Source organism: Sulfitobacter sp. S190 (genome assembly GCF_025141935.1).
Lineage (GTDB): Bacteria > Pseudomonadota > Alphaproteobacteria > Rhodobacterales > Rhodobacteraceae > Sulfitobacter.
In genome coordinates, this window is sequence record NZ_CP081120.1 from 1,003,535 (window position 1) to 1,458,658 (window position 455,124).

A 455,124-nucleotide genomic window follows, 5' to 3' on the forward strand; every position below is an offset into this window, starting at 1 on the left:
CGAACTGTGCGCAGGTCAGCGCGCTGTAGGCACCGGCGGTACGGATTTCGTCAAAGAGCCGCTTTTCGTCAAAGGGGCCAGCGCAGGCCGTGATCAGAATATGCTGGCACAAGACATCCCGCGGGCCTGCGCCGCGCGGGTCACCGTCAAGCTCGCCCACAAGCACCGCCTCCAGCGCCGCCACGCATTCGACGACCTCGAACCGGTTGGCAGGGACAAGAAGCGCCTTTGACGGCGCGTTGTACCGGTGGTTGGCCCGGCCGATCCGCTGCACCAGACGCTTGACGTTCTTGGGTGCGCCGATCTGGATGACCAGATCGACATCCCCCCAGTCAATGCCCAGATCAAGGCTGCCGGTGCAGACGATGGCCCGCAGTTCGCCGCGCACCATCGCGCCCTCGACCCGCTCGCGCTGCACCTTGTCGAGCGATCCGTGATGGATGCCGATGGGCAAGCTGTCCTCATTGGCGAGCCACAGATTGTGAAAGAAGATTTCGGCCTGTGCGCGGGTGTTGTGAAAGATCAGCGTGGTGTTGTGCGCTTTGACCTGTTCCAGCACAGCCGGAATGGAATAGGCCGCCCCGCCACCGGCCCAGGGTGGTGCTTCCTGCGTGCGCAACATCTGGATATCGGGTGCGGGCCCCGGATCGGCCAAAAGGATTTCGCAAGGGTCGGGATGGCACGCCATGAGATGCGCGATGGCCTTCGGGTCCTCGACAGTCGCCGACAGACCCACCCGTTTGAGATCCGGGCAAATGGTCTGCAAACGTGCCAGCGCCAGCATCATCTGGTCGCCCCGTTTGCTTTCGGCGAGGGCATGGATTTCGTCGATGACCACCCGTTTGAGCCCCTTGAACATGCGCGGTGCGTCTTCGTAGGACACAAGCAAGGCGAGGCTCTCGGGGGTTGTGAGAAAGATATGTGGCGGATCGGCGCGCTGTCGTTTGCGCCGTGTCGTAGTGGTGTCGCCGGTGCGTTCCTCGATGCGGATTGGCAGCTTCATTTCCTCGACAGGGGTCGTCAGGTTGCGTTTGATATCCGCGGCAAGCGCCTTTAGAGGCGAGATGTAGAGCGTATGCATCCCGTCGTGATCGCCGGTCGCCAGATCAATCAGGGTGGGCAGGAAGCCCGACAGGGTTTTGCCGCCGCCGGTGGGCGCGATCAGCAGCAGCGACGGGGCGTCCGCGCGGTCCAGCATCTCTTGCTGATGCGGATGGATCGACCAACCCTTGGTCGCAAACCAGTTCTCGAATTTTGGTGGAAGTGCGCGCATGCCCGCAAGATAGTGTGAGCGCCGCGCGGTGCCAGTGCCCCTAGCGCGGGCGGGGTGTGAGTTTCGCGATTTGTGCGCGCAGCAGATCGGGCAGGGCGGTATCGGCCCCGTCAGGGGCCGCATCCAGCGCGCTTGCCAGATCTTTGACGAGGATCCCGATAGAATTGTCCGCTGCGTGTCCGTCGCGGGCAAATTCGATAGTGTCAAAGCCTGAAGCGAGCCAGTTCTGCCCCGAAGAGGTTTCAATCAGATCAAGCAGTTTGCGTTCATCGAGGCCCGCCGCATCCGCCCAGTCGAGCACCAGTCGCGTCATGGCTGTATGCGAGGCGGCAAGCATGTTGTTGAGCACCTTGGCCTGCATACCCGCGCCATAGGGGCCCATACGGTGGAAGTGCGCCCCCATTGCCGACAGGAACGGTTGCACCGCGTCCAGCTCGGCGCGGTCGCCGCCCAGCATGAAGCTGAGTGTTCCCCGTTCGGCGGCGACCTGTGCGCCGGACATGGGGGCGTCAATCAGGGTGATATGGGACGGCACCCGTGCCCGCAGGCCAAGCACGTACCGCGGCGACAGTGTTGACGAGATGATGATCCGCTTGAGCCCGGGGATCGCGGTGAAGTTCTGTTGGTCAAACAGGACAGCATCGGTTTCGTTCCCGTCGCGCACGACAGTAATCAGCGTATCGAGATCTTCGGCAAAGCTCGCGATGTCGTCGGTGATGTAGACGGGTTCGAGCGGGCGTATGTCATAGCCGCGGGCGGGCAGACCGGCGCGGCGCAGTGCAGCAAGCATGGGTGCGCCCATCCGGCCACAGCCCGCAACACCGATCCTGCACTTCATGCGGCTACTTCACGATGTGTTCGTCTTTGACGAACATGTTGGCCCAGGCGCGGTCGATCAGGTCCGGCGACATCTGGTAGGGGATGCCCTCGAAGTCGCAGATGGCGATCATCTGGTCGATCAGGAAAATCGGCTGGTAATTGGCGTATACATTGTCGATCGTCGGGTATTTGCTTTTCAGCAAATGCACCAGCGTCGCCTCGTCCAACGGCATTTTGCGTTTCTTTGCCACCATCGCGAAAATCTTGAGGAAGTTGGCCTGATCGGGGCCGTCGATCTTGATCTTGAAGAAGATACGGCGCAGGGCGGCGGTGTCGAAAATCTCGTTCGGGTGGAAGTTGGTCGAAAAGATCACGAGCGTATCGAATGGCACCTCGAATTTTTCGCCCGATTGCAGGGCAAGGATGTCTTTGCTTTCCTCAAGCGGAACGATCCAGCGGTTCACGATGCTTTGGGGCGGTTCTTTTTGGCGGCCAAGGTCATCCACGATGAAGATGCCGCCGGTGGATTTCAGCTGCAACGGAGCCTGGTACGTCCGCGCGGTCGGGTTGTAGACGAGATCAAGCATGTCCAGAGACAGCTCACCCCCGGTGATGACCGTGGGCCGTTCACAGCAGACATACCGCTGGTCGAAGCGGGTCACGCGGCGCAGCGAATGGGGGTCCTGCACGGCCTCTTCGGTGGCGTTATGCACAATCGGGTCATAGACGGTGATGACCTGAGACGCGTATTCGATTGCGTAGGGGACATAGACCTGATCGCCAAGCGCGTCGCGTATACCGTTGGAGATACTGGACTTCCCGTTTCCGGGCGGGCCGTACATGAGGATCGACCGGCCGGCGGAGACCGCAGGGCCGAGGTGATCGAGCAGGCTGTCCGGCAGGACCAGATGCCCCATCGCGCCGGTCAACTGGCCCCGTGTGACCTGCATGTTGCGCACCGACTGCCGCTTGACCTGTTCGCGGTACACATCAAGAGGCACAGGCATCGGTCCGAAGTATTCCGACTGGGCCAGTGCATCCATCGCGCGGGCCTTGCCCCCGTCGGTCAGCTGGTACCCCATTTCGTTGCCGTTCTGGGCATTCAACGTCCCCGTCGCCTCGAGCAGGCGCTGGGTGCGGCACATGTCGACCAATTCCTGCGTCACCGGGATCGGCAGGCAGATCGCCTTGCTGAGTTCGCTGACCATTTCCACGTTCTTGCGGAAGATCGTTTTCAACAGGATGTCGCGCATCATGACGATGGGCAGCTTCATGTCCTCGATCGTCTTGGGCGGCGGGGGGGCCATCACGGCATTGGTCGGGGCGTTCATGTTTTTTCCCTCTGCTCGGTTACGGGTTTGTCATGACCCATAGGGGATAAAAATGGCTTTAATCAGGCACCGTGCACCAGACCAAGGCCAAGATAGATCGCAAGCGTCAGTCCCAGCGCGAGACCCATCGGGAACTTGGTATCCTGATGCCAACTTTCCCAGCCGGGGGCGAGCGCGCGCAACGGTGAGTGTTTCACCATGCGGTGGGTCACGATGGACGCCACAAGCACCACCATGAACAGGAACATCATCAGACGAAGGTCTCCCAACGCGACAAAAGGCGCCGCCGCGGCGAGAAATTTGCTGTCTCCCGCGCCCATGGCCCCCAGCGCGTTGAGGGCAAAGCCGATGACGAGCACCACCACGAGCCCGACAAGCCGCCACAGGTACACATCGAACGGCAGGACAATCAAGCCGATCACGACGAACACAGCCAGCAGTGCCAGATTGGCGTTGTTGGTGATCTTCATGCGCGACAAATCGGTATAGGCCACGTACAGGCAGATCGGCGCCACGAAGGGGAAGAACCACCACGCCTCTTTCATCGTCAGGGAAAGCATGGCGCGTTACGCTTCGAGAGCCGACAGGGCGCGGGCCGCGGCTTCAAAGTGCTGCGGATGCGTATCGATGGCTTCGCGCAGCAGACCTTTGCCGGTTTCCACGTCTCCCTGCTTAATCGCGGACAGGGCAAGCGTGTGCAACAGCTGCGCACGCTCGGACTGGTCCATCGGCACGACCGGCAGAGTGTAGTTGCGCTGCGCACCGCGTGCGAGAACAAGGTTGTTCTTGGCGGTGAACAGATCAGGGTCCTGTGTCACGGCGCTGATGAACAGGCGCTCGGCATCCTGATAGTCGCCACGCGTCAGCTTGGAATAGCCCCAGTTGTTGAGAACGGGGGCGGGCTGTGTGGTCAGGCCAACCGCGATTTCATAAAAGCTGTCGGATTTCTTCCACTGTTTCTTGCTGTCCGCAACAATGGCCTCGAGCCTGTAGCGTTTGAATGTCTCGTGGGTCGGCGGGATCGCGTTGAGCGTCTGTTCTGCCTTGTCCCAATTGCCCGCGCGGATCAGCGCATCGGCCAGATTGACGCGGTCGGTGTTGGTGGCATCGGGCAGGGCAACGGTCTTGGTCCATGCAGCTGCCGCTTCGTCGAAACGGCGTGCACGGATCAGCGAAAGTCCAAGCCCGCGATGGTGTTCGATGTTCTTGGGCGATTCCGCGATGGTGCGCTGGAAATAGCTGACGGCCTCATTCGGGTCGGCCACTGTCAGCATCACGTCGGAAAGGTTGCTTTCGTCGATCACATTGACGTCCTGAAAGGCACGTTCAACGGTTTCTGACCCGTCTTGCTCGCCACAGGCGGACAGAACGGAAGCGCCCGCGATCAGGGCGCTCAGGATAAACGGGTGGCGCATTTTTGCGTCCTTTTACTGCTACTGCCTCGGTCCAGGTGTCTACAGCGGTTCGCTGATCACGTAGTCAGCATTGCCGCGTCGCACCAATTTATAACCATCGTTATTGGCGACCGTTGTATCAGAAATTTCCGATTTTTCGAGTGCCAATCGCAGATTGTCCCGGATTGAGACACTTTCGCCATTATCAAGTGCAAAAGCCTTGCGGAATATCTGTGTCGCATCGGCATTTTTGCCACGCTCCATCAGGACCACACCCAGATTATTCCAGATTTCGGGGCTCTGGTCGTCCTTCTCGAGTGCACGGCGCAGCAGCGCTTCTGCCTGCCCCAAACGGCCCAGTCCGAGGTTCGCCGTCCCAAGCCCGGACAGTATTTCCGCATCCACCGCCCCGCGGTCGATGGCGGCGCGGTTGAAGGATCGGATCGCGAGTTCGTATTGCCCAGCCGCAACAAGACGGTGACCCGTCTCGAGATTGTCGGCCCCTTCGGCGCGCAGATCGACACCCGGCGCATCGAGGCCCTGCGGCGTTTTTTCACCGAATAAAGACGCGCCAAGGCCGCCCGTATCGGAACAGGCGGCCAAAGAGACTGTCAGGGTCAGAACCAACGCAGCGTTTCCGCCGCGTCGGAAAGGATGTCGCATTATTGCCCCGGACCTCCCATTTCACCCAGTTTCGCGATGCCCATGGCCGAGGGTCCGACCAGAATGATCAGCAGCGGAGGCACCGTGAGCATCATTGTGGCAAGGGTCATCTTGGTTGGCAACTTGTTTGCGGCCTCTTCGGCGCGCATCACGCGTTTGTCCCGCATTTCGCCCGCGTAAACGCGCAGGGCGTCCGATATGGAGGTACCGAATGCCGCCGATTGCACCAGCACGGTGACGAAGGACGATACATCCTGCACGCCGCACCTCGTGCCCATGTCGTTGAGAACGGAAACCTTGTCCTTGCCGGCCTTCATCTCGTAGGCGACGACCTCGAATTCCTCTGACAGGGCCTGATAGGAAGCGCGCAATTCCGCGGCCACCCGGACGATACACTGGTCGAGCGACTGGCCCGCCTCGACACAGACAAGCATCATGTCGAGCGCGTCGGGAAAGCCTGCTTCGATCTCTTCCTTTCGGGCCCCGATGCGGCGGGTGATCCAGTACTTGGGCAGGAAGTATCCCGCGCCGCCCGGACCAATGGTCCACATCATCGTCTTGGTCGTGCTCAGCGTGTCTTCGGGTACCATGAAATTGGTGTAGAACAGACCGATGCCCAACCCGACGATGCCAAGCGCCATCTGCGCGAAGTAGAAAATGCGCACCGCATCGCGGGACTGATACCCCGCCTGACGCAGCTCGAGCTGTTTCTGGCTCAGTTCCGCAACATCCTTGGGTTCGAGGAAGGTCGCAAATTTTTCGAGCTGTTCGTTGTGGCTCTTCTGGCGCAGCTGTTTCGTGGTGGCCTCGCCGGCATTGGACGGGGCGCGGGCCGTGCGTTTAAGCTTGTCCAGCGGATCCTCGGGCTGGCGCATCATCATCACGACGGTCACGGCGACAAGCATCAGGCCAAGAACGCCAAGGATGATGATCAACCCGAGCGGGCCGAGCACGCTGGAGACGCTGGCGTTGAGGGTTTCAAAAAGGGTCATTGTTTCCGTCCCTCACACTTTGATGTTCGTCAGGATGCGCATGACGAAAAGGTTGGCCGCCAGAAAGATCCCCACCGCAAAACAGGCAGGAATGAAATAGGGGTGCGGTTTCACCTCGTCGTAGTAGTTCGGGTCATAGACGTTGATCACGATCAGCGCGACGATCGGAAAGGCCGACAGGAACTTGCCCGACCATTTCGCTTCGGCGGTGATCGCCTTCACACGGCGGAACAGACGGAAGCGCGCCCGGATCACCTTGGCCAGACCGGCGAGGATTTCGGCGAGGTTACCGCCGGATTGCTGCTGGATCGTAACGGCGACGGCCAGAAAGCGCATATCCTGCATGTCGAGCCGTTCTGCCATGTCTTTCAACGCCTCGCCGACATCACGACCATAGGCTGCCTCGTCCGCGATCACGCCGAACTCCGACGCCAGCGGATCCTGGATTTCCTTCGACACGATCGAAACGGCATTGGAAAACGGGTGCCCCACACGCAGCGAGCGCACCATCAGCTCAACCGCGTCGGGCAGTTGTTCTTCGATCAGGGCCATCCGTTTGTTGGCTTTCGAGGAGACCCAGAAGAACACTGCGCCGATGCCAATACCGATCGACATCACGATGCGCACAGGAGTTTCGGTCGCTGTGCCAACCGTCAACGCGACGAAGGCGACAACCGAAATGCCGCCCATCAGCATGATCAACTGATGCGGCGTGAATGCGATCGCGGCCTTCTGCGCTTTTTCGGACAGCAGCGAGTAGAGCGGGATCGACTTGGCGTTCATGTGCTGCTGCATTTCTTTGCGCAGCTTGTCGAGTACCTCTTCGCGGCGTTGCCCTTTTTCGAGCATTTCGAGGCGGCGGTTGACCCGGCTGTTGAGGCTTATCGATTTGCCGAACGCCACCAGATACAGGCCTTCGACCAGCACCAGGACGCCCACAAAGATCAGGCCATAGATGATTGGTTCTGCACTCATTTCTCTGATCCTTACTGGGCGGCGATAGGTTCGTAGATGGACGACGGCAGGTCATAGCCCCACATGCGAAAGCGTTCCGCGTAATGGCTGCGCACGCCCGTGGCGGTGAAATGGCCGATGATCTTGTTGTCGGGGGTCAGGCCCACACGCTGGTAGCGAAAGATTTCCTGCATCGAGATCACATCGCCTTCCATCCCGGTGATTTCGGTGATCGATGTCATCCGGCGCGAACCGTCCTGCAGGCGGCTGGCTTGCACAATCAGGTTCACAGCGGAGGAAATCTGGCTGCGTACGGCCTTAAGCGGCATTTCGATACCCGCCATCGCAATCATGTTTTCCAGACGGCTGACCCCGTCGCGGGCGGAGTTGGCGTGGATTGTCGTCATCGATCCGTCGTGGCCGGTGTTCATGGCCTGCAGCATGTCGATGACTTCCTCGCCGCGCGTCTCGCCCACGATGATGCGGTCGGGGCGCATCCGCAGGGCGTTCTTCAGACAGTCGCGGGGGCTGACTTCGCCCTTACCCTCGACGTTGGGCGGGCGGCTTTCCATCCGGCCCACGTGGGTCTGTTGCAGCTGGAGTTCCGCCGTGTCCTCGATCGTCAGGATACGTTCCGCGTTGTCGATAAAGGACGACAGCGCGTTCAGGGTCGTGGTTTTACCGGAGCCGGTACCGCCCGAGACGATGACGTTCAGGCGCGTTGCGACCGCGGCCTGAAGGTAGGCGGCCATTTCTTCGGTGAACGCGCCGAATTGCACCAGATCATCAATGCCCAGCTTGTCCTTCTTGAACTTACGAATGGACACGAGGCTGCCGTCCACCGCGACCGGCGGCACCATTGCGTTGAAGCGCGAACCGTCTTTCAGGCGCGCATCGACGTAAGGGTTGCTCTCGTCGACACGGCGACCCACCGCGCTTACGATTTTATCGATGATTCGCAGCAAATGGCGTTCGTCTTTGAACGTCACGTCCGTCAGTTCGAGCTTGCCCGCGCGTTCCACAAAGATCTGCTGCGGGCCGTTCACGAGAATATCGTTGACGCTTTCGTCTTTCAAAAGCGTCTCGAGAGGGCCAAGGCCGGTCACCTCGTCGTAGAGTTCGGAATTGAGCTGCAACCGGTCCTCGCGCCCAAGCACGATCGATTTCTCAGACAGGACCTCGGCGGCGATGGCATTGATTTCCTGCCGCAAATCCTGCTCGGTTGCATGTTCCAGCGCGGCGAGATTGAGGTTGTCGAGCAACGCGCGGTGCAATTCGAGCTTGATGTCGCTCATGCGCTGCTTGCGTTTGACTTCCTTGTCTACCGGAAGCGCCGCGGCGGGGGCGGACGCCCTGCGCATGGAGGCGGTCTTGGCCGTCTCTGCCTTGGGGGCTGCCTTGGGTTCGGGGGCCGCCGCAGCGGGTGCGTTGGCCGGAACCGCTTCTGGTTTTTTGTACTTGGAAAACATCGCGTTACCTTTTCTGTCGCGGCCCTAGGCTGCGGCTGCCTCATCGTCCTTGAGCGTGTGGATGGATGCCGCGAGCTTTGCCAGCTCCTTGCGCAGCGGGCTTTTGGCCGCAGACACCGCAAGCGGTTGGCCGTGGTCATTGGCCTGCGTGATCGGTTTGCCGCCATCGGGCAGCAGCAGGTCGATGGAAATATCGAGGCTCTCGGCCATGCGTTTGACGCGGCCCTTGCCGCTCAGGTCGGTGAACTTGGGTGCCCGGTTCATCGCATAGCGCAGCTTTTCGACAGGCAGCTCTTCGGATTGAAGGGCCCGCTTGAACCGCAACGCGTTTTGCGCAGACCGCATGTCCAGTTCCAACATCGCGAAATAGATATGCGCGTTGGTCAGGACAGTTTCGGACCACTGCACCAGCGTCGAGGGCATGTCGATGACCACATAATCGAACTGGTTGCGCGCCATTTCGAGCACGCGCTGCACGTCCTCGGCGGTCACCAAATCCAGCGGCAGCATTTCGGCGGGCGCGGTCAGAACCTGCAGCCTGTCTTCGTAGGTCAGCAGGGCCTGGCCGAAAATCTCCTCGTCCATGCCTTCGGTGTCCGACAGCATTTCGTACACGACCTCGCGGCGGGGCAGATCAAGGAAGGTCGAAACGGATCCGTATTGCAGATCAAGATCGATCAGGCAGACGGAGGGGTGGTTGTTCTTGCCCAGCGTGGCCAGTTCCCACGCCAGATTGACCGCGACCGTTGTTGCCCCTGTTCCTCCGGCAAGCCCGTGCACGACGATCACTGCACCGTCCTTCTGGGCGCCGGCCTTGAGCTGTGGACCACTGTCCGCGGCGGCCTGCGGCACGGGGTCGGGTTCGCGGATGCGCTCGATCGCTTGCGCCAGCTCGCCTTCGGGAAGGGGGTAGGGCACGAATTCATCGGCGCCCCCCCGCAGCAACGAATGCAGCGCGGTCGGCGTTACATCTTCTGCGATCAGGATTACGCTGATGTCGCGGCGCTTTGCGGCGGCGATAATCTCGGCCATGAGCGGCAGATCGTCTTCGTCATCCTCATCAATGGCGAGGGCGATGAATTCCATGTGCTTGGCTTCGGGTTGGTTGAAGAAAGCAAGTGCTTCACTGAAGCCCAGATCGCCCCAGCTTTCGCCCAACGCGGTTTCCATGTCCTCGATCAGCAGATCGAAGTTCTGCACATCCCGGCTTACGGTGCAGGCGAGAATCTCGGCCTGTGTCGGTTCTGGCATCGTGCTGCTCATACACTCGGTTCCCTTGTTTCAAAGGGCAAGCGGCGCGGCGGATCAGAATGGATCGCATCGGCCGGATCGCCCCCGTCCGACTCGTTTTGCCGGACAGAATTATCCCTTGGGAAAGAGGTATCGCCGACATTTGGGGCGAGATTGGGGCTGAATTGCTTCGATTGTTGGGTATCGTGAAACGATAGCGGGGCAAACAAGCGGATTGGTCAGGCGTGACCGCCGAAACCGCCGGGTAGGGGCCCTATTCGTGAACAAAGCCGCGCAAATGGCGGCTTTGATCAAAGGTCACTGGCGGGTGGTTAGCGTGTTTCGCCAACGGATCCGACGGTTGTTGTCGTCAATGTGGTCTGCGATACGGCGCTCGCAACATAGTCGCGATAAATGATCTGCGCGTACTTTCCGTCCAGCACCGTGGGGTGCCGTTTCACGAAGCCGCTGACCTCCGTTACCGTCCGGCGGTTGCGTCGCTCGCGCCCCTGGGTGACGACAAGGGGTTGGGTTTCGCCAAAGGAAACAACAGCTTCGAGCCGGTGGCGGCCAATGCCCTGAGTGCTCAGGAAGTGGACGACCGCGCGGGCGCGTTGCAAACCCAGACGCTTGTTATAGCGGTTCGAGCCGACCTTGTCGGTATGGCCGTATACCCGGAAGCGGACTTCGGGGAACTGACGGATCCAGCTCGCCTGCTTGCGCAAAATGGCCTGTGCGCGCGCATCAAGACGCGCTGAATTGAAGGCAAAATTGACAGTGCTGTCGATTTCGGAGGCAAAACGGTTGGCCAGATCGAAGGTGTACTGGCGCTCACCAGTCATGATCAGCTTGTTGTTCAGCGTTGCATCGCCAAACGCGCCGGTATCGACGATTGCGCCCGCTTCGGAATGGAACTGGGTAAAGACGGCATCCTCACTCGGCGCGCAGGCAGAGAGGCCAAAAGCGGTCAAGGCGCCGAGTGCGCTAAGCTTATATGCGATCGAGCTTTGCATTGTCTTAATCCAGTACGTAGCCATAAGAGCCGGTAAAGTCTTGTTTTGCAACCTCTCCAGCCGCGCCTTTGCTTGGCGTGCGGGTGCCGGCGGCAGTGCGTCCGAACAGGAACAAGTCCTTTTCGGTTGGCGGTTTGATCCGGTCCGTCGGCAGCGCAAGCGCGTCGCCACGGGTCGGGGTGACCAGATGAGCGGTCGTGATGATCACCAATTCCGTCTGGCTGCGCTGGTATTCAGCGCTGCGGAACAGTGCGCCCAGCACCGGCACGTCGCCAATCCAGGGAAGTTGCGATGAATTGTCTGTAAAATCATCTTCCAGCAAACCCGCGATGGCAAAGCTTTCACCGTCGCGCATTTCAACCGTTGTCGATGTTTCGCGCCGCGAGAAGGCCGCCACGTTGAACCCACCGTCAAGTGTGACACCGTTGGCCGCATCAATGGCCGATACGGCGGCCTTGAGCTCGAGGTTGATCAGATCCTTGTCCACGACGCGTGGGATGAAGGACAGCTCGACACCGAAAGGTTTGAATTGAATGGAAATTCGACCATCGCCCTGCGCCACGGGGATAGGATATTCCCCCCCGGCGAGGAATTTGGCCTCTTGGCCCGAAAGGGCGACAAGATTGGGTTCGGCAAGGAAGCGAACGACGCCTTTTTGCTCGAGCGCTTCAAGCAGGATGCCGACCTGTGTGGACCCTGCGTTGAAACCAAACAGAATTGCGCCTGTGTTTGTGTTGGATTCGGGCAGTCCGCCGCCAAGTGCCGCGCCGTTGATGCCCTCGGTGACGAGTGTACCGGTGCCGCTGCGCACGCCCAGATCGCTGCCGATCCCGCCCGACAACGAGAGAGACGAGCTGAGCGATTTCGATACGCTGCGCTGCATTTCCGCGAAACGGACCTTGAGCATGACCTGCTGAACGCCCCCGACGCTCATCAGGTTTGACACACGTTCGGGCGCGTAGCGCTGCGCCAGATCGAGCGCACGCTGCAATTTCTGGCTGGACGAGACGACACCGGACATGACGATCCCGTCATTCGCGGTGCGCACTTCGATCTTTTCGCCGGGGAGAATTTGCCGCAGGCGTTCCTTGAACTCCGAAATATCTGGCGCAACCTGCACATCGACATTCGTGATCAGGCGACCGGAAGGGTCAAGCAAGGTCAGTGTCGTACGTCCGGGGGATTTGCCCAGAACATACATGGTGCGGTCGGACAGGGCGGAGATGTCCGCAATGCCGGGGTTCGCGATGGTTAGTTCCGCAAAAGGCACATCGCTTTCGACAACCACGGCGCGGTTCATGGGAACGCTCAAATTTGAACTTGTTCCCTTTTTCACTACGCGCAGATTGTCAGCGGCAACTGCAGTGGGAACTGCGGCTGTCATTGCGGATACGCTCAAGCTCAGCCCCAATAGGGCTGCTGTCATAAATCTATCGATTTTCATGTGACCTGCCTTTTTGATCACGCCTCAGAGTAGGGTCTTATTGCCCGTCGTTCCGGTCACCCTGCGGCAGTTTGTGTTTTTTTGCAAGAATCAATGCGTTCCGCGATTGAATGCATGTGGATAAATGGCAACAGAGCGCAAACGCAAAACGCCGCCCGGAGAGGGGCGGCGCGCAATTTATTGTTGTTATGTATTAGTTTGTACAGGGTATCGGCAATTCCACAACCTCCGCGCCCTTGCGGGTTCGGATCGTGCAGACACGCTCTTTTTCGGCAACGGGGGCGGCCACTTCGGCCTCGATGCCCAAGAGCGAGCGTTGGTTTACCTGCACCGCGGAGGCGATCGTATCGTCACCGGCACCGACCAGCGACAGCGACAGACGACCGGTGGACTGGGCCTGCGCCAATGCGCCGACCTGGTTGGGATTGACGGCGACTGTCACCGTGCGGGCGATTGTCGCGCCGTCGACTTCACCGGCGCTCTGGTCCACCGCGATGAGCTTGACGCCCGCTTCGATCAGCTTGGTCACCTCGCCGGCCTCGTTGCCACGGCCTGTGCGGCCGGTCCAGTAAACGTCGACACGGTCACCGGGGCGCAAAAAGCCCGACACGCCGCTCGATACGTCGACCTTGATGGCAAAGGCCCGCATGCCGCGCTCCAGGCGCGATGTGATGCCGGCGTCCTCACCCGGTGCGGTCACTTTTACTGCAAGCAATGCTTCGTCTTTTTCGATGGGGCGCAAGATCACGCGCAATTCTTCGGTTGTCGGCGGAAAAATCTCTTCTTCGGTCTTGAACGCACCTTCGGGAATGGCCGTCACCGGGAAATCAACTGCGCGCACGTCCTCTGCCGCCAGCCGGTCACCGTATTTCAAAGCCCGTGTGGCCACATAGACGGTTTCGGTCGGCACGATCTTCTGTCTGGCCATCTCGGCGCGGTTGAGCGCGGCCTGATATTGCCCGATCTGGCCCTTGGCAAGATACACCGCACCACCCGCGAGGGCGATGCCAACCAATAGAACCAAGCCAAATACCATACGCATTCTTGTATTCCTTTTCTGCTCTGGGGTCCTTTTTCACGGCCCCGTTTTTCACCTTGCTCGGATGATACGGTCGAAATGCGGCATTGATGTGCGGGCAAGGCGGCATTCACATGACTTTCACCCGTCGGGACAGGCGGTCAGTCAAACTGACAAAAACCCACACGGGGATGGGGTTTCGTCTTCGTAATATGCAGGAAAATCAGTGCAGATCTTCGATGTCGGTTGTCGACAGGTATACGCCGACCCGGTCGCCCACGCTTTTGCTGCCTGATTGGATCGAGGCAAAAGAAACGATGGCGATGCCACAAATGGCGGCCGTCAGAACGACCCAATCGACCGTGACTGCGCCGGATTCTTCGCGGAAAAAATTACTCAGTTTCATATGCAGCTCAATTCTTAAGGAAATGTTCCGATGTGATCAGGTCACGCCCGGCCACAAAAAAGGGGTCGCGTGCTGCGATACAGAACGCGACCCCCAATTTCAGACGACGCCCGGATTAAGGAGTAGGCGCGCCGATGTCACCGATGGTCTGCTGACCCAGGAAGGTCGAAGTAGCAGCTGTCATGCCGGTCGCGCCGGATTCGATGGATGTGTAGGCTGCGATCGCCAGGCCAACAACGGCGGCTGTCAGAACAACCCAGTCAACTGTAACGGCGCCAGATTCGTCATCGCGGAAGTTTTTGATAAAGTTCATCATGTTTCGTCCCTCCAAAGGATCAGTAGATATTTCAGTTTCAACCTTGCTTCGCTTGTTGACCCGCTCTCATTCAGGCCAGCTCGACTTGGTATGACGCTATATAGACGGATGATTGGGGCATGAATTTGACCGCAAATATGGTAATTGACCTCTCATTAGGAAATTCGCCGGATTTTTTGGTAACCCCCTGTTTTTGTTGGCGTTAAAAGATAAACTTTATCTGAAAAGAGCGGCAACAGGCGTGCGCTTGTGGCAATTATGGCAAATTCGCCATGTTTATGTGCCGGGTTTGCTGGATCGGAGGGGGTATTTCGTGCGAAAAACCTCTCAACGAGCAGATAAAAACAAACAAACAGCAGGCATTCCATGCGTCCGAACCGATTTTTGGCGCTGACATGCGTCGTCAGTGCAGTTGTCGCGCTTTCCTCCGCGCGGGCCGAAACGCCCGCGCCCGCATTCCCGTCCTTCAGTTCCAAAAGCGTGAAGCCCCCCAAGCGTGGCAAAACGGCCAAGGCCATTCCGCAGATTGCCCCCGACCAGGGGTTCTGGAACGATGGCCAGACACAGGCGCCCACACCCGCGGTGGTGGCTCAGCCCTCGGGAACGATCAAGAGACCCGCGGCGGGCCAATATGACTGGTTCTGGGCCAGTGTATCGCCGGACGCCGCACAGGCTGGCCCCGGCAGATTGCAAAAAGCGATCACCACATTGCGCACCGCAACATCGAAAGTGCCCGCACCGCGGCTGCAGCACATGCAGAATATCGCGCAGGTGCATGGCATCGATATCCTGAAATCAACCATCGGCACCAAAGTATCGCCCGCGTTGGCGCTTGCCGTCATTTCGGTCGAATCCTCGGGCAAGGAAGACGCGGTCAGTTCGGCGGGTGCCCAAGGGTTGATGCAGCTCATGCCCGCCACGGCGGACCGCTTTGGCGTAACAGACAGTCTCCAGCCGCAACAGAACATCGCGGGTGGGGTGAAATACCTCGACTGGCTGATGGGCGAGTTTGGCGATGACCCTATTTTGGTGCTGGCGGGGTATAATGCGGGCGAAGGATCGGTGCGCAAACATGCAGGCGTGCCGCCATTTGCGGAAACGCGCGACTACGTGCCCAAGGTGCTCGCCGCGTTTCAGGTCGCCAAGGGGCTATGCAAAACGCCGCCCGAGCTGATCTCGGACGGCTGTGTTTTTGTGAAGATGCAGTAAGGTCAGACGTTGAAGGCGTCGGCCCACTCGGGATGCTTGCGGCGCATCGCGTTGACGAAGGGGCACAACGGCACGATGCGGAAGCCTTCGGCGCGCGCATCCGCGACGAGCCGTTCCACCAGCATCAGGCCCGCCCCCGTACCCTTCAGCGTCTCGGGCACGTCCGTGTGGTCCGCGATCACCTGCGTCTCACCAAGTTTGGAATACGTCAGTTCGGCTTCCTGCCCCTGCAGGTGCAGAACGTAGCGCCCTTTGGAGCCTTCGACCTCGCGGGTGATGTCGGGGTCAGACAATGGTCGCCTCCGTCGCGGCGCGCAGTTCGTCTTCGGTCACCCCGTCGGCGCATTGCACGATTCGCAAACCGCCATCGACCACATCCAGAACGCCCAGATTGGTAATGATCCGGTCCACCACCCCTTTACCGGTCAGGGGAAGGGTGCATTCCTTCAGCAATTTGCTGTCGCCGTGTTTGTTGGTGTGGTCCATCACCACGATGACACGGCCCACACCGGCAACCAGATCCATCGCGCCGCCCATGCCTTTGACCAGCTTGCCGGGGATCATCCAGTTGGCCAGATCGCCGTTTTCGGCCACTTCCATCGCGCCCAGAATCGCCGCCGCGATCTTGCCGCCGCGGATCATGCCAAAGCTGGTCGCGCTGTCGAAATAGGCGGTGCGGTTCAATTCGGTGATGGTTTGTTTGCCCGCGTTGATCAGATCAGCGTCCTCTTCCCCCTCGAAGGGGAAGGGGCCCATGCCCAGCATGCCATTTTCCGACTGAAGGGTGATGTCCTTGTCACCGACGTAGTTGGCAACGAGCGTGGGGATGCCGATGCCGAGGTTTACATACATGCCGTCTTCGAGTTCTTCGGCGGCCCGTGCCGCCATCTGGTTACGGTCCCAAGGCATTATGCGCCCTCCTTCTGACGGATTGTACGCTGTTCGATGCGTTTTTCGTGATCGCCCTGAATGATGCGGTGCACATAGATGCCGGGCAGATGGATGGTATCGGGATCAAGACTGCCCGTGGGCACGATTTCTTCTACCTCGACAACACAGACCTTGCCACACATGGCCGCGGGCGGGTTGAAGTTGCGCGCGGTCTTGCGGAATACCAGATTGCCTGTCTCGTCCGCTTTCCATGCCTTCACAATGGAGAGGTCTGCAAAGATACCTTCTTCGAGGATATAGGTCTCGCCGTTGAAGTCCTTGTGCTCCTTGCCATCGGCGATCACCGTGCCGACGCCGGTCTTGGTATAAAAACCCGGGATGCCGCAGCCCGCAGCCCGCATGCGTTCGGCCAACGTGCCTTGCGGGTTGAATTCGAGCTCAAGCTCACCCGACAGGTACTGGCGCATGAACTCGGCGTTTTCACCCACGTAAGAGCTGATCATCTTCTTGACCTGCTTTGTCTGCAGCAGGATACCGATGCCGAAATCGTCCACACCGGCGTTATTGGACGCAAACGTCAGATCCTTGGTGCCTGCATCCTTGATCGCCTGCAGCAACAATTCGGGAATGCCGCATAGGCCGAAACCGCCAGCCGCGATCAGCATGCCGTCTTCGAGTATCCCGTCGAGGGCCTCGGTGGCATTGGCATAGACTTTCTTCATCAGATGGCGCTCCCCTTGTCTGCGAATGGTTGGGGGAGTTGTGACGCGGCGTCAGAGCGGTGTCAATGAATTGCCGCGCCGCAGCATGGGCTGGCGGCGCGGCATAGGGTCAGATGATGCGCACCTGCGTGCCGACCGGCGCCATCGCAAACAGTTCCTCGACCATGTGGTTGTACAGACCGATACAGCCCGACGACGACTGGCGCCCGATCTTGCGGGTGTCGTGGGTGCCGTGGATCAGATACGCGGGCCAGCTGAGGTACATCGCGTGAGTGCCCAGCGGGTTGCCGGGGCCGGGGGGCATGTATTCCAGGGTCGGGTCTTCCTTGAGCATGTTGGGCGTCGGCGTCCAGTCCGGCCCGACACGTTTGCGCACGATTTCGGTGTACCCGCGTTTGGTCAGCTCATCCGTCCGCGGAACCGAAGTGGGATAGACCTTGTAGGTCTCGCCATCACCACTCCAGAAGTGCAGCGCGCGGCTGGTGGTGTCCGCCACGATCGCGGCGATGCCGAGCCCGTCAAAGTGGTCCTGCCAGTTCTGTGGCACAAAGCTCATCGTGTTGCGCCGGTGCAGCGGGGCGGCGGCAGGTACATCCTGCGCCCGCGCCACGGCAGGCACAGCCAAAGCGGCCCCCGACACGGCAATCAGCCTACGACGTGAAAACCTCTGCTCGGTCATATCTTTGCTCCTGTCTTTTTGCAGTCTGTCCGCCACATAACACCTGCCGCGCGGGGTTAAAGGGCGCGCGCAAAGGACTGACGCGAAAGTGAGGAGCGTCGATCGTCCGGTTCAGTCCTCTTTTTCTGCCGCTTTCTTGGCGGGGGCTTTTTTGGCCGCGGTCTTCTTTGTGGCTGTTTTCTTGGCTGCGGGCTTTTTCTTTGCCGCCGCTTTCTTTTTCGGGGCGGGCTTCTTCTTGCCGGATTTGGCCGCGCGCTCGTCAAGCAGCACAACCGCCTGCGCCATCGTGATCTCTTCGGGCTCGACCGTGTCGGGGATCGTCGCGTTCAGCTTTTCCCACTTCACGTAGGGCCCGTATTTGCCCTTCATCACGTTGACGGGGCCGCCGGCTTCGGGATGCTCGCCCAATTCGCGCAGGGGGGCTGCGGCCTTGCCGCGGTTGCCACGGCTGGCGATCTTTTCGGCCAGAAGCTGCACCGCGCGGTTCATGCCGACGGTCCAGACTTCGTCGATGCCCTCGAGGTTGGCATTGGTGCCGCCCCTGTCGGACGTGCTCGCCGCGTGTTTGAGATAGGGGCCGTAACGGCCGATATTGGCCCAGACCATCACCCCGTCCTCGGGGTGGGGGCCCACCTCACGCGGCAACGACAGCAGCATGACCGCGCGTTCCAGCTCCAGCTCCTCGGGCGCCCAATCCTTGGGGATCGACTGGCGCGGGGGCTTCTTGTTCTCTTCGGTGACGGCGCCGCGCTGGACATAGGGGCCGAAGCGGCCTTTGAACACGCGGATTTCGTCGCCCATGTCCTCGCCCAGCAGCTTGCCTTCGGGCGGAATGGCAGACGCTTCGGCTTCCGGGTCGGGCGGGCCGAAAGGGCGCGTATAGCGGCATTCGGGATAGTTGGAGCACCCGATGAACGCGCCGCCAGACCGCGCGGTGCGCATCGACAACCGGCCCGCGCCGCAGTTGGGACACAGGCGCGGATCGCTGCCGTCTTCCGTGGGCGGGAAGAGATGCGGCTCCAGCACATCGTTGATCTTTTCGAGCACCTCTGTGATGCGCAGTTCTGATGTCTCGGCGATGGCGGCAGAGAAATCGCGCCAGAACCGCTCAAGCACCGTCTTGTACTCCGCGTCACCTGCCGACACTTTGTCCAGCTGGTCTTCGAGATCGGCGGTAAAGTCATAGCCGATATACCGGCGGAAGTAGTTTTCGAGAAAGGCGGTGACCAGCCGGCCCTTGTCCTCGGGGATCAGCCGCTGGCCCTCGCGGCGCACATAGCCGCGGTCCTGGATGGTGGTCACGATACTGGCATAGGTTGACGGGCGCCCGATGCCCAGTTCTTCCATCCGTTTGACCAGTGTCGCTTCGGTATAACGCGGCGGGGGCTGCGTGAAATGCTGCTCCGGCGTGACGCTGCGCTTGTCGGCCTTGTCCCCTTGGGTGATCTGAGGCAGGCGCTTGTCATCGTCGTCGACCACGTCGTCGCGGCCTTCTTCATAGACCTTCAGAAAACCGTCAAACAGCACGACCTGACCGGTGGCGCGCAACGCGACCTGCCCGTCGGCAGAGCCGATTTCGGCAGTGGTACGTTCCAGACGGGCGTTTTCCATCTGGCAGGCCAGGGTGCGTTTCCAGATCAGATCGTAAAGTTTGCGCTGATCCCCATCCATCAGTTTGAGCGCATCGGCGTCCTTGGCCATGTCGGTGGGGCGGACGCATTCGTGGGCTTCCTGCGCGTTCTTGGCCTTGTTCTTGTAGACACGCGGTTTGTCGGGGACGTATTTCGCGCCGTAGCGGTCCTGGATCGCGTCACGCGCCATCTGCACGGCTTCCGGCGCCATATCGATGCCGTCTGTCCGCATATAGGTAATGTGGCCCGCTTCGTACAAACGCTGCGCCGTGGACATTGTCTGTCGCGCGCCCATGCCGAATTTGCGGCTGGCCTCTTGCTGCAGAGTCGATGTCATGAAGGGGGCGGAGGGGTTGCGCGCGCTTGGCTTGGCCTCGACGCTCGTGATGCTCAGATCGCGGCTGTCGATTGCCTGAACGGCCATTTCGGCCTGCGTGTCATTGGCCAGATCGAATTTATCGAGCTTCTTGCCCGCCAGCGTGGTCAGGCGCGCCTCGTATTCCTGACCCGACGGTGTGGCAAGCAGCGCCTTGACGGTCCAGTACTCGCGGTTGCGGAACGCTTCGATTTCCATCTCGCGCTCGGTGATCAGCCGCAGGGTCACCGATTGTACCCGTCCCGCCGATTTGGCCCCGGGCAATTTGCGCCACAGCACAGGCGACAGGTTGAACCCCACCAGATAATCCAATGCGCGGCGGGCGAGGTAGGCCTCGACCAGTGGCATGTCGACCTGACGGGGGTTCTTCATGGCCTCGGTGACGGCGGACTTGGTGATCGCGTTAAAGACCACCCGGCTGACGGGTGTGTCTTTCTTGATCGACTTGCGCTTGGTCAATGCCTCTTGCAGGTGCCAGCTGATCGCCTCACCTTCGCGGTCAGGGTCGGTCGCGAGGATCAGTTCGTTGTCGTCTTTCAGCGCGTCGGCGATGGCCTTGACGTGTTTCTTGCTGTCGCTGCCGATCTCCCACAGCATGTCGAAATCGTTTTCCGTATCGACCGATCCGTCCTTGGGCGGCAGATCACGCACGTGCCCGTAGGATGCCAGTACGGTGAAGTTGTCGCCGAGATATTTGTTGATCGTCTTGGCCTTGGCGGGGGATTCGACAACGACTACTGGCATACAAATTCAGTCCTTAAAGGAGTGCGGTTGGGTGCGTCTATGGCGTTTGTCATGTGGGATGCAAGGGGGCTTTGTCAACGCAAGGCCCTTCACAACAGCGACGAGCCCGGCGCGTGGCAGGGCCATCCATGCAGCGCCGGCGCGGCGCTACGGCGTCAGACAGAGCGCGACAGCAGACCACCCGCGCTGCGGGTAATTTGCCCGTCGAGTTCCAGATCGATCAGCACCGGCGTGACACTTGCCGGTGCCGCGCGCAGATCGCGGATCAGCTGATCCTCGGCGATGGGAGAGGGCCCCAGCCGCGACAGAATGGTTTTGTGCAGTTTTGCCGCCTCCCGCAGGGCGCTGCCGCGCTTCTTGGGGGCGGAGCGCGTCTGGGGTGTCGGCGGCAAGGGCAGCTTGGGGGCGTTGCCGTCCACAGGGGTCAGCATATCGATGACGTCTGATGCATTTCGGATAAGCGTGGCGCCATCGCGGATGAGCATGTTGCAGCCCGATGCGCGCGCGTCGAACGGATGGCCCGGCACCGCCAACACATCGCGGCCCTGATCGACAGCGTCACGGGCGGTGATAAGGCTGCCGGATTTGGCCGCCGCCTCGACGACAAGCGTCGCCTGCGACAGCCCTGCAATGATGCGGTTGCGGGCCGGAAAATGCCGCGCGATCGGATTGAGACCCATGGGCTGTTCGCTCACTCGCAGACCGTTCTGCCCGATGTCGCGGGCAAGGGCGGCGTTTTCTGCGGGATATAGGATATCGACACCGCCCGCCTGAACGGCCAGCGTGCCGTGGGGCAGGGCGGCCGCGTGCGCTGCGGCGTCAATGCCCCGCGCGAGGCCAGACACCACCACATAGCCTGCCTTTGACAGATCCTGCGCCAGCGTGCGGGCCATGCGCAGCCCCAAAGACGACGCATTGCGCGCGCCGACCAGAGAAATCATCGGACGTGTCAGGATGTCGGTATCGCCCACGACCCACATGAAGGGTGGTGCGTCCTCACGCTCGGCCAGCAGGGCGGGATATAGGGCATCCCCGCGTTCCACCAGTCGCGCACCGGCGGCGCGGGCCGCCTGCAATTCGGCGCGGATGACACCTTCGGGGCATGCTTCGTAGGATGAAACGCCCGCAGCGCGCGCCACCTGTGGCAGCGCGGCCAGCGCGTTCTGCGCAGTGCCGTGTTCGGCCATCAACCTGTTGTAGGTTGCAACGCCGACCCGGCGCGAGCGCAACAGACGAAGACGGGCAAACTGTTCGTCTTCCGAGGGGGGTGGGAGTGGGGGGTGAGTGGAAGAAGGAGTGTAGTCCCTGTCAGTCATCCCGATCCTCGTCCGTTGCTGGAATCAGGTATAGGTCGGAGTGGTTAACAGGGGATGAACGGTTTGCGTTGGACTTTCGTTAAACGTGTGCCGCTTTGTCGATAATCGCATGTGTCACGCGGCCGATCCCCCCACCGTCAGACCGCCGATCATGAGCGTCGGCTGTCCCACACCAACAGGAACCCACTGGCCCTGCTTGCCGCAATTGCCCATGCCGGGGTCAAGTGCGGGATCATTGCCGATCGCGCGTATCTGCCTGAGCGCGGTCGCACCGTCACCGATCAGGGTCGCCCCCTTCACCGGCGCGCCGACGACGCCATTTTGCACGCGGTAGGCTTCGGTGCAGCTGAAGACAAACTTGCCGTTGGTAATGTCCACCTGACCGCCGCCGAAGCCCACGGCATATATGCCGTCCTTGAGGTCTGCGACGATGTCGCCGGGCGCCGTGTCGCCGCCCAGCATGTAGGTGTTGGTCATCCGCGGCATCGGTATATGCGCAAAGCTCTGCCGGCGCCCGTTTCCGGTGGTTTCGACCCCCATCAGGCGCGCATTCTGGCGGTCCTGCATGTAGCCCACCAGCTTGCCGTCCTCGATCAGGACGTTTTTCGCCGATGGAGTGCCTTCGTCATCCACGGAAATGGACCCACGTCTGTCGGGGATGGTGCCATCGTCGAGCACGGTGACCCCGCGCGCGGCAATCTGTTGCCCCATCAGACCGGCAAAGGCGCTCGATCCCTTGCGGTTGAAATCGCCTTCCAATCCGTGACCGATCGCCTCGTGCAGCAGGATACCGGGCCAGCCGGGGCCGAGCACAACGTCCATCACACCGGCAGGCGCGGGTTCGGCCGACAGGTTCACGATCGCGATCCTCAGTGCCTCGCGGGCCTTGGCCTGCCAGTCGTCGCGGGCCAGCAGACCGTCAAGACCGATGCGTCCGCCGCCACCCGCGCTGCCGCTCTCGCGGCGCCCGTCCTGCTCGACGATCACGGAGACGTTGACCCGCGTCATGGGCCGGACGTCCCTGACCGACATGCCTTCGGGCCGCAGTATTTCGATCTCCTGCAAAGAGGCCGCGATAGAGGCGCTGACCTGTACGACACGCGGATCCAGACCGCGGCAGAAGTCGTCGATCTCGCGCAGGGTGTCGACCTTGACGGGGAACGCGGCACCGGCAATCGGGTCTGCATCCGTATAGAGCTTCTTGTTGGTGCCTTCGGGCGCATCGGCCCATGTGCCGCCCCCGTCGCCCACGGCCAGCCGCGCCGTTTCGCTGGCGCGGCGCAGGGCCGCCTCGGAAATCTCGGTGGAATGGGCATAGCCCGCGACTTCGCCGCGCACGGCGCGCAGCCCAAAGCCCTCGGCGGCATCGTAGCTTGCGGTCTTGAGCCGTCCGTCGTCAAACATCAGCCCTTCCGAGCGTCGGCGCTCGAAAAACAGCTCTCCGTCGTCGGCACCGGCGACCGCATCGCGCAAAGTGCGCAGGGCCGTATCGCGGTCGAGCAGCGTGTCGAAAGGCGAAAAAGGGGCCTCGGCCATGGGGAACTCCTGTTTTCCGGGGGATTGCGTCAATTCGCGTCTATCTGACGCAAGCATAAGTCTTTCTTTCGCTCACAGAATATGATTGTAAGGCGCCAGATTTCAACGCCGCAGCCGCCCTGCGCCGCGTTTTAGCCATCTAGGGTCAAGAAGATCAGGACAACGACATGAAAAAGCTTACCGCACTTTCCGGCCTCTTCGCCGGTTTCACCAGCCTGCCAGCCTTGGCACAAAACGTGGATCCTCAAGGTCTTGAGGTCATTGGCCGGCCGACGAACGGTGAGATGGGCTTTCAGCCCGGCGTGACCGAACTGGCGACCGATCTGCAATGGCTCGATGGCATGATTCTCGTGATCATCACGCTGATCACATTGTTCGTGACCGCGCTGCTGGTGTGGGTGACCATCCGCTACAACCGCAAGCGCAACCCCAACCCCGCGACTTTCACACACCACACACCTGTGGAAATCGCGTGGACCATCGTGCCGATCCTGATCCTTGTCGGCATTGGGGCATGGTCGCTGCCGATCCTGTTCCGCCAGCAGGAAATTCCGCAGGCGGACGTGACGGTCAAGACGATCGGCAACCAGTGGTACTGGTCCTACGAATACGTTGACGAAGGGTTCGGCTTTGACAGCTACATGATCGGCGCGCCAGCGACCGGCGGCAACAACATCAAAACGCCAGAAGTGATCGCGCAACTCGAAGAGGCCGGCTATTCCGAGGACGAATGGCTGCTCGCAACCGACACCGCGATGGTTGTTCCCGTCGATGCGACCGTTGTGGTGCAGGTGACCGGCTCCGACGTGATCCACTCCTGGACCATCCCCGCCTTTGGCGTGAAGCAGGACGCCGTCCCGGGTCGTCTGGCCGAGCTTTGGTTCAAGGCCGATAAGGAAGGCGTCTATTTCGGGCAGTGCTCGGAGCTCTGCGGTCAGGCCCACGCCTATATGCCGATCACGGTCAAGGTCGTCTCTCAGGAAGAATACGAGGCATGGCTGAGCCGCGCGAAAGAGGAATACGCCGGTATTCCGCAGCCTTTGCGCATCGCTTCGGCTGACTGAACGTACTGCGGTGGGGCACAGACCCCACCCGACCCCGACGCCGCTCTGACCTGTGCGGCGTCAAGCTTTTCATTGATCTGACACCGGATACTGCCATGACAGATATGACCGATACACACACTTACGAAGGCGAGGCACAGTTGGGCGACTATTATGCCCTGCTCAAGCCCCGTGTGATGCAGCTTGTGGTTTTCACAGCGCTTGTGGGGATGCTGGCCGCGCCTGTGTCGGTCAACCCTGTCGTGGGCTTTGCATCGATCCTGTTTCTGGCCATCGGGGCAGGGGCATCCGGTGCGCTGAACATGTGGTGGGATGCGGACATTGACGCGGTGATGAAGCGGACCGCGCAGCGCCCGATTCCCGCGGGCAAGGTCACGCCCGAAGCCGCACTGGCACTTGGCTGTGCCCTGTCTGGCATGGCGGTGATGATGCTGTCGCTGTCGGCAAACCTGCTGGCCGGTGCAATGCTGGCCTTCACGATCTTTTTCTACGTCGTGCCCTATTCGATGTGGCTCAAACGCTCCACGCCGCAGAACATCGTGATCGGTGGCGCGGCGGGTGCGTTCCCCCCGGTGATCGGCTGGCTGATCGCAACCGGCAGCTTCGCGCTGGAGCCATGGTTGATGTTTGCCCTGATCTTCATGTGGACACCGCCGCATTTCTGGGCGCTGGCCCTGTTCATGCGCAACGATTACGACGATGCAAACGTGCCGATGCTGACTGTCACCCACGGGCGCCGCAGCACGCGAAACCATATTCTGGGCTACACTGTGGCGTTGGTCGTTCTGGCGGTGGGCACGGCGTTCACTGCGATCGGGGGCTGGATCTATCTGGCGACGGCGCTCGTGCTGAACGCGCTGTTCCTCAAGGGTGCCTGGGACATCCAGCACCGCAACGAGGACGACAGCGAAGCGGACAATTTTGCGGTTGAGCGCAAGTTCTTCCGCCTGTCGCTTTGGTACCTGTTCCTGCACTTTGGTGCGATTCTTGCCGAAGCGACGCTGAAACCATTCGGATTGGGAGGCTGGTAAACCTATGGCGATCAAAGCTGAACATGAAATTCACAACCGTCGGCGCGGACTGAACGTTGGCGTGGGCCTGATGCTGGCCGGATTTGTCGGGCTCATCATGGTGCTCACCTTCGTCAAAATCACGTCGAGTGACTTTCAGATCCCCGCGAGCCAGGCCAACGGCGTCGGTCAACAGGTGCAATCGGAGGAGGGCAACTGATGGCACTCTCCGGTCCTCAGAAAACAGTGTTCCAGACCGTCGGTGTCGTTGTGCTGATGGGCGGGCTGGCGTGGGCATCGGTGCCGTTCTACGACTGGTTCTGCCGGGTCACCGGATTTGGCGGCGTGACGGGTGTTTCGGACGTGGCCCCCGACGACGTGCTGGACCAGACTGTCACCGTGCGCTTTGACGGCTCTCTTAACAACAATATGGCGTGGGAATTCAAACCCGTGGTGCGCGAGATGGAAGTGCGGATCGGTGAAACCGGTCTGGCCTTCTACGAAGCCTACAACCCCACCGACAAACCCATCGCGGGTCAGGCATCCTACAATGTGACGCCCTATCAGGCCGGTGCATTTTTCGAAAAGATCGCCTGCTTTTGCTTTGAAGAACAGGTGCTGGCACCCGGCGAGCGTGTCGAGATGCCCGTCAGCTTCTTTGTCGACCCCGAAATGGTCGACGATCGTGAGGGTCAGTATATACATACCATCACGCTATCCTATACATTCTACGAAATTGACCTGCCCGAGGGGTACGCCGCTCTTGACGCAGAACAATCAACTGACCTGAACTAAGAAAAAAGGTAAGGGACACCACAGCCATGGCCCATGCAAAGAACCACGACTATCATATTCTCAACCCCTCAATCTGGCCCCTGCTGAGCGCGCTCTTCGCCTTTGTCATGCTGGCCGGTGGCGTGCTTTGGATGCATGGCATCACGCCGTTCGTGTTCCTCGCGGGCCTCGTCGGCACGCTGTACACCATGTTTGCGTGGTGGTCCGAAGTCGTCGAGGAATCGAAGATCGGCGACCATACACCCGTGGTCCGCATCGGCCTGCGCTATGGCTTCATCCTGTTCATCATGTCCGAAGTGATGTTCTTTGCCGCCTGGTTCTGGAGCTTCTTCAAACACGCGCTCTACCCGATGGAAGACTACGTGGGCACCGAATACGTCGCGCCGTTTATCTACCCCGTCGATGCCTTCCACCTGCCGCTGATCAACACGCTGATCCTGCTGTTGTCGGGCTGTGCCGTGACATGGGCGCACCACGCGCTGGTGCATGGCAACAACCGCGCCGATCTTAAGAACGGTTTGTTGATCGCCGTCGTTCTGGGTGTGCTGTTCACCTGCCTGCAGGCCTATGAGTACGAGCATCTGCTGCACGAAGGCTGGGAATTCGGTGTCGATGAATTCTACTCCAACTTCTTCATGGCGACCGGCTTCCACGGCTTCCACGTCATCATCGGGACACTGTTCTTGCTGGTGTGCTGGTTCCGCGCGCGTGCGGGCCACTTCTCGCCCGAACGCCACGTGGGCTTTGAAGCGGCGGCATGGTACTGGCACTTCGTTGACGTTGTCTGGCTGTTCCTTTTCTTCGCCGTCTATGTCTGGGGTATCCCGGGCTGATAGGCCGATCGGGGTTGCATGATACGCCCTGATCTTTAGAACCCAAAAACGCGCGTGGCACTCCGCCGCGCGCGTTTTCCATTCCAAAGCCTGTGGAGCGTTTCATGCGCGGCACTCTTTATCTCTTGATCGTTGGGCTGGGTGGTTTGGCCATTCTGTTATGGCTGGGCTTCTGGCAGGTGCAGCGGCTGGACGAAAAGCTGGGCATCATCGCGGACATCGATGCCCGGATCGCCGCCGAACCGGGGCCATTGCCCGCCAACCCGGGCGCGGAGGCGGACAGCTATCTGCCGGTCAGCGTCACGGGAAGCTTTGGCGAAGGGTACCTGCGGGTGCTTGTCAGCCAGAAAGACATCGGCGCCGGATACCGGATCATATCACCCTTCACGACTGATGAGGGGCGCACGATCATGGTGGACCGCGGGTTCGTGCCCGTCGCCCGCGAGGATATTCCGGCCCCTGCCGAAGACGTCACGCTGAGCGGCAATCTGCAGTGGCCCCGCGAGATCGACAGCTTCACACCCGAACCCGACCTGACCGACAACACGTGGTTCGCGCGTGATGTACCTGCCATGGCCGCGGCGCTGACGACCGAACCGATCCTGCTGGTCGCGCGTGACACATCGTTTTCGGATTTACCGGTGGTGCCATTGCCCGTTGACACAAGCGCCATTCCGAACGACCACCTGCAATACGCAATCACGTGGTTTTCGCTGGCCGCCATCTGGGCCGCGATGACCGTTGCCTTCATCCTGCGCCTGCGGCGCACCCCCAAGACCTGAGAAAGCAAAGACATGCGCTATATCTCCACCCGTGGCTCCGCCCCGTCGCTCAGTTTTGAAGAGGCGATGCTCACGGGGTTGGCCCGTGACGGTGGGCTTTATGTGCCCGAAACGATCCCGACGCTCGATGCCGACCAGATCGCCGCGATGGCGGGCCAAAGCTACGAGGACGTCGCCTTTACGGTGATGCGGCCCTTTATCGGCGACACGTTCACCGACACGGAATTCCGCGACCTGATCGCCAAGGCCTACGCGGGCTTCGGCCATGACGCGCGCGCGCCACTGGTGCAACTGGCGCCCAACCACTTCCTGCTCGAGCTGTTTCACGGCCCCACGCTGGCGTTCAAGGATTTCGCCATGCAGCTCATCGGCCAGATGTTCCAGCTTGCACTTGGGCGCAAAGGCGAGCGGGTGACCATCGTGGGGGCGACGTCCGGCGATACCGGATCTGCCGCGATCGAGGCGTTTCGGGGGCTCGACAACGTCGATGTGGTGATCCTCTATCCGCACGGGCGGGTCAGTGATGTGCAGCGCCGGCAGATGACCACACCGACCGAATCCAACGTCCACGCGCTGGCACTCGACGGGGATTTCGACGACTGTCAGGCGCGCCTCAAAGACATGTTCAACGATTTCGAATTCCGCGATGGGGTACGCCTCGCCGGGGTCAATTCGATCAACTGGGGCCGGGTGCTGGCGCAGGTCGTGTATTATTTCTCTTCCGCAGTCAGCCTTGGTGCTCCGCAGCGACCGGTCAGCTTTACCGTGCCGACCGGCAACTTCGGCGACATCTTTGCCGGCTACATCGCCAAACGGATGGGCCTGCCTGTCGATCAGCTGGTGGTGGCGACCAACCAGAACGACATCCTGCACCGCTGCCTGTCGGGGCAGGGGTACCATAAGGATGGCGTGACACCCTCTATCAGCCCCTCGATGGATATTCAGGTCAGCTCCAACTTCGAGCGCGCCCTGTTTGATGCCTACGACCGCGAAGGCGGAGCCGTGGCGCAGCTGATGGACGAGCTTGCGGCGGGCGGATTTGACGTCAGTCAGGGCGCCATGCAGTCGCTCTCCGATATTTACGGGTCGGGCCGCGCGTCCGAACAGGAAACCAGCGACACCATCACCCGCACGCTGGCCCACACCGGCGAGCTTTTGTGCCCCCATTCGGCCGTGGGCGTCAAAGTCGCCAATGAGCACCGCAGCGATGCGACGCCGATGATCACACTGGCCACCGCCCATCCCGCAAAATTCCCTGACGCGGTCGAGGCAGCCACCGGCCAGCGCCCGCCGTTGCCCGACCGTATGGCCGATCTGTTCGACCGCGACGAACGGCTAACACAGGTGCCCAACGACCTTGAGGCGCTCAAAACCCATATCAAAGGACTGATCGCCAAGTGAGCTTGCAAACCCATCGCCTGAGCAACGGCTTTCGCATCGTCACCGAACACATGCCGGGGCTCGCTTCGGCGTCGATCGGGGTGTGGGTGTCGGCGGGTGGCCGCCATGAAACGCCCGACCAGAACGGCATCGCGCATTTTCTCGAGCATATGGCCTTCAAGGGCACGAAGAAACGCACCGCCTTGCAAATCGCCGAGGCGATCGAGGACGTGGGCGGCTATATCAATGCCTATACCTCCCGCGAGGTGACGGCCTATTATGTCCGCGTGCTCGAAAACGATGTGCCGCTGGGTCTGGACGTGATTGCGGATATTCTGCGCAATCCTGTGATGGACGATGCCGAGATCGAGGTCGAGCGCGGCGTAATCTTGCAGGAAATCGGTCAGGCGCTCGACACGCCCGATGATGTGATCTTTGACTGGCTTCAGGCGCAGGCCTATCCGGATCAGCCGATGGGCCGCACGATCCTTGGCCCCTCCGACGCGGTGTCCCGGTTCAGCCGTGCCGATCTGACGGGCTTTGTCGATCAACACTACGGCCCCGAACAGATGATCCTGTCAGCGGCAGGGGCGGTGGACCATGACGCGATCGTCAAGCTGGCCGAAGAGCTATTCGGCGACATGCCACCCAAGACAAGCAGCGTGATCCTGCCCGGCGTGTTTTCGGGGGGCGAGCACAGGCAGGCCAAAGATCTTGAGCAGGCGCATTTCGCCCTTGGCTTTGAATCGCCGGGTTACCGCGCCGACGATATCTATGTCGCGCAAATATACGCCTCGGCTCTCGGTGGCGGCATGTCGAGCCGCCTTTTTCAGGAAGTGCGCGAAAACCGCGGCCTGTGCTACACCATATTTGCGCAGGCAGGTGCCTATGCCGACACTGGCATGATGACCGTCTATGCCGGGACATCGGGTGAGCAATTGCCCGAACTTGCGCAGATCACGATTGACGAGATGAAACGCGCGGCCACGGATATGTCGCCCGCCGAAGTCGCCCGCGCGCGCGCCCAGATGAAGGCGGGCCTGCTGATGGGGCTGGAAAGCCCGTCGAACCGCGCAGAGCGTCTGGCGCGGTTGATCCAGATCTGGGACCGCATTCCGCCGCTCGAGGAAACGATTGCACAAATCGACGCCGTGACCACGGGCGATGTGCGTGATTTCGCCCAGCGTATGGCCGCCGATGCGCCGATGGCCATGGCGCTTTACGGACCGGTCGATGCGGCGCCCACACTCGACGCATTGCGCGACCGGCGCGCGGCCTGATGCTACTGGCGCGGCGCAAATTGCGGCTGGAGACGGAGCGCATGACCCTGCGCCCGCCGATCCATTCCGATTTCCGCGCCTGGTCCGCCCTGCGGGAGAATTCGGCCGCGTTCCTGACCCCGTGGGAGCCCGCATGGTCACGCGACCACCTGTCGCGCAAGGCGTTTTCGAACCGTGTCTATTGGGCCAACCGATCGATCAACGCGGGCACCGCGATGCCCCTGTTCCTGATCCGGCGCGACGACGAGGCGTTGATGGGCGCGATCACCCTCGACAATATCCGCCGCGGTCCCGCGCTTGCGGGGACATTGGGCTACTGGACGGGCGAACATTTCGCCCGCCGCGGCTACATGCGCGAGGCCATCCAGACGGTGGTGCATTACGCCTTCACCCATCTCGACCTCAGCCGCATCGAAGCGGCCTGTCTGCCGGAAAACAAACCGTCACGCGGGCTGCTCGAAAAGACGGGGTTCAAATACGAAGGTGTTGCGCAAAGCTACCTGCAGATTGACGGCCGTTGGCGGACCCACGTGCTCTACGCCTGTCTGAGGGGCGACAGGCGGGGCAAGACGGGCCCGCAATAGACGTCCTAGAATTTCAGGAAATGCTTTTTGATCAGCTTGCGCTTGAGCGATGAGCTTTTGTGGCTCCGGCGCTCTTTGTGCACTTTGCTGCGGTGGCGGTCGGCGCGGTGGCTGCGGTGGCCGTGGCCCTTGTGCGCACGGTGATTTCCGTGGTGCGCCTTGTGATCATCACGCTGGTGGAAGCTGAACTGGATATTGGCACCCTGATCGAAATAGGTGACGGTACCGGCCTGTACCGGAGTGGTGATGTAAAGGGCGGCCAGAAGGGCGGCTCCGGTGGTAGCGATAAGTGTGCGTTTCATTGTCGTCTCCTTGGGTTTCGTTGTTCTGCAACCGAACTGGGAAGACGGGGCGGTCCGTTCAAATGAACCGACAGTGAGCCGCGCGTGACGTTACAGTGCCAAAGCTGCGTGGCTTGCCGCAAAATAGGGCGATTGCGCTGACACATTGTTCACGAAAACGCCCTGACACACGTTCGCGTGCCGTATTGTTGCAAGGTATTTTGGAATTGAACGGCGTGGTGCTAGGCTGCGTTGCATGTTGATCCGCCTGTTTGCCGCCCTCGTCGTGCTTGCCACCCCTTTGTCTGCACAAACGCGGACGCCCAGCCATTGTATCGCGCTGGCCGATGCTATCCCCGGTGGCGCATACGTCCAGCCCGCCAGCCTGCCGCAGGTCGCGCAGGAAACAGTGATGCTGCACTATATCAGCCATGCAAGTTTCCTGATCCGCAGCCACGGCGGGTTGAACATGGTCACCGACTACACCGGCTTTACCGGCAGCCTGCCCCTGATCCCGGATGTGGTCACCATGAACCACGCCCATGACACCCACTGGACCGCCTTTCCCGATCCGGCGATCCCGCATGTGCTGCCGGGGTGGGGGGAGACGCATGGCGCAGGCATCGACCACCGGGTCGATCTGGGCGAAGTGCTGATCCGCAACGTCTCCACGGACATCCGGTCGCAATTCAGCGGTATCGAACCCGAAGGCAATTCGATCTTCATTTTCGAAATGGCAGGGCTGTGTATCGGGCATTTGGGGCATCTGCACCACGCGCCCGATCCGGCGCAATACGCAGCGATCGGCCGGCTTGACGTTGTGATGGCGCCTGTGGACGGTGGTTATACGCTCGATCAGGCAACGATGATTGCGGTGCTCAAGCGATTGCGGTCGCGTATCGTGATCCCGATGCACTGGTTTGCCCAATCGGCGCTGGATGATTTCCTGCTGGGCATGCGCGATGATTTCGACGTGGTTGAAACGGGCGGTCCCGCGCTGAACGTCAGCCTCGACCGTTTGCCCGCGCGCCCGACAATCATGGTGCTGCGTCCGGCGTGGCTTCGCGCGCCGTAACCCCTTGCAACTGATGCGCCCGCATTAGATCAAGGCGTATGAACATGCCTCTCACCGCCGCTGACACAGACTTTGCCAACCGGCTTGACGCCGCATTGCCCGCCGGGACCATCGGCCGGGCCGAGGCGCGTCACCTCGAAGAACCGCGGGGGCGCTATGCTGGGCAGGCGGGGCTGCTGGCGCGGCCGCGCACCGCCGAAGAGGTCGCAACGCTTGTCAAACATGCCGCAGAGGCCCGCGTGGCGGTTGTGCCCTACGGCGGGGGCACGGGGCTTGTGGGCGGTCAGGTGGCACCGGACGGGCCTGCGCCACTGATCCTGTCACTGGGGCGGATGAATGCGGTGCGCGAGGTTTACGCGGACGAAAACGTCATCGTGGCCGAAGCGGGTGTCATCCTGTCGGATGTGCAGCAGGCAGCCGCGGATGCGGGGCTGCTGTTTCCGCTCAGCCTTGCCGCGCAGGGGACGGCCCGCATCGGCGGCAATCTGGCCACAAACGCGGGCGGCACAGGGGTGCTACGCTACGGCAACGCCCGCGATCTGTGTCTGGGTCTGGAAGCGGTGTTGCCCGACGGGCAAATCTGGCACGGGCTGAGCCGACTGCGCAAGAACAACACCGGCTATGATCTGCGCCACCTGCTGATCGGCTCCGAAGGGACGCTGGGCATCATCACGGCGGCGGCCCTCAAGCTGTTCGCGCGGCCCGCCACGCGCGGCACGGCGCTGTTTCAGGTCAAAGACCCGCAGGCTGCGCTGTCACTGCTCGGCCTTGCGCGGGCGCATTTCGGGGAAATGGTCAGCGCATTCGAGCTGATGCACCGACAAGGCTTTGATTTTCTGCGTGAAACCCTGCCTAACGTGCGCTTGCCGTTCGAGGACCAACCAGAATGGTGCGTGTTGATTGAACTGGGACTGGCCGAGGGGATGAACCCCGCGTCATCGCTTGAGCGCCTGTTCGAGGCGGCCATGGAGGCCGGACTGTCGCGCGATGGCCTGATTGCCCAGTCCGAACGCGAGGCCGATGATTTCTGGGCCATTCGCGAAAACATTCCCGAAGGCAACCGGCGCATCGGGTCCGTGTCGAGCCACGATATTTCGGTGCCACTGGGCGCGATTCCCGAATTTATCACACGCGGCGCCGAAACGATCGCCGGGCTGGGCGATTTCCGCATCAACTGCTTCGGCCACGTGGGCGACGGGAACCTGCACTACAACGTCTTTCCGCAGCCCGGTCGCAGCCGTGCGGACCACGAAAACCAGCGCGACGCGATCAAGCGGGCAGTGCACGATCTGGTGCATGCGCTGGGTGGCTCTGTCAGTGCCGAACACGGGGTGGGGCGGCTCAAGGTCGATGACCTTGAACGCTACAGTGATCCCGCGAAGATGAGTGCCATGCGCGCGATCAAGGCGGCCCTTGATCCGCACGGCATCATGAACCCCGGCGCGGTGCTGCGCGCGCCGTAGTCAGGCGCCGTCGAAGGCGCAGAGCGCCTGCACGTCCATGCCCAGCCCCTCGAGGCGCTTGCGCCCTCCGAGTTCCGGCAAGTCGATGATAAAGCTGGTGGAAATGATCTCTGCACCGAGCTTTTCGAGCAGCTTGATCCCCGCCTCGGCGGTGCCGCCTGTGGCCAGCAGATCGTCGACAACCAGCACTTTTTCACCGGGCTGGATCGCGTCGTCGTGGATTTCCATGGTCGCTTCGCCATACTCCAGCTTGTAGTCCTGCTGCAGCGTCTTGCCGGGCAATTTGCCCTTTTTGCGGATCGGGACGAAGCCGATGCTGAGCTGGTGCGCGATGGCGCCCCCCATGATGAAGCCGCGCGCCTCGAGCCCGACAACCTTGTCGATGCGCAGTCCGGCATAGGGGTGTAGCATCTGGTCGATGGCCATGCGGAACCCCCGCGGATCGGCGAACAGCGTGGTCACATCGCGGAACATGATGCCCTCGTGCGGGAAGTCGGGGATCGTGCGGATGTAGTCCTTGACGGTGGTCATCTGGGGCGTCCTTTCGGGGATCAGCTGCGGGCCACGGGCTCGATAAGGGAGGGGGCGCAGGGGTGCAAGGCGATAGCGGGGTGCAGGCTTAGAGAACGCGCCCCGCAACCGCATCAAGACGGGCAAGAAGGTCGGGATCACGGGCATCGGGACCGGTCATGATCGCATGCTCTAGCGCGCGGTCGCAGCCATAAGAACAAGGGGTGCGGGCACCGCCAAGCAGGGCCGGAAGGGCGGCGACGAGCGCGCGGGCGTGGGTGGCGTTTTTCTGGAGGGTGGCGATGATCTGCGTCACGTCGACCTCGCCGTGATCGGGGTGCCAGCTGTCGTAGTCGGTGATCATCGCGACGGAGGCGTAGCACAGCTCGGCCTCGCGGGCGAGCTTGGCCTCGGGCATGTTGGTCATGCCGATCACGTCCGCGCCCCAGCTGTCGCGGTACATGCGCGATTCCGCCAGCGTGGAAAATTGCGGCCCCTCCATCGCCAGGTACGTGCCGCCGTCGTGGGTGGTCACGCCGGTGTCGCCGGCCGCTTGCAGACAGGCCGCGGAAAGCCGCGGGCAGGTGGGATGGGCCACCGACACATGCGCAACGCACCCCGTTCCGAAGAACGATTTTTCGCGCGCGAAGGTCCGGTCAATGAATTGATCTACAATGACAAAATCACCGGGCGCCATGGTTTCGCGCAGCGACCCGCAGGCCGATACGGCCACCACATCGGTGCAGCCCAACCGCTTGAGCGCGTCGATGTTGGCGCGGTAGGGCACGGTGGTCGGGCTGTGGACGTGGCCGCGTCCGTGACGGGGCAGAAACACCATGTCGACACCCCCCAGACGCCCGGTCAGAAGCGCATCGGACGGGGCGCCCCACGGCGTTTGCACGGTGGTCCACTGCGCGTCCTGCAACCCGTCGATGTCATAGATGCCGGAGCCGCCGATCACGGCGATTTTGGTGTCGGTCATGGCGGTCCTCGTGTGTGGCAACGCCGTGATGGTGGCGGCAAGTGGCCCCGATTGCAACCGTGCAGCCGCGATGCACCGCGCGTACACCAATGGTGCACAAACTGTATGCGCCGCAGTGCAGCGTCAGAGCATCAGCATCTCGTCGGTGATCGTCCCCTCCGCGCCGCCGGAGATGGTCAGCGTCAGGCCCTGATCCGCAAACTGCAGATCCGCCCCCTCTATCGAGAGATGGGCGCGGACGTCTTCGGCGCTGTCGTAGCCGAACCCGTGGAAGACGAGCGTGTCCCACGAGCGCAGATCGAGCAGGGTGTGATCGCCCCCGTCGCCGGCGTTAAAGATGAAGTGGTCGGCGAGGTAGCCGCCCGCGATTATGTCACTGCCACCGCCCGGCGCGATCTGGTCACCCTGCGCCTGCGCGCGCATCCAGCCGGCGAGATCGGTGTCGCGGGCGGCGTCGCGCAGGGCTGTTGCCTCTTGACTGGCGCTGAGTGCCGTCAGGAGTGCTACGTCGCGCGCGCCCAGCGGCATGTCTGCCGCGCGCATCAGGCTTTGCCCAAAGAAGTCCTGTGCTGCCGGTGCCGCCGGGCGGTCGAGGATCGCGCGGAAGAAAAGGTCAACGGTCGCGGATGCGTCCACCCCTTCGAAGCGCGCGCGCGCTTCGGGCGAGAGCAGTATCGCACGGTGCATGTCCGGCAGGTCGATCTCTTCCGCTGACAGCCGTCCGGCCCAATGCGACAGGCCCGCGAGATCGGGTTCGCGCCCCAATGCGGCGCGGTAGGTCCAATAGACCGCCTCTGCCGCGTCCTCGCTCACGGTCTGGGTGAGCAGCGCGCCGGGGTCTGCGTTGAGTGTCGCGCGGTATTCGGGGCTACCGGCGAGGGACTGGATGAAGGCGCCGAGCGCGTCGACCTCGCCCACGATTTGCGCGAAGGTCGATTGGAACACGTCCGGCGCGTCGCGGCCGAGCAGCGCGTTGAAGATCCGGTCAACCGTCTCTGCCCCGCCGAGCTGGCGCAGGCCCGCGTTCTCGATGAGCCGCGTCGCCATGTCGGTGACGATCGCGGTGACGGCGTCGGGGCCCTGACCCGCGCCGCTGGTATAGAGCGGGGTGTCGAAGAGCGTGGTGCCGAAGGCCGCGTCGATCTGGCCTGCGGCCTTGACCAAGGCCTCGGCACTCTCGGTGCGCTGGGCGCTGAGGGGCAGGCGGGTATCGCCGAGCAGGATGTCGTTGCCCGCCCCGCCGGTGAGCGCGTCGGCCCCGTCGGTGCCGCGCAACACGGCGGCGGCGTCTGTGGCTGTCTGGTTGCCGCCGCCCACGATGGGGAGCAGCCGGTCTGCGTCGAGCGAGAGCAGGAAGCTCTGTGCGCTTCCGTCCGGGCCCCTCGCGTCGTAGCTGAGCACGGTTTGCGGGCCGTTATGCGCCGCTTCGAGGGTGTGGATGGTCATGCCGGTTGGGGCGTCGATCAGCGCCGCGGGCGCGCCTGTGCTGTCTGCATCGACCGCGCGTGCGAATATGCTGCGTCCGTCGGTTTGATAGACCGTCAGCCCGTTCTGGGAGGTGGTGAACGCGACCGGCCCGGGCCGCGCGTCGAGCTGTTGCGTGTCCCCCAGCGGCGTGCCGTCGCCGTCGATGAAGCGGATGAGCGGGTCGTTGCCCTGCGCGGCAAAGCCGATGAGCGCATAGCCGTCCCCGGCCGGCAGGATGTCGGACAGCCAGTACGCCCCCTGCGCAAGATCGACGGTGGCCAAGGGTACCCGTGCGAGGGTGTCGGGATCGAAGCTGTCGAGCGTGACGCCCTGCGCGCCCTGCGTGGCAAGCACCAGCCCGTCGCCGCGCGCGGCGCTGACAAGCTCGGGCACCGACAGGCCCGCGCCCCCGAAAGCGTGGGTGGTGGCGGTGCCGTCCGTCCCGATCAGCGTGAAGCTGCGCGCCGAGACCTGCCCGGAGAAATCCTGCCCCTGTTCGGTAAAGACCGCTGTGCGCCCGTCCGCCAGACGTTCCGCATCGGCGATGCGCAGGGTGATGGCAGGGCTTTCGGGCGTGGACAGGGATGTGTCGCGCACCGTTTGTGCGCCATCGGCGTCATAGCGTGCGCTGCGCAGTGCCGGGCCACTGAGACCCCGGAACGCGCCCCAAAGCAACGTGACCCCGCCGTCGCCCTCCGGCAGGAGCGTGTGTGAAGTAAAGCTATCCCACGTATCCTCGCAGAAGATGCGGGAGCAGACCGGTTCGCCGTCGAGAGCCGCGGCGCGCGTGACGTCCGCGTCGAGCGTGCTCAGCCATCGGTTCTCGAAGAAGGTGAGGCCGAACCCTGTATCGACCCTGCGCCCCTCGTCCGATTGCACGAAGAGCGTGCCGTCGGGGGCGAGTGAGATCGCGTTCACGCTGACGGAGACGATGTCGTCCAGTGGATCGCGCCGCGCGTCGCCTTGCGCTTTGGCAAACAGGATCGCCTGCATCCGGGCCTCGAAATTTGGATAATTCAATGGATATGTTCTAGGGTCTGCGCCGCGCGCGCGTCAACGGCGGGGTTTTCAATGCCGGTCGCGGCTGCTACGGGAGCGGCGAGTACCCCCGCATCCGAGGCATCCCATGACCCGCACCACCTTTCGCAGTTTCACCCAGGGGCTGGCCCCGCGCAACATGGACGTGACCGATCTTCGCTGGATGGGCGACGACGGGTTCAGCGTCTCGCGGCTGCGCATCGAGTTGCTGTCGGGTCTGACGGTGGCGCTGGCGCTGGTCCCCGAAGCGGTGGCCTTTGCGTTTGTTGCGGGTGTGCATCCGCTTGTCGGGCTGTATGCGGCATTCATGGTCGGTCTGATCACGGCGCTGATCGGGGGCAGGCCGGGCATGATTTCGGGCGCCACGGGGGCGTTGGCCGTTGTGATGGTGGCGCTGGTCGCCCAACACGGGGTCGAGTACCTGTTTGCCACGGTGGTCCTGATGGGTCTGATCCAAGTTTTTGCCGGTGTCATGCAGTGGGGCAAGTTCATCCGGCTGGTGCCGCATCCGGTGATGCTGGGCTTTGTGAACGGGCTGGCGATCGTGATTTTTCTGGCACAGCTGGGGCAGTTCAAGGTGCCCGGCAGCATGGAGAGCAGCGGCCACGGCATGTCGGGCGGTGAGTGGCTGTCAGGCGGGCCGTTGTACCTGATGCTGTTGCTGGTGGCGGCGACGATGGCGATCATCTGGGTGACGCCGCGCATCACCAAGGCGATCCCCGCGCCGCTGGCGGGCATCGGGATTGTCGCGCTGGTGGTGATTTTCACCGGGATGGACGTGCCGCGGGTGGGCGATCTGGCCTCGATCCAGGGCGGTTTGCCGAGTTTCCACAACCCGTTCGGCACGGGCGAGGGGCTTTATGGCACCGCCCTTGCGCCGCTCAATCTGGAGACATTCTACATCATTCTGCCCTATGCGGTGATCCTTGCGGCGATCGGCCTGATCGAGAGCCTGCTGACGCTGAACCTCGTCGGGGACATGACCGGCAAGCGGGGCGGGGCGAGCCAGGAATGTATCGCGCAGGGCCTGTCCAACACCGTGACCGGTTTCTTTGGTGGCATGGGCGGGTGCGCGATGATCGGCCAGTCGATGATCAACGTGAAATCCGGCGGCCGCACGCGGGTTGCGGGCATCGCCGCGGCGCTGTTCCTGCTGATCTTTATCGTCTTGGCGGCACCGCTGATCGAGCTGATCCCGCTGGCCGCGTTGGTGGGGGTCATGTTCATGGTGGTGATCGGCACCTTCGCGTGGAATTCGCTGACGATCCTGCGCAAGGTGCCGCTGACGGATGCCTTTGTGATCCTGCTGGTCACGGTTGTGACGGTTTACAAGGATCTGGCCATTGCGGTGGTCGTTGGCGTGATCGTGTCGGCGTTGGCCTATGCGTGGACCAACGCGCGCCGTATCTACGCCAAGACCTACGAGACACCCGAGGGCACCAAGGTGTATCAGGTGCAGGGCCCGCTGTTCTTTGGCTCGTCCGACGGGTTTGCCGAGCTGTTCGATGTTGAAAACGACCCCTCGCGCGTTGTTGTGGATTTTGCGGACAGCCGCGTGGCGGACCAGTCGGCGTTGCAGGCGATCGAGGCCATGGCGGGCAAATACGAGGACGCCGGCAAGAAGCTGGAACTGCGCCACCTGAGCCGTGACTGTCACCGTTTGCTGACCCGTGCGGGGCACCTTGTCATCGAGGATGACGACGATCCCGAATATCAGGTTGCCGTGAATTACGGCGTGCGCACAGGGATCCTTGGCGGCCACTAGGCCGTTAAAAAGCGAAATAGTCTTTTGTTGTCGCATTCGGGAGCCTGCGCTAGGTCGGCGGTCTGATCCGCTGTCGGCCAACCGGTCGGCCCCAATGCCGAAAGACGTGCTTTATGCGCAGCCATCCTGTTCCGTTCAACGAAGAAGCCCGCGTGCGGGCGGTCCGCGCCGTGCCGGGGCTGACGCGCGAAAACCATCCGGTGTTCGATTCCATCTGCCATGCGGCGGCGGCGCTGCTTGGCTGTCCGATCGCGCACATCAGCGTCGTGGAGGAAGCGTCGCAGTGGTATAAATCGGTGGTGGGTATCGTGCTGGAAGAGATGCCCAAGAACAATTCGTTTTGCGCCCATACCATCATGTCGGACACGGCGATGGTCGTGCCGGACCTGAGCGCCGATCCGAAGTTTTCGGACCATCCGATGGTGGCCGAGGGCGGACCGGGGGCGCGGTTTTATGCGGGTGTGCCGCTGACGCTGTCGTCGGGGTTCCGCTTTGGCAGCCTGTGCGCGCTGGACCTGAGTGCGCATGCCGCCCCCGACGCCCGCCAGTTGGAGGTATTGCGCCATCTGGGCGATGCGGTGGTGGCCGCGCTGGAGAAGGAACCGGCCACACCCGCCGCGCCGCAAGCGACACCGTCGAACACGTTCCTGACGCTGGTGGGCCACGAGTTGCGCACGCCGCTGACCGTGATGCGCGGTGCGCTGAGCCTGATCGAAAAGCGCGCCGAAGACCCGATCAGCGCGCGATTGTCCGAAAGCGCGCTGCGCGCGAGCGAGCATCTGGCCGAGATGGTCGAGGCGATCCTGCGGTTCAGCGACGTGAGTACCGGCAATCTGGAACTACACGAGACGCAGATCGATCTGGGCGGGTTCCTGACCCATCTTTACGAGGCCCACGCCGACAGCATCGCGGAGGTCGGCAAATCGATCGAGCCGCCCCTGACCAACGTCACCGGCGTGCTGACGGTGGACGAGGGGCATCTGCGCATGAGCGTGACCGCGCTGGTTCTCAATGCCATCATGCACGGGGGCGACAGCATTCGTGTGACATCGGGCACCACGGTCGAGGGGCATGTGGAAATCGCGGTGCACGACAATGGCAAGCTGACCAACGTGATCGAGATCGAGCGGTTGTACGAACCCTTTGTCGTGGGCGGGGACATCGATCAGCGCGACACATCGGGGGGATTGGGGCTGGGCCTGCCGCTGACGCGCAAGCTGGTGGAGCTGCACGGCGGCGAATTGGGGATCGAGACGGGCAGCCGTGGCACGACCGCCCGCATCCGTTTGCCCAAGTGGCGTCTGACGGCCTAGTGCGCGCCGATCAGTCGTCGGGGCGGATGATCTCGAACACCTCGCGCACGGCGGTATAGTCGCGGTAGCCCAAGCGGCTGAGCGGTTGGAAGGTCGACACGTCGAAGCGCCCGTCGACCACGCAATCGTCGCGCAGGTGGACACCCACCACTTCGCCGAAACACACGAAATTGGCTTCGCCCTCGATCTGTACGATCTGGGTCATGCGGCATTCGAGGCTGGCGGGTGCGTTTGCCACACGGGCACAGGCGATTTCGTCGCATTCGGCCTTGTCGATGCCGGCATGGGCGAATTCGTCGGTGCCGTGGGGCAGGGTGGCGGAGCTGCGGTTCATGGCGTCGCGGGCGGCGTATTCCACGACGTTGACGCAGAACACGCCGGTTTCGCGGATGTTGGCCATGCTGTCCTTGGTCCCGTCCACGTCATCCTTGGTGCCGGTGGAGGCGAACATCACCTGCGCGGGGGTGTAGGCCACGCCGTTGAAAAAGGAATAGGGCGCCAGATTGTCCCTTCCGGCACGGTCGCGGGTCGAGATCCAGCCGATGGGCCGGGGCGTGACGATGGCGTTGAAGGGGTTGTGGGGCAGGCCGTGACCATCAGCGGGGCGGTAGAACATGGGGCACCTTTCAAATCGTTGCACCTCCAGCTAACGCCATGTTACGCCCCTTTCCACCGCAAATGCTGCAAAGGCCCGCTTTGGTGTACGATCTGAGCCCCGAGACCGCCGACGATTACTGGGAAGTCGAGGCGCTGTATGATCTGTGTTTCGCGCCCGGGCGCACGGCATTGTCGTCGTACCGGCTGCGCGAGGACGTGCCGCCGGTGGCGGGGCTGAGCCTTGTGGCGCGTGATGCGTCGGGTGTTCTGGGCGGCGCGATCCGGTACTGGCCGGTGCAGATCGGGCCGGTGCAGGCGCTGCTGCTGGGGCCGGTGGCGGTGCACCCCACGCGCCAGGGCGAGGGGCTGGGCCGTCAGCTGGTCGAAGGGTCGCTGCACCGTGCGGGGCCGCTGGGATGGGACCGTGTGATGCTGGTGGGCGATGCGCCCTATTACGGCAAGTTCGGTTTCGAACGTCTGGAGGGGGTCACCATGCCGCCGCCCACCAACCCCGACCGCGTGCTGGGCCGCGCCATCACCGCAGGCGCGTGGGACGGCGTGACCGGCGATGTCACCCGCGTGGCGCGTTGAATTATCGGCCCCTGTGGCCCACATTGAGGCCAGCACAGGGAGAAAACGCATGTCAGACATCACGCTACCGCAGGCGCGGGCGATCGACGTAGAGGCCGAACTGGACGCGATCGCAGCCCGCTACAAGGCCGCCGGCGGTGTGGGCATCAATGTGTTGAACCTGATTGGCGGGCAGGCCGAGAACCTGCTGGATAAATTGCCCCGCCCGATCCGCTCGGAGCTGGAAGGCGCCACGGTCAAGGCGCTGGATTACGCGATGACCGCCGCCCACCGCAGCCGCGCGCAGGTGCCCGATCAGGCATCCTGGCTCAATCAGGCGGTATCGGTGGCGATGGGGGCCGCGGGTGGCGCGGGGGGATTGCCCACGGCGATGGCCGAACTGCCGGTTACCACCACGTTGCTGTTGCGGGTGATCGAGGGGGTATCGACGCAATACGGCTTTGACCCCGATACGGAATCGGTGCGCTTTGATTGTGTGAAGGTGTTTTCCGCCGCGGGGCCGCTGAGCGACGATGACGGCACGGACTTGGGGTTTCTATCGGCGCGGCTGGCGCTGTCGGGCAAGGCGATGCAGACGATCATCGCACGTGTCGCCCCGCGGCTGGCCGTGGTGCTGGGTCAGAAGCTGGCCGCGCAGGCGGTGCCGGTGCTGGGTGCCGTGGCGGGGGCGGCGACGAATTACGCCTACACCAGCTATTACGAGGAAATGGCGCATGTGCATTTCGGGCTGCGCAAGCTGGCGATTGATGCAGATATCCCGGCCGATGAGCTGACGGAGCGGTTGCGCGCGCGCATGACGCGGCTGCCCGCCTGAGCCTAGCGGCCGATGGACCCCGGCGCGACCGTCGTAGCCTTGAGGATCGCGAAACACTGTTGACCCACCGCCAGATCGAGCGCCGCCGCCGCCCGCGCGGTGATCCGTGCCAGCAGCGTGTCCGCCCCCAGCCGCAGCACGACCATCGTGCCGGGACCGTCGCCCGCCCGGATGTCCGCGATGGTGGCAGGCAGGATATTCTGTGCGCTGAGCCCTTCGGGACGCGCGCGCGCCAGCATCACGTCATGCGCCATGATCCGCAGCCGCACCGCGCTACCCACGGCTGCGCGCACTCCCGGCAGATCGAGCGTGCCGCCGCTGAAGCGCAGCAGCGACAGGCCGTCGTCTGCGTGCGATACCACCGTGGCTTCGATGACAGCACCCGCTTCGCGCACGCCAAGCAGCGGGGCCGCCGCCGGATCGGCCATCAGTGTGGCAATAGGGCCCTGGGCGGCCACGCGCCCGTCGCGGATCAGCACCAGATGGTCGGCGAGGCGGGTGATTTCCTCCATCGCGTGGCTGACATAGAGGATCGGCAATTTGAGCGGGCCGTCGCGCAGCCCTTCGAGGTAGGGCAGGATTTCGGCCTTGCGCGGGGCGTCGAGGCTGGCCAGCGGTTCATCCATCAACAGCATCCGCGGCGCGCTGAGCAGGGCCCGCCCCAGCGCCACACGCTGGCGTTCGCCACCCGACAATGCGCCGGGTTTGCGCGCCAGCAGATCGCCCAGACCCAGCAGGGCGATCACATCGTCGCGGGCGACGCTGGTGCCCGCGGGGGCATAGCGGGTGCCGAAGTCCAGATTGGCCGCCACATCAAGATGCGGGAACAGGCGCGCGTCCTGAAACACCGTGCCGAACCGCCGTTTGTGGGCGGGCACGTGGATGCCGCGGGCCGTGTCGAGCAGGGTCTGATCGCCGAATTGCAGCAGACCGTGGTCGGGCCGCAGCAGACCGGCGATGGCCTTGATCACTGTCGATTTGCCCGCGCCCGAACGCCCGAAGAGCGCGGTGATCCCCGGCCCCGCGTCGAGTGCGATGTCGAGATCGAAGCCGTCGAACCGGTGGGTCAGGTGCAGTTTCACGCCCGCGCTCCGATGCGCTTTGCCACCCGTTGCGCCAGCAGTTCGGACGCCAGCACCGCCGCGATCGCCACGCCGCAGGCCAGCAGGGCGAGGCGGGCCGCCTGCGCTTCGCCGCCGGGCACCTGCAGTTCCGTCCAGATCGCGATGGGCAATGTCTGGGTCTGGCCGGGAATGTTGGCGACAAAGGTGATTGTGGCCCCGAATTCGCCCATCGCCTTGGCAAAGCCCAGCACGGCCCCTGCGAGGATGCCCGGTGCGATGAGCGGCAGGGTGACGCGGGCAAAGACCGCCCCGCGTGGGGCCCCGAGCGTGGAGGCCGCGTCTTCGAGACCGGGGTCGACCGCTTCGATCGCCAGACGCATGGCCCGCACCATCAGCGGAAAGCCCATGACCATCGCCGCCAGCACCGCGCCCGACCAGTGGAAGGCCAGCCCCAGACCGATGGCCTGCAACGCGCCGCCCAACGGGGCCGCAGGGCTGAAGAGGCTGAGCAGGACGTAGCCCGTGACCACCGGCGGCAGCACCAATGGCAGATGCACCAGCGCATTGATCAGCGATTTGCCCCAGAAGTCGCGCCGCGCCAGAACCCACGCCATCGCCAGCGCCAGCGGTACCGCCAGAAGCGTCGCACAGAAGGCGACCTGGAGCGACAGGCGCAGGGCGGTGAGGGCAGCCGGGTCCAGCATCAGCCGCTTTCGGGCCCGAAGCCGTACTGCCGCAGACGTGCCTGTGCTGCGGGCGAGCCGAGGTGGGCCACGAAGGCCGCCCCTGCCGGTGTCAGTGCGGCGGCGGGATAGGTGATGGGCGCGTGGCTGTCGGGGGGAATGGCGTAGCGCACGGATACCCGCGGATCGGCGGCCGCATCCGCGGCATAGACCACGCCGAGAGGGGCCGCGCCCTGGGCTACAAGGGCCAGCGCGGCGCGCACATTGTCGGTTTCGGCCAGATGTGGTTTCAGGGCGTCCCACGCGCCGATGTGGCGCAACCAGTCGCGGGCGTAGCTGCCTGCGGGCACGCTGTCGCGCTGGCCAATGGCGAGCCGACCGCCGTCGAGCGCGGCTTTGAGCGTGGCGCTGTCGGGGGTGGTGAGCGCGGCCCCGCCCGTCTGGCCGATGAGCACGAGTTGTCCGCTGGCCACGCTGCGCACCGCGTCTGTATCCACGTGGCCCCCGGCCACGAGCCACGCCATCCAGTCTTTGTGCGCCAGCACCACCACGTCCGCAGGAGCGCCGGCTGCGACCTGTCGGGCCATGCTGCCCGAGCCGCCAAAGCTGAACCGAACCGGGGTGCCGAAATCCTGTGCGATTGCGCCGAGCGCGTCGCGCAGGCTGGCCGCGGCGAAGACCGTCACGGCGCGGTCCTGCGCCGCGAGGGGCAGGGGCAACAGCAACAAAAGGGCCAGCAACATCCGCATCATGGCCGGACTATCCGTCAAGCGGCAGGCCCGTACAAGGGGCAACCGGAGGGCCTGTGCGCTGTCCAACCCGTCTGGTCAGCGCCGCGCGGGTGCGCTAGCTCTGGGCATGAGGCAAATGAAACGGGACACGGCATGGTCAAGCAACTTCCCATCAGTCTGCACGGGGCCACCAAGGGGCAGGCGCGCACGCAGTTCGCCGCGCTGTGCTACCGTGTGAAGGCCGGTAAGGTCGAGGTCCTGCTGGTGACATCGCGCCAGCGCAAGCGCTGGATCGTGCCCAAGGGCTGGCCGATGGAGGGGATGACCCCCGCCGCGGGCGCGCTGCGCGAAGCGTGGGAGGAAGCCGGTGTGGAGGGGATCGCCAGCGATGCTTGCATCGGGGTCTATTCGTACACCAAGGCGCGTGCCGATGGCACCGGCGTGCCGTGTCTGGCAATGCTGTATCCGGTGCGGGTGACCCGTTTGCGCAAGTCCTATCCCGAAGCGTTGCAACGGCGCCGCAAGTGGGTGTCGCGCAAGAGGGCGGCCAAGATGGTGGCGCAGAAGGATCTGGCAAAGTTGATCGTGGGGTTCAAACCGGGTTGAGCCGTGCTTGACCTCGGGCGGGGTGCGCCCCATTTTATGCCACTGTCGTTCAACGCCGTTCACGGGAAGGGGTGCAGATGATCAAATACGCGCTGACCTGTGCACAGGGCCATGCCTTTGAAAGCTGGTTCCAGAGTGCTGCGGCCTTTGATGCACTCGGCGCGGCGGGGCATCTGGCCTGTGCGGTGTGCGGTGACGCGACGGTCAAAAAGGCGCTGATGGCGCCGCGTGTCGCGCCCAAGACGGCGGCGGTGGCCGTGCCGGACGCGCCCGCCGAAGCCGAACAGTCCAGCGGACAAAGCAGCCCGCCCCCGGACGCGGAGACGCAGATCGCGCAGTTGCGCCAGCACGTGGAGCAGAACGCGACCTATGTGGGCGGCAGCTTTGCCCAACGCGCGCGCGACATGCACGACGGTACCGCGCCCGAGCAGGCCATTTACGGTGAAGCGAACGCGCAAGAGGCCCGCAAGCTGATCGAGGACGGTGTGCCGGTGCTGCCGCTGCCGTTCAAACCGAAACAGAAAATGCAATAAGGACACCCCCCACCCATGACCATCGTCATTACAGGTGCCAGCCGCGGCATTGGCGCGGGCCTTGCCCGGCATTACCGCGATCGGGGCGTTGAGGTGTTTGGCACCAGCCGGTCGCCCGCGGCGGACATCGAACTGGATGTCACGCGCCCGGCCAGCCACACGCAGATGGCAGAGCAGTTGCAGGGCAAGGTGGTGGACCTGCTGGTGTGCAACGCGGGCGTTTTCCTCGACAAGGGCAACGACATCGAGACCGGGTACGGGGCGGATTTGTGGGCCCAGAGCTTTGCCACCAATGTGACCGGCGTTTTTCTGTCCATACAGGCGCTGTTGCCGCATCTGCGCCGCGCGCCCGCGCCCAAGATCGCGATCATCTCGTCGCAGATGGCATCGTCCGAACAGGCGCCCGGCGGCAGCTATATCTACCGTGCCTCCAAGGCGGCGGTCCTGAATCTGGGGCGCAATCTGGCGGCGGATCTGAAGGACGAAGGCATCGCGGTGGGCATTTACCATCCCGGATGGGTGCAGACGGATATGGGCGGGCAGGCCGCCGACATCACCACCGACGAGGCGGTTGCGGGGCTGGTCGACCGGTTCGCGGGTCTGAGCCTTGCCACCACCGGCGTTTTCGAGACGTGGGACGGGCGCGCGCATCCCTATTGAGCGGCCCCCTGCGGTAAGTCTTGCGCTCGCAGCAGTCGTCGCGTAAACCGCGCGCGGTACGACCAGACGAGGAAAACCATGCCGGTATTGGTGATGAAATTCGGTGGCACTTCGGTGGCCACGCTCGACCGCATCCGCCGCGCCGCCAAACGGGTCGGCGTCGAAGTGGCGAAGGGCTATGACGTGATTGTCATCGTGTCGGCCATGTCGGGCAAGACGAACGAATTGGTCGGTTGGGTCAACGAGACTTCTGCGATGTACGACGCGCGCGAATACGACGCAGTGGTGTCGAGCGGCGAGAACGTCACCGCGGGATTGATGGCGCTGACGTTGCAGGAAATGGACGTGCCGGCGCGCAGCTGGCAAGGCTGGCAGGTGCCGGTGCAGACGACCGCGGCCCATTCCGCCGCGCGTATCGAGGATATTCCGCCCGCCAACATCATGGCGAAATTCGCCGATGGCATGAAGGTGGCCGTGGTCGCGGGGTTTCAGGGCGTGAGCCCCGAGGGCCGCATCACGACGCTGGGCCGGGGCGGATCGGATACCACGGCGGTGGCTTTTGCCGCGGCCTTCGGCGCTGAGCGCTGTGATATCTATACGGATGTGGACGGTGTTTATACCACCGATCCGCGGGTCGAGGCCAAGGCCCGCAAGCTCGACAAGATTTCGTTCGAGGAGATGCTGGAGCTGGCGTCACTGGGCGCGAAAGTGTTGCAGACGCGGTCGGTCGAACTGGCGATGCGCTACAAGGTCAAGCTGCGCGTGTTGTCGAGTTTTGAAGAACAATCGGACGAAGCCGGAACGCTGGTCTGTGACGAGGAGGAAATCATGGAAAGCAATGTGGTTGCAGGGGTCGCGTTCAGCCGTGACGAGGCGAAAATGACGCTGGTGTCGGTTGCCGACCGGCCGGGCATTGCCGCCAGCATCTTTACCGCGCTGAGCGACGGCGGCGTGAACGTCGATATGATCGTGCAGAACATCTCGGAAGAGGGGCGCACCGATATGACGTGGTCGTGCCCTGTGGATCAGGTCAAGCATGCGCAGGCCGCCATGCAGAAGGCCGCCGACGACGGGGTGATCAACTACCACGAGCTGATCGCGGACGAAGGTGTGGCCAAGGTGTCTGTGGTGGGCATCGGGATGCGCAGCCACACCGGCGTGGCCGCCAAGATGTTCAAGGTGCTGTCGGACGAGGGCATCAACATCAAGGTCATCACCACGTCGGAGATCAAGATTTCGGTGCTGATTGATCGCAAGTACATGGAACTGGCCGTGCAGGCGCTGCATGATGCGTTCGAGCTGGACAAGGCTGCCTGATTTTCGGGCGGTTTCGGGCGGTGCGCGAAATAATATAAAGTCGTTTTAATCCAAAGGAGTGTGGCTGTATCTTGATGTGATGCATCAGGATGCGGATCGGACCCCGCGCGTGCCGGGACCGCGCGTGCGCAATCGGATGGCGTGTCGTCGCGGATTTACATCCGCGGGTGTCATTCCCTCTCCCCTTGGGCGGAGCGAGGTTGTATAACGGCCCCAAGGGACGAGCGGAGACATCATGCCAGACCGGATTGAAAGCGACAGTCGCAAGCTGTTGGGCCGCTTGCGCGATACCATGGCAGGCGAAGACGCGGGCCAGGCGCGGCTGGACAAGATCACCCATCTGATCGCGACGTCGATGGGGTGCGAAGTGTGCTCTATCTATCTGTTTCGCGATGACGACACGCTGGAGCTGTGTGCCACCGAGGGTCTGAACAAGGACGCGGTGCACCAGACGCGCATGCGGTTGGGCGAGGGTCTGGTGGGCAAGGTGGCCAAGCGCCGCCGCATCATCAACACGCCGAACGCCCCGCAGGCCAAGGGTTTCCGCTATATGGAGGAAACCGGCGAGGAGATCTATTCGAGCTTTCTGGGGGTGCCGATCCAGCGGTTGGGCGACACGCTGGGCGTTCTGGTGGTCCAGTCGAAAGATGCACGCGAATTCATCGCCGACGAGGTCTATGCGCTGGAAGTCGTGGCGATGGTGCTGGCCGAAATGACCGAACTGGGCGCCTTTGTGGGCGAGGGCATGGCCATGTCGGCGCGCCATTCGCAGCCCGTTCTGGTGCGCGGTACCGTGGCACAGGAAGGCGTGGCGGAGGGCCATGTATGGCTGCACGAGCCGCGGGTCGTGGTCTCGAACCCCATCGCGGACGACCCGGAGGTGGAGGCGCAGCGGCTGCAGGACGCTGTCGATACCCTGCGGCTGAGCGTCGATCAGATGCTGACCATGTCGGTGGCCGACAAGGAGCAAAAGCAGGTCATCGAGACCTACCGCATGTTTGCCAACTCCAAAAGCTGGATGCGGCGGATGCAGGAGGACATCACCCGCGGCCTGTCGGCCGAAGCGGCGGTGGAAAAGGAGCAATCGCTGGCGCGCTCGCGCATGGGCCAGTCGGCGGACGCCTATCTGCGCGAACGGCTGAGCGATCTGGACGACCTGTCGAACCGTTTGCTGCGGATCCTGACCGGGCAGGGCAGCAACACGGGGGCCGAAATGCCGGGCGATCCGATCCTTGTGGCCCGCAACATCGGTCCGGCGGAGCTGCTTGAATACGGGCGCAGTTTGCGCGGTATCGTGCTGGAGGACGGATCGGTCGGCAGCCACGCGGCAATCGTGGCGCGGGCCCTTGCGATCCCGTTGCTGGTGCATGCCGGACGCATCAGCACGGAGGCGCTGAACGGCGATCACATCATGGTCGACGGCGAGCAGGGGATCGTGCATTTGCGCCCGGAGGACACGGTGGCGACCGCGTTTCGCGACAAGATCGCCATGCAGGCCGCGGCGCAGGAACGCTATGCCTCGATCCGCGAAAAGCCCGCAGAGACGCGGTGCGGGTCGATCGTGCAGCTGAACATGAACGCGGGTTTGATGGCCGATCTGCCGTCGCTGCAGAGCTCGGGCGCGGAGGGTGTGGGCCTGTTCCGGACCGAATTGCAGTTTCTGGTGCGCAACCAGATGCCGCGCCGGTCCGAGCTGAGCGCGCTTTATACCCGCGTGCTGGAGGCCGCACAGGGCAAACGGGTCGTTTTCCGCACGCTCGACATCGGGTCGGACAAGGTCCTGCCTTATATGAAACCCAACGATGAGCCGAACCCGGCGCTGGGCTGGCGGGCGATCCGTGTGGGGCTGGACAAACCCGGCATCATGCGGATGCAGTTGCAGGCGCTTTTCCGGGCGGCGAACGGCGGGCCGCTGACGGTGATGTTCCCGTTTGTGGCGCAGTTCGAGGAATACCGCGCGGCCCGCGAAGAGGTCGCCAAGACGCTGGCGCGCGAGGAACGGTTGGGCCATGTGCTGCCGTCAAAGATCGAAGTGGGCGCGATGCTCGAGACGCCGTCACTGGGGTTTGCGCCGCGCAAGTTCTTTGAGGAGGTCGATTTCCTGTCGATCGGGGGCAATGACCTCAAGCAGTTCTTCTTTGCGGCAGACCGTGAAAACGAGCGGGTGCGCAAACGCTACGACACGTTGAACGTGAGTTTCCTGACGTTTCTGGAGAGTATTGCGGAGCGTTGTGCCGACACGGGCACGCCGCTGTCGTTCTGCGGCGAAGATGCGGGCCGTCCGGTCGAGGCGCTGTGTTTTGCGGCCATCGGCTTTCGCCAGCTGTCGATGCGGCCCGCGTCGATCGGGCCGGTCAAGAGCCTGCTGCGCCGCTGTAATCTGGACGATGTGCATAGGGTCATCACGACCGCCCGCGACCGCGGCGATATGTCGGTTCGGCCCGCGATCATGGAATATCTGCGCGAACAGTACTGAGCCATCGGTTTCATTTTTGCGATGAAATGGGGCCTTCGGTAGGCTGGATGTTTCGGTTTTCTTTTTCTAATGCGACAATTTAGGCCGGTATGCGGGGGCGGAGCGCATTTTGGCATCTGGTGGGTCGGGGTGCGTGTGGCGGTCCCCGCTTGTCAACTCAATGAGAGCATGCATTACTTGGTCCCGAGAAGAACCGACAGTGTTTGACCAGAGGGTGTGACGTGCACAATTCGCTTCGGGATGAAGCCATGAGCGTTATTGCGTCCTCCGTCGACGAGACCCACGACGGGTTGGCGCTTTTTTCCGAGAAATGCAGGGAAATCGACGAGGTGCCCGCGTTCTGGTGGGGCGATTATCCGGTCTGGATCGCCGATATTCCGCGACAGCGCCCGAATGTCTGGCCGCTGCGGTTCGAGGGCGCTGACAGGGTTCTTGTCTGCAGTCCCGACGCAGAGCGGCAGTATTGCGTCCAAACCGCGGCGCTGAAGGCCTTCGTTACCGATACGCTGGACACCAAGCTGACGGCGGCGGAATTTGCCGTGTTTCTGGATCTGGCGACGGGGCTGTCGCTGGAGGAAAGTGCCAGCAGTGCCGAGGTGGCCGTGGCCACGCGGCGCAAGCAATTGCAAACGGCGTTCCGAAAGCTCGACGTTGTGGGGCAGTCCGAACTGGTCAGTCTGGCCAACCAGTTGATCAACCGCTTCTCGATCGTGCTCGCGCGGATGATCGGGCGGGATGAGACACATTGGGGCGGGTATGTCGGTCACCTGCCCAAGGGCGTGCGCTGTGGCGTTCTGGAGGGGCCGGACCATGATCCGGTGAGATATCTCGAGATCGGGCCGGTGACGGGGCGGCCCGTCATCGTGCTGCATCCGATGATTTTTCCGCACATCGACCCGCGCGATGTCGAGATGTTTCACACGCTCGGTTGGCGCACCTTCTGGCCCATCAGGGCCGGGTGTCTGAGCGTGGCGGGCACGACGTCAAAAGACTGGGCCGCGCATTGTGACAGGGCCGTGTCGGACATTCATACCGTTCGGGGCCTGTGTTCAGACGTGTCTGTGCCGGTTGTTGCGATGGTGTCATCCGGTGCCTATGCGACGGCGTTCGCAGAGAAATATCCCGACCACGTGCAGCGCATAGATTTTGTGTCGACCTGTTTCACCTCTGGCAAGGGGAAGTCGTCAGATGGGTATTTCGGGGAATTTTTGCTGCGCGGATTGCAGCAGAACGGACGTTTGGCGGCCATCGCGATCCAGCATCTTGCCACTGCCGTATTTGGCAAGGAACAGCTCGAGACGACGCTGAGACGCATTTTCAAGGGGAGCCGGACCGACATGGATCTGCTTGATGCGGAATTCGGCGATCCGGCGCGCCGCGAGCGGATCACGTTTGCCATTCGACATTCGATTGAATCCATGCGGCTGGATTACCTGTCGCAGCTCAATTTTTGCTGGAGCAGGACGCGCAAGCTGGGGGTGCCGATCCAATTCTGGCACGGGGCGCAGGATGCTGTGCACGATCTCGAGGAGGTCGTGCCCTTCTCGCACCGGATTGCGGGCAAGCCACCGGAAGTGGTGCGGGATATGGGCCACCTGACGCAGGGCGCGCCCATGCGGCAAGTCTATCGCCGGATCGCGGCCACATACTCCAAATGAGGTAGATTGCCCACAATCGGTCTTTTCACGCCCCGCGAGGGGGCGTCACATTCGGTTTTGTAGCAAGAAAGCAGCAGCCCGTGCGGCACGCGATGTGTGGCCGGGCCGGTTCATCAAATCGGAGTATAGAATGAAGAATATTATTGCCATGACAGTGATCGGCCTCGGGTTGGCGGCCTGTCAGACGACCGGTGCCCAGCAGAGCGTCGACAAAGATGCAGCCATGCGTTTGGCCACGCAGGCCGATATGGCATTGATCGATGGCAAGACCCTGACGCTTGAACCGGGCAAATCCTATGTGGTGTCGTCTGCAGGCACGATCCGCGGGTCGTGGGAGGGCAAGCCGCTCGTGGGTACTTACGAAATGCGGGACGGTTATTTTTGCCGGGTTCTCACGCAGGGGCCGAATGGCCCTGCGCCGGAGGATTGTCAGCTGCTGGTTCTGGAAGGGGACACGCTGCGTGGCACGAGAAACCGCGGCGAGGGTGCCAGCTTTCGGCTGACCGTGTCCTGAGCGGGCAGCCGGATCAACAAATCCATCGATGGCACGCTGGCCGGTGATCGGCGCGGCGTGCCAGTCTTGACGGCTGCGCTGCGTCTGGACGGGGCCGGGCCGGCGGGGCGAGCATTCGGGTGCCGGGGGGCTAATCGCCCGGATGCGGCTTTTGCGGCTGGTCTGTCTGCCCCAGCGTCTTGGCCAGATAGCCAATCAGCGTCCGCAGCCTGACCGGCATGTTATCGCGCGAAGGGTAGACGAGCACCGTTGGTTGCAGCGCGACTTCGTAATCCTGCAGGAGCGGCACGAGCGTGCCAGCGTCAAGGTCGGCGGTGACATAGGTGTCTGCAAGCCGTGTGATCCCGAGACCCGCGCGGGCCGCGGCGGCAAGAGCGACGCCGTTGTTGCATGCCCAGCGGCTCTGGACCCGCAGGGAGAGCGGCTGGCCGTTGTGCACGAAGGCCCAGTCCCGGGTGGCGGACAGACAGAAATGCGCGGATAAATCACCGGGGGTGTCGGGGGCGCCATGCGCGGTGACATAGCCGGGAGCGGCGCAGACGATCATGCGGCGGCTGGCGATGCGGCGCACGACGAGGTCGGGATCGTCGGGCATGCCGTGCCGCACGGCAAGATCGAACCCCTCGCGGATCAGATCGATGCGCCGGGCCGAGACGTCCAGTTCGATCTCGACCGCGGGGTGCTCTGCTGCGAAGGCGGCGAGCGCCTTGGCCACATGTGTTTCACCGAAAAGCCCGCCGGCGGAGATGCGGATGCGTCCCGCGATGCGGTTCTGCCGCTCGGCGAGGTCTGCCTCCATATCGCGGATGTCGTTGAGCACCGCGCTGGCGCGTTCGTGGTATTGCGCGCCCATGTCGGTCAGGTTCACCTGCCGGGTGGTGCGGTGCAGCAGGCGCACGCCCAGCCGTGCCTCCAGATCGGACACGCGGCGGCTGACGAAGGACGGTGAGACGCCAAGCGCCTCGGCCGCGCGCGTAAAGCCGCCGTGATCCACGACGGCACAGAATTCTGCCAGCCCGTTCAGCCCGTCCATTGTTGCACCTCAGCAAATATGTGTTCCGGTTGGAGGTATATATCCGCGGATTTGGAAAAGATAGATTGGTGTCATCAAACGATTTACCCATCCAGAGGAGACACCCATGACACGTATCATCCGCACACTGACCGCCGCCGCCATCGTCGCCACGGCACCGTTTGTTGCGATTGCAGGCCCCGCTGCCGACGCCGCAGAGGCGTTTTTTGATCGCTACCGCGCGCAGGACGTGCCGGCGATGATCGAGTTGTTCAGCCCCGAGGGCACGGTCGAATACATCCCCTTCGGCTTTTCGGGGCCCGTGGAAGAGGTGGGACCGGGCAGTTGGGGTGTTCTGATCGACGCGTTTCCGGACCTGTCCAACGAGGTGCACAGCATCACCGAGGATGCAGCGGGCACCCGCGCTTTTGTCGACGTCAACATCTCGGGCACGCAAGCGAAAGACACGTTCGGCATCGTGAACCGGGGCCGCGCCTATGATCTGCGCCACATGTTCGTCATCGAGGTGGACGCGGCGGGCGGGATTACCCATGTCACCGCCTTTTGGGACAACGCCGATTGGTACCGCCAGCTTGGCCGCACGCAGATCGACTGACCCCGCGGCGGGCGGCGCATCTGTGCCGTCTGGCTGCCCCCAACGACGTTGCACCCAACCCATCGGAGATTTGCCATGACCCCCCATCACATCCTTGTCGTCCTGACCTCGCACGACACGCTCGGACACACGGGCCGAAAGACCGGCTTCTGGCTGGAAGAATTTGCCACACCCTACTACGTCTTTCGTGACGCGGGGGCCGCGGTGACGCTCGCTTCGCCAGCCGGAGGACAGCCGCCCATCGACCCCAAAAGCGCCGCGCCCGAATGGCAAACGGATGCGACCCGCCGGTTTGATGCGGATGACGCGGGGCGCGACGCGCTGGCGCATACGCTCAGGCTTTCCGATGTCGATGCCGGGGATTATGACGCGATCTTCTTTCCCGGGGGGCATGGCCCGATGTGGGATTTTCCCGACAATGCGGCGTTGGCGGGATTGATCGAAGCCTTTGACGCAGAGGACAAGCCCATCGGGGCGGTCTGTCACGGGCCGGTGGCGCTGGTGGGCGCGCGCAAGGCGGATGGAACACCGCTTGTGGCGGGACGTCGCGTGACGGGTTTTACCAACGGCGAAGAGGATGCGGTCGGGCTGCGCGCGGTCGTGCCCTTCCTGCTCGAGGACCGGTTGCGCGCTTTGGGAGCGACCGTCGACAATGCGGCGGACTTCAGCGCCCACGCCATCACCGATGGCACCCTTGTCACGGGACAGAACCCGCAATCGTCCGAGGTTGGCGCGCGGGCCGTGCTTGCTCTTTTGGTCGCGGGCAGGCTGGCCAAAGGCGAGGGGATCGTCTGATGTCGCTGGTCCTGTCGCCCCCCGCTCTCGCCATTGCCCCTGAAACACGGGTCGGCTTTGCCGCCGGTCTTGCTGCCGCTGCCATCTGGGGCGCTTACCTCGCGCTGTCGAGCGCGGGTGTTGCGGCGGGGCTCAATGGCTACGACGTGGCCGCGCTGCGGTATATGGTGGCGGGGCCGATCATGCTCGGCGTTCTGGTGCTGCGGCGTGAGGGTCTGCGTCTGCGCATGAGCGTCTTGCAGGGCGTCACCGTTGCCGTCCTGCTGGGCCCGCCGTTTGTCCTGTTGAGCGTTGGCGGCTATGCGTTTGCCCCGCTTGCGCACGGGTCCGTGCTGGTCCCCGCGTCGCTCACGCTGGGGGGGCTTGCGCTGTCGCGGGTGGTGTTGGGCGAACGGCTCGGCCTGCAACGGCTGGTGGGCGTGGGCATCATGCTGCTGGGGCTGGGGCTTGTCGTTGGGCGCGGGGCGAGCGTTTCGGCCGCCGCGATCGGGGGGGATGCGATGTTCGTGCTGGCCGGGCTGTCGTGGGCGGCCTTCGCGGCGCTGCAACAACGCTGGCGGCTGCCCGCCGTAGACGTCACGGCGGTGGTGGGTGTTGCGGGTCTTGTGGCGCTGGTGCCCGGCTACCTCGTCCTGCGCGGGACAGATGCGCTCGCGGCCTTGCCCGCCGGAATGCTGGCGGCACAGATCGTGGTTCAGGGCATTCTGTCCGGTGTCGTGGCGATGATTGCGTTCGCGGCCTCCGTGCGCCTGCTGGGGGCGGCGCGCGCGGCGACCTTTCCGGCGCTCGTGCCCGGATTTGCGCTGGTGATCGGCCTGCCGCTGACCGGGCAGGCGCTGGTGGGCAGCCAGGCGATCGGGCTGGTCGCGCTCGGGCTGGGGCTGGTGAGCGTTCTGGGGGCCGCGCGAATGAGGTGACCATCAGGCGCGGTTGGCGGGTGTTCCTGCCGGCGTGCTATTGCGCATGGGGGGGCGAAGACGGATGCTGCGCGCATGGCCACGCAGACCGCATTCTCTTTCAACGCTTTGTCGGACACGGCACGCCGACACATTCGGGTGTTCCAGCTGCACCAGTTTCTCGACCGTTTCGCGACGGGGCTGACGGTGGCCGTCGTGGCCCTTGCACTGACGGATCGGGGCATGGACCTGTTCCAGATTTCACTGCTTTTCGGCATCTATTCGGTCACGACCATGACGATGGAGCTGCCCTTTGGCGGATTGGCCGACAGCATTGGCCGCAAGCCTGTGTTTCTCGCAGCGGTGGGCGCCAGTCTGGTGTCGCTGGCGCTGTTTCTGGTGTCGCGCGACTTTGCCGTGCTGGCGTTTTCGTTTGCCTTTATCGGCTTTGGGCGGGCCTTGCGCTCGGGGACGCTGGATGCGTGGTTCGTGGAGACATTCAGGGCCACCGCGCCGGATGTGGATGTTCAGCCCGCGCTTGCCCGGGCGCAATGGGCCAATGCCATGGGGTTGGCCACCGGCGCGATTGCGGGAGGGACCCTGCCGGATGTTTTTGGTGCCGTGGCCCTGACGTACGGTGCCAGCGTCTATGACGTGTCCTACGTCGCCAGCTTTGCCGTCATGGTTGGTGTGCTGGTTTTCACGGTGGTGTTCATCGCCGAAGCGCCGCGCCCGCGGCGTCGGGGGGCGCTGCGGCAGGGGTTTGCAGACGTCCCGACGGTGATCGCCGGGGCAGGGCGCCTTGCCCTGCGCCACCCTGCGGTTTCGGTGCTTTTGGCCGCGCTTGGCCTGTTCCTGATGGCGACGAATCCCGTCGAAGTGATCTGGCCGACAGTTGCCAAACCGATGCTGGACCGGGGCTTTGCCAACAGTTTTATCGGCGCGCTGACAGCCGTTTACTTTTTCTCGATCGCGGGTGGTGCGGCGCTGTCGCCGTTGATCAGCCGGATCTTCAACCGGCGCCATGCCGTCACGCTTGCGGCGCTTTTTGCCTGTCTTGCGGGTGTTCAGGTCGCATTGGCCATGCAGGTGGGCATCATCGGGTTCACGGGGGTTTTTGTGCTCTATGCCATCATCCTTGGCGCGAGCGAGACGCCTGCCAGCAGTATCCTGCACAATTGCGTAGGGGACGATCAGCGGTCCACCCTCCTGTCCTTGCGGTCATTGATACAGCAATCCGGTGCGGCCTTGGGGCTGGTGATGGTCGGTGCCGTCGCCGAGATATACGCCACCCCCGTCGCGTGGAGCCTTGGCGCGGTGTTTCTTTTGATGGCGGTGGTATTGGCGTTCGTGCTGGCCAAACGGTTGGCCGAGCGGGACGCATAGCGGCCATTTGCGCGGCGTGACCTGTGTGTGCCTGAGAACAATGGATGCACAGGTAGGTGGGTTCTGACAGTCAGGACGATTGATTATCGGGCTAAAGCGCAGGCACCGCGCACGATCAGATGGCAGCCATACTATAGGGAAGTGGTGAGGATGGAGGCGAGTACCGGAATCGAACCGGTGTACACGGATTTGCAATCCAGTGTATTTCGCCACAAAAACAAACGCCTAGGGTCGAAAAAGTATCAGGACATTTGTCGAACAATAAACGAACCTGATACCCGTGTTTATGCTGGATCAAAGCCATGAGTGGCATGGCGCTGATCTGGGCTGCGAACGTCAAAGGTCTCAAGCCCGCCGCCAAGATCGTGCTGATCCAACTGGCGGATTTTCACAACAAAGAAACGGGCCAGTGCAACCCAAGAGCGCAGCGTTTGGCGGACGAATGCGAGATGGGCCGCGCAACGCTGTTTCGGCATATGACGACGTTGGAGCAATGCGGCCTTGTCACGCGTCATGCCCGTGGTGATGGCGATGGTGGGCGCGGGTCCAATCAGTATGAGTTGCACCTTGATATCACCCTTGGTCCTAGCTCACGCCCAAAGGGTGGGACGGGCGGGCCCAACGGGGTTGAGTCTCAAAATGAGACGGGGGGAAACGTCTAAAAAAACCGAGGGAAAAGTCTCAAGGGTGAGACGGGGGTAGTCTCAAATCGGGACAGGAACCTTACCATTGAACCTAGGAAAGAACCACCCACGCGCAGGCGCGAGGCGGTGGAGGCTGAGAAGATTTTGGCAGCCTATCCACCCGACCGATTGCGAGGCAAAGCGGCGTGCTTGGCCCAGATCGAAGCGGCCATGAAGGAAGGGATCAGGCCGGCGGACTTGCTTCAGGCCGTCCAGGCATACGCGACCGACAGCGCGGGTTTCACCCGCTCCAAGGTCTGCTTTTCCGACAACTGGTTTCAGTTACGGCGCTGGCAGGCCTTTGTCGAGAAACAAGCCGAAGATCGAGAGAAGACGGCAGCATTGCAGGCGGACCACCATGCGCGGTTGGCCTGCTGGATCAGTGAACGCAGCCCGATGTGCAAACACATCACAGCCAAGCAGATCGACGGATTGCTTGCCTCAAAGCTGGTCACAAAGGCGCAAATCCAGGCGGCAGGCCTCAGATCATGACCGCAACCGATCCGACCGAAGCGCAAACAGCAAGGCGACCCATGTCATACGCTGGCGCTGCTGACACGGGACCTTGCGAGGGGCGGCAAGCCTCCCCTTCGAACCCCACCGGCGCAGGCAAAGCCCGCACCAAAGAGCCGCTGACCGAGACCTTCGTCTTTCGGTGCAGCGCCGCAGAGAAGGCCCAATTGCGCGCCAAGGCCGAGGCCGCGGGGCTGCCCGCCTCGACGCTTCTGCGCGAGGCGCTTGGCCTGACCGAGGCCCGCCGTCGCAAGCCGATCCCTCGCGTCGATCCGGCGCTGGTGCTCGCGGTCGGGCGCATCGGCGGCAATCTCAACCAGATCGTCCGGTGGCTGAACCACGCCATGAAGGTCGGGCGCACTGACCTCGACACGCTGACCGTCGCGCGCCGCCTTGTCGTGATCGAACGCCAGCTTGCCGCGCTCCTCGATGAGGCGCGGTGGTGCTGATCAAGTTCTTTCCCAACGGCAAAGGCGCGGGCGCGGGGCCGGTCGGGTACTTGGTGGCCGAGCGCGTGCTGGCCTATGACGATAACCGCGACCTGATCCGCGATGCCGACGGCCAGCCCATGCCCGTCACCCGCGACCCGCTGCCCGAGGTCCTGCGCGGCAATTCCGAACGCACTGAGGCCCTGATCGACGCCAGCCGTCACCAATGGACCTACCGCGCGGGCGTGATCAGCTTTGCCGACACCGACAACCCGACCGAAGACCAACAGGCCGAGGTCATGGACGGGTTTGAGCGTCTGGCCTTTGCGGGGCTGGACCCTGAGCAATATGAGGTGCTCTGGGTCCGCCATCGCCACGAAGGCCGGGTCAAGCTGCACTTCTGCACGCCGCGCCTGGAGCTGACGACAGGCAAGAGCCTCAACATTGCGCCACCTGGCTACAGGGAGGCCTATGACAGCCTGCGGGACGTGATGAACCAGCGCCACGGCTGGGCCGATCCGATGGATGTGGAGCGCGCGCAGGACGTCCGCGACACCATCGAGGCCCCGACCCGCGCTCAGGGCCGAGAAGAGCTGCACGCGTGGATACAGGACCAGATCGATATGGGCCTGATCACCGACCGCGCGACCATTATCGATGCGCTCACCAACGCAGGCTTCGACCTGCCGCGCACCGGCAAGGCCTACATCACCGCCCGCGATCCTGAGACCGGCGAGCGCTGGCGGCTGAAAGGAGAGATTTTCCATGAAGACTGGCAAGCCGACCCGGCTGAGCGAGAAGCTGAACGCGGAGCTCGACACGATCCGGGCCGAACACGTCGCCTCGATCTCGTCCCAGCTCAAGAGCTTCAGGATCGATTTGAAGAACATTGTGGGCGCCGCGCAGCATACCATCGCGAGCGATACGCGCCGGTTTCAAACCGAGACAGCGAGCCTGTTCGAGACGCGGTTGAGTTCGATCCGCCTCTGGCTGACGATCTCGCCCTGGCTGATCGCGGCGATGGTGCTCACGGGGACCGCCTCGATGATGGCCGCGAGCTTTTTCTGGACGGTGCACCTGACGCGCTCGGAGCTGACCGAGATGGGCCTGACGCGAATCGAGCGGCCCGAGGGGACATGGCTGATCCTGGACCCATCGAAGACGAGCCTGCGCACCTGCACGATGGGCGAGAGGCACGTGACCTGCATTCGGATCGAGGAGGATTAGATGACCCAACTGACAGCCTTGGAACGCGACTTGCTCGCCTGCGTAGAGCGGTTGGTGACGGCCTGCGAGGTCTCAGCAAAGGAATTGAGCGGGTTAGAGGAACGCTCGACGACGAGGATGCAGAGTCAGCTGGATGGATTGGCCGCCTGCGTGTCGGTGTTCATTCAATCGCAAACGGCGTCCGTGGCTGCGTTGCACGGCTTGTTGAGCGAGGGCTCGAACTACGCGAGGCTGCGCACGCAACTCGAGACCAGCTTGAAATTAGTGAAGGCCGCCGAAGAGAGGTTGAGACAGAGCTAGGGGAGCGGGAGGTCGAGATGGATCGGGGGCTGACGCATTGAGGGGCCGAAACCGATTGACAAATGGTAACGTATATGTCACCAATGACCGCAATGAATAAGCTTGTTGTCTATGTCACCGAGGCCGGGAAAACACCGTTCGACGATTGGTTCAATGGCCTGGATACGGCGGCGGCATTGAAGGTGCGAACGGCGCTTGCACGGATCGAGACCGGAAACCTTGGCGACGTGAAGCCGGTTGGGCAAGGCGTGTCAGAACGGCGCATCACCTTCGGCCCCGGCTACCGCGTCTATTTTGGCAAGGACGGCGATAAGCTTGTGATCCTGCTCTGCGGCGGGACCAAGAAACGCCAGTCGAAAGACATCGTGCAAGCCAAGGCATATTGGGAAGACTACAAGGCCCGCAAAGAGAAAGGCGACTGACATGCCCCTGACGAAAGACTTCAAAGACACGATCAAAGCCCGCGCTGAGCGCGATCCTGAGTTTCGTGCAGGGCTGTTCCGCGAAGCCATCGAAGCGATGCTCAGCGACGATCTGGAGACAGGCAAGGTGCTGCTGCGCGACTACGTGAATGCCACAGTGGGGTTTGAGGCCTTGGCGCAAGACATGGACAAGGACCCTAAGAGCCTGATGCGGATGCTCAGCGCTAAAGGAAACCCGCGTGCGGACAATTTGCTGGCGATGGTGTCGCGGTTGAAACAGCGTGAGGGCATGTATTTTTCAGTCACCCAGAACAACAGTGTTCATACCTAGAGTTGCGGTTTGAAAGCTGACATCTGTTAACAGATCGTAAGCCATTCAATTTGTTGATAAGAGGCGTGAACATCTACTTGAATTTGATGTCCACGCCAATAACCCGGCCTTAGGTGTGTGCAGCATGCTTCAACAAATTCCGCCTCTAGAAGACGTGCAGATCAGCAGACATGCCGCCCTTCCAAAGAAGTAATGTCCCGAAAGACACAACGCCAATCAACCCGCAAACACAGCACTGGTATCGACTGAACGTAGTCAGTACGGCCAAGCGTTCAGCAGCAAATCTCGCGAAATTACTGCAAAGCGATGACGCCGGAAGGCAGAGTCGACCTCGTTGTTAGACTAAGCATATGAACGCTTCAATTCTTTCTTCTCAATAAGGCGGAGGAGGTTGATGCTGTCCCACGTAGTGAACCAAGGGTTCTGTTCAAAATTCGTGATTGCAGCAACGATATGCTCATTTGTCGGTATCTGGATCGAACCACCGCCACCTCCCGACCGCTGCTGCTTATTGTAGCCCGTCAAAATTCTCCTGACCATTTTTCTTCGATAGTCAGCTCCGATGAACGGGCATCCCATCAGATCAAGAAAAAGATGGAGGCGTTCGGAGCAGGTCGCCAAATTAGGCTCTTTCAGGATGAAGGTTTCTGCACCCTGCAGTAGTTCCAATTGTTTCGTTTTGCACTTTGGATCATCTTCAAGCACAAACAATTTTGGGCGATTGTATATTTGACAAACCCGTGACGTAAGCGCAGGCTCGGATTCTACTTTGAGGGGATTCGGGATATGGCGAAGCAAGCGCAGATCAAATGCATCAACAAGCAGGACCGAGATAATGCGTGGGAGCGCATCACTCATGTTGGGGGCGTCAACTCTGACGGCGGGCGATGGAAGCTAACGCAACAGTCTGCGATTGAATATCTTGAAGGCGACTGGGATTTCTGGGTGTCGGTCGATGGCGATACGGTCTGGTGTGAAGTTGCCGTAAGTCGCTTCGGCAACAAGTACATCAAGACGAAGGCGGACGGTGATCTTCCGAATAACCTTCTGAGCCTCCCTGAATGCCCTTAATGTGTTTCATGGGTGATGCGAACCCGTCCGGGTCCGTCGCCCATGACAGTGCCTGCTGGGCGGCGTAGAGGCGGTCATAGTCATTGCTCTGCGGGTTTTCTCGCAGTGCGGTGGATATCCGATCAAGCTCGCGCTGAATAAACGACATAGGTATAATGATACCCCACACATATGGGGTAAATCAACACCTCAATCGTCCTCCTTGTCATCCGGCTTCTGTTTCACCAGCTTGCCCAGCTTTTCGTTGAACTTCGCTTCGTCGTCGTCCGTCCCGATCTCGCGGGCGGCTTCTTTGAAGCGGTCTAATTGAGACTTGTCAGGTTCAGCCATGATCAACAAACAACAAATAGACCCTACGTGAAGATTCATTCACCCGAAAAAATATGCGGAATGCGGGCAGCCCATCAAGAGTCCGCTCTTGCAAGTGGGCAACGCGAATATCTTCTTGATAGACAACATCAAAAGCCAAAGGATTTAAAGAAAGGGCATAGTGTATTGCCCCTAAAGCCTCATCGGCCTGCTGGACGCTGACGCTTAAGCGGTTCTCAAGAGCATCCGTATAGTGCCACTCTTCCGAGACTTCATAACCGTTACCATTTACCATCCTAACTCAACCGCCAATTCCGCTGCATCTGACTTGTCTTTTTCCGTGGCCTCGCCGCTTAGGAATGCAAATTCATAAGGAATCAAACTCTGGTGAGATACAGCATGCCAACGAATATCGTGACTGTCTTCACTGACCTTGGCGCTTGTATCCCCCATAAGACGCTCGATTTGAGCGTCTACGATCTTTATTTCGTTTTCAGAAAACAGGTCCATGTTAGGTTCACGCCTCGCAATACGCTTATGTGCGGCGACTGACTTGTCTATTTCCAAAGCCTCTTTCTCAACCAGATTCCTTTCGGCTACCGGAATATGCTTCGGGACAGGTCCGTTTTGGATGCGGTGGTACTGCGCACCCGTGATCGGCCTTCCGTTCTCACGAAACATTTCCATGTCGGCGTGATACAGGGTTTTGTTGATTTTGGTCGTGCCAAAATCATCCAAATCAGCGGTTTTGGTTGCGACGTACAAGAGTAGCTCTTGCAGTCTTTCTTGGATGGCTGGAGTGTTGCCCCCCCAAGTAAGATTTATGTTTGACATTGGTTCAGTCTCCCGGAACGGATTTACAACATATAGTACACTTAACGCGCCCAACACACAAGTGAAGCGCATTGTCCAGTGCATTTATTGCTTCAGCACTGATATGTAAGACGTTTTCCTACAACACTGCGCAGCGCGATATTACTGCGCTCCGTGTCCTCAATCCCGTTCGCAACTCGATTGTTGTAACGGAAATCAAACTCTGCCGCGTAGCGATGCAGGTGCTGTTTGCCGCAGTGCTGATAGACACCCTTCATGCCGCGCTTGAAAATGCTGTAGAAGCCTTCAACGGTGTTTGTGTGCATTTCGCGATCCTCGAGATTCACGTACTCGCCAGCACTGTGGTTGGTCCAACCGTGCGCCTCGAACGCCTTGCCAGCACCAATGCCCTGATACTGGCGGGCCTCGTCGGTCATCACGTACGCTTCACGGGCGATATTTTCTTGCAGGATCGGGATCAGCGTGGACTTCTTGAGGTCGTCCACAACGATGCTCTTGGCGCGTTTGGTGGTGCGGTCCACGAGGGTCAGCATCTTCATCTTGTGAGAAGCGCCACGGGCGTTTTTAGCCTTCGTCACGCCGGGTTCTTTGCCGATGAACGTCTCGTCAACCTCAACGATACCGCCGTTGCCACCAAAGCCAGCCAGCGCACCATCGCGCATACACTCGCGGATACGGTGTGTCAGGAACCACGCAGACTTGTATGTGATGCCCAGAACGCGGTGCAGTTGGTGGCTGCTGATACCTTTCTTGCTGGATACCATCAGGTGAATAGCTTGCAGCCACAGGTGAAGCGGCAGGTGGCTTTCCTCAAAGATCGTGCCTTTGCGGACGGTAAACTGCTTGCGGCACTCGCGGCACTTCCACAGGCCATGACGCTCTTTGCCCTCTGGGTTCTTCTTACTGGCCTTGGTGCGGACACCAACCAGCTTGTATGCGCTATCAACAACGCCGCAGTGGGGGCAGACCGGACCGTCAGCCCAAAGCATTGCTTCGACGTGCTCAAAAGCTGCTGCTTCATCGTGCATGTAGGGGGCGGAAAGAACGGACATTGCGAAAACCTCTATCGTGTTGAATTAGATATAGGTTATCTGCTTGGGTTTGTCAAATATACAATCGCCCAATTTTGCGACAACTTCAAAATAACCTACCTTTGAGGAAGCCCCTTTGAACTCCTCTAGAAGCTCAACATAGTAAGCACCGCCGAAGTCAAATGGTTTTGTCGCGCAAATTACGTTGAGTATCTCGATTGAGGTCGAATACTGCCGTTCGTCCAGATCGGTAAGCGAGCTGCTGCCAATAAGACGCGAAACCCAAAGCTGTACCCGTTCTTTGGTGGCCAAAAATTCTTCCGGGGCATGGTCCTTTAAGAATTCAGCAGTTTGAACAAGGACATATGAGATATCTAAGGAAGTGTTTACACTCGGCGCAAGAGAGAAAAGGTGAAACGCAACCTCAAGATAGAAATCATAAAGATCGGTGGCTTGCGACAGGCATTCCTCTCGGTTTATCACACTTCCATCCAGCAAAGAGATTTCTTCGGGCAAAGCAAGCAACTGTTCGCTATCTTTTGTAAGCTGATGAGTCCTCCACTTTATGGCTGCCAGAATATAAGCGGACACGCCTTCATAGCCCAATTCGGCATCTACACAAATTGCGCGCACGCGCTGAACAAGTGCGCGCATTAGCTTATGCCTTGATCGGATTCTCTTAGCTGTCATCAAAACAGCACTTGTTTGTTGTCTGCCCGGAACACCTGCAATCTTGTTCGGACGCGTTAGGTTGTCGATAAGATCAGCAACTAGAGTATTGGCTTGCTGTATTGCGGAAGATTTTTTACTTGCGAAGGGACGAGACGTGATCTCCGATTTTCCAGGATTTAGATGAAGTTTGTATTTGTCCAGGCAGTCAGAAAGTTCGGCGGTAATCTCATCACAGTTCTTGCGGCTTCCACAGAAAAAATAGTAATTATCGACGTATCGAAAGGCTGAATAGTCTACGCCATTTTCGAGCCCTTTCTTCGTAAGCCGCTGCTCGAGCTCATCATCCACCGCTGACAATATGGTTTCAGCAAATATTCGGCTGACCTCTGGTCCTACTATAATTCCGTTGGTTTCATTTCTATTCATTGACTGTATTAAGCGATCAAAAGAAGCTCCATACATCTCTGCACTAGTATTACTTTTTGCCTCTTTGAGTGATCTTGTGGCCCAAGAAATCGAATGTGTATAAATGCTATGGAAACACTTCGAAATATCTTGTGACGACATAAATTGGAACTTTCGTTCTAACGAATCGAATAGCCTTGATCCCAAAAAGTTATGAAGTCTCCCGAAACCGGCGTATGCAAAGAAACTGGCTGGATGCTTTGTAAACTTATCTTTCTCTACGGTTGAAATCGTAGAGAACTTTAGCTCGTTACTCGCTTCTAATGGACCTGCGATGTAGTATTTGCTCGCAGTGCAGACAGGCCTTCGGATAGAGAATGAGCTGGTGTTACAGTAGTAGGTGAGCAGCGCGTCATATCTAGAGTAAAAGTTGCAAACGTCGAGTTGCGCTCGAGGATGTGGCAAGCCGAGTTTGCGTAATGTGTCAGCATCTTTCACGATCTTGTAAGAGAGCGGCTCCGTAGCTTGTTTGCCAGATTTTGGAGGCAGAACAAAGGTTTCAATTATTGTTTTCGAGAAAGTATCAAACTTCTCCCAATCACGGATATTTAGGTAGAAGCCATCGTTTCCTATAGGAATAGGTAACTCCGCTGGAGTTGTGTCGCTGAGCAGAGCTCGGTTGAAGTCGCTTGGATCAAGTAAGATCTTCTGAACATTTTTCCTAGGCATGTTGCCAAGCTTTCATCAAATGGATGAGCTTTTGCTCATTAAACCCGACATACTTCTTCTTTTGAACATGGGTGCATAGGTCAAAGTACTGAATTCTCTTCCGATTCCGTCTTGAGAGCGGTGCAAGCGCAAGTCTTGCAGCCAGATTTGAGGACCGTGACGAAAAGACGCCGTGATAAAAGGATGAAAGTTCGCGCAGTGCTGGTGAGGGATGGTCGACTAGTGGATAACTGTTGCACATCCCGCTTGACAACCATCGCCCGGAGTTTTGGTCGTAAAACCTATAGCCGCTGTTTATTAGAAGAAACCTGTCTAGGAGATCGTCTTGGTTCCCATCTCGAAGGTACTGCTTGATGGACAAGATAAACCGTGTCTTACGCTTGTCGATTTTTGACTTGCTTATGTCGATAGTCAGCTTTCGGGCATTTAAAGTCTTGTCATGGTTCGCTTCAGAAAAGATTTGTGAAACGGTGAACTCGTATCCCAAATAATCCAAGGTATACGTTTTCGCGCTTCCTTTGTTCTCCTTCTTCGGCAGTAGCTGGAAGTCTCGTTTGTTAGGAGATAAATTAAGCATCAAGCCTGTCGGTAGATTATCCAAGATCCGCTGGGTCAAGTCGAAATCTGTAATATGTGGGGCGGCGACGATTACAATATCGTCAACATACCTTGCATAGAAGTGAACTCCCTCAGATCGAGAGATTTCCTTGTCCATGTCTAGTAAGAAGACCTCGCTCAAGGTGCCGTTCAAAGCCAAGCCTGCAGGAATTCCAGAAGCACCTACGGCCTCTAAGTCGGCTAAATACTTGTCGAGCATTCTTCTTGTAGTGCCTGAGCTGCTTAAGCGCTTGTGGCAAGCTTGGCGTAGCTCATCCCTATCAATCGAAGCGTAAAATTTCTTTATGTCATATTTTGCAACAACATACGGCAGGCCATTTCCCAAGAGTTGTCTGAGGCGAGATACGACATAGCTCCTGTCAGCCTGTCGAACTCTTACTATACGCCTAATATTCTCGTTCAAGCGCCTAAGAAGTATGGCGGTTTCGAAGTCGTGAGGCACACAGATTTCACGCCCTTTGCGCTTGGTCAGTTCTAGCTCAAAGCAAGTGCCATTCCCGTTCGCTCTTGTGAGTGCTCGCTCAACTCGGTTGTCTAAGTCTTGGGCAAGAAAGGAAAAATCTGTCGGGTCACTGCTCTCTCTAACTACTTGCATCAATGACTTTGTGCGGAAGCTGGCGTCTAACAAATTTATCTCCGAGATGTCTTGTCAAAAAACACAAACGACTCTGATACTTTGAGTCCGAACTTCTTCCAATCGCTCAGTTTTAGAGCAAACCACAAAGGGGCTCGAAGCCGTTGGTTTGGTCGGTGGTGAAATAGCATCTTCAGCGCACTACTCTTCGCCGTAGAAATAGAACTTACGGCATGAGACGTCGCTGTTTGTCAGCAGTATTTTCCATAGCGCTTCGCCAATAATTGCGAGGATGGCCCCAGCAACGCCAAGGTGCAGCAGGAACAGGGTGTAGACGTCCCAGAAGTTGCCTGTTTCAGAGCGGTAGGAGATGAAGCCAACGCTGGTAACCACCAGTAGGACAATTCCCATCACCCGCAAAGAATTGGCGAATTTGTTGACGGGCGTCTTTGGGTCTTTCAAGTGTTTCATCGGGTCGTCCGCCTTAGCCTATGGCCGAAAAGAACAGCTTTGCCTCGCTTTGCGGCGAGGTGCCCTTCGAAAGGGCTTGCTCAAAGATGTACTGAGTAAACTTTTGTATTTCGGCGCTGGAAAACATCCTCTTGTTCGTCTGCGCGTGATCAAACACAGCCTGCGCGGTTTCCCCGGCTAAACGAGCGGACTGCTCACTGTCAGGCACGGAGCTTCCATACACCAGCCACATGAGGCTCTTGTCGAACTCTTCGCAAAACTTGACCGCGACCGAGAGCGGTAGCTCCCGTTTTTCCAGCTCATAATTCTTATAAGATTTGTCAGCGATCCCTAGAATCGCCGCGACTTTGTTTTGAGGATACCCGAGCTGACTGCGTACGCTCAGCATCCTTTGGCCAATCCCAATCAATACAGTTGACATTCGGACAAATGTTCCCATATTCGGACTTACGTAACCTTTTGTTGCGTATTCTTTCTATTAATATCACTAAATGCCAAAAAGGAAAGAACTATGAACGATTGTTCCCTGCTAACCCCGAGAGAATTGGCAGCTCACAGCGGCTGGCCTGAGAAGCGGATCAGGAGGTTGATCGCGACCAGAAGCATTCGCTTTCTCAAGAACGGAACCAATTTCTTACTGCCCCACGACGCTGTTCAGGACTACATCGCACGGAACATGGTGGAGCCCGACGAGCGTTCGGGCGCGAGCAAGCCATGAGGCGGGCAGGGCAAACCCCCATCATGGCCAGCGAGACGACTGCAGCTCGCTTGCTCGACCTGCGTACGAATGAGTTCAAGGCTTTGGTCGAGGAGGGCCACCTACCGCCGGGGCATGAAATTGCTCCCGGCGTTGTTCGTTGGGATACTGAAACGCTCAAGCGAATTTCAGGTGGAGATGTGACAGGATTATGGGATCAAATTCAGTGGTAGGCCGACGCAAGAAATACCTTTGGCAGCATCCGTCTGGCCGTTGGTATGTGCGCAAGAGCGTCAATGGCAAGATGTTCTATCTAGGGCGGATCACGGCGGAGGAACGCACGGCAGAGTTCGACCAGCAATACTGGGAGATTGTCAGCGGGAAGAAAGCGGTCTCCAAGACATCATGGGGTGTTTTGATTGACGCCCTGCGTGAGACCGACAAATGGAAAGACTTTTCGCCGCGCTATCGACGCGACCTCGAAAAAGTCTTTGAATATTTGATCGAAAAGATTGGGCGCGCTGATGTGGCCCGACTGACGCAGGCCGACATTTATGACGCATGGAAAAGAACCGACATCGCGTGCGGTTTGCAAACTACATCCCGACCGCGATCAGCATGTTATCCAAAATGGCGATGCGCAAGCGCTGGCGCAAAGACAATCCCGCGATTGATATAGAGCCGTTGAGGGTTCCGAAGGACCGCAAGAAACCGCATTTGCCGTGGGCAGATTGGGCGGTCGAAAAGATGCGAGAAGAGGGTTCGCCATTGCCTCGCCTGATTTTTGAGATTGGCGTGGGGAGTGTGCAGCGTCCTGGTGACTGGGTGGACTTCCAATGGGGCGATTATGATGGCGATACCCTCAAGTTGCGGCAGAACAAGACAGATACTTTTCTTTCACTGCCCTGCACGATTGCGCTCAAGGCCGCGCTGGACAGCGCAAAGGCCGATCTGGGATTCGCGCCGCACCCATCGCGCCACATCCTGACGCGCGCTGATGGTTCGAAGATGGACTACCATGCAATGGCCCGCGTCATGGTGCGCGAGCGTAAGCGGTTAGGCCTGATGGCCCATGACCAACACGCCTTGCGGTATCGTGGCGTGATGGAATTGGCATGGGCAGGCTGCACGGACGACGAAATCGCCAGCTACAGCGGCCACACATCCAAAGAGATGATTATCAAATATGCGGGGGAGGCGCGGCAAATCATGCGGGCGAGACAGGCGGTAGCGAAGCGCAAATGAACCCGAACAGAACAGGCACAGAACGTGAAACTGATACCAGAGGTGATACCCTATGAGCAGAAAATTTCCTAACTCATTGATTTTATTGGAGGCGAGTACCGGAATCGAACCGGTGTACACGGATTTGCAATCCGCTGCGTAACCACTCCGCCAACTCGCCGAAGTCAGAGTGCTATAGAACGGCTTTGGAAAACCCGCAAGCGGTTATCTTGCGTGATAGCATGCGGGAGGGGCGCGGCTTAGGGTGGGGTGGCAGAATGTCTGCATGTTTGGCTGAAACGCGCGCGCACCGTTGCTGCGACGGGCGGGATGTGGCACATCGGAACGAAACGGATTCTGGATAAATCGAGACTGTCGATGACTGATTTTGCTTCCCGCCGCCTGATCATGGTGGATACCCAAGTACGCCCGTCGGATGTGACGAAATTTCCCATCATCGACGCCATGCTGACCGTCGCGCGCGAGGATTTCGTGCCCAGCGTCCAGCGCGAGGCGGCCTATGTCGGCGAGAACCTCGATCTGGGGCAGGGGCGGGTGCTGCTCGAGCCGCGCACGCTGGCCAAGATGCTGGACGCGCTGACGATCGAGCAGGACGAGCTGGTTCTGGATGTGGGTGCGGCTTTTGGCTACTCCTCGGCGGTGATTGCGCGGATGTGCGAGGCCGTCATCGCGCTGGAAGAGGACGAGGCCATGGCCCGCGAGGCGCAGGAGGCGCTGGCGATCGCCGGTGCGGACAATGCCATCGTGCAGATTGGCCCGCTCAACGAAGGCGCGCCACAACACGGACCCTACGACGTGATTATCGTGCAGGGAGGTGTTGCCGAAGTACCCCAGGCGCTGACGGATCAGCTCAAGGAAGATGGGCGCATTGCATGCCTCGTGATGAATGGTAACCTTGGGGAAGTCCGCGTCGGATTTAAGCGGGCAGGGCGTATCAGTTGGCGTTTGGCATTCAATGCAAGCGCGCCGGTCATTTCCGGGTTTGAAAAAGAGACTGCATTTGTTTTATAAGTGAACTGAACGGTTCAAATTAGCGGCGCCAAAACAGCCGCACGACAGGCAAGGATGAAGCGGATGGGACTATTTACGGCAAAAAAGGGCCTCATACGGTCCGTGCAGGCTGTGGTTTTCGGGGCGGCGGTTGTCGTGGCGCCCGCGGCGAAGTCCGAAACGCTCGCCGATGCGCTGGTCGGTGCGTATAACCATTCGGGGCTTTTGACGCAGAACCGCGCGCTTTTGCGGGCGGCCGATGAGGATGTGGCGATCGCGGCGGCGGGGTTGAAGCCCGTTGTCAGCTGGGTCGCGCAGATTGAACAGACGCTCGGACGGGCGCAGAACAGCCGCTTTACCGGTGCCACGGATGCCGACGGGCTGGACCTGACGGCGCAGTTGAACGTATCGCAGCTTTTGTATGATTTCGGCTCGACCCGGTTCAGCATCGAGGCGGCCAAGGAAACGGTTCTGGCGACGCGTCAGGCGCTGATTTCGATCGAACAGCAGATTTTCCAGCGCGCGGTCGCGGCTTTCTTTCTGGTGATCGAGGCCAATGAATTCGTGACGCTGCGCCAGAACAACGTCCGCCTGCTGCAGCAGGAATTGCGGGCGGCGGAAAACCGGTTCGAAGTGGGTGAAGTCACGCGGACCGATGTCGCATTGGCCGAAGCGCAGCTGGCCGAGGCCCGCAGCGGGCTGGCGACGGCACAGGGCAACCTGTTGATCGCGCAAGAAGAATATCGCAACGCGGTGGGCCGTGGCCCGGGCCGTTTGGTCCCGCCGCCCAGCTTGCCGCAGTTGAGTGGCAATGTCCCGGCCGCCAAGGCGGTGGCCGTGCGTCAGCACCCCGATCTGCGGTCCGCACAGCATCAGGTCGCAGCGACTGAGCTGCAGATCCTGCGGTTCGAAGCGGCGAAGAAACCGACACTCAACGCAACGGCGGGCGTGTCTGCGCTGGAGAGTTTCGACAGCAGCAACTTCGGCCTGACCGGCAGCGTCGGCCTGACGGCGTCGGGCACGATCTATCAGGGCGGATCGCGCTCTGCGACGGTGCGTGCGGCACAGGCGCAGCGCGATGCGGCACGGGGCAACCTGCATGTGGTGCGCCACAACATCGAACAGAATGTCGGCGATTCATACGCCCGTCTGGCATCGGCGCGGGCGTCGCTCGCCTCGACCGACCGGCAGATCCGCGCCGCGCGTATCGCCTTTCGCGGGGTCCGCGAGGAAGCGACGCTCGGGGCGCGCACCACGCTCGATGTGCTGGATGCGGAACAGGCGCTGCTGGATGCCGAAGCGGCGCGTATTTCGGCGCAGTCACAGCTTTATACTGCAGCCTACAACGTGCTGGCCTCGACCGGAGAGCTGACGGCGACGGCGTTGCAGCTGCCGGTGCAGCAATACGATCCGGCAGCCTATTACAACCTCGTCAAGGACAGCCCGACCAAGCAAAGCAAGCAGGGCGCGCAACTTGATCGTGTGCTGGAGCGTCTGCAACGCAAATAGAGCGCGATCCTGCGCGCTTTAATCCTTTGTCAGAACCTTGTGCCATATTGTAGGAAGCTGCGTCCCGGTCTAGTCTGAGGGCGAGCAGCAAATGGTGAAGTAATGTCCAAAGCCGTCACGAACGAAGAGGTCGAAGACGTTTTGTCCTCGATCCGCCGATTGGTATCGGAAGACAAGCGCCCCATCGCAGGCACCCGAACACCCGCGCCCCCGGCCGAGCCGCAGCGGGCCGACAAGCTGGTTCTTACCCCGTCGTTGCGCGTGGCCGATACGGATGAGGCCGAGGCCGACGCCGCGCCAGAGCCGCAGGCCGACGCCGAAGAGACGCTTGGCACAGAGATGGAAGACATCGTCGATACGCTGGTTTTGCGCACGGTTGCGAAAGAGCAGGACGCGCCGGAGCCTGTGGCGCAGGACGATGACGACACCGGACTGACCGAACCCGACGATGGCATGGCCGAAATGGCAGAGGCGCCGATGGCCGAAGATGTGGCCGAGGACGCCGATGCCAGTGACGGGTTCTGGGACACGCAGGAAGACGCGGTTGCCGACGCGGATGCGGAAGGTGACGCACCGGATGTGGCGGACCCCGATGGCGCGGTTTCTGACGAGACGCTCGAGAGCTATCTTGAGGATGCGCAGACGGATGACGCCGACCCCTGGGCGGAAAAGAGCCTCGACGCACCGGACGTGACAGAGGACGCCGACGACGAGGCGAGGCTGGCCGAGGAGGCCTGGACCTTCCGCCGGTCGCGGGAATCGCTCGAAACGCCAGCGATCGAAGACACGGACGGCACAATCCCGCTGATGGCGAAGATTGCCGCGCTGGAAACCGCCATTGGATCGAGCAAGCAGCAATTCGAGCCCGATGACACGGATGCAGATGATCTGTCCGGCTCCGAGCCGCCGGCGATGGCGTGGGAAGATCACGTGGAACTGGATGCGACCGGCGCGCCGCTTGATCCACAGCCTGCCGATTTGCACGGCACCGCGGCGCAGGACGCGCCGGAGGATGACGGGGGTCTGGGCGAGGATCAGCTGCTTGATGAAGAAGCGCTGCGCGACATGATCAGCGAAATCGTGCGCTCCGAACTGCAGGGCGCGCTTGGCGAACGGATCACCCGCAACGTGCGCAAGTTGGTGCGCCGTGAAATTCACCGCGCCCTGACGGCGCAAGATCTCGAATAATCACCCCAGCGGCAGGGCCACGTCCTGCGCCAGCGACAACAGCAGGTCCAGATCGAAATAGCGTTCGATGTGATCGGCAAGCGCGTCGAGCGTTGTATCGACCCCGTCCTCAAAGGCGATCGCGCTGGTGCCGCCGAACCTTTGCAGATAGCTGCCACGAAACGCGTCGGACGCGAAAATGCCGTGCAGGTAGCAGCCCAGAATGCGCCCGTCTGCGCTGGCCGCGCCTTCGGGCGTGCCGTCCAGCATGAGCCAGCTGCGGCTGCAGTCGGGACCGGTGGTTTCGCCCATGTGGATTTCGTAACCGGTCAGGGGCGTGCCGCTTTGGGTTGCGGTGCCCGCGCGCAGGTGCAGGTGCTTTTTCGGCGCGAGCGTGGTGTCGATATCGAGATGCCCGAGCCCGGCGACCGTCTGGGCGGGGCCTTCGATGCCGCGCGGGTCGGCAATGGACCGGCCCAGCATCTGATAACCGCCGCACAGGCCCATCACATGCCCCCCGCGGCGGATGTGGGCGGCGATGTCGATGTCCCATCCCGCGGCACGCAGGGCCTGCAGATCGGAGATCGTCGCCTTGGATCCGACCAGCAGCACCAGATCGGTCTCCGCGGGCAGGGGGGTGCCGGGGGCGATGATGCGCAGATCGACGCCCGGCTCGGCGGCCAGCGGATCGAGATCGTCAAAGTTGGAGATACGGGGCAATTGCGGCACGGCGATCACCACGCCATCCCCCCCCGAGCGTGCCCGTGCGGGCAGGTCCATCACGTCTTCGGCGGGCAGGCGACCGGCGGCATCGAACCACGGCAGGACACCCAGAGACGGCCAGCCGGTGCGGTCGGCGATGTCATCACGGCCCCTGTCGAACAGGCTGCGGTCGCCGCGGAACTTGTTGACGGCAAAGCCGCGGATGAGCGCGTTGTCATCCGCAGACAGAACCGCCTGCGTGCCCACGATCTGGGCGATGACACCGCCGCGGTCGATGTCACCCATCAGCACCACGGGCACGTTGGCCGCCCGAGCAAACCCCATGTTTGCGATGTCGCCCGCGCGAAGGTTGGTTTCCGCAGGGCTGCCGGCCCCCTCGATGACGATGAGGTCACACTGATCGGCCAGACGCCGAAAGGATTGCAGGACAGCCGGCAGCAACGTGGCCTTGTTCTTGCCGAACGCGAGGGCCTCCTGATGTCCGGCGACCTGACCTTGCACGATGACCTGCGCACCGGTCGTCGTTTGCGGTTTGAGCAAAATGGGGTTCATATCCGTGTGCGGCGCAACACCACAGGCGCGCGCCTGCAGGGCCTGCGCGCGGCCGATCTCACCGCCATCGCTGGTGACGGCGGCGTTGTTGGACATGTTTTGCGGTTTGAAGGGGCGCACGGTCAGCCCGCGGCGGGCACATGCCCGCAGAATGCCCGCAACGATCATTGATTTCCCGACATTGCTGCCGGTGCCTTGTATCATGATCGCTTTTGCCATCTGCTGCCCTTTACGCTTTGTCGGCAAACTGGCGCAAAGCGGGAATGTTTGGAAGGGGCGAAGATGAATACACCGGCACATTTACTGATCGGCGGTGCGTTGATGGGGCGGGGGCGGCGGCACCTGATCTGGGCGGGCATGGCGGGGGGGCTGGCGCCCGATGTATCGCTGTATGTCATGGCCGGCGCGGCGCTGTTTGTGCTGCAGATACCGCCGGAGCGGGTGTTCAACGAGCTGTATTTCTCAGACGCGTGGCAAACGGTCTTTGCGATCGATAATTCGTTCCTGCTTTGGGGGGGGCTTTTGGCGGTCGCGCTGTATTTGCGCAAAGACTGGGCCGTCGCGGTGACGGGGGCGGCGCTGGTGCATCTGTGTCTGGATTTCCCGCTGCACCACGATGACGGGCGGCCCCACTTCTGGCCGGTGAGCAACTGGATTTTCGAAAGCCCCGTCAGCTATTGGGACCGCGCGCACGGGGCCAATTGGGTCGGGCCGATCGAGGTCGCGATCGCGGCGGCGGCATTCGTGCGCATCGTGACGTGGCGTCCGGGCTGGGCGATTGGCGCGGGGGTGACGCTGCTGATGCTGGCAGAGCTGTCGGTCATCCGCGTCTGGTTGTTTGTTTTCGGGCTTTAGCCACAAAAAAACGCGGTCCCGAGGGACCGCGCTTTTGCCACAAACGGGCGTTTTGATCAGGCGGCTTCGGCCTGTTGAGCGGCGTTGCGACGCTCGGATTCTTCGCGGCTGAGGGCGACGGAGGTCCGCACGCCTTTGCCAACAAAGTCCATGAGGCCTGTTACAACACGTTCATTGGGGTCGATACCGGCACAGCTCAGCACTTCGCGACCGTCGCGGGAACGGGCCCAGCGTGCGATCTGCTCTGGTCCATTGCCGTATTTCTTGTCATCTGCAATCGCGTCGTCCAATGCAGCAAGCACGACTGCGGCGAACAGTTTGCGTGCGCGGTTGCCTTGTTCATTGTTAAATGCGGTGCCATCAACGAAATCTTTCAACTCGTCGTCCTTTCGTTATTCTTGCTCTTGTCATTTGGCGTGTGGCTCTTCTGACAGGTTTAGAGCGATTCGAATACCCTTCTCGCGCATAGCTCCGTTGCGTCACTTGCATATCGTTTGCGCGTGCAGCACGGTGGTTGCTCCGCTTGCGCGGGGCCTTAGCAGTCGATATAGGGCCACTTAATCTTTCATCAACCTTTTGCCAGAGTTTTGTCACATGCCAAAAATCAACGGAAATGAGATCCGTCCCGGAAACGTATTGGAACATAATGGCGGTCTTTGGGCAGCTGTGAAGGTAGATCACGTCAAACCGGGCAAAGGTGGGGCATTTGCCCAGGTCGAGATGCGCAACCTGCGCAACGGCTCGAAGCTGAACGAACGCTTCCGCAGCGCCGACAAGGTCGAGCGGGTGCGTCTTGAGCAGAAGGACCAGCAGTTCCTCTACGAGGATGACGGCATGCTGGTGGTGATGGACACCGATACCTACGAGCAGGTGCAGGTTTCTGCCGAACTGCTGGGCGAGCGTCGCCCGTTCTTGCAGGACGGCATGATGATCGTGGTGGAATATCACGACAGCGAGGCGCTGAACGCGTCTTTGCCACAAAAGGTTGTCTGCAAGGTCGTCGAGACCGAGCCGGTGGTCAAAGGTCAGACGGCGGCGAATTCGTTCAAGCCGGCCGTGCTGGACAATGGTGTCAAGGTATCCGTGCCGCCCTTCGTGGGGCAGGACGAGGATATCGTGGTGAACACCGAAACCATGGAATACGTCGAGCGGGCCTGAGCGCCGCCAGAAATCGGGTTTTCGAACGCGCCTCCGGTCACTGGTGGCGCGTTTTTGCGTTTAGACAGTGCGGGTGACGGCGGTGCCCTCGGCGTCCATGGTGCCGGTGGCCCGGTCGAACCGCAGATAGGCAAGTGCGTGATCGCCCGCGCGCGTCAGCAGCGTGCCGACAGGTTTGCCATCGGTGGTGATGGGCGTGCCGGTGTCCGCGTCGCCCTCAAGCGTCACCTGTGCCAGCCCTTTGCGCAACTCGGTCTTATGCTTCATCCGTGCCGTGACTTCCTGACCCACGTAGCAGCCTTTGCGGAAATCGACGCCGTGCAGCCGTTCGAACCCCATTTCGAGGATGAAGCTGTCGCCGGTGAGTTCGACCCCGCTTTGCGGGATCTGGTGTGCCACGTAGAGCGCGGCCCAATCGGTCGTATCATCCGTCTGTGGCGTGTCGCGGTAGGCCCGCCAGCCGAGTGCGGGGTGGCGCGGGTCGGGCAGGGCGTCCGCGGGCGGGGCATCGGTGCCGCGGTGCAGGTGCTGGTCGGTGTCGTCGATCGCCACGTCCGCGCGCAGTTTGTACATCATCAGCCGCTGCTTGAGTGCGGCGGCCTGATCCGCGTCGGCGTCGAGCAGGATGGCGTCTGCAACGGCACGCAGGAAGAAGTCGGCGATGTATTTGCCCTGTGGCGTCAGCATCGCGGCGTAGACCAGCCCGTGGTCCACCCCCGCGACATCGTTGGTGATGAGCCCCTGCAGGAAGTCGCGGCTGTCGGAGCCGGTCAGACGCAGGATGCGACGGTTTGCGTGAGGCATGAGACTGTCCTTTCGGGTATCTGTGTCATATAGCACCTTCAGCTCAGCGAAAAAGAGGGGCCATGCGCGCTCAGATTTCCATTCTCCTGCCAACGCTCGATGCGGAGCCCCATCTGGGGCGGTGTCTGCACGGGTTGATGGAAGGACTGGAGGCGGGGCTGATCCGGGAACTGATTGTCAGCGACGGTGGATCGCGCGATGCCACGGGGGCCACGGCGCAGGCGTGGGGCGCGCAGGTGTTGCACGGACCGGCGGGCCGGCTGGACCAACTCGGGGCCGCGCTCGACGTGGCGCGGGGGGCGTGGGTGCTGGCACTGGACGCGCGCTGCGTTCTGGATCAGGGCTGGACCACGGCGGTGCAGAGGCATTTGCCGCAGACCGCGGCAGGCATTCTCGAGATGCGGCCCGAAGGCGGCGGCATTGCGCAGGGGCTGCGTGCAAACATGCGCAACTGGCGGGCGGCGCGGGGCGCGATCGGGCCATACGTGCCTGTCCTGATGCGTCATGCGATGGCGCGGGATGCGTTGCGGGCGGGCGGCTGGCAGCTGAACCGCACGCAGGTCGCGCGGCTGGACGCGCGATGCCGCGTGATGCGCCATGCGGCGCAGATGGCAGGCAACGGCACGCGGACAGCTTCCCCGGCGCAGGGCGCGGCGGAGCGCCACCGCTAGCCGAATAATTTTTGGCCCAGACGTTGCAGCAGGTTGGGTGCGCGGTCGGGCCTCTCATACCGCCGCATGCCCGCGGTATGATAGCTTTGCCGGTCGGCGACGGTTTTGCCATCCTGGAATTGCAACCGGTAGAGATCGGCGTAGATGCCGCCGCGTTCGAGCAATTCGGCATGCGTGCCTTCGTCGACGTTCTGGCCGCGGTCCATCACGATGATCTTGTCCGCGCCGCGGATCGTCGACAGGCGGTGGGCGATGACAAGCGTCGTGCGGCCCTTGGCCAGACGGTCCAGCGCCTGTTGCACCACTTTTTCGGATTGCGCATCGAGCGCCGAGGTCGCCTCGTCCAGCAGCAGAATGGGCGTGTCGCGCAGCAACGCACGGGCGATCACGACGCGCTGGCGCTGGCCCCCCGACAGGGCAGAGCCGCGCGGTCCGACGTGTGTGTCGAGCCCGTGTTCCAGCTGATCCAGAAAATCGCTGACATGGGCGGCGTCCAGCACTTCGCGCAGCCGCTCGTCGCTGACATCCTCGCGGCCCAGCACGATGTTTTCGCGCAGGGTTTCGTCAAACAGCAGCGCCTCTTGCGTGACCACGGAAAACAGGCCGCGCAGATCGTCAAGCGCCATATCGGTGGTGGCAACCCCGCCGATGCGCACGTTGCCCGATTTGGGATCAATCAGGCGGGTCAACAGATTGAAGATGGTGGACTTGCCCGCCCCCGATGCGCCCACGAGCGCGGTGGTCTGGCCCGCCTCGGCCCGCAGGTTCAGCTGTCGCAGCACCTTGCTGTCGCCGTAGTTCAGATCGACGTTTTCGAGCGTGATATCGGGGCTGTCGGTGGGCGCGGTTTTCGGGGTGGCGGGGGATTGCAGCAATACCGGCGCGTCCATCAGCTCCTTGATGCGCTCAAGTGCTGCAGCGGCGGTTTGCCACTGGCCGCTGATCGCGCCAAGACGGCGCAGCGGGTTGAAGGTAAAGCCCATCGCGGTGAAAAAGGCCATGAACTGGCCGATCGTCTTGTCCCCCGAAATGATTTCGGAGCCGCCGTAGAGGATGACAGCCATGAACCCCACGCCCGACATGATGTCGATGAGCGCGGGGATGGCGGAGCTGCCGAAGGCGGTGCGCACTTCGGTGCGCACGAACTGGCGCGTGGTGTCACGGTAGAGCCGCGCCTGATACCGCTCGAGCGCGTTGAGCTTGATCTGCACGATGCCGTGAAACACTTCGTCCAGCCGGGTGGACAGCGTGGCGCCCAGATCGCGGGCTTCGCGGGCGCGCTGGCGCACGAAACGCTGGGCCACGGCGGCAGGCAGCACCATCAGCGGGATGCCGATGCACGCCAGCAGCGCCCAGACCCAGTCGATGCTGATCGCCACGCCCATCAGCACCAGAAGCCCGATGAAATCACGCCCCGCGCCAGTGATGATCGCCCGCCAGACGTTGCCGACGGCGTTCACGTCCGATTGCACCCGCTGCACCAGAAAACCGGGCGGGTGGCTTTGATGAAAGGCGCCGTCCTGCTTCATCATCTGGTCCAGCAGATCAATGCGCATGTCGGCCGCCGAACGCTGCGCGATGCGTGTCAGCAGCACCTTTTGCGCCACCGATGAAATCGCACGCATCACGAAGATGCCCAGCAGCACCAGCCCGACCACGTAAAGAAGGCTGTTTTCGCCCGCCACAAAGACACGGTCGAACATCGGCTCCATCAGCTTGGCCATCGCGCCGAGGGTCGAGCCCTCGATGATCATGAACAGCACGGCCACCGCCAGCAGCCCCATGTGTTTGCGCAGGTAGTTGCGCCACAGCCAGCGCAGAAGCTGGCCCGATGTATAGGTGGGGTCGGTCATGAGGGCGGGGGTATCCCTTTGCCAGGCGCGTCGCGGTCTTTGTACGGGGGGCAGCGCGGGGGGGCAAGCGCCGCGCGTGATTGACGAAGGCGGCGGGCGGGGTATGTTTGGGCGCAGGCGCCCCTGGCGGTGCAACTGCTTTGGCTTGAAGGAAAAAACAAATGGCATCCAGTCCGAACCTGTCGCACGGGCGCGGCTATCTCGCTATTCCCGGCCCTTCGGTCATGCCCGAAGCGGTGTTGCAGGCGATGCACCGGCCCGCGCCCAACATCTATGCCGGTGCGTTGGTTGACATGATGCCGGACCTGATGGCCGATCTGAAACGGGTGGCGCGCACGCAGGGTCATGCGGCCATCTACATCGGCAACGGCCATGCCGCATGGGAGGCGGCGCTGGCCAATGTGGTGGCCCCCGGCGAGACGGTTCTGGTTCCGGCGACGGGGCGTTTTGGCCACGGATGGGGCGAAATGGCCGAGGGGCTTGGCGCGTCGGTCAAGCTGCTGGATTTCGGCAAGTCGGCCACCTGGGACCTCGAGGCGATACGCGGCGTGCTGAAGGCGGATGGCGCCCACCGGATCAAGGCGGTGCTGGCGGTCCATGTCGATACATCAAGTTCGGTGCGCAATGATATTCCGGCACTGCGCGCGTTGCTCGATGATCTGGGCCACCCCGCGTTGCTGATGGCCGATTGCATTGCCTCGCTCGGCTGCGACCGTTTCGAGATGGATGATTGGGGCGTCGACGTGATGGTCACGGGGTGCCAGAAGGGTCTGATGGTGCCGCCGGGGTGCAGCTTTGTCTTTTTCAACGACCGCGCACAGGCCGTGCGCGACGCGATGCCGAGGGTCAGCCGGTACTGGGATTGGGTGCCGCGCAGCACCGCGACGGAATTCTGGCAGTATTTCAACGGCACCGCGCCGACACACCACCTTTACGGCCTGCGCGTGGCGCTCGACATGATCCACGACGAGGGTATGGAGAACGTCTGGGCCCGCCATGAGACGCTGGCCCGCGCCATCTGGGCCGCGTGCGATGCGTGGGGCGCGGGCGGGGAGCTGCGGCTCAACATCGCCGATCCGGCAGAGCGGTCGCATGCGGTCACCTCGTTGCGGCTGGGCGGGAACGACGGGGCGCGGTTGCGCCATTGGGTGGAAAAGAACATCGGTCTGACGCTGGGCATCGGTTTGGGCATGGCCGAACCCGGCGACAGAAACCCGGGCGCGTATTTCCGGCTGGGCCACATGGGTCATGTCAACGGCCAGATGATCATGGGATTGCTTGGCGGCATGCAGGCGGGGCTTGCCGCGCTGGACATTGACCACGGTGCCGGTGCCCTTGATGCGGCGGCGCGTGTGATTGCGAGCCGCTAGCCGCGGCGCGCCTCAACCCCCGACAGCACGCGGTTGATGACCCAACCCAGACAGGCCACCGCCAGCAGGCCCCAGATGGCCCAGATCGCCACGAAGATCCACGTGATGTTCACGCCGAACATCACGACGCATGCTTTGGTGAAGTCTGGCGCACGGCCCGGTGGTGTGCTCATCCGTAATCTCCTGCAGGGGCAGGTAGAGTGTAACGCGCGATGACGCTTCGTCAGCTTTTTTCTGCATCCCGCATGGCGTCGGGCAGGGCGGCGGCAAAGGCATCCAGCATGTCGGGGGTGCCGCAACTGATCCGCACACAGCGGTCTTGCGGGGCGACAAACGGCATGCGTGCGAAGATGCCCCGCGTCACCAGCCCGTCCAGCACCGCGCGCGCGAACGCGCCATCGCGGCCGCAGTCGATGGTCACGAAATTTGTCGCCGACGGCAGGGGAGCGAGCCCGTTCGCCCGCGCGATTTCGGCGATCCGGTCGCGGGACACGGCAATCTTGTCTGTCACCTGTGCCAGATAGCTTTGGTCCGCCAATGCGGCCAGCGCGCCGGCCTGTGCCGCGCGGTTCATGCCGAAATGATTGCGGACCTTGTGAAACGCGGCGATCAGATCGGGGGCGCCAAGCGCGTAGCCCACCCGCGCCCCGGCCATGCCGTAGGCCTTTGAAAAGGTGCGCATCCGGATGACGCGGGGGTCGTCAAACTCCAGCGGCAATGCCGTGCCTTCGGGGGCGCATTCCACATAGGCTTCGTCGAGCACCAAAAGCGTGCCCGCAGGCAGCGCGTCGAGCGCCCGGGCGAGCGCGGCACCGCTGTGGTGGCTGCCCATCGGATTGTCGGGGTTGGCGAGATAGACCAGCTTTGCGTCCACCTGTGCCGCCTTGGCAAACAGGGAGTGCGGATCTTCGGCGTCGTCGACATACGGCACGGTGTGCAGCACCCCGCCGAACCCCGCCACGTGATAGTTGAAGGTCGGATAGGCCCCCGCGGAGGTGACGACTGCATCACCCGGCCCCACCATCAGCCGCACGAGATAGCCGAGCAGACCGTCGATCCCTTCGCCCACCATGATGTGATCCCTGGACGTGCCGTGATGGGCGGCAAGCGCGGTGCGCAGATCGAAGCTTTCGGGGTCGCCGTACATCCATTGAGGTGTCTGTGCCATCGCACGCACGGCACCGGGGGCAGGACCGAAGACGTTTTCGTTCGCCCCCAGCCGCGCGTCAAAGACAGCGCCGCGGGCGCGTTCCTGCGTTTCGGGGCCGACGAACGGCACGGTGGCGGGCAGCGATTGGGCGAGCGGGGTGAGGCGGGCATGTGTCATGGGCTTTGGTAGGCCGCAGGCAGGGCCGATGGCAAGCGTTGTAAAGACGACAATCGTGCATATATGAGAACGGTTCGCAAAAATGAGGGCGCGAGAATGGCAAAACTGACAAGACGTGGCTTCATCGCCGCCAGCGTGGCGGCAGGCGGGTTGCGGAGCGCGGGGATCATCGTCGCCAAACCAGCGACACGGCGCATCCTGACGCTGGTCTATGACAAGAGCCTCGGCATGATGCGTGCCGTTGAACGGGTCGTACCGCGCTGAGTGCCGCCACGTTTTGCTGGCGCGGGGCGGGGCAGCTGTGGGACGCTGGCGCAAAGCAACCGCAGGAGAACGCCCATGTCCCGTGTCACGGTCACCTTTGACAACCATATCGCCCACGTCCGCCTGACCCGTGCCGAAAAGATGAATGCGGTCGACCAAGAGATGATCGATGCGATCATCGCCGCCGGTCAGGATGTGGCCGCATCGGACGCGCGTGTGTGCGTTCTGTCGGGCGAGGGCAAGGCGTTCTGTGCAGGCATCGATATTTCCGGCCTGTCGGCGATGATCGGCAAAGACCCCCATGAGCTGCTGATGCCGCGCACCCATGGGGATGGCACCACGAACCAGTGGCAGGAGGTCGCCATGGTCTGGGCGCGGATGGACATACCGGTCATCGCGGCGGTGCACGGGGTCTGTTTTGGCGCGGGGATGCAGCTGGCGCTGGGAGCCGACTTGCGCATCGCGGCGCCCGATGCGCAATTCGCGGTGATGGAGATGAAGTGGGGCATCGTGCCGGACATGGGCGGCATGGTGCTGCTGCCGCGTCTTGTGCGGTCGGACGTGCTGCGCCGTCTGACCTACACCGCAGATCCGGTCGACGCCGCGCAGGCCGAACGCTGGGGATTGGTGACGGAAATTGCCGACGATCCGCTGGCCGCCGCGATGGCGCTGGCCGAAAAGATCACGCAGAAAAGCCCAAGTGCGATCAAGGCGGCCAAGCAATTGATTTCGGTTGCCGAAACAACGCCCGATGCGGAAGTCCTGTTGGCCGAAAGCCGCGCGCAGGCGGCATTGATGGGCAAGCCGCACCAGATGGAAGTGGTCGCGGCCACCTTTGGCAAACGCGCCCCTGTTTTCAAATGATCACGCCCGCCGGTCGCGCGCTGCCGCGTGGTGGTATTCGAGGCTTCTGATCTCGGCCATCACGCGGGCGCGGGCCTCTTCCGACTTGAGGCTGGCGCAGATTTTCTGCGCAGCCTCAATGCGGCTGCGCAGCGTCGCCTCATCGGGTTGAAGTCCCAGACGCGCCACCATCCGCGCGCCGGGGGTGGGCGCGGGGCCGGGACGCGTCGGCGTGCCCAGCCCCTCTGCCGTGGCGATCTGGCGCTTGAAAAACCGCGCAGCACCGCGCATGTCAGCCCAGCTCCGCCAACCGGTCGAGCGCCGCTTGAAGCTGGTCCGCTTCTTCCTGCCGCGCGGAAAGGTTCGCGCGGGCCTCGGCCACAACGTCTTCGGGGGCGGAGGCGGCGAATTTGGGGTTATTCAACCGTCCGTTCAGCCCGCCGATTTCCTTGCCCAGCTTGTCGAGCGATTTTTGCAGACGCGCCTTTTCGGCGTCGATGTCGATGATCCCCTCGAGCGGCAGGCCGAACGTGGCGCCGGGCGCGGGGATGCTGACGGTGCCTTTGGGGAAGTCATCGGCGCGGTCCAGCGTTTCGATCCGGGCGAGCCGTTTGATCATCACCTCGTTGTTATCCCACGCCTTTTGCGCATCCGCGTCCATGTCGGTGACCACCATCGGCACCTTCATGCCCGCGGGCACGTGCATCTGCTGGCGCGCAGAGCGGACGTTTTCGATCACCCCGATGACCCAGTTGAGTTCGCGGTCGGCCTGCGCGTCGAGCAGATCGGCAGTGGTGTAGGTGGGCCAATCGGCGTGCACCAGAGGCTTGGCGCGGGTGGCCGTGGTGCCCCACAGCTCTTCGGTGATGAAGGGCATGATGGGGTGCAGCAGGATCAGGCACTGGTCAAGAACCCAGCCCAGCGTCTGGCGTGTTTCCTCGGCCTCCGGCGCATCGTCCTGCAACAGCGGCTTGGACAGCTCAACGTACCAGTCGCAGACCTTGCCCCAGACAAAGGCATAGAGCCCGTTGGCGGCATCGTTGAAGCGGTAGGCGGCCAGCGCGGCATCGGTTTGTTCGCGAATACGGGCCGTCTCGCCGACGATCCATTTGTTCAACGTCGCCTGAGGTTGAGGCATCGCGGCGGGGCTGCCGGTGAAGACGCCGTTCATTTCGGCGAACCGGTGGGCATTCCAGATCTTGGTACCGAAGTTGCGATAGCCCTGAATGCGCGCGGTCGACAGCTTCAGATCGCGGCCCATTGCGGCCATCGATGTCAGGGTAAACCGCACCGCATCGGCGCCGTATTCGTCGATCAGCTCGAGCGGGTCGAGCACGTTGCCGAGGGATTTCGACATCTTCTTGCCCCGCTCGTCGCGCACCAGCGCGTGCACATAGACGGTGCTGAACGGCTTTTGCCCGGTGATCGCGTATTGCATCATCATCATGCGCGCGACCCAGAAGAAGATGATGTCAAACCCGGTGATGAGCACGGAGGTGGGGAAATATTTCTCGAGCGCCTCGGTCTGGTCGGGCCAGCCCAGCGTGCCGATGGGCCAGAGGCCGGAGGAAAACCACGTGTCGAGGACGTCGGGATCGCGGTGTAGAAAGACAGATGCGAGCTGATCGTCTTCGCCAGCCATCGAAAATTCCGAGCCCAGCTCAAGCATTCCCTCTGGATCGTCAAGCCCCTCATGCAAACTGACGCGATCGCCATAGTAGTCACGCGCAATTTTCTTGGCCTCTGCAAAACTTGTTGCACAGAAAGGCTTTCGTGCTGCAGGTTGGACCTCTCCGTCAACTACTTCTGGCCCGTACCAAACCGGGATCTGGTGGCCCCACCACAGCTGGCGCGAGATGCACCATGGCTCGATGTTCTCGAGCCAGTGGAAATAGACCTTCTTGTCCTGCTCGGGCAGGATTTCGGTGTCGCCATTGCGCACCGCGTCCAGCGCGGGGCCGACGATCTGGGCGGTGTCCACGAACCACTGGTCCGTCAGCATCGGTTCGATCACCACTTTGGAGCGGTCGCCGAAGGGCTGCATGATTTTCTTGGCCTCGACCAGCGGAACGAGCGCCTCGTCGCGCGCCTCGCCGCCCTCTTCGGGGGCGAGCGGTTTTTGTGCGGCTTTGCCCAGACGCGGATCGTGGGCTTGCGTCATCACGGCCAGACCCTCGGCGGTGATGTCGGCGATCACGGCCTTGCGGGCCTCGAACCGGTCCATGCCGCGGTAGGCATCGGGCACGAGATTCATCGCGGCGATCTTGGCCATGTTGAAGTCTTCGTCGCCGTTGGCGATGGCCTGTGCGGTGGCGGCTTCTTCGGCGTAGGGGCGGCCGTCGGCACGCATCGCGCCCTTGGTGTCCATCAGGTTGTACATCGGGATGTTGGCCCGCTTGGCGACTTCGTAGTCGTTGAAGTCATGCGCACCGGTGATCTTCACCGCGCCCGAACCGAAGCTGGCATCGGGGTAGTCGTCGGTGATGATCGGGATCAGGCGGCGCTGCGCCTTTGGCCCGACGGGAATTTCGCATAGTTTTCCGACGATTGGGGCGTAACGCTCATCGTCGGGGTGAACGGCGACCGCGCCGTCGCCCAGCATGGTTTCGGGGCGCGTCGTGGCGATGGAGATATAGTCCCGCTCCTCGCTGAGGGTGACGTTCCCGTCCTCGTCGCGCTCGATATAGGTATAGGTGGCCCCGCCCGCGAGCGGGTATTTGAAGTGCCACATGTGCCCGTCGGTTTCGATATTCTCGACCTCGAGATCGGAAATCGCGGTTTCGAAATGCGGATCCCAGTTCACCAGACGCTTGCCGCGGTAGATATGGCCCTTGTTGTACATCTCCACGAAGACCTTGATGACGGCGTCGTGGAAATTGCCTTCCTCGCCCGCGGGGGCACCGGGGGCGCCGGACATGGTAAAGGCGTTGCGCGACCAGTCGCAGGAGGCGCCGAGGCGCTTGAGCTGTTCGATGATCGTGCCGCCGGACTTGGCTTTCCATTTCCAGATCTCGGCGGTGAACGCATCGCGGTCCCATTCGCGGCGGGGTGGTTTGCCTTCGGCAGCAAGCTGGCGTTCAACGACCATCTGCGTGGCGATGCCCGCGTGGTCCTGACCGGGTTGCCACAGCGTGTCGAAGCCGCGCATGCGGTGCCAGCGCGTCAGGATATCCTGCAAGGTGTTGTTGAACGCATGGCCCATGTGCAGCACGCCTGTCACGTTGGGCGGCGGGATCATGATGGAAAAGGTCTCATCGCGGCTCGCGTTTGCGCCGGCCCTGAAAGCGCCCGCGTCGTCCCAAGCCTTGTAAAGGCGTGTTTCGGCCTCTTTTGCGTCGAATGTCTTTTCCAGTGCCATGATCGTCTTCCTTCGCCTCTGCGTTGCGCTGATCTAGCGCAGCTTGGCGCAGAGGGGAAGGGCGGCAGGGCACGGCGCGTGCGGAAGGCGGGTGGGCCCTTTCGCAAAATGCCGCGCGTTAGGCCGCGATCTGTGTTTCGGCCGGCTCTTGCGGGAGGGTCACGATGAATTCCGCGCCTTCGCCCTCTTGCGAAATGACCTCGATGCCGCCGCCGTGGGTGACGGCAATGCGGCGGCACAGCGCAAGGCCCAGCCCCGTGCCTTCGTAGTCTTCGGCGCGGTGCAGACGCTGAAACAGGCTGAAGACGCGTTCGGCATAGCTGGGGTCGATGCCGATGCCGTTGTCCTTGACCCGCAGCACGAAAGCGGGTGCGGGGCGCTGGCGCATTTCACCGCGAATGGTGATGACCGGCGCGCGGTCTGGGCTGCGGAACTTGAGCGCGTTGGACAGCAGGTTGTGGATCAGGATCGACACCAGCGGCGTATAGCCGATGAACCGCGGCATCGGGCCGATGTCCATGCTGGCATGGGCGCGTTGAATTTCGGGTTTGAGATCCTCGATCGTGTCGTCGATGATGTCGCGCAGATTGATGCAGTCCCGCTCGGCCGGTTCGCCGTTGACCACGCGGGCGTATTTCAGCACGTCGTCGACCAGCGCGCGCATGCGCCCGATGATCCGGCCCGCTTCGCCCAGCGATGCGCGGCCTTCGTCGTCGAGACTGTCTGCATATTCTTCCTCGAAATATTGCAGCCAGAGGCTGAGCGTGTTGGCGGGGGATTTCAGGTCAGGCGACGCGGCATAGGAAAATTCGCGCAATTCGCGGTTGGCGGCGACGGCCTCTTCGATCTTCTGGTCAAGCTGGCGGTTGCGTTGGGTAAGCTTTGACTGCGCGGTGGCCCGTTCGCCGATTTCACGGTCGCGGTCACGGATCGCCTTGAGCAGGGTCGCAGGTGCGGGAATGCGCAACGCTTCGGGCAGCATTTTCCACAGGGCGATGGCGGTGATGGCCGAAATCACGCCCGTCAACAGCTTGAGCACGCCCTGAAGCCCGTAGAAGGGATAATACATGGTCACAATGCTCATCAGATGGCTGATGCCGCAGGCGGTGATGAACGCCACGAACAGAACCGCAGGCGCGCGCAGGGCGGGATCGCGCCGCTGGCGCAGAAAGATCAGCATGATCGCGGGAATCGCGAAATAGCTCACCGCGATCAGCAGATCGGCGGCGATATGTGTGTAGAGCACAGGCACATTCCACGCGATGCAGAAGCCATGTGGCGAATAGCCGCCGTCGGAGAACAGAAAATCGACAAGTTGCTGCACGGGGTCACCCTTTTCACGCTGTTTTGCGGATTGGACCGGTCATATCGCGCAGTTCTTGCGACAGCGTTAATTCGCGGGGGCAATAATTCGGGCAGGCGGGCCTAGACACCGCCGGTGCCAAGGCTAACCTGCACGCTCGGAGTATTCGTCACAGCAGGATTATCAGCATGGACAAGTTCGGCAAAAGCCAGCCCATCACCCGGGTCGAGGACCAGCGGTTTTTGACCGGAACGGGCCGTTATGTCGATGATATCGCGCCAGAGGATGCGCTGCACTGCTATGTGTTTCGGGCCCCCGTGGCGCACGGTGTCATCACCGAGCTTGACGTGAGCGAGGCCCGCGCGGCCGAAGGGGTCGCGTTGGTCGTGACCTGCGCCGATCTGGAAGAGGCAGGCGTCGACATTTCCATGTGGGCCGCCACGGTCAAGAACCGCGATGGCACAGCGGCGGCGGCACCTGTCCGCCCGATACTGGCGCGTGACAAGATGCGCTTTGTGGGCGAGCCCGTGGCCGTGGTGGTGGCCCAAACCTATGAGCAGGCGCGCGATGCGGCCGAACTGATCATGCTGGACTATGACGAGCTGCCGGCAAAGACGGACATGGCGCAGGGCGGCGCGCCGGTGCACGAAGAAGCGCCCGACAATCGCGCATTCGACTGGGGCATGGGGGACGAAGCCGCGACCGAGGCGGCGTTTGCCAGTGCTGCCCGTACGGTCAGGATGGATGTGGACGATAACCGGATCATCGTCAATTCGATCGAGCCGCGCGGATGTTTTGCCGAATGGGACGGCACGCGCCTGCACCTGTCCAACAACGGGCAGGGTGTCTGGGTGCACAAGAATGCGCTGGTCAAGGCGTCCAAGCTGGACGAGGACGCGGTGCGCGTCACCAACCCCGACACGGGCGGGGCCTTTGGCATGAAAGGCATGGGATACCCCGAATATCTGGTCTGCGCACACGCGGCGAAGGTGCTTGGCCGCCCGACACGCTGGATGTCGGAGCGTACCGAGGCGATGCTGAGCGACAACGCGGGCCGCGATCTGACCTCGACCGCAGAGCTGGCCTTTGACGCCGATAACCGTATCACCGCCTACAGAGTGCACACGAAATGCAATCTGGGCGCCTACAACAGCCAGTTCGGCCAGTTGATCCAGACCCAGCTTTTCAGCCGTGTTCTGATGGGCGTCTACGATGTGCAGACGACATGGCTGCAGGTGGACGGTTTCTATACCAATACCGTGCAGGTCGATGCCTACCGCGGTGCGGGCCGACCGGAGGCGATTTTCCTGCTTGAGCGGATCATGGACCAGGCCGCGCGCGAATTGGGTGTCGATGCATGGGACCTGCGCCGTCTCAATTTCATCAAACCCGATCAGTTCCCCTATGCCACCACAACGGGCGAAACCTATGACGTGGGCGATTTCGACAAGGTGCTGTCGCGCGTAGCGCTAGAGGCCGACCGTGCGGGCTTTGACGCCCGCCGCGATGCGGATGCCGCGCGCGGCCTGCTGCGCGGGCAGGGTCTGTGCTATTACATCGAAAGCATTCTGGGCGATCCGACCGAGGGCACAAAGGTGGTGTTCCGCGAGGACGGTGGTGTCGACATATTGGTGGGCACACAGTCGGGCGGGCAGGGCCACGAGACCGTCTATGCCAAGTTCCTGTCCGACCAGACGGGCATTCCGATGGACCAGATCACGGTGGTGCAGGGCGACAGCGATCTGATCAAGCAGGGCGGCGGCACCGGCGGATCGCGGTCGGTCACCGTGCAGAACAACGCCACTTTGGTCACGGTGGCCAAGATCGTCGAGACCTTTAGCGCGTTTCTTGCCGATGAGATGGGGGTCCCCGCGGCCGAGATCGGTTTCGATGACGAGCGGTTCCGCGCCGAGGGGTCGAACCTGACGCCGACGATGCTGGAGGTGGCGCAGATGGCGCGTGAAAAGGGCCGGGACGATCTGCTGGTGCATCACGAACGCGTGACGCTGGACGCCCGCAGTTTCCCCAACGGAGCGCATGTCTGCGAGGTCGTGATTGACCCCGACACTGGAATTGCGACCATCGACCGCTACACGGTTGTCGATGATTTCGGTAACCTTATCAATCCATTGCTGGCCGAAGGTCAGGTACATGGCGGCGTGGTGCAGGGGATCGGACAGGCGGTGCAGGAGCGTGTCGTCTATGACGAGGACGGCCAATTGCTCACGGCATCGTTCATGGACTATGCCATGCCGCGCGCAACCGATGTGCCCTATATATCATTCACCAGCGAGCCGGTGCCCTCGACCGCGAACGTGATGGGCATGAAAGGCTGTGGCGAGGCGGGAACCGTCGGCGCACTGGCGGCCGTGTCGAACGCGGTTCAGGATGCGCTTTGGGCGCGGGGGGTGCACCGTGTGGACATGCCGTTCACGCCGCACCGCGTATGGGAGATGTTGCAGGGTGAACCGATCGCAGCCGAATGATCCAGAGCCACGCGCGCCGTTGCTGGCGCGGCTGTTCGGCAAGCTGTGGCGCAGGCCGGACACCGACATCAGCCCGTCACGGGGGCCCCAGACCCATCTGGTGATCCTTGACGGGACCATGTCGACCCTGAGCCCCGGCGACGAAACCAACGCGGGGCTAGCCTATAAACTGGCGCAGGAAATGGGCGGCCAGCTGTCGATCTACTATGAGCCGGGGCTGCAATGGCGCGACTGGCGCAGCACCCATGACGTGGTGGCAGGGCGCGGCATCAACCGCCAGATCCGGCGGGCCTATGGCTATCTCGCGTCGCGCTACCGCCCCGGGGACCGGATTTTCCTGATGGGGTATTCGCGCGGTGCCTACGCCGTGCGTTCGCTGGCGGGGGTCATCGACCGCGTCGGCCTGCTGGAGGCGCATCACGCGACCGAACGCAACGTGCGGCTTGCGTACCGCCATTACGAATGCAACGGGGAAACGCCTGCGGTGCGCCAGTTTGCCGAAGGGTTTTGCCATGCCGATGTGCCCATCGAGATGGTCGGTGTCTGGGATACGGTCAAGTCGCTGGGCATCAACGCGCCGGTGCTCTGGCGGCTGAGCGTGGCGCGGCATGCGTTTCACAACCACGCGCTGGGCGATCATATCAAGCGCGGCTATCACGCGCTGGCGCTGCACGAGACCCGTGTCGTGTACCGGCCCGTGTTGTGGCAAACCACGGAACGCGACGTGGACCGCATCGAGCAGATGTGGTTTCGCGGCACGCATGGGGACATCGGAGGCCAGTTGGGTGGGCGGCACGAAGCGCGCCCGCTGGCCAATATCCCGCTGGTGTGGATGCTTGAACGCGCCGAGAACGCGGGCCTGCCGCTGCCGGAAGGCTGGCAAAAACGGTTCCACTGCGATGTGACCGCCCCGTCAATCGGCACGTTCGCGGGGTGGGGCAAGGTGTTTGTCACCCGCCGGAAACGCGTGGTGGGGGCGGATCCGTCAGAGGCTGTGCACGAAAGCTTCGGGGCCGCTGCGGCAGTGCCGGATGCGGTGGAGCAGACCGGCTAGGCGCCGGTCAGGCCAGTTGCATCACGATGCAGGTCGTCGATCCGGTCGCATAAAGCTTGCCATCCTCGACGCCGCGGATTTCGCCATGGGCGATCCCGGTGGACCGGCCGACGTGATCGGTGATGCCTTCGCAATCGATCGTCATGCCCAGCGGAATGGGGCGCAGGATGTTCACCTTGAATTCGAGCGTTGTGTAGACCGCGCCGCGCGGGATGCCTGTCATCACTGCGCAGGCCATCGCCGAATCGAGCAGGGTGCCGTACCAGCCGCCGTGTACCGTGCCCATCGGGTTTGTCACGTTGAATTCGGGCGCACCCCGGAACACGACGCGCCCCTGTTCGACCGCGTGCAGGCCGTAGCCCATCGTCTGGCCGATGGGCGGGCCGGGGTTGGTCCCATCGAGTATTTTCTGCATGAATTCAAGGCCCGACAGCGCCAGAGCGTCGGATGTGCTGAGCAGGTCGTCGGGGGATTTGGCGATGCGGGGCATGCGATGTCTGTCCGGTCGTTGTGTGTCGCTGCACCCTAGGGGGGATGCCGCGGCAGGTACAAGGGGTCAGGCGACCTCGCTCAGGGAGGTGTGGGGGGTGATGCCCAGCGCGCGGCAGACATCGCGGGTCAGATCGGGCCGGTTGAGCGTGTAGAAATGCAGGCTGTCGACGCCTTCGTCCACAAGCGTGCTGCACATTTCCGTGCACAGGCTGGTCGACAGCAGGTCACTGCGCCCGTCGCGGTCCGCGCAACGGTACGCATCGTCAAGCCACGCTGGCACGGCCGTGCCGCACCGTTCGGCAAAGGCACGGGCGGAGCGCCAGTTGGTCACCGGCAGGATGCCCGGTACGATCGGTTTGTCTATGCCTGCCGCCGCGCATTGATCGCGGAACCGCAGAAAACTGTCGGTGTCGAAAAAGAACTGGGTAATGGCCTCGTCCGCGCCCGCGTCGAATTTCCGTTTGAGATACTGGATGTTGGCGTGCTGGCTGGCCGCATCGGGGTGGCATTCGGGATAGGCGCCGACCCGAAGCGTGAACCGGTCCATCAGGGCCAGCGCCTCGATCAGTTCAAGCGAGGAGGCAAAACCGCCGGGGTGGGGATCGAACCGGGTCTCGCCCGCGGGCGGATCACCGCGCAGGGCCACGATGTCGGTGACACCTGCGGCGGCAAAGGCTTCGGCGGTGGCGATGGTCTGGGCGGCGGTGGCACCCACGCAGGTCAGATGCGCAGAGACCGGCAGCCCCGACGTGCGGTGCAACACCGCCGCGGCATCCTGTGTCAGATCGCGTGTCGTGCCGCCCGCGCCGTAGGTGACCGAGAAGAACCGCGGCGCCAGAGGGGCCAGCGCCTGCGCGGTGTCCCACAGTTTGAAGGCGGCATCGACGGTCTTGGGCGGAAAGACTTCGAAAGAAACGGTGGGGCTTGGCATGGGGCGCGGTCCTTTTGATTTTGTCCCTTGTCGCACAGGGGGCGTTATGAGACAAATTCATAACTTTCAACTTCTACATGAGGATTGCCTCATATGCATATCGAGTTCCGGCACCTGCGCACCATTCAGGCCATCCACGAAGCCGGTGGGTTGGCGCGGGCCGCCGAGATGATGAACATCACCCAATCCGCGCTGAGCCATCAGGTGAAAGGGTTGGAGGACCAGGCGGGAGTGGAGCTTTTCGTGCGCCGCTCCAAACCGCTGAAACTGTCGCCTGCGGGCCAGCGTTTGCTCAAGCTGGCACAGCAGGTGTTGCCGCAGGTCGCGGCGCTGCAGGATGAATTCAGCGGTCTGCGCGATGGCAGTACGGGGCGGATGCATATCGCCATCGAATGCCACGCCTGTTTTGAGTGGCTGTTCCCGGTGCTTGAACAGTTCCGGCGCAGTTTTGGCGAGGTCGATGTGGACATCCGTCCGGGGCTGGCCTTTGACGCGCTGCCCGCGCTCTTGCGCGAGGAGGTGGACCTTGTCATCTCGAGCGATCCCGAAGAGATTGCGGGCGTCGAATTCATCGAGCTGTTTGATTACAATGCGGTATTTGTCGCCGCGAGCCAGCATCCACTGGCCGCCAAGCCGTTCATCGAAGCGGAGGATTTCCGGGGCGAGACGCTGATTACCTATCCCGTTGAACGGTCGCGGCTCGATGTGTTCAGCCAGTTGCTGATCCCCGCAAAGGTAGAGCCGGCCGCCATCCGGCAGGTTGAGCTGACGGCGGTGATCCTGCTGCTGGTGGCGTCCAATCGCGGGGTGTCGGTGCTGCCCGATTGGGTGGTGCGCGAGGTGAAATATTCGTCCGATTACGTCACCCGGCCCCTGACCGAAAGCGGGATTACACGGGGGCTTTATGCGGCGATCCGTGCGGATGATCGCGACAAGCCGTTCATGCGCGAGTTGCTGCAGCTTGCGGGACAAGAGGCCCGCAAGCTGCAATCGGCCTGACGATCAGACCAGTTTTACCACGGCCTTGCCGTTGTTGCCGCCCTCGAGCAGGTTGATGAAGGCCTCGGGCGCGTTTTCGAGCCCCTCGGTCACGTCCTCGAGCGTTTTGATCCGCCCGTCGGCCAGCATCGGCCCGACGGTGGCGTGGAATTCGCCCATCCGGTCCCAGTGGTTGGAGATGATGAAGCCGTTGACGCTCAGGAAGTTGACAAGGATCGTGCGCCACAGGCGGGGGCCTGTCAGCGTCTGTTCCTGCGCGGAGGCACCCAGACCCCCTTCATTGTACCACGCGATCATGCCGCAGATTGGGATGCGCCCGAAGGCGTTCATCATCGGCAGGACCGCTTCGAGCACCTTGCCACCGACGTTTTCGAAATAGATGTCGATGCCGTCGGGGCATTCTTCCTTGAGCGCGCGGCGCAGGTCGGAGGCGCTGTCAAAGGCACGGTGATCGACGCAGGCGTCAAAACCGAAGTGATCGACCGCGAGGCTGCATTTGTCGGCCCCGCCCGCGATGCCCACCACGCGCAGGCCCATGGATTTGGCCAGCTGCCCCACCATCGAGCCCACGGGGCCGGTGGCTGCGGCAACGACAAGCGTTTCGCCTTCCTTGGGGCGGCCGTGTTCCATCAGCCCGAACCAGCCGGTGAAACCGGGCATGCCCATCACGCCCAGCGTATAGGACAGGGGCACCTGATCGGGATCGACGCGCGCCAGACCTTCACCGTCGGACGTGGCGTGGGTGGCCCAGCCGAACGCGCCCATCACGTGATCGCCCACGGCGTATTTGTCGTTCCGGCTTTCGATGACGCGGCCCACGGCGCCGCCTTCCATCTTGCCGTCCAGCGGAACGGGCGCGGCATAGGATTTCGCGTCGTCCATGCGCCCGCGCATATAGGGGTCGAGCGACATATAATGTACTTCGACCACGATTTCGCCCGGACCCGCGGTGGGGATCTGCGATTCCTCGAGCCGGAAATTATCGGCGGTGGGGGCGCCCGTGGGGCGGCTGGCCAGAACGATCTGCTGCATCTTGTCGGACATCTGTTGGTCTCCCGGTTGTGTTATGCCCGCCAAGGTAGCGGTTGGCGCGCCTTGCACAAGCTGCATGGCTGCCGACCTCACGTCAGCTGCCCCTTGGCAATCGGGGCGCATGGGGCTAACAGGGCGTCTGATCCAAGACAGAGGGCCCCGGATATGGTTGGCAGTGCAAATCTCAACATCATGATCAAGGCTGCCCGCAAGGCGGGCCGCGCGTTGGTCAAGGACTTCCGCGAAGTCGAGAACCTGCAGGTGTCGATGAAGGGCGCGGGCGATTTTGTCAGCCGTGCCGATCTGAATGCCGAAAAGATCCTCAAGGAAGAATTGCGCGGCGCACGCCCCACCTATGGCTGGCTGGCCGAAGAGGGCGGCGGCGAGGATGGCGAGGACCCCACCCGCCGCTGGATCGTCGATCCGCTGGACGGGACCACGAACTTCTTGCACGGGCTGCCCCATTGGGCCATTTCCATCGCACTGGAGCACAAGGGACAGGTCGTCGCGGGCGTGATCTTTGACGCGGCCAAGGACGAGATGTTCTTTGCCGAAAAGGGCGCGGGTTCGTGGATGAACGACAGCCGCCTGCGCGTGTCGGGCCGTCACCGGATGATCGAGGCGATCTTTGCCAGCGGCGTGCCGTTTGGCGGGCGGTCCGATCTGCCGGTCACCTTGCAGGAATTTGCGCGTCTGGCCCCGGCCTGTGCGGGCATCCGGCGCTGGGGATCTGCGGCGCTGGACATGGCCTATGTCGCGGCTGGTCGTTATGACGGGTACTGGGAACGCCGCCTGAACGCCTGGGATCTCGCGGCGGGCGTCATTATCGTCAAGGAAGCCGGCGGTCTGATCGAGCCGTTGAACCCGGCGGGCGATATCCTGGCCGACGGCGAAGTGATTTGCGCCAACGAGGCAATCTTCAACAGCTTCCAGAAGGTGATCCGGCCCTAATCCGGCCCTAATCCGGCTGGTCCGCCGGATGGTTGACCCCGTCGGTCCAGCCGATGGGTTCATGCGTCCAGCTTTCGACCCCTTCGATACAGCCCAGATTGATCCCGCATTCCGCGGGATCCGACCGGCGCTGATGGTAGAGGTAGATGCCACAGATCTTGCAAAAATAATGCTTTGCCGTGTGCGTTCCCCAGCTGTAGCGGGTGAGCGTATCTGTGCCTTTGGTCACGATCACGCTGTCTGTGCGCGCGGTCACGGCGGCCGCCTGCCTGCGGCGACAAAAGCTGCAGGTGCAGCGGGCGGGATCAAGCCCGCCGGGTAGGGTGGCGGTCAGGGCGCAGGCGCCGCAATGGCACTGGGCAGAAATCTTCATTTGCGTTTCACCTTGGGAATGCTGCTGGGCAGGGCTGGATAGCGGGCAGGCGCGTGCGGGGGATGACCGTCAGTGGCCTGCCAGAACCGCGGCCCGCCCAACCGCAGCCACAGCGGCACCGTCAGCACCAGCCCCGCGACAAAGCCGCCCGCATGCGCCCAGTAGGCCACGCCGCCGGCCGTAGGGTCGGCCCCCACGCCGCCGATGAATTGCATGCCGAACCATACCATCAGCATGATCCATGCGGGGATTGGAAACACCCGAAAGATGATGATCAGCACCAGCAGAATGTCGACCTTGGCCTTGGGGAACAGCAACAGATACCCTCCCATCACCCCCGCGATCGCCCCCGAGGCGCCCACCGTGGGGATGTAGGAGGCGGGATCGGCCACCACATGCGCCAGCCCCGACAAGGCCCCCGTGGCCAGGTAGAAGGCGAGGTATTTCAGATGTCCCATCTCGTCCTCGACGTTGTCGCCGAAGATCCACAGGAACAGCATGTTTCCCGCCAGATGCAGCCATCCCGCGTGCAGGAACATGGAGGTGACCAAGCCTGCGTAGCCATCGCCCTGCGTGACGCGGCGGGGCAGCAGGGCCCAATCGTAGTAGAGGCGGCTGAGGGCGCGCTCATCGCCCGACACCGGCAACATCCACAGGAAAATCACGATGTTCAACGCCATCAGCGCATAGGTGACGTAGGGCACGCGGCCCGATGGATTATGATCGCGGATGGGAAACATGGCGCCAAGCTGGGCCAAGCGGGCGTGAGGGTCAAGCCGCGGTGTTGCCCCGCGCGGCGATGGCACGCGGGGCGGTGACGTTTCGGCGCGCGGGACGCAGACCGGGGCCGGTGGCGCCTATCTAGGCCGACGCGCCCAGAAGGGCTGCGTTGCCGCCCGACGCAGTGGTATCGACACAGACGTGCCGTTCCGCGCGCACCCGCGCCGCATCGGGCAAACCGCGGATCAAGGGGATGATCGGGCCGCTGCGCCGTGCCAGAGCCTGCTCCAGCGTGCGCGCGGTGTCCTCGTCTCCCCACCACAGCACGCCGCCGTAATCGGGGCCCTGCGCCAGCAGCTCGGGATCGATCGCACCCGAAACGGTTACCGCGATCCCGCCAAGGGCCTCGACCGCGCGGCGCTGGGCCGTGGCAGTGTCTTCCTGCGGACCGAGGCACAGCAGCGCGGGCCGCGGCAGCGTCGACAGGCGATTGGATTCGCCCGTGGGGCCCGGCAAGGTCTGCGTATCGAGTGCGAGATGCGGCAGATCGGGCAGGGCGGGCAGGTGATCGACCGCGGTGTCCCATGGGGCCGCCGCCTCGGCCACATCGGGGGCCGAGAACCGCGGCAGGTAGTTGGGTCCGCCCGCCTTGGGCCCAGTGCCCGACAGACCTTCGCCGCCGAACGGCTGGCTGCCCACGATGGCGCCGATCTGGTTGCGGTTGATATAGATATTGCCCGCCTCGATGCGTTCGGACACGTGTTGCACGCGGTCGTCGATGCGGGTGTGCAGCCCGAAGGTCAGACCGTAGCCGGTGGCGTTGATGGCATCGATCACCCGGTCGAGATGCGGGGCCTTGAAGGTCGCGACATGCAACACGGGGCCAAAGATCTCGCGCTGCATGTCGCCGATGCCGTCCACGCGCAGGATCGTCGGCGCGATATAGGTGCCCTCGGCGGGGGTGGGCAGCTCCGCGATCAAACGCCCATCGGCACGGGCCGTTTCGATGTGATCGGCGATGGTCTTGCGGGCCGCGTCGTCGATGACGGGGCCGACATCGGTGCTCAGCTGCCACGGATCGCCGATGCGCAGCGCCTGCATGGCACCGGTCAGCATCTTGAGGAAATCGGGTGCGATATCTTCCTGCACATAGAGACAGCGCAGGGCGGAACAGCGTTGTCCCGCCGACTGGAAGGCGGATTCGACGATGGATTGCACCGCCTGTTCGGGCAAGGCGGTGCTGTCGACGATCATCGCGTTCAGCCCGCCCGTTTCGGCAATCAACGGCGTGCCGGGCACGCAATGATCGGCCATATTGGCGCGGATGCGCTGTGCGGTGGCGGTCGATCCGGTGAATGCCACCCCTCCGATACGCGCGTCACCCGTCAGCGCCGCACCCACATCCCCGCCCCCTGGCAGAAGCTGCAGGGCGGTGAGCGGCACGCCCGCCTCGTGCAGGATCTTGACCGCGAAATGCGCAATCAGCGGCGTTTGCTCGGCCGGTTTGGCCAGTACGGCGTTACCTGCAGCCAATGCCGCGCTGATCTGTCCAAGAAAGATGGCAAAGGGGAAGTTCCACGGAGAGATACAGGTGAAAATGCCCGCCGGCGGCGTGTTGGTGGCCTGCGCCGCGTAGTAGCGCAGGAAATCGACACCTTCGCGCAATTCGGCCACGCAATCGGGCAGGCCCTTGCCGGCCTCGCGGGTGAGCAGCGCAAAGATTTCGCCGAAACGGTCCTCGTAGATGTCCGCGGCCCGGTTCAGCGCGGCGCGGCGTTCGGGCAGCGGAGCGTCCCACGGTTTTGCCCCATCCAGCGCGGCGGCCGCGTCTTGGGCGCGGGCATTGCCCACGGTGCCGGGGGAGGCCAGCCCCGTGGGGTTGGTGACCGCGACAGGATCATCACCCTGCGCATCTCCCACAACCAGCGGCGCTGCCTGCCACGTGGCATCGGCAAAGGGCGCGCGGGCCGCCTCGATCGCTGCCAGTGTCGGGCTGTGCGCCAGATCGAAACCCAGCGAATTGGGCCGTTGGGGCCGGAAGATATCGGGGCCGCGCGGGATCACCGGCACGCTGTCGGCCAGTTGGTCGAACGGATCGGCAGCCACGACTTCGGGCGGCACGTCTTCGTCGACGATCTGGTTGACGAAGCTGGAATTCGCCCCGTTTTCCAGCAGACGCCGCACCAGATAGGCGAGCAGATCGCGGTGGGCGCCCACGGGTGCATAGATGCGGCAACGGGTGCCGTTCTTTTCCATGACGATGTCATGCAGCGTCTCACCCATGCCGTGCAGGCGCTGGAATTCAAAGCTGTCTTTGTCGGCGCCCATATGCAGCACGGCCGCAACGGTATGGGCGTTGTGGGTGGCGAATTGCGGATAGATCCGGTCGGTCATGCCCAGAAGCTTGCGCGCGTTGGCGATATAGCTGACGTCGGTGGCCGCCTTGCGGGTGAAAACGGGAAAGCCGTCGACCCCTTCGACCTGCGCCTGCTTGATTTCGGTGTCCCAATAGGCGCCTTTGACCAGCCGTACCATGATGCGGCGGTCGTGGCGTTCGGCCATGTCGTAAAGCGCATCGATCGCGGCGCTGGCTCGGGGCCCGTAGGCCTGTACCACCACGCCGAACCCGTCCCAACTGGCAAGCGCCGCTTCGCCCATCACGGTGTCGATCACATCGAGCGACAGGCCCAGACGGTCGGCCTCCTCGGCGTCGACATTCAGGCCCATGCCGGCCGATTTGGCCAAAAGACACAGCGCGCGCAGGCGCGGCACGAGATCGGTCATGACCTGATCTTCCTGCGCGACTTCGTAGCGCGGATGCAGGGCGCTGAGTTTCACCGAGATGCCGGGATTGCGGCGGATATCGTCGTGGGTGCAGGCGCGGGCAATGGCGCTGATGGCGTTGGAGTAGCTCAGGTGATAACGCCGCGCGTCGCTTTCGGTCCGGGCCGCTTCGCCCAGCATGTCATAGCTGTAGGTGAAGCCCTTTTGCTCCATCCCGCGGGCGCGTTTCATGGCGGCGTTGATGTCTTCGCCCAGCACGAATTGCCGACCCATTTCCTTCATCGCGCGCGACACGGCCGTCCGGATGACCGGCTCGCCCATGCGTTTGATCGCCGCACGCAGGTGGCGCACGGGGCCGGGTTGATCATCGTCCAGCACGCGGCCCGTCAACAGCAGCGCCCATGTCGAGGCATTCACGAGGCTTGATGTCGAGTGGCCCAAGTGGCGGCCCCAGTCCGACGGCGCGATCTTGTCCTCGATCAGCGCGTCCATCGTATCGGCATCGGGCACCCGCAACAGCGCTTCGGCCAGACACATCAGCGCCACGCCCTCGTCTGTCGACAGCCCGTATTCGGCCAGAAAAACCTCCATCATGCCCGGCGCGGTGGTGCTGCGGATGGCCCGCACCAGATCGGCGGCGCTGGCGGTAATCTCGCGCCGGTCCCGCGCGTCCAGCGCGGCGGTCTCGATCAGCTTGGCTAGGGCGGTGTCGGGGTCGATATAGGTGCCCGCATCAATCTGTGCGCGCAGGGAAAGGGAGGTATCGCGGGCCATGGTATGCTCCAGTCAAGGGACAAGTTTTTCCTAGCTTACAGGCAAAGCCCAAGGCATATTCACTTAAGGTGTCGGCTGCACGGTGTATTTGGTTTGAAAATCGGGGGTAATTGCGGTGAATAATCCTTCTGACCTTGATCGGTTCGATCAGGCGATTCTCACGACCCTCGCCGAGGACGGGCGCATCAGCATCACCGATCTGGCCAAGCGGATCGGCCTGTCGAAGTCCCCCACACAGGCCCGGTTGCGCAGGCTCGAGGAGAACGGTGTCATCCTGGGCTACCGCGCAATGCTGAACCCGATCCGGCTGGGGCTGGACCATGTGGCGTTCGTCGAGGTGCGCCTGAACGACACCCGCGAGGCTGCCTTGCACGCTTTCAACGAGGCGGTGCGCCGCGTGCCACAGATCGAACAGGCCCATATGATTGCGGGCAATTTCGACTATCTGCTGAAGGTGCGTACCCGCGACATGGCCAGCTACCGCCTGTTTCTGGGGGACACGATTTCGATGCTGCCGCATGTGGCATCCACCTCGACCTACACGGCGATGGAGGCCGTCAAGGAAGTGATGCTGGCCGAGCGGGTTCAACAGGGCGTGACTTGACCTGATACGGGGATGATCCATTCTTGGGGCATGCGTATCCTGTTTGCCTTAGCCGTGATGGTTGGCCCCGCCGCGACATCCGTATTTGCCAGCACCTGTGCCGAGGTGCCCGACTACAGTGACGAACTGAGCGCCCTGTTCGAAGAGGCCCGCGCGGCCGAAACCTATCAGGAAGGCCGCACGCTGAGCGGCCGGATGTGGGAGGTCTGGCTGCGGGCGCCCGACGAGGCGGCGCAAGCCGTGCTGGACCGCGGTCTGTCGCGGCGCGACAGCTATGACTATGTCAACGCCTACGCGGATTTCACGCGGTTGATCGAATACTGCCCCGACTATGCCGAAGGGTGGAACCAGCGCGCCTTCATCAGTTTTTTGCGCGACGATCTGGATCAAGCCTTGGTTGATTTGGACAAGGCTCTTGCACTGCAACCGCGCCATGTGGCGGCGCAGGCGGGCAGGGGGCTAACCCTTTTGAAACTTGGACGGATTGACGAGGCACGCACCCAGATGCTTGCGGCCGTGGCAAACAACCCGTGGCTGAATGAACGCGCGCTTCTGGAGAAAGGCGCGCCGCTGGGTCCAAAAGGTGAAGATATTTGAATGGTTTACACCGCCCCAGACATATCTATGTTGCGGCTACCGGATAGCATTGCTGATCCGCGTGCCTGCGTGGTGGAATGGTAGACACAGGAGACTTAAAATCTCTAGGCCCGAAGGGGCCGTGCCGGTTCGAGTCCGGCCGCAGGTACCACTGAATATCCCCGTCAGACGGGGCACACCGGCCCCGCGCATACGACCTGCCCGGCGCGTTTAGCCGCGGGTACCCGCAAACCGTTCCGCCCATTCGGCGCGCTGCTCGTCCGTGATCTTGGCAAACAGAACCTCGGGCACCTCGAAGGCGTGGCCGGGCGCAAGGCGCGTCAGCGCGGCGGGTACATCGTCGGGCCAGCCTGTATCCTCGATTTGCATCGCGGCCAGCATCTTGGCCGCGGCATCCGGTATGAACGGCGCGGCCAGCGTGGCGTAGAGCGGGATGAGATTGAGCGCCAGCCGCACCTGTGCGGCGGCGGTATCTGGATCGGTCTTGAAGGTGGACCACGGCGCCTGCGCCTGCAGGTATTCGTTGCCTGCAGCCCAGATGGCCCGCAGTTCGGCGGCGGATTTGCGCACTTCCATCGCCTCCATCGCCGCACCGTAGCGGGCAACCCGCTCGGTCAGATCGGCAATCAGCGCCTCTTCGGCGGGACCGAAGGTGCCTGCCTCCGGCACCGCTTCACCGAATTTGGAGCGGCAGAATTTCGTGATGCGACTGACAAAATTGCCCAGCACATCGGCGAGGTCCTTATTGACCGAGGCCTGAAAGTTTTCCCACGTGAATTCAGCGTCCTGGGTTTCGGGCGCGTGCGACAGGAGCCACCAGCGCCAGTAGTCGGCCGGCAGGATTTCGAGCGCCTGATCCATGAACACACCGCGCCCGCGCGAGGTGCTGAACTGGCCGCCGTCGTAGTTGAGGTAATTGAACGACTTGATGTAATCGACCAGCTTCCACGGCTCGTCGGAGCCCATGATCGTTGCGGGGAACGACAGGGTGTGGAAGGGCACGTTGTCCTTGCCCATGAACTGGGTATAGCGCACGTCATCGGCGCCCTGATCGGTGCGCCACCAGCGCTGCCAGTCGCTACCTTTGCCCGCATCCACCCATTCCTGCGCGCAGGCGATGTATTCGATGGGGGCGTCGAACCAGACGTAGAACACCTTGCCTTCCATCCCGGGCCAGGGCGCGTCGCCGCGTTTGACCGGCACGCCCCATTTGAGATCCCGCGTGATGCCGCGGTCTTGCAGCCCGTCGCCGTCGTGCAGCCATTTCTTGGCGATGGAGGTGGTCAGCACCGGCCAGTCTGTTTTCGAGCTGATCCAGTCGTCGAGCCGGTTTTTCATCTGGCTCTGGCGCAGGAACAGATGCTTGGTGGGCCGCATTTCCAGATCGGTGGCGCCCGATACGGTGGAGCGGGGATTGATAAGATCTTCGGGATCGAGCTGCTTGGTGCAATTGTCGCACTGGTCGCCGCGCGCGTCCTCGAAACCGCAGTTGGGGCAGGTGCCCTCAACATAGCGGTCGGGCAGGAAACGGCCATCGGTTTCGGAATAGATCTGGCGCTGCTCGACCTCCTCGACCAGGCCCTGATCGGCCAACGCGCCTGCGAAATGCTGGGTCAGCCGCTTGTTCTGCTCGGACGAGGAGCGCCCGAAATGGTCGAACGACAGCCCGAAGCGTTGGGCAATGTCGGCCTGAACCGCGTACATTTCGGCGCAGTAGTCTTCGACCGGTTTGCCCGCCTTGGCCGCAGCCAGTTCGGCGGGGGTGCCGTGTTCGTCCGTGGCACACAGGAACAACACGTCATTGCCGCGCATCCGCTGGTAGCGTGCAAAAAGATCCGCGGGCAGCTGGCTGCCCACAAGATTGCCCAAGTGCTTGATCCCGTTGATGTAGGGGATGGCGGACGTAATGAGGTGACGTGTCATGGAGCTTGCGCCTTTGATCTGGTGTTGGCCCCCTTTAGCAGCACAGCCGCGAGGGGGCCAGAGGGGGCTATTCGCGCGGATCGTCCTCGCGGCTGCGTCCCGTCAGGCGCCCCACGGTGAACGAGGTCCGCAGCGCGGCGACAAAACGGGTGCGCCGTGTGGCAGCGCGGCCCGCCCGCATCCGGGCAATCCCGAAAACGATCAGCACCGCATGACCCGCCGCCAGCATCGCGAAGAGGGCGGTCGGACCATAGATGTCGATCAGCACCGACGCCCCGTAAGGCGCGGCGATGGCGCCCATCGCAAACCAGAACATCAGTGCCGCGGACAGTTCGACCCGTTCGTCCGACGCGGCAAAATCATGGGCGTGGGCGGCGGCCACCGAATAGATCGGATAGGTCGTCAGCCCGAACACCCCCGCCGACAGCAGGATGCCCGTGACGCCGGTTCCGGCGGCGAACACCGTCACCGCGCAGCTGAAGATCGCCGCCACCGACAACCAGATCAGCACCTTGCGCCGGTCGTATTTGTCGGCGAGCCAGCCTACCGGAATTTGCGCCACCGCACCGCCCAGAATGAAGGCCGCCAGAAACCATGCGATCTGTCCCGCGCTCAGTCCGACTTCCTGCCCGTAGATTGGACCGACCATGCGGAAAGAGGCGCTCGACAAGGCGGCAACCACCACGCCCGCCGCCGCCAGGGGCGATCTTTTGTACGCCAGCGCGGGTCTGAGGCGCGGGGATTTGGGTGTTTCGGGCTGCTGGACCTTGGTCAGGGTGATCGGCAGCAGCGCGGCGCAGCAGACGATCGCAAGCATGTTGTAGGAGATGTAATCCGCAGGTGCCAGAAACCCGATCAGTGTTTGTGCGCCGAGGCTGCCGGCCATGTCCATCATGCGGTAGGTGCCCATCGCGCGGCCCCTTGTTTCGTTGGTGACCTTGGCCTGCAGCCATGCCTCGACGACCGTGAAACAGCCCGCCACGCACAGCCCCGCCCCGACACGCATCAGCGCCCAGGCATAGGGGTTGATGATCATCATATGCGCAATCAGCCCGATGCTGCCCGCAGCGGTGAAGGCCGCAAAAGCGCGGCTGTGGCCGACGCTGCCCATCAGGCGCGGCGCAAACCAGCAGCCGAGGAAAAAGCCGAAGAAATGGGCCGAGCCGAGAAAACCGATCTGCTGGCGCGAGAAGCCCAGTTCGGTGCCCGACAGCACGTCGAGCGGCCCCACACCGCCTGTCGACAGCTGCAACAACACCACCGACAGGAAAAGCGCCGCAAAGGAGATCATCATCCGCATGTCTCCTCTCATGCGCTTATCGGCCGATCAAACCAAGCCTGAATGCGACCTTGGCAGGACGATTTTGGATCAGCGGGCAGCGGGTCTGCGCAATTACGCTTGCCCGTGCCACGGGTGTCTTTAGGTTGAGCGCGCGCAGGCAGGGAGACACGCGATGAAGATGAACGAATTGGGCCGCACCGGAATCAAGGTGAGCGAGCTGTGTCTGGGGTCGATGACATGGGGCACCCAGACCTCCGAGGCGGGGGGCCACGCGCAGATCGACATGGCGCTTGAGGCAGGCATCAACTTTATCGACACCGCCGAAATGTATCCCGTCAACCCGATCAGCGCCGAAACCATCGGCCGGACCGAAGAGATTATCGGCAGCTGGTTCGCCAAGACGGGCCGCAGGAGCGACGTGGTGCTGGCCACGAAACATTCGGGCGAAGGGCTGGCCGCCGTGCGCGACGGCGCCCCCATTTCGGCCGATACGATCCCCGCGACCATCGAAGGATCGCTGAAGCGGCTGCAGACGGATGTCATTGATTTGTATCAGTTTCATTGGCCCAACAGGGGCAGCTACATGTTCCGCAAGAACTGGACCTATGACCCCACCCATCAGGACCGCGCCGAAACGATAGACAACATGCACGCCTGTCTAGAGGCGCTCAAGGCGCAGGTGGATCGCGGCACGATCCGCGCCTTTGGCATGAGCAACGAGAGCGCCTGGGGCTTGAGCCGCTGGGTCGATGCGGCGCAGGCCACCGGCGGTCCACGCTGCGCCACGGTGCAGAACGAGTATTCGCTGATGTGCCGTCTGGCCGATACCGATCTGGCCGAAACGCTGCACAATGAGGACATCGGGATGCTGTCGTTTTCGCCGCTGGCGGCGGGGATGTTGACCGGCAAATATCAGGGCGGGGCGGTGCCCGACGGATCGCGCCTGTCGCTGAACGACACGCTGGGCGGGCGCAAGACCGACCGCGCGTTCGAGGCGGTCGCGGCCTATCTGGCGCTGGCCGAACGACATAGCGTGGACCCTGTGCACATGGCGCTGGCGTGGACCTGTGCGCGGCCCTTCATGGCGTCGGTGATCTTTGGCGCGACCACCACCGCGCAGTTGCAGCATATTCTGGCGGGCGCCGATCTGCGTTTGTCGGATGAGTTAATGGCCGAGATCGACACTGTTCACCGGGATCATCCGTTGCCGTATTGATTCGATCGAGTATCTGAAAAGAAAGCAGAAAATATGCCACTGACCATGAATCGCGAGGTTTTCATCACCTGTGCCGTCACCGGATCAGGTGCCACGCAGGACCGCAGCCACCACGTGCCGCGCTCACCCAAGCAGATCGCCGAGAGTGCCATTGCGGCGGCCAAGGCGGGGGCGGCGGTGGTGCATTGCCATGTGCGTGATCCCGAGACGGGCCAACCTAGCCGTGATTTGCAACTGTACCGTGAAGTCACCGACCGCATCCGCGACGCGGACACCGATGTGGTGCTCAATCTGACGGCGGGCATGGGCGGCGACATCGTCTTTGGTGACGTGGAGGCCCCGTTCCCGACCCGCGAGGGCACCGACATGGTGGGCGCCACCGAGCGTATGGCGCATATCGCGGAATGCCTGCCCGAAATCTGCACGCTCGACTGTGGCACGATGAACTTTGCCGAGGCCGACTATGTCATGACGAACACCCCCGGCATGCTGACCGCGATGGGGCGGATGATGACCGATCTGGGCGTGAAGCCCGAGATCGAGGCATTTGACACGGGCCATTTGTGGTATGCAAAACAACTGGTTAAGGATGGCGTGCTGGACGCGCCTGCGCTGGTGCAGCTGTGCATGGGGGTGCCATGGGGCGCGCCGGATGACCTCAATACCTTTATGGCGATGGTCAACAATGTGCCCGATGACTGGACCTTTTCGGCCTTCGGTCTGGGCCGTAACCAGATGGCCTATGTCGCCGCATCGGTGCTGGCGGGGGGCCATGTGCGGGTGGGTCTGGAGGACAACCTGTGGCTGGAAAAAGGTGTGCTGGCGGAGAACCACCAGCTGGTCAGCAAGGCGCGCGGGATCATCGAGGGGATGGGCGCGCGGTTGATCGGGCCGCAGGACGTGCGCGACCGGCTTGGCCTGCAAAAGCGGATGCCCGCGTGAGAAAAGCGCCCGTGCACCGCACGTACACCGGGCGTGCACAAAGTGTATGCCGCCGCAGTGCAGCATGGGCCGCACTGGCCGTGGCGCTGGCGGGATGTGCCGCAGCACCGGTGCCCCAGGGCGATGTGCGCATCGGCCTGCGCAATCCGACCGCGCCGCTGGGCGGGGTCAGCCGGTTCGAGGTGGCGCGATTTGCGGGCGACTGGACGACGCTGCGCTGTCTGGGGGACTGCGCGGCGCGGGTGCGTTATGTCGTGGCGACGGATGGCGTGCTGCTGCGCGAGGCGGACGGTGTGCGCACGCCCTACCGGATCAGCGCGCCGGGTGTGCTGCGCGAGGTGGGGGGCGACGCGACGCTGGTGGTGATGTGGGTCGATGAAGGCTTTCGCACCGCGGCGGTGGGCGATGCGGAGGGAACATGGGCCGCCGTGATCGACCGCGGCACCGGATCGGCGGACCGCACGGCGGCGGCCACGGAGATTTTGGATTTCAACGGCTGGGACGTCAGCCGGATCAGGAGCGTAGAATGACACGGACGGCAGCGATCATCGGGGGCGGCGTTATCGGCGGCGGTTGGGCGGCGCGGTTTGCGCTGAACGGCTGGCGGGTGCAAGTCTTTGACCCCGACCCGCAGGCGCAGCGCAAGATCGGCGAGGTGATGGACAACGCGGCAAGATCCTTGCCCGGTCTGACGGATGTGGCGCTGCCGCCGCGCGGGCAGATCGTTTTCTGCGACACGATTGCCGACGCCGTAGCAGACGCGCGGTGGATACAGGAAAGCGTGCCGGAGCGGCTGGAGATCAAGCACGATACGTTTGCCCGGATACAAGCCGCCTGTGACAGCGATGCGGTGATCGGGTCGTCCACATCGGGGTTCAAGCCGTCGCAGTTGCAGGAGGGGGCGGCGCGCCCCGGTCAGATCATGGTCGCGCATCCGTTCAACCCAGTCTATCTGCTGCCGCTGGTGGAGCTGGTCGCGGTGGGGGCCGATCCCGCGCTGGTCGAGACCGCGAAGGGGATATTGACGTCTTTGGGGATGTATCCGCTGCATCTGAAAAAGGAAATCGACGCCCATGTGGCCGACCGCTTTCTGGAGGCGGTGTGGCGCGAGGCGCTGTGGCTGGTCAAGGACGGCATCGCCACCACCGAGGAGATCGACAACGCGATCCGCTATGGCTTTGGCATCCGCTGGGCGCAGATGGGTCTGTTCGAGACCTACCGCGTGGCGGGCGGCGAGGCGGGGATGAAGCATTTCATGGCGCAGTTCGGTCCGGCGCTGAAGTGGCCGTGGACCAAGCTGATGGATGTGCCCGAGTTTGACGATGATCTGGTCGATCTGATCGCGGGCCAGTCCGACGCGCAATCGGGGGCCCACAGCATCCGCGCGCTGGAGCGGATCCGCGACGACAATCTGGTCACGATGATGCGCGGGTTGAAGGCCCAGAACTGGGGGGCGGGGGCGCTGATCAACACCCATGAGGCGGCGTTGCGGGCGGGCACCGTGCATGGCGCGCGCGCCGCCGATCTGCCCGCCGACCGGCTGGTCGAGACGGCGCACCGGACCGTGCCGCTGGACTGGACCGACTACAACGGCCACATGACGGAATCGCGGTATCTGCAGGCCTTTGCCGATGCCACCGACCGGTTCATGGAGATCATCGGCTGTGATGCGGCCTATATCGCCACGGGCGGCAGTTATTTCACCGCCGAGACCCATATTCGCCATCTCGACGAGGTGCACGCAGGCGCGGTCATCACCATTCGCACCCGTGTCATTCTGGGGGCGGGCAAAAAGATGCATCTGTTCCACGAGATGTACGAGAGCGACCGGCTGCTGGCGACGGGCGAGCATTTCCTGCTGCACGTGAGCCTCGAGACGCGCAAGCCCAGCCCGCCCGCGCCGCAGATCGAGGCGGCGCTGGAGCGGTTTGCCGAGGGCCACGCCGCGCTGCCGCTGCCGCAGGGTGTGGGCCGCGCCATCGGCGCACCGAGGTGAGCTGTGTTCTGATCACGGCGGGCGCGTCGGGGATCGGTCGTGCGATGGGCGCGGCCTTTGCAGGCGCGGGCCATGACGTGTGGGTGACGGATGTGGACGCGCGGGCGCTGGCGGCGGTCCCGGACAGCTGGCACGCCCACCGCGTCGATGCCACGGACGAGCCCGCGATGCGCGATCTGATCGCCGCGATGCCGCAGATTGATGTGCTGTGTGCCAACGCGGGCGTTGCCGGGCCGACCGCGCCGATCGAGGCGGTGGAGCTGGCCGATTGGCGCGCCTGTGTCAGCGTCAATCTGGAGGGGGCGTTTCTGGCGGCCAAACACGCGGCCCCCAGAATGAAGGCCGCGGGGCGCGGGGCGATCGTGCTGACGTCCTCGACGGCGGGGATTTACGGGTATCCGAACCGCGCGCCCTATGCGGCGGCGAAATGGGCGGTGATCGGTCTGATGAAAACGCTGGCGATGGAGTTGGGACCGCACGGCATCCGCGCCAATGCGATCTGCCCCGGCGCGGTGGAAGGGGACCGGATGGAAGGGGTGCTGGCGCGCGAAGCGGCGGCCAAGGGCATGACCCGCGATCAGGTGTATCACGGGTACGCTGCTGGCACGTCGATGCGCCGCTTTGTGGAGGCCGGGGACATCGCGCAGATGGCGCTTTTTCTCGGCTCGGACGCGGCGCGGATGGTGTCGGGACAGGTGATCGCGGTGGACGGGCACACCGAAAACCCCGATCCGAGGCTGTAGCGGTGCTGGCACCCTGGGCCCTTGTCACGATTGCGGCGGCTGCGTTTCAGACGGTGCGGTTCATGCTGCAAAAGGTATTGGCGAGCACAACGCTGAGCCCGGCGGGGGCGACGTTTTCGCGTTTTGTGTACTCGTGGCCGTTCATCGCGGTGTTGCTCGCGCTCTATGTGGGCGCGGGCGATGTGGCGGTGCCGGCGCTGTCGGCGGGGTTCTGGGGCTTTGGCCTGCTGGGGGCCGTGGCGCAGATACTGGCGACGGTCTGTGTGGTCGCACTTTTCAAGGAGCGCAACTTTGCGGTCGGCATCACGTTCAAGAAAACCGAGGTGATACAGACCGTTCTGGTGGGCGCTCTGTTGCTGGGCGAAGGCGTGAGTTTGCCGGGGTTCGCGGCGATCGCGCTGGGGCTTGTGGGGTTGCTGTTGTTGTCGGGCGGCAAGGAGGCGCGGGGCTTTTCGCTGCGCGATCTGGGCAACCGGGCGGCGGGTCTGGGCATCGCGTCGGGAGTGTTGTTCGCGTTTTCCGCCGTGAGCTACCGCGGGGCGTCCCTGACGCTGGCGTCCGATGATCCGGTGCTGCGCGCCGGTGTGACGCTGATGGCGGTGGTCACGATGCAGACGCTGTTGATGGTGGTCTGGCTGGTGCTGCGCGAAAGGGGCGAGATCGCCCGCGTCTGGGCCGCGCGGCGGGTGGCGGTGTGGATCGGGGTGACGTCGATGGGCGGGTCGTTTTGCTGGTTCGTGGCCTTCACGCTGCAGAACGCGGCCTATGTGAAGGCGCTGGGGCAGGTTGAACTGATCCTCAGCGTCGCGGCGACCACGCTGTTTTTCCGCGAAAGGATCACGGCGCGCGAGGCACTGGGCATGACGGTACTGGCCGCATCGATCCTGTTGCTGATCGTGGTGATCTAGGCGGGATCCTCGTAGGGGGTCTTGTGCCCGTGCAGCCGCAGGAACAGGCTTTCTTCGTCGTTGTTGCGGAAATAGGGCACGGAGGCGGGGGCCGTCCGGTCGGCGGCGCGGGCCTCTATCTCGGCCAGCACGACTTCGGTGATGAAGGGCATATCGAAGCGCCGCGCCTCGGTCAGCGGCACCCATTGCAGATGCGACAGCTCGTCGCTGGCGGCGGCGAAATCATCGGGATCGGAGGCGATGTCATCCACATCGACCAGAAAGAACCGCGCATCGAAACGGCGGGGCCTGCCGGGGGGCGTGAGCGCGCGGAACACGAATTGCAGCGGCGCGGCGGTGGGCAGATGACCGGTGGCGGCAAAGCTGTGCCAATCGGGGGGCGGTGCCCCCGCCCACGCGCCGGGGGTGCCGAGGATCAGGCCGGTTTCTTCCCACAGCTCGCGGATGGCGGCGACCGATACGGCATGGGCCAGACCGGCGTCGGACCCTTCGAGCAGCCTTGCGTGACACGGCGCGGGCGTGTGTCCGGCCAGCGAGATATGGGCATCACCCGGATCGACCGCGCCGCCGGGAAAGACGAATTTGTTGGGCATGAAGGCCGCGCGCGCCCCGCGCTGGCCCATCAGGATGCGCGGCGCGGTGTCGCGGTCGCGGATCACGATCACCGTGGCGGCATTGCGGATGGCGGTTTTGTCGACACTCACGTGGCGGGCCCTTTGCGCAGCTGTGCGGGCCTAGGCCGAGCGCGCAAAGCCGCCCATTTCCTTGGCCCACTGGAAGCCGATCATCGCCCCCTTCAGTCGCGGCAAAAGGTAGAGGGACAGCGCACAGGTGCCAACCGCAAAGATCGTGAACAGCACGATGGGTTCGGGGCGCCATTGCACAAAGACGAAGTGCAGCAGCGGTGCCATCAGGTGCCCGACCAGCAGGATCGTGAGATAGGCGGGCCCGTCGTCGGCGCGGTGGTGGTGGAATTCCTGATCGCATACGGCACAGTGGTCGTGGACCTTGAGATAGCCGAAGAGCAGCGGACCGGCGCCACAGTTGGGGCACCGGCGCCGCCAGCCCCGCAGCATGGCGGGCATGCGCGGGCGTTCGCCGCCGGTTGTGTCGTCATGTGCCGCGATGCGCGGTTGGGCGTTGCTCTGACTCATGGTCTGAATCCCTCAGGGTGCTATGGCAGACAGATGCGCCTTTTGTGCGTGAAAAGGAAGGTGGCGATTTGTCCCAACCGCGTCGGGTCGCATTTTTTTGCACATTTGTGCGACGGAAAAGCTGCGGCGGCCCGTTCTATCCCCGATCACGGCCGCAAGAGAGGCCGCCGTGGTCCGAGCGAAACAGGAGAACACCATGATCAAGATCACCTTTACCGCCGCCGCCATCGTTGCAGGTCTGCTGGCGAGCCATGCCGATGCCCGCGAGGACAAACCCGCGCGTGCCGCGGCCATGTTCGAGCGTCTGGACGCCAACAGCGACGGCAAGCTGTCGCTGGCCGAGATCGAGGCGCGGTCGGCGGAGCGCTTTGCGCGGGCGGATGCCAACAACGACGGTGCATTGAGCATCGAAGAGTTGCGCGCGGCGGGCGATGCGCGGCGGGCAAAGCGGGCCGACCGCATGATGCAGCGGCTCGATGCCAATGACGACGGCAGCCTGACCCGTGCCGAGATGGAAGCGCGGCGCAATCCTGCCGAGATGCTGGCCCGGCTCGACACCGACAAGGACGGGGCGCTGAGTGCCGAGGAGTTCGCCGAGGCCCGCCAGCACCACCGCCACGGCAAAAAGGGCAAACCCGCGAGCGAATGAGCTTGGGCTTGCCCGCGCATCCTGCCACGGGCAGGGTGCGTTCATTGCCGGGAATTGCCAGTGACACCACCGTCTTCCTCCTCTCAGGCCCGCGATGCGGATGCAGACTTGCTGGCGCGTTACGCGGCGGGCGACGATGCGGCGGCACGTCAGCTGACACAGCGGCTTGCGCCGCGGGTCTTTGCCCATGCGGTGCGCGTATTGGGCGACCGGGCGGAGGCCGAGGACGTGACACAGGAAGCTTTGATGCGGTTGTGGAAGATCGCGCCGAAGTGGGATGCGGGCCGCGCGCAGGCGTCGACATGGCTTTACCGGGTGACGGCCAACCTGTGCACGGACCGGTTGCGCCGCCAGACCCACGCCGACATCGATGCGGTGGCCGCGCCGGCCGATCCTGCTGCACCGGCGCCCGCGCGGATGTTGGACAGCGCCCGTCACGATGCGCTACAGGCCGCCCTGTTGCGGTTGCCCGAACGGCAGCGGCAAGCGGTGGTCCTGCGCCACATCGAGGGGTTGGCGAACCCTGAAATCGCCGAGATACTGGACGTCGGCATTGCCGCCGTCGAAAGCCTGACCGCGCGGGGCAAACGCGCGCTGGCGGCCGATCTGGCCGGACAGAAAGATGCACTGGGGTACACAGATGACTGACCGTGATGACGACGACATGCTGGAGGATGTGTTCATGCAGGCCCGCGCGGCACCGCCCGTGATGCCGGATGCGCTGGTCCGGCGGGTGTTGGCGGATGCCGCCACGGTGCAGCCGCGTGCCCCGTGGTGGCAGCAGATGTTGCGCGCAGTTGGCGGGCCCGCGGGCGTGGGTGGTCTGGTCACCGCGACGGTGGCGGGCTTCTGGATCGGGCTGGCACCGCCTGCGCAGGCGCTTGATCCGCTGGCGCTGGTGGGCACCGACACGGCCGCGGAGGCGGAATTGCCCGGTCTGGTCGCCTTTGGCTGGGATCTGGACGAGGAGGACGGCGCATGAGCGTCCTGCGCAAACGGCGCGTGATGCCGGTGGTTCTGGCGCTGTCGCTGGCTGTCAATCTGGCGGTGATTGCCGCCGTCGCAGGTGTGGCGCTGCGCACGCGGGGCGAGCCGCCGGGCGCGCGGGCGGATGTGCGGTTCGGCGCGCCCTATATCAGGGCATTGCCGCCCGAGCAGCGCGACCGGCTGCGCGCCAGTTTGCGCGGCAGCAAGGACAGGGACCGGATTGGCCGGCCGATGGGGTTCGAGCAGATGTTGCAGGCGTTGCGCGCAGCACCTTTCGATCCCGCCGCCGTGCAGGCCGCGCTGGAGGCGCAGCGCACCCGCTCGCTCGACCGGGTGGGGCGGGTGACCGATGCGTGGCTGGCGCTGGTGATCGAGATGACGGATGCGCAGCGCGCCGCCTATGCCGAACGGCTGGAGGAAACGCTAGCCCGGCGGGGCCGGGACCGGGCGCGCAAATAGGCGTCAGCCGCGATCCTTTCAGGCGGCGGTGCTGCCCAGATTGACCCGGTTGCGCCCTTTGAGTTTGGCCGCATAGAGCGCCTGATCGGCGCTGTCGAGCAGATCGCGGGCCCCGTCGGCGGTGGGACGCGGATGCGTGGAGGACACCGCGGCCCCCGGACCCATCGCCAGACCGATGCTGATCGTGACCTGTTCGGGGTGCGGCGCGCCGGGGAGGGTGAAGGGCGTTTGTGCCATGTCCTGGCAGATCCGGCTGGCGATGGCCTGTGCCTGTGCGGGCGACACGGCGGGCATGACGATCAGGAATTCCTCGCCGCCCAGACGGGACACCATGTCACCGGGCCGCAGATGGGCGCGCAGGCGGCGGGCGGTTTCGATCAGCACGGCATCGCCCGCGGCGTGGCCGAAGTGGTCGTTGATCCGTTTGAAATGGTCCATGTCCGCCACCATCACGGCGAAGGACTGGCCCGAGCGGCGCGCCTGTTCCAGCGTGCGCGACAGATGCGGCATGGCGTAGCGGCGGTTGTACAATCCGGTGAGCGGATCGAAGATCGCGGCCCGCAGGCCGGTGCGCACGGTGCGCCGCATCGCTTCGACCTGGCGTTTGCGGTCCAGCAGCGCCCGCAGGCGTTGCGCCATTTCCGCCGCATCGAACCCGTGCAGCATCAAATCGTCCGCCCCCAGATCGAGCGCGTTGGTGGCGATGCGGGGGGCGGGGGTCTGCTGAACGATGAGCAGGCCGATCATCGAGGTCACCGCATGGGCCCGCAGCACCGAGATGATGTGCAGCGATGCGTCGGCCTGTGCCAGATCGTCGGGCAGGACCAGCACGATCGCGTCGGCGGGCGGCGCGTCGTAGATTTTGGCAAGTGCGGCCCGCGGTGTGCAATGCCGCACCGAGCAGGGCAATTCGGTCTTGAGCGCGGCGGTCCAGCCATGCGCGGTCGCGGGATCTGCGCTAATCAGGGTGATCCGGCTGGGGGCTGCGAATTCGGCGGCGGGTTCGGCCAGCCCGAGGGCCTGGCTGGTGTCTTCACGCAGGTGCCATTCGCAGGCGGTGTTATGCGCGCGGATCACCGACCGCACGCGTCCGAGCAGCAGGGTGTCGTCCACCGGGCGGACCAGCACGTCATTGGCCCCGGATTTCAGCGCCGCGACCCGGTCAGCGGCCGTATGCCGCCCGGTCAGCGCCACGATCGGCACCGGCACATCCACCGCGCCACGTTTCAGAAAGGCCCGCAGATCCGCGATGCCCCCGTCGGGAAAGCTCAGCGCGCTGAGGATCAGATCGGGTGCGAAACGGGCGGTCGCCACGGCGGCTTCGGCAACGGTCGAGGCCTGCTGCACGTCATAGCAGGCGGACGTCAGTACCGATTTGAGCATGATCCGGTTCGTGGCAATAGGATCTATGACGAGGATTTTCCCCTGCATCTGTTACCTTCCGCACCTGTGTATTAAGAATGGGTCAGTTTTCTGACCGATTGGTTAACAAAGCGTTGACGATAAAATTCAAAACGGCGGCTTTCCGATGACACTGACACAGAACGCAGCAGAAACCCTTGCTTTGCAGGCGCTTAGCTGGCTTGCGGCCGACGGCGAACTTTTGCCCATCTTCCTTGGGGCTTCAGGTTTGTCCGAATCCGACCTGCGCGCGGGCATCGAGCAGCCCGAAGTTCTGGGTGGGGTTCTGGATTTCATCCTGATGGACGATGCGTGGGTGGTGGCGTTCTGCGACCAGGCCGGCATCGCCTATGAAAGGGTGGCGCAGGCGCGGCAGGCCCTGCCCGGTGGCGCGCAGGTGAACTGGACATGAGCATCGCCCGCATCGACGCGCTGTGCTTTGACAAGGACGGCACCCTGTTCGATTTCGCCACCACATGGGAAAGCTGGGCGGAGGCGTTCCTGATGCGGGCCGCAGAGCAGGACCGCGGCCGCGCGCGCAGTGTCGGTCTGAGCATCGGTTTCGATCTGGACCAGCGCCGGTTTGCGCGTGACAGCGTGGTCATCGCGGGCACGCCGGGGGAAGTGGCGCGCGCCCTGTCGCCGCATTTTCCGCAGCTGACCCGTACTGGATTGCTCGACATGTTGAACGAAGAGGCCGCGCTGGCACCGCAGAGCGAAGCGGTGCCGCTGGGCCCTTTGTTGATCGGGTTCAAGGCCCGCGGGCTGCGCATCGGCGTGGCCACGAATGACGCAGAGGCGCCCGCGCGCGCGCATCTGGATCAGGCCGGGGTGACGGAGCTGTTCGATTTCATCGCGGGCTTCGACAGCGGATACGGCGGCAAGCCTGCGCCGGGCCAACTGCTGGCCTTTGCCGCGCAGGTGGGGGTGCCCCCGGACCGGGTGGCGATGGTCGGGGACAGCACCCATGACCTGCACGCGGGCCGTGCCGCGGGGATGCACACGGTTGCGGTGCTGACGGGGCTTGCCACCGCCGACGAGCTGGCCCCCCACGCGGATGTCGTGCTCGAGGATATTGGCGAGATCCCTGCATGGCTCGACAGGCTCGGGCGGGGCTGAGGGGTCAAACGCGACAAAATGTGTCGCAACAGGCGCGGCAAGCCGGCACGATGCGTCGCCTTCTGGGAGGCGACAGCAGGTTTGCGGAGGCGCCCAGATGACCGAACAGACGAAACGCAGAACCCGAGGCGGGGGCCGGGCAGGCGCCAAGAACCGCCGCGGCACCGCCGTGATCGAGCAGATGCCCTGGGCACCGCCCGTCAACATCGACCGCCCCGTGGAGCCGTTGACCCCCGAGGGGGTTGCCGCCGTGCACGACGGGGCCATGCGTATCCTCGAAGAGATCGGGATCGAAATTCTCAATGCCGAGGCGCTGGAGGTGTTGCGCAAGGCAGGTGCCACCGTGAGTGGCGAGAATGTCCGCATGGGCCGCGAGATGGTGATGGAATACGTGGCGCTCGCCCCGTCGGAGTTCACGCTGACGCCGCGCAACCCCGACCGCGCGATCACGATCGGGGGCCGCAATCTGGTCTTTGGCAACGTGTCGTCGCCGCCCAACTACTGGGACATGGCGCTGGGCCGCAAGGTGCCGGGCACCCGTGCGCAATGCCAGGACCTGCTCAAGCTCACCCAGTATTTCAACTGTATCCATTTCGCGGGCGGCTATCCGGTGGAGCCTGTCGACATCCATGCCTCGGTGCGCCATCTGGACGTGCTTTATGACAAGCTGACCCTGACCGACAAGGCGATGCACGCCTATTCACTGGGCCGCGAGCGGGTCGAAGACGTGATGGAGATGGTGCGCATTTCCGGCGGCTGGACCGATGAGGAGTTCGAAGCCAGCCCCAAGATGTACACCAACATCAACTCCACCTCGCCGCTCAAGCACGACATTCCCATGCTCGACGGCTGGATGCGGATCGCGCGGCGCAACCAGGCGATGGTGGTCACGCCCTTTACGCTGGCAGGTGCGATGGCGCCGGTGACGATGTCGGGCGCGGTGGCGCAGTCGCTGGCCGAGGCGCTGATCGCGGTGGTGCTGGCGCAGATCATCCGGCCGGGATCCTGCGTGGCGATCGGCACGTTTACCTCGAACGTGGACATGAAGACCGGTGCGCCCGCCTTTGGCACGCCCGAATATATGCGCGCCACCCAGATGACCGGCCAGCTGTGCCGGTTTTACGGGCTGCCGATGCGCTCGTCAGGGGTTTGTGCGGCCAATGTGCCCGACGGGCAGGCGATGTGGGAGACCTCCAACAGCCTGTGGGCGGCGGTGCAATCGGGGACCAACATGGTCTATCACGCTGCGGGCTGGCTGGAGGGCGGATTGATCGCGAGCCCCGAGAAATTCATCATGGACTGCGAGATCCTGCAGCAGATCCAGCGCTACATGCAGCCCGAGATTTGCGCCACGGGCCCCGACGAGATCGCGCTGGACGCCATCAAGTCGGTCGGAAACCAGGGCCATTTTTTCGGCATCCAGCACACGCAGGACCGCTATACCACCGCGTTTTACCAGCCGTTCCTGAGCGACTGGACGAATTACGAGGGCTGGGAGGTGGCGGGCGGCATCTGGACGCCGGAGCGGGCCCACCACATGTTCCGCGATATCGTGAACAGCTTCGAGCCACCCGCGATGGACGCGGCGATCCGCGAGGAGCTGGCCGAGTTCGTGGCCCGCCGCAAGGCCGAAGGGGGCGCGCCGACCGATTTCTGAGGCGCGTCTTTGCCTTCTGTTAACGCGCAGGCGTCATAACGGGGCAACACGGGGCCAAAGCAGGGGCGGTCATGCACGGGCTGATCAACCGCAGCATTCAGAACTACATTTGCGACGGCTACGGGGCCGATCGCTGGCTGGCGGTGGCGCGGCGCGTGCCGCTTGATCCGCCAGTATTCGAGGCGATGCTGTGGTACGAGGACGCGCTGACGCATGCAGCGCTCGACGCGGCGGCCGAGGTGCTGGAGCGCGACCGCAGCGAGGTGATGGAGGACATCGGCAGTTATCTGGTGTCGCATCCCAACGCCGAGCGGGTGCGCCGCCTGTTGCGCTTTGGTGGTGCGACCTTCGAGGATTTCCTGCATTCGCTGGACGATCTGCCCGACCGCGCGCGGCTTGCCGTGCCTGATCTGGTGCTGCCGGGGATCGAGTTGCTGACCGAAGGGGCGGGGCGCTATGTGCTGCGCTGCGGGGCGACGTTCGAGGGGTTCGGCCATTTCATGATGGGCCTGTTGCGCGCGATGTCCGATGATTACGGGACGCTGGCGCTGCTGGAGCATGTAACGCGCGCGGGCGGCGACGAGGTGGTCGAGATTGGCCTGATCGAGGCGGAGTTCAGCACCGGCCGGCTGTTCGAGCTGGGCCAGAGCGTATGATGCAGACGGCGGTGCACTCGGAGGTGATGGATGTGCTGTGCCCGATGCATCTGCGGCTGGATGGCGCGGGACGGATCACGCATCTGGGCCCGACGCTGCGCAAGATCGCGCAGGCATCCGAGGTGTTGGGCAAACCGCTGTGGCAGGCATTCGACGTGACGCGGCCGCGCGATGTCGGCAGTCTGGCGGCGCTTGCCTGCGCGCCGCAGGGCAAATTGCAACTGCGCCTGCGCGAGGGCGAGGCGATGCAGCTCAAGGGCGTTTTCGTACCGGTGCCGGGGGCGGCGGCGGGATCGATCATCAACCTGTCGTTCGGCATTTCGGTGATCGACGCGGTCAGCCGATACGCGCTGACCAATGCCGATTTCGCCGCGACCGATCTGGCCATCGAGACGCTGTATCTGGTGGAGGCGCAATCCGCCGCGATGCACGCGTCGCAACAGTTGAACCGGCGGTTGCAGGGCGCCAAGGTCGCGGCGGAAGAACAGGCGTTCACCGACACGTTGACCGGGCTGAAGAACCGCCGCGCGCTGGACCATGTGCTGGAGCGGTTGCTGGTGGCCAAGCTGGGGTTCGCGGTGATGCACATCGATCTGGATTATTTCAAGGCCGTCAACGACACGCTGGGCCACGGCGCGGGCGATCACGTGTTGCAGGTCGTGGCCGCGGCGATGGTCGAGGAAACCCGCAGCGGTGACACCGTGGCGCGCGTGGGGGGCGATGAATTTACCGTGGTGCTGCCCGATGTGCGCGATGTGACCACGCTGGAGGCGGTGGGCCGCCGCATCATCAGCCGCATCGAGGAGCCGATCAGCTACCGCGATCATACCTGCGAGATTTCGGCCAGCATCGGCACCGTGTGGATACAGGCCAGCCAGTCGCCCACCCGCGAGGCGCTGCTGGAGGATGCGGATATCGCGCTTTATGCCTCGAAGCACCGCGGACGGGCGCAGCAGACGGTGTATTCGCCCGATTTGCGCGACGACGCGGCGGTGGCATCGGCCGACTCAAACGCGGAGCGCGGGCGGTAGGACCGGCGTGGAAAGGGGAGCCTGTGCCACCGGAGCACCGGCCAGACCGGTGCGGGCCAAGACCCACAGGCCCCGAGCGCCGCAGCCGATTTGCCGCGCCCGGGGGCCAAAGCATGCCGCACCGGTGGACCGGCGGCCACGACTGACGTAAAGGCATGGGGGTATGATGACACCGCGTTCCTTTTTTTCCCGCGTGGCCCGACGGCTGGCCGAGCGCCGCCGCCGCGCCCGTTTTGCCGCCGCGCTGGAGCATATCCACGGGGCGGATTTCCACGTGCCGCGGGACGCGGTGCTGGCCATCGTGCTGGTGCGGGACGGATCCTACTATATGGATGCGTTTTTCGACTATTACCGCGCGATGGGGGTGACGCATTTCGCGTTTTTCGACAACGGGTCGACCGATGACACGCTGGCGCGGATCAGGGCAGAGCCGAACACCGTCATCGACCGGGCGGTGCTGCCGCTGGCGCAATACGAGGATTTGATGCGGGGGTATCCTGCGCAGACCTACGGCGCCGACCGGTGGTGTCTTTATGTCGATATGGACGAGCAGTTTGATTTCGAGGGCCGCGCGCGCATCGGCATCGACGGGCTGGTGGGGTATTTGCGGGCGCGGGGCGATACCGCGCTGGTGGCGCAGATGCTCGAGATGTTTCCCGTAACGCCGTTGCGGGCGGCGGATGATCTGGATTTCGAACAGGCGCTGGCGGCGTTTGACCACTATGACATCAGCACCGTGGAGCGCAGACCCTATCATGCGCCGGAGATTCCCTTTGCGGCGCTGCTGCGCGACAACACGATCCCCGACGCGCGGATCGATTTCTGCTTTGGCGGCGTGCGGGGGCGCGTTTTTGGCGAGACGTGCTGTCTCACGAAGCATCCGCTGATCTTTAACGGGCCGGGTGTGACACCGGCGCCGCATCCGCATCTGTCCCAAGGGGTGGTGTGCAGCGATATGACGGCGGTGATCCGGCACTATAAATTCGCGGGCGGCGGGCTGGCGCGGGATATCGCGTCAAGTGGTACGGCCGATCTGGATCACGGGGAAGATGCCGCGCGGGCGCGGGTTGCGGCGCGGGATCCGGATGTGACGCTGTATTCCGCGGCCGCGCGGCGCTGGGCCGGGATCGCCCCGTTGCAGCAGGCCGGGTTTCTGGTGCCCTCGGCGGGGTATAATGCCTATCTGGCGTCCCGCGAGGGCGGGGCATGAGTGTCGCGGCGGTGGTGATTGGCCGCAACGAGGGGGCGCGTCTGCTGGCCTGTCTGGATGCTTTGGGCGGGATCGACACGGTGATTTACGTCGATAGCGGATCGACGGACGGGTCGGTTGCGGCGGCGCAGGCGCGCGGCGCGACGGTGGTCGCCCTGGATATGACGCAGCCCTTCACCGCCGCGCGGGCGCGCAATGCGGGGCTGGCCGCGGTGCCCGACGCGGTTGAGATGGTGCAGTTTCTGGACGGCGATTGCGTGATGCAGCCCGGGTGGCTGGCGACGGCGCGGGCGTTTCTGGACGCGCGGCCGGATGTGGCCGTGGTCTGCGGACGGCGACGCGAGACCGAGCCGCAGGCGTCGGTGTACAACCGCCTGATCGACGCGGAATGGGACACGCCGGTCGGCGAGGCGCGGGCCTGCGGGGGCGATGCGCTGATGCGGGTGGCCCTCCTGCGGGCGGTGGGCGGCTACCGCGCGGATCTGATCGCGGGAGAAGAGCCCGAGCTGTGCATCCGTCTGCGCGCGGCGGGCTGGAAGATATGGCGCATTGGCGCCGAGATGACGGCCCACGATGCCCAGATCACCCGGTTTGCCCAGTGGTGGCAGCGCAGCAGGCGGGCCGGTCATGCCTTTGCCGAAGGGGCCGCGCTGCACGGTGGCCCGCCCGAGCGCCATTGGGTCCGCGAAACGCGGCGGGCGCTGGTTTTCGGGCTGGCGCTGCCGGTGGCGATTGTGGCGCTGGCCATGGTGGCGGGGCCGTGGGCGCATGTGCTTGGCCTGATCTATCCGGTGCAGGTATTGCGGTTGGCCCCGCGGATGGGGCTGGTGCCTGCGGTCTTCAATGTCACCGGCAAATTCGCGGAGGCGCAGGGCGCATTGGGGTATTATCTGCGTCGGTGGACCGGCGGGCAGCGGCGGTTGATCGAGTACAAGTGATCAGCGGCGGCGCTGGCGCAGTGCCTGGCCCGCAAGCCCCGGCAGGATCGCGAAGCATTTGGCGTAGCGCGGCACCATGCGCCGCGGGCTTTGCAGCGCGCGCCAGAGCCATTCGAGCGCCAGCATCCGCATCAGACGCGGTGCGCGGACCTGATGACCTGCCAGAAAGTCGAGCCCAGCACCGATGGAGGCAAACCCGATATGGGGGCAGTGCCGCGCGGCGTGGGCGGCGAAAAGTTCTTGCTTCGGGGCGCCCAGCGCGATAAAGCACAAGCCTGCGCCGCTGCGCCCGAGCATGTCGCAGATGGCATCGGCATCGCCGCCGGTGGGGTCAAACCCGTAGGCGGGCGCGTGGCATAGGGCGATCGACAGCCCCGGCACACGCTGGCGCAACGCCTCGGCCGCGGCGGCGAGTGCGGCGTCCGAGCTGCCCATGAGGGCCACGGGCGTGCGGGTTTCGGCGGCAAGCGTGCACAGCGGCAGGATCAGATCGGAGCCCGGCATCAGCGCCACGGGCCTGCGCGCCAGCCGTGACAGCCACACGACCGGCCGGCCGTCCGCGACAATCAGATCGTGACGGGCGTAGGCCTCGGCGAAGCGGGGGTCATTGGGCAGTTTCGTCAGGTGGTCGAGATTGAGGGTGGCCAGCGCGAATCCGCGCTGTTCCGCCATGCGGGCGCGCACGGTGCGAAACAATTGCTTGCGTGTCGCCACATTGATCTCGACCGAGTAACCAGTGCCGCCAAATTTCATCGCCCCGCGCACCCCGTCACGGCGCGGCTTGTGCCGTGCGGCGCGATGAAATAATCGGATTTTTCAAACATAACAGATACTTCCGGCCTGCGGTGTGGGGGCGGCGTGGGGTTCTTGCCCAAAGTACCGTGATGACACGGACCTGCCTAGAGTGTATGTGCAAAGGTCTCGGGACGTTGTTTGCGAAGCTGTCTGGAAAGGGGCGGATGCCCAACGCGATTGCATATCTGGCGCTGCTGGCCTGGCCGATGGTCTGTCTGGTGATGTTCCGCACCCTGCGGGTGGAGCGGGCGCTGATCTGGTCGATCGTGGGGGGGTATTTGCTGCTGCCGCCGCTGGCGGAGTTCAATCTGCCGCTGGTGCCTGCGCTGGACAAGGTGTCGATCCCCAGTGTCGCGGCGCTGGCGATATTGGTGCTGGCGACGTCGCACAAGGTGCATTTGTGGCCCGAAGGCAGGGTGGCGCGGGTGCTGGTCGTGGGGTTCGTGCTGTGTGCGGTGCCCACGGTGATGACCAACCGCGAACCGATCTTTTTCGAGGTGCTGTCGAACGCCGATCCGATCCTGTTTCTGGTGGACGCTCTGCCGGGGCAATCGATCCGCGATATCGGGTCGGTGTTGATCGCGCAGATGCTGGTGCTGGTGCCGTTCCTGCTGGCCCGGCAGTTCCTGTCGACCGAAGAGGGGCTGCGCGATGTGCTGGTGGTGTTGATGCTGGCGGGCTGTGCGTATTCGGTGCTGGCACTGATCGAAATCCGGTTCAGCCCGCAGATGAACGTGTGGACCTACGGGTTTTTCCAGCACAGTTTTGCCCAGACGATCCGCGGCGGCGGCTACAGGCCCATTGTTTTCCTGCCCCACGGGCTGTGGCTGGCGCTGTTTTTCTGCACCAGCATGATGGCCGCCGTGGCACTGGCGCGGGTGACGCCCAAGCTGGACCGGTGGAAGGCGCTGGGCGTGGCGCTGTATCTGTTTGCCATTCTCATCCTGTGCAAGAGCGCCGCGGCGGCGGCCTACGGAGTTTTGCTGTTGCCGGTTGTCCTGTTCGCGCCGCGCCGGTGGCAGATCGCGCTGGCCACGTGTTTTGCGCTGGTGGCGGTCACCTATCCGATGCTGCGCAACCTTGGCGCCATTCCGACCGAGCAGATCGTCGCACAGATCGAGACGGTCAATCCCGCCCGCGCGCAATCGCTGGAATACCGGTTCGACAACGAAGAACAGCTGTTGGGCCGGGCCGCGCAAAAGCCGCTGTTCGGGTGGAGCGGGTGGGGCCGCAGCCTGATCCGCGACGCGGAGACGGGACAGATCCTGTCGATCCCGGATGGCCGGTGGATCATTGTGTTCGGGTCGTTCGGGTGGTTGGGGTACTTGTGCGAATTCGGCTTGTTGTCGCTGCCGATCCTGTTGCTGGCGCGCAATGCGTGGCGTCGCGACCACGCGGCGGCGCTGTCGCCCTATATCGGGGTGATGGCGCTGATCCTTGGGATCACGTTGATGGACATGCTGCTCAACGCGACGCTGACGCCGGTGACATGGCTGTGTGCGGGGGCGGTTCTGGGCTATGCGGAGCGGCTCAATCCGCGCCGTGCGGTGCGCCCGCGGCATGCGCTGCGCCACCGCCCGCTGATGGACGGGCCCGCGTCGGTCGGCAAGCGCACCATTTTATAGCACCGCTGCCAGCGGGCCGTGCGAATCCGCAAATGCGGCACGATTGTTTCGCCCAATTCCCAAAACCTGTGCCGCCGCGGGTTTTGTTGCGGTAGGCTTGGCTCTGCGGTATGATGCGGTATTGAATAAAAGACTATAAATTCAAGGGACACGGGGCGGGATCGGTCCCGTTTGCGAGGGGTTGGCCTGTTGCGGCGGGTCGGGATTTGTTAAGGTATTTCGGGGGCCCTGTCGGCGGATGCGCGGACATTGGGGATGGACGTTATGAAGGATCACGGTCGCGGCACAATCGGGGCGGGCGAAGAGATTGCCATTGTCGGCATGGCCGTCAACGTGCCCGGTGCGGCCACGGTGCAGGACTACTGGCGCAATTTGCAGGGTGGCATCAGTTCGATCCGCACGCTGTCCGAAGCCGAACTGCTGGCTGCGGGAGAGACCCCCGAAACCATCGCCCGCAAGAATTATGTGCGCGCGGCCGCCGATCTGGCGGGGTTCGACACGTTCGATGCGGAGTTCTTCGGGTTTTCGCCCAAGGATGCCGCGATCCTTGACCCACAGCATCGCAAGTTTCTCGAGGTTGCTTGGGAGGCGATGGAGCAGGCGGGCCATGTGCCCGAAACCGTGCCCGGCCCCATCGGGGTTTACGCAGGCTGCGGCATGGGGAGCTATTTCTATTTCAACATCTGCTCGAACCCCGAACTGGTCGACGATGTGGGCATGTTCCTGCTGCGCCACACCGGCAACGACAAGGATTTCCTGTCGACGCGGGTGAGCCATGTGTTCGACCTGACCGGCCCGTCGATCAACCTGCAGACGGCCTGTTCGACATCGCTGGTCGCGATCCACTATGCGGCGGCGGCGCTGCGCGCGGGCGAGATCGACATGGCGCTGGCGGGCGGTGTGACCATCGAGCTGCCGCAGGGACGGGGGTATCTGTTCAAGGAAAACGAGATCCTGTCGCCCGACGGAGAGTGCCACGCCTTTGACCACCGCGCCCAAGGCACGGTTTTCGGGTCGGGCGCGGGCTGTGTCGCGCTCAAGCGGCTGTCGGATGCGCAGGCGGACGGCGATCACATCTGGGCGGTGCTCAAGGGATCTGCGGTCAACAATGACGGGGCGGCCAAGGCGGGATATCTCGCGCCGTCGGTGGACGGGCAGTCGGCGGCGATCGGCAGGGCGCTGGAGGCGGCAGGCATGTCGCCAGAGGCCATCGGGATGGTCGAGTGCCACGGCACCGGCACCTATCTGGGCGATCCCATCGAAGTCGCCGCGCTGAGCGATGCGTGGTCCGCGCACACCGACAAGCGCGATTTCTGCCGCATCGGGTCGGTCAAGACCAACATCGGCCATCTGGACACGGCTGCGGGCGTGGCCGGGCTGGTCAAGGCGGCGCTGTCGTTGCACCACGAGGCGATGCCGCCGTCGCTGGGGTTCGAGGCACCCAATCCGGCGATTGATTTCGCCAGCAGCCCGTTTTCGGTCAACGACCGGCTGACGGCATGGCCGCGCGGGGACAGCCCGCGCCACGCCGCGATCAACGCGCTGGGCGTCGGGGGTACGAATGCCCACGCCATCCTGGCGGAGGCGCCGGCGCCCGCAGCCACCGACGAGAGCGACTTTCCCTTCCATCCGCTGGTCATTTCCGCGCGGTCGAAAGCGGCGCTGGATGCCAATGCCGCCGCACTTGCCGCGCATTTGCGGGCCGATCCCGACTGTGATCTGGCCGATGTGGCCTTTACGCTGAAAAACGGGCGGCGCGGGTTCGAGCACCGCCGCGTGCTGGTCGCCGAGACCGCAGCACAGGCCGCGCAGATGCTGGAGGACGCCGACCCGCGGCAGGTGTTCACCCACACGCGGCTGGGCGATGATCCCGGTGTGGTGTTCATGTTCCCCGGTGGGGGCGCCCAGTATCCCGGCATGGCGCGTGACCTGTACGAGACGGAGCCGGTTTTTGCCGACGTGATGGACCGCGGGCTGGACCATCTGGCGGGACAGCTGGACTATGATATCCGCGCCCTGTGGCTGCCCGCGCCCGAGGCACAGGCCGCCGCCGAAGAGACGCTCAAGCAGCCGTCGGTTCAACTGCCGCTGATCGCGATCACCGAATACGCGCTGGCGCAGTTGTGGATCAGCTGGGGCGTGGCGCCGGTGGCGATGGTGGGCCATTCGATGGGTGAAAACGTGGCTGCCTGTCTTGCCGGTGTGATGGGGTTCGAGGATCTGATCGATCTGGTGCTGCTGCGCGGACGCCTGTTCGACAGCGTGCCCGCGGGCGGCATGATCAGCGTGCCGCTGTCGCAAGAGGCGCTGATGCCCTACCTTGGGGATGATCTGGATATCGCGTCGGTCAACGGCCCCGAGCTGACCGCGGTGTCCGGCCCCGATGCGGCTTTGGAGGCTTTGGCAGAGCGGCTTCGGGCCGATGGCATCGACAGCCAGCGCATCGCCATCGATATCGCCGCCCACAGCCGCATGCTGGAGCCGATCCTCGCCGAGTACCGCGCGTTTCTGGCGGGTCTGGACCTGCAGCCGCCGCGCCTGCCGTTCATGTCCAACCGCACCGGTCAGCAGATCACACCGGCGCAGGCCACGGACCCTGAATACTGGGTCGACCAGCTGCGCAACACGGTGCGTTTCGCCGATTGCATCACTACGCTGTCGGCAGACGAAAAGCGCGTGTTCCTGGAGGTCGGGCCGGGCAAGGCGCTGTCGTCGCTGGCGCAGATGTCGCCCGCCGTGTCGCCCGCTCAGGTGCTGAGCAGCCTGCGCCACCCCGATCAGGCGGTGGCCGATGACGTGTATTTCATGGGGATCATCGGGCGTTTGTGGGCCTGCGGGGTCGAGGCCGACTGGGCCCAGATCTGGGGCGAGGCGCGCCGCGCGCGGGTGGTGCTGCCGACCTACCAGTTCCAGCGCAGCCCCTATTTTATCACCCCCGGCACCGCGCAGGCGGCCAGTGCCGAAGCCCCCCTGCGCCGGATGGACGATATTGCCGACTGGGGGGCCGTGCCCGGCTGGCGGCCCCGTTTTGCAGATGTGGATGCCGATCCCGATGCGGCGCTGCGGGCCGCGCGCGACGATGTGTGGCTGGTATTTGCCGACGCCTTCGGGGTGGCCGAACCGGTGGTCCGCCGTTTGCGCGATGCGGGCGCGCGGGTTTGTACCGTCACCGCCGGTGACAGTTTTGCGCGCCTGTCGCAGGACCGTTTCCAGCTGGCCCCCGAACAGGGGCGCGACGGGTATGACCAGCTTTTTGCCGCGTTGCAGGAGGCGGGCGATCTGCCCACGCGGATCGCGCATTTCTGGCAGATCACCGAAGGCACGCCGCACCGCCCGGGCAGCAGCTTCTTTGACCGCAATCTGGAGCAGGGGTTCTATAGCCTGCTGTGGCTGGGGCAGGTGTTGGCCGATCAGGAGCCGGGTGGCCCCGCGCGTCACCTGACCGTGTTGACCAATGGCGCGGTTGCCGTGGCGGGTGAACCGGTGCCGCATCCCGAAAAGGCGATGATCAGCGGCCCGGTGGGGGTCTTGCCCCGCGAGGTTGCGGGGCTGACCTGTTCGAGCCTCGATCTGGAGGTGGCGCAGGCGCAGGCCGCTCCGGTGGCGGGATGGTTCGCCCGCGCGGTGCCCGAAACGGCCCATGACCTGACGCAGCCGGTGCTGGACGAGCTGCTCGCCACTGCGGGCAACCGTGTGGCGGCCCTGCGGGGCGCACGGCGGTTGGAGCAGAGATACCGCGAGACGCGTCTGCCTGAGGTCGACGCGGATACGCCCGCGTTCCGCGACGGTGGCACTTATTTGATAACAGGCGGTTTCGGGGGCATCGGCCAGACGATTGCCGCGGATCTGCTGACGCGTCACGCGGCGCGGGTTGTGCTGTTGAGCCGTGTCGCCATGCCCGCCCGTGTCGACTGGGCGCGGACCTTGGCCGGGGGCAGACCCGCGTCCGAGCGTGTGCTGCGCCAGATCAGGGCGGTGGAGCGGTTGGAGGCCCTGGGCGGATCGGTCGAGGTGCGCCACGCGGATGTGGTCAACATCGCGCAGATGCGCAAGGTCATCGAGGCCCTGCAGGACGCGGGCGGCATCGACGGCGTCATTCACGCGGCAGGCACGCTGGACGATGCGCCGGTGCTGGGCAAGACGCAGGCGCAGGTGGATGCGGTGCTGGCGCCCAAGGTGCAGGGCCTGCGGGTGCTCGACCAGCTGTTGCCCGACGGGGCGGTTGATCTGATGGTGCTTTTTGCCTCGACCTCGACGGCGACCCGCGCCGCGGGGCAGGTGGATTACGTGGCGGCCAACGCTTATCTCAACGCCTATGCGCAGGCGCGGCAGGGCGGTCAGACGCGGGTGGTTGCGGTGAACTGGGGCGTGTGGGCCGATGTCGGCATGGCCGCGCAGGCGGTGGGCACGAGCGCCCCCGACGCGCTGCCGCCGCGTCCGGTTGCGGGGGCATTGCTCGACACCCAAGAGATCACCGCCGCGGGCGAGATCACGTTCGACACGGCGGTATCGGCGGACGGGATGTGGGTGCTGGACCAGCACCGGCTGTCGGACGGGCGGGCGGTGATGCCGGGCACGGGGATGATCGACACGCTGGCGCAGGCGGCGCGCGCGGTCGGCATGAGCGGCAGTTTCGCGCTGCGCGATCTGTATTTCCTGCGGGCGTTCGATGTGGCCGACGGGGCGGAGCGCGCGATGCGGGTGACGTTGGACCCGGACGCGGACGGTATGGCCGCAACGCTCCGGTCGGATTGTGTCTTCGGGGGCCGCAGCGGTTGGCAATTGCACGCGCAGGCGCAGCTGTGCGAGGCGAAGGACGCCGCGCAGACCATTGATTTGCAGGAGATTTCTGCGCGCTTGGGCGCGGTGGAGGATGCGGGTGGCGCGCATATGCCATCCCCGCAAGAGGCGCATCTGAGGTTCGGGCCACAGTGGCAGGTCGTGCGGGCGCGGCAGATGGGGCAGACCGAGGGGCTCGCGCGGTTGACGCTGGAGGCGCAGACGCCCGAGGGGTTCGTCCTGCACCCCGGATTGCTGGATCTGGCGACGGGCTGGGCGATTGCGCTGGCGCCCGATTATGACCCCGCCGACCTGTGGGTTCCGGTGTCTTACGGTGAAATCGTGGTGCATGGCGCCCTGCCGCGCGACATCTACAGCTGGATGCGGGTATCGGACGGGGCAGGCGGCGACGCGCGGTTTGACGTGACGGTCACGGATGCCGACGGGGCGGTTCTGGTCGAGGTGCGCGATTTTGCGATGACACGGCTGGCGGGCGGATTTGCCGCCCAAGCCGCGCCACTGGATGCCCGCGAGGTGACATTCGACGCCGATCCGGATGCGCCACGTGCCCTGACCGAGGCCGAGGAGCGGTTGGCCTATCTGGTTGGTCAGGGGATCACCGCGGCGGAGGGGCCACGGGCACTGGCGCGCGCGCTGGCCGCGGATGTGCCGCAGGTCTACGTATCCTCGGTGCCGTTGGACGATCTGATTGCGCAGGCCGACGTGCCCCCGCGCGCGGCCCCCGGCGGCCAGAGTTTCGAGCGCACCGATCTGGACGGCTCGTTCGAGCCGCCGGAGGGTCCGGTGCAGCAAAAGCTGGCGCAGATGTGGGAAAACCTGCTGGGTGTGACACCGGTGGGTGCGCAGGACAGTTTCTTTGATCTGGGCGGCCATTCGTTGATCGCGGTGCGCCTGTTTGCGGCCGTGAAGCGCGAATTCGGTGTCGAATTTCCCATATCGATCCTGTTCGAGACCCCGACGATCGCGTCCCTGTCCGAGCGGATCGGCGTTCGCGAAGACACGGGCGCGCCTGCGGAAGACGCGGCGGATGCGCCGGTGCGTTTCACCTATCTGGTGCCGCTCAACGCCACGCGACCGGCCAGCGCGCCGCCGCTTTTTGTCGTGGCGGGCATGTTCGGCAACGTGCTCAACCTGCGCCATTTGGCGCAGCAGCTGGCCCCGGACCGTGCGGTCTTCGGGCTGCAGGCGCGGGGGTTGATCGGCGATCACGCGCCCCACGAGACCATCGAAGCGGCCGCCGCCGCCTATATCGAGGAGCTGCGGCAGGTGCAGCCCGAGGGGCCGTATCTGTTGTCGGGGTTTTCGGGCGGGGGCATCACCGCCTACGAGATGGCGCAGCAGCTGCGTGCGGCAGGCCAGCGGGTGGCCGTGCTGGCGCTTCTGGACACGCCGCTGCCGGTGCGCCCCGCGTTGAGCAAGCCGGACAAGGCCCTGATCAAGCTGGCGGAATTGCGCCGCAAGGGGCCTGCCTATCTGGGTGAGTGGGCACGCAACCGGATTGCGTGGGAGCTGTCCAAGCGCCGCGATGCCCCGTCCGAGGACACCGCCGCGCAATTCAACAACACCAAGATCGAAGCGGCATTCCTGCGCAGTGTCGCGGCCTATGACACACCGCAATGGGACGGGCCGATGACCCTGCTGCGGCCGGTGCTGGACCGTCAGTTCAAGGTGTCGGGCGGCAATTGGGTCAGTGCGGAACGCGAATATGTGTTCGAGGACAACGACTGGCGCCGCTACGCGCCGGAAGTCACGGTGATCGAGGTGCCGGGCGATCACGACAGCATGGTGTTGTCGCCCAATGTGGTTGTCATGGCGTCCGAGTTGCGCGAGGTCATTGCCGATGCACTGGCCGGCACGGACGATGCCCGCCGCGCCACGGCAGCGGAGTAGCCGATGGACCATCCGCGCCTCTTGTGTGTTCTGCTCAACTTCCGGACGCCGCAGATGACCCTGCGGGCCGCCGAGGCTGCCCTGGCCGATTTGCCGGGGCTGGGGGGCGAGCTGGTGATTGTCGACAATGCGTCGGGCGACGACAGCTATGATGTGCTGCGCCGCGAAGTCGCCGGGCGCGGCTGGGCGCAGGACGGGTTGGTGCGGGTGATTGCATCGCCGGTCAACGGGGGCTTTGGCGCGGGCAACAACGTGGGCTTTCGCGCGCGGATGAGCGACGGGGCCAAGCCCGATTTTGTCTATATCCTGAATTCCGATGCCTTTCCTGATCCCGGCGCGATTGCCGCGTTGCGCGATCATCTGGTGGCGCATCCGCAGGCGGGCATCGCGTGCAGCCATGTGCGCGGCGAGGACGGGGTCACGCATACGACCGCGTTCCGGTTTCCGTCGGTCGCGGGGGAATTCGAGGGGGCCGCGCGGCTGGGCGTGTTTTCGCGGCTTCTGGCCGCCGCGCAGGTGCCGATGCCCCAGCCCGCCGCCACGCGGCAGGTCGACTGGAGCGCGGGGGCCAGCATGATGCTGCGCCAGAGTATGCTCGACGAGATCGGATTGTTTGACGAGACGTTCTTTTTGTATTTCGAGGAAACGGACCTGTGCCTGCGGGCGCGCCGCGCCGGTTGGCAGTGCTGGTACGTGACCGAGAGCCGTGTTGTGCATATCGGGTCGGTGTCGACCGGCATGAAGACCAAGCGCCGCATGCCGTCGTACTGGTACGACAGCCGCCGCCATTATTTCATCAAGAACCACGGACGCGTTTACGCGGGTGCGGCCCTTGGCGCGCATGTTCTGGGCGGGCTGCTGCACCGCTTGCGCATGGGGCTGGCCGGACGTCGCCCGCAGGATCCCAACTGGTTCTTGCGTGATTTGCTGGCCCATGCGTTCACCCCTTATCGTTTGTCTTCGGAGGATCCGTCATGACCGCGCCCACACCCACCGCTGCCCTGAGCCTGCTGATTGCGGGCGACCAGTCCCTGACGATTGCCTGTGGCGACATGGTGCTGGCGGCGGGCCACCGGGTGGCGGGTGTCGTCACCACGGATGCGGATGTGGCGGCATGGGCTGCGGGCCACGGTTTGCCGGTCATTGCGCGCATGGGCGATGTGGCGCAGGCCGATTTGCCGCCCGTGGACTGGTTTCTGAGCATAGCCAACCTGCGTATTGTGCCCAAGCCGGTGCTGGAGGTGCCCACGCGCGGCGCGATCAATTTCCACGACGGTCCGCTGCCGCGCTATGCGGGTCTGAACACACCTGCTTGGGCCATCATCAATGGCGAGACCGAGCACGCGGTCAGCTGGCACATGATCGAGGGCGGCGTTGACGAGGGTGATCTGCTGGCGCAGCAGAGCTTTGCCATTGCGCCCGACGAGACCGCGTTCAGCCTCAATTCGAAGTGCTATGCCGCGGGGATGGAGAGTTTCGGACGTGTGCTGGCGCAGCTGGAGGCGGATGCGCCGGAGCGGCAGGCGCAAGACCTGTCGCAGCGTAGCTATTTTGCGCGCGACGACCGGCCGCTGCCGTTGGGCATCATCGATTTTGACCAGCCGGCGGCGCGTGTTTGCGCGGTTCTGCGGGGGATGGATTTCGGGGGGTACTGGAACCCGCTGGGGGTGCCCAAGGTGGTTCTGCCTGCAGGGGTCATGACGGCCAGCGCCGCGCAGCCCGCGCCGGGAAGTGGGCCGGCGGGTACGGTGCTGGCGGTGGAGGATGACCGGATCACCGTGGCCACGGCTGACGGCGCGGTGGTGCTGAGCGGGCTGGGGTCTTTGCCCGACAAACCGCGTGCGGTGCCGCAGGTGGGCGAGGTTGCACGCGCAGCAGGGGCGGACGAGGTACAGATGCAGGCGGCATTGGCCGCAGAGGAGCCGCGGTGGCGGCATGTGCTGGCCGGGATGGTGCCGCTCGAGGTGCCTTTGGCGCAAGACCATGACGCCACGGGGCGGATGACGCAGGCCGTGCCGGTGCCGGATGCGGTGGGGCGCGGCGCGGTGATCGAGGCGATCAGCGCCGTTCTGCTGGCCTCAGCCGGGCAGGCGGAGGGGCACATCGGTCTGGCGCATTCCGGCAGTGATCTGGTGGCCGATTGGCTGCCGCTGAAGCTGGGCCAGGGGATCGAAGCGCGGCTGGCGGAGGGGCAGGCGGCGGCGGGTTTTGCCCGTGATCTGCCACAGCGCGATCCGGCGGTGGAGGCGCCACACCCGGCGGTCATGCTGTGCCCGCAGGGCGCGGTCGACGCGCCGCTGTGCGTGGTACTGGAGGACGACCGGATTGTGCTGGATGCGCAAGCGTCCGTTCTGTCGGCGGGCGCGCTGGAGGTACTGGCGGCACGGTTGGCGCATGCGCTGGCAGGGCGTGGCCCGATACCGCAGGCGGAAATCGACCGGTTGCTGAGTGATTGGAACGCCACCCAGACAGACGTCGACGCGGTGCCGATCCACACGGCCTTCGAGCGGCAGGTGGCGCGGACGCCCGATGCCGATGCGCTGGTGTTCGAGGATCAGACGCTGAGCTATGCGGCGCTGAACCGGGCGGCGAACCGGCTGGCGCATGTGCTGCGCGCGCGCGATGTGCACGCGGGCACGCCGGTGGGACTGGCCGTGCGGCGCGGTGTCGATCTGCTGGTCGGGGCGCTGGGGATATTGAAGGCGGGGGGCGCCTATGTGCCGCTGGACCCGGCCTATCCGGCGGACCGCATTGCGCACTATATCCGCGACAGCGGCGCACCCGTGATCGTGACGCAATCGGCGCTGGCCGACACCTTGCCCAAAGGCGATGCCGCGCTGGTGCTGATCGATGCCGACGCGGCGCTGGCCGCGGCGCCGCAGGACGATCCGGAGGTGGCGCTGGCGCCCGGCGCGCTGGCCTATTTGATTTACACGTCAGGTTCGACCGGAACGCCCAAGGGGGTGATGGTCGATCATGCGAATGTGGCGAATTTCTTTGCCGGCATGGACGCCCGCATCGATCACGCGGCGGGGGATGTCTGGCTGGCGGTCACATCGCTGTCGTTCGATATTTCGGTGCTGGAGCTGTTCTGGACGCTGGCACGGGGGTTCAAGCTGGTGCTGGCGGGGGACGACAGCCGCACGGAGCTGAGCCGCGGGCCCATTGCCGTGAGCGACCGGAAGATCGATTTCAACCTGTTTTACTGGGGCAATGACGATGGTGTCGGCCCCGAAAAATACCGTTTGCTGCTGGACGGGGCGCGGTTTGCCGATGCCCACGGGTTCAACGCGGTCTGGACGCCGGAGCGCCATTTCCATGCCTTTGGCGGGCCCTATCCGAACCCGTCGGTGACCGGTGCGGCGGTGGCGGCGGTCACGTCGCAGCTGTCGGTGCGGGCGGGGTCGTGCGTGGCCCCGTTGCACCATCCCGCGCGGATCGCCGAGGAATGGGCGGTGATCGACAACCTGACCAACGGGCGTGTCGGTCTGGCGATTGCGAGCGGCTGGCAGCCCGATGATTTCGTGTTGCGCCCCGAAAACACGCCCCCGCAGAACAAGCCCGCGATGTACGCCGCGATTGACCAGCTGCGCGCCCTTTGGCGCGGCGATGCCGTGGCCTTTTTGACGCAGGATGGCACGCCCTTCGAGGTGGTCACACAGCCCCGACCCGTGTCGGCGACGCTGCCGATATGGGTGACCACGGCGGGCAATCCGCAGACCTGGAAAGAGGCGGGCGAGATCGGGGCCAATGTGCTGACCCACCTTCTGGGCCAATCGGTTGCCGAGGTGGCCGACAAGATCAAGATCTACCATGCCGCATTGCGCACGGCGGGTCATAACCCCGACGATTTTACCGTGACTGTGATGCTGCATACCTATCTGGCCGAGACCCGCGCACAGGCCGAGGAGGTCGCACGCGGCCCGATGAAGGACTATTTGCGCTCGGCTGCGGGGCTGATCAAACAGTATGCCTGGGCCTTTCCGGCGTTCAAGAAGCCAGAGGGTGCGACAAGCCCGTTCGAGGTTGATCTCGAAGGGCTGGACGCGGACGAGATGGAGGCGATTCTGGAGTTCGCGTTCCAGCGGTATTTTAACGACAGCGGTTTGTTCGGCACGGTGCAGGACGGCATTGCGCGGGCCGAAGAGCTCAAGCGGATCGGGGTGGACGAGATCGCCTGCCTCATCGACTACGGCATCGCGGTGGACACGGTGATGGCGGGGCTAGAGCCTTTGGCGCAGGTGCTGGCGGGGGCCAATGCGGGCAGCCAGCTGGCCGACGACGACCATTCGCTGGCCGCGCAGATGGTGCGTCACAAGGTCAGCCATTTGCAGTGCACGCCGTCGATGGCGCAGATGCTGGTCACGAACGACGAAACCCGGCATGCGCTGTCGCGGCTCAAGGCGCTGATGGTGGGGGGCGAGGCGTTGCCCGGGGCGCTGGCGCAAGCGCTGCTGGACGCGGGGCCGGGCCATGTGCAGAACATGTACGGGCCGACCGAGACGACCATCTGGTCCACGACCCATCCGGTCACCCGCGCCACACGCACCGCGGCCATCGGCACCCCCATCGCCAACACGCAGGTCTATGTGCTCGACGAGGCGCTTGACCCGTGTCCGGTGGGTGTTGCCGGTACATTGTTCATCGGCGGGGACGGCGTGACCCAGGGCTACTGGAACCGCGCGGAAATGACGGCAGAGCGCTTTGTCGACAATCCCTTCGGCGCGGGCCGGATGTACAACACCGGCGATCTGGCCGCATGGCGCGCCGACGGGACGCTGGCGTTCATGGGGCGGGCCGACGATCAGGTCAAGATCCGCGGTCACCGGATCGAGTTGGGCGAGATCGAGAGCGCGCTGGCGGCGCAGGCCGGTATCGCACAGGCGGTGGTGGTCGCGCGCGCCGCGGTGGGGGGTGATCAGCTGGTCGCCTATGTCATCGCCGCGGGCGAGGTATCCGAGGACGCGCTGCGCACCGCGCTGGCGCGGCGGTTGCCCGATATCATGGTGCCCGCACGTATCGTGCAGATCGAGGCGATGCCCCTGACGCCGAACAAGAAAATCGACCGCAAGGCGCTGCCGGAGCCGCCCCGTGCCGGTGCAGACGGTGCAGCGGCTGCGGCCGCGACGCCTCCGGCGAATGAGACGCAGGCGTGTATCGCGCGGGTGTGGACGGCGCTGCTGGGGGTGGCGCAGATACGCCCCGGCGACAATTTCTTTGCACTGGGCGGTCATTCGTTGCTGGCGGTGCAGGCCCACCGTGACATCAAGGCCGCGCTGTCCACGGACCGGTTGTCGATCACCGACATTTTCCGTTTTCCGACGCTTGAAGGGCTGGCCGCCCACCTGGACAGGGACGCGCCCGCGCCGGATGCCGCCACAGCCCCCGAGACGGTCGCGCCCCCGGCGGACCGGTCGGCCACCATGTCCAAACGGCGTGCCATGCGGGCAGGCCGGTCCAAGGCGGGCGCGTGAGGGTCGATCTGGCGCTGGTCACCGCGTTGTGCCAGAGCATTTTCGACCCCGACCTGAGCATTGCCGCGACCGATCCTGCCGCCCCGACGGAGCCGTGGCTGGCGGCCGAGGCCCTGGCGGTGGCCCGTGCCATTCCGGCCCGCAAGGCCGAATTTCAGGCCGGGCGCCGTGCCGCACGCCACGCGATGGCCGCGATGGGCGTGGCGGGCCGCGCCATTCCGATGGCCCCCGACCGCGCCCCCGTCTGGCCCGGAGGGATAACGGGCAGCATTTCGCATACGGATGCCGCGTGTGTCGCCGTGGTGGGCCGCAAGGACGTCTGGGCCAGCATCGGCGTTGATCTGGAAGCCGACAGCGGGCTGGATGCCACGCTCATCGCGCAGGTGTGTACCCCGGCGGAGCGGGCATGGCTCGATACGCAGGCCCCGCGCGACCGCCCCGTGATGGCCAAGCTGATCTTTTCGGCCAAGGAGGCGAGCTACAAGGCGCAGTATCCGTTGGGCGGGGGGCTTTTCGGGTTCGACGCCCTGTCGGTGCGGGTGGACCGCGATGCGACGCGGTTCGTGGCGCAGTTCCAGTCCGATCAGGGCAGCTTTGCCGCCGGAGACACGCTGGAGGGTCAGTTTGCCCATGCGGCGGGTATTCTTGTCACCGGCGTGGCGCTTCGCCACAGTGGTACGGCGCGGGAACGGGAGGAGTGATCCGATGACGTGGGGCAGGCGCAGGGCCGTTTTGACAATGGGCGCGGTGGCCGCGGGGGCGCTGGCGGCGGTTCTGGCGGGCCGCGAGATGCGCGACCGTCGCCGCGATCGCGCGGCGCGTGCCCTTTACGCACAGGCCCGCGTGACGCCCCCCACGGCGCCGATGCGTGTCTATCATCTGGGCCATTCACTGGTGGGGCGCGACATGCCCGCGATGCTCGCACAGCTGGCCGGACAGGGCCATTCCTACGCCAGCCAGCTGGGCTGGGGCACGTCGTTGCGCCAGCATTGGGAGCCGGATGCTCCGATCAACGGTTTCGAGACCGAGAACGCGCATGCGCAGTTCATGCCCGCACGTGCGGCGGTGGGGTCCGGTGCATTCGATGCGGTGATCCTGACCGAGATGGTCGAGCTGCGCGATGCGCTGCGCTATCACGACAGTGCAGCCTATCTGGCGCGCTGGGCCGCGCTGGCCCATGAGGCCCGCCCCGATACGCGGCTTTATCTTTACGAGACATGGCACCGGACGGATGATCCGGACGGATGGCTGGCAAGGATCGACGCCGATCTGGACGCCCTGTGGCTGGGCAAGGTGGCCTATCCTGCCGCCGCGGCCACGGGCCGGCCCATCCATGTCATCCCCGCGGGGCAGGTTCTGGCCGCGATCGCCCGCGCCATCGCCGGGCAGGACGGCATCGGCAATCTGACGACGCGCGATGCGCTGTTTGCGCGGACCGATGACGGCACGCCGGACGCCATTCACCTGAGCGATCTGGGCGCCTATGCGGTGGCGCTGACCCATTATGCGGTGCTGTACCACCGATCCCCCGAGGGGCTGCCGCTGGCGCTGTTGCGGGCCGACGGATCGGCGGCGCAGGCCCCCGACGCGGTGGCGGGCGCGATGATGCAGCGGGTGGTGTGGGACGTGGTGCGCCGCGTGCAGGAAAGCGGGGTAGCGGCATGAGCGATCCGGTATCAACGGCGCTGACGGTTTTGATGGTGGGGCACAGCCTGTTCGGGCAAACCGGGCCGGACATGCTCGACGCGGCGCTGGGCGAGGCGGGGACGGTGCAGGCGCAGATCATCAACGGTGCGCCGCTGCGCTATAACTGGGAAAACGCGGACCGTGCCGAGGGGGTCGATGCGCGCGCGCTGCTGCCCGGCGGGACGGTCACCGATCTGATCCTGACCGAAGCGGTGCCGCTGGCCAACCATCTGCAGTGGAGCGAGACGGAAGTCTATGCCGAGGCCTTCGCCGGTCTGGCACTGGCGTCTCATCCGCAGGCGCGCGTTTTTGTGCAGGAAGGCTGGCACAGTCTGAATTCCGGCACCGGTGTGCAGATCGCGCACGACCCCGGCGCAGACCAGCCATGGCGCGCACGGCTGCAGACCGATCTGGCCGACTGGCAAGGCATTGTCGACCAGTTGCGGGCGGGTCATCCGGCGGCGGCGGAGCAGATCCATCTCATTCCCGCGGGGCAGGCCTTGGCGCGGCTGGACACGGCAATCGCGGCGGGGCAGGTGCCGGGGGTGGGCGCGATTGCGGCGCTGTTTGACGACGATATCCATCTCAACGATCTGGGCCATTATTTCGTGTCGATGGTGCAGGTGGCCAGCCTGCGCGGGGTCAGCCCCGAAGGATTGCCCCATACCGCGCGGGACCGCTATGGTACGCCGTTTGCGGCGCCGGCGCCCGACACGGCCCGCGTGATGCAGGAAATCGCGTGGCAGACCGTATCGGAGTTCAGCCATGCACGGCCCGCAGCGCCACAGGCCAGTGACCAAGCAGACCGCCCCCCCGCGGCCGACAGCCGGATCGCAGCCCCCGTGCCGGTCGTGGTGACACCGGTGGATACGGGCGGGCCAAAGGCGCGTGCCGTAGGGTTGGCGGCGGTCACGGACTGGAGCACGCAGGCCCCGTTCCTTGATCTGATGAAAACCGCCCGTCCGCTGTTTGGCCATCTGCCCGGCCGCTTCGGAGGCATCGCGCATGCGGATCTGGAGGCGGGCGGATATCTGGACGATGACGGCTGGCTGCGCGAGATGCCGCGCGATGTGGCCTCTGTGGGGACGTTGGTGCTGACGGATATGCCGCAAGACGCAGGCGGTCTCGGGGGACGCTACGTGTTGCGGTTCGAGGGCGCGGGTGTGGTCGAGGTGACGGGCCGTGCGCAGGATGTCAGATACGGTGCCAACGAGGTGCGCTTTGGCTATGCGCCGGGGCCGGGCAGCGTGGACATCCGCATCCAGCGCAGCCGCCTGTCCGATCCAGTGCGCAACATCACCGTGGTGCGCGAGGACCGGCTGGCCGCTTTCGATGCGGGCGCGGTGTTCAATCCCGACTGGCTGGCGCTGGTCGGCACGTTCGGCGCGGTGCGCTTCATGGACTGGATGGAGACAAACGGATCGACGCAGGCGCGCTGGGCGGACCGGCCACAGCGGCGCGATGCGACATGGGCCGAAGCGGGCGTGCCTGTGTCGGTGATGATCGATCTGGTCAACACCGCGCAGGTCGACGGATGGTTCAACATGCCCCATCTGGCCGACGACGCCTATGTCACTGCATTTGCCGCGCTGGTGCGCGACACGATGGACCCCGCGCGCACCGCCTATGTCGAATATTCCAACGAGATGTGGAATTTCCAGTTCGCGCAGACCCGCTGGGCCGAGGCGCAGGCCCGCGCGCTGTGGGGCAAGGACGATGTGGGCACGCAGTTCTATGCCCGCCGCGCCGCCGAAGTTGCCCGCATCTGGCGGTCGGTTTTGGGCGAGGGCGCGCGGCTGGTGAACGTGATCTCGACCCAGACCGGATGGCTGGGGCTGGAGGACAATATCCTGACCGCGCCCCTTGTGCAGGCCGAGGGCGCTCCCGCGCCGGTGAGCGCCTTCGACGCCTATGCGGTGACGGGGTATTTTGGCGGGGTGCTGGGGCTGGAGGACCGGCAGGAGATGGTGACGGGGTGGCTGCAGAGCAGTCTGGCACAGGCCACGCAGCGCGCGGATGCCGAGGGTTTGACGGGTGACGCGCGCGCCGCACAGATCGCCGACACGCGCTTTGACCTTGCCGCGGGACTGGCGGGGAAGGAACTGCTCGACGGGTCGGTGAGCGGGAACAGCGCCGATACGGTTGCCGATCTGGTCAGCCGTGTCTGGCCCTATCACGCGCAAGTGGCGCAGACCCACGGATTGGATCTGATCATGTACGAAGGCGGCACCCACGCGGTGGGGTTGGGCGCACAGGTCGACAACGCGCCGCTGACGGCGTTTTTGCAGCATCTCAACTATACCCCGCAGATGGGTGCGCTCTATGCGCGGTTGCTGGCGGGCTGGCAGGCGGTGGGCGGGCGGCTGTTCAACGCCTATTCCGATGTCTATACCCCGACGAAATGGGGCAGCTGGGGTGCGCGGCGGCATCTGGGGGATGACAATCCGCGCTGGCAGGCTCTGGTCGCCCCATGAGCGTGGCGTTGAGCGTCATCATTCCCGCCCACGACGAGGCGGGATACATCGCGGCCTGTCTGGAGGCGCTGCTGGACAGTGCGGACACGGGCGCCGACGTCGAGGTGATCGTGGTGCCCAACGGGTGTCGCGACGATACGGCCGCGCAGGCCGCCGCCTTTGCCGACAGGTTCGAGCGCAAGGGCTGGCCCCTGACGGTGCACGTGTTGGCCGAAGGGGGCAAGATGGGTGCGCTGAATGCGGCCGACGCCGTGGCGCGCCACGCGGGGCGGGTGTATCTGGATGCAGATGTGACGGTGACGCCGCCGCTGTTGGCGCAGCTGGCGCAGGTGTTGGACACAAAGCCGGCCCGCTATGCCAGCGGCACGCCGCAGATCGCGCAGGCCCGCAGTGCGGTGACCCATGCCTATGCGCGGTTCTGGCGCAAACAGCCCTTTGTCACCGACGGGGTGCCGGGCTTCGGGGTGTTTGCCGTCAACGCGGCGGGGCGGGCGCGGTGGGCCCTGTTTCCCGACATCATTTCGGACGATACGTTTGTGCGCCTGAATTTCACGCCGCAGGAGCGCCACAGGGTCGCCGCGCACTACACCTGGCCCATGATTGAGGGGTTCGGCCCTCTGGTGCGGGTCAGGCGCAGGCAGGATGCGGGTGTTCAGGAGATTGCGCAGCGGTTTCCCGAGCTGATGGCGAATGCAGATCCGCACGGGGCGCACCGTGTGCCGCTGTGGCGGCGGGTGGCGCGGGCGCCCTGGGGGTTTGTCGTTTATGCGGCGGTGGCGCTGGCGGTGCGGCTGCCGCACCGCAAACAGGCGCGGTGGGCGCGGGGGCGTTAATCCGCGGCCATCAGCGCGGCGAGCTTGCGCGCCTCCGCATCGGCATCGTGGCGGGCGAGCACCCGTGCGCGGGCGCGCTGCGCCATTTCGGTGCGCCGTGCGGGCGGTGTCGCGGCCATGTCGCATATGGCATCGGCCAGCGCGGCCGCATCGCCCGCGGGCACCAGCCATCCGGTTTTGTCATCTTCGACAAGTTCGGGGATGCCTGCGATCCACGTGGCGATGACCAGCCTGCCCGCCGCCATCGCTTCCATGATGACCATCGGCAGACCCTCGGCAAAGCTGGGCATCAGCAGGGCGTGGGCGGCGTCTAGCTCGGACAGGATGCGGGCCTCGTCCACCCAGCCGGTAAGGGTGATGTTGTCGCCCAGACCGGCCTGCGCGATCCGTGCTTCGAGCGTGGGGCGCAGTTCACCGTCGCCGATCAGCGTCAGATGCGCCTGCGGATGCGTTTGTACGACTTTTTGCAAGGCGTCGATGGCCAGCAATTGACCCTTTTGTTCGACAAAGCGGCCGATCGCCACCAGTCGCGGCGGGCCATCGGGCAGGGCGGGCGGTTCGGGAAAACGCTCCGGATCGACGCCGCAATGCACCACCTTGATGCGGTCCCATGCGGCCGGATCGGTCCAGCGCGACAGCTGGCTGCGCCCGTAGCTGGTGATCGCGACGGCGAATTTGGCGCTGGCGACCTTGGTGCCCAGCGACAGGGCGCGGGGGGCATCGTATTCTTCGGGGCCGTGCACCGTAAAGCTGTAGGCGGGGCCGCCGAGCGCCTGTGCCAGCATGGCGACGGCGGTGGCATTGGTGCCAAAATGCGCGTGGGCATGGGTGACACCGGCGACTGTGCAGAGCTGCGCGGCATAGGCCGCCTCGACCAGATAGATCAGGTGGCGCAGCACGCCCGCCTCGGACCGCCGCCCGCAGCGCAGCGCAAGCCCCAGCGCGCGGGCGAACCGCGCAGGCCCCGACGCGATGGATCGCAGTGTGGCGCGGGCCAGCGCCACGGCACCGGCCTTGAGCACGTATTGGGTTGCGGCGGCTTCCTCGACATCCTGTGCATCGACCAGCGGTGCATCCCCGGGGCGCATGGCAATGCGCGTGACGTGATGGCCCTGCGCCTCGAGCGCGCGGATCTCACGGCGGATAAAGCTGTGCGACGGCTGGGGGTAGCTGTTGAGGATATAGGCAATCTGCAACGGGTGCGCTTTCGTTTGTCTGACATGTTCCTATCCGGCCCCTTGGCACTGGCACAAGGGGGCGGTGCGTCCTAGGGTACGCCCTAGCGGGCAAACCAGAGGATATTGAGGCAAATGGGTGGTCTTTTGCAGCAATTGCGCGGCAACAGATTGATGGCGCGGGTGGTGCGGTCGACCTCGTGGATCGTGCTGGGCTACGGGGCAAGTCAGGGTATCCGGCTGGCGGCGAACCTGATCCTGACGCGGCTGCTGTTTCCCGAAGCCTTCGGGGTGATGGCGCTGATCAGCCTTGTGACTGTCGGGCTGGCGCTGTTTTCGGATGTGGGGATCGCCCCGTCCATCGCCCAAAGCAAACGTGGGGATGATCCCGATTTCCTGAACACCGCGTGGACCATTCAGGTGATCCGCGGCGTGATCCTCTGGGCGGTCGCCACCGCGCTGGCGTCGCCCTTTGCGTGGTTTTACGGCGCGCCGGAGCTGGCGACCTATCTGCCGATTGCGGCGCTGAGCCTGTTGGTGGCGGGGTTCAACCCCACGCGGATCGAGACCGCCCACCGGCATCTCTTGATGGGGCGTCTGACGGCGCTGGATCTGGGCAGTCAGGTCATCGGGATTGCGGCGATGATCGTGCTGGCGCTCTGGTGGCAGTCGGTCGCGGCGCTGGTGGTGGGGGGCGTGATCGGTGCGCTGGCCAAGCTGGCGCTGACGCATTGGGGGTTGCCGGGGGCGGCGAACCGGCTGCGCTGGGAAGGAGCGGCGGTGCGCGAGCTTGTAACCTTTGGCAAGTGGATCTTCCTCAGCACGGTGTTCTGGTTCTTTGCCAGTCAGGGCGACAAGGCGGTGCTGGGCAAGTTCCTGAGCCTCGAGACGCTGGGCATCTACAACATCGGCTATTTCCTTGCGAGCTTTCCGATGCTGCTGGGCCAGAATGTCACCAGCCGCGTGATGATCCCTGTGTACCGCGAGACCGCCGGTCACAGCGCGAAAATCGCCAGAATGCGCTATGCGCTGAGCGGCGGGTTGCTGGCTATGCTGCTGGTGATGGCCTTTGCGGGGCCGTGGTTGGTGGGGCTGCTCTACGATGACAGGTACGCGCAGGCGGGGGGGATCGTGACGCTGCTGGGGGTGGCGCTGATCCCGCAGGTGATCGGCATGACCTATGATCAGGCCGCGCTGGCTGCTGGAGATTCGCGGCGGTTCTTCGTGTTCTCAGCGGTGCGGGCCGTGCTGCAGGTGGGGCTGCTGCTGGCCGGCGCGATGATCGCGGGGCTGGCAGGGGCGCTGGTCGGCATGGCGGTGGCGCTGGGGCTGGCGCATCCGGTGCTGATCTGGCTGGCACGGACCCACGGTGTGTGGGACGCCCGCCATGATGTAATCTGTGCGGGGCTGGCGGGCGGGCTGGGGGCGCTGGCGCTTTGGGTCAACTGGCCGGCGGTGTCGGCACTGGCGGCACTGTAATCAGCTGCCGCCGCGGGCCAGACGCGCCTCGCGCCCCTGCTGGCCCGCCGCGCGTCTGCGGGCGCGGGCCTTGGCCCAGCGGGATTGCGGCATGTTGAGTTCTGGCACGGAGATCACCGGCAATACGCCGGTTTCCCGCTCCATCTGGCGGGCGGACCGGATGACGGGGCGGCGCAGTTCCAGCAGCCACGCCAGCACAAACGCCAACGTCAGCGAGCCCATCGCCCCGATTATGGCCCGCTTCTTGCGGCTCATGGTGACGGGGTAGTCGGGCACGCGGGCCTCTTCGATGGTGGTCAGCCGTTCGCCCTGCGCGTCGTTTTCCAGCGAAAAGCCGACTTCGGCCTCGTTGCGGCGGGTGGCGATGATTTCCATCTGGCCCTGCAACTGGTCCATCCGCCGCTCGAACGCGGCCAGTTCGCGTTGCACTTCGGGCGAGCTCTGGATCGATTGGCGTAATGTCTCGCGCCGCTCGACCAGCAGGGTGCGCTGCTGGGTGAGGGTGTCAAGCTGGGCATCGATTTCCTGCTCGGCGCGGGCCACGGTCGAGGGGCGCGCGTCGCGGTCGATCTGGGTGCGGGCCAGTTGTGCGGCGATGATGGCGCGGTCGATGTCGATGAGCGATTCGTTCAGCTGGCTGATTTCGTTAAGGCGGAATTCGACGCCCCCCTCCAGCGTCAGATCATTCTCGCTGCGGAAGGTTTCGAGCTCGCGTTCCAGTGCGACGATTTCGGTCATGACGTTTTCTTCCTGCTTGCGGAAGAAGGCCAGCGTTTCGGCCGTCTGCTCAAGCCGTCGCGCGGCCGAAAGCGCCCGTGTGCGGTTGGCAAATTCGCGCGCCACTTCGGCGGCGAGCGGTGCGGTATCCATGTTGGCGGTGATCGTCAGAACCGAAATCGTGCCGTCGTCGGTGAACCCCTCGCGGGCGGCGGCCACGCCGGTGATGCTGACCGACTGGCGCAGCAGATTGACCTTTTCGCCCAGTGTGATGGCGGGCAGGTGGTCGTAGATGCCGTATTGGGCGATGATTTCTTCCAGCGTGCCACGGGCCATCAATTGCTGTTCGATCAGCTGCAGCCGCCGCGCCGACGACCCGTCGACGACCGAGCGGGCCAGTTCGTCGTTCACCTTGGGCTGTTCGATCTGGATCACCTCGGACGCCTGATAGATATGCGGATAGCTGAGCGCCCAGAAGATCGACGCAAAGCATCCCGCGATCACCACAAAGGAGATCACGCCCAGGCGCCGCCGGGTCATGTCGAGGAAGTCGTGCCAGGTGTAGATGGGGCCCATCGGGTTGCCTCTTGTTCATCGCGGGGGGATGCGGCCTGTGCTGGCCGCCTGTGCCCCGGTGCGGTGTTAACCTAGAATTTCGGCAAATATATGTCCGTCGCCGCCCCTGTGGAAGGGTCAGAACCGTTCGATGCTGGAGCGGCGGGCGCGGTTGAGGATCACGCCCAGCAGCGGGACGTGGCCGTCGAGCATACGTTCGCAGCGGGCCAGATGGCGGGCCATCGTGCGGGTGCCGTCGGAGACCAGCAGAATGCCGTCAAGTTCCGGCAGGAAACCCGATGCATCATCGAACGACAGCAGCGGTGGCAGATCGTAGAGCACCAGATCGGGTGTGAGGGCCGCGTGCATGTCCGCCAGTGTGCGGGCGGCGGCGGGGTCTTGCAGGATTTCGGCGGCATTGGGATGGGCCCGATCGCTGAGCCCAAGGGCAAGCGTGTCATTGACCCGCACGATGTGATCGCTGAGCGCGACGTCGCCGGACAGGAAATCGGCCATCGAGGTCCTGCCCGCGGTCTGGGTCATGTCAAAGGCCCGCGCCACACCGGGGGCGCGCAGGTTCATGTCCATCAGCACGGTGCGCGATGAAGGCACCCGCGACAGGCTCGCCGCGAGATGGGCGGCGGTGAAGGTGGCGCCGCAACCGGCGGTCGGGGCCGAAACGCCAATGCGCGCGGTGCCGTGTTGCTGCGCGGTCTGGCGCAGTTTGGTGCGCAACAGATCAAAGGCGCGGGCGACTTCGGTGTTGCGGAAATTGATCGCGTCTTCGCCGTTGCCGATCAGATACTGGCGGTCGCCGGGTGTTTCGACGTGCAGCAGCGGCCACAGATCGCGGGTCGCCGGCACGCCGGGTGCTTCGGTCGCGTCATCTGTGGGCAGGTCGGGGAGCGGGGCAGGATCGTAATCGACCCCGCGCAGAGCGGTGCCAAAGCGGCGCGGGCGCGTAAAGCGCGTCTGACGCACCACGTCGGGCACCATCAGTTCCTGCCCGGGGGCAAGCGCGTCTTCGGCCTGCGTTGTGTGCAGGTCTTTCATCGCATCTGACTTTCGCAATTCTCGCATGAGTGGCTATCGCCCCGGTGAACGGTGAACATCGTCGTACGCCTAGCAGCCGGTCCGGCGCATCATCACGCCCACGGTTTTGACCATCACCACCAGATCGTTACCCCATGACATAGTCTTATCATATGTTGCGTCGACTTCGTTGCGGTAGGCGAAGGTGTTGTTGTTTCGGGCAGAAATCTGCCACAGGCCGGTGATGCCGGGGCGCAGCGCGAAATAGTGGTCGGGCGCGCCGTACATCGGCAGCTGGTCGATCATCATGGGGCGGGGGCCCACGATGCTCATGTCGCCGGTCAGCACGTTCCACAGTTGCGGCAGTTCATCCAGCGAGGTTGCGCGCAGGATTGCACCGGCACGGGTGACGCGCGGGTCATGGCGCAGCTTTTGCTTGCTGTCCCATTCGCGGCGCATTTCCGGGTCGCGGTCCAGCAGATCGGCCAGCACACGGTCGGCGTCACGCACCATCGTGCGCAGTTTCAGGATGGAAAACACCCGCCCGTTACGCCCCAGACGATCCTGACGGTAGAACGGATTGCCGCCCTCGATCCACAGTGCGACGGCGCAGAGCGCGATCAGCGGCAGGCTGAACGGCAGGCTGAGCAGCACGAGCGCGATATCGAAAAGACGTTTGCTGCCGTTGCGGTAGGGCGCCAGTGGCTTGCGGTCCGCAACCACGCTGGTGTCGAGCATGTAGTCGATCGGCGTGGGCGTGTTGATGGGCGCAAATTGTGCATCGAACTCGCCGCCCATCGCGGCAAGTCTGCGCAGGCCGTAATCCGGCCGGTCCGCATCATACTTTTTCATGTCCCAAACCCCCCCAGGGTTTACCAACTTAACTCGTACCAACACCCGACATTTTGCGGTGTGCCTTACTGTGTCGACACCCCGCGCACAGGCGCGGCAAGCCGACGGTTTATCCGGATCCGTAAATCCGGAACCCTTGCACGCACAATACCGTGGTCGGGTCAGAATAAGGCCGCGCAAGCAACTGCCTCAGCCATGCCAGAGAGATAACAGCTTTTTGCCACATTTTACGGGGAATTTTCGAAACACTGTGTTTCTGAGGATGTCCCCGGGCCAATGATGCAATTCATCTTCCGGCATTTTGCGAAGCCGCCCTTCTGGCGGGGCGGGATTCTTTGTTTGGCTTGGTATTTCAAGTCAAGTTATTGAAATTGATATATAAATCTGGCTACGAGTTAATTGGTCATACAAATTACAGGGTCTATGTATAGCCTATTGCCAGGCCTTTGTGAACCTTACGTTAACTATGAAAACGGCAATTAGCTACGTCATTAAAGCATAGCAGTGTCCCGAAATGCGCAAGATAATTGTGGCGATAATGCGGCAGGGTGCGGCGGGTTGTTTCGGATATGGAAACACTGTGCGACAATACAGGGCAAAGGGCCGGAATTATCGGCAAACCTGAAACAGTGGGAAGGGGAAAAGTGGCAGCCCGTAGGGGAATCGAACCCCTCTTTTCAGGTTGAAAACCTGACGTCCTAACCGATAGACGAACGGGCCACTCTGTCGTGTGAGCGTGTATCTAGATAATCCCGTATGACTTCGCAAGTCGAAATTTTCGACTTTTCGCGATTTTTTTCGGGGGCCAAAAACGTCAGGCTTCGGCGGCATCCTCGAGCCGCAGCTGCACGCTCTGGCGGCCTCTCCAGGTGTTGATATCAAGGCGTCCGGCGAGGTGGAAATGTTTGCCGCCGTGGTTTTCCAGCGCCGGTCCCAGCGCGGTATCGAAGGCCCCGAAGGCGATGGCGTCGAGTTTCGCGCCCAAGCCGTCGCCAAAGCTGATCTTGAGATGCGATTCCCCCACGCGGCGTGCGTGCAGGATGCGCATATCCGCAAAGACATAGCGCGGCGCGGGGGCACCTGCGCCGAAGGGGCCCGCGGCTTCGACCTGTTCGGTCAACTCGACCGAGGCGGCACCGGGGAACAACATGCCTTCGACCTTGAGATCGGAAGGGCCCAGCAGATGCGCGCCCTGCTTTTCCAGCAGCGCGCCCAGCCGTGCCATTGCTTCTTCGATGCCGTCGGCGGCGACGGTCAGGCCCGCGGCCATTTTGTGACCCCCGCCTTTCATCAACAGCCCTTCGGCGGCCAACCGCTGGATTGGGGCGCCCAGATCGATGCCGGACACGGACCGGCCCGAGCCTTTGCCGATGCCGTCCTCGGTGCCGATCACGATGGCAGGGCGGCCTGTGGCTTCCTTCAAACGTGACGCCACGATGCCGACAACACCGGGGTGCCAGCCAGCGCCCGCAGCCCAGACCAGCGGGCCGTCGGTGCCGCGCTCTTCGGCCTGCGCAAGTGCTGCTGCGCGGACCGCGTTTTCGACATCACGCCGTTCGGTGTTCAGCTGGTCCAGCCGTTCGGCCAGCGCCGCGGCCTCATGGGGGTCTTGCGTCGACAGCAGGCGCGCGCCCAGATCGGCCTTGCCGATGCGCCCGCCCGCGTTGATGCGCGGCCCGAGCAAAAAGCCAAGGTGATAGGCGGCGGGCGCGGTATCCATGCGTGCGATGTCCGACAGTGCCGACAAACCGATGCGGTCACGCCGGGCCATGACCTTGAGCCCCTGCCGCACGAAGGCGCGGTTCACGCCGATCAGGGGCGCCACATCCGCAACCGTCGCCAGCGCCACAAGATCGAGCATGCCCATCAGATCGGGGCCTTTTTCGCGCGCCTCGCGCAGCTGCCGTCCTGCTTCGACAAGCATCAGGAACACCACGGCAGCGGCACACAGATGCGCCAATGCGCCGTCCTCGTCCTGCCGGTTCGGGTTCACCACGGCCACGCAATCGGGCAGCGTTTCGCCGCCAAGGTGGTGGTCGAGCACGATGACATCCGCCGCGGCCGCCGCCGCGATCGGTCCGTGGCTGAGCGTTCCGCAATCGACACAGATGATCAGATCATGGCTGGCAGCAAGATCGGCCATCGCTTCGTCATTCGGGCCATAGCCTTCGTCGATCCGGTCAGGGACGTAGAGCGTGGCATCGCGCCCCATTTGGCGCAGCCACACCAACAGCAGGGCGGCAGAGCTGCCGCCATCCACGTCGTAGTCGGCAAACACCGCGATGCGCTGGCGGTGCAGGACCGCTTCGAGAAAGCGCGAGGCGGCGGATTCCATATCGCGCAGGGCGCGCGGATCGGGCAGCAGATCCCGCAAGGCGGGGGCCAGAAACGCCTCGGCCTCTTCGACGGCGACATTGCGCCGCGCCAGCACCTGACAGACGGCCATGGGCAGCTGCGTGCGCTGGTGCAGCGTTTCGGAGGCGCGTTCGATTTCGATGCCGGGGCCGACCCAGCGCCTGCCGGTCACGGAGGCGTCCACGTTCAGAAAGCTGGCTGTCATCGCGTGTGGCCCCCCTCGTGGTGCGCGGTTCTGGTCAGACTTCCTCGATGCGCAGAGCGACCGGATCGCCGTCCACCACGGCGGTCTTGCCCATCGCGGCCAGCGCGTGGTCGATATCGGCGCGGGTGGTTTTGTGGGTGACGATCAGCACGGGGGCCGCGTTTTCGTCGTGCCCGTATTGCCGCATACGGTCGATCGAGACGCCCGCTTCGCCCAGCACCGTGGCGACCTTGGCCAGCGCGCCGGGTTTGTCGTGCAGCGCGAGCCGCAGGTAATAGGCCGCGGGCCGCTGGCTGAGGGCGGGGGTGGCGGCAACGAGCCCGGCGGCGGGCTGACCAAAGACCGCCCCGCGGTAGCCGCGCGCAATATCGCAAATGTCGGACAGAACGGCGCTGGCGGTCGGGCCCGCACCGGCACCGGGGCCGCGCAACACGATCTGGCCGACGGCGTCGCCTTCGAGAACGATCATGTTGGTCCCGCCCTGAAGCTGGCCCAGCGGCGAGGTTTCGGGCACGAGGCACGGCTGCATGCGCTGCTCCAGTCCGCGGCCGGTCATCTGCGCCACACCCAGCAGCTTGATCTTGTAGCCCATGTCGGCGGCGGCGTTGATGTCCTCGATGCTGACCCGTTCGATGCCTTCGAGTTCGATCCCGGCAAAATCGACACGGGTCCCGAAGGCCAGCGACGACAGGATGGCCAGTTTATGCGCAGCGTCGATGCCGCCCACGTCGAGCGCGGGATCCGCTTCGAGATACCCGAGCCCGTCGGCTTCGGCAAAGACGTCCGCGTAGGGCAGGCCCGCGTCCTGCATCCGCGTCAGGATATAGTTGCACGATCCGTTCATCACGCCCATCACACGGGTGATTTCGTTGCCTGCCAGCCCTTCGCCAAGGGATTTGATCACCGGAATACCACCCGCGACGGCGGCTTCGTATTTGATCACGGCACTGGCGTTTTCCGCGGCTTCGGCGAGCGCCTGACCGTGCATCGCAAGCATTGCCTTATTGGCGGTCACGACATCCTTGCCCAGGGCCAAAGCGGCTTCGGTGGCATCTTTTGCGGGTCCGTCCTCGCCGCCCATCAGCTCGACAAAGACATCAACGTCATCGCGTTTGGCCAGTGCCACGGCATCGTCTTCCCACGCGTAGGACGACAGGTTAACGCCGCGGTCCTTGCTGCGGTCGCGTGCGGACACGGCAGAAATTTCGATGGCCCGACCGGTGCGGGCCGACAAAAGCTCTGATTGCTTGCGCAGGATCTGCACGACACCGGCACCCACCGTGCCCAGACCGGCAATCCCAAGACGAAGGGGGTGTGACATGGCGGGGAATCCTTTTTGCAACGCGTGGTGTTCCTGCGCGGTGTAGCCGCGTTCAGGCGAGGGCGCAACGCATCAGCGCTAGCGCAGGCCCTGGGACAGGCGCTGGCGTTCGCGTCCTGTCAGCACACCGCCGCGCAGACGGGCGGCACGTGCGTTGAGCGCCGCGATCCGACCGTCAAGCCGCGCGTTGATCGCTTCGGGCGCGCGACCGGGCGTGCGGGCCTGCGCCAGCACCGGATCGAGCGGGACCAATGTGGCGTAATCGGCGTTCTCCAGCGCGGGGGTCACCGTCTGGTCCAGCGCGGGAAACTGGGTGCAGGCGGGCAGGGCCGCACAGAGGCAAAGGGCGATCACGATACGCATACCACTTCATGCACCAGCGATGCGGGCGGGCGCAAGGCGGGGTTTACTTTTGAACGTCCGTTCAGATAATCGGCCCATGGCACGCACCCAGGGATCACATTCTGACATTACAGGACCGCGCGTGCGGGCCTCTGCTTTGCGGCTTTTTGCGCAGGGCGGCTATGCGGCGGTGTCGATGCGCGCCATTGCGGCCGATGTCGGCGTGCAGGCGGGCGCGCTCTATAACTACACGCCGGACAAGCAGAGCCTGCTGTTTGACCTGATGCAAAGCCACATGACCCAATTGCTCGACGCGGCATACGACGACGTGGCCGGCACACCGACCGAGCGGCTGGAGCGTTTCGTCGAATTTCACATCCGGTTTCACCACGCCCGCCCGGACGCGGTGTTCATTGCCTATATGGAGCTGCGCAATCTGACAGCGCAGAATTTCGCCCGCATCGAGGCGCTGCGCCGCCGCTACGAGGACCGGTTGGAGGGCATTTTGCGCGACGGGGTTGCCAGCGGCACCTTTGCGATCAGCGACACGAAAATCGCGACACTGGCGATCATCGCGATGCTGACGGGGGTGAATACGTGGTTTCGCACCGATGGCCGTTTGTCTTTGGACGAGGTGGTCGCGCAGTATTGGGACATGGTGCGCAAATCCGTGGCCATGCCATCCGCTGGCGGGTGAAGTGCTGCGGGTAACGCGCTGTTTTCGAACGAAATTCAATTTAACATTCGCCGTGATGCCGGAATGTCGGTTTTGGGCCTGACAAAGGCCGCGCCGTCGCGCTTAGTGGCACGAAATCTGTGGAGGGACTGCAATGAAAGTCGGGTTTGTCGGGCTGGGCAATGTGGGGGGCAAGCTGGCGGGATCGCTGGTGCGCAACGGGGTGGATGTGTGTGTGCACGATCTTGACCCTGCGCTGGTGGCGGCCAAGGTGGCGCAGGGTGCGGCGGACGGGCAAAGCCCCGAGCAGATGATGCAGACCTGCGACGCGGTCATCACCTGCCTGCCGTCACCCGCTGCGTCGCAGGCGGTGGTCGAGCGCATGTTGCCGCATGTCACCGAAGGCAAAATCTGGATGGAGATGTCGACCACGGATGCGGCCGTGCTCAAGGCGCTTGCGCAGCGTGTCGAGGCCGCCGGCGGGGCGGCGGTGGACTGTCCGGTATCGGGGGGATGCCACCGCGCGGACACCGGCAACATCAGCATCTATGCGGGATGCAGCCGCGACACATTCGATCGGGTGCTGCCGGTGCTGACCCACATGGGGCGGCGTATCCTGCATGTGGGAGATCTGGGAAATGCCAGCGTTCTCAAGGTGATGACGAACTATCTAGCCACGGCGAACCTGTTGACGCTGTGCGAGGCGCTGACGGTGATGAAGGCGCAGGGCATGGATATGGGCATGACGTACGAGGCGATTGCGATGTCGTCGGGCAACAGCTTTGTGCACGAAACAGAAAGCCAGTTGATCCTGTCAGGATCGCGGGATGTGAACTTTACGATGGACCTGATCCAGAAGGATATCGGCCTGTTTCAGGCGCTGGCGGATGACGCGGGCGTGCCGCTGGAAATCTCGCCGATGATGATCGACATGATGGCGGACGGGCAGGCGCGGTACGGGGTGCGGGCGCAGTCCGACCGGATGATCGAGCGGCTGGAGGAAGCGACGGGGCTGAGCGTGCGGGCCGAGGGTTTTCCGCAAGAGCTGGTCGATGACGAGCCGGAGGAGCGCGGCTATGAGGTGCGCCCAAAACGGGCGGCGGCGGTGTAGTCGGCGCGGTCACAGCCTGTGCACCGGATGTGCACAGGGTGTGCATACACTTGCCGCGCGGTCGGGCAAACGGTAGGGGGAGGCGCAACAAGGAGCGCGCCATGACCGATTTCCCCTCATTCCCGCCGGACGAAATTCTGGCCGCCGCACAGGCCTCGCCCGGCCGGCGGTTTCTGGGCATGGCGTCGCTGGGGCTTTTGGGGGTGATGGTGATCTGGATCGCGCTGTCCCAATCGCCCGCGCCCGAATGGCGGATCTTCCTGCTGGCGATGGGGGCGGCTGCGCTCTGGATGGCGGACCGGATGCGGCGTGCGACCGCCAACCGGATCGAGCTGACCGAAGAGGCGCTGCGCGACAGTGACGGCACGGTGATCGCGCGCATCGCGGATATCGAGGCGATGGACCGCGGATTTTTCGCGTTCAAACCGTCGAACGGATTTTTGCTGCGCACTGCACACGGGCAGGAGGCCAACACGTGGCGCCCCGGTCTGTGGTGGCGCGTGGGGCGACGCATCGGGGTGGGCGGCATGACGCCGGGAAGCCAGACCAAGGTGATGTCGGAAATCATTGCTGCGATGTTGGCCAAGCGCGAGATCGAGGCCGGACGCCGCTAGCGCGGGGTCATGGGGCGCGGTCGGTCGGGGCCTTTGAATTGCGCGCGGCCTGTGCGTCGTAGAGAAACGCCGCGCTGAGATCCTGTGCCCCTTTTGATCCGTGGCCCCGCGCGGCGGGCGTGACCCACGGCCCAAACCACGGTGACGCACAGCGAGAGCGCGATCAGCACGACCGTGGGGCGCAGGCCCGTGCGCTGCGAGAGCGGGACCACCAGAAACTGGCCGAAAAACAGAACGATGGTGAACACGGCGCCGAAGCCTGCCGACAGGATCAGGTTCAATTCCGATCCGAGCCTGCGCCGGGCCCGCTTTTCGATGCGGCGCCGGTCGCTGGCGGAATATGGGGCAGATGGTTCGCGCATGTCGGGTGCCCTCTCGGCCTTCGCGGCGCGGATGCTGGGGCCGCGGGGAGCAAGGGCCGGACAATAGCAAAAGCCCCCGCCGGGATCCAGCGGGGGCTTTGGGTGTGTAGGAAGGTCGCTTAGCTTGCTTCGGCGTAGAGCACCTGCGGTGCGTAGCGGGGCCGGGTGAACACGAAGTTCGAAATCACCCGATCCTCCAGACCGGTTGCGAACACCGGATCGAAATCCGACCATGTCTCGACAACCACAAGGCGTTCGCCGTCGAGCACTTTGGGCAGGCGGGTGTTCCACGAACCGATGTCGTCGTTTGTCAGCGCCGTGGGGGTGCCGCGGGTGACGGACCAGTCGGTTTTGAACTTCACGGCCTGTTTGTCGTAGTAGACCTGCGAGATGCGGATCGAGCTGTTCTGGCCCGGACGGGTCAGGTAGTCGAACAGATCATGCGCGCCGTCGACATAGGCTGCATCGATGGGTTGCGTTTCGCGGGTCACCATGTCGCCGACCGTATAGGCCGCCTTCTGGTTCTTCGCGTACATCCGGTAGGCATCGAAGATCGAGAACATCGACAGGAAGGCCCAGAAGAGTACCGGCAGGATGATCACGGTTTCGATCGCGACCGAGCCGTCTTCGCGGCGGGCAAAGTCGGCCCGCAGGAAGGATTTGACGTTGTGCATAAACATTAGCCTGGCTCCTGTACGAATACGCTGAGTGAGATCATGGCCACTTCGCCCGATCCGTCCTTGGCAAAGGCGAGGCCCAGGCCGGTGGTCGGGAAGAGGGGGTCGAATTTGTAGCACGCGCGCAGCATCATCAGTTCATGCTCGCGGCCCAGATCCCACCCGCGGACCGGTGTGACACCGAGTTTGGTGTCGATGCAGTCGGGTTGCGGGTCGAGTTCGGCAAAGTTGCGCGGATCGACGGTGATCATCTCGAGTTTCAGTTTTTCCTTGCACTCCGGCAGGAAGCCCGAGGCTTCGCAGACCATGTCCTTGAGCGTGGCGTGATCGCCCACGGTGCCGGTGTTCAGCCGGATTTCGCGGGTGACCATGTCGAGACCACGGTCGAGGAACATTTGGCGCATCGAGTAGATACCCAGTTCGACGGACATGATGAAGGTCGAGAAGATGAGCGGCACCATGACCACGAATTCGATGACCGGGGCCGAGCCTTCGTCGTTCTTGCGAAAACGTGCCAGGCAGTTTTTCATGACAGTAATCATTGTGTGAGCCTCAGCTGGTTGATTGTGCGGGCAATCGCTTTGAATGCTTCGCTGATTTCGACGCCTTCAACCCGGAAGAAATGGCTGGGCGAGGAGGCACAGTTGCGCATCACGTTTGCCCCGTGATCGGACACTTCGAAGCCGATGGACCAGATCACGATTTTCTTGTCCTTGGCCTTGTTGCAGATGTTCTCGAGCAGATCGTCGCCTTTGGATGCCCAGTACTTCTTGTAATAGAAGCTGCTGCGATATTCGTAGCGCACGTAGTTTCTGAGGTACCAGTTGAGGTTATAATTGTGCCAATGGCGGGCGTGGCTTTCGGACTGGTAGTAGCGGCTGGCAATCCGGAACGAATTGTCGTGCTGCCCGTCCGTCATCAGGATCACGGTCTTGAGCGTATCCGCATCATCGTAGGGGGCGGGACGGTCCTTGAAGACGCCGTCGACAATGCCGTCTTCCCACAACTTGGTGTTGATGTGCTTGAAATCGGGGTCCAGCATGCCTGCGCCCCATTTCAGGCCCGCAAAGATGGAGGTACCGGCGCGCGGCTTGAGCTTGTCGATCTGTGCCTTGATCGCGGTGGCATTCTGCGACGTGGGCAGGATGCGTTCGTAATCATAGCGCGGGCAGACCGTATCGGTGCGGTCGTTGTCGCTGCCGTTGTAGTTCCACTGGAAGTGCTGCACCTGGTCGTACCATTTGCCGCGGTCGAGGCGCACGGAATTAAAATCGCTGTCTGCGAATTCGATGCAGTGGGAATAGGGGTTGTTGACGTAGACCTTGAACTTCGACAGCAGGTCCGGCCCGGCATTCACATGCTCGGAGTAGGGCACCATCGACAGCGACACGAGGTCTTTCGTCTCGGGGCGGATGACCGTGTCGACAAATACCTTCGCCGCGTTCTGCAGGTTCGTCATCTTGTTGTCGTTCTTCATGGACCCGGAAATATCGAGCACCATGGAGATTTCGACCTTGGCGATCTTTTCCTCGGCTTCGGCGTGGCTGATCAGTGGCAGCGCGTCGACGCCCATCATCGACATGAAGTTGGTGGGCGTGGTGGCATCCGCCGTCACGCTGACCGTGCGGTAGTTGATGCCGCCGCTCACGTTGATGTCGTCGTTGGTAATCAGGCTGCCCAGCCCGCTGGTCTCGAAGTAGTTTGTCACCACTTCCTTGGGGGGCGATTCCTGATCGAGGTCGGCGGCTGCCAGCACCGCACGATCGGCGGTGTTCTGGATTTTCACGCGTTCCATTTCGTTGCGCATCAGGTCAACGGCAATACCGCTGATCATCAGCATCATCAGGATCATGAAGCAGGCCAGAACCGTGATCACACCGTCTTCTTCACGCCGGAAGCGTTTGAATTGCTGTGCCGTCATCTGGCTCAACTTCACCGGAATCCGGGTCGTTGAATAAAGTTTTGACATATGTTCACCTTTCGGGCCTTGGACCTGCCAAAGATGCACGCCCACTAATCGTCAAGGCCATGTTGTGACGTATAAACATGGCTTAATTGGGGCGGATTCTTGCCTAAAACGCCTATTTTAAAGGGTTTTCAGAGACAGTGGGGCGCTGTGGCGCCCAGTGTTGCGCGTGTGGAAACATCGTCTCAAATTGTCGCCAAATTTGCGCGGGTCTGGCCGCAATGGTTAATGCGACTCGCTTGTGCGTTAACGGTGCCGCCCGCGCAGGGGTAGATATCAGGTCAGCGTGACGGTTGTGGCGCGGCACGCGGCGGCGAGTTTATGCGGATCGACGCGGAACACCGTGTCGGGCGCGCCGCCCGCGCCCCAGACCACGTCAAAGCCCAGCAGGTGCGCGTCGATATAGGTCTGCATCGCGCATAGATGCCCGATGGGTGCCACGCCGCCGATCGCAAAGCCGGTGTCCTTGCGCACGCGTTTGGGATCGGCGCGCACGAGGTCTTCGCCAAAGAGATCGGGGGCGCGGGCCAGATCAAGCTGGTGGGCGCCGCTGACCAGCACGAGTTTGAGCGCCCCGCTGTGCGCGCCCTCGAAGATCATCGACTTGGCAATCTGTGCGGGCGCACAGCCGACCGCGATGGCCGCTTCGTCGGCGGTGCGGGTGCTGTGGGGCAGGGTCACGACATCGATGTCGAGCCCGAGATCCGCAGCGGCGGCTTTGACGCGGTTGACGCTTTTGCCCATGGTCGGCTCCGTTGTTTGCCCAAGGCGTAGGACAGGGCGGGGCGCTTTGCAATTGCGCGCCGCGGGCGGATGCGCGCGAGAGGGCCGCAAAATCTCGCTACAGTTGTTCGTAAACCGGCTAAAAAAGTAGCACCGCGCCGCGCGGCGGCCTAGGTTGCCCTTGAGGCAGCCGGATTCGCCCGGTGGCCCGCCGCAACCCGATCAACTGAAGGCAATGTCCTAATGAGCCAGTCCTCCCACGAGCCCACGTTCCGCGAAAGTGTCGACCTGATGTTTAACCGAGCGGTGGGTCTGATGGACCTCAAGCCCGGTCTGGAGGAGAAGATTCGCGTCTGCAACGCGACGTACACGGTCCGCTTTGGCGTGCGACTGCGCGGCGAGATCAAGACGTTCACCGGCTACCGGTCGGTCCATTCGGAGCATATGGAGCCGGTCAAGGGCGGCATCCGGTTTTCAATGGGAGTGAACCAGGACGAGGTCGAGGCGCTTGCCGCCTTGATGACGTATAAATGCGCGCTGGTCGAAGCGCCGTTCGGCGGCTCCAAGGGCGGGCTGTGCGTCGATCCGCGCGAATACGAAGAGCACGAGTTGGAAATGATCACGCGCCGCTTTGCCTATGAGCTGATCAAGCGCGATCTGATCAACCCCGCCCAGAACGTGCCCGCCCCCGACATGGGCACGGGCGAGCGGGAAATGGCGTGGATCGCCGACCAGTACAAGCGCATGCACACCACCGACATCAACGGCGCGGCCTGTGTCACCGGCAAGCCGATCAACGCAGGCGGCATCCAGGGCCGCACGGAGGCCACGGGCCGCGGTGTGCAATACGCCCTGCGCGCGTTTTTCCGCGACACCGACGGGGTGAAGAAATCGGGCATGACCGGAACCTTGTCGGGCAAGCGTGTCGTGGTGCAGGGGTTGGGCAACGTGGGCTATCACGCGGCCAAGTTCCTGAGCGAAGAGGACGGCGCGCCGGTGATCGGGGTGATCGAATACAACGGCGCGATCTGGAACGCCGATGGCATCGATATCGAGGCGCTCAAGCAGTACATCACCGATCACGGGTCCCCCGAGGGGTTCGCGGGAGGTGAATTTGTCGAACACGGCGATACCCTGCTGGAGCGCGAGTGCGACATCCTGATCCCCGCCGCGCTGGAGGGGGTCATCAACCTCGGCAACGCCAAGAACATCAAGGCGCCGCTGATCATCGAGGCGGCCAACGGACCGGTGACCGCGGGCGCCGATGACGTATTGCGCGAGAAAGGCACGGTCATTATCCCCGACATGTATGCCAACGCGGGCGGTGTGACCGTGTCCTACTTCGAGTGGGTCAAGAACCTGTCGCACATCCGCTTTGGCCGGATGGGCCGGCGGCAGGAAGAAAGCCGTCACCAGCTGATTGTCGACGAATTGGAGCGCATCAGCCGCGATACCTCGATCAACTGGACGCTCAGCCCCGATTTCAAGGACAAGTACCTGCGCGGGGCGGGGGAACTGGAGCTGGTCCGTTCGGGTCTGGATGACACGATGCGCATCGCCTACGAATCGATGGCCGATGTGTGGCACGGCCGCGATGACATCAGCGATCTGCGCACGGCGGCCTATCTGGTGGCGATCGGCAAGGTGGCGGCGAGCTATCACGCCAAGGGTCTCTAGTGGCGCTCGTGCTGACCCGTGCCGCGCGGCGCGGGGCGGTGCGCGGGAGGCGTTCCCCGTGCGATGTCATCCGCTGACGCAGTTGTGTGAATAAACGCCCGAACGGCGGCGGACAGCGCGGCTTTGCCCCGTTAGGGTGGGGCCATGTTGTTTGATTTGCCCGATGCCGACACGCTCTATGCCGCTTTGCTGGCCCGTGACCCCGCATGGGAGGGCCGCGCCTTTGTTGCTGTGTCCTCGACGGGGGTGGTGTGCCGCCTGACCTGTCCGGCGCGCAAGCCCAAGCGCGAGAATTGCCGCTTCTATCCGTCGGTGGCCGAGGCCGTCGCGGCGGGGTTCCGGCCCTGTTTGCGCTGCCATCCGCAGGGGCCCGCCGCGCAGGGCGATCCGGTGGTGGTGGCGTTGCTGGGCGCGTTGCAGGCCGATCCGGCGCGGCGCTGGCAAGAGCGTGACATCGCGGCGATGGGCCATGACCCGTCGACCGTGCGCCGCAGTTTCAAGCGTCATTTCGGGGTGACGTTTCTCGAGCTGGCCCGCCAGCGGCGGTTGCGGGCGGGCGCGCAGGTCTTGCCGCAGGGCGGCAGGGTGATCGAGGCGCAGCTGGATGCGGGATACGCGTCCGGCTCGGCGTTCCGGGCGGCTTTTGCGGGGTGGATGGGCCTGCCGCCGGGGGCGTTTGTGCGCGATGCGCTGTTGCGTGCCGACTGGATCGATACGCCGCTGGGCGCGATGGTGGCCGTCAGTTCGGCGCAGGCCCTGCATCTGCTGGAATTCACCGAGCGGCGCGCCTTGCCCGCGGAGCTGCGCAAGCTGCGTGCGGATGCGCGGGGCAGCATCGGCTTCGGCCGTCATGCCCCGACCGATCGGATCGAGGCGGAGCTGGCGCGGTTCATGGCCGGTGAGGACGCAGGGTTCGACACGCCGCTGGCGCCGCTCGGCACGCCGTTCGAGCGGGAGGTCTGGCGGCATTTGCGCGCGATCCGCGCGGGCGAGACCCGCAGCTATGGCGATGTGGCACGCGAGATGGGCCGCCCCACCGCGACGCGGGCCGTGGCGCGGGCGAATGGTGCGAACCCCATCGCCATCGTGATCCCCTGCCACAGGGTGGTGGGCGCGGACGGGGCGCTGACCGGATACGGTGGCGGGCTGTGGCGCAAGCAGGCGTTGATCGATCTTGAACAGACCTATGCCGTGAAAGGACAGAAAGATGAGTGACAAAGCAAACCGGTTTGCGCAGCTGCACCGGCCGGGCGCGCCCTTTGTGCTGTATAATTGCTGGGACGCGGGATCGGCGCGGGCGATCGCCAAGGCGGGCGCGCAGGCGCTGGGCACGGGCAGCTGGTCCGTGGCGGCCGCACTGGGGCTGGAGGATGGCCAGCGGGTGCCGCTGGAGACACTGGTGGCGCTGGCCGCGGGGCTGGTGGCGCAGAGCGATCTGCCGGTGAGTATCGATGCCGAGGGCGGATATGCCGACGCCCCCGAAGAGGTGGCCGCCAATATCGCGCGGCTGGCGGGTGTCGGCGTGGTCGGGGTGAATTTCGAGGACCGTGTGGTGGGCGGCGCGGGGCTGTTCGCGCCCGAGCGCCAAGCGGCGCGCATCGCCGCGATCCGCGCCGCGGTGGGGCCTGCGTTTTTCATCAACGCGCGCACGGACGTATTTTTGCAAGCGCCGGTGGCCGATCATGCAGCCCTGGTCGAAGACGCGCTGGGCCGTGCGGCGCTTTATGCGCAGGCGGGAGCGTCGGGGCTGTTTGTGCCCGGATTGGTCGATCCGGCGTTGATTGGCCGGATGGCCGCCGGACAGGCCTTGCCCGTGAATGTGATGATGGCGCCCGATCTGCCGCCCTTTGCGGCGCTGGCGGGGGCAGGTGTGGCGCGGATCAGCCATGGTCCTGCGTCTTATGCCGCGGCGATGAAAGCGGTGACGGCTGCGGCGCGGGCCGCGCTGCAGATGTCGCTGGCGGACAAGCCGGAGGCGTAAACGGCAGACCGCGACAAATCCCCCATTGCTACCACGTCAAAGACTTGGTTCTGTAGCCCGGTCGAGACCGGGGAGTGAGTGATGCGGTTTTCAGGATTACGGGTGCTGCGCGAGGGGCTGACCGGCAACAAGGGCTGGGCGCCGCACTGGCGCGATGCGGAGCCCAAGGCCGAGTATGATGCCATCATCATCGGGGGCGGCGGGCACGGGCTGTCCACCGCTTACTATCTGGCCAAGGAGCACGGGCTGCGCAATGTGGCGGTGCTGGAGAAAGGGTATCTGGGCGGCGGCAATGTGGGCCGCAACACCACGATCGTGCGGGCCAACTATTTTCTGGACGGCAACAGCCAGTTCTATTCGCACTCGCTCAAGCTGTGGGAAGGGCTGGAAGAGGATCTCAACTACAACGTGATGCATTCCCAGCGGGGGCTGATCAACCTGTTCCATTCCGATGGCCAGCGCGATGCCTTTGTGCGCCGCGGCAATGCCATGGCGGCACAGGGCGATGACGCGGTGTTGCTGGACCGCGAAGGGGTGCGCAAGCATCTGCCCTATCTGGATTTCGACAATGTCCGCTTCCCGATTTACGGTGGGCTGCTGCATCCGCGCGGGGGCACGGCACGCCACGATGCCGTCGCCTGGGGCTATGCGCGGGGCGCGTCGGAGCGCGGGGTCGATCTGATCCAGCAGTGCGAGGTGACCGGCATCGACATCGAGAACGGGCAGGTGCGCGGCGTCCAGACCACCCGCGGGGCGATCCGCGCGCGCAAGGTCGGCATCGTGGTGGCGGGCCGCTCGGGGCAGGTGGCCGCGATGGCGGGCATGCGTCTGCCCATCGAGAGCCATGTCTTGCAGGCCTTTGTCACCGAGGGGCTGAAGCCCTGCATCGACCATGTGGTCAGTTTCGGGATGGGCCACTTCTATATCAGCCAGTCCGACAAGGGGGGATTGGTGTTCGGCGGCGATCTGGATTTTTACGCGTCATACGCGGCGCGCGGCAACATGCCGATGATGGAGCATGTGATGGAGGCCGGCATGACGTTGATGCCGATGATCGGCAAGGCCAACGTGTTGCGCAGCTGGGGCGGGATCATGGACATGACCCCCGACGGCAGCCCGATCATCGACAAGACCGACACGGCGGGTTTGTTCATCGATTGCGGCTGGTGTTACGGCGGGTTCAAGGCGGTGCCGGGATCGGGGTTTTCCTTTGCCCATCTGATGGCCACCGGCACCCATCACGCGCCCGCCGCGAAGTTCCGGCTGGACCGGTTCCGCGATGGTGTGGGTCTGATGGACGAGGAGGGCACCGGTGCGCAGCATAATCTTCACTAGCGGCCGGGCGGTCTGTGTGGCCGGTTTCGGGATTGAGTTTAAGGGCAAGATGAAGGGCGGCCGCTGTGCCCCCCCGGAGGGTTTGGCGTGAGGATTACCTGTCCCGTATGCGGGTCGCGCGACCGGCGCGAGTTCTATTACCAGGGCGATGCGGTGATGCTGGCGCGTCCCGATCCGCAGGCGGATGCGGATGCGTGGGACAGCTATTTGCATCTGCGCGACAATCCTGCCGGGCCGACCCGGGAGCTGTGGCAGCACGAGGGCGGATGTGGCGCGTGGATCGTGGTGGTGCGCGATACGCTCACCCACGCGGTGTCCTCGAGCACGCTGGCGGCGGACGCCGCGCGAAAGGGGGCGTCATGAGACTGCCGGGTCGGGGATTGAACGACGGGGCGGCGCGCGTCCGCTTCAGCTTTGACGGTGTCGGGTATGACGCGCGGGAGGGCGATACGGTGGCGGCCGCGTTGCTGGCCAACGGGGTGCGCCTGATGGGCCGGTCGTTCAAGTATCATCGCCCCCGGGGGGTGCTGACCGCCGGTTCCGAGGAGCCCAATGCGCTGATCACGGTGGGGCAGGGTGCGGCCCGGGTGCCCAATGTGCGGGCCACCGTGCAGGAGGTGTATGAGGGTCTTGTCTGCAGGTCCCAATCGGCCTGGCCGTCGCTGGCGTTTGATCTGATGGCGGTCAATGATCTGGCTGCCCCGTGGTTGGGGGCGGGGTTCTATTACAAGACCTTCATGTGGCCGCGTGCCTTTTGGGAGCGTGTGTACGAGCCGGTGATCCGCCGGGCGGCGGGGCTCGGGGCGCTGAGCGGCAAGAGCAACGACGAGACCTATGACCGGGCGTTCGCGTTTTGCGATCTTTTGGTGATCGGGGCGGGACCGGCGGGTTTGATGGCCGCGCAGGTCGCCGCGCAGGCCGGTCTGGACGTGATCCTGTGCGACGAGGATACGCAGGCGGGGGGCCGTTTGCTGGCCGAGGTGGAGCGTGTCGGGCACCGGCGCGGGTCCGATTGGGCGGCGGATGCCGTGGCGCGGCTGGCAGCGATGGACAATGTGCGCGTGATGACCCGGACCACCGTGACGGGTGCCTACGATGGCGGCATGTTCGGGGCGCTGGAGCGGATAGAGGGACGCCCCGTGGCGGGCCGGCCTGTGGCGTGTTTCTGGCGCATTGCCGCGAAGCGTTCGGTTCTGTGTGCGGGGGCGCTCGAGCGGCCCGTGGCGTTCGAGAACAACGACCGGCCCGGCATCATGACGGCGGGCGCGGTGCGCGCCTATGTCAACCGGTGGGGCGTGGCGCCGGGCAGCCATGTCACCGTGTTTGGCAACAATGACGATGCCCACCGCACGGCGCGCGATCTGCATGACGCGGGCGTGCATGTGGCCGCGTTGATCGACAGCCGCGAGGACGCGCAGATCGGGGATGTGCCCTATCCGGTCTACAAGGGCGCGCAGGTTTGCGGGTCATCGGGGCGCCGCGCGCTGGAGAGCATCCGCGTGCGCCGGGGGGGACGCGAGACGGCGATCCAGACCGATTGTCTGGCGATGTCGGGGGGGTGGAACCCGACGGTCCATCTGACCTGTCACATGAACGGGCGGCCGACGTGGCGTGAGGACATACTGGCGTTCGTGCCGACGCCGGACGCGGTGCCCGGCATGGATGTGGCGGGCGCGTGCAACGGAGCGTTTTCGACCGCGGCCTGTCTGGCAGAGGGGGCGCAGGCCGCGGCGCGTGCGGCGCAGGCGCTGGGGGCCACCGCGCAGCCGCCCGAACTGCCGCCCGCCGACGACAGCGCGTTTCGCATTGCCCCGCTCTGGGCGGTGCCCGGCAAGGGGCGTGCGTGGCTGGATTTCCAGAATGACGTGAGCGTCAAGGACATCAAGCAGGCGGCGGTGGAGAATTTCCGCTCTGTCGAGCACATGAAACGCTATACCACCCAGGGCATGGCGACCGATCAGGGGAAGAATTCCAACGTGGCGGCCTTGGCCGTGCTGGCGGATGCGACGGGGCGCGGTATTCCGCAAACCGGCACCACGACGTTCCGGCCCCCCTATACCCCGGTGCCGATCGCGGCGATGGGGGCGGGGGCGCAGGGCAAGGGCTTCGCCCCGCAGCGCTTTACCACATCGCACGCCCGCAGCGTCGAGATGGGCGCGCCGATGATCGAGGCGGGGCTGTGGTACCGGCCCAGCTATTTCCCCCGTGCGGGCGAGCGGACCTGGCGCCAGTCGTGTGACCGCGAGGTCGGATATGTCCGCGAGGCCGTGGGGGTGTGCGATGTCAGCACGCTGGGCAAGATCGACATTCAGGGACCCGACGCGGCAAAGCTGCTTGATTTCGTCTATACCAACACGTTTTCGACCCTCAGGGAGGGGCGGGTGCGCTATGGGTTGATGCTGCGCGAGGATGGCACCGTGATGGATGACGGGACCTGTGCGCGGATGGGGCCGGAGCATTTCGTGATGACCACCACCACTGCCGCGGCGGGGGCGGTGATGCGCCATCTGGAGTTCGTGAGCCAGGCCCTGCGCCCCGACTGGGCCGTGCGGTTTGCATCGGTCACCGAGCAATGGGCGCAGTTCGCGGTGGCGGGACCGCAGGCGCGGGCGCTGCTGGACGATCTGCTGGAGGGGCCGGTCGACAACGACACATGGCCGTTCATGGCCTGCGGTCCGGTGGAGGTGATGGGCGTGCACGGCCGGTTGTTCCGCATTTCGTTCTCGGGCGAGCATGCCTATGAGCTGGCGGTGCCCGCGCGCTACGGGGCGGCGTTGTTCGAGACGCTGGTGGCGCGTGCCGAGGCGCTGGGCGGCGGGGCCTACGGGATGGAGGCGCTGAATGTGCTGCGTATCGAGAAGGGCCACATCACCCACGCGGAAATCCACGGGCGCACCACGGCCTTTGATGTGGGCATGGAGCGGATGGTGTCGGGCAAGAAAGACTGCATCGGGCAGACAATGGCCGCACGGCCCGGTCTGGTGGATCCGCAGCGCGAGCGGCTGGTCGGGCTGCGCCCTGTGGGCACGGTCAAGCAGTTGACGGCGGGTGCGCATATCTATGACGCGCAGGCGGAGGCGATCTTCGAGAACGGTCAGGGCTATGTCACGTCTGTCGCCTTTTCGCCGCAGTTGCAGCAGATGATCGCGCTGGCATTCGTCAAGCGCGGGCCGGAGCGTAAGGGCGAGCGGATGCGGGTGGTCGATGCCATGCGCGACCTGAGCGTCGAGGTCGAGATCTGCCCGCCCGTGTTTTTTGATCCAGAGGGAGGGCGGTTGCGTGGCTGACCTGCAAGCGAGAACGCCCTGCGCGGGCCTGTTACCGGTGACAATCGGCGCCGGAACTCTGAGCGAGGAGACCCCCGGTACGCTGACGGTGTTGATGCGGTTGCCGGGGGCGGATGTGCCTGCACAGATCACGGCTGACATTGTCTGGCCCAAGGTCGGCCGCACCGCGGGCAAAGCGGGCGCGCGCGCCGTCTGGTGGGGGCGCGACGAGGTGATGCTGATGGGCGTGCCGGCTCCTGATCCGTTGCCGCCGGGTGTGGTGGCCGTGGACCAGTCCGATGCCTGGGCCGTGGTGACGTTGACGGGCCCGTCCAGCGACGATGTGCTGGCGCGGCTGGTGCCGGTCGATCTGCGCGCGCGGGTGTTCAAGCGCGGCCACACGGTGCGCACGCAGCTGGGCCACATGAACGTGTCGGTCACGCGCACGGGGCCGGAGAGTTTCATGATCGCGGTGTTCCGGTCCATGGCGGCCACAGTCGTTCACGAATTGTCGGCGGCACTGGAAGCTGTGGCCGCGCGCGGGTAGGGTCCGGCCATGTTGATGTTGGAGATTCCCATGATCCGTTCGCTGATGTTTTGTGCCATGCTGCTGCCTGCGGCCTCCGTTTCGGCCACCACTGCAAAGGAAACCGACTGCGGCTATCAGGCGCAGGTCGTGTCTGCGGTGCAGACGGCCCGTATCGAGAAGGTCAAGGAACGCAAGGTGCCCGAGCATCTGGCGGCCGCCGACCCTGCGTGGCCTGAAAAATACAACGCGGTGATCCCGCTGGTGGCCCCGTGGGTCTATGAGATGAAGATGCGCGATCTGCGGCAGGCCGATCTGGGTGCGGCGTGGAACGAGATGTGTCTGGCCCAGTAACCCGGCACTGACGCGCTTTTTTCGCGGATCGGCGGGGGGCGGCTTCTGGACTCTGAACCGGTGGAGCCAATATAAAGCCCTATGAGCTTGCCCCCCGGTTTCCTTGATGAGTTGCGCACCCGGTCCAGCCTGAGCCAGGTCGTGGGCCGCAAGGTCATGTGGGACACCCGCAAGTCCAATCAGGGCAAGGGCGACATGTGGGCGCCGTGCCCGTTCCATCAGGAAAAATCCGCCAGCTTCCATGTCGATGACCGCAAGGGGTTTTACTATTGCTTTGGCTGTCACGCCAAGGGCGATGCAATCTCCTTTGTCCGCGAGACCGAGAACGTGGGTTTCATGGAAGCGGTGGAAATTCTGGCCCGCGAGGCCGGGATGCCGATGCCCGCCCGCGATCCGCAGGCCCAGCAGAAGGCCGACAAGCGGACCGAACTGGCCGATGTGATGGAATTGGCGGTCAAGTGGTTCCGCCTGCAGCTGCGCACCGGTGCGGCGGCACAGGCGCGCGAGTATCTGGCCGGGCGCGGATTGGACACGGCGGCCTGTGACCGCTGGGAGATCGGATTTGCCCCCGACAGCTGGCAGGGGTTGTGGGATGCCCTGAAGGGCAAGGACATCGACGACAAGCTCATTCTGGGGGCGGGGCTGGCCAAACCGTCCACCAAGGGCGGCAAGCCCTATGACACGTTCCGCGGCCGCATCATGTACCCGATCCGCGACGCCCGCGGGCGGGCCATCGCCTTTGGCGGCCGCGCGATGGACCCAGACGACAAGGCGAAATACCTCAATTCCCCCGAGACCGAATTGTTCGACAAGGGCCGCAGCCTTTACAACGTGCGCGACGCGCGGGTGGCCGCGGGCAAGGGGCTGCCGTTGTTGGTGGCCGAAGGATATATGGATGTGATCGCGCTGGCCGAGGCCGGTTTCGGCGCGGCGGTGGCCCCTTTGGGCACCGCGATCACCGAAAACCAGCTGGCGATGCTGTGGCGGGTGTCGGACGAGCCGATCGTGATGCTGGACGGCGATGCCGCGGGCCAGCGCGCGGCCCTGCGCCTGATCGATCTGTCGCTGCCGTTGCTGGAGGCGGGCCGCAGTCTGCGGTTCGCGATGATGCCGGAGGGGCAGGACCCCGATGACCTGTTGAAAGCGGCGGGGCCTGGCGCGTTGCAGAAGATCATCGATGCGGCGGTGCCGATGGTGCAGCTGTTGTGGCAGCGCGAGATCGAGGGCCGCGTGTTCGACAGCCCCGAACGCAAGGCGGCGCTGGACAAATCGTTGCGCGACAAGATCGCGTTGATCAAGGACCCCAGCATCCGCAGCCACTACGGTCAGGAGATCAAGGACCTGCGGTGGGACCTGTTTCGGGCCAAGCGGTCGGGTGGCGCGCCAAGCGCTGGCGGCCCCCGCCGCAACGGGGCCCGCCCGAACGGCCGCTGGGGGGCGCCCGAGGGGCCATCGCCCGGCGCCAAGACCAGCGCGCTGGTCATCGCAGAAGGGGCCCATGCCACCGACCACCTGCGCGAGGCCGTCATTCTGGCCGCCTGCATCAGTTGTCCCGATGTGGTCGAGAATTTCGAGGCCGGGCTGGAGAGCATGGCCTGCACCGACACGACCCACGCCCGCCTGCGCGACCTGATTCTGCGTTTTGCCGCGCAGGGCGATGCGGTGTTGCGCGAAAAAATTGAGAACGCACTGGGCTTCGAGACCCTTGAAACCCTGCTGGCGCAGCGCCATGTGGCAATCACGCCCTGCATCCGAAAACCCGGTAACGCCGAAATCACCGCGATGACCATCGCCGAGGAGTTGGCCAAGCTGCACGCCGCGCGTGGCCTTCTCGACGAGGTCACGGATGCGGTGGACGATCTGAGCGGGGAGGCCGACGAGGGGGTGACATGGCGGCTGGCCGAAGCGGCGCGTGCGGCAGAAATGGCCCGCCGCTCTGGACAAGAGGACAAGGCGGAATACGTGATTGCCAATAATGGTGCCCGGCTGGACCGGGAAGAGGTAGAGAAAAGCCGGAGTTTCTTTGACGCGATCGATTTCTCCAAAGGGGGCAAGAAGGGGTCTTGAGCCACCGCGCCCGCTGCCGCGATCCATACACCACCGGTTTGTCGAGGACCGGAACCGATCACCCCGCCCGAGGGCGGGGCGTGACCAATCATCCGCATTACGCGGAAATTACGGTGAGCGGGTTTAAGAATCACCCCGAACCTATCATGATTCGAAAAACCCGAATCACCTCACAGTGATTCGCTAGGGACGCGAGAGGAGCTTTCATGGCTGCCAAGGATACGAACGAAGACGCCAAGACCGACGATCAGGACGCCGGTCATTCGCTGGACATGAGCCAGGCCGCCGTCAAGAAGATGATCGGCGAGGCGCGCGAGAAGGGATACATCACCTACGACCAGCTCAACACTGTGTTGCCGCCCGATCAGGTCAGCTCCGAGCAGATCGAGGACGTGATGTCGATGCTGTCCGAAATGGGCATCAACATCATCGAGGACGAGGAAGCCGAGGAAGAAGAAAACAAGGGCTCTACCGAGGTCGCCACGACCGAGAGCAACCGGGAGGTCGCGCTTGGGTCGGGAACGTCCGAAAAGCTGGACCGGACCGACGATCCGGTGCGCATGTACCTGCGCGAGATGGGATCGGTCGAGCTGCTGAGCCGCGAGGGCGAGATTGCCATCGCCAAGCGCATCGAGGCCGGCCGCAACACCATGATCGCGGGCCTGTGCGAGAGCCCGCTGACCTTTCAGGCGATCACCATCTGGCGCGACGAATTGCTGTCCGAGGATATTCTGCTGCGCGACGTGATCGATCTGGAGGCCACGTTCGGCAACCAGATGGGCGAGGAAGAGGAAACCACGCCGGTTGTTGCTCCCGGTGCCGCGTCGCCCGACAAGGAAGAGGCCAAGCAGGAACTCGATGCCGATGGCAACCCCATCAGCAAGGATGACGACGACGACGACGAGGACGAGCAGGCCAACATGTCGCTGGCCGCGATGGAGGCCGCGCTGAAGCCGCAGGTTCTTGAAGCGCTCGACATCATTGCCGACGATTACGTCAAGCTGAGCGAGATGCAGGACAGCCGGATTTCGGCCACGCTGAACGAGGACAACACGTTCTCGAACTCTGACGAGGAAATCTATCAGAAGCTGCGCGCCGAAATCGTGCTGCTCGTCAACGAGCTGCACCTGCACAACAACCGGATCGAGGCGTTGATCGACCAGCTTTACGGCATCAACCGCCGGATCATGCAGATCGACAGCTCGATGGTGAAGCTGGCCGACCAGGCCCGCATCAACCGCCGCGAGTTTGTCGACGCCTACCGCGGCTACGAGCTGGACCCCAGCTGGATGGAGCGGATGGCCGAAAAGCCCGGCCGCGGCTGGCAGATGTTCATCGAACGCTCGGCCGACAAGGTAGAAGAGCTGCGCGCCGACATGGCGCAGGTCGGCCAGTATGTCGGTCTGGATATTTCCGAATTCCGCCGCATCGTGCAACAGGTCCAGAAGGGCGAAAAGGAAGCCCGTCAGGCCAAGAAGGAAATGGTGGAAGCCAACCTGCGTCTGGTCATTTCCATCGCCAAGAAATACACGAACCGCGGCTTGCAATTCCTTGATCTTATTCAGGAAGGTAACATCGGCCTGATGAAGGCGGTCGACAAGTTCGAGTACCGCCGCGGCTATAAATTCTCGACCTATGCGACGTGGTGGATCCGACAGGCGATCACGCGGTCGATCGCGGATCAGGCCCGCACGATCCGTATTCCGGTGCACATGATCGAGACGATCAACAAGCTGGTCCGGACAGGCCGCCAGATGCTGCACGAGATTGGCCGCGAGCCGACGCCCGAGGAACTGGCAGAAAAGCTGCAGATGCCTTTGGAAAAGGTCCGCAAGGTGATGAAGATCGCCAAGGAGCCGATTTCGCTCGAGACGCCGATCGGCGACGAGGAAGACAGCCAGCTGGGCGATTTCATCGAGGACAAGAATGCCGTGCTGCCGCTGGACAGTGCCATTCAGGAAAACCTCAAGGAAACCACCACGCGCGTGCTGGCGTCGCTTACCCCGCGCGAGGAACGCGTGCTGCGGATGCGTTTCGGCATCGGGATGAACACCGATCACACGCTCGAAGAGGTCGGCCAGCAGTTCAGCGTGACGCGCGAACGGATCCGCCAGATCGAAGCGAAGGCGCTGCGCAAGCTCAAGCACCCCAGCCGGTCGCGCAAGCTGCGGTCGTTCCTCGACCAGTGAGCGGTCACTAGATTTCGGCAAAAGCGGCGGGCGTGGGTCTGCCGCTTTTTTCGTTCGGGAGGGCAGGCCGGTGCAGACGGATTTTCACATCACGACCCGCGGTGCGGGCCTGTATGAATTCACCCGTGACGTGGCCCGCTGGGTGCCTGCGGGCGATGGGATGCTGACGTTGCTGGTGCAACACACGTCGGCGTCGTTGCTCCTTCAGGAAAATGCCGATCCGGAGGTGCAGACGGATTTGCACGCCTTTTTCCGGCGTCTGGTGCCGCCCACGACCGATCCGTCGATGTCCTATCTGACCCACACCTATGAGGGGCCCGACGACATGCCGGGCCACATCAAGGCGGCGATGCTGCCGGTCAGCCTGTCGATCCCGGTGCGCGCGGGGCGGATGCGGCTGGGCACGTGGCAGGGTATTTATCTGTTCGAGCACCGCGATGCGCCGCACACCCGACGGGTCGCGGCGCATTTCAGGGCGGATTGAGCTGTCCTAGTTGGTGGGTACCAGATAGACTTCGCGCACGTTGACGTGTTGCGGCGCGTCCAGTGCGTAGATCATGGCGGCGGCGATGTCTTCGGGTTTGAGCTTGTCCGGTTTGGCGCTGTCGAAGAATTCGGTGTCGACCATGCCCGGTGCCACCACCATGCAGCGCCCGCCCCATTCGGCCATTTCCTGCGCCAGATTGCCCGCGAACCCGTGGATGAACCATTTGGTTGCGCCGTAGATCGAGCCCTTGAGGTGGTTGCGCCCGGCCATTGATCCGGTGACCAGAAACTGGCCCTTGGCGGTGCGCAGGTGCGGCAGTGCTGCGTGCGCGGTATAAAGCGCGCCCTTGATGTTGAGGTCGACCATGCCGTCCCAGTCCTCCGGATCGCCGCCCTCGACGCCCGGTTCGGACGAGCCGCGCCCGGCATTGGCAAAGGCCGCATCGACGCTGCCGTATTTATCGTCGAGCTGTGCGAGTGCTGCGCACTGGTCCTCGTAGGACGTGGCATCGCCGGGCAGGGCGAGTGCGCGGTCGCCGAATTCTTCGGCCAGATCCTTGAGTTTGTCGGCGCTGCGGGCAAAGAGGCCGACGTTCCAGCCCGCAGAAACGGCGGCGCGGGCGGTGTGCGCACCGATGCCGCTGGATGCGCCCGTGATGAAGAGTGTCTTGGCCATTGGATATCTCCTGCGTTGATCTGCGGGGCCAACGCGCGTGGGCCGCAAAAGGGTCCGCAAAAATGCAAACCGCCCGCAGCCGCATCTGCGTGAAAGACCCGCGCTGCCCCATCACGACAGGGTGACAGGCGAATGGCCCGCGTTGGCAACGGGCGATAGGATGCTATGTTCAGGGTCAAGGAGATGTCTGATGTTCAAAAAACTAGCCACAGTTGCCATGATCTGCCTGCCGCTGCCTGCGTTGGCGGGGATCGATTTTCTCGACCGTCAGCGGTTCGTCATTCCGGTGGCCCCGATTTCGGCCACGACATTCGAAGTGATCGAGAATGACGGGGCGGGCGGGACCCAGATGTGGTGTGCCGCCGCCAAGTACAGCCGCGCCGTGCTGGGCAACGCCCGCGGCGATCTGACCATTCTGGAAGCCCGCGACACCGCCCGCACCGTGCAGGGCCGCAAGGGCGTGGTATTCACCACTGCCCCCGTGGACGGCGCGTTTTCGTCGGTGTCGCAATCGGTGCGCCGCGCGGGCAAGGTATTCAGCGTCGGTCACGCCTATGCGCTGTGTCCACGGTTCGGGGGCCGTGTCACCGTACGCGTTCTGCGCTGAGCGGCGCCGCGGTCAAGGAAGGAGAAGTCCCATGCTGAAAACACTGCGTTCCGCAGCCATTTGCGCCGTGATCATGGCGGGGGCCGCGCAGGCCCAGAGCTTTAGCCGCCAGAATTTCGACATTCCCGTCTATCCGCTGAGTGACCGGACCTTTGAGGTGATCGAGAACGATGGCGCGGGGGGCGGGCAGATGTGGTGCGCGGCCGCGAAATACGCCCGCGAGGTTCTGGGGCAGGGACGCGGCAATCTGTATCTGGCGCGCGCACGCGGCCCGTCGCAGAGCGTGTCCGGCAGACGCGGCGTGATCTTCTCGCTCGACCCGGTGCCGCAGTCGTTTTCGTCCGTGTCGCTGAGCGTGCGGCGGGCGGGGCAGACGGCCAGTATCGGTCTGGCCAATGCCGTGTGCCCGCGCGGCGCGAGCCGTTTGCGCATCTCTGTCGGCGGGTAATCGCACCGCCGCTGGCTTTTCTGCATCGCTTATCTGGGGTTCGCATTTTGCAGCTACCCAAAACCCTGTGGCTGTCCTATACCTGTGGATAAGTGGGGCGTTGATCCCACAAGAGGCGGAAAAGACAAGATTGAGGGGACCGGCGATGCGCTGCCCATTTTGTGGAAATATCGACACTCAAGTAAAAGACAGCCGCCCGGCGGAGGATCACGTATCGATCCGGCGGCGCCGGTTCTGTCCGGCCTGCGGCGGCCGTTTCACCACCTACGAACGGGTCCAGTTGCGCGACCTGGTGGTCATCAAATCCTCTGGCAAGCGTGAAGATTTCGACCGCGACAAGCTGGAACGGTCGATCCGCATTTCCATGCAGAAACGCCCCATCGAGCCCGACCGCATCGACCAGATGATCAGCGGCATCGTGCGCCGGTTGGAGAGCATGGGCGAGACGGACATCAATTCCAAGCAGATCGGCGAGATCGTCATGGAGGCGCTGGCCCGTATCGACACCGTTGCCTATGTACGGTTTGCGAGCGTTTACAAGAACTTCCAGGCGGCGGATGATTTCGACAAGTTCGTTCAGGAATTGCGCCCCGACAACATTCCCGAGAGTTGAGCGACCCCCGTTACATGCAGCTTGCGCTGTCGCTGGGGCGGCGCGGGCAGGGCCGGACGTGGCCCAACCCTGCGGTGGGTTGTGTGATCGTGGCGCAGGGCCGGATCGTCGGTCGGGGCTGGACCGCGCCGGGCGGGCGGCCCCATGCCGAGACGCAGGCGCTGGCGCAGGCGGGAGACGCCGCGCGCGGTGCCGATGTCTATGTAACGCTGGAGCCCTGTGCCCATCACGGACAGACCCCGCCCTGTGCGCAGGCGCTGATAGATGCAGGCGTGGGCCGCGTGATCGTGGCCCTTGGCGACAGCGATGCGCGTGTGGCGGGCAAGGGACTGGAGATGCTGCGGTCTGCTGGCATTGCTGTGGAAACCGGTCTGTGTGCCGAGGCGGCGCGCGCCGATCACGCCGGTTTTTTGCTGCGCGTCGAGGCGGGCCGGCCGATGGTCACGCTCAAGCTGGCAAATTCATTTGACGGGCGTATCGCCACCGGCACCGGCGAAAGCCAGTGGATCACCCACGCGCCCGCCCGCCGCATGGTTCACGCCATGCGCATGCGCCATGACGCGGTGATGGTGGGGGCGGGCACGGCGCGGGCCGATGATCCGACGTTGACGGTGCGCGATCTGGGCGTGACGGACCAGCCTGCGCGCGTTGTGGTGTCGCGCCGTCTTGATATTCCTTTATCGGGCAAGCTGGCCCGGACGGCGGCGCAGGTGCCCTTGATCCTGTGTCACGGACCCGATGTGCCTACCGAGCTGGTATCTGCGTGGCAGGGATTGGGTGCGCAGATGTGCGTCTGTGCGGTGCGCGGCGGGCAGTTGGACATGGCGGATGTGATGCAGCAGTTGGGCGCGCACGGGTTGACGCGGGTGTTTTGCGAAGGGGGATCGGCGTTGGCCGCGTCGCTGTTGCAGGCCGATCTTGTGGATCATCTGGTCGGCTTCAACGCAGGCGTGGTGATCGGTGCCGAGGGACTGCCGGGGATCGGCGCGATGGGCGTTGCGCGTCTGCGCGAAGCGCCGCGGTTCGCCCTGCGCGATACGGTCGCCATCGGTCCGGATGTGATGCACCGGTGGGTGCGTTCGGATACTGCCCCCTAGCGCCGCCAGCGGTGCGCGTGGCTGGCAAACAGCCCCTGCAGTTTCGACATGAGACGGTTGGTCGGCCCGCGCGGTGGCAAATCGCCCGAAATCAGCCTGTCGACGACAACCTCGACCGGGCAGGGCTGGCCGGTCACGGGATCAAGATAGCGCGGATAGTCGATGAGTGTGGCGTGCACCAGCCCGTCGAGGGTGGGCGTCGCGCGGCGGCGCGGTGGCACATCGCCCAGATCGGTGGTCAGCCCCCATCCGGCGTAGAACGGCACGCCCAGCGTGGTGACCGGCACACCGTGCAAAAGCGCCTCGAAGCCCAGAAGCGATGTCATGGTCCAGACCTGTTCAACACTCTGGAGCAGGGCGATCGGATCGGTGTGGCTGGCGATGTGATCGGCGTCGGGGTGGGTGCCGATACCTCCCGGCCGCAGGCCCGCTTCGACATCGGGGTGGGGTTTGTAGATCAGCACGCCGTCGGGGTGGGCGGCCCGCGCCGCCCTGAGCAGCGCGTCGTTGCTGGCCACCGCATCCGCGCCGAGCCGGATTGATGCGTCGTCCTCGACCTGTCCCACGACGAGGATGCGCCGGCCTTGCGGCAGGGTTTCGGGGGGGGAGGTGTCGGGCAGGTTGTATTTGCTCAGCGCCTTGTCGACGAGCGCGTGGCGCAGGCGGGCGGCGCGGTCCTGCTGGTCGGGGCGCAGGGTGCTGCGTTTGACGATCAGATGTTCCAGCCGCGAGGGGCGGGCGGGGTCGTAGTAGATGCCCGCATCGTCGAGCACCAGCGACAGGGGCGCCACCAGTTCGGCGCCCAGCCCGCGCGAGCGCAGAAATCCGTCCTCGACCAGCGTAGGTGCGGCGATGCCTTTACCCGCCCACGCCATGTGTGGCCCCTGCGGGGGGGCGCTGTCGCTGAATTTGACGGGGGTTTGCGCCCCGAAGAACTGTTGCAGGTGGGGCCGTTTCCACAGGCTCATGCCAGACGCGGTCCAGCCGTGACGGTCCGCCCGCCAAGCGTCTGTGCGCGCCTCCAGCGTGTCGATCACCGTTTCGAGCGGGCAGAGCCGGTCGCGGTAGGGGTCGTACCAGCGCGGATAGAGGATCATCGCCGCCGCGAACAGTTGTGCGCGGGTCAGGGTGCGCTGGCGGCGCTGGATTTCGAAGTGGTCATCGGTCAGCCCCCAGCCTGCGTAAAACGGTTGCCCGAACAGGCGCGGTTTGTGACCGGCAAAGATCGCCTCGAACCCCATGCCGGAGGAAACGGTGTAGACCGCGATGGCCCCTTCGAACAGCAGCCAGGGGCTGATCGGGTCCGAAAACACCGACATGCGGTCGTTCAGATCGCTTTCGCGGAAATGGCCGGGGCGGTGGCCGCTGGCAGTTTCGGGGTGGGTTTTGATCACGATGCGCGCGCCGGGATGGTCCTGCTGCGCGAAGGTGAGCATTTCGAGAAAGCGGCTGCGGTCAGCGCCCGAGGCGGTCACGGCGGCGTCGCCTTCGGTCTGGTCGATGACCAGCACATAGCCCGGATCGGGGGCGGGCGTGTCACGCGGTTGGGCGGCGTATTTGCTCAGCTGCGCCTCTTGCAGGCGGGCGATACAGGCGCGCGCGCGGTTCAGCAACGCCGTGTCATCGAGCGGATGCGTGGCCAGCAGCGTTTCGAGGTCGGAGGGGCCGGAGGGGTCGAAATGCACGCCGCCGTGGTCGATTTGCAGCCCCAGCGGCGGATCGCCGGTGCGGCCGGGAAAGAGCGAGCGCAGCAGCGGGTCCTCGACGCGCACGACCGGCGCGCCCTTGGTGGCGGCGACACCCTCGCCGCGGTGGGCGGTGGGCGAATTGCCCCAGACGCCGACCGCATCGCCGTCACCCGGCACGCCGAGATGGATGGAATAGCCCGACAGTTCGAGGATGCGCCGCACGCGTTTTTGCGTCAGGAAGCCGCCGTTATAGACAAAAAGCCGCCGGGCCTTTGCAGGATCGGCGGCGGTTGTGTCGTGGATGTCCGGCCCGAGGCCCATCGCGTCAGCCGCCGGAGGCCAGCGAGCTGATGCTGGAGGCGGAGGAGGCGGTGCCGGTGATGGCGGCGATGACCTTGCTCCACTGGGTGAAGGGGGCTTCGGTGACATAAAGTGTGTCGCCGTCGCGGATCACGAAATCGCGGGCCATGAACATGCCGTTGGGTTCGGTCAGGTTGAGCACGTAGACCATGCGCTGTGCGCCTTGCAGGTCGTTGCGGCCCAGCACCTGTTCGGCGACCACTTCGGGTTCGTTGCGCAGCACGAAAACGCCGGTCGGATCCGCGGCGCTGGCCAGCAGGCCGCCGACCTGCGCGATGGCCTCGATGGCAGAGAGGTTCTGGGTTTCGAAGGGCACGCGGGCCTGCGCGCCGGTGGCGCCAAGCGCGGTAAAGGCGCGGGTGTCCTGTTCGACGAGAATCTTGTCGCCGCCGCGCAGGGCGATGTCGAGTTCGGGATGTTCAAACAGATCCTCGAACCAGATCTTGCCGCGGTGGTTGCCGCGGATCACGGTGATCTGGGCGATTTCGGGTTCGATGGAGATGCCGCCCGCGCGGGCCAGCATGGTGGCGAGCGTGCGGGTGGGCCGTTCGATCGGGAACACGCCCTGACCGGTGGCCCCGATCAGCGACACGGTGGCCCCGTCCCCGGCGGCGCGGCGGACTTCGACCTGTGGATCGGGTGTCTGGTCGGCCAGTTTGTTGGTGATGATGCGGCGGATCGCTTCGGGTGAGTTGCCCGCGGCGCGGATGCGACCGGCGTAGGGGATGAAGATGAAGCCCGACCCGTCGACCTGTACTTCTTCGAGGGTAGCGGGCGCGCCTTCGACACCCAGCAGGCTGTCGTCGACGTTTTCGTAGACGGTGATGCCCAGAACGTCGCCGGGGCGGATCGTGTCGGAGCCCAGCTGGCCCGCGTTCTTGAACGCCTCGGAAAAGCCCAGAGCGGGGGTGACGGCGGTGGCGCGGGTGACGCGGTCATTCACGGATACGATGAAAGCGTCGCCTTCGCGCTGGACCGAGCCTGCAAAAATCTGGCGTTTGTTCGGACCCACCTGCGGCAGACCGCATGATGCAAGGACGGCGCATGCCGCGACGAGAGCGATGGGACGGGCCCACCGATGCTTATAGGATTTCACTGCCCGGTCTCCTCGACCTAACTTTACTGCCTCATCTGACCGGTTTTTCCGGTCTATTGACGCAGAGCGTAGCGCAAGCGCGGGGCAAAATCCACCGCGGGCGATGCGATGTGTCATGGGACATGGGCAATGTGTGGCTTTGCGGTCGCGGGCCACTAGACCTTGTGTGCGTCTAGCGGACCACACGCAAATGCTGGCGTGGCGCGGCGGTTCCGTGTTCGAGCGCGTTATACGGATCATCGGCCATCAGCATCATATCGACCACCTGTCGCAGCAACTGTCGGCGTCCTCTTGCCGAATAAAAGCCGCCCGGCAACTGGCTGGTTTCCAACAGGTATCTACGGAAATCCTTGTAGGCGCGGTTGTCGGGACGGGCGGCCCCGGCAAAGAACTGGTCGAGCGGTTGTTCGGAGACAAATTCGGGTTTGGCATAGACGGCCGCACCAAAGACCTTGAGCGGGATGCCACGCCACAGCACCTGTTGTCCGGCGGTGGAATTGACCGTGACGGCGGTGCGGGCATCGTTGAGCAGTTGCGCCAGTTTGCCGCCCCGCACGAAATGCACCCGCCCCTGCAGCCCGTGCGCGCGGGCCAGTCGCCGGATTTCGCGGCGCACCGGCACGCGCCCGTCCTCGAGCGGATGCGCCTTGACCACCAGGTGATGGTGCCGCGGCGCGCCCTTGGCAAAGCCCGCAATCACCAGTTCGAGAAAATCGGTCATGGTGTCGAAAGGGGAATGCTGCTGAAACGAGCTGTCGTGTTCGAGTTGCAGCAGCGCCAGATGGTAAGGAAAGCCCCCCAACCGGATGCGCAACGTCGCCAGCCGCCGTTCGATCGCCTGCCACGGCATCAGCAACAACCGTTTGAGATAGAGCAGGAATTCACGGGTCACCGGCAAATCGCGGTGGGGCCGGAAATTGCGGTACTCCCCGTTCCGGAACATCACGAACCAGTGGTACAGCGCCCCGTAGAAGATGTGCTGGCGCATGTCGCCCCAGTGTCCCGGGGGCAGCGGCGCTTCCATGTCGGATTTGGCCAGCGCCTTTTGCATGTCGGCGATCGACATCTCCATCAGCCGCGAATTGCCGTTGGTGCCGCCGCGCTCGTAGGTCACCCAGTAAGGCCGCATGTAGCCTTCCTCGAAGACATGCACCCGTAGGCCGCGCGCACGGGCCACCGCAACGGCGCTGGCGTGGATCGGCCGCGTGTCGCCGTAGAGCACGATGTCGGTCACGTTTTTGTCGGACAAGAGCCGCTTGAGCGTTTCGGACCAGTCGTCGGCGGTGCCGCGGTAGGGGATGTAGCTGCGTGGGTGGAACCAGAATGCCCGGTCGCCCGCGTTGAAGCCCACGCGCCACACGTCCGCCCCCGCGGCGCGCAGCATCTTGCCCAGCCGGTTGAAAAACGGACCGTGCGGCCCTTGCAGGAACAAAAACACCCGTTTGTCGGCGGCAGGCATCGGTCGAAGGCTTTCTGAGGTTGCGATTGCGTTAAATTAGGCAGAAAACTCTGGCTAAATTATGACCGGCCTTATCTAGACCTGTCAAAGCAGCCTAACGCAAGGAGAGCGTGATGTTCACGGGGATTGTGACGGATATTGGCACCATAACCCAGCTGACGCAGGAGGGGGATCTGCGCGCGCGCATCAGGTGCGGCTATGACACCTCTGCCATCGATATGGGGGCGTCGATTGCCAGTGACGGGGTGTGCCTGACGGTCGTCGATCTGGGGCCCGACTGGTACGAGGTGCAGATCAGTGCCGAGACCGTCGACAAGACCAACATCGCCCAGTGGACCGAGGGCCGCCGTGTGAACCTTGAACGTGCGCTGAAGGTCGGGGATGAATTGGGCGGGCATATCGTGTCGGGCCATGTCGACGGGGTGGCCGAGGTGATCGCCATGACCGACGAGGGCGACAGCACCCGCGTCACCCTGCGTGCCCCGCAGGATCTGGCGCGGTTTGTCGCGCCCAAAGGCTCTGTGGCGCTCAACGGCACCTCGCTGACCGTGAACGCGGTCGACGGGTGTGATTTCGGCATCAACTTCATCCCCCACACCAAAGAGGTGACCACATGGGGCGATGTGGCGGTGGGCGACCGGATCAATCTGGAGATCGACACGCTGGCCCGCTACGTGGCGCGGCTGGCGCAGATGCAGGGCTAGGTGACGGCGCACTGGTCACGGACGGCCCTGTGGGCTAGGTGCTGATGCAAACGAAGGAAGCATGAGATGAGTTTTGAAACCCCCGGTCCGGTCGAGGCAGAGTTGTCAGAGGCGATTGCCCCCATCGAGGACATCATCGCCGACGCGCGTGCGGGCAAGATGTATATCCTTGTCGATCACGAGGACCGCGAGAACGAGGGTGATCTGATCATTGCGGCGGAATTCGCGGATGCGGATGCGATCAACTTCATGGCGATGCACGGGCGGGGCCTGATCTGTCTGCCGATGACGCAGGACCGTGTCGAAACGCTGGGCCTGCCGATGATGGCAGTGAACAACTCGTCGCGCCACGAGACCGCCTTTACCGTCAGCATCGAGGCCCGCGAGGGCGTGAGCACCGGAATTTCGGCGGCGGACCGCGCGCTGACCATTGCGGTGGCGATCAACAAGGACAACGGCGCGGTCGACATCGCGACCCCCGGTCACGTCTTTCCGTTGCGCGCGCGTGATGGCGGTGTGCTGGTGCGGGCGGGACATACGGAGGCATCGGTGGACATCAGCCGGCTTGCCGGTCTGGACCCGTCGGCGGTGATTTGCGAGATCATGAAGCCCGACGGCACGATGGCCCGTCTGCCCGATCTGGTGGCGTTTGCCAAAGAGCACGACATGAAGATCGGCACGATCAGCGATTTGATCGCCTACCGCAACAAGCACGACAACATGCTGGTCGAGCGTACCGACCGCAGCGTGGAATCGGCCTATGGCGGCGACTGGCGGATGCGGGTCTTTTCCGACCAGATCAGCGGCACCGACCACGTGGTGCTCAGCAAGGGCGACATCGGCGATGGCGCACCCGTGCTGACGCGGACGCATGCGCTCAATGCGCTGGAGGATGTGCTGGGGCTGGGTCCGAGCGCGCCGGACGAATTGCCACAGGCGATGCGCATCATCGCCGACGAAGGGCGCGGCGCGGTGTTGCTGTTTCGCGAACCCAATCCGCGGCTGCGGCTGGACAAGGAAGACGACGAGGCCCCGCGCACCATCAAGCGCACCGGTCTTGGCGCGCAGATCCTCAACACGCTGGGGGTGCACGAGCTGATCCTGCTGACCGACAACCCGCAGACGAAATACACCGGCCTTGAGGCCTATGACCTGAAAATCGTGGGCCATCGCCCCATCACCGCGGAGTAACTGCCATGGCATCGTCCGAACCCCATACCGTTCTGCCCACCCCCGGCTTTGACAAGCCGGTGAAGGTTCTGATCGTGGTGTCGCCCTATTACAGCGACATCGCCGAGGGGCTGCTGACCGGGGCCAAGCGCGAACTGGAGGCGGCGGGCGCCACGTATGAGGTGGTCGAGATGCCCGGCGCGCTGGAAATTCCCACCGCCATCGGCATTTCGGACCGGCGCAGCAATTTCGACGGCTATGTCGCGCTGGGCTGTGTCATCCGCGGCGAAACCACGCATTACGAGACCGTGTGCAACGACAGCAGCCGCGCGCTGCAACTGCTGGGGTTGCAGGGGCTGTGCATCGGCAACGGCATCCTGACGGTCGAGAACAAGAAACAGGCCGATGTGCGCGCCGATCCCGAAGGGCAGAACAAGGGCGGCGGTGCCGCAGCGGCGGCCTTGCATCTTGTCGCGCTCGCCCGTAAGTGGGCGTCTTCAACCAAGGGCATCGGGTTCAAACCCGCAGGCGACGACACGCTGATGGCCGGAAACCCAGACGGAAATACCCTCGCATGACCACGCCTTCGCGTTCAGACAACATGACCGGAAACATGAAGCGCAAGATGCGCTCGGCGGCGCGGCTTTATGCCGTGCAGGCGCTGTTCCAGATGGAGCATTCGAGCCTGACGCTGGACAAGGTGCGGTTGGAGTTTCTGGACCACCGGTTTGGCGCATTTGTCGATGACATCGAGTGGCTGGAAGGGGACGAGGCGCATTTCACCCGCGTGCTGGAGACGGCCGTGAACTATCAGGCGCCAATCGACCAGATGACCGACCGTGCGCTGGTGGCCAAATGGCCGATTGCGCGGATCGACCCGACGCTGCGGGCGTTGTTCCGCGCCGCGGGTGCCGAATTGCGCGACGAGGCGACGCCGCCGAAAGTGGTGATTTCGGAATACCTCGATCTGGCGGCGGCGTTCTTTCCCGACGGCAAAGAGGCCCGTTTCGTCAATGCCGTGCTGGACCATATGGCCCGCGAAGCGCGGCCCGACGCGTTCTGATCGCCGGATCACTTTTCGCGAATACGACTTGTGCGTGTGGCTCTGGGGCCACAACCCCTGCGGGCAGGGGAGCGGCCGCGCGGCGGGACGCGAAATGCCGCCAGCGATGACAGTGGTCGAAAAAATGCCAGAAATACAATGTGAAAGCAGGCCGCGTGCCGGCTGTTGCGGCCGAAATCGCGCCTGATTTGGTTTCGAGAAATCGGAAACAAAGCTTAACGGCGGATGAACGGGGCAAAAATTTTCCCGTTTTTGGGGAAGCTATGCTTGAGCGCTTCGTGATTATCGATGAAAAACGAAGACCGAGAGATTTGTGTTTCATGAAGGTATGCGCAAGATGGCCATGTACGTGGTACGGTTTGTCCTGTTCCTGATTTCGCTGGGGCCGAGTTCGGCGAAGGCGTCCAAGACGTCTGTGACGCCCGCGCGTCCGGCGGCGCAGACAGCCGCGCAGAAACGCAGTGACCCCGCCGCTGTGCCCCCCCAACCGGAGGAGGCCAAAGACGCCGTGACCCGTGAGGAAATTCAGCGCCTGTTCGGGCGGGCCTTGCGGGTACGCTAGGGCGTGAAGTGTGGCGGGACCGCCGTTGCCGGGTCGGTTTTATTCCCGAGGACCTGTATATACAGGTGGGCGCCAGATAACTGAACCAGGGCTCAGACAGAGCCAGCTCCCTCGGATTTGCTTAAGGCCACTGGAATGTAAACGTCAGTCGCGCAGGGCAGAACCCGCCACTCCCCCCAGATAGGGTGCATGGGGTGGGGCGGCAAGGGGGTGCGGTGCTAGTTTGCACTGTCGTCGGGCAGAAACCCGTAGGCACGCAGCTCATCCGGCACCAGCACATAGATTTCCTGCGGCGGGGTGACGAGCGCGTGCTGCATTACCAGCGGGTCGATGCCCATCTGGTCGAGGTAGCGCATCACCTCGCCCTGTCCGCGCTGGATATCCTCGACGGCGACGAAGGCGGGCAGCAGGGTGTTTTCGCCAAAGTAATGCTGGTGCACCCCGACGGAGGCGGTATCGGGGATGGTACGCGCGGTGCCCGCGGCCAGCAGGTAGGGGCAGGCGGAATAGCAGATGTCACCATCGCGCATTTCGGTCGCCAGTGCCCGCGCGCGCAGGCCGCGCCCAAGCACCAGCGCATCGCGGACCGAGCCGCCCGGCGAGTTGAGGATCACCCGTTCGGGCGTCTGAGACAGGGCGTCGAGCTGTTTGAGGATCCGCTCTGCGTCACCGCCCGAAATGCCCCCTTCGAGCAGGACCGCCGCGCCACCCGACACCGGCGTCAGGGCGAGCCGGTCGGCGAAGGGTTCGGTGGGCATGGGTTGGCCCCCCGGCGGGGCGCGGTCGGGCGAAAAGCGGCGGGTCTGGTCGCCGGGGCGGATGGGTTCGGTCAGCTCGGGCGCTTTGGGTCCGAAGCGCGGCAGGGCAAAGCCGTTCTGCACGTCGCCCAGAAACAGCACGCCCGCCAGCACCAGTTGGAACACCAGCACGCCCATGAGCACCTGACCGACGCGGTTGCGCGGTTTGGGGGGAACCGCGTCGGTCATTCGGCGGCGGGTTTGGGTTTGGGCAGCGGCGTCGGGTCGGCCGGGTGCGCTTGCGTGCCGTCCATGTCGCGCTCGATTTCCTGCATCACCTTCATGGCGGCGCGCAGTTCGGCCAGCGTCAGGCTGTCTTCGACGGCGGTGCCCTCGCGGCCCGTGCGGATCGCGCTTTGGGTGATGGCGAGGATGAACACCAGCACCGCGGGCAGCAGGTCAATCGCGATGGCCCCCGCCCAGGACGGCACGAAGTTGCGGGCGTAAAGGATCACCGCATCGGCCGAGGAAATCGGGGTGTAGGTGGTGTCGGGCGGCGGCGGGGTGGCCAGCACGGCCTGTGCGGCACGCTCCAGCGTGGTGGCGCGTTGGGCCAGAACCTCGAGCACGGAGGTGATGGTGGCGGCCTGATCGGTGCGGGTTTCGGCGCTGCGCCCGTCGAGTTCGGGCAGCACCACGGAGGCCGAAAGGTCCTGCGCGGCCCGTTCCACGAGGGACGCCACCGACAGTTGCCGCAATTGGGTGATCAAGCCCGCGAGCCGCACCGCCTGTTCGGAGAATTCGACCGAGCGGGCCTCGACCGGGCCGGGTTCGACGGTGAGCGCGCGCATGCGGCTGAGGATGGCGTTGCCTTCGGCGAAGGCCGATTGCACCAGCGGGGCCTGGCTTGCGATCTGTGCCTCGAGGCCCGCGAGTTCGGAGGATTTCTGCCGCAGCACGCGGAACACCGCGCCGCGCCCCGCGAGGCCGGAGAGGTTGCCGGTGGCTTCCTGTTCCGACAGATCCTCGAAGGACTGGCGGACGCGGGCCACGTCGCGTTCGAGCCCCTGTGCCTGCAAGGCGATTTCGTGGCTGCGTTCGAGCGAGGACTGGTAGTCCTGCACCGTTTTGGCCAGATGCTGTTCCACGGCGGCGGACCCGGCAAGGGCGGCGGCGTTCAGCCAGCTCGACATGGCGATGATTGCCAGTGATCCCAGCCCCATCGCCCCCATCAGCCGCACCCGCGCGCCGGTGCCGCGTACCGCCGGGTAAAGCCGCAGCATGTAGGACCAGAACACGAAAATGCCCACCGAAACCGCCACCGAATAGGCAATCGCCGCAAAGGCCGACATGGCCCCGTTTTCATCGAGCAGCGACGACACCCCCAGATAGGTATAGATGCCCGATGCGACCGCCAGCACCCCCAGTGCGGTGCCCGAAAACGTATCGAGCCAAGTCAGGTGGCCTTCGAGTTCGCGGGCATAGCGCACGCCGCGTGCCTTGGCGGTCTGGTCTTTGGCATCGGTCATGGGGCGGCTCCTGTGGATCGTTCGCCATGAGATAGGTGTAGCGGGCCAAAAGACCAAGCGGCGGGCAGCGCACTTGCCAAATGTTCACCATATGTTCATAAATGTCCGCATGAACGAAATCATCCAGACCTACCAGCCCGGGCAGCTGTTGCAGCGGGGCGTGTCGCGCCATCTGGCCTCGCACGGGTTTGCCTGTGTCGAGGAGCTTGTGCCGACGCGGGGGCTCAGGGTGGATGTCATGGCACTGGGGCCGAAGGGCGAAATCTGGGTGGTGGAGTGCAAGTCCAGCCGTGCCGATTTTACGTCCGACCAGAAGTGGCAGGGCTATCTGGAATGGGCGGACCGGTTCTTTTTCGCTGTTAACGAGCATTTCCCGACCGAGTTGCTGCCCGAAGATCAGGGATTGATCATTGCCGACGGATATCACGCCGAAATCCTACGCATGGCGCCCGAAACCAAACTCGCGCCCGCGCGGCGCAAGGTGATGGTGCAGAAGTTCGCGGTCCACGCGGCCCGCAGGTTGCAGGCGCTGCGCGATCCGGGCATGACCCCGGAGTGGGATTAGCCCTTTTTGCCGCCCATCTGTGCGGCGCGGCCCGCGGCGGCCATGATTTCCTCGGCGATCTCGTTGGCTTCGTCGGGGGTGAAATCCATCGGGATTTCCAGCCCGTCGCCTTCGATGAACAGACGGACCATGCCCTGATCGGTCGGACCGATTTGCAGGTTGGCTTCGATGTCGCGTTCGGTGTTGATGCCCATGGCCGATTTCCTTTGTCCGGTGGGCCGCATCGCTACCGTGCAGCGCCTTGAAAGGCAAGACGGATCGGCGTTAGGCTCGGGGGATGGAGCCGATCACCCTGCGCCCTTTCGTGCCTGCCGACCGCGACTGGCTGGTGGAGGCGCACGCCGTCCACTATGCCCGTGACGAAGGGTTTGATGCCAGTTTCGGCGTGCTGGTGGGGCAAATTCTGGATGATTTCATCGCCGCGCCCGCGCGTGCGGATGAACGCGGCTGGATCGCGTGGCAGGACGGTGTCCGGCTGGGCAGTATTTTCTGCGTCTGGCTAGATGCGCGGACGGCCAAGCTGCGGCTTTTCTTGCTGACCCCCGGCGCGCGGGGGCAGGGATTGGGCCAAAAGCTGCTGGACACCTGCACCGGATTCGCGGCCGCGCGGGGCTATGCGGGGATGCAGTTGTGGACCCACAAAAGCCACGCGGCGGCCTGTGCGCTGTACCGGCGCAACGGCTGGCGGCTGGTCGCCGAAAAGCCGGTGGTTTCGTTTGGAAAACCGAATATCGAGCAGACTTACGCGATTTCATTTTGAAGGCATTTGGGCGGGGCAAAGGGGTTGCAATCCCTGTTTGGCGGGGCTAAATCCCTCTTGCGTGCCGCCTTAGCTCAGTAGGTTAGAGCGCTTGATTGTGGATCAAGAGGTCCCTGGTTCGAGACCAGGAGGTGGTACCATCCTTCCCCCGTCTGCCGCAAAGCTGCCCCGCGTGCCGCGGTGTTTCAGTCAATCTGCAGGGTTTGGCGCAATTGCCCGCTGAGCCGGTCGAAAATCAGGATTTCATCGGCGTCGGTCACGACAGCGTACCAATCGGCGGCCTGGGTAAAGGCCACCGGTTTGGCCCCATCGGGCAGGGTGATCTGATCGGGCAGGGTGGGAGTGTCACGGTTGAGGCGGGTGACAAGCAGTCCGATCACGAGTATCACGCCGCAAATCATCACCGCCGTCAGCACCGTTACCAACCGTCGCAGAAAGCGCAGGTTGGCCGGTTCGGAGAAATCATTCATGTCGTCGCACCGCCGTATTACATTTTGCCTGTCCGAAGACCCGCCCAAACGTCTTGATAAGGCGCTTGCGCGTGATGTGCCAGAGGCGGCGGCACTGTCGCGCACGCGTCTGGCGCGTCTGGTCGATGCAGGTGCGGTGCAGATCGACGGGACGGTGGTGCGCGATCCGCGCGCCGTGGTTGCCGCCGGCGCCGATGTGGTGATCACCGTGGAGGAGGCCGAGGAGAGCCATATCCTGCCCGAAGCGATCGCGCTCGATATCGTTTACGAGGATGATGACCTGATCGTGGTCAACAAACCGGCGGGCATGGTGGTGCATCCCGCCCCCGGCAGCCCGGGTGGCACGCTGGTGAATGCGCTTTTGCATCATTGCGGCGATGATCTGTCGGGCGTGGGGGGCATGAAGCGCCCCGGTATCGTCCACCGCATCGACAAGGAAACATCGGGCTTGCTGGTGGTGGCCAAAAGTGACGCCGCCCACCACGGGTTGGCCAAGCAGTTCGAGGCCCACACGGTGGAGCGCTATTATCAGGCGCTGGTCTACGGGGTGCCCGATGCCAATGATCCGCGGTTGCGTGGTGTTAAGGGCGTCAATTTTGAGACGGGAAATATTCTCAAGCTCACGACCCAGCTGGCGCGCCACAAGACCGACCGCCAGCGGCAGGCGGTGTTGTTTCAGGGCGGCAAACATGCGGTGACCCGCGCGCGCACCCTGCGCCGGTTCGGCACGCCGCCGGTCATCGCGTTGATGGAATGCTGGCTGGAGACGGGGCGCACGCACCAGATCCGTGTGCATATGACCCATGCCGGTCACGGGCTGGTGGGTGATCCGACCTATGGTGGCAAGCGCAAGATCGCCAAAACCGCGCTGGCCGAGCCGCTTGCCGAGGCGGTGCGCGCCTTTGACAGGCAGGCGTTGCATGCGGCGGTTCTGGGGTTTGTGCATCCGGTGAGCGGGGCCGATATGCGTTTCGAGGCGCCTTTGCCCGATGATATGGCGCAGCTGCTTGATCTGCTTGCCCCGGCCGAAGCCCGCGCCTGACACATATCGCACAAGCATGTGACACGTACGCCGGGATCATTTTGCGTTAACGATCGTTAGTGTAATGTAAATTCGAAACCGGGATGTCCGATCTTGTAAAGCGGACCGGCGCCCCCCATATCCAATGTTAAGCGCAATAACATGCGCCCCGAATACAGGGATGAAGGGATAGAAAATGGCCAATTACGCAAATCTGCCAGCCCCCACGCCGGAAGGCGGTCTGAACCGCTATATGCAGGAAATCCGCAAGTTTCCGCTGCTCGAGCCTGAGCAGGAATACATGCTGGCCAAGCGCTGGGTCGAGGAGCAGGACACCGAGGCCGCGCACCAGATGGTCACGTCGCACCTGCGTCTCGCGGCGAAGATCGCCATGGGGTACCGCGGCTATGGACTGCCGCAGGCCGAAGTGATTTCGGAGGCCAACGTCGGTTTGATGCAGGCGGTCAAGCGGTTCGACCCCGAGAAAGGGTTCAGGCTCGCGACCTATGCGATGTGGTGGATCCGTGCATCCATTCAGGAGTATATTCTGCGGTCGTGGTCTTTGGTCAAGCTGGGGACGACGAGCGGGCAGAAGAAGCTGTTTTTCAACCTGCGCAAGGCCAAGAACAAGATCGGCGCGTTGGAGGAGGGCGATCTGCGCCCCGAAAACGTCGAGAAGATCGCCACCCAGTTGGGTGTGACCGAGGCGGAAGTGATTTCGATGAACCGGCGCATGTCGGGCGGGGACGCATCGTTGAACGCGACGGTGGGCTCCGAAGGCGAAGGCACGATGCAGTGGCAGGACTGGCTCGAGGATGAGGATGCAGATCAGGCGGGCGATTACGAGGCCCGCGATGAGCTGGAGACCCGTCGCGAGATGCTGGCCGAGGCGCTGGACGTGTTGAACGATCGCGAGAAGGATATCCTGACCCAGCGCCGTTTGTCGGACGAGACGGTGACGCTGGAGGATCTGTCGGGTCAGTATGACGTGAGCCGCGAGCGTATTCGCCAGATCGAGGTCCGTGCGTTCGAAAAGCTGCAAAAGCGCATGCGTGAGTTGGCCCGTGAAAAGGGCATGACGCCCGCCGCCCAGTAAGCGGCATGATGAGCGCCGCCCTCCGGACATCGGGGGGCGGTTTTACTGTGGGGCTTTGCCCCCTTGGCCCGGTGGGCCAATTCCCCCAGAGTTTACTCGGCAAGATGAAGGCCATGGGTGCGTGGTTGGCGCGGGCGCGCGCTGTGCTAGGGTGTTGGTCACAAACCACAGGAGTGTCGTATGGCAGGCGGATGGACCCGCGATGGTGCGGTATCGGAGCAGATCGAGGCGTCGATCAACGATGAGTTGGCGCGGTTGAAGGCGCGCCGCGGCCCACAGGGCGAAAGCGCCACACATTGTGCCGAATGCGAGGAACCGATCCCCGAGGCGCGCAGGCAGGCGGTGCCGGGGGTCAAGCCCTGCGTTGACTGTGTGGCCGCGCGCGATGCGCGTCCGCAGGCCCGCGGCGGGTTCAACAGGCGGGGATCGAAGGACAGCCAGTTGAAGTAGCGGGTTGCGTCGGCCGGTGGGTCGGGGTGACGAGGGGGGATGTGCGTGCGCATCATGTGTCTGAATGGCTGGGGCGGGAAAATGGCTGATGATCTGCTGCGCTATGTGGTGCAGGCGGGGCCGGATATCCTGTGCCTGCAGGAGGTCATCCACGGCCCCGCGACCCAAGAGGCGTGGCTGACTTACCGCGACAGGACACATGTGTTGCCGCAGCGGGCGAATTTTTTTTGCGGATGTGTGTGGAGCCTTGCCCGATCATGCGGCGTTTTTCTGTCCCGCAGCGCAGGGTGTGCTTTGGCACGGTGACACCACGGTGCCGTCGCAGTGGGGGCTGGCGACGTTCGTGCGCCGGTCAATACCGGTGATCGGACAGGTGCAGGGGTTTGTGCACAAGGAATATGGCGCGGATGGCTATGGCGATCATCCCCGATCCCGCAGTGCGCATGGGGTGCGGGTGTATGACCACGACGCTGCGCGCGCGGTGAGTGTCACGCATATGCACGGGTTGCGCGATTTGCGCGGCAAGATGGATACGCCGGCGCGTGCCGATCAGGCCCGCAAACTGCGCGATATTGCGCGACAGGTGTCGGCACCGGGCGATTTGCGCATCGTCTGCGGTGATTTCAATGTGCAGCCCGACAGCGAAACACTCGCGATACTGGGCCGTGACGGGCTGACCGATCTGGTCACACGGGGCGGATTTCTCACGACCCGCAGTGCGCATTACACCAAGCCGGGCAAATTTGCCGATTACATGATGGTCAGCGATCCGTATGCCGTCAGACGTTTTGATGTGGTCGCCGCGCCGGAGGTGTCGGACCACTTGCCGCTTGTGCTCGAGATTTGAGCGGTGATGCGGGCCTGTGCCGGGCCCGCACCCTTTTTGCCGTCAGTCTTCCATCGCTTCCAGTTCGTCGATGAAGCCCGAAATCATCGACAGGCCCTTGTCCCAGAACGCAGGATCGGAGGCGTCGAGACCGAAGGGAGCGAGAAGCTCCTTGTGGTGTTTCGAGCCGCCCGCCTTGAGCATGTCGAAGTATTTCTCCTCGAAGCCTTCCTCGCCTTCGGCGTAGACGGCATAGAGCGCGTTTACCAGACCGTCGCCAAAGGCGTAGGCGTAGACGTAGAAGGGTGAGTGGACGAAGTGGGGGATGTAGGCCCAGAAAGTCTCGTACCCTTCCATGAATTCGAAGGCGGGGCCGAGGGATTCGGCCTGCACCGACATCCACAGCGCGTTGATGTCTTCGGGCGTCAGCTCTCCGCCGCGGCGTGCCGCGTGCAGTTTGCACTCGAAATCGTAGAACGCGATCTGCCGCACGACGGTGTTGATCATGTCTTCGACCTTGCCCGCCAGCAGCACCTTGCGTTCGGTTTGCGTCTTGGCCCCGTCGAGCATTTTGCGGAAGGTGAGCATTTCGCCGAAAACGGAGGCCGTTTCGGCCAGCGTGAGCGGGGTGGAGGAGAGCATTTCGCCCTGTCCGGCGGCCAGCACCTGATGCACCCCGTGGCCCAGTTCGTGCGCGAGTGTCATCACGTCGCGCGGTTTGCCCAGATAGTTGAGCATCACGTACGGGTGCACGTCCGTCACGGTGGGATGGGCAAAGGCACCCGGCGCCTTGCCGGGTTTTACGCCCGCGTCGATCCAGCCGTCGGTAAAGAAGGGTTTGGCCAGCTCGCCCATGCGGGAATCGAACGCGGAATAGGCGTCCATCACGGTGCGTTCGGCGGCGGCCCAATCGACGATTTTCGGGTCTTCCATCGGCAAGGGCGCGTTACGGTCCCAGACCTGCATCACGTCGAGACCGAGCCATTTGCGTTTCAGCTCATAGTACCGGTGGCTGAGTTTGGGGTAGGCGTTGACGACCGCGTTGCGCAGGGCCTCGACCACCTCGGGTTCGACCTGATTGGACAGGTGGCGGCCGGTTTGGGCCGTTTCCATGCCGCGCCAGCGGTCGATGATTTCCTTTTCCTTGGCTTGCGTGTTGTGCACGCGGGCAAAGGTTTTGACGTTGTTCTGGAACACTGCGGCCAGTTCGCGCGCGCCCGCCTCGCGGCGGCTGCGCTCGGGGTCGGTCAGCAGGTTCAGCGTGCCCTCGATCCCCATGATTTCACCGTCCACGTCGAATTCCAGACCCGCGATGGTTTCGTCGAACAGCCGTTCCCACGCGTCGCCCACCACGCCCAGATCGTGCATGAATTTCTCGAGCTCGTCGCTGAGTTGGTAGGGTTGCATGGCGCGGATGCGGTCGAAGATGGGTTTGTAGCGCGCCAGATCGGCGTTTTGCGCCAGCAGCCCGTCGAGGTGGTCGGTGTCGAGCTTGTTCAGCTCGAGCGTGAAGAACACCAGCGGCGTGGTGATATTGGTGATCTTTTCCTGGCAATCGGACATGAATTTGGCGCGTCCGCCGTCGGTCGTCTGCTGGTAGTAGCGCAGCCCCGCAAACGACATGATGCGGCCCGCGATCTGGTTGATCTTTTCGTTGCGCAGCACGCACTCCAGCAGACCCGCCGCGTCGAGTTCGGCCAGTTTGCCTTCGTAGTCGGCGGCAAAGCTGTTGCAGGCCTGCTCGAGCCAGTCGAGATCACGCTTCAGTTCTGCCGCGTCCTCGCCGGTGTAGAGATCATCGAGGTTCCATTCGGGCAGATCGCCCAACGGCTGTGCGCCCGCAGAGGCATTGGCGTCGCGCACGGGGAAGGGAAGCTGAAACATCGGTGATCCTTTTGACTGTGGGTGCCCCATAGGTAGGGGGCCACCGGTGCGGGGGCAAGCGGTGGCGGGGCAGCGATGGGATTAAAAACGGAACAAATTTGCGGGGGTGTCGCACAGGATGCGGGTGCGGGTCGCGTCATCGGGCACAACCCTGTCGAATGCGTCCAGAAGGGCGGCGGCATCGGGCATTGCCGTACCGTTGAGCATCAGGTGGGGCCAGTCGCTAGCCCAGAGGCATCTTTCGGGATTGGCGGCAATCAGGCGTGACACCAGCGCGTCAGCGTCGGTGTAGGGCGCATCGCACATCCGGTAGAGGGCCGAGAGTTTGACGAAAGCGTGCCCGTCTGCCAGCAACCCGCAGAGCGTGTCGATCCCGGAGCCGTTTGGATCAAGCCCGTCCGAGGGCCAAGCGACATGGTCGAAAACCACCGGGCAGGGCAGAGCCCGCACGTCGGCGGCAATATCGGCCATGTGGCGATCGGCGTGGCAGAGCATCTGGATGTGCAGCCCCCGTTCGGCGAGCGCGGGCGCCATGGCGCGCGCACCGTCCCATGTCAGCACCCCGCCGTGCACGTAATTGAGCCGCACCGCGTCCATGTTCCAATCGGTGAACTGGTCGATCTGTGCCTCGGTCGCGCCATCGGGCAGCAACCCCACGCCCCGTGCCACACCCCCCATGCGGCGCACCGCTTCGACGGTCACGCTGTTGTCAGTGCCGTAAAGGATGGAATGCACGATCACCGCGCGGGTCAGCCCCAGCGTATCGAGATGTTCACGGAAAAGCGCCAGCCAGCCGTCGAGCGTGGGGCCGGGGGCGGGGTTTTCGACCCTTCCGTCCCATAAGGCATATTCGTCACACCCCGCGACCAGATGCACATGGGCGTCCACCGCGCCGGGGGGCGGGGCTTTGGCGGGGGCGCGTGGTTCGGGGGGCATTATCGCGTCGGGTTTACCCATAGGTGGCCAGCATGTCCTTGAGATCGTCGAGTGTGTTGGCCTCGGCCAGTGGTTTGTCCTGCCGCCAGCGTAGCATGCGCGGAAAGCGCAGCGCCACGCCGGATTTGTGGCGGGGGGAGGCCTGTATCCCCTCGAACGCGATTTCGAAGACGTGGTGCGGGGTCACTTGCCGCACGGGGCCGAACCGCTGTTGCGTGTTCTTGCGCACCCAATTCGTGATCTTGCGAAATTCGGCGTCGGTCAGACCGGAGTAGGCCTTGGTGAAGGGCACCAACGCGTCCCCGTCCCAGACGGCAAAGGTGAAATCGGTGAACAGGTTCGCCCGCCGCCCCGATCCCGACTGGGCATAGATCATCACCGCGTCGATCGTCAGCGGCGCGAGTTTCCATTTCCACCAATCGCCCTTTTTGCGGCCCGCAAGATAGGGGCTGTCGGCGCGTTTGAGCATCAACCCTTCGGCGTGGGCATCGCGGGCACCGTCACGGTAGCTGTGCAGATCGGACCAGTCGTCAAAGGGCAGTTGTGGTGACAGGCGCACGGGCGCGTCGGGGGGCAGATCGGCGCATAGCGTTTCAAGCGTGGCACGCCGCTGTGCAAAGGGGTGCTCGCGCATGTCGGCGCCTTGGTGCTCAAGCAGATCATAGGCGTGCAGCACGACCGGCGCGTCGGCCAGCAGCTTTTTCGGGACCGTCTTGCGCCCGATGCGCGGTTGCAGCGTATTGAAGCTGGCCGGATGCGGATCGCTCGCGTGCCAGACCAGCAATTCGCCATCGAGCACGGTGCCGTCGGGCAGATAGTCCACCGCGCGGGCGAGTTCGGGAAAGCGGTCGGTCATCAGCTCTTCGCCCCGCGACCAGACGAAATGTTCGCCCCCGCGCAGGATCAGCTGGCCGCGGATGCCATCCCACTTCCATTCGGCGCGCCAATCAGCGGTGTTCTCCAGCGCCTCGGGCCCGTCCTCGAGCGCGTAGGCCAGATAGAACGGATAGGGGCGCGAAGCGTCGGCGCTGGCGTCCTCGGCTTCGATCAGCGCGTACCATGTCGTATCGTCGGGGTGCCAGTTGCCCATGAGCCGGTGGGCCAGTTCGGCTTCGTCGCGGTCGGTGGCGCGGGCCAGCGCGCGGGTCATCAGTTTCTGGCTGACGCCCACCCGCATGCCGCCGGTGATGAGCTTGTTGAAGATGAAACGCTCCGTCCCGCCAAGGCGCGCCCATGCGTCCAGCACGAAGGCTTTCTTGGCCTCTTCGTCCTGTTTGTAGACCGCGCGCAGATCGGTGATCCATTGTGACAGGGGGCGGTTGTCGGTGGTGGTGTTCGGCGGCAGCACCAGCGCGATGGTTTCAGCCAGATCGCCCACGATCGGGTAGCATTCCTCGAATAGCCACAAAGGGATGCCCGCCACCTCGGCCCCCCATTCGCGCAGCTTGGTCGTGGTTACGGCGCGTTTAGGACGGCGACCGGAGAAGAGCGCGATGGTCCAGATCTTGTCGACCTCGGCGGCATTCTGGAAATAGTCGGCCAGCGCGTTGACCTTGACGGTTGTTTTGGTCGACTGGTCGATGGCGTTGAAGAGATCGGCAAAGGCTCTCATGCGGCTTCGCCCGTGTCGTCCTGCGCGTCGAGGGATTCGCCCTCGAACTGGGTGGGGACGACTTGCGCGTTCCAGCCCTGTTCGTTCAGGTATCGCGCGAAGATATCGGTGTAACCATGCGTTACATATATGTTTTCCGCTTCGGTCTGTCGGAGGGCCCACAGCAGGCCCGCCCAGTCGGCGTGGTCGGAGATGATAAAGCCGCGGTCGCCCGCCCGCCGCCGCCGCACGCCGCGCATCGCCATCCAGCCCGAGGCAAAGCCGCTTTCGAGCGGGCCGAATTTGCGCGCCCACGCAGAGCCGAGCGCCGAGGGCGGTGCCAGCACCATCGCGCCGGGGTGGGTTTTGGCGGTGACGTCCTTGTCGGCCAGCGTGGTGTCGGGCAGCGTGATGTTCTGCCCGCGTAACACGGCGTTGGTATTCTCGATCGCCGTATGGCACAGGATCGGGCCGATGCCGGGGTCCAGCATCGAGATGAGCCGCTGCGCCTTGCCCAGCGAATACGCCCCCAGCATGGCGGTTTTGCCTGCCGCAGCGCAGGCCCGCCACCATCCGTTGATCTCCTCGGCGACGCTGTGCTGCGGGGCCCAGCTGAACACCGGCAGGCCAAAGGTGCTTTCGGTGATGAAATGGTGGCATTTGACCGGCTCGAACGGGGCCGACAGCCCGTCGTCGATCACTTTGTAATCGCCCGACGCCACCCAGATTTCGCCGCCCACCTCGACCCGGATCTGCGCAGAGCCGGGCACGTGGCCCGCGGGATGGAACGACACGGTTGCCCCGCCGATCTGGCGCCGTTCACCGTAGGCGATGCCCTCGGCGGTGATATCCCCCAAGCGGTGGCGCATGACGGGCAGGGCGTCGTGGGTGGCCAGATACCGCCCCATGCCCCAGCGGGCGTGGTCGGCATGGCCGTGGGTGATCAGGGCGCGGTCCACCTGTCGCCACGGATCGATGTAGAAATCACCGGCAGCACAATAGATGCCTTCGGGGGTGAAAGTGAGGACGGGTTGCTGTGTCATGCCACGCAACGTAGCGGGCGGGCGGTGACTAGCCAGTCGCGGTTTGCAGGAAAAGTTTGACCATGTCGTCGAATACCGGACCGCGGATGGCCTCGACCTCCATCAGGATTTCGTGCTCGCCGCCCTCGACGATCTGCAGACGCCCGCCTTTCCAGTTCTCCATGCGGGCGTGGATCCGCGGCACGTCGACGATGCGTTCATTGCTGCCCAGAAAGGTGATGCAGGGCAGATTGGGGGCGGCGCGGCTGGCCAGATGTTTGGTTTCCGACAGCGCCTCGCGCAGCCACGTAAAGCTGGGGCCGCCCAGTTGCAGATCGGGATGCGCCTGTATCTGGTCGATCATCATGTCATACATCTGCTGGTCTGTGGTCAGCATGTTGTCGTCGAAAGGTTCGGTCAGCACATAGGGCGCGACGCTGGTCGAGGGGGGCAGGCGGTGGCCCTGGTTGAGTTTCGGCATTAGGGTCGACAGCACACGCGCGGCAATGCGCATGTGCGGGCTGATGTGGATACCCCACATCGGACCGGTGAAGCAGGCGGCCTGTACCGACAGCCCCTCCATCACGGCACGCAGGCCGATGCAGCCGCCCATGGAGTGCGCCACGAGGAAATAGGGCCGCGGCAGGTTCAGCTCACGCGCGGCGCGCATCACGGTGGCCACGTCTTTCTGATAGTCGGAAAAGCTTTCGACGTGGCCTGTCAGCCGGTCGGGCAACATGCGCGAGGCCAGTCCCTGACCGCGCCAGTCCACCGCGATGGTGGCAAGCCCGCGGGCGGCGAATTCACCCGCCGCGGGCCCGTATTTTTCGACATATTCCGTGCGCCCGGGAAACAGCAGCACCGTGCCGCGGGCGTCCGGTTGGGTCCAGACGCCCAAACGGATCTGCAACCCATCGGATGTGTCGGCCCAATAGGCCGCCGCGGGATCGGGTCCCGGGTGTACATCCGTAAACAGGGGGGCAGGCGTCAGGGGCATCTGAAGTCCGGTTCAGGCCAGAGCGGAGGCCAGTTTCATCGCCATGCCCATATCGCCATCGACGCTGAGCTTGCCGGACATGAAAGCGGACGTCGGGTTGATGTCGCCTTCGATGATGCCGCGGAACGTGTCGGAATCGGCGGACATGGTCACGTCTGCTTCTTCGTCGCCCGCGCGTGCGCCGGCGTCGTCGATCATCACGGCGCCTTCGCCTTCGATGTCGAACTTGGCGGTGCCGCCAATGTCTTCACCCGCCAGCTTTTCGTTCAGCACCTTGACCGCTTCGTTCACAATATCGCTCATCTTAAGCCCTTTTTTGGCAAATGGTGACGGACATCTCTGGAATTGCGCCCCCCACCTGTTACATTCACTGTTGTTATGCGTATCCCGACCGTCAACCTCAAACATACCGTTACGGCACTTGGCCTGACTTTGTTGCTTGTTGGTCCCGTCATGGGGCAACAGGATACGCAGGAATTGCTCGAGACGTTGCGCACGGCGACGCCGGAGGGGGCCTCTGCGGCCGAGCGCAATCTGGAGCGGGCGTGGTCGAAATCGGGATCGGCGGCGATGGATCTGCTCCTCAAGCGCGGGCGCGACGCGCTGGCGACCGGTGATATCGACAAGGCCATCGACCATCTGACCGCGCTGACGGACCATGCGCCGGATTTCGCCGAAGGCTATCACGCCCGTGCCACCGCGTTCTTCCGCGCCGAAATGTACGGTCTGGCGCTGGATGATCTGGAGATGGCGCTGGCGCTGAACCCCGATAATTTCAACGCGATTTTCGGGCTGGCGGTGATTTTTGCCGAATTGGGCGACGCACGCCGCGCGGCAAGTCTCTACCGGCGGGTTCTGGCGTTGAACCCGCACCACGAAAATGCCACCAAGGCGCTGGATGCGCTGCGCGCGCAGGGCATTGGACGTACTCTCTGATCTGGATTGGAAGTTGCGGTGAACACGCAAGGACGGATCGTGGCCGTATTGGGCCCGACCAACACAGGCAAGACGACATACGCGATCGAGCGCATGCTGGGCCACCGGTCCGGGATCATCGGGTTACCGCTGCGGCTGCTGGCGCGCGAGGTGTATGACCGCATCGTCGCGGCGCGCGGCCCGTCGGTGGTGGCGCTGGTCACCGGCGAGGAACGCATCGTGCCGCCGCGCACGCAATACTGGGTCTGCACCGTTGAAGCGATGCCCGAGGGCATGGGCGCGGATTTCGTGGCGGTCGACGAAATACAATTGTGCGCCGATCCGGAGCGGGGCCACGTGTTTACCGACCGTCTGCTGCGGATGCGCGGCCTGCACGAGACGCTGTTCATGGGGGCCGACACCATGCGCGGCACCATTGCGGCGCTGGTCCCCGAAGCGCAGTTCGTCAAGCGAGAACGGATGAGCCAGCTGACCTATGCAGGTCAGAAAAAGATAAGCCGGATGCGCCCGCGCAGTGCGATTGTCGGATTTTCGGTTGAGAATGTATATGCGATTGCCGAGCTGATCCGCCGCCAGAAAGGCGGTGCGGCGGTGGTCATGGGTGCCCTCAGCCCGCGGACCCGCAATGCGCAGGTCGACATGTACCAGAACGGTGAGGTCGATTATCTGGTGGCGACCGATGCCATCGGCATGGGCCTGAACCTCGACGTGGATCACGTGGCGTTTTCATCGCTGAGCAAATTCGACGGTCGCCGGATGCGCCCGCTTGCGCCCAATGAACTGGCCCAGATTGCCGGCCGGGCGGGGCGCGGGATGAAGCACGGCACCTTTGGCGTCACCGGCGATGCGCGGCCCCTAGACGACGGGGTCGCCCGTGCGATCATGGATCACCAGTTCACGCCGCAGAACAAGATCAACTGGCGCAATCCCGCCCTGCAATTCGGCAGCATCGACCGGTTGATCATGTCGCTGGAAGTCGCACCGGACGACGAGCGGTTGGTCAAGGCCCGCGAGGCCGACGACCTGCGTGCCCTCAAGGCGCTGTCGGATGATGCGGAAATCACGGCGCGCTGTACCGACGGCCCGTCGGTGCGATTGCTGTGGGATGTGTGCCGCATTCCCGACTTTCGTGGCATCAGCCATGCCGAGCATGCGAACCTGCTGGAGGTCATATTCAACCACCTGCACCAGCGCGGATCCATCCCCGACGATTGGCTGGCGCGGCAAATAAAACGGATTGATCGAACCGATGGCGACATTGATGCGTTGTCTAAACGACTGGCCTTTATCCGCACATGGACCTACGTCACCCAGCGCAAAGGGTGGACGAATGACGAAACCCATTGGCGCGGCGAGGCCCGTGTCGTAGAAGACAGACTGTCGGACGCCTTGCACGAACGTCTGACCCAGAGATTTGTAGACCGGCGCACATCCGTGCTTTTGCGCCGGCTAGGACAGAAGGAAGCCATGGTGGCCGAAGTAAACGATACCGGTGAAGTGACCGTCGAAGGCGAATTTGTAGGCAAGCTGGACGGGTTCCGTTTCCGCGCCGACAAGGGCGCAGGCGCGGCCGAGGACAAGACGATCAAGACCGCCGCGCTTCAGGCGTTGGCGCCGCAATTTCATCTGCGGGCGGATCGTTTTTACAACGCACCCGACACCGAGATCGATTTCACCGAGCAGGGGGGCCTGATGTGGGGGTCGTCCGCGGTGGGCAAGCTGGTGGCGGGGTCCGACCCGCTCAAGCCGGACGTCGAGGTTTTCGTGGACGATGTCGCAGGCCCGGAAGTGGCCCAGAAGGTGCAGCGCCGCCTGCAGCACTTTATCGAGCGCAAGGTCGCGGCCCTGTTCGAGCCGTTGATTGCGGTCCAGAAAGACGAAACGCTGACCGGTCTCGCGCGCGGTTTTGCGTTCCGGATGGTCGAGAATTTCGGCATCATCCCGCGGGCGGCCGTGGCAGATGAGGTCAAAGCGCTCGATCAGGACGCACGCGGTGCCTTGCGCAAACATGGCATCCGTTTTGGCCAGTTCACGATTTTCATGCCGCTGCTGTTGAAGCCCGCGCCGACGCGCCTGCGTCTGGTGCTGTGGTCGTTGCAGCAGAAGCTGGGAGAATTCCCTGAATCCCCGCCCCCCGGTCTGGTCACCATTCCGGTCGAGGCGGGCGCACCTGCGGGGGCGGACACGATGGCAGGGTACCGCAACGCGGGCGAACGGGCGATCCGGATCGACATGCTGGAGCGGTTGGCCGACATGCTGCGGGGCGAGGATTCGCGCGGCGGGTTCGAGGCCAAGGCCGACATGCTGTCGATCTCGGGCACCACGCTGGAGCAATTTGCCGTGCTGATGGAAGGGCTGGGCTACCGCGCCGAAAAGGGTGAGCGGGCCAAGGTCAAACCCGCTGACGCGGTCATGCCGCATGACGGCACATTTGAGGCGATGGACCCTGCCGACGACACCGTTGTGGCCGAGAAGGTCGCAGAGGGCGCCGACGACCGGCCCGAGGCCGATGCGCCTGACAAACCGGTGATGGATGTGGCCGCGGAGGAGCCCGCGGGCGGCATCGTGGCCACGCCGGACCCGGACGCGGCAGGCGATATGCCAGAGGAGGTCACCGGCATCGAGGATGCGGGCATCGCGCCCATCGTATCGGAGCCCGCGGAAGACGCGGAAATCGATGCGGCGATCCCCGACATGTCTGAAACCGAAACACCCGTGGGCACGGCGCCCGATGCCGATGTGGCGGGGCCGGATATGGAAGTGTTCTATACCTTCACATGGGGCCGCCAACAGCAGCGCCGCGGGGGCGGTGGCGGCGACGCAAATCGCGGTCGCGGCGGCGGCAAGGGTAAGGGCGGCAAGCCCGGCGGCGCCCCGCGCGGCAAGAAAGGGCCCCGCGACGGCGGCAAGGGCGGCAAGACACAGAACTTCTCTGCCCGACCGCCGAAGAAGGAAAAAGCGATTGACCCTGACAACCCGTTTGCGGCCGCTCTGATGGGCCTCAAAGACGACAAGTGAGCGAGACCGCGCCGGAAAAGCTGCGACTGGATAAATGGTTGTGGTTTGCGCGGTTCTTCAAAACACGTTCCCTGGCGGCCAGTATCGTCGCCGGGGGACAGGTGCGCATCAACGGCACCCCGACGTCGAAACGCGCGGCAACCATCAGCGCAGGTGACGTTCTGACCTTTGCCAAGGACGATCATATTCGCGTGATCCGGATCGACGCCTGCGGCGTCCGGCGTGGCCCCGCGCCCGAAGCACAGGCGCTTTACACCGATTTGTCCCCGCCGGAGCGCAAGGTCAGGGACGAAAACCCGCAAAACCCTGCTTTCGAAGGAAAAGGCCGCCCGACAAAACGCGACCGGCGGCAGCTTGATCTTTCTCGGTCCCGCCACCTTGAATGATCCCGCAGCCTGATTTAGTCAGACAGCACCACAACTCCCGAGAGATTGCCGCATGACCTATATTGTGAATGACGCCTGCATCGCCTGCAAATACACCGACTGTGTCGAGGTATGCCCGGTCGATTGTTTCTACGAAGGCGAGAACATGCTGGTCATCCATCCCGATGAGTGCATCGATTGCGGTGTGTGCGAACCCGAATGCCCCGCCGATGCGATCCGTCCCGACACCGAGCCGGACATGGAAAAGTGGGTCGAGTTCAACCGCAAGTATTCCGAGCTGTGGCCGGTCATCATCACCAAGAAAGATCCGCTGCCGACCGCCGACGACATGGACGGCAAGGAAGGCAAGATGGAGCTGTTTTCCGAAGCCCCCGGCGAGGGTGGCTGAGCGATTCGCGGATACACCTGCGTTCGGCTTCGGTGATCGCAGGAACCCCTGCTATGATGGATATGCGGCCCCGTAGGGCGCCCTTTCGGGGGGGTCGTTTTTGTGGTATACTGCCGCCAATGAACATTGTTTTCGTACATATCGCACCCGCTGCACCCACGCAGCGCAACTGAATTTCCGCAATGCAACGCTCGTGTCGTCGGACCGCCGGTTCGTCGCAGGGGCGTTTTGCTGTGTGACGCGGGACCGGTGCCGCCAGAACAGGAGCTTTGAAAGATGAGCAAGAAGAAACTCGATTTCCGCCCGAACGAATTTGTCGTGTATCCGGCCCATGGTGTGGGGCAGATCATTTCCGTGGAAGAACAGGAAGTTGCGGGCATTTCGCTCGAGCTTTTCGTGATCTCCTTCGAAAAGGACAAGATGACCCTGCGGGTGCCGACGCACAAGGCGACCGAGATCGGGATGCGCGCGCTCAGCTCGCCCGATGTGATCAATCACGCGATGAAGACGCTCAAGGGCAAGGCCAAGGTCAAGCGGGCGATGTGGTCGCGCCGGGCGCAGGAATACGAGCAGAAAATCAACTCGGGCGATCTGATCGCCATCGCCGAAGTGGTCCGCGACTTGCACCGCACCGACGACCAGCGCGAGCAGTCCTATTCCGAACGCCAGCTGTACGAGGCGGCGCTGGAGCGGTTGACCCGCGAAGTCGCGGCCGTGTCGGGTGGTGATGAGCTGGCCGCCGCCAAGCAGGTGGGCGACGTTCTGGACAGCCGCGCCGCCGCGGCCTGATCCGCAGTCAAATCCTCAAATCAGCCGCGTCCGATCGATCGGGCGCGGCTTTTGCGTGACTAGAGCAGCGCGATGCAGCCCAGCAGAACGGTCGCTTCGGCCAGTTGTTGCGTGGCGCCCAGCACGTCACCCGTCTGGCCGCCGATCTTGGCCTTTGACAGCGCGCGCAAGGCGGCCGCCACGCCGAGCACCAGACCAACCAGCACCAGCCCGACCACTCCGGCGCAGATCACGGCCACGACGGCGCCGAGGATCAGCCCTGCCACCACATCGCCACGGCGCACCGTGCCGACGCTTCGCGACAGGCCATCCGTGCGGGCGTGCGACAAGGTGGCCATCACCACAGGCATGGCGGCCCGAGACAGGCTTGCGGCGGCAATCAGCGGCACGGCCCCCATCGGCAGCAACACAACGATCGCGGCCAGCCGCACCAGCGTGACCATCAGCAGCGAAAGCACGCCGTAGGTGCCGATCTGGCTGTCGCGCATGATGTCGAGGCGGCGTTCGGAGGTCATGCCGCCCCAGAACCCGTCAAAAAGATCGGCCAGCCCGTCTTCGTGCATCGCGCCCGTCAGCATCATCATCGCGCCCACGGCCAATGCTGCACAAACCATCGGCGGCAGCGCCAAAGCAGCGGCCGCATCGCCCGCAATCCACCCGACAAAGCCGACCACCACGCCCACCAGCGGATAGGCCCAGACCGCCCGCCCGGCCTGCGCGAAGGCTGCATCGGGCAAATGGGGCAGGGGCAGGCGGGTCAGCAGGACAAAGGCCAGCAGCATTTGCGTGCCTACCGCGTCGCTTTTTTGCACAGGCTTGCCCCTTTCCTCGCTTGTTGCCGGACGTTCTTTGGGTAAACAGGCGCAAAGGGTCTGGCAATGAGGGTTTGTGCGATGGCTGATTTTTCTGATCTTGACGGATTTCGTGTCGCACTGGCCGCGGCGCCGGATGTGGATGCGGCGGCGCGGGCGGGTGCGGCCGAGCGCAACGGACAACTGACCAAGCCTCCCGGTGCGCTGGGTCGGCTGGAGACATTGGCGCAGTGGTATGCGGGATGGCGCGGCGATGCCCGCCCCGAGATCACCGCGCCGCAGATTATCGTATTCGCGGGCAACCACGGTGTCGCGGCGCAGGGTGTGTCGGCGTTTCCGCCAGAAGTGACCGAGCAGATGGTGCTGAATTTCCAGCACGGCGGTGCCGCGATCAACCAGCTGGCCAAAGCCGCGGGCGCACGGCTGGATGTACACGCGCTGGCGCTGGACCGCCCGACGGATGATTTCACCCAAGGCCCGGCCATGTCCGAGACCGATGTCGTTGCCGCCCTGACCGCCGGCTGGGACGCGGTTGATCCGAATGCGGATCTGCTTGTGGTGGGCGAAATGGGGATCGGCAACACGACCCCCGCAGCCGCACTGGCCTGCGCGCTTCTGGGCGGAGAGGCCGGTGACTGGACGGGCCGTGGCACCGGCGTCGATGACGCAGGTCTTGCCAACAAGACACGGGTGGTGGCCGAGGGCGTGGCGCGTCATGCGGGCCACGGCGACGGGGTCGAGACCCTGCGCCGTCTGGGCGGTCGCGAACTGGCGGCAATGGCGGGGGCGATTGCGCGGGCGCGCGGGTTGCGCATTCCTGTCGTGCTTGACGGGTTCATCTGCACGGCGGCGGCGGCCTGTCTGGCGCATACGGCCGCGGGCGCGCTGGATCATTGTATCGCGGGCCACCTGAGCGCCGAAGGGGCGCATGGCCGGTTGCTGGAGGCCTTGGACAAGGCACCGCTTCTGGCGCTGGACCTGCGCCTGGGCGAGGCATCGGGCGCGGCGGTCGCGATTTCGGTCGTGAAGGCCGCGATTGCCTGTCACAGCGGCATGGCGACCTTTGCCGAAGCGGGGGTGAGCGGCGCCTGAGGCGTTCAGGCGCTTTTCTTGTCGTCCTCGTCGGCCCGGTTCAGAAACGCGGTTTCGAGATCCTTCTCAAGCTCCTTGGCACGGGCCACGTAGGCCTTGTTGTCGACCGGATCGATTTCGGGCTTCCACAGATCGGCGAGTTCTTTGACCGACATGCGGTCATGCTCGTAGAAGATGCGTTGCGCTTCGGAGGCTTCGTAATCGGTGAGCCCGAGATTTTCCAGAACGTAGCGGCCCGCCCTGAGCGAGCTGTCGAACATTTCGCGCACGATGTCATTCGCCCCTGATTGGTAGAGATGATAGACATCCGTGCGGTCGTGTGCCCGCGCCACGATGTGCAGGTCGGGGCGTTGCGAGCGGGCGTATTCCACCAGCGCGCGTGCCGCCTTCTTGTCATCCAGCGCCACCACCAGCACCCGCGCTTCGGCCAGACCGGCACGGCGCAGGATGTCGGGGCGGGTCGGGTCACCCAGAAACCCCTTGAAGCCGAAGCGCCGCATCACGGCGATGACCTTGGGGTTGTTGTCCAGCACGACCGTATCGAAACCGGAGGCCTGCACCAGACGGTTCACGATCTGGCCGAAGCGGCCGATGCCCGCGATGATGACGGGGCCTTCCTGATCCATGACTTCGTCGGTCTGGACCGGTTGCGCATCCTTGCTGCGTCGCGAGATCATCTCGTAGATGATGAACAGAAGCGGCGTGATCAGCATCGACAGCGCAATCACAAGAAGCAGCGTTTCGGCCACCGAGTTCGGCATCACGCCGGTTGTCACCGAGAAGCTGACCAGCACGAAGCCGAATTCGCCCGCCTGTGCCAGCCCCAGCGCGAAGAGCCATCTGTCGCGCCCGCGCAGTTTGAATATCCAGCCAAGGGCATAGAGGATCAGCCCTTTGACGATGATCACCAGAAGCGCCATGCCGGTGATGATCACGAAATCCGATGCCAGAAGGGTAAAGTTGATGCCCGCCCCCACGGTGATGAAGAACAGGCCCAACAGCAGCCCCTTGAACGGCTCGAGATCGGTTTCCAGTTCGTGGCGGAATTCGGAGGACGCCAGTACCACACCGGCCAGAAACGCCCCCAGCGCGGGAGAAAGCCCTACCAGCATCATGGTAAAGCTGATGCTGACCACGATCAGCAGCGCCAGCGCGGTGTACATTTCCGGCAGCTTGGCCGCGTGGATAAAGCGGAACACGGGCCGTGTGAAATAGACCCCCGCGATGATGATGCCCGCGATGATCCCGATGGTGACCAGCGTAAGCCCCCAGGGCGGCAGGCTGTCCACGAGGCTGAAGGCGGCTTCGGCGGCGGCATTGCCATGCGCCTGCGCGTGCCCGTCCGCGGCCGCTTCGCCCACGGCGATGGACCCGTCGGGCGTCACCGTGGCGGGCAGCGTCACCACCAGAAGCGGCAACAGCGCAAGGATCGGAATCACCGCGATGTCCTGCGTCAGCAGCACCGAAAAGACCGATCTGCCTCCGCCCGTCTGCATCAGCCCCTTTTCCGACAATGTTTGCAGCACGATCGCCGTCGAGCTGAGCGACAGCGACAGGCCGATCGCCAGCGCAACGCCCCACGGCTGGTTGTAGGCCATCGCGATCCCCATCAGGGCGGCGGTGCTGACCACCACCTGCAAGCCGCCAAGCCCCAGCAGTTTGTGCCGCATGTCCCACAGCGCGCGGGGTTCCAATTCCAGCCCGATGAGGAACAGCATCATGACCACGCCGAATTCCGCAAAATGCTGCAGGTCCTTCGTCTCGGAGCCGACAAGCCCCAGCGCGGGGCCGATGATGATGCCCGCCGCGAGATACCCCAGCACGGACCCCAGCCCCAACCGCGAGGCGATGGGCACCGCGATGACGGCGGCGGCAAGGTAGATCGAGGCTTGGAAGAGGAAACTTTCCATGGGCGGCCTTTCGGGGCTCAGGTGGGTAGGGGACCGTCGCGTTTGAGTTGGTCCATGACGATCTGGCTGTGCACGCGGGCGACGGCCTTGTGGGGCAGTAACACGTCGTGAATCAACCTGTTGAGCGCGCTCAGGTCTTCACAATAAACCCTGAGTAGATAATCTGCATCCCCCGTCATCGTCCATGCGCTGACAATTTCGGCTCGGTGGGCGATCAGCCGGGCAAAGCTGTCGGAATGTTCGGGGCCGTGGGTGCCCAGATGGACCTGCACGAAGGCCTGCACGGCGAGCCCGAGGTGCGCGGGGTCAAGGCGGACGGTATATTGGCGGATCACGCCCGCCGCCTCCAACCGCTGGCGCCGCCGACCGATCTGGGACGCCGACAGATGCAGCCGGTCGCTGAGCTGTTGGGTGGTCAGGTTGGCGTCTTGCTGAAGCGCTGCCAGCAACCGTTTGTCGATGTCATCCAGCATGGTGCGGTCTTTCGATGGATTTATCCGCCAATGTGACGAATTTCTGCGCGATGTGCCAGTATCATGCCGATCAATGCGCCCAATCGGCGCTTTGGCGCGGGTAGAATTGCCCAAATTCGCAACAAGAGGAGCCCCCATGGGTCCGTTTCCGCATGACGCGCCACGCGCACAGATCACCGCCGAGAACCCCGCAGGCACCGACGGGTTCGAATTTGTCGAATTTGCCAGCCCCGATCCGGACGAATTGCGCGCCGTCTTTACCAAGATGGGCTATTCCCAAGTGGCCAACCACAAGACGGCGCGGATCGAGCTTTGGCAGCAGGGCGACATCACCTATGTGCTCAACCACGATCCCGACAGCTTTGCCGCGCGGTTCGTGGCAGAACACGGGCCTTGCGCGCCGGCGATGGGCTGGCGGGTGGCGGATGCCGCCAAGGCGCTGGCCCACGCGGTGGCGCATGGTGCGAAGGAATACACCGGTGAGGGCAAGGTGCTGGACGCGCCTGCCATTTACGGGATCGGCGGGTCGCTTTTGTATTTCGTGGATCAGTATTACGACACCTCGCCCTATAACGATGAATACGACTGGATCGCGCAGTCGAAACCGGCCGGTGTGGGGTTCTACTACCTCGATCACCTGACCCACAACGTGTTCAAGGGTAACATGGATACGTGGTTCCGGTTTTACGGCGATCTGTTCAATTTTCGTGAAATCCGGTTCTTCGATATCGAGGGCAAATTCACCGGCTTGCTGAGCCGTGCGCTGACGTCCCCGTGCGGGCGCATCCGTATCCCCATCAACGAAGACCGCGGGGAGACGGGGCAGATCGTGTCCTATCTCAAGAAATACAACGGCGAGGGCATCCAGCATATCGCAGTCGGCGCGCGCGACATTTATGACGCGACGGATGCCATCGCGGACAACGGGCTGAAGTTCATGCCTGCGCCGCCGGGCAGCTACTACACGCTGAGCCATGACCGTGTGATCGGGCACGATGAACCGCTCGACCGGATGCGCAAACACGGCATCCTGATCGATGGCGAAGGTGTCGTGGACGGGGGCGAGACGAAAATCCTGTTGCAGATATTCTCGAAAACCGTGATCGGCCCGATCTTTTTCGAATTCATCGAGCGCAAGGGCGACGACGGCTTTGGCGAGGGCAACTTCAAGGCGCTGTTCGAGAGCATCGAGCAGGAGCAGATCGACAGCGGCGAATTAAGCGCCGGTTGACCCAGCGGCGCACGGTCCCCCGAAGGGGCCCGTGCACGTTCCTGGTTTTTCGTTTGCGCAAGGTGCTGCGACAGAGCGCAGGAGGATAGCGCGCGGGCGTGTCAGCCCTTCGGCATCCGCAGCACGACATTGCGCCCGCCTTTGGAGTAGCGCAGTTCCGCATTGCCGATGGCCTGAACCCGCCCGCCGTCGATACGGTCGCCCACAGACACCTTCTTGTAGCGGCCGTTGGACAGCCGGATCAGGGCGCGGCGGCTGGAGGGTTTGCCGTAGACCCCGATCAGATTGACCTTGCGCAGATTGATCGCGTTCTTGACGGTGGCCGATTTCGCGACGGATGTCTTCGAAGGGATCTTCGGGGTGACCGTGCGCGGGGCCACCGAGGCGGCCGCTGCGACGCGGGTTTCCTTGGGTGCGGCGCGTTGGGCCCGTTTCACGATCCGTGCAAAATTGCGCGGGCGCGTGTCGGGGCGGCGCGACGACGCGGTTGCAAGCCGCGTGGCCCCTTCCAGATTTGGCACCTGCACCGTGGGCAGTGCGAGGGAAGCGGCAGCGGCGGCCGAGGCAATCGCCGCGGCTTCGGCGGCTTGTTCGTCAGCCTTGCGTGCGGCGGCCTCGGCGGCGGCTTCGGCAAGGGCGGCCTGTGCCTTGGCCGCCTGCGCCTGTTCATAGGACTGCACCGCCGCTGCGGACCGCAGGCGCGGGCGCGTTTGCTGCAACTCCGACAGCGTCGCGCCACCCAGCTGGGCGCGCTGTGTGGTCTCTGCAAGGTCGATGGGCCGCGCACGGGGCCGCAGCCCTGCGATTTCGGCGAGCGTCCTTGCCGCGTCGGCCTGCGCTTGTGCCTCGGCTTCGGCGGCTGCGGGGCTGAGCGGCACGGCAAAACGCGCGATACTGGCGGGCGGCTTTTGCGGCGGGCTCCCCGCCACGAGCGTAAAGCCACCGGGGGCCAGCACCCCTTCGGCGGTCGGTGTGATCAGAACGTCGACAGGCACGCCCGGCGCCGGTGGGGAGGCGATCGCGGCCAGCTGCACGTCGGTTTCGAAACCGCTCACGCCGGGCAGGGCCAGCGCGTCGCGGGCGGCGGTGGGGCTGTCGATGCTGGTCAGATAGACCTGCTCCGTGTCGACCTGCGGTGCCTGCGGCAGATCTTCGGGTGCAAGCGGCCAGATGCCGGTGACCGCATAGCGCGCGGCGGCTTCCTGTGGCGTGATGATCGGGCGTTCTGGCTTTGGCTGCGGTTTGCTCAGGGCATCGAGCACGGCACCGTCTTCGGCCGACAGCACCGGATCGAGCGCGGCTGTCTGGGTCGCCTCGGGCAGTGGGTCCTCGGGTGCCTGACTGCCCGAGGGCGCACGGATGACTTCGGGATCGACCTGATATTCGGGGGCAGAGGCCGTTGCGCGCGGTTCGCGGTCGCGGAAGATCCCCGCCAGACCGTCATCCATGAAGACAGAGGCCCACGCCGCGACACCGGCCAGAAAGACCAGCAAGATCACCGTCATGATCAGGCCAAGGAACCGCGGTTTGCCGCCCACCTGATCGGTACGAGCGCCGAAAATGGTCATGCGCTCGGCCTCGGTGCCGTCACCCGCAGGCGTGGCAGCGACCGGTACAGGATCGGCAGCGGGCCGCGGTTTGCGGCGGCTGAGGAATCCGCCCTTGGCGGGGGCGTCGGCCACGGGGTCTGGGCGCAAGGAACTGCTGTCAGGGTCGGGAAGCGCGGTGGCGGGCACGACCGGCGCGGCGGCGGCCGCTTTGGCGCGGGCCGCCCCTTGCAACTCGCGCGGCGGCGCGGCGGGGGCGCGTCGGCTTGCAAAACCCGGGGCCGGGGCGTTGCCCACGCGGGTCGCACCTTTCAGCTCGGGCTTGCGCGGCGGCGCGGCGGGTTCGGGGGTGTCGGCAACCGGCTGCGCCGCAGCGATCACCGGAGCTGTCTGTGTCTCTTCTGACGGCGGTGTGTCGTCAGCCGATGGCGTGTCATCAGAATTTTCGGAGTTTTCCGCAGTATCGTCTGCGGGTGTCATAGGCGGTGGGGGGGCGGGGTCGCCCTTGGCGGTCTCGGATGTCTCAGAGGGCTCGGACGTATCCGTGTCGTCCGGCGCCAAAGGAGGTTCCTCGGCGGCAGTGGCGTCGGGCGTATCGTCGGGCATCTGCGGTGCGTCAGGGGGTGGCGCGACCGGATTTTCTTCAGGCGCCGGGGCAGGCGCTTCCGCGGCTCCGACGACGACGACCGCGATGCCGTCGGGATCTACGTCCTCGCCCGGATCGAGCAGCGTTTCGGCCTCTGACGTCTTGCCGAAGAAAGGCTCTCCGAGATAGTCCGCATCCTCGGGATTGCCGACAAAACTGACGGGGTGAAACCGGTGTTCGGTGGCGAAGGCTTCGGCCTCGGCGAGTGTTTCCCGCGCGACGCCCGCGACATGGGTGCGCGGGCCGTCTTCGCTGATGTCGTAGGCGAGATCGGCAATGGCATAAGGGGTCGACGCCTCGAGCGCCTTTTCCGCCTCGCGTTTGCGGGCACTGTCCGACAGGCCGGGGGTGTCGATGGAGAGATATTTGATCTGGCTTGCGGGCAGGATCAGCTTCGAGCGTACGCCCGCCGGTTCCAGTGCCGAGGCCGTTTTGCGCAGAACCGCCAGTTCGCCCGCCAGATCGCCGGAGGACACCGACACGGCCCCCACTTCGCGCCAGCCGCCTGCGGCGCGGTGCAACAGGGTGATGCCATCGAACGAAAGAGAAAGGGCAAAATTGGGCTTCATAGCGCGCCTTTGTCACAACATTGGTTAACCGGCAGGACCAGTACCCCCAAATGTACCGTAGCCGCAGCCCCATGGGAAGGGGCTGCGGCGGGTTCGGCGGTGTGACGCAAGGCCGCTTCAGGCGGTCGCCTTCGCCAGTGCCTGATCGAGATCGGCAATCAGGTCGTCGGCGTCTTCGGTGCCGATCGACACGCGCACGACCGACGGGCCCGCGCCTGCGGCTTCCTGCTGCTCTACGGTCAGTTGGCGGTGCGTGGTTGATGCGGAGTGGATGATCAACGATCGTGTGTCGCCGAGGTTGGCCACATGGCTGAACACCTCGAGCGCGTTGACCAGTTTGACGCAGGCGTCATAGCCGCCCTTGACCGCGAAGGTGAAAAGACCGCCCGCGCCTTTGGGGCAGACTTTCTTGGAGCGCTCGAAGTAGGGCGACGATTCAAGACCGGCGTAGGTGACATAGTCGATCCGGTCGTCCGCCTCGAGCCATTTGGCAATTTTCTGAGCGTTTTCAACGTGTCGCTCCATCCGCAGGGACAGGGTCTCGGTGCCCATGAGGGTGTAGTGGGCGGACTGCGGGTTCATGGTCATGCCCAGATCGCGCAGACCGATCGCGATGCCGTGGAAGGTGTAGGCGAGCGGGCCGAATGTCTCGTGGAACTTGAGCCCGTGATAGGCCGGTTCGGCCGCGCTGAGCGAGGGGAACTTGTCGTTCGCGGACCAGTCGAATTTGCCCGAATCCACGACCGCGCCGCCGGTGACCGTGCCGTTGCCGGTGAGGTATTTGGTGGTCGAATGCACCACCAGTGTCGCGCCATGTTCGATGGGCCGCACGAGGTAGGGCGTGGCCGTCGTGTTGTCGATGATGAGCGGCACCTCGGCGGCGTCGGCGATGTCGGCGATGGCGCGCACGTCCATGATATAGCCGCCCGGATTGGCGATTGCCTCGCCGAAAACGGCGCGGGTGTTGTCGTCGATCGCGGCCTTGACGGCCTCAAGATCGTCGAAGTCGACGAACTTGCATTCCCAGCCGAAGCGCTTGATTGTATGGCTGAATTGCGTGACGGTGCCGCCGTAGAGACGGGTGGAGGCCACGATATTCTTGCCCGGTGTCATCAGCGGAAACAGCGCCATGATCTGTGCGGCGTGACCCGAGGAACAGCACACCGCCCCGACGCCGCCCTCGAGCGTGGCGATGCGTTCCTGCAGCACGGCGACGGTTGGGTTCGTCAGGCGCGAATAGATGAACCCGACCTCTTGCAGATTGAAAAGCGCAGACGCGTGATCGGCATCGCGGAACACGTAGGCGGTGGTCTGGTAAATCGGCGTCTGGCGCGCGCCGGTGGCCGGATCGGGACGGGCGCCTGCGTGGATCTGCAGGGTGTCGAAACCGTAGGTGGGGCCGTCTGTCATGGAGTGTCTCCCTTGGGAATTGTTTTGCCGATATGGTTACGGCAAGGGGCATAGAGGGGCAAGGGCGCGACGGGTGCACAGCGCGTGCACCGGGCGTACACCGACCGTATGCGCCGCAGCGCAGCATGGCCGCGGCACGATCAGCGCATCCAGTAGCCGTTCGATTTGAGCCGGTTGCGGATCGCCTGTTCGCGGCGCGGCAGGTTTTCGCGGTCGAAAAGCGCGCGGGCCTTCAACCCGCGGCCCTGATAGATCATCCGTTTGATCGGGTCGTGACCCTTGAGCACTTTCTTGATCCGGTTGGGGGCGGATACCTGTTCGAGCACCTCGACCACGCGGTCGCTTTCGCGTGCGTAGAGCAGCGGCAGCATCCGGTAGTGGCAGCTGACCGATCCGTCGAGCAGACCTTCGGGCAGGGCGTCGCGCCCGCCACCGAGCGCGTGGATCACGAGCGGCAGTGCGATCTGGTCAAGCCAGGGATCGAAACTTTGCGCGCAGAGTTCGACCGGCGGCGTGTCGCGGATGGCCAGCGCGTATTCGAGAAACAGATCACCGAAGGCGTGCGGGCAGCGATAGAAGAAATAGCCCGCGTTGAAATAGAGGTAGCGCCGCCAGTATTCGTCGGGCTGGTCGAGATCGAGGCTGCTTTGGAAATCGAGGCCGAATTTATCGTAGAGCGATTTCCACAAGCCGGTGTAGCCGGGCCCGTAGAGTTGCGGTTGCGGCCACGTGCCCTCGCGGCGCAGCGAGGCACCGGGGCGGTCGAAATCGAAAGGCACGGTTTCGATGTCGTCGAGGATCAGCGTGTCCGTGTCGAAAAACACGAACGGTTCACCCTTGGGCAGGACGCGCAGCATCTCGATCTTGTTTCCGTAGGGGTAGCTTTCGCCAAAGTGCTGTGACGGGAAGGGGATGATCTGTGCCCCAAGCTCACCAAGCGCGTCGCGCAGCCCCTGATTGCGCATTTCGGGCGATTTGGACCACCGCGGCCCGTCCTGCGGTTCGGCCACCAGCAATTTGCCCGCGAAATCCGGAGACATCGCCCGCAAGGAGGCCGCGAAAAGAACGGCCTCATAGGCCAGACGGCCGTGTTGACCGACGATCACGATGTTGAAGGGCTGCTTGGGGGCGCCTTTGGGGGACATGCCTGTGTCTCACTGCTTTTGCGCCGCAGTATAGGCGCGGTGGCGGCATTTGAAAGGACGGAGTTCTGTGGGTCGGGTGGGGCAGGGCGATTCGGCCAGCGGCCCGACCGTCGGAAAAGCCACATCAACAAAGACCCCATCGATGGCTCATTGTTTCCAAAACGGAAATTCTGAAGCGGAAGGTCCCGCATCAATCGGCCTGCGCCCCGTGGGATTGTGTCGGGAATGAGGCAAACGCGCGGTTTTTCCCAGACCAATTCGCCGCCTTGTGTTTTATCCGGTGCCGGTAATTTGTTTTTCGGAGTGGGACATGACCGATAGTGTAGCTGGGGGGCCGTTGCCCGTTTTGACCGTGGCGGTGGGCTGTGAGCCGATGTTGGAGGTGGAGATCACCGAGACCGAGACCGGCACGCTTTTCATCGTGGTGCGCAGTGCCGATCCCAACATGAAGCCCGCCGACATTGACGGGATCTTCTTTGATCTGGCCGACGACAGCACGCTGGATGCGCTCAACTTCTTTCCCGATGCCAATACCGGTTCGATCTTTTCGCCCGTCACCTCGATCCAGGCGGCGGCGGACAGTGTCGATACGCTGGCCAATGGCGCGCAGGTCGCCGACAGCTATGACGTGGGCATCCAGTTCGGCACGGTCGACAGCAGTACCCAAGGTGCGGTGCCGCAGGCGAATTTCACCCTGTGGTCGGACAACGGGCCGCTGAAGATTTCCGATCTGGACACCGGCAGCTTTGCCGTGGTCGTCGACAGTGACGGGGGCAATGGTCAGGTGCTGACCACCGGCGACGCGCCGGATGCCGATCCGGTGCTGGTGTCCAAGGAGGTGCTGTTTGACGATTTCGACGATCTGCACACGCCCGAGCAATCCGCGATCATCGACACCAACACCGGGTGGGTCGCCGCCTATGACAAGATCGTCACGAACGGCCATTACGACGGCACGGTGACTTTCACGCAGGTTGCCACCGACGGGCCGGTCACGCTGAGCATGGATCTGAGCACCCACAACACGCATGTGTTCGAGAACGCGGGTCACTATCAGGACAGCCTGATGGTGGAGGTCAGCATCGACGGCGGCGATTGGGTGGTGCTGGATACCTATCAGGTCAACGATGCAGGCACCGCGATTGTCGGCTCCGAGACCGGCCAGAGCTTTGGCACGTCGGGCAACAATGTGCTCTACGAGGGCGGCATTCTGGATACGGCACAGGAAAGCGTGCAGTTTCGCGTGACGTCGGACATCACGGCCAATGACGAGGTGATCAAGATCGACAATGTGTCGGTGACGGCCTCGGAGCTGGTTGACGGGGGCGATATGCAGCCCGTGGATACGGTTCTGCTGTCGGAGGATTTCGCGGCGCTTGGCGATCCCGCCCAGTCGGATGCGATCGTCTACGACAGCCAGTGGGATGTGCAGGACGGCGCGCTGCGCACCGACGGCCATAACGACGGGGTGTTGAAGCTGGCGCCGGTGACGGCGGATGGGGATCTGGCCTTCAGCTTTGACGCGCAGGTGCAGGATGCGAGCCTCTTCGAGGCCTCGGGGAGCTACCGCGATGTGATCAAGCTGCAAGTGCAGCAGGGCGATGGCAGCTGGCAAACGCTGGACCGGTTTGTGGTCAACAACGAGGGCACGGCGCTGGTGGGCAGCGAGACCGGCAATGCGATCACCGAAGAGGGCGCCAGCCTGAGCTATGCGGGGGGCGATCTGGATGATGTGCAGGGCGAGGTCCAGTTCCGGTTCATCTCGGACATCTCGGCGGGCAACGAGGTGGTGACTTTCGACAATTTCGAGATCGTCGAGACATCGCAGGTGGACACAGGAGGCGGCGACGGGGCTGACCGGATCACGGTGGATTTCGAAGGTCTGAACGCGGGCGAGGTGGTCAGCGACCAGTTCGACGGTGTGACCGTATCGGCCCAGCGGGCGGGCGACGGCGAGGGATCGCAGAACGATGCGATGATCTTCGACACCGATGCGCCCACGGGCGGCGATCACGATCTGGCCTATGACGATCAGGGCAATGCGCTGATCATTTCCGAGGACAACGACGGGTCGGACCCGGATGACAACGCCCACGGTGGCAGTCTGACGTTCGACTTCGACGCGCCCTCGGCGGTCCAGAGCCTCGAATTTCTCGATATCGAAGAGGCGGGCGGCGTCGTCAGCCTGTTCGATGCCAACGGCGACGCAATCAGCAATTTTGACATACCGGTGTCGGGGGACAACGGTCAGGGCACGCTCGACATCAATGTCGAAGGCGTGTCCACGATGGAAGTGAGCCTTGTGGGATCCGGCGCGGTCGACAATCTCGTTTTCACACCTCCCGCTGATGGAGACGGCGGCGACGCTGGCAAGGGTGGCCAATACGATGTGGAGTACATCGCAGGGGTGCCCGTTCTTCAGGAAGTCGATGCCGACAAGTTCGGCAAGGCGACCGATGACGCGGATGCGGACGACGGGGCGGACGACCTTCTGGTCTGACGCGTCTGTCCGATGCCACGAAAAGACCCCGCTGCGCACCTGCGTGGCGGGGTTTGCGTGGATAAAGAGCGTCGTTCAGGATGCTGAAAAGGCTACGTTTTTCCCGGTCACTGTGCGGTATGGGTGCGGGGTCAAGCGCTCGGCAACGCCGCAGCGAAGGGGCGGCTGGCGCGGGGTCGTGCATAGGGTGGAAAAGTGGTGGGCGACCCTGCACTCCCGTGGCGTATATATGAGCCCTATCTTACTGGGCAAGGTGTCCCGCAGATGTTGTGTGCGGGACACCTTGGATGGCTTGGATACTATGGCTTCACCCGACCCATTCGGATGATGGACCGCTTGAGCGCGAAGCTTTTGGGAAACATGGGTACTGTTTTCGAAGTGTGCTGTAGCGGGTGCGATGAAACGGTTATTCTGAACTCTCGTTCCGGCTGAAACCTTTCGGGCTTCTGAAAGACCAGTCTGTTGATTGTGTCTTCAGAAAAATCACCCGCAGCATGCGCGTCATTAATCGGACGGCGTTCAACTCTTTTATTGTAGCTCACTGGCCTTTCCAAAAGGAAAGGAGCGGATCCGTTTCGTATTTCAGGATACGCCGAGTTTTTCATGACCCACGCCCTTGTGGCGCGCACGAATTTGGCGACATTGATCTCCGCCCAGCCGGTGAGCTCTTCGTTGCCTTTGTAGGGGACCTTGAGTTCGTTGCTTCCGTATCTCATAATCCGGTGGTGAGCCACACTATATGGGCCAAGCGAGGCACAGAAGATATTGGCGTCGAATTTCTGATTGTATGCAATCGGAACAGCCATTTCTTTCCACAATTCGTAAAGCGGAGTGCCCTCTGGTGCTGGCGGGATACTACGGAGGTTGCCAATACTAAGACCACCAATCTCAAGATGCTTTATCTCGTCTCCGGCCTTTCCATAGTGAGTGGTTATGGTGCCTTCGCTATCGTCAGAAAATCTCTCTCCGTCACCGTCTTCACCGCTGGCATAACCGCGAAGCGTTCCAAACCGAAAAGAGCCGGAATCGTAATTCTTCCATTGTGTTTCTGCGTTGAAGTATTTTGTTATAATTTTCATTCTGACGGCCCGTTTTATAGCAAGTGTCAGTCTCAGTTCGATCGATTAAACATCCAAAGAAAACTACTTCGACGACCAAACGATTCATTACGCGTTAGATTGCGGGACGCCGAATTACTAAATGGTTGAAATCATTATGAAAAAGCGCATGAGCTTTGAGCGCAAAAATCAATTAAGTATTTGATTTTATTTATTTTTTTGGAGGATGGTGGGCGACCCTGGAATCGAACCAGGCGTGCGTCTCCGCGAGGGAGTTACAGTCCCCTGCCACACCTTGCGGCCTGTCGCCCACTGAGGCGCTGATTACCTGTGGGGCTTTGGGGCGTCAACAACAAATTGGACGGCTTTGCGCGGTTTTTGCGCGGCGTGCGGCGCGGGGTCAAATGCCGCTCAGGCTTGGCTTGCGGGCGCCAAGCGGATAGAGGGGCAGCACGCCAAGCCGGACGTGCGAAAGGGGCCCGCGATGAAGAAACCGAAATGGGTGGTCGAGAAGGAACAGGACAAGAAGCGCGAGGCGCGCGAGACGTTCTGGTTGTTCGGCCTGCACGCGGTGCGCGATGCGCTGATGAACCCCGCGCGCGTCAAGCAGACGTTGATGGTCACGCCCAATGCGGCGGCCAAGCTGGAGGCTGCGATCGCTGCATCGGGGATGACCCCGGAGGTGATCGATCCGCGCAAGTTCCGTCCGCCGCTGGACCCCGGTTCGGTGCATCAGGGGGCGGTGCTGGAGGTCAAGCCGCTGGACTGGGGCAGTCTGGAGGATGTGTGCATCGGTGATGCGGCCCCGCGGGTGATCCTGCTGGACCGGGTGACCGACCCGCATAATGTGGGCGCGATCCTGCGGTCGGCGGAAGTATTGGGGGCATCGGCAGTCATCGGCACGCGCCACCATTCCGCGCCCGAAACGGGGGCCTTGGCCAAGACGGCCTCAGGCGCGTTGGAGCGCCAGCCCTATTTGCGCATCCGCAACCTGTCGGACGGCATTCGCGCGTTGCAGGACATGGGATACCTTGTGCTGGGGCTGGACGGGGAGGCGGAGGCCACGATCGAGGCCGCCGTAGAGGGCAAGCGCGATCGCCCCGTGGCGCTGGTGCTGGGGGCCGAGGGACCGGGGTTGCGCGAAAAGACCCGCGAAACGGTGGACCAGCTGGTGAAAATCGACGCATCGGGTGCTTTTGGATCGCTCAACGTCTCAAATGCGGCGGCGATCGCCCTATATGCAAGTCAGAGCCACAGCTGAATACGGAGCGGTCCCATCGCCCATCCCGTCAAAATTGCCACCTGTTGTCATTGCGGCACCCGCGCGATGTTGCAGCTCGACATGGCGCGCCATGCGCTGAGCTGTGACACCTGTGGCGCGCCCCTGCAGCAGATGAAGGCCGTGCCGGTTGCCCGCGCGGCCCCGAAACCGGCGGTGAGCCACCAGCCCGCGCCGAAACTGCGCACACTGCCCAAGGCCGCCAAGCCCAAGAAGGTCAAAAAGCAAAAGCGGCGCAAGAGCTGGTTGTCGCGGGCCGCCGAGGAGGCGTTTGACCTGATCGAAGATATCTTTGACTGACTGACTTGCGCTGCGCGCGGTCGCGGGTAGGGTGGGGCGCATGAGTTATAGCGATGCCCATCTGCGCGATATTCTGACACGGACCAAGCGGATTGCGGTGGTTGGCGTGTCGTCCAACCCGGTGCGCCCGAGCTACTATGTGGCGCGCTATCTGACGCTCAAGGGGTTCGAGGTGGTGCCGGTCAACCCCGGTCTAGCCGGTCAGCAGCTTTTCGGCGCCACGGTTGTGGGGGCGCTGTCGGATATCGAGGGCGGGGTCGATATGGTGGACATCTTCCGCCGCTCTGAGGCGGTGCCGCCGCTGGTGGACGAGGCGCTGGCGCATTTCGACACATTGCAGACCATCTGGATGCAGATTGGTGTGACCCACGAGGACGCCGCCGCGCGGGCCCGCGCCCGCGGTGTCGACGTGATCATGGATCGTTGTCCCAAGATCGAGTACCAGCGTTTGTTCGGCGAATTGCGCATGGGCGGGTTTGCCACCGGCGTCATCAGCAGCAAGCTGTGAGCGCGCGCTAGCGGGAGGCTTTTTCCGCGATGCCCGACTGGCCCTGACGGCGGGCGAGTTCGTCCATCACATCCGACAGCGCCACATCGCGTGCGGCCAGCATCACCAGCAGGTGATAGAGCACGTCAGCCGCCTCGGCGGTGAGGCCCGCGCGGTCGCCCTTGACCGCTTCGATGATCGCCTCGACCGCCTCTTCGCCGAACTTCTCGGCGCATTTTTCGGGCCCTTTTTCGAGCAGTTTCGCGGTCCACGAAGTGCCTGCGTCGCCGCCCTTGCGCGCCGCGATGGTGGTATAGAGATCGTCGAGTGTCATGATGCCAGCCTCATGGGGATGCCCGCAGCCGCCATGTGCTGTTTGGCCTGCTGGATGGTGAATTCGCCGAAGTGGAAGATCGAGGCGGCCAGCACCGCCGATGCGCCGCCTTCGGTCACGCCTTCGACGAGGTGATCCAGCGTGCCGACCCCGCCCGAGGCGATCACCGGCACGCTGACCGCGTCCGAGATGGCGCGGGTCAGGGGCAGGTTGAAGCCCGATTTGGTGCCGTCGCGGTCCATCGAGGTCAGCAGGATTTCGCCCGCGCCCTTTTCCACCATGGTGCGTGCGAATCCCACCGCGTCGATGCCGGTGGATTTGCGCCCGCCGTGGGTAAAGATTTCCCACCGGCCGGGGGCCACGGTTTTTGCGTCGATGGCCGCCACGATGCACTGGCTGCCGAATTGGTCCGCGGCGTGTGCGACCACGTCGGGGTTGGCGACGGCGGCGGAGTTGAAGCTGACCTTGTCCGCGCCCGCCAGCAGGAGTGCGCGGACGTCGGCCGCGGTGCGCACGCCGCCGCCCACCGTCAGCGGGATGTAGCAGTGTTCTGCCGTGCGGCGCACCAGATCGAACATGGTGCCGCGGTTTTCGTGGGTGGCGTGGATGTCGAGGAAGCACAATTCGTCCGCGCCCGCGGCATCGTAGGCGATGGCCGCATCGACCGGGTCGCCCGCGTCACGCAGGCCCACGAAGTTCACGCCTTTGACCACGCGGCCGTCGGCGACATCAAGGCAGGGGATGATCCGGGTTTTGAGCATGTGCGACTTCTAGAAGGCTTGGGGCTGCGGGGCAAGCGGGGCGGGGGGCTGCGCCCCCCGTTTTGAGTTTAAGGGGCAAGATGAAGATCAGCCGTCGCGCAGGGTGTCGAGCGCCTGTGCCAGATCGATGGCGCCGTCGTAGAGCGCGCGCCCCGAGATCGCGCCCTCGATCACACCGGTGGATTTGAGCGCCTCGAGGTCGTCGAGCGACGAGACGCCGCCCGAGGCGATCACCGGAATGGAGACCGTGCGGGCCAGATCGGCGGTGGCAGCCACGTTGGGGCCGCCCATCGCGCCGTCGCGCAGGATGTCGGTGTAGATGATCGCCGCCACGCCGGCGTCTTCGAAGGATTTGGCCAGCTCGGTGACCATCACGTCGGTTTCTTCGGCCCAGCCCTTGGTCGCGACACGTCCGTTGCGCGCGTCGATCCCCACGGCCACGCGGTCGGGGAAGGCGCGGGCGGCTTCGCGCACCAGATCGGGGTTTTCGACCGCCACGGTGCCGAGGATGACGCGGGCCAGCCCCTTGTCCAGCCAGCCCTCGATGGTGGCCATGTCGCGGATGCCGCCGCCCAGTTGCGCGGGCACGGGGCAGGCCTTGAGGATCGCCTCTACGGGGGCGGCGTTGACGGGGCTGCCCGCGAAGGCGCCGTTGAGATCGACCAGGTGCAGCCAGCTGCAGCCTGCGTCCACGAAGGCGCGGGCCTGTGCGGCGGGATCGTCATTGAACACGGTGGAGCGGGACATGTCGCCGTGCACGAGGCGCACGGCCTGGCCGTCCTTGAGATCGATTGCGGGGTAGAGGATCATGCGGCGCATCCCTTGTCAGCGGTTTGCGCCCAAATTGCACGGTTGGCCGCGATGTGCAACGCGACCCAACGTCAGTCTTGCCTGAAAAGGGGCTGTTGCCCAAGGTATGGCCAGTTCAAGGGAGGAACATCATGAAACGTCTTATTGCAGCCGCCGCGATCGCCGTCGGCTTTGCCGGTGCCGCCTTTGCCGATCCTGCCATCGGCACGTGGAAAACCCAGGTTGATGACGGCAATTATGCCTATGTCAAAATGTCGAAATGCGGCGCGGCCCTGTGTGGCACCATCGCGCGCACGTTCAACAGCTCGGGCGAGTTCAAATCCGCCAACATCGGCAAGCAGCTGGTGTGGGACATGCAGTCGCAAGGCGGCGGATCCTACAAGAACGGCAAGATCTGGCAGCCGTCCACCGGCAAGGTCTACAAGTCCAAGATGTCGCTGTCGGGCAATGCGCTGAAGGTGTCGGGCTGTGTCGGTCCGATCTGCAAGAAGCAGACCTGGAGCCGCGTCAACTGAACGCTGTGACAGGTTGAAAAGGGCGCGCGCACCGGTTGGTACGCGCGCCTTTTTTTCGTCGTGCCCGCGCTCAGGGTGTCCAGCGCAGGAAGTTGGAGATCATCCGCAGCCCCGTGGTCTGGCTTTTCTCGGGGTGGAACTGCATCCCGATCATGTTGTCGCGGCCGATCACGGCGGTGACCTCGGTGGCGTAGTCTACATGGGCGAGCCGCTGGGCCGGATCGGACACGGCCATGTGGTAGCTGTGCACGAAATAGGTGTGATCGCCGCTGCTGATCCCGTCGAATACCGGATGGGGCGCATCGAGGACCAGATCGTTCCAGCCCATGTGCGGCACCTTGAGTGTCGCGTCGGCGGGGGTGATGCGGGTCACGTCGCCCGCGATCCAGCCCAGACCGGGGGTATCTTCGTATTCGCGGCCCCGGCTTGCCATCAGCTGCATGCCGACGCAGATGCCCAGAAAGGGGCGGCCGCGGGTCACGACGGCCTCGACCATTGCGTCATGCAGGCCGCGGTGCCCCTTGAGTGCGGCCATGCAGGCGGGAAAGGCGCCGTCGCCGGGCAACACGATGCGGTCGGCCGCGGCCACCACATCGGCGTCATCGGTGACGATCACGTCGCCCGCACCGGTTTCGCGGGCCATCCGTTCGAAGGCTTTGTGCGCCGAGTGCAGATTGCCGCTTTCGTAGTCGATGATCGCGGTGCGCATCACAGCGCGCCCTTGGTCGAGGGGATCGCGTCGGTTTTGCGCGGATCGGTTTCGAGCGCGTCGCGCAGGGCGCGGGCGACCGCCTTGAAGGCCGCTTCGGCGATGTGGTGGCTGTTGAGCCCGTGCAGCTGGTCCACGTGCAAAGTGATGCCGCCGTGCGTGGCAAAAGCCTGAAAGAATTCGCGCACCAGTTCGGTGTCGAAGGTACCGATCTTGCCCGTGGGCATGTGCAGGTTCCACACCAGAAAGGGGCGCGCGGACAGATCGAGGGCCGCGCGCACCAGCGCATCGTCCATCGGCAGCAGGCAACTGCCGTAGCGCACGATGCCGCGTTTGTCGCCCATCGCCTGTGTGAGCGCCTGACCCAGCGCAATGCCTACATCTTCAACAGAGTGGTGATCGTCGATATGCAGGTCGCCGGTGCAGCGCACGGTCATGTCGATGAGCGCGTGGCGCGAGAGCTGGTCGAGCATGTGGTCAAAGAAGCCGATACCGGTCTGGTTGTCGTAAACCCCTGTACCGTCGAGATTAATCTCGACGCTGATGTCGGTTTCGGCGGTCTTGCGGGTGATCTTGGCCTGGCGCATCTGGCTCTCCGGTGTCATGATGAGCGCCCTTATAACAGGCGGGTGCGCCGCGCCAAGGGCCGCGATACGGCACCGATGAGGGATTGCGGCGCTGCCGCCTTCGTGCCACGCTTTGCCGGTCGAATTTACGGAGCGATCCATGAGCACCTGTGTTTTTATCCAGATCCGCTGCACGCCGGGCAGCACCTACAGGGTGGCCGAGGCGATCGCGCTGCGAGAAATCCATTCGGAGCTCTATTCCACATCGGGTGATTTCGATCTGCTGATGAAGCTTTACATTCCGGCGGGCGAGGATGTCGGCGTCTATATCAACGACAAGCTGCTGGATATCGAGGGGATCGAACGGTCCCTGACCACCATGACATTCAAGGTCTTTTGATGCGCGCGTTGGGGCTGCTTGTCGGCCTGGTGCTGTGCGGCATGACGTCGCCCGTGCAGGCGGCGCGCACCTACGAGGGGCAGGAGGCGTCGGCGTTGCGGTGTGCCAACATGATGGCGACCACCGGCATCACCCTGCATGCCTCGGACCTGATGACCGCCACCGAGCGCGACGTTTTGCTGTCGATCAGCATTCTGATGCTGGAGCGGCACGTCAGCGGCACCTGGGCCGAAAAGAAGCGGGCGCTTGCCGTGGTGCGGGACCGCCGCGATCTGGAAGAGACATTGATGGATTACCAGCGCAATGCGCCGATCTGTCTGAAGCGGTTCCCGATCAACTAGGGGTTGAGCCGCGCGTCGAAGTTTTATAAGTGAACCGAAGAGTTCACTTTGCGTAGTCTTCGCCCCGTGTGTGCGGGCGTTGGCGCACCGGAATTGAACGAAAGACATTTAGAACGGAGTGATTCCATGATCCGCACTGCCCTTGCGATATGCCTGTTGGCCGCTTTTCCCGTCAGCCTTGCCGCGCAGGAGGCAGGCCCGCTTGTCAAAATCGCGCCGGTGCAGGTGCAATCGGGTGAGCAGGTCCGGCAGTTTTTCGGCAATGTCGTGGCCAAAGAGACCGTCGATCTGGCGTTTCAGGTGGGCGGGCAGGTGATGAAGCTGCCGATTATCGAAGGCCAGCCGCTGCCGCAGGGGGCATTGGTCGCCGAGCTGGATCTGCGCCCGTTCGAATTGGCGCTGGATCAGGCGCGGGTGCAGCTGGATCAGGCGAACCGGACGCTGGAGCGGCTGGAGAAGCTGCAGGGCAGCACGGTCAGTCAGGTGACGGTTGACGATGCCCAGACGCAGGCGGAGCTGGCGCGTATCGCGGTGGAAAACGCGGAGCGGTCGCTGAGTGATGCCAAGCTGACGTCGCCTTTTGACGGTCTGGTGGCGAGCCGCAACATCGCGCAGTTCGCCACGGTGGCGGCGGGAACGCCGGTGGCGCGCCTGCATGACATGTCCGATTTGCGGGTCGAGATCGAGGTGCCGGAAATCCTGTTCCAGCGGGCCAGCAGCGAGACGCAGGTCAAGCTGATGGCGCGGTTCCCGTCGGTCGACACGCCGTTCGAGCTGCAGATCCGTGAATTTACCGCCGAGACAAGCCAGGTCGGCCAGACCTTCAAGATTACGCTGGGCATGGCGCCGCCCGAGGGGCTGACGATTCTGCCCGGATCGTCGGTGACGGTGACGGCGACGCTGTTCGGGGACGCTGGCGGGGCGATCAGCGTGCCGGGGTCGGCGGTGGTGACGGCCAATGACGGCACGGCGACGGTCATGGTGTTCGAGCCGGCGGGTGCTGCCGAGGGCACGGTCAGCCGTGTGCCTGTCGAGATCACGCCGACCGCCACGGGCGATGTGGCGGTGACGGCGGGGTTGCAGGACGGTCAGGAGATCGTGGTGAGCGGTGCCAACCAGCTGGACGACGGGGCGGCGGTGCGCCGCTTTACCGGTTTCGCGAACTGAGGGCGGGCACATGAACATTGCACAAGGATCGATCAACCGCCCGCTGATGACGTGGCTTTTGATCCTCGGCTGCCTTTTCGGAGGCATCTGGGGGTTCTTTTCGCTGGGCCGGCTGGAGGATCCGGCGTTCACGATCAAGACGGCCGTGGTGGTCACCGAATACCCCGGTGCCAGCGCGGCACAGGTCGCCCGCGAGGTGACCGAGCCGCTTGAATCGTCGATCCAGACGATGGCGGAGGTCAAGGAAATCAGGTCGATGAACCAGCCGGGCCTCAGCTGGATCACGGTAGACATGAAGGACCAGTACGACGGCTCTGCCTTGCCGCAGATCTGGACCAAGCTGCGTCAGGAGGTCAACGGCACGCGCCTGCCCTCGGGGGCGCAGCGGCCCTTTGTCAACGACGGGTTCGGCGATGTGTTTGGCATCTACTATGCGGTGACGGCGCCGGGCTATACCGACCGCGAGAAATACGAGCTGGCGACTTATCTGCGGCGCGAATTGCTGACCGTGGAGGGGGTGGCCGATGTGAGCCTGTCGGGGGTGCCCAACGAGGTGATCCTCGTGGAGCCCGATCTGGTCATCATGACCAACCAGAACGTGCCACCGGCGGCCATCGTGGGTGCGATTGCGGGGGCCGATACCGTGGTGGACGGCGGCACCTTGCAAGGCACGCAGGGCCGGACCCTGATCCAGGGGCCGGAGGGCAACGACACGGTGTCCGAGATTGCGGGTCTGACGGTGGGTGTGGGCGGCGAGATCCTGAACCTGTTCGATTTTGCCGATGTGTACCGCAGCCGCGAGCTGACCCCGAGTTTGATGGTGCGTCACAATGGCGAGGACGCCTTCACGCTGGGGATTGCGGGAATTGCGACGGAAAACATCGTGGATGTGGGCAAACGGGCCGATGCCAAGCTGGCGGAGCTGGCTCCGGCCATCCCGCTGGGGGTCAAGCTGAACCCGATTTACCAGCAACACGTGGTGGTCGAGGAAGCGTCGAACGATTTTCTGGTCAATCTGGCGATGTCGGTGGCGATCGTGGTGGTCGTTCTGGCGGTGTTCATGGGCCCGCGCGCGGCGGTGGTGGTGGGCACCACGCTGCTGCTGACGGTGGTGGGGACACTGTTGTTCATGGCGCTGTTCTCCATCGAGATGGAGCGTATTTCGCTGGGCGCGTTGATCATCGCGATGGGGATGCTGGTGGACAACGCCATCGTGGTCGCGGAGGGCATGCAGATCAGCATGCGGCGCGGCAAGACATCGCGCGAGGCCGCATCGGAGGCGGCGGGCAAGACGCAGATTCCGCTGCTAGGCGCTACGGTGATCGGGATCATGGCGTTTGCGGGCATCGGTCTGTCGCCGGATTCGACCGGTGAGTTCCTGTTCTCGCTGTTTGCCGTCATCGGCATTTCGCTGATGTTGTCGTGGGTGCTGGCGCTGACGGTGACGCCGCTGCTGGGGCATTACTTTTTCAAGCAGGGGACCGAAGGCGGGGATGACGATGCCTATGGCGGTCTGATCTTCCGCGCCTACGGGACGTTCCTGCGGGCCTGTATCCGGCTGTGGTACGTGGTGCTGGCCGCGCTGGTGGTGATCACGGTGGTGTGCATCGGTCTGTTCGGGTCGATCAAGCAGCAGTTTTTCCCCGACAGCAACACGCCGCTGTTCTTTGTGGACTACAAGCTGCGGCAGGGGGCGTCGATTTTCGAGACATCGCGCGATCTGGCGCTGCTGGAGGAGTGGTTGCTGGAGCAGGAGGACGTGGTGTCGACGACCGCCTATGTCGGGCAGGGCGGTGACCGCTTCATGCTGACCTATCAGGCGGAGGACCCCAACCCCAGCTATGGCCACATCATCGTGCGCACGCCGGGTATCGAAGAAATCGCGCCGTTGATCGACGGGCTGCGCGCCTATGCCGACGCGACGGTGCCGCAGGGCGAATTGCGCGCGAAACGGCTGGCCTTTGGTCCGGGGGGCGGTGATCCGATCGAGGCGCGTTTGTCGGGGCCGGAGCCCGAAATCCTGCGCAATCTGGCCGATGAGGCGATGGCCCGCATGATCGCCGCGTCCGACGATATTGTCGCGCCGCGCATCGACTGGCGCGAGATGGAGCAGGTGTTGCGCCCCGTCTATGCCACAGACCGCGGCCAGCAGGCCGGCATCACGCGCGATACGATCACCGATGCGTTCCGCTTTGCCACCGATGGCATCGAGGGCGGTGTGTACCGCGAGGGCGAACGCCAGATCCCGATCCTGTTGCGCAACGATCCCGATGCCGGGCTCGCGCTGACCGATCAGGTGGTCTATTCCGAGACGGGGCAGAGCTTTGTTCCGCTCGAGCAGGTCATCGACGGGATGGTGTTTGAGCCGCAGAACACGCTGATGATGCGCCGCGACCGGGTGCTGACCATCACGGTGGGCGCCGATGTGCGCAAGGGGCTGACGGCCTCGGAAGTGCAGGCGCAGGTGACGCAGACCATCGAGGAGATGCAGCTGCCTGCGGGGTACCGCATGGAGTGGGGCGGCGAATTGGAGAGTTCGTCGGACGCGCAGGCCAGCCTCAACAAGCAATTGCCGCTGAGCCTGCTGGTGATGGTGCTGATTTCGGTGCTGTTGTTCAACGCGCTGCGCCAGCCGCTGATCATCTGGCTGCTGGTCCCGATGAGCGTCAACGGGGTGTCGCTGGGGCTGCTGGGGACGGGATTGCCGTTCACGTTCACGGCGCTGCTGGGCCTGTTGTCCCTGTCGGGGATGCTCATCAAGAACGGGATCGTTCTGGTCGAGGAGATCGACATCGTGCGCCGCGAAAAGCCGCAAGCGCCGCTGATCGACAGCATCGTGGAGGCATCGACATCGCGGGTGCGCCCCGTGATTCTGGCGGCGGCCACCACCATTCTGGGGATGATCCCGCTGATCTGGGACGCGTTTTTCCAGTCGATGGCGGTGACCATCATGGGCGGTCTCGCGTTTGCGTCGATCCTGACGCTGATCGCGGCGCCGGTGCTGTATTACGTGATGTTCATCCGGTCGCGCAACGCCGCCGCGGCGTGATCCGCGCCCGAGAGATCCGCGAGAGATCCGCGCGCGTCACGCGCGCGCGGCCTGCTCCTGTGCCACGTGGGCATCGATGAGCTGTTTGTAGAGCATGCGGATGCGGGTGGTCACGGGTGAGGTGCCGTCGCCGATGGGTTTGCCGTCGATTTCGCTGACACGGGTCTGCGCCCCGAAGGTGCCGGTCAGGAATGCCTCGTCGGCGCTGTAGGCATCAAAGAGCGAATAGTTGCGTTCAAAGACCGGGATGCCGTTTTCGCGGCACAGGTCGATGACCTTTTGCCGAGTGACGCCGTTCATGCAGTAGTCGCCCGTCGAGGTCCACACCTCGCCCCGCCGCACGATGAAGAAGTTGCAGGCGTTTGTGGTATTCACGAAACCATGCGGATCAAGCATCAGCCCCTCGTCGGCGCCCGCCTGTTCGGCCTGAAGGCAGGCGATGACGCAGTTGAGTTTGGAGTGGCTGTTGTACTTGGCGTCCTGGCTCATCGGGAGGCCGCGGACCTGCGGGACGGTCGCCAGCCGGATGCCCTGGGTGCCGAGCGTTTCGGCGGGTTTGGAGTGTTCCATGATGATCACCAGCGTCGGGCCGCTGCGCGACAGGGACGGGTGCTGGAACGGTTTGACCTTGGTGCCGCGGGTCAGCATCAGGCGGCAGTGCACGTCGGTGTGCATGTCGTTGGCCGCCGCCGTTTCGGCCAGCGCGCGGGCCAGCCCGGCGCGGTCCATGCCGATGTCGAGCGACACCGCTTTGCAACTGCCCATGAAGCGGTCCATATGTTCGTCGAAGAAGGCCCAGATGCCGTCATAGAGCCGCATGCCTTCCCACATGCCGTCGCCCAGCATGAAGCCGCTGTCGTAGACCGACACCTTGGCGTCGTCGCGGTGCACGATGTCGCCGTTCACGTAGATGCGGATGTCGCGGTTGCGGCTGTCTTCCTCGGCGTCGTGGGTTGTCACGGTGTCGGCCATGGGGCGTCCTTCAGTCCAGTTCGGACGCCCACGGTGGATTGGCGCCCTTGCGCGACACTGTGACGGCTGCGGCGCGGATGGCAAGGTCCAGCGTGCCGCGCAGGAGCGCGTCATCGGCGGCGGCCAGCGCGTCTTTGGCCAATGCGCCCGCCCGGTGCAGATGCGCCAGCGCGCCCGCGTTGAACGTATCGCCCGCGCCGATGGTGTCGGACGCGCTCAGATCGACGGGGGTGGCGGGCACGAAAACCTCGTGACTGGCGTGATAGGCGGTGGCCCCCTCGGCCCCTTGCGTGATCAGCACCAGTTTGGGGCCGCGCGCCAGCAGGGCGCGGGCCGCCGGCGCGATGTCGTCGCTGCCGCTGAGCCATGCGAGATCCTCGTCGCTGAGTTTGACGATATCTGCGGCGGCGATCATCCGGTCGAGCCGGGCGCGAAAGGCGGCTTCGTCGCGGATGAAACCGGGGCGGATGTTGGGGTCGATCATGGTGACATGGGTGGCGGCGGCCGTGGTCATCATCGTCTCGTAGGTGTCCGCGCAGGCCCCGTAGGCCAGCGAGATCCCCCCGAAGAACAACGCGTCGATGTCGTCCGGCAGGGCGGGGATGTCGGACGGGGCAAGGCCGCGCAGGGCGGTGTTTTCGTCAAAAAACGCGTATTTCGCCTGACCGTTGACCAGTTGCACGAAAGCCAACGTGCTGGGCGCGTCGCTGCGCGGACAGAGCGCGTGGCTGACGTGACTGGCATCCAGATGGGCCATCAGCTGCGCGCCGAACATGTCGGTCGACAGACCCGCAAAGAACCCCGACGGGACACCCAGGCGCCCCAGCGCAACGGCCGTGTTCAGCACCGCGCCGCCCGAATGGGGCACGAAGGCCGCGGTGCCGTTTGCCGTGGTGTCGGGCACCATGTCGATCAATGCTTCGCCGCAGGACAGGATCATGGGTGGTTTCCTTGGATCAGGTGAGCGTTGCGGCAGTATGACCTTTTGCGCGCGTAAAATAAACAGGAATTGTTGGCGCTAACGGTCGATGTGTCGGCACGCGGGATAGACGGCTGTGGTGGCACGAAAAAAGGGCAGCCGTTGCGGGCTGCCCTTTAAATGTGATCCTGCTGCGGCGGGTCAGAGACCGGGCAGCAGGCGCGAGATGCCGCGCTGTTCGAAGGTTGCGCCGCGCTCTGCGCCGAACGCGATCTTGCCGCCCAGACCGACGAATGTTTCGGAGGCGCTGATGCCGTCGACGTCGATGTCCGCGCTGCCGACTTCGAGGTAGAGGTTGACCTGATCGGTCACGTCAAGGTCCAGTTTGATCGCCACGCGCGTCAGATCGAAGGCGTTATCCACATCGAAGCTGTCGAAGCTGCCGGTCAGGCCGAGCCCGTTTTCGAATTCGTAGCGGGCGGAGGCGCCGAAGATGTCGCCGTCCACGTCCGAGGCATCGTCGAAATCGCCGGTACCGAAGTAGCCTTCGAATTCCAGCCGGTCCATTTCATAGCCCGCTTCGACGCCGAAGAGGTCAAGATCGGCCCCTTCAATGTCTTCTGCGGTATAGAAGGCGCCAAAGGAGGTGGTGTCGTTCACGTGGTAGATGGCGTGGAGCGACAGGTTGTGGCTGTCGACGTCGGTTTCGCCGAAGTCGTGGAAACCGAGGTCGGCCTGTACGCTGAAGCTGCGGTTGAATGCGGCCTCGATGGAGCCTTCGATGCTCAGGGCATTGACGCTGGTGTCTTCGGTGAAGGCCGAGAAGCCGAGTTTGATGGAGCCGCCGGTCACTTCGACCGCGTGGGCGGCCGTGGCGGACAGAAGGAGGGCGCCGGCGAGGGCGGGAAAATACTGGGTCATGGTACTGCTCTTTCGGGTCGCGTTTGCGCGATCGTTGGTGTGAAGGTTCACTACCTTGCCGGGTATCGGGTGGGGTGCCGAATGTCGAGCGGTCCCGGCACGGCGGTGTAACCTGTTGTTTTTGCGGTACAGATGAGGAGGTCTGAAACGACGCAGGGCCACCCCGGAGGGCGGCCCTGTCGCGATGCCTGTGGGGTCAGGCGGCCAACTGGAGCGGGCGAGGCGATTCGAACGCCCGACCCTAACCTTGGCAAGGTTATGCTCTACCCCTGAGCTACGCCCGCGTTCCGTTGGTGAGGCTGATTTAGCCGCCACGCGAAAAGGGCGCAAGAGGGTTTGCCGAAAAATTTCGGGACTGTGCGGCGCGGCTGAGGGGTGTCGATCCGGCCCCCCCGAAACGACGAAGGGCCACCCGATGGGTGGCCCTGCCGTAAGCGCGTGGGGTTATGCGCTTCTAACTGGAGCGGGCGAGGCGATTCGAACGCCCGACCCTAACCTTGGCAAGGTTATGCTCTACCCCTGAGCTACGCCCGCATCCCGTTAGTCAGGCCGATCTATCGCCCCGCGCAAAATGCTGCAAGAGAAAATTGCGCAGAGCGGCGGGTTTTTCGCACAGCTGTGTCAGTCGGGTTCGCGCGGGGGCAGGAAATCGGCGAGTTTGCGGGCCATGATGCTTTCGATCCGCGCGGCGGTGGCGTCGGTTGCACAGTCGAGCGACTGGATACAGCCGAAGGGGGCGGTGTCACCCGCCAGCCGGTCCAGCACCGGATCGTCCGCGGCCAGACCGTCGGCGTGCACATAGACCATGTCGGGCACGCCCGCGTAGGAGGCGCCGTGCGCGCGCAGTTCCAGCGTATTGGCCAGCGTGACCGGAAAATGCTGGGTGTGGTGGCGAAAACGGCAGCGCAGCTGTTGCGTCAGCGTGTCGGGGTGGGCGGCGTAGAAATCGCGCAGCGTGCTGCGCCGCAAGGGCCGGGGGGTGTGGTGGCTGCGCACGTAAGTGCCCGTTTCGCCGCCCAGCCGCGCGCCCAGCGATTGCGACAGCCCGTAGCCGGGGCTGGGCTGGCGGCCGGTGCCCAGCAGCTGCATCAGGCGGGCGCGGGCGTGGATCAGCCGGTGGCGCAGTTTATGCGGCTCCCGCCCACCCCAGATTACGGGCAGGCCCCGCGCGTCGAAGAAGGTATCTGCCGGACAGGGCCGGTTGAGAAAGAAGTCATCGTTGAACGACACGAAGTGTTCGGCCAGCCCGTCGATGTTCCACAGCATTGTTTCGATCGTCAGCGAGCAGAACGTCGGCAGGTGGTGGGCGTGGGTGCCGAACATATCGGTGTGATCCACCACCCGCAGCCGGTCCGCGGTGATCAGCCCCGCGCCGATCATGTCGTCGATCAGGGCGGGGCGCTGGCCGTCGGTGACGACCCAGATGCGCCGGATATAGGGCGCGTAGGCGAGAATGGAGGCGATGCACCAGCGCAATTCGCCCTCGTCGGCAAAGCGCGTGGTGTCGCATGCCTTTTCGTGCACGCGCTCTTCGCCCGCCCGCAGGAACCGCGTGCGTTTGGCAAGCAGTGCCGGATCGGTGCCATCCACCCAGGTGATCACCGCGTCGACAGGAAAGCCTTGCGGCGCGGTGGGGTCAGTCATTCCAGTTCAACCAGCAGATCCTTTGCGTCGATCTGGCCGCCGGCGGCAACATGCACGGCCTTCACGGTCGCGTCGCGTTCGGCGTGGATGCCGGTTTCCATCTTCATCGCCTCGATGGTGAGCAGCAGATCGCCTTCCTTGACCTGCTGGCCCACGGTGGCGCCCACGGTTGCGACCACGCCCGGCATGGGCGCCCCGATGTGGTTGGCGTTGCCGGTTTCGGCCTTGGGGCGCTGGATCGTGGTCGCCTTGACCAGACGGTTGGGCACACGGATCACGCGGGGCTGGCCGTTGAGTTCGAAGAACACCTTGACCTCGCCGTCCTCGTTGGTTTCGCCCACGGCCTGCAGCCGGATTTCCAGCGTCTTGCCCGGGTCGATTTCGGCGGAGATTTCCTCGCCCGGCTCCATCCCGTAAAAGAACGTCGGCGTGGGCAGGCTGCGCACGGGGCCATAGGTGCGGTGGCGGCCCATGTAGTCGAGAAACACCTTGGGATACATCAGGTAGCCCGACAGATCCTCGTCGTCGATTTCCATGCCGTTGAGTTCTTCGGACAGCTGTTTGCGCGTCGCTTCGAGATCGACGGGGGCGAGGTGCTTGCCGGGCCGTTCGGTGTTGGGTTTCTCGCCCTTGAGCACCTTGTCGACGATGCCGTAGGGAAAGCCGCCGGGAGGCTGGCCAAGGTTGCCGCGCATCATGTCCACGACGCTGTCGGGGAAGCTGACGTCGGTGTCGGGGTCTTCGACCTGTGCGCGGGTCAGGCCCTGCGACACCATCATCAGGGCCATGTCGCCGACCACTTTGGACGAGGGCGTGACCTTGACGATATCACCGAACATCTGGTTCACGTCGCTGTAGGTGCGGGCCACTTCGGGCCAGCGTTCTTCGAGCCCCAGCGAGGCGGCCTGCGCCTTGAGGTTGGTGAACTGGCCGCCGGGCATTTCGTGAAGATAGACCTCGGAGGAGGGGGCCTGCATGCCGGTTTCGAATGCGCGGTACTGGTGGCGGACTTCTTCCCAGTAGTCGGAGATTTCGCGCACGTGGCCCATGTCGAGCCCGGTGTCGCGGTCGGTGTGGCGCAGCGCCTCGACGACCGAGCCGAGCGTGGCCTGCGAAGTGTTGCCCGAAAACGCATCCATCGCGCAATCGACCGCGTCCACGCCCGCTTCGCTCGCCGCGAGGATGGTGGCGGTCGCGATGCCGGCCGTGTCGTGGGTGTGGAAGTGGATGGGCAGGCCGACCTCGGATTTCAGGGTGCGCACGAGCTGGCGTGCCTGCGCGGGCTTCAGCAGCCCCGCCATGTCCTTGAGCCCCAGCACATGGGCGCCCGCGTCGCGCAGTTCCTTGCCCATGGCCACGTAGTATTTCAGATCGTATTTCGCGCGGTCGGGGTCGTAAATGTCACCGGTGTAGCAGACCGTGCCTTCGCAGATCTTGCCGCTGTCGAGCACCGCATCCATCGCGACGCGCATGTTTTCCACCCAGTTGAGGCTGTCGAACACGCGGAACACGTCGACGCCGGTCTGGGCCGCGACGCGCACGAATTCCTGCACCACGTTGTCGGGGTAGTTCGTGTAGCCCACCCCGTTGGAGCCGCGCAGCAGCATTTGCGTCATGATGTTGGGCATGCGTTCGCGCAGATCGCGCAGGCGCTGCCACGGGCATTCCTGCAAGAACCGGTAGGCCACGTCGAATGTCGCGCCGCCCCAGCATTCCATCGAGAAAAGCTGCGGCAGGTTGGCGGCATAGGACGGGGCGACCGCGATCATGTCGTGGCTGCGCATCCGTGTGGCCAGCAGCGACTGGTGCCCGTCGCGCATGGTGGTGTCGGTGATCAGCAGTTGGCGTTGCTGTTTCATCCAGTCGGCCACGGCTTGCGGGCCTTTCTGCTCCAGCAGGTTGCGGGTGCCCATCATCGGCTCTGCCGCAGGTTCGGGTGGCAGCGGCAGGCGGTGGGCGCGCGCCGGGACCGGTTTGTCCTTGGTTTCGGGATGCCCGTTCACGGTGATGTCGGCGATGTAGGTCAGCACCTTGGTGCCGCGGTCCTGACGGGCCTTGAAGTTGAACAGGTCCGGCGTCTCGTCGATGAACTTGGTGTGGTAGGTGTTGTCGAGGAACGTCGGGTGCTTGAGCAGGTTTTCCACGAAGGCGATATTGGTGCTGACGCCGCGGATGCGGAATTCGCGCAGGGCGCGGTCCATCCGCGCGATGGCCATTTCGGGCGTCGGCGCCTTGGCCGTGACCTTGGTGAGCAGGCTGTCGTAGTAGCGGGTGATGACCCCGCCCGCATAGGCGGTGCCGCCGTCCAGACGGATGCCCATGCCGGTGGCCGAGCGGTAAGCGGTCAGGCGGCCGTAGTCGGGAATGAAGTTGTTTTGCGGGTCTTCGGTGGTGATCCGGGTTTGCAATGCGTGGCCGGTCAGCACGATGTCGGATTGTTTGGCCTTGCCGGTGGCTTCGGCGATCGTCTTGCCCTCGGCAATCAGAATCTGGGCGCGCACGATGTCGATGCCGGTAACTTCTTCGGTGACGGTATGTTCGACCTGAACGCGGGGGTTGACCTCGATGAAGTAGAATTTGCCGTCGTCCATATCCATCAGGAATTCGACGGTGCCCGCGCATTCGTAGTTCACGTGGGCGCAGATCTTGCGGCCCAGTTCGCAGATCTCGGCGCGCTGGTCTTCGGTCAGGTAGGGGGCGGGGGCGCGTTCCACGACCTTCTGGTTGCGCCGCTGGACAGAGCAGTCGCGCTCGTAGAGGTGATAGATCTCGCCGTGGGTGTCGCCGAGGATCTGGACCTCGACGTGGCGAGCCTTGAGGATCATCTTTTCGAGATAGCCTTCGCCGTTGCCAAAGGCGGCTTCGGCCTCGCGGCGGCCCTCGCGGACTTTTTCTTCCAGCTCGTCTTCGGACTGGATGGGGCGCATGCCGCGCCCGCCGCCGCCCCAGCTGGCCTTGAGCATCAGGGGATAGCCGATGTCCTTGGCCTCGGCCTTGATCGCCTTCATGTCGTCGCCCAGCACCTCGGTTGCGGGGATGACGGGAACGCCGGCCGCGATGGCCACGCGGCGGGCCGATGCCTTGTCCCCCAGCGCGCGCATGGTTTCGGCCTTGGGTCCGATGAAGGTGATGCCGTTTTGCGCACAGGCGTCCACGAAATCGGGGTTTTCCGACAGCAGGCCGTAGCCCGGGTGGATCGCGTCGGCGCCGCTTTCCTTGGCGACGCGGATCATTTCGTCAATCGACAGATAGGCCGCCACCGGCCCCAGATCCTTGCCGATGCGGTAGGCTTCATCCGCCTTGAACCGGTGCAGGCCCAGTTTGTCCTCTTCCGCGAAGACGGCGACCGTCTTTTTGCCCATTTCATTGGCAGCCCGCATGATGCGGATGGCGATTTCGCCGCGGTTTGCAATGAGGATTTTGGAGAAGTCGGTCATGTCTGTCAGCCTTTACGCTAGGGGCGATGCAGGGGTTTTGGCGGATATGTCGGGACGGGGCAATGCGTGTTTCTGGGTAGTATAGCGCCTGTTTGCGCTATCAACTGCTTTAATTCGGGCGGGTGTGCAAGCGCCAGAGCGCCCGCAGGCCGCCCGATCGTGTGCGGGTGCGTAATTTTTGGGCAGGGTGTGAACGCGAGGTTGAGCCGGGCCGCCCATCCGCTAAGCTGGCGGCAGACGCGAAGAGGAGCAGCTATGCGGCGGATGATGAAACGGGGTGCGGCCCTGATGGCGGGGATGATGCTGGCGGGGTGCGTGCAGACGGTGCCGGGCGGTTTCGATACGCTGCCCAAGGGATCGCCGGTTGCGATCAGGACGCTGATTGCCGAAAACCCCGGCAAGCTGGCCTGTATCGAGTACCAGAGCGGAACCAATAGTTGCGCGTCGCTGGTGAGCACGTCGATCCGGGGCGACGTGATGACCACCCGCGAAACCGGGGCGGTGCGCAGTCTGAGCGGTGCGTCGGTCGAGCGGGTCAATCTGGTCAGCCGGTTGCAGCTGCGCGACGGTGCGGCCTGTGCGCGGGCCGAGGATATCCGTCTGGCCGATCCGCAAACCGAAGGGGCGGGGTTGTTCCTGCTCGAGGCGACGCGGCTGTTGCTGGGTCAATTCGGGGGCGGTGTGTGTACGCGGTATTTCGAGGGCGGCGACGATTACATCGTCAGCTCTGTCGGGTTTGACGGGCGGCCCTTTCCGCCCGGCGATGTGGCGTTCCGCTTTGTCGCGCCGGGCAGCGTGAGCCTGCGCCCCCAGTGATCAGCCCAGCGTAAGCGGCGCAGGCAGGTCACGCAATGTGCGCGCGCCCAGCTGGCCCATGTTGGACACCAGATCCTTGCGCAGGATGTCGATGAGGTGGTCGATGCCCGCGGGGCCAAGTGCCGCGAGCGCGAAGTGGAACGCGCGCCCCAGCATCACGAAATCGGCCCCGAGTGCCAGTGCGCGCAGGATGTCGAGCCCGCCCTCGATCCCGCTGTCGAAGATCAGGGGCAGGTCGGTGGCGGCGCGGATGGGGGCCAGCGTGTCAATCGCCGCGGGCGCCCCGTCGAACTGGCGGCCTGCGTGGTTCGACACCCAGATGCCATCGACGCCTGCCTTGTCCAGCCGCGCGGCGTCCTGCGCGCGCAGCACGCCCTTGACCAGCAGCTTGCCCTGCCAGTTGTCGCGCAGCCAGTCGACATAGGCCCAGTCGGGCGAGGTGCGCAGCAGGTAGCCCACGTGGGCGGTGGGGTCCTTGCCGTCGCTGGCCGCGTTCACGTATTTGTCCAGCCCGCGCATGTGCGGCATGCCGCGTCTGGCCATGCCGCTGGCCCAGGCGGGGCACATCGCCACCTGCGCCAGAAGCCGCGGTGTCAGGCGGGGCGGATTGGTCAGCCCCGAGCGGACCTGCCGTTCGCGGCGGCTGGCCACGGGGACATCCACCGTAAGCACCAGCGTATCGAAGCCGGCGGTTTCGGCGCGCGCCAGCATGTCGCGCCGGATGTCGGGATCGCGGGGGGGATACATCTGGAACCACGCGTTGTCGCCCAGATGGGGGGCGATGTCTTCGGGGCTTTGGGTGGCGACGGTCGAGATGCAGTAGGGAATGCCGGTGCGGGCCGCGGCGCGGGCCAGGTGCCCCTCGGCGTCGGGCCACATCAGCCCCGACATGCCGATCGGCGCGATTCCGAACGGCAACGGCAGGTCGCGCCCCATGAGCGAGGTGCCCAGATCGGGCGTGAATTCGCCGTGCAGCACCGAGGGCATCATGCCGATCCGGTCCAGCCCGGCCCGGTTGCGCCGTTTCGTCGCCTCGTCGCCGGTGCCGCTGTCGAGGTATTCCCACACAAATTTCGGGATACGGCGTTTTGCCCGTTTGCGCAGGTCGGGCAGGGCGGGGTATGAGGCGTGCAGATCCATGCGCGCATTTGCGCAAGCGATGCGCCGCTTGTCCAGTGGGCCAAAGCAGCGCAGCGGGTTGGAACGAAGGCAGAACGTGGCTTCCCCTTTGGGGCGTGTCGGGGTATGAAACACTATGAGCAGCTTTGACGAAAACGACGCCTTCGAGGGCGCTTCGCTGTCGGCCCGCGCGATGGCGGCGCGCCCGCAGCCTTATCTGGACGGTCTCAACCCCGCGCAGCGCGAGGCGGTCGAGAGGTTGGATGGTCCTGTGCTGATGCTGGCCGGGGCGGGCACGGGCAAGACGCGCGCCCTGACGGCGCGGATCGTGCATCTGCTCAATACCGGTCGGGCCCAGCCCAACGAGATTCTGGCCGTGACGTTTACCAACAAGGCCGCGCGCGAGATGAAGAACCGTGTGGGCGCGATGCTGGGCCAGTCGGCGGACGGGATGCGCTGGCTGGGCACGTTCCACGCGATCTGTGTCAAACTGTTGCGGCGGCACGCGGAACTGGCGGGATTGAAATCGAATTTCACCATTCTGGACACCGACGATCAGCTGCGGCTGCTCAAGCAGTTGATTTCGGCGGAAGGCATCGACGACAAACGCTGGCCTGCGCGGATGCTGTCGGGGATCATCGACGACTGGAAGAACCGCGCGATCACGCCCGACAAGGTGCCAAGCGCGGATGCGGGGGCCTATAATCACAAGGGCGTCGAGATTTACGCCGCCTATCAGGCGCGGCTCAAGGCGCTCAACGCCTGCGATTTCGGTGATCTGCTGCTGCATATGGTCACGATTTTCCAGACCCACGACGATGTGCTGGCGCAGTACCAGCGCTGGTTCAAACACATCCTTGTGGATGAATACCAGGATACCAACGTGGCGCAGTACCTGTGGCTGCGGCTGCTGGCCAGCGGGCATAAGAACATCTGCTGCGTGGGGGACGACGACCAGTCGATCTATGGCTGGCGCGGGGCGGAAGTGGGCAATATCCTGCGGTTTGAAAAGGATTTTCCCGGTGCCCACGTGGTCCGGCTGGAGCAGAACTACCGCTCCACCCCGCATATTCTGGCCGCGGCATCCGGTGTGATCGCGGGCAATGCGGGCCGCTTGGGCAAGACGTTGTGGACCGAGGCGCAGGAGGGCGAGAAGGTCCGGCTGATCGGTCACTGGGATGGCGAGGAAGAGGCGCGCTGGATTGGCGAGGAGATCGAGGACGCTCATTCTGGGCGAGGAAAATACAGGTTCCGCGACAACGTACGCTCAAGCGATTCACAGCAAGAGTCTGAACGTAGAGCGAAAGGTGGTACAGTTTCTAAGCACCCACAGGGCGACATCCATGAGGTGAATCTAAAGCGTAGCCAAACATTGAGCGAAGCCGGACGAGATAATATACCTGTTCCATTTGGCTTTGGATTAGACGAAATTGCCATTCTTGTGCGCGCCAGCCACCAGATGCGCGCGTTCGAGGACCGGTTCCTGACCATCGGGTTGCCCTACCGCGTGATCGGCGGCCCGCGGTTTTACGAGCGGATGGAGATCCGCGACGCGATGGCGTATTTCCGGGTGGTGACCTCGCCCGACGATGATCTGGCGTTCGAGCGCATTGTGAACACGCCAAAACGCGGGTTGGGTGACAAGGCGCAGCAGAAGATACAGATGACGGCGCGCGCGCATGGCACGAACCTTGTGGAGGGCGCGCGGATCCTGCTGGCCGACAACGGGCTGACCGGCAAGGGCGCGGCGCAGCTGCGGTTGTTGATCGACGGGATCGAGCGGTGGTCGGGGATGCTGCGGGGGCCGCGCATCGAAGTGCAGGACGATTCGGTGATCGACACCGGGCCGACGCCTGCCGAGCGGGTCGCGTACGGCCCCCCCGAAGTCAGCCACGTGGAGCTTGCCGAGATCATCCTCGATGAGAGCGGCTATACGGGGATGTGGCAGAACGACAAGACGCCGGAGGCGCCCGGACGGCTGGAGAACCTCAAGGAGCTGGTCAAGGCGCTCGACCAGTTCGAGAACCTTCAGGGATTTCTCGAGCATGTCAGCCTGATCATGGACAACGAGCAGGAAGATGCCGCCGAGAAAGTGTCGATCATGACGTTGCACGCGGCCAAGGGGCTGGAATTTCCGGCGGTGTTTCTGCCCGGTTGGGAGGACGGACTTTTCCCGTCGCAGCGGTCGATGGATGAAAGCGGTCTCAAGGGGCTGGAGGAGGAACGACGGCTGGCCTATGTGGGGATCACGCGGGCCGAGGAAATCTGTACCATTTCCTTTGTCGGCAACCGCCAGATATTCGGGCAATGGCAGTCGGCGATGCCGTCGCGGTTCATTGACGAGCTGCCCGAGGCGCATGTCGACGTGCTGACGCCGCCGGGGCTTTACGGTGGGGGATACGGTGCCGCGATGCCCAAAAGCACGCTGCACGAGCAGGCCGCGGAGGCGAATGTCTATAACTCGCCGGGTTGGCGGCGGTTGCAGGCGCGGTCGGGCCAGCGGGGCATGACCCAACCGGCAGAATCGCGCAACATGACCATCGATGCGTCAGCGGTGAGCAGCTTCACCGTCGGCGAGCGGGTGTTCCACCAGAAGTTCGGCTATGGGTCGATCATCGGGGTGGAGGGCGACAAGCTGGAGGTCGCGTTCGAAAAGGCGGGGACCAAGAAGGTCGTCGGCCGCTTTTTGACCGGTGCGGACGACGTTCCGTTCTAAATCTGTGTGGCCCGATCAGGGAGTCCGGCGTTCGTCGATGATCGTGCAGCGGTCAAAGCCGCGGGCGAGCGCGTAGGCGCGTCCTTCGATGCCGAGACCGGCAAGATCCTGCGCCACGGCGGCCTTGCAATAGGCGATGGCCGCCTCGCGTGCCTCCTCTGCGGAGAACCAGCCGTGTGAATAGCCCTGATGCGCGGAGTTCGACACGGCAAAGGCGCCGAAAGAGCCCGATTCCTGCTTCGGTAGGTATTCGTTCTGCCAATCCCGCAGCGCCCATAGGCCGAGACCCGGTTCGGTCGGCCCGTTGGGATCATAGCCCGCCGGCACGCTGACCGTGGACAGGTAGCACGGGCTGCCGCGCGAGATCATCTCGCAGCCTTTGCGGGCGGCTTGTTTGACCAGCGTCAGATCGTGCCAGTTGACGAAATGTTGGTACGCGTTGCCGTCCTCAGACACGAAAAGCGCGCCGAAATAGGCGTCCATCTCGCGAAATTTGCGCAGGCCCTTTTCCTGGAATTCCGACAGGGTGACGTCGGGGTTGCGGGCAAAGACCACGTCAAAGCCGTAGGTCGTGACATCCTTGGGGGTATCGGCGCCCAGGGCGGTGGCAAGGCACAGGGCGAGCGCGGACACAGAGGAGAATTTAAGTCGCATCGAGCAGTCTCCGTTCAGAATGAGAGGCGGCTTGTATGTCGTGCGTGCCGCTATATGATAGGGTTGCACGATGAAAAATTAATGTAAAACGATAATTTTTGGAGCGGCGGAAATGCGCAGGATCCGGTTCCTTTCCCATTTGGCGATGCTGTTGGTGCTGCCGATGCTGGTGATTTACCCCTACCACGAGCTTGCGTGGCTGTATGATCTGGTCTGGCGCGATCCGCAGGCGTGGACCCGCAACGATATCTGGGTCGACCCGCAGGCGGACATCGCCTTTGGCACACGGGTGGTGTTTACCGCGGTGTGGAGCCTGCCTGTGATGCTGGGCATTGCGGCCTACCTGACGGCGCTGGGCATTTTGTGGCTGCTGCGCGCGGGCGTTGTGTTCGATCCGAAAATCGCGCACCGGATCGTGTGGATGGGCGCGTTCACGGTGGCATCGTCGCTATGCGCGCTGCTGGCCGGTGCGCTGAGCCCGATGATCCGGTCGTGGCACAACGCCGAGGGGCCGTTGGGCCTGCGCTTCTGGTATGACGGGGGCAACATCGGGCTGGCCTTCAGCGGCATCTGTTTCGTGTTTTTCGGGGTGGTCATGCGCGAAGCGATCCGCATCGCCCGCGAGAACGAGGCGTTCGTGTGATGCAGATCGTGGTGCGATTGGACGTGATGCTGGCGCGGCGCAAGATGAAGTCGAAGGATCTTGCTGCGGCGGTGGGGATCACGGTGCAGAACATGAGCCTGCTGAAATCCGGCAAGGTCAAAGGCGTGCGGTTCGAGACACTGGCGAAGATTTGCGATGTGCTGGAGTGCCAGCCCGGCGATATTCTGGAAGCGGTGCCGGCGCCCTAGCGGCGCGAGGGTTTGCACGTAGAAACGGCGACACCTTGGGAGGAAGGTGTCGCCGTCCTTTTTGCGATGCAGAGCGGTCCTAAAGGGAGGGTTGGACCGACCCGCATCTTTTGCGCCATGGGGTCATCGGGGAGGCGAGACTCTGCCGTGGCGCTCTATGCCGCCAGCCGATGGGAGGATCGGCTGACGGTATTCCGGTAGATTCAGGACGCGATGCCTGCCGCTTCGCGCGAGACGCGGCGGATGTCGCTGCGCGACAGACCCAGGTCCGCCAGTTCGCGGTTGTTCAGCTCGGCCAGTTCGTTGAACGTCTGGCGGTACACGCGGTATTGACGGCGGCGGGTGTTCAGGCCGTCGAAGAATGCTGCGATGCGGCTAAGAGCGGATGCGGGAGCGGTGTTTGTATCGCTGTAATATGTCATGTTCTATTCTCTTTCGGTTCATGTTCGTCTGTTGTGACCGTTATCTAAGCAAAAGCGGGCGTGCTTCAATCGCCATATGTTCAACCCCGATATGCAAAAACTGCATGGGAGAAGTTGCCCCTAAGTCACTGAAAAACATGCAGACGCACGGGCAGACGGGGCGTTCGAGGGCGGTGCATGCAAAGTGACGTGGGGGCAAAAAAATGGCGGCGACATCAGGGAGGAGGAAGATGTCGCCGCCGAAAGAAGAGGTTGGCCCGGGAGGAGGTGGGCGCCTCTTGGAAATTATGAAAACTATCGGGAGGATTGTTTTCGTACCTCATTGGTAGCTTGAAATGCTGCGACTGCACAACTCAAAAAATTTGCAATGCTGCCATGCAGCACAATCATGACGTGCGTGTTCGAAAAACGGGCAGGATGCCGAATTCCTGTGCAACTGTGCCGCAATCCCCTTGTGCTGGCCGTACGATATGCCATGTCAAACCCAACCAGAGGAGATGTGTCGCATGGCCGTCAGCAAAGAATCGATCATCAGCGCGTTGGAGCGCATCCAGTTGCCCGACGGGCGCAGCCTTGTGGCCCATGACATGGTGCGCGCGCTGACGGTCGAGGGAGACCGGGTGCGGTTTGTCATCGAGGCCCCCGATGCGGATGTGGCCCGCGCGATGGGGCCGATCCGCGACGCGGCTGAGAAGCTGGTGGCCGATCTGCCGGGGGTGAGCCAGGCAAGCGTGGCGCTGACGGCCCACGGCCCCGCCGCCAAGCCCGCAGCCCCCCCCAGCCTGAAGATCGGGGGGCACCCCAAGCCGCAGGAAGGCCCGACCAAGCCATCGGGCGTCCAGCGCATCATCGCCATCGGGTCCGGCAAGGGCGGCGTTGGCAAATCGACGGTCAGCTCCAACCTCGCGGTGGCGCTGGCGAAACAGGGGCGCAAGGTGGGGCTTCTGGATGCCGACATCTATGGGCCGAGCCAGCCGCGCATGATGGGTGTCAACAAGCGCCCGGCCAGCCCGGACGGCAAGACGATCATTCCGCTCCAGTCCCACGGTGTGACGCTGATGTCGATCGGGTTCATGATGGAAGAGGGCAAGGCCGTTGTCTGGCGGGGCCCGATGCTGATGGGCGCGCTGCAACAGATGCTGGGGCAGGTGGAATGGGGCGAGCTGGATGTGCTGCTGGTCGATCTGCCGCCCGGAACGGGGGATGTGCAGTTGACGCTGTGCACCAAGTCCGAGCTGACTGGCGCGATTGTCGTCTCGACCCCGCAGGATGTGGCGCTGATCGATGCGCGCAAGGCGCTCGATATGTTTGCCACGCTGAAAACGCCGGTGCTGGGCATGATCGAGAACATGTCGACCTTTGTGTGCCCCGATTGCGGATCCGAGCACCAGATTTTCGGGCGCGGCGGGGTGATTGCCGAGGCGGAAAACATCGGGGTGCCCTTGTTAGGGGCCTTGCCGATCGATCTGGAGACGCGGCTGGCGGCGGACGGGGGCACGCCGGTGGCGGCGGGTGAGGGGCCGATGGCCGACGCCTTTGCGCAGATCGCCAGAGGTCTGATCGACGGCGGTATGGCCTGAAGCCGCCCGTCAGGCGCGCGGGCGCACGTTCTGTATCAGGCGGGCGTAAAGGGCCGAGAGCACGCTGAAGATCAACAGCCCTTCGACGATGGTCAGCGGCAGTTCAACCGCCACCGCAGCCGTGGTGGCGCGTTGGGCCAGCAGCTGGATCGTGCCGGTCAGCGCGGTGCTGATGAGCGTGAGGGCGACCGCCACGGCCCAAAGCGTGCGCGACACACCTGCGGTGCGGGTCCAGCTGTCGGCGAGCGAGAGCGGGCGGCCAACGGCGGCGGCGGGCAGGATCAGGCTGAGCCGCAGCGAGAGCCACAGCACAACCGCGTGGGCCGCGAAGCTGACGATAAGCATGGTGAGGGTGCTGGGCTGCGGGCTGCCTGCGCCGCCGCTGACCGTGGCCACCAGAAGAGGCATGACGATGGCGACGCTGAAGCCCAGTTGGATGAGGCCCAGAAGGACGACCCGCCACAGATAGCCGTACATCATCGACAGATCGAGCGGCCTGTCCTTTGCCTCGCGCAGGGTATGACGGTGCCACAGGATTGCCATGAGCGCGTAGCTGAGCACGAAGCCGATCATCAGGAGCGCGGTGCCCAGAACATTATCGGCACTGCCGGAAAGCCGCTCGAACGAGCTGCGCAGTAAAAGGTCGGGCATGGTGGCGGCGGCCGCCAGCGCGATCAGCAGCATCAGGCACAGGGCAGGCGCGATGGTGCGCACCGTGCCCAGCGGATGCCGGAGAAGCAGGTGCGTGGCGTCACGCAAAAGGCTGATGGCGGCGGTCAAAGGGGCGGCTTCCTTGCTTTGTGCCAGTGTCGCTGACCTGCCTGCCAAGTTCAAGGTGCCGTTCCCGCGGCCGCCGCAATGTCGCCGACGGGCAGGGGACGGGTGCCGGGATGGGAAATCATGGGCAGCACGGGATTTGATGGGCGCGGGGGTCACAAGCGGCGCGATTCACGAAATTGGGAGGTGGAATTGCCGATGTGCGTCGGAACGAATTGGGAACATGCCGTGGCAGGGTGGATGTGCCGAAAAAAAGTGGGAATTTATGGGCCGAAATTTCTGCGGGCCGTTTTGGCACAAGATATAGTTGTTCAGTTGGCCTGACTGCCCATCATCAAGGAAAAACGGGGTGACCTCTCTGTGTCTTTCCTGTGCGAAAGCGGGCGTTTTAACTGTATTTTCGACGAACTGACGAAAAAAACTGTTGTCACCCATGAATTCCCGTGGCATCCCTTGTTCATCGGATGAGAGCGGGACAACGGGGCACCAAACGACCCCACGCAATAATAAAACTCTAGCAGGTTTCATACAGGCACCTCGATTTCATCAGACCAAGAGATCCGGCGCGCGGGCGAGCAGACATCCCCCCATGTGGCGCGCGCAGTCGGACTTCCCCGCACAGCGGGAACGGGCGGCGGGTTGATCAGTGGCAGCAGATCAACCCGCCGTTTCCACATCCGGGGACAAGACAACGCGCCAGAAATTTGCACCGACGGGTGCGCAGGCAGGGACATACAGCGTGAGCCGCAGGTTCAGAGGCGAAAGCCAGCATAAGGTCGATACGAAGGGGCGGGTGTCTATCCCGGCCTCTTTTCGGCGTGTGCTGGAGGCCGGTGATCCGAACTGGAAGTCCGGTGAGACGCCCGAGTTGGTCATCGTCTACGGTGACCATCGCCGCAAATACCTCGAATGCTATACCATGGCGGCCATCGACGAGGTGGACGACAAGATCGACGCGCTGCCGCGCGGCTCGATGGAGCGCAAGATGTTGCAGCGCCTGTTCCATGGCCAGTCGTTTCCCACGACTGTCGATGAAACCGGCCGTCTGGTCCTGCCCATCAAGCTGCGCCAGAAGATCGGTCTGGAGAACGAGGCCTTTTTCATCGCGGCGGGCGATACGTTCCAGATCTGGAAGCCCGAGACCTACGACACCGAAGAGCGGGCGCGTGAAGACGAGTGGTTGGACAATCTGCCCGAGGACTTCGATCCGATGGCGTTTCTGGACGCCTCGACAGGGGATTGATGGGAATGGCTGCCACCGAGACCCCATCCGCCCCCCACATACCGGTCCTGCTGCGCCCGATCCTTGCGGCTGTGGCGCCGGTTGAGGGTGTCTGGCTTGACGGTACGTTCGGGGCGGGCGGCTATACGCGCGGTTTGCTGGATGCGGGTGCTGCACGGGTGATCGCAGTGGACCGCGACCCGCTGGCGTTCGAGATGGCCGCGCCCTGGGCCGGAGACTACGGCGACCGGCTGGTGATGCAGCAGGGCGTGTTTTCCAGGATGGACAGCTATGCGCAGGACCTCGACGGGGTGGTTCTGGATCTGGGTGTGTCGTCGATGCAGCTTGATCTGGCGGAGCGCGGATTTTCGTTCATGCGGGACGGGCCGCTCGACATGCGGATGAGCCAGGACGGGCCTTCTGCGGCGGATCTGGTCAATGAGGCGAGCGAGGAAGAGCTGGCCAACATCATATTCCTGTATGGGGAAGAGCGCGCCAGCCGCCGCATCGCCAAGGCGATTGGCCGCGCGCGCGCCGAGGCGCCGATTACCCGCACGCTGGAACTGGCAGCCCTTGTGGAGGGGTGTCTGCCCCGCGCCAAGCCCGGCCAGAGCCATCCCGCCACACGCACGTTTCAGGCGCTGCGGATCGCGGTCAACAACGAGTATGGCGAATTGTTCGAGGGGCTGATGGCCGCCGAACGGGCGCTGAAACCGGGCGGGCAACTGGCAGTCGTGACGTTCCATTCGGTCGAGGACCGGATGGTAAAGCGGTTTTTGACGGCGCGGGCGGGCACCGGCGGCAATGCCAACCGGTTCGCCCCCGAAATCGAACAGGAGCCACCGGCCTTTACGGTGGAAAAGCGCAAAGCCATCGGGCCTGACGCGGAAGAGCTGGCGCAGAACCCGCGCGCGCGGTCGGCGAAACTGCGCGTGGCGCGGCGCACCGATGCACCCGCGGGCGAGATTGACGCCAGAGCCGTCGGGATGCCGATGATGCGGGAGAGCAAGACATGAGAACGGTGATGTATGTTCTGACGGCGCTGGCCGTCATCGGGCTGGCATTCTGGGCCTACCGCGAAAACTATGCCACGCAGGCGGCGCTGAGCCAGACCGACAAGTTGCATCTGGAAATCCGGCAGTCCCACGCGCGTCTGGCCGTGTTGCGCGCGGAGTGGGCCTATCAGAACCGTCCAGACCGGTTGCGCGATCTGGCCGAGATCAATTTCGAACGGTTGCAGCTGTTGCCGTTGCACCCCGACCAGTTCGGGAGCGTCGAGCAAGTGCAATATCCACCAGCGCCGTTGTTCCCGATCACCGAAGGCATCGACGTGTCGGGCGCCAACGGGGAGAACCCGCTATGATCCGCACACCGCTGCGCCCGCTGGCGCGTATTCTCGAGGCGCGCGAAAAGGGCGAGAACCCCGATGCGATCGAGCGCGAGAACAAGCGTATCCGGCACGAGCAGATGCGCGACCAGTCGCGGATGCGTGCCGAGGGCCGGTTGCTGGTGCTGGGTGTCTTTTTCTTTTGTGCCTTCAGCGTCGTGGGCGCGCGGATGGGGCTGTTGGCCGTGTCCGAACCGGTCGAGCCGCGGGCGCAGGCGCCCGGATCGATCATTTCCAACACCCGCGCCGACATCGTCGATCGCAATGGCAATATCCTTGCCACCAACATGGATACCCACGCGCTTTATGCCCAGCCGCCCCATCTGATCGATCCGCAGGGATCGGCCGAAAAGCTGGCGGCGATCTTTCCCGATGTGAACAAGGACCGCTTGCTCAAGGATTTCACGGGCAAGCGCAAGTTCCTGTGGGTGAAGAAGAAAATCAGCCCCGAGCAGATGCAGGCCGTGCACGATATCGGCGATCCGGGATTGTTGTTCGCGCCCCGTGACATGCGGCTTTATCCCAACGGGTCGCTGGCGGCGCACGTGATGGGCGGGGCCAGTTTTGGCCGCGAGGGCGTGCGTGCGGCAGAGGTGATCGGGGTGGCCGGTGTCGAGAAATATTTCGACGACTACCTGTCCGATCCCGAAAACGCGGGCAAGCCGCTCAAGCTGAGCCTCGATCTGTCGGTGCAGGCCGCGGCGGAGCGGGTTCTGTGGGGCGGCATGAAGTTGATGAACGCCAAGGGCGCGACCTCGATCCTGATGGATGTGAAAACCGGCGAGATCATCTCTGTCGCGTCGTTGCCGTCGTTCGATCCCAACAACCGGCCCCGTCCGGCGGTGGAGGGCGATCCGTCGGACAGCCCGCTGTTCAACCGGTCGGTGCAGGGGGTGTACGAGCTGGGCTCCACCTTCAAGATTTTTGCCGCCGCGCAGGCGATGGAGCTGGGATTGGTCAATGCCAATACGGTGATCGATACCAAGGGGCCGATGAAGGTCGGCGGCCACCGTATCGGCGAATTCCGCGGCAAGAATTACGGCAAGCTGACGGTGAGCCAGATCATCGAGAAATCATCGAACCGCGGCACCGGACGGTTGGCGCTGATGATCGGCAAGGAGCGCCAGAAGGAGTTCCTGCAAAGCCTTGGTCTGTTTGAAAAAACACCGTTCGAGATTGTCGAGGCGTCGGGCGGGCGGCCGTTGTTGCCGAGCCGGTACACGGATCTGTCGGCGGTGACGATTTCCTATGGCCACGGCATTTCCACCACGGCGATGCATTTGGCGGCGGGCTATGCCGCGATTGCCAACGGGGGCCGTGTGGTCAAGCCGACGCTGATGAAACAGGACGGCCCGCAACTGGGCCCGAGGGTGATGAGCGAGCGCGTCGCTGCCGCGTCGCGGGCGATGCTGCGCGATGTGGTTGCCGGCGACGATGGCACCGCGACCTTTGCCGAGGTCCCCGGCTATTTCGTGGGGGGCAAGACCGGTACTGCCGACAAGCCCAAACCGCGCGGTGGCTATTACAAGGACAAGACGATCACCACATTTGCGTCGATGTTCCCCACGCATGATCCCAAATACGTGCTGATTGTGACGCTCGATGAACCCATCGAGACGTCGAGCGGCAAGCCGCGCCGCACCGCTGGTTGGACCGCCGTGCCCGTCGCGGCAGAGATGATCCGCCGCGTCGCACCCTTGTTGGGGATGCGTCCGGCAGTTGAACCAAAGCCCATTGGTGGTGTAACACTGACCAGCAGCAACTAAATCAAGAGTTCCGCCATATGGACCATCAGGCCAAGCCATTGACATCGTTGGGCCTGACCGCCCGTGGTGGCGCAAATCCCGACATCACGGGAATCGCCGTCGACAGCCGCGAGGTCAGGGAGGGGTCTCTTTTTGCCGCCTTGCCGGGCAGCCGCGTGCATGGCGCGGAGTTCATCCAGTATGCGCTGCGCATGGATGCCGCCGCGGTTCTGACCGATGCGGAGGGGGCGTTGATCGCCGCCGATGTGCTGGCCGGATCGGGGGTTGCCGTGGTGATCACGGATGCCCCGCGCGAGGCGCTGAGCCGCGCCGCCGCGCTGTGGTTCGGGATGCAGCCCGCCACGATGGTTGCGGTCACCGGCACCAACGGCAAGACGTCCGTTTCGACCTTCGTGCGCCAGATCTGGATCGAGATGGGGCTTGCTGCGGTCAATCTGGGCACCACGGGTGTCGAGGGCGCGTGGCAGGCCCCGTTGGCCCATACGACGCCCGAGCCGATCACCCTGCACCGCAGTCTGGCCGCTGCCGCCCGCAACGGCATCACCCATGCCGCGATGGAGGCGTCCTCGCACGGGCTGGACCAGCGGCGGCTGGACGGGGTGACGCTGCGCGCGGCGGGCTTTACCAATTTCACGCAGGACCATCTGGATTATCACGAGACGTTCGAGGCCTATTTCGACGCCAAGGCGGGGCTGTTTGCCCGCGTGCTGCCCGAAGACGGCACCGCGGTCGTCAATATCGACGACGCCAAGGGGACCGAAATGGCCGCCATTGCGCGGGCGCGGGGTTGCGAGGTGGTGAGCGTGGGCCGCGACGGCGGCGATCTGCACCTGACCGGCCAGCGGTTCGACAGCACGGGGCAGGATCTGCTGTTCCGTTTCCGCGGCAAATCCTACCAGAAGCGTCTGAACCTGATTGGCGGTTTTCAGGCCGATAACGTGTTGCTGGCGGCGGGGCTTGTCATCGCTTGCGGCGCCGATGCAGACGAGGTGTTCGATATGATCCCCCATCTGACGACCGTGCGGGGCCGGATGCAGTTGGCCGCGACCCGTGATAACGGGGCGGCGGTTTTCGTGGACTATGCCCATACCCCCGATGCGGTGGCCACGGCGCTGCGGGCCATGCGGCCGCATGTGATGGGCCGTCTGGTGGCAATTGTGGGCGCGGGCGGTGACCGTGACGCGGGCAAGCGGCCCCTGATGGGGCAGGCGGCGGACCGCAATGCAGATGTGGTATTCGTCACCGATGACAATCCGCGAAGCGAAGACCCCGCGAGCATCCGCCATGCGGTGTTGGAAGGGGCACCCGATGCGACCGAGGTGGGCGACCGCGCCGAGGCGATCCTGCGCGGGGTCGATGCGTTGGGCCCCGGTGACGCGCTGTTGATTGCCGGTAAGGGGCACGAGACAGGGCAGGTCGTTGGCGACGACATCCTGCCGTTTGACGATGTGGAGCAGGCCAGTGTGGCCGTCGCCGCGCTGGAAGGAAAAATGACATGAGCCTTTGGACCGCCGCAGAAGCCGCTGCCGCCACGGGGGGGCAGGCGACCGCAGACTGGGCCTGTGACGGGGTGTCCATCGACACGCGCACCTTGCAGCCGGGTGATCTTTTTGTCGCGCTCAAGGCCGCGCGCGATGGCCACGAATTCGTGGCCGGCGCGTTGGAAAACGGGGCGGGGGCCGTGCTGGTGACGCATGTGCCGCCCGGCGTGCCGCAGGATGCGCCGCTTCTGGTGGTGCCGGATGTGCTGGCGGCGCTGGAGGCGTTGGGGGCTGCCGCGCGGGCACGCACACAGGCCAAGGTGATGGCGATCACCGGGTCGGTGGGCAAGACCTCGACCAAGGAGATGCTGCTGTCGATCCTGTCGGATCAGGGCCGCACGCATGCCTCTGTCGACAGCTACAACAACCATTGGGGTGTGCCGCTGACGCTTGCGCGGATGCCTGCGGACACCGAATTCGCGATCATCGAGATCGGCATGAACCACCCGGGCGAAATTGCCCCGCTGGCCCATCTGGCGCGGCCCGATGCGGCGATGATCACCACCGTGGCTGCCGCCCATCTCGAAGCGTTTGACGACATCACGGGGATCGCGCTGGAAAAGGCGAGCATTTTCGATGCGCTGCCGATCGGCGCCCCTGCGGTTTACAACGCGGATGTCGAAACCTCGGCCATTCTGGCGGCCAAGGCGCATGACAAGCGTCTGCACGGCATTGCCTTTGGTGAGCACGGGTTCGATTACAAGGTGCTGGACGTGGCGATCCGCGGCGACACCACCATCGTGCGCGCGCAGGCCGATGATACGCCGCTGCTGTTCAAGCTGGCCACGCCGGGGCGTCATTTTGCGATGAACGGTCTGGGGGCGCTGGCGCTGGTGGCAGCCATCGGTGCCGATCTGGGCCAGGCGGTGGCCAGCATCGGGCGCTGGACCCCCTACAAGGGGCGCGGCGTGCGCGAGATCATCCAGCTCGACCCTGTCGAGGCCGAACAGCGCCTGAGCCTGATCGACGACAGCTATAACGCCAATCCCACGTCCATGGCCGCATCGCTGGAGGTGCTGGCAGGGGCGGAGACGACCGACGGCGTGGGGCGCATCGGCGAGGGCCGCCGCATCGCGATTTTGGGCGATATGAAGGAACTGGGCCCGGATGCGGTGGCGTTGCATGCGGGGCTGGCGCATCTGGAGGCGACACAGACGCTTGACGTGATCCACTGTGTCGGCCCGCTGATGCAGTCATTGCACGATCTGTTGCCCGACGCCCAGCGGGGCGCGCGCGTGCAGACGGCAGAGGCGCTGATCGAGGGGCTGCGCGGGACGCTTGATGCCGGTGACGTTGTGTTGGTCAAGGGATCGCTGAGCATGAAACTGGGACTGGTCGTTGACGCCATCCGCAAAATGGGCCATCCGGTTACGGACATGTGAATGCCCCCGCATAAAGGGGCAGGGCACAGCGGTGCCACAAGATTTGGTAAGGACACGTCATGCTATACTGGTTGACCCTACTGTCGGACGGCGGTGATTTCTTCAACCTTTTCCGCTACATCACGTTCCGTGCGGGTGGGGCGTTCATGACGGCGCTGGTCTTCGGGTTCCTGTTCGGCAAGCCGCTGATCGCGGTGTTGCGCCGCCGTCAGGGCAAGGGCCAGCCCATTCGCGACGACGGCCCCGAAGGTCATTTCGCGAAGGCCGGTACACCCACGATGGGGGGGCTGCTGATTGTGGGGGCGTTGCTGACTTCGACCCTGCTGTGGGCGCGGCTGGATAATCCGTTCATCTGGATCGTGCTGTTTGTCACGATGAGTTTCGCGGCCATCGGGTTTGCCGATGACTATGCCAAGGTCAGCAAGCAGAACGTGGCAGGCGTGTCCGGTAAGGTACGGCTTTTGCTGGGTTTTCTGATCTCGGGCATTGCGGGTTTCGCCGCGGCGCAGTTTCATCCGGAAGCGTTGCAGTACAAGCTGGCGCTGCCGGTGTTCAAGGACACGCTGATCAACATGGGGTTCCTGTTCGTTCCCTTCGCCATCATCGTGATCGTCGGCGCGGCGAATGCCGTGAACCTGACGGACGGGCTGGACGGGCTGGCGATCATGCCGGTGATGATTGCCGCCGGCACGCTGGGGGTGATCGCCTATGCGGTGGGGCGGGTCGATTTCACCGAATACCTTGATGTGCACTACGTGCCCGGCACTGGCGAGATCCTGATTTTCACCATGGGGATCTTTGGCGGGGGGCTGGGGTTCCTGTGGTACAACGCGCCACCGGCGGCGGTTTTCATGGGCGATACGGGATCGCTGGCGCTGGGGGGCGCGTTGGGGGCGATTGCGGTGGCCACCAAGCACGAGCTTGTGCTGGCGGTCGTGGGCGGTCTTTTCGTGGTCGAGGCGCTGAGCGTGATCATTCAGGTTCTGTATTTCAAGCGCACCGGCAAGCGGGTGTTCCTGATGGCGCCGATCCACCACCACTATGAGAAAAAGGGGTGGGCCGAGCCGCAGATCGTCATCCGGTTCTGGATCATTTCCCTGATCCTCGCGCTGATCGGGCTTGCCACGCTGAAGGTGCGCTGATGATCCCCGTTCAGGGTCTGTCGGGGGCGACCGTTGCGGTGCTGGGGCTGGGCCGGTCGGGTCTGTCTGCGGCGCGTGCGCTGGCCGCCGGAGGGGCGACGCCGCTGTGTTGGGATGACAATCCCGCCGCCCGCGCGGCCGCGCAGGCCGAAGGCTTCGACTGCCGTGAACTGACCAGACAGGGGGCATTCGACGATGTGGCGCGGCTGATCGTGAGCCCCGGTATTCCGCATCTCTATCCGGCGCCCAATCCGGTTGTGGCAGCCGCGCTGGAGGCGGGTGTGCCCGTCGACAACGACATCGGCCTGTTCTTCCAGAGTTTCGCCACATCGGACTGGAACCTGATGGACGTGGCCCCGCGGGTGGTGGCGGTGACCGGATCGAACGGCAAATCGACCACATCGGCGCTGATCCACCATGTGTTGGAGCACGCGGGCCGCAACAGCCAGCTGGCCGGAAACATCGGCCGCGGGGTGCTCGATATCGATCCGGCCCCGTCGAACGGGGTCGTCGTGCTGGAGCTGTCGTCCTACCAGACCGATCTGGCGCGCAGTCTGACACCGGACGTGGCCGTCTTTACCAACCTCAGCCCCGACCATCTGGACCGCCACGCGGGCATGGGGGGCTATTTCGCGGCCAAGCGCCGGTTGTTTGCCGAAGGCGGACCCGACCGGGCGGTGATCGGCGTGGACGAGCAGGAAGGCGCGTTTCTGGCGGGCCAGCTGACCGAAGGGCGCAACGACGACCGTGTGATCCGCATCAGTGTCGACCGGAAACTGACGGGGCCGGGGTGGCATGTTTTTGCCCGCAAGGGGTACTTGTCCGAATACCGCAACGGCAAGCAGGCGGCGTCGATCGATCTGCGCGATGTGGCGGGGTTGCCGGGCGCGCACAACCACCAGAACGCCTGCTGTGCCTATGCGGCGTGCCGGACGCTGGGGCTGGCGCCGCGGGTCATCGAGGCCGCGTTCCACAGTTTTGGCGGCTTGCCCCATCGCAGCCAGCTGATCGGCGAGAAGGATGGCGTGCGCTTTGTCAACGACAGCAAGGCCACCAATGTCGATGCCGCCGCCAAGGCGATTGCCGCGTTTGACAACATCCGCTGGATTTGTGGCGGCTTGCAAAAGGACGGCGGGCTCGGCGCACTGGCGGAAGTGTCGGGTGGGGTGCGCAAGGCCTATGTCATCGGGCGGGAGGCGGCGCAATTCGCGATGCAGCTGACGCCCGAGGCCGAGGTCTGTACCACGATGGCGCAGGCCGTGCGCCGTGCGGTGGAGGACGCGGAGCCGGGGGACGTGGTATTGCTGGCCCCCGCGGCGGCCAGTTTTGATCAATACGACAGTTTCGAAAAGCGCGGCGATGATTTCGTGGCACAGGTTCAGGCGCATCTGGACACCTGAGCAGGGGCCGCGCCTTCAGGCGTTCAGCGCGCGCGCGGCGGCCATCGCCGATGACCACGCCCATTGGAAATTATAGCCACCCAGCCAGCCGGTCACGTCCACCGCTTCGCCGATGAAATAGAGGCCGGGCATATCGGTCGCCTGCATGGTGCGGGACGACAGGGCCGCGGTGTCGACACCGCCAAGGGTGACTTCGGCGGTGCGGTAGCCTTCGGTGCCCGAGGGCGTCACCTGCCAGTCGGCCAGATCATCGCACAGCGCGCCCAGCCGTTTGTCGGACCAATCGGCCAGATTACCCGACAGATCGTGGAACGCCGACAGGTGATTGACGAGCCGGGCAGGCAGGTGGCGGGCGAGCGCGGTGGTGAAGTTCATCCGCCCCGATTGCTGCCGCTGGTCGCGCAGCTGCGCGTACATGTCGTCCGGCAGGATGTTGAGCCGGACCGCTTCGCCCTCGCGCCAGTAGGAGGACGCCTGCAGGATCGCGGGGCCACTGAGCCCGCGATGGGTGAACAAGAGCGCCTCGTCAAAGCTGGCGCTGCCCGCGGTGACCCGCGCGGGGGTCGCCACCCCCGAAATTTCGGCAAACCGGCCCGCGTCGAAGGTAAAAGGCACCAGCGCGGGGCGCGTATCGGTCAGCGGCAGGCCGAACTGGCGCGCCACATCGTAGGCAAAGCCGGTGGCCCCCATCTTGGGGATCGATTTGCCGCCCGTCGCAATGACCATGCGCCGCGCCGTCATCTGCCGCGGCTTTCCATCGGCCATCAGCGTGAACCGGAAGCCGTCGGCGGCGCGGGAGATGTTTTCAACCGACGCCTTGAGCCGCAGATCGGCCCCGCGCGCGTCCATCAGCCCGTGCAGCATCGCGATGATGTCCTTGGCGCTGTTGTCGCAGAAAAGCTGGCCCAGCGTTTTTTCGTGCCACGCGATGCCGTGGGCGTCGACCAGCGCCACGAAATCCCACTGCGTGTAGCGGGCCAGCGCCGATTTGGCGAAATGCGGGTTCTGGCTGAGGAAGGCGTCTGGGTCGGTGTACATGTTGGTGAAATTGCACCGCCCGCCGCCGGAGATGCGGATTTTCTCGCCCGCCGCACGGGCGTGATCGACGATGAGGGTGCGCCCGTCCAGATGGCCTGCGCACATCATGCCTGCGGCGCCCGCGCCGATGATCACCGTGTCAAAATCCATGGGGCAGGGGGTGCCCGATGCCGCGCACCGGGTCAAGCGTTCGTGATGGGGGTTGTGCTGCGATGCCGCATGGCTAGGTCAAGGGCGACGCAAATTTCAAGGAGAACAGACATGGCAACCCTTACCGCAGGCAGCCCATTCCCGAAAATCGACACGCCCCTTCTGGGCGGTGGCACCCTGACGCTGGGCGCGCCGCGCGGCGACAATGACTGGCAAATGGTGGTCGTGTACCGCGGTTTGCATTGTCCCTTGTGCAAGAAATATATCGGCGCGTTGAACGGCATGGTCGCGGATTTCAACGATCTGGGCGTCGATGTGGTGGCCGTATCGGGCGACCCCGAGCAGAAGGCGCAGGCCTTTGCCGACGAGGTTGGCGTGGATGCGGTGCCGGTGGGCTATGACCTGAGCATCGCGCAGATGGATGCGCTGGGCCTTTACGTGTCCGACCCGCGCAGCCCGCAGGAAACCGATCAACCTTTCGCAGAGCCGGGGCTGTTCGTGATCAACGCGGACGGCAATATCCAGATTGTCGACGTGTCCAATGCCCCCTTTGCGCGCCCAGATCTGGAGACGATCCGCAACGGCATCAAGTTCATCCGCAACAACGATTATCCGGTGCGCGGCACGCATAAAGCGGCCTGAGCGCCCATTAACGACGGCTGCGGGGCTGTGAAAACACTAGCCCCGCGGCCAAAATCGCGTTACAGTTTGTTTCAGACCCCCAAAAAGGGGGCGATCGAGGCAGTGTAAGGCAGACCCATGACAGAGATGGTCTATGGTGCGGTTCCCGTGGCAAACGGGGAACCCATTCTCCCCAAGTGGTGGCGAACAATCGACAAGTGGGCGTTGTCCTGCATCCTGATGCTGTTTGGCATGGGGTTGCTGCTGGGGCTGGCCGCATCGCCGCCACTGGCCGCGAAAAACGGGTTCGAGCCCTTCCACTATGTCCAGCGGCAGGCCTTCTTTGGCGGGTTGGCGATGATCGTGCTGATGCTGACGTCGATGATGTCTCCGATCATTGTGCGCCGGTTGGCGGTGCTCGGATTTGCGGTCGCCTTTGTGGCGCTGGTGTTCTTGCCCTTCTTCGGCACCGATTTCGGCAAGGGGGCCGTGCGGTGGTACAGTCTGGGCTTTGCATCGTTGCAGCCGTCGGAGTTTCTCAAGCCCGGGTTTGTGGTTGTTGCCGCGTGGATGATGGCGGCGAGTTTCGAGATCAACGGCCCGCCCGGCAAGGCGTGGTCCTTTGCGGTTTGTGTCTCGATCGTTCTGATGCTGGCGATGCAACCCGATTTCGGGCAGGCCTGTCTGGTGCTGTTCGGTTGGGGCGTGATGTATTTCGTGGCCGGTGCGCCGATGGTGCTGCTGGTCGGCATGGCCGGTCTGGTCGTGGTGGCGGGCACGGTGGCCTATTCCAATTCGGAACACTTTGCCCGTCGCATTGACGGCTTTCTGAGTGCCGAAGTCGACCCCACGACGCAGCTTGGCTATGCCACGAATGCCATTCGCGAAGGTGGTTTGTTCGGTGTGGGCGTGGGCGAGGGCGAAGTGAAATGGTCGCTGCCCGATGCGCATACCGATTTCATCATCGCCGTGGCCGCCGAGGAATACGGTCTGGTGCTGGTTCTGTGCATCATCGCGCTTTATGCTACGGTGGTGGTGCGGTCGCTGATGCGGCTGGTGCGCGAGAGCGATCCGTTCATCCGGCTGGCCGGGACCGGTTTGGCCTGTATGTTCGGCGTGCAGGCAATGATCAACATGGGCGTGGCCGTGCGGCTTTTGCCTGCCAAGGGCATGACGCTGCCGTTTGTAAGTTACGGTGGGTCATCGGTCATTGCGTCAGGGATTGCGCTGGGCATGCTTTTGGCCTTTACGCGCACGCGGCCACAGGGCCAGATTTCGGAACTGCTGTCACGGAGACAGGGCAGATGAGCAAAGCGCCATTACTGGTGATCGCCGCGGGGGGCACGGGGGGGCATATGTTTCCCGCGCAGGCCTTGGCCGAGGTGATGCTGGCGCGCGGCTGGCGGGTCCGGCTGAGCACGGATGCCCGTGGTGCGCGCTATACCGGCGGATTTCCGGATGCGGTCGAGATCGAAGAGCTGAGCAGTGCCACGTTCGCGCGGGGCGGGCCGCTGGCCAAGGCCGCCGTGCCGTTTCGCATCGCGGCCGGCGTGGCATCTGCCGCCGCCAAGATGATGATGGACAAGCCCGCCGTGGTGGTCGGATTTGGCGGCTATCCGTCGATCCCCGCGCTGGGCGCCGCGACGCTGCTGCGCATTCCGCGTATGATCCATGAGCAGAACGGTGTTCTGGGACGGGTCAACGAGGTTTTCGCCAAACGTGTCGATGCCGTTGCCTGCGGGACATGGCCCACGACCCTGCCCGAAGGGGTCGAGGGCATTCATGTGGGCAATCCCGTGCGTGCCGCCGTGCTGGACCGCGCAGGCGCGGCCTATATCCCGCCGGGCGATTATCCGATGGAGTTGCTGGTCATGGGCGGCAGCCAGGGCGCGCGTATCCTGTCCGACGTGGTACCGCCCGCGATCGCCGCGCTGCCGATGGACATGCTGCGCAATGTGCGGGTGAGCCATCAGGCCCGCGACGAAGACAGCGAGCGGGTACAGACATATTACGCCGAGAACGGCATCAGCGCCGATGTGCAGCCGTTCTTTGACGATGTGCCGCGCCGGATGTCAGAGGCGCAGCTGGTCATCAGCCGGTCGGGTGCGTCTTCCATCGCCGATCTGACGGTGATCGGGCGGCCCAGTATACTGGTGCCCTTTGCCGCCGCGGCGGGCGATCATCAGGTTGCCAATGCCCACGGTCTGGTCGAGGCGCAGGCCGCGATACTGATCCGCGAGGACGCGGCCAACCCCGAGAGCCTGTCCGAACATATCCACATGATCCTGTCCAACGGGCCCGCCGCGACGCAAATGTCGCTGGCCGCGCTGGCGCAGGGCAAACCCGAAGCCGCAGAGGCGCTCGCCAATATGGTCGAGGCGCTGATCGAAGAGGACCCCGCCCCATGAACGCTGCAACCAAACTGCCCCAGGATGTGGGCGCGATCCATTTTGTCGGTATTGGCGGCATTGGCATGTCGGGCATCGCGGAAGTCCTGTTGAACCACGGCTATCAGGTGCAGGGATCGGACCTCAAGGCGAGCAAGATCACCGACCGTCTGGCCGAGCAGGGCGCACGCATTTTCGTGGGCCAGCGGGCCGAGAACATCGAAAACGCGCAGGTGGTTGTCATTTCATCCGCCATCAAGCCGGGCAACGCCGAACTGGATGCGGCCCGCGGCTTGGGTCTGCCGGTGGTGCGCCGTGCAGAGATGCTGGCCGAGCTGATGCGGCTGAAATCCAACATCGCCATCGCAGGTACCCACGGCAAGACGACCACCACCACGATGGTGGCGGCGCTGCTGGACGGGGGCGGCTTTGACCCCACGGTCGTCAACGGCGGCATCATCCACGCCTATGGCTCGAACGCGCGCAAGGGTGAGGGCGAGTGGATGGTCGTGGAGGCCGACGAGAGCGACGGCACCTTCAACCGGTTGCCCGCGACGGTGGCGATCGTGACCAATATCGACCCCGAGCACATGGAGCATTGGGGCACCATCGAGAACCTGCGCCAGGGATTTCTTGATTTCACTTCGAACATTCCGTTCTACGGTGTGGCCGTGTGCTGCACGGATCATCCCGAGGTCCAGAGCCTCGTCGGCAAGATCAGCGACCGCCGCGTTGTCACCTACGGCTTTAACGCGCAGGCCGACGTGCGGGCGGTGGGGCTGCATTACAAGAACGGCATCGCGCATTTCGACGTCCACCTGCAGGCCGAGGACATCATCATTCACGATTGCCAGTTGCCGATGCCGGGCGATCACAACGTGTCGAACGCGCTGTCCGCCGTGGCGGTGGCGCGCCATCTAGGCATGAAGGGCGAGGAAATCCGCGAGGCGCTGCGCAGCTTTGGCGGCGTTAACAGACGGTTTACCAAAGTGGGCGAAGTTGACGGGGTGACCATCATCGACGACTACGGCCACCATCCGGTGGAAATCGCGGCCGTTCTCAAAGCCGCGCGCCACGCCACCGAAGGGCGCGTGATTGCCGTGCATCAGCCGCACCGCTATTCCCGTTTGAGCCATCACTTCGATGAGTTCTGCGCCTGTTTCAACGATTGCGATGTCGTGGGGATTGCGCCGGTCTATGCGGCCGGCGAGGAGCCGATCGAGGGGGCAGACCGCGATGCGCTTGTCGCCGGTCTGATCCAGCACGGCCACCGCCACGCAAGGCGGGTCGATGGCCCCGATGATCTGGTGCGGCTGGTGGCCGAACAGGCGGGTCCGGGCGACATGGTTGTCTGCCTTGGTGCGGGGACCATCAGCGCCTGGGCGAATGAATTGCCCGACAGTCTGCGCAAGCTCAAGGGTGCCGCTGCATGAACGCGGTGTTGATCTGCGCTGTGCTTGGCGCTCTGGGCTATGGCGCGGCGCGGATGCTGGGGATCAAACCGGCGGTTTATGTGTGGATCGGTGCGACGCTTGTGGCGGCCCTGCAGATTTTCGGGGCGCTGATGCTGACCAGCACACCCGTGGGGGCGGTGGATGCCGCGGCGCCGGGGGAATGGAAACTGCTGGTGTATGCCGCGTTCGGGCTGGCCGGTATCGTGATCTGGGCGCTGCAGAAGCGCCGGAGTGTAGGCGCATGACGCTCGTCTGGTTGTCGATCGGATGGGTGTTTGCCGCGGTGGCCACGGCGATGTTGCCGATGCGCCACCAGTACGTGCCGGGCATCAGCCTGATGGTCGCAGCACCGGTGCTGATCGTGATGCTGGGCCAGGGGTATGGCTGGATATACGCGGTCCTCGCGCTGGCCGCGTTCGTGTCGATGTTCCGCAACCCGCTGCGTTATTTCATTGCCCGCGCCCGCGGCCAGAAACCGGAGATCCCGCAATGAGCCTTTCGCTGACACTGGTGTGTCTTTGGGCGCTGGTCGCCAATGTGCTGGCCATGACGCCGAGCAAGGACCATCACTGGCGCAACGCCTATATCCTGATCGGTATCGGCATCCCGCTGGTGGGCTATGTCGTGACGCAGCACGGGCCCTGGATCGGGTTGATCGTGCTGGCGGCAGGGTGTTCGGTGCTGCGCTGGCCGGTGATCTACTTTGGCCGCTGGGTGCGCGGGGCGTTTTCCAAGGGTGCTGCGGAGTAATGTCGGCGGTGGTCTTGGCGCTTGTCGCTGTGCTGCTGGGATGGATGGCCGTGATGGCATGGTGCGGCTATCGCCGCCGGTGGCTGTTGTTTCTGGGCGTTCTGCTGGGCGGCATTGCGATGAATATCGTCTGGATCGTTCTGGGTCTGCGGGCCGATCCGTTTTCCAACCACGCCATTCTGGCACATGCCTCTGCGGTGCTGTATGGGCTGTGCAGCCTGACGGTGGGGTGGATCCTGTCGCGGGTCATCGGTAGTTTTCGAGACAGCAGGGTCGGGCCCAAATGATTTCCAATTTGCCATCTGTGCGTGGTCGGCTGACGCCGGACCGGGCGTTGTCGGAGCTGACATGGCTGCGCGTGGGAGGGCCGGCGGATGCGCTGTTCCAGCCTGCCGATGTCGCGGACCTGTCCGATTTCATGCGCCAGTTGCCGGATGATGTGACGGTCTTTCCCATGGGCGTCGGATCGAACCTGATCGTGCGGGATGGCGGATTGCGCGCCGTGGTTGTCCGGCTGGGCCGTGGCTTCAATACGATTACCTGCGCCGAGGGCCTTGTCACGGCAGGCGCCGCGGCGCTGGATGCGCATGTCGCGCGCAAAGCGGCGGATGCGGGCCTGGACCTGACGTTTTTGCGCACGATCCCGGGGAGCATCGGGGGCGCGGTGCGCATGAATGCGGGCTGCTACGGCAGCTATACGGCAGATCATTTTATCAGCGCGGATGTGGTGACACGGTCCGGAGAGCGGCGCACGCTGGGCCCCGAAGACATGAATTTCCGCTACCGTCAGAGCGATTTGCCGGAAGGCGCCGTGCTGATCGCAGCGACATTTGCCCCGCCCAAAGGCGAGGCGGAGGCGTTGCACGCGCGGATGGAGGCGCAGCTTGCCAAACGCGACGAGACACAGCCCACCAGGGATCGCAGCGCCGGATCCACGTTCCGCAATCCGGCGGGGTTCAGCTCGACCGGCAAGGATGACGATGTGCACGATCTCAAGGCGTGGAAGGTCATTCAGGACGCGGGGATGAAGGGCGCGACCCGCGGCGGTGCCCAGATGTCCACCAAACACGCGAATTTCCTGATCAATACGGGCGGCGCAACCGCCGCCGATCTGGAAGGACTTGGGGAAGAGGTGCGAAAAAAGGTTTACGATTCAAGTGGTATCACGCTAGAATGGGAAATCATGCGGGTCGGCGAGAATTAGGTTGCCAGCCGCAGGGGCATAAGCCGCGAAACAGCGGCATCCAATAACAAGAATGGGCCGAAAAGGCCGGGACGATAGAGGCACAAGTGGGAATGTCGAGCAGGGCAAACCCGACAGTGGCGGTTTTGATGGGCGGACCTTCGGCAGAGCGCGAAGTGTCCCTTTCATCCGGGCGTGCATGCGCGGCGGCACTGCGGGAACATGGATACGAAAATGTGGTCGAGGTCGATGCTGGCCCCGATCTTCCTGTTGTTCTGGCGCAGCTGGCCCCGGACGTCGTGCTGAATTGTCTGCACGGGCGCTGGGGCGAGGATGGCTGTGTGCAGGGTCTGCTGGAGTGGATGGCGATCCCCTATAGCCATTCGGGCGTGATGGCCTCTGCTGTCGCCATGGACAAACAGCGCAGCAAGGACGTCTTTCGCGCCGCGGGCCTGCCGGTCGTCGACAGTATGATCGTCGATGCCGATGCGGTGCGCGCAGGCCACGTGATGTTGCCCCCCTATGTGGTGAAGCCCAACAACGAAGGCTCGTCCGTGGGGGTCTATCTCGTGGATGTAGAGAACAATGGCCCCCCGCAGCTGGGCCCCGAGATGCCGCAGTCGGTCATGGTCGAGACATTCGCGCCGGGCCGCGAGCTGACCACCAGCGTCATGGGCGGCCGTGCGCTGACCGTGACCGACATTCACACCACCGGATGGTACGATTACGACGCGAAATACAAGGAAGGCGGATCATCGCATGTGGTGCCCGCCGACGTGCCGCAGGAGATATTCGATCTGTGCATGAGCTATGCCGTGCAGGCGCATGACGCGCTGGGGTGCAAGGGGGTCAGCCGTACGGATTTCCGCTGGGACGAGGCGCGCGGCACCGAAGGGCTGATCCTTCTGGAGACAAACACGCAACCGGGCATGACAGCCACGTCGCTGACGCCCGAACAGGCGCAGGCGGTCGGCATCTCGTTCCCGCAGCTGTGTGCCTGGATGGTGGAGGACGCATCATGCGCGCGCTGATCCGACGCAAGACCGACGGTGGCCGGGCCGATCCCGCGCCCTCACGCTGGGCGTGGCGGCTGCAACGTCTGATGTTGACGCCCGGCGTGCGTTTGGGCCTGCGGGCAGGGGTGCCGTTTTGCGTCACCCTGCTGGCGGGGACCTTGTATCTGAGTGACGAGGCGCGGCGCGGCCACATCGAGCAGGTCGTCGCCGAAGCGCGTGCCAGCATCGAAACGCGGCCCGAATTCATGGTCAACCTGATGGCTATCGACGGCGCGCAGGGCGAACTTGCCACCTATATCCGGGATAGCCTGCCGCTGGACTTCCCGATCTCGAGCTTTGATCTGGATCTCGGGGCCATGCGCAAAACGGTCACAGAGATATCGGCGGTCAAATCGGCATCGGTGCGGATCAAGCCGGGCGGTGTCTTGCAGATTGACGTCACCCCCCGCAAGGCGGTGGCGCTGTGGCGCTCGGACGCCGGTTTGTCGCTTATTGACGCCGAAGGGTATTATATCGCCGCGGCCACCAGCCGGTTCGCGCGCCCCGATCTGCCGCTGATCGCGGGTGAGGGGGCGGACGGCCATGTCGCCGAGGCGATAGAGCTGATGCAGGCGGCCGCACCTCTGGGAGACCGGCTGCGCGGGTTGGTACGGGTTGGCGCGCGGCGCTGGGACGTGGTGCTGGACCGCGACCAGCGCATTCTGCTGCCGCAGGCCGGTGCCTTGCGGGCACTGGAACGCGTGATTGCGCTGGAGGGTGCGCAAGACGTGCTGAGCCGCGATGTGGCGCGGGTCGACATGCGGCTGAACCATCGGCCAACAGTAAAAATGACAACAGAGGCCGCCGAAGAATGGCAGGCCCAACAGGCAGCGTTTGGGACGGGTAATAGATGATGGATTTGTACGACAGCCAGCGCACGATGCGCCATATGCGCAAACTGGCGATGCAGCGCGGCGTTGTGGCCATTCTGGATGTGGGCAGCTCGAAAATCGCGGCATTGGTGCTGCGCTTTGACGGGTCCGCGCGGCTGGAGGAAAGCGGCGAGATCGGGTCGCTGGCCGGGCAGTCGGGTTTTCGGGTCATTGGTGCCGCGACCACCCGTTCGCGCGGTGTGCGCTTTGGCGAGATCTGTGCGATGGGCGAAACGGAGCGGGCGATCCGCACCGCGTTACAGGCCGCACAGAAGATGGCCGGTATCCGTGTCGATCACGTGATTGCCTGTTTTGCGGGGGCGGAGCCGCGCAGCTACGGACTGGATGCGAAAATCGCGCTGGAGGACCAGACGGTTTGCGAAGAGGACGTGGCGCGGGTGCTGTCTTCGTGCGATGTGCCGGAATACGGCGAGGGCCGCGAAGTGCTGCACGCGCAGCCGGTAAACTTCGCGCTGGATCACCGCAGCGGGCTGATCGATCCGCGCGGGCAGTTGGGCAACGAGCTGTCTGTCGACATGCACATGCTGACGGTCGATGCGCTGGCGGTCCAGCATCTGGCCCATTGCATCAAGCGGTGCGATCTGGAACTGGCGGGCATCGCATCGTCGGCCTATGTGTCGGGGATTTCCAGCCTTGTCGAGGACGAACAGGAGCTGGGTGCGGCCTGCATCGATCTGGGGGGCGGCGCGACGGGCGTGTCGATCTTTATCAAAAAGCACATGATCTATGCCGACAGCATCCGCATGGGCGGCGATCATGTCACATCGGATATTTCGATGGGCCTGCAGGTGCCCACGGCAAACGCCGAGCGGATCAAGACGTTCTATGGCGGGGTGCATGCGACCGGTATGGACGACCGCGAAACCATCGAGATTGGCGGAGAGACGGGTGACTACGAACACGACCGGCGCACGGCGAGCCGGGCCGAACTGATCGGCATCATGCGCCCGCGTGTCGAGGAAATCCTGGAAGAAGTGCGCGCGCGTCTCGACGCAGCGGGCTTTGACCATTTGCCGAGCCAGCAGATTGTGCTGACCGGTGGTGGCAGCCAGATCCCCGGACTTGACGGGCTGGCAAGCAAGATTTTGGGCCAGCAGGTCCGGCTGGGTCGACCCTTGCGGGTGCACGGCCTGCCGCAGGCCGCCACCGGCCCCGGTTTTTCCTCTGCAGTCGGGCTCGCGCTGTTTGCCGCACATCCGCAGGACGAGTGGTGGGACTTCGATATCCCCGCAGATAGGTACCCCGCACGATCGCTCAAACGGGCGGTGAAGTGGTTCAAGGACAATTGGTAACCCCTATATAGGGGGAACCGACCGATATACGGCGGATTCCGGCAATATTTTGCCCAGATTTAGCGCCGATATGGCCTTTTTTACGTGACGACAGGCGCTATGGCGTCTAGAATTAACGAAATTTGGGATAAAAACGACCCGCGCGGTGCGGGCAAGCAGAACAGGCGGATCCAAAATGACTTTGAACCTTTCGATGCCCGGACAAGAAGAACTGAAACCGCGGATCACCGTTTTCGGTGTGGGCGGGGCAGGCGGCAATGCCGTCAACAACATGATCGAGAAAGAGCTTGATGGTGTTGAGTTTGTTGTCGCAAACACCGACGCGCAGGCGCTGCAGCAGGCGAAGTCGGAAAACCGCGTGCAACTGGGCATCAAGGTGACCGAAGGTCTGGGTGCGGGGGCGCGTGCCACCGTGGGGGCCGCCGCCGCCGAAGAAAGCATCGAGCAGATCGTCGATCATCTGGCTGGCGCGCACATGTGCTTTATCACGGCCGGTATGGGCGGGGGCACCGGCACGGGTGCAGCGCCGATCATCGCGCAGGCCGCCCGCGAGTTGGGCGTTCTGACGGTCGGTGTTGTGACCAAACCCTTCCAGTTCGAAGGTGCCAAGCGGATGCGTCAGGCCGAGGACGGCGTTGATGCGCTGCAAAAGGTCGTCGATACGCTGATCATCATTCCCAACCAGAACCTGTTCCGTCTGGCCAACGAAAAGACGACCTTTACCGAGGCGTTTTCGATGGCCGATGACGTGCTGTACCAAGGTGTCAAAGGTGTGACCGACCTGATGGTCCGTCCCGGCTTGATCAACCTCGACTTTGCGGACGTACGTGCCGTGATGGACGAGATGGGCAAGGCGATGATGGGCACCGGTGAGGCGGATGGCGAAGAGCGCGCAATTCAGGCCGCCGAGAAGGCCATCGCGAACCCGCTGCTGGACGAAATCAGCCTGCGCGGCGCGAAAGGCGTTCTGATCAACATCACCGGCGGTCACGATCTGACGCTGTTCGAGCTCGACGAAGCGGCAAACCGTATCCGCGAAGAGGTCGACCCCGAAGCGAACATCATCGTCGGCTCCACGCTGGATACCGATATGGGTGGCACGATGCGTGTGAGCGTTGTGGCCACAGGGATTGACGCGCTGGACGTGCAGACCGATATGCCGGTGCCGCGCCGCTCCATGTCGAAGCCTTTGACGCAGGAAGTTGCCATCGAAGAGCCCGCGCCCGTCGCGGCCGCCACGCAGGTCGTGGCCGAGCAGCAGCCCGCACCCGTCGAGGAAGCACCCCAGCCGACATATGTCGAAGAGGTTGCCGAAGAGAGCCACGACCAGCCGGACATGTTTGCAGAGCCCGCGCAGGAGCAGTACGAGGATGCGACTGACGATCTGCCGCCCCCCGCCTATGCCCAGGAGCCGCAGCAGTACGAGCCCCGCCGCGAACAGATCGAGGCCGAGCCGGAAACATTCGTTGCCCCCCGTGCACCGACGCCCGGCACACCGTCGCCTGAAGCGATGGCGCGCCTGCGTGCCGCAGCCCAGCGTGCCGCCCCTGCACAGCAGCCCGCCGCGCCAGCGCCTCAGCAGCAGCAGGCCCAGCAGCAGAACCCGCAGGCCGGGCAGGGTGCCGAGCGTCCGCGCTTTGGTATCAACTCGCTCATCAACCGCATGACCGGCACACAGGAAGGTGGCGCACCGCAGGACCGCGCCGCGGCCCCCAAACCCGCGCCACGCCAGCAGCCCCCCATGCAGGCGCAGCAATCGGCGGCGGCGCCACAGCCCCGCGCGGAGCCCGATCCGGATCAGGAACGCATCGAAATTCCAGCGTTCCTGCGTCGTCAAGCAAACTAATTCACGTCAGATCGTGAGAATGAGGGCTGCCTTTGGGCGGCCCTTTTTCGTTTCAAAACATCGACTTGGGGGTAGGGCGGCCAAATAGCGCCATTTTGTGACAGTGATGTTTCAGACGGTTGCAAACTGTGTGTTGAGAGAATGGACCCACTTCCTTAGCTAGGGGTTAAGCAAGTGACATCCGTGTCTCTATAAGGAAAAACAGTCGTGCAGATGACCGTCAAAACACCAGTTCGATTCTCCGGCACAGGCCTGCATTCCGGCAAGCCTGCGACCGTGACCATCCTTCCGGCTGGCCTGCACCACGGTATCTGGTTCAAGCGGACCGACAAGGATCTGGGCGACCGGATGATCCCGGCACGGTGGGATGCGGTGAACCGTTCGCCCCTGTGCACAAAGCTGGAAAATGCGGCCGGTCTGCAGGTGTCGACCGTCGAACATCTGATGGCCGCGCTTGCGGGCTGTGGCATCCACAATGCGTTGGTTGAAATCGACGGCCCGGAAGTACCGATCCTCGATGGGTCTTCGGCGCCTTTCGTGCGCGGCATCATGCAGCGCGGCGTGCAGGTGCAAGCGGCCCCGATCATGGCGCTCGAAGTGCTCAAGGACGTCACGGTGCAGGACGGCGACGCACGCGCGACGCTGTCGCCTTCGGACACGCTGCGCATTGATTTCGAGATCGATTTCGAAGACGCGGCCATCGGCCATCAGCGCAAGTCGCTGGTGATGAACAACGGTCGCTTTGCCCGCGAGCTGTGCGACAGCCGGACATTCTGCCGTCAGGCGGATGTGGATGCGATGCAGGCCAACGGTCTCGCACTCGGCGGTGCTGCGGGCGAGAACGCGGTTGTGTTCGACGGTGACGATGTGGTCAGCCCGGGCGGTTTGCGCCACGGTGACGAGCCCGTGCGTCACAAGATGCTGGACGCGCTGGGTGATCTGGCGCTGGCAGGGGCACCGATCCTTGGCCAGTACACCGGTGTACGCGCCGGCCACAGCCTGACGAACACCCTGCTGCGCGCCCTGTTTGCCGATCCCGATGCGTACCGTCTGGTGGAATGTGATGCGGCGATGGCGGCCCGTTTGCCCGGTGCCGGTCTGGTCTGGGACGAAATCCCCGCGGTTGCGTAAGCGCCGTGCCGGGGCGCTGCCCGACGCGAAAACCTCACTTTGGTCACGGAATGTCGCGTTACGTTCATTGTGCATTTTGCACCGGAAAACTTTGTGTTAGTTACGCACCAAGCGGGGCGTTCGCGCCCCCGTTGGTTGTGAGAGAACGAGGGTAAAAGGGATGGGATTTCGCAGGTCGGCGGCACGTCTTTCCGGTGCGATGCTGGTCGCGGCAGCGCTGGCCGCGTGCAACGGTGACAACGCGGGCCGCTTTACGGGCAGCGTTTTCAATCCCGAAGAAATCCCTCTCGAAAGCTACACTCCCGAACAGATTTTCGAGCGGGGCGAGTTCGAGTTGAACCGCCGCCGGCCCGATCAGGGCGCGTTCTATTTCTCCGAGATCGAGCGGCTGTATCCCTATTCCGAATGGGCCAAGCGGGCGCTGATCATGCAGGCGTTTGCCTACCACCGCGATCAGGATTATCCCAACAGCCGGTCCGCGGCGCAGCGGTTTATCGATTTTTACCCGGATGATGACGATGCGGCCTATGCGGCCTATTTGCTGGCGCTGAGCTATTATGACCAGATTGACGATGTCGGTCGGGATCAGGGTTTGACGTTTCAGGCCCTGCAGGCGCTGCGGGCCGTGATCGAGCGGTATCCAGATAGCGATTATGCCCGCACGTCGGTGCTGAAATTCGATCTGGCGTTTGACCATCTGGCGGCCAAGGAAATGGAAATCGGGCGCTACTACCTCAAGCGGGGCCATTACACCGCCGCGATCAACCGGTTCCGCGTGGTGGTCGAGGATTTCCAGACCACCAGCCATACTGCAGAGGCGCTGCACCGTCTGGTGGAAAGCTATCTCAGCCTCGGGTTGACGGATGAGGCGCAGACCGCCGGGGCCATTCTGGGCTTCAACTACCAGTCGACCGAATGGTATGACGACAGTTACAAGTTGCTGACCGGCCGGGGGCTGGAGCTGAAGTCCTTCGGGGACAACTGGCTGTCCGCGATCTACCGCCAGACGATCAGGGGTCAATGGATCTAGGAACGGTGGGGGACACCCCGCTTTAAGGGATTGCGATGCTGCGCGGGTTGGACATTTCCGACATGCTGATCATTGAGCGGTTGGAACTCGCGTTCCAGCCGGGGCTTAACGTGCTTACCGGTGAAACCGGCGCGGGCAAATCGATCCTGCTCGATAGTCTGGGGTTTGTGCTGGGCTGGCGCGGGCGGGCGGATCTGGTGCGTCAGGGGGCGGCCCAAGGTGAGGTGACCGCGTGGTTCGACCTGCCCGAAAACCATCCGGCCCATGCCGTGTTGCAGGATGCGGGGCTGCCCGATGGCGACGAACTGATCCTGCGCCGGATAAATACCGCGGACGGGCGCAAGACGGCGTGGGTCAACGATCGGCGCTGTTCGGGTGATGTGCTGCGCCAGTTGTCCGAGACGCTTGTGGAACTGCACGGCCAGCACGACGACCGTGGGCTGCTCAATCCGCGCGGCCACCGTGCCATACTGGATGAGTTTGCGGGCCTCGATGCCGCGCGGGCCAAGGTGCGCAAGGCATGGAGTGACATGGCCCGCGCACGCAAGGCGGCGGAAGCAGCGGCCAAGGCGCAGGACGAGATCCGCGCAGAAGAGGAATTCCTGCGCTATGCGGTGGCGGAGCTGGACAAGCTGGACCCGCAGGAGGGTGAGGAAGCCACGCTCGACACCCAGCGCCGCAGGATGCAGTCCGCAGAGAAAATCCGCGCCGACGTTGTCAATGCCTATGAGGCAATGGGTCAAAGCGGTGCGGAATCGCTGCTGGCCGATGCGACGCGGTGGCTTGATGGTGCGGCGGACCGCGCCGATGGCAGTCTTGAGGAGCCAATGGCCGCCCTGAACCGCGCCATGATCGAATTGGACAGCGCGATGGAAGGCGTTGTCGGCGCGATCGAGGCGATGTCGTTCGACGAGCGGGAACTGGAAGAAACCGAGGAGCGGCTTTTCGCGATCCGCGGATTGGCCCGAAAGCACGATGTGATGCCCGACACGCTTGCCGGATTTGCCGATACATTGCGTGCAAAGCTCGGCGCGCTGGACGCGGGCGAGGCGGAGGCCGCGCGGCTGGCCGAGGCGGTGCGCGAGGCACAGGCGGCCTATGACGAAGCGGCGGCGGCACTGACCGCGGGCAGGGAAAAGGCGGCCCGCAAGCTCGACAAGGCGGTGAGCGCGGAGCTTGCCCCGCTGAAGATGGAGCGTGCCGTTTTCGCGACACAGATTTCGCCGGAAACACCCGGACCCGATGGCAAGGACGCCGTATCCTTCACCGTGGCGACCAACCCCGGCGCGCCTGCCGGACCGCTCAACAAGATCGCCTCCGGCGGCGAATTGAGCCGCTTTCTGCTGGCCTTGAAGGTTTGCCTGACGAAGGATCAGACCGGTCTGACGCTGATTTTCGACGAAATCGACCGCGGCGTCGGCGGGGCCACTGCGGATGCGGTGGGCCGCAGGCTGGCCTCGATTGCGGCACGCGGTCAGGTTCTTGTCGTGACACACTCGCCGCAGGTGGCCGCTCTGGGCGCCCATCACTGGCGGGTCGAGAAATCGGTGGCAAAGGGCATGACCACCACCAATGTCGTGCCATTGGCCCCCGACGAGCGGGTCGACGAGGTGGCCCGCATGGTCGCCGGCGATACGATCACTGATGCCGCGCGGGATGCCGCGCGCGCCCTGCTGAGCGCCTGAGCGGGCGGGGGTGAGCCGGATGCGTGATACGGTGACCCTATGACCGCGCCGCGCAAATCCTTTCTGTCGCAACAGATGACAATGGCCGTCACCAGCTGCAAAGACGGTTGGGCCGTGTTGCGCCACAAGGGGCCGAGCAAGGTGACCTTCTGGTTCATCGCCTTGGTGATCGGCATCGCGGCGGGGTTCGCGGCACTTTTTTTCCGCAAGGGTATCAACGCGCTACAGGCGTTTCTTTACGGAACGGATGATGTGCAGTTCCTGCATACGTTCATTTCGGGACTGGAGTGGTATTACATCGTTCTCATCCCTACCTGCGGCGGTCTGGTCAGCGGGTTGATCCTGCATCACTTTACCAAAGACGCGCGGGCACGGTCGGTGGCGGATGTCATCGTCGGCTCGGCCCTGCACGACGGTCGGGTCGAAACCCGCGCCGGTCTGGCTTCGGCACTGGCGTCGCTGGTCACGCTATCGACCGGCGGGTCCTCGGGCCGCGAGGGGCCGGTTGTGCATCTGGCCGCCGTGATCACCACCTGGGTGAACCGCCGGATCAATGCCGACGGGATCACGGGCCGCGATCTGCTCGGCTGTGCTGTTGCGGCCGCGGTGTCCGCGAGTTTCAACGCCCCCATCGCCGGGGCGCTCTTCGCGCTTGAAGTGGTGCTGCGCCATTTCGCCGTGCATGCCTTTGCGCCCATCGTGATCGCGTCGGTTGCCGGAACGGTCATCAATCGGCTGGAATTTGGCGGGGTGACCGAATTCAAATTGCCCACCACCGGCGAGCTGCAATTCTACGTCGAGCTGCCTGCCTTTTTGTTGCTGGGGCTGACGTGTGGGTTCATCGCCGTGACCCTGATGCGGGCGATTTTCTGGGCCGAGGATATCGGCAATGCGATCCAGTCGCGCACGCGGCTGCCCCGCTGGTTGCGCCCCATGGTGGCAGGAGCGGCGTTGGGCGTTCTGGCGCTGTGGTTTCCGCATATCATCGGCGTAGGCTACGAGACGACATCGCTGGCGCTGACCGGAGAGTTGATGTTGCACGAGGCGGTTGTGTTCGCGATCCTCAAGGTCATTGCGGTGGCCATCACACTGGGCGGCAGGATGGGGGGCGGGGTGTTTTCGCCCTCTCTGATGCTCGGGGCGCTCAGCGGGCTGGCCTTCGGGTTGATTGCCACGGGCATTTTCCCCGATGTGTCCGGCTCGACCTCGCTATACGCGCTGGCGGGCATGGGGGCCGTGGCCGCGGCGGTGTTGGGCGCGCCGATTTCTACAACGCTGATCGTGTTCGAATTGACCGGGGACTGGCAGACCGGTCTGGCCGTTATGGTGGCCGTCAGCATGTCAACGGCGATTGCCAGCCGTGCGGTCGACCACAGTTTCTTCCTCACCCAGATTGAACGGCGGGGCATCCATCTGGCGGCGGGGCCGCAGGCCTATCTGTTGTCGATGTTCACCGCCGCCAAAACCATGCGCTCGCCGGACCACCCCCGTGCCGCCGACGAAGAGCGGTGTTGGGACATGATCGGCGCGGGGGTTTACGTGGACGGGGCTGCAACGCTCGAAGCGGCGATGCCGATATTCGAGCAGTCGGGCGCGAATTTCGTGCCGGTTGTCACGTTGTCATCGGATGCCTCGCCGCCCGAGCTTTTGGGGGCGCTTTTCCACGTTGACGCGCTGCGGGCCTACAACAGGGCATTGGCCGCAACAGCGGCCGAAGAGCATTCCTAGATCTTCTCGACGGCGATTTCATCGCGGGGATAGAAGGCCAGATGGTCCTTTATTTCGGCGACCGCCTCTTTGGGGGCTTCATAGCTCCAGACGGCATTGTCCAGCGTGCGGCTTTTGGTGACGACCGAGAAATAGGAGGCGTCGCCCTTGTGCGGGCAATGCGTCGTCTTGTCCGTCGCATCCAGAAACGCCATCGCAATGTCGCCACGCGGGAAATAGATCACCGGTGGGTAGTCACCCTCGACCAGCTCCAGCGCGTTGTCGCTTTCGCCCAGAACAGCGCCGCCCGCCCGCACTGTCCACGTGCCCGCTGCTTTCTGAATGGTGATATGTGATGCCATTTGTGTATCCCTCCCCGTCGCGCGCGCGCTTACAGTGGCGCAGTTGCGGCATCTAACCACTCTTTCGCGGCGGGCGTAACCCGTGGGCCGATTTTTGTGGCCACCTCGCGATGATACGCATCAAGCCACGTCCGCGCGTCCGTGCTGAGCATGTCGGTGACAATGAGGCGCCGGTCAATGGGCACAAAGGCGAGCGTGCGCCAGTCAAGCATCTTGCGGTGGGCGTCGCCGCCCGGGACAGGGTCGGCCTGCTGCACGACCAGCAGGTTCTCGATGCGAATGCCGAACGCGCCCTCGCGGTAATAGCCCGGCTCATTGCTCAGGATCATGCCGGGTTTCAGCGGCACGGTGTTGATCCGGCTGAGCCGTTGAGGCCCTTCGTGCACGCTCAGATACGCACCGACCCCGTGCCCCAGCCCATGGTCGAAATCCTGCCCCGCCATCCACAGCGGCAGACGGCCGATCATCTCGATATGTGCGCCCGCAAGCCCTTCGGGCCAGCGCAGGCGGCTCATCGCGATCATCCCCTCGAGCACGCGGGTAAAGGCGGCGCAGGCCTCATCTGGGGGTTTCCCGATGGCTATGGTACGGGTGATGTCGGTGGTGCCGTCGAGGTACTGACCGCCGCTGTCGAGTACCAGAAGCTGGCCATCCTGCAGCACGCTGTCGGTCTCTTCGGTGACGCGGTAATGCATGATTGCGCCGTTGGGACCCGTGCCCGCGATGGTTTCGAAACTGATGTCCTGCAGGCCATTGTCGCGACGGCGCAGCGTCTCGAGATGGCTGACCACCTGTGTTTCGCGCAAGGAACCGGGCGCTTGCTGATCCAGCCAGCACAGCATTTCGACCATCGCGGCACCATCGCGCAGATGCGCCGCTGCCGCGCCTTCGATCTCGGCGGCGTTCTTGCAGGCCTTGGGCAGGGCGCAGGGCTCCGCCGCTCTTGCCCCGCGCGCACCAAGCGTATCCGCCACGATGCGCGGTGCCGTGTCAGGGTCATACCCGACAGTGCCCGTCACCCCCTCGAGCGCGGGCAGAAAGTCACCGACAGGCGCCAGCCGCACGTCAGGGCCCAGATGATCGTGAAGTGTTTCGAACTTGGTCGGCTCGGCAAACAGATCGACACTGCCATCGGCGTGCAGCAGACCAAAGGCCTGTACCACGGGGTTGCGCTCGATATCGGCACCCCGAATGTTCAACAACCAACACAGGCTGTCGGGCAGGGTGATCACAGCGGCGCTCTGACCGGCATCCACAAGGGTCAGCGCCAGCCGCGCGCGTTTGTCCCCATGCGCCTCGCCCGCAAATTCGAGCGGATGCGCTTTCGCGGGCGCCGCAGGCGGTGCTGGCTGGTCATCCCAAATGGCATCGACCAGATTGTCGCTCTGCACCAGTTTGATGCCACTTCCCTCAAGCGCCGCCTCCGCCCGCTCGATTTCACGCACCGTATGCAACCATGGATCAAAGCCCACCTGCCCACCACCGGGCAAAGCCTCAAGCAGCCAGTCCGCCAAGGTCGTCTCTGGCCAGGCGACGGGCGTAAACACCTCCGCCACCTGCGCCTTGACCTGCGTACGGTATCGCCCGTCCACGAAAACACCCGCCCGATCGGCAAGCGCGACACAGAAACCGGCCGATCCGGTAAACCCGGTCAGCCACGCAAGCCGCGCATCACGCGCGGCCACGTATTCGCCCTGATGCGCATCGGCGCGGGGCACGATAAAGCCGTCGAGGTCCTGTGCTGCCATACGTTCGCGCAGGGCCGCGAGGCGCGGCGGTCCCTGTTCCGGTCGGGCCGTCACCTCGAAGGTCTGAAACAGCGCGTCATCGTGCATGGGGTATCCTTTCGCGTCATGGCGCAGCGGCGGGGTCACATCACGCCGCCACAGCCTTCATCTTGCCGAATAAACTCAATCCCGAACTCTCAACTCGCGCGTTTGATGCCCATGACGCGCGCACGGGCCCGCGGATCACTGTCAAACAGCGCGGCCAGCTGCTCGGTCATCGCCCCCGCCAGCTGATCCACATCCGTGATCGTCACGGCGCGGTCATAGTACCGGGTCACGTCATGTCCGATGCCGATGGCCAGCAGCTCCACCGCCTTGCGTTTTTCGACCATTTCGATCACGTCGCGCAGGTGCTTTTCGAGATAGTTCGCCGGATTGACCGACAATGTGCTGTCGTCCACGGGCGCCCCGTCCGAGATCACCATGAGAATTTTGCGCGCTTCACTGCGCGCGACCATTCGGCGGTGGGCCCATTCGAGCGCTTCCCCGTCGATGTTTTCTTTTAAAAGGCCCTCTTTCATCATCAGCCCAAGATTGGGGCGCGTCCGGCGCCATGGGGCGTCGGCAGATTTGTAGATGATGTGGCGCAGATCGTTCAAACGGCCCGGGCCGGTTGGGCGACCGTCATTGAGCCAGGCCTCACGCGCCTGTCCCCCCTTCCAGGCCCGTGTGGTGAACCCGAGGATCTCGACCTTGACATTGCACCGCTCCAGCGTGCGGGCCAGAACGTCGGCACAGATCGCCGCGATCGAGATCGGGCGTCCCCGCATGGAACCGGAATTGTCCAGTAGCAACGTCACACAGGTGTCGCGGAATTCGGTGTCTTTCTCGACCTTGAAGCTGAGCGGGGTGGTGGGGTTGGCCACCACACGGGCCAACCGACCGGCGTCAAGCGTGCCCTCTTCGAGATCGAATTCCCAGCTGCGGTTCTGCTGGGCCTGAAGGCGGCGTTGCAGTTTGTTGGCCAAGCGGCTTACAGCGCCTTTCAGGGGCTCGAGCTGCTGGTCGAGATAGGCGCGTAACCGTTCCAGCTCGACCGGCTCGGCCAGCTCTTCGGCGCCCACGACCTCATCGTGCTCGGACATGTAGACGGCATAGTTCGGATCGGCATCGGAAACGGGCTGCGGGGCAGGCGGCTCCATCGGGGCCTCGCCCTCCGGCATCTCGGCCTCCTCGCCAAGCTCCTGATCGGCCATGTCGTCCATCGACACCTGGGCCTGGCTGGCGTCCTGCTGTTCTTCCTGGCTTTGCTCGGGCGATGCATCGGCATCTTCCTGATCCTGGTCGTCACTGCCGGTGCTGTCGGGATCGTCCTGCTCTTCGCTGCCTTCCTCGGCCTCGTCTTCCTGATCCTCGTCCATGCCGTCAGGGTCATCGCCCAACTGGTCGCCATAGCCCAGATCGGTGATCATCTGGCGGGCAAACCGGGCAAAGGCCGCCTGATCATCGAGCGCATTTTCCAGACCGTCGAGCGTGCCACCGCATTGGTCCTCGATGAACCCGCGCCACAGCTCCATCACATTCTCGGCGCCCGAGGGCAGGGGCCGTCCGGTGGCCAGATGGCGCACCAGATACCCCGCCGCCGTGGCGAGCGGCACATCGGAGGCCTGTTTGGCCTGATCATAGCCGCGCCGCAGCGCTTCGTGCTTGATCTTGGCGTCGATGTTGCCGGCGGTGCCGGGCATGTCACGGGCGCCGACCGCTTCGCAGCGGGCCGTTTCCATCGCCTCGTAGAGATCCCGCGCCATTTCGCCCTGCGGCTGGTAGCGCGCGTGGGTCTGCCCGTTGTGATAGCGCCGGTTCAGGGCCAGCGCATCCGCGGTGCCGCGCGCGAGCATCACCTCATCGCGCGTCATCCGCCGCGTGACCTGCGGCAGGCGCATGGAATCGCCGGAAAGCCCTGACGGATCAACGGAGTAGCTGACCGTCAGCTCCGGATCATTCGCCATCACCTTGGAGGCTTCTGCCAACGCTTTCTTGAACGCGTCGGCGGGATTGTCTGATTTCGTCATCGGGCCATTTCCGGATAATTGCAAGATTAGGTTTGGCAGGTTTTGGGCGGGGCGTCAAAGGGGCGAAAAACCGCCCTTCGAGGCAAAATATGGCAAGATCCTGCCCTGACCAGTGCGGGGGGCGGAACCAATTACTGCCCTGCGCGGTTGGGCGATCACAACAACGGGCCGTGACCCCGCAAGGCGGTCGCGGACCGGTCAGACCTATAAAAAATTTGGAGAGTAGCAATGAACTTCCTGACACAGAAATCCAGCACCGTCGCCCTTGTCGCCCTGATGGCGGCTGCCCCCGGTTTTGCCCTGGCCGATGCCCACAAAGCGTCCGAAACCGAAACCGAAATGGAGATGCCCGCCAAGGATGACGCCGCGCTGACGGAGACGACCGAGCAGGTCGCCGAGGGCACCGAGGATGACGCGGAAATGCCCGTCACCGATACGGCCGACGCCGCAACTTCGACCGACATGGAAGAAGATACCGACACGGCATCCACACCCACGATGGACATGGATGACACCACCGAAACGGCCGATGTCGAGGACACAGCCAAGCCCGTCGAAGGGCAGATTGTGATGCAATCCGACAGCACCGTGCTGGCCGAGGACCTGATCGGCTCGAACATCTATTCCAGCGGTGGCGAAGTGATCGGTGAGGTCAACGACCTGATCCTGAACCTCGACGGCTCTGTCGAAGGTGTGGTGATTGGTGTGGGCGGCTTCCTTGGTCTGGGTGAAAAGGACGTGGCCGTCGAGATGGCGAGCCTTGAGACGATGCAGACCGAAGACGGGCTGACGCGCTTGATGAGCAACGCAACGAAAGAAGATCTCGAAGCGGCGCCCGCGTTCGTGACGGCGGAAGAACAGCGTGCGCAGACCGACGCCGCGCAGCCAGCAGACGGTGTTGTTGACGGCTAAACGTCGCATCACACCAGCATGGTATCGCGCTTTTTCTCCCCGGAATGCGGTGCCATAATTGAAAAGCCGCAGTCGTTGTCCCCGACTGCGGCTTTTCTCTTGTTCCAAAGGCCCGTGGGGTTACCCCAGGCTGACGCTGGCCGCGCTTTCCGGCAGTTCTTCGTCGAACAGGCGCTGGTAGAATTCCGCAACGGTCTGACGCTCAAGCTCATCACATTTGTTGAGAAAGCTCAGGCGGAAGGCATAGCCGACATTCTTGAAAATTTCGGCGTTTTGCGCCCATGCGATCACCGTCCGCGGCGACATGACGGTCGACAGATCGCCGTTCATGAATGCGGTGCGGGTCAGATCGGCGACGGTGACCATCTGTTTGACGGTCTTGCGGCCCTCTGCGGTGTTGTAATGGGGGTTCTTCGACAGGACGATCGCGCTTTCGGCGTCGATGCTGAGGTAGTTCAGCGTCGAGACGAGCGACCAGCGGTCCATCTGGCCCTGGTTGATCTGCTGGGTGCCGTGATACAGGCCTGTCGTATCGCCCAGACCGACGGTGTTGGCCGTGGCAAAGATGCGGAAGTAGGGGTGGGGTTCGATGACCTGGTTCTGGTCCAGCAACGTCAGCTTGCCGTCCACTTCGAGAACCCGCTGGATCACGAACATCACATCGGCGCGGCCGGCGTCGTATTCATCGAACACGATCGCGGTCGGGTTGCGCAGCGCCCACGGCAGGATGCCTTCCTGAAAATCGGTGACCTGTTTGCCGTCGCGCAGTTTGATCGCGTCCTTGCCGATCAGGTCGATCCGGCTGATGTGGCTGTCGAGGTTCACACGCACGGCGGGCCAGTTCAGGCGGCTTGCCACCTGTTCGATGTGGGTCGATTTGCCTGTCCCGTGGTAGCCCTGCACCATAACGCGGCGGTTGTGGCTGAATCCGGCGAGGATGGCGAGCGTGGTATCGGGATCGAACTTGTAGGTATTGTCCAGCTCGGGCACGCGTTCGGTGCGCTCCGCGAAGCCTTTGACCATCATGTCCGTGTCGATGCCAAAGACGTCGCGCACCGAAATGTCTTCGGTCGGTTTCGCGTTCAAGTCCAGTGCGCCGTCAGCCATCTCTATCATCCCATTTTTTGGCCCCGCCTGCGGGGTGTCACTGCATTGCGGATGCAACATATATCGTGCGGGTGCAAGGGGAAGGGGCAATTTGTACCGGCGGGTAAGGCCAGTTGCGTGGCGCGTGTGGGGCGAGCTGCACAAACGCTGCACGAAACACCGCGATCATCTGCGCGGTCGGGGTGTCAGACAGGTCCTGTCATATCAAACATGAGGATCCCGTCAGATGCCAATCACACGACTTGCCAACGAACCCCGTCTCTATTTCGCGGCCGCCGCTGCGGTAACCGGCCTTATCGTGTCAGTGGCGATGGTCACGGTGGGCGGCCCATCGGCCAAGTATCTGCCGGCGGGGTGGGTGCATGCCATGGCCATACCGGGGGCCGGGGTGGCGGCGCTGCTGTGTGCGGATGCGTTCGGTCACGCCCGCGGGTGGGGCTGGGCGGTCGCGTTTCTGGGCGGCGCGCTGATGACGGTGCTGGGGGGCGCGGTCGGTGCGGGATTGCTGGGGATGGGGTATGGCCAATTCCATGGCTGGGGGCTTGGCGTTGTTGCGATCATCGATGCGTCGATGAGCGGGGCTGCGGTCGGCATCTGGGCCGTGCTGATGGCGCTGCTGCATCTGGGGGCACGAAAAATGCGCGAAGGCTGGATGCCCCCGCGCATGAACTGGCCGTTCCCGCTGCGCTAGAGCGCGCGCGGATCAGTCCTTGAAATTGCGGCTTATCTTGAGCTGGTCCCACGCCCAGACGACCTGCTGCAACTGTTCTTCCTGACTGCGGTCGCCGCCGTTCATGTCGGGGTGCAGTACCTTGATCAGCCCTTTGTAGACCTTGCGCAATTCCGGTTTGGTCAGGTTGTCCTTGGCGTCCAGTATCTCCAGCGCGCGTCGTTCGGTGGCGGGCAGGCGACGGCCTGCCTGCGGCCCCTTGCCGGGATTGCGGGTGGCGTTGGCGCCGAGCACCTGATGCGGATCCTCGATGCCCAGACGCGCCCACGCGCGCTGCTCGGGGTCGCCCATCGGTTTGGTGGGACGTTCCCACACTTTACCCTCCGACAGTTTGGCGTTCATCTCGGCTTCGGTCGTGCCGTCAAAGAAGTTCCACTTGGTGTTGTACTCGCGCACGTGCTGCTGGCAGAACCAGAAGTAGTCGTCGAGCACATCGGGCGCTTTGGGGGCGCGGAACTTGCCCGGCTCGTCGCAGCCGTCGTGATCGCAGATGCGCACAGATGTCTCGGACGCCCCGGACATGCCACGGCGGCCGCGCGGGTTTTTCTTCTTCGCGGAAGAGACCGACATATCAAAACCGAAGGGATCGTTCTTTTGCATGGTGTTGCACCTTTCCGACTCAGGCCGCTCAGTCTAAACCTTGGGGCGTCAGAGGGAAGGGGGCGGTGCAAAAAAATCCGCCCCATTGGAGGGATCATGCCGGTCGCAGACGAGATTGAAACAGCCCTGCGCGGTGCCTTTACGGTGTCGCGGCTGACCGTCGAGGACGTCAGCGAAGCGCATCGTGGCCATGCAGGCTTTCGCGAGGGCGGCGAGACGCATTTCGACGTGGCAATCACGGCGCCGGAATTCGACGGGTTGAACCGTGTGGCAAAACACCGCGCCGTCCACGCGGCGCTGGGGGCCGATCTGATTGCGCGCATTCACGCGCTGTCGCTGGATATCGCGCCCTAGGGCGGTCAGTCGTCCTTGAACGCGGGTTTGGCGGGCGATGTATCCCCCGCGCCATCGTCGCTTGTGTCTGTGTCATCCGCCTTCGCCGCGGTTTCCGTGGTGCCGGACACGAGGCTGCGGGCGCGGGCCAATACGTTCAAGGACGATCCGATGCGGCTGTCGCTCTGGGTGTCCTCGACCCCGTTGTCGGGCAGGGGGTCACCGTTGATGAGCGCTTCTTTCACAGCGTCGGAGGGGGGCGGAATCTCGTCATCGTCAAACGCGACCTCATCGAGCGGATCGGGCGCCGGCAGAAGCTCGGGCTGGAACTCTTCCACGTCACCGGTGCGGGGCCGGCGAAACACCAGAACGTTGCGCCATTCGGTGGTGGTCGAGGCAAGCCCGCTGCGTTCAATGGACGGCAGCGTTTCGGCGCGCAGATATTCCCATCCGTAGCCGCCAAGCCCGTTCATCAATTCCTGCAGGGCGTTCGAAAACCGCGCCTCCGGACCGCGTACACCTTTGCCCTTGAGCCCTTTTTGGGGGGCGGGCACGACTTTATATTCATAGCGCGGCATGACGTTTTGGTCCCTGGATCCTGTTTGCCGCGTTGTAGCCTGCGGTCCGCAGAAAGGAAACCGTGCTGCGGTTGTATCGTGCCTGTTGTGTCAGGGCGTGGCGGCAGGGCGGCGGGGGATACCGATCGTGCGGCCCGCACGCGCGGGGCGGGGCAGCACGCTGTGGGCCTCTTGCATCATCGCCAGCCGCGTCGAGACATCCTCGGGCATCGGAGCCACGCGCGGTGTATCGCCCGATTGATCCACATGCAGCGTCAGCGCCTCGCCCGTCGCGGCAAGCCAGCCGTCTTCGTGGAAGAGTTCCTGATAGCTGTGAAAGCGTTTTGCATCGTGATCGAGCAGGTGGAAGCTGGCCCAGACGCGATCGCCTTCGTGCAATTCGCGCACATAGCAGACGTGGAATTCCGCCACATAGGTCGTGCAGCCGGTGCGGTCGCGATAGTCGGGCCCGAAGCCCAGCGAGGGATAGACCTGATCGGCGCATTGATCCATCAGGACGGAGTAATACGCCATATTCAGGTGGCCGTTGAAGTCGATCCAGTCGGGCAGAACCTGCATCGGGGCGGATTTGAAGGGGAGAGTGTCATGCATGGCCGGACGCTAGCACGGCACCGGGCAAGGGGCGAGAGGTCAGGGCGCGGGATTGCGCGTGGTTATACGATGACGCGGACGCGCGGGCAGGGCGCGGATTGCGCGCACGATCTGTCGGCGCGCCCAGCCCCAATCGGTGCCGTGCACTTCGTAGAAAGTGTCTTCGGCCTGTTGTGCCGTGCTGCGGCGGGCGCGGGGGAAGGGCGTGGGTGTGCTCATATTCGGTGTGCGGGGCTGCATGGATGATCCTTTCGAGCTGGCGGGGTGTCGCAGCTAGGAATAGGGGGGATGCATGTGCTATGGAATGATCAGGATTGAAGGGATCGTTTCATGAATGAAAAGGCTGAGCAGCATACGACGCCCGACTGGAGCGATTTGCAGCTTTTCGTGCATGTCGCCCGCGAAGGGGGACTGTCACCTGCCGCGCGCGCCACGGGGCGCAGTGCGGCCACGCTGGGGCGGCGGATGCTGGCGCTCGAGCAGGCGCTGGGGGTGGAGCTGTTTGTGCGGCACGACCGCGGCTATGCCTTGACCGCGCAGGGGCGGGCATTGCGGGCGGAGCTGGACGAGGTCGAGGCGCGACTGACGCGGGTGGCGTCCTTGCGCCCTTCGGCTGGGTTGCCCCTCGTGAAGGTCTCGGCAGGCAGTTGGACAACGCTCGCGCTGATGCCGCATCTGGCGGCGCTGACGGGAACGCCAGCCGACCTGCGGTTGCGGTTCATCGCCGACGAACACATCGCGAATATCCCGCACCGCGAAGTTGCCGTGGGCTTTCGCAACAAACGGCCTAATGAAGAGGGGTTGGCGGGCCGAAGGCTACAGCGGATCGACTTTGCGCCCTATGCGGCGCCGGGCGCGCCGGATCGATGGATCAAGGTCATGGCGGACACGCCTTCGGCGCGCTGGCTGGACCGGGAAATCGGCGACGATGCCATTTGCGAAGTCAGCGCGCCGCGCAACAGCCTCGATCTGGCGCGGGCGGGTATCGGGATTGCGCTGTTGCCACGGTTTATCGGGGATCGGGAAGAAGGGCTGGAGATGCGCGGTGCCCCGATCGACCAGCTGAGCCATGACCAGTGGATCGTGACGCATCAGGACGACCGCCATTTGCCGCACGTGCGGCGGGCCATCGACAGGCTGTGTGCCGTATTGGGCGGGTAGGGCTGCGCGCGCTACCCGCCGACGGTGGAATTATCCCCTGAGTTTCGCGGCGACCAGCTGGTTGACCGCTTTGGGGTTCGCCTTGCCACCCGTGGCTTTCATCACCTGACCCACGAACCAGCCCGCCAGTTTGGGGTTCTCGCGGGCCTTTGCGACCTGATCGGGATTGGCGGCGATGATCTCATCCACCGCAGCTTCGATCGCACCGGTGTCGGTGACCTGTTTCATGCCGCGTTCTTCGACGATGACGGCAGGGTCGCCGCCCTCGGTATAGACGATTTCGAACAGATCCTTGGCGATCTTGCCGGAAATCGCGTCAGAGGCAATCAGGTCAATGACCCCGCCTAACTGGTCCGGGGTCACCGGGCTGTCGGTGATCGATTTCTCGTCTTTCTTCAGCCGGCCGAAGAGTTCGTTGATGACCCAGTTCGCAGCCATCTTGCCATCGCGCCCTTGGGCGACCGCCTCGAAGTATGCCGCCGAATCCAGATCGGCCGTGAGCACGCTGGCGTCATAGTCGGAAAGACCAAAGTCATTGATGAAGCGCGATTTCTTGGCGTCGGGCAATTCGGGCAGGGATGCGGCGATGTCATCGACCCATGACTGTTCGATTTCCAGCGGCAACAGGTCGGGATCGGGGAAATAGCGGTAATCATGCGCTTCTTCCTTAGACCGCATGGAGCGGGTTTCCTGTTTGTCGGGATCGAACAGGCGCGTTTCCTGCACCACTTCGCCGCCCGCCTCGACAATGGCGATCTGGCGTTTGGCCTCGACGTCGATGGCCTGCTGGATAAAGCGCATGGAGTTCATGTTCTTAATCTCGCAGCGGGTGCCGAGATGGCTGAAATCACCCGTTCCCTGGAATTTTTCGTATGCGCCCGGCTGGCAGATGGAGACGTTGACATCCGCCCGCATGGCACCCGACTGCATGTCACCGTTGCAGGTGCCGAGATAGCGCATGATCTGGCGCAGTTTCGCCAGATATGCGGCGGCCTCTTCGGGGCCGCGAATGTCGGGTCGGCTGACGATTTCCATCAGGGCCACGCCCGTGCGGTTGAGGTCGACAAAGGACATATTGGGGTCCATGTCGTGAATGGATTTGCCTGCATCCTGTTCGAGGTGGATGCGTTCGATGCGCACCAGACGGGCCGTGCCGTCACCCATTTCAACCAGCACTTCGCCTTCGCCCACGATGGGGTGGTACAGCTGGCTGATCTGGTAGCCCTGCGGCAGATCGGGGTAGAAATAGTTCTTGCGGTCGAAGGCGGACATCAGGTTGATCTGCGCCTTCAGGCCCAACCCTGTGCGCACGGCCTGTTCGACGCAGTATTCGTTGATGGTGGGCAGCATGCCGGGCATCGCGGCGTCCACGAAGGCCACATTCGCGTTCGGCTCGGCGCCGAACTGGGTGGAGGCCGCAGAGAAAAGTTTGGCGTTCGACTGCACCTGCGCGTGCACTTCCATGCCGATGACCAGCTCCCAGTCCTGCTTGGCCCCAGCGATCGTGCGGATTTTCGGTGTTTCGTATGTCAGATCAAGCATGGGTCACCTTGGCGGATGGTTGTGCGTCAGCGCAGGGTTTAGCGGGGCGCAGGCGGTGCTGCAAGGGCCAGCACGGCAGCGCCGGCCATTCGGTGTGCTGGTTACACTTTGGAAAGAACTGTCGTGTAGGACGGCAGGGCATTTGATGGGGCACAGACCGCGAGGTCGTGCAATTTGACGTGGTGCCGTGTTCGCGCAAACGATGTCGGCTGGTGGAGGCAGCTTTGTGAGACAGATGATTGGCCGGTTCTTGCGCAGGGGTCTCAAGCCGTTCGGCTTTGAACTGATCACCCGCGACGACATGCAAAACCAGCTTCTGGTCGAGCATGAGCTGAAGGCGTTCCATACCCATTCCATCGTCAGCGTCGCCGATCACGAGGGCCGTATTCTCGATGTGAACGATCTGTTTGTCGAAACGCTCGGCTATTGCGCCGAGGAGATGCGCGGGCGCTGTATTTCGGATTTCTATTCCGAAGGCGATGCCGCACTTTTCGGCGAAATTCATGCCACACTGCTGAGCGGGCGATCGTGGCGTGGCCAGCAGCGGTTGAGGTGCAAGGACGGCAATATCATCTGGGTGCATGCAACGCTCTATCCGCTGTTCGACGCCTACGGCAACCACGTCAAAAGCGTGTCTGTCAGGACCGATATCACGGCCACGAAGCAGTCGCAGCACGAGCGCGAAATGCAGCAGGCCATGAACCTGTTTCAGGACGAGCTGTTCATGTTCACCACCGATACTTTGCGTTATACCTACATGAACGAGGCGGCCAAGCGGCGGTGGGGCTGGTCGGATACCGACTACATCGACAAGACGCTGCAATTGTCCAACCCGTCCTTTGACCGCGATACGTTTCTTGCGCGTGCGGCGCCGCTGCTTGCCGGTGAGGTCGAGGAAATATGCTATACTTCCGAGATCTACGATGATCCCTACGAGGTGAAGTTGCAGCTGATGACGACGGCCAGCGGCAAACGCCGCTTTGTGTCGGTCGAGCGCAATATCACCGACCAGCTTGCGCTCGAAAAGGCGAAGAACGAATTCACCGCGACCGTAACGCATGAGTTGCGGTCTCCTCTGACGTCGATCAAGGGCGGCATCGGTCTCGTGCTGTCGGGCGCTGCGGGCGACGTGCCGGACAAGGTCAAGGAATTGCTGGAGATTTCGCATCGCAACGCGGACCGATTGGTCCTGATTGTCAATGACATGCTGGATCTGGAGAAGATCGCGGCCGGCCAGATGAGCTTTCAAATGCAAGACTATGACGCGGCACATCTTTTTTCCGAAGCGGAGCATGCGAATGCCGGATATCTGGAACAGTTCGATGTCACGTTGCAGGTCGATTGTGCGCCGCAAGCGCGTTCGATTACCTGCGATCCCAACCGGATGTTGCAGGTGTTGACGAACCTGTTGACCAATGCCGCCAAGTTTTCAAAGCCAGGCGGGAATATCCGGCTCGCGCTGGAGCAGACGCCGGAAGAGGACGTGGTCATTGTAGAGGACTTTGGTCAGGGCATCCCCGCCGAGGCGCAGGCGTCGATTTTCGAGCGGTTCACGCAAGCCAAGGGCGCACAGACGAAGCGTGTGCGCGGCACGGGTCTGGGGCTGAGCATCGTTAAGGCGATTGTCGAAATGCACGACGGGCGTGTGGATATGTGCAGTATCGAAGGCGAAGGCACGACCTTTCGCATCTATCTGCCCCGCCGCGCGATCGTCGAGGGGCAGGCCCCCCAACAACTGCGCGCCTAGACGGCGAAACGTTGGCGATCAGGCCGCCATCGCGATCGGGCCTTTTTCGGTAAAGACGATCCTTTTGCCGTTCTCGATCTCTGTCTGGAACAACCCCGCGATGATGCGCATGGCGTCTTCCTGACCCGAATTGGCAAAGCGGCTGGGAGAGCTGACCCTGAGATTGTTGGCAAACCCTTCGGCGGCATGGGCCCAGATCATCGGATGCAGTTCTGTCAGGTGCTCGCGGACGATCCAGTTTGCACAGTCCGCAATCTGCACGCGCACGTAATCGGCGGAATCGTTGCCGGAACAGGCGTGCCCCATCGTATTCGCACAGTAGGCAGCCAGCAGATTCGCGGTATGCGGATCGCGCCGCCGCTTGAGAATGTCGTGCAAGCCTTCGACGAAAAAGGGCAGATCAAGACGGGCGCAGGCTTCATCATCGGCGGAAATGGCGTCGAACATGACCCAGGCATATCCCCCCGCGCCCCAGATCGAGCGGGTGCGCACCGCCGTGCGGCGCGCTTCGAGTTCCAGGCCCTGGTAACTGCCGTGCCAGCGCGGCAGCATGTGTGTGCCAAGTGCGCGAAAAGGCCCGGTGTTATGGGGGTTCAGGTCGATCAGCGTCTCGTACCGGTCGGCGATGATGCGCTGGGTTTCGCTGCCGCTGCCCAGCAGCCCGCAAATCGTACCCGCCACCAGCGGCGACGTCGCCGCATGCCGCGTGACGGTGGCGAGAATATCGCGGGCCCGTTCGAAGTGGGCCTCGAACGCCTCGCGATTGCGCCGGGCAATCTCGACATCCCATCCGATGCCGCGCCACGCCCACGCCATATCCATATGGGCCTGCGCCACGATGCAGGAAATGACGTGGTCGGCGGGATGTTCCGCCAGCACATATTCGAGCGCCTCGATGCCCCTCATGAGGGGGGCGTCGTGCTCGGGTTCGCGGTCCAGCAACGCATGTTCCGCTGCCAGCACCACATCCGCACGCGCCCCGAAGGCCATCAATTCGGCCACGGCCATACCACCGGGTGTCATTTCCCGCTCGGCGTCCTTTTCGACAATCAGTTTTGACAGGGCCGTCCAGTTTTCCTGCCGCACCAAGCGCAGCGCGCGGTTCTGGTGGGCATCGCGTGTGCGTTCTTCGGCGGTGGGATCGGGGCAGGGGATCGACAGCATCTGGGGCGCGAGAAATGCGGCTTTGTCACGGATTTCGGACCGGGAAAAGGGGCTGCGCGATGACGCTTCGGGAGATGTCGACCGGGCCTTGAAGAGCGAGAATATGGACGGCATGGAGGCTCCCTTGGGGTGATGGATCACCGGTGACAAAATGAGAATGACATCCCTTTGGGGCGCGATAATGGCACTGCTTTGGTCAACCTGCGATGCTTGCGGGGCGTTTTTTCGTTTTTCCCGCGTGACTTGGCGGCTTTTCGCGGATGGGTTGCACGCTCTTGCGCGGCGTGCTGCGCCACCCCCATAGTGCGGCATGAAGATTCGTATCGTATGTGCAGTTCTGGTGGCATGGCCCTTTGTGGCAAGCGCGCAGCAAACGTCGCCCACGACAGACGTGCCTGTCCGCGCCGATATCGCGGGGCCGGTGACGCCCGCCGATCTGGGCGTTTCCGCCGAAGGTGCGCCAGAGGATGCCGACGGTGTCGCCGTGACCCAGTCGGGTCCGCAGCTGGTCATCACCACCCGTCCGCCCGCGCGCAACGGTGCGGTGCCGCGCACCCGCTGGCAACATATGACGGGCCACGCGGTATGGACCCGCGCCGCTCTCAGTGCGCTCAAGGACCACGGCAAACCACTGGTGGATATGGTCCCGCGCGATATCGAAAGCTGGTGTCCCGCCTACAGCGCCAATAACGATGCCAAGCGGCGGGCGTTCTGGGTGGGGTACATGTCGGCATTGGCCAAGCACGAAAGCACTTACAAACCCTGGGCGGTGGGGGGCGGCGGCAAATGGTACGGTTTGCTGCAGATCCTTCCTGCGACCGCGCGGGGCTATCAATGCAATGTCGGAACGGGCGAGGCGCTCAAGAACGGGGCGGCGAACCTGTCGTGCGGCGTGCGGATCATGGCCCATACGGTGCAGCGCGACGGGGTTATCCACGGGCGCGATTCGAGGTGGCGCGGGGTGTCCGCGGATTGGGGCCCGATGCGCAACCCGCGCAAACGCGCCGATATGGCCAACTGGTTGAAACGGCAGACCTATTGCAAGCGGTTGGACGCGACGCGCCCGCGCCCGCGCCCCTAGCCCATCAGCGAGAAATGATGCCGCTTTAGCGTGAGCCCGGCCAGTGCGGCGGCCTGCTCCAGCTCGCGGGGGGGCGGCGTTGCGGGCTGCGGGACGCGCAGCTTGCGCCCGTTGGGCAAAACAACGCTCAGCCTGATAGACAGGTCCAGCCGCGTGTCGAGCCGGAGGTGATCGATTTGCCGGTTGTCGATATCGGCATCCGATCTGTCGGCCTGCCACACGAGATGGCTGTGCGACAGGCTGAAGCGTGCAACCGGATTGGCCGCGATGTCATAAACCGCGGGGGCGGTAAACGCGGCAATCACACCGATGATCCAGAGCGCCGCGTCCAGAAAATACCACGCCGCCAGCAGCGCGGCCCATATGGCCAGCACGACGGCGATCGTCGTCGGCTGTCTGCCGTGGCTTTGGTAGGTGTAGGGCAGCGTCATGCGGTGCGGAACACGCGTGCCAAGGCGCCGAGCGCGTCGGCCTGTTGCGGGCTTGGCATACCCTTTGCGCGCCCGACGTCGCCCAGTACGTGCATCAAACGGTCAAACCATGGCCCGTGGTCGAGCCGCTTGAGCCGCTTGGTCAGTCGATCGAAAGCCGACGTGGGGCTGTCGCACTGACCGGCGAGCCAGCCGCCGACGGTCGCATGGGCCTGCGCATTTTCGGTGCCGAGCTTGAGGTGCTTGCCGAGGGCAAGGGCCACACGTTCGTGCGTGGCGTTTTCCGTGGTTTGGTCCATCTGCGCAAAAGCAGTGGCCATGGCGGCCACGCAGAGTGCGGTATCGTCGATCGCGTCAACGGGATGTGACGCTGCCTTGGGCCTGTAGCCGATCTGCCGCGCCGCGGCTTGCACCTCCGCTGGGGCATCGAACGCGGCAGTGCCACGGGTCAACGGGCGCCGCTTGGCCAGGGCGACCACCAGATAGGCCGCGGCCGCGGCGACAAGCATGGCCAGAATGAACATCATCGCGTGTCTCCGGAGCGGGTCAGGGGGCTTGCAAACACTGTCGGGATCATGCGGACCGGATGCGGCTGAGCATTTCTGTCGTGTCCGCGCTGAGCCCGTCAACCGCGAGGATACGGTCGAGCTGCGCCATGATGGACGCTTGCCGATCCGCGTCATAGCGCCGCCACGTCTGGAAGGCGGCGCACATGCGGGCGGCCGTCTGCGGATTGACGGGATCAAGCCGGATCAGCCAGTCCGCCAGCAAGCGGTATCCCGCGCCGGAAGCATGGTGAAAACCGGCGTGATGGGCTGTCAGGCTGCCGAAGACCGACCGGAAGCGGTTGGGGTTTTTCCAGTTGAAATCGGGGTGCTCGGTCAACCTGTGTGCAGTATCTGCCGCATCCGCGGGGGCAGCTTCGAGCACCTGAAGGCCGAACCATTTGTCCATGACCAACCGGTCGTCCCGCCACTGCGCCTCGAAGGCGGCGAGGGGAGCATCCCCCGCGCCAGCCCTGATGCAATTGGCCAGCGCGGCGAGTTGTTGGGTCATGTTCGTGGCGTCCCGGAACTGCGCCTGCGCCTGTGTTCCCGCATCACGGCGGGTGATCAACGACAGGATACTGTTGGCAAAACTGCGCGCGCCCGATTGTGCGGCGTCGGGGTGGTAGGGCGCAGTCACCTGATGGTCTGCGTAAAGACCGGACAGCCGATCGCCGAGCGTATCGGCAAGCGCATCCTTCATGCGGTGGACCGCATCGTAGATCGTGGCGGGATCGGGTGTCTCACCCGCGTCGTGCAGGGCGCGCGCCAGATCGGACTGGCTGGGCAGACCCAGCATCAGGGCGCGGTAGGCCGGATCAAGGCTGTCGTCGGTCACAACGCGCGCGATTCCGGCCAGATAGGCGCTGTCGGGCGCGCGGCCTTCGCGGATCATCGCCATGAGTGATGTCCGGGCCAGCTCGCGGCCTGCGTCCCAGCGGTTGAACGGATCGGTATCATGCGCGAGCAGATGGGCGCGATCAGCCGTCGAGATCGGATGATCCAGCACCACGGGCGCGGAAAACCCGCGCAGGATGGACACAACTGGTCGGGCCTCGAGATCGTCGAACGCAAATCTCTGCTCGGCCTCGACCAGTTCCAGCACCTGTGTCGGAAGGATTTCGCGCCCATCGGGGGCGATCAGGCCAACGGCAAGGGGAATGACCTGCGGCGCGGGGGCGGGGGTGGCAGCACTTGGCGCGAGCGTCTGCGTGACATGCAGCGTCAGCGTGCCCTCGTTCCAGCTTTCGCGGACCGCCACGCGCGGTGTGCCCGCTTGCCCGTACCACCGCTTGAATTGCGTCAGATCGCGGCCCGTCGTGTCTTCGAAGACCTGTAGCCAGTCTTCGATGGTGGCCGCGTCCCCATCGTGCCGTTCAAAGTAGAGGTCGAGCGCTTTGTAATAGGCGTCATCGCCCACCAGCGTCTTGAGCATGCCAATGACCTCGGCGCCCTTTTCGTAGACGGTGGCGGTGTAGAAGTTATTGATCTCCTGAAAGCTTTCTGGCCGCACTGGGTGGGCGAGCGGGCCCTGGTCTTCGGGAAACTGGCGCGCGCGCAGATCGATGACGTCGCCGATCCGTTTGACTGGTGCGGACCGCAGATCGGACGTGAACTGGCTGTCGCGGAAGACCGTCAGCCCTTCCTTGAGGCACAGTTGGAACCAGTCGCGGCAGGTGATGCGGTTACCGGTCCAGTTGTGGAAATATTCATGCGCGATGATCGCCTCGATGCGTTCGAAATTCATGTCGGTCGAGGTCTCGGGCGAGGCCAGCACGGCCGACGAGTTGAAGATGTTGAGCCCCTTGTTTTCCATCGCGCCCATGTTGAAGTCGTCTACTGCCACGATGTTGAAGAGATCGAGATCGTATTCGCGCCCGTACACGTGTTCGTCCCACGCCATCGATGCCTTGAGCGCGTCCATCCCGAAGGCGCATTTTCCTTCGTCGCCCGGGCGGACATAGAGGTTGAGCGTGACATCGCGCCCGGACGCGGTTGTGAATTGATCGCTATGCGGCACCAGCTCGCCGGCCACGAGCGCGAACAGATAGGCCGGTTTGGGCCATGGATCGTGCCACTGGACCGATTGACCGGCCTGAGTGACCGGGTTGCCGTTTGACAGGAGCACCGGATGCGGGCCGTTGATGGTGACGGTAAACACCGCCATGACATCGGGGCGGTCGGGGTAATAGGTGATCTTGCGAAACCCCTGCGCCTCGCATTGCGTGCAATACATCCCGTTCGACATATAGAGCCCGTTGAGGGTGGTATTGTTTGCGGGGTCAATTTCAACGTCGGCTTCCCAAACGAATGATCCTTCGGGCACGTCGCACGTCAGCCCGCGATCGGTGAGCGTGGGCGATACGTCCTTCCCGTCAATCCTTGCCGACAAAAGCGTCAGCGCCTCGCCGTCGAGGTAGAAGGGTTGTGCGGGAGCGTCAGGGTTGGGCGCAAAGGCGATGCGACTGCGGACGCGGGTCTTGTTCGGGGCAAGATCAAAGATCAGCTCAACGCTGTCCACCTGCCAACCGAAGGCCGTATAGTCCTTGAGATAAATCGTCTGGGGGGCTGCGTCGCGCATTTTGCTTCCTTGCTATTTGGTCGCATTGCCGTGGCCGTCACGGGAACCAATTTCTGGCTGGCACGTTATGTATGTAACCGGGCAGCCGCAAGCGCTGCCTCTGACCAACAAGGAGACTTCCGCATGTCTGCACCAGACACAAATGTCAGCAAGCAAGAGAAGCAACACAAGCCATCCCTGATCGGGATCAAGGGCGCAATGCTTTGGGGTGCGTTGATGATCGCAGGCCTGCTGGTGTTCAACGCGATGAACGCAGGCGACGGCGAAGCGGTGACGAACACGTCCGCATCGGGTGCGGAGGAGTCCACCGTGCCGGTTGATACCTATGCGCCGGGCACGAATACCTCGGCCACACCCACGGATCCGGCAAGCACTGCCAACCAGACAGATAACTAGGGCAGTTTCCGGGTTGGATACGACCCTCAGACCGACCCGCTGCCCCGAAGGGTGCCCCGCATGAGCAGGGCACCCTTTTTGCGTGGGCGCCTATCCGGAGCATGGAATGGCCAAGCATCGCAAGAAATCCGAATTGCCGACGAAAATATGCGCAACCTGCGGCCGTCCATTTGCGTGGCGCAAGAAATGGGCCACGGTTTGGGACGAGGTCCGCTACTGCTCCGAGCGCTGCAAGCGCGCGCGGAACAGGTCCGATACGGAGTGATGCAGGGATTGGTAAAGTAATTTTACCAAATGCCTTGCGCAACGCGTTGGAGCGCCGTATCGATACACCGAACAAATTTCCTATCGGAAACAGACGCAGATCTTGAAGGGGTACTACGATGACACGCACCGAACGTAATGGATTGCAGGTCGACACGACGCTGGCCGATTTCATCGAGGATCGCGCCTTGGCCGGGCTGGATGTGGCGGCCGATCAGTTCTGGTCCGGTTTTTCGTCGCTTGTCCACGAAATGGGCCCGAGGAACCGTGCGCTTTTGCAAAAGCGCGCCGATATTCAGCAGAAAATTGACGCGTGGCACGCCGACCATGCAGGCCAGCCGCATGACGCGGACGCCTATACCGCCTTTCTGCGTGAAATCGGCTATCTGGTCGACGAAGGCGCGGATTTCAGCATCGAGACCGAGAATGTCGATCCAGAGATCGCGTCGACCCCCGGGCCGCAGTTGGTGGTACCGATCACCAATGCCCGATTTGCGCTCAATGCCGCGAACGCGCGGTGGGGATCGCTGTATGATGCGTATTACGGCACCGATGCGCTGGGTGATTTGCCCGCAGGCAAAGGATATGACGCGGAGCGCGGCAAACGCGTCGTGGCGCGGGCGAAGGCGTTTCTGGATGACGCGGTGCCGCTCGTGTCGGGCAGCCATACGCAGCTTGTCGGTTACCGGATCGAAAACGGCGCGCTGCAAGGCGTGATGCTGAACGGCTCCGACTGGCGAGGGGCAGGCTCCACCGCCGTTCAGGAGGCCGGGCGCGACAGCGCGCCACCGGTTCACAATGGCATTCCGCTCGCGGACCCCGCACAATTTGCGGGCTATACAGGCGACGCAGAAGCGCCCTCTGCGGTGCTGCTGCGCAACAACGGCCTGCATGTTGAAATCCGCATTGATCCGGAGCACGAAATCGGGAAATCCGACCCCGCGCACGTGAGTGACGTTGTTCTGGAAGCCGCGATATCGACGATCATGGACTGCGAGGACAGTGTTGCGGCCGTGGATGCCGAGGACAAGGTCGTGGCCTATGCCAACTGGCTGGGGCTGATGCGGGGCGATTTGCAGGAAACTTTCGAAAAGGGTGGCAAGCAGGTCACACGCAAGATGAACCCCGATTGCAGCTATACCGCGCCCGATCGCGGCACGCTGACGCTCAAGGGCCGGTCGCTCATGCTGGTGCGGAATGTCGGACACCTGATGACCAACCCCGCGATCCTTGACCGCGACGGTGCCGAGGTCGGCGAAGGGCTGATGGATGCGATGATCACCACGTTGATCGCCATGCATGATCTTGGCCGCGCGGGCGGCAATTCGCAGACCGGTTCGGTTTATGTGGTGAAGCCAAAGATGCACGGCCCCGAAGAGGTTGCATTTACAGACGAGATTTTCGGCCACGTCGAGGCGGCGCTGGGCCTGCCGGCGAATACCGTCAAGCTGGGCATCATGGATGAGGAACGGCGCACGAGCGTGAACCTGAAGGAATGTATCCGCGCGGCCAAGTCGCGTGTGGCGTTTATCAACACCGGGTTCCTTGATCGTACCGGCGACGAGATCCACACCTCGATGCAGGCCGGACCGATGGTGCCGAAGGGGGACATGAAGAGTGCCGCGTGGATTTCGGCCTATGAGGATCGCAACGTCGATATCGGTCTGGCGTGCGGTCTGAAGGGGCGTGCGCAGATCGGCAAGGGCATGTGGGCGATGCCGGACCGCATGGAAGAGATGCTGGAGGTCAAGATCGGCCATCCCAAGGCGGGGGCGACCTGTGCCTGGGTCCCGTCGCCAACCGCGGCCACATTGCACGCGATGCATTACCACAGCGTCGACGTCATGGCGCGGCAGGACGAGATTGCGGCGGGTGGTGCGCGCGGCACGCTTGAGGATCTGCTGACCATCCCGGTGCTGGGCGGTCGCAACCTGAGTGACGCCGAGATAACCCGCGAAATCGAAAACAACGCGCAAGGCATTCTGGGATATGTGGTGCGTTGGGTCGATCAGGGGGTCGGATGTTCAAAAGTACCGGACATCAATGACGTGGGCCTGATGGAGGACCGAGCCACCTGCCGGATCTCGGCGCAGGCGCTCGCAAACTGGCTGCATCACGGCGTCGTCTCGCGCGATCAGGTGATGGACGGCATGAAGAAGATGGCCGAGGTCGTCGACCGTCAGAACGCGGGCGATCCGGCCTATGTTGCGATGGCCCCGTCCTTTGACGGCATCGCGTTCAAGGCCGCTTGCGATCTGGTGTTCGAAGGTGCAGCCCAGCCGTCGGGATATACAGAGCCCGTGTTGCATGCACGCCGGTTGGAATTGAAAGCCGCAAGTTAGGGTGCGTACCCCGGATGCCGGGGCTGAGGGGCCAGCCCCTCAGGCTCCCCGGAGTATTTTTAGCCAAGAAAGATAGAGAACGCCCGCAAGGCGGGACGCAAGAAGGATGAACAGATGAACGTATCCCTGAGAAAAGCGCGGACCGTGATCCGCAAGACCCTTGAGAAGGGGCGCGAGATGGAACTCAAGCCCATGTCGGTGGTCGTGCTGGATGCCGGAGGTCATGTGATTGCCTTTGAGCGCGAGGATGGCGCGGCACCGGGCCGTTTTGCGATTGCGCATGGCAAGGCATATGGAGCGGTGATGCTGGGTATGGCGGGCACAGCGCAGATGGCGCGCGCCGAGCAGCAGGCGTATTTCATGGCGGCCGTGAACGGGGTTTACGGGGGCCAGGTTGTCCCGGTGCCCGGCGGTGTTTTGCTGCGCAGTGCCAAGGGGGAAGTTGTCGGGGCCGTGGGGGTGACCGGTGATACTTCCGACAATGATGCGACCGCCGCGATGGCGGGCATCGAGGCGGCCAAGCTGATCGGTGAGATTTGACGCCTGTTGATGCGGCACTTTGTCGTGCATCCGGAAGGTGGGATGCGAAGGGGAGTTGAGGCTCCCCTTTTTCTTGGGCTAGAGTGTTTTGAACGGTTCTAAGGTAAGAGGTCTTTCATGTCCCGCCCGGTCATCGGCATCATCGGCAACAGCTATTTGTTGAACGACCAGTATCCCGTTCATGCAGGGGGTACGATGAACAGCCAGGCAATTGCCGATGTGGCGGGGTGTCTGCCCTTGATCGTGCCTTCGGATCCCGGTCTGGCGGGTGTCGAGGAGTTGATGCAGGTGTGCGACGGTTTTTTGCTCACCGGCGGGCGCCCCAACGTGCACCCTGAGGAATACGGAGAGCAGGAAACCGAGGCGCACGGCGAGTTCGATCGTGCCCGAGACGCGATTGCGCTGGGTATCGTGCGGGCCTGTGTCGAGCGGGGACAGCCGTTTTTGGGCATTTGCCGCGGGTTTCAGGAGGTCAACGTGGCGATGGGCGGGTCCCTTTACCCTGAAATTCGCGATCTGCCGGGGCGGATGAACCACCGCATGCCCCCCGACGGGACGCTGGAGGAGAAATTCGAGCTGCGCCACGATGTGACGTTTTCCGAAGGCGGCATTTTCCACGGCGTCATGGGGGCGCCCAAGGTGCGCACGAATACATTGCACGGGCAGGGGATCAAGGAACCCGGCGCGCGGATCGTGATTGACGGGCATGCGGAGGACGGGACGCCGGAGGCCATCTATGTCGAGGGAGCGCCGGGGTTCACCTTGGCCGTTCAGTGGCATCCCGAATACGAGGCTGCCATCGACCCGGTATCGCGCCCGTTGTTCGAGGCCTTTGGCGCGGCGGCGCGGGACTGGGCCCAGGGCGTGCGCGCCGCGCCGCTGTCAAAAGCGGTCTGATCAGTGCGATAAACCCGCGGCCCCGAACAGCTGTGACGCTTTCGGGAGGCGGTGGGCCATAGGATGGTCGTGATCCGGTGTGATCGCGGCGCGCCCCAGCCGCAGGTCGCGGTGTATCGAGCTGTGGGGCCAATCGCGGGGCACGGCACACAGGCCAGCCTGCACCGGACTGGCGTAGATCATCTGCCGGTGGGCCCGCACGTCAGCCGCATCGCGCAGTCGGTGGGACCAATACCCGCGCTGCCAGATCCCCTTGTCCCCCCGCCGCAGCTGCGTTTCGCTGCGCCCTTCGGGTGCGGGCAAGGCACGCGAGAATAGCCCCTTGATCATGCGCCACCTTATACCGAAATCCGTATCCTCCGGCGGCAGGGTCCAGATCGTATGAATTGTATCGGGCAGTACGGCGATCGCATCGATCCGGAACGGATGCCTGCCCTGCGCAAGGCGCGTGGCGCGGCGCAGATGCGCGACATGATCGGTCAGGGATGTGCCACCGCGCAGCGCGAGCCGCACGGTAAAGAAGTGTTGTGGTCCCGGAGGAAGGGTGCGGATCGTAAATGTCATGCCCCCACCATGACCACCATGGGGTTAAAGCGTGGTTAACCGTGATTGGGCTGGCCCAGACGCTACATCTGGCCGCCCGCGATCGGGAGGCTCTGGCCGTTGATGCTGCCCGATGCAGGGCCCACGAGAAATGCCGCCGCGGCGGTGACTTCATCGACGGTGACCAGCCGTTTGTGCCGGTTCGCTTCGACCATCATCTTGCGGGCCTGATCCTGCGGGATGCCCGCACGTTCGGAAATGGAGGCGGTATTTCGGGTGATAATTTCGGTATCGACATAACCGGGGCAGAGCGCATTGAAGGTATAGGGCTTGCCGAGATATTCCTCGCTCAGGGCGCGGATCAGGCCAATCATGCCATGTTTGGAAGCGGTATAGCACGCCGCCCCCGGCAGCCCGCGCAGACCGGCCATCGAGCTTACCGCGACCACACGCCCCCAATCCGTCTCGCGCATGGATTTCAGGCTTTCGCGGATCGTCAGGAACGCCCCGTCCAGATTGGTCGCCATCATATCGCGCCAGAACGCCATGTCCGTCTTGTGCGCAGCTTTGCCCGTGGCGATGCCGGCATTCGGTACGCAAATTTGGATCGGCCCGCGCGAGGCGACTGCGGCGGCGATGGTGTCGACCACCTCGTCCTCGTTTCGCACGTCCATTGCAACGCCGTGCAGCGTGTCGCCTGCCACATCGTCAAGAACCGATTGCCGCCGCCCGGTGATTGTCACCTGCGCGCCTTGCTCTGCCAGCATTCTGGCAATGCCCAGACCGATACCGGTGCCGCCGCCGGTGACCAACGCGTGTTTTCCTGCCAGTGTCATCTTGTTCTCCTTGGGTGTTTGCGACAGCTTATCGGGCGGGGGCGGGCGCACAAGTTCAATAAGGAAGGTGCTGATGGGTCTTTTGAAAGCGAACGGCATGACGCTGCAGAAGATGTTCGATCTGCCGCCTGTCTGGCTTGCGGGCGCGCTGGTGCTGGTGTGGGCCGTGGCACGGGTCACGTCGCCGGACAGTCCGCATCCGGCAGCCATGCTGGTTGGGGCCGTACTGGTGGGCGCAGGCGTTGCGTTGATGGTTGCGGCCATCGCGGCATTTCGAAGGCACGATACGACCGTGGTGCCGCACCAGACGCCGGACGCGTTGATCACCGACGGCATTTTTGCGTGGACGCGCAATCCGATCTATCTGGGTGATGTGCTGGTGCTGGCCGGAGCGGTCTGCGGGTGGGCAGCATGGGCCGCGGTGCCGGTGATTCCCGCTTTCATCTGGATTGTTCAAAGACGCTTTATTGCGCCCGAAGAAGCGCGCATGAAACAAAGTTTCGGGGCCGCATTCGCGGCATACGTCGAAAAAACCGGCAGATGGGTCTGAAATTCGGGCAGGACGCCACGTTTCTAGCGCTACCACTGCTTGTTTGTCAGGTTTTGCCGCGCTAGGTCAATTGGGACGACAAGCCAGTTTCGGCACCAAGTGAATTTTGGGAGATTTTGAGTGAAGATCGGGACACCTAAAGAGGTATTCGAAGGCGAGGCCCGCGTGGCGATGACGCCCGACAGTGCCCTTCAGCTGCAAAAGCTGGGACACGAATGTGTCATTGAGACGGGCGCGGGTGCGTTGTCCGGGTTTGATGATCAGGCCTACAAGGATGCAGGCGTTGAAGTGGTCAAAACGGCCGCTGCCCTTTGGAAAGCTGCAGATGTAGTGGCCAAGGTGCGGGCCCCGAACGACGCCGAGATGAAGCGCCTGCGCGCAGGCCAGACGCTGATTTCGTTCTTCAGCCCCGTCGCGGACGAAGCAAAGATGCAGGCGGCCGCCAAGAAGGGCGCAACCGTGGTCGCGATGGAAATGATCCCGCGCATCAGCCGGGCGCAGAAGATGGATGCGCTGTCGTCGATGGCCAACATCGCCGGTTACCGCGCCGTGATCGAGGCAGGCAACAATTTCGGTCGCTTTTTCACCGGCCAGATCACCGCTGCGGGCAAGGTACCACCGGCCAAGGTTCTGGTTGTCGGTGCCGGTGTCGCCGGGCTTGCCGCGATCGGCACATCGACCAGCCTTGGCGCGATCACGCTGGCCTTTGACGTGCGGCCCGAAGTGGCCGAACAGGTCGAATCGATGGGCGCGGAGTTTGTCTATCTCGATTTCGAGGAAGAGCAGCAGGATGGCTCCTCCTCGGGGGGGTATGCCTCCGTATCGAGCCCCGAGTTCCGCGAAGCGCAGCTTGCCAAATTCCGCGAGCTGGCGCCCGATGTCGATATCGTTATCACGACAGCGTTGATCCCGAACCGCGAAGCGCCCGAGCTTTGGACGGAAGACATGGTCGCCGCCATGAAGCCCGGATCGGTGATTGTCGATCTGGCGGCTGAAAAGGGTGGGAACTGCAAGCTGACCGTGATGGACGAGAAGATCGTCACCGACAACGGTGTCACCATCATCGGCTACACGGACTTTCCCAGCCGTATGGGCACGCAGGCCTCGAGCCTCTATGCCACGAACATCCGCCATCTGATGACCGATCTTACGCCGGAGAAAGACGGCGTCATCGTGCATGACATGGAAGATGACGTCATTCGCGGGGCGACCATCGCCCATGACAAGGAAGTGACCTTCCCGCCGCCACCGCCCAAGGTCGCCGCGATTGCGGCAGCGCCCAAAAAGGAAGCGGTCAAGGAACCTACTCCGGAAGAAAAGCGTGCCGCGGAAGTGGCGGCTTTCAAGGCGCAGACCAAAAGTCAGGTTACCATGCTGGGCGCGGGTGCCGCGCTGGTGCTGGGTGTGGGTCTGATCCCCGGAATGCCCGCAAGCTTCATGCAGCACTTTATCGTTTTTGTGCTCAGCGTCTTCATCGGTTTCCAGGTGATCTGGAACGTGGCCCATTCGCTGCACACGCCGCTGATGGCCGTGACCAATGCGATTTCGTCGATCATCATTCTGGGGGCGCTCATCCAGGTCGGTTCGACCAGTTGGCTGATCACGCTTTTGGCCGGTTTGGGCATCTTCATGGCGGCCGTAAACATTTTCGGCGGCTTCCTCGTCACCCGGCGCATGCTCGCCATGTTCCAGAAATCCTGAGGGGCCTCGTCTGATGGAAAACGCATTTACAATTGCGGCCTACGTTGTTGCCGCCATTCTTTTCATCCTGTCGCTGGGTGGCCTGTCGGGTCAGGAAAGCGCCAAGCGGGCTGTTTGGTACGGCATCGTCGGCATGGCGATTGCCGTGCTGGCGACATTGGTGGGCCCCGGATCGGGCCTGTGGCTGGCGTCTTTGGTGCTGATCGCGGGTGGTGCTGCGGTGGGCTACCAACTGGCCACCAAGGTCGAGATGACCCAGATGCCGGAGCTGGTCGCGATCATGCACAGCCTCGTCGGCCTTGCTGCGGTGTTCGTGGGCTTCAACGCGGACCTGATGATCAACTACATCGGCGATCTATACGCGACGCAGGGGCTCGTTTTGGGGGCGGTTGCGGACGACGGTGTCACAGCCGTGGGCCTGCCCAAAGAGGCCTATGAAGGGCTGTCGTCCTTCGGTCAGCTGATTGCCAAGAAATCGGGCGTCGAGATCGGTATCCTCCGGGTCGAGCTGGTTCTGGGCATCTGGATCGGTGCCGTGACCTTCACAGGGTCTGTCATCGCCTACGCAAAACTGGCTGGCAATTCATCCAAGCTGCCGTTCGAGATCGATACCGGTGCCAAGCAACTGCCCGGCGGGCACATGCTGAACGCCGGTGCGGCGGCCGCCTCGGCGGTGCTGGCGGTGATGTATATGTCGGGCGCGGGGTCTTGGACGCTGGTGTTGCTGACGCTGCTGGCGCTGTTCATCGGCTACCACCTGATCATGGGCATCGGCGGCGCGGACATGCCGGTCGTTGTGTCGATGCTCAACAGCTATTCGGGTTGGGCAGCCGCCGCGATCGGCTTCAGCCTTGGCAACGATCTGCTGATCGTCGTGGGCGCGCTGGTCGGCTCCTCGGGGGCGATCCTCAGCTACATCATGTGCAAAGCGATGAACCGTTCGTTTGTGTCGGTCATTCTGGGCGGCTGGGGCGGTGCGGCCAAAGGCGAGCAGATGGCCGTCGAGGGCGAACAGGTCGCCATCGAAGCTGACGGTGTGGCACAGGCGCTCAACGACGCGGACAGTGTCATCATCATCCCCGGCTACGGCATGGCGGTTGCACAGGCGCAGGGCGCGGTCAGCGAACTGGTCAAGAAGCTGCGCGCCAAGGGCAAGAATGTGCGGTTCGCCATTCACCCTGTCGCGGGGCGCTTGCCGGGGCACATGAACGTGCTGCTGGCGGAGGCCAAAGTGCCCTATGACATCGTGATGGAGATGGACGAGATCAACGATGATTTCCCCGATACGGACGTCGCCATCGTGATCGGCTCCAACGACATCGTGAACCCCGCAGCGCAGGAAGACCCCAACAGCCCCATCGCCGGCATGCCGGTGCTCGAGTGCTGGAAGGCAAAGACCGTCTTTGTGTCCAAACGGGGTCAGGGCACCGGCTATTCCGGTATCGAAAACCCGCTGTTCTTCAAGGACAACACGCGGATGTTCTACGGGGATGCGAAGGCGTCGCTGGACAAGCTGCTGCCGCTGATCGACTGATCATCGGTGTTTCTCTCGAAAGGGGCCGGGGCATATGCTTCCGGCCCTTTTTCATGCGCGGGCTTCCGATGCCTAATTGAGCTTGTGCGCCAGCTGCGCGATGCGCACGCCGTAGTCATGGGCGCTTTGCCAATCGCCTTCGGGCAGGGGGTCTTCCGGCAGCGCCGCGGGCGCGGCGACCGCCATGGCACCCTGATTGCCGCCGGTCCAGTTGCGGTTTTGGGGGCTGCGGTCAGGGTCGCTGGCGGGCAACTGGCCCAGGCTGACCCAGAGCATACCGTGTTGCGCGGCGAGGGTCATGAACGCCATCAGCGTGGCGAATTTATCGCCGTTGATACTGGCCGAGGTGGTAAATCCGCCTGCGAGTTTGTCCTGCCAGCGGCGCGCGTCCCAGCGGCCCGAACTGTCGTCGGCCAATCGCTTCATCTGCCATGCAGGGCCGCCCATGTAGGTGGGGCTGCCGAAAACGATGGCATCCGCTGCATCAAGCGCCGCCCAGCCGCCATCGGGGAGCGATCCGTCCGCGCCCAGACGCCACAACCGCGCCTCTGCCACCGTTGCCGCGCCTGATCGGACCGCTTCTGCCTGATGAACCGTGTGTCCCATGCCCGAGAAATAGACGATTTCAATGCGTGCCATGCCGGTCCCTTTGTTTGTATCACCCGGCAGAGTGTGTGCGATGTGCCGCGAAGGATACAAGGCCCGTCTCCACGCGGTTCAGGCCCGTCGCACGTGTTGCGACGAGAGACCCCCAAGCGCTGAGCACGTTGGCGAGCACGGCCGCGGCCACAATGCCCGCAAAGCCTGCGGTCAGCGCCCCGATCCACGCGAGCGGCAGGTAGATGACAAAGATCCGACCGAGGCTGAGGCCCATAGACCAGATCGGTTTGTCGCGGGCGTTCATCGCGGCATTGGCGGTCACCAGAAATCCGTAGCCGAACAGGGAGGCCCCGACCCACCGCAAATACGTCGCAGCGAAGGCACGGTCGTCCTCGCCCGAGGTAAACAGACCCGCAATGGGATCGGCAAACAGCGCAAGCACGGCTGCGACGAGCACCCCGTAACCGGTGCAGAACCAGAACGCGACATGGGTGGTATCCTGGGCGCGGTCCTGTTTTTCGGCACCCCAATTCTGCCCCACGACAGGTCCGATGCCTGCAGACAGGGCCAAGAGCGGCACCAGCGCCACCGATTGCACCCGCGTGGCGGCACCAAAGCCCGCAACGGCCGCTTCGCCGACGGTTGCCACCGCAGCGGTCACCAAAGCCATGCCCGCAGGATTGATCGCGTTCGAAAAAGCCGCAGGCAGGCCGACGTTCAGGATCTTGCGGGCTGACGCCATCAAGCCGTCGAAAAGTTTACCGCACCATCCGAGCATACCGCGCCGCCACGCGATGTAGAGAGCCAGTATCACCGCCGCGATGCGCCCTGTCGCAGTGGCAACGGCAGCGCCCTGAACACCGAGTTCCGGCAGCCCCCACATCCCGAAGATCAGCAGCGGATCCAGCACGACATTGACCACGGCGGCCAGCACCATGACGAAGGCCGACGTCAGACTGTCGCCATGGGCGCGGAACACCGCGTTGACGATCATCATGACCACCAGAAACGGAAAGCTCAGCGCCCAAAAAGGCATGTACTGTGCGATCTGCTCTGCGACATCTTCACCGGCGCCCATCGCGCTGAAGATTAGGGGATATCCCAACCAGACGGCAATGGCAGTGACAAGCGCGCTGGCCAAACCGATCGCGATGGCGTGCAAGCCGAGCCGCCGGGTGGCCTCGCCGTCATCTCCGCGTCCGACACCCTGCGACAGGGCCGCGTTGGCGCCCGCGCTCAGCCCGATGCTGAGCGATGTGATCGCATTGGTCACCGGATAAATAAACCCCACCGCAGCAAGTGCCGTCCCGCCGACCTGACCCAGAAAATAGGCATCGGCCAGCCCGACGCTGAGCACGGCGAGAATGCCGAAGCTCATCGGTGCCGACATTGACGCAAGCGCGCGCCAGACGGGCCCCTGTGTGAGGTCGCGCTGACCCTTCTTGGCGGAGCTTTCGGTATCGTTTGCGGCGTCGGGCACGGCATATTCCTTTCGGGGCGATACCCGCGAGCTAGGGCCGCGTGGCGCAGTGCCAAGGGGGCGCGCGCTTTCCGATAGGTGGAAAAGTGTGCAACGGTATGCGTTTATTGTCTTTGCGAACAGCACTTCTACGTTGTTCCGGGTCCGGTGGGTGCGGCATCAAGGGCGCAAACACGCAATCAAGAAAGGCCGCTTTATGGCGCCCATCGCCGATCATCCCCTGCGCTATGCCCTGACGGGCGAATTGCACGCGCGGCCATTCCCCAATGTGTCGGCTCCGCAGGTCGTGGCATATGTCGCGATCAAACAGGCCGGAGACGCCGCTGCCCGCGACCGCGACCGCAGCGAAGACGTGGCGCATTTGACGCGGCTGCTCAAGCATTACGGTGCCCCTTTGCCGGATGCGGATGCGACCCACTATTATGGCGCGATGGGCAAATATTGGCTGAAGTGGGAGCAGCACACTGAGTTTGTGACCTACACAGCCTTCAGCGAAGACCTGAGCGCGCGTCCCTTTGACCCCGCGGAATTTGACGTCTTTCCCGACCATTGGCTTGATTCCACGCCCGGGCAAAGGCTGACCTCGGCGTTATTGCGGCTGATGCCGTCGCCGGAAAACCCCGATCAGACGAAGGCCACGCTGCGCGAATGGTTCGTGCCCGAAAGCCTTGCCGCGGCCGAAGTGCTGGATGGCGCTGCGGTGGTGGCGACCGACTTCAGGATCGATCCGGGCGGCCACATGCGGTTCGCGGTGTTTGTGCCCGGCGATACGGGCGTGCGCCGCGTCGGGCGGATCATCCAGCGTCTGCTCGAAATCGAGACTTACAAGACGATGTCGATGCTCGGCTTTGCGCTGACCCGCGAGATCAGCCCCAAGGTGGGCGAGATGGACCGGCAGCTGAGCGACCTGATGGGAAAGATGAGCGCGCAGGAATTGCGGGCGGAAACCACGCTTGATTCCCTGCTGGACGTGTCGGTGGAGCTGGAAGCGACCGTGGCCAAGACATCGTTCCGGTTTGCGGGTACGGCGGCCTATAAGGCTATTGTCTATCAGCGGATCGAAGCGCTGCGCGAGGCGCGGTTCGAGGGCATTCAGGGCTTCGGCGAATTCATGATGCGCCGGTACGAGCCTGCGATGCGGACTGTTGTTTCGATGGAAACGCGGCTGCAACGCATGGCAGCGCGCGCGTTGCGCGCGTCGGACCTGTTGCGCACGCGGGTGGATGTCGAACGGTCCGCGCAAAACCAGGCCATTTTGGAGAGCATGGACAAACGCGCGGATTTGCAGCTGCGGCTCCAGCACACGGTCGAGGGTCTGTCCGTCGTCGCCATCAGCTACTATGCCGTATCGCTGGCGGGCTATCTTCTGTACCCGCTGACCGAGGTCACAGGGCTCAGCAAGGGGCTGCTTACCGCGATTGTCACATTGCCGGTTGTGTTGCTGGTCTGGGCGGCAGTGCGGCGGGTGCGCCGCAAACTGGGATAACGGCCAAAAAAATGCGCAGCGGTGAGGCTGCGCATTTTCGGGGTAGGTGTGGGGGCCGATCAACGGCCCCGGATGCGCGGGTCAAGCGCGTCGCGCAGACCGTCCCCGAGGTAATTCACCCCCAGAACGGTCAGAGAGATCAGAACACCCGGGAGCAAGACCCGTTCGGGATATTCCTGCATGCGCGGTACGGCGTCTGACAACAGCTTGCCCCACGTCGGGAAGTCGGACGGAAACCCGACACCCAGAAACGACAGCGCCGATTCCGTGATGATTGCCGTGGCAAGACCCAGTGTCGCCGACACCATGATCGGAGAGATCACATTCGGCAGCAGGTGCCGGGAGATGATCCGTGTCGACGTGGTCCCGATCGAGCGGGCGGCGAGGATGAATTCGCGTTCCTTTAGCGCCAGAATATCGCCGCGCACGATCCGGGCCGTCTGCATCCACGAGGTGAGGCCGATAACGGCGACGATCAGGATGAACATACCGCCCTCGGGGCCGAAGTTGGCGCGCAGCGGCTGGCGGAACAGCGTCACCGCCACCAGCAGCAGCGGCAGGATCGGCAGTGAGAGCACCAGATCGGTAAACCGCATCAGCCAGAAATCGGCTTTCTTGAAGTATCCCGAAATCACGCCGATGGCGGTGCCGATGATCAGGGCCAGCAGCATCGCGGCCCAGCCCACCGCCATGGAGGTGCGCCCGCCCGCAATCAGTTGTGCCATGATATCGCGGCCAAGATTGTCGGTGCCCAGCGGATGCGCCCAGCCGGCATTGGCCTCGCCGTTCCAGATCAGCGTGTAGATCGGGCGCCAGTCCTTGTTGCGGATGTCCAGCTTCTTGGGGTCGATGTCCCAGATATAGGGGCCCAGAAGCACGGCAAGCGTGATGAACAGCAGAAAGCCCCCGCCGAACATCGCTCCCTTGTGTTTACGAAACTGGTCCCACACGTCTCGCCATTGGCTGCGCGGCGGTTTCTGAGGCTCCTTGTCCTGAAGCGCGCCCAGCGTTTCGATATCGGCCTCGATGGGGCTTGCGGGGATCGGTTGCTCAGTCATAGCGGATCCTCGGGTCGAGAACGCCGTACAGAATATCGGCGATCAGGTTGAACAGGACGATCAGGATGGCGAAGATGAAGGTCAGTGTCATGACCATCGGGATGTCGTTGGCAAAAAGTGCCGTCAGCAAAAGCTGCCCGATGCCGTTCACCTTGAACACGTTCTCGGTGATGATGGCGCCCCCGAAAATGGCGGGCATCCCCAGCGCGATCACGGTGACCACGGGGATCATCGAATTGCGCAGCACGTGCACCATGACCACGACGCTTTCGCGCAGGCCCTTGGCACGGGCGGTGCGCACGTAATCCTGATTGAGATTGTCGAGCATTGCGCCGCGCATGTAGCGGCTGATCTGTGCGGTGGTCTGCAACGCCAGCACCATGACCGGCATGATCATCTGCATGAACTGGACCTTGAAGCTGGCCCAATCGGTCACGACGTGGGTCGTGTCGTAGATCGAGGGCAACCACCCCAGATAGACTGAAAAGATCACGATCAGCAGGGGACCGGTGAAAAACGGCGGGATCGAGAAGCCGATCATGGTGATAAAAGTCCCCGCCTGATCGAATACCGAATAGTGACGGTAGGCCGAATAGATGCCGATCGGAATGGCGATCAGGATGCCGACGATATAGCTCAGCCCGACCACCCAGAGGGTCTGCGGCATACGCTGGATCACGATGTCCATGACGGGGCTGCGGGTCTGCCAGCTGATCACGCGTTGCTGGTTGACCAGCGCGCCGGTGTCGGGGTCGACGACCTTGCTGAACGATGTGTCAGGCAGCCAACCCAGCAGGGCGCTGTCGCGTGTCAGATGGTCGATCAGAACCTGCGGTTCGACCACGAAGAACTGGTAGAGCCACTTGAGGTATTGGATGTGGATGGGTTGTCCGAGGCCAAGTGCCTCCCGCATCTTTTGTTTGACCTCGGGCGGCACGGTCAACGGCACCTGCGCCATCGGGTCGCCGGGGGCCAGTTGCAGCAGCATGAAAATCACAAGGCTGATGAACAAAAGGGTGGGGATGGAAAGGACAAGTCGTCGGATGGTGAAATTCAGCATCGAGCGGCGCCTTTGATAGAACGGCTAAGGGGAAAACACGGGGCGGAGTTGGTTTCCCGCCCCGTGCATTCGGGTGGAGTTAGGACGGGCGTAGGCCCGTCGCAACCCTCATTCTTTGATGCGGTACCAGTCGGCGACATTCCACAGCTCGGAATCCCACACGTTCAGCACGACACCCCCAAGCGTGTTGGACGCAGCCGACACACGGCCACGGTCAACAAGAGGCACGATTGTCATGCTGTCCTTGGTGATCATGTCGTTGAGTTTCTTGGCAATCTCACCGCGCTTGTCCAGCTCGCCCGTGCGTGCCAGCTCATCGAGCAGGGCATCGTATTCGGGGTCGCAGAAGCGGTTGATGTTTTCGCCCTGCCATTGGCTCGACGGCTTCGGCTCGTTGCCGCAACGGTACTGCGACAGATAGGACTGCGGGTCCGTGCCGTCGAAGTTGTTGGCGTACATTTCCACGTCCGCATAGAACTTCTGGAAGGTATCCGGGGATCCGGGGTCACCGCCAAAGAACACGGAAGCATCGAGGTTGCGCAGCTCGGTTTCGACACCGATCTGGCTCCACCAATCCTTGATCAGCGCCTGGAAATCCTGACGCACGGCGTTTGTCGATGTCTGGTACAGGATCGACAGCTTCACGCCGTCCTTGTCGCGGATGCCGTCGCCGTCACTGTCGGTCCAGCCTGCTTCGTCCAGCAGCGCCTTGGCACCTTCGATGTCCTGCGTCAGGCAGTCGGTGTTGTCGGACGCATAAAGCGCAGGGGCAGGCACGAGGTTACAGGTCGGACGACCGGCCTGGCCGTAGCCAACTTCGACAAGCAGTTCACGGTCGATCGCCATCGACAGCGCGCGGCGCACGTTTTCATCCGACAGGAACGGGTGAGGTTCCGCAACCGTAGAACGTGTTTCGGCAGGCAGATCGGGCGAGGGGTTCGTCAGGTTCATTTCCAGACGCTCGACCAATGTGCCGAATGCGGAAATCGGTGTGCCTTTGCCGCCTTCGGCCATCTTCGCCAAGACGTCAGGCGACAGTTGCATGTTCCAGGCATAGTCGAACTCGCCTGTTTCCATGACGGCACGACCCGCAGCCGTGGCATCGCCGCCGCCTTTGAAGGTCAGGTTCGAAAAGGCGGGTTTGCCTTCTTCGCGGTAATTCTCGTTGGCTTCCATCTGGATCACGTCATTGGGACGGAAATCCGTGACGACGAAGGGGCCGGTGCCGATGGGGTTGAAGTTCGCATCGGTACATTCGGGCGCCTTGGCACCGGTACAATCGGCGAACTGGGCTGCCTGAATAATAGGCGATTGCGCGCCCATGAACGGGCCGTAGGGGTTTGGCGTGGCATCAGCGAAGGTCACTTTGACGGTCAGATCGTCAATTGCCTCGACGCTTTGCACGCCATCGAATTTCGCGAGCTGCGCGCAGCCGCCCTCGGGGTCCATGCAGTAGTCGGCCGTGAACTTGACGTCAGCGGACGTGACAGGCGTGCCGTCGGACCATGTCAGCCCTTCCTTGAGCTTCCATGTGATCGTGGTGAGATCTTCGCTCACGCCGCCATTTTCGACGGTCGGGATTTCTGCGGCAAGGTATGGCACCAACGCGCCGTTTTCGTCGTAGCGGCCAAGGGGTTCAAGCACCAGCGACGCCGATTCCAGATCCTTCGTGCCGCCCGACAGATAGGGGTTCAGGATGGAAGGCGCCTGCCAGTAGATGATGTTGAGCTGGCCATCGCGGCCGCGCTCACCCGAGTGGCCATCGGCGAATGCCATTGGCGCGAGAGCAGCCAGAGCGACGGCTCCCAGTAGGGTGGATTTCAAGGTCATGTTTTACTCCATGTTGATCGCGCATCCTTGCTCGAGCCGACAGGCCCGAGAGGTGCGCGCTGTTTTTGACGCTTCGGGTAATGCGTGAAAAGACGCTCATAAGTACCTGTTGTGTAGGCGTTTTCAAGCGGTCTTGATCTTGCGGCCCCCGAGGCGCATGGCGAGATTGAAACACACCGTACGGAAATTGCAAGTGCTGTGATGGGAGGCTCATGGCCCAAGTTCCGGGCTGCCTTAGCGTCAATTGAACGGGATCGGGCCAAGTTGTTTGACGCGCTGCACGCGGGCGCATAGCGTGAACAACAGTTCAATTAAGCACCGACCTGTCGGGAAAGGACACAGATGCTGGATCAGCCAACCCAGGGGCCCATCGCCCGCATCGAGGGACTGCGCGTCGAATTCCAGACAAAGGACGGTCCCGTCGTCGGGGTCGAGGATGTGTCCTTTGACATCAATCCGGGCGAAACCGTCTGCGTGGTGGGCGAATCCGGGTCCGGCAAATCGGTGTCGTCGCTGTCGCTCATGCGGCTTGTGGAGTTCGGGGGCGGGCAAATTGCGGGCGGCAAGCTGCTGTTCAACCGCGCGCAGGGCGACGAGGTCGATCTTTCCGATACGCCGCAGGACATGATGCGAACGATCCGCGGCAATGAAATCGGCATGATTTTTCAAGAGCCGATGACGGCGCTGAACCCGGTCTTCACGGTTGGAAAGCAGCTGACCGAAGGGTTGCGTCTGCACAAGGGCATGGGCAAGGGGGCCGCCGAGGAGCGTGCGCTCGAACTGTTGCGGCAGGTCCGTATTCCAGAGCCCGAGCGGCGGCTGAAACAGTATCCGCACGAATTGTCCGGCGGCATGCGACAGCGGGTGGTGATCGCCATGGCGCTGGCCTGCGAGCCACGGTTGTTGATCGCGGATGAGCCCACGACCGCGCTGGACGTCACGATCCAGGCGGAGATCCTTGCGTTGATGGACCGTTTGAAACGCGAAACGGGGACTGCGGTGATGTTCATCACCCACGACATGGCCGTGGTCGCACAGATGGCGGACCGCGTGGTGGTCATGTTCCGCGGCAACAAGGTCGAGGAAGGCCCCGTCGAGCAGATCTTCGAGAACCCTCAACATGCCTATACCAAGGCGTTGCTGGCTGCGGTGCCAAAGCTGGGCGAGATGACCGGCAAGCCTTATCCGGAGCCGATGAAGCTTTTGGGGCGGGAAGATAAGGAAATTCTGCCGATCAAGGGCAGCGACGAGGTGCTTTTGCGGGTCAAGGGGCTGACAACGCGCTTTCCGGTGACGGGTGGCCTGCTGCGTCGCACGATTGCCAATGTGCACGCGGTCGAGGATCTGTCGTTCGAGATCAACCGCGGCCAGACGCTGAGCCTTGTGGGGGAATCGGGGTGCGGCAAATCCACGGCAGGCCGGTCGATCCTGCGGCTTGTCGAACCGATGGCCGGAGAGATCGATCTCGGCGGTACCGACATCATGGCGCTGAATGCACGTGACCTGCGCGCCAAACGCGTTGATATGCAGATGATTTTCCAAGATCCTTTTGCGTCGCTCAATCCACAGATGGGACTGGCGGATCAGGTGGCCGAACCGATCAATACCTACGGCACCCTAAAAGGGGCCGATGTAATGAAACGCGTCGAAATGCTTTTTGACAGGGTCGAGCTGCCCCGCAGCTTCATGCGGCGGTTCCCCCACGAATTGTCGGGCGGTCAACGGCAGCGTGTCGCGATCGCGCGCGCGCTTGCGCTGAACCCCAAGCTGATCATTGCCGATGAGGCGGTGTCCGCGCTCGATGTCTCGGTGCAGGCGCAGGTGCTGAACCTGATGATGGAGTTGCAGTCCGAGATGGACCTGTCCTTCCTTTTCATCAGCCACGACATGGCCGTGGTCGAGCGCGTCAGCCATCAGGTGGGCGTCATGTATCTGGGCCGCATTGTCGAACTGGGGCCAAGGCAGGCGGTCTTCGAGAACCCCCAACATCCCTATACGCAGGCGCTGATGAAGGCGGTGCCGATCGCAGACCCGCGCAAGCGGAAGTCCGAAAAAGAGCTCAATTTCAAGCCGATACCGTCGCCGATCCATCCGGTCAGCTACCGCCCCGAACCGAGCGTGTACCGGGAGGTGGAGCCGGGGCACAAGGTGCTTGTCACCGACAGCGGCTATTGATCGTCCCAAGGAGGAGCCCGCCATGGCAGAGCGTCTGACCCCCTTGCAGCTAATGACAAAGCTCGTCAGTTTTCCGACCGTGTCGCGCGACACCAACATCCCTCTGATCGACTGGGTTGCCGATTACCTCGACAGCCACGGCATCGAAAGCCACCGCTACATCGACCCCGATCAACCCAAACACGCGCTTTTTGCCCATGTGGGCCCATCGGTCGAAGGCGCGCTGGTTCTGTCAGGGCACACGGACGTCGTGCCGGTCGATGGGCAGCCCTGGGACAGTGACCCGTTCACCGTGACCAAAAAGGACGGGCGGTATTACGGGCGGGGCACCTGCGACATGAAAGGCTTTGACGCGCTCGCCATTTGGGCGCTGGTGGAGGCGCATCATGCCGGCGTCAGCCGCCCCTTGCAGATCGCACTGAGCTTTGACGAAGAAATCGGCTGCACCGGTGCGCCCCCCATGATCGAGGCGATGCAGGACGTTCTGCCCAAGGGAGCCGCCGTCATTGTTGGTGAGCCGTCGAACATGCAGACGGTCACCGGGCACAAGGGTGGCGTTGGCTTTGATACCCATGTGGTGGGCTTCGAGGTTCATTCCTCGCTTTTGCACACAGGTGTGAATGCCATCATGGCGGGCGCGAAGCTGATTGAATGGGCGAACGAGCAGAACTCGATCAGCATGGCTGCAAAGCCTTCGGAGCTGGCCGCGATGTTCGATCCGCCGTTCACCACCTGCCATGTCGGTATGATCAAGGGCGGAACCGCGCATAACATCACCGCGAAAGACTGCCATTTCGCGATGGATTTCCGCGTGGTGCCGGGCGAGGACAAGAACGCGTGGGGAACGGCCTATCTCAAGAAAGTGCGCGAGGTCGAAGCCGCGATGCAGGAGGTGGTCAAGGACACCCGGATCGAGGTCAGTCCACGTTTCGACGTGCCCGGGCTCAAACCCGAAGAGGACGGCGCGGCAGAGACATTTGTGCGCCAGATCACCGGAGATAACGCAAGCCACAAAGTGAGTTACGGCACCGAAGCGGGCCAGTTTCAGGATGCAGGCTATAGCGCGGTGATTTGCGGGCCGGGTGATATTGCGCAAGCGCACCAACCCAACGAGTTTATCGAAATCGATCAGTTTGAGGCCGGACAGGACTTCATGCGCAAGCTCGTCGCGCGGCTCACTTCCTGAGCGCGCGTATGACGGGGGCCCCGATCACCGCCGAGACGCCCGTGAAATACCCCGGAACCGTGCCTGATCGTGCCGATCTGATTGTGATCGGTGCGGGTGTCATCGGAGTCTGTACGGCGCTTTTTGCGGCGCGGGGCGGTGCAAATGTCGTCGTGCTCGAAAAAGGCCGTGTGGCGGCCGAGCAGTCAAGCCGCAACTGGGGCTGGATACGCCAGCAGGGGCGCGACCCGGCCGAGCTGCCGATCATGGTGGAAGCCAACCGCATCTGGCAGGAACTGGACCGTGAAACGAACGATGATTTCGGTCTGGTGCGCGGGGGCGTCACCTATTTTGCCCGCGATGAAGCCGCGATGGCGCGCTACGGGGCATTTGTCGACCGGGCCCGCCCTCACGGTGTCGACAGCCGTTTGATGACAGGGGCGGAGGTGGCAGCGGCCTATCCTGACATGCGCGGCGCGGTCGCGGGCGCGCTGACCACGCCCTCTGACATGCGCGCCGAACCCGCGCGCGCGGTTCCCGCATTGGCGGGGATCGCTGTGCGCGAGGGCGTGCGGATCGTGGAGAATTGCGCGGTCAGATGTCTCGATGTGGCGGACCGGCGGATTACAGGCGTCATGACCGAACACGGGCGGATTGCGGCACCGCGCGTGGTGCTTGCCGGGGGGGCGTGGTCGTCGCTGCTGCTGCGCAATCACGGCATTTCAATGCCGCAGCTTTCGGTGCGCGAAACGGTTGCCGCAACACAACCGCTTCCCGATATCGGGCAAGCAGCGACATACGCCAAAGGGGTTGCATTCCGGCGTCGGGCGGACGGCGGCTTTACGATTGCGCCGCCCGGTGCGCCTGATCTTTTCATCGGGCCTGACGCGTTTCGCGCGCTGCGCCACTACATCCCGCAGATCAGATCGGACCCGTCCGGCCACCGCCTGCGCGCCCGCGCGCCACGCGGATTTCCCGATGCCTGGAGCACGCCGCGCCGCTGGTCCGCGGACGCCGTCACGCCGTTCGAGCGGATGCGTGTTCTCGACCCGGCGCCGGACCTTGCCAAGATAGACACGATGTTGCGGGCCTTCGAGGCGATGTTTCCCAAGCTGGGCCGGGTGCAGGCACGCGCGACATGGGCGGGAATGATTGATACAATGCCCGATATCGTCCCGATCGTGGATCACGGCCCCCTTGACGGTCTGATCATCGGCACCGGGATGAGCGGGCACGGCTTTGGCATTGGCCCGGCCATGGGCCGCATACTTGCCGATCTGGCCGCCGACCGACCCGTCGGGCATGACCTGACGCGGTTTCGTTTCAACCGTTTTACGGACGGCTCCAAGATTGATCTTGGCCCCGACAACTAGAGGAAGCCCCATGCCGATCAAGAATCGCTTTGCCGAAACCCACGCCGAGATCACCGAATGGCGCAGGCACCTGCATCAGCATCCCGAACTCATGTTCGAGGTGCATGAAACGGCGCGGTTTGTCGAAGAAAAGCTGCGCAGTTTCGGAATCACGGACATTACCACGGGCATCGGACGCACGGGCGTGGTGGCCGTGATCGAAGGGCGGCAAAACACCCAAGGGCGCACGATAGGATTGCGCGCCGACATGGATGCGCTGCCGATCGAGGAGGCGACCGGTCTCGAGTACGCCTCCACCGTTCCGGGCGTCATGCACGCCTGCGGCCACGACGGGCATACCGCAATCCTGCTGGGTGCGGCACAATATCTGGCAGAGACACGCAATTTCGACGGGCGTGCGGTGCTGATTTTCCAACCCGCCGAAGAGGGTGGGGGCGGTGGCCGCGAGATGTGCGCCGATGGTCTGATGGACCGCTGGTCGATCGACGAAGTCTATGGGCTGCATAACATGCCCGATTATCCTGTCGGTGAATTTGCCATCCGCGAAGGGGCTCTGCTGGCCGCGACCGACGAGTACGACATCACCGTGACCGGGCAGGGCGGGCATGCCGCAGCCCCGCACGAGGCGATCGATCCCAATCTCGCAGCCGCCCATATCGTGGTGGCCCTGCAATCCATCGCCAGCCGGAACGTCGATCCGCTGGGTCAGGTTGTGGTATCGACCTGTACCATGCGCTCGGACAGTTCGGCCCATAACGTCATCCCCCACACGGTCTTGCTGCGCGGAACGGTGCGCAGTCTTGATCCCGCCGTGCGCGATCTGGCGCAAAGGCGATTGCACGAACTCGTCGATCTGACTGCGCGGGCCCACGGGTGCGCGGCGCAGATCGAGTATCACCGCGGCTATCCGGTGACGTTCAATCACGCCGAGCACACGCATTTCGCCGCCGATGCCGCGGACCGTGTGACACCGGGCACGGACCGGGCCACGCCGCCGATCATGGCAGGCGAGGATTTCTCCTACATGCTCGAAGAGCGGCCCGGCGCCTATATCATGCTGGGAAACGGGCCGGGGCCTACGGTGCATCACCCCGCCTATAATTTCAACGATGACGCGATCCCGGCGGGCTGCAGCTGGTTTGCGGAGATGGTCGAAAGCCGTTTGCCGGTAAATTGAACGCCCCATTTCAGCAGCGCGCTGGCAACCGGTGCGCCGCTGCGATAGATGCAGATGAACCCAAAGAGACTTTCAGGAGGCTCCATGCCCGTTAAAAACCGCTTTGCCGAACTGCATTCCGACATCACCGCGTGGCGCCGTGATCTGCACGAAAATCCCGAGATCCTGTTCGAGACGCACCGCACGTCCGCCAGCGTCGCCGAAAAGCTGCGTGCGTTCGGCTGTGACGAAGTGGTCGAGGGCATTGGCCGCACCGGCGTTGTCGGGGTGATCAAGGGCAAGGCAAATACGTCCGACAAGGTCATCGGGCTGCGCGCGGACATGGACGCCCTGCCGATCCACGAAGAGACCGGGCTCGACTACGCCTCCAAGACAGACGGTGCGATGCACGCCTGTGGCCACGACGGGCACACGGCCATGTTGCTGGGTGCGGCGCAATATCTGGCCGAAACGCGCAACTTCGACGGCACCTGCGTCGTGATCTTCCAGCCCGCCGAAGAAGGCGGCGGCGGCGGCAAGGAAATGTGCGATGACGGCATGATGGAGCGGTGGGGCATTCAGGAAGTCTACGGCATGCACAACTGGCCCGGCATGGCACCGGGTACCTTTGCCATCCGCCCCGGCGCCTTTTTCGCCGCGACCGATTTGCTGGACATCGAAATCGAGGGCAAGGGCGGTCATGCGGCCAAGCCAAACGAGACAATCGATCCGGTCATCATCGCCAGCCAGATCGTGGGCGCGTTGCAAAGCATCGTCAGCCGCAATGCCGATCCGATCGGCAACATCGTGGTGTCGATCACGTCCATTGAAAGCTCGTCCAAGGCGTTCAATGTCATTCCGCAAAAGGTCCATCTGAAGGGAACAGTGCGGACCCTGTCGGAAGAATTGCGCGATCTGGCCGACAAGCGGGTGAACGAAATCTGCAAGGGCATCGCCACCAGCATGGGCGGCGAGGCGCGCGTCACGTACCACCGCAATTATCCTGTGATGGTAAACCACGAAGATCAGACCGAATTCGCAATCGAAGTCGCCAAGACAGTGTCAGGCCAATGCGCGGAAGCACCGCTCGTCATGGGGGGCGAGGATTTCGCGTTCATGCTCGAAGAACGCCCGGGCGCCTATATTCTGGTCGGCAATGGCGATACCGCGGCGGTGCACCATCCGCTCTACAATTTCAACGACGATGTCATTCCGGCCGGCTGCAGCTGGTGGGCCGGCATCATCGAACAGGGCATGCCGACGCGCGACTGATCGGCGTCGCGGCCGGGGGCGGGTGACCGCCCTAGGCCACGAGCAAACGCCGGTAGATTGCGATCAGGCTCTGGGCCTCGCGTTCGAGCGAATACTCCGTTTCGACATGGGCACGCGCCTGCGCCCGCCACCCGTGCAGCTTGGCCGGGTCGTCCAGAACGGATGCGACGGCGTCGGCAAGCGCGGGGATGTCACCGGGGTCGACCAGCGTTCCAGTTTGGCCCTCGCGCACCAACGTCTCGAATGCGCCGACACGGGTGGCGACCACGGGACATCCGGTGGCCATCGCCTCGATCGGGGTGAGGCCGAAACCCTCCCATCTTTGCGGCGCGACATATAGATCGAGCACCTGATACCACCGGGCCATCTCCTCGACCGGCACCTCTGGCAGGAACAGTATGCGATCAGCCAATCCCGCCTGCGCCACCTTTTGCTCAAGTCCGCGCAGGAATGTGGCGTCGTCGCCAACGGCCCGCCCCATGACAAGCGCCTTTGCCGCCGGGTGCTCCGGCAGCACCCGTATCATCGCTTCAACATAGGCATCGGTGCCTTTTTGCGCGCGGATACGCCCATAGCACCCGATCAGCGGCCCGTCTGTCGGCAGACCAAGCTGCGCGCGGAGTGCTCCGCGATCATCGGTCGGGGCGAAACCGGACGTGTCGATGCCGTGCATGATGACCTCGCTGTCCCCTTCCAGATAGCTGGCCGTCAGCGACGAGGTGGCGACAACCGCATCCATGCGGCGGATCAGCCAGCGCGTCAGGCCGCTTTGCTTGCGTTGGGAGGCCGACGTGAACATCAGCTTGAGCCGCTTGCCCAGAAGGTATTTCAGCGCCAACCCGCCGATCATTTCGACATTGCGCCGTGCGTGCCAGACACGCGGCCCGTCGGGCCCCGACGGCGGCAAACGCCACAGCGCGGACAGCGGGATTTGGGGCACGTGCGGTGGGACAACGGGCCCGGTCGCCACGATGGCGATGTCACGGGCCTGAAGCGGGACAAGCCGCATCACCGTTGCCGTGACCCCCGACAGCCTGCGTTTAAAGTTCGGCGCGATCACTTGCACATCGCGCAACGCGGGCGTGGCCGCGGGGGGAGGGGTCTGGCTCATGGGGCAAGCTCCAACGCTTTGATCAATCTGGCCGCAATCGTATCGAGCTTGCCAGTCTGTTGTTGTGCAAATGTATCCGCTGCGGCAACCGCGCGGGCGCGATCGTCGTCCGCCTTCAGCAGATGCGCAACCCGATCGGCCAGATCGTCGCCATCCGCCACCAACCATGCCGCGCCAGCCGCCTCCATCGCGCCAAAGGTTTCGGCGAAATTCGTCACGTGAATGCCCGACAGAACGACGCCACCCGATTGGGCGACTTCGAATGGGTTATGACCGCCGATTGCAAACAGCGACCCGCCCAGAAAAACGATTTCGCTCAATGCGTACCAAGTGCCAAGTTCGCCCATCGTGTCAGCGAGAAACACCGCACCGCCCGGCGGCTCATCGCGCGTACGGCGGGTATAGGGCAGGTCTGCATCTTCGATCATCTGCGCCACCTCGTCGCCCCGCTCGGGATGGCGCGGGGCCAGCACAAGGTGCAGATCGGGCAGCGTGTCGCGCAGTTTGCGGTGCGCCTGCAAAACGATCTTTTCCTCGCCGGGATGGGTCGACGATGCGATCCACATCGGTCTGTGACCCAAAGCGGCCCGCGCTTCGAACAGGGTGTCGTGATCCACGGGCAGGGGGCCGGACAGCGATTTGAGGTTCTGGCCCCGTGCGACCCGGTCCGCTGGTGCATGAATGTCGACCATGGACTGGGCCATGGCATCATTCTGGGTGAGGATCAGATCGAAGACATCAAACAGATACGACGCGAGCCGGGGCCGTTTCGCCCATCCCTCGATCGACCGTTTCGACAGGCGGGCGTTGACCAATGCCATCCGCGCCCCCTGTGCGTGTGTGCGGCGCAACATCTGGGGCCAAAGCTCGGATTCCACAAAGATGGCCGCATCCGGTTGCCAATGTTTCAGGAACCGGTTCACCGGCCCCGGCGCATCGAGCGGCGCGTATTGATGGACCGTGCGTGGGGGCATGCGTTGCGCGATCAGCTGGGCAGAGGTGGCAGTGCCCGATGTGATGAGGAAATGTGCTTTGGGCAGCGCGACCGCCATCCGCCCGATAAGCGCGAGCACCGACAGGCTTTCGCCCACCGACGCTGCATGGAACCAGATCACCGTGCCGGGCCGGCGCTCCTGTGTCGCATGGCCGAGCTTTTCGTGCGCCCGTGCGGCGGACACGCCTGCCTTGCGCAGCTTTGCGATTGCCGCGCGTGCGGCAAACGGCACGGCAAGCATCGTCGCCGCGACGTAGAGGCGATAAAGAGCTGGCGCAGACACCTGTCGATCACCCGCCGGTATGGCTCATATGCCGCGGCATCTGCCCGTCCAGCCGCTGGCGGGAGTAATCGAAATCATGCCCCTTGGGCTTGAGTGTGATCGCGGCGCGTATCGCGTCTTCCAGCGGGCCGTCGTCATCGGGATGTGCCCGCAGCGGCGCGCGAAGATCGGCGCGATCCTCCTGACCCAGACACAGGTAAATCTCGCCTGTACAGGTCACGCGGACACGGTTGCAGCTTTCGCAGAAATTGTGGCTGAGCGGCGTGATGAAACCGATCTTCTGTCCCGTCTCCTCAAGCCGGACATACCGCGCAGGGCCGCCCGTCCGTTCGGCCAGATCAGTGACCGTATAGTGTTTGGCATATTCGGCACGCACGTCCTTGAGCGACCAATACTGGTCCAGCCGGTCCTCGTTGCCGATATCGCCCATCGGCATCACTTCGATCCAGGTCAGATCCATATCACGCTGCGCGCACCACTGCGTTATCTGCGGCAGTTCCGGCTCGTTGAAACCTTTGAGCGCGACCGCATTGATCTTCACCCGCAGCCCCGCGCGCTGGGCCGCATCGACACCGCGAATGACCTGCGGCAAACGGCCCCAGCGGGTGATGTCTGCAAATTTCTGGTCATCCAGCGTGTCGAGCGAGATATTTACCCGCCGCACACCTGCCGCAAAAAGATCATCCGCGTATTTCTCCAGCTGGCTGCCGTTGGTTGTCAGTGTCAGCTCCTTGAGCGTCCCGGCCTCCAGATGGCGCGACATCCCGTCGAAAAACTGCATGATACCGCGCCGCACAAGAGGCTCGCCGCCGGTGATGCGCAGCTTTTCCACGCCCAGCGATATAAAACTTGAACACAACCGGTCGAGCTCCTCGAGGGTCAGCAATTCCTTCTTGGGCAGGAACGTCATGTTTTCGGACATGCAATACACACAACGGAAATCGCAGCGGTCGGTGACCGATACGCGCAGATAGGTGATGGCGCGGGCGAACGGATCGATAAGCGGTGCTGTCATGGGCAAAGGGTATGCGCAGCGTGCAGGCGTAGCAAGCCGCTTTCGCCCCATTGATGCGCGCCTTTGGTCGGAGTATCACTATTGCATGACACGTATGATTTTTCCCGCAATTGCCCTTTTGTCCCTCGGCGGATGTGCGCTTCAGAACGACGGCACGGTGCCGCCCGTCACCGGCACGGTGCCCCCGCCTGCAGCAGCCCCCGCCGAGGCCACCGCGGCCGACATCGCCGCAATCAAACCGGATGCCACCCTGACGGCAGCGCCCAAACCGGCCGCCGCAGGCACCGCAGAAAGCCTCGACACCACATCGGCCGCCCAACGCGCAAAGGCCGCGCAACCAACGCAACCGGACGAGACGAGCAAGCGTCTGGGCTCGACCGTCGTCAGTCTCGGCAGCCCGACAGAGCCGGGTTTCTGGTTGAAAACACCGCTGGTGGATCGGGAAACCAGCGGCAGGGTGACAAACCCGGCCAATGGCAAATCCTCCGCGGTCACACTCATTCCCATCGACGGTCCGGCCACGGGCGGCAGCCGCATGTCACTGCCCGCGCTGCGCCTGATCGACGCGTCCCTGACAGATCTCACCGAAGTCGACGTCACACTGGAAGGCTGACGCAGACAGGCAGAGCAGCCGCCTCTTCATCTTGCTCTTTAAACTCGTTCCGACGGAACATTCCGCGCGCTGACGGTGCGTTCAACGCAGGTGGCGCAGCGCTTCCTTGCGGGCAAATGCCTTCATCTGTTCGCCATGCGCATCGACAAAGGCCGTGACGCGGGCTGCATCATGCCGTGACAGATCGCGCAGCCACCATCCGATGGCTTTCTGAATGAACCAACGGTGGTCAGTGACATAATCCGCAATCCACGACAGAACCCTTTCACGCCTTTCCAGATCATCCGGTTTGGGGTGGTTCTGCTTGGTCCACGGCAGCGTAATGACCAAAGCGGCCCGTTTGGTCCACAAATGGTCCGCCTGCGTCCAGCCTGCGACAGCGTCAAGCCGGGATGGATCCGCGACCAGCCGCTTCTGACCTGCCATACAGGCATGATCGGCAATCGCCCAACTGTCGAAATCGGGAACCCAGCTTGCAATCAGCTCCCATGCGGCAGTGTCGTCAGGGCGCATGCGCGCCTGCGTCAGCAGCTTCGCCGCAGCAAGGCGGGCCTCAAAGATGTCGGTGTCCCAAAGACCCGCGGCAACAGATACGCGCGCCTCCATCTCCAGCTCGCCGCGCCACTCCTTCGCAAGATCGTTGATCTGCGGGTTGGCCAGCCCGAGGTACGTGCGATCGGCCTTGTGATATTTGCGCAGCCCCTCGGCGCGGGCAGGGTCGGCCAACGCGGTGAGGGCGGCCAGATAGGGCTCATGCATCCACGTTCTCCCCAACGGGCAGAGGTTGTGCCGTCCGCAGCGGCGCGCCGCGATGCCCCTGTATCCCCGCAGGCACCCTCACTCGACCGTCACCGATTTCGCCAGATTTCGCGGCTGGTCCACGTCCGTGCCCTTGGCCACGGCCGTATGATAGGCCAACAGCTGCGCGGGCACCGCGTACAGGATGGGGGCCACCGCATCCGACACATCCGGCATGGTGATCGTATCCCACGTGCCTTCGCTGGCCTCGGCCAATCCTTCGGCGTCTGAAATCAGGATGACCTTGCCTTTGCGCGCCATGACCTCCTGCATGTTGCTGACCGTCTTGTCGAACAGCGCGTCGCGCGGGGCCATGACCACCACGGGCACCTCTTCGTCGATGAGCGCGATCGGCCCGTGTTTCAGTTCGCCCGATGCATAGGCTTCCGCGTGTATATAGCTGATTTCCTTCAGCTTTAACGCGCCTTCAAGCGCGAGGGGATAGAGCGGTCCGCGCCCCAGAAAGAGCACATCACGGGCGCCTGCCAATTTGCGCGCCGTGTCCTGCATCGCGCCATCCTGCTCGAGCGCCTCCGCGATCAGCGCGGGCAGGCGGCGGAGCTGCGAAATGTGATCTGCGCGGGTCTCGGCGGTGATCTCGCCGCGGTCTTCGGCCGCCCGCAGCGCCAACAGGAACAACACCACCAACTGGCACGTGAACGCTTTTGTCGATGCCACGCCGACCTCGACCCCTGCGTGGATCGGCAAGGCCAGATCGCTTTCCCGCGCAATGGAGCTTTCGGACACATTGACCACAGACGCGATGGTGTCCGCCTTGCCATCGCAATACCGCAGCGCGGCCAGCGTATCGGCGGTTTCGCCCGACTGGGACACGAAAAGAGCGAGCGTTCGCGCAGGGATGGGGGGCTCGCGGTAGCGGAACTCAGAGGCCACGTCGACCTCGACCGGCAGGCGCGCGATCTGCTCGAACCAGTATTTCGCCGTCAGGCACGCATAGCTGGCCGTGCCACAGGCGACCATCGTGATGCGGTCGATCTGGCTGAAATCGATTTGCGGATCGGGCAGCCGGATATCACCCTTGCCCGAAACATAGTGGCCAAGGGCTTCGGCGATGACGGTAGGCTGTTCTGCGATCTCCTTGGCCATGAAATGCTTGTGGCCGGCCTTGTCGATGCGGGTCGACGACACGGCGATCTGGCGCGTCTCACGATTGGCCAGTTTGCCTTGGGCGTCATAGATGGTCGCCCCCGCACGGGTCAGAACCGCGTAATCGCCTTCCTCGAGATAGGTGATACGGTCGGTCATGGGCGACAGCGCAATCGCGTCGGAGCCCACGAACATCTCGCCGTCTCCATGCCCGATGGCCAGCGGCGATCCCTTGCGCGCGGCAATCATCAGATCGTCCTGTCCGTCAAACAGGAATGCCAGCGCAAACGCCCCGTCGAGCCGCTCCAGCGTTTTGACGGCAGCGTCCTGTGCCTCAAGCCCCTGTGCGATATAGTGGCTGCACAGCATGGCGACGGTCTCTGTGTCGGTGTCGGTCACGGGGGTCAGGCCCGCGTCCTGCAACTCCGCGCGCAATTCACGAAAATTCTCGATGATGCCGTTGTGCACAACCGCAACCGGCCCCGATTGGTGGGGGTGGGCGTTGCGGGTGTTCGGCTCGCCGTGGGTGGCCCAGCGGGTATGGCCGATGCCGGATTTGCCCGCCAGCGGGTCGTGCACCAGAAGGTCCGACAGATTGACCAGCTTGCCCACTGCGCGGCGGCGGTCCAGCGTGCCGTCGTTCACCGTGGCGATCCCCGCGCTGTCGTAGCCGCGGTATTCCAGCCGCTTGAGCGCCTCGACCAGCATGGGGGCCACTTCGTTGTTGCCCAATACGCCTACAATCCCACACATCCTAGCTGCCTCGCTGTTGTTTGGCCTTTTTGGCCTTGAGCATTTCCATCAGTTTACGCGCCATTCCGGGTTTTTCGACCTGCGGCGCGCGCGCCAGAGCCAGCGCATCGTCTTCTACATCCGATGTGATGACCGACCCCGACCCAGTCATCGCGCCGTCGCCGATATGCACGGGGGCCACCAGCATGGTGTTGGACCCGATAAAGGCGCCCGATCCGATGTGGGTGTGATGCTTCATCACGCCATCGTAGTTGCAGGTGATGGTCCCTGCGCCGATGTTGGCACGTGCCCCCACATGGGCGTCGCCGATATAGCTGAGGTGATTTACCTTTGCGCCCTCTGCCACCACCGCATTCTTGATCTCGACAAAGTTGCCGACGCGGGTGTGCTCGGCCAGTTCCGCGCCGGGGCGCAGGCGGGCGTAAGGCCCCACCGTGGCCCCGCGTGAGACATGACACCCCTCGAGATGGCTGAAGGCGCGGATCACGGCGCCGGATTCAACCGTCACACCGGGTCCGAAAACGACGTGCGGTTCGACCAGAGTGTCGCGCCCGATGACAGTGTCACGGGCCAGAAAAACGGTGTGCGGGGCCTGAAGCGTCACGCCGTCGTCAAGCAGCGCCGCGCGGGCACGGGCCTGGAATGCGGCTTCGGCCTCGGCCAGTTGTGCTCTTGAATTGACGCCGAGTGTTTCTGCCTCGTCGCAAGTGACGGCCGTCGCGGACAGACCGCGCGCGCGGGCCAGTGCGATGATGTCCGTCAGATAGTATTCGCCCGCTGCGTTGTCGTTGCCCACCGCATCGATCAGCGAGAACAGCAAATCGGCCTTGCAGGCGATGACCCCGCTGTTGCACAGCGCGATTTCGCGCTCGGCATCGGTCGCATCCTTGTATTCGACTATGCGCTCCAGAGTATCGCCCTGCATGACAAGCCGTCCGTACCGGCCAGGATCAGCCGCTTTGAATCCCAAAACGACCACATCGTGATCCTGTCCGGCTGTCTGCATCCGGGCGATGGTGTCGGGCTGCACGAAGGGGGTATCGCCATAAAGCACAAGCGCCGTTCCGTCGAAGCCTTCGAGTGCGCCGCGTGCCTGCGCGACGGCATGGGCGGTGCCAAGCTGTTCTTGCTGCACCACAACATCAATCGCGGCGTCGTAGGCCTGTGTGGCGGCGGTGACCTGATCGGCGCCGTGACCGGCGACAACAACCGTTTTTGCCGGATCGAGCGTTTCGCCCGCGGCAATCGCATGGATCAACATCGGCTCGCCCGCGATGGGGTGCAGGACCTTGGGCAGGTCCGAATTCATGCGCGTGCCTTTGCCCGCGGCAAGGATGATCAGGGCTGTGTCCATTGGCTTATGCTCTTGCTGCTCGAATTTGGACCTTCATACCCCAAGCCCGCGTCAGCACAAGGGAGCGGCGTTCACTTCGGGTTGCGGCTTGCAACATGTGCCGTCGCCTCTTAAGCGGAATGGGTGTGTATTGGGGGGCAGGTATGAAAACGGTGGTCTTTGATCTGGACGGCACGCTGGCCGACACGAGCGGCGATCTGATTGCGGCGGCCAATGCGTGTTTCCGCGCGATGGGCGAAGGGGATCTGCTGGACCCGTCCCGTGATGCGGGCACGGCCCTGCGCGGGGGGCGCGCGATGCTGCGGCTTGGCATGTCTCGTCTGGGGCGGGCGCTGGATGATCCTGCGATCGATGCGCATTACCAGATGCTGCTGGATGCCTACGCGCAGGATATCGATACCCACACCCGTCTCTACGATGGCGCGATGGCGGCAGTCGGGACGCTCAAGACCGGCGGATACCGGGTTGCGATCTGCACCAACAAGCCCGAAGGGCTTGCCACCGAACTGCTCACGCGGCTGGGTATTCTGGAGGACTTTCATGCCATGCTTGGCGCTGACAGCCTGCCGATACGCAAACCCGACCCAGAGCACCTGCTGGAAACCGTGCGCCGGGCGGGCGGCGATCCGGCGCAGTGTCTGCTGGTGGGCGACAGCGACACGGACCGCAATACATCTGCCAACGCGGGCGTGCCGTCGGTGCTGGTGACCTTCGGTCCCGCGGGCGGGGATATGGCCGCATTGGCCCCCGAAGCCTTGCTGCACGATTACGCCGATCTGCCGGGCATCGTCGAGACCCTGCTGGGGGCCGCGGCATGACCGAAAAGTTCACCGGCAGTTTCACACAACAAGAACCGATCCCCGAAGCGGGTATCGCCGCAGCCCTCGAGGTGATGCGGTCGGGCCGGTTGCACCGCTACAACACGGCCGAAGGCGAAGTGGCGCAAGCCGCGCTGCTGGAAGAGGAGTTCGCGGAAAAGGTCGGTGCGAAATACTGCCTCGCCGTGGCGTCCGGCGGCTATGCGATGGCGACGGCGCTGCGCGCGATCGGGGTCAAACCGGGCGACAAGGTCCTGACCAACGCCTTTACACTTGCACCGGTGCCGGGTGCCATTGCCGCGGTAGGTGCCGTGCCGGTGTTCGTCGGCGTGACCGACACGCTGGTGCTGGATCTCGACGATCTGGCGGACAAGGCCAGTCAGGCAGACGTGCTGTTGCTCAGCCACATGCGCGGACACCAGTGCGACATGGAGGCGCTGATGCGCCTGTGCGACGGCCGCGGCATCCGCGTAATCGAGGATTGCGCCCACACGATGGGGGCCGCTTGGAAGGGCAAGCCGTCGGGCCGCTGGGGGCTGGCTGGATGCTACAGTTGTCAGACCTACAAGCACGTGAATGCGGGCGAAGGCGGGCTTCTGGTGACCGATGACGCCGATGTGGCGGCCCGCGCCATCATCATGTCGGGCTCCTATATGCTGTATGAGCGGCACCGGGCCGCGCCACCGCCCGAAGCCTTCGAAAAGATCCGCTATGAAACCCCGAATATTTCGGGACGCATGGACAATCTGCGTGCCGCTATCCTGCGCCCGCAGCTGGCCGATCTGGAGACGCAATGCGCGCGCTGGAACGATCGCTACCGGACACTCGAGGACGGATTGCGCGGCTGTGCGGGGCTCAGCATCATCGAACGGCCCGAAGAGGAGACGATCGTGGGGTCGTCCTTTCAGTTTCTGCTGAAAGACTGGACCACCGATGCGGTCTCCGCACTGGTCACGCGCTGCGAAACCCGCGGGGTTGAATTAAAGTGGTTCGGTGGGGCGGAGCCGAAGGGGTTCACGAGCCGCTACGACAGCTGGCGATACGTCGATGCGCCGCGCATGCCTGCGGCGGATCGTATCCTTGCGGGAATCGTCGATCTGCGTGTGCCGCTGACATTCAGCATTGCGGATTGCAAGTTGATCGCGCGGATCATCCGGCAGGAGGCATCGCGGCTATATCAGGCGGAAACCTGATTCAAAGGCGCGCTGCCGCGCACGCCATTCAACCCGAAATCATATGCCTCCGCGCGGCGGTCCGCACCTGCGCGGGGTGCCTGATCAAAAGTGGATTGTGCCGTGATCGCCGACGTCGGGCGTTCCATCGGTCAGGTTTGCCTTCGCCAGCTGGAAGAGAAAAGACAGGCTGCCGTCGGTTCGGCCTCCGCAGGGGCAAAGCGCAGAAGCTGGACATCCTCGTCGCGCTTGCCGTCCTCGAACCACGCGGCAGCAAAGACATTCCACAATTCGTCGAGCTTTCTTGGGTCACTTATCGCTTCGAGCCGGCCATCAATGCGGGCGTAGAGGTGTTCGTCCTTGCTGCTGACAAGATATTGCGCCGCGGCTCCGCCGGTGGCACCTGAGCCCAGATCGGTGCCCTTGGCTGTGATGAACCACAAAACACCCGCCTCTTCGTCGACGTAATGCGTCATCGGCACTGCCGGAGCATCGGTCGCTGCCAACATGCCGGTGCGTGTGTCGTCCATCCGGTCCCAGAATTTTTGCTTCAGCGTGTCGGTCATTTGCTATGCTCCGTGAGTGACGTTCCTGTCCACACCAACGTCGCGGGCGGCTCGAGCGTTCCACGCCATGCTTGACGGGGCAGGGGTGATCTGCAACTAATGAACAAGCGTTCAATAAATATGGATGCGCCGGTATCGCGCACTGAGGGAGACAATCGATGTTCAATGCCACCATGCAATTCGATCTGGGCGATGATGTGAACGCGCTGCGCGAAATGGTGCACCGCTGGGTGCAGGAACGCGTCAAGCCAATGGCCAAGGACATCGACGCAGATAATATGTTTCCCGCCGAGCTTTGGCGCGAGATGGGCGAGCTTGGCCTGCTGGGAATGACGGTCGAGGAGGACTGGGGTGGGTCCGGCATGGGCTATCTGGCGCATACGGTCGCGGTCGAAGAGATCGCGCGCGCGAGCGCCTCTGTCTCGCTGTCCTACGGGGCGCATTCCAACCTGTGCGTCAACCAGATCCGGTTGAACGGAACGGATGAACAACGTGCCAAATATCTGCCCGGCCTGTGTTCGGGCGAACACGTGGGCGCACTTGCGATGTCGGAAACCTCGGCGGGATCGGACGTTGTGTCGATGAAGCTGTCGGCCGAAAAGCGCAACGATCACTACCGGCTCAACGGCAATAAATACTGGATCACCAACGGCTGTGACGCCGAAACGCTGGTGGTGTACGCCAAGACCGACAGGGACGCGGGCTCAAAGGGGATCACCGCCTTCCTGATTGAAAAATCAATGACCGGTTTCACAACCAGCCAGCATTTCGACAAGCTTGGCATGCGCGGCTCCAACACGGCGGAGCTCATTTTCGATGACTGTCAGGTGCCGTTCGAAAACGTGTTGGGCGAAGAGGGGCGCGGCGTGGCTGTACTGATGTCGGGGCTGGATTACGAGCGCGTGGTTCTGGCGGGCATCGGTCTGGGGCTGATGGCGGCCTGTCTGGATGAAATCATGCCCTACATGGCCGAGCGCAAGCAATTCGGCAAACCGGTGGGCAGCTTCCAGCTGATGCAGGGCAAGATGGCGGATATGTACACCGCGATGAACTCTGCGCGGGCCTATGTTTACGAAGTTGCCAAAGCCTGTGACCGGGGTGAAGTGACACGTGCGGATGCCGCGGCGTGCTGTCTCTATGCCTCGGAGCAGGCGATGGTGCAGGCGCATCAGGCCGTGCAGGCGATGGGGGGCGCCGGTTACCTGAGCGACAACCCTGTCGCGCGCATCTTCCGCGACGCCAAGTTGATGGAGATCGGGGCAGGTACCTCCGAAATCCGCCGCATGCTGGTCGGTCGCGAGATGATGGGAGCAATGGCGTGATGCGTCTCGCAGCAATGGCAATCGGGCTTTTGTGCACCGCAAGTGCCGCGCATGCACAGGACCTTGAGTATTCCGATACGGCGACGCGTGTGTGCCTGAATGACGCTGAAGGATTCACTGGCCGCTTGGCCTGTGCCGGGCTGTCCGCGGGCTTGTGCATGGAGACACCACAGGGCGGATCTACCGTCGGAATGGGCGGATGTCTGGACCGTGAACTGAAGTTCTGGGACGACATGCTCAACCGCAACTATCAGGCGGTGCTGTCGCAGGCGGTTGCCGCGGACGCCGAGCTTGAGGAGCTTGGGTCGGCGGCGCCACGTCAGGCCGTTGCCTTGCGGGCGATGCAGCGGTCATGGATCGATTTTCGGGACAAGGCCTGCGCCTATGCCGCATCGCAATGGGGCGGCGGGACCGGGGCGGGGCCTGCGGCGCTCGACTGCCTGATGCGCCAGACGGCCCGGCAGGCGCTCAGCTTGCGCAGCTGGGCGCAGTGACATGCAGCAGCTTGCGGGTCTTGATGCGTCGGGAGAATGGAACATCCCGGACCGGCTGAACATGGCGCGTCAATGTCTGGAGCAGGACGGCGCGCGCACGGCGGTGATTGATCTGTCCGGTGACCGGCGCGCCGACGTGACGTTCGATACGCTGACGACAATGACGGACGGTCTGGCGCGCGCGTTGCAGACGCGGATCGACAGGGGCGACCGCGTGGGTGTTTTGCTGAGCCAATCCCCCTGGTGCCTTGCCGCGCATCTCGCCATCTGGAAAATCGGTGCGATTTCAGTACCTTTGTTCAAGCTCTTCAAGCGGGCGGCGCTGTCATCGCGGATCGAGGACGCGGGCGTCGGGATCGTTTTGACAGACGACGAAGGTGCGGTGCTTCTGGGCGATCTGGCTGAACCATGGCTGGTTGAGACGGCGGGCGTGGCGGGCGGTGACGTGCCATATGCGGATACCGGCCCCGAGGACCCGGCGGTGTTGATCTATACGTCCGGCACCACCGGCACGCCCAAGGGCGCGCTGCACGGGCATCGGGTGCTGACGGGGCATCTGCCCGGTGTCGTGATGAGCCATGATCATCTGGGTCAGCGGGGCGATTGTCTGTGGACCCCTGCCGATTGGGCCTGGATCGGGGGGCTATTCGATGTGGCCATGCCGGGGCTTGCGCTGGGCGTACCGGTTGTCGCGGCCCGGATGGCCAAGTTCGATACCGATGTCTGCGCCGACATCATCGCGCGCGCAAAGGTGCGCAACGTATTCTTGCCGCCAACCGCCCTGCGGATGCTGCGCGCAGCGGATGCCCGCATATCCGGTCTGCGTTCCGTCGCGAGCGGTGGTGAGCCGTTGGGCGCCGAGATGCTGGACTGGGGGCGCGAGGCATTCGGTGTCGAAATCAACGAGTTTTACGGCCAGACGGAGTGCAACATGGTCGCGTCCAGCTGTGGCGCCGCATTTCCGGCGCAGCCCGGTTGCATCGGCAAACCGGTGCCGGGGCATGAACTGGCGACGCTCGACGAAAGCGGTTCCCCCTCACAGGGCGAGGGCGACGTGGCCGTGCGCCGTGGTTCCGCGTCGATGATGCTGCGGTATTGGAACCGCATCGACGAAACGGCGGAAAAGTTTCGGGGCGACTGGATGATCACCGGCGACCGCGGGATCTGGGAAGACGGTTATCTGCGGTTTGTCGGACGCGAAGATGACGTGATCACCTCCAGCGGCTACCGCATCGGCCCCGCCGAAATAGAAGACTGCCTGCTGACCCATGCCGATGTGGCGACCTGCGGCGTGGTCGGCAAACCCGATCCGCTGCGCACCGAGATCGTCAAGGCCTATGTGGTGCTGAAACCCGGCGCCACCGCAGACGCCGAAACGCTGCAGAACTGGGTCAGGCAGCGGTTGGCAAGCTACTCATACCCCAGGGAAATCGCTTTTCTGGACGCCTTGCCGATGACCGTCACCGGGAAGGTGATACGCAAAGAACTCAAAGCCCGCGCGCGGGCGGAACTGGAGGGCCAGACATGAAGCTCAATTCACAGGCATTGCCCGCGTCGCAGACGTTCAAGGACAATGAAGCCGCGCATCTCGAGGCATTGGAAACGGTGCAGGCCGCAGCGGCTACTGCGGCGCGCGGCGGGGGCGAGCGCTCGCGCGAGCGGCACACCGGCCGGGGCAAAATGCTGCCGCGCGAACGGGTCGCCAACCTGCTCGATCCCGGCAGTCCGTTTCTGGAAATCGGAGCCGTGGCCGCGCATGGCCTTTATGACGGGGCAGCCCCCTGTGCCGGTGTGATCGCGGGTATCGGCCGCGTGCAGGGTCACGAGGTCATGGTGGTGTGCAACGATGCCACCGTCAAAGGTGGAACCTACTATCCAATGACCGTCAAAAAGCATCTGCGTGCACAGGAGATTGCCGAGGAAAACCATCTGCCGTGCATCTATCTGGTCGACAGCGGGGGGGCCAACCTGCCCAATCAGGACGAGGTGTTTCCCGACCGCGACCACTTTGGCCGCATTTTTTACAATCAGGCGCGGATGAGCGGCAAGGGGATTGCGCAGATTGCCGTGGTCATGGGGTCGTGCACGGCGGGCGGCGCCTATGTTCCGGCGATGTCGGATGTCACCATCATCGTGCGCGACCAAGGCACCATCTTTCTGGCCGGACCGCCTTTGGTCAAGGCCGCGACCGGCGAGGTCGTGAGCGCGGAGGATCTGGGTGGGGGGGATGTGCATACGCGCCTGTCGGGTGTCGCCGATTATCTGGCCGAGGACGACGCACACGCGCTCGCACTGGCGCGGCGGGCTGTCGGGCATTTGAACCGCGCCAAGCCGGACACGGTCCAGTGGGAAAGCCCAGAGGAGCCAGCCTATGACCCGGCGGAAATTCTGGGCGTGGTGCCACATGATTTGCGCACGCCCTACGACATCCGAGAAGTCATTGCGCGCACGGTGGATGGCAGCCGCTTCGATGAGTTCAAGCCGCGTTTCGGCGAAACGCTTGTCACCGGCTTTGCCCATGTCAAAGGCTGCCCGGTCGGTGTCATCGCCAACAACGGGGTGTTGTTTTCCGAGGCCGCGCAGAAGGGGGCCCATTTTGTCGAGCTTTGCTCTCAACGGGGCATTCCGCTGGTGTTTTTGCAAAATATCACCGGGTTCATGGTGGGGCGCAAATACGAGAACGAGGGGATCGCCCGCCACGGGGCCAAGATGGTAACGGCGGTGGCCTGCACGAATGTGCCCAAGATCACGATGCTGGTTGGCGGGTCATTCGGCGCGGGCAATTACGGCATGGCCGGTCGCGCCTATTCGCCGCGGTTCATGTGGACCTGGCCCAACAGCCGGATTTCGGTCATGGGCGGTGCCCAGGCCGCGGGCGTTCTGGCCACCGTCAAGCGCGACGCGATCGAACGGCAGGGCGACAGTTGGCCCGATGCGGAAGAGGCCGCATTCAAGCAACCGACGATCGACATGTTCGAGACCCAGTCCCATCCGCTTTATGCCAGTGCGCGGCTATGGGACGACGGTATTATAGATCCGCGCAAGAGCCGCGATACGCTCGCGCTGAGCCTGTCGGCATCGTTGAACGCGCCTATTGCGCCGACGCGGTTCGGGGTGTTCCGCATGTGATGTGGCAGGGCGCGCGGGACATCATGTGCCCGAACGCCCACGCCGGTGCCCGCAGCGCCGGTGCAATGAGTTTAAAGGGCAAGATGAAGGCCGATGCGCCGTGCCTGCAAGGAGAGGTGAGCGATGTTCGAGACGATCCTGATAGCCAATCGTGGCGAGATTGCGTGTCGTGTGATGCAGACGGCCCAGGCGCTGGGCGTGCGGTGTGTTGCGGTGTTCTCCGACGCCGACCGGGACGCGAAGCACGTGCAGATGGCGGATGCCGCGGTCCATATCGGGGGCAACGCGCCTGCGCAGAGTTATTTGCTGGGGAACCGGATTATCGAGGCGGCGCATCAGACGGGTGCGCAGGCCATTCACCCCGGTTACGGCTTTCTGTCGGAGAACCCCGATTTCGTCGAGGCGGTCGAGGCCGCTGGTCTGACGTTCATCGGACCGTCCGCCGACGCGATCCGCGCGATGGGGCTGAAGGATGCCGCGAAGGCGCTGATGGTCGAGGCAGGAGTGCCGGTGGTTCCGGGATACCACGGATCGGATCAGTCCGACGGGCTTCTGGCCCGCGAGGCGGACGCCATCGGGTATCCGGTGCTGATCAAGGCCGTTGCCGGTGGGGGCGGCAAGGGGATGCGTCTGGTCGAGCGGTCTGCGGACTTCGCCGCGGCATTGGAAAGTGCGCGGTCGGAGGCGCTTACGGCCTTTGGCAATGCGGATGTACTTGTCGAGAAGTTTGTCAGTCAGCCCCGCCATATCGAAGTGCAGGTTTTCGGAGACGGCACGTCGGCCGTCCACCTGTTCGAGCGCGACTGTTCGCTGCAGCGGCGTCACCAGAAGGTCATCGAGGAAGCGCCAGCCCCCGGCATGACAGTGCAGATGCGGGAGGCCATGGGCGCGGCCGCGGTGCGCGCAGCGCAAGCTATCGGGTACAAGGGGGCAGGGACCGTCGAATTCATCGTGGACGGGTCGGACGGGCTGCGCCCTGACGGTTTTTTCTTCATGGAAATGAATACCCGGCTGCAGGTAGAGCATCCCGTGACGGAAGCGATCACCGGGGTCGATCTGGTGGAATGGCAACTGCGCGTAGCCGCCGGGGAGGCATTGCCGCTCGCCCAGGATGCGCTGCAGATCGACGGGCACGCCTTTGAGGCGCGTCTTTATGCCGAAGACGTGCCAAAGGGTTTTTTGCCCGCCACGGGGACGCTGAGCCATTTGTCATTCGATGCGCAGGCGCGCGCCGATAGTGGCGTGCGGGCGGGCGATGTGATCAGCCCATTCTACGACCCCATGATTGCAAAAGTTGTCGTGCACGGGCCCACCCGCGATGTCGCCCTGTCGCGTCTGCGGCAGGCGCTCGCACGGACGGAGGTGGCGGGCACGGTGACGAACCTGGCATTTCTGGGGGCCCTGGCGCGCCACGACGGGTTCGCCGCCGGTGATGTGGACACGGGTCTGATTGCGCGCGATCTGGATGCGCTCACGGCGGTGCCGCCGGTTGCACCGCGGCACGCAGCGCTGGCCGGAATGGCGGCGCTTGGTGTGCTCGAGCCGTCAAACGATGCGGGCTTCACGCTGTGGCAGCCGCTTTTGCAGCAGGTCACGCTTGCGTGGGACGGGGAGGAGCACATTGTGAAGGTGGAGACGCTTGGGCCGGATGCGCAGGACTGGCATGTGGGGGCAGACAAGGTGGCGGCGCGCCGGATCGGGGGGCGCTGGTATCTGGATGGCGCGCCCGCCGCGGCCGTGTCTGTGGCGGGATCGACGGTGACGGTCTTCGAGCATTTCGGCATGGTGTTTGAGCATATTGACCCGCTTGCCCGCGCCACGGCGGCGGCAGGGGATGGCAATCTGATCGAGGCGCCGATGCCAGGGCTTGTCCGGTCGCTTGACGCGCAGGTCGGCGCCGAGGTGAAGGCAGGCGACAGGCTCGCCGTCCTGGAGGCGATGAAGATGGAGCACAGCCTGCTGGCGGCCCGTGACGGGACCGTCGCCGAAGTGCTGGCCACCGCGGGGGATCAGGTCGAAGCGGGTGCTGCGCTCGTCCGGCTGGAGCCGCAGGAATGATCCGTCTGCACCATTGCCCGCAAACCCGCTCAATGCGCAGCCTGTGGCTGCTGCACGAACTAGGCATCCCGTTCGAGGTGATCACCTATCCGTTTGACAAGACCTTGAGGAGCGAGGCCTTTCTTGCGCTGAACCCGGCGGGCCGGGTGCCGGCGCTGGAGCTGGATGGCACGGTGCTGTTCGAAACCGGCGCGATCACGGAAATTTTGTGTGAACGGTTCTCGCCCGATACTCTGGGCCGCGCGTCGGATCATGGGGAGCGGGCGCAATGGCTCGTTTGGGTGCATTTCGCCGAAACCATCAGCCAGCACAGTGCGGCGCTGACCCAGCAGCATGTGGCCCTGCGCGAGGATCACATGCGCAGCCCCATCGTGATGAAGCTGGAGGCCGCGCGGATCGCCAAATGCTATGCCGCTTTGGAAACACGGCTGCAGGGGCGCGAATATCTGCTGGATGGGGGATTTTCGGCGGCGGATGTATCGGTCGGGCAGGCCGTCTATATGGCGCGCCATTTCGCGCGGGTCCCCGCCGCTTCGGCGCTTGAGCGCTGGTATGCGCGGATCAGCGCACGGCCTGCGTTTCTTGCGTCGCTTCCGGGCGGAGCCGCGCTTTTCAAGCAGGCGTTCTTTGAGCCATGGCCGCTTGACTAGCCGTGCGTGGCAGAGTGGGATGGCAGAATTGATCAAATGGGGGAGAAGCCGCAATGTCGATGGGACCGGTTGAGATATTCGAGGTGGGCCCGCGCGACGGCTTGCAGAACGAAAAAGGCGAAATCGCCGTGGCGGACAAGGTGGCGCTTGTCGATTGTTTGAGCGGTGCAGGGTTCCGCCGGATTGAATGCGCGAGCTTTGTGTCGCCCAAATGGGTGCCGCAGATGGCAGGGTCGGCGCAGGTGCTCGAAGGTATCAAACGGGCGGAGGGGGTGCGGTATGCTGCGCTCACTCCCAACATGCAGGGCTATGAAGAAGCGATCGCGGCGAAGGCAGATGAAATTGCCGTGTTTGCCTCGGCCTCCGAAGGGTTCAGCCGCAAGAATATAAACGCCTCGATCGAAGAAAGCATTGCCCGGTTCGAACCTATTCTGGAACAGGCCCGCCATGTCGATCTGCCGGTGCGCGGCTACGTGTCCTGCGTGATCGAATGCCCCTATGACGGGGCGATATCTCCCGAACAGGTCGCACAGGTCGCCGACAGGCTTTTTGCGATGGGCTGCTATGAGGTGTCGCTTGGCGATACGATCGGCGCAGGTACGCCAGACAGCATCGCGCGCATGCTGCTGGCCGTGCGTGACGTGGTGCCTGTGGGCCGTCTGGCGGGACATTACCATGACACCGGCGGCCGCGCGATCGAGAATATCGATGCGTCGCTCAGCCTTGGTGTGCGGGTGTTTGACGCCGCGGTGGGTGGTCTGGGGGGCTGTCCTTTCGCGCCGGGTGCCTCGGGCAATGTTGCTACCGAAGAGGTGGCCGCGCATCTGACCGCGCTGGGCTACGAGACAGGGCTCGATCCCGATCAGGTGGCCAAGGCCGCCGACATGGCCCGCGCGATGCGCGGCTAAGGGAAAGATTGGCATGTACGAAACAATCACGCAGCAGACCGATGCCCGCGGGGTCGCGACCCTGACGCTGAACCGCCCTGAAAAGCACAACGCGATGAGTGCGCAGATGCTGGAGGAGCTGACCAAGGCGGCGGCACAGCTCGGTGGGGATGACGCCGTGCGTGTTGTGGTGCTGACCGGAGCAGGGCGCAGTTTCTGCGCGGGTGGCGATCTGGGTTGGATGCGCGAGCAGATGGGCATGGATGCGCAGACCCGCGCCAAGGAGGCAGGCAAACTGGCAACGATGCTGGGCGCGCTGAACCGTCTGCCCAAACCATTGATCGGCAAGCTGCAGGGCAATGCCTTCGGCGGCGGTGTCGGCATGGCCAGCGTGTGTGACGTGGCAATCGGTGTGGATACGCTCAGGATGGGGCTGACGGAGACGCGGCTGGGCATTATTCCGGCAACGATCGGGCCATACGTTATTGCACGGATGGGCGAGGGGCGTGCCCGGCGGGTTTTCATGTCGGGGCGTCTGTTCGGGGCATCGGAAGCGGTCGATCTGGGGCTCTTGGCGCGGTGTGTGCCCGAAGACGATCTCGACGCGGCGGTGGACGCGGAAATCGACCCGTATCTGTCATGCGCCCCCGGTGCCGTCGCTGCGGCCAAGCAGTTGGCGCAGGACCTCGGCGGAGCTGCCAGCAAGGAAGCGGTGGCACTGTCGATCGCGGCGCTCGCCGAACGGTGGGAAACGGAGGAGGCATCCGAAGGCATCAGCGCATTTTTTGAAAAACGCCCGGCGGTGTGGATGCAAAAGGACTGATAAACGATGCGTATTGTGTTTACCGGTGGCAGCGGCAAGGCAGGCAAACATGCGATTGCCTATCTAAAGGCGCGCGGCCACGTCGTTCTCAATGTCGACCTGACAGCCGTCGATCTGCCCGGTGTGCAGACCCGGATCGCCGATATGACCGACGCGGGCCAGATGCACGATGTGATGCACAGCTATGCGGGTCTGGACGAGCTGGGCACCGGCAACGGGCCGCAACCCTTTGATGCGGTGGTGCATTTCGCCGCCGTTCCGCGCATATTGATACACCCCGATAACGAGACTTTTCGCATAAATACGGTCGGCACCTACAATGTCATCGACGCCGCGTTGAAAGCCGGCATTCGCAAGATCGTCTTTGCCTCGTCAGAGACGACATATGGCGTCTGCTTTGCCGACGGCCACCGTTTGCCCGATTACCTGCCCGTCGACGAAGATCATCCGACGGTCCCAGAAGACAGCTATGCGATGTCCAAGGTCTGCAACGAGGCGACAGCGCGCAGTTTTCAGGCACGCACCCATGCGGATATCTACGGGTTGCGCATCAACAACGTCATCGAACCCCACGAATACAAAGAGATATTTCCGCGTTTCGTCGAAGACCCCTCTCTGAGAGAGCGCAATATCTTCGGCTATATCGACGCCCGCGATCTGGGTCACATGGTCGATTGTTGTTTGCGGACCGACGGGTTGGGATACGAGATTTTCAACGTGGCAAATCCGGATTTGTCGGTCGATATGACGACACAGGCGCTCTGCGCGCAGTTCTATCCGGATGTACCGGTGCGGGAGGAATTGGAAGTCCATCAGACCGTCTATGCCATCGACCGCGCACGGCGTCTCGTCGGTTTTGCACCGCAACATGATTGGCGATCGGAACTGGCCAAAGGGTAGGGCCGACGCAAAAAGGGCGGCCCGAAGACCGCCCTTTGTAAACCGGTTATCCATGCCTCAATCGGGCAGCAGGACTTCGTCGATCACGTGGATCACACCGTTTGTCGCCAGAATGTCGGCATTCGTGACGGCGGCGTTGTTTACCTTGACCGAGGGACCGAATTTGGAGCCCGTGCCGTCGACGCGAATGGTCTGACCGTTGACTGTGGCGACGTTCTGCACCGTGCCCAGCACGTCACCGGCCTGAATGGCACCGGGTACGACGTGGTATGTCAGGATGCTTGTCAGCAGGTCCTTGTTTTCGGGCAGCAGCAGATTGTCGACTGTGCCGGCTGGCAGTGCGGCAAATGCGGCGTCAGTCGGGGCAAAGACGGTGAACGGGCCGGGACCACGCAGTGTGTCTTCAAGGCCAGCGGCCTGAACGGCAGCGACGAGAGTGGAGAAGTTGCCGTCGGCAGCTGCGATATCGACAATATCGCTACCTGTGTTTGCCGGTGCGCAGGCGGTCAGCGCGCCAAGTGCAGCAGCGGCGATTGTGGCCTTGAGAGCAAAACGTCTTTTCATGGTCTGTCCTTTATCAGTAACAATCGATGCACAGCCCCCCAGCACCCATTGCTGACATTCCGGCATCGTATGTTCCGTTAAACGCAGCAACTCGGCCATTGGTTCACAAATATTTCAAACGATGTGTAATTTGCGCAAGTTTCGGCGCGTTGCCGCCAATTGCGCGGCGAATATCAGCCTGTCGGCGGGTCCGGTGTTATCCGCAGGCCACGACCACCCGCCAAGGGCGTGGTCGGACGCTCATTCGCGGCACGATCCCGCCTGCAATTTTTCCGCCCCCGAGGGCCTGCCTGCGACAGCTTTCCACGCCTGATCCCGTTGACCCCACCGGTCCACGGGGCTAAACCCACCCTGACGCGTAGAGCGGGGCACCCAACGCCCACGCTATCCAAGAAAGGAGCCACCCTTGGACGATATGCTGCGGGAATATCTGCCCATCCTTGTTTTTCTGGCTGTTGCCATCGGTTTGGGCCTTGTTTTGATCCTTGCGGCGGTCGTGGTCGCGGTGCGCAACCCCGATCCCGAGAAAGTGTCGGCCTACGAATGTGGCTTCAACGCATTTGACGATGCGCGCATGAAATTCGACGTGCGATTCTATCTGGTGTCGATCCTGTTCATCATCTTCGATCTGGAAATCGCGTTTCTGTTCCCGTGGGCCGTCGCGTTCAAGGACATCAGCATGGTCGGCTTCTGGTCGATGATGGTGTTTCTGGGCGTTCTGACAGCCGGGTTCGCCTACGAATGGAAGAAAGGGGCACTGGAATGGCAGTAACCCAGACGAATATGCCCGCCACCGCCGGTATGGACCGTGACGTGGCGACGCAAAACCTCAATGCGGCGTTGCAGGACAAAGGCTTCCTGCTGACCTCGACCGAAGATATCATCAACTGGGCGCGCACCGGATCGCTGCACTGGATGACCTTTGGCTTGGCGTGCTGCGCGGTGGAGATGATGCACACCTCGATGCCGCGCTACGACCTGGAGCGTTTCGGCACCGCGCCGCGCGCGTCCCCGCGTCAGTCCGACCTGATGATCGTGGCCGGCACGCTGACGAACAAGATGGCGCCCGCCCTGCGCAAGGTTTACGACCAGATGCCAGAGCCGCGCTACGTGATCTCGATGGGGTCCTGCGCCAACGGTGGCGGGTATTACCACTATAGCTATTCTGTCGTGCGCGGCTGTGACCGCATCGTGCCGGTTGATATCTACGTGCCCGGCTGCCCTCCGACGGCAGAAGCGCTGCTTTACGGGATCATGCAGCTGCAACGCAAGATCCGCCGCACAGGGACAATCGTTCGGTGACCACCGATCTGGGGGATATGGAACCAACAGCGGCACATCTGGCGGAAAACAACGAAGTTTGCAGACGCCTGATTGCCAATGGTGTGGCGATGAACGCGGTCGAGCGGGTCTGGTTCTTTTGCGACTTCCGGACCGAAGACGACGCGCTTTATTTTGCCGACTGTTTCGAGGGCCTGCGCGCTGAACTGATGCCCGATCTGGGCCCCTCCGAGGCCCGGCTGCGCACGTGGGAAGAAACGGATGTGCCGCGCGAAAGGCTGGTGCTGCTGCGCATGGAATTCGATTTGCGGTTCGACGTGCGACTGGTGACGCGTATGGAACACGTGCTGCAGATGATGAGCGACGAATTGGACGGGGGCGAGGTGACTTGGGAATTCGAGACACCGACCGCCCTGCAAGAGATGAGGCTGAACTGAGATGAGTGACGCATTGAATGAATTGGGCGCCTACGTCGAGGCCAAGCGCCCTGACTGCGTTCTGGCCTGGGATGTGACACACGGAGAGCTGAACCTCAACGTGACGCTGGCAAATATCGCCGGTCTGATCGAGTTTCTCAAAAGCGATGCAACCTGCCGGTTCTCGTCTCTCGTCGACATCACGGCGGTGGATTATCCCGGACGCGCGAAACGCTTCGACGTCGTCTACCATCTGCTCAGCATGTACCAGAACCACCGCATCCGCCTGCGCGTTGCAGTGCGCGAACAGGACATGGTGCCGTCGCTGACGGGCGTGCACCCCTCGGCCAACTGGTTCGAACGCGAAGTCTTCGACATGTTCGGCATCCTGTTCTCGGGCCATCCCGATCTGCGGCGCCTGCTGACCGACTACGGCTTTCGCGGCCACCCGCTGCGCAAGGACTTCCCCACAACAGGCTATACCGAGGTCCGCTACGACGAGGCGGAAAAGCGGGTTGTCTATGAGCCGGTAAGCCTTGTGCAGGAATACCGCCAGTTCGATTTCATGTCGCCCTGGGAAGGGGCCGACTATATCCTGCCTGGCGACGAAAAGGAGAGTGCGAAATGATGGACGGCTCCAAATTTGACGACGGCAGTGTTGACGCACAGTCCGGCGAACAGAAAATCCGTAACTTCAACATCAACTTCGGGCCCCAGCACCCGGCGGCCCACGGGGTGTTGCGCCTGGTGCTGGAACTGGACGGCGAGGTGGTCGAACGGTGCGATCCGCACATCGGCCTGCTGCACCGCGGTACCGAAAAGCTGATGGAAAGCCGCACCTATCTGCAAAACCTGCCCTATTTCGACAGGCTCGATTACGTCTCGCCGATGAACCAGGAACATGCCTGGTGCCTTGCCATCGAACGGCTCACCGGGGTCGAAGTGCCGCGCCGCGCGCAGCTGATCCGCATCCTTTATTCCGAAATCGGCCGCATCCTCAGCCATCTGCTGAATGTCACGACACAGGCGATGGACGTCGGCGCGCTCACCCCGCCGCTGTGGGGCTTCGAAGAACGCGAAGAACTGATGATCTTCTACGAACGGGCCTGCGGCGCGCGTCTGCACGCGGCCTACTTCCGGCCCGGCGGCGTCCATCAGGATTTGCCCGCAGGTCTGTTGGACGACATTGAATCCTGGGCCGAAAAGTTCCTCACAGGTTTCATGGTCGATATCGACGGGTTGCTGACGGAAAACCGGATCTTCAAACAACGCAACGCCGACATCGGTATCGTCACCGAGGAAGACATCCAGAATTGGGGTTTTTCCGGCGTGATGGTGCGTGGCTCGGGGCTGGCATGGGATCTGCGCCGGTCGCAGCCCTACGAATGCTACGATGAATTCGACTTCCAGATACCCGTGGGCAAGAACGGCGACTGCTACGATCGCTACCTCGTCCGGATGGAAGAGATGCGCCAGTCGACGTATATCATCCAGCAAGCCATCGAAAAGCTGCGCGCACCGGAAGGTCAGGGCGATGTGCTCGCGCGGGGCAAGATCACACCGCCCAAACGGTCCGATATGAAAACCTCGATGGAAAGCCTGATCCACCATTTCAAGCTCTACACCGAAGGCTTCCATGTTCCCGAAGGCGAAGTCTATGCCGCGGTCGAAGCGCCCAAGGGTGAATTCGGCGTCTATCTGGTGGCGGACGGGACCAACAAACCCTACCGCGCAAAACTGCGGGCGCCGGGGTATCTGCACCTGCAGGCAATGGACTATATGTCCAAGGGCCACCAGCTCGCCGATGTGGCCGCAATCATCGGCACGATGGATGTGGTCTTCGGAGAAATCGACCGATGACGCGTCCGCGCGGACAGGCCGCATCGCCGCCGCGCCTTCATCTTGCCCGCTAAACTCCCGCCGGAGGCATCCGACGCCGCGACACAGACCAAGGGAAGACCCTAAATGCTACGCCGCCTACATCCTGACCAACCCGAAAGCTTTGCGTTCACCGCCGCCAACCAGGCATGGGCCGAAGGCCAGATCACCAAGTTCCCCGAGGGCCGTCAGGCCAGCGCGATCATCCCGCTGTTGTGGCGCGCGCAGGAACAGGAAGGCTGGCTCAGCCGGCCGGCGATCGAACATGTCGCCGAAATGCTGGGGCTGGCCTATATCCGGGCACTTGAGGTGGCGACATTCTACTTCATGTTCCAGCTGCAACCGGTTGGTTCCGTGGCACATATTCAGGTTTGCGGCACAACGTCTTGCATGATTTGCGGCGCCGAGGATCTGATCGGCATCTGCCGCGACCGCATCGCGCCCAACCCGCATCAATTGTCCGCGGATGGCAAATTCTCGTGGGAAGAGGTCGAATGCCTTGGTGCGTGTTCCAACGCGCCCATGGCCCAGATCGGCAAGGACTACTACGAAGACCTGACCGCCGAGCGGTTTACAGAAATGCTCGATCAGCTGGCCGCAGGCGATGTGCCGGTCCCCGGTCCGCAAAACGGGCGCTACGCCTCCGAGCCCCTGTCGGGGCTGACGTCGCTGACGGAATACGACAGCGGCAAGACCCAGTATAACGCCTCCGCCCAGTTGGCGACGGACATCGGCGATACGGTCAAACGCATCGACGGGACGGAAGTGCCGCTGCTGATGCCGTGGCAGGGCAAGGCCGCAAATACCGGCAAGAAACCTCCCGCCAAGAAAGCGGCGCGTGACGACATGATGCCGCCGGATGGGCCGGACGGCAATCAGGGCGGCAGGCTCGCGGGTGCGCCGGCCGCGCCGCGCAACACCGGCGTCAGCTCGGACATGTCCGGCGAAACAACCGGAGAAGCAGACGGCGCCACCGCAGCCGCGCGCCCCGATCCCGAAAAAGTGGCCCCCAAACCGAAAAAAGCGGTCAAGGCTCAGTCCGGCGTGCCCGCCGCGGGTCCCGGTAAAAAGCCCCGCACGATGAAGGCGCCGCGCAAATCGGGGGCCGATGATCTCAAGATGATCCGCGGTGTCGGTCCCAAGCTGGAGCGCATGCTCAACGACATGGGATTTTTCCATTTTGACCAAATCGCAAAATGGGGCCAAGATGAACTTGCCTGGGTGGATCAGAACCTTGAGGGTTTCAAGGGACGGGCCAGCCGTGACGAATGGGTCGATCAGGCAGACAAACTTGCGCGGGGTGAGCAGACGGCTTTTTCCGCTAAAGCCCGCGATGACGGGCGTTACGGCGGATAGGTAAGGATCCGCCTGTTCCACAGGGGGATAAGTACAGTTTATGGCAACGCATCAAAAAAGCACCGAATGTGTGGTGACCTGTTGGGGGATCGCCGCTGCCGTTGGCGTCCTCGCGATGGTCATGCTTTGGTGGATGGGTGATTTTTCCGCGCTGCAGGCCATCTTTACCGGTGGATTGATCGGCTTTGTGCTGGGTCTCGTGCTCAGCCTGACGATCTGTCGGCCACAAACCGCCGCTGCCGCTCTGGCATCGGAAGACAAACCCGCCGACCGCTACGCGCGTGAAGCAGCCGAGAAGAAAGCGCAGGCCGCTGAAACGGCGCATCAGGCCGGCACTGCCGGTACGGCTGCGGGCAACGCACCGACTGCGGCCGCCCCGGCGTCTGCGTCGACCACGACATCGACATCGACAGGTGCCGCCGCGGCCCAGCCTGCCGCATTTGTGATGCAGCCCAGCAAAAAGCTCGCAGGGCAGGAGGAGCTCTCCGCGCGCAAGGGCAGCTGGAAATACGAAGGCGCAGGCGCCTCCGCCGTCGAGGCCCAGCCCGATGCGCCCGCTGCAGCGCCGAAACCGGCCGCGAAAAAGGCCGCGCCGAAGAAAGCCGCATCAGCCGATGCGGCCCCTGCGATCGAGGACGGTCCGCAAAGCGAACCCGATCTTTACACAAGCGCACCGTCCGGGGGCGGCGATGACCTCAAACTGATCAGCGGTGTCGGTCCCAAGCTGGAACAAACGCTCAACGATCTGGGGATCTACAAGTTCGAGCAGGTCGCAAAATGGGGACCGGAGGAAATCGCGTGGGTCGACGCGCGCATCCGCTTCAAGGGCCGGATCACCCGCGACGACTGGATGAGTCAGGCCAGCACGCTGGCCGCAGGCGGCGAGACCGAGTTCTCGTCGCGCAACAAGAAATAGCCTGAGGGAGCCGCCGCACCATGCGCGACAAGGACGACGAATTGTCGCGCAAGGGACGGCGGCTGGCACTGGTCTCGGTGGCCTGCGCCTTTACCTTCATGGCAATCGAATTTTTGGGGGCTGCCTACGGGTGGCCCAACAATGTGATGGGCCTGTTGGAACTGGGCATAGCCGCCGTGTTCCTGTGGGTGATGGTACAAAGCTACATGCTCTGGCGACAACGCCAGCGCGATGAGAATGGATGAGCGATATGCTGCAGGATAAAGACCGGATTTTCACCAATATCTATGGCATGCATGACCGCACCCTGAAGGGGGCGCAGGCACGCGGGCATTGGGACGGCACGGCCAACATCATCAAGAAGGGCCGCGACTGGATCGTGGACGAGATGAAGGCATCGGGTCTGCGCGGCCGCGGCGGAGCGGGCTTCCCCACGGGCCTGAAATGGTCGTTCATGCCCAAGGAAAGCGACGGGCGTCCGTCCTATCTGGTGGTCAACGCCGACGAATCCGAGCCGGGCACATGCAAAGACCGCGAAATCATGCGCCATGATCCGCACACCTTGATCGAAGGGTGCCTGATCGCCTCTTTCGCGATGAACGCGCACGCCTGCTATATCTACATTCGCGGCGAGTACATCCGCGAGAAAGAAGCCCTGCAAAACGCCATCGACGAGGCCTATGACGCAGGCCTTCTGGGCAAGAATGCCGCCGGGTCCGGCTGGGACTTCGATCTCTATCTGGCACATGGGGCAGGGGCGTACATCTGCGGTGAGGAAACCGCCTTGCTGGAAAGCCTCGAAGGCAAGAAAGGGATGCCGCGGATGAAGCCGCCATTCCCGGCGGGTGCGGGCCTTTATGGCTGCCCCACCACGGTCAACAACGTCGAATCCATCGCCGTGGTGCCGACGATCCTGCGCCGCGGGGGCGAATGGTTCGCAGGTTTTGGCCGCCCGAACAACGCAGGGACCAAGCTCTTTGCGATCTCGGGCCACGTCAACAACCCCTGCGTGGTCGAAGAAGCGATGAGCATCTCCTTCGAAGAGCTGATCGAAAAGCACTGCGGCGGCATCCGTGGCGGCTGGGACAATCTCAAGGCAGTGATCCCCGGCGGATCGTCTGTCCCGATGATCCCGGGCAAAGACATGCGCGACGCGATCATGGATTTCGATTACCTGCGTGAACAGCGCTCGGGCCTTGGCACCGCCGCGGTGATCGTGATGGACAACTCCACCGACGTGATCAAGGCAATCTGGCGGCTGTCGAAGTTCTACAAGCACGAAAGCTGCGGGCAGTGTACGCCCTGCCGCGAAGGCACCGGCTGGATGATGCGTGTCATGGACCGGTTGGTCAAAGGCGATGCGGAGCCCGAGGAAATCGACATGCTGCTCGACGTGACCAAACAGGTCGAAGGCCACACCATCTGCGCGTTGGGTGATGCGGCGGCATGGCCAATCCAGGGTCTCATCCGCCATTTCCGCGATGAGATCGAAGACCGGATCGCGCATAAACGCGCCCGTCCGGTTGCGCCGGTCGCGGCAGAGTAATGCTGGCAGAAATCCTGAACTTCGTCGCAATGCCACTGGTTTTTGCGGTGGTTCAGGCGGTTCTGTTCTTTGTCATCATGGGCCGGGCGGGGCAAATCGGCGCGGTCCGGCTGTGGTCCCTTGCGCCGTTCTTGCCGGTGCTTGCGATGATCGGGATCTACATCGCGGGGGGCTGGATCACCTTTTACCAGGTGCTCGATCCGATCCCGTTTGCGGTCCCGCTCTACCAACTGTTCATGGCGCTCGTGGGGTTCATTCCCGTTTTCGTTCTGGCTTTCGGCCGGTGGCCACGATTGGGCTAAGACCTGCGGCCCGCACCCGTTTCGATAGGATACCTGAGATGACTGCAACGCACTGTCCCGTGACTGTCTGTGCCCGCCTTGGGTGGGCAGGCTTGAAAGTGCCCACGGCGCCGACCTCAAGCACTGTCCGGTCCGTCCGGCGCATAAGCTGATCGGTCGCGGCGCATGGGGTTCTTTCGCAACATCTGGGACGGGCTGCTCAGCCTTGGTGCCTGCATTGTCACCTTGGTCATCTTTGGCCTGCCGGTCTGGGCCACGCATCAGGCAATCACCTACGGCATTGTGCCTGCATGGTTCTATGTGGCGCTGGTCGGTTTGGTTTATGTGGGCGGCAATCTGGCGATCGCCTTCCTGCGCAAGGCACTTGACGGTGTGGCCCCCTTGCGCGAACGGCGCAGGCGCTGAGCATCAAAGCACTGGCAGCATGCGCAATTTTGCGCAATAACGGCGCAGACGGAAAGACAGCCCCGCCCGCGGGCGGGGATGAAAGGACTGAGCGATGAAAGCAATGATCTGTGCGGTACTGGCCGTGACGCTGCTGGCTGGCTGCAACATCAACGATCGCAGGCTTTTTGACGGGGTGCCCTTCGCGCCCAAGGTGCGTAAAGTGGACCGCGCGCTGGATGAGATCACGATCAGCGTCAAGGGCGCATCGCGCAGCATCGAGGGCGCACAACAGGCGGCGGTATTCGGTGCGGTGGATTACTGCGTCAACCTTTACGGCAGCTCCGACATCGAATGGCAGATCGGCCCCGACACGCCGGTGGACCAACTCAACCTGCAAAACGATACGCTGGTCTTTCGCGGGCGTTGCCCCGACGGGCGGTAAGTCGCTGAAACTATGGGATGAACAGGGCTGTTATTGCATAACATGCAGGGGCTGCCCCATATGCACCACCGGGCCCACGCCCGACACCGCATAAGAGGAGAGCTGACATGCGCACCCTGATCCTGACCCTGACCGCCGCGACCCTTCTGGCCGCCCCGCTGGCCGCCAAACCCGCCCTGCGCGACGTAAAGTCCATCGATGATGCGGTGTTTGATGTTGCGATTGCCGACCAGATAAGAAAAAAGTGCCCCAGCATTTCCGCCCGTATGCTGAAGGCGATCAATTTTGCCTATAAAACCAAGGCCGCAGCCAAGGATTTGGGGTACACGGACGACGAAATCGACGCTTACCTTGATTCTGATGCCGAAAAGGCGCGGATGAGAGCAAGAGGGAACGCATATTTCGAAGCGCAAGGGGTCGATACTTCGGACCCGCAAAGCTATTGTGCGCTTGGATTGCAAGAGATTGGGAAATCGAGCCGGATCGGTTCGTTACTGAAGGCTAAGTGAGCTTATGAGCGACATTCGCAAGATCATCATCGATGGCAAGGAAGTGGAAGCTGACGGGGCGATGACGCTCATTCAGGCGTGCGAACAGGCGGGTGTCGAAGTGCCCCGCTTCTGCTACCACGAACGGCTTACCATCGCGGGCAACTGCCGGATGTGTCTTGTGGAAGTCGTGGGCGGCCCGCCCAAACCCGCCGCGTCCTGCGCCATGCAGGTGCGCGATCTGCGCCCCGGTCCCGAAGGCCAGCCGCCCGTCGTCAAAACCAACAGCCCGATGGTCAAGAAAGCCCGCGAGGGCGTCATGGAATTCCTGCTGATCAACCACCCGCTCGATTGCCCGATCTGCGATCAGGGGGGCGAGTGTGACCTGCAGGACCAGGCCATGGCCTACGGTGTCGATTTCAGCCGCTACCGCGAACCCAAGCGCGCCACCGAAGATCTCGATCTTGGCCCGCTGGTCGAAACCCACATGACGCGCTGCATTTCGTGCACCCGTTGCGTGCGCTTCACCACCGAAGTGGCGGGCATCACGCAGATGGGCCAGACGGGTCGCGGCGAAGACGCGGAAATCACGGCCTATTTGGGCGAAACGCTCGACAGCAACATGCAGGGCAACATCATCGATCTGTGCCCCGTGGGCGCGTTGGTCAGCAAACCCTACGCCTTCACCGCACGCCCGTGGGAGCTGACCAAGACCGAGTCCATCGACGTGATGGATGCGCTCGGCTCCAACATCCGCGTGGACACCAAGGGCCGCGAAGTGATGCGCTTTTTGCCGCGCAACCACGACGGCGTGAACGAAGAATGGATTTCCGACAAGACCCGGTTTGTCTGGGACGGCCTGCGCCGCCAGCGTCTCGATACGCCCTATATCCGCGAAAACGGCAAGCTGCGCCGCGCCGACTGGCCCGAAGCGCTTGCCGCTGCCGCCGCCGCGATGAAGGGCAAGAAGGTTGCCGGCCTGGTGGGGGATCTGGTCTCCACCGAAGCCGCCTTTGCGCTCAAACAGCTGGTTGAAGGGCAGGGCGGTGTTGTCGAATGCCGCACCGACGGAGCCAAGCTGCCCGCCGATAACCGCAGCGCCTATGTCGGGACCGGGATGATCGAAGATCTCGACGATGCGCAGGCGATCATGATCATCGGCGCCAACCCTGCCGTCGAAGCGCCTGTGATGAACGCGCGCATCCGCAAGGCCTGGATCAAGGGCGCGTCCGTCGGGGTGATCGGCGAAGCGGTCGACATGACGTTCCCCTATGACCACCTTGGCACCGGTCCCGACACGCTCACCGATCTGCTTGGCCGCGATCACAGCGATGTCGCCGAGAAGCCGTCTGTGGTGATTGTCGGCATGGGCGCTCTGGCACGCGAGGACGGTGCCGCCGTTCTGGCCAATGCGATGGAGCTGGCCGAAAGCACCAAATCGCGCTTCATGTTGCTGCACACGGCGGCGGGTCGCGTCGGGGCGATGGACGTTGGTGCCGTGGCGCCAAACGGCATCGCGGATGTCTTTGCCGCTGACGTGATCTACAATCTTGGTGCCGACGAGGGTGACATCCCCGCAGGTCCCTTTGTCATCTACCAGGGCAGCCACGGTGACCGTGGTGCCCACCGCGCCGACATCATCCTGCCGGCCGCGGCCTATACCGAGGAGCCGGGCCTTTTCGTCAATCTCGAAGGCCGTCCACAGATTGCACAACGCGCGGGCTTCGCGCCCGGTCAGGCCAAGGAAAACTGGGCCATCCTGCGGGCGCTTTCCGCCGAGCTGGATGCGGTTCTGCCTTACGATTCGATTGCCGCGCTGCGTCAGGCTCTGGTCAAGGCGCATCCGCATCTGGGTCAGGTCGACGAGGTGGCGCAGAACGACTGGTCCGTTGTCAGCGGGGGCGCCATGGACGCGGCACCGTTCCGCAACGCGGTCGAGGATTTCTATCTTACCAATCCCGTCGCACGGGCATCGAGCCTGATGGCAGAGCTGTCGGCCAACGCCAAGGCCCGCCGCGCGGAGGCCATGGCGGCGGAGTGAAACGCGCGCGCGTCATAGCCCCGGTGGGTGCCGTGATGCTGTTTGCAGCCTGCGCCCCCGAACCGCCCACGGCCGAAGACTTCATCCCCGATTATCAGGGGGTGGAGACCGTGCTTCTGGACGGGGATCTTGTGCAATTCAACGTCGCCATGACCAATGCGCTGGCCCCCGAAAACGTATCGGCCTATGCCGAATGTGCCGCTGCGCAATATACGCTGATCCGGGGGTACGGTTTCGCACGTCATGTGCGCACAAATGTAGAGATTGAGGGTGGCATTTGGCGGGCCGATGCTGTTTACACAATCTCGCCGAGCCTGCCCCAAGGCTTGAAGACGATTGATGCCGAGGTGGTGACGAACAACTGCCTCGAAAAAGGCATCCCCACGGTGTGAGGACATATGGCTGACTTCTTTTCCACCCCCGGCGGCATCGCCGTCCTGATTCTGGCGCAAGTGCTTGCTGTGGTGGCTTTCGTGATGGTGTCGCTGCTTTTCTTGGTCTACGGCGACCGGAAAATCTGGGCCGCGGTCCAGATGCGTCGCGGTCCCAACGTGGTGGGCACATTCGGTCTGCTCCAGACCGTGGCGGATGCGCTGAAATACGTGGTCAAGGAAGTGGTGATTCCCGCCGGTGCGGACCGGACGGTCTTCATGCTGGCGCCGCTCACATCCTTTGTGCTGGCGATGATCGCATGGGCCGTGATCCCGCTGAACGAAGGCTGGGTGCTGTCGGACATCAACGTGGCGATCCTGTTTGTCTTCGCGGTCTCCTCGCTCGAGGTTTACGGCGTGATCATGGGGGGCTGGGCGTCGAACTCCAAATACCCGTTCCTCGGCTCGCTGCGCTCCGCCGCACAGATGATCTCCTACGAAGTGTCGCTGGGTCTGATCATCATCGGGGTGATCATCTCGACGGGGTCGATGAACTTCTCCGGCATCGTCGAGGCGCAGGACGGCGACTACGGTTTCTTCAGCTGGTACTGGCTGCCGCACCTGCCGATGGTGTTCTTGTTCTTCATCTCGGCGCTGGCCGAAACCAACCGCCCGCCCTTCGATTTGCCCGAAGCGGAATCCGAACTGGTGGCGGGCTACCAGGTTGAATATTCGTCGACACCGTTCCTGCTGTTCATGGCCGGTGAATACATCGCCATCTTCCTGATGTGCGCGCTGATGTCGCTGCTGTTCTTCGGCGGCTGGCTGTCGCCCATTCCGTTCCTGCCCGACGGGGTGTTGTGGATGGTCGCGAAAATGGCGTTCTTCTTCTTCCTCTTCGCAATGGTCAAGGCGATCACGCCACGCTACCGCTACGACCAGCTGATGCGTCTGGGGTGGAAAGTATTCTTGCCGTTCTCGTTGTTCTGGGTTGTTTTCGTGGCCTTTGCCGCAAAATTCGATTGGTTCTGGGGGGCATATGCCCGCTGGGGCATGGGAGGCTGACATGGCTAACACCGACTACGCACGCCACGCCAAGTATTTTCTGCTTCAGGATTTCTGGGCAGGGATGAAGCTGGGCCTCAAGTATTTCTTCCGGCCCAAGGCGACGCTGAACTATCCGCACGAAAAAGGCCCGCTGAGCCCGCGGTTCCGCGGTGAACACGCGCTGCGCCGCTATCCCAATGGCGAAGAACGCTGCATCGCGTGCAAACTGTGCGAAGCGGTATGCCCCGCGCAGGCGATCACCATCGATGCCGAGCCCCGCGATGACGGCAGCCGCCGCACCACCCGCTACGACATCGACATGACCAAGTGCATTTACTGCGGCTTCTGTCAGGAAGCCTGTCCCGTCGATGCGATCGTGGAAGGTCCGAACTTCGAATTCTCGACCGAAACGCGCGAAGAGCTTTACTACGACAAGGATAAACTGCTGGCCAATGGCGAGCGTTGGGAAGCCGAAATCGCCCGCAATCTCGAGATGGATGCACCCTACCGATGAGCCGCCCGGACCGCCCTTTTTCAACTGCCACCTTGACGGTGATGCTGCCTGAAGCGATCGCGCTTCTGGTGGGCGTCGTCGCCGTTTCGGTGTTCGGATCATGGTGGGGCGCATGACAGATACACCCAAAAACCCGTGGGAAGACATGATGCGGCAGGCGCAGGAAATGGCAAAGACCTTTCCGGCGATGGATGCGTTTTCGCCCAAGGGCTTTGAGGCGATGATGGGTCTGATGCCCAAGGACATGATGGAGACGTTCTTTGGCAACACGCTCAATCCCGACGGGCTCGACGCCAAGACGCGGCTGCTGCTGACGCTGGCCGGCCTGACGATGCAAGGCGCGCAGAATGACGTCGCCGTGCGCCAGACGGTGCGTCACGCGGTCGAGGCGGGCGCCCACAAGCAACAGATTATCGAGACGATCGGCCAGATGGCCGCCTTTGCCGGAATTCCTGCCATGACCCGCGCGATGACGCTGGCGCAGGAGGTTCTGGATGCCGAGGACACAAAGGAAGGTGACGCATGAGCGTTTTTGCATTCTATCTCTTCGCGATCTGCGTGATCGCGGGTGGCCTGTTCACCGTTGTCAGCCGCAATCCGGTCCACTCGGTCCTGTGGCTGATCCTGTCGTTCCTGTCGGCGGCGGGTCTTTTCGTACTGCTGGGGGCCGAATTTGTGGCCATGCTGCTGATCATCGTCTACGTGGGCGCGGTCGCGGTTCTGTTCCTCTTCGTCGTGATGATGCTCGATGTCGATTTCGCCGAGCTGAAGGCCGAGATGGCGAAATACATGCCGCTGGCCTTGCTGATCGCGCTGGTGATCCTGATGCAGTTCGTCATGGCGTTCGGTGTGTGGGAATTCAACGAAGCCGCCGAAGGGCTGCGCGCGCAGGTCACGGATGCAGACGTGTCCAATACCGCGGCACTGGGGCTGATCCTCTATGATGACTATTTCCTGCTGTTCCAGCTGTCGGGTCTGATCCTGCTGGTGGCGATGATCGGGGCAATCGTGCTGACGCTGCGCCACCGCGGCGATGTCAAACGCCAGGACGTCGTGGCGCAGATGATGCGCGATCCGGCCAAGGCGATGGAACTCAAGGACGTGAAGCCCGGGCAGGGGCTGTGAAACACCAACGCGCCGCCCGCACCGGGCGCGCAGAATAAAAGGAAGACGCCGATGTCTCGCACAACACTGGTCGCTGTAATCGTGATCCTGATCATCGTGCTGGGCGGCTACAGCTTCTTGTAAGACAGGGCGCGCGCGCCGCGCCCGGACGACCACCCCCGCACACCGGGGGAGAAACTGAGGGACGACATGATCGGACTGGAACACTATCTGACGGTGGCGGCGACGCTGTTTGTCATTGGCATCTTTGGCCTATTTCTGAACCGCAAGAACGTGATCATCCTGCTGATGAGCATCGAATTGATGCTGTTGGCGGTGAACATCAACTTTGTCGCGTTCTCCAGCCATCTCGGGCACGGTGACATGGTCGGGCAGGTGATGACCCTTTTCGTCCTGACCGTCGCCGCCGCCGAGGCCGCGATCGGCCTTGCCATTCTGGTCTGCTTCTTCCGGAACCGCGGCACCATCGCGGTCGAAGAAGTCAACGTGATGAAGGGCTAGGCGCATGGAAACCACACTTCTCTTTGCCCCGCTCGTCGGCGCCATCATCTGCGGCTTCGGCTGGAAGGTTCTGGGCGAAACGGCGGCCTGCTGGATCGCGACGGGCCTTTTGTTCCTGTCGGCGCTGCTGTCGTGGATCGTGTTCCTGACCTTTGACGGTACCACCGAAATCATCCAGATCCTGCGCTTTATCGAAAGCGGCAGCCTGAGCACCGACTGGTCGATCCGTCTGGACCGGCTGACCGCGATCATGTTGATCGTGATCACCACCGTGTCGAGCCTCGTGCATCTCTATTCCTTTGGCTACATGGCGCATGACGATCACTTCGCCGAAGGTGTCAGCTACAAGCCGCGCTTCTTTGCCTACCTGTCGTTCTTTACCTTCGCCATGCTGATGCTGGTGACGTCGAACAACCTGGTACAGATGTTCTTCGGCTGGGAAGGCGTGGGCGTTGCGTCCTATTTGCTGATCGGCTTTTACTACAAGAAACCCTCGGCCAATGCCGCCGCGATCAAGGCCTTCGTGGTCAACCGCGTGGGTGATTTCGGCTTCGCACTCGGCATCTTCGGTCTGTTCCTGCTGACCGACAGCATCAACTTCGATGACATCTTTGCCGCCACGCCCGAACTGGGCGAGACGACGCTGAAATTCCTGTGGACCGAATGGAACGCGGCCAATCTGCTGGCGTTCCTGCTGTTCATTGGCGCGATGGGCAAATCGGCACAGCTGTTCCTGCACACGTGGTTGCCCGACGCGATGGAAGGCCCGACGCCTGTGTCGGCGCTGATCCACGCGGCGACCATGGTGACCGCGGGCGTGTTCCTCGTCTGCCGCATGTCGCCGCTGATGGAATTCGCCCCCGAAGCGATGGCTTTCGTCACCGTGCTGGGCGCCATGACCGCCTTCGTGGCCGCGACCATCGGTCTGGTACAGACCGACATCAAGCGCGTCATCGCCTATTCCACCATGTCACAGCTGGGCTACATGTTCGTGGCCGCGGGCGTCGGTGTCTATTCCGTGGCGATGTTCCACCTTTTTACGCACGCGTTCTTCAAGGCGATGCTGTTTTTGGGGGCAGGCTCGGTCATCCACGCAATGCACCACGAGCAGGACATGACCAACTACGGCGGCCTGCGTAAAAAGATCCCCTATACCTTCTGGGCCATGATGATCGGCACGCTGGCCATCACTGGGGTGGGGATCCCGCTGACCGGCTGGATCGGTTTCGCGGGCTTCGCGTCCAAGGATGCGGTGATCGAAAGCGCCTTTGCCGCGGGCAACGGCTTTGCCTTCTGGGCCTTGGTCGTCGCGGCACTGTTCACGTCGTTCTACTCGTGGCGCCTGATGTACCTGACATTCTTCGGCACACCGCGCGGGGACAAGCACACGCATGAACACGCGCACGAAAGCCCGATGGTCATGCTGGTCCCTCTGGGTGTGCTGGCGCTGGGGTCGGTGTTCGCCGGTGCGATCTGGTATTCGTCCTTCTTTGGCAAAACCAACGAGGTGATCAAGTTCTTCGGCGGCCATTACGAAGCCCCCGCAGAAGAGCTGAAGAAAGAAGTGGCCGAACGCAGCCCGAAAGCCTCCGAGCTGAAGTACGTGATGGAGGACGCACCGGGCGAGGCGGCGATATACATGGCGCCCGAAAACACGGTCCTGCACGAAGCCCACTACGTGCCGACATGGGTGAAACTGTCACCCTTCATCGCGATGGTGTTGGGTTTCGTGGTGGCCACGTGGTTCTACATCTGGAACCCGTCGCTTCCCGCGCGTCTGGCAGCGAACCAGCGGCCCCTGTACCTGTTTCTCAAGAACAAGTGGTACTTCGATGAACTCTATGACTTCATTTTTGTTCAACCGGCCAAGGCCATCGGCCGCTTCTTGTGGAAGCGCGGTGACGGCAGCGTCATCGACGGCGGCCTCAACGGTCTGGCAATGGGGATCATCCCCTTCCTGACCCGTCTCGCGGGGCGTGCGCAGTCCGGCTATATCTTTACCTATGCCTTCGCCATGGTGATCGGGATCGCGGTTCTGGTGACGTGGATGACGATGACCGGAGGGGCAAACTGATGGAAAATAACTTGCTCTCCATTGTGACCTTCATGCCGGCCTTCGCGGCGGCGATCCTCGCCATCTTCCTGCGCGGTGACGACGAAGCGGCACAGCGCAACGCGAAGTGGCTTGCGCTGATCACCACAACGGTGACCTTCGTGGTGTCGCTCTTCGTGCTCTTCGACTTCGATCCGTCCAACACCGACTTCCAGATGGTCGACGAAGCCGAATGGCTTCTGGGTCTGCAATACCGCCTCGGCGTCGACGGCATCTCGATCCTGTTCGTGATGCTGACGACCTTCATGATGCCACTGGTCATCGCGGCCAGCTGGGATGTGACCAGCCGGGTCAAGGAATACATGATCGCCTTTCTGGTGCTCGAGACGCTCATGCTGGGCGTGTTCATGGCGCTGGACCTGATCCTGTTCTACCTCTTCTTCGAGGCATCGCTGATCCCGATGTTCCTGATCATCGGCATCTGGGGCGGGGCCAACCGGATCTACGCGTCGTTCAAGTTCTTCCTCTACACCTTCTTCGGCTCCGTGCTGATGCTGGTGGCGATGGTGGCGATGTTTGCGGACGCGGGCACCACCTGTATCGGCGGCTGCGAAATCAGCCTGCTGACCCACAACTTCGGCTCCGAAAACTTCGAACTGCTCGGCTTCCAGATCGTGGGCGGGATGCAGACGCTGATGTTCCTCGCGTTCTTTGCCAGCTTTGCGGTCAAGATGCCGATGTGGCCCGTGCACACATGGCTGCCCGACGCCCACGTTCAGGCCCCCACCGCAGGCTCCGTCGTGCTGGCGGCGATCCTGCTGAAGATGGGCGGCTACGGTTTCCTGCGGTTCTCGCTGCCGATGTTCCCCGTCGGCTCCGAAGTGGTCGGCCCGCTGATCCTGTGGATGAGCGCGATTGCCATCGTCTACACCTCGCTGGTGGCGCTGGTGCAGGAAGACATGAAAAAGCTGATTGCCTACTCGTCGGTGGCCCACATGGGCTTTGTCACGATGGGCATCTTTGCCACGAACCAGCAGGGGCTGGATGGGGCGATCTTCCAGATGATCAGCCACGGCTTCATCTCGGGCGCGCTATTCTTGTGTGTCGGCGTGATCTACGACCGGATGCACACCCGCGAAATCGACGCCTACGGGGGTCTGGTGAACCGGATGCCGGTCTACGCGCTGATCTTCATGCTGTTCACGATGGCCAACGTCGGCCTGCCGGGCACATCGGGCTTCGTGGGCGAATTCCTGACGCTGATGGCGGTATTCCAGGTGAACACATGGGTGGCCGTGGTGGCCACGACCGGTGTGATCTTCTCGGCGGCCTACGCGCTGTGGCTCTACCGCCGCGTGGTCATGGGCGATCTGATCAAGGAAAGCCTCAAGGCCATCACCGATATGAACCGGCGCGAGAAATGGATCTTTGCGCCGCTGGTCGCCATGACACTGCTGCTGGGGGTCTACCCCGCACTGGTGCTCGACATCATCGGGCCATCCGTGGCGGCGCTGGTTGAAAACTATGATACGGCAGTTGCCGCGGCCGAAGCCGCGATGCAAACCGCCGAAGCCCAGAACTGAGGGTCGCTGACATGAGCAACGATATTTTCCAGATCCTGCCGGAGGTCATCCTGTCAGGCTTCGCGCTCGCCGCGCTGATGTTCGGCGCCTATTTCGGCAAGGACGCGGTCGCGCGTCCGATCCTGTGGGCGGTCGCACTGCTGATGGTGGCGCTGGCGGTGGTCATCGGCACCGGTGACACCGCGACCCGCGACGCATTCGGCGGCATGTTCATCAACGACGGCTTCGCCCGTTTCGCCAAGATCACGATCCTCGTGTCGGCGGCCATCGTGCTTGTGATGTCCGAAGGCTACATGAAAGAGCGCGGCTTGCTGCGGTTCGAATATCCCGTGCTGGTGGCACTGGCGGCCGTGGGCATGATGATGATGGTGTCCGCGGGCGACCTGATGGCGCTCTACATGGGGCTGGAGCTTCAGTCACTGGCGCTCTACGTCGTGGCCTCGCTGCGCCGCGACAGCGTCAAATCGACCGAAGCGGGCCTGAAGTATTTCGTCCTTGGCGCGCTCAGCTCGGGGCTGCTGCTCTACGGGGCGTCGCTGGTCTACGGGTACGCGGGCACGACCCTGTTCTCCGGGATCATCACAACCGCCCAGTCCGGTGAAACCTCGCTGGGGCTGCTCTTCGGTATCGTGTTCCTGATCGCCGGCATGGGGTTCAAGGTATCGGCGGTGCCATTCCACATGTGGACGCCCGACGTCTACGAAGGCTCGCCCACGCCGGTCACCGCCTTCTTTGCCACCGCGCCCAAAATGGCCGCCATGGCGCTGTTTGCGCGTGTCCTGCATGACGCCTTTGGTAACGCGGTCGGCGACTGGAGCCAGATCGTCGCGCTGCTCTCAGTCCTGTCCATGTTCCTCGGGGCCATTGCCGCCATTGGCCAGACCAACATCAAGCGTCTGATGGCGTTTTCGTCGATCGCCCACATGGGCTATGCGCTGATGGGGCTGGCGGCGGGCACGGCCTTCGGCGTACAGGCGATGCTGGTCTACATGGCGATCTACGTCACGATGAATGTGGGTGTCTTTGCCTTTATCCTGCTGATGGAAAAGGACGGCGCGCCGGTTGTCGAAATCTCCAGCCTCAACATGTATTCGAAAAACCATCCCGGCCGGGCGATGGCGCTGCTGGTCATGATGTTCAGCCTCGCGGGTGTGCCCCCGTTCCTGGGCTTTTTCGGCAAACTCTACGTGCTGCGGGCCGCTTATGATGCGGGCCTTGCGTGGCTGGCCATCGCGGGGGTGATCGCATCGGTGATCGGCGCGTTCTACTACCTGCGGATCGTGTTCTACATGTACTTCGGCGATGACAATTCCGACGCGCTTGACCGCAACAACGGCGGTATTCTGGGCGCGGTGGTCGCGGCCGTGGCCGTGATCATGGTGGTCGGCATTATCAACATGTTCGGCGTCGAAGGGGCTGCGGCTTCGGCGGCGGCAACGCTTGTCGACTAAGCGTTTCTCTGACTGCGACACCGCGCGGCCCGCCTACTCGGGGGCCGCGCGGTGAGCGCCCCGCCTGATCTGACCCTCCCTGCCGATTGGCCCACCGGGTATGCCCGGCGGGTGCTGGACAGCGTGGATTCCACCCTGTCCGAGGCGGCCCGCATTGCGCCGGACCTTATTCAACCGACCTGGATCATGGCAGCCGAGCAAACGGCCGCGCGCGGGCGCAGGGGGCATGCGTGGGCAACGCCACGGGGCAATTTCGCGGGCACGCTTATCATGCCGCGCCCCGGCGGACCCGAAACCGCCGCCCTGCGGTCGTTCGTGGCCAGCTTGGCCCTGTGGGAAACCTGCGTCGCGCTGACAGGGCGCGAGGATGCCTTTGCCCTGAAATGGCCCAACGACGTGCTGCTGCGCGGCGGAAAACTGGCGGGTATCCTGCTTGAAAGCATCGGGCCGCATCTTGTCATCGGGATCGGCGTCAATCTGGCGCATGCGCCAGCGGCCAAGGACGTGGAGACCGGCGCCCTGCGACCGGTGTCTCTGCGCGGCGAGACCGGCATCGACGTCACGCCGGAGCAGTTCCTCGACACGCTTGCCATCGCCTTCGAACGGGTCGAAGCGCAAATGGTGACCTACGGCTTCGGCCCGATCCGCACCGCGTGGCTGGCGCGGGCGGCACGGCGCGGCGAAATGGTCACCGCGCGGACCATGCGCGACGAAACGGTCGGCATCTTCGAAGACGTCGACAACGCAGGCAACCTGATCCTGTCCACGGCTAAGGGCCGCATCGCGATCACCGCGGCCGACGTTTACTTCTGAACGCGAGGGGAAAGCACATGCTTCTGGCGATTGATTGCGGCAACACCAATACCGTCTTTTCGATCTGGGACGGGTCGTCCTTTATCGCAACCTGGCGCACGGCCACCGAATGGCAGCGCACGGCGGACCAGTATTACGTATGGCTCAGCAGCCTGATGAAATTCCAGCAGCTCGACGTCGAAATCACCGATGTGATCATCAGCTCCACGGTGCCGCGTGTGGTGTTCAACCTGCGGGTCTTTGCGGACCGGTACTTCAACACGCGCCCGCTTGTCGTGGGCAAACCGGAGTGCGCGCTGCCGGTGGATGTGCGCGTCGACGAAGGGACCGCGGTGGGGCCGGACAGGCTGGTCAACACAGTGGCGGGTCATGATCTTTACGGCGGTGACCTGATCGTGGTCGATTTCGGCACCGCAACCACCTTTGATGTCGTAGCGTCAGACGGCGCATATGTCGGAGGGGTGATCGCACCGGGTGTTAATCTGTCACTCGAAGCCCTACATAACGCTGCAGCGGCCTTGCCCCACGTCGATATTTCCAAACCACAAGCGGTTGTCGGTACGAATACCGTCGCTTGTATGCAATCGGGTGTCTTTTGGGGTTATGTCGGTCTGGTCCGTGAGATATGTGCCCGGATCAAGGCGGAACGGGACCGCGATATGAAAGTTATCTCGACTGGAGGGTTGGCGCCGCTGTTTCAGCAGGCCGTGACCCTGTTTGACGAATACCAAGATGAACTGACGATGCACGGTTTGACCGTGATACATAAGTATAACAAGGAATGTGCTGAACAATGAGCAGCGAACGATTGATTTATCTGCCCCTCGGTGGGGCAGGCGAAATTGGCATGAACGCCTATGTCTACGGCTATGGCCGCCCCGGTAAGGAGCGGTTGATCGTGGTGGACCTTGGCGTCGCCTTCCCCGACATGGATACCAGCCCCGGCGTTGACCTGATCATCGCCGACATCGCGTGGCTGGTCGAACGGCGTGACCGGATCGAAGCGATCTTTGTCACCCACGCCCACGAAGATCACGTGGGCGGTGTTGCCCACACGTGGGACAAACTGCAGGCCCCGATTTATGCGCGGACGTTTACCGCCAACATCGCGCGCCGCAAGATGGACGAATACGGCCATCCCGATGATGCGGTACGCATTGCGTCGCCTTGGCCCGAAACAATCGAGGCCGGCCCCTTCAAGGTTGGCTTCCAGCCGATTTCCCACTCCATCCCCGAAAGCAGCGCGCTCGTCATCGACACGCCTGCGGGGCGGGTCGTGCATTCGGGCGACTTCAAGGTCGATCTGACGCCGGGCGTCGGCGAACCTTTCGATCCTGCCGCTTTTGAGGACATCGCCAAGGACGGCGTCAAGGCGCTGGTGTGCGACAGCACGAATGTCTTCAGCCCCGATGCGGGCCGCTCTGAGGCCACGATCGGCCCTGACATCGAAGCTCTGGTCGCCTCGGCCAAGGGCATGGTCGTGGCCACGACATTCGCCTCCAACGTGGCGCGTGTGAAAACACTGGCCGAAGCGGGCCAGCGGGCAGGGCGCTCTATCGTGCTGTTGGGCCGTGCGATGAAACGCATGGTCGACGCGGCACAGGAAACCGGCGTACTGGCCGACTTCCCCGGTACCGTCAGCCCCGAAGCCGCACGCGACATTCCGCGCGAAAATCTGATGCTTCTGGTCACCGGCAGCCAGGGCGAACGCCGGGCCGCCTCCGCACAGCTTGCGCGGGGCAAGTACATGGGGCTGGAAATGCAAGAGGGCGACATGTTCCTCTTTTCCTCCAAGACCATCCCGGGCAACGAAAAGGGCGTGATCCGCATCATGAACCAGTTCTCGGAAATGGGCGTGGATGTGGTTGACGACAGTTCGGGCAAATATCACGTGTCGGGCCACGCCAACCGTCCCGATCTTGAAACGCTGCACGACATCATCAAGCCGCAGGTGCTGATCCCGATGCACGGCGAACACCGCCATCTGCGCGAACACGTGAAAATCGCCGACGGCAAAGGCATCACCGGCGTGCTTGCGGTCAACGGCATGATGGTCGATCTGTCCGGCAACGCGCCCAAGATCGCCGAATACATCGACACCGGCCGCACCTATCTCGACGGCTCGGTGCAATACGGTGCGATGGACGGTGTCGTGCGCGACCGCATCCGCATGGCGCTGAACGGTCATCTGACCGTGACGGTCATCATGGACGACGAGGATGAACCGCTCGGTGATCCGTGGGTCGACGTGATGGGCCTGCCCGAAACGGGCAACAGCCGCGCCGCACTGGTCGATGTGGTCGAAGCGGACCTGAGCCAGTGGTTGGGTCGTCAAAAAGCCAAAACGCTGCGCGACGACGAGGCGCTGAACGACGGTCTGCGCAAAGCGGCACGGCAATCCGCCTTTGGCGAGATCGGCAAAAAGCCCGAAGTCACCGTGGTGGTCAGCCGTCTGAGCTGATCCCTGGCACCCCCCGCAAGGGGGGACACACAAAATAAAAGGCCCGCCTGCATCCCTGCAGGCGGGCCTTTTTTGATCTTACGTTTGGGGAGGGGTCAGGCCTTCTGACGCTCCTCAAAGCTCATTTCGATGAAACCGGGCGTATGATCGCCCAGACCCACGACCTGATTGCCACCGCGACGGTTGTTGTCGCCTCCCTTGCCGCCACGGCCACGGCCGCCACGTTGGGATTTGTTGCCATCGTCGTGTTTGCCACGCTGCTGGCGCTTGGGTTCTTCGGTCTTTCGTGGCTCTTCGGTCTGCACCGCGGGCTGCTCCGCCACAGGGTCGGCCTTGGCCTCCTGCTGTGCTTCCTTGGGCGCCTCATCCGATTTGCGGCTGCGCGACCGGGTACGCTTAGGCTTGTCGGTCTTGTCGCCCTCGGGATTCGCGTCAGACTTCTGCGCCGGTGCCGCGTCATCGGCCTTGGCCCCGCCAAGCGGGTTGTCGAGCCGCGGGATCGCCTTCTGCACCAATCGCTCAACATCCTCGAAATTCTTCTCGTCGCGCGGCACGCAGATCATGATGGCTTTGCCATCGCGGCCCGCGCGGCCCGTGCGGCCGATGCGGTGGACATAGTCCTCGGCATGGCTGGGCACGTCGAAGTTGAAAACATGGCTGACCGACGGCACATCCAGACCGCGCGCGGCCACGTCGGACGCCACAAGAAAGCGCAGCTCGCCATTGCGGAAACCGTCAAGCGTGCGTGTCCGCTGGCTCTGGTCCAGATCGCCGTGGATCGGGGCCGCGTCATAGCCATATTTCTTGAGCGATTTGGCCACCACGTCCACATCCATCTTGCGGTTGCAAAAGATGATCGCGTTGGTGCATTTCTCGCCCTCCGCGTCGATCAACGCGCGCAAAACCTTGCGCTTTTCGCTGGCTTCGCGGTCCTTGCGCGATGCCTTGAACATCAGCACACCCTGTTCGATGTTTTCCGATGTCGTCGCCTGACGGGCCACTTCGACCCGCTCGGGGTTCGACAGGAACGTATTGGTGATCCGCTCGATTTCGGGGGCCATTGTCGCCGAAAAGAACAGCGTCTGGCGGGTAAACGGTGTCAGCCCGAAAATGCGTTCGATATCGGGGATGAAACCCATATCGAGCATCCGGTCCGCTTCGTCGACGACCATCACTTTCACGTCGGACAAGATCAGTTTACCGCGCTCGAAATGGTCCAGCAAACGGCCCGGTGTCGCGATCAGCACGTCCACGCCCTTGTCGATCAGCGTGTCCTGTTCCTTGAACGACACGCCGCCAATCAACAGCGCCTTCGTCAGCTTCAGGTGCTTGGTGTAGGTGTCGAAATTCTCGGCCACCTGTGCGGCCAGTTCGCGGGTCGGGCAGAGCACCAGACTGCGCGGCATCCGGGCGCGTGCACGGCCCCGCGCCAGCGCGGTGATCATCGGCAGAACAAAGCTGGCGGTCTTGCCGGTGCCTGTCTGGGCGATGCCCAGCACGTCGCGCCCCTCGAGGGCGGGGGGAATGGCGCCTGCCTGAATCGGTGTGGGGCTTTCATAGCCCGCTTCGGCAATCGCCTTGAGTACCTTTGGATTAAGGTTGAGATCGGTAAATTTCGTCATGTGTATCCGTATGTTGCGGACACTGACTTGGCCCGCGGCATCTTTCGTGCAGGCCCGCATGGCCCATCGCGTCAACGCGACCGCGGCCGGGGCCGCTGCATCTTGGGTCTGCGCATAGCAAACGCAGGTTGTGGCGTCAAATCATTGACGTCTGAGGAAAATATTTGCGCACATATGTGTCAAATGGGATCGACTGCACGTACAGCAGCCCCTCCGCCTCAAGCCGGGCGCGCAAATCGGGGCTGTCGGCGCAGACCTCGTCGAAAAACCGGCGCAATCCGGCCTCGGGGTCGTCCTGCATCAGAAAATCAAACAGCTCGTGGGTGGTGATGCCGCCGCGTTTGCGCGGCTTTGCCGGGCCCAGATCGGCGCGGTATGATCCCTGCTCGAACCGGTAGTGGAAACTGCGCTGCCACGCCTCCCACGAAGGGGCGTGAAAATGCGCCAGCTGGCAACCGGGCAGTTCGACACCCGCGGGGTTCATTTCGCCGTTCTGGAACACGTTGTGGATGCGCAGCTTCACATCTGGCAGCCCTGTACGCACAAACACCTTGCCCGCGATATGGCTCAGGAAACCGCCTTTGAGAAACTCGCCGAAATGGGGATAGAGCCGTGACACCGTGGGCTCGCGCTGCGGTCCTTGCGGGACAAACTGTTTGAACGCATCACCGCTGCCATCGGCCAACAACTCCATCGGACGGGCGCGGGCGTTCAACACCTGCGGCCCGAGTGCGGCCAGTTGCGCATCGATCGGTGTCCGCGGCACCAGAAACTCGTCCACATCGATATGTGTGATCCACTCCAGATCGCGTGCCTCGTGGTACGCCCGTGTGGCGTTGATGGTCTGGCGGGCCTGATGGGCATCGGGCCGTCCGCCCTTGCGTGCGGCCCAATAGGCCTCGTCGCACTGCGTCAGCACCACTTCGGGGCGGTCGCGCAGCGCGGCTTCGGCCGCAGGGCAGGGCGCGTCGAGGTACAGATACAGCCGCGCCGCGCCCGTGTGCAGATGGTAGGCCACAAACCGGAGGATCGCGGGCGCCTCCGCCTTGATGGTCGACACCACGCCCCAGGTCACGCGATTACACCATCATTTCTTTGGTCGCGGTCAATGTCACATCCGGATAATCCCGCTCAACACGGTCGATGTCCCATTGCAGGCGCGTCAGATACACGATGTCACCGTCGTGATCATGGGCGATGTGCTGCTTGTTGGCATCGGCAAATTTCTCGACCGCCGCGCGGGCCCCGTTGACCCACCGCGCCGAGGTAAACTGCGATTGCTCGAAACGCACGGGCAGCCCGTATTCCAGCTCGATCCGGCTGGCCAGCACTTCGAACTGCAGCTGGCCGACAACGCCCACCACAAAGCCCGATCCGATCGAGGGTTTGAACACCTTCGCCGCCCCTTCCTCGGCAAACTGCATCAGCGCCTTTTCAAGGTGCTTGGCCTTAAGCGGATCGCCCGCCCGCACGCCCTGCAAAAGCTCCGGCGCAAAGGACGGGATGCCCGACACGCGCAGCGCTTCACCTTCGGTCAGCGTGTCCCCGATGCGCAGCTGTCCGTGGTTGGGGATACCGATGATATCCCCGGCCCAGGCCTCCTCGGCCAATTCGCGATCGGAGGCCAGAAACATCACCGGATTGGTGATCGCCATCGGCTTTTTGGTCCGCACATGGGTCATTTTCATGCCGCGCTGGAAATGCCCCGATGCCAGCCGCACAAAGGCGACGCGGTCGCGGTGCTTGGGGTCCATATTGGCCTGCACCTTGAACACGAAACCGGCGACCTTCTTCTCTTCGGGCAATATCTGGCGCGGCTCGGCCGACTGGATCTGCGGCTCTGGCCCGTAGGTGGCGATGCCCGCCATCAGCTCCTTGACGCCAAAGCTGTTGATCGCCGACCCGAACCATATGGGCGTGAGCGAGCCCTCCGCCATCAGCGCCGGATCAAGCGGCGGCATCAGCTCGCGCACCATCTCCAGATCCTCGCGCAGCTTGGCCAGCAGGTCGGCGGGTACATGTTCTTCCAGCTTGGGGTCGTCCAGCCCGTTGATCTCGATACTCTCGGCGACCTTGTTGCGGTCGGCGCGGTCCATCAGCTCCAGCCGGTCGCGCAGAATGTCGTAGCAGCCCAGAAAATCGCGGCCGACGCCGATGGGCCAGCTGGCAGGCGTTACATCGATGGCCAGGTTTTCCTGGATTTCGTCGATGATCTCGAACACATCGCGGCTTTCGCGGTCCATCTTGTTACAGAACGTGAGGATCGGCAGATCGCGCATCCGGCACACTTCAAACAGCTTTTGCGTCTGGCTCTCGACCCCCTTGGCCCCGTCAATCACCATCACCGCCGCATCCACCGCCGTCAGCGTCCGGTAGGTATCTTCGGAAAAGTCGGAGTGGCCCGGCGTGTCCACGAGGTTGAAGCGGTAATTGGTCCCGCGATTGAGAAAATCGAAGGACATCGCGGAGGCGGATACCGAAATGCCGCGGTCCTTTTCCATCGCCATGAAGTCCGACCGCGTGCGGCGCGCCTCACCCTTGGCGCGCACCTGTCCCGCCATCTGGATCGCTCCCCCGAACAGCAGGAACTTTTCCGTCAGCGTCGTCTTGCCCGCATCGGGGTGGCTGATGATCGCAAAGGTCCGGCGGCGCGCGATTTCGGCGGGCAGGTCGGGGCGATTGGTGGGGGTGTCCAACATGGGTGTGGGTCCTAAGGGGGCAAGGGAATGCAGCGTTGGCCGTTCATACCTGACCTGCGGGCGGGCGCAAGCGCGGCTATCTGCCGGATGCCTTGCGCAGCAGAGCGGCGGCATCGGGGCGGCGCAGCAACCCTTCCTGCACATCCAGACCGGCGTGGGGCAGGTTGGAATGTCCGGGGATCACATCACCGAGGTTGCGCGACAGATCGTGGGGCAACACCGGCCGTGTGCGGCTGTCGATCAGCATCGATTCCGCGGCAATCCCTTCGGCATAGATGATCTGGTGGCTGTCAAACAGCAACTGGTAGTAATCGACAAACCCGCCCTGCTGGACCAGCACCGTCTCATGATCCACCAGATGGCGGGCCTTGACCAGCAGCTCGGCGCGCCCCGCGCCCAACTCGTCCACGCGCTGGTAGATGAACAGCCGGTGATCGGGGCTGACGATCAGATCGTTTTCGTTGCTGAGCGTCCCCGCTGTGATGCGGATCGGAGCGAATTCGCCCACCGCGCGGGTGGTGGTATGCCCGATCCAACGCAACGTCTGTATGCCATCGTCGCGCGTCAGGATACGGTCGCCGACCCGCAAATCCTCGACGGGGGTCTGGGCGCCCGTCGCCATCGTGATGTGGGTGCCGCGGGTAAAACTGACACAGGCAACCTGGGCGAATTTCGTCTTTGCCCCGTCGCGGTCGATCCCGACAAGCCGGTACTCCACCTGCGGCAAGAGGCTGGCAAAGGGCAGCAGGAAAATCTCGGCCACATGGCCCGCGTCGTCAACTTCGACCAGCAAAATCGCATCGTGGATCTGCCCCTCGGGCGACATGAATGTCAGCGCACTGTCCATGTGGATGCGCGCCCCGGGGGTGCCGATCTGCGTGTCGGTCCCGACCAGAAAACTCGCGTCATCCGCCGCTAGCAGCGACAACCGCGCGGGATCGGCGCCAAAGCTCAGCTCGTACACATCATCGAGGATCAGCTCGTTGGCAAACGACAGCAGGTCGCCCATGTTCGCACCATCGGTCGCGCGAAACTGGTCCGCCACAAAGACGGGAACACTCTGCGATGAAGGGGTGCCTTGGGACATGCGCGCGCTTTCTTAGGGACTGCCGGACATGGCAGTAACGTAGGATTGTGGCACGCAGCGGTCAACGGCGCGGTGTTTTGCTGGCAACCCTGCTTGCGCTGGTGTTAGCTATGGCCGAAACGCAACCGAAGGAGAACGGCATGGATCTGGGGATCAAAGGCAAACGGGCGCTGGTGTGCGCCTCGTCAAAGGGTTTGGGACTGGGCTGTGCCGAAGCACTGGCCGCCGCCGGTGTCGATCTGGTGATGAACGCACGCGGCGCGGAAACGCTTGACGCCGAAGCGGACCGGCTGCGCGGCACCTACGGTGTCAATGTGCAAACCGTGGCGGCCGATGTGGCGACACAGGACGGTCAGGCCGCCGTGATCGATGCCGCGGGGGCGGCGGACATTCTGGTGAACAATGCGGGCGGCCCCCCTCCGGGCATGTGGCAGGACTGGGACCGCGACGATTTCATCGCGGCGCTGGACGCCAACATGCTGGCGCCGATCGCCCTGATCAAAGGGCTGGTGCCCGCCATGATGGACCGCGGCTGGGGCCGGGTGGTCAACATCACATCGCAGTCGGTGCGCGCGCCCATCGGGGTGCTGGGGCTCAGCAACTCCGCCCGCACCGGTCTGACGGGCTACGTCGCGGGCACCTCGCGGCAGGTTGCGGGATCGGGCGTGACCATCAACAACCTGCTGCCCGGCATCCACGCGACGGACCGCGCGGATTCGCTCGACGGCGCGGTGGTCAAATCGCAAGGCATCACCCTTGAAGAGGCGCGCGCCCAACGCGCGGCAACCATCCCTGCGGGGCGCTACGGCACCGCGGCGGAATTCGGGGCGGCCTGCGCATTCCTGTGTTCCACACACGCCGGTTTCATCGTGGGCCAATCCATCCTTCTGGACGGTGGCGCCACGAACATCACGATGTAAGCCGCTGTGGCAGAACGGTTTTCGCTCAAGGACCACCTGTTCAACCCGCAGACCGTGGCACAGCTGGCGGAGGATTTCGCCCGCGGTGTACCGGGCTTTGACGGTGATGCCTTCACCGCCAAGGCGCTCGGCGGGTTTGACGGGCGCGAGTTGCTCGAACGGCTGGACTGGCTCGCCGATTGCGCACAGGCGCAGCTGGCGGGCGATTTCCCCACGATGGCGGACCAGCTCGAAGCCGCACTGCCGCCGCCACTGGACCCGACCCTGCGCGACGATGACTTCGGGCAGTTCATCCACGCGGTGCCGGGCATTCTGGCGGTGCGCCACGGGCTCGAACACCACCGCGACCGCGCGCTCGATCTGCTGTATGCTGCGACGCAACGCTTCTCGATGGAGTTCTACATCCGGCCCTTCCTGAACCGCTGGCCTGCCGAAACGCTCGCGCGGCTGCATGAATGGGCGCAGGATGACAACTATCACGTGCGGCGGTTGGTCAGCGAGGGCACGCGCCCGCGGCTGCCGTGGGCAAAATCCGTGCGCCTGAACCCTGACCAGACGCTGCCGCTGCTGACCCGGCTGCATGGCGATCCCACCCGCTATGTCACGCGGTCGGTCGCCAATCACCTCAACGATATTGCCAAAACAGATCCGGACCGCGTGCTGGGTACGCTGGACGACTGGCAGGCAAGGGAGGTGCAGGCAAAGGCAGAACTGGACTGGATGCGCCGCCACGCGCTGCGCACGCTGATAAAGCAGGGGCATCCCGGCGCGATGGCGGCGCTTGGCTACCGGCAGGACGTGCCGCTCAGCGCCCGGATCACTCCGGCGACCGGCCAAGTGGCCATTGGCGATGTCTTGCCCTTCACGGTGACGCTCGCCGCGGATGTCTCGCTGCCGGTGTTGGTGGATTACCGCATCGGTTTTGCCCGCCCGGGCGCCAAGACGGCGCAGAAGGTGTTCAAGCTCAAGACCGCGCGGATCAGCGCCGGAACCCCGCTGGAGCTGACCAAAAAGCACCGGTTCAAAGGCGACGCGACGACCTTCACGCTGCATCCCGGGGTGCACACGATCACCGTGCAGGTGAACGGGCTGGACGTCTGCGAAACGCAGGTGACGCTAACGGGCTGATCCGCGCGGACATGGTCGCTTGCAGGGGGCGGGCGGGGCTGATAGCTGATAGCTGACTGAATTGATCGGATAAGCCACCGCCGATGGACGCGCCCACGCCCAGACTAGAAATCCGCAACCTCAAATGCAGCTTTGACGGCCGCGCCGTTGTGGACGACGTGAGCTTGCAGATCATGCCGGGGCAGGTGACGTGCCTTCTGGGGCCCTCGGGCTGCGGCAAATCGACGACACTGCGGATGATCGCGGGCGTCGAAATGCAGGACAGCGGCACCATCCACGTCGACGGAAAGCTGATTTGCGACACCGTGTTCCGCGTGCCGCCCGAACGGCGCGAAATCGGTCTGATGTTTCAGGATTTCGCCCTGTTTCCGCACCTGAGCGTGGCCGACAACGTGGGCTTCGGGCTCAAGGGGGTGAGCAAGGCCGACAAACGGGCGCGGGTCGAAGAACTGCTCGCACGTGTCGATCTGCTGCGCTTCATCGACGGCTATCCGCACCAGTTGTCGGGCGGCGAACAGCAGCGGGTGGCGCTGGCGCGCGCATTGGCCCCGCGGCCCCGCATCATGCTGATGGATGAACCCTTCAGCGGGCTCGACAACCGCCTGCGCGATGGCATCCGCGACGAAACCCTCGGCATCCTCAAGGAAGAAGACACCGCCGTTCTGCTGGTCACGCACGAACCCGAAGAGGCGATGCGCATGGCCGATGAGATCGCGTTGATGCGCGACGGCAAGATCGTGCAGCAGGGTGCGCCCTATAACGTCTATACCCGCCCCGTCGACCGCGCGTCGGTGGCGTTTTTCTCGGATGCGAACGTGCTGCCTGCGCGGGTCGAAGGGGCGCTGGCCCAGACGCCGTTCGGCGGGTTTCTGGCCCCCGGTCTGCCCGACGGCACGGATGTCGACATCGTCTTTCGCCCGCAACACGTGCGCATCGATTTCGACCGCGCGGGCAAGGGTCCGGTGCCCACATCGGTGGACGGCACGCCCGCACGGGCGGTGGTCGAACGCGCCCGGTTCATGGGCAACGAAAGTCTTGTGGAATTTCGCATGGATGTTGACGGCTCCAGCCTGAAATCCACGGTGCCGAATGTTTTCCTGCCACAGCCCGGCACGGTCATGTGGCTGACCATCAGACGCGACAGATGCTTTATCTTTCCGCGCAAGACCTGACTGCATAACCGGGGGGACGACATGCAAAAACTGCTGGTAGAATTCGGGATGGGCACATCGCTGCGGCGGGGCGACTATACGCAAGCCGCTGAACGTGCGGTGCGGGACGCCCTGTGGCACAACTCGATCAATCTCGCCGAGCTTTTCGGTTTTGACAAAACCGACATGCAGATCACACTGGATGTGGGCGTGCAGAACCCCGACGCGGTGGATACCGACCGTCTGCGCGCGGTCTTTCCCTATGGCCAAGTGACAGTGAACGTCACCCGCGGCGGTCTGGACGCGCCCCGCCCCGACGGGGACGGGCATCCCACGATCATGGCCAATGTCGCCCTGTCTGTCGGCTTCGATATGGAGAAAGCGGATGTCTGAGCAACGTGTCATCATCGAAATGGGCATGGGCAACGACCTGCACGGCATGGATTACACCAAGGCCGCAGGCCGCGCGATCGACGACGCGCTGCGCCATTCGTCCCTGCCGCTGTTCGGAGTGCTCGATCTGCCGCATGCGGATATGCGGGTGCAGGTCACCATCGGGGTGCAGGATCCCGACCGGCTTGACCTTGACGCATTGCGCGCGCGTCTGCCGCGGGGCCGCGCCGAGGTCCGCGCCGTGTTCGGCGGGCTGAACGTGCCTGCAAACGGGGAAACGATCGTGATTGCCCAAGCCTCGGTCGAGGCGTTCGTCCCGCCCCAGACCGGTTGGCGGCTCAAGCGCTAGAGCCGCTTGAGATAGTCGGCCATCGTTTTGCCCGGCTCATCGGTGAAAAGTTCCGGCAACGCTTCGGCGCTTTCGATCAGGTCAAGCCGGAACACCCGGTGATCGCTGCGCAATTCGCACCACGCAGTCAGCGTCCACACCCGCCCCCAATATTCCATGTGCAGGGGCCGGATCATGCGCGACGTGACCGCGCTGTCCTTCGCGGTATAGGTGATCCGCAGCTTCTGGCGCGCCTTGATCGCGGCGCGCAACGTGGGCATCTGGGCAAAGCCACGTGCCGCATCGGCAAAGGGATAGACCGCGAATTTCCACGCATCCGCTTCGGCGACAACCGATTGCGGCAGCACGGCGTCGATCTTGTCGGCCAGACTGTCTGCGGCGGATTTCAGGTCGGGGTCGGCCACTTCGGCGGCAATGGCCAGCCCGAGGTTCAGCGCTTCCAGCTCCTGCGCGGTCAGGGTCAGCGGCGGCAGCGTGATCGCTTCGGTAATCATATAGCCGACGCCACGCTCGCCCTGAACGGGCACGCCGGATGCCACCAGCGTGTCCATATCGCGGTAAAGCGTGCGCACCGATACCTCCAGACGGTCGGCCATCTGCTGCGCGGTGTGCAACTTGCCGTCGCGCAGGATCTGGATGATGTCAAACAGGCGGTCGGTGCGGCGCATGGGCTAGGGATGGGCCAGCATGATGTCGGCGTGGCGCAACTGCATGCCTTGCGCATCGATCATCTGCATCATCGGGGCGGCGCGCGGGTCTACCATGACCGCGTTGGCCGTGGCCTTTGCGACGGCGAGCGACGTCCAGGTGATGTGATCGGTCCACAGGCCATCGGCATCGACGCTCAGACTGCGCGACAAAACCGCCTGCGTTTCCTCCAGCACGGGCTGCAACGCGCCCGCCGCACGCACAAAGGCCTCCGGCGCCGTGCCGGGCACCAGTCGGAACGTCACGACTTCGGCGACGGGGGTAGGGTGGTCAGACATGGGAAACTCCTTTTGATGTCATGTCCGCTCCTTTTGCCGGGGTCCAACTGACATAAACCTGTCAGTTGATTGTCGCAATGGCCGATTTTTCTGCCTCCGGCCCCCGCAGCCCCCCCTTTTTCACCTGGTTTGAGTTTTGGCAGCGCAGCATTCTTGATAATCCAGTGCCAACCGCCCCGACATCCGGGGTGCATCTTTGATAGGAGAACTGACATGCTGAACAATATCGGATTGCCGGGCCTGCTGCTGATCGCTGTGGTCGTGCTGGTCCTTTTCGGCCGCGGCAAGATTTCATCGCTGATGGGTGAAGTCGGCAAGGGCATCACCAGCTTCAAGAAAGGCATCAGCGAAGGCGAACAGGAACAAAAAGACGAAGCGCTCGCCGATCATTCGTCCACCGACGACGCCAACACCGTCGGCACAACCGTCGGCACCGAGCATAAGGACAAGGTGTAAGCCTGTGTTCGATCTTGGCGCGACCGAAATGCTGGTAGTCGGGGTCGTGGCGCTGATCGTCGTTGGCCCGAAGGACCTGCCGGTCATGTTCCGCAAGGTGGGCCAGTTCGTGGGCAAGGCCAAAGGCATGGCGCGCGAATTTTCCTCCGCCATGAACGACGCGGCGGACCAGTCCGGCATGCGCGAGGTCTCCAGCGGCATCAACAAATCGCTCAAGGCGGCCAGCAACCCGCTGGGCACCGCGATGGACGGCGTCAAAGACGCGACAACCGCGCTCAAGGATGTCGATCCCGATAGCGAAACCGCCAAACTGGCTGCCAAGCGGGCCGAGGACGTCAAGCGGATTCAGGCCGGCACCGCCCGCGCCGCCGCCGAACGCAAGGCCCGCGAAGCACAGGAAGCGCTTGAAAAAGCCTCCGCCCTCGAAGCTGAGCTCAAGGACAGCCCCGAGCCCCAGAAGAAAGCCGACACATGAGCGCGACAGACGACATTGACGACAGCACCGCGCCGCTGATCGAACACCTCGCCGAACTGCGCACCCGTCTGATCCGGTCGGTGCTGGCCTTTATCGTGGGCATGATCATCTGCTTCAGCTTCGGCAGCGCGATTCTCGACTTCCTGCTGGTGCCGATCGAAAACACGATGCGCAATCTGGGTAACCCCAACCCCGTGATGCAGTACACCGCCCCGCAGGAATACTTCTTCACGCTCATCCGCATCTCGATGGTCGGCGGGCTCGCGATCAGCTTTCCTGTCATCGCGAACCAGTTGTGGCGCTTTGTTGCGCCGGGCCTTTACAAGAACGAAAAATCGGCCTTCCTGCCGTTCCTGATTGCCTCTCCGGTGCTGTTCCTGATGGGGGCCGCCTTTGCACATTACGTGGTTGTGCCGCTGGCGATGCAGTTCTTTCTGGGCTTCTCCGACGCCGCCTCCTATCTCGCGGCACTTCTGACCGAAGGGGCAGAGGCGACATCGGGCATCGACATCGTCTTTAACGGCAAGGTCAACGAAAGTCTTGATATTACGCTGAAAATGATCGTGGCCTTTGGTCTGTGCTTCCAGCTTCCGGTGCTGCTGACGCTTATGGGCAAGGCCGGTCTGGTGTCGGCCGAGGGGCTGCGCAACGTGCGCAAATACGCGCTGGTCGGTATCTTGTTGCTGGCCGCGCTGGTCACGCCGCCCGATGTGGTCACCCAGCTGATCCTCTTCGTGGTCGTCTACGGGCTGTACGAGGTGTCGATCTGGCTGGTGGCCCGCGTTGACGCGAGACGCGAGGCGCAGTTGCGTGCCGATGGCTATTACGACGACGAAGATCTCGACGATGAGGCGCTGGACGATCTGGCCGAGTTCGAGGCCGAAGATCCCATCGTAGAGGACCGCAAGGAATGATCGACGATCCGATGGACCGGATCGCGGCGGCGCTGGAGCGGATGGCTCCCGCGCCGCTGGCGTCTCCGGATTTCGACGCGGCACAGGCGTTTGTCTGGCACACCGACCCTGACCGGCTTGAACCCGTGGCAAAAGTGTCGCGCGTCGACATCGAACTGCTGGTGGGCGTCGGCCGCGCCCGCGATACCCTGCTGGAAAACACACGCCAGTTCGCCGCCGGACTGCCCGCGAACAACGCTTTGCTCTGGGGCGCGCGCGGCATGGGAAAATCCAGTCTGGTCAAAGCCGTACACGGTAGCCTTCAAGCGGATTTTCCGGCCCTCAAGATCGTGGAGTTGCAGCGCGAGGACCTGCCGTCAGTGGGCCGTCTGCTGAACCTTCTACGCGGGTCGGACGCGCGGTTCATCCTGTTTTGCGATGACCTCAGCTTTGGCCACGATGACGCGCATTACAAATCGCTCAAGGCTGTACTGGATGGCGGCATCGAAGGGCGGCCCGACAACGTGGTGCTTTACGCCACATCGAACCGCCGACACCTCATGCCGCGCGACATGATCGAAAACGAACGCGGCTCTGCGATCAACCCCGCCGAGGCGGTCGAGGAAAAAGTATCACTGTCGGACCGGTTCGGCCTCTGGCTGGGCTTTCACGCCTGCGATCAGGACCAGTATCTCGCGATGATCCGGGGGTATTGCGACGCGCACGGCGTGGACATCGACGAGGATACCCTGCGCGCCGAAGCGATCGAATGGCAGGCCACCCGCGGCAGCCGGTCGGGGCGCGTGGCGTGGCAATATTTCACCGATCTCGCAGGCCGGCGCGGCATTGCGCTGAACGGCTGATACAGCGCACAAAAAAGGGGGCCGCGCGGGCCCCCTTGATCCTTATCCGTTCAGGAACGGGTTGGGATCGACACTGTCGAACCCCTGTCTCACCTCGAAATGCACAAAGCTGTCGTCGCCGCTGCGCAATTTGGCAATGGCCTGACCGCGTTTGACGCTATCGCCCTTCTTCACCGACACATCCGTGACGTTGGCATAGACGGTCAACAGGTTGTTGGCATGGCGCACCACAACGATCGGCACGCCTTCGCCCGACTTGGTAATTGCCGCGACCGTGCCGCTATCGGCCACTTTGACGGGGGTGCCGGGGGCGGCCTTGATGTTGATGCCTTCGTTCTTGCCCTTGGCATAATCGCGGATGATGGTGCCGGTCACCGGGGTGACCAACTGCGCGGGTTTCGGGGTCTTGGTGGTCTTGCCGACATCGGCCACGGGTTTTGGCGGCGGCGCGGCAGCCGCCGTTTGTGTCGGCGCGGGTTTTGCGGGCGCCACCTTTTCCTGCGGCAGCGGTTTGACCGCGGATGGCGGGGTCGGGGTCGGTGATCCGCTGCCCGGCGCGGTCACATCCGCCGAGGGCTGCGCCTGCGCCTGTACCTGCGAGGGCGGCTTCTGCGAGGCCACGGGGATCAGCAGGAACTGCCCCTCGCGGATCGCGAAATCGGGGCCAAGCCCGTTCCACTCCGCCAGCGCCTTGACCGGCACATTGTAAAGCCGAGCCACCGTATAGGCGCTCTCCCCGCGTTCCACCTTGTGGCGCACAGGTTCCGCGCCGGTCTGCCGTGGGGCCGCGGCCGGTGTCGGCGCGTCGAGCGTTTGCGTCTGTACGCCTGCGGTCGATGGCACACGGTCAATCGCACCCCCCGCAAGGCTGCCGATATCGACACCCGCGGGCTGGATCGGTCCTGTGCCGCGGGCACCCGTCGCGGGCGAAGGTTCGGCCACGCGGGTCGGCAACGCGATGATCTCTCCGTCGCGCAGCGGCACGTCCGTGGCAATGCCGTTGAAGCGGCCCAAGGTTTGCGCGTTCACGCCCACGCGTTGTGCCACGTCCAGTATCGTATCGCCGCGCTTGGCCACCGCCACCTGGTAATTGGGATAGGAAATTACGCCGCGGCTGTCGGGGCGGGGGCGATCCGCCACCGCGTTGACCGCCGCATCCGACGTCGAAAAGCCGCCCGTCAGCCCGCGCAGATCGAAATCAAGCGGCTGGTTTTCGCATGCGGCCAGCGCCATTGCGGCGGCTCCCGCCAGAAGGGTCAAACGCACCCGACGGCGCGAAGTCTGAAGTGTCATGTGAATGTCCTCATCACTGCCCATCCCGTGTGCCCGGGATTTCGCAGCAGTATAACGCAATTATGTGTCTTTGCCCAACCCTTCGAGCAACGGAACGAAGCGCACGGCGCGCATTTCGTCATATTCCAGACCATCGGCGGTTTTCCGCACACGGATCAGGTGCTGCACGGTGTCGGACTGGCCCACCGGCAACACCATGATGCCGCCTTCCTTGAGCTGGGCAAGCAGCGGGCCCGGGGGGTCCTCGGCCGCGGCGGTCACGATGATACGGTCAAACGGGGCCTGACCGGCCAATCCGTGGCTGCCATCGGCGGTCAACGCGGTGATATTGGTCAGGTCCAGCGCCTCGAAAACATCGCGTGCGGCGTGCACTAGGCGGCGATGCCGGTCGATGGTATAGACCCTTCGTGCCAGCTTGCTCAGGATCGCGGCCTGGTACCCCGAACCGGTCCCGATCTCGAGCACCTTGTCGCGCGGGCTTACCTGCAAGGCCTGCGTCATCAGGCCGACCACCGAAGGCTGGCTGATCGTCTGCCCGCAGGCAATCGGCAACGGCATGTCCTCATAGGCGCGCTCTGAAAACAGCCCCTTGATGAACGGGCCGCGGTCGACGGCTTCCATCGCCCCCAGCACACGCTTGTCCGTGACGCCCTTTGACCGCAGGGCGTACAGGAACTGCATCTTGCGCTCCGCCTCGCTGGTCGCCTCGTCGCTCACGTATCGAAATCCGCCAACCCGCCCATCGCGTCATGCGCTGTCAGATCGGCGCGCATCGGCGTAACGGAGACATAACCGTCCAGATTGACGGCCGCATCGGTGCCCGCGGCGGGCGGGGTCTGTTGATCGCCCCCCCGGATCCACAAAAAGCGCCGTCCGTTGGGCGCAGTCATCGCCTCGGTTGAGAAATTCACCCCCGGCCTGCGCCCCTGCGGGGCCAGTTTGATCCCCTTGACGTCGGCGCCGGGAACGGGCGGGAAATTCACGTTCCAGAAAATGCCGTAGCCGCGCTTTTCGTCCGTTTTCTGCGCCAAAATCCGGCGACAGACCTCCGCGCCATGCTGCACCGCCGCTTCGAACGGATTGTCGAGCGTGCGGTTCGCGGGGCCGTAGAACTGCGACAGCGCAATGGCCGGATAGCCTTGCAAGGCCGCTTCGATCGCGGCACCGATGGTGCCAGAATAAAGCGTGTTCTCCGCCGCGTTATTGCCGCGGTTGACCCCCGACAGCACCAGGTCGGGCAGCGCATCCTTCATCGGGTCATATAGCGCGCACAGCACGCAATCCGCGGGGCTGCCGTCAATCGCAAAGCGGCGCGGGCCGAATTCCGAAATCAGCGTAGGCTTGGTGTAATTGATGCAGTGGGCCACGCCCGACTGCTCGAAGGCGGGTGCGACGGTCCACACATCCCCCCCCGGACCGGCAAGCTCATGGGCAATGGCCTCCAGAACCTTCAGGCCCGGTGCGTTGATACCGTCGTCATTTGTAATGAGAATGCGCATCTTCGGGCCCCTTTGGCACTTGATAGACAAGGCCCGCTTTCCGGGCAAGCAAGCATCCGCTGCCTAGCTGCCCGAAAGTCCTGTCTCGCGCAGAATGCGGGCGGCTTGCTCTGCCGGAGCGTGCAGCGGGGCGCGGTCCTCTCCGGGGAAGAACCGGGCGCGGGTGGCGGTGGGCATCGGCTGCGGCACGGCGATATGCACCCGCGGACCGCTGCGCGCCGTTTCGGCCTGCCAGCTGCGCGCCAGCGCCATCTGCGCGGCTTTGGTGGCCCCGTACGCGCCGAAAAACTTCTCGCCCGCGCGCGGATCGTCGAAAAACAGCGCCTGACCCTCGGTGCCCAGCAAAGGCGCCACATAGGAGATCAGCACGGAGGTCGCCGTGACGTTGCCTTTGACCGATTTGTCCAGATCGCGGGCGTCCACATGCGGCGTCGGCGTCATCGGGGCCGCGTGGATTGCGGCATGCGCCCAAAGGTCGAGACTGCCCCAGCGATCAAAGATGCCCCGGCACAGCGTCGCCATCGCCTTGTCATCGGTGATGTCCATGGGTGCCAATGTGGCACTTCCACCCTTGGCCTTGATGCGGTCGTCCAGCTCTTCGAGCGCGCCGACCGTGCGGCCCACGGCGATGATGTGGTGGGTGGGGGCGAGCGCTTCGGCCAGTGCCGCGCCCAATCCGCGCGACGCGCCGGTGATCAATGCAGTATGTGTCATGCGGGCCGTGTGCACCTGCCAACGGCGCAGGTCAAGGGCCTAGCCCTTGGGCAGGCGCATCACTTGCTGGTTGCCATTGCGGCTCAACACCAGACGGTCCTCGCCGATGGCCTCCACGGTGCCCCCGGCCACGCTATCGCCGACCTTGACCTTCTCTGTCTTGCCCGCGGGCAACATGATCAGGGCCTCGGGGGCGTTACTTGACCCGAAAATACCGATCAGCGCCGTCCGGTCCAGACGCGCCTGTTCGGTCGCCAGATCCTTGACCTTCGCAGGGGTCGGTGTGCCGTCTTCGCCAGTTGCCATAGTGTCCTCTCGGGGTCTTTCATTCACGTCGAATGAGGCACCTATGGGTGCGCTGCCCAAGGCGAAAGGGGGGTGCATATCCATCGGCAGAGGCTTGCCAACACGCTGGCAAAAACGCGCCTAGCGGTCGCGGCGGTGGTACGTGAACGTCAGCACAGCCAGATGTCCGATCGCCTGCGCGGGCAGGGGCGCTGTCAGGGATAACGCCAGCAACCTGTTGCCTTTAAACGTAAAATCATCGGGGTAGAGCTGGCGCACCGTGTCGGCAAGGTTGGTCTTGCAGTCCACGAACAGGTTGATGCGGTCCGGTGTCGCAGGGGCGTACGACATGCGCAACGTGCTGCCCTGGCGGGGCCTGCGCGGGCGCCACGCGGGCTGCCCCCACTTGAGAGATTCGTCCAGCGGCCCGACTTCGGCATCCCGCGCCGCGCGCAGGACAAGCGCACGCACCGCGGCGAACCGCGCGCGCGCGGTCCGGGGCCATTTGTCCACAATATCGGCAAAAGGATCGTCCATGCCGAGACCCTAGCACAGGCCGCGGACAATTTGTGTCAGCAGCTATTCGGCCGCGGTCTTCATCTTGAAGCCTTCCTCGACCTGATCGGCCGGGGTCACGGGGTATTCGCCGGAAAAACACGCATCGCAATACTGCGGGCAGGACTGGTCGCGCCCGTCTTTCTGCCCCACGGCGCGGTACAGCCCGTTGAGCGAAATAAACTTCAGACTGTCGACCCCCAGATGGTCGCGCATTTCTTCTTCGCTCATCGTGGCGGCCAACAGCTTTTCGCGCTGCGGTGTATCGACACCGTAAAAACACGGCCACGCAGTCGGCGGGGAGGCGATGCGGAAATGCACTTCTTTCGCGCCCGCATCCAGGATCATCTCCTTGATCTTGCGGCTCGTGGTGCCACGCACAACACTGTCGTCGACCAGGATCACCCGCTTGCCCTTGATCAGCGCGCGGTTCACGTTCAGCTTCAGACGCACACCCATGTTGCGGATCTGCTCGGTCGGCTCGATGAAGGTGCGGCCCATATACTGGTTGCGGATGATGCCCATCGCATAAGGAATCCCCGATTGCAGGCTGTAGCCGATGGCCGCGGGCGTACCGGAATCGGGCACCGGACAGACCAGATCGGCCTCCACCGGGTTTTCCTTGGCCAGTTCCCGGCCGATCGCCTCGCGGGTCTCATAGACAGAGCGTCCGCCCAGAATGCTGTCGGGCCGCGAGAAATACACATGTTCGAAAATGCAGAACTTCGACGGCTGTGGCCGGAAGGGGAAATGCGATTCGACCCCTTTCTCGGTGATCACGACCATCTCTCCGGGGGCGATCTCGCGTACGAATTCGGCACCGATGATGTCGAGCGCACAGGTCTCGGAACTCAGCGCCCAGCCATCGCCGATCTTGCCCAGCACCAGCGGGCGCACGCCCAGCGGGTCGCGCACACCGATCAGCTTGGTACGGGTCATCGCGACGACAGAAAACGCGCCCTCGACCCGGCGCAGCGCGTCTTCCATCCGCTCGGGGATGGTCCGCTGCAGGGACCGCGCCATCAGGTGAATGATGCATTCGCTGTCCGAAGACGACTGGAAAATCGACCCGCGTTCGATCAATTCACGGCGCAGGGCATTGGCATTGGTGATGTTGCCGTTATGCGCAATTGCCGCGCCACCCATTGCAAACTCACCGAAAAACGGCTGCACATCGCGGATCGCGGTCTGTCCCTTGGAGCCGGCAGTGGAATAACGCACATGCCCGATGGCCAACTGGCCGGGCAGATGTTTCATCACATCCTGACTGGTGAAATTGTCGCGGACATAGCCGAAACGGCGGGCCGACTGGAAATTCGCCTCCGCATCATAGCTGACGATCCCGCCCGCTTCCTGGCCGCGGTGCTGCAGCGCGTGCAACCCCAATGCGACGAAATTGGAGGCATCGGCCACCCCGACAACGCCGAAGACGCCGCATTCTTCCTTCAGCTTGTCGCCATCCCCACCGTCGGTCAGGTAGGTGGTGTCGAACGGATTGGCGGGGGGCATGATCTTGGACGTGCTGTGGGACAAGGGAGGCTCCTGCGCGGACGTATCAATGCAGGCTTATTACGGGCAATCCGGCACAGTGTCACCCCACCGATTGTCGCATCGCACGCTCATTTTATGAGCGGCGTGCTCACAGGCAGAATTGCGGGCCGCACGGGGGCAGGGGCCGCGGCCATTGGCAACTGCGACGCGTCCGTGTGACCGGGCAGGCAAAAGCAGACGGAACTGCCCGCACGGTCGGAATTGTTGAACACGCGGATGCTGCCGCCCCGCGCGAGGATCAGCCGCCTGATCCCCAACAGCCCATAGCCGCTGTCGACCCGAAAATCGCCGGTCTGCAGGAAGACCGAACCGGGGTTGTCGAACCCCTTGCCGTTGTCGCCCACGGTAAATTCGATAAAGCCACCTTCGAGACACCGCGCACGGCAGGTCAGCTGCATCCGCTCGCGCCCGCCGTATTTCAGCGCGTTGTCGATCAGGTTGCGGAGCACGATCTGTACCGCGTTCTTGTCGCCGGTGACGGTCGCGTCATCGCAGATCATCTTGTGGATCGATTGCGGGTCAAGCGCGCCCATGATGTTGCGCACCAGCTGTGCCAGCTCGAAGGTCTGGTCCTCTGCGACGGCCCCCACCGCGCTGGCATGCGACAGCACATCCGAAATCAGCGCCATCGATTTTTCCGACGTTTCGGCCAGCATTTCGATCAGCTCCAGCTTGCCATCGCCGCGGTCCTCGAAATCCTCGCGCAGCATTTCCGACAGCATGGCGACATTGCGCATCGGCGTGCGCAAATCGTGCGCGGCCATGGTGACAAACTGCTCCACCTCGTCGCCGATACTGCGCAGCTTGGCCTGCGCGTTGGCCGCCGCCCATTCCGCCGATACGTCCTTGGCGCTGCCGATCAACCGGATGACCTCGCCCTCGGGGGTCATCTGGGGTGCAAGCGTGGTGCGCACGATGCGTGTCTCGTCGCCGAAGGGCAGCTTAAATTCATAGCTGCGCCGCGTGCGCGTACGGATCGTTTCCAGCTGCTCGCGGTAGGCGGCGGCCCCGTATTCCGCGCCAAAAGCCTCGATCGTCGTGCGGCCCACGAAATCCGACAGCGGCCGGCCAAGCCGCGCCAGTGCGGCGGCGTTATAGGTGCCATAGACGGGCACAGCACCTTCCAGAACGTCCAGCACAAAGATCGGGGTCGGCACGCAATCAAGCAGTTGGTATAGATCTTCGATGGCCATGGCAGTTCCTTTGTCCCGTCATCCGGGGGGAATACACCATCACCTTTAACGCAACCCTAAGTCACGCCGTGATCCGCGATTATTGCGCCGTGCAGGAGGCCACCAGTTCTTCGTATTTGGTGGTGATCCACCCCAGCGCCTGATCCGGGTCCTGATTCTGGATGTCATCGGTAAACCGTCCGAACACCTGCGCAGAGCGGCTGTCATCGACCATTGTGATCTGCTGGTTGCTGATCACTGTGGAATAGACAAAGAACGCGATGGCCACCAACAGGATGCCGCGCGCCACGCCAAAGATGAACCCGAGCGCCTGATCGAACCCGCCCAGAACCGACCGCTGCACCAGCGACGAAAACAGCGGGGTGAAAAGCGATACGATCACCAGCGTGATGGCCAGAACGATGGTAAAGGCCCCGATGATCGACAATTCGCAACTGTCGGCAAGGAATTCGCCCACCACCGGCAATTCGCGCACCAGCGGTTCCACCTGCGGGGCAAACAGATAGGCCAGCACCGCCGCCGCGATCCAGCCGACGATCGCCATCAGTTCGCGCACGAATCCGCGCCCGTATGCCAGCAAGGCAGACATCACGATGACCAGCGCCACCACCCCATCAATGACGGTAAAACCTTCCATGCCTCAGCCTTTCTGTGCGCAGGTGTCAGCCCGCTCCGAATATTTCGCCGACGAAACCGGTCAGATCGGCCATGGGGCGCGATGTGATGCCGTTGACCTCGACGGCCTTGCCGCCCTTGGGGGCGATTGCGCTGGTAAAACCAAGTTTTTGCGCCTCTTTCAACCTGTTTTCGGTCTGGGTGGCGGGGCGCAGCGCACCCGACAGGCTAAGTTCCCCGAAAACAACGGTTTCGGCGGGCAGGGCGGCATCCTCGCGTGCACTCAGCAGGGCCGCGGCCACTGCCAGATCGGCAGCTGGTTCGGAGATCTTCATCCCGCCCGCGACATTCAGATAGACATCCAGCCCCGCAAACGGAATGCCACAGCGCGCCTCCAGCACGGCAAGGATCATTGCCAGTCGCCCGCCGTCCCAGCCCACGACCGTACGGCGCGGCTGGCTGTGCGGCGACGGCGCCACCAGCGCCTGTATCTCGACCAAAACGGGTCGCGTGCCCTCGACACCGGCAAACACGACCGATCCGGGGCTTGGCTGGCCGCGTTCGGACAGAAACAGGGCCGACGGGTTCAGCACTTCGGACAATCCGCGGCCCGTCATCTCGAACACACCGATCTCGTCGGCAGGGCCAAACCGGTTCTTGACCGACCGCAGGATGCGGAACGGATGGCCCCGCTCGCCCTCGAAATAAAGCACGGTATCGACCATATGCTCGACCACGCGAGGGCCCGCGATCTGGCCCTCCTTGGTGACGTGGCCCACCAGAATGACCGAGGTGCCGGTGCGTTTGGCAAAGTTGGTCAACTCATGGCTGGCAGCGCGGACCTGGCTGACCGATCCCGGCGCGCTGTCGACATTGTCGGCCCACATGGTCTGGATCGAATCGATGATCGCCAGCTGCGGGCGCTCCTTGTCCAGCGTGGTCAGGATGTCGCGCAGATTGGTTTCGGCCCCCAGCTTCACCTGCGCCTGCGTCAGCCCCAGCCGCTGTGCGCGCATCCGCACCTGCGCCGATGCTTCCTCGCCCGAGATATAGACGACATGCAGACCCTTGTTGGCAAAAGCCGCCGCGGCCTGCAGCAACAGTGTCGATTTGCCGATGCCGGGATCGCCGCCCACCAGCGTGGCGGAGGCCGCCACCAGACCACCGCCCAGCACACGGTCCAGTTCGCCCAACCCCGACATGGTGCGCGGCGGCGGGGCCTCTTCGGTGGCCAGATCCATCAACGCCATCGCACTGCCCCGCGTGGCGCCGAGCGATTTCGAAGGCGGACCGGCGCTCAGCGCCTTGTCTTCGGAAATGGTGTTCCATTCGCCGCAATTGTCGCAGCGGCCCGACCACTTGGGATAGCGGGCAGCGCAGTTGGAACATGAAAATGTGGTGGTTGCTTTGGCCATGACGCTATGTGCCGTGGCGCGCGCGGATCGTCAAAGGAAAAGCCGTTACTCGGCGGCCTTCGGGGGCATTTCGATCAGCGTATTGTCGAGCGCGGCGCTGTCGATCGGGGTGATCTGCGCACTGGGGCGGCTCACGGTCGTCTCGCGGCCCAACTCCGGCATGATTTCATCCAGCTCGTCCGAAAGCCGCTGCAACTGCGCCGCCGCGACACTTTCCTCAAGCTCCACCTCATGCGACCAGTGCTTCAACTCGGTCGAAATCGCCTTGGCCTGATCCAGCCGCTCGTTGAACAGGTTCACCTCTTCCTGCCGCTGGGACAGGAAATCGCGGGCGCGCTTGATCTTGTCGTCCGAATAAACCTCCGCCAACTCGCGGCTGACATGGCTCATCTGGGCGGCCATCTCCAGAAGCGCGGGCTCAAGCGTGCTGAGATCGGGGTGATCGCGCAGATAGGCCAGACGCTCGCGCACCGCGTCGAATTCCGAGCTCAACTTGAACGTACGGCCCCGATCGGCGGCATGTACCATGCCGTAGGCGCGCGCGACGTCCTCCATCGACACCGAAAACTGGCGGTGCGAATTTTCCAGCTGCATGATGCGGGTATTGGCGGGCAGAAAGAAACAGATCGCCGCGGACAGCACGGTCGCACCGACCTGCGCATAAATGCCTGCGTTCTCGATGGGCGCGCCGCCGAACATCAGCGTCAGCTCCACCCAGGGCCAGTATCCCAGCGCGGCCATGATCGTCGCAGTCGTCAGTCCTGCGGCGCAGGCGGCAAAGAACAAAAGCGCCGCGCGCTGCATCAAATACTGAAAGAAAAAGCCGAACGCTCTGAGCTGTTGCATGTTCATCCCCAAGTTGCGCCATCGGCGGTATCATGCCGACAACGCGCCAACAGATGGTAAAGTTCCGCTTATGTGCTGCAAAGGAAAAATTAACCACTTTTTCCCATCTTCACCAAATATTGTTTACCTTTGGTCACTTATCCCGCGATCAACTTGGGATTGTTGACCCAGAACACTAATCATCAGGGATGCAAGGATACAGAAGGTGAACAGGTACAGGCCCCACGCCACCTCGATCCGCCCGACATCGATTCCCTTGGTGAGGGTGATATAAAGCGCGATGAGAAAGATATCGGCCATGGCGAGCTTGCCCAGAAGTGCCAGCGCCGGTTTGATCCGCGGGCCGAGCAGACCAAAATGCACCAGCGCCAGTCCGATGGTTTTGAGATAGGGCGCGACGAGCGCGAAGACCGTCACCACCAGCGCCAGAAACACATCGCTTTGCCACAGCGATTGCAGCCCCGTCATCACCGAAATTTCCGACAGACCGAACAGCGGCAACAGACCTGCGCGCATCAGGGGGGCAAACCACGCCACCGGATACAGCACCAGCAGCGACAGGTTCACCCAGCGGGCAATCACGCCCGCCATACCCGCTTGTACCGATGGCCAAGGCTGGTCAGCACCTCGTACCCGATGGTGCCCGCAAAACCGGCAACCGTATCAACCGACTGGTGCATGCCCAGCAGCTGCAAATGCTCCGGCGTGTCGTTGAGGTCGGTAACATCTGCGGTGATCAGATCCATCGACACGCGGCCGATCACCGGCACCTTGGTATCGCCGTGGGTCAACCACGCCTGCGGTCCCATCGCGCGGATCAATCCGTCTGCATATCCGGCGGCGATTGTCGCGACACGGCTGGGGCGGCGCGCGGTCCAGCTGTTGCCGTAACCTACGGTTTCGCCCGGCTGCACATCGCGGATCTGGATCACCGGAATGTCCAGCGTCACCACCGGTGTGGCATCGATAAATGGCAACCCGCCATAAAGCCCGATGCCCGGCCGCACCATGTCATAGGCAAATTCCGGCCCCAGCAGCGTGCCCCCCGTCGCCGACAGCGACCGCGGGACATCAAGCCCTTCGGTCATGTCGTCAAACGCGCGGCGCTGGCGGTCGTTCATCTCGTGGGAGGGATCGTCCGCGCAGGCCAGATGGGACATCAGAACCGTGGGGCCCTGTGCCAGCGCAATCTCGCGCAGGGCGGACCACTCGTTGGGCTGCATGCCCAACCGGTTCATGCCGCTGTTCAGCTGGATGCCGAAGGGATGGCCCGGCAGCGCCTCCACGTGGCGCAGCATCTGGTCCACCGAATTGATCAGCGGTGTCAGACGCGCATCGCGCAGCGTGTCTGCATCGCCCGCCATATGCCCCGAGAACACCGAAATCTGCGGCCCGGGCCCGATGGCATGGCGCAAACGCGCCCCTTCTTCGGCCACCGCCACAAAGAACTGTCGCGCGCCCGCGGCGGCCAGCCGCGTACCCACCTTCGCCGCGTCCAGCCCATAGCCGTCGGCCTTGACCACGGCACCCGTCTCTACTTGCGCAATTTTTCCAAGCGCGCGCCAGTTGGCGACAATGGCATTCAAATCGATGGTCAGAACAGCGGTACTCATGGCACGGGTTTTGACACGAACGCGCGGCAGGTCAAGCGCGGCTTGCAGCGTTCAGCTACGGAATGTCGAAAAAGCTGCGGTTTTGCTGCCACATCTTCTCGCCCACCTGACAATCGTAGGGGGCAGGCGCCTGCGCCCGCCAGACCTGCTGGGCGGCAGCCAACCCCGCGATCTCGAGCACCAGCTTGCGGGTCACCGCCGCCGGAAAGGCATCCCAGCGGGTCACCGGAATGACAAAGGCACCCGGCCCCCCGATCACGCAGGCGGCGTAGAACGCATCCAGATCGGGTATGCCCCATATCTCCGACAGCGCATCCTGCGTCATCAGGGGCAATCCGTTGATGGTGATGCCCTGTGCGACGACCTCGTCGCGGGCGGCGCGCACGGGCGGTCCCATGTTGTTGGGGCCATCGCCCGACACGTCAATGACGCGGCGCAAGCCCTCGAACCCGTTCGTTTCAATGCTTTGGGCCGCAAAACGCAGGGCCGATGAAATCGACGTCCGGCGCAGGCTGTCGTCGTAATGCGCGGTGATACGGCTGGCAACGTCGCGGGCCCCCTCGGGCGATGACACCTCGGTCCACGGCACGATCACCCGCTGGCTGTCGCTGCCCGCCCACTCGATATAGGTCAGCGCGATCCGGCCGAGCAAACCGCCCTCTATCGCCTCGGCCACGGCGGTGCTGGTCAGCGCCTCCGCATAGCCGCGCCGCTGCAACTCCAGCTCCGCGGGCGACATCGACCGCGACACATCCACCGCCAGAACCAGCTCCAGATCAACCTCGCGGGCCCGCGCGGGCAGGGCCGCCAGCACCGTCAGAACAAGGAACATGATCACACGCATGGTGCCAGCATGGCGTGCATCGCGCGGCCCGTCCAATCACAAAACGCCGCAGGGGGTACCGCTACGTCATGGAAAGGTAACTTGTGGTTGTGGCTGCGACCCGTACACTCCCGGTATCCAGAGGAGGACCCCATGACCCTGACACGTTTTGCCTTTTTGCCACTGGCCCTGTCCGCGACCGCGGCGCTGGCGGACAACCCCATCGACACGCAACTGCCCTCGGCTCCGGCGTTGGCCGCCTACGGCGATCTGCCGGTGGGGGTGCGCAGCTTTGACATGCTGAACCCCGACCAGATCGATATCCTCGCCATCGATCCTGCCGCCGACAAACCCGATCCGCTGCCGCGCTACGACCGGCCACTGACGGTCGAAATGTGGTATCCTGCCGCCGACGGGGCCACGGGCGATACATCTGTCAAAGCCTATCTGCGCGACGGCACGACCGAAGTCACCCTGAGCGGGCGCGCCATGCGCGACGCCGCCGTGCGCACGCCCGATGCGGCCTATCCTCTGGTGCTGATCAGCCACGGCTATCCGGGCAACCGGTTCCTGCTGTCGCATCTGGCCGAAAACATCGCGTCAAAAGGATACGTGGTCGCCTCCATCGATCACACCGACAGCACCTACCGCACCAAGGCGGCGTTCGGCTCGACGCTGGTGAACCGCTCGTTCGACCAACTGTTCGTGCTTGACGAAATGGCGCGCATGGCCGGACAAGGCGCTGAATTCGAAGGGCTTTACGACGCCGACAATACGGCCATCATCGGCTATTCGATGGGCGGCTACGGGGCGATCATCACGGCGGGCGGCGGCGTGACCGAAGCCTCGGTCGGATATTCCTGGGGCGCCCCGCACGGCACGCTGGCCGTTCATCAGGCCGGCAGCGATAGCCACGCGGACTTGCCAGACGCACGGATCAAGACCGCCATCGCTTTCGGGCCCTGGGGCATGAACGCGGGCTTCTGGGATGCCGAAGGTCTGGCGGGCGTGCAAATCCCGATGCTGTTTATCGCAGGCTCGCAGGATGACGTGTCACTCTACGAAAACGGTGTGCGGGCGATCTGGGAAAATGCCAGCGGCGTGGACCGCGCGCTGCTGACCTTCGAAAACGGCGGCCACAACGCTGGCGCACCCATGCCGGCCCCTGCAGAAAGCTACCGCTTCGATGAGGCACTGGGCTTCAACGTGTCCGAACACTACACCGATCCGGTCTGGGATACCGTGCGCATGAACAATATCTCGCAGCATTTTGTCACGGCATGGCTCGACCGGGCGCTGAAAAACGATGCCGAAGCAGGCAGTTACCTCGATCTGGTCGAACAGGCCAACGCGGGAGTGTGGTCCATGTCCGACGATGGCAAGGAAAACGTGGATCACAGCTACTGGAAGGGCTTTGCCAAAGGCACGGCCAAGGGCCTGCGCTTTGAAACCCTCACCGCGAACTGATCTTCCTCATCCCCCCGGCAGGGTGTCGACATGCCGGGGGGTGACCCCGCGGGGACGCGCCGAAATGGCGGAAATTCAACAAATTCAGGGGGCTACCATTGCTGACCTTGGGTCAGCTTTTCGCGGCGCGCGATTGGGTTAACGGTACTTTTCCCGCTCAGGATGTGCACGTTAACCTTTTGCGCTAAGGTGTTGTTTTTGCACGGGTTGACGTAGCGTCGCGCAGTTTCTGCACAACTTTATCCACCGGTTCAGAATTCCTGATCGTCGCCGCCCTGCTGCTGCCACGGCTTGACCAGATTGCCAAAGCGGGTAAAGCGACCCTCAAAGCTCAATTCGACCGTGCCGATCGGCCCGTGGCGCTGTTTGCCGATGACCACCTCGGCGCGCCCGTGCAGGCGCTCCATCTCTTCTTGCCAGACCGCCATCTTGTCCAGTTCGTGATCGCCCGGCTTCTCGCGCTCCTTGTAGTATTCCTCGCGGAACACGAACATCACCACATCGGCATCCTGTTCGATCGATCCCGATTCCCGCAGATCCGACAGCTGCGGGCGCTTGTCTTCGCGGTTTTCGACCTGACGGCTCAACTGCGACAGCGCGATCACCGGAATATCGAGCTCCTTGGCGATGGCCTTCAACCCCATGGTGATCTCGGAAATCTCGTTGACGCGGTTGTCGTTGTTGCCCGTGCCGCGCACCAGCTGCAGATAGTCGATGATCAGCACGTCCAGCCCGTGGGTCCGCTTCAGGCGCCGGGCGCGCGCGGCAAGCTGGGAGATCGGCAGGGCGGGCGTGTCGTCAATATAGAGCGGGCAGGCCTCCAGCGCCTTGGCCGCATCCACGAACCTGCGGAATTCGGTCTCCGTCATGTCACCGGACCGGATCTGCTGGCTGGGGATCTCGGCGGCTTCCGACAGGATCCGCGCGGCCAGCTGTTCGGCGCTCATCTCGAGGCTGTAGAAGCCCACGACCCCCCCGTCGACCGCCCCTTCGCCGCCGTCAGGCAGCTTGCCGCGCTTATAGGCCTTGGCCACGTTGAAAGCGATATTGGTCGCCAACGACGTCTTGCCCATCGACGGACGCCCCGCAAGGATCAGCAGGTCGGACCGGTGCAAGCCACCCAGCTTCTTGTCCATGTCGATCAGGCCGGTCGACACACCCGACAGGCCACCGTCCCGTTGATAGGCGGCGTTGGCCACGTTGACCGCATCGGTGACAGCGCGCAGAAAGCTCTGGAAACCGCTTTCGACCTGGCCCTGCTCGGCCAGCTTGTAAAGCTGCTGCTCCGCCTCGACGATCTGCTCGCGCGGCTCGGACGCCACATCGACGGTCGCGGCCTTGGCGGCGATATCGCGGCCCAGACCGATCAGATCGCGCCGGACCGCCAGATCGTAGATCATCTGCGCATAGTCGCGCACCGCAAATGCCGAAATCGCCGCACCGGCAAGCCGCGCCAGATAGCTCGGCCCGCCCAACTCCTTGAGGCCCTCGTCGTCTTCCATGAACGCCTTGAGCGTGACAGGAGAGGCGAGGTTGTTCTTGGCGATGCGCGCGGCGGCGATCTCGAAAATGCGCGCGTGCACGGGATCATAAAAATGCTTCGGACCGATGATAGACGCCACGCGGTCGTAGATGTCGTTGTTGGTCAGGATCGCACCCAGAAGCTGCTGCTCGGCTTCGATGGAATGCGGCATTGTTTCGGCTGCCTGCACGGCGATGCCATTGGTGTTGACCGACGAAATCTCGTTCATTTTTCTGACCCCATTTGCCCCGCCGCTGTCATAGCGAAGGGGCGTTAGGCGCGCAAATTGTATGTTTTTGTGGATAAAATTGTCGAAAAAGCGCGCCACCTACATATTGCGGTAGCGGGCAGGCATTCGTCAACAGGTGGTGTTATTTGCGGTGGGCGTCCTGCCACTCACGGGGAGAATTCAGGAAGGTTTCCACCTCGTTCAGGGTGACTTCGGGGAAAGCGCGTTGCGCCTTTGCCTCGGCCAGAACATCCCACCAGGTGCACAGGTGATGCAGGCTAACTCCGTGATCGCCCAGCGTCTTTTCGGTCTGCGGAAAGATGTCGTAATAGAAGATCACGGCCGTATGCGCGCAGGTGGCGCCGGTGTCGCGAATCGCGTCCACGAAGCTCAGCTTCGATCCGCCATCGGTCGTCAAATCCTCGACGAGAAGCACGCGCTGACCTTCGCTCATGGCGCCCTCGATGCGCGCGTTCTTGCCGTAGCCTTTGGGTTTCTTGCGCACATACGTCATCGGCAGGGCCATGCGTTCGGCCACCAGCGCGGCGAAGGGAATGCCCGCCGTTTCGCCGCCCGCGATGTTGTCGAAGGCCTCGAACCCCGCGTTGCGCATGACCGTGACGGTCAGAAAATCCATCAGCGTGCTGCGGATGCGCGGGTAGCTGATCAGCTTGCGGCAATCGATGTAGCTGGGCGAGGGCAGGCCCGACGCAAGCGTATAGGGGGTGTCGGTGTTGAAGTTCACCGCGCCGATTTCCAGCAGCATACGGGCCGTCAGCCGGGCCATGTCTTCGGGCGAGGGGTATGTGCTGGGGATCATCGCGGGTGTCCTTGCAAGGCGAGAGGGTGGGATTTGAGTTTAAAGAGCAAGATGAAGTCAGCTTGACCAGTGCAGATCCATCATCGGATCGAACACGGTGACCGGCCCTTCGGGGGTTTCGATGAAGGCGGGCGTGTCCGGCGCGGTCCGCTGCAGCGTCGTTGTCGCCTCATTGGGCGGCAGGCCATAGAAGGCAGGGCCGTTGAGGGAGGTGAAATTTTCCAGCTTGTCCAGCGCGTTGTCCTGCTCGAAGACTTCGGCCAGGATCGACAGGGTGTTGGGCGCGGTGAAGCAGCCCGCACAGCCGCAGGGTTGCAGTTTGTTTGCATCCGTATGCGGTGCGCTGTCCGTGCCGAGGAAAAAGCGCGGATCGCCGGAGGTGGCGGCGGCGCGCAGCGCGATCCGGTGGTTTTCGCGCTTGGCCACAGGCAGGCAGTAGTAGTGCGGTTTGATGCCGCCGGACAGGATGTGGTTGCGGTTGATCACCAGGTGGTGGGTGGTGATGGTCGCCGCAAGCCCGGTTTCGGCGCTGCGCACGTAATCGGCGGCGTTTGCGGTGGTGATGTGTTCCATCACGACGCGCAACTGCGGATGCGCGCGGCGGATCGGATCCAGCACACGGTCGATGAACACGGCTTCGCGGTCGAAGATATCGACATCGTTGTCGGTGACTTCGCCGTGAGTGCACAGCGGCAGGCCGATTTCGGCCATTTTTTCCAGTACCGGTTGGACCTTGTCAAAGCTGCTGACGCCGGAGGCGGAATTGGTGGTCGCCCCCGCGGGGTAGAGTTTCACGGCCGTGATCAATCCCTCCGCGTGGGCCGCGGCGACATCCTCCGGATCGGTGTTTTCGGTCAGATAGAGCGTCATCAGCGGCGTGAAATCCGCGCCCTGCGGCAGGGCTGCCATGATCCGGTCACGGTAGGCGCGCGCGTCGTTCCCGGTCACCACGGGCGGCACCAGATTGGGCATGATGATGGCGCGGGCAAAGTCGCGCGCGGTATAGGGCAGGACCGCGCGCAGCATGTCGCCGTCGCGCAGATGCAGGTGCCAGTCGTCGGGACGGCGGATCGTGAGGGTCTGGGTCATGGACCGCGTGCTAGCATGCACACGCGGGGCGCACTAGTCCTGTTGTGGTGTCGCGGCCTTGGCGCCCTTGCGGGCCTTCTTGCCCTCAAGCTCCTTGAGGCGGCGGGCAAACCGCGGGGCGTGCATGCGCGTCGTCACGTTGCGCGCCAGCCCGAGTGTCAGCCGGTCACGTCCCTGCGCATCCAGCGATGCCATCAGCGCCCGAAGATAGGGCGGGTGCATCCGGCGCGCCCGCATCATGCGGGCAAAGGCCACGGTGTCGAGTTCATCCGATGCGATGGCACGCAGCATCGGGGCAAGCTGGTCCATTTCCAGCAGATCGGTCTGGATCGCGTCGCCCATATGGCGCAATCGCAATTTGCGCACGTTCGCCCGCGTGAACAGCGCCGCATGCATCGCGTCGAGCTGTTGGCGCGGATCATAGACGACATAGGCGGCGGCCGCCCCGTCGAGCATATCGGGTGCGTAGCCATAGCGAGACGTGAAATCGGCGCTGCGCATTTCGACAAAACGGTCGTCCCATTCGGTCACGCGCGGATCAAGTGTGGCCTGGGGTTGTACCATCAGTACCCGCGCCCCGGGCGAGGCCACCGAGAATGCCGCAGCCGCGTATCCGCACGGGCCCGCGCCATAGAAAATCACCCGCTCGAATTCATCAAAGAACCCGTCATCGATCAGCCGGTCGAAATAGGCATAGACCGCGGGATCGCGAAACCAGGTGTCGCCGTCCGATGCGATACACAGGCTCGACCAGTTCTGCTCGGCCATGAACTCCCAGCCCAGCGGCTGGGCCAGAGGGGAGAGGGCGGGAATGCCCTGCAACGTCTCGAACGTGACGAGCAAGGTCTCGCTTTTTTCGACAAAGGCCGCGTAATGGCGGCTGCCGAGGCGCTCCAGATATCCGTCCGCATCGCACAGCGTTTCCACCGCGTCGATCCAGTCGGTCTTTTTCATGCCAGCCAGCGATGTCTCGAACGTCAGGCCTGTTTCCGCCATGGCGCAATCCTCAAATGCTCGTGCCCTGCACGTCTTTGGTGCAGATTCTGTCACAAACTAAAAGAGCATTGGGGCGAAATTAGGGAAAATTGACGCTGAAAAAGGACTAGGACGCCGGTTCCTGTCGCGCCTTATTGGCATAACCCACCAGAAACTGGGCGACTTTTTGCGGTACCGGTTGCGAGGGCGGCGTCATCAGCAGACGGCCAAAGAGGGCGCGAAACGGTTCTTGCTGCATCAGCGCGTCAAAGCGGGCGTGCCGCCATTGGACCGCACGGGCATGCAACGCGCCGAGGGTGGCATCGGCCATCAGCCCGGCAAGGATACGCGCGCGGGGCTCGGACAGGCTGGCGATGGAGGAGTCGGTGTCGGTATTGAAATTCCGCTCCACCCAGTAATCGAGCCCCAGCGCGTCGCCTGCGTGGACCGCACGGCCCCGATCAGCCTTGAGCACAAAGCTTTCCAGCGCGCCCAGCGGGTAGTGGTTGAGCTGGACCAGACCGTAATTGTCGCGTCCGAAATTGGAGAAGATGCGGCGCCGGGCGAATTGGTCGGGCAGGGGGGCGCCGTTGCCGTCAAACCAGCGCGCCTGTGCCAGTCGTGCCGCATCGGCGTCGCGCGGGCGGTGCACGCCGGGTTTGGCATAGGTGCCATCGTTGCGGTAAAGCGTCTTGAACATCGCCGCGCGCCACGGCCAGTACATCACCGCGGGGGCGCACCGCGTGAACGTGTCGAGCACCGGCGCATCGCGGTACCTGACCTGACCCGCCGCACCGAACAGCCGCCACGTCAACGTGATCGCGGTGGCATCGGGCAGGGCGGCCAGCAGCGCACCCAGCGTATGATCGCCCGTGTGTACGTTGACGAATTCGTCGATATCGAGCGGCAGGATCCACGCGGCCCCGCGCAGCACCTCCATCCCGGCGGCGGCCTTCAGCGCGGTAAACTGCACGCCGTTCTTGTGGTAGGGGCCGTCGTTGCGCACATGGGTGACGTGGCCCAGCTCTTCGAGACGGTCCAGCATGGCATCCGTGCCATCGTCGCACGCGTTCGAGAACACCAGCACATGGTCAAAGCCGACCGCCAGATGGTGGGCCAGCCATTCCAGCACAAACGCCGCCTCGTTGCGGACACAGAGCAGCGCAAGCTTCACCGCGCTACCACTGCCGCCGGAACGAGACGACCTTGCGGTTCGATCCGCGGTGGTAATAGGCCATGCCCGCATCCATGAAGGCGCGGAACACCGCGTTGATCCCTTCGGGGCCGACCAGTTGGGGATGGGTTTCGATCACCGCCGCACGCAGGTTGCTCAGATCCAGCAGCGGCAGCAGTTCCGCCTCCGCGCCCTCGATGTCACAGACCAGCGTGTCGATCTGCAATTCCTTGAACGTGGCGCGGGCGTTGAGCACATCGACCTTGGTGACCTCCAGCAGGGTCTTTTCATTGTCGCTGGGGCGCGGGTCCAGCGACGAGCCCAGCAGCTTGCGGCGCACGTAGAAATCGCGCGTGCCCTTGCGCTTGCCCAGAATGGCGTTGTGGACATGCGCATTGGTGAGGTTGTTGGCCTCGTGAACGCTCTTGATGTAGGGGATCAGATGGGGGTTGGCCTCGAAGGCATGGATCGCCTTGAGCTTGCGGCGCGTCGCCAGAAACGTCGACATATACCCGATGCCCGCGCCCAGCTCCATGACCGTGTCGCCATCGCGCACGACCTTCAGCACCGCCTCGCTTTCCTTGCTCTCATAGCGGTTTTCCCGCAGCGCACCGCGGATCTGGCCGCGGATGAACCGCCCATCCTTGGGAAACTTCAAACCCCGCGAGCGCACGAAAGGGGACCGCGTGCGCGCGGCGGGGGCGTCCGTCGTTGCAGGTTCCATCTAACTCTCCATATCCAGCGCGAGCGCATAGGCCACACGCTCGGTTTCCGTCAGCTTTACCGCCAGCGCCTCTTGCAGCAGATCGGCAAATTCGGGGTTCTGGTGCAATTCATCGGCCTTGGCGCGGTGCCACGCCACCCCGCGTGCGTGCAGATCGGCAAGCGCTTCGTCGGTCATCAACCGGTCATATTCCGCACGCAGCCGCGGGATGTTGCGCTTGATCGTGATGTCGCGGAAATCGGACCAATCCATGCGGATCCAGTAGTTGATCCCGATCGAGCGGTCGACGTGCAGCGCGCGGCCCCGCTGACGTTTGATGAGAAAACTCTCCGCCGACCGCAGCGCATAATGATTGAGCTGTAACAGATCGTATCCAATGGATTTCTTCGACGACCGCCAGCCGTTCTCGGCCACTTCACGGGTCATGTCCTGACCCGATCCATTCACCCATTTCACACGGTCCTTGAACCCCTCGTCGAGCTTGTTGGGCCGGTGGCAGCTGATCTTCTCGTAGGCGCCGATGTTCCGGAACATCGTCTTGAACCCCCAGACCGTGTGCGGCTTGGGGCAGAATTTCGGCGCACAGCGGTCGAACTGGTCGATCACGAACGCATCGGACAGATCGGTCACGCCATTGTGGCCGAACAACCGCCACGTCATGGCGACATTGGTGGCGTCGGGCACGGCGTCCAGAAAATCCTGCACCGTGCCATTCCCGCAGCGCACATTCATGAACTCGTCCACATCGATATGGATGATCCATTCCGCATTCCTGATCACCGGTTCTTTCAACGCCTGGTTCAGCGCGTATTGCTGGGGCGAATTGCCCTTCCAGTTGTCGTTGTTGCGGTGCTGCAAAACGCCCATCTCCTGCAACCGGTCCAGCAATTCGGACGTGCCGTCGGAGCAATCGTTGGTATAGATCAGGAAGTTATCGACCCCCATGGCGCGGTGGTGGGCCACCCATTCCACGATATAGGGGGCCTCGTTCTTCATACAGCCGACAATCACATTGCCCGAATTGCCCTCGGGCAGATCACGCGGCGCAATCGGGGTATAGGCGGCGGCCAGCTCTTCTTCGTTGACCGATCCCATCTTGTTGTGGGGGGCAAAGCTGGAACTGCGCAGCTTTTCGAAATTCTGCTTGGCCAGCGGCGGCAGCAACCGCGCCGCGGTGGCGCTCAACCCGTCCGGCGTGTCGTCGGGCGGCGGTGGGGCCTGTGCCACATCCGCGTGCCCCGCACCGTCAAGCTGCGCCAGATCGGCGGCCTTGGCCTTCTTTTGCGCTTTCGTCGCCTTGTCGATGCGCCACATGAACCCCAAGAGATACTGCGAGGCGCGAAATCCCCTTGTCGGGTCCGCCTCCTGCCAGATGTCTGCTGACGCAGATGTCTTGAAAGTCACAGCGCTCAGCCCGGCATGCGCCTTGACCAGCTTTTTCAGACCGGGGGCGAAATGCGCGGCAATCGGGTGCAGGGTCGCAGGGTCGATGCCGGGGCCGTCGACGGCGATCTCCTGCACGAAACTGCGCCACAACTGGCGGGGCAGAATGCGTTTGCGATTGGCCAGCACCTGCAGGATCAGCGCGTTCAATTGGCGTCCGCGGGCCAATGCCGCCGCAGCCACGGGGGTGGGCAGGGCCATGTCGCGGGCGCGGCCCAGCGGCGCGTTGATGGTAAACACGTCGCGCAGCGTCCCGGTCACATCAGCCGATGCAAACCTCGCCGCGTCATACCCGTGCAGCGCCACGCGCCCCGCGCCAAAGGTGCCTTCCCAGAAGGCCACCAGCGCCGGCAGATCGAGCCAGAATACCGGCGCCTGCGTTTCGGCGAACACGCCTGCGGCAGGGTCGATCGCGGGCGTCCGGGCCAGCGCCGCGCGCCACCAGTCGTCCTGACCCGCCAGCGCAAGCTCCGCATCCAGCGTCAGGCCACGGCCCTCCAATATCTGGCTCTCGTAATGGCGCGCCAACATGCGCGTGGGCGCATCGACATGGGCAATCACGTGAATATCGTCGCTGATCGGCGCCAATATACCGCGCAGCCGTTCCAGCTCGGACACGGTGCGCAAACAGGTGCCAAGCTGCGAACACGACACGATCAGCGTGTCGGGGCTGTGCTGGGCCACTTCGCGCGCCAGATCGGCGGCCACCGCCTCGCGCAACACGGCCTGCTTGTCGGGCGCGATATAGCCGCGGTTGAACCGCAGCGGGTCCACGTGGGCAGGGTCCGTCACGGCCATGAACAGACGTGTGTGGTTCTTGTTGCCGGGGCTGCGGGCATAAAGCGTACCGTGGCGCAGCATCAGGTCGCGCTTGGCCGCCAGCACCGATTGCAAGCGGTCCGCGCCGACACCTTCCAGCCCGATATGAAGTTCGATCCGCATCAGCCGGTCCTGTCCTGATCTTCCAACGCCTGATTGGCGTTTGCCTGCCCCCACCACGGCAGATCGCGGCCCAGATGCCGGGCCACCTGCGCACGGGCCCCGGGGTCCGCCACATCGTACTCCAGAAACGCCGGATCGCCCGCGAAAATCACCGCCAGATGGGCGTAATGCCCGTCGATCCAGCGCATGCGCTCTTTCGATGTCTCACCGTATCCTTCGGGCAGGCCGGGCACGTCCGAGGCGGGCAACCTGTCGACACCCAGATCGGACCACGCCAGCATCGATTGCGACACGTCCCAACTGTCGCGGCGTGAGGCGACAAAACGCACATCGGGGTGATGGGTGCGGATCGCGTCAATCATGGCAAAATCCATCTGCGGCCAGAGCGATTTGCCCTCGCGCAGACAACTCAGCTCCGTCAACGCATTGAAATCCCCGCAAAATGCCGCCGGATCACCGTCGAGGTAATAGCCGCGGTACAGCAGGTCCGCCACATAGGCATCGTGCAGCTCCGCATCCTCCGTCTGCCGCTTGCGGATGCGGTGATCGGCCACGCGGTACCCCGCCAGCTTGAGCGCACGGGCCAGCGTGGTCGTGCCGGTCTTGGGCAGGCCCAGATTGACAACGGCAAGGCTCACGCGACCTCCTCCCACAGACCCAGCTTGCGCAGCATCGCCTCTTCCTGCGGGGGCAACAGCGACGCGGCCCGCAGCTGGTCGGCCATCTCGCGATAGGCGGGCTGCTGCATCAACGCATCACGCTTGGCACGGTGCGCGGCCACACTCGCATCATGCAGCGCACCAATCTCGCCCTCGGCCTTCAACGCATCCATCCGCGCGCGCACATCCGGCAGATGCCGCATGATGCTGGCATCCTCCCACGCCGGATCGTTGCGTTCACGCCAATAGGTATCGTCAAACGCGCGGTTTTCGCGGTTCACGTCGCCGCGGTCGTTCTTGACCAGATAACTGTCGAGACTGCGCAGCGCATAGTGGTTGAGCGTCGCAAAATCACGCGCGCCCGCCGCCGGAAACCGGCGAATGCGGCGCGGATTGGCCGCGACCAGAAACTTGTGGGGGACAGCACGCCCCGATCCATCGGTCCAGACGACCTTGGCCTTGCCTTTCGGTTTCGCAAAAGGCCGGTGCGCCCCGTAATACTGTAACGGAAAATCATTGCGGACGAGCGATTTGACCTCGATCGCCGCCTCGCCACACCACAGATCGGGATTATGGCTGCGCCGGAACTGGCCGATCACGGGCGCGTCCTCATAGGTATCCACACCGTCATTGGCGAAAAACTGGAAATTCAGGCTGATCGCTTGCGGATCACCACAGGCCTCGATCAGGTCGGCAAACCGGTGGTTGCCCACATGGATGTTGGGAAATTCGTCAACATCGGCCACCCACACCCAATCGGCCTGCGCCACGACGGGCTGCAGCTTGGCATCGCGCAGCGCCTCCATCTGGTAATTGCGGCCCTCGGCGGGATTGGGCAGATGCTGCACGATCCCCCGCGCGGCCAGCGCATCCAGCAGATCATCCGTCCCGTCGTCACAATCGTTGGAATAAAACAGAAAATCGGTGACGCCGACCAACTGGTGATAGGCAATCCACTCCAGCAGGAAAGGTCCTTCGTTTTTCACGCAGGTCACTGCCGTGATCCGGGGATCAACCGCCATGGCGCTCCGCCATCGTTGTGCACATGCCCATGTCCGCCTCGCCTCGCCAGTGTCCGGGGTCTTATGCCCCGTTACCCTTTTCGTGTGGTTAAGACTGTCGCATTTCAGGCGAATCGCGTCAATCGGCGCAGGGTGGGCAGGCGTAGATTGCGTGACATATCAGCCATTGGTGCTATTGACCCCGCGCGGCGGGGGTGGCCTGTTGGGCGCATAGGGCAGGTAACACGCAAGGGCGGACAATGGCGGACATCTCATCAATCGACGGCGTGCAGGCGATGCTCGCCGCACAGGGCTACGTGTGCGACAGGGCACTGGCGACAGTGGTCTTTCTCAGCCTCACCCTCGGCCGGCCGCTCTTTCTCGAAGGCGAAGCGGGCGTGGGCAAGACCGAAATCGCCAAATCTCTCGCCAAAAGCCTCGACCGGCGGCTGATCCGGTTGCAATGCTACGAAGGGCTCGATGCCGCGTCGGCGGTCTATGAATGGAACTTCCCCGCCCAGATGGTCGCGATCCGCACCGCCGAAGCGGCCGGTGACGCGGACCGCACGGCGCTCAATACCGAACTCTTCAGCGACGAATTCCTGATCGAACGCCCGCTGCTGCAGGCCATGCGGCCCGATGCCCGCGGCGCACCGATCCTGCTGATCGACGAGCTGGACCGCACCGATGCCCCCTTCGAGGCCTTCCTGCTCGAAGCGCTCAGCGACTTTCAGGTCACGATCCCTGAAATGGGCACCGTCAAGGCACCGGAGCCGCCCATCGTGATCCTGACCTCCAACCGCACCCGCGAAGTGCACGATGCCCTCAAACGGCGCTGCCTCTATCACTGGGTGGACTACCCCGGGTTCGAGCGTGAAATGGAAATCCTGCAGGCACGCGCGCCGCAAGCCGCCGAAGACCTCAGCCGCGAAGTCGTGGCCTTCGTGCAAAAACTGCGCACCGAAGATCTGTTCAAGAAACCCGGCGTGGCCGAAACCATCGACTGGGCCAAATGCCTGCTGGCGCTCGATGTGCTGACGCTGTCGCCCGAAGTCATCGCGGACACGCTCGGTGCCGTGCTGAAATACCAGGACGACATCGCCAAACTGCAGGGCTCCGAAGCCAAACGCCTGCTGGACGAAGCCCGCGCCAGCCTTGTCGCGTGACGGCGCGCTTCATCTTGCCCCTAAACTCAATCCGACACCCGCGACAGGACACGGCGCACAGGGGGGAAGGCGATGGTTGAACACATCCCGCTCGACTTGCCCGATGACCCCAAACTCGCGGGCAACATCACCCATTTCGCACGTGCGCTGCGCCGGGCGGGGCTGCCCATCGGGCCGGGCCGCGTCATCGACGCGATCCGCGCGGTGCAGGCGGCAGGGTTCACCGACAAACGCGACTTCTACTGGACGCTGCACGCCTGCTTCGTGAACCGGCCCGAACAATCGCGCATCTTCGGGCAGATTTTCCGGCTCTACTGGCGCGATCCGCGGTATCTCGAACATATGATGGCCGCGATGCTGCCCGCGATCCGCGGGGTACAGGAGGACAGACCGGCGCAGGCGGCCGAAAAACGCGCAGCCGAGGCGCTGCTTGACGGTGCCGAAGCCCCCCCGCGCGAAGAGGAAGAGCAGCCCCCCGAAGAGGACACGATGATCGAGGTCGACGCGAGCCTGACCATGTCCAGCACCGAGCGGCTGCGCACGCTCGATTTCGAGCTGATGAGCCTCGATGAAGTGGCACAGGCCAAACGGATGCTGGCGCGGCTCAGCCTGCCGATCAAACCGCTGCCCTCACGGCGCGCGGCGCCCAGTTTCGGCGCAGGCCGCATCGACGCGGCCCGCACCCTGCGCGCGGCCCTGCGGCGCGGTGGTGAAATGAACGCGCTGGCGCTCAAGAAACCGCGCCCGCGCTGGCCCAATCTGGTGGTGCTGTGCGACATCTCTGGCTCGATGAGCCAGTATTCCCGCATCATACTGCATTTCCTGCACGCGGTCGCCAACGAACGCGGGGCGGGCTGGGCGCAGGTGCACGCATTCACCTTCGGCACGCAGCTGACCAACATCACCCGTCACCTGGCGACCCGCGATGTGGATGCAGCCCTCAAGGCGGCCGGCGCCGAGGCGCAGGACTGGGAAGGCGGCACGCGTATCGGTCAGAGCATCGAGGCGTTCAACCGCGACTGGTCGCGCCGGGTTCTGGGGCAGGGGGCAGTGGTGCTGCTGATCACCGACGGTCTGGACCGCGACGACCCCGCGGCGCTGGCCCGGCAGATGCAGCGCCTGCACCTGTCGGCACGGCGCGTGATCTGGCTCAACCCGCTTCTGCGCTGGGACGGCTTCGCACCCAAGGCTGCGGGCATCCGCGCCATGCTGCCCCATGTCGACAGCTTTCGCGCGGGCCATTCCATCGCCTCGCTCGAAGCGCTGGCCGCGGCTATCTCGAAACCCGACGATCTGGGTGAAAAAACGCGCCTGATGGCGATGGTGGAGGACGGGTAGGCGCTGCGGGGCTCTCCTGTCCGGAAAACCGCAGCCGCCCTTGCCCGATCCTCCGTCTGCCCCCGCGCCCTGTGCCGGTCAAGAAAAATAGCCGTATCCCCGCCTGCGGCGCGGAGCCTCGGCGATTTGTCTGGACCGGCGTCGGGCGCGTGTGCCGCCCTCGATCACGCAAGGGCGGCTCCGGTCCGGAAAAGGATCAGGTCACACGCGCGGCAAAGCTGGTGGCGTGTAGCTGCGACAGATCGGACAGGGGCGCGCTTGCCTCGCCCATCTGCACCGTGTCACCGCCAAAGCGGCCCACCGCGACAAGCGACAGGCCCGCCGATTGCGCCGAAGCGTGCAGCAGATCGGCATTTTCCGGCGTCGCCGCAATGAGATAGCGCGCCTGATCCTCTCCGAAAAGATGACCGGTGTCGCCGCTGTCGAGCGTCACGCCCAGATTGGCATGATCCGCCATCTCGAAGGCCGCCAGCGCCAGTCCGCCATCCGACAGGTCGGTGCAGGCCGCGATATGGGCGCGGCCCGCGCGGATGAAATCGCCATGCGCCGCTTCGGCAGCCAGATCGACCGCCGGCGCATCGCCCTCGGCCCGCCCCAAGGCTTCGGCCAGCAGGGCCGATTGACCCAGGTGCGCCCCCGCGCCGCCCAGCAGCAGCGCCACGTGGCCGTCTTGCACGTCAAATCCGATGATGTCGTCCACATGGCTCAGCAGACCCACAGCCCCGATCGTGGGGGTGGGCAGGATCGCCGATCCGTCGGTTTCATTGTAAAGCGACACGTTGCCCGACACGATCGGCATGTCGAGCGCGCTCACCGCTTCTCCGATGCCCTTGATGGCGCCCACGAACTGGCCCATGATCTCGGGCTTTTCGGGGTTGCCGAAATTCAGGTTGTCGGTGCTCGCCAAGGGGCGCGCGCCCACGGCCGTCAGATTGCGGTAGGCTTCGGCCACGGCCTGCTTGCCACCCTCGACGGGATTGGCGCGCACGTAGCGCGGGGTCACATCCGATGTAAACGCCAGCGCCTTGTCGGTGCCGTGCACCCGCACGATGCCCGCGCCAAAGCCGGGTGTGCGGGCGGTGTCGGCCATGACCATGGTGTCGTATTGCTCGTACACCCATGACTTGCCTGCGTAATTTGGGCTCGCGATCAGGGCGCGCAACCCTTCGATGGGGTCGATGCCGGGCACATCCGCCAGCGGGTCGGCCGCAGGGGTCTCGACCCAGGGGCGGTCGTATTCGGGCGCGGTGCCCGACAGCGCCTTGAGCGGCAGATCGGCTTTCACCTCGCCGTTCAGGCGGATCAGGAACCGGTCCTCGGCAATCGTCTCGCCGACGATGGCGAAATCCAGATCCCATTTGTCGAACACCGCCTTTGCCTCGGCCTCCAGCTCGGGGCGCAGGACCATCAGCATGCGCTCCTGGCTTTCGGACAGCATCATCTCGTATGCGGTCATGTTCTCCTCGCGGGTGGGGACCTTTTCGAGATCGAGGATCACGCCCAGATCGCCCTTGTCGCCCATCTCCACCGCCGAACAGGTCAGGCCCGCGGCCCCCATGTCCTGAATGGAAATGACGGCACCGGTCGCCATCAGCTCCAGCGTCGCCTCCATCAGGCGCTTTTCGGTGAACGGATCGCCGACCTGCACAGTGGGGCGCTTTTCCTCGATGGTGTCGTCGAATTCGGCGCTGGCCATGGTGGCGCCGCCAACCCCGTCGCGGCCCGTCTTGGCGCCCAGATACACAACCGGCATGCCGATGCCGGAGGCGGCAGAATAGAAAATCTTGTCCGCATCGGCCAATCCCGCGGCAAAGGCGTTGACCAGACAGTTGCCGTTATAGGCCGGATCAAACCGGACCTCGCCGCCGACACAAGGCACGCCGAAACAATTGCCGTAACCGCCCACACCGGCCACGACACCGTGGACCAGCTGCTTGGTCTTGTGGTGGCCGGGTTCGCCAAAGCTCAGGCTGTTCATCGACGCGATCGGGCGGGCGCCCATGGTAAAGACATCGCGCAGGATGCCGCCGACACCGGTGGCCGCCCCCTGATAGGGCTCGATATAGGAGGGGTGGTTGTGGCTCTCCATCTTGAACACCACCGCCTGACCATCGCCAATGTCCACAACGCCCGCGTTCTCACCGGGGCCGCAGATCACCTGCGGGCCATCGGTGGGCAGGGTGCGCAGCCACTTCTTGGAGGACTTGTAGGAACAATGCTCGTTCCACATCGCCGAAAAAATGCCCAGCTCGGTAAAGCTCGGCGTGCGCCCGATCAGATCAAGGATCGTCTGGTATTCGCTGTCGCTCAGCCCGTGGGCGGCAATGATTTCTGGTGTGATGGATGGCTCTGACATATGGGCGTGTCCCCGGATGCAACTGAAGGTGCGCTCCTCTTACGTCAGGTGGCGGCAGGGGGAAAGCCTCTGATTGGCAGGGCAGGGCAATGCCGCGCCAAAAACGGCAAACGCCCCCACGCCGGAGGGCGCAGGGGCGGTTGCAATGGTCACGATCGCTTAGGAAATGATCGCGGTCTTGCGGGTGTCGTTGTCGTTGTTGCCACCCTCGGCGGCTTTGCCGTAGATTTCCTCGGCAGTGGCGTCGATGAACAGTTTGCCGTCGGCCACGTTAAAGCTCCCGGGCAGCAGGGTCAGCACCAGACGGTCACCTTCCACGCTGGGGTTGGTCGATACGTCGATTTCCAGCTCCGGGTTGCCCAGTGTATTGACGGTCACGTCCGTCACCTTGCCGAGCATTTCACCATCAGTGGTGCGGAAATCCGCGCCCACGACGTTTGTCATCACTTCGAAATCGGATGCCGACACGCCCAGAATTGCGGGGCTTGTCTGCTCGGCCTCGATACGTGCGCTGTCGATGCCCAGCTTCTCGTCGGTTTCGCCGCCGTTGCGGATCACCGTGTCATCCTGGTTCGGAATATACTGGTTCGACGTGACGATCGCATCTGCTTCTGCCGCTGTGGTGTTCACCGGATCGTTGTTCTGGCTGGCGAACGCTGCAGGGGCAGCGGCAAGTGCGGCAACGGCGGCGGCGGTGGTCATGATGTTACGTGTCATCGTGGTCTCTCCTTCAAATGTGTTTGCCAATCAATGTCGGCGTTGGATACACAACGGAAAGCCCGCGCCATCGTTCCAAGAAAATCTGGAAAACCCCGCAGATTTGGCGCGTAAGTATATGATTTATATCGAGAATAAATTATTGATTTTTTGTGCAGTTGCAGCATTCATCCCGCAACCTTTGCGCGATACCCTGACTAAAATCACCCGCACTCCCTGCAATTTGCGCGGGCAGACGGCGTTTACCATGAGCGTGCCGCAAGAAACCTCGGGGCAAAAAAAAGACCGGGCACAAAGGCCCGGCCAAGTCCAACAGGGAGGTATAAGGCGAGGGCCCCGAGGGACCGCTGCAAACCTTATGATGGTCAATTAGGGTGCGACCTGCCCGCAATCAAGGCATTTTCTGCTTAAACGTGTGCAACCCTGTTATGCAAAAGTTGCATGGCTCGGAGGTCAGCTGGCCAGACCGCGCATTTCCTTGCGGTAGGAAATGATCTCGTCCTGCACGAAATCCTTGAACGCGGCGACCCGTTTAGATTGCCGCAATTCCTCTGGATACGCGAGGAAAACAGGCACTTCGGCGGATTCGACATCCGGAAGGACTCGCACCAGCTGCGGGAACTCCTGGATCAGGTAATCGGGCAGGACGCCGATGCCCAGATCGTGCAGAACCCCTTGCAATACCCCGAAATAGTTGTTGACAGTCAGCAAGGACCGCACGTCGTTCATCATCAGTTGCTGGATCAGCTGGAGACCTGCGCCGACCTGATCGGAGTTGGTGTTCTGGCAAATCAGCCGGTGGTCGCTGATGTCGGCTTCGGTCTGCGGGGTGCCATGTGCCTCAAGATAGGACTGGCTGGCGTACAGCCGCATCTGCACGGTCATCAACCGCTTGCGGATCAGGTCGGCCTGGCTCGGCTCCTTGAGCCGGATGGCGACGTCCGCTTCCCGCATAGGTAGGTCCAATACCCGTTCCTCAAGCATCAGATCGACCTTCAGATCGGGATATTTGTCATACAGTTTCGACAGACGCGGGGCCAGCCACAACGTACCGAATCCCGTGGTGGTGGTCACACGCAATTCGCCGAACACTTCTTCTTCGCTGTCGCGGATGCGCGCCGAGGCGGCATCGACGCGCTTTGTCATCGCCGATGTCGCGTCAAACAGCAACTCACCCTGTTCCGTCAGGATCAGCCCGCGCGCGTGGCGGTGGAACAGATTGGTGTTCAGCTGCTCTTCGAGACCGCGGATTTGGCGGCTCACGGCCGATTGTGATAGGTTCAACTTATCGCCCGCATGGGTCAGTGACCCGGCATCCGCAACCGCGTGAAAAATTCTCAGTTTGTCCCAATCCATCGAACCGCTTTCTGTAAACTGCCATATCCCTATCGCATATGCGCAGCCGGACCTAGGGGGAGGCTGCACGAATTTGAAGCAGGGCAGATAAACACCTATACAGGTCAGCATCTGTGACCTATAATGCCGCCAAAGCTGTAGATGACTTGGCCATATTTCTTGGGAGGGAAAGCATGACCACGCAGAAGATTTCTCTGAACGACCGGTTTGATCTGTCCAAAAGCCCCGTCCTGCTCAACGGCACGCAGGCGCTGGTGCGCATGATGATGATGCAAGCGGCCCGCGACCGCGCGGCGGGGCTCAACACGGCCGGGCTGGTCACGGGCTACCGCGGCTCTCCGCTGGGCGCCGTCGATCTGCAGATGAGCCGCGCCGAAAAGCCGCTGGCCGAGCATAACATCATCTTTCAGGCCGGCCTGAACGAAGATCTGGCCGCCACCGCGCTCTGGGGCAGCCAGCAAGCCGAGTTGCGCGGCGAGGGCAAATACGACGGTGTGTTCGGGCTGTGGTACGGCAAGGGGCCCGGCGTCGACCGCTCCGGCGACGTCATGCGCCACGCCAACATGGCCGGCAGCAGCGCCAAGGGCGGCGTGCTGATGGCGATGGGCGACGATCACACCGGCGAATCCTCCACCGTGCTGCACCAGTCCGAATGGGCGATGGTCGACGCCTACATGCCCGTGGTCTCGCCCGCGGGCGTGCAGGAAATCATGGACTACGGGATCTACGGCTGGGCGCTCTCGCGGTTCTCGGGCCTCTGGGTGGGGCTGAAAACCATGAAGGACACGGTCGAGGCGACAAGCGTCGTCGACGGCGATCCCTTCCGCATGGAGCTGACCACCCCCGATTTCGACATGCCCGACGGCGGTCTGAACATCCGGCTCATCGACACGCCGCACGCGCAAGAGGCGCGGATGATCGACCACAAGCGCTTCGCCGCCGAAGCCTTCAGCCACGCCAACAAGATGGACAAACGCATCTGGGGCAAGCCGGGTGCGAAAATCGGCTTCGTGGCCGCGGGCAAGAACTGGCTCGATCTGGTGCACGCGCTCAGCCTGCTGAACATCGACGCGAACGAGGCCGAGCGGCTGGGCATTACCACCTACAAAGTGGGCCAGACCTTCCCGCTCGACATGCGCGGCTTCCATGACTGGGCCGAAGGGCTCGACCTGATCGTCGTGGTCGAGGAAAAGCGCAAGCTGATCGAGGTGCAGATCAAGGAGGCGATCTTTGACGACCGGCGCGGGCGGCGGGTTTATGGCTGGCACAAGGGCGGCGGGGCAGGCTCCATGCACGGGGCCGAACTCTTCCCGACGCGCGGCGCGCTCGATCCGATCATGATTGCCGAAAAACTCGGTGGCATCCTGCTGGAGGAAGGGCGCGACACCGACGCCATCCGCGCGGGCCTGCAAAAACTCGATGAGGCCCGCCGCGCCGACAACGCCGAAGACATCGCCGCGCGCACGCCCTATTTCTGCTCGGGCTGCCCGCACAACACATCGACCAAAGTGCCCGAAGGTGCGCGGGCCTACGCGGGCATCGGCTGTCATTACATGGTGCAGTGGATGGACCGCGACACCACCGGCTTTACCCACATGGGCGGCGAAGGGGCCAACTGGATCGGAGAGGCACCGTTTTCGACCACCGATCACGTGTTCCAGAACATCGGCGACGGCACCTACAACCACTCGGGCATTCAGGCAATCCGCGCCGCGATGGCCGCAGGCACCAACATCACATACAAAATCCTCTACAACGACGCGGTCGCCATGACGGGCGGCCAATCGAACGAAGGCGATCTGGACGCGCCGCGCATCGTGGCCGAACTGCGCGCGATGGGCGTGCAAAACCTCGCCGTGGTATACGACGAAAAAGAGGACGTGGACCCGGCTGCCTTCAAAGGCGTCGACATGTTCGAGCGTGCCGAACTGGACGAAGTGCAAAAACGGCTGTCCCGGACCAAGGGCGTCAGCGCCATCGTCTATATCCAGACCTGCGCCGCAGAAAAGCGCCGCCGGCGCAAGCGCGGCACCTTCCCCGATCCGGACAAGCGGGTCTTTATCAACACCGACGTCTGCGAGGGCTGTGGCGATTGCGGCGTGCAATCGAACTGCGTGTCCATCGTGCCTGCCGAAACCGAACTGGGGCGCAAACGGGCCATCGACCAGTCGTCGTGCAACAAGGATTTCTCCTGCCTCAAGGGCTTCTGCCCGTCCTTCGTCACGCTCGAAGGGGCCAAGGTGCGGCGCGAGGCCACGACGGATGTCACCATCCCCGACCTGCCGACCCCCGATCTGCCCACCATCGACGGGACGTGGAATGTCGTCATCACCGGTGTCGGCGGCACGGGCGTCGTGACCATCGGCGCGGTGCTGGCACAGGCCGCCCAGATCGACGGCAAGGGCGCGGGCATGATGGAAATGGCCGGTCTTGCCCAAAAGGGCGGCGCGGTGAACATCCACTGCCGGCTCGCCAACAGCCCCGATGACATCAGCGCCATCCGTGTGGCCACGGGCGAATGTGACGCGCTGATCGGCGGCGATCTGGTCGTCTCGGCGGGCAATAAAACACTCGGACTGACGGCGCAGGGGCGCACCGGTGCGGTGGTCAACGCCCATCAGATCATCACCGGCGATTTCACCCGCGACACTGAATTCCAGATGCCCTACGACCGGCTGGAACTGGCGCTGCAGGCGCGGCTGAAGGACCGGCTGGCTCTGTTTGACGCCTCCGATCTGGCCAAGGCGACCCTGGGCGATTCCATCTTTTCCAACATGATGATTTTCGGAGGCGCATGGCAGCGCGGGCTTATCCCGCTGAGCTTTGCGGCCATCGAACAGGCGATCAAGCTCAACGGCGCCGCGGTGGAGCGCAATCTGCGCGCCTTCGAACTGGGGCGCTGGGCGGTGCTTCATCCGCAAGACGCCGAGCGGGTGCTCACGCCGCAGGTCGTGGCGCTGCCCAAGACGCCGGAGGAAAAAACCGCCTTCCGCGCCGATCACCTGACCGCCTATCAGGGCAAGCGGCTCGCCAAGCGCTACCGCAAGTTTGTCGATGGTATCACGGACCGCGACGTGCGCGCCGCCGCCGTCGAAGGCTATCACAAACTGCTCGCCTACAAGGACGAATACGAAGTGGCGCGGCTCTTGCTGACCAGCCGCGAACGGGCCGCTGCCGAATTCGAGGGGGACTTTAAGATGACCTTCAATCTCGCGCCACCGATGCTGTCTAGGGCGGGACCGGACGGGCGGCCCATGAAACGCGAATTCGGCCCATGGCTGGAACGGCCCCTGCGCGTGATGGCGGGGCTCAAGCGTCTGCGCGGCACGCCGCTCGACGTGTTCGGCTACACCGCCGAGCGCAAGATGGAGCGCGCACTGATCCGGCAATACGAATCCGACATGGCCGAAGTGCTTCCCAAACTCACCGACCAGACCCGCGAGGCGATCGTCGCCTTGGCCGCGCTGCCCAAAACGATCCGCGGCTTCGGCCCCGTCAAACAGGCGAACGAAGCGGTGGCCGCCAAACGGCGCGAAGAACTGTTGGCGGTGATCCGTGCGGGCGGCTCCTCAGTGGCCAAGGCGGCCGAGTGATGGCACACGCCTGTCATACACTCTGTGCACAGCCTGTGTACGCGGTGTGACAGGCGAATTTGATGCGAGCGGACCCCCAGTTGCGACCAAGCCCACCCTTCTGCGCCGCGCATGATCTCAGCTACGCCAGCGCTGCCGAAACCCGTGGCGGACGGGTCGTGATCCGTGCGCTCGAAAACGCGACGGGGCGGCTGCATCTGATGCGGCGGGCACGGGGGGTCGAGCACGAAATCACCCCCGGCTGCACGGTCTTTGACGCGCTGGTCGACCGCTACGGCCTCAGCTTGAACATCGTTGGCGGAGCTATTGATTATATTGGGAAATCCGGGCCGGTGATTGTGATTGCGAACCATCCCTACGGCATTCTCGACGGGATGATGATGGGCCATTTGCTGGGGCAGCGGCGGCCCGATTTTCGCATCATGGCCAACGCAGTGTTTGCTGGCTCTCCCGATATCCAAGATATGCTGCTGCCGATTGATTTTAATGATACGAAACAAGCGCTTGCAGGCAACCTTGAAACCCGCCGCGCGGCGCTTGCGCATCTGGATCAGGGCGGGTGCATCGGGGTGTTTCCCGGCGGCACCGTCAGCACCGGCGCGCGGCCCTTCGCCCGCCCCATGGACCCCGCGTGGCGGAATTTCACCGCCCGGCTGATCGCCAAATCGGACGCCGTTGTTGTTCCTGTGTACTTCGATGGTAAGACCAGTAAATTGTTTCAGCTTGTCAGTCACTTGCACGCCACTCTTCGTCACGGTTTGCTGCTCAAGGAGTTTCGCGCGCGCGTGGATTCCCCCGTGAATGTGGCAATTGGCAGGCCTCTGGGCCGTGACGTTCTGGACCCACTGGCAAAAGACGGCAAAGCGATGATGGATTTCCTGCGCAAAGCCACGTATGAGCTTGCTCCAGAACCGCTCGACTCCTTTGACGCGGGATATGACTTCGAGGACCGGCGCCGCCGCCGGTAACGCATATGGCTGTTGGCATTTTTGATAGTGGTTTAGGGGGTTTGACCATCTGGGACGCCGTTCAGGCGCGCCTGCCGGATCAGGATTTCGTCTATCTCGCCGACAGTGCCCACGCGCCTTACGGGGTGCGCGAACCCGATGATATTTATGACCTTACGGTCGCCGCCACGCAGCGTCTGTTCGATGCGGGCTGTGATCTGGTCGTGCTGGCCTGCAACACCGCCTCCGCCGCGGCCCTGCGGCGCATGCAGGAAAGCTGGGTGCCCGCCGACAAACGTGTGCTTGGCGTGTTTGTGCCCCTGATCGAGGCCATGACCGAACGGCAGTGGGGCGACAACTCTCCACCGCGCGAAGTGGCGGTGAAAACCGTCGCGCTTTTTGCCACGCCCGCCACCGTTGCGACCCGCGCGTTCCAGCGTGAACTGGCGTTCCGCGCCATCGGCGTCGACGTCGAAGCGCAGGCCTGCGGCGGTGTTGTCGATGCGATCGAAGACGGGGACATGATCCTCGCCGAAGCGCTGGTCCGCAGTCACGTGGACGCGCTCAAACGCAAGATGCCGCACCCCCAGGCGGCGATCCTGGGCTGCACACATTACCCGCTTATGACGGACGCGTTTCAGGACGCGCTGGGTGCGGATGTCGCCGTCTACAGCCAAGCCGATCTGGTGGCCGAAAGCCTTTCCGATTACCTGCGCCGTCATCCCGACAAGAAGGGCAGCGGGCAGGCGGCCTTTCTGACGACGGGCGATCCCAAGCGTGTCAGCCAGCGGGCCACGCAGTTCTTGCGACGACAGATGAAATTCACGGCTGCGTAACGGCGCCACCATCTGCCCTGAACTGACTTTTCCGAACGGACATTCGACATGACATATAATATCGCAATCCTTGGTGCATCGGGCTACACCGGTGCCGAATTGATCCGGCTGATCGCCGGCCACCCCCACATGAACATCAAGGCGCTTGGCGGAAATTCCAAAGCCGGTCAAAGCCTTGCGAGCGTGTTCCCGCATCTGCGTCATCTGGATCTTCCCGATCTGGTCACCATGGACGAGATCGATTTTGACGCAATCGATCTGTGCTTTTGCGCGCTTCCGCACAAGACCAGTCAGGAAGTGATCGCAAAGCTGCCCGAGACGTTGAAGATCGTCGATCTGTCGGCGGATTTCCGGCTGCGGGATCCCGAAGCCTACGAGGCATGGTATGGCAACCCTCACACGGCGCAGGCGCAGCAACGCGAGGCGGTGTACGGGCTGACCGAATTCTACCGCGACGACATCCGCGCGGCCCGGCTGGTCGCGGGTACGGGGTGCAACGCGGCGACCGGTCAGTTCATGCTGCGCCCCCTGATCGCGGCGGGTGTGATCGACCTTGACGACATCATTCTGGATCTGAAATGCGCGGTGTCCGGTGCGGGGCGGGCGCTGAAGGAAAATCTGCTGCATGCGGAGCTGTCCGAAGGGTTTCACGCCTACGCCGTGGGGGGCACGCACCGGCATCTCGGTGAATTCGATCAGGAATTCTCCGCCGTTGCCGGTAAGCCGGTAAAAATCCAGTTTACGCCGCATCTCGTGCCTGCCAATCGCGGTATCCTTGCCACCGGCTATGTGAAGGGCGATGCGCAAACCGTGCACGCCACGCTGACCGAGGCTTACGTAGACGAACCGTTCATTGATGTGCTGCCGTTTGGAGAGGCACCCAGTACGCGCCATATCCGCGGATCGAATTTCTGTCACATCGGCGTTTGCGCAGACCGGATCGCGGGGCGGACGATTGTCATCGGCGCGCTCGACAATCTGACGAAAGGGTCGTCGGGCCAAGCGTTGCAAAACGCCAATCTGATGTTAGGTATTGAAGAGACAGAGGCGCTTATGATGGCGCCGCTCTTTCCTTGATATCCTAGGGTTCCGCGATGAAAAGCCTCAAAAAACAGCGCCGCATCCAACTCATTGCCGTGGCCGTGGTCGCGTTGATCGCGGCGACAGCGTTGATCGGGTACGGGTTGCGCGACGGCATCAATTTCTTCCGCTCACCCAGTCAGGTCGCCGAAACGCCCCCTGCGCCAACAGAAGTGTTCCGGATCGGGGGGCTGGTGGCCGAAGGCAGCCTGATCCGCGGTGCAGGAGAGCAGATTTCATTTGCCGTAACCGATGGCGGCGCCACGGTGCCCGTGGTCTATACGGGCGTCCTGCCGGATCTGTTCGAAGAAAATCAGGGCATGGTCGGGACAGGGTCCTACATCAACGGTGTGTTCGAAGCGACTGAAATTCTTGCCAAACACGATGAAACCTACATGCCGAAAGAAGTGGTCGACGCGCTCAAGGAGCAAGGCGTTTACCAAGAGCCCGAAAGCTGACGCAACGCGCGTTGTGATCTCGCCGCGTTAATCTTTGATGCTCAAGTCTCATCCCGTAACCTACGGGAGGGCGAAGATGTTGAACGTCAGGCAGATCGCGGAAGAGATCGTCAAACGCGAAGGTGGCTATGTGAATGACCCCGATGATCCGGGGGGCGCGACAAACTTTGGCGTGACGATCCATACGATGCGTCGTCTGGGTCTGGATCTGGACGGGGATGGCCGCGTGACACCGGGTGACGTAAAACGGCTGACCCGCGCGCAGGCTGTCGAGATTTTCCTGCGCCATTACTACGAACGTCCGTTGATTTCCCATTTGCCCAAGGCCCTGCAGGCCAGCGTGTTCGACATGTACGTCAACGCCGGCAGCAACGCCGTGAAAATACTTCAGCGGCTCATGGTCGAGATGGGCTATGCCGTGACGGTCGATGGCGCGTTGGGCCCGCAGAGCATTGCCGCGGTGCGCGCCGCACATCAGGCTGCACCCGACCATCTGGTCGACGCCTACGGGATTGCGCGGCGCAACTATTATTTCCGCTTGGCCGACCGGCGCGTTGCGAGCCGCAAATACGCGCGCACGCGCGCGGGCGGCAAGGGCGGCTGGATCAAGCGGGCCGAAGAATTCATATCCCGGCGGTATCACATGACATCGGACCAGTTTCAGAAAAGGACAGCGGCATGGGGTTGATCGAGCGGTTTTTCAGCGTCGTCTTTGGCGGCGATCGCAACGTGGTGCGCGAGACGGTCGAGGTGTTTCGCGAAAATGCAGAGCAGGGCGCGCGCCGCTCCGCAATGGTGCAAAAGCAGGCGATGGGCCAATACGGCAAGGAGTTCGAGACGCCGAGGCAGGGCGGGTTTGACCGGTTCATGGACGGGATCAACCGGCTGCCGCGGCCCGCTCTGGCGCTGGGTACGCTCGGCCTGTTCGTGTCGGCCATGGTCGCGCCCTTGTGGTTTTCGCAACGCATGCAGGGGATCGCGCTTGTGCCTGAACCGATGTGGTGGCTTTTGGGGGTCATCGTGTCGTTCTATTTCGGGGCCCGCCATCAGGTGAAATCGCAGGAATTTCAACGCTCTATTGTAGACACGATGCAGCATGTCCCGCAGGTTATGGACAATATCAGGGCCTTGCGAGAATTGCGCGCCGAAGATATCGGCGTGGCGGATGCAGGGTCGGACGTGAGGCTCGCCGCACAGGCGCTCAAGGCCGATACGAACCCCGCGCTGGAGGCGTGGCAGGCCGCACGCTAGCCCCGCTGCCTGCGGCCCTTTGGCCCACACCTTTGTCATTGGAAGCGCCCGCGCGTCCGGTTATATTCCGCTCATGATTACAGAGCTTGGACATTTCGCGTTGCTGCTCGCCTTTGGCGTGGCGCTCATCCAGACCATCGTCCCGCTTGTGGGTGCCGCGCGGGGCTGGCCCGGCTGGATGGCGGTGGCCGAACCTGCGGCGACGGTGCAATTCTTGCTGATCGCGCTGTCTTTCGGCGCGCTGACGTGGGCCTTCGTAACCTCGGATTTCAGTCTGCGGATCGTGGTCGAGAACAGCCATTCGGCCAAACCGATGATCTACAAAATCTCGGGCACCTGGGGTAATCACGAAGGCTCGATGCTTTTGTGGGTGTTGATCGTGGCGCTGTTCGGGGCGATGGCCGCATGGTTCGGCAACCAGCTGCCCGACAGTTTGCGCGCGCGGGTGCTGAGCGTACAGGCCGCGATCGGGCTGGCGTTTATGGCTTTCATCCTGCTGACGTCCAATCCCTTTGACCGGCTCGCAGTGCCGCCCTTTGACGGACAGGACCTGAACCCGCTGTTGCAAGACCCCGGCTTGGCCTTTCATCCGCCGTTCCTCTATCTGGGCTATGTCGGTCTGAGCATGGCGTTCAGCTTTGCCGTGGCGGCATTGATCGAAGGGCGCGTTGACGCGGCTTGGGGGCGTTGGGTGCGGCCTTGGACCCTTGCTGCGTGGGTATTCCTGACCATCGGGATCGCATTGGGATCCTGGTGGGCCTATTACGAACTCGGCTGGGGCGGTTTCTGGTTCTGGGATCCGGTGGAGAATGCGAGCTTCATGCCGTGGCTGCTGGCCGCCGCGCTTTTGCATTCGGCCATCGTGGTCGAAAAGCGCGAGGCGCTGAAAAGCTGGACCATCCTACTCGCCATTCTGGCATTCGGGTTCTCGCTGATCGGCACGTTCATTGTCCGCTCGGGCCTGCTGACGTCTGTGCATGCCTTTGCGAATGACCCGGAGCGGGGCGTGTTCATCCTGTTGATCATGGCGTTTTTCATGGGCGGCGCGCTGGTGCTGTTCGCGCTGCGTGCAGGCACGATGGAAGCCAAGGGCGTGTTCGGGCTGGCCAGTCGCGAATCCGCGCTGGTGCTGAACAACCTGTTGCTGGCGGTTTCGTGCTTCGTGGTTTTTGTAGGCACCATGTGGCCGCTGCTGGCCGAGATGTTTTTTGACCGCAAGCTGAGTGTTGGACCGCCGTTTTTCAACGCGGCCTTCACACCGTTCATGGTGGCCTTGGGGCTGGTGTTGCCTGTCGGATCGGCGCTGCCGTGGAAACGCGCACGGCTTGGCAAGGCGATGAAGCCATTGCGCTACGCGTTTGTCGCGGCGCTGGCGATTGGCGGTTTGGTCTGGGCGATGCAAACCGGGCGCAGCCTGATCGGGCCGATCGGCATGTTCCTTGCGGCGTGGCTGCTGATGGGAACGGCGATTGATCTGGCACAGCGCACGGGGCGCGGCTCCAACCGTCTGGCGCGGCTTTTCCGTCTGCCACGGGCCGATTGGGGCAAGGCGGTCGCGCATGGCGGTCTGGGCATTACGATGATGGGCGTTGCAGGGCTGACGGCGTGGACCGTAGAGGACATCCGCGTCGCCCAGATTGACGTGCCGTTTCAGGTCGAAGCCTATGACATGACCCTGCGCAGCGTGACCACGCAGGATGGCCCGAACTATGTGGCGACGACGGCGGTGATCGACGTCGAAAAGAACGGGCGCTTTGTCGCGACGCTGAGCCCGGAAAAACGGTTCTATCCTGTCGCGCAGATGCCGACGACCGAAGCGGCGATTGACTATGATCTGCTGCGCGATCTGTACCTCGTGATCGGGGATGAGCAGGCAGGCGGCGGCTGGGCCGTGCGGACCTATATTAAACCGCTGACCAACTGGATCTGGATCGGGTCGGCACTGATGGCGCTTGGGGGGCTGCTGAGCCTGTCCGACAGGCGTTTCCGCGTGGCCGCGGGCGCCCGCAAAACCCGCGCGGTGCCTGCCGAATGAGACATCTTCTGCTGGCCCTGCTGTTGTTTGCCACGCCGCTTTGGGCGGTGGAGCCTGACGAAGTGCTGGATGATCCGGTGCTCGAGCAGCGCGCGCGTGATCTGTCAAAGGGGCTTCGCTGCCTTGTCTGCCGCAACGAGAGCATCGACGAGAGCAACGCATCGCTGGCCAAGGATCTGCGTATTCTGGTGCGCGACCGTCTGGTGGCTGGCGATACCGACGCGGAGGCGGTCGATTTCATCGTTGCGCGCTACGGCGAATACGTGTTGCTGAACCCGACGACGGGCGGGGCGAACTGGATCCTTTGGGGCGCCGGGCCGTTGATGCTGCTGATTGCGGGCGGGGTGGGTGCGGCCTATCTGCGCGGGCGCAGCAAGGCCGCCGCGCCGCAGGACGCGCACCTGAGCGCGGACGAAAGAGAAAGGCTCGACCGGCTTCTGGAAAAGTGACGCGCAGTTTTGCTGGCCCCCTGCACTTGGGCTGGATAGGGTCGCGCAAAGACGAGTATCACAGGGGAAACCGGTCAATGGACTATCAAACCATCACATACGAGCTGGCGGACGGTCTGGCCGTTGTCACGCTGAACCGTGCGGAAAAGATGAACGCGCTCAGCACGCAAATGCGGGCCGAGATCACCCATGCGGTGGGCGAAGCGGGACAAGACGCGCGTGTCGTCGTCATTACCGGTGCAGGCAAGGCGTTCTGCTCGGGGCAGGATCTGGGCGACCGCGCTGGCGGCGCGTCCATCGATCTCGAGCGCACGCTGCGCGATGAATACGAGCCGATGCTGCGTGCAATTGCCGAGTGTCCGGTGCCCACGATTTGTGCCGTCAACGGCCCTGCTGCCGGGGCAGGCGCGAACCTCGCGCTTGTGGCGGATGTGGTGATCGCCTCCGAGAGCGCGTATTTCCTGCAGGCCTTCACCCGCATCGGGCTCATCCCTGACGCGGGCGGCACCTATATGCTGCCGCGCCAGATGGGCATGGCCAAGGCGATGGGCGCGGCGCTTTTTGCCGAGAAAATCAGCGCCCGGCAGGCCGATGACTGGGGCATGATCTGGGAAGCGGTGGCAGATGCCAAATTCGAAGACCACTGGCGCGCGCGTGCCGCGCAACTGGCCTCCGGTCCGACAGCGGCCTACGCATCGGTGAAGCGTGTGATCCGCGACAGCTGGGACAACTCATTTAACGAACAATTGGCGTTGGAAGCACAGGAACAGGGCAAATGCGGCAAGTCGCGGGACTTCAAGGAAGGCGTTGTTGCCTTTATCGAAAAACGCCCTCCGGCATTCGAAGGGCGTTGATCGAGATGATGTGAAGGGGCGCTGCATGCTACGAGCTGAGCACGCTGCGCTCGACCAACAGGACGTCTGCGGCACTGGGCGCGCGGCCTGCGGCATCTGCCACCACGGCAACCGCGACCCCGTTGGCCAATACCGTATGCACCGTGCCGCTGACTTCTTCGATGGTGATCAGGGGCGGGGTGTCGCCCTTGTCGTAAACCACTGCGATGTGGTCCTTGTCGTCCTCTCGACCGTCCGGCACCAGCGCGCCTTGCAGTCCTTTTTCGCAAGGGGTGGCTGAGGACATCAGACCCTTTGCAGCGCCCCACTCATAGCAGGGGGATGGCGAAAAACTTGCCATGGTGTGCTCCCGTCAGTTTTGGGTAGAGGGCAGGGACACTGGTGCTGGCCCCTGTCACCCGATATCACGAAACGACAGCCTGGTTGGGGTTGAGCAGCGCCAGAGCGTCCTGTTCAGCCACCAGCGCAATGTCACCCGCCGTCAACGTGCCGGCAGCACCCGACACGGTTCCGACAACCGCATCACCCAAGCGGATGATGGCGTCATCACCGCTTGCCTCGACGGTTACGTCCAGATCGGCATCGGTATCTTCGACAATCAGGGTCACGGCATCTTCGGCATCGTTGAAGTCGGTGATGGTGGGTGCACCAAAGCCTTCTTCGCCGTTCTGCTCGGACATGATGTGGAAGATATCGTCACCTTCACCGCCTTCGGCCACGTCACCGGAGCCAAGGATCAGCTGGTCGTCACCGATACCGCCCGACAACTGGTTCGAATACTTGTCGTCGCGCAGACCCAGAGGATCTTCGCTGGCTTGCTCGAGCGTCGCGCCATCGCGCAGGTCGGCCAGCTCATCAACGCTCAGCGGGACGCCATCGACGATACCGCCGAATACGATGTCATCGCCTTCTGCGCCCGATACCGTATCTGTGCCACGACCGCCAAGCACGGTGTCGTTGCCTTCGTTGCCGTTGACGTTGTCGCGGCCATAGTCGCCCGAGACCCAGTCATCGCCGCCTTGACCTTCGATGGTATCGCCACCGCGGTTGCCGGTGATCACGTCGTCGCCGTCGCCCGAGCACAGCATGTCGTCGCCGTCGGCGCCTTCGAGCACGTCATCGCCGTCACGGCCAAAGATCGTGTCATCACCGGCCAGTCCCTGAAGGATGTCATTGCCACCTTCGCCATCGACAAAGTCGTCGCCCTGACCGCCGCTAAGCGTGTCATCGTTTTCGGTGCCCTGTTCGTTTACACCGTCGTTATCGTCATCGTCGTTATTGGCGATCAGGCCGCCAACCAGCGCAATAGGCAGCACCATTGAAAGTAACATCAACATGAGTTCATCCCCTCAGAAATCTCACTCCAAGGCATACGCTTCGTGGTAACAATCGGTCAAGAATGTGGCGGTAATTGTAATGTTTGCCGAAACAATGCCTCAATTCGGTCAAGTTTCGCGGGTGTCTGTTTCCTGCGGCGGATGCGCTGCGGAAACAATCCTCTATGATCGGGCAGGATTGGTGCAATTGCCGCGCACCCGCGGCGGCGGGCGCGAATCGCAAATCCTGACGGTACGAGAGCACCTTAGCGGCACAACGCGGATTGGCCCCTGCGCGTCACCTGCCACAATCTGTGTAAATCCTGCATCACCCTCCGGCCCACGGGATCGTGTGCGCGACCGGGGCGTGCCGAAATGAAAATGGCTCCGGTAGTTTCCCGCCGGAGCCTCTGAAATATGCACGGCTGACAGTCTTATCAGCGGTTTTCGATATCCACGTAGGACCGTTGCACTTCGCCGAGATAAAGCTGGCGGGGGCGTCCGATTTTGAGCTGTGGATCGGCCAGCTGCTCTTTCCACTGCGAAATCCAGCCGACCGTCCGCGCAAGCGCAAAGATCGGCGTGAACATCGACGTGGGAAAGCCCATCGCTTCGAGAATGATACCCGAATAGAAATCCACGTTCGGGAAGAGTTTCTTCTCCGCGAAATACGGATCTTCCAGCGCCTGTTTCTCCAGCTCTTTCGCGACCTGCAGGATCGGGTTGTTTTCGACACCCATCAGCTCCAGCACTTCGTCTGCCGATTGCTTCATCACCGTCGCGCGGGGATCGAAGTTCTTGTAGACGCGGTGGCCAAAGCCCATCAGGCGGAACGGATCGTTCTTGTCCTTGGCGCGGGCGATGAATTCGGGGATGCGGTCGGGCGTCCCGATTTCCTTGAGCATCTCGAGGCAGGCCTGATTGGCGCCACCGTGGGCCGGCCCCCAAAGGCAGGCAATGCCGGCGGCAATACAGGCAAACGGGTTGGCACCCGACGAAGAGGCCAGCCGCACCGTCGAGGTGGAGGCGTTCTGCTCGTGATCGGCATGCAACGTGAAGATACGGTCCATCGCACGGCTGAGGATCGGATCAACCACGTAGTCCTCGGCGGGCACGGCAAAACACATCCGCAGGAAATTCGACGCATAGTCGAGATCGTTGCGCGGATACACGAAGGGCTGGCCGATGGTGTATTTATACGCCATCGCGGCGATCGTCGGCATTTTGGCGATCAGCCGGATCGAGGCTACTTCGCGCTGCCATTCATCGTTGATGTCGGTGCTGTCGTGGTAAAAGGCTGACATCGCGCCGACCACACCGACCATGACGGCCATCGGGTGGGCATCGCGGCGGAAGCCCCGGAAGAAGTTCATCATCTGCTCGTGCAGCATGGTGTGGTTGGTCACACGGTGTTCGAAATCTTCCAGTTCCGCAGGCGAGGGGAGTTCACCGTACAAAAGCAGGTAGCACACTTCGAGGTAGTGGGACTTTTCGGCCAACTCGCCAATAGGATAGCCACGGTGCAGCAAGACACCTTCGTCGCCGTCGATGAACGTGATCGTGCTGTCGCAGGCGGCCGTCGACGTAAAGCCGGGATCGTAGGTGAAAACACCTGCCTGCCCGTAGAGCTTGCGAATATCGATGACATCGGGGCCCGCGGTTGGTGTGAACATCGGCAGATCAAAGCTGTCGTCGCCAATGGTCAGTTTTGCGGATTTCGTACTCTCGGCCATGGATTTTCCCCTTCTTATCTGGCTGCGGTGCCTGACGGCGCCGCCCGTGTCGTCCCGGCCCCGACCGGGGCGGCACATGGTCGTCTAACCGGGCCTTCCTTTATGACAGGTGTATCTTCCCGTCTCAGGCTTCGGTCCCTGATGCGGCATCGCGCAGGCGGGCGAGTGTTTCATCGCGGCCCAAAACCAGCATCATATCGAAAACAGAAGGTGTCACGGCGCGTCCGGCAAGAGCTGCGCGTAGCGGCCCGGCCAGTTTGCCGAATTTGGTGTCGCGTGCGGCGGCAAAGCCGTTCAACACCTCTTCTAGCGTTTCCCGAGACCAGCTAGCATCTTGCAGGTGCGGCGTCAATTCCGACAGTATGCCACGGGATACCGCATCTAGATGCTTTTGCGCCTTCTCTTCGGGCACAATCGGCCGTGCCGTCAAAATAAATTCAGCCTTATCAAGGATTTCCGGAAACGTCTTGGCCCGCTCCTTGAGGCAGTACATCGCCCGTTCCAGACCATTCGCCTGTTCCGACGTCAGTTCGGCCAGACCTGCCGCATCGAGATAGCTTTCAATCTCTTGCCGCAATGCGGCATCATCGGATGCCGCAATGTGCTGTCCGCAGATGTTTTCGAGCTTCTTGAGGTCGAATTGCGCGGGGCTTTTGCGGATCCCGTCCAGATCGAACCAGTCGCGCGCCTGTGCATCGGTAAAGAATTCGTCGTCGCCGTGGCTCCAGCCCAGACGGGTCAGGTAATTGCGCATGCCCGCCGCGGGAAAACCCATTTTCTGGTATTCCTCGGCCCCCAAGGCGCCGTGGCGTTTGGACAGCTTTTTGCCGTCCGCCCCGTGGATCAGGGGAATATGCGCCCAGACCGGCACGTCCCATCCCATGCCGTGATAGATCATCATCTGTCGCGCGGCGTTGTTGAGGTGATCATCACCGCGGATCACATGGGTCACGCCCATATCGTGGTCATCAACCACCACCGCCAGCATGTAGACGGGCGACCCATCAGACCGCAGCAGGATCATGTCGTCCAGTTGTGCGTTGTCGATGATCACATCGCCCTGAACGGCGTCGCGGATCACGGTCTGGCCGCCGTCGGGGGCCTTGATCCGGACGACAAAGGGCGCATCGGGATGGGTGGCAGGATCGGCGTCGCGCCAGGGGGAGCGGTAGAGCGTGCTGCGCCCTTCGGCGCGGGCCGTTTCGCGGAAGGCTTCGATCTCCTCCTGCGTGGCAAAGCATTTGAACGCGGCGCCCTTTTCCAGCAAGGCGTGGGCGACTTCCACATGGCGGGGGGCCTGGTCGTGTTGGCTGACGACCTCGCCATCATGCGCGAGCCCGAGCCACGACAGCCCCTGCAGGATCGCATCGGTCGCCGCGGGCGTATAGCGCACCCGGTCCGTATCCTCGATCCGCAGCAGGAATTTGCCGCCGCGCCCGCGGGCGTACAAATAGTTGAACAGCGCCGTCCGCGCGCCCCCGATGTGCAGAAAGCCGGTGGGAGACGGGGCGAAACGGGTGACGACGGGCGTATTCATCGGGCAGTGATCCTTTGCGTGGGTGGCGGGGGGCGTCACGCGGATACGTTTACCATTTGGTAACCAGTTTCGCGTCTGCTGATGCCCCAGCCAGGCGTTGCGCCTGTCTATCCAGTGCAGCGAACGGGGGCAAGCAATGGCATTTCTCGCGGCGATCGCGCAAAGCGTTCTTGCGCAGCGGGGAGTGATGTTTTGCTGGGTGCCGGTGTGCCTTGCCATCGGAATCGGTCTTTATTTCCAGATCACGTGGGAGCCGTCGGTGCGCCTGTTGTGGGGGCTGGGTGGCGTCGCACTTCTGGGCACTGCGATGGCATGGCGCAGCAACGAGCTTGTCTCTCCGGTGTTCGTGGCACTTACATTGGTGCTCATCGGCTTTGTGCTGGCCGGGGTGCGTGCCAATCAGGTGGCTGGCCCGCGGCTCGAGTGGCGCTACTACGGCGCGGTCGAAGGCCGCATCGTGGCCATCGACCGCAGCGCGTCCGATGCCCTGCGGCTGACCTTGGATCAGGTGGTGCTGGAGCGGGTCCCCCCCCACCGTACGCCAAAGCGGGTTCGCCTGTCACTGCACGGTGACCGGTCCCACGACATCACTGCGGCGCCGGGGATGCGCGTGGCCCTGACCGGGCATCTGTCGCCCCCCGGCGGGCCGGTCGAACCCGGTGGTTTCGATTTCGGGCGGCACGCGTGGTTTGCGGGGCTGGGCGCTGTCGGCTACGCCCGCACGCCGCTTATGGGCGTCGAGGAGGCGGATGCAGGGCGCGCGGGTCTCGCGATCTTCCGGGTACGCATGGCGCTGTCCGCCCACGTCCAGTCCCGCTTGCCCGGCGATATCGGAGGCTTTGCGGCCGCGCTGACAACGGGCGACCGGTCGGCCATGTCGCAGCAGGCCATTGATGCGTTGCGGGCCAGTAATCTGGCGCATCTGCTGGCGATCTCGGGGTTGCACATGGGGTTGATGTCCGGCGTTGTCTTTGGCGCGTTACGGCTGGTGTTCGCGCTGGTGCCGCCGTTCGTGCTGCGCTGGCCGGCCCGCAGCATTGCGGCGGCGGGGGCGCTTTTGGCCTCGGCGTTCTATCTCGCGCTGTCGGGCGGCAATGTGGCGACCGAGCGGGCGTTCATCATGGTGGCGGTGGCGTTGTGCGCGCTGATGTTGAACCGCCGCGCGCTGAGCCTGCGGGCCGTGGCAATTGCCGCCACGCTTGTGTTGATCCTGCGACCCGAGGCGCTTCTTGGTCCGGGCTTTCAGATGTCCTTTGCCGCGACCACCGCGCTTGTTGCGATTTTCGGCTGGTTGCGCGAGGCGCAGGTACAGCTTGGTCCCAGATGGATCCGCCCGGCAGTGGCGGTTTTTATCTCCTCGGCCATCGCGGGGGCGGCCACCGCGCCCGTCGCCGCCGCGCATTTCAATGCCTATGCCCAATTCGGGCTGATCGCCAATCTCCTGTCCGTGCCGTTGATGGGCATACTCGTGATCCCCGCAGCCGTGGTGGCCGCCGTCCTGTCGCCCCTCGGGCTTGAAATGGTCGGGCTTTGGCCGATGGGGCTGGGTCTGCGCTGGATTCTCGGGGTGGCGGATTTTGTCTCCGGCATCGAGGGGGCGCGCCTCTACGTCAAAAGCCCTGACAAGATCGTTCTGCCGGTGCTCGCATCGGGTGCGTTGTTCGTGATGCTGTGGCGGGGCCGGTTGCGGTGGGCGGGCGGTGTCGCAATGCTGGCCGCGGCGGTGCTGTGGGTCGGATCATCGCGGCCCACGGTTCTGATCGCCGACACAGGAACGCTGGTGGGCGTGTTGACCCCATCGGGCCGTGCCCTGAGCAAGGAAAAAGGCGCGGGCTTTATCGCGCGCAACTGGCTGGAAAATGACGGAGACGGGCGCGACCAGTGGACCGCCGCGCAGACATGGGCGCAAAGCAGTGGTGAGATTGTCCATCTGGCAGGCAAACGTGCCGTGCGTGCTTTCGAAGGGTGCCGGGCCGACCAAATTGTGATCAGCGCCCATGAACTGCCCGTGCCTGCCAGCTGCCGCAACTTTACGCCGGACCGATTGCGCAGCACCGGCGCGGTAGCCCTCTATGCCCGTCCCGAGGGCGGATACAAGATCGTCACCGCCCGCGAGATTTCGGGGCACAGACACTGGTCGGGGTGGCGCGACACGGCGCGAACAACCGCCCGGAAAGAAAAAAGGCCCGCACAGATGGCGGGCCGTTCCGAAACTCTGGTGCGTCCCTAATAGGTGCGGATCAAACCGACCAACCGGCCCTGAACCTTCACCTGATCGGCGCGGAAGACCCGTGTTTCATAGGCAGGGTTGGCCGCTTCGAGCGCCACGGCGTCGCCTTTGCGCTTGAACCGCTTGAGCGTTGCCTCGTGATCTTCGACGAGCGCCACAACGATGTCGCCGTCATCGGCAACAGCCGTTTCGCGAATGACCACGACATCCCCGTTGTTGATCCCCGCATCGATCATCGAGTCGCCTTTGACCTCGAGCGCGTAATGCGGGCTGGATCCGGTCAGCATCGCCTGCGGCACTGTCACGCCATGCGAGCGCTGGTTGATCGCCTCGATCGGGACACCGGCAGCAATCTGGCCCATGACCGGCAATTCGACCGCTTCGATCGTCGTCACGGGCTGGGCGTTCGCGGGGGCCGGTGCATCGGGCAGATCACCGTCGATGACCTTGGGCGTGAAGCCGCCCGCCGGCCCACCGAGGCTTTCGGGCAGTTTGACCACTTCGATGGCACGCGCACGGTGCGCCAGACGGCGGATAAAGCCGCGTTCTTCGAGCGCGGTAATCAACCGGTGAATTCCCGATTTGGAGCGCAGATCAAGCGCCTCTTTCATTTCGTCAAAGCTGGGCGGGACGCCGTCGCGCTGCACCCGTTTGTGAATGAACGCCAGAAGATCCAGTTGCTTTTTCGTCAGCACGTGCGCATCCCTTATCCGTGAATATCTGGATTTGTTCTAGGGATGTTCCTGTTTTGTGTCAACCCTGCGGCCAGAGCGTCACAGGTCGATCACCTCGACAAGGGTGCCCTTGGGCTGCGCAGGTGCGTCCTTGGGTCTGACCAACAGCACATCGGCGCTGGCAAGCACGGTCAGCAGGCTGCTGTCCTGACGCTCTGCCGGGATGACGCCGGCGTCGGTGATCCGGGCACGCATATAGTGTTCGCGCGGTCCGTTGGCGGCGATGTCAACGGCAAGCGGCATATGGCGGCGCGGCGCGGCGGTCTGTGCCAGCCCTTGCATGGCGCGGATCACGGGGGCCACGAAAACCGTCCCACACACAAGCGCCGAGACGGGATTGCCGGGCAGACCGATCATCATCGTTTCGCCCAAACGTCCGGCCATCAGCGGTTTGCCGGGCCGCATGGCCACTTTGTAAAAACTCTGTTCCATCCCCAGTTCCGCAGCCACCGGGGCGACCAGATCGTGATCGCCCACAGACGCACCGCCAATGGTGATGACCAGATCCGCCCCCTGCGCCAGCTCAAACGCGCGGGTCAGCGCGGCGGGGGTGTCGCGTGCAATCGGGATCAGCCGCGCACGCGCGCCCATCGCCTCGAGCTGTGCCGCCAGACCGTAGTTGTTCGACGCGATGATCTGGTTGGGGCCGGGCGTGTCGCCGGGCTGCACCAGTTCGTCACCGGTGGCGATGATCGCCACATCGGGGCGCGCGAACACCGGCACCTCGGGGATGTTCATCGCGGCCATCAGGGCAATATCGGCAGGGCGCAGGCGCTGCGGGGCCGCCAATCTCTGGCCTTTTGCAAAGTCACCGCCAGCGGGGCGGATGTTGTCCTTGGGTCCGATGCGGTGGCCCAGAGTGATCAGATCGCCGCGACGCGTTGTATCCTCTTGGATCACAACGAAATCCGCGCCGTCGGGGATGGGCGCACCGGTAAAGATGCGCACCGCCTGACCGGCCTTCACGGTGCCCGCGAAACTGTGGCCCGCAGCGGCTTCGCCGATCACCTTGAACATCGCGTCAGGCTCGACTTCGGCGCGGCGCAGGGCGTAGCCGTCCATGGAGGAGGCGGCAAAAGGGGGCTGGGTGCGCCGCGCGGTCACGTCACGCGCCAGAATGCGGCCCGCTGCCGCGCGCAGCGGAACCTCTTCGACGGGCATGACACGCGTCAGCGCAAAGAGCGCGTCAAGCGCGGCCTCAACAGGTATCATTCGGCCTCGAACCGGCCGGATTTGCCGCCGTCTTTCAGAACAACCCGCAGCCCGCCGATCTCCATCGTCTTATCGACGGCCTTGCTCATGTCATAAACGGTGAGTGCGGTCACGGAAGCGGCTGTCAGCGCCTCCATCTCGACACCGGTCTGGCCCGTGGTTTTGACGGTGGCGGTGATGCGGATGCCGGGCAAATCGGCGTCGGGCTCAAGCTCGACGCTGACCTTGGTGATCGGCAGGGGGTGGCACAGCGGGATCAGATCCGCGGTGCGTTTGGCCGCCATGATCCCGGCCAGTCGGGCAACGCCCAGAACGTCGCCTTTCTTGGCGCGACCTTCGGAAATGATATCAAAGGTTTCGCGCTGCATCTTTATGTGGTTTTCCGCCACCGCGATCCGCGATGTTACGGCCTTGTCCGACACATCGACCATATGGGCATGCCCGTCGCTGTCAAAATGGGTAAGGGCCATTACATGCCTCCGGCGCGCAGCGGATTGGCAAGCAGCTTTTGCGTGGCCACCGCGACATCGCCCTGCCGCATGAGGCTTTCCCCGATGAGGAAACAGCGCGCCCCGTAGCGCGCCATGTCCGCCAGATCATCGGGTTCGGACAAACCGCTTTCGCACACGATCATCCGGTCACCGGGCACCTGTTTTGACAGGGTGCGGGTGGTGTCGAGTGATGTCTCGAAAGTGTTGAGATTGCGGTTGTTGATCCCGATCATACGCGATGACAGGGCCGCGGCGCGCTCCATTTCGGCGGCATCGTGCACTTCGATCAGCGCGTCCATGCCCCATTCATGCGCTGCCTGTTCTAGCTCGGTGGCCTGCGCGTCGCTGACCGACGCCATGATGATCAGGATGCAATCGGCCCCGAGGGCGCGGGCTTCGGCGACCTGATAGGTGTCGTACATGAAATCCTTGCGCAGGGCAGGCAGATCACAGGCCTCCCGCGCCTCGGTCAGAAACGTTTTGGCCCCCTGAAAGCTGGGGGTGTCGGTCAGCACTGACAAACAGGTCGCGCCACCTTCGGCATAGGCCTTGGCCAGCGCCGCTGGATCGAAGTTCTCGCGTATCAACCCCTTGGAAGGGCTGGCTTTCTTGATCTCGGCAATCAGCCCGTATCCTTCGCGCGACGCATTGAACAGCGCCTCGGCAAAGGGGCGTACGGCGGATGCCTCGCGCGCGGCGGCCTCCACGGCCTCCAGCGGGCGGGCGGCCTTATCGGCGGCAATTTCTTCGAGCTTGTAGGCTTTGATCTTGTCGAGAATGGTCTGTGTCATGGTCCCTCCGGGTCGCCCCAGTTTATGGCGCTCTGTCCGTGCTGCTGCAACCAGTCATTGGTTCGGCTGAACGGTCGGGAGCCGAAAAAGCCGCGGTGCGCCGACAGCGGCGACGGATGGGCGGTTTCGATCTTCAGGTTGGCGTGCGCATCTATGCCGCGCCCGGCGTGCTGCGCAGGTGCGCCCCACAGAAGATAGGCGCGGGGCGCATCGGTCAATCTGTGCAGCACCTGATCGGTCAGTTTTTGCCAGCCGAGCTTGGCGTGGCCCTTTGGGGTGCCCTGCGGCACGGTGAGAACCGTATTGAGCAGCAGCACCCCTTGCGCCGCCCAGTCGTCCAGCTGGATCAGTCTGCGCGCCGCACCGGTGTCGGTCTCGATTTCCTTGAATATATTGCCAAGACTGTCGAGCCTGCCGCCAAATTCCGCATGGATCGAGAACGCCAGCCCGTGGGCCTTGCCGGGGGTGTGGTAGGGGTCCTGGCCAAGAATGACGACGCGCACCTGATCGGGCTGCACCCGCTCAAGCGCCGCAAAAACCTGATCGGCAGGTGGCAGGACGGTGCGGGGATCATTTCGCAGCGCGTCGGCCAGAGCGGGCAGGTCGTTGTCAAAAAACGGCAGATCGGCCCATGCACCCAGGCGGCGAAGATCGAACATCAGCCCGCTTGCGTGATCGCCGCAACGGCGGTGATCTTGTCGCGCGCAGCCCCTGAATCGATGCTGGTCCGCGCCATTTCCACGCCAGATTTGAGATCGGGTGCCGCGTCCGCGATGGTCAGCGCGGCGGCCGCGTTGAGCAGCACCGCATCGCGGTAGGCACCCTGCGCCCCGTCAAGCAACGCTTTGAAATCGCGCGCGTTTTCCTCGGGTGTGCCGCCGATGATGTCTTCGAACGGGTGGACGGGCAGGCCTGCGTCCTCGGGGTGGACCTCGATGTCATTGATGGCGCCCTCGCGCAGCGCCGCGACCCAGCTGACGCCGGTGATCGTCAGTTCGTCGGTGCCGTCCGAGCCGTGCACCAGCCAAGCAACATCCGACCCCAGCGCCTGCAACGTTTCGGCCATCGGGTGGATCAGGTCGCGGCGGTAGGCTCCGGTCAATTGCCGTGAGACACCGGCGGGATTGGTCAGCGGCCCCAGAATGTTAAAAATTGTGCGCGTGCCCAATTCGGACCGGGTCGGCATGACATGGGCAATGGCGGGGTGGTGCATCGGGGCCATCATGAAACCGATGCCTGTCTCGTCGAGCGCGCGTTCAACCACCGGCGCGCCCACCATCGTGTTTAACCCCATCTGGGTCAACGCGTCCGCAGCGCCGGATTTGGAACTGAGGTTGCGGTTGCCGTGTTTGGCGACCACCACGCCGGCTCCTGCCACCACGAACGCGGTCGCCGTCGAGATATTGAGCGTGCCTTTGCCGTCGCCACCGGTGCCCACGATGTCCATCGCGCCCTTCGGTGCGCGGACCTTGTTGCATTTGGCGCGCATGACGGCGGCGGCAGCTGCGTATTCATCGACGGTTTCGCCGCGTGTCCGCAGCGCCATCAAAAGGCCACCGATCTGGCTTGGCGTGGCTTCGCCGTTGAACAGGATTTCAAAGGCTTCTTCGGCCTGTCCACGGGTCAGGGGGCCGTCGGCGGCCGCATCGATAAGCGGTTTCAGCGCGTCGCTCATGCCGGCACCTTCACGGTATCGAGGAAATTGCGCAGCAGGGCGTGACCGTGTTCGCTGCGGATCGATTCGGGGTGGAACTGCACACCGTGGAGCGGCAGTTCGCGGTGTTGCAGCCCCATGATGGTGCCGTCCTCCAACTCCGCCGTGATGCGCAGACACGCCGGCAGGCTTGCCCGTTCCACGATCAGCGAATGGTAGCGGGTGGCCTCGAACGGATTGGGCAACCCTGCAAAAAGGCCGCTGTCGGTGTGGTGCATGGTGCCCAGTTTGCCGTGCACGATCTCGCCTGCGCGCACCACCTTGCCGCCAAAGGCCTCGCCGATGGTCTGATGCCCCAGGCAGACCCCCAGAAGCGGCAGCTGTGCGCGTGCCGCGGCCTGCGTCATCTCCAGACAAATACCGGCCTGCGCGGGATCACACGGACCGGGCGACAGCACGATGCCCGCGGGGTTCATGTCCATCGCCTCGTCCACGGAAATGGCGTCATTCCGCCGAACCACGACATCGGCGCCCAACTCGCCCAGATAATGCACCAGATTGTAGGTAAAGCTATCGTAGTTATCTATCAGCAGCAGCATCGTGGGTTTCTTCGCATTAGGGCTTTTGGTGGCGGCAGGTTCCGCGATATAGTCAGCGATACATGGTCAGTCTTGGGCGCTATCGTCAAGAGGCAGAGGGAGGGCAGGGCAGCCTTCCGGACAAGAACCAGACGGACAACGGGCGAATAACAAGGAACAGGCATCATGATACGTGGGCTTTTGGGCGGTATCGGGTTGGGCGCAGTCTTCAGCGTCGGGGTGGCGTCGGTCGCCTCGCTTGTCTTGCCCATCGGGCCGACAGCGCCGGTAGCGCCCGCGCCGGACACGTCGGTGCCCGCGGCCCGGGTTGACGGTGTCCCGGCGGACGTGGCTCAACGCCCCGCCACCGACCCCGTGGCAGAACCCGAAGCACCTGAAGCACCCGAAGCGCAGCCGGCCCCCGCCGCAGAGCAGCCACCCGCAGAGCCGGTCGCACCGCAAGAACCCGTGCCCGATCGTGTTGCGCAACAGGCCGAACCCGACCCTGTGGTGATCGAAGCCCCACAACCGGCGCAGGCCCCGGATGCGCCCGCGCCGGATGTCGCGGATGACGCGCCGGTGCAGGCCGCTGGTGACGCGCCTGCGACGGCGCCGGTGGATGCCCCGCAGACCTATGCCGCCGCCGCTCCGCAACAGCCCGTGCCCACACCTCCGCAACGCGCGCAGGCGGGGGATGGTGTGCCGCAGGTGCCCACCGCTTTGCAGCAACCCCAGACAGCAGTCGTGGCCGACCCGTCTCGGCCGCAGCCCCTGCCGCAGGACCAAACCGCAGCGCTGCAACCCGACGCGCCGGTGCTGCCCAATCCGCAGGCGCTGGCCCCGATGATCCCGGATGATGGCAGCGACAGCGCGGTTGCGACCGAACCGGCAGCGCCGCTTCCGGCCCCCGCGCCGCAGGTCGATCCTGTCGAAGAAGCGGCTCTGCCGCCCGCGCCGGAAACCCCGATCGCGCCAGCCGTGCCCGAAACTGCGCCGGACGTTGCGCCAGAACCGTCCCCAGACGCCGACCCGCAGCCACCCGCCGTGCGGGTTTTGCCTGCCCCGAACACCGCCCAAACCGCCCCTGACGCCGCGGCCTTGCCGCGCATCGGGCGTCCCGCCACGCGGCTGATTGACGGCACCGGCAGCGCTACCGCGCCGCAGCCCGAAACGATCGACACACCGGTCGACCCCGCCGATCTGCCGCCGCTGGAGGCGTTTGCCGCGGATTTCGAGAACCTCGACGCCAAACCACTGATGAGCCTTGTGCTGATCGACACGGGCGCGGACCTTGACGGGGGCGAGATCGGCTTGCCCGCGCTGCGCAGCTTTCCCTATCCGATCAGCTTTGCCGTCGACAGCAGCCTGGCCGACGCCGCCGCACGGATGCAGCGGTACCGCGACGACGGCTTTGAAGTGTTGGCGATGATCGATCTGCCCGAGGGCGCGCAACCCAACGACGCCGAGGTGAACCTGAACGCAACGCTTTCCAGCCTGTCACAGGTGGTGGGTGTGCTCGAAGGCACGGAAGGGGGGCTGCAGCCCTCGCGCGAAACGGCGGATCAGGTCTCTGCGATCCTGCGCAGCAGCGGTCACGGTCTGGTCACCCGCAATCAGGGGCTCAACACGATGGCGAACCTCGCTCGCAAACAGGGTGTCGCCGCCGCCCCCATTTTCCGCGATTTCGACAGCAATGACCAAAACGCCCGCGTCATCCGCCGGTTCCTCGATCAGGCGGCTTTCAAGGCCGGGCAGGAGGGCGGCGTGATCATGCTGGGCCGACTGCGCCCCGAAACGATCAAGGCGCTGCTGGTCTGGGCGCTTGCCGACAGGGCAGGCACGGTGGCGCTGGCTCCGGTCTCTGCGGTGCTGACAGCGCAGTAATCAGCCGTTGCCGCCGCCGCCAAAGCGCGATGCGTCTTCTGCGGCCCGGCGGATCGCGCCCGATTTATGGACGGTTTCCATATACTCGGCCTCCGGATCACTGTCGTAAACGACACCGCCACCGGCCTGAATATACAGGGTTTCGTCCTTGATGACGGCCGTGCGCAGCGCGATGCACATATCCATGTCGCCGCCCGCGCTGAAATACCCCACACCGCCGCCGTAAAGCCCGCGCTTTTCCGGCTCAAGCTCATCGATGATTTCCATCGCACGGACCTTGGGCGCGCCCGATACTGTTCCCGCAGGCATGCCCGCGAAAAACGCATCCAGCGCGTCACATCCTTCGGCCAGTTCGCCCACCACATTCGATACGATGTGCATCACGTGGCTGTAGCGCTCGACGATGAATTCCTCCGTGGGCCGCACGCTGCCGATTTTGGCCACGCGACCGACGTCATTACGGCCCAGATCGAACAGCATCAGGTGCTCGGCAAGCTCTTTCTTGTCCGCCATCAGATCGGCCTCGAGCGCGCGATCCTCCTCTGGGGTCGCCCCGCGGGGACGTGTGCCCGCAATGGGGCGGATGGTGATCTCCTGACCGAACACGCGGACAAGGATTTCGGGGCTGGCCCCGACCACGTGGAAGCCCCCGAAGTTGAAATAAAACATGAACGGCGACGGGTTTGTGCGCCGCAGGGAGCGGTAGAGCGCGAAGGGCGGCTGGCGGAATTCCTGCGCCCAGCGTTGGGAGGGCACGACCTGAAAAATATCGCCGGCCTTGATGTATTCCTGTGCGCGGCGCACCGCGTCCTTGTAGCCATCGCGCGTGAAATTGCTCACCGGATCGGGCACATGTCCCGCGTCGCCCAGATCGCGGGTCGTGCCCGCGGGGCTGCGCTCCAGATCGCGCACGGCATCCATGACACGCTCGGCGGCCTGTGCATAGGCGGCGCGCGCCGACTGGCCCTCCGCGACCCATGCGGGCGACACGACAGTAACCTCGCCCTTTACGCCGTCCAGCACCGCCACCACGGAGGGGCGCAACATCACCGCATCCGGCAGTCCGAGCGGATCGGGGTTCACATGGGGCAACCGCTCCACCAGCCGGATCATGTCGTAGCCCAGATAGCCGAACAGCCCGGCGGCCGCCTGTGGCAGGTCATCGGGCAGATCGATCTTGCTTTGCGCAATCAGCGTGCGCAGGGCATCGAGCGGATTGCCTTCCATCGGCTCGAACGCATCGGGATCATAGCGGGCGGCACGGTTGACCGCGCTTGTATCGCCGCGACAGGTCCAGATCAGATCGGGCTTCATGCCGATGATGGAAAAGCGGCCGCGCACTTCACCGCCGGTCACCGATTCCAGCATGAAGGCGTTTTCGGCCGCGCCCCCCAGCTTGAGCATCAGCGACACAGGCGTGTCGAGATCGGCGGCAAGGCGGGTATAGACCACCTGATGCTGCCCGGCCTTATAGGCGGCAGCAAAGGTTTCGAAGTCGGGTGTCAGCGCCATGGTTACTGGAAATTCACATTAACGGCGCTTACGGCGCGGGGGTCGATATTGGGCACGGCACGCTGCACCGTGTCATTGGCAAAGATGGTGAAAAGGTTGCGGGCCAGCGCCTCGTTTTGCTGTTCACGCAGACGCGCCAGCAGGGTCTGGCTTTCCTCGTCATCGGTGGCCGCGTTGATGGCATCGAGCTGCACGATGGCGACGCTGTTGTCACCGGGCAGCACCCGGATTTCGCCCACGTCCATATCGAAAACCGCCGCCATGAAACCCGTCGGCGTGCGTTGGATGAAGGCATCGCGGGTCTGGTCGCTTTCCTCGATGGCGGTGAAGCCCTGCGCGGCCAAGCCTGTGCCGGCCTCCAGTTCCGTCTTTGCGGCGTTGGCTTGCTGCGTCAGCGCATCGACCAGCTGCTGTGAACGGTAGCGGCTGCGCACATCGTCCTCGACATCATCGAAAGCGGCGGGGCGCAGGGGCAGGCTTTCGTCAAGGCGCATCGCATAGATGCTGCCATCGTCGAGCTGGCTGATCTGGGGAAAATCGCCTTCGGCCAAACCGGCAGCTGCTTCGCGGAAATCGGCGTAGGCGGCGATGCCTTCCTGTGTTTCGGCGGTCCAGTCGATCTGGCCCAGCGTCATCGACGTTTCCTCGACCAGCTGCTCGAGCGTTGTGCCACCGGCAAGACGGTCGTCAAAGTCTTCGGCCTGCGCCTCGACGAGCCGGACGGCACGGTCGGCAGCGATGGTGTCGCGCAAGGTGGCCTCGGCTTCTTCAAAGGTGACGTTCTGCGCAGGCAACACGCCGTTCACGCGAAAAAGCGCGGGCCCCAGATCGGTGGGGAACGGACCTACGACGGCCCCGACATCGGCACCAAAGACCGCATCGGCCGCGGCAGCGAGCTCATCTTTACCGACATCGCCCAAATCGACGTCCTGCAGGGCAAGTCCGCGATCCTCGACAAGCGTTTCGAAAGTGGTGCCGTTCACTTCCAGCGCGGCGGCGGCCTGATTGGCGGTCTCCTCATCGGCAAAGACAAGGCGTTCGACAAGACGGCGTTCGGGTTGGTTGAATTCGGCGCTGCGCTGGTCGTAAGCCTCGCGCAGTGCATCTTCGGCCACTTCGACCTGATCGATCACATCGGTGGGCGTGAGCAGGGCATAGGTGATCTTTTTGGTGGCGGGCAGCGTGAAGCTGTCGGCGTTTTCATCAAAAAACGCGCGCAACGTAGCGTCGTCCGCGGCGGCGACCGGTGTCTCGAGCGTGGTTTCGTCCAGCAGGGCCCACGTGAAATTGCGCTGCTCTCCGACGTAGTCCACGAGCGTCTGGGCGTAGCTTGCCGGCATTTCCACGCCTGACACGATGGCCCCCTGAAGCAGCTGGCGGGCGGTTTCCTCGCGCAGGTTGTTCTCAAATTCGCTTTCGGTCAGGCCCGACCGTCGCAGCGTGTCGGCATATGCGTCGCGGTCGAAACTGCCGTCGATGCCCTGAAATGCGGGAATGGTCACGATGCGGTCCCGCAGGGTTTCGTCACCCACCGACAGGCCCATCTGTGTGGCTTCGTGGTCCAGCGCGCGGTCGCGCACAAGCTGTTGCAGAACGGCGCGGTCAAGACCCAGTTCCTGTGCCTGCTGGAAGCTCATCGCGCGGCCGGTCTGGCGGCTGACAGCCTGCAGTTCCTGCTGGACAGCGTTGTAGTAGCTGTCGACCGACACCGGCTTGTCACCCACGGTGCCGATGGTGCGCAAATTACCACTCAGGTTGACGGCGCCGAAGCCGCCCAATCCCACGAAAAGCAGGGCCATGAGGATCCACATGGCGGTTTTTGAGATGCTGGACGATTTGGCCATTTGACTGCCCCCCGAATTGGCGTTTGAGCCTGTCTAGGCGGTTGGGCAGGCAGGGGCAAGAGGGGCGCGTGCGCGTTAGCGGGGCGGCAGGGCAACCGCGTCGAGGCGGTCAAAAAGCTGTGCGATGCCGTCGCCGTCCAGATTGGCGAAAGCGATGCGCAATTCGCGGCCGCCCTGCGGGTCATCGTGGGGGTGGAACATGGTGCCGGGTAGGCACAGGATGCCTGCTTCGCGCACCAGTTCAGGGGCAAGTGCGTCCGATGTCATGGCGAAAGGGTGCTCCAGATAGGCGAAATATCCGCCCAACCCCAAGAGCCGCCAGCCCCGGTTCTCGAGCCTTGGCATATGCGCCGATATTGCCGCGCGGCGGGCGAGGATCTCGTCACGCTCGCCGGCAAGCCACTGGTCGAGGTTCTGCATGCCCCAAAGGGCTGCGTGCTGACCCAACTGGCCCGGACAGATTGCGACCGTGTCGAGAAATTTTTCGATCTCGGACAACAGGGCCGAGGCCGCGATCAGCGCACCGACCCGATGGCCCGTCAGCCGGTAGGATTTGGAGAAAGAGTAGAGATGCACGAGTGTTTCGTCCCACCCGGATTGGGAAAAGAGCGTGTGCGGGGGCTCTGCGCTGGCGTGAAAATCACGGTAGGTTTCATCCACGATCAGGCGGATGCCGCGTTCCTGTGCCAGATCAAAGAACGCGCGCAGCAAGGATGAGGGATATTCCTGACCGGTGGGATTGTTGGGCGAGACAAGCGCAATCGCGCGGGTGCGCTCGGTGATGAGAGCCGCGGCCAGCGCAGGGTCGGGCAACATGTCCGCACCGCATTTTAGCGCCACGCTGCGCACGCCGGACATGTCCAGCCACATCTTGTGATTGAAGTACCACGGGGTCGGCACGATGACCTCGTCCCCTTCGGCGCACAGGGCCGCGATCGCCGCGGCAAAGGCCTGATTGCAGCCGGAGGTGATGGCGACCTGCGCGGGATCGATCGGCGCGCCGTAGATCCGCGTGCTGCGGGCGGCCAGTTCAGCCCGGAGCGCGGGGTCGCCCAGCACCGGCCCGTAGAGATGCGCCGCATCGGAATTCAACGCCGCCTCTGCCAGCGCCGCGCGCAGGTCCGGGTGCGGCGGATCCACCGGTGCGGCCTGGCTGACGTTGATGAGCGGTCTCTCTGTGGGGAAATCCACGCCCTCCAGCCAGCGTCGCGCCTCCATCACGGGCGGCGCGAATGTGGTGGCGGTACGGGAAAGGATCATCGCGGGCGCTCCGGCAGGCCGTGGGGGCGGGTTTCGAGTTTAAGAGGCAAGATGAAGGAACGGTGCGTGGGCACCGCTGATGTCAGTCCTTGCCGCGGTAGGGTTCAACGTATTGCAAAGCCATGTCCCACGGGAAGAAGATCCATGTGTCCTGGCTGACGCCGGTGATGAATGTGTCGACCATCGGTTCGCCCTGTGGTTTGGCGTAAACAGTCGCGAAATGCGCCTTGGGGTAGATCTCGCGGACCAGTTCGAGTGTTTTGCCGCTGTCGACCAGATCGTCGATGATCAGGATGCCGTCGCCGTCGCCCATCAGCTCTTTGTCGGGTGATTTGAGCACCTGCGCTTCGCGCCGCTGGTCGGCGGCGCCACCGCCGGAGTGGTAGGACATCACCGAAATCGTGTCGACGGTGCGGATATCGAGTTCGCGTGCCACGATCATGGCGGGGGCCATGCCGCCGCGTGTGATCGCCACGACGGCGCGCCAGCCACCTTCGTCGGGGCCTTGCCCGTCGAGCCGCCAGGCGAGTGCGCGGCTGTCGCGATGGAGTTGATCCCAACTGATGTGAAAGCCTTTTTCGTGCGGAAGGCGGCCGGGTGTCGTGGCGCTGTCTGACATTGTATTACCTTTGTAGCAGGAGTTTCAGACCGAACCCGCCCAGCAGGGCCGCGGCGAACCGGTCGAGAAGGGGTTTGAGGCGCAGATACTGACCGCGCGCCACCGGTGCGCTGAGCAGAAGGGCGCAAAGGGTGTAGAAGGCGATTTCGAGCGCCAGATGGTTGGCCCAGACGAGCGCGATATCGCGCGCGCTCAGAGGTTCGGGGAAGACCACAACGATGACCGCGGCCGCAAAAAGCATCGATTTGGGGTTGGCGGCGTTCACCAGCAGCCCTTCGACAAACGCACGGCGCGCGGGTTTCGCGTCAGCCGTGAGGGGGGCGTTGGCCCCGCGCCATGTCTTGATGCCCAAGTATATCAGATAGAGCGCACCACCGAGTTTCAGTGTTGTGTATGTCCAGGGAAAGAGCGTGAACACGCCTTCCAGCCCAAGGAGCGCCGCGAGGGTCCAGAAACTGGCTGCGAGGCCGAGGCCGAGACCGGTGAGGATCCCCGCGCGGCGCCCTGATGCCACCGATGTGCGGACTGCCATCAGAAAGGCCGCACCGGGGCTCAGGATCGCGGCGATAAGCACGGCATTGAAGGCGATCAGGTGCTCGGGTGTCATCGGCGCACCACCATCACCTCGCGCGACAGCGCACGCACTTTGGTCGGAAAGGTTTCGTCATACCAGCGCACGGCTGCGGCGCGACGGTCCGAGAGTGGTACAAACACGATGCGCATGATCTTCTTGCGGTGGATGCGTTTTGTGTAGCCGAAGGCGGGCAGGGAGGCCGGATCGCACCCGCGCCATGCCACGCCTGTGCCGTCGAGCGCGCGCACCATGTCGGCGCTGATGGGATCGTCCAGCACGGGTGCCAGCCCGCCCTTGAGCGGTTTCATGCGGCGGTCGCCTGCGTAGAACGACATCTTGATGCCCCGGGCCGAACCCGATGTTTCGACCGCCTGACCGGACGGTTCCGGCAGGCGCAGGGAGCCACCGTCCCATTGGCGCAGCCCCAGAATGACATCGACCTTCCAGCCGGGCGCGTTGAGCGCGGCGATCCCCGGCGTGCCCAGCCCGCAGGCGCAGGCCGCCCCCGCCCAGAGGGCCAACGCCGCAATCCCGGCGCAGACGGATTTCATTTCTCGATGTCCGGTGCGTCGACCGCCTTCATCCCCACGACATGATAGCCTGCATCGACATGCAGGTTCTCACCGGTTGTCCCCGAACCCAGATCGCTGAGCAGGAAGAGGGCCGATTTGCCGACCTCGTCGATCGTCACGTTGCGGCGCAGGGGCGAATTGTACTCGTTCCACTTCATGATGTAGCGGAAATCGCCGATGCCAGATGCGGCGAGCGTCTTGATCGGACCGGCGGAGATCGCGTTGACGCGGATGCCGTCCTTGCCCAGATCTTCGGCCAGATATTGAACCGACGCTTCCAGTGCCGCCTTGGCCACACCCATGACATTGTAGTGCGGCATCACTTTTTCGGCGCCGTAGTAGGTGAGCGTCAGGCAGGAGCCGCCATTCTTCATCATCTTTTCGGCGCGCTGCACCACGGCCGTGAAAGAATAGACAGAGATGTCCATCGACATGGCGAAATTGCTGCGGCTTGTGTCGACGTAACGGCCGCGCAGCTCGTTCTTGTCCGAAAAGCCGATCGCGTGGACGATGAAGTCGAGCGAGTCCCACCGCTCTGCCAGTCCGGCAAACAGCGCATCGATCGATGCCTCGTCGCTGACATCGCAGGGCAGGACAATGTCGCTGCCCAGTTGCGCTGCGAGCGGATCAACCCGTTTGCGCAGCGCATCACCCTGATAGGAAAACGCAAGTTCGGCGCCTGCTTCGGCCAATTGCCGCGCGATCCCCCATGCGATCGATTTGTCATTGGCCAATCCCATGATCAGCCCCCGTTTGCCTGCCATCAGAGTGTTGGACATGCGCGAAACTCCAGTTAGACGCGATTGCATCGGGTCTATGCCATTGCATCCGCAGCTTCAAGACAGCGGCCGCATCCGCGAGCGCGGCAATTGGCGGCTCGGCTTTCCAAGCGGGCTTTGGTGTGTCATTGTATGTAGAGGATCGGGGGCCAGATTGACGCGCCCGACCGGGACACGAGGGGAAAATGGCGGATAGATCCGGAAAATTTGCGGGCAATGACCCGTTTGCACTTGCGCGTGAGTGGCTCGCAGAAGCGACGCCGCAAGAGCCGAACGACCCAAATGCAATGGCATTGTCGACGGTCGATGGCACGGGCATGCCGAACGTGCGTATCGTATTGCTCAAAGACATCGAGGACGACGCCTTCGTTTTCTATACCAATTACACCAGCGCCAAGGCCAACGAGCTGGACGGCGCGGGCAAGGCCGCCTTTGTCATCCACTGGAAATCCCTGCGCCGCCAAATCCGCGCACGTGGTATCATCAGCCGCGAGGACGGTGAAAAGGCCGACCATTATTACAAGTCCAGATCGCTCAAGAGCAGGCTGGGCGCGTGGGCATCGGATCAATCCAGCCCCCTCGACGACCGTGAAACGCTTGAACAGCGCCTGAAAGACGTAACGGCACAGACGGGGGATGACCCCGACAGACCGCCATTTTGGGGTGGATTTCGGCTGACGCCTCTGGAATTAGAGTTCTGGGCCGACGGTGATGCGCGGTTGCATGACCGCTTTCAATGGTCACGCGACGATGTGGCGTCCGATTGGAAAGTTACCCGGCTAAATCCTTAGGGACGTACCAGTACTGCCGCAGTGTTTTCGCGGCTGGGCATCAGCCCGCTTAATACTGACTATTATGGTGCATCCAAATGACCGAGGAGCATGAGCCCGACCGGCTGCAGATCGAAGGGGCCGTGAAATGGTTTGACCCTGTGAAGGGATACGGCTTTGTCGTGTCCGACATGGGCGGATCAGACGTGTTGCTGCACGTAAACGTGCTGCGCAATTTCGGACAGAGTTCGATTGCCGACGGATCGCGCGTTACCCTGGTGGTGCAGCAGACCGACCGGGGCATTCAGGCCGCCGAGGTGGTATCCATCACCCCGCCCGAGGACACGATCACCCCGATCGCCGATATCGCGGGGCTCGACGCGCAGGAAATATCGCAGACGCCGCTGGTGGCGGTGCGGGTCAAATGGTTCGACAAGGCGAAAGGCTTCGGTTTTGCGAATGTCTTCGGCCAAAGTGACGATGTGTTTGTACATATCGATGTCCTGCGTCAGTCTGGTCTGGCGGATATGCAACCCGGCGAGGCGCTTGCCATGCGGGTCATAGACGGCAAACGGGGTTTGATGGCGGCAGAGGTACAGGCATGGGAAACAGTTACGGCACCGCGCGATCCTTTCGAGGACTGACAGCGGTGGTTTTCGCACTGGTCCTTGTGACACAGGGCGCGGCCGCGCAGAACTGCAACCCAGACCGGGTGGTGATTACCGGTGATTTCGGCACGGCGCAGTTTAGTGTCGATGTGGCCGATGACGACGCCAGCCGCGCGCAGGGGCTGATGCATGTCGAAAACATGCCGCTGAGCCGCGGGATGCTGTTTGTATACGATACCCCCCAACGCATGGCATTCTGGATGCGCAATACGCTGATCGAGCTCGATATGCTGTTCGTGGACGGTACAGGCGAAATCCGCCACATCCACGCCCGCGCGCAGCCGCTGGATGAAACGGTGATCTCCGGCGGCCCCGAAGAGCTGAGCGCCGTGCTGGAAATCAACGGTGGACTTGCCGCGCGTCTGGGCATTGATGTGGGCGACAGGCTGCAGCATCCCGCCTTTGCCGACGGGGCAGACGGGCAGGGCTGCGCAAAGATCGCGGAATGATGAGATTTCCACTTTTCAATCCGGATTGGTTTGGCTAAAGAGGCGGCAGTCGGGGCGTGGCGCAGCCTGGTAGCGCACCTGTTTTGGGTACAGGGGGTCGGATGTTCGAATCATCTCGCCCCGACCATCTTTAAAAGATGACAGCGATGGGGCTCTTTCGGTTTTCGAAAGAGCCCCATGTCGTTTGCCCCCCCGAATCTGCACCCGCGACTTTTACGAAACCACCCGTTGATTCTCCATCGCCGCCACCAGATGTTGTGGGCTCCGCTTTCTTATCCCCAGATGAAGTATAGTTTTCCACAAAACGGCCCACAGGTGGCGGCTGTTGTGACATATTGCGCACGCCCGCCAAGTTGCCGCAGGCTCAAGAGCCGTAACCCGTTTAGAGAAAGTGCGCGGCCCCCGATCGCCGGGTCAGACAGGGCCGCCAATCGCCGCCCGAGGCGATTTTTCAAAGGTTTTCAGACCCCTTCCGCCGCGGCATGAAATCAACCCTAAGATGCACGCTTTCCCTGCGTTAACTTTTTGAATCACAGGCGCGCGGGCGCAGGGCGCAGGTCAACCCGGTAATTCGGAAAAAAACGTGAATAAATCCGTTGACCCATTATGGTCGAATACGCCAGATTGTGATGGCTGACGGCACCGCCACAACATCTAGTGGTTAACACGGGACGGCGGTCCAGCAACGGGACGTTACACAATACGGCGGATGACGGGTCATCCCAGGGGTCTTTTGCAGGTCAAAGGAGCCGCTGTGTGCGGACTGTTGCATATGAATGTGCGGATCGGGACCACCCGGTTCAGGGAAGAGACAAGCTGATGTATGGGGCAGCGCGATGAAAATTGAACGTAAATTCACCAAACAGGGTCAGGACGCCTACGCAGAGCTCGACTTTGTGTCGACCGTATCGGAAATCCGCAATCCTGACGGGTCCATCGTGTTCCGGCTCGACAACGTCGAAGTGCCCAAGAGCTGGAGCCAGGTCGCATCCGACGTCATCGCGCAGAAATACTTCCGCAAGGCCGGCGTGCCATCCGAAATGGTGAAGGTCAGAGAAAAGGGCGTGCCCGAATTCCTGTGGCGCTCCGAGCCCGCCGAAGGCGCCGAAATCGGCGGTGAGACATCCTCCAAGCAGGTCTTTGACCGTCTGGCCGGTGCATGGGCGTACTGGGGCTGGAAAGGTGGCTATTTCTCCACCGAAGAAGACGCGCGCACCTATTATGACGAAATGCGCTACATGCTGGCGACCCAACGCGCGGCCCCCAACAGCCCGCAGTGGTTCAACACCGGCTTGCACTGGGCCTACGGCATCGACGGTCCCGCGCAGGGTCACTATTACGTCGATTACAAGACGGGCAAACTGACCCGCTCCAAATCTTCCTATGAGCACCCCCAACCGCACGCCTGCTTTATCCAGTCGGTCGCGGACGATCTGGTGGGTGACGGCGGCATCATGGACCTGTGGGTCCGCGAAGCGCGCCTGTTCAAATACGGCTCGGGCACGGGCACCAATTTCTCCTCGCTCCGCGGTGCGGGCGAGAAGCTGTCGGGCGGCGGCAAGTCGTCTGGTTTGATGGGTTTTCTCAAGATCGGCGATCGTGCAGCCGGCGCCATCAAATCGGGCGGCACCACCCGCCGCGCGGCCAAGATGGTCATCGTGGACGCCGATCACCCCGATATCGAGGATTTCATCAACTGGAAAGTGCTCGAAGAGCAGAAGGTTGCGTCCATCGTTGCCGGCTCCAAGATGCACGAACAAAAGCTCAACCTGCTGTTTGCCGCGATCAAGGGCTGGGACGGCGCCGAAGCCGATGCCTATGATCCCGCCAAGAACGATCAGCTGAAAGCGGCGATCCGCGAGGCCAAGAAAGTCTCCATCCCCGAAACCTACGTCAAGCGCGTGCTGGATTACGCCAAGCAGGGCCACACCAGCATCGAATTCCCCACCTATGACACCGACTGGGACTCCGAAGCCTACAACTCCGTTTCGGGCCAGAACTCCAACAACTCCATCCGGGTCACCAACGCCTTCCTGAAAGCCGTCGAGAAAGACGCCGACTGGGAATTGATCGACCGCGTTGAGGGCAAGGTGTCCAAGACCATCCGCGCCCGCGATCTGTGGGATCAGGTCGGTCATGCCGCATGGGCCTGTGCCGATCCCGGCATCCAGTACCACGACACCGTCAACGAATGGCACACCTGCCCCGAAGACGGCGCGATCCGCGGCTCCAACCCGTGCTCGGAATACATGTTCCTTGACGATACGGCCTGTAACCTTGCCTCGATGAACCTGTTGACGTTCCTCAGGGACGGCGAATTCCAGGTCGAAGACTACATGCACGCCTCGCGTCTGTGGACCGTGACGCTGGAAATCTCGGTGATGATGGCGCAATTCCCCTCCAAGGAAATCGCGCAGCGCTCCTATGACTTCCGCACACTGGGTCTGGGCTATGCGAACATCGGCGGTCTGCTGATGAACATGGGCTACAGCTATGACAGCGACGAAGGCCGGGCGCTCTGCGGCGCGCTGACTGCCATCATGACAGGCGTGGCCTATGCCACATCCGCCGAAATGGCGGGCGAGCTGGGCGCATTCCCCGGCTACACCAAGAACGCACAACACATGCTGCGGGTCATGCGCAACCACCGCACTGCCGCACAGGGCAAGGCCGACGGCTACGAGGCGCTGGCGGTGAAACCCGTGCCTCTCGATCACGCCAACTGCCCGCAGGCGGGTCTGGTCGATATCGCAATGTCGTGCTGGGACGAGGCATTGAAACTGGGCGAAGCCCACGGCTACCGCAACGCGCAGACCTCGGTCATCGCGCCCACCGGGACCATCGGTCTGGTCATGGATTGTGACACCACGGGGATCGAGCCCGACTTCGCGCTGGTGAAGTTCAAGAAGCTCGCCGGAGGCGGTTACTTCAAGATCATCAACCAATCCGTGCCCGCCGCGCTGGAAAAGCAGGGCTACGGCTCGGCGCAGATCGAAGAGATCATTTCCTACGCTGTCGGCCACGGCACCATCGGCAATGCCCCCGGCATCAACCACACCAGCCTCATGGGTCACGGTTTCGGCCCCGAAGAGCTCAAGAAAGTCGATGCCGCGCTGGCACAGGCCTTCGACATCCGCTTTGTGTTCAACCAGTGGACGCTGGGCGAAGAGTTCTGCACCAAGGTGCTGGGCATCCCCACAGAAAAGCTGAACGATCCGTCGTTCGACCTGCTGCGTTCGCTGGGCTTTTCCAAGGCGGACATCGACGCGGCCAACGACCACGTCTGCGGGACCATGACGCTGGAAGGGGCGCCGCACCTCAAGGACGAACATCTGTCGATCTTTGACTGCGCCAACCCGTGCGGCAAGAAAGGCAAGCGCTTTTTGTCGGTCAACAGCCACATCACCATGATGGCCGCGGCGCAGTCGTTCATCTCGGGCGCGATCTCCAAGACGATCAACATGCCCAACGACGCCACCATCGAGGATTGCCAGAAAGCGTACGAACTCAGCTGGTCGCTGGGCATCAAGGCAAACGCGCTCTACCGCGATGGCTCGAAACTGTCGCAGCCACTGGCGGCGGCACTGGTCGAGGATGACGATGACGCGGCCGAAGTGCTCGAAAGCGGTTCCATTCAGGAAAAAGCCGCCGTGCTGGCCGAAAAGGTGGTCGAGAAGGTCATCGTCAAGGAGCTGGTCAAATCGCACCGCGAAAAGATGCCGGAGCGCCGCAAGGGCTATACCCAGAAGGCGATTGTGGGTGGTCACAAGGTCTATCTGCGCACGGGCGAATACAAGGACGGCAACCTTGGCGAAATCTTCATCGACATGCACAAGGAAGGTGCCGGTTTCCGTGCGATGATGAACAACTTCGCCATCGCCGTGTCCGTGGGCCTGCAATACGGTGTGCCGCTCGAGGAATTCGTCGATGCGTTCACCTTCACCAAGTTCGAACCGGCGGGCATGGTGCAGGGCAACGACAGCATCAAGAACGCCACCTCGATCCTCGACTATATCTTCCGCGAACTGGCGGTCAGCTATCTGGACCGCACCGATCTGGCGCATGTACAGCCGCAGGGTGCGACATTTGACGATCTGGGTCGCGGCGAGGAAGAGGGCGTGGCAAACGTCTCCGAACTCTCCGACAGCGCTGCGGTCAAATCGCTCGAGGTGCTCAAGCAGATCACATCGCAAGGCTACCTGCGCAACCGCGTGCCACAGAACCTCACGGTTCTGCAGGGCGGGCACAGCGCAGAGCTGGCTCAGGCCGTCGCCAACACGGTCGCCGAAGTGCAGACCGACGTGGCGGCCGCCGTCGCCACGGTTGCGGGGGGCGCCGGTGCCACGGCACTGGATGCGCGGACCAAAGCCAAGATGCAGGGCTACGAGGGCGAAGCCTGCGGCGAATGCGGAAACTTCACGCTGGTGCGCAACGGCACCTGCATGAAGTGCAACACCTGCGGCGGGACATCCGGCTGCAGTTAAGCGCCCCCGAGATCCCTCTTTGGGGGGGTAGGCCCAGAGCGTCGGGGGAGCTCTGAGGTCGCGCTTGAGAATAGGGTGGGAACGGTACTTTGTTCCTTCCCACCTTCATCCGGGGCGGGTGCGCTCGCCCCTGACGCAACCAAGGCCGCAGGCAAAAAAACATCGAGCGGTTAACAAATTGAGCCTTGGTGGCGAGACTATGCAGGGGAGCGTTCGCGCTCCCCTTTTTTCTTGCGTGTATGTGTGCGTGCAGCCGCAGTGGCCTACAACAGCTCCTCCACCCGCGCCTTGGGCGGCACGCCCAAATCGGCGCGCAGCGTGGCGCGGGCGCGCGCCAGCCGCGACATGATCGTGCCCACCGGCACATCCAGCGCATCGGCCAGCACCCGCGGACTGGTCTCGCCTGCCGCAACCTGTTGCATCAGCGCAGATTGATCCGGTGGCAGTGTCGCGATCGCCGCCGTCAGGCTTTGACAAAACAGCACCCCTTCGGCGTTGGGCGGGATGCTGGCCGTTTCCTCGTCGAGTTCGGCCAGATCGACATGCGCGCGCCACCGGGCCCGTGCCAGATTGTGCAGGATGATCATCGCGTAATGTTCGGGCCGGTCGATGCGGCGTTTTTCCAGCGTTTGCAGCAGCCGCAGGGCCGCCTCCTGGGCCATGTCTTCGGCATCCGAGGCCTGCCCACACAGGCGGCGGGCCCGCTTGCGCAAGCGCGGCAGCAGGTGATCGAATGTACCGGTATCGAGCGTTTGATGTGTCATTGCGTCTGCCTCGTCCTGTTTTCACCAACAATGACAGCATTCCGCGACACAACCAGATGGGGAATTTCCGCCGATTTGCGCGCGGCCCCCTTTTTGGGCGGTTCGTTGCCCGCCCTTCGCCGCACCATAGGCAAGCCGCCGCGTGCGCCGCGCAGGGCAGGGACGCAAAGCCCGTTTCGCGCATCTGACAGGGTGAGGACGCCAAGACGGCAAGCCTCGAGCAAAACAAAAACTGGAGTAATCCCAATGACCACACTTTCGAAAATCACCACCTTCATGACCGTCGCAATCGTGCTGCCGACCACCGTTCTGGCGCAAAGCATGGAAGACATGGACGCGGACGGCGATGCGCTGCTGAGCTTTGAGGAAGTGCAAGGCGCCTTTCCCGATGTGACGGCGGATCAATTCAACGTGCTGGACCTGAACGCCGATGGCGTTCTGGACGCCGAAGAGGTTGCAGCAGCCCAGGAGGCGGGCCTTATGCCCGCTGGCTGATGCGGCACGGTTGATGACCCCCCTGTGGCAGTTCGGGGCCCATCAGCCGACCCGAGGCCCGGCAGCCCCCCCAGGCGCCGGGTCTCTTTTTGTCTTGTCGCTCGGTCTCAGATCGGCAGGTGGATGTTGAACCGCGCGCGGATGGCCTGATCGAGCTGCGGATCAAATGCAGCGGCCGATCTTTGCGCCAAAATCGCCTCCTTGCGGGCCTTGGCACCGGCGACCAGATCGGGCTTTTCCTTCTCGACCCATTCCTTGGGCGACATGCGGTTGCCGCAGGTGGGATAAAGATGATCCGTCTGCATCCGCGCCATTGTCTGGTCCGTGCCGAGGTAATGGCCCGGCCCCCCCATGCACACCGCCGCCATCTGGTCCAGCGCAAGCGTTTCTTCGTTGACTTCGATGCCGCGCACGCACCGCATCGCCTGTCCGATCAGATCATCCCCGAGGATCAGGCTTTCGTGACAGAACCCCAGAAGCGAGGCGTGCATGCCAGCGGCCTCATAGACCATGTTCAGGCCCGAAAGCCCCGCCATCACGTTTGAGCACATCTGCTCCCAGCCTGCCTGCATGTCGGGCAGCTTGCTGTCAGCGATCCCCGCCGCGGCACCGCCGGGCAGATCGTAGAATGCGTGCATCTGTGCACAGCCGGCCGTCAGCAGCGCCTGTTCGCCGGAACCGCCCGTCATCGCGCCGGTGCGCAGGTCCAAACCAAAGGGCCAGGTGCCGAAAATGGCCGGATGGCCGGGCGATACCGCGTTCACATAGACCAGACCGGCCAGACACTCCGCAACCGCCTGCACGATGGCCCCCGCCGTGGTCGAGGGCGCCGTCGCCCCCGCCATGCCCGCCGACAAAAGCAGAACCGGCATGCCCGCACGGATGCAGTTTTCCATGACTTCACAGCTTTCGGTGGCAAATTTCATCGGCGGCACGACAAAGCAGTTGCTGTTGGACACGAAAGGCCGCGCGCGCCATTTCTCCTCGCCCCCTGCAATCATGTGCAGCATCTCGATCGCGGGGGCGACGAAATCGGGTTCCGAAAACGAGGTGCCGATATGCTTGGTCGTGCCCGATGTGCAGGCGTAGATCGAATTGTAGTCCATTTCCATGTTGTCGGTGATGTCGCGGCACACCATGGGACGCTGGCAAAAATGCAGGTTTTCGAGCGTGTCGACGATGCGGGCCGCATCGTGGAGGTCTTGCACGGTGCTGTCGCGGTAATGCTGGGTGTCGACATCGACCATGTGAACCGCCGCACCGGCGGTGCCGTAGTGGACGCGCGTGCCCGACAGTTCGAGATCATGCGCCCCGTCGCGGCTGTGCAACGTGACGCTGCGGTTGGCGCGTGCGAGCGTATCCTCGACCAGTGCGCGGGGGAACCGGATGCGGCCGTCGGCCCCCTCCACCGCACCTGCGCCGGTCAGATAGGCGACACCGGAGGGCGGCGCATCGGCAAGCCCGATGGTCTCGAGCGCCTGAAGGGCAGCATTGTGGATCTGCTGGATGTCGTGGTCCGACAGGGGCTTGTACTGGCCGCCGTTCATGCCGGGGCGCACGGGGCGCAGATTTTCGGCTAGAGGGGCCTGACGGGCGGCACGGCGCGCCGCACGGCCACCGCTGCGGGAAGGGGAATGGTCATTCATGACGGGTCTCTTGCGTAGGAAAAGGGGCAGGGATGCGCAGGCTAGCTGCTCCCCGGCGCCCCGCGTGCCGCGCGTCCCCTGTGCGCCCCGATGGTTCGGCTCACAAGAACGTGAATGCAGATGGCATGCTGCACGCGCAAAATCCTCCCTCGATACGTCGAGAGTGCAGGTTTTAAGGCCTTTGGTCTGTCTTGTTTGCGACGCCGGAAAACAGGGCAGGAAGCGCGGAAAACTGCCGCCCGTGTCGTAAACGAGCCAGTTCTCGCCAGTTTTGCTGCACTGCCGAATAAATCCGGGAAATTCGCGGAACCTTCACTAGGTCAGACTGGTTAGCCGCCCAAGGACAGAGCTTGTCCGGAAGCACCAAAACTCGTTTCTGAGGAGAGTAAAATGAAAAACTTGAGCATGATGGTTGCCGCAGCAGGCATTTCGGCCGCCGCGCTTTCGACGACCGCATTTGCAGGCACGCTGCAGGATCCCGTGATCGAAGAGCCGATTGCGCCCGCCCCACAAATCGTCTCGACCGGCGGCGACTGGACTGGCTTTTACGGCGGTCTGAACCTCGGGTACGGCGACGTGGACACAAACGCCGATGTTGACGGCGACGGCGGCACATACGGTGTGCACCTCGGTTATGACTACGATTTCGGCCGGTATGTTCTGGGTGGTGAACTCGAATATGACAAATTCGACGTGACACTGGGCGACGGCGACGGTTCCGTCGAAGTGGATGACGTGGCGCGGCTGAAAATCCGCGGCGGTTACGACCTTGGCCGCACGTTGATCTACGCCACAGGTGGTCTGGCCCGCGTCAGCACCGAAATCGGCGATGAGAACGGCGAGTTTCTCGGTCTGGGCGTGGCCTATCAGGTCAACGACCGCTTTACCGTGGGTGGCGAAGTGCTCGAGCACCGTTTCGACGACATCGACGGCTCCGGCGTGGACGCGGATGCGACCACCTTCAACCTGCGTGGTTCGATCCGCTTCTAAGGTCCGGTCATCAAGATTATGATACGCGGGCGTACCCTACCCAGGGTGCGCCCGTTTTCTTATGCGGCGCGGCTTTCTGCAAACTGGCACAACGTGCGCAGCGCGGCGACGAATGCGGCATCCGCGATGGTCATCGCTACGCGAATGTGTCCCGCCGCCGCCGCCCCGAAGCTCTCTCCGGGCATGACGGCAATCCGGTGCGTGTCGAGCAGGGCGTTGGCAAACTCCTCACCGCTCATCCCCGTCGCACGAATGTCCAGCATCAGGTACATCGCACCCTGCGCAGGCACGAGACCCACCGTGTTCTGACCAGCCAGAACCTCCTTTGCCAGACCGCGGCGGCGGCGGAAGGGGGCTGCGATCTCCCGCTCGAAGGGATCGCCAAGGCCAAGCGCGAAATCCGCCGCATCCTGAATGAACCCCGGCACGCCGTAGGTCGTGTGGGTGGCAAGGTTGATCAGATGGCCCACCACCTCTTCGGGGCCGACGATCCATCCGCAGCGTGATCCCGTCATCGCGTGGCTCTTGGACATCGACCCTACGACCAGCGTACGCTCGGCCATACCGGGCAGGGCGCGGGGCGAGATGTGGTCGCCTTCCCAGACCTGCGTGTCGTATACCTCGTCCGAGATGAGCCACAGGTCATGCGCTTTGCAAACCTGCGCAATCGCGTCGAGCGTGGCGCGGCTGTAGACGACGCCTGTCGGATTGTTGGGGCTGTTGATGAGCAGGGACCGTGCACCGGGGGCTGCGGCCTGAAGATCGGCGGCGCGGGGCTGGAACGCATGGCGGGCGTGCGCCTGTACCGCCTTGGGCACACCGCCCGCACCGCGCAAGGTGCCGGGATAGGTGGCGTAGTAGGGATCGACATACAGACCCGTATCGCCGGGATCGAGTGCTGCGGTATGCGCGGCAAAGAGCGCCGCCTGCCCGCCGGGGGTGATGACCACGTTTTCGCGCCGCGTGGGTACACCGGTCCGTTCGGTGACACGCTCTGCGACCCTGTCGCGCAGGGCGTCGGTCCCCGGTACGGCGGCGTATCCGGTGTGGCCCGCCAGCGCGGTGCGGTGCATCTCCTGCAGGATCGGCGCGGCGGTGCGGATGTCGTGTTCGCCGATGGTCAATTCGGTCACGGACGTGCCCGCCGCGATCAACGCGCGGGCCTTCAGGAACACCTCCCAGCCGTCCGATCCGCCGTCCAGAAGGGTGGTTATGCGCGTTGATGGCTGCATGTCCGGTCTCCGTCGTTGTCTTGTGCGCAGGGGCGCAGAGCGTGGCTGCTTTGTCAATCTCGCTTGACGCGCGCGCAACCGATGCGCTAGCCATGGGGCATGACAACGATGCCAACGATCATTTGCTGCATTATTACCTGCTGAGATTTTCTCGCGGGTCGTACACGTTGTTTCATTCCAGAAAAATCTGTGCCAAGTCCCGCGCAAGCCGCGCCCGTGAAGGACCTACGCCATGACGACCATCAAACTGCACAACACCAAGACCAAATCGCGCGAGAGCCTCGAGCCGATCGATCCGCGGAACGTGCGGATGTATGTTTGCGGGCCGACCGTCTATGACCGGGCGCATCTGGGCAACGCACGGCCGGTGATCGTCTTTGACGTGCTCTTTCGCCTGCTGCGGCACGTCTATGGCCAGGATCACGTGACCTATGTGCGCAATTTCACGGACGTCGATGACAAGATCAACGCCCGCAGCGCCCAAAGCGGTCGCGCCATCGGGGAGATCACCGCCGAGACCACGGGTTGGTTTCTCGACGATATGGCCGCGGTCGGGGCGCTCGAGCCCACCCATATGCCGCGCGCGACCGCCTATATCGCGCAGATGGTCACGATGATCGAGGATCTGGTGGCCAAGGGGCATGCCTATGCCGCCGAGGGTCATGTGCTGTTCGCGGTCGACAGCTACAAGGACTACGGCGCGCTGTCGGGGCGGTCCGTGGACGACATGATCGCGGGTGCGCGTGTCGATGTGGCCCCCTACAAGCGCAATCCGATGGATTTTGTCCTGTGGAAACCGTCGGATGCGCAGACGCCGGGCTGGGACAGCCCGTGGGGCCGAGGGCGCCCGGGCTGGCACATCGAATGCTCCGCCATGAGCTACGCGCTTTTGGGTGCGCATTTCGACATTCACGGGGGCGGCAATGACCTGATGTTTCCGCACCACGAAAATGAAATTGCCCAAAGCGCCTGCGCCCATCCCGGCGCAGGGTTCGCAAATATCTGGCTGCACAATGAAATGCTGCAGGTTGAGGGGCGCAAGATGTCCAAATCGCTGGGCAATTTCTTTACCGTGCGCGATCTGCTGGACGACGGTGTGCCGGGCGAGGTGATCCGCTTTGTCATGCTGTCGACGCATTACCGCAAACCGATGGACTGGACCGACAAGAAGCGCGATGAGGCCGAGCGGGTCTTGCGCAAATGGTATGCGCTCGCCGCGACCGAAGAGGCGGCGGCACCCGACGACCTGCTGGTCGGGCTGTTGGGGGATGATCTCAACACGGCCGGTGCCATCGCGCATCTGCACAAGCTCGCCGGTGCCGGGCAGGCCGGGGCGCTGCGCGGAGCGCTGGCGCTGTTGGGGCTGATGGGGTCGCAGGTGCCCGACTGGGCCGCGCAGCGGACGTTCGATCTTGCAGCCTATGAGGCCTATCTGTCGGACGCCCGCACCACCGCGATGCAGACAAAGGATTTCGCCGAGGTTGACCGCATCAAGGCGATGCTGCTCGCGGCCGGTGTGCAGGTTCAGATGAGCAAGGATGGTGTGGTTCTGACCCCTGCCGCCGATTTCGACGCCGCGGCGCTGGAGGTGCTGTGATGGCCGGACCGTTCAATCGCGAAACCTGTGGCTTGGGCCACCGGTGCAATGAGTTTATGGGCAAGATGAAGCATGCGGTGTGCGTGGCGGTGGCGTCATGACCGAACGCCTGTATCTCTATGACACGACCTTGCGCGACGGGCAGCAAACGCAGGGCGTGCAGTTTTCCACCGAAGAGAAATGCCAGATCGCCGGGGCGCTGGATGCGCTCGGGGTCGATTATATCGAGGGCGGCTGGCCCGGTGCGAACCCGACCGACAGCAAGTTTTTCGAGCAGGCCCCCCGGACGCGGGCGCGGCTGACCGCCTTTGGCATGACCAAGCGTGCGGGCATGTCGGCGCAGAACGATGATGTTCTGGCGGCGGTCATGAATGCGCGCACGGCTTCTGTCTGTCTGGTGGGCAAGACCCATGATTTCCACGTCGAGAAAGCGTTGGGCATCAGCCTGGCCGAGAATACCGACAATATCGCGCGCAGCATTGCCTATCTGGTCGCCGAAGGTCGCGAGGCGCTTTTTGACGCGGAGCATTTCTTTGACGGCTACAAGGCCAATCCGGCTTATGCGACCGAGGCGGTGCGCGCGGCGTATGATGCAGGTGCGCGGTGGGTTGTCTTGTGCGACACCAATGGCGGCACCATGCCTGCCGAGGTGGAGCGCATCACCCGCGCCCTGATCGACGCGGGCATTCCGGGCGACCGGCTGGGCATCCATACCCATAACGATACCGAGAATGCCGTGGCCTGTACGCTGGCGGCCGTGGATGCCGGTGTGCGCCAGATCCAGGGCACGCTGAACGGATTGGGCGAACGCTGTGGCAACGCCAATCTGACGACGCTGATCCCGATCCTCAAGCTCAAGCAGCCCTATGCCGAAGCCTTCGAGACAGGGGTCAGTGACGCCGCACTGGAGGGTCTGACCCGCACCAGCCGGATGCTGGACGAGATCCTCAACCGTGTGCCTGCGAAACAGGCCGGCTTCGTGGGGCCGTCGGCCTTTGCCCACAAGGCCGGTTTGCATGCCAGTGCGATCCTCAAGGATCCCTCGACCTACGAGCATATCGAACCCGCGCTGGTGGGCAACGCGCGCATCATTCCGATGTCGAACCAGGCGGGCCAGTCCAACCTGCGCCGCCGCTTGAAAAGCGCGGGTCTGGAGGTACCGAAGGGCGATCCGGCGCTGGCGCAGATCCTCGACGAGGTCAAGATGCGCGAGGCGGAAGGCTACAGCTATGACACCGCGCAGGCGAGTTTCGAGTTGCTGGCGCGGCGCGTTCTGGGGCAGCTGCCGAGCTATTTCGAGGTCAAGCGCTACCGCGTCACCGTCGAGCGGCGCAAGAACAAGTACGATCGCATGGTCAGCCTGTCCGAAGCGGTGGTCGTGGTGAAGGTCGACGGTGAAAAACGGCTCAGCGTGTCCGAAAGCATGGACGAGACCGGCAGTGACCGAGGCCCCGTGAACGCGCTGGCCAAGGCGTTGGCCAAGGATCTGGGACAGTATTCTGCAATGCTCGAGGATATGCGGCTGGTCGATTTCAAGGTGCGCATCACCCAAGGCGGCACCGAAGCCGTAACGCGCGTCATCATCGACAGCGAGGACGGGCAGGGGCGGCGATGGTCGACCGTGGGGGTATCTGCGAACATCGTTGACGCGTCTTTCTCGGCCCTGCTCGATGCCATCCGCTGGAAGCTCATTCGCGATACCGGCGCGCGCGTTCCCGATGCCGGCAAAGGACCATCCAATGGCCACACCTGAACCCAACGATCCGTTCTTCGTGCTGCACCGCGATCTGCCCCGCGAGGGCCCCGGTCTGCCTGCGGATGTCGCGTGGGCAGCGGAGGTCGCGCATCTGCCATCCACTGCGCGCATGGCGGATGTTGCCTGCGGCCCGGGGGCCGATATCGGGGCGCTCTTGCGCGCGGCCCCCGACGGTGACGTGACCGCGCTGGATAAAACGGGTCCTTTTGTGCAGGCGGCGCGCGAGCGCTGGGCGGGCGACAGCCGTGTGACCGTGCTGCGGGCGGACATGGCGCGGGTCATGAACCGGTATGACCTGATCTGGTGTGCGGGGGCCGTCTATTTCATGGGGGTGCAGCAGGCACTCACCGCGTGGCGCAAGGCGCTCCATCCCGGCGGCGCGATCGCCTTCAGCGAGGCGTGCTGGTTTACCGATACGCCGTCGCCCCGCGCCAAAGCGCTGTGGCAACAGTACCCCGCGATGACCGATCAGGCAGGGATCAACGCGCATATTGCCCAAGCCGGGTACGAGGTCATTGACCAGCGCCCCCTGATGGACGCCGCATGGGAGGCCTATTTCGGCCCGCTTGATGCACGCATCGCGGCGCTGCGTCCGGGCGCCGATGCCGCCTTGTCGGCCGTGCTGGACGAAGCTGTGGAGGAAGCCGAATGCTGGCGTGCCCACCGCGACGAATTCGGCTATCTGCTAAGCGTGGTGCGCCCGCGATGAGCCTTACCGATGACCAGGTTGCCTGCGCAAAGCTGGTGGAACGGGGCGATCCGTTGCGCTTTCGCGCGGCGATGGCGGCACCGGTGTCACGCCGGGGCCACCTCTTTGCGCTTTACGCATTCAATGTCGAGGTCTCGCGCGCGCCTTGGGTCACCCAAGAGACGATGATCGCCGAGATGCGGCTGCAGTGGTGGCGCGACGCGCTTGAGGAAATCGCCCAGGGCGGCCCGGTGCGGCGCCACGAGGTAACCTCACCGCTGGCGGATGCAATTGACGCGGAACAGGCGGCGGCACTCGATCCGCTCGTTGCCGCGCGGCGGTGGGACATTTACCGCGACCCGTTCGAGGACAGCGCACATTTCGAGGCCTACTTGCGGGAAACATCCGGTCTGCTGACCCACGCGGCGGCGGGTATTCTGGGGACGGCACCGGCTCGGGTGGCGCTGGATGCGGGATACGCGGCAGGTCTGGCCGCTTTCCTGCGGGCCATCCCGCA

435 protein-coding genes, 9 tRNA genes and 1 pseudogene (2 of these 445 only partly in view) are annotated in these 455,124 nt (G+C 63.4%); 248 read left to right on the top strand and 197 right to left on the bottom strand.

Annotation, left to right across the window (positions count from 1 at the left end; translation table 11 throughout):
- The 16 genes from K3756_RS05245 to K3756_RS05320 all read right to left on the bottom strand — a co-directional run.
- On the bottom strand, positions 1–1,273 hold the 5' portion of the coding sequence (locus K3756_RS05245; RefSeq protein WP_259991606.1) for a ligase-associated DNA damage response DEXH box helicase. 1,181 nt of this gene lie to the left of the window's left edge; only the first 1,273 of its 2,454 coding nucleotides appear in the window; its start codon is at positions 1,271–1,273; its stop codon lies off the left edge, out of view.
- Positions 1,274–1,313: 40 nt separating this feature from the next.
- Positions 1,314–2,111, bottom strand: a complete 798-nt coding sequence (locus K3756_RS05250) for an NAD(P)-dependent oxidoreductase (RefSeq protein ID WP_259991608.1) — start codon at positions 2,109–2,111, stop codon at positions 1,314–1,316.
- A gap of 4 nt (positions 2,112–2,115) precedes the next feature.
- The gene (locus K3756_RS05255) at positions 2,116–3,423 is read right to left on the bottom strand and encodes an ATPase (RefSeq protein WP_259991610.1); all 1,308 of its coding nucleotides are present in this window, start codon (positions 3,421–3,423) and stop codon (positions 2,116–2,118) included.
- Between the two features lie 62 nt (positions 3,424–3,485).
- The gene (locus tag K3756_RS05260) at positions 3,486–3,983 is read right to left on the bottom strand and encodes a prepilin peptidase (RefSeq protein ID WP_259991612.1); all 498 of its coding nucleotides are present in this window, start codon (positions 3,981–3,983) and stop codon (positions 3,486–3,488) included.
- Positions 3,984–3,989: 6 nt separating this feature from the next.
- Positions 3,990–4,838 carry a lipopolysaccharide assembly protein LapB gene (locus K3756_RS05265; protein WP_259991615.1) on the bottom strand — a complete coding sequence of 283 codons (849 nt, stop codon included), beginning with the start codon at positions 4,836–4,838 and terminating at the stop codon, positions 3,990–3,992.
- Between the two features lie 39 nt (positions 4,839–4,877).
- Positions 4,878–5,480 carry a tetratricopeptide repeat protein gene (locus K3756_RS05270; protein ID WP_259991617.1) on the bottom strand — a complete coding sequence of 201 codons (603 nt, stop codon included), beginning with the start codon at positions 5,478–5,480 and terminating at the stop codon, positions 4,878–4,880.
- Positions 5,480–6,472: a type II secretion system F family protein gene (locus K3756_RS05275; protein ID WP_259991618.1), complete on the bottom strand. Its 993-nt coding sequence runs from the start codon at positions 6,470–6,472 to the stop codon at positions 5,480–5,482. Before K3756_RS05275 ends, K3756_RS05270 begins: the two co-directional genes overlap by 1 nt.
- Positions 6,473–6,484: 12 nt before the next feature.
- Positions 6,485–7,447: a type II secretion system F family protein gene (locus K3756_RS05280; RefSeq protein ID WP_259991621.1), complete on the bottom strand. Its 963-nt coding sequence runs from the start codon at positions 7,445–7,447 to the stop codon at positions 6,485–6,487.
- An 11-nt stretch (positions 7,448–7,458) separates the two neighbouring features.
- Positions 7,459–8,895, bottom strand: a complete 1,437-nt coding sequence (locus tag K3756_RS05285) for a CpaF family protein (RefSeq protein WP_259991623.1) — start codon at positions 8,893–8,895, stop codon at positions 7,459–7,461.
- 24 nt (positions 8,896–8,919) lie between these two features.
- A complete protein-coding gene (locus tag K3756_RS05290; protein ID WP_259991625.1) occupies positions 8,920–10,158 on the bottom strand; it encodes an AAA family ATPase in 1,239 nt (412 codons plus the stop codon).
- 299 nt (positions 10,159–10,457) lie between these two features.
- On the bottom strand, positions 10,458–11,138 hold the full coding sequence (locus tag K3756_RS05295; RefSeq protein ID WP_259993490.1) for an OmpA family protein: 681 nt from the start codon (positions 11,136–11,138) through the stop codon (positions 10,458–10,460).
- Positions 11,139–11,142: 4 nt separating this feature from the next.
- On the bottom strand, positions 11,143–12,582 hold the full coding sequence (locus K3756_RS05300) for a type II and III secretion system protein family protein (protein ID WP_259991627.1): 1,440 nt from the start codon (positions 12,580–12,582) through the stop codon (positions 11,143–11,145).
- Between the two features lie 193 nt (positions 12,583–12,775).
- The gene (gene cpaB, locus K3756_RS05305) at positions 12,776–13,624 is read right to left on the bottom strand and encodes a Flp pilus assembly protein CpaB (RefSeq protein WP_259991629.1); all 849 of its coding nucleotides are present in this window, start codon (positions 13,622–13,624) and stop codon (positions 12,776–12,778) included.
- 199 nt (positions 13,625–13,823) lie between these two features.
- On the bottom strand, positions 13,824–14,006 hold the full coding sequence (locus K3756_RS05310; protein WP_259991631.1) for a hypothetical protein: 183 nt from the start codon (positions 14,004–14,006) through the stop codon (positions 13,824–13,826).
- A 115-nt stretch (positions 14,007–14,121) separates the two neighbouring features.
- Positions 14,122–14,322: a Flp family type IVb pilin gene (locus K3756_RS05315; protein WP_259991633.1), complete on the bottom strand. Its 201-nt coding sequence runs from the start codon at positions 14,320–14,322 to the stop codon at positions 14,122–14,124.
- Positions 14,323–14,477: 155 nt separating this feature from the next.
- Positions 14,478–14,798, bottom strand: coding sequence for a hypothetical protein (locus K3756_RS05320; RefSeq protein ID WP_259993617.1), 321 nt, complete (start codon positions 14,796–14,798; stop codon positions 14,478–14,480).
- On the opposite strand from K3756_RS05320, the gene K3756_RS05325 reads away from it, so the two are divergent.
- Positions 14,689–15,531, top strand: a complete 843-nt coding sequence (locus K3756_RS05325; protein ID WP_259991635.1) for a lytic transglycosylase domain-containing protein — start codon at positions 14,689–14,691, stop codon at positions 15,529–15,531. The two genes, K3756_RS05320 and K3756_RS05325, sit on opposite strands and share 110 nt — an antisense overlap.
- A 2-nt stretch (positions 15,532–15,533) precedes the next feature.
- Here the strand turns inward: K3756_RS05325 and K3756_RS05330 are convergent, their stop codons facing one another.
- The 7 genes from K3756_RS05330 to tldD form a co-directional block, all read right to left on the bottom strand.
- Positions 15,534–15,824 carry a GNAT family N-acetyltransferase gene (locus K3756_RS05330; protein WP_259991637.1) on the bottom strand — a complete coding sequence of 97 codons (291 nt, stop codon included), beginning with the start codon at positions 15,822–15,824 and terminating at the stop codon, positions 15,534–15,536.
- Positions 15,817–16,440, bottom strand: coding sequence for a 3-oxoacid CoA-transferase subunit B (locus K3756_RS05335; RefSeq protein WP_259991638.1), 624 nt, complete (start codon positions 16,438–16,440; stop codon positions 15,817–15,819). Before K3756_RS05335 ends, K3756_RS05330 begins: the two co-directional genes overlap by 8 nt.
- Positions 16,440–17,144: a CoA transferase subunit A gene (locus K3756_RS05340; protein WP_259991640.1), complete on the bottom strand. Its 705-nt coding sequence runs from the start codon at positions 17,142–17,144 to the stop codon at positions 16,440–16,442. Before K3756_RS05340 ends, K3756_RS05335 begins: the two co-directional genes overlap by 1 nt.
- Positions 17,145–17,253: 109 nt before the next feature.
- Positions 17,254–17,823 (bottom strand): L,D-transpeptidase, encoded by a 570-nt coding sequence (locus tag K3756_RS05345; protein WP_259991642.1) that lies wholly within the window; start codon positions 17,821–17,823, stop codon positions 17,254–17,256.
- A gap of 111 nt (positions 17,824–17,934) precedes the next feature.
- Positions 17,935–20,574, bottom strand: a complete 2,640-nt coding sequence (topA, locus tag K3756_RS05350) for a type I DNA topoisomerase (RefSeq protein ID WP_259991643.1) — start codon at positions 20,572–20,574, stop codon at positions 17,935–17,937.
- 155 nt (positions 20,575–20,729) lie between these two features.
- The gene (dprA, locus tag K3756_RS05355; RefSeq protein ID WP_259991645.1) at positions 20,730–21,890 is read right to left on the bottom strand and encodes a DNA-processing protein DprA; all 1,161 of its coding nucleotides are present in this window, start codon (positions 21,888–21,890) and stop codon (positions 20,730–20,732) included.
- Between the two features lie 114 nt (positions 21,891–22,004).
- On the bottom strand, positions 22,005–23,426 hold the full coding sequence (gene tldD / locus K3756_RS05360) for a metalloprotease TldD (protein WP_259991647.1): 1,422 nt from the start codon (positions 23,424–23,426) through the stop codon (positions 22,005–22,007).
- Between the two features lie 167 nt (positions 23,427–23,593).
- On the opposite strand from tldD, the gene coxB reads away from it, so the two are divergent.
- The 9 genes from coxB (at position 23,594) to K3756_RS05405 (ending at position 31,154) form a co-directional block, all read left to right on the top strand.
- On the top strand, positions 23,594–24,490 hold the full coding sequence (gene coxB, locus K3756_RS05365; protein WP_259991649.1) for a cytochrome c oxidase subunit II: 897 nt from the start codon (positions 23,594–23,596) through the stop codon (positions 24,488–24,490).
- A 95-nt stretch (positions 24,491–24,585) separates the two neighbouring features.
- Positions 24,586–25,521 (top strand): heme o synthase, encoded by a 936-nt coding sequence (gene cyoE, locus K3756_RS05370; RefSeq protein WP_259991651.1) that lies wholly within the window; start codon positions 24,586–24,588, stop codon positions 25,519–25,521.
- Positions 25,522–25,525: 4 nt separating this feature from the next.
- Positions 25,526–25,720 (top strand): cytochrome C oxidase assembly protein, encoded by a 195-nt coding sequence (locus K3756_RS05375; protein WP_259991653.1) that lies wholly within the window; start codon positions 25,526–25,528, stop codon positions 25,718–25,720.
- Positions 25,720–26,295 carry a cytochrome c oxidase assembly protein gene (locus K3756_RS05380; protein WP_259991655.1) on the top strand — a complete coding sequence of 192 codons (576 nt, stop codon included), beginning with the start codon at positions 25,720–25,722 and terminating at the stop codon, positions 26,293–26,295. Before K3756_RS05375 ends, K3756_RS05380 begins: the two co-directional genes overlap by 1 nt.
- 26 nt (positions 26,296–26,321) lie before the next feature.
- Entirely contained in the window at positions 26,322–27,128 is an 807-nt protein-coding gene (locus K3756_RS05385; RefSeq protein WP_259991657.1) for a cytochrome c oxidase subunit 3, read from the top strand.
- A 104-nt stretch (positions 27,129–27,232) separates the two neighbouring features.
- Complete coding sequence (locus K3756_RS05390; RefSeq protein WP_259991659.1) at positions 27,233–27,910, top strand: SURF1 family protein; 678 nt, start codon at positions 27,233–27,235, stop codon at positions 27,908–27,910.
- A 12-nt stretch (positions 27,911–27,922) separates the two neighbouring features.
- On the top strand, positions 27,923–29,311 hold the full coding sequence (thrC, locus tag K3756_RS05395) for a threonine synthase (protein ID WP_259991661.1): 1,389 nt from the start codon (positions 27,923–27,925) through the stop codon (positions 29,309–29,311).
- Positions 29,308–30,570, top strand: coding sequence for a pitrilysin family protein (locus K3756_RS05400; protein ID WP_259991663.1), 1,263 nt, complete (start codon positions 29,308–29,310; stop codon positions 30,568–30,570). The genes thrC and K3756_RS05400 overlap by 4 nt, the downstream gene beginning before the upstream one ends.
- Entirely contained in the window at positions 30,570–31,154 is a 585-nt protein-coding gene (locus tag K3756_RS05405; protein WP_259991665.1) for a GNAT family N-acetyltransferase, read from the top strand. The genes K3756_RS05400 and K3756_RS05405 overlap by 1 nt, the downstream gene beginning before the upstream one ends.
- A 5-nt stretch (positions 31,155–31,159) precedes the next feature.
- Here the strand turns inward: K3756_RS05405 and K3756_RS05410 are convergent, their stop codons facing one another.
- Positions 31,160–31,456, bottom strand: a complete 297-nt coding sequence (locus K3756_RS05410; RefSeq protein ID WP_259991667.1) for a hypothetical protein — start codon at positions 31,454–31,456, stop codon at positions 31,160–31,162.
- 235 nt (positions 31,457–31,691) lie between these two features.
- On the opposite strand from K3756_RS05410, the gene K3756_RS05415 reads away from it, so the two are divergent.
- Both K3756_RS05415 and K3756_RS05420 read left to right on the top strand, forming a co-directional pair.
- A complete protein-coding gene (locus K3756_RS05415) occupies positions 31,692–32,510 on the top strand; it encodes an MBL fold metallo-hydrolase (RefSeq protein WP_259991669.1) in 819 nt (272 codons plus the stop codon).
- Between the two features lie 44 nt (positions 32,511–32,554).
- Positions 32,555–33,973 (top strand): FAD-binding oxidoreductase, encoded by a 1,419-nt coding sequence (locus K3756_RS05420; RefSeq protein ID WP_259991671.1) that lies wholly within the window; start codon positions 32,555–32,557, stop codon positions 33,971–33,973.
- Here the strand turns inward: K3756_RS05420 and K3756_RS05425 are convergent, their stop codons facing one another.
- The 3 genes from K3756_RS05425 to K3756_RS05435 all read right to left on the bottom strand — a co-directional run bounded on the left by K3756_RS05425 (position 33,974) and on the right by K3756_RS05435 (position 37,952).
- On the bottom strand, positions 33,974–34,504 hold the full coding sequence (locus K3756_RS05425; protein WP_259991673.1) for an adenine phosphoribosyltransferase: 531 nt from the start codon (positions 34,502–34,504) through the stop codon (positions 33,974–33,976).
- Positions 34,505–34,592: 88 nt separating this feature from the next.
- Positions 34,593–35,465, bottom strand: a complete 873-nt coding sequence (locus K3756_RS05430; protein WP_259991675.1) for an S-methyl-5'-thioadenosine phosphorylase — start codon at positions 35,463–35,465, stop codon at positions 34,593–34,595.
- 123 nt (positions 35,466–35,588) lie between these two features.
- On the bottom strand, positions 35,589–37,952 hold the full coding sequence (locus tag K3756_RS05435) for a DUF4214 domain-containing protein (protein ID WP_259991677.1): 2,364 nt from the start codon (positions 37,950–37,952) through the stop codon (positions 35,589–35,591).
- A 106-nt stretch (positions 37,953–38,058) separates the two neighbouring features.
- Between K3756_RS05435 and K3756_RS05440 the strand changes: the two genes are divergently transcribed.
- Entirely contained in the window at positions 38,059–39,735 is a 1,677-nt protein-coding gene (locus K3756_RS05440; RefSeq protein ID WP_259991679.1) for a SulP family inorganic anion transporter, read from the top strand.
- Positions 39,736–39,848: 113 nt separating this feature from the next.
- Entirely contained in the window at positions 39,849–41,048 is a 1,200-nt protein-coding gene (locus tag K3756_RS05445) for a GAF domain-containing sensor histidine kinase (RefSeq protein ID WP_259991681.1), read from the top strand.
- A gap of 10 nt (positions 41,049–41,058) precedes the next feature.
- Here the strand turns inward: K3756_RS05445 and K3756_RS05450 are convergent, their stop codons facing one another.
- On the bottom strand, positions 41,059–41,664 hold the full coding sequence (locus K3756_RS05450) for a flavin reductase family protein (RefSeq protein WP_259991683.1): 606 nt from the start codon (positions 41,662–41,664) through the stop codon (positions 41,059–41,061).
- A gap of 62 nt (positions 41,665–41,726) precedes the next feature.
- On the opposite strand from K3756_RS05450, the gene K3756_RS05455 reads away from it, so the two are divergent.
- The gene (locus K3756_RS05455) at positions 41,727–42,236 is read left to right on the top strand and encodes a GNAT family N-acetyltransferase (RefSeq protein ID WP_409202432.1); all 510 of its coding nucleotides are present in this window, start codon (positions 41,727–41,729) and stop codon (positions 42,234–42,236) included.
- Positions 42,237–42,285: 49 nt separating this feature from the next.
- A complete protein-coding gene (locus tag K3756_RS05460; protein ID WP_259991687.1) occupies positions 42,286–43,050 on the top strand; it encodes an EcsC family protein in 765 nt (254 codons plus the stop codon).
- A 2-nt stretch (positions 43,051–43,052) separates the two neighbouring features.
- On the opposite strand, the gene modC is transcribed toward K3756_RS05460, so the two are convergent.
- From modC to modA, 3 genes are read right to left on the bottom strand one after another with little or no spacing between them, the layout of a single operon-like run.
- Positions 43,053–44,132 carry a molybdenum ABC transporter ATP-binding protein gene (gene modC / locus K3756_RS05465; protein WP_259991689.1) on the bottom strand — a complete coding sequence of 360 codons (1,080 nt, stop codon included), beginning with the start codon at positions 44,130–44,132 and terminating at the stop codon, positions 43,053–43,055.
- The gene (gene modB, locus K3756_RS05470; RefSeq protein WP_259991691.1) at positions 44,129–44,818 is read right to left on the bottom strand and encodes a molybdate ABC transporter permease subunit; all 690 of its coding nucleotides are present in this window, start codon (positions 44,816–44,818) and stop codon (positions 44,129–44,131) included. Before modB ends, modC begins: the two co-directional genes overlap by 4 nt.
- On the bottom strand, positions 44,818–45,549 hold the full coding sequence (gene modA / locus K3756_RS05475; RefSeq protein WP_259991693.1) for a molybdate ABC transporter substrate-binding protein: 732 nt from the start codon (positions 45,547–45,549) through the stop codon (positions 44,818–44,820). Before modA ends, modB begins: the two co-directional genes overlap by 1 nt.
- A 132-nt stretch (positions 45,550–45,681) precedes the next feature.
- On the opposite strand from modA, the gene K3756_RS05480 reads away from it, so the two are divergent.
- The 7 genes from K3756_RS05480 (at position 45,682) to K3756_RS05510 (ending at position 53,292) form a co-directional block, all read left to right on the top strand.
- A complete protein-coding gene (locus K3756_RS05480; RefSeq protein ID WP_259991695.1) occupies positions 45,682–46,134 on the top strand; it encodes an NUDIX hydrolase in 453 nt (150 codons plus the stop codon).
- A 77-nt stretch (positions 46,135–46,211) separates the two neighbouring features.
- The gene (locus K3756_RS05485; protein ID WP_259991697.1) at positions 46,212–46,667 is read left to right on the top strand and encodes a DUF1178 family protein; all 456 of its coding nucleotides are present in this window, start codon (positions 46,212–46,214) and stop codon (positions 46,665–46,667) included.
- Positions 46,668–46,682: 15 nt separating this feature from the next.
- Positions 46,683–47,327 carry an SDR family oxidoreductase gene (locus K3756_RS05490; protein WP_259991699.1) on the top strand — a complete coding sequence of 215 codons (645 nt, stop codon included), beginning with the start codon at positions 46,683–46,685 and terminating at the stop codon, positions 47,325–47,327.
- 78 nt (positions 47,328–47,405) lie between these two features.
- The gene (locus K3756_RS05495) at positions 47,406–48,644 is read left to right on the top strand and encodes an aspartate kinase (protein ID WP_259991701.1); all 1,239 of its coding nucleotides are present in this window, start codon (positions 47,406–47,408) and stop codon (positions 48,642–48,644) included.
- Between the two features lie 235 nt (positions 48,645–48,879).
- Positions 48,880–51,120 carry a phosphoenolpyruvate--protein phosphotransferase gene (gene ptsP, locus K3756_RS05500; protein WP_259991702.1) on the top strand — a complete coding sequence of 747 codons (2,241 nt, stop codon included), beginning with the start codon at positions 48,880–48,882 and terminating at the stop codon, positions 51,118–51,120.
- A 248-nt stretch (positions 51,121–51,368) separates the two neighbouring features.
- The gene (locus K3756_RS05505; RefSeq protein WP_259991704.1) at positions 51,369–52,778 is read left to right on the top strand and encodes a helix-turn-helix transcriptional regulator; all 1,410 of its coding nucleotides are present in this window, start codon (positions 51,369–51,371) and stop codon (positions 52,776–52,778) included.
- Positions 52,779–52,908: 130 nt separating this feature from the next.
- On the top strand, positions 52,909–53,292 hold the full coding sequence (locus tag K3756_RS05510) for a hypothetical protein (RefSeq protein WP_259991706.1): 384 nt from the start codon (positions 52,909–52,911) through the stop codon (positions 53,290–53,292).
- Positions 53,293–53,422: 130 nt separating this feature from the next.
- Here the strand turns inward: K3756_RS05510 and K3756_RS05515 are convergent, their stop codons facing one another.
- Positions 53,423–54,325, bottom strand: coding sequence for a LysR family transcriptional regulator (locus K3756_RS05515; protein ID WP_259991709.1), 903 nt, complete (start codon positions 54,323–54,325; stop codon positions 53,423–53,425).
- A 106-nt stretch (positions 54,326–54,431) separates the two neighbouring features.
- Between K3756_RS05515 and K3756_RS05520 the strand changes: the two genes are divergently transcribed.
- The 4 genes from K3756_RS05520 (at position 54,432) to K3756_RS05535 (ending at position 57,997) form a co-directional block, all read left to right on the top strand.
- Positions 54,432–54,920: a nuclear transport factor 2 family protein gene (locus tag K3756_RS05520; protein ID WP_259991711.1), complete on the top strand. Its 489-nt coding sequence runs from the start codon at positions 54,432–54,434 to the stop codon at positions 54,918–54,920.
- Between the two features lie 75 nt (positions 54,921–54,995).
- Positions 54,996–55,715: a type 1 glutamine amidotransferase domain-containing protein gene (locus K3756_RS05525; RefSeq protein ID WP_259991713.1), complete on the top strand. Its 720-nt coding sequence runs from the start codon at positions 54,996–54,998 to the stop codon at positions 55,713–55,715.
- Positions 55,715–56,632 (top strand): DMT family transporter, encoded by a 918-nt coding sequence (locus tag K3756_RS05530; protein ID WP_259991715.1) that lies wholly within the window; start codon positions 55,715–55,717, stop codon positions 56,630–56,632. Before K3756_RS05525 ends, K3756_RS05530 begins: the two co-directional genes overlap by 1 nt.
- A 75-nt stretch (positions 56,633–56,707) precedes the next feature.
- Complete coding sequence (locus K3756_RS05535) at positions 56,708–57,997, top strand: MFS transporter (protein ID WP_259991717.1); 1,290 nt, start codon at positions 56,708–56,710, stop codon at positions 57,995–57,997.
- A gap of 151 nt (positions 57,998–58,148) precedes the next feature.
- On the opposite strand, the gene K3756_RS05540 is transcribed toward K3756_RS05535, so the two are convergent.
- Positions 58,149–58,223: transfer RNA gene (locus K3756_RS05540), tRNA-Cys, on the bottom strand.
- A gap of 76 nt (positions 58,224–58,299) precedes the next feature.
- Between K3756_RS05540 and K3756_RS05545 the strand changes: the two genes are divergently transcribed.
- The 6 genes from K3756_RS05545 (at position 58,300) to K3756_RS05570 (ending at position 61,901) form a co-directional block, all read left to right on the top strand.
- Positions 58,300–58,659, top strand: a complete 360-nt coding sequence (locus tag K3756_RS05545) for a helix-turn-helix domain-containing protein (RefSeq protein ID WP_259991718.1) — start codon at positions 58,300–58,302, stop codon at positions 58,657–58,659.
- A gap of 171 nt (positions 58,660–58,830) precedes the next feature.
- Positions 58,831–59,172, top strand: a complete 342-nt coding sequence (locus K3756_RS05550) for a hypothetical protein (protein ID WP_259991720.1) — start codon at positions 58,831–58,833, stop codon at positions 59,170–59,172.
- Positions 59,169–59,642, top strand: coding sequence for a MobC family plasmid mobilization relaxosome protein (locus K3756_RS05555; protein ID WP_259991722.1), 474 nt, complete (start codon positions 59,169–59,171; stop codon positions 59,640–59,642). Before K3756_RS05550 ends, K3756_RS05555 begins: the two co-directional genes overlap by 4 nt.
- On the top strand, positions 59,636–61,189 hold the full coding sequence (locus K3756_RS05560; protein ID WP_259991724.1) for a relaxase/mobilization nuclease domain-containing protein: 1,554 nt from the start codon (positions 59,636–59,638) through the stop codon (positions 61,187–61,189). The genes K3756_RS05555 and K3756_RS05560 overlap by 7 nt, the downstream gene beginning before the upstream one ends.
- A 51-nt stretch (positions 61,190–61,240) precedes the next feature.
- Positions 61,241–61,570, top strand: a complete 330-nt coding sequence (locus tag K3756_RS05565; RefSeq protein ID WP_259991726.1) for a type II toxin-antitoxin system RelE/ParE family toxin — start codon at positions 61,241–61,243, stop codon at positions 61,568–61,570.
- Between the two features lies 1 nt (position 61,571).
- Entirely contained in the window at positions 61,572–61,901 is a 330-nt protein-coding gene (locus K3756_RS05570) for a DNA-binding protein (protein WP_259991728.1), read from the top strand.
- Positions 61,902–62,243: 342 nt separating this feature from the next.
- On the opposite strand, the gene K3756_RS05575 is transcribed toward K3756_RS05570, so the two are convergent.
- Positions 62,244–62,606 (bottom strand): hypothetical protein, encoded by a 363-nt coding sequence (locus K3756_RS05575; protein WP_259991730.1) that lies wholly within the window; start codon positions 62,604–62,606, stop codon positions 62,244–62,246.
- Positions 62,607–62,687: 81 nt separating this feature from the next.
- Between K3756_RS05575 and K3756_RS05580 the strand changes: the two genes are divergently transcribed.
- Positions 62,688–62,972 (top strand): DUF3892 domain-containing protein, encoded by a 285-nt coding sequence (locus tag K3756_RS05580; RefSeq protein WP_259991732.1) that lies wholly within the window; start codon positions 62,688–62,690, stop codon positions 62,970–62,972.
- A 189-nt stretch (positions 62,973–63,161) separates the two neighbouring features.
- On the opposite strand, the gene K3756_RS05585 is transcribed toward K3756_RS05580, so the two are convergent.
- The 8 genes from K3756_RS05585 to K3756_RS05620 all read right to left on the bottom strand — a co-directional run bounded on the left by K3756_RS05585 (position 63,162) and on the right by K3756_RS05620 (position 69,036).
- Positions 63,162–63,302: a hypothetical protein gene (locus tag K3756_RS05585; RefSeq protein ID WP_259991734.1), complete on the bottom strand. Its 141-nt coding sequence runs from the start codon at positions 63,300–63,302 to the stop codon at positions 63,162–63,164.
- A complete protein-coding gene (locus tag K3756_RS05590; protein ID WP_259991736.1) occupies positions 63,295–63,576 on the bottom strand; it encodes a hypothetical protein in 282 nt (93 codons plus the stop codon). The genes K3756_RS05585 and K3756_RS05590 overlap by 8 nt, the downstream gene beginning before the upstream one ends.
- The gene (locus K3756_RS05595) at positions 63,570–64,046 is read right to left on the bottom strand and encodes a Panacea domain-containing protein (protein ID WP_259991737.1); all 477 of its coding nucleotides are present in this window, start codon (positions 64,044–64,046) and stop codon (positions 63,570–63,572) included. The genes K3756_RS05590 and K3756_RS05595 overlap by 7 nt, the downstream gene beginning before the upstream one ends.
- Before the next feature lie 161 nt (positions 64,047–64,207).
- The gene (locus K3756_RS05600; RefSeq protein ID WP_259991739.1) at positions 64,208–65,167 is read right to left on the bottom strand and encodes an IS1595 family transposase; all 960 of its coding nucleotides are present in this window, start codon (positions 65,165–65,167) and stop codon (positions 64,208–64,210) included.
- 24 nt (positions 65,168–65,191) lie between these two features.
- Positions 65,192–66,952, bottom strand: a complete 1,761-nt coding sequence (drt3b, locus tag K3756_RS05605) for an antiviral reverse transcriptase Drt3b (protein WP_259991742.1) — start codon at positions 66,950–66,952, stop codon at positions 65,192–65,194.
- Positions 66,945–68,198, bottom strand: coding sequence for an antiviral reverse transcriptase Drt3a (gene drt3a / locus K3756_RS05610; protein WP_259991744.1), 1,254 nt, complete (start codon positions 68,196–68,198; stop codon positions 66,945–66,947). The genes drt3b and drt3a overlap by 8 nt, the downstream gene beginning before the upstream one ends.
- Positions 68,199–68,345: 147 nt before the next feature.
- A complete protein-coding gene (locus K3756_RS05615) occupies positions 68,346–68,615 on the bottom strand; it encodes a hypothetical protein (protein ID WP_259991746.1) in 270 nt (89 codons plus the stop codon).
- A gap of 13 nt (positions 68,616–68,628) precedes the next feature.
- A complete protein-coding gene (locus K3756_RS05620) occupies positions 68,629–69,036 on the bottom strand; it encodes a helix-turn-helix domain-containing protein (protein ID WP_259991748.1) in 408 nt (135 codons plus the stop codon).
- A 320-nt stretch (positions 69,037–69,356) separates the two neighbouring features.
- Between K3756_RS05620 and K3756_RS05625 the strand changes: the two genes are divergently transcribed.
- A complete protein-coding gene (locus K3756_RS05625; RefSeq protein WP_259991750.1) occupies positions 69,357–69,545 on the top strand; it encodes a hypothetical protein in 189 nt (62 codons plus the stop codon).
- Between the two features lie 328 nt (positions 69,546–69,873).
- Positions 69,874–70,557: a tyrosine-type recombinase/integrase gene (locus K3756_RS05630; RefSeq protein ID WP_259991752.1), complete on the top strand. Its 684-nt coding sequence runs from the start codon at positions 69,874–69,876 to the stop codon at positions 70,555–70,557.
- 86 nt (positions 70,558–70,643) lie between these two features.
- Here K3756_RS05630 and K3756_RS05635 read toward each other — a convergent pair.
- Positions 70,644–70,717, bottom strand: a tRNA-Cys gene (locus K3756_RS05635).
- 197 nt (positions 70,718–70,914) lie between these two features.
- On the opposite strand from K3756_RS05635, the gene K3756_RS05640 reads away from it, so the two are divergent.
- From K3756_RS05640 to K3756_RS05650, 3 genes are all read left to right on the top strand, one after another.
- Positions 70,915–71,568 (top strand): protein-L-isoaspartate O-methyltransferase, encoded by a 654-nt coding sequence (locus K3756_RS05640; RefSeq protein WP_259991754.1) that lies wholly within the window; start codon positions 70,915–70,917, stop codon positions 71,566–71,568.
- A 63-nt stretch (positions 71,569–71,631) separates the two neighbouring features.
- Positions 71,632–73,056: a TolC family outer membrane protein gene (locus K3756_RS05645; RefSeq protein WP_259991756.1), complete on the top strand. Its 1,425-nt coding sequence runs from the start codon at positions 71,632–71,634 to the stop codon at positions 73,054–73,056.
- A gap of 102 nt (positions 73,057–73,158) precedes the next feature.
- Positions 73,159–74,244: a hypothetical protein gene (locus K3756_RS05650; RefSeq protein WP_259991758.1), complete on the top strand. Its 1,086-nt coding sequence runs from the start codon at positions 73,159–73,161 to the stop codon at positions 74,242–74,244.
- On the opposite strand, the gene K3756_RS05655 is transcribed toward K3756_RS05650, so the two are convergent.
- Positions 74,245–75,717, bottom strand: a complete 1,473-nt coding sequence (locus tag K3756_RS05655; protein WP_259991760.1) for a cobyric acid synthase — start codon at positions 75,715–75,717, stop codon at positions 74,245–74,247. It abuts the gene before it with no gap.
- Between the two features lie 63 nt (positions 75,718–75,780).
- Between K3756_RS05655 and K3756_RS05660 the strand changes: the two genes are divergently transcribed.
- Positions 75,781–76,353 (top strand): cobalamin biosynthesis protein CobQ, encoded by a 573-nt coding sequence (locus K3756_RS05660; protein WP_259991761.1) that lies wholly within the window; start codon positions 75,781–75,783, stop codon positions 76,351–76,353.
- Positions 76,354–76,409: 56 nt separating this feature from the next.
- Here K3756_RS05660 and K3756_RS05665 read toward each other — a convergent pair whose 3' ends face one another.
- On the bottom strand, positions 76,410–76,730 hold the full coding sequence (locus K3756_RS05665; protein ID WP_008228933.1) for a DUF6280 family protein: 321 nt from the start codon (positions 76,728–76,730) through the stop codon (positions 76,410–76,412).
- A 217-nt stretch (positions 76,731–76,947) separates the two neighbouring features.
- Between K3756_RS05665 and efp the strand changes: the two genes are divergently transcribed.
- A complete protein-coding gene (gene efp / locus K3756_RS05670; protein WP_259991769.1) occupies positions 76,948–77,511 on the top strand; it encodes an elongation factor P in 564 nt (187 codons plus the stop codon).
- Positions 77,512–77,571: 60 nt separating this feature from the next.
- Here efp and K3756_RS05675 read toward each other — a convergent pair whose 3' ends face one another.
- A complete protein-coding gene (locus tag K3756_RS05675; protein WP_259991771.1) occupies positions 77,572–78,315 on the bottom strand; it encodes a folate-binding protein YgfZ in 744 nt (247 codons plus the stop codon).
- 62 nt (positions 78,316–78,377) lie between these two features.
- On the opposite strand from K3756_RS05675, the gene K3756_RS05680 reads away from it, so the two are divergent.
- Positions 78,378–78,986 carry a glycosyltransferase gene (locus K3756_RS05680; RefSeq protein WP_259991773.1) on the top strand — a complete coding sequence of 203 codons (609 nt, stop codon included), beginning with the start codon at positions 78,378–78,380 and terminating at the stop codon, positions 78,984–78,986.
- Here the strand turns inward: K3756_RS05680 and K3756_RS05685 are convergent.
- Positions 78,983–80,839 (bottom strand): ABC transporter ATP-binding protein, encoded by a 1,857-nt coding sequence (locus tag K3756_RS05685; RefSeq protein WP_259991775.1) that lies wholly within the window; start codon positions 80,837–80,839, stop codon positions 78,983–78,985. The genes K3756_RS05680 and K3756_RS05685 overlap by 4 nt on opposite strands.
- 161 nt (positions 80,840–81,000) lie before the next feature.
- On the opposite strand from K3756_RS05685, the gene K3756_RS05690 reads away from it, so the two are divergent.
- The gene (locus tag K3756_RS05690) at positions 81,001–82,209 is read left to right on the top strand and encodes an alanine--glyoxylate aminotransferase family protein (RefSeq protein WP_259991777.1); all 1,209 of its coding nucleotides are present in this window, start codon (positions 81,001–81,003) and stop codon (positions 82,207–82,209) included.
- On the opposite strand, the gene K3756_RS05695 is transcribed toward K3756_RS05690, so the two are convergent.
- Positions 82,206–82,382: a hypothetical protein gene (locus K3756_RS05695; RefSeq protein WP_259991779.1), complete on the bottom strand. Its 177-nt coding sequence runs from the start codon at positions 82,380–82,382 to the stop codon at positions 82,206–82,208. The genes K3756_RS05690 and K3756_RS05695 overlap by 4 nt on opposite strands.
- Positions 82,383–82,432: 50 nt before the next feature.
- Positions 82,433–83,536, bottom strand: a complete 1,104-nt coding sequence (locus K3756_RS05700) for a pyridoxal phosphate-dependent aminotransferase (protein WP_259991781.1) — start codon at positions 83,534–83,536, stop codon at positions 82,433–82,435.
- Between the two features lie 96 nt (positions 83,537–83,632).
- Between K3756_RS05700 and K3756_RS05705 the strand changes: the two genes are divergently transcribed.
- Positions 83,633–83,800, top strand: coding sequence for a Tat pathway signal protein (locus K3756_RS05705; protein ID WP_259991783.1), 168 nt, complete (start codon positions 83,633–83,635; stop codon positions 83,798–83,800).
- A 75-nt stretch (positions 83,801–83,875) separates the two neighbouring features.
- Positions 83,876–84,664: a crotonase/enoyl-CoA hydratase family protein gene (locus tag K3756_RS05710; protein ID WP_259991785.1), complete on the top strand. Its 789-nt coding sequence runs from the start codon at positions 83,876–83,878 to the stop codon at positions 84,662–84,664.
- Here K3756_RS05710 and K3756_RS05715 read toward each other — a convergent pair whose 3' ends face one another.
- The 3 genes from K3756_RS05715 to K3756_RS05725 all read right to left on the bottom strand — a co-directional run bounded on the left by K3756_RS05715 (position 84,665) and on the right by K3756_RS05725 (position 89,325).
- On the bottom strand, positions 84,665–84,934 hold the full coding sequence (locus K3756_RS05715) for a hypothetical protein (RefSeq protein ID WP_259991787.1): 270 nt from the start codon (positions 84,932–84,934) through the stop codon (positions 84,665–84,667). It lies immediately after the preceding gene.
- Between the two features lies 1 nt (position 84,935).
- Complete coding sequence (locus tag K3756_RS05720; protein ID WP_259991789.1) at positions 84,936–88,001, bottom strand: valine--tRNA ligase; 3,066 nt, start codon at positions 87,999–88,001, stop codon at positions 84,936–84,938.
- Between the two features lie 118 nt (positions 88,002–88,119).
- Positions 88,120–89,325 (bottom strand): ATP-binding protein, encoded by a 1,206-nt coding sequence (locus tag K3756_RS05725; RefSeq protein ID WP_259991791.1) that lies wholly within the window; start codon positions 89,323–89,325, stop codon positions 88,120–88,122.
- A gap of 167 nt (positions 89,326–89,492) precedes the next feature.
- Here K3756_RS05725 and K3756_RS05730 point away from each other — a divergent pair, with 167 nt between their 5' ends.
- A complete protein-coding gene (locus tag K3756_RS05730; protein WP_259991793.1) occupies positions 89,493–91,790 on the top strand; it encodes a xanthine dehydrogenase family protein molybdopterin-binding subunit in 2,298 nt (765 codons plus the stop codon).
- A gap of 31 nt (positions 91,791–91,821) precedes the next feature.
- A complete protein-coding gene (locus tag K3756_RS05735; protein WP_259993491.1) occupies positions 91,822–92,844 on the top strand; it encodes a DUF2235 domain-containing protein in 1,023 nt (340 codons plus the stop codon).
- A gap of 7 nt (positions 92,845–92,851) precedes the next feature.
- On the opposite strand, the gene K3756_RS05740 is transcribed toward K3756_RS05735, so the two are convergent.
- Positions 92,852–93,334, bottom strand: a complete 483-nt coding sequence (locus K3756_RS05740) for a PaaI family thioesterase (RefSeq protein ID WP_259991796.1) — start codon at positions 93,332–93,334, stop codon at positions 92,852–92,854.
- Positions 93,335–93,400: 66 nt separating this feature from the next.
- Entirely contained in the window at positions 93,401–94,267 is an 867-nt protein-coding gene (metF, locus tag K3756_RS05745) for a methylenetetrahydrofolate reductase [NAD(P)H] (RefSeq protein WP_259991798.1), read from the bottom strand.
- 93 nt (positions 94,268–94,360) lie between these two features.
- Between metF and K3756_RS05750 the strand changes: the two genes are divergently transcribed.
- Entirely contained in the window at positions 94,361–95,266 is a 906-nt protein-coding gene (locus K3756_RS05750; protein ID WP_259991800.1) for a LysR family transcriptional regulator, read from the top strand.
- Positions 95,267–95,269: 3 nt separating this feature from the next.
- On the opposite strand, the gene K3756_RS05755 is transcribed toward K3756_RS05750, so the two are convergent.
- Positions 95,270–96,310 (bottom strand): NADP-dependent oxidoreductase, encoded by a 1,041-nt coding sequence (locus K3756_RS05755; RefSeq protein ID WP_259991802.1) that lies wholly within the window; start codon positions 96,308–96,310, stop codon positions 95,270–95,272.
- A 153-nt stretch (positions 96,311–96,463) separates the two neighbouring features.
- Here K3756_RS05755 and K3756_RS05760 point away from each other — a divergent pair, with 153 nt between their 5' ends.
- Positions 96,464–97,249: an inositol monophosphatase family protein gene (locus tag K3756_RS05760; RefSeq protein WP_259991805.1), complete on the top strand. Its 786-nt coding sequence runs from the start codon at positions 96,464–96,466 to the stop codon at positions 97,247–97,249.
- A gap of 7 nt (positions 97,250–97,256) precedes the next feature.
- Here the strand turns inward: K3756_RS05760 and K3756_RS05765 are convergent, their stop codons facing one another.
- The 3 genes from K3756_RS05765 to putA form a co-directional block, all read right to left on the bottom strand.
- Entirely contained in the window at positions 97,257–97,622 is a 366-nt protein-coding gene (locus K3756_RS05765; RefSeq protein WP_259991807.1) for a GFA family protein, read from the bottom strand.
- Entirely contained in the window at positions 97,619–98,362 is a 744-nt protein-coding gene (locus K3756_RS05770; protein WP_259991809.1) for a rhomboid family intramembrane serine protease, read from the bottom strand. Before K3756_RS05770 ends, K3756_RS05765 begins: the two co-directional genes overlap by 4 nt.
- Positions 98,363–98,483: 121 nt before the next feature.
- Positions 98,484–101,900, bottom strand: coding sequence for a bifunctional proline dehydrogenase/L-glutamate gamma-semialdehyde dehydrogenase PutA (gene putA, locus K3756_RS05775; protein WP_259991811.1), 3,417 nt, complete (start codon positions 101,898–101,900; stop codon positions 98,484–98,486).
- A 115-nt stretch (positions 101,901–102,015) separates the two neighbouring features.
- Between putA and K3756_RS05780 the strand changes: the two genes are divergently transcribed.
- The 3 genes from K3756_RS05780 to K3756_RS05790 all read left to right on the top strand — a co-directional run bounded on the left by K3756_RS05780 (position 102,016) and on the right by K3756_RS05790 (position 103,252).
- Complete coding sequence (locus tag K3756_RS05780) at positions 102,016–102,504, top strand: Lrp/AsnC family transcriptional regulator (RefSeq protein WP_259991813.1); 489 nt, start codon at positions 102,016–102,018, stop codon at positions 102,502–102,504.
- A gap of 12 nt (positions 102,505–102,516) precedes the next feature.
- Positions 102,517–103,101, top strand: a complete 585-nt coding sequence (locus K3756_RS05785; protein ID WP_259991815.1) for a tetratricopeptide repeat protein — start codon at positions 102,517–102,519, stop codon at positions 103,099–103,101.
- Positions 103,102–103,164: 63 nt separating this feature from the next.
- Positions 103,165–103,252, top strand: a tRNA-Leu gene (locus tag K3756_RS05790).
- A gap of 59 nt (positions 103,253–103,311) precedes the next feature.
- On the opposite strand, the gene metG is transcribed toward K3756_RS05790, so the two are convergent.
- Positions 103,312–105,024, bottom strand: coding sequence for a methionine--tRNA ligase (gene metG / locus K3756_RS05795; RefSeq protein WP_259991817.1), 1,713 nt, complete (start codon positions 105,022–105,024; stop codon positions 103,312–103,314).
- A gap of 67 nt (positions 105,025–105,091) precedes the next feature.
- A complete protein-coding gene (locus K3756_RS05800) occupies positions 105,092–106,324 on the bottom strand; it encodes an MFS transporter (protein ID WP_259991818.1) in 1,233 nt (410 codons plus the stop codon).
- Between the two features lie 154 nt (positions 106,325–106,478).
- Between K3756_RS05800 and K3756_RS05805 the strand changes: the two genes are divergently transcribed.
- From K3756_RS05805 to K3756_RS05830, 6 genes are read left to right on the top strand one after another with little or no spacing between them, the layout of a single operon-like run.
- Positions 106,479–107,522, top strand: a complete 1,044-nt coding sequence (locus tag K3756_RS05805) for an aldo/keto reductase (RefSeq protein ID WP_259991821.1) — start codon at positions 106,479–106,481, stop codon at positions 107,520–107,522.
- 33 nt (positions 107,523–107,555) lie between these two features.
- Positions 107,556–108,464 (top strand): 3-keto-5-aminohexanoate cleavage protein, encoded by a 909-nt coding sequence (locus tag K3756_RS05810; protein ID WP_259991823.1) that lies wholly within the window; start codon positions 107,556–107,558, stop codon positions 108,462–108,464.
- Positions 108,461–108,994, top strand: a complete 534-nt coding sequence (locus tag K3756_RS05815; protein ID WP_259991825.1) for a lipocalin — start codon at positions 108,461–108,463, stop codon at positions 108,992–108,994. The genes K3756_RS05810 and K3756_RS05815 overlap by 4 nt, the downstream gene beginning before the upstream one ends.
- Positions 108,991–110,460 carry a carnitine 3-dehydrogenase gene (locus K3756_RS05820; RefSeq protein WP_259991827.1) on the top strand — a complete coding sequence of 490 codons (1,470 nt, stop codon included), beginning with the start codon at positions 108,991–108,993 and terminating at the stop codon, positions 110,458–110,460. The genes K3756_RS05815 and K3756_RS05820 overlap by 4 nt, the downstream gene beginning before the upstream one ends.
- A complete protein-coding gene (locus tag K3756_RS05825; protein WP_259991829.1) occupies positions 110,457–111,203 on the top strand; it encodes an SDR family oxidoreductase in 747 nt (248 codons plus the stop codon). Before K3756_RS05820 ends, K3756_RS05825 begins: the two co-directional genes overlap by 4 nt.
- Positions 111,204–111,208: 5 nt before the next feature.
- A complete protein-coding gene (locus K3756_RS05830; RefSeq protein ID WP_409202433.1) occupies positions 111,209–112,111 on the top strand; it encodes an EamA/RhaT family transporter in 903 nt (300 codons plus the stop codon).
- Here K3756_RS05830 and K3756_RS05835 read toward each other — a convergent pair.
- Both K3756_RS05835 and K3756_RS05840 read right to left on the bottom strand, forming a co-directional pair.
- Positions 112,108–112,815 (bottom strand): NUDIX hydrolase, encoded by a 708-nt coding sequence (locus K3756_RS05835; protein ID WP_259991831.1) that lies wholly within the window; start codon positions 112,813–112,815, stop codon positions 112,108–112,110. The two genes, K3756_RS05830 and K3756_RS05835, sit on opposite strands and share 4 nt — an antisense overlap.
- Positions 112,816–112,845: 30 nt before the next feature.
- Positions 112,846–113,265 carry a DUF983 domain-containing protein gene (locus K3756_RS05840; protein WP_409202422.1) on the bottom strand — a complete coding sequence of 140 codons (420 nt, stop codon included), beginning with the start codon at positions 113,263–113,265 and terminating at the stop codon, positions 112,846–112,848.
- 196 nt (positions 113,266–113,461) lie between these two features.
- Here K3756_RS05840 and K3756_RS05845 point away from each other — a divergent pair, with 196 nt between their 5' ends.
- From K3756_RS05845 to K3756_RS05860, 4 genes are read left to right on the top strand one after another with little or no spacing between them, the layout of a single operon-like run.
- On the top strand, positions 113,462–113,914 hold the full coding sequence (locus K3756_RS05845; RefSeq protein WP_259991832.1) for an EF-hand domain-containing protein: 453 nt from the start codon (positions 113,462–113,464) through the stop codon (positions 113,912–113,914).
- A 60-nt stretch (positions 113,915–113,974) separates the two neighbouring features.
- Complete coding sequence (locus tag K3756_RS05850) at positions 113,975–114,562, top strand: RNA polymerase sigma factor (protein WP_259991834.1); 588 nt, start codon at positions 113,975–113,977, stop codon at positions 114,560–114,562.
- Positions 114,555–114,896 (top strand): hypothetical protein, encoded by a 342-nt coding sequence (locus K3756_RS05855; protein ID WP_259991836.1) that lies wholly within the window; start codon positions 114,555–114,557, stop codon positions 114,894–114,896. The genes K3756_RS05850 and K3756_RS05855 overlap by 8 nt, the downstream gene beginning before the upstream one ends.
- Entirely contained in the window at positions 114,893–115,360 is a 468-nt protein-coding gene (locus K3756_RS05860; protein WP_259991838.1) for a periplasmic heavy metal sensor, read from the top strand. Before K3756_RS05855 ends, K3756_RS05860 begins: the two co-directional genes overlap by 4 nt.
- Before the next feature lie 18 nt (positions 115,361–115,378).
- Here the strand turns inward: K3756_RS05860 and K3756_RS05865 are convergent, their stop codons facing one another.
- Positions 115,379–116,791 carry a diguanylate cyclase domain-containing protein gene (locus tag K3756_RS05865; RefSeq protein WP_259991840.1) on the bottom strand — a complete coding sequence of 471 codons (1,413 nt, stop codon included), beginning with the start codon at positions 116,789–116,791 and terminating at the stop codon, positions 115,379–115,381.
- A gap of 97 nt (positions 116,792–116,888) precedes the next feature.
- Here K3756_RS05865 and K3756_RS05870 point away from each other — a divergent pair, with 97 nt between their 5' ends.
- The 7 genes from K3756_RS05870 to K3756_RS05900 all read left to right on the top strand — a co-directional run bounded on the left by K3756_RS05870 (position 116,889) and on the right by K3756_RS05900 (position 123,372).
- On the top strand, positions 116,889–117,173 hold the full coding sequence (locus K3756_RS05870; protein WP_259991842.1) for a DUF3572 domain-containing protein: 285 nt from the start codon (positions 116,889–116,891) through the stop codon (positions 117,171–117,173).
- Complete coding sequence (locus K3756_RS05875; RefSeq protein WP_259991844.1) at positions 117,170–117,880, top strand: HAD family hydrolase; 711 nt, start codon at positions 117,170–117,172, stop codon at positions 117,878–117,880. Before K3756_RS05870 ends, K3756_RS05875 begins: the two co-directional genes overlap by 4 nt.
- Before the next feature lie 97 nt (positions 117,881–117,977).
- Positions 117,978–119,537 carry a trimethylamine methyltransferase family protein gene (locus K3756_RS05880; RefSeq protein ID WP_259991846.1) on the top strand — a complete coding sequence of 520 codons (1,560 nt, stop codon included), beginning with the start codon at positions 117,978–117,980 and terminating at the stop codon, positions 119,535–119,537.
- 71 nt (positions 119,538–119,608) lie between these two features.
- Positions 119,609–120,193, top strand: coding sequence for a heme NO-binding domain-containing protein (locus tag K3756_RS05885; protein ID WP_259991848.1), 585 nt, complete (start codon positions 119,609–119,611; stop codon positions 120,191–120,193).
- Positions 120,193–121,224, top strand: coding sequence for a GGDEF domain-containing protein (locus K3756_RS05890; protein ID WP_259991849.1), 1,032 nt, complete (start codon positions 120,193–120,195; stop codon positions 121,222–121,224). Before K3756_RS05885 ends, K3756_RS05890 begins: the two co-directional genes overlap by 1 nt.
- Positions 121,225–121,390: 166 nt before the next feature.
- A complete protein-coding gene (locus K3756_RS05895; RefSeq protein ID WP_259991850.1) occupies positions 121,391–122,434 on the top strand; it encodes a glycosyltransferase family 2 protein in 1,044 nt (347 codons plus the stop codon).
- On the top strand, positions 122,431–123,372 hold the full coding sequence (locus K3756_RS05900) for a glycosyltransferase family 2 protein (RefSeq protein ID WP_259991851.1): 942 nt from the start codon (positions 122,431–122,433) through the stop codon (positions 123,370–123,372). The genes K3756_RS05895 and K3756_RS05900 overlap by 4 nt, the downstream gene beginning before the upstream one ends.
- On the opposite strand, the gene K3756_RS05905 is transcribed toward K3756_RS05900, so the two are convergent.
- Complete coding sequence (locus tag K3756_RS05905) at positions 123,373–124,125, bottom strand: WecB/TagA/CpsF family glycosyltransferase (protein ID WP_259991852.1); 753 nt, start codon at positions 124,123–124,125, stop codon at positions 123,373–123,375.
- A 206-nt stretch (positions 124,126–124,331) separates the two neighbouring features.
- On the opposite strand from K3756_RS05905, the gene K3756_RS05910 reads away from it, so the two are divergent.
- The 8 genes from K3756_RS05910 to K3756_RS05945 all read left to right on the top strand — a co-directional run bounded on the left by K3756_RS05910 (position 124,332) and on the right by K3756_RS05945 (position 142,949).
- A complete protein-coding gene (locus K3756_RS05910; RefSeq protein WP_259991853.1) occupies positions 124,332–125,792 on the top strand; it encodes a hypothetical protein in 1,461 nt (486 codons plus the stop codon).
- 264 nt (positions 125,793–126,056) lie between these two features.
- Entirely contained in the window at positions 126,057–132,482 is a 6,426-nt protein-coding gene (locus tag K3756_RS05915; protein ID WP_409202434.1) for a type I polyketide synthase, read from the top strand.
- A gap of 3 nt (positions 132,483–132,485) precedes the next feature.
- Entirely contained in the window at positions 132,486–133,460 is a 975-nt protein-coding gene (locus K3756_RS05920; protein ID WP_259991855.1) for a glycosyltransferase family 2 protein, read from the top strand.
- Positions 133,457–137,956, top strand: a complete 4,500-nt coding sequence (locus K3756_RS05925; RefSeq protein WP_259991856.1) for a MupA/Atu3671 family FMN-dependent luciferase-like monooxygenase — start codon at positions 133,457–133,459, stop codon at positions 137,954–137,956. The genes K3756_RS05920 and K3756_RS05925 overlap by 4 nt, the downstream gene beginning before the upstream one ends.
- Positions 137,953–138,657: a 4'-phosphopantetheinyl transferase gene (locus tag K3756_RS05930; RefSeq protein WP_259991857.1), complete on the top strand. Its 705-nt coding sequence runs from the start codon at positions 137,953–137,955 to the stop codon at positions 138,655–138,657. The genes K3756_RS05925 and K3756_RS05930 overlap by 4 nt, the downstream gene beginning before the upstream one ends.
- A 4-nt stretch (positions 138,658–138,661) precedes the next feature.
- Positions 138,662–139,621: a hypothetical protein gene (locus K3756_RS05935; protein ID WP_259991858.1), complete on the top strand. Its 960-nt coding sequence runs from the start codon at positions 138,662–138,664 to the stop codon at positions 139,619–139,621.
- The gene (locus K3756_RS05940; RefSeq protein WP_259991859.1) at positions 139,618–142,116 is read left to right on the top strand and encodes a hypothetical protein; all 2,499 of its coding nucleotides are present in this window, start codon (positions 139,618–139,620) and stop codon (positions 142,114–142,116) included. The genes K3756_RS05935 and K3756_RS05940 overlap by 4 nt, the downstream gene beginning before the upstream one ends.
- Entirely contained in the window at positions 142,113–142,949 is an 837-nt protein-coding gene (locus K3756_RS05945) for a glycosyltransferase (RefSeq protein WP_259991861.1), read from the top strand. The genes K3756_RS05940 and K3756_RS05945 overlap by 4 nt, the downstream gene beginning before the upstream one ends.
- Here K3756_RS05945 and K3756_RS05950 read toward each other — a convergent pair.
- Positions 142,946–144,145: a glycosyltransferase gene (locus K3756_RS05950; protein ID WP_259991863.1), complete on the bottom strand. Its 1,200-nt coding sequence runs from the start codon at positions 144,143–144,145 to the stop codon at positions 142,946–142,948. The two genes, K3756_RS05945 and K3756_RS05950, sit on opposite strands and share 4 nt — an antisense overlap.
- Before the next feature lie 114 nt (positions 144,146–144,259).
- On the opposite strand from K3756_RS05950, the gene K3756_RS05955 reads away from it, so the two are divergent.
- Complete coding sequence (locus tag K3756_RS05955; protein ID WP_259991865.1) at positions 144,260–145,603, top strand: oligosaccharide flippase family protein; 1,344 nt, start codon at positions 144,260–144,262, stop codon at positions 145,601–145,603.
- On the opposite strand, the gene K3756_RS05960 is transcribed toward K3756_RS05955, so the two are convergent.
- The 7 genes from K3756_RS05960 to K3756_RS05990 form a co-directional block, all read right to left on the bottom strand.
- Positions 145,604–146,896: a DUF874 domain-containing protein gene (locus K3756_RS05960; RefSeq protein WP_259991867.1), complete on the bottom strand. Its 1,293-nt coding sequence runs from the start codon at positions 146,894–146,896 to the stop codon at positions 145,604–145,606.
- A gap of 117 nt (positions 146,897–147,013) precedes the next feature.
- Positions 147,014–147,928, bottom strand: a complete 915-nt coding sequence (locus K3756_RS05965; RefSeq protein WP_259991869.1) for a CpsD/CapB family tyrosine-protein kinase — start codon at positions 147,926–147,928, stop codon at positions 147,014–147,016.
- Between the two features lie 69 nt (positions 147,929–147,997).
- The gene (locus tag K3756_RS05970) at positions 147,998–148,759 is read right to left on the bottom strand and encodes a sugar transferase (protein ID WP_409202423.1); all 762 of its coding nucleotides are present in this window, start codon (positions 148,757–148,759) and stop codon (positions 147,998–148,000) included.
- Between the two features lie 645 nt (positions 148,760–149,404).
- A tRNA-Glu gene (locus K3756_RS05975) sits at positions 149,405–149,479 on the bottom strand.
- 94 nt (positions 149,480–149,573) lie between these two features.
- Complete coding sequence (gene recJ, locus K3756_RS05980; RefSeq protein ID WP_259991871.1) at positions 149,574–151,319, bottom strand: single-stranded-DNA-specific exonuclease RecJ; 1,746 nt, start codon at positions 151,317–151,319, stop codon at positions 149,574–149,576.
- Positions 151,320–151,353: 34 nt separating this feature from the next.
- Positions 151,354–152,640 (bottom strand): homoserine dehydrogenase, encoded by a 1,287-nt coding sequence (locus K3756_RS05985; protein WP_259991873.1) that lies wholly within the window; start codon positions 152,638–152,640, stop codon positions 151,354–151,356.
- 78 nt (positions 152,641–152,718) lie between these two features.
- The gene (locus K3756_RS05990; RefSeq protein ID WP_259991875.1) at positions 152,719–153,003 is read right to left on the bottom strand and encodes a hypothetical protein; all 285 of its coding nucleotides are present in this window, start codon (positions 153,001–153,003) and stop codon (positions 152,719–152,721) included.
- A gap of 76 nt (positions 153,004–153,079) precedes the next feature.
- On the opposite strand from K3756_RS05990, the gene K3756_RS05995 reads away from it, so the two are divergent.
- The 3 genes from K3756_RS05995 to K3756_RS06005 all read left to right on the top strand — a co-directional run bounded on the left by K3756_RS05995 (position 153,080) and on the right by K3756_RS06005 (position 155,383).
- Positions 153,080–153,679: a TetR/AcrR family transcriptional regulator gene (locus K3756_RS05995; protein ID WP_259991877.1), complete on the top strand. Its 600-nt coding sequence runs from the start codon at positions 153,080–153,082 to the stop codon at positions 153,677–153,679.
- A gap of 133 nt (positions 153,680–153,812) precedes the next feature.
- Positions 153,813–154,769, top strand: coding sequence for an NAD(P)-dependent oxidoreductase (locus K3756_RS06000; RefSeq protein WP_259991879.1), 957 nt, complete (start codon positions 153,813–153,815; stop codon positions 154,767–154,769).
- Between the two features lie 101 nt (positions 154,770–154,870).
- Positions 154,871–155,383, top strand: coding sequence for a hypothetical protein (locus K3756_RS06005; protein WP_259991881.1), 513 nt, complete (start codon positions 154,871–154,873; stop codon positions 155,381–155,383).
- On the opposite strand, the gene K3756_RS06010 is transcribed toward K3756_RS06005, so the two are convergent.
- The 5 genes from K3756_RS06010 to K3756_RS06030 all read right to left on the bottom strand — a co-directional run bounded on the left by K3756_RS06010 (position 155,380) and on the right by K3756_RS06030 (position 159,132).
- Positions 155,380–155,745 carry a hypothetical protein gene (locus K3756_RS06010; RefSeq protein ID WP_259991882.1) on the bottom strand — a complete coding sequence of 122 codons (366 nt, stop codon included), beginning with the start codon at positions 155,743–155,745 and terminating at the stop codon, positions 155,380–155,382. The two genes, K3756_RS06005 and K3756_RS06010, sit on opposite strands and share 4 nt — an antisense overlap.
- A gap of 119 nt (positions 155,746–155,864) precedes the next feature.
- A complete protein-coding gene (locus K3756_RS06015) occupies positions 155,865–156,425 on the bottom strand; it encodes a TadE/TadG family type IV pilus assembly protein (protein ID WP_259991884.1) in 561 nt (186 codons plus the stop codon).
- Positions 156,425–156,952, bottom strand: a complete 528-nt coding sequence (locus K3756_RS06020) for a TadE/TadG family type IV pilus assembly protein (protein WP_259991886.1) — start codon at positions 156,950–156,952, stop codon at positions 156,425–156,427. Before K3756_RS06020 ends, K3756_RS06015 begins: the two co-directional genes overlap by 1 nt.
- An 8-nt stretch (positions 156,953–156,960) precedes the next feature.
- Positions 156,961–158,391: a TadE/TadG family type IV pilus assembly protein gene (locus tag K3756_RS06025; protein ID WP_259991888.1), complete on the bottom strand. Its 1,431-nt coding sequence runs from the start codon at positions 158,389–158,391 to the stop codon at positions 156,961–156,963.
- Between the two features lie 273 nt (positions 158,392–158,664).
- Positions 158,665–159,132 carry a YbaK/EbsC family protein gene (locus tag K3756_RS06030; RefSeq protein WP_259991890.1) on the bottom strand — a complete coding sequence of 156 codons (468 nt, stop codon included), beginning with the start codon at positions 159,130–159,132 and terminating at the stop codon, positions 158,665–158,667.
- Between the two features lie 222 nt (positions 159,133–159,354).
- Here K3756_RS06030 and K3756_RS06035 point away from each other — a divergent pair, with 222 nt between their 5' ends.
- From K3756_RS06035 to K3756_RS06085, 11 genes are all read left to right on the top strand, one after another.
- Positions 159,355–160,788, top strand: a complete 1,434-nt coding sequence (locus tag K3756_RS06035) for a Glu/Leu/Phe/Val dehydrogenase (protein WP_259991892.1) — start codon at positions 159,355–159,357, stop codon at positions 160,786–160,788.
- 144 nt (positions 160,789–160,932) lie between these two features.
- Positions 160,933–162,003, top strand: coding sequence for a bifunctional transcriptional activator/DNA repair enzyme AdaA (locus K3756_RS06040; protein WP_259991894.1), 1,071 nt, complete (start codon positions 160,933–160,935; stop codon positions 162,001–162,003).
- Positions 161,996–162,769: an isocitrate lyase/phosphoenolpyruvate mutase family protein gene (locus tag K3756_RS06045; protein WP_259991896.1), complete on the top strand. Its 774-nt coding sequence runs from the start codon at positions 161,996–161,998 to the stop codon at positions 162,767–162,769. Before K3756_RS06040 ends, K3756_RS06045 begins: the two co-directional genes overlap by 8 nt.
- A gap of 81 nt (positions 162,770–162,850) precedes the next feature.
- Entirely contained in the window at positions 162,851–164,104 is a 1,254-nt protein-coding gene (locus K3756_RS06050; protein ID WP_259991898.1) for a sarcosine oxidase subunit beta family protein, read from the top strand.
- Between the two features lie 87 nt (positions 164,105–164,191).
- The gene (locus tag K3756_RS06055; RefSeq protein WP_259991900.1) at positions 164,192–164,467 is read left to right on the top strand and encodes a sarcosine oxidase subunit delta; all 276 of its coding nucleotides are present in this window, start codon (positions 164,192–164,194) and stop codon (positions 164,465–164,467) included.
- The gene (locus K3756_RS06060) at positions 164,464–167,391 is read left to right on the top strand and encodes a sarcosine oxidase subunit alpha family protein (protein ID WP_259991902.1); all 2,928 of its coding nucleotides are present in this window, start codon (positions 164,464–164,466) and stop codon (positions 167,389–167,391) included. The genes K3756_RS06055 and K3756_RS06060 overlap by 4 nt, the downstream gene beginning before the upstream one ends.
- Positions 167,384–167,917, top strand: a complete 534-nt coding sequence (locus tag K3756_RS06065) for a sarcosine oxidase subunit gamma (RefSeq protein WP_259991904.1) — start codon at positions 167,384–167,386, stop codon at positions 167,915–167,917. Before K3756_RS06060 ends, K3756_RS06065 begins: the two co-directional genes overlap by 8 nt.
- 30 nt (positions 167,918–167,947) lie before the next feature.
- Positions 167,948–168,250, top strand: a complete 303-nt coding sequence (locus K3756_RS06070; RefSeq protein ID WP_259991905.1) for a hypothetical protein — start codon at positions 167,948–167,950, stop codon at positions 168,248–168,250.
- 81 nt (positions 168,251–168,331) lie between these two features.
- Complete coding sequence (gene dnaG, locus K3756_RS06075) at positions 168,332–170,317, top strand: DNA primase (RefSeq protein WP_259991907.1); 1,986 nt, start codon at positions 168,332–168,334, stop codon at positions 170,315–170,317.
- 206 nt (positions 170,318–170,523) lie between these two features.
- Complete coding sequence (rpoD, locus tag K3756_RS06080; protein WP_259991909.1) at positions 170,524–172,506, top strand: RNA polymerase sigma factor RpoD; 1,983 nt, start codon at positions 170,524–170,526, stop codon at positions 172,504–172,506.
- A 70-nt stretch (positions 172,507–172,576) separates the two neighbouring features.
- Complete coding sequence (locus K3756_RS06085) at positions 172,577–172,990, top strand: secondary thiamine-phosphate synthase enzyme YjbQ (protein WP_259991911.1); 414 nt, start codon at positions 172,577–172,579, stop codon at positions 172,988–172,990.
- 6 nt (positions 172,991–172,996) lie between these two features.
- Here K3756_RS06085 and K3756_RS06090 read toward each other — a convergent pair whose 3' ends face one another.
- Entirely contained in the window at positions 172,997–173,668 is a 672-nt protein-coding gene (locus K3756_RS06090; RefSeq protein ID WP_259991913.1) for an SDR family oxidoreductase, read from the bottom strand.
- Positions 173,669–173,858: 190 nt separating this feature from the next.
- On the opposite strand from K3756_RS06090, the gene K3756_RS06095 reads away from it, so the two are divergent.
- The 4 genes from K3756_RS06095 to ribD all read left to right on the top strand — a co-directional run bounded on the left by K3756_RS06095 (position 173,859) and on the right by ribD (position 176,433).
- On the top strand, positions 173,859–174,275 hold the full coding sequence (locus K3756_RS06095) for a hypothetical protein (RefSeq protein ID WP_259991915.1): 417 nt from the start codon (positions 173,859–173,861) through the stop codon (positions 174,273–174,275).
- A 31-nt stretch (positions 174,276–174,306) separates the two neighbouring features.
- Positions 174,307–174,723 (top strand): hypothetical protein, encoded by a 417-nt coding sequence (locus K3756_RS06100; protein WP_259991917.1) that lies wholly within the window; start codon positions 174,307–174,309, stop codon positions 174,721–174,723.
- Positions 174,724–174,868: 145 nt separating this feature from the next.
- The gene (gene nrdR, locus K3756_RS06105) at positions 174,869–175,336 is read left to right on the top strand and encodes a transcriptional regulator NrdR (RefSeq protein ID WP_259991919.1); all 468 of its coding nucleotides are present in this window, start codon (positions 174,869–174,871) and stop codon (positions 175,334–175,336) included.
- Between the two features lie 14 nt (positions 175,337–175,350).
- Positions 175,351–176,433 (top strand): bifunctional diaminohydroxyphosphoribosylaminopyrimidine deaminase/5-amino-6-(5-phosphoribosylamino)uracil reductase RibD, encoded by a 1,083-nt coding sequence (ribD, locus tag K3756_RS06110; protein WP_259993497.1) that lies wholly within the window; start codon positions 175,351–175,353, stop codon positions 176,431–176,433.
- Here the strand turns inward: ribD and K3756_RS06115 are convergent.
- From K3756_RS06115 to K3756_RS06125, 3 genes are all read right to left on the bottom strand, one after another.
- Positions 176,430–178,442 carry a capsular polysaccharide biosynthesis protein gene (locus K3756_RS06115; RefSeq protein ID WP_259991921.1) on the bottom strand — a complete coding sequence of 671 codons (2,013 nt, stop codon included), beginning with the start codon at positions 178,440–178,442 and terminating at the stop codon, positions 176,430–176,432. The genes ribD and K3756_RS06115 overlap by 4 nt on opposite strands.
- Positions 178,443–178,446: 4 nt before the next feature.
- Positions 178,447–179,577: a polysaccharide biosynthesis/export family protein gene (locus K3756_RS06120; protein ID WP_259991923.1), complete on the bottom strand. Its 1,131-nt coding sequence runs from the start codon at positions 179,575–179,577 to the stop codon at positions 178,447–178,449.
- 172 nt (positions 179,578–179,749) lie between these two features.
- The gene (locus K3756_RS06125; RefSeq protein ID WP_259991925.1) at positions 179,750–181,036 is read right to left on the bottom strand and encodes a capsule biosynthesis protein; all 1,287 of its coding nucleotides are present in this window, start codon (positions 181,034–181,036) and stop codon (positions 179,750–179,752) included.
- A 113-nt stretch (positions 181,037–181,149) separates the two neighbouring features.
- Here K3756_RS06125 and K3756_RS06130 point away from each other — a divergent pair, with 113 nt between their 5' ends.
- From K3756_RS06130 to K3756_RS06150, 5 genes are all read left to right on the top strand, one after another.
- The gene (locus K3756_RS06130) at positions 181,150–181,740 is read left to right on the top strand and encodes a riboflavin synthase (protein ID WP_259991927.1); all 591 of its coding nucleotides are present in this window, start codon (positions 181,150–181,152) and stop codon (positions 181,738–181,740) included.
- Positions 181,741–181,806: 66 nt separating this feature from the next.
- The gene (ribB, locus tag K3756_RS06135) at positions 181,807–182,931 is read left to right on the top strand and encodes a 3,4-dihydroxy-2-butanone-4-phosphate synthase (RefSeq protein ID WP_259991929.1); all 1,125 of its coding nucleotides are present in this window, start codon (positions 181,807–181,809) and stop codon (positions 182,929–182,931) included.
- A 5-nt stretch (positions 182,932–182,936) separates the two neighbouring features.
- Positions 182,937–183,488, top strand: a complete 552-nt coding sequence (locus K3756_RS06140; protein ID WP_259991931.1) for a 6,7-dimethyl-8-ribityllumazine synthase — start codon at positions 182,937–182,939, stop codon at positions 183,486–183,488.
- Positions 183,485–183,973: a transcription antitermination factor NusB gene (gene nusB / locus K3756_RS06145; protein ID WP_259991933.1), complete on the top strand. Its 489-nt coding sequence runs from the start codon at positions 183,485–183,487 to the stop codon at positions 183,971–183,973. The genes K3756_RS06140 and nusB overlap by 4 nt, the downstream gene beginning before the upstream one ends.
- A 337-nt stretch (positions 183,974–184,310) precedes the next feature.
- Positions 184,311–184,535 carry a hypothetical protein gene (locus tag K3756_RS06150; protein WP_259991934.1) on the top strand — a complete coding sequence of 75 codons (225 nt, stop codon included), beginning with the start codon at positions 184,311–184,313 and terminating at the stop codon, positions 184,533–184,535.
- 218 nt (positions 184,536–184,753) lie between these two features.
- On the opposite strand, the gene K3756_RS06155 is transcribed toward K3756_RS06150, so the two are convergent.
- Together K3756_RS06155 and K3756_RS06160 are read right to left on the bottom strand one after the other, a co-directional pair.
- Positions 184,754–185,521: a hypothetical protein gene (locus K3756_RS06155; RefSeq protein WP_259991935.1), complete on the bottom strand. Its 768-nt coding sequence runs from the start codon at positions 185,519–185,521 to the stop codon at positions 184,754–184,756.
- Positions 185,518–186,801, bottom strand: a complete 1,284-nt coding sequence (locus K3756_RS06160) for a hypothetical protein (protein WP_259991939.1) — start codon at positions 186,799–186,801, stop codon at positions 185,518–185,520. The genes K3756_RS06155 and K3756_RS06160 overlap by 4 nt, the downstream gene beginning before the upstream one ends.
- A gap of 109 nt (positions 186,802–186,910) precedes the next feature.
- Here K3756_RS06160 and K3756_RS06165 point away from each other — a divergent pair, with 109 nt between their 5' ends.
- Positions 186,911–187,366, top strand: a complete 456-nt coding sequence (locus K3756_RS06165) for an MmcB family DNA repair protein (RefSeq protein ID WP_259991940.1) — start codon at positions 186,911–186,913, stop codon at positions 187,364–187,366.
- Here the strand turns inward: K3756_RS06165 and K3756_RS06170 are convergent.
- Positions 187,363–187,560, bottom strand: coding sequence for a DUF6324 family protein (locus K3756_RS06170; protein WP_259991942.1), 198 nt, complete (start codon positions 187,558–187,560; stop codon positions 187,363–187,365). The two genes, K3756_RS06165 and K3756_RS06170, sit on opposite strands and share 4 nt — an antisense overlap.
- 83 nt (positions 187,561–187,643) lie before the next feature.
- Here K3756_RS06170 and K3756_RS06175 point away from each other — a divergent pair, with 83 nt between their 5' ends.
- On the top strand, positions 187,644–188,126 hold the full coding sequence (locus K3756_RS06175) for a GNAT family N-acetyltransferase (RefSeq protein ID WP_259991944.1): 483 nt from the start codon (positions 187,644–187,646) through the stop codon (positions 188,124–188,126).
- A 63-nt stretch (positions 188,127–188,189) separates the two neighbouring features.
- A tRNA-His gene (locus K3756_RS06180) sits at positions 188,190–188,266 on the top strand.
- A gap of 45 nt (positions 188,267–188,311) precedes the next feature.
- Here the strand turns inward: K3756_RS06180 and K3756_RS06185 are convergent.
- On the bottom strand, positions 188,312–188,596 hold the full coding sequence (locus tag K3756_RS06185; RefSeq protein ID WP_259991946.1) for a DUF6476 family protein: 285 nt from the start codon (positions 188,594–188,596) through the stop codon (positions 188,312–188,314).
- On the opposite strand from K3756_RS06185, the gene K3756_RS06190 reads away from it, so the two are divergent.
- The 5 genes from K3756_RS06190 (at position 188,595) to K3756_RS06210 (ending at position 192,010) form a co-directional block, all read left to right on the top strand.
- Positions 188,595–189,638: an RluA family pseudouridine synthase gene (locus K3756_RS06190; protein WP_259991948.1), complete on the top strand. Its 1,044-nt coding sequence runs from the start codon at positions 188,595–188,597 to the stop codon at positions 189,636–189,638. The two genes, K3756_RS06185 and K3756_RS06190, sit on opposite strands and share 2 nt — an antisense overlap.
- A 175-nt stretch (positions 189,639–189,813) precedes the next feature.
- Positions 189,814–190,713 carry an RNA polymerase sigma factor RpoH gene (rpoH, locus tag K3756_RS06195; RefSeq protein ID WP_259991950.1) on the top strand — a complete coding sequence of 300 codons (900 nt, stop codon included), beginning with the start codon at positions 189,814–189,816 and terminating at the stop codon, positions 190,711–190,713.
- Between the two features lie 180 nt (positions 190,714–190,893).
- Positions 190,894–191,163, top strand: coding sequence for a DksA/TraR family C4-type zinc finger protein (locus K3756_RS06200; RefSeq protein WP_259991952.1), 270 nt, complete (start codon positions 190,894–190,896; stop codon positions 191,161–191,163).
- Positions 191,164–191,244: 81 nt separating this feature from the next.
- On the top strand, positions 191,245–191,469 hold the full coding sequence (locus K3756_RS06205) for a hypothetical protein (protein ID WP_259991955.1): 225 nt from the start codon (positions 191,245–191,247) through the stop codon (positions 191,467–191,469).
- Positions 191,453–192,010 (top strand): endonuclease/exonuclease/phosphatase family protein, encoded by a 558-nt coding sequence (locus K3756_RS06210; RefSeq protein ID WP_259991957.1) that lies wholly within the window; start codon positions 191,453–191,455, stop codon positions 192,008–192,010. The genes K3756_RS06205 and K3756_RS06210 overlap by 17 nt, the downstream gene beginning before the upstream one ends.
- Positions 192,011–192,052: 42 nt before the next feature.
- On the opposite strand, the gene K3756_RS06215 is transcribed toward K3756_RS06210, so the two are convergent.
- From K3756_RS06215 to K3756_RS06240, 6 genes are all read right to left on the bottom strand, one after another.
- The gene (locus tag K3756_RS06215; RefSeq protein ID WP_259991959.1) at positions 192,053–193,873 is read right to left on the bottom strand and encodes a M3 family oligoendopeptidase; all 1,821 of its coding nucleotides are present in this window, start codon (positions 193,871–193,873) and stop codon (positions 192,053–192,055) included.
- Positions 193,874–193,954: 81 nt separating this feature from the next.
- Positions 193,955–194,809, bottom strand: a complete 855-nt coding sequence (locus tag K3756_RS06220) for an amidohydrolase (RefSeq protein ID WP_259991961.1) — start codon at positions 194,807–194,809, stop codon at positions 193,955–193,957.
- A 13-nt stretch (positions 194,810–194,822) separates the two neighbouring features.
- Positions 194,823–196,421 carry an ATP-dependent DNA ligase gene (locus K3756_RS06225; RefSeq protein WP_259991963.1) on the bottom strand — a complete coding sequence of 533 codons (1,599 nt, stop codon included), beginning with the start codon at positions 196,419–196,421 and terminating at the stop codon, positions 194,823–194,825.
- Entirely contained in the window at positions 196,418–197,443 is a 1,026-nt protein-coding gene (locus K3756_RS06230; protein WP_259991966.1) for a ligase-associated DNA damage response exonuclease, read from the bottom strand. The genes K3756_RS06225 and K3756_RS06230 overlap by 4 nt, the downstream gene beginning before the upstream one ends.
- A gap of 28 nt (positions 197,444–197,471) precedes the next feature.
- Complete coding sequence (locus K3756_RS06235; RefSeq protein WP_259991968.1) at positions 197,472–198,419, bottom strand: alpha/beta fold hydrolase; 948 nt, start codon at positions 198,417–198,419, stop codon at positions 197,472–197,474.
- Positions 198,420–198,431: 12 nt separating this feature from the next.
- Positions 198,432–198,722 (bottom strand): SCP2 sterol-binding domain-containing protein, encoded by a 291-nt coding sequence (locus tag K3756_RS06240; protein WP_259991970.1) that lies wholly within the window; start codon positions 198,720–198,722, stop codon positions 198,432–198,434.
- Between the two features lie 75 nt (positions 198,723–198,797).
- On the opposite strand from K3756_RS06240, the gene K3756_RS06245 reads away from it, so the two are divergent.
- The 5 genes from K3756_RS06245 (at position 198,798) to K3756_RS06265 (ending at position 203,936) form a co-directional block, all read left to right on the top strand.
- The gene (locus tag K3756_RS06245) at positions 198,798–199,355 is read left to right on the top strand and encodes a tetratricopeptide repeat protein (protein ID WP_259991972.1); all 558 of its coding nucleotides are present in this window, start codon (positions 198,798–198,800) and stop codon (positions 199,353–199,355) included.
- 18 nt (positions 199,356–199,373) lie between these two features.
- Positions 199,374–202,373: a helicase-related protein gene (locus K3756_RS06250; protein WP_409202424.1), complete on the top strand. Its 3,000-nt coding sequence runs from the start codon at positions 199,374–199,376 to the stop codon at positions 202,371–202,373.
- Positions 202,370–202,759, top strand: coding sequence for an RNA-binding S4 domain-containing protein (locus K3756_RS06255; RefSeq protein WP_259991974.1), 390 nt, complete (start codon positions 202,370–202,372; stop codon positions 202,757–202,759). Before K3756_RS06250 ends, K3756_RS06255 begins: the two co-directional genes overlap by 4 nt.
- A gap of 52 nt (positions 202,760–202,811) precedes the next feature.
- Entirely contained in the window at positions 202,812–203,147 is a 336-nt protein-coding gene (fdxA, locus tag K3756_RS06260) for a ferredoxin FdxA (RefSeq protein ID WP_259991976.1), read from the top strand.
- Between the two features lie 276 nt (positions 203,148–203,423).
- The gene (locus tag K3756_RS06265; protein ID WP_259991978.1) at positions 203,424–203,936 is read left to right on the top strand and encodes a CarD family transcriptional regulator; all 513 of its coding nucleotides are present in this window, start codon (positions 203,424–203,426) and stop codon (positions 203,934–203,936) included.
- Positions 203,937–203,995: 59 nt separating this feature from the next.
- Here the strand turns inward: K3756_RS06265 and cobS (K3756_RS06270) are convergent, their stop codons facing one another.
- Positions 203,996–204,748: an adenosylcobinamide-GDP ribazoletransferase gene (gene cobS, locus K3756_RS06270; RefSeq protein WP_259991980.1), complete on the bottom strand. Its 753-nt coding sequence runs from the start codon at positions 204,746–204,748 to the stop codon at positions 203,996–203,998.
- A gap of 81 nt (positions 204,749–204,829) precedes the next feature.
- Here cobS (K3756_RS06270) and cobT (K3756_RS06275) point away from each other — a divergent pair, with 81 nt between their 5' ends.
- The gene (gene cobT, locus K3756_RS06275) at positions 204,830–205,840 is read left to right on the top strand and encodes a nicotinate-nucleotide--dimethylbenzimidazole phosphoribosyltransferase (RefSeq protein ID WP_259991982.1); all 1,011 of its coding nucleotides are present in this window, start codon (positions 204,830–204,832) and stop codon (positions 205,838–205,840) included.
- 5 nt (positions 205,841–205,845) lie between these two features.
- Here cobT (K3756_RS06275) and K3756_RS06280 read toward each other — a convergent pair whose 3' ends face one another.
- Positions 205,846–207,750, bottom strand: a complete 1,905-nt coding sequence (locus K3756_RS06280) for a cation:proton antiporter (protein WP_259991984.1) — start codon at positions 207,748–207,750, stop codon at positions 205,846–205,848.
- Between the two features lie 17 nt (positions 207,751–207,767).
- Complete coding sequence (locus tag K3756_RS06285; RefSeq protein WP_259991986.1) at positions 207,768–208,223, bottom strand: Lrp/AsnC family transcriptional regulator; 456 nt, start codon at positions 208,221–208,223, stop codon at positions 207,768–207,770.
- A 136-nt stretch (positions 208,224–208,359) separates the two neighbouring features.
- On the opposite strand from K3756_RS06285, the gene hppD reads away from it, so the two are divergent.
- The gene (gene hppD, locus K3756_RS06290; RefSeq protein WP_259991989.1) at positions 208,360–209,454 is read left to right on the top strand and encodes a 4-hydroxyphenylpyruvate dioxygenase; all 1,095 of its coding nucleotides are present in this window, start codon (positions 208,360–208,362) and stop codon (positions 209,452–209,454) included.
- Between the two features lie 101 nt (positions 209,455–209,555).
- Here the strand turns inward: hppD and K3756_RS06295 are convergent, their stop codons facing one another.
- The 3 genes from K3756_RS06295 to K3756_RS06305 all read right to left on the bottom strand — a co-directional run bounded on the left by K3756_RS06295 (position 209,556) and on the right by K3756_RS06305 (position 214,771).
- Positions 209,556–212,216, bottom strand: a complete 2,661-nt coding sequence (locus tag K3756_RS06295; protein WP_259991991.1) for a hypothetical protein — start codon at positions 212,214–212,216, stop codon at positions 209,556–209,558.
- Between the two features lie 117 nt (positions 212,217–212,333).
- The gene (locus K3756_RS06300; protein WP_259991993.1) at positions 212,334–213,626 is read right to left on the bottom strand and encodes an O-acetylhomoserine aminocarboxypropyltransferase/cysteine synthase family protein; all 1,293 of its coding nucleotides are present in this window, start codon (positions 213,624–213,626) and stop codon (positions 212,334–212,336) included.
- A gap of 140 nt (positions 213,627–213,766) precedes the next feature.
- The gene (locus K3756_RS06305; RefSeq protein ID WP_259991995.1) at positions 213,767–214,771 is read right to left on the bottom strand and encodes a hypothetical protein; all 1,005 of its coding nucleotides are present in this window, start codon (positions 214,769–214,771) and stop codon (positions 213,767–213,769) included.
- A 310-nt stretch (positions 214,772–215,081) separates the two neighbouring features.
- Between K3756_RS06305 and K3756_RS06310 the strand changes: the two genes are divergently transcribed.
- Positions 215,082–217,271 carry a hypothetical protein gene (locus tag K3756_RS06310; RefSeq protein WP_259991997.1) on the top strand — a complete coding sequence of 730 codons (2,190 nt, stop codon included), beginning with the start codon at positions 215,082–215,084 and terminating at the stop codon, positions 217,269–217,271.
- A 299-nt stretch (positions 217,272–217,570) separates the two neighbouring features.
- Here K3756_RS06310 and K3756_RS06315 read toward each other — a convergent pair whose 3' ends face one another.
- Both K3756_RS06315 and K3756_RS06320 read right to left on the bottom strand, forming a co-directional pair.
- The gene (locus K3756_RS06315; protein ID WP_259991999.1) at positions 217,571–218,350 is read right to left on the bottom strand and encodes a hypothetical protein; all 780 of its coding nucleotides are present in this window, start codon (positions 218,348–218,350) and stop codon (positions 217,571–217,573) included.
- 206 nt (positions 218,351–218,556) lie between these two features.
- Positions 218,557–218,640 (bottom strand) — tRNA-Tyr (locus tag K3756_RS06320).
- Positions 218,641–218,813: 173 nt separating this feature from the next.
- On the opposite strand from K3756_RS06320, the gene rlmB reads away from it, so the two are divergent.
- From rlmB to K3756_RS06335, 3 genes are all read left to right on the top strand, one after another.
- Entirely contained in the window at positions 218,814–219,590 is a 777-nt protein-coding gene (rlmB, locus tag K3756_RS06325; protein WP_259992001.1) for a 23S rRNA (guanosine(2251)-2'-O)-methyltransferase RlmB, read from the top strand.
- A 66-nt stretch (positions 219,591–219,656) separates the two neighbouring features.
- Positions 219,657–219,908, top strand: a complete 252-nt coding sequence (locus K3756_RS06330; RefSeq protein ID WP_259992003.1) for a hypothetical protein — start codon at positions 219,657–219,659, stop codon at positions 219,906–219,908.
- A 40-nt stretch (positions 219,909–219,948) separates the two neighbouring features.
- Complete coding sequence (locus K3756_RS06335; protein ID WP_259992005.1) at positions 219,949–220,416, top strand: CoA-binding protein; 468 nt, start codon at positions 219,949–219,951, stop codon at positions 220,414–220,416.
- 7 nt (positions 220,417–220,423) lie between these two features.
- On the opposite strand, the gene K3756_RS06340 is transcribed toward K3756_RS06335, so the two are convergent.
- From K3756_RS06340 to hisA, 3 genes are all read right to left on the bottom strand, one after another.
- The gene (locus tag K3756_RS06340) at positions 220,424–220,732 is read right to left on the bottom strand and encodes a phosphoribosyl-ATP diphosphatase (RefSeq protein ID WP_259993499.1); all 309 of its coding nucleotides are present in this window, start codon (positions 220,730–220,732) and stop codon (positions 220,424–220,426) included.
- The gene (gene hisF, locus K3756_RS06345; protein ID WP_259992007.1) at positions 220,726–221,490 is read right to left on the bottom strand and encodes an imidazole glycerol phosphate synthase subunit HisF; all 765 of its coding nucleotides are present in this window, start codon (positions 221,488–221,490) and stop codon (positions 220,726–220,728) included. The genes K3756_RS06340 and hisF overlap by 7 nt, the downstream gene beginning before the upstream one ends.
- An 87-nt stretch (positions 221,491–221,577) precedes the next feature.
- Positions 221,578–222,300: a 1-(5-phosphoribosyl)-5-[(5-phosphoribosylamino)methylideneamino]imidazole-4-carboxamide isomerase gene (gene hisA, locus K3756_RS06350; protein WP_259992009.1), complete on the bottom strand. Its 723-nt coding sequence runs from the start codon at positions 222,298–222,300 to the stop codon at positions 221,578–221,580.
- Between the two features lie 131 nt (positions 222,301–222,431).
- Between hisA and K3756_RS06355 the strand changes: the two genes are divergently transcribed.
- On the top strand, positions 222,432–222,815 hold the full coding sequence (locus K3756_RS06355; protein ID WP_259992011.1) for a DUF2147 domain-containing protein: 384 nt from the start codon (positions 222,432–222,434) through the stop codon (positions 222,813–222,815).
- Positions 222,816–222,885: 70 nt separating this feature from the next.
- Here K3756_RS06355 and hisH read toward each other — a convergent pair whose 3' ends face one another.
- Both hisH and hisB read right to left on the bottom strand, forming a co-directional pair.
- A complete protein-coding gene (gene hisH, locus K3756_RS06360; protein WP_259992013.1) occupies positions 222,886–223,524 on the bottom strand; it encodes an imidazole glycerol phosphate synthase subunit HisH in 639 nt (212 codons plus the stop codon).
- Positions 223,524–224,111, bottom strand: coding sequence for an imidazoleglycerol-phosphate dehydratase HisB (gene hisB, locus K3756_RS06365; RefSeq protein ID WP_259993500.1), 588 nt, complete (start codon positions 224,109–224,111; stop codon positions 223,524–223,526). The genes hisH and hisB overlap by 1 nt, the downstream gene beginning before the upstream one ends.
- Before the next feature lie 139 nt (positions 224,112–224,250).
- Here hisB and K3756_RS06370 point away from each other — a divergent pair, with 139 nt between their 5' ends.
- The 4 genes from K3756_RS06370 (at position 224,251) to K3756_RS06385 (ending at position 229,047) form a co-directional block, all read left to right on the top strand.
- Positions 224,251–224,490, top strand: coding sequence for an Lrp/AsnC ligand binding domain-containing protein (locus K3756_RS06370; RefSeq protein ID WP_259992015.1), 240 nt, complete (start codon positions 224,251–224,253; stop codon positions 224,488–224,490).
- Positions 224,490–224,831 (top strand): hypothetical protein, encoded by a 342-nt coding sequence (locus tag K3756_RS06375; protein WP_259992017.1) that lies wholly within the window; start codon positions 224,490–224,492, stop codon positions 224,829–224,831. Before K3756_RS06370 ends, K3756_RS06375 begins: the two co-directional genes overlap by 1 nt.
- A gap of 126 nt (positions 224,832–224,957) precedes the next feature.
- The gene (locus K3756_RS06380) at positions 224,958–225,998 is read left to right on the top strand and encodes an efflux RND transporter periplasmic adaptor subunit (RefSeq protein ID WP_259992019.1); all 1,041 of its coding nucleotides are present in this window, start codon (positions 224,958–224,960) and stop codon (positions 225,996–225,998) included.
- Positions 225,999–226,008: 10 nt separating this feature from the next.
- On the top strand, positions 226,009–229,047 hold the full coding sequence (locus tag K3756_RS06385; protein ID WP_259992021.1) for an efflux RND transporter permease subunit: 3,039 nt from the start codon (positions 226,009–226,011) through the stop codon (positions 229,045–229,047).
- Between the two features lie 36 nt (positions 229,048–229,083).
- Here K3756_RS06385 and K3756_RS06390 read toward each other — a convergent pair whose 3' ends face one another.
- From K3756_RS06390 to K3756_RS06420, 7 genes and pseudogenes are all read right to left on the bottom strand, one after another.
- The gene (locus K3756_RS06390) at positions 229,084–230,019 is read right to left on the bottom strand and encodes an aminotransferase class IV (protein WP_259992023.1); all 936 of its coding nucleotides are present in this window, start codon (positions 230,017–230,019) and stop codon (positions 229,084–229,086) included.
- A gap of 10 nt (positions 230,020–230,029) precedes the next feature.
- Positions 230,030–230,959 carry a carbohydrate kinase gene (locus tag K3756_RS06395; RefSeq protein ID WP_259992025.1) on the bottom strand — a complete coding sequence of 310 codons (930 nt, stop codon included), beginning with the start codon at positions 230,957–230,959 and terminating at the stop codon, positions 230,030–230,032.
- Between the two features lie 180 nt (positions 230,960–231,139).
- Positions 231,140–232,069, bottom strand: a pseudogene (locus K3756_RS06400) (porin); the annotation flags it as partial.
- A tRNA-Gly gene (locus K3756_RS06405) sits at positions 232,069–232,143 on the bottom strand. The gene K3756_RS06405 and the pseudogene K3756_RS06400, both read right to left, overlap by 1 nt.
- 175 nt (positions 232,144–232,318) lie before the next feature.
- Positions 232,319–232,393, bottom strand: a tRNA-Gly gene (locus K3756_RS06410).
- 87 nt (positions 232,394–232,480) lie between these two features.
- Entirely contained in the window at positions 232,481–233,503 is a 1,023-nt protein-coding gene (locus K3756_RS06415; protein ID WP_259992027.1) for a stealth family protein, read from the bottom strand.
- Positions 233,500–236,940, bottom strand: coding sequence for a pyruvate carboxylase (locus tag K3756_RS06420; RefSeq protein WP_259992029.1), 3,441 nt, complete (start codon positions 236,938–236,940; stop codon positions 233,500–233,502). Before K3756_RS06420 ends, K3756_RS06415 begins: the two co-directional genes overlap by 4 nt.
- A 255-nt stretch (positions 236,941–237,195) precedes the next feature.
- Between K3756_RS06420 and K3756_RS06425 the strand changes: the two genes are divergently transcribed.
- Positions 237,196–237,756, top strand: a complete 561-nt coding sequence (locus tag K3756_RS06425) for a hypothetical protein (RefSeq protein WP_259992031.1) — start codon at positions 237,196–237,198, stop codon at positions 237,754–237,756.
- Here K3756_RS06425 and K3756_RS06430 read toward each other — a convergent pair whose 3' ends face one another.
- Positions 237,757–238,896: an alpha-hydroxy acid oxidase gene (locus K3756_RS06430; RefSeq protein ID WP_259992033.1), complete on the bottom strand. Its 1,140-nt coding sequence runs from the start codon at positions 238,894–238,896 to the stop codon at positions 237,757–237,759.
- Positions 238,897–239,011: 115 nt separating this feature from the next.
- On the opposite strand from K3756_RS06430, the gene K3756_RS06435 reads away from it, so the two are divergent.
- Positions 239,012–241,591, top strand: coding sequence for an ATP-dependent helicase (locus K3756_RS06435; protein ID WP_259992034.1), 2,580 nt, complete (start codon positions 239,012–239,014; stop codon positions 241,589–241,591).
- A 15-nt stretch (positions 241,592–241,606) separates the two neighbouring features.
- On the opposite strand, the gene K3756_RS06440 is transcribed toward K3756_RS06435, so the two are convergent.
- A complete protein-coding gene (locus K3756_RS06440; protein ID WP_259992036.1) occupies positions 241,607–242,245 on the bottom strand; it encodes a hypothetical protein in 639 nt (212 codons plus the stop codon).
- A gap of 112 nt (positions 242,246–242,357) precedes the next feature.
- On the opposite strand from K3756_RS06440, the gene K3756_RS06445 reads away from it, so the two are divergent.
- Positions 242,358–242,888, top strand: a complete 531-nt coding sequence (locus K3756_RS06445) for a hypothetical protein (RefSeq protein ID WP_259992038.1) — start codon at positions 242,358–242,360, stop codon at positions 242,886–242,888.
- Entirely contained in the window at positions 242,888–243,097 is a 210-nt protein-coding gene (locus tag K3756_RS06450) for a helix-turn-helix transcriptional regulator (protein WP_259992040.1), read from the top strand. The genes K3756_RS06445 and K3756_RS06450 overlap by 1 nt, the downstream gene beginning before the upstream one ends.
- A gap of 203 nt (positions 243,098–243,300) precedes the next feature.
- Here K3756_RS06450 and K3756_RS06455 read toward each other — a convergent pair whose 3' ends face one another.
- Positions 243,301–243,519: a DUF1127 domain-containing protein gene (locus tag K3756_RS06455; protein ID WP_259992041.1), complete on the bottom strand. Its 219-nt coding sequence runs from the start codon at positions 243,517–243,519 to the stop codon at positions 243,301–243,303.
- A gap of 506 nt (positions 243,520–244,025) precedes the next feature.
- Here K3756_RS06455 and K3756_RS06460 point away from each other — a divergent pair.
- Positions 244,026–245,099: an Mrp/NBP35 family ATP-binding protein gene (locus tag K3756_RS06460; RefSeq protein ID WP_259992043.1), complete on the top strand. Its 1,074-nt coding sequence runs from the start codon at positions 244,026–244,028 to the stop codon at positions 245,097–245,099.
- A 9-nt stretch (positions 245,100–245,108) separates the two neighbouring features.
- On the opposite strand, the gene K3756_RS06465 is transcribed toward K3756_RS06460, so the two are convergent.
- Entirely contained in the window at positions 245,109–245,879 is a 771-nt protein-coding gene (locus K3756_RS06465; protein ID WP_259992045.1) for a hypothetical protein, read from the bottom strand.
- Between the two features lie 736 nt (positions 245,880–246,615).
- Between K3756_RS06465 and mraZ the strand changes: the two genes are divergently transcribed.
- The 8 genes from mraZ to murD are packed head-to-tail and all read left to right on the top strand — an operon-like array spanning position 246,616 to position 255,716.
- The gene (mraZ, locus tag K3756_RS06470) at positions 246,616–247,119 is read left to right on the top strand and encodes a division/cell wall cluster transcriptional repressor MraZ (RefSeq protein WP_259992047.1); all 504 of its coding nucleotides are present in this window, start codon (positions 246,616–246,618) and stop codon (positions 247,117–247,119) included.
- Positions 247,119–248,114, top strand: a complete 996-nt coding sequence (gene rsmH, locus K3756_RS06475) for a 16S rRNA (cytosine(1402)-N(4))-methyltransferase RsmH (protein WP_409202425.1) — start codon at positions 247,119–247,121, stop codon at positions 248,112–248,114. Before mraZ ends, rsmH begins: the two co-directional genes overlap by 1 nt.
- Positions 248,111–248,461, top strand: coding sequence for a cell division protein FtsL (locus tag K3756_RS06480; protein WP_259992051.1), 351 nt, complete (start codon positions 248,111–248,113; stop codon positions 248,459–248,461). The genes rsmH and K3756_RS06480 overlap by 4 nt, the downstream gene beginning before the upstream one ends.
- Entirely contained in the window at positions 248,458–250,251 is a 1,794-nt protein-coding gene (locus K3756_RS06485; protein ID WP_259992054.1) for a penicillin-binding protein 2, read from the top strand. Before K3756_RS06480 ends, K3756_RS06485 begins: the two co-directional genes overlap by 4 nt.
- A 17-nt stretch (positions 250,252–250,268) precedes the next feature.
- Entirely contained in the window at positions 250,269–251,750 is a 1,482-nt protein-coding gene (locus K3756_RS06490; RefSeq protein WP_259992056.1) for a UDP-N-acetylmuramoyl-L-alanyl-D-glutamate--2,6-diaminopimelate ligase, read from the top strand.
- Entirely contained in the window at positions 251,747–253,174 is a 1,428-nt protein-coding gene (gene murF, locus K3756_RS06495; RefSeq protein ID WP_259992057.1) for a UDP-N-acetylmuramoyl-tripeptide--D-alanyl-D-alanine ligase, read from the top strand. Before K3756_RS06490 ends, murF begins: the two co-directional genes overlap by 4 nt.
- A 59-nt stretch (positions 253,175–253,233) precedes the next feature.
- Positions 253,234–254,316 carry a phospho-N-acetylmuramoyl-pentapeptide-transferase gene (mraY, locus tag K3756_RS06500; RefSeq protein WP_259992058.1) on the top strand — a complete coding sequence of 361 codons (1,083 nt, stop codon included), beginning with the start codon at positions 253,234–253,236 and terminating at the stop codon, positions 254,314–254,316.
- The gene (gene murD / locus K3756_RS06505) at positions 254,316–255,716 is read left to right on the top strand and encodes a UDP-N-acetylmuramoyl-L-alanine--D-glutamate ligase (RefSeq protein WP_259992060.1); all 1,401 of its coding nucleotides are present in this window, start codon (positions 254,316–254,318) and stop codon (positions 255,714–255,716) included. The genes mraY and murD overlap by 1 nt, the downstream gene beginning before the upstream one ends.
- Positions 255,717–255,731: 15 nt before the next feature.
- Here murD and K3756_RS06510 read toward each other — a convergent pair whose 3' ends face one another.
- Positions 255,732–256,904, bottom strand: coding sequence for an NAD(P)/FAD-dependent oxidoreductase (locus K3756_RS06510; protein ID WP_259992062.1), 1,173 nt, complete (start codon positions 256,902–256,904; stop codon positions 255,732–255,734).
- Positions 256,905–257,015: 111 nt separating this feature from the next.
- Here K3756_RS06510 and K3756_RS06515 point away from each other — a divergent pair, with 111 nt between their 5' ends.
- From K3756_RS06515 to K3756_RS06595, 17 genes are all read left to right on the top strand, one after another.
- Positions 257,016–257,546, top strand: a complete 531-nt coding sequence (locus K3756_RS06515) for a redoxin domain-containing protein (RefSeq protein ID WP_259992064.1) — start codon at positions 257,016–257,018, stop codon at positions 257,544–257,546.
- Between the two features lie 117 nt (positions 257,547–257,663).
- Entirely contained in the window at positions 257,664–258,833 is a 1,170-nt protein-coding gene (locus tag K3756_RS06520) for a putative peptidoglycan glycosyltransferase FtsW (protein WP_259992066.1), read from the top strand.
- Positions 258,830–259,933, top strand: coding sequence for a UDP-N-acetylglucosamine--N-acetylmuramyl-(pentapeptide) pyrophosphoryl-undecaprenol N-acetylglucosamine transferase (locus K3756_RS06525; protein WP_259992068.1), 1,104 nt, complete (start codon positions 258,830–258,832; stop codon positions 259,931–259,933). Before K3756_RS06520 ends, K3756_RS06525 begins: the two co-directional genes overlap by 4 nt.
- On the top strand, positions 259,930–261,345 hold the full coding sequence (gene murC / locus K3756_RS06530; protein WP_259992071.1) for a UDP-N-acetylmuramate--L-alanine ligase: 1,416 nt from the start codon (positions 259,930–259,932) through the stop codon (positions 261,343–261,345). Before K3756_RS06525 ends, murC begins: the two co-directional genes overlap by 4 nt.
- A complete protein-coding gene (locus tag K3756_RS06535; RefSeq protein WP_259992075.1) occupies positions 261,342–261,611 on the top strand; it encodes a hypothetical protein in 270 nt (89 codons plus the stop codon). Before murC ends, K3756_RS06535 begins: the two co-directional genes overlap by 4 nt.
- Positions 261,608–261,859 carry a DUF2484 family protein gene (locus K3756_RS06540; RefSeq protein WP_259992077.1) on the top strand — a complete coding sequence of 84 codons (252 nt, stop codon included), beginning with the start codon at positions 261,608–261,610 and terminating at the stop codon, positions 261,857–261,859. The genes K3756_RS06535 and K3756_RS06540 overlap by 4 nt, the downstream gene beginning before the upstream one ends.
- Positions 261,856–262,116, top strand: a complete 261-nt coding sequence (locus K3756_RS06545; protein ID WP_259992080.1) for a DUF2484 family protein — start codon at positions 261,856–261,858, stop codon at positions 262,114–262,116. The genes K3756_RS06540 and K3756_RS06545 overlap by 4 nt, the downstream gene beginning before the upstream one ends.
- Complete coding sequence (locus K3756_RS06550) at positions 262,116–262,403, top strand: hypothetical protein (RefSeq protein ID WP_259992081.1); 288 nt, start codon at positions 262,116–262,118, stop codon at positions 262,401–262,403. Before K3756_RS06545 ends, K3756_RS06550 begins: the two co-directional genes overlap by 1 nt.
- Positions 262,400–263,320 carry a UDP-N-acetylmuramate dehydrogenase gene (murB, locus tag K3756_RS06555; protein WP_259992083.1) on the top strand — a complete coding sequence of 307 codons (921 nt, stop codon included), beginning with the start codon at positions 262,400–262,402 and terminating at the stop codon, positions 263,318–263,320. The genes K3756_RS06550 and murB overlap by 4 nt, the downstream gene beginning before the upstream one ends.
- A 128-nt stretch (positions 263,321–263,448) precedes the next feature.
- Entirely contained in the window at positions 263,449–264,330 is an 882-nt protein-coding gene (locus K3756_RS06560) for a D-alanine--D-alanine ligase (RefSeq protein WP_259993501.1), read from the top strand.
- Complete coding sequence (locus tag K3756_RS06565; RefSeq protein ID WP_259992085.1) at positions 264,318–265,208, top strand: cell division protein FtsQ/DivIB; 891 nt, start codon at positions 264,318–264,320, stop codon at positions 265,206–265,208. The genes K3756_RS06560 and K3756_RS06565 overlap by 13 nt, the downstream gene beginning before the upstream one ends.
- Positions 265,205–266,539 carry a cell division protein FtsA gene (gene ftsA / locus K3756_RS06570; protein WP_259992087.1) on the top strand — a complete coding sequence of 445 codons (1,335 nt, stop codon included), beginning with the start codon at positions 265,205–265,207 and terminating at the stop codon, positions 266,537–266,539. Before K3756_RS06565 ends, ftsA begins: the two co-directional genes overlap by 4 nt.
- A 175-nt stretch (positions 266,540–266,714) precedes the next feature.
- Positions 266,715–268,385 (top strand): cell division protein FtsZ, encoded by a 1,671-nt coding sequence (gene ftsZ / locus K3756_RS06575; RefSeq protein WP_259992089.1) that lies wholly within the window; start codon positions 266,715–266,717, stop codon positions 268,383–268,385.
- A 213-nt stretch (positions 268,386–268,598) separates the two neighbouring features.
- Entirely contained in the window at positions 268,599–269,516 is a 918-nt protein-coding gene (gene lpxC, locus K3756_RS06580; protein ID WP_409202435.1) for a UDP-3-O-acyl-N-acetylglucosamine deacetylase, read from the top strand.
- A 160-nt stretch (positions 269,517–269,676) separates the two neighbouring features.
- Positions 269,677–270,546 carry an outer membrane protein assembly factor BamD gene (locus tag K3756_RS06585; protein WP_259992093.1) on the top strand — a complete coding sequence of 290 codons (870 nt, stop codon included), beginning with the start codon at positions 269,677–269,679 and terminating at the stop codon, positions 270,544–270,546.
- Positions 270,547–270,581: 35 nt separating this feature from the next.
- The gene (gene recN / locus K3756_RS06590) at positions 270,582–272,231 is read left to right on the top strand and encodes a DNA repair protein RecN (protein ID WP_259992095.1); all 1,650 of its coding nucleotides are present in this window, start codon (positions 270,582–270,584) and stop codon (positions 272,229–272,231) included.
- A 39-nt stretch (positions 272,232–272,270) separates the two neighbouring features.
- Positions 272,271–273,959, top strand: coding sequence for a chloride channel protein (locus tag K3756_RS06595; RefSeq protein ID WP_259992097.1), 1,689 nt, complete (start codon positions 272,271–272,273; stop codon positions 273,957–273,959).
- Here the strand turns inward: K3756_RS06595 and K3756_RS06600 are convergent.
- The 3 genes from K3756_RS06600 to cobT (K3756_RS06610) form a co-directional block, all read right to left on the bottom strand.
- Positions 273,956–274,300, bottom strand: a complete 345-nt coding sequence (locus K3756_RS06600) for a DUF427 domain-containing protein (RefSeq protein ID WP_259992099.1) — start codon at positions 274,298–274,300, stop codon at positions 273,956–273,958. The genes K3756_RS06595 and K3756_RS06600 overlap by 4 nt on opposite strands.
- 29 nt (positions 274,301–274,329) lie before the next feature.
- Positions 274,330–276,120: an aminopeptidase P family protein gene (locus K3756_RS06605; RefSeq protein WP_259993502.1), complete on the bottom strand. Its 1,791-nt coding sequence runs from the start codon at positions 276,118–276,120 to the stop codon at positions 274,330–274,332.
- Between the two features lie 104 nt (positions 276,121–276,224).
- A complete protein-coding gene (gene cobT / locus K3756_RS06610; protein WP_259992100.1) occupies positions 276,225–278,099 on the bottom strand; it encodes a cobaltochelatase subunit CobT in 1,875 nt (624 codons plus the stop codon).
- A gap of 228 nt (positions 278,100–278,327) precedes the next feature.
- On the opposite strand from cobT (K3756_RS06610), the gene K3756_RS06615 reads away from it, so the two are divergent.
- Positions 278,328–279,011: a PRC-barrel domain-containing protein gene (locus K3756_RS06615; RefSeq protein WP_259992103.1), complete on the top strand. Its 684-nt coding sequence runs from the start codon at positions 278,328–278,330 to the stop codon at positions 279,009–279,011.
- 120 nt (positions 279,012–279,131) lie between these two features.
- Here K3756_RS06615 and cobS (K3756_RS06620) read toward each other — a convergent pair whose 3' ends face one another.
- A complete protein-coding gene (cobS, locus tag K3756_RS06620; RefSeq protein ID WP_259992105.1) occupies positions 279,132–280,118 on the bottom strand; it encodes a cobaltochelatase subunit CobS in 987 nt (328 codons plus the stop codon).
- A gap of 226 nt (positions 280,119–280,344) precedes the next feature.
- On the opposite strand from cobS (K3756_RS06620), the gene K3756_RS06625 reads away from it, so the two are divergent.
- Complete coding sequence (locus K3756_RS06625) at positions 280,345–280,809, top strand: hypothetical protein (RefSeq protein WP_259992106.1); 465 nt, start codon at positions 280,345–280,347, stop codon at positions 280,807–280,809.
- A 12-nt stretch (positions 280,810–280,821) separates the two neighbouring features.
- Here the strand turns inward: K3756_RS06625 and K3756_RS06630 are convergent, their stop codons facing one another.
- The gene (locus K3756_RS06630; protein ID WP_259992107.1) at positions 280,822–281,448 is read right to left on the bottom strand and encodes a J domain-containing protein; all 627 of its coding nucleotides are present in this window, start codon (positions 281,446–281,448) and stop codon (positions 280,822–280,824) included.
- 96 nt (positions 281,449–281,544) lie between these two features.
- Between K3756_RS06630 and K3756_RS06635 the strand changes: the two genes are divergently transcribed.
- The gene (locus K3756_RS06635) at positions 281,545–281,802 is read left to right on the top strand and encodes a BolA family transcriptional regulator (protein ID WP_259992108.1); all 258 of its coding nucleotides are present in this window, start codon (positions 281,545–281,547) and stop codon (positions 281,800–281,802) included.
- A 5-nt stretch (positions 281,803–281,807) separates the two neighbouring features.
- Here the strand turns inward: K3756_RS06635 and K3756_RS06640 are convergent, their stop codons facing one another.
- The 3 genes from K3756_RS06640 to K3756_RS06650 form a co-directional block, all read right to left on the bottom strand.
- Positions 281,808–282,359: a DUF4177 domain-containing protein gene (locus tag K3756_RS06640; protein ID WP_259992110.1), complete on the bottom strand. Its 552-nt coding sequence runs from the start codon at positions 282,357–282,359 to the stop codon at positions 281,808–281,810.
- A gap of 90 nt (positions 282,360–282,449) precedes the next feature.
- Positions 282,450–282,950 (bottom strand): thioesterase family protein, encoded by a 501-nt coding sequence (locus K3756_RS06645; RefSeq protein ID WP_259992112.1) that lies wholly within the window; start codon positions 282,948–282,950, stop codon positions 282,450–282,452.
- Positions 282,951–282,989: 39 nt separating this feature from the next.
- On the bottom strand, positions 282,990–283,190 hold the full coding sequence (locus tag K3756_RS06650) for a hypothetical protein (RefSeq protein ID WP_259992114.1): 201 nt from the start codon (positions 283,188–283,190) through the stop codon (positions 282,990–282,992).
- A 90-nt stretch (positions 283,191–283,280) separates the two neighbouring features.
- Between K3756_RS06650 and K3756_RS06655 the strand changes: the two genes are divergently transcribed.
- Positions 283,281–284,111, top strand: a complete 831-nt coding sequence (locus K3756_RS06655) for a LysR family transcriptional regulator (RefSeq protein ID WP_259992116.1) — start codon at positions 283,281–283,283, stop codon at positions 284,109–284,111.
- 30 nt (positions 284,112–284,141) lie between these two features.
- Here the strand turns inward: K3756_RS06655 and gatB are convergent, their stop codons facing one another.
- Positions 284,142–285,653, bottom strand: a complete 1,512-nt coding sequence (gene gatB / locus K3756_RS06660) for an Asp-tRNA(Asn)/Glu-tRNA(Gln) amidotransferase subunit GatB (protein WP_259992118.1) — start codon at positions 285,651–285,653, stop codon at positions 284,142–284,144.
- A 235-nt stretch (positions 285,654–285,888) separates the two neighbouring features.
- Between gatB and K3756_RS06665 the strand changes: the two genes are divergently transcribed.
- Positions 285,889–287,400, top strand: a complete 1,512-nt coding sequence (locus K3756_RS06665; RefSeq protein WP_259993504.1) for an ATP-binding protein — start codon at positions 285,889–285,891, stop codon at positions 287,398–287,400.
- 18 nt (positions 287,401–287,418) lie between these two features.
- Here K3756_RS06665 and K3756_RS06670 read toward each other — a convergent pair whose 3' ends face one another.
- Positions 287,419–288,678, bottom strand: coding sequence for a hypothetical protein (locus K3756_RS06670; protein ID WP_259992120.1), 1,260 nt, complete (start codon positions 288,676–288,678; stop codon positions 287,419–287,421).
- Positions 288,679–288,874: 196 nt separating this feature from the next.
- On the opposite strand from K3756_RS06670, the gene K3756_RS06675 reads away from it, so the two are divergent.
- Positions 288,875–289,645 (top strand): lytic transglycosylase domain-containing protein, encoded by a 771-nt coding sequence (locus tag K3756_RS06675; protein ID WP_259992122.1) that lies wholly within the window; start codon positions 288,875–288,877, stop codon positions 289,643–289,645.
- On the opposite strand, the gene K3756_RS06680 is transcribed toward K3756_RS06675, so the two are convergent.
- The 3 genes from K3756_RS06680 to pepN are packed head-to-tail and all read right to left on the bottom strand — an operon-like array spanning position 289,642 to position 293,202.
- On the bottom strand, positions 289,642–290,076 hold the full coding sequence (locus tag K3756_RS06680) for a hypothetical protein (protein WP_259992124.1): 435 nt from the start codon (positions 290,074–290,076) through the stop codon (positions 289,642–289,644). The genes K3756_RS06675 and K3756_RS06680 overlap by 4 nt on opposite strands.
- Entirely contained in the window at positions 290,073–290,603 is a 531-nt protein-coding gene (locus tag K3756_RS06685; RefSeq protein ID WP_259992126.1) for a hypothetical protein, read from the bottom strand. The genes K3756_RS06680 and K3756_RS06685 overlap by 4 nt, the downstream gene beginning before the upstream one ends.
- Before the next feature lie 46 nt (positions 290,604–290,649).
- A complete protein-coding gene (pepN, locus tag K3756_RS06690) occupies positions 290,650–293,202 on the bottom strand; it encodes an aminopeptidase N (protein ID WP_259992128.1) in 2,553 nt (850 codons plus the stop codon).
- 123 nt (positions 293,203–293,325) lie between these two features.
- Here pepN and K3756_RS06695 point away from each other — a divergent pair, with 123 nt between their 5' ends.
- The 5 genes from K3756_RS06695 (at position 293,326) to K3756_RS06715 (ending at position 297,641) form a co-directional block, all read left to right on the top strand.
- Positions 293,326–293,598 (top strand): hypothetical protein, encoded by a 273-nt coding sequence (locus K3756_RS06695; protein WP_259992130.1) that lies wholly within the window; start codon positions 293,326–293,328, stop codon positions 293,596–293,598.
- Between the two features lie 106 nt (positions 293,599–293,704).
- A complete protein-coding gene (locus tag K3756_RS06700) occupies positions 293,705–293,863 on the top strand; it encodes a DUF2256 domain-containing protein (RefSeq protein WP_259992132.1) in 159 nt (52 codons plus the stop codon).
- A gap of 118 nt (positions 293,864–293,981) precedes the next feature.
- The gene (locus K3756_RS06705) at positions 293,982–296,204 is read left to right on the top strand and encodes a malate synthase G (protein WP_259992134.1); all 2,223 of its coding nucleotides are present in this window, start codon (positions 293,982–293,984) and stop codon (positions 296,202–296,204) included.
- 114 nt (positions 296,205–296,318) lie between these two features.
- Entirely contained in the window at positions 296,319–296,744 is a 426-nt protein-coding gene (locus K3756_RS06710) for a heme-binding protein (RefSeq protein ID WP_259992136.1), read from the top strand.
- A gap of 117 nt (positions 296,745–296,861) precedes the next feature.
- Positions 296,862–297,641 carry a gamma-glutamyl-gamma-aminobutyrate hydrolase family protein gene (locus tag K3756_RS06715; RefSeq protein WP_259992138.1) on the top strand — a complete coding sequence of 260 codons (780 nt, stop codon included), beginning with the start codon at positions 296,862–296,864 and terminating at the stop codon, positions 297,639–297,641.
- Here the strand turns inward: K3756_RS06715 and K3756_RS06720 are convergent, their stop codons facing one another.
- Together K3756_RS06720 and K3756_RS06725 are read right to left on the bottom strand one after the other, a co-directional pair.
- Positions 297,642–298,205 (bottom strand): REP-associated tyrosine transposase, encoded by a 564-nt coding sequence (locus K3756_RS06720; protein ID WP_259992139.1) that lies wholly within the window; start codon positions 298,203–298,205, stop codon positions 297,642–297,644.
- 62 nt (positions 298,206–298,267) lie between these two features.
- Complete coding sequence (locus K3756_RS06725; RefSeq protein WP_259992141.1) at positions 298,268–299,020, bottom strand: SDR family NAD(P)-dependent oxidoreductase; 753 nt, start codon at positions 299,018–299,020, stop codon at positions 298,268–298,270.
- 73 nt (positions 299,021–299,093) lie between these two features.
- Between K3756_RS06725 and K3756_RS06730 the strand changes: the two genes are divergently transcribed.
- From K3756_RS06730 to K3756_RS06740, 3 genes are all read left to right on the top strand, one after another.
- Positions 299,094–299,570 (top strand): isoprenylcysteine carboxylmethyltransferase family protein, encoded by a 477-nt coding sequence (locus tag K3756_RS06730; protein ID WP_259992143.1) that lies wholly within the window; start codon positions 299,094–299,096, stop codon positions 299,568–299,570.
- 120 nt (positions 299,571–299,690) lie between these two features.
- Positions 299,691–301,271: a Re/Si-specific NAD(P)(+) transhydrogenase subunit alpha gene (locus K3756_RS06735; RefSeq protein WP_259992145.1), complete on the top strand. Its 1,581-nt coding sequence runs from the start codon at positions 299,691–299,693 to the stop codon at positions 301,269–301,271.
- Positions 301,272–301,284: 13 nt separating this feature from the next.
- Complete coding sequence (locus tag K3756_RS06740; RefSeq protein ID WP_259992147.1) at positions 301,285–302,805, top strand: NAD(P)(+) transhydrogenase (Re/Si-specific) subunit beta; 1,521 nt, start codon at positions 301,285–301,287, stop codon at positions 302,803–302,805.
- 72 nt (positions 302,806–302,877) lie between these two features.
- Here K3756_RS06740 and K3756_RS06745 read toward each other — a convergent pair whose 3' ends face one another.
- Entirely contained in the window at positions 302,878–303,444 is a 567-nt protein-coding gene (locus tag K3756_RS06745) for a flavodoxin family protein (RefSeq protein ID WP_259992149.1), read from the bottom strand.
- Between the two features lie 19 nt (positions 303,445–303,463).
- The gene (locus tag K3756_RS06750) at positions 303,464–304,885 is read right to left on the bottom strand and encodes an MATE family efflux transporter (protein WP_259992151.1); all 1,422 of its coding nucleotides are present in this window, start codon (positions 304,883–304,885) and stop codon (positions 303,464–303,466) included.
- Positions 304,886–305,081: 196 nt separating this feature from the next.
- On the opposite strand from K3756_RS06750, the gene K3756_RS06755 reads away from it, so the two are divergent.
- Positions 305,082–306,371, top strand: coding sequence for a DUF3422 family protein (locus tag K3756_RS06755; RefSeq protein WP_259992153.1), 1,290 nt, complete (start codon positions 305,082–305,084; stop codon positions 306,369–306,371).
- Positions 306,372–306,430: 59 nt separating this feature from the next.
- Here K3756_RS06755 and K3756_RS06760 read toward each other — a convergent pair whose 3' ends face one another.
- From K3756_RS06760 to K3756_RS06770, 3 genes are all read right to left on the bottom strand, one after another.
- The gene (locus tag K3756_RS06760; protein ID WP_259992156.1) at positions 306,431–307,429 is read right to left on the bottom strand and encodes an ABC transporter permease; all 999 of its coding nucleotides are present in this window, start codon (positions 307,427–307,429) and stop codon (positions 306,431–306,433) included.
- Positions 307,422–308,489, bottom strand: coding sequence for an ABC transporter permease (locus K3756_RS06765; RefSeq protein WP_259992158.1), 1,068 nt, complete (start codon positions 308,487–308,489; stop codon positions 307,422–307,424). Before K3756_RS06765 ends, K3756_RS06760 begins: the two co-directional genes overlap by 8 nt.
- 108 nt (positions 308,490–308,597) lie before the next feature.
- Positions 308,598–310,319, bottom strand: coding sequence for a peptide ABC transporter substrate-binding protein (locus tag K3756_RS06770; RefSeq protein ID WP_259992160.1), 1,722 nt, complete (start codon positions 310,317–310,319; stop codon positions 308,598–308,600).
- 342 nt (positions 310,320–310,661) lie between these two features.
- Between K3756_RS06770 and K3756_RS06775 the strand changes: the two genes are divergently transcribed.
- From K3756_RS06775 to K3756_RS06795, 5 genes are all read left to right on the top strand, one after another.
- Positions 310,662–312,494 (top strand): ABC transporter ATP-binding protein, encoded by a 1,833-nt coding sequence (locus K3756_RS06775; RefSeq protein ID WP_259992162.1) that lies wholly within the window; start codon positions 310,662–310,664, stop codon positions 312,492–312,494.
- A 22-nt stretch (positions 312,495–312,516) separates the two neighbouring features.
- Positions 312,517–313,680 (top strand): acetylornithine deacetylase, encoded by a 1,164-nt coding sequence (gene argE, locus K3756_RS06780; RefSeq protein WP_259992164.1) that lies wholly within the window; start codon positions 312,517–312,519, stop codon positions 313,678–313,680.
- 8 nt (positions 313,681–313,688) lie between these two features.
- Positions 313,689–315,032 (top strand): FAD-binding oxidoreductase, encoded by a 1,344-nt coding sequence (locus K3756_RS06785; protein ID WP_259992165.1) that lies wholly within the window; start codon positions 313,689–313,691, stop codon positions 315,030–315,032.
- A 10-nt stretch (positions 315,033–315,042) separates the two neighbouring features.
- Positions 315,043–316,209, top strand: coding sequence for a M20 aminoacylase family protein (locus K3756_RS06790; RefSeq protein WP_259992167.1), 1,167 nt, complete (start codon positions 315,043–315,045; stop codon positions 316,207–316,209).
- A gap of 84 nt (positions 316,210–316,293) precedes the next feature.
- Positions 316,294–317,460 carry a M20 aminoacylase family protein gene (locus tag K3756_RS06795; protein WP_259992169.1) on the top strand — a complete coding sequence of 389 codons (1,167 nt, stop codon included), beginning with the start codon at positions 316,294–316,296 and terminating at the stop codon, positions 317,458–317,460.
- A 31-nt stretch (positions 317,461–317,491) separates the two neighbouring features.
- Here K3756_RS06795 and K3756_RS06800 read toward each other — a convergent pair whose 3' ends face one another.
- Genes K3756_RS06800 through moaA form a run of 3 tightly spaced genes read right to left on the bottom strand, consistent with a single transcriptional unit; the run spans position 317,492 to position 320,863 of the window.
- A complete protein-coding gene (locus tag K3756_RS06800; protein ID WP_259992171.1) occupies positions 317,492–318,571 on the bottom strand; it encodes a glycosyltransferase family 4 protein in 1,080 nt (359 codons plus the stop codon).
- On the bottom strand, positions 318,568–319,848 hold the full coding sequence (locus tag K3756_RS06805) for a 3-deoxy-D-manno-octulosonic acid transferase (protein WP_259992173.1): 1,281 nt from the start codon (positions 319,846–319,848) through the stop codon (positions 318,568–318,570). The genes K3756_RS06800 and K3756_RS06805 overlap by 4 nt, the downstream gene beginning before the upstream one ends.
- 7 nt (positions 319,849–319,855) lie before the next feature.
- Positions 319,856–320,863, bottom strand: a complete 1,008-nt coding sequence (gene moaA / locus K3756_RS06810; RefSeq protein ID WP_259992175.1) for a GTP 3',8-cyclase MoaA — start codon at positions 320,861–320,863, stop codon at positions 319,856–319,858.
- 85 nt (positions 320,864–320,948) lie between these two features.
- Between moaA and K3756_RS06815 the strand changes: the two genes are divergently transcribed.
- The gene (locus tag K3756_RS06815) at positions 320,949–321,476 is read left to right on the top strand and encodes a hypothetical protein (RefSeq protein ID WP_259992176.1); all 528 of its coding nucleotides are present in this window, start codon (positions 320,949–320,951) and stop codon (positions 321,474–321,476) included.
- 81 nt (positions 321,477–321,557) lie between these two features.
- On the opposite strand, the gene K3756_RS06820 is transcribed toward K3756_RS06815, so the two are convergent.
- From K3756_RS06820 to glmU, 3 genes are all read right to left on the bottom strand, one after another.
- Complete coding sequence (locus K3756_RS06820; protein WP_259992178.1) at positions 321,558–322,235, bottom strand: DNA alkylation repair protein; 678 nt, start codon at positions 322,233–322,235, stop codon at positions 321,558–321,560.
- A gap of 78 nt (positions 322,236–322,313) precedes the next feature.
- Positions 322,314–324,134 carry a glutamine--fructose-6-phosphate transaminase (isomerizing) gene (glmS, locus tag K3756_RS06825; RefSeq protein ID WP_259992180.1) on the bottom strand — a complete coding sequence of 607 codons (1,821 nt, stop codon included), beginning with the start codon at positions 324,132–324,134 and terminating at the stop codon, positions 322,314–322,316.
- Between the two features lies 1 nt (position 324,135).
- The gene (glmU, locus tag K3756_RS06830; RefSeq protein ID WP_259992181.1) at positions 324,136–325,488 is read right to left on the bottom strand and encodes a bifunctional UDP-N-acetylglucosamine diphosphorylase/glucosamine-1-phosphate N-acetyltransferase GlmU; all 1,353 of its coding nucleotides are present in this window, start codon (positions 325,486–325,488) and stop codon (positions 324,136–324,138) included.
- 143 nt (positions 325,489–325,631) lie between these two features.
- Between glmU and K3756_RS06835 the strand changes: the two genes are divergently transcribed.
- A complete protein-coding gene (locus tag K3756_RS06835; protein WP_259992183.1) occupies positions 325,632–326,306 on the top strand; it encodes an HAD-IA family hydrolase in 675 nt (224 codons plus the stop codon).
- Positions 326,303–327,499 carry a DegT/DnrJ/EryC1/StrS aminotransferase family protein gene (locus K3756_RS06840; protein ID WP_259992185.1) on the top strand — a complete coding sequence of 399 codons (1,197 nt, stop codon included), beginning with the start codon at positions 326,303–326,305 and terminating at the stop codon, positions 327,497–327,499. Before K3756_RS06835 ends, K3756_RS06840 begins: the two co-directional genes overlap by 4 nt.
- Before the next feature lie 131 nt (positions 327,500–327,630).
- Here K3756_RS06840 and K3756_RS06845 read toward each other — a convergent pair whose 3' ends face one another.
- The gene (locus tag K3756_RS06845) at positions 327,631–328,044 is read right to left on the bottom strand and encodes a pyridoxamine 5'-phosphate oxidase family protein (protein ID WP_259992187.1); all 414 of its coding nucleotides are present in this window, start codon (positions 328,042–328,044) and stop codon (positions 327,631–327,633) included.
- A gap of 158 nt (positions 328,045–328,202) precedes the next feature.
- On the opposite strand from K3756_RS06845, the gene K3756_RS06850 reads away from it, so the two are divergent.
- The 9 genes from K3756_RS06850 (at position 328,203) to K3756_RS06890 (ending at position 338,307) form a co-directional block, all read left to right on the top strand.
- Positions 328,203–329,366 carry an acyl-CoA dehydrogenase family protein gene (locus tag K3756_RS06850; protein WP_259992189.1) on the top strand — a complete coding sequence of 388 codons (1,164 nt, stop codon included), beginning with the start codon at positions 328,203–328,205 and terminating at the stop codon, positions 329,364–329,366.
- Complete coding sequence (locus K3756_RS06855; RefSeq protein ID WP_259993505.1) at positions 329,366–329,860, top strand: lysozyme inhibitor LprI family protein; 495 nt, start codon at positions 329,366–329,368, stop codon at positions 329,858–329,860. Before K3756_RS06850 ends, K3756_RS06855 begins: the two co-directional genes overlap by 1 nt.
- A 1-nt stretch (position 329,861) precedes the next feature.
- Positions 329,862–331,388 (top strand): AMP-binding protein, encoded by a 1,527-nt coding sequence (locus tag K3756_RS06860; RefSeq protein ID WP_259992191.1) that lies wholly within the window; start codon positions 329,862–329,864, stop codon positions 331,386–331,388.
- Positions 331,385–332,989 (top strand): carboxyl transferase domain-containing protein, encoded by a 1,605-nt coding sequence (locus tag K3756_RS06865; RefSeq protein ID WP_259992193.1) that lies wholly within the window; start codon positions 331,385–331,387, stop codon positions 332,987–332,989. The genes K3756_RS06860 and K3756_RS06865 overlap by 4 nt, the downstream gene beginning before the upstream one ends.
- Positions 332,990–333,112: 123 nt before the next feature.
- Positions 333,113–335,047, top strand: coding sequence for a biotin carboxylase N-terminal domain-containing protein (locus K3756_RS06870; RefSeq protein ID WP_259992194.1), 1,935 nt, complete (start codon positions 333,113–333,115; stop codon positions 335,045–335,047).
- Entirely contained in the window at positions 335,044–335,697 is a 654-nt protein-coding gene (locus K3756_RS06875; RefSeq protein ID WP_259992196.1) for a glutathione S-transferase family protein, read from the top strand. The genes K3756_RS06870 and K3756_RS06875 overlap by 4 nt, the downstream gene beginning before the upstream one ends.
- A 53-nt stretch (positions 335,698–335,750) precedes the next feature.
- On the top strand, positions 335,751–336,605 hold the full coding sequence (locus K3756_RS06880) for a hydroxymethylglutaryl-CoA lyase (protein ID WP_259992198.1): 855 nt from the start codon (positions 335,751–335,753) through the stop codon (positions 336,603–336,605).
- 13 nt (positions 336,606–336,618) lie between these two features.
- A complete protein-coding gene (locus K3756_RS06885) occupies positions 336,619–337,407 on the top strand; it encodes a crotonase/enoyl-CoA hydratase family protein (protein WP_259992200.1) in 789 nt (262 codons plus the stop codon).
- A 6-nt stretch (positions 337,408–337,413) separates the two neighbouring features.
- On the top strand, positions 337,414–338,307 hold the full coding sequence (locus K3756_RS06890; RefSeq protein WP_259992202.1) for an NAD(P)-dependent oxidoreductase: 894 nt from the start codon (positions 337,414–337,416) through the stop codon (positions 338,305–338,307).
- 57 nt (positions 338,308–338,364) lie between these two features.
- Here K3756_RS06890 and K3756_RS06895 read toward each other — a convergent pair whose 3' ends face one another.
- Complete coding sequence (locus K3756_RS06895; protein WP_259992204.1) at positions 338,365–338,871, bottom strand: fasciclin domain-containing protein; 507 nt, start codon at positions 338,869–338,871, stop codon at positions 338,365–338,367.
- A 406-nt stretch (positions 338,872–339,277) separates the two neighbouring features.
- Between K3756_RS06895 and K3756_RS06900 the strand changes: the two genes are divergently transcribed.
- The 26 genes from K3756_RS06900 (at position 339,278) to K3756_RS07025 (ending at position 361,843) form a co-directional block, all read left to right on the top strand.
- Complete coding sequence (locus K3756_RS06900; protein WP_025053309.1) at positions 339,278–339,643, top strand: NADH-quinone oxidoreductase subunit A; 366 nt, start codon at positions 339,278–339,280, stop codon at positions 339,641–339,643.
- A complete protein-coding gene (locus K3756_RS06905; RefSeq protein WP_259992208.1) occupies positions 339,634–340,173 on the top strand; it encodes an NADH-quinone oxidoreductase subunit B family protein in 540 nt (179 codons plus the stop codon). Before K3756_RS06900 ends, K3756_RS06905 begins: the two co-directional genes overlap by 10 nt.
- Entirely contained in the window at positions 340,170–340,589 is a 420-nt protein-coding gene (locus K3756_RS06910) for a hypothetical protein (RefSeq protein WP_259992211.1), read from the top strand. The genes K3756_RS06905 and K3756_RS06910 overlap by 4 nt, the downstream gene beginning before the upstream one ends.
- A gap of 1 nt (position 340,590) precedes the next feature.
- Positions 340,591–341,196 carry an NADH-quinone oxidoreductase subunit C gene (locus K3756_RS06915; protein ID WP_259992213.1) on the top strand — a complete coding sequence of 202 codons (606 nt, stop codon included), beginning with the start codon at positions 340,591–340,593 and terminating at the stop codon, positions 341,194–341,196.
- On the top strand, positions 341,196–342,428 hold the full coding sequence (locus tag K3756_RS06920; RefSeq protein WP_259993506.1) for an NADH-quinone oxidoreductase subunit D: 1,233 nt from the start codon (positions 341,196–341,198) through the stop codon (positions 342,426–342,428). Before K3756_RS06915 ends, K3756_RS06920 begins: the two co-directional genes overlap by 1 nt.
- A 105-nt stretch (positions 342,429–342,533) precedes the next feature.
- Positions 342,534–343,802 (top strand): NADH-quinone oxidoreductase subunit E, encoded by a 1,269-nt coding sequence (locus K3756_RS06925; protein ID WP_259992215.1) that lies wholly within the window; start codon positions 342,534–342,536, stop codon positions 343,800–343,802.
- 40 nt (positions 343,803–343,842) lie between these two features.
- On the top strand, positions 343,843–344,718 hold the full coding sequence (locus K3756_RS06930) for a hypothetical protein (RefSeq protein WP_259992217.1): 876 nt from the start codon (positions 343,843–343,845) through the stop codon (positions 344,716–344,718).
- A 20-nt stretch (positions 344,719–344,738) separates the two neighbouring features.
- The gene (locus K3756_RS06935; RefSeq protein WP_259992219.1) at positions 344,739–344,963 is read left to right on the top strand and encodes a DUF5337 domain-containing protein; all 225 of its coding nucleotides are present in this window, start codon (positions 344,739–344,741) and stop codon (positions 344,961–344,963) included.
- Positions 344,964–344,968: 5 nt separating this feature from the next.
- Positions 344,969–346,264, top strand: coding sequence for an NADH-quinone oxidoreductase subunit NuoF (nuoF, locus tag K3756_RS06940; RefSeq protein ID WP_259993508.1), 1,296 nt, complete (start codon positions 344,969–344,971; stop codon positions 346,262–346,264).
- Positions 346,264–346,566, top strand: coding sequence for a hypothetical protein (locus K3756_RS06945; RefSeq protein WP_259992221.1), 303 nt, complete (start codon positions 346,264–346,266; stop codon positions 346,564–346,566). The genes nuoF and K3756_RS06945 overlap by 1 nt, the downstream gene beginning before the upstream one ends.
- 165 nt (positions 346,567–346,731) lie before the next feature.
- On the top strand, positions 346,732–346,971 hold the full coding sequence (locus tag K3756_RS06950) for a hypothetical protein (RefSeq protein WP_259992223.1): 240 nt from the start codon (positions 346,732–346,734) through the stop codon (positions 346,969–346,971).
- A gap of 94 nt (positions 346,972–347,065) precedes the next feature.
- Entirely contained in the window at positions 347,066–347,395 is a 330-nt protein-coding gene (locus K3756_RS06955; RefSeq protein ID WP_259992225.1) for a hypothetical protein, read from the top strand.
- 107 nt (positions 347,396–347,502) lie between these two features.
- A complete protein-coding gene (locus K3756_RS06960) occupies positions 347,503–347,904 on the top strand; it encodes a DUF5333 domain-containing protein (RefSeq protein ID WP_259992227.1) in 402 nt (133 codons plus the stop codon).
- Between the two features lie 4 nt (positions 347,905–347,908).
- Positions 347,909–349,924, top strand: a complete 2,016-nt coding sequence (nuoG, locus tag K3756_RS06965) for an NADH-quinone oxidoreductase subunit NuoG (RefSeq protein ID WP_259992229.1) — start codon at positions 347,909–347,911, stop codon at positions 349,922–349,924.
- Positions 349,925–349,959: 35 nt separating this feature from the next.
- Entirely contained in the window at positions 349,960–350,316 is a 357-nt protein-coding gene (locus K3756_RS06970; RefSeq protein WP_259993509.1) for a hypothetical protein, read from the top strand.
- A 6-nt stretch (positions 350,317–350,322) separates the two neighbouring features.
- Positions 350,323–351,360, top strand: coding sequence for an NADH-quinone oxidoreductase subunit NuoH (gene nuoH, locus K3756_RS06975; protein WP_259992230.1), 1,038 nt, complete (start codon positions 350,323–350,325; stop codon positions 351,358–351,360).
- 1 nt (position 351,361) lies between these two features.
- Positions 351,362–351,856: an NADH-quinone oxidoreductase subunit NuoI gene (nuoI, locus tag K3756_RS06980; RefSeq protein WP_259992231.1), complete on the top strand. Its 495-nt coding sequence runs from the start codon at positions 351,362–351,364 to the stop codon at positions 351,854–351,856.
- Between the two features lie 112 nt (positions 351,857–351,968).
- On the top strand, positions 351,969–352,382 hold the full coding sequence (locus tag K3756_RS06985; RefSeq protein ID WP_259992232.1) for a carboxymuconolactone decarboxylase family protein: 414 nt from the start codon (positions 351,969–351,971) through the stop codon (positions 352,380–352,382).
- Positions 352,379–352,981, top strand: a complete 603-nt coding sequence (locus tag K3756_RS06990) for an NADH-quinone oxidoreductase subunit J (RefSeq protein WP_259992234.1) — start codon at positions 352,379–352,381, stop codon at positions 352,979–352,981. The genes K3756_RS06985 and K3756_RS06990 overlap by 4 nt, the downstream gene beginning before the upstream one ends.
- A 189-nt stretch (positions 352,982–353,170) precedes the next feature.
- The gene (gene nuoK / locus K3756_RS06995; RefSeq protein WP_259992236.1) at positions 353,171–353,482 is read left to right on the top strand and encodes an NADH-quinone oxidoreductase subunit NuoK; all 312 of its coding nucleotides are present in this window, start codon (positions 353,171–353,173) and stop codon (positions 353,480–353,482) included.
- Between the two features lie 4 nt (positions 353,483–353,486).
- Positions 353,487–355,556 (top strand): NADH-quinone oxidoreductase subunit L, encoded by a 2,070-nt coding sequence (gene nuoL / locus K3756_RS07000; protein WP_259992238.1) that lies wholly within the window; start codon positions 353,487–353,489, stop codon positions 355,554–355,556.
- Positions 355,556–357,118, top strand: a complete 1,563-nt coding sequence (locus K3756_RS07005; protein WP_259992240.1) for an NADH-quinone oxidoreductase subunit M — start codon at positions 355,556–355,558, stop codon at positions 357,116–357,118. Before nuoL ends, K3756_RS07005 begins: the two co-directional genes overlap by 1 nt.
- Positions 357,119–357,129: 11 nt before the next feature.
- A complete protein-coding gene (gene nuoN / locus K3756_RS07010; RefSeq protein ID WP_259992242.1) occupies positions 357,130–358,569 on the top strand; it encodes an NADH-quinone oxidoreductase subunit NuoN in 1,440 nt (479 codons plus the stop codon).
- A 51-nt stretch (positions 358,570–358,620) separates the two neighbouring features.
- Positions 358,621–359,382 carry a biotin--[acetyl-CoA-carboxylase] ligase gene (locus K3756_RS07015; RefSeq protein WP_259992244.1) on the top strand — a complete coding sequence of 254 codons (762 nt, stop codon included), beginning with the start codon at positions 358,621–358,623 and terminating at the stop codon, positions 359,380–359,382.
- Positions 359,383–359,399: 17 nt separating this feature from the next.
- On the top strand, positions 359,400–360,179 hold the full coding sequence (locus tag K3756_RS07020) for a type III pantothenate kinase (RefSeq protein WP_259992246.1): 780 nt from the start codon (positions 359,400–359,402) through the stop codon (positions 360,177–360,179).
- Positions 360,176–361,843, top strand: a complete 1,668-nt coding sequence (locus K3756_RS07025; protein ID WP_259992248.1) for a ribonuclease J — start codon at positions 360,176–360,178, stop codon at positions 361,841–361,843. Before K3756_RS07020 ends, K3756_RS07025 begins: the two co-directional genes overlap by 4 nt.
- 95 nt (positions 361,844–361,938) lie before the next feature.
- Here K3756_RS07025 and K3756_RS07030 read toward each other — a convergent pair whose 3' ends face one another.
- The 4 genes from K3756_RS07030 to K3756_RS07045 form a co-directional block, all read right to left on the bottom strand.
- Positions 361,939–363,465 (bottom strand): DEAD/DEAH box helicase, encoded by a 1,527-nt coding sequence (locus tag K3756_RS07030; RefSeq protein ID WP_259992251.1) that lies wholly within the window; start codon positions 363,463–363,465, stop codon positions 361,939–361,941.
- Between the two features lie 136 nt (positions 363,466–363,601).
- The gene (locus K3756_RS07035; RefSeq protein WP_259992253.1) at positions 363,602–364,540 is read right to left on the bottom strand and encodes a glycosyltransferase family 2 protein; all 939 of its coding nucleotides are present in this window, start codon (positions 364,538–364,540) and stop codon (positions 363,602–363,604) included.
- Between the two features lie 4 nt (positions 364,541–364,544).
- The gene (locus K3756_RS07040) at positions 364,545–366,164 is read right to left on the bottom strand and encodes a peptide chain release factor 3 (protein ID WP_259992255.1); all 1,620 of its coding nucleotides are present in this window, start codon (positions 366,162–366,164) and stop codon (positions 364,545–364,547) included.
- Between the two features lie 76 nt (positions 366,165–366,240).
- Entirely contained in the window at positions 366,241–367,251 is a 1,011-nt protein-coding gene (locus K3756_RS07045) for a Hint domain-containing protein (RefSeq protein ID WP_259992257.1), read from the bottom strand.
- A gap of 140 nt (positions 367,252–367,391) precedes the next feature.
- Here K3756_RS07045 and K3756_RS07050 point away from each other — a divergent pair, with 140 nt between their 5' ends.
- The 5 genes from K3756_RS07050 to K3756_RS07070 all read left to right on the top strand — a co-directional run bounded on the left by K3756_RS07050 (position 367,392) and on the right by K3756_RS07070 (position 371,192).
- Positions 367,392–368,171: an SDR family oxidoreductase gene (locus K3756_RS07050; protein WP_259993510.1), complete on the top strand. Its 780-nt coding sequence runs from the start codon at positions 367,392–367,394 to the stop codon at positions 368,169–368,171.
- A 6-nt stretch (positions 368,172–368,177) separates the two neighbouring features.
- Complete coding sequence (locus K3756_RS07055) at positions 368,178–369,299, top strand: DNA alkylation repair protein (RefSeq protein ID WP_259992259.1); 1,122 nt, start codon at positions 368,178–368,180, stop codon at positions 369,297–369,299.
- Between the two features lie 83 nt (positions 369,300–369,382).
- The gene (locus K3756_RS07060; RefSeq protein ID WP_259992261.1) at positions 369,383–370,471 is read left to right on the top strand and encodes an ABC transporter ATP-binding protein; all 1,089 of its coding nucleotides are present in this window, start codon (positions 369,383–369,385) and stop codon (positions 370,469–370,471) included.
- Between the two features lie 21 nt (positions 370,472–370,492).
- Positions 370,493–370,843 carry a Lin0512 family protein gene (locus tag K3756_RS07065; RefSeq protein ID WP_259992263.1) on the top strand — a complete coding sequence of 117 codons (351 nt, stop codon included), beginning with the start codon at positions 370,493–370,495 and terminating at the stop codon, positions 370,841–370,843.
- Complete coding sequence (locus K3756_RS07070; protein WP_259992265.1) at positions 370,836–371,192, top strand: Lin0512 family protein; 357 nt, start codon at positions 370,836–370,838, stop codon at positions 371,190–371,192. Before K3756_RS07065 ends, K3756_RS07070 begins: the two co-directional genes overlap by 8 nt.
- Here the strand turns inward: K3756_RS07070 and K3756_RS07075 are convergent.
- Both K3756_RS07075 and K3756_RS07080 read right to left on the bottom strand, forming a co-directional pair.
- Positions 371,189–371,860 carry a YafY family protein gene (locus K3756_RS07075; RefSeq protein ID WP_259992267.1) on the bottom strand — a complete coding sequence of 224 codons (672 nt, stop codon included), beginning with the start codon at positions 371,858–371,860 and terminating at the stop codon, positions 371,189–371,191. The genes K3756_RS07070 and K3756_RS07075 overlap by 4 nt on opposite strands.
- 3 nt (positions 371,861–371,863) lie before the next feature.
- Positions 371,864–372,178, bottom strand: coding sequence for a hypothetical protein (locus K3756_RS07080; RefSeq protein ID WP_259992269.1), 315 nt, complete (start codon positions 372,176–372,178; stop codon positions 371,864–371,866).
- Between the two features lie 213 nt (positions 372,179–372,391).
- On the opposite strand from K3756_RS07080, the gene tatA reads away from it, so the two are divergent.
- The 4 genes from tatA to K3756_RS07100 are packed head-to-tail and all read left to right on the top strand — an operon-like array spanning position 372,392 to position 374,865.
- On the top strand, positions 372,392–372,634 hold the full coding sequence (gene tatA / locus K3756_RS07085; protein ID WP_259992271.1) for a twin-arginine translocase TatA/TatE family subunit: 243 nt from the start codon (positions 372,392–372,394) through the stop codon (positions 372,632–372,634).
- 4 nt (positions 372,635–372,638) lie between these two features.
- On the top strand, positions 372,639–373,109 hold the full coding sequence (gene tatB / locus K3756_RS07090) for a Sec-independent protein translocase protein TatB (protein WP_259992273.1): 471 nt from the start codon (positions 372,639–372,641) through the stop codon (positions 373,107–373,109).
- Complete coding sequence (gene tatC / locus K3756_RS07095; RefSeq protein WP_259992275.1) at positions 373,106–374,023, top strand: twin-arginine translocase subunit TatC; 918 nt, start codon at positions 373,106–373,108, stop codon at positions 374,021–374,023. Before tatB ends, tatC begins: the two co-directional genes overlap by 4 nt.
- Positions 374,020–374,865, top strand: a complete 846-nt coding sequence (locus K3756_RS07100) for an ATP-binding protein (protein ID WP_259992278.1) — start codon at positions 374,020–374,022, stop codon at positions 374,863–374,865. Before tatC ends, K3756_RS07100 begins: the two co-directional genes overlap by 4 nt.
- Before the next feature lie 42 nt (positions 374,866–374,907).
- Here K3756_RS07100 and K3756_RS07105 read toward each other — a convergent pair whose 3' ends face one another.
- The 14 genes from K3756_RS07105 to K3756_RS07170 all read right to left on the bottom strand — a co-directional run bounded on the left by K3756_RS07105 (position 374,908) and on the right by K3756_RS07170 (position 387,276).
- A complete protein-coding gene (locus tag K3756_RS07105; protein ID WP_259992279.1) occupies positions 374,908–376,158 on the bottom strand; it encodes a peptidoglycan DD-metalloendopeptidase family protein in 1,251 nt (416 codons plus the stop codon).
- 60 nt (positions 376,159–376,218) lie between these two features.
- Positions 376,219–376,875, bottom strand: a complete 657-nt coding sequence (locus K3756_RS07110; protein WP_259992281.1) for a protein-L-isoaspartate(D-aspartate) O-methyltransferase — start codon at positions 376,873–376,875, stop codon at positions 376,219–376,221.
- The gene (surE, locus tag K3756_RS07115) at positions 376,872–377,657 is read right to left on the bottom strand and encodes a 5'/3'-nucleotidase SurE (RefSeq protein WP_259992283.1); all 786 of its coding nucleotides are present in this window, start codon (positions 377,655–377,657) and stop codon (positions 376,872–376,874) included. The genes K3756_RS07110 and surE overlap by 4 nt, the downstream gene beginning before the upstream one ends.
- A 63-nt stretch (positions 377,658–377,720) precedes the next feature.
- Positions 377,721–378,371: an SDR family oxidoreductase gene (locus K3756_RS07120; RefSeq protein ID WP_259992285.1), complete on the bottom strand. Its 651-nt coding sequence runs from the start codon at positions 378,369–378,371 to the stop codon at positions 377,721–377,723.
- Between the two features lie 39 nt (positions 378,372–378,410).
- Positions 378,411–378,677 carry a type II secretion system protein N gene (locus tag K3756_RS07125; RefSeq protein ID WP_259992287.1) on the bottom strand — a complete coding sequence of 89 codons (267 nt, stop codon included), beginning with the start codon at positions 378,675–378,677 and terminating at the stop codon, positions 378,411–378,413.
- Between the two features lie 120 nt (positions 378,678–378,797).
- Positions 378,798–379,193: a hypothetical protein gene (locus tag K3756_RS07130; RefSeq protein WP_259992289.1), complete on the bottom strand. Its 396-nt coding sequence runs from the start codon at positions 379,191–379,193 to the stop codon at positions 378,798–378,800.
- A 42-nt stretch (positions 379,194–379,235) separates the two neighbouring features.
- Positions 379,236–380,720: an amidophosphoribosyltransferase gene (gene purF, locus K3756_RS07135; RefSeq protein ID WP_259993511.1), complete on the bottom strand. Its 1,485-nt coding sequence runs from the start codon at positions 380,718–380,720 to the stop codon at positions 379,236–379,238.
- Positions 380,721–380,830: 110 nt separating this feature from the next.
- Entirely contained in the window at positions 380,831–381,955 is a 1,125-nt protein-coding gene (locus tag K3756_RS07140; RefSeq protein WP_259992291.1) for a HAMP domain-containing sensor histidine kinase, read from the bottom strand.
- A gap of 79 nt (positions 381,956–382,034) precedes the next feature.
- Positions 382,035–382,592, bottom strand: coding sequence for a CvpA family protein (locus K3756_RS07145; protein ID WP_259992293.1), 558 nt, complete (start codon positions 382,590–382,592; stop codon positions 382,035–382,037).
- Between the two features lie 25 nt (positions 382,593–382,617).
- A complete protein-coding gene (radA, locus tag K3756_RS07150; protein WP_259992295.1) occupies positions 382,618–383,985 on the bottom strand; it encodes a DNA repair protein RadA in 1,368 nt (455 codons plus the stop codon).
- 45 nt (positions 383,986–384,030) lie between these two features.
- Entirely contained in the window at positions 384,031–384,831 is an 801-nt protein-coding gene (locus K3756_RS07155; RefSeq protein WP_259992297.1) for a DNA repair protein, read from the bottom strand.
- A 123-nt stretch (positions 384,832–384,954) separates the two neighbouring features.
- On the bottom strand, positions 384,955–385,422 hold the full coding sequence (locus tag K3756_RS07160; protein ID WP_259992300.1) for a paraquat-inducible protein A: 468 nt from the start codon (positions 385,420–385,422) through the stop codon (positions 384,955–384,957).
- Positions 385,410–386,444 (bottom strand): alanine racemase, encoded by a 1,035-nt coding sequence (gene alr / locus K3756_RS07165; protein ID WP_259992302.1) that lies wholly within the window; start codon positions 386,442–386,444, stop codon positions 385,410–385,412. Before alr ends, K3756_RS07160 begins: the two co-directional genes overlap by 13 nt.
- 55 nt (positions 386,445–386,499) lie before the next feature.
- Positions 386,500–387,276, bottom strand: a complete 777-nt coding sequence (locus K3756_RS07170; RefSeq protein WP_259992304.1) for a DUF1194 domain-containing protein — start codon at positions 387,274–387,276, stop codon at positions 386,500–386,502.
- Positions 387,277–387,420: 144 nt separating this feature from the next.
- Here K3756_RS07170 and K3756_RS07175 point away from each other — a divergent pair, with 144 nt between their 5' ends.
- A complete protein-coding gene (locus tag K3756_RS07175; RefSeq protein ID WP_259992306.1) occupies positions 387,421–388,734 on the top strand; it encodes a dienelactone hydrolase in 1,314 nt (437 codons plus the stop codon).
- A gap of 251 nt (positions 388,735–388,985) precedes the next feature.
- Here K3756_RS07175 and K3756_RS07180 read toward each other — a convergent pair whose 3' ends face one another.
- The 9 genes from K3756_RS07180 to K3756_RS07220 all read right to left on the bottom strand — a co-directional run bounded on the left by K3756_RS07180 (position 388,986) and on the right by K3756_RS07220 (position 399,333).
- Entirely contained in the window at positions 388,986–390,485 is a 1,500-nt protein-coding gene (locus K3756_RS07180) for a replicative DNA helicase (protein ID WP_259992308.1), read from the bottom strand.
- 142 nt (positions 390,486–390,627) lie between these two features.
- On the bottom strand, positions 390,628–391,305 hold the full coding sequence (locus tag K3756_RS07185) for an orotate phosphoribosyltransferase (protein WP_259992310.1): 678 nt from the start codon (positions 391,303–391,305) through the stop codon (positions 390,628–390,630).
- Positions 391,306–391,362: 57 nt separating this feature from the next.
- Positions 391,363–392,394, bottom strand: a complete 1,032-nt coding sequence (gene pyrC / locus K3756_RS07190; protein ID WP_259992311.1) for a dihydroorotase — start codon at positions 392,392–392,394, stop codon at positions 391,363–391,365.
- A gap of 33 nt (positions 392,395–392,427) precedes the next feature.
- Positions 392,428–393,390 (bottom strand): phosphoadenosine phosphosulfate reductase, encoded by a 963-nt coding sequence (locus tag K3756_RS07195; protein ID WP_259992313.1) that lies wholly within the window; start codon positions 393,388–393,390, stop codon positions 392,428–392,430.
- Positions 393,391–393,496: 106 nt separating this feature from the next.
- Complete coding sequence (locus K3756_RS07200; protein WP_259992316.1) at positions 393,497–394,543, bottom strand: glycosyltransferase family 2 protein; 1,047 nt, start codon at positions 394,541–394,543, stop codon at positions 393,497–393,499.
- A gap of 4 nt (positions 394,544–394,547) precedes the next feature.
- Positions 394,548–395,267 carry an FkbM family methyltransferase gene (locus tag K3756_RS07205; RefSeq protein WP_259992318.1) on the bottom strand — a complete coding sequence of 240 codons (720 nt, stop codon included), beginning with the start codon at positions 395,265–395,267 and terminating at the stop codon, positions 394,548–394,550.
- Positions 395,268–397,652, bottom strand: a complete 2,385-nt coding sequence (locus K3756_RS07210; RefSeq protein ID WP_259992320.1) for a glycosyltransferase family 2 protein — start codon at positions 397,650–397,652, stop codon at positions 395,268–395,270.
- Positions 397,652–398,290, bottom strand: coding sequence for a sulfotransferase (locus tag K3756_RS07215; RefSeq protein ID WP_259992322.1), 639 nt, complete (start codon positions 398,288–398,290; stop codon positions 397,652–397,654). The genes K3756_RS07210 and K3756_RS07215 overlap by 1 nt, the downstream gene beginning before the upstream one ends.
- Positions 398,287–399,333: a glycosyltransferase family 2 protein gene (locus K3756_RS07220; protein WP_259992324.1), complete on the bottom strand. Its 1,047-nt coding sequence runs from the start codon at positions 399,331–399,333 to the stop codon at positions 398,287–398,289. Before K3756_RS07220 ends, K3756_RS07215 begins: the two co-directional genes overlap by 4 nt.
- 239 nt (positions 399,334–399,572) lie before the next feature.
- Here K3756_RS07220 and K3756_RS07225 point away from each other — a divergent pair, with 239 nt between their 5' ends.
- The gene (locus K3756_RS07225) at positions 399,573–400,478 is read left to right on the top strand and encodes a MoxR family ATPase (RefSeq protein WP_259992326.1); all 906 of its coding nucleotides are present in this window, start codon (positions 399,573–399,575) and stop codon (positions 400,476–400,478) included.
- A 72-nt stretch (positions 400,479–400,550) separates the two neighbouring features.
- The gene (locus K3756_RS07230) at positions 400,551–401,816 is read left to right on the top strand and encodes a VWA domain-containing protein (RefSeq protein WP_259992328.1); all 1,266 of its coding nucleotides are present in this window, start codon (positions 400,551–400,553) and stop codon (positions 401,814–401,816) included.
- A gap of 196 nt (positions 401,817–402,012) precedes the next feature.
- Here the strand turns inward: K3756_RS07230 and purL are convergent, their stop codons facing one another.
- From purL to K3756_RS07245, 3 genes are all read right to left on the bottom strand, one after another.
- The gene (gene purL / locus K3756_RS07235) at positions 402,013–404,172 is read right to left on the bottom strand and encodes a phosphoribosylformylglycinamidine synthase subunit PurL (protein ID WP_259992331.1); all 2,160 of its coding nucleotides are present in this window, start codon (positions 404,170–404,172) and stop codon (positions 402,013–402,015) included.
- A gap of 159 nt (positions 404,173–404,331) precedes the next feature.
- Complete coding sequence (locus tag K3756_RS07240; protein ID WP_259992333.1) at positions 404,332–404,889, bottom strand: PRC-barrel domain-containing protein; 558 nt, start codon at positions 404,887–404,889, stop codon at positions 404,332–404,334.
- A 453-nt stretch (positions 404,890–405,342) separates the two neighbouring features.
- Entirely contained in the window at positions 405,343–406,245 is a 903-nt protein-coding gene (locus K3756_RS07245) for a LysR family transcriptional regulator (protein WP_259992335.1), read from the bottom strand.
- Positions 406,246–406,418: 173 nt separating this feature from the next.
- Here K3756_RS07245 and K3756_RS07250 point away from each other — a divergent pair, with 173 nt between their 5' ends.
- From K3756_RS07250 to K3756_RS07295, 10 genes are all read left to right on the top strand, one after another.
- Positions 406,419–409,838, top strand: a complete 3,420-nt coding sequence (locus K3756_RS07250; protein ID WP_259992337.1) for an indolepyruvate ferredoxin oxidoreductase family protein — start codon at positions 406,419–406,421, stop codon at positions 409,836–409,838.
- Positions 409,839–409,900: 62 nt separating this feature from the next.
- A complete protein-coding gene (locus K3756_RS07255; RefSeq protein WP_259992339.1) occupies positions 409,901–410,806 on the top strand; it encodes a lysophospholipid acyltransferase family protein in 906 nt (301 codons plus the stop codon).
- Between the two features lie 5 nt (positions 410,807–410,811).
- Complete coding sequence (locus tag K3756_RS07260; protein ID WP_259992342.1) at positions 410,812–411,621, top strand: glutamate racemase; 810 nt, start codon at positions 410,812–410,814, stop codon at positions 411,619–411,621.
- A 48-nt stretch (positions 411,622–411,669) separates the two neighbouring features.
- Positions 411,670–412,698: an N-acetyl-gamma-glutamyl-phosphate reductase gene (gene argC / locus K3756_RS07265; protein ID WP_259992344.1), complete on the top strand. Its 1,029-nt coding sequence runs from the start codon at positions 411,670–411,672 to the stop codon at positions 412,696–412,698.
- Between the two features lie 17 nt (positions 412,699–412,715).
- Positions 412,716–413,159, top strand: coding sequence for a cytochrome c maturation protein CcmE (gene ccmE, locus K3756_RS07270; RefSeq protein ID WP_259992346.1), 444 nt, complete (start codon positions 412,716–412,718; stop codon positions 413,157–413,159).
- A 76-nt stretch (positions 413,160–413,235) separates the two neighbouring features.
- A complete protein-coding gene (locus tag K3756_RS07275) occupies positions 413,236–413,847 on the top strand; it encodes a holin-associated N-acetylmuramidase (protein WP_259992348.1) in 612 nt (203 codons plus the stop codon).
- Positions 413,838–414,410, top strand: coding sequence for a holin family protein (locus K3756_RS07280; protein WP_259992350.1), 573 nt, complete (start codon positions 413,838–413,840; stop codon positions 414,408–414,410). The genes K3756_RS07275 and K3756_RS07280 overlap by 10 nt, the downstream gene beginning before the upstream one ends.
- Before the next feature lie 73 nt (positions 414,411–414,483).
- Complete coding sequence (locus K3756_RS07285) at positions 414,484–416,445, top strand: heme lyase CcmF/NrfE family subunit (RefSeq protein ID WP_259992352.1); 1,962 nt, start codon at positions 414,484–414,486, stop codon at positions 416,443–416,445.
- The gene (locus tag K3756_RS07290) at positions 416,442–416,894 is read left to right on the top strand and encodes a cytochrome c-type biogenesis protein (protein WP_259992354.1); all 453 of its coding nucleotides are present in this window, start codon (positions 416,442–416,444) and stop codon (positions 416,892–416,894) included. The genes K3756_RS07285 and K3756_RS07290 overlap by 4 nt, the downstream gene beginning before the upstream one ends.
- A 77-nt stretch (positions 416,895–416,971) precedes the next feature.
- Entirely contained in the window at positions 416,972–417,748 is a 777-nt protein-coding gene (locus K3756_RS07295) for an enoyl-CoA hydratase-related protein (RefSeq protein WP_259992356.1), read from the top strand.
- A 28-nt stretch (positions 417,749–417,776) separates the two neighbouring features.
- Here K3756_RS07295 and K3756_RS07300 read toward each other — a convergent pair whose 3' ends face one another.
- The 4 genes from K3756_RS07300 to gltX form a co-directional block, all read right to left on the bottom strand.
- A complete protein-coding gene (locus K3756_RS07300) occupies positions 417,777–418,088 on the bottom strand; it encodes a hypothetical protein (RefSeq protein WP_259992359.1) in 312 nt (103 codons plus the stop codon).
- A 64-nt stretch (positions 418,089–418,152) separates the two neighbouring features.
- Positions 418,153–419,085 carry a calcium-binding protein gene (locus K3756_RS07305; RefSeq protein WP_259992361.1) on the bottom strand — a complete coding sequence of 311 codons (933 nt, stop codon included), beginning with the start codon at positions 419,083–419,085 and terminating at the stop codon, positions 418,153–418,155.
- A gap of 416 nt (positions 419,086–419,501) precedes the next feature.
- Positions 419,502–420,797 carry a citrate synthase gene (locus tag K3756_RS07310; protein ID WP_259992363.1) on the bottom strand — a complete coding sequence of 432 codons (1,296 nt, stop codon included), beginning with the start codon at positions 420,795–420,797 and terminating at the stop codon, positions 419,502–419,504.
- A gap of 124 nt (positions 420,798–420,921) precedes the next feature.
- Entirely contained in the window at positions 420,922–422,334 is a 1,413-nt protein-coding gene (gene gltX / locus K3756_RS07315; protein ID WP_259992365.1) for a glutamate--tRNA ligase, read from the bottom strand.
- Between the two features lie 136 nt (positions 422,335–422,470).
- On the opposite strand from gltX, the gene K3756_RS07320 reads away from it, so the two are divergent.
- Complete coding sequence (locus K3756_RS07320; RefSeq protein WP_259992367.1) at positions 422,471–424,564, top strand: ComEC/Rec2 family competence protein; 2,094 nt, start codon at positions 422,471–422,473, stop codon at positions 424,562–424,564.
- Here K3756_RS07320 and lexA read toward each other — a convergent pair.
- The 7 genes from lexA to K3756_RS07355 form a co-directional block, all read right to left on the bottom strand.
- The gene (lexA, locus tag K3756_RS07325; protein ID WP_259992369.1) at positions 424,561–425,259 is read right to left on the bottom strand and encodes a transcriptional repressor LexA; all 699 of its coding nucleotides are present in this window, start codon (positions 425,257–425,259) and stop codon (positions 424,561–424,563) included. The two genes, K3756_RS07320 and lexA, sit on opposite strands and share 4 nt — an antisense overlap.
- Positions 425,260–425,337: 78 nt before the next feature.
- Positions 425,338–426,510 carry a gephyrin-like molybdotransferase Glp gene (glp, locus tag K3756_RS07330; protein ID WP_259992371.1) on the bottom strand — a complete coding sequence of 391 codons (1,173 nt, stop codon included), beginning with the start codon at positions 426,508–426,510 and terminating at the stop codon, positions 425,338–425,340.
- Complete coding sequence (gene moaC, locus K3756_RS07335) at positions 426,507–426,980, bottom strand: cyclic pyranopterin monophosphate synthase MoaC (RefSeq protein ID WP_259992373.1); 474 nt, start codon at positions 426,978–426,980, stop codon at positions 426,507–426,509. The genes glp and moaC overlap by 4 nt, the downstream gene beginning before the upstream one ends.
- Positions 426,980–427,792 carry an indole-3-glycerol phosphate synthase TrpC gene (gene trpC / locus K3756_RS07340; RefSeq protein ID WP_259992375.1) on the bottom strand — a complete coding sequence of 271 codons (813 nt, stop codon included), beginning with the start codon at positions 427,790–427,792 and terminating at the stop codon, positions 426,980–426,982. The genes moaC and trpC overlap by 1 nt, the downstream gene beginning before the upstream one ends.
- The gene (locus K3756_RS07345) at positions 427,789–428,451 is read right to left on the bottom strand and encodes a uracil-DNA glycosylase (protein WP_259992377.1); all 663 of its coding nucleotides are present in this window, start codon (positions 428,449–428,451) and stop codon (positions 427,789–427,791) included. The genes trpC and K3756_RS07345 overlap by 4 nt, the downstream gene beginning before the upstream one ends.
- A complete protein-coding gene (gene trpD / locus K3756_RS07350; protein WP_259992379.1) occupies positions 428,451–429,467 on the bottom strand; it encodes an anthranilate phosphoribosyltransferase in 1,017 nt (338 codons plus the stop codon). Before trpD ends, K3756_RS07345 begins: the two co-directional genes overlap by 1 nt.
- A complete protein-coding gene (locus tag K3756_RS07355; protein ID WP_259992381.1) occupies positions 429,464–430,045 on the bottom strand; it encodes an aminodeoxychorismate/anthranilate synthase component II in 582 nt (193 codons plus the stop codon). The genes trpD and K3756_RS07355 overlap by 4 nt, the downstream gene beginning before the upstream one ends.
- Before the next feature lie 165 nt (positions 430,046–430,210).
- On the opposite strand from K3756_RS07355, the gene K3756_RS07360 reads away from it, so the two are divergent.
- Positions 430,211–431,908 carry a divergent polysaccharide deacetylase family protein gene (locus K3756_RS07360; RefSeq protein WP_259992383.1) on the top strand — a complete coding sequence of 566 codons (1,698 nt, stop codon included), beginning with the start codon at positions 430,211–430,213 and terminating at the stop codon, positions 431,906–431,908.
- Here K3756_RS07360 and trpE read toward each other — a convergent pair whose 3' ends face one another.
- From trpE to fabI, 7 genes are all read right to left on the bottom strand, one after another.
- The gene (trpE, locus tag K3756_RS07365) at positions 431,909–433,420 is read right to left on the bottom strand and encodes an anthranilate synthase component I (RefSeq protein WP_259992385.1); all 1,512 of its coding nucleotides are present in this window, start codon (positions 433,418–433,420) and stop codon (positions 431,909–431,911) included. It lies immediately after the preceding gene.
- A gap of 2 nt (positions 433,421–433,422) precedes the next feature.
- Positions 433,423–435,264: a peptidylprolyl isomerase gene (locus tag K3756_RS07370; RefSeq protein WP_259992387.1), complete on the bottom strand. Its 1,842-nt coding sequence runs from the start codon at positions 435,262–435,264 to the stop codon at positions 433,423–433,425.
- A gap of 75 nt (positions 435,265–435,339) precedes the next feature.
- Positions 435,340–436,524, bottom strand: coding sequence for an aminotransferase (locus K3756_RS07375; protein ID WP_259992388.1), 1,185 nt, complete (start codon positions 436,522–436,524; stop codon positions 435,340–435,342).
- An 82-nt stretch (positions 436,525–436,606) separates the two neighbouring features.
- Positions 436,607–437,143 carry a xanthine phosphoribosyltransferase gene (gpt, locus tag K3756_RS07380; RefSeq protein ID WP_259992394.1) on the bottom strand — a complete coding sequence of 179 codons (537 nt, stop codon included), beginning with the start codon at positions 437,141–437,143 and terminating at the stop codon, positions 436,607–436,609.
- A gap of 4 nt (positions 437,144–437,147) precedes the next feature.
- The gene (locus K3756_RS07385) at positions 437,148–437,750 is read right to left on the bottom strand and encodes a LysE family translocator (RefSeq protein ID WP_259992396.1); all 603 of its coding nucleotides are present in this window, start codon (positions 437,748–437,750) and stop codon (positions 437,148–437,150) included.
- Positions 437,747–438,268 carry a hypothetical protein gene (locus K3756_RS07390; protein WP_259992398.1) on the bottom strand — a complete coding sequence of 174 codons (522 nt, stop codon included), beginning with the start codon at positions 438,266–438,268 and terminating at the stop codon, positions 437,747–437,749. The genes K3756_RS07385 and K3756_RS07390 overlap by 4 nt, the downstream gene beginning before the upstream one ends.
- Entirely contained in the window at positions 438,265–439,068 is an 804-nt protein-coding gene (gene fabI / locus K3756_RS07395) for an enoyl-ACP reductase FabI (protein WP_259992400.1), read from the bottom strand. The genes K3756_RS07390 and fabI overlap by 4 nt, the downstream gene beginning before the upstream one ends.
- A 185-nt stretch (positions 439,069–439,253) precedes the next feature.
- Here fabI and pdxH point away from each other — a divergent pair, with 185 nt between their 5' ends.
- From pdxH to K3756_RS07420, 5 genes are all read left to right on the top strand, one after another.
- The gene (gene pdxH, locus K3756_RS07400; RefSeq protein ID WP_259992402.1) at positions 439,254–439,859 is read left to right on the top strand and encodes a pyridoxamine 5'-phosphate oxidase; all 606 of its coding nucleotides are present in this window, start codon (positions 439,254–439,256) and stop codon (positions 439,857–439,859) included.
- A gap of 77 nt (positions 439,860–439,936) precedes the next feature.
- Positions 439,937–440,482 (top strand): cold-shock protein, encoded by a 546-nt coding sequence (locus K3756_RS07405; RefSeq protein ID WP_259992404.1) that lies wholly within the window; start codon positions 439,937–439,939, stop codon positions 440,480–440,482.
- A gap of 5 nt (positions 440,483–440,487) precedes the next feature.
- The gene (locus K3756_RS07410) at positions 440,488–440,955 is read left to right on the top strand and encodes a DUF192 domain-containing protein (RefSeq protein WP_259992407.1); all 468 of its coding nucleotides are present in this window, start codon (positions 440,488–440,490) and stop codon (positions 440,953–440,955) included.
- Positions 440,956–441,005: 50 nt separating this feature from the next.
- Positions 441,006–441,082: transfer RNA gene (locus tag K3756_RS07415), tRNA-Pro, on the top strand.
- 709 nt (positions 441,083–441,791) lie between these two features.
- Positions 441,792–445,439, top strand: coding sequence for a vitamin B12-dependent ribonucleotide reductase (locus tag K3756_RS07420; protein WP_259992409.1), 3,648 nt, complete (start codon positions 441,792–441,794; stop codon positions 445,437–445,439).
- A gap of 263 nt (positions 445,440–445,702) precedes the next feature.
- Here K3756_RS07420 and K3756_RS07425 read toward each other — a convergent pair whose 3' ends face one another.
- Positions 445,703–446,203 (bottom strand): RNA polymerase sigma factor, encoded by a 501-nt coding sequence (locus K3756_RS07425; RefSeq protein ID WP_259992411.1) that lies wholly within the window; start codon positions 446,201–446,203, stop codon positions 445,703–445,705.
- 246 nt (positions 446,204–446,449) lie between these two features.
- Here K3756_RS07425 and K3756_RS07430 point away from each other — a divergent pair, with 246 nt between their 5' ends.
- Positions 446,450–446,698 carry an EF-hand domain-containing protein gene (locus K3756_RS07430; protein WP_259992414.1) on the top strand — a complete coding sequence of 83 codons (249 nt, stop codon included), beginning with the start codon at positions 446,450–446,452 and terminating at the stop codon, positions 446,696–446,698.
- Between the two features lie 107 nt (positions 446,699–446,805).
- Here the strand turns inward: K3756_RS07430 and K3756_RS07435 are convergent, their stop codons facing one another.
- Positions 446,806–448,344 (bottom strand): trimethylamine methyltransferase family protein, encoded by a 1,539-nt coding sequence (locus K3756_RS07435; protein WP_259992417.1) that lies wholly within the window; start codon positions 448,342–448,344, stop codon positions 446,806–446,808.
- Positions 448,345–448,734: 390 nt separating this feature from the next.
- Between K3756_RS07435 and K3756_RS07440 the strand changes: the two genes are divergently transcribed.
- Positions 448,735–449,334, top strand: coding sequence for an outer membrane protein (locus K3756_RS07440; protein ID WP_259992419.1), 600 nt, complete (start codon positions 448,735–448,737; stop codon positions 449,332–449,334).
- Between the two features lie 59 nt (positions 449,335–449,393).
- Here K3756_RS07440 and K3756_RS07445 read toward each other — a convergent pair whose 3' ends face one another.
- A complete protein-coding gene (locus tag K3756_RS07445) occupies positions 449,394–450,566 on the bottom strand; it encodes a pyridoxal phosphate-dependent aminotransferase (protein WP_259992421.1) in 1,173 nt (390 codons plus the stop codon).
- 232 nt (positions 450,567–450,798) lie between these two features.
- Between K3756_RS07445 and cysS the strand changes: the two genes are divergently transcribed.
- The 4 genes from cysS to K3756_RS07465 all read left to right on the top strand — a co-directional run.
- On the top strand, positions 450,799–452,163 hold the full coding sequence (gene cysS / locus K3756_RS07450) for a cysteine--tRNA ligase (protein WP_259992423.1): 1,365 nt from the start codon (positions 450,799–450,801) through the stop codon (positions 452,161–452,163).
- 97 nt (positions 452,164–452,260) lie between these two features.
- Positions 452,261–453,916: a citramalate synthase gene (cimA, locus tag K3756_RS07455; protein WP_259992450.1), complete on the top strand. Its 1,656-nt coding sequence runs from the start codon at positions 452,261–452,263 to the stop codon at positions 453,914–453,916.
- Positions 453,903–454,628, top strand: a complete 726-nt coding sequence (locus K3756_RS07460; RefSeq protein ID WP_259992452.1) for a trans-aconitate 2-methyltransferase — start codon at positions 453,903–453,905, stop codon at positions 454,626–454,628. Before cimA ends, K3756_RS07460 begins: the two co-directional genes overlap by 14 nt.
- Positions 454,625–455,124, top strand: partial view of a squalene/phytoene synthase family protein gene (locus tag K3756_RS07465; protein WP_259992455.1) — the 5' portion only. 265 nt of this gene lie beyond the right edge of the window; 500 of the gene's 765 nt are visible here — the first part of the coding sequence; it begins with the start codon at positions 454,625–454,627; its stop codon lies beyond the right edge, outside the window. The genes K3756_RS07460 and K3756_RS07465 overlap by 4 nt, the downstream gene beginning before the upstream one ends.

Bases quoted from the DNA above. Each gene is read 5' to 3' on its own strand.
- K3756_RS05685 (WP_259991775.1), bottom strand. From the start codon at position 80,839: ATGACCGACCCCACCTATACATCGGGCCAGCTTCTGCGCTGGCTGTGG.
- K3756_RS06820 (WP_259992178.1), bottom strand. From the start codon at position 322,235: ATGCATGAGCCCTATCTGGCCGCCCTCACCGCGTTGGCCGACCCTGCC.
- K3756_RS06300 (WP_259991993.1), bottom strand. From the start codon at position 213,626: ATGACAGACGGCCCCACCTACGGTTTCGACACCCTGCAGATCCACGCA.
- ftsA (WP_259992087.1), top strand. From the start codon at position 265,205: ATGATGGATTTGTACGACAGCCAGCGCACGATGCGCCATATGCGCAAA.
- radA (WP_259992295.1), bottom strand. From the start codon at position 383,985: ATGGCCAAAGCAACCACCACATTTTCATGTTCCAACTGCGCTGCCCGC.
- K3756_RS06315 (WP_259991999.1), bottom strand. From the start codon at position 218,350: ATGAAAATTATAACAAAATACTTCAACGCAGAAACACAATGGAAGAAT.
- K3756_RS06435 (WP_259992034.1), top strand. From the start codon at position 239,012: ATGAGCAGCTTTGACGAAAACGACGCCTTCGAGGGCGCTTCGCTGTCG.
- K3756_RS06445 (WP_259992038.1), top strand. From the start codon at position 242,358: ATGCGCAGGATCCGGTTCCTTTCCCATTTGGCGATGCTGTTGGTGCTG.
- K3756_RS06670 (WP_259992120.1), bottom strand. From the start codon at position 288,678: ATGCCGTCCATATTCTCGCTCTTCAAGGCCCGGTCGACATCTCCCGAA.
- K3756_RS06100 (WP_259991917.1), top strand. From the start codon at position 174,307: ATGCTGAAAACACTGCGTTCCGCAGCCATTTGCGCCGTGATCATGGCG.
- K3756_RS07185 (WP_259992310.1), bottom strand. From the start codon at position 391,305: ATGATCCCCAGCACATACCCCTCGCCCGAAGACATGGCCCGGCTGACG.
- K3756_RS07025 (WP_259992248.1), top strand. From the start codon at position 360,176: ATGAGCAGCGAACGATTGATTTATCTGCCCCTCGGTGGGGCAGGCGAA.
- K3756_RS06415 (WP_259992027.1), bottom strand. From the start codon at position 233,503: ATGACTGACCCCACCGCGCCGCAAGGCTTTCCTGTCGACGCGGTGATC.
- K3756_RS06245 (WP_259991972.1), top strand. From the start codon at position 198,798: ATGCGTATCCCGACCGTCAACCTCAAACATACCGTTACGGCACTTGGC.
- K3756_RS06725 (WP_259992141.1), bottom strand. From the start codon at position 299,020: ATGACACTGGCAGGAAAACACGCGTTGGTCACCGGCGGCGGCACCGGT.
- K3756_RS06540 (WP_259992077.1), top strand. From the start codon at position 261,608: ATGACGCTCGTCTGGTTGTCGATCGGATGGGTGTTTGCCGCGGTGGCC.
- K3756_RS06455 (WP_259992041.1), bottom strand. From the start codon at position 243,519: ATGACATATTACAGCGATACAAACACCGCTCCCGCATCCGCTCTTAGC.
- fabI (WP_259992400.1), bottom strand. From the start codon at position 439,068: ATGTCCAACACTCTGATGGCAGGCAAACGGGGGCTGATCATGGGATTG.
- K3756_RS06545 (WP_259992080.1), top strand. From the start codon at position 261,856: ATGAGCCTTTCGCTGACACTGGTGTGTCTTTGGGCGCTGGTCGCCAAT.
- K3756_RS06655 (WP_259992116.1), top strand. From the start codon at position 283,281: ATGAATGAAAAGGCTGAGCAGCATACGACGCCCGACTGGAGCGATTTG.
- K3756_RS06285 (WP_259991986.1), bottom strand. From the start codon at position 208,223: ATGCTGGATGACATCGACAAACGGTTGCTGGCAGCGCTTCAGCAAGAC.
- K3756_RS06480 (WP_259992051.1), top strand. From the start codon at position 248,111: ATGAGAACGGTGATGTATGTTCTGACGGCGCTGGCCGTCATCGGGCTG.
- K3756_RS05495 (WP_259991701.1), top strand. From the start codon at position 47,406: ATGCCGGTATTGGTGATGAAATTCGGTGGCACTTCGGTGGCCACGCTC.
- K3756_RS07170 (WP_259992304.1), bottom strand. From the start codon at position 387,276: ATGTTCCTTGTTCTGACGGTGCTGGCGGCCCTGCCCGCGCGGGCCCGC.
- K3756_RS05580 (WP_259991732.1), top strand. From the start codon at position 62,688: ATGGCGAAGCAAGCGCAGATCAAATGCATCAACAAGCAGGACCGAGAT.
- K3756_RS05410 (WP_259991667.1), bottom strand. From the start codon at position 31,456: ATGAAACGCACACTTATCGCTACCACCGGAGCCGCCCTTCTGGCCGCC.
- K3756_RS05700 (WP_259991781.1), bottom strand. From the start codon at position 83,536: ATGACACATGCCCGCCTCACCCCGCTCGCCCAATCGCTGCCCGCCACC.
- K3756_RS07230 (WP_259992328.1), top strand. From the start codon at position 400,551: ATGGTTGAACACATCCCGCTCGACTTGCCCGATGACCCCAAACTCGCG.
- K3756_RS06155 (WP_259991935.1), bottom strand. From the start codon at position 185,521: ATGACCGACGCGGTTCCCCCCAAACCGCGCAACCGCGTCGGTCAGGTG.
- K3756_RS06490 (WP_259992056.1), top strand. From the start codon at position 250,269: ATGGACCATCAGGCCAAGCCATTGACATCGTTGGGCCTGACCGCCCGT.
- K3756_RS07300 (WP_259992359.1), bottom strand. From the start codon at position 418,088: ATGGCAAGTTTTTCGCCATCCCCCTGCTATGAGTGGGGCGCTGCAAAG.
- K3756_RS06615 (WP_259992103.1), top strand. From the start codon at position 278,328: ATGAACTTCCTGACACAGAAATCCAGCACCGTCGCCCTTGTCGCCCTG.
- trpC (WP_259992375.1), bottom strand. From the start codon at position 427,792: ATGACACAGACCATTCTCGACAAGATCAAAGCCTACAAGCTCGAAGAA.
- K3756_RS06265 (WP_259991978.1), top strand. From the start codon at position 203,424: ATGAGCAAGAAGAAACTCGATTTCCGCCCGAACGAATTTGTCGTGTAT.
- K3756_RS05555 (WP_259991722.1), top strand. From the start codon at position 59,169: ATGACCGCAACCGATCCGACCGAAGCGCAAACAGCAAGGCGACCCATG.
- cyoE (WP_259991651.1), top strand. From the start codon at position 24,586: ATGACAGATATGACCGATACACACACTTACGAAGGCGAGGCACAGTTG.
- K3756_RS06005 (WP_259991881.1), top strand. From the start codon at position 154,871: ATGACCGATTTCCCCTCATTCCCGCCGGACGAAATTCTGGCCGCCGCA.
- K3756_RS05640 (WP_259991754.1), top strand. From the start codon at position 70,915: ATGACTGATTTTGCTTCCCGCCGCCTGATCATGGTGGATACCCAAGTA.
- K3756_RS05345 (WP_259991642.1), bottom strand. From the start codon at position 17,823: ATGACCGAGCAGAGGTTTTCACGTCGTAGGCTGATTGCCGTGTCGGGG.
- K3756_RS05675 (WP_259991771.1), bottom strand. From the start codon at position 78,315: ATGCCTCACGCAAACCGTCGCATCCTGCGTCTGACCGGCTCCGACAGC.
- K3756_RS06675 (WP_259992122.1), top strand. From the start codon at position 288,875: ATGAAGATTCGTATCGTATGTGCAGTTCTGGTGGCATGGCCCTTTGTG.
- K3756_RS07430 (WP_259992414.1), top strand. From the start codon at position 446,450: ATGACCACACTTTCGAAAATCACCACCTTCATGACCGTCGCAATCGTG.
- K3756_RS05335 (WP_259991638.1), bottom strand. From the start codon at position 16,440: ATGCCTTGGGACCGTAACCAGATGGCGGCACGGGCCGCCGAAGAACTC.
- K3756_RS06020 (WP_259991886.1), bottom strand. From the start codon at position 156,952: ATGAAAAACTGCCTGGCACGTTTTCGCAAGAACGACGAAGGCTCGGCC.
- K3756_RS06310 (WP_259991997.1), top strand. From the start codon at position 215,082: ATGACCGATAGTGTAGCTGGGGGGCCGTTGCCCGTTTTGACCGTGGCG.
- cobT (WP_259991982.1), top strand. From the start codon at position 204,830: ATGGCTGATTTTTCTGATCTTGACGGATTTCGTGTCGCACTGGCCGCG.
- K3756_RS07310 (WP_259992363.1), bottom strand. From the start codon at position 420,797: ATGGCCGAGAGTACGAAATCCGCAAAACTGACCATTGGCGACGACAGC.
- K3756_RS06440 (WP_259992036.1), bottom strand. From the start codon at position 242,245: ATGCGACTTAAATTCTCCTCTGTGTCCGCGCTCGCCCTGTGCCTTGCC.
- K3756_RS06770 (WP_259992160.1), bottom strand. From the start codon at position 310,319: ATGACCTTGAAATCCACCCTACTGGGAGCCGTCGCTCTGGCTGCTCTC.
- K3756_RS06800 (WP_259992171.1), bottom strand. From the start codon at position 318,571: ATGAGCCAGACCCCTCCCCCCGCGGCCACGCCCGCGTTGCGCGATGTG.
- recN (WP_259992095.1), top strand. From the start codon at position 270,582: ATGCTGCGCGGGTTGGACATTTCCGACATGCTGATCATTGAGCGGTTG.
- K3756_RS06125 (WP_259991925.1), bottom strand. From the start codon at position 181,036: ATGCCTGCCGCCGACAAACGGGTGTTTTTGTTCCTGCAAGGGCCGCAC.
- K3756_RS05910 (WP_259991853.1), top strand. From the start codon at position 124,332: ATGCCCAACGCGATTGCATATCTGGCGCTGCTGGCCTGGCCGATGGTC.
- K3756_RS06875 (WP_259992196.1), top strand. From the start codon at position 335,044: ATGATCCGTCTGCACCATTGCCCGCAAACCCGCTCAATGCGCAGCCTG.
- K3756_RS07425 (WP_259992411.1), bottom strand. From the start codon at position 446,203: ATGACACATCAAACGCTCGATACCGGTACATTCGATCACCTGCTGCCG.
- nusB (WP_259991933.1), top strand. From the start codon at position 183,485: ATGACCACGCCTTCGCGTTCAGACAACATGACCGGAAACATGAAGCGC.
- K3756_RS05270 (WP_259991617.1), bottom strand. From the start codon at position 5,480: ATGCGACATCCTTTCCGACGCGGCGGAAACGCTGCGTTGGTTCTGACC.
- K3756_RS06450 (WP_259992040.1), top strand. From the start codon at position 242,888: ATGCAGATCGTGGTGCGATTGGACGTGATGCTGGCGCGGCGCAAGATG.
- rpoH (WP_259991950.1), top strand. From the start codon at position 189,814: ATGGCCAATTACGCAAATCTGCCAGCCCCCACGCCGGAAGGCGGTCTG.
- K3756_RS05535 (WP_259991717.1), top strand. From the start codon at position 56,708: ATGGCCACGCAGACCGCATTCTCTTTCAACGCTTTGTCGGACACGGCA.
- K3756_RS06550 (WP_259992081.1), top strand. From the start codon at position 262,116: ATGTCGGCGGTGGTCTTGGCGCTTGTCGCTGTGCTGCTGGGATGGATG.
- K3756_RS05445 (WP_259991681.1), top strand. From the start codon at position 39,849: ATGCGCAGCCATCCTGTTCCGTTCAACGAAGAAGCCCGCGTGCGGGCG.
- K3756_RS06885 (WP_259992200.1), top strand. From the start codon at position 336,619: ATGTACGAAACAATCACGCAGCAGACCGATGCCCGCGGGGTCGCGACC.
- K3756_RS07120 (WP_259992285.1), bottom strand. From the start codon at position 378,371: ATGACACATACTGCATTGATCACCGGCGCGTCGCGCGGATTGGGCGCG.
- K3756_RS07075 (WP_259992267.1), bottom strand. From the start codon at position 371,860: ATGCGCCGCACCGACCGCCTGTTTGACATCATCCAGATCCTGCGCGAC.
- K3756_RS07060 (WP_259992261.1), top strand. From the start codon at position 369,383: ATGGACGCGCCCACGCCCAGACTAGAAATCCGCAACCTCAAATGCAGC.
- K3756_RS06650 (WP_259992114.1), bottom strand. From the start codon at position 283,190: ATGCAGCCCCGCACACCGAATATGAGCACACCCACGCCCTTCCCCCGC.
- cimA (WP_259992450.1), top strand. From the start codon at position 452,261: ATGACCGAACGCCTGTATCTCTATGACACGACCTTGCGCGACGGGCAG.
- K3756_RS05420 (WP_259991671.1), top strand. From the start codon at position 32,555: ATGCCTCTCACCGCCGCTGACACAGACTTTGCCAACCGGCTTGACGCC.
- K3756_RS06955 (WP_259992225.1), top strand. From the start codon at position 347,066: ATGAAAGCAATGATCTGTGCGGTACTGGCCGTGACGCTGCTGGCTGGC.
- K3756_RS07445 (WP_259992421.1), bottom strand. From the start codon at position 450,566: ATGCAGCCATCAACGCGCATAACCACCCTTCTGGACGGCGGATCGGAC.
- hisB (WP_259993500.1), bottom strand. From the start codon at position 224,111: ATGCGCCAGGCCAAGATCACCCGCAAGACCGCCGAAACCGACATCAGC.
- trpD (WP_259992379.1), bottom strand. From the start codon at position 429,467: ATGAGCGACGCGCTGAAACCGCTTATCGATGCGGCCGCCGACGGCCCC.
- mraY (WP_259992058.1), top strand. From the start codon at position 253,234: ATGCTATACTGGTTGACCCTACTGTCGGACGGCGGTGATTTCTTCAAC.
- K3756_RS06890 (WP_259992202.1), top strand. From the start codon at position 337,414: ATGCGTATTGTGTTTACCGGTGGCAGCGGCAAGGCAGGCAAACATGCG.
- hisF (WP_259992007.1), bottom strand. From the start codon at position 221,490: ATGCTCAAAACCCGGATCATCCCCTGCCTTGATGTCGCCGACGGCCGC.
- K3756_RS06870 (WP_259992194.1), top strand. From the start codon at position 333,113: ATGTTCGAGACGATCCTGATAGCCAATCGTGGCGAGATTGCGTGTCGT.
- K3756_RS06740 (WP_259992147.1), top strand. From the start codon at position 301,285: ATGGAAAACGCATTTACAATTGCGGCCTACGTTGTTGCCGCCATTCTT.
- moaC (WP_259992373.1), bottom strand. From the start codon at position 426,980: ATGGCCCTTACCCATTTTGACAGCGACGGGCATGCCCATATGGTCGAT.
- K3756_RS06390 (WP_259992023.1), bottom strand. From the start codon at position 230,019: ATGGCCGACACCGTGACAACCCACGACGCCGAGGAAGACAGCCGCAAC.
- K3756_RS06935 (WP_259992219.1), top strand. From the start codon at position 344,739: ATGCGCGACAAGGACGACGAATTGTCGCGCAAGGGACGGCGGCTGGCA.
- argE (WP_259992164.1), top strand. From the start codon at position 312,517: ATGGCAGAGCGTCTGACCCCCTTGCAGCTAATGACAAAGCTCGTCAGT.
- K3756_RS05290 (WP_259991625.1), bottom strand. From the start codon at position 10,158: ATGAGCAGCACGATGCCAGAACCGACACAGGCCGAGATTCTCGCCTGC.
- surE (WP_259992283.1), bottom strand. From the start codon at position 377,657: ATGCGCATTCTCATTACAAATGACGACGGTATCAACGCACCGGGCCTG.
- K3756_RS06565 (WP_259992085.1), top strand. From the start codon at position 264,318: ATGCGCGCGCTGATCCGACGCAAGACCGACGGTGGCCGGGCCGATCCC.
- K3756_RS05525 (WP_259991713.1), top strand. From the start codon at position 54,996: ATGACCCCCCATCACATCCTTGTCGTCCTGACCTCGCACGACACGCTC.
- K3756_RS05805 (WP_259991821.1), top strand. From the start codon at position 106,479: ATGAAGATGAACGAATTGGGCCGCACCGGAATCAAGGTGAGCGAGCTG.
- K3756_RS06375 (WP_259992017.1), top strand. From the start codon at position 224,490: ATGCGCGCGTTGGGGCTGCTTGTCGGCCTGGTGCTGTGCGGCATGACG.
- K3756_RS05505 (WP_259991704.1), top strand. From the start codon at position 51,369: ATGAGCGTTATTGCGTCCTCCGTCGACGAGACCCACGACGGGTTGGCG.
- K3756_RS07195 (WP_259992313.1), bottom strand. From the start codon at position 393,390: ATGGCGGAAACAGGCCTGACGTTCGAGACATCGCTGGCTGGCATGAAA.
- K3756_RS06425 (WP_259992031.1), top strand. From the start codon at position 237,196: ATGCGGCGGATGATGAAACGGGGTGCGGCCCTGATGGCGGGGATGATG.
- purL (WP_259992331.1), bottom strand. From the start codon at position 404,172: ATGTCAGAGCCATCCATCACACCAGAAATCATTGCCGCCCACGGGCTG.
- K3756_RS06665 (WP_259993504.1), top strand. From the start codon at position 285,889: ATGATTGGCCGGTTCTTGCGCAGGGGTCTCAAGCCGTTCGGCTTTGAA.
- K3756_RS07045 (WP_259992257.1), bottom strand. From the start codon at position 367,251: ATGTCCCAAGGCACCCCTTCATCGCAGAGTGTTCCCGTCTTTGTGGCG.
- murC (WP_259992071.1), top strand. From the start codon at position 259,930: ATGAACGCTGCAACCAAACTGCCCCAGGATGTGGGCGCGATCCATTTT.
- K3756_RS06700 (WP_259992132.1), top strand. From the start codon at position 293,705: ATGGCCAAGCATCGCAAGAAATCCGAATTGCCGACGAAAATATGCGCA.
- K3756_RS06945 (WP_259992221.1), top strand. From the start codon at position 346,264: ATGCTGGCAGAAATCCTGAACTTCGTCGCAATGCCACTGGTTTTTGCG.
- K3756_RS05655 (WP_259991760.1), bottom strand. From the start codon at position 75,717: ATGGCAAAAGCGATCATGATACAAGGCACCGGCAGCAATGTCGGGAAA.
- argC (WP_259992344.1), top strand. From the start codon at position 411,670: ATGACATATAATATCGCAATCCTTGGTGCATCGGGCTACACCGGTGCC.
- K3756_RS06025 (WP_259991888.1), bottom strand. From the start codon at position 158,391: ATGTCAAAACTTTATTCAACGACCCGGATTCCGGTGAAGTTGAGCCAG.
- hppD (WP_259991989.1), top strand. From the start codon at position 208,360: ATGGGTCCGTTTCCGCATGACGCGCCACGCGCACAGATCACCGCCGAG.
- K3756_RS07290 (WP_259992354.1), top strand. From the start codon at position 416,442: ATGAGACATCTTCTGCTGGCCCTGCTGTTGTTTGCCACGCCGCTTTGG.
- K3756_RS05770 (WP_259991809.1), bottom strand. From the start codon at position 98,362: ATGTTTCCCATCCGCGATCATAATCCATCGGGCCGCGTGCCCTACGTC.
- K3756_RS06765 (WP_259992158.1), bottom strand. From the start codon at position 308,489: ATGCTGAATTTCACCATCCGACGACTTGTCCTTTCCATCCCCACCCTT.
- K3756_RS05890 (WP_259991849.1), top strand. From the start codon at position 120,193: ATGCAGACGGCGGTGCACTCGGAGGTGATGGATGTGCTGTGCCCGATG.
- K3756_RS06685 (WP_259992126.1), bottom strand. From the start codon at position 290,603: ATGATGTTCATTCTGGCCATGCTTGTCGCCGCGGCCGCGGCCTATCTG.
- K3756_RS07155 (WP_259992297.1), bottom strand. From the start codon at position 384,831: ATGCAACAGCTCAGAGCGTTCGGCTTTTTCTTTCAGTATTTGATGCAG.
- K3756_RS07065 (WP_259992263.1), top strand. From the start codon at position 370,493: ATGCAAAAACTGCTGGTAGAATTCGGGATGGGCACATCGCTGCGGCGG.
- K3756_RS06070 (WP_259991905.1), top strand. From the start codon at position 167,948: ATGATCCGTTCGCTGATGTTTTGTGCCATGCTGCTGCCTGCGGCCTCC.
- K3756_RS05845 (WP_259991832.1), top strand. From the start codon at position 113,462: ATGATCAAGATCACCTTTACCGCCGCCGCCATCGTTGCAGGTCTGCTG.
- K3756_RS06645 (WP_259992112.1), bottom strand. From the start codon at position 282,950: ATGCATGACACTCTCCCCTTCAAATCCGCCCCGATGCAGGTTCTGCCC.
- K3756_RS06695 (WP_259992130.1), top strand. From the start codon at position 293,326: ATGTCTGCACCAGACACAAATGTCAGCAAGCAAGAGAAGCAACACAAG.
- K3756_RS05405 (WP_259991665.1), top strand. From the start codon at position 30,570: ATGCTACTGGCGCGGCGCAAATTGCGGCTGGAGACGGAGCGCATGACC.
- tatC (WP_259992275.1), top strand. From the start codon at position 373,106: ATGAGCGCGACAGACGACATTGACGACAGCACCGCGCCGCTGATCGAA.
- K3756_RS06510 (WP_259992062.1), bottom strand. From the start codon at position 256,904: ATGGATTTTGACACGGTGATCATCGGCGCGGGCGCCGCAGGCATGATG.
- modA (WP_259991693.1), bottom strand. From the start codon at position 45,549: ATGATGCGGATGTTGCTGGCCCTTTTGTTGCTGTTGCCCCTGCCCCTC.
- ftsZ (WP_259992089.1), top strand. From the start codon at position 266,715: ATGACTTTGAACCTTTCGATGCCCGGACAAGAAGAACTGAAACCGCGG.
- K3756_RS05800 (WP_259991818.1), bottom strand. From the start codon at position 106,324: ATGCGGATGATGATCTCCTTTGCGGCGCTTTTCCTGTCGGTGGTGTTG.
- K3756_RS05255 (WP_259991610.1), bottom strand. From the start codon at position 3,423: ATGAACGCCCCGACCAATGCCGTGATGGCCCCCCCGCCGCCCAAGACG.
- K3756_RS06240 (WP_259991970.1), bottom strand. From the start codon at position 198,722: ATGAGCGATATTGTGAACGAAGCGGTCAAGGTGCTGAACGAAAAGCTG.
- K3756_RS07100 (WP_259992278.1), top strand. From the start codon at position 374,020: ATGATCGACGATCCGATGGACCGGATCGCGGCGGCGCTGGAGCGGATG.
- K3756_RS05265 (WP_259991615.1), bottom strand. From the start codon at position 4,838: ATGCGCCACCCGTTTATCCTGAGCGCCCTGATCGCGGGCGCTTCCGTT.
- K3756_RS07370 (WP_259992387.1), bottom strand. From the start codon at position 435,264: ATGGCCAAATCGTCCAGCATCTCAAAAACCGCCATGTGGATCCTCATG.
- K3756_RS05705 (WP_259991783.1), top strand. From the start codon at position 83,633: ATGGCAAAACTGACAAGACGTGGCTTCATCGCCGCCAGCGTGGCGGCA.
- K3756_RS07360 (WP_259992383.1), top strand. From the start codon at position 430,211: ATGATACGTGGGCTTTTGGGCGGTATCGGGTTGGGCGCAGTCTTCAGC.
- nuoL (WP_259992238.1), top strand. From the start codon at position 353,487: ATGGAAACCACACTTCTCTTTGCCCCGCTCGTCGGCGCCATCATCTGC.
- K3756_RS06430 (WP_259992033.1), bottom strand. From the start codon at position 238,896: ATGGATCTGCACGCCTCATACCCCGCCCTGCCCGACCTGCGCAAACGG.
- K3756_RS05760 (WP_259991805.1), top strand. From the start codon at position 96,464: ATGGTTGGCAGTGCAAATCTCAACATCATGATCAAGGCTGCCCGCAAG.
- K3756_RS05630 (WP_259991752.1), top strand. From the start codon at position 69,874: ATGGAAAAGAACCGACATCGCGTGCGGTTTGCAAACTACATCCCGACC.
- K3756_RS05565 (WP_259991726.1), top strand. From the start codon at position 61,241: ATGAATAAGCTTGTTGTCTATGTCACCGAGGCCGGGAAAACACCGTTC.
- K3756_RS05510 (WP_259991706.1), top strand. From the start codon at position 52,909: ATGAAGAATATTATTGCCATGACAGTGATCGGCCTCGGGTTGGCGGCC.
- K3756_RS07070 (WP_259992265.1), top strand. From the start codon at position 370,836: ATGTCTGAGCAACGTGTCATCATCGAAATGGGCATGGGCAACGACCTG.
- K3756_RS07420 (WP_259992409.1), top strand. From the start codon at position 441,792: ATGAAAATTGAACGTAAATTCACCAAACAGGGTCAGGACGCCTACGCA.
- pdxH (WP_259992402.1), top strand. From the start codon at position 439,254: ATGGCGGATAGATCCGGAAAATTTGCGGGCAATGACCCGTTTGCACTT.
- K3756_RS05430 (WP_259991675.1), bottom strand. From the start codon at position 35,465: ATGACCGACACCAAAATCGCCGTGATCGGCGGCTCCGGCATCTATGAC.
- K3756_RS05945 (WP_259991861.1), top strand. From the start codon at position 142,113: ATGAGCGTGGCGTTGAGCGTCATCATTCCCGCCCACGACGAGGCGGGA.
- K3756_RS07140 (WP_259992291.1), bottom strand. From the start codon at position 381,955: ATGGCCATCGAAGATCTATACCAACTGCTTGATTGCGTGCCGACCCCG.
- metG (WP_259991817.1), bottom strand. From the start codon at position 105,024: ATGACACGTCACCTCATTACGTCCGCCATCCCCTACATCAACGGGATC.
- K3756_RS05645 (WP_259991756.1), top strand. From the start codon at position 71,632: ATGGGACTATTTACGGCAAAAAAGGGCCTCATACGGTCCGTGCAGGCT.
- K3756_RS06535 (WP_259992075.1), top strand. From the start codon at position 261,342: ATGAACGCGGTGTTGATCTGCGCTGTGCTTGGCGCTCTGGGCTATGGC.
- K3756_RS06175 (WP_259991944.1), top strand. From the start codon at position 187,644: ATGGAGCCGATCACCCTGCGCCCTTTCGTGCCTGCCGACCGCGACTGG.
- K3756_RS05460 (WP_259991687.1), top strand. From the start codon at position 42,286: ATGTCAGACATCACGCTACCGCAGGCGCGGGCGATCGACGTAGAGGCC.
- K3756_RS07385 (WP_259992396.1), bottom strand. From the start codon at position 437,750: ATGACACCCGAGCACCTGATCGCCTTCAATGCCGTGCTTATCGCCGCG.
- K3756_RS06720 (WP_259992139.1), bottom strand. From the start codon at position 298,205: ATGACATTTACGATCCGCACCCTTCCTCCGGGACCACAACACTTCTTT.
- K3756_RS06515 (WP_259992064.1), top strand. From the start codon at position 257,016: ATGGCAACCCTTACCGCAGGCAGCCCATTCCCGAAAATCGACACGCCC.
- K3756_RS05915 (WP_409202434.1), top strand. From the start codon at position 126,057: ATGAAGGATCACGGTCGCGGCACAATCGGGGCGGGCGAAGAGATTGCC.
- nuoH (WP_259992230.1), top strand. From the start codon at position 350,323: ATGGCTGACTTCTTTTCCACCCCCGGCGGCATCGCCGTCCTGATTCTG.
- K3756_RS05300 (WP_259991627.1), bottom strand. From the start codon at position 12,582: ATGAAAATCGATAGATTTATGACAGCAGCCCTATTGGGGCTGAGCTTG.
- tatA (WP_259992271.1), top strand. From the start codon at position 372,392: ATGCTGAACAATATCGGATTGCCGGGCCTGCTGCTGATCGCTGTGGTC.
- rlmB (WP_259992001.1), top strand. From the start codon at position 218,814: ATGAAGAAACCGAAATGGGTGGTCGAGAAGGAACAGGACAAGAAGCGC.
- K3756_RS06130 (WP_259991927.1), top strand. From the start codon at position 181,150: ATGTTCACGGGGATTGTGACGGATATTGGCACCATAACCCAGCTGACG.
- K3756_RS07240 (WP_259992333.1), bottom strand. From the start codon at position 404,889: ATGACACGTAACATCATGACCACCGCCGCCGCCGTTGCCGCACTTGCC.
- K3756_RS06625 (WP_259992106.1), top strand. From the start codon at position 280,345: ATGCCAATCACACGACTTGCCAACGAACCCCGTCTCTATTTCGCGGCC.
- K3756_RS06035 (WP_259991892.1), top strand. From the start codon at position 159,355: ATGAGCCAGTCCTCCCACGAGCCCACGTTCCGCGAAAGTGTCGACCTG.
- tldD (WP_259991647.1), bottom strand. From the start codon at position 23,426: ATGGCCGAGGCCCCTTTTTCGCCTTTCGACACGCTGCTCGACCGCGAT.
- glmU (WP_259992181.1), bottom strand. From the start codon at position 325,488: ATGGACACAGCCCTGATCATCCTTGCCGCGGGCAAAGGCACGCGCATG.
- K3756_RS05250 (WP_259991608.1), bottom strand. From the start codon at position 2,111: ATGAAGTGCAGGATCGGTGTTGCGGGCTGTGGCCGGATGGGCGCACCC.
- K3756_RS06420 (WP_259992029.1), bottom strand. From the start codon at position 236,940: ATGACCGACTTCTCCAAAATCCTCATTGCAAACCGCGGCGAAATCGCC.
- K3756_RS05530 (WP_259991715.1), top strand. From the start codon at position 55,715: ATGTCGCTGGTCCTGTCGCCCCCCGCTCTCGCCATTGCCCCTGAAACA.
- K3756_RS06950 (WP_259992223.1), top strand. From the start codon at position 346,732: ATGGGGTTCTTTCGCAACATCTGGGACGGGCTGCTCAGCCTTGGTGCC.
- K3756_RS07305 (WP_259992361.1), bottom strand. From the start codon at position 419,085: ATGTTGATGTTACTTTCAATGGTGCTGCCTATTGCGCTGGTTGGCGGC.
- K3756_RS05985 (WP_259991873.1), bottom strand. From the start codon at position 152,640: ATGTCACACCCCCTTCGTCTTGGGATTGCCGGTCTGGGCACGGTGGGT.
- K3756_RS05490 (WP_259991699.1), top strand. From the start codon at position 46,683: ATGACCATCGTCATTACAGGTGCCAGCCGCGGCATTGGCGCGGGCCTT.
- K3756_RS06760 (WP_259992156.1), bottom strand. From the start codon at position 307,429: ATGACTGAGCAACCGATCCCCGCAAGCCCCATCGAGGCCGATATCGAA.
- thrC (WP_259991661.1), top strand. From the start codon at position 27,923: ATGCGCTATATCTCCACCCGTGGCTCCGCCCCGTCGCTCAGTTTTGAA.
- glmS (WP_259992180.1), bottom strand. From the start codon at position 324,134: ATGTGTGGGATTGTAGGCGTATTGGGCAACAACGAAGTGGCCCCCATG.
- K3756_RS06855 (WP_259993505.1), top strand. From the start codon at position 329,366: ATGCGTCTCGCAGCAATGGCAATCGGGCTTTTGTGCACCGCAAGTGCC.
- K3756_RS07345 (WP_259992377.1), bottom strand. From the start codon at position 428,451: ATGTTCGATCTTCGCCGCCTGGGTGCATGGGCCGATCTGCCGTTTTTT.
- K3756_RS07220 (WP_259992324.1), bottom strand. From the start codon at position 399,333: ATGGCGGTTGATCCCCGGATCACGGCAGTGACCTGCGTGAAAAACGAA.
- K3756_RS07080 (WP_259992269.1), bottom strand. From the start codon at position 372,178: ATGTCTGACCACCCTACCCCCGTCGCCGAAGTCGTGACGTTCCGACTG.
- K3756_RS06680 (WP_259992124.1), bottom strand. From the start codon at position 290,076: ATGACGCTGCCCTACACCTACCAAAGCCACGGCAGACAGCCGACGACG.
- K3756_RS06205 (WP_259991955.1), top strand. From the start codon at position 191,245: ATGGCTGATGATCTGCTGCGCTATGTGGTGCAGGCGGGGCCGGATATC.
- K3756_RS06060 (WP_259991902.1), top strand. From the start codon at position 164,464: ATGAGACTGCCGGGTCGGGGATTGAACGACGGGGCGGCGCGCGTCCGC.
- K3756_RS05880 (WP_259991846.1), top strand. From the start codon at position 117,978: ATGACCGAACAGACGAAACGCAGAACCCGAGGCGGGGGCCGGGCAGGC.
- K3756_RS06630 (WP_259992107.1), bottom strand. From the start codon at position 281,448: ATGCAAAAGAACGATCCCTTCGGTTTTGATATGTCGGTCTCTTCCGCG.
- K3756_RS06165 (WP_259991940.1), top strand. From the start codon at position 186,911: ATGAACGAAATCATCCAGACCTACCAGCCCGGGCAGCTGTTGCAGCGG.
- K3756_RS06385 (WP_259992021.1), top strand. From the start codon at position 226,009: ATGAACATTGCACAAGGATCGATCAACCGCCCGCTGATGACGTGGCTT.
- K3756_RS05545 (WP_259991718.1), top strand. From the start codon at position 58,300: ATGAGTGGCATGGCGCTGATCTGGGCTGCGAACGTCAAAGGTCTCAAG.
- murF (WP_259992057.1), top strand. From the start codon at position 251,747: ATGAGCCTTTGGACCGCCGCAGAAGCCGCTGCCGCCACGGGGGGGCAG.
- K3756_RS07280 (WP_259992350.1), top strand. From the start codon at position 413,838: ATGGGGTTGATCGAGCGGTTTTTCAGCGTCGTCTTTGGCGGCGATCGC.
- K3756_RS05480 (WP_259991695.1), top strand. From the start codon at position 45,682: ATGGTCAAGCAACTTCCCATCAGTCTGCACGGGGCCACCAAGGGGCAG.
- lpxC (WP_409202435.1), top strand. From the start codon at position 268,599: ATGACCGTCAAAACACCAGTTCGATTCTCCGGCACAGGCCTGCATTCC.
- K3756_RS05415 (WP_259991669.1), top strand. From the start codon at position 31,692: ATGTTGATCCGCCTGTTTGCCGCCCTCGTCGTGCTTGCCACCCCTTTG.
- K3756_RS07320 (WP_259992367.1), top strand. From the start codon at position 422,471: ATGGCATTTCTCGCGGCGATCGCGCAAAGCGTTCTTGCGCAGCGGGGA.
- K3756_RS07460 (WP_259992452.1), top strand. From the start codon at position 453,903: ATGGCCACACCTGAACCCAACGATCCGTTCTTCGTGCTGCACCGCGAT.
- K3756_RS05390 (WP_259991659.1), top strand. From the start codon at position 27,233: ATGCGCGGCACTCTTTATCTCTTGATCGTTGGGCTGGGTGGTTTGGCC.
- K3756_RS05585 (WP_259991734.1), bottom strand. From the start codon at position 63,302: ATGGCTGAACCTGACAAGTCTCAATTAGACCGCTTCAAAGAAGCCGCC.
- K3756_RS06600 (WP_259992099.1), bottom strand. From the start codon at position 274,300: ATGGCATCACATATCACCATTCAGAAAGCAGCGGGCACGTGGACAGTG.
- K3756_RS06220 (WP_259991961.1), bottom strand. From the start codon at position 194,809: ATGCCCCCCGAACCACGCGCCCCCGCCAAAGCCCCGCCCCCCGGCGCG.
- K3756_RS05275 (WP_259991618.1), bottom strand. From the start codon at position 6,472: ATGACCCTTTTTGAAACCCTCAACGCCAGCGTCTCCAGCGTGCTCGGC.
- recJ (WP_259991871.1), bottom strand. From the start codon at position 151,319: ATGACAGCCAGCTTTCTGAACGTGGACGCCTCCGTGACCGGCAGGCGC.
- nuoK (WP_259992236.1), top strand. From the start codon at position 353,171: ATGATCGGACTGGAACACTATCTGACGGTGGCGGCGACGCTGTTTGTC.
- K3756_RS05785 (WP_259991815.1), top strand. From the start codon at position 102,517: ATGATCCATTCTTGGGGCATGCGTATCCTGTTTGCCTTAGCCGTGATG.
- K3756_RS05750 (WP_259991800.1), top strand. From the start codon at position 94,361: ATGCATATCGAGTTCCGGCACCTGCGCACCATTCAGGCCATCCACGAA.
- K3756_RS07225 (WP_259992326.1), top strand. From the start codon at position 399,573: ATGGCGGACATCTCATCAATCGACGGCGTGCAGGCGATGCTCGCCGCA.
- K3756_RS05310 (WP_259991631.1), bottom strand. From the start codon at position 14,006: ATGAAACTGAGTAATTTTTTCCGCGAAGAATCCGGCGCAGTCACGGTC.
- K3756_RS05965 (WP_259991869.1), bottom strand. From the start codon at position 147,928: ATGAAAGACCTGCACACAACGCAGGCCGAAGACGCGCTTGCCCCCGGG.
- K3756_RS05520 (WP_259991711.1), top strand. From the start codon at position 54,432: ATGACACGTATCATCCGCACACTGACCGCCGCCGCCATCGTCGCCACG.
- K3756_RS05905 (WP_259991852.1), bottom strand. From the start codon at position 124,125: ATGAAATTTGGCGGCACTGGTTACTCGGTCGAGATCAATGTGGCGACA.
- K3756_RS06640 (WP_259992110.1), bottom strand. From the start codon at position 282,359: ATGCCGCGCTATGAATATAAAGTCGTGCCCGCCCCCCAAAAAGGGCTC.
- nuoF (WP_259993508.1), top strand. From the start codon at position 344,969: ATGCTGCAGGATAAAGACCGGATTTTCACCAATATCTATGGCATGCAT.
- K3756_RS07020 (WP_259992246.1), top strand. From the start codon at position 359,400: ATGCTTCTGGCGATTGATTGCGGCAACACCAATACCGTCTTTTCGATC.
- K3756_RS05955 (WP_259991865.1), top strand. From the start codon at position 144,260: ATGGGTGGTCTTTTGCAGCAATTGCGCGGCAACAGATTGATGGCGCGG.
- moaA (WP_259992175.1), bottom strand. From the start codon at position 320,863: ATGACAGCACCGCTTATCGATCCGTTCGCCCGCGCCATCACCTATCTG.
- K3756_RS06150 (WP_259991934.1), top strand. From the start codon at position 184,311: ATGGCCATGTACGTGGTACGGTTTGTCCTGTTCCTGATTTCGCTGGGG.
- K3756_RS06845 (WP_259992187.1), bottom strand. From the start codon at position 328,044: ATGACCGACACGCTGAAGCAAAAATTCTGGGACCGGATGGACGACACA.
- K3756_RS05860 (WP_259991838.1), top strand. From the start codon at position 114,893: ATGAGCGTCCTGCGCAAACGGCGCGTGATGCCGGTGGTTCTGGCGCTG.
- K3756_RS06860 (WP_259992191.1), top strand. From the start codon at position 329,862: ATGCAGCAGCTTGCGGGTCTTGATGCGTCGGGAGAATGGAACATCCCG.
- K3756_RS05855 (WP_259991836.1), top strand. From the start codon at position 114,555: ATGACTGACCGTGATGACGACGACATGCTGGAGGATGTGTTCATGCAG.
- coxB (WP_259991649.1), top strand. From the start codon at position 23,594: ATGAAAAAGCTTACCGCACTTTCCGGCCTCTTCGCCGGTTTCACCAGC.
- K3756_RS06865 (WP_259992193.1), top strand. From the start codon at position 331,385: ATGAAGCTCAATTCACAGGCATTGCCCGCGTCGCAGACGTTCAAGGAC.
- K3756_RS06880 (WP_259992198.1), top strand. From the start codon at position 335,751: ATGTCGATGGGACCGGTTGAGATATTCGAGGTGGGCCCGCGCGACGGC.
- cobT (WP_259992100.1), bottom strand. From the start codon at position 278,099: ATGACGAAATCAGACAATCCCGCCGACGCGTTCAAGAAAGCGTTGGCA.
- K3756_RS06815 (WP_259992176.1), top strand. From the start codon at position 320,949: ATGACACGTATGATTTTTCCCGCAATTGCCCTTTTGTCCCTCGGCGGA.
- nuoN (WP_259992242.1), top strand. From the start codon at position 357,130: ATGAGCAACGATATTTTCCAGATCCTGCCGGAGGTCATCCTGTCAGGC.
- nrdR (WP_259991919.1), top strand. From the start codon at position 174,869: ATGCGCTGCCCATTTTGTGGAAATATCGACACTCAAGTAAAAGACAGC.
- K3756_RS05970 (WP_409202423.1), bottom strand. From the start codon at position 148,759: ATGAAAAAGTATGATGCGGACCGGCCGGATTACGGCCTGCGCAGACTT.
- K3756_RS05840 (WP_409202422.1), bottom strand. From the start codon at position 113,265: ATGAGTCAGAGCAACGCCCAACCGCGCATCGCGGCACATGACGACACA.
- K3756_RS06040 (WP_259991894.1), top strand. From the start codon at position 160,933: ATGTTGTTTGATTTGCCCGATGCCGACACGCTCTATGCCGCTTTGCTG.
- K3756_RS05455 (WP_409202432.1), top strand. From the start codon at position 41,727: ATGCTGCAAAGGCCCGCTTTGGTGTACGATCTGAGCCCCGAGACCGCC.
- K3756_RS07255 (WP_259992339.1), top strand. From the start codon at position 409,901: ATGCGAGCGGACCCCCAGTTGCGACCAAGCCCACCCTTCTGCGCCGCG.
- K3756_RS05940 (WP_259991859.1), top strand. From the start codon at position 139,618: ATGAGCGATCCGGTATCAACGGCGCTGACGGTTTTGATGGTGGGGCAC.
- K3756_RS06930 (WP_259992217.1), top strand. From the start codon at position 343,843: ATGGCAACGCATCAAAAAAGCACCGAATGTGTGGTGACCTGTTGGGGG.
- K3756_RS05440 (WP_259991679.1), top strand. From the start codon at position 38,059: ATGACCCGCACCACCTTTCGCAGTTTCACCCAGGGGCTGGCCCCGCGC.
- K3756_RS06705 (WP_259992134.1), top strand. From the start codon at position 293,982: ATGACACGCACCGAACGTAATGGATTGCAGGTCGACACGACGCTGGCC.
- K3756_RS05425 (WP_259991673.1), bottom strand. From the start codon at position 34,504: ATGACCACCGTCAAGGACTACATCCGCACGATCCCCGACTTCCCGCAC.
- K3756_RS07030 (WP_259992251.1), bottom strand. From the start codon at position 363,465: ATGACGAAATTTACCGATCTCAACCTTAATCCAAAGGTACTCAAGGCG.
- K3756_RS06795 (WP_259992169.1), top strand. From the start codon at position 316,294: ATGCCCGTTAAAAACCGCTTTGCCGAACTGCATTCCGACATCACCGCG.
- K3756_RS05740 (WP_259991796.1), bottom strand. From the start codon at position 93,334: ATGCCCCGCATCGCCAAATCCCCCGACGACCTGCTCAGCACATCCGAC.
- K3756_RS06925 (WP_259992215.1), top strand. From the start codon at position 342,534: ATGCTACGCCGCCTACATCCTGACCAACCCGAAAGCTTTGCGTTCACC.
- topA (WP_259991643.1), bottom strand. From the start codon at position 20,574: ATGCCAGTAGTCGTTGTCGAATCCCCCGCCAAGGCCAAGACGATCAAC.
- K3756_RS06775 (WP_259992162.1), top strand. From the start codon at position 310,662: ATGCTGGATCAGCCAACCCAGGGGCCCATCGCCCGCATCGAGGGACTG.
- K3756_RS05995 (WP_259991877.1), top strand. From the start codon at position 153,080: ATGGCACGCACCCAGGGATCACATTCTGACATTACAGGACCGCGCGTG.
- K3756_RS06330 (WP_259992003.1), top strand. From the start codon at position 219,657: ATGTTGCAGCTCGACATGGCGCGCCATGCGCTGAGCTGTGACACCTGT.
- K3756_RS05650 (WP_259991758.1), top strand. From the start codon at position 73,159: ATGTCCAAAGCCGTCACGAACGAAGAGGTCGAAGACGTTTTGTCCTCG.
- K3756_RS06170 (WP_259991942.1), bottom strand. From the start codon at position 187,560: ATGGGCATCAACACCGAACGCGACATCGAAGCCAACCTGCAAATCGGT.
- fdxA (WP_259991976.1), top strand. From the start codon at position 202,812: ATGACCTATATTGTGAATGACGCCTGCATCGCCTGCAAATACACCGAC.
- ccmE (WP_259992346.1), top strand. From the start codon at position 412,716: ATGAAAAGCCTCAAAAAACAGCGCCGCATCCAACTCATTGCCGTGGCC.
- K3756_RS06335 (WP_259992005.1), top strand. From the start codon at position 219,949: ATGAGTTATAGCGATGCCCATCTGCGCGATATTCTGACACGGACCAAG.
- K3756_RS05755 (WP_259991802.1), bottom strand. From the start codon at position 96,310: ATGTCCGACAAGATGCAGCAGATCGTTCTGGCCAGCCGCCCCACGGGC.
- K3756_RS07250 (WP_259992337.1), top strand. From the start codon at position 406,419: ATGACCACGCAGAAGATTTCTCTGAACGACCGGTTTGATCTGTCCAAA.
- K3756_RS05515 (WP_259991709.1), bottom strand. From the start codon at position 54,325: ATGGACGGGCTGAACGGGCTGGCAGAATTCTGTGCCGTCGTGGATCAC.
- K3756_RS05875 (WP_259991844.1), top strand. From the start codon at position 117,170: ATGAGCATCGCCCGCATCGACGCGCTGTGCTTTGACAAGGACGGCACC.
- K3756_RS06560 (WP_259993501.1), top strand. From the start codon at position 263,449: ATGGGCGGACCTTCGGCAGAGCGCGAAGTGTCCCTTTCATCCGGGCGT.
- K3756_RS07405 (WP_259992404.1), top strand. From the start codon at position 439,937: ATGACCGAGGAGCATGAGCCCGACCGGCTGCAGATCGAAGGGGCCGTG.
- K3756_RS06295 (WP_259991991.1), bottom strand. From the start codon at position 212,216: ATGAAGCCCAATTTTGCCCTTTCTCTTTCGTTCGATGGCATCACCCTG.
- K3756_RS05295 (WP_259993490.1), bottom strand. From the start codon at position 11,138: ATGCAAAGCTCGATCGCATATAAGCTTAGCGCACTCGGCGCCTTGACC.
- K3756_RS06730 (WP_259992143.1), top strand. From the start codon at position 299,094: ATGGGTCTTTTGAAAGCGAACGGCATGACGCTGCAGAAGATGTTCGAT.
- K3756_RS07130 (WP_259992289.1), bottom strand. From the start codon at position 379,193: ATGGACGATCCTTTTGCCGATATTGTGGACAAATGGCCCCGGACCGCG.
- gltX (WP_259992365.1), bottom strand. From the start codon at position 422,334: ATGAATACGCCCGTCGTCACCCGTTTCGCCCCGTCTCCCACCGGCTTT.
- K3756_RS05600 (WP_259991739.1), bottom strand. From the start codon at position 65,167: ATGTCCGTTCTTTCCGCCCCCTACATGCACGATGAAGCAGCAGCTTTT.
- K3756_RS05280 (WP_259991621.1), bottom strand. From the start codon at position 7,447: ATGAGTGCAGAACCAATCATCTATGGCCTGATCTTTGTGGGCGTCCTG.
- K3756_RS05690 (WP_259991777.1), top strand. From the start codon at position 81,001: ATGGCATCCAGTCCGAACCTGTCGCACGGGCGCGGCTATCTCGCTATT.
- K3756_RS07295 (WP_259992356.1), top strand. From the start codon at position 416,972: ATGGACTATCAAACCATCACATACGAGCTGGCGGACGGTCTGGCCGTT.
- efp (WP_259991769.1), top strand. From the start codon at position 76,948: ATGCCAAAAATCAACGGAAATGAGATCCGTCCCGGAAACGTATTGGAA.
- K3756_RS05485 (WP_259991697.1), top strand. From the start codon at position 46,212: ATGATCAAATACGCGCTGACCTGTGCACAGGGCCATGCCTTTGAAAGC.
- dprA (WP_259991645.1), bottom strand. From the start codon at position 21,890: ATGACTGACAGGGACTACACTCCTTCTTCCACTCACCCCCCACTCCCA.
- K3756_RS06970 (WP_259993509.1), top strand. From the start codon at position 349,960: ATGCTGTTTGCAGCCTGCGCCCCCGAACCGCCCACGGCCGAAGACTTC.
- K3756_RS06850 (WP_259992189.1), top strand. From the start codon at position 328,203: ATGTTCAATGCCACCATGCAATTCGATCTGGGCGATGATGTGAACGCG.
- K3756_RS06045 (WP_259991896.1), top strand. From the start codon at position 161,996: ATGAGTGACAAAGCAAACCGGTTTGCGCAGCTGCACCGGCCGGGCGCG.
- K3756_RS07040 (WP_259992255.1), bottom strand. From the start codon at position 366,164: ATGTTGGACACCCCCACCAATCGCCCCGACCTGCCCGCCGAAATCGCG.
- K3756_RS06230 (WP_259991966.1), bottom strand. From the start codon at position 197,443: ATGACACAGCAACCCGTCCTCACTTTCACCCCCGAAGGCATCTATTGT.
- K3756_RS06835 (WP_259992183.1), top strand. From the start codon at position 325,632: ATGAAAACGGTGGTCTTTGATCTGGACGGCACGCTGGCCGACACGAGC.
- K3756_RS06380 (WP_259992019.1), top strand. From the start codon at position 224,958: ATGATCCGCACTGCCCTTGCGATATGCCTGTTGGCCGCTTTTCCCGTC.
- K3756_RS06960 (WP_259992227.1), top strand. From the start codon at position 347,503: ATGCGCACCCTGATCCTGACCCTGACCGCCGCGACCCTTCTGGCCGCC.
- K3756_RS07205 (WP_259992318.1), bottom strand. From the start codon at position 395,267: ATGGAACCTGCAACGACGGACGCCCCCGCCGCGCGCACGCGGTCCCCT.
- K3756_RS06000 (WP_259991879.1), top strand. From the start codon at position 153,813: ATGAAAGTCGGGTTTGTCGGGCTGGGCAATGTGGGGGGCAAGCTGGCG.
- K3756_RS05680 (WP_259991773.1), top strand. From the start codon at position 78,378: ATGCGCGCTCAGATTTCCATTCTCCTGCCAACGCTCGATGCGGAGCCC.
- gpt (WP_259992394.1), bottom strand. From the start codon at position 437,143: ATGTCAGACAGCGCCACGACACCCGGCCGCCTTCCGCACGAAAAAGGC.
- nuoI (WP_259992231.1), top strand. From the start codon at position 351,362: ATGGCTAACACCGACTACGCACGCCACGCCAAGTATTTTCTGCTTCAG.
- K3756_RS06215 (WP_259991959.1), bottom strand. From the start codon at position 193,873: ATGTTTCAGCTTCCCTTCCCCGTGCGCGACGCCAATGCCTCTGCGGGC.
- K3756_RS06200 (WP_259991952.1), top strand. From the start codon at position 190,894: ATGGCAGGCGGATGGACCCGCGATGGTGCGGTATCGGAGCAGATCGAG.
- K3756_RS05810 (WP_259991823.1), top strand. From the start codon at position 107,556: ATGCCACTGACCATGAATCGCGAGGTTTTCATCACCTGTGCCGTCACC.
- K3756_RS07210 (WP_259992320.1), bottom strand. From the start codon at position 397,652: ATGCGGATCGAACTTCATATCGGGCTGGAAGGTGTCGGCGCGGACCGC.
- K3756_RS05325 (WP_259991635.1), top strand. From the start codon at position 14,689: ATGCGTCCGAACCGATTTTTGGCGCTGACATGCGTCGTCAGTGCAGTT.
- K3756_RS05870 (WP_259991842.1), top strand. From the start codon at position 116,889: ATGACACTGACACAGAACGCAGCAGAAACCCTTGCTTTGCAGGCGCTT.
- K3756_RS06010 (WP_259991882.1), bottom strand. From the start codon at position 155,745: ATGCGCGAACCATCTGCCCCATATTCCGCCAGCGACCGGCGCCGCATC.
- K3756_RS07375 (WP_259992388.1), bottom strand. From the start codon at position 436,524: ATGATCCTTTCCCGTACCGCCACCACATTCGCGCCGCCCGTGATGGAG.
- K3756_RS07260 (WP_259992342.1), top strand. From the start codon at position 410,812: ATGGCTGTTGGCATTTTTGATAGTGGTTTAGGGGGTTTGACCATCTGG.
- rpoD (WP_259991909.1), top strand. From the start codon at position 170,524: ATGGCTGCCAAGGATACGAACGAAGACGCCAAGACCGACGATCAGGAC.
- K3756_RS06595 (WP_259992097.1), top strand. From the start codon at position 272,271: ATGACCGCGCCGCGCAAATCCTTTCTGTCGCAACAGATGACAATGGCC.
- K3756_RS07145 (WP_259992293.1), bottom strand. From the start codon at position 382,592: ATGGAAGGTTTTACCGTCATTGATGGGGTGGTGGCGCTGGTCATCGTG.
- K3756_RS06115 (WP_259991921.1), bottom strand. From the start codon at position 178,442: ATGGGCCTCGGGCCGGACATCCACGACACAACCGCCGCCGATCCTGCA.
- K3756_RS06585 (WP_259992093.1), top strand. From the start codon at position 269,677: ATGGGATTTCGCAGGTCGGCGGCACGTCTTTCCGGTGCGATGCTGGTC.
- K3756_RS06395 (WP_259992025.1), bottom strand. From the start codon at position 230,959: ATGATCCTGTCCTGCGGCGAAGCATTGATCGACATGGTGCCCGACACC.
- K3756_RS06370 (WP_259992015.1), top strand. From the start codon at position 224,251: ATGAGCACCTGTGTTTTTATCCAGATCCGCTGCACGCCGGGCAGCACC.
- K3756_RS05990 (WP_259991875.1), bottom strand. From the start codon at position 153,003: ATGCGTATCGTGATCGCCCTTTGCCTCTGTGCGGCCCTGCCCGCCTGC.
- murD (WP_259992060.1), top strand. From the start codon at position 254,316: ATGATCCCCGTTCAGGGTCTGTCGGGGGCGACCGTTGCGGTGCTGGGG.
- K3756_RS07050 (WP_259993510.1), top strand. From the start codon at position 367,392: ATGGATCTGGGGATCAAAGGCAAACGGGCGCTGGTGTGCGCCTCGTCA.
- putA (WP_259991811.1), bottom strand. From the start codon at position 101,900: ATGGCCCGCGATACCTCCCTTTCCCTGCGCGCACAGATTGATGCGGGC.
- K3756_RS05260 (WP_259991612.1), bottom strand. From the start codon at position 3,983: ATGCTTTCCCTGACGATGAAAGAGGCGTGGTGGTTCTTCCCCTTCGTG.
- K3756_RS06790 (WP_259992167.1), top strand. From the start codon at position 315,043: ATGCCGATCAAGAATCGCTTTGCCGAAACCCACGCCGAGATCACCGAA.
- K3756_RS06095 (WP_259991915.1), top strand. From the start codon at position 173,859: ATGTTCAAAAAACTAGCCACAGTTGCCATGATCTGCCTGCCGCTGCCT.
- rsmH (WP_409202425.1), top strand. From the start codon at position 247,119: ATGGGAATGGCTGCCACCGAGACCCCATCCGCCCCCCACATACCGGTC.
- K3756_RS06905 (WP_259992208.1), top strand. From the start codon at position 339,634: ATGGCAGTAACCCAGACGAATATGCCCGCCACCGCCGGTATGGACCGT.
- K3756_RS05380 (WP_259991655.1), top strand. From the start codon at position 25,720: ATGGCACTCTCCGGTCCTCAGAAAACAGTGTTCCAGACCGTCGGTGTC.
- K3756_RS07355 (WP_259992381.1), bottom strand. From the start codon at position 430,045: ATGCTGCTGCTGATAGATAACTACGATAGCTTTACCTACAATCTGGTG.
- alr (WP_259992302.1), bottom strand. From the start codon at position 386,444: ATGAGTACCGCTGTTCTGACCATCGATTTGAATGCCATTGTCGCCAAC.
- K3756_RS07285 (WP_259992352.1), top strand. From the start codon at position 414,484: ATGATTACAGAGCTTGGACATTTCGCGTTGCTGCTCGCCTTTGGCGTG.
- K3756_RS05590 (WP_259991736.1), bottom strand. From the start codon at position 63,576: ATGGTAAATGGTAACGGTTATGAAGTCTCGGAAGAGTGGCACTATACG.
- ptsP (WP_259991702.1), top strand. From the start codon at position 48,880: ATGCCAGACCGGATTGAAAGCGACAGTCGCAAGCTGTTGGGCCGCTTG.
- K3756_RS05715 (WP_259991787.1), bottom strand. From the start codon at position 84,934: ATGCGCGGTGCTGCGCGGTTTTTCAAGCGCCAGATCGCCACGGCAGAG.
- cpaB (WP_259991629.1), bottom strand. From the start codon at position 13,624: ATGCGTATGGTATTTGGCTTGGTTCTATTGGTTGGCATCGCCCTCGCG.
- K3756_RS05925 (WP_259991856.1), top strand. From the start codon at position 133,457: ATGACCGCGCCCACACCCACCGCTGCCCTGAGCCTGCTGATTGCGGGC.
- K3756_RS07275 (WP_259992348.1), top strand. From the start codon at position 413,236: ATGTTGAACGTCAGGCAGATCGCGGAAGAGATCGTCAAACGCGAAGGT.
- K3756_RS06755 (WP_259992153.1), top strand. From the start codon at position 305,082: ATGGCGCCCATCGCCGATCATCCCCTGCGCTATGCCCTGACGGGCGAA.
- K3756_RS05340 (WP_259991640.1), bottom strand. From the start codon at position 17,144: ATGAAGAAAGTCTATGCCAATGCCACCGAGGCCCTCGACGGGATACTC.
- K3756_RS07175 (WP_259992306.1), top strand. From the start codon at position 387,421: ATGACCCTGACACGTTTTGCCTTTTTGCCACTGGCCCTGTCCGCGACC.
- K3756_RS06280 (WP_259991984.1), bottom strand. From the start codon at position 207,750: ATGGAAAGTTTCCTCTTCCAAGCCTCGATCTACCTTGCCGCCGCCGTC.
- gatB (WP_259992118.1), bottom strand. From the start codon at position 285,653: ATGCTTGATCTGACATACGAAACACCGAAAATCCGCACGATCGCTGGG.
- K3756_RS06745 (WP_259992149.1), bottom strand. From the start codon at position 303,444: ATGGCACGCATTGAAATCGTCTATTTCTCGGGCATGGGACACACGGTT.
- K3756_RS05570 (WP_259991728.1), top strand. From the start codon at position 61,572: ATGCCCCTGACGAAAGACTTCAAAGACACGATCAAAGCCCGCGCTGAG.
- K3756_RS05765 (WP_259991807.1), bottom strand. From the start codon at position 97,622: ATGAAGATTTCTGCCCAGTGCCATTGCGGCGCCTGCGCCCTGACCGCC.
- K3756_RS05730 (WP_259991793.1), top strand. From the start codon at position 89,493: ATGGACAAGTTCGGCAAAAGCCAGCCCATCACCCGGGTCGAGGACCAG.
- K3756_RS05895 (WP_259991850.1), top strand. From the start codon at position 121,391: ATGACACCGCGTTCCTTTTTTTCCCGCGTGGCCCGACGGCTGGCCGAG.
- K3756_RS07390 (WP_259992398.1), bottom strand. From the start codon at position 438,268: ATGAAATCCGTCTGCGCCGGGATTGCGGCGTTGGCCCTCTGGGCGGGG.
- dnaG (WP_259991907.1), top strand. From the start codon at position 168,332: ATGAGCTTGCCCCCCGGTTTCCTTGATGAGTTGCGCACCCGGTCCAGC.
- murB (WP_259992083.1), top strand. From the start codon at position 262,400: ATGATTTCCAATTTGCCATCTGTGCGTGGTCGGCTGACGCCGGACCGG.
- K3756_RS05885 (WP_259991848.1), top strand. From the start codon at position 119,609: ATGCACGGGCTGATCAACCGCAGCATTCAGAACTACATTTGCGACGGC.
- K3756_RS06185 (WP_259991946.1), bottom strand. From the start codon at position 188,596: ATGAATGATTTCTCCGAACCGGCCAACCTGCGCTTTCTGCGACGGTTG.
- K3756_RS06460 (WP_259992043.1), top strand. From the start codon at position 244,026: ATGGCCGTCAGCAAAGAATCGATCATCAGCGCGTTGGAGCGCATCCAG.
- K3756_RS07005 (WP_259992240.1), top strand. From the start codon at position 355,556: ATGGAAAATAACTTGCTCTCCATTGTGACCTTCATGCCGGCCTTCGCG.
- K3756_RS05865 (WP_259991840.1), bottom strand. From the start codon at position 116,791: ATGCAGGGGAAAATCCTCGTCATAGATCCTATTGCCACGAACCGGATC.
- K3756_RS06225 (WP_259991963.1), bottom strand. From the start codon at position 196,421: ATGAGAGCCTTTGCCGATCTCTTCAACGCCATCGACCAGTCGACCAAA.
- purF (WP_259993511.1), bottom strand. From the start codon at position 380,720: ATGCCCCCCGCCAATCCGTTCGACACCACCTACCTGACCGACGGTGGG.
- K3756_RS06030 (WP_259991890.1), bottom strand. From the start codon at position 159,132: ATGGGCAAAAGCGTCAACCGCGTCAAAGCCGCCGCTGCGGATCTCGGG.
- K3756_RS05710 (WP_259991785.1), top strand. From the start codon at position 83,876: ATGTCCCGTGTCACGGTCACCTTTGACAACCATATCGCCCACGTCCGC.
- K3756_RS05625 (WP_259991750.1), top strand. From the start codon at position 69,357: ATGGCCAGCGAGACGACTGCAGCTCGCTTGCTCGACCTGCGTACGAAT.
- K3756_RS06235 (WP_259991968.1), bottom strand. From the start codon at position 198,419: ATGCCCCTGACGCCTGCCCCCCTGTTTACGGATGTACACCCGGGACCC.
- metF (WP_259991798.1), bottom strand. From the start codon at position 94,267: ATGCCAAGCCCCACCGTTTCTTTCGAAGTCTTTCCGCCCAAGACCGTC.
- K3756_RS05820 (WP_259991827.1), top strand. From the start codon at position 108,991: ATGACACGGACGGCAGCGATCATCGGGGGCGGCGTTATCGGCGGCGGT.
- K3756_RS05375 (WP_259991653.1), top strand. From the start codon at position 25,526: ATGGCGATCAAAGCTGAACATGAAATTCACAACCGTCGGCGCGGACTG.
- K3756_RS06355 (WP_259992011.1), top strand. From the start codon at position 222,432: ATGAAACGTCTTATTGCAGCCGCCGCGATCGCCGTCGGCTTTGCCGGT.
- K3756_RS06090 (WP_259991913.1), bottom strand. From the start codon at position 173,668: ATGGCCAAGACACTCTTCATCACGGGCGCATCCAGCGGCATCGGTGCG.
- hisA (WP_259992009.1), bottom strand. From the start codon at position 222,300: ATGATCCTCTACCCCGCAATCGATCTCAAGGACGGCCAGGCCGTGCGC.
- K3756_RS07245 (WP_259992335.1), bottom strand. From the start codon at position 406,245: ATGGATTGGGACAAACTGAGAATTTTTCACGCGGTTGCGGATGCCGGG.
- K3756_RS05960 (WP_259991867.1), bottom strand. From the start codon at position 146,896: ATGGGCCCCATCTACACCTGGCACGACTTCCTCGACATGACCCGGCGG.
- K3756_RS06710 (WP_259992136.1), top strand. From the start codon at position 296,319: ATGAACGTATCCCTGAGAAAAGCGCGGACCGTGATCCGCAAGACCCTT.
- drt3b (WP_259991742.1), bottom strand. From the start codon at position 66,952: ATGCCTAGGAAAAATGTTCAGAAGATCTTACTTGATCCAAGCGACTTC.
- cysS (WP_259992423.1), top strand. From the start codon at position 450,799: ATGACGACCATCAAACTGCACAACACCAAGACCAAATCGCGCGAGAGC.
- K3756_RS07440 (WP_259992419.1), top strand. From the start codon at position 448,735: ATGAAAAACTTGAGCATGATGGTTGCCGCAGCAGGCATTTCGGCCGCC.
- K3756_RS06990 (WP_259992234.1), top strand. From the start codon at position 352,379: ATGAGCGTTTTTGCATTCTATCTCTTCGCGATCTGCGTGATCGCGGGT.
- K3756_RS05450 (WP_259991683.1), bottom strand. From the start codon at position 41,664: ATGTTCTACCGCCCCGCTGATGGTCACGGCCTGCCCCACAACCCCTTC.
- K3756_RS07105 (WP_259992279.1), bottom strand. From the start codon at position 376,158: ATGACACTTCAGACTTCGCGCCGTCGGGTGCGTTTGACCCTTCTGGCG.
- K3756_RS05935 (WP_259991858.1), top strand. From the start codon at position 138,662: ATGACGTGGGGCAGGCGCAGGGCCGTTTTGACAATGGGCGCGGTGGCC.
- modB (WP_259991691.1), bottom strand. From the start codon at position 44,818: ATGCTGGACCCGGCTGCCCTCACCGCCCTGCGCCTGTCGCTCCAGGTC.
- K3756_RS06635 (WP_259992108.1), top strand. From the start codon at position 281,545: ATGCCGGTCGCAGACGAGATTGAAACAGCCCTGCGCGGTGCCTTTACG.
- K3756_RS05615 (WP_259991746.1), bottom strand. From the start codon at position 68,615: ATGAAACACTTGAAAGACCCAAAGACGCCCGTCAACAAATTCGCCAAT.
- ribB (WP_259991929.1), top strand. From the start codon at position 181,807: ATGAGTTTTGAAACCCCCGGTCCGGTCGAGGCAGAGTTGTCAGAGGCG.
- K3756_RS06160 (WP_259991939.1), bottom strand. From the start codon at position 186,801: ATGACCGATGCCAAAGACCAGACCGCCAAGGCACGCGGCGTGCGCTAT.
- K3756_RS06715 (WP_259992138.1), top strand. From the start codon at position 296,862: ATGTCCCGCCCGGTCATCGGCATCATCGGCAACAGCTATTTGTTGAAC.
- K3756_RS06015 (WP_259991884.1), bottom strand. From the start codon at position 156,425: ATGTTTATGCACAACGTCAAATCCTTCCTGCGGGCCGACTTTGCCCGC.
- K3756_RS05920 (WP_259991855.1), top strand. From the start codon at position 132,486: ATGGACCATCCGCGCCTCTTGTGTGTTCTGCTCAACTTCCGGACGCCG.
- K3756_RS06305 (WP_259991995.1), bottom strand. From the start codon at position 214,771: ATGTCCCCCAAAGGCGCCCCCAAGCAGCCCTTCAACATCGTGATCGTC.
- pepN (WP_259992128.1), bottom strand. From the start codon at position 293,202: ATGCGCGACGCAGCCCCCCAGACGATTTATCTCAAGGACTATACGGCC.
- K3756_RS05695 (WP_259991779.1), bottom strand. From the start codon at position 82,382: ATGAGCACACCACCGGGCCGTGCGCCAGACTTCACCAAAGCATGCGTC.
- pyrC (WP_259992311.1), bottom strand. From the start codon at position 392,394: ATGACCCAGACCCTCACGATCCGCCGTCCCGACGACTGGCACCTGCAT.
- K3756_RS06985 (WP_259992232.1), top strand. From the start codon at position 351,969: ATGACAGATACACCCAAAAACCCGTGGGAAGACATGATGCGGCAGGCG.
- K3756_RS06840 (WP_259992185.1), top strand. From the start codon at position 326,303: ATGACCGAAAAGTTCACCGGCAGTTTCACACAACAAGAACCGATCCCC.
- K3756_RS06140 (WP_259991931.1), top strand. From the start codon at position 182,937: ATGGCATCGTCCGAACCCCATACCGTTCTGCCCACCCCCGGCTTTGAC.
- K3756_RS07435 (WP_259992417.1), bottom strand. From the start codon at position 448,344: ATGAATGACCATTCCCCTTCCCGCAGCGGTGGCCGTGCGGCGCGCCGT.
- K3756_RS07180 (WP_259992308.1), bottom strand. From the start codon at position 390,485: ATGAACGAGATTTCGTCGGTCAACACCAATGGCATCGCCGTGCAGGCA.
- K3756_RS06520 (WP_259992066.1), top strand. From the start codon at position 257,664: ATGACAGAGATGGTCTATGGTGCGGTTCCCGTGGCAAACGGGGAACCC.
- K3756_RS06920 (WP_259993506.1), top strand. From the start codon at position 341,196: ATGGACGGCTCCAAATTTGACGACGGCAGTGTTGACGCACAGTCCGGC.
- K3756_RS05385 (WP_259991657.1), top strand. From the start codon at position 26,322: ATGGCCCATGCAAAGAACCACGACTATCATATTCTCAACCCCTCAATC.
- cobS (WP_259992105.1), bottom strand. From the start codon at position 280,118: ATGGCTGACGGCGCACTGGACTTGAACGCGAAACCGACCGAAGACATT.
- hisH (WP_259992013.1), bottom strand. From the start codon at position 223,524: ATGCGCACCGCGATCATCGACTACGAAAGCGGCAATCTGCACTCGGCG.
- K3756_RS05315 (WP_259991633.1), bottom strand. From the start codon at position 14,322: ATGATGAACTTTATCAAAAACTTCCGCGATGACGAATCTGGCGCCGTT.
- K3756_RS06485 (WP_259992054.1), top strand. From the start codon at position 248,458: ATGATCCGCACACCGCTGCGCCCGCTGGCGCGTATTCTCGAGGCGCGC.
- K3756_RS06785 (WP_259992165.1), top strand. From the start codon at position 313,689: ATGACGGGGGCCCCGATCACCGCCGAGACGCCCGTGAAATACCCCGGA.
- trpE (WP_259992385.1), bottom strand. From the start codon at position 433,420: ATGGCGCTGACACCCGACTTCGAAACCTTTGCTGCCGCCTATAAGGCC.
- K3756_RS06190 (WP_259991948.1), top strand. From the start codon at position 188,595: ATGTCGTCGCACCGCCGTATTACATTTTGCCTGTCCGAAGACCCGCCC.
- nuoG (WP_259992229.1), top strand. From the start codon at position 347,909: ATGAGCGACATTCGCAAGATCATCATCGATGGCAAGGAAGTGGAAGCT.
- K3756_RS06050 (WP_259991898.1), top strand. From the start codon at position 162,851: ATGCGGTTTTCAGGATTACGGGTGCTGCGCGAGGGGCTGACCGGCAAC.
- glp (WP_259992371.1), bottom strand. From the start codon at position 426,510: ATGATACCTGTTGAGGCCGCGCTTGACGCGCTCTTTGCGCTGACGCGT.
- K3756_RS05285 (WP_259991623.1), bottom strand. From the start codon at position 8,895: ATGTTTTCCAAGTACAAAAAACCAGAAGCGGTTCCGGCCAACGCACCC.
- K3756_RS05900 (WP_259991851.1), top strand. From the start codon at position 122,431: ATGAGTGTCGCGGCGGTGGTGATTGGCCGCAACGAGGGGGCGCGTCTG.
- K3756_RS05620 (WP_259991748.1), bottom strand. From the start codon at position 69,036: ATGTCAACTGTATTGATTGGGATTGGCCAAAGGATGCTGAGCGTACGC.
- K3756_RS05720 (WP_259991789.1), bottom strand. From the start codon at position 88,001: ATGGCACTGGAAAAGACATTCGACGCAAAAGAGGCCGAAACACGCCTT.
- K3756_RS06525 (WP_259992068.1), top strand. From the start codon at position 258,830: ATGAGCAAAGCGCCATTACTGGTGATCGCCGCGGGGGGCACGGGGGGG.
- K3756_RS07160 (WP_259992300.1), bottom strand. From the start codon at position 385,422: ATGGCGGGCGTGATTGCCCGCTGGGTGAACCTGTCGCTGCTGGTGCTG.
- K3756_RS07125 (WP_259992287.1), bottom strand. From the start codon at position 378,677: ATGGCAACTGGCGAAGACGGCACACCGACCCCTGCGAAGGTCAAGGAT.
- K3756_RS05660 (WP_259991761.1), top strand. From the start codon at position 75,781: ATGAATACACCGGCACATTTACTGATCGGCGGTGCGTTGATGGGGCGG.
- ribD (WP_259993497.1), top strand. From the start codon at position 175,351: ATGCAGCTTGCGCTGTCGCTGGGGCGGCGCGGGCAGGGCCGGACGTGG.
- K3756_RS06915 (WP_259992213.1), top strand. From the start codon at position 340,591: ATGAGTGACGCATTGAATGAATTGGGCGCCTACGTCGAGGCCAAGCGC.
- K3756_RS06895 (WP_259992204.1), bottom strand. From the start codon at position 338,871: ATGAAAAGACGTTTTGCTCTCAAGGCCACAATCGCCGCTGCTGCACTT.